Consider the following 461,373-nt stretch of genomic DNA (forward strand, 5'->3'; position numbering starts at 1 on the left):
TTACATTGCAGCGCGTCGAGTAAATCCGAGATACAGCTCTGGTCACCTCACCAGGGTCACGACCGACATTCCGAGACCAGCGGTAACCTCCAGCCGAACACATCGCCATGCGTAACCAACCCGCTGAAGTATCAGTTTGACCGCGCCAACGACCACTCCCCTGTCCCGGCAAACAAAGGGAAGCCAGCCCCGGTTCTCCCCCCGGACTGGCTTCCCCATGTCTCTTGACAATGAAAGCTATATATCGGCTGTGCCCGCTTGTCCTGCCTCGCTGACATGCCTAGGTGCTGAGTCCCGACCAGCACGGGAGGTAAGAGTTTGGGCATATGCGACCGGCGCACTCATCACCGCTGAAAGCTCTGAGGAAACTACCGTTTTGAAGAAGACTCAGAACGAATTGCCAGAGACGCGAATGACGTCGAATGCCTCAGGCAGGCCTCATTCCCTCGCTGGCGGGACTGTACCGCCGAGGATTTAGGGCACACGTGCGGGGATCCCCTGCGGGTCTACCTGTTTCTCGGCATTGCGTTCAACCTTGATCGCAATGAAGGACAAGAGTATGAGGCCAACTGCTATTGCCGCCATGTATGCGAAGCCACCCTGGAAGGATGCGGCTGAGGGTGTGGGCGCTCCATCGATGCTTACCAGGTTTGTGGCTAGAAAGGTTGAAAAAACCAGAGGGGCGATGGCGAGCCCTACGGACTTCATAACTTGGTTCAGGTTGGATGCTTCGCTGGTCCTTTCCGCAGGGATGCCCTTGAGGAGCAGGTTGGGCGCTGCGGCAACGATAAATGCTGTGCCGACCGGGCCGGCTGTTAGGCCGAGCAGGAGCACCACAGCATTATTAGCGGCGAAGAGCAGCGGGATGAAGCCGACTGCGGCAATCAGGCTTCCGACTAACATAGCCATGCCTGCACCGTGCCGGCTGGATATACGCCCGGCAAAAGGGCTCAGCAGAAGGCCCGAGAGCACGGCGGGTCCGGTCAGGAAGAGTGCCGTGGTGGTGGCACTCAGACCGAGACCAATTCCGGTTTTCGGTGTCGTTTGGAGGACCACGGACGAGATTAGGCCCATGGAAAATATGCCTCCTGCGGCGAGCAACATGGCGAGGTGCGCAATCGAGATCCTGGGGTCCGTGAGTGAACGCAGGTCCACTGTTGGCGACGCGACTTTGAGCTCGAAGGCAACCCAGAATGCGATCACGGCGAGGCCCACAACGAGAGCCGACACTACGAGTGCGTTCGTCCAGCCCAGGCTGCGAACCAGAGTGAGACTGAGAAGGATGAGGGTCACCCCGATGGCAAGGAACGTTCCACCGAGGAGATCCACGTCGCCGACGGAGCCCCGCCGTTCGCTAGGCGGCAAGAGCGCGGCGCTAAGAATGACCGAGAGCAAGGCAAAAGCTGCACTCAGATAGAAGATGCTGTGCCAGCCGAAGCTGTCGACTAGGGCGCCCGCAACGAAACTGCCCAACCCTCCGCCAATGAGTGCCGTTCCTGCGAGAAGGGCGATGGCGGTCGCGCTTCTCTCCTTCCCGAGCCTTTCCGTCACGATCCCGAAGGCGAGCCCGAGGATGGCGCCCGTTGAGCCTTGAACGGCACGCCCCGCAATCAGGGCCGGAAGAGTGGGAGAGAAAACCACGATAGCGGAGCCGAGGGTACCCAGAAGCAATGCCGCGACGAGAACTTGCTTGCGGCCGAGTACGTCACCAAGCCGTCCCGCAGTGGCCGCCGTAGCGGCTGCAACCAGCGCATAGGCAGTAATTGACCAACCTACGGTGAAGGGGTCCCCGAATTCTTTGTACAGCCGAGGAAGCGCGACTGCGACCATATTCTGTTCGAACGAGTGGTTCAATTCGGCAATGACGAGAACGAAAAGCAGTAGGCCGATGCTGGTGTCGGTCCAGGTCCTGGGCTTCCGTGGTTGCTTTGTTGTCGATGGAATCATTCTTTAAGCTCCTTTGCTTTAAAGCACAATCTTCTTAATATTCGATCGGTGGGGCTGCAAGATCACATAGGGGTGAGTCACCGGATTGGACCGGGCATCCGTTTGAGTGTTTCGTCGAACCCAATGTCAACCTGGCTATACTCGGCCTCGTAAAAATGCTCGGGTTCCTGCGGCTCGTAATGTAGTCGATGCCCAATGCCTGATTCACGCAATAGCGACGCTAGCTCCGCGCCCATTCCGCTGTTTCAGACAAAGGTTCTTCCTTTGGTCTCATGTCCTTGCGCCCGTGGATTTGCCGGCCTGCTAATAGAGGGTGCTAATTCTTTGGGAACCTCCGAGGAGAGTGTTGTCACTCACCATATGTCCCCGCTCCCGGGCTGGACAATGGACTCGGGTAAAAGGATCCTATTAGCCGTCTCCTCGGAAGTCAGGTATGAAATGCCGTTGACTGTCAGAGGCAGGGCCGGGGCCCGGCCCACGTCACCTATCAGGGCATTTGCGCCTACCACGTGCGCCATGGGCGGCCGACCGCCCCGTTGCCTACCGGGATCCCGACAGCTAGCGGGAACTTGAGATGGTCCGGTTTAGGGCACACCCCAACCTGACGTTGGAGCCGTCCGACATGGGAAGACTCGCCCCGTGCCCGGTGGATGGGTCTGACGCCCTGTGCCGGCAGAGCCGCAACAGGTGGCATCGCGCCGTTCGTCCCGAGTGGGTGTCATCATTTCCTGATGCTTTGGCCTGTTTCGACCGTTCTCGAGCCGATGGACGTGCTTGCGTTGGTTGCGGACTGTCAGCTTGAGATCTGAGATGATCCGCAGCACCTGTCAGTACATCGATTCTGGACATTATTCTTACGCAATGCACCGCTTGAGGCGTCAGATATGCCCTTATTTTCAGCTCGTCAGGGCGGCTGCCCAGGCAATGGCGTTCCGTTGCCGGTAGTCCAGCACATCGATGTCCTGATCGCTCTGGACAAGGGCCAAGTCGATCGATGCCAGCCGCTGCTGCAGAACTACTGGGTCAATCAGCCGGGCGTCCACCAGTGCTCGAACGAACTCGAAGTCCTTTTCGCGGTGTGCCATGAGCTTCGCAACGCAAAGGTCATGGGGGTCCAGGCAGAGCCCTGTGGCGTTGTTTGTGGCTTCGCTGCGCACTCCGACCAGACGGTATTCCCAGTCGGGAGGCAGGATCGCGGTTCTTTTGCCGACCCCTTCGATGTAGAAGCCGTAGGTTGCATGGAACTCCGACCACTCCCCCACGTCGAAGCTGAGCTGATCACTCAGGGCATCGGCGTCCGCATCACGCATCGGCGCGATGTCAATCTCCGGGGACATCGTGGCCTCGGCGGGCAGCTGATCCTCAGTGTAGGAACCGAGGATCGACTGGCTGCCGATGATGATGACCTGGTCATCTTTGATGATCTGCGTCGCGGCACGGATTGCGTGCTCGAGTTCATCCCTTCGCAAGTAACTGCGCCTTCTTCATCGCAACCAGCCTGTCCTCGGGGCTTAGTGCCCCGGCAAAGGGGCTGATCTGGCGCAGGTCCCTTCCCTCCTCGTCATCGGCCAGCATCGCCTTCTCCAGCTCGTCATCAGGCAAGCGAAGAAGTTCTTCCCACCGGTCCAGCCACCGCTCAGCGACAGCCGCCCGCGGAGTGCGACGCAGACGTTCAAGATTCTCCCGCGCGAGGCTCCGCAGCCGCGACGGATTCTCCCGCAACCTCATCCCCAGCATGACATGCAGTTCAAACGGGAACCGCTCCTCACGCCGCGCTTGCGGATGCCGTCCCTTGGCTGTGCGGATCGCGTCCTGGATCACCGAAGCACTGCTTCCCAACCGCTCGGCGATTCCCCGCACCGACAGGCCCGAGGCGTGAAGACCCAGAATGCACTCCTGCCGGCCACGGGCCAGGACCAGCATCCGCTGCCGGGCCACCTCCGACTCCTCAGCCAAAGCCCTGGCCTCTGACGATAGCCGCGTGATCACATCATCCATACATGTATGGTACCCCCATACAGTCGCTTCCAGCTTTACGGAATCACCATTATCGGCCTTCGATCAGGGCAGTCACCAAACGACAGAATCTCTCACCTGAGTGCCCGGGGTAGGAATCCTACACAGCGTCACCACTTAGCAAGCGGTTATTCGCAAAGTCGATCGGTGTGAATCTTTAGGCATGCCGGCCCGCCCTGCAAAAATGCAAGTTGTGTACGCCCGTACTAGACAGTAACTTTATGGAGGCGACTACCGCACCATCCCCCGTGTCTGAAGGCGCCAGCTGAAGACCCCGAGACGTCCCCCACGCCTCGGGGTCTTCCTGCTTATCCAGCCGGTTATGTCGTCGCTAGCATTGGTGCCGGCACACGCAGGTGCGCTTCCCGCCGGCAGGGGCGGCGTGCGGTCCTACCGTGTTATTTTGTTCATTCGGCGGGCGCCTTGGACCGTTCAGACTTTGAAAGTGGCATGCTTCAAAGTACTTTTGCCGAAGCAATAACGAACGTATCCCCACGTGCGGAGCAGCTAAATGGAAGACCCTCATGGATCGAGTCAACGGACGTAAGGGTCTTTCTCCGTCTCCCGTTGCAACTTCGGGGACGTAGGCCTCCCACAACGAACCGTGCTCCGGAAAGTGAATGAGGAAGGGCGCCACCATCGCGGCGAAGAAGAACATGAGCGCCACGATGATCACCGTTCACGCTAGCACGTCATGTCCACTCAAAATGGGAACGATTCAGATCCACGGCCGACCTCTGCGAGCAGAGACGGTCACGACGATTTCACCGTGTCATTCCACGGCAGTGAGGGTTGATTGCCTGGGCGCCTGCGGGCGTAGTTCTCCCACTTGCTGGCCTGGTGCTCGCCCTCCACGAAACGGATGGTTCCGGACTTGGAACGCATCACGAGGGACTGGGCCAGGACCTTGTCCTTGGAGTAGCGGACGCCCTTCAGAAGGTCACCGTCGGTAATGCCGGTCGCGGCGAAGTAGCAGTTGTCGCTGGAGACGAGGTCATTGGTGGAAAGCACGCGCTCCAGGTCGTGGCCGGCGTCGATGGCCTTCTGCTTCTCTTCGTCGCTGGTGGGCCAGAGGCGGCCCTGGATGACGCCGCCGAGGGACTTGATGGCGCAGGCGGCCACGATGCCCTCGGGGGTGCCGCCGATACCCATGAGCGCGTCCACGCCGGTGCCGGAGCGGGCCGCGGCAATGGCGCCGGCGACGTCGCCGTCCATGATGAATTTGGTGCGGGCACCGGCTTCGCGGATCTCCTCCACCAGCGGGCGGTGGCGGTCGCGGTCGAGGATCATGACGTTGAGCTGGTTGACCTTCACGTCCTTGGCCTTGGCGATCAGGTGCAGGTTCTGCTTGACCGGCAGGCGGAGGTCCACCATGTCTGCGGCTTCGGGGCCGGTGACGAGCTTTTCCATGTAGAACACGGCAGAGGGATCGAACATGGAGCCACGCTCGGCAACAGCCAGGACGGCCAGTGCGTTGTTGATGCCAAGGGCGGTCAGGCGGGTTCCGTCGATCGGGTCGACGGCGACGTCCACCTCGGGGCCGGTGCCGTCGCCAACGCGCTCACCGTTGAACAGCATGGGCGCTTCGTCCTTCTCGCCCTCGCCGATGACCACGACGCCGTTGAAGTGGACGGTCTGCAGGAAGGACCGCATGGCGTCGACGGCGGCGCCGTCGGCGGTGTTCTTGTCGCCGAAGCCGACCCAGTGGCCGCCGGCGATGGCCGCCGCTTCGGTGACGCGGACAAGTTCAAGGGCAAGGTTGCGGTCCGGCTCGTCGTGGCCCACAGCAAGGGACGGTGAGAGGGTTAGATAGCGGGATGGTTTGGAAGCGATGGGCAAAAGTTTCCTTCTTGAGCGTTAGGAGATGGGTGGCTGCCCTGGCTGGATCGGTAGGGCAGCCCCATGGGTTGCGTGGTCACGGGGCTTTAGCGAACGTCCTCGTCGACCCAATCCATGGATTTGGTGACTGCCTTCTTCCAGAGCCGCATCTGGCGTTCCTTTTCGACCTGGTCCATCTGCGGTTCCCAGCGCTTGTCCTCGGACCAGTTGGCCGAGCACTCGCCCAGGTCCTTCCAGAAGCCAACCGCCAGGCCTGCCGCGTAGGCAGCCCCCAGCGCCGTGGTCTCAATGACCTTCGGGCGGATCACCGGGACGCCAAGGATGTCCGCCTGGAACTGCATCAGGGCGTCATTGGCAACCATGCCGCCGTCGACCTTCAGCTCGCTCAGGGGCACGCCGGAGTCCGCGTTGACCGCGTCCAGCACCTCGCGGGTCTGGAATGCGGTGGCTTCCAGCGCTGCCCGGGCGATGTGGTTCTTGTTGACGAACCGGGTCAGGCCCACGATCGCGCCGCGGGCATCGGAGCGCCAGTACGGGGCGAACAGGCCGGAGAACGCCGGGACGATGTACACGCCGCCGTTGTCCTTGACCGACGCGGCAAGGGTTTCCACCTCGGGGGCGCTGCTGATCATGCCCAGGTTGTCACGCAGCCACTGGACCAGTGAACCGGTGACGGCGATGGACCCTTCCAGGGCATAGTGCGGTTTGGCGTCGCCCAGCTTGTAGCCCACCGTGGTGAGGAGCCCGTTCTTCGAGTGGACGATTTCCTCGCCCGTGTTGAAGATCAGGAAGCAGCCGGTGCCGTAGGTGTTCTTCGCTTCGCCGGCGTCAAAAGCGGCCTGGCCGAAGGTTGCGGCCTGCTGGTCGCCCAGGATGCCCGAAACCGGCGTTTCGCGGAGCAGCTGGGAGCTGTGGACGGTGCCGTAGACCTCGGAGGAGGACTTGATCTCCGGCATCATGCTGCGGGGCACACCGAAGATGCCGAGGATCTCGTCGTCCCACTGCAGGGTTTCAAGATCCATGAACAGGGTGCGGGACGCGTTGGTGACGTCGGTGACGTGCACACCGCCGTCGACGCCGCCGGTCAGGTTCCACAGGACCCACGCGTCGGTGTTGCCGAAGACCAGGTCCCCGGCCTCTGCCTTTTCCCTGGCGCCGTCAACGTTGTCCAGGATCCACTTGATCTTGGTGCCCGAGAAGTAGGTGGCCAGCGGCAGGCCCACCTTCTGTTTGAAGCGGTCTGCTCCGCCGTCCTTGGCCAGCTGGTCCACGATGTCCTGGGTGCGGGTGTCCTGCCACACGATGGCGTTGTAGACCGGCTTGCCTGTGGTCTTGTCCCACACCACGGCGGTTTCGCGCTGGTTGGTGATGCCGACGGCGGCAATGTCGTGCCGTGTCAGGTTCGCCTTGGAGAGGGCCGAGCCGATGACCTCGCGGGTGTTGGTCCAGATTTCCGCGGCGTCGTGTTCCACCCAGCCGGCCTGGGGGAAGATCTGTTCGTGTTCCATTTGGCCGGAGGAGACGATGGCGCCGCTGTGGTCGAAGATGATGGCGCGGGTGCTGGTGGTGCCCTGGTCAATGGCGATTACGTACTGGTTCATAATGACGTCCTTGTCTTGTTGTTCGAACTGGGTGCCGGGGTTTAGGAAGCGGCGGTGACGATGATCGGAGCGATCCGGGCAACAACTCCGGCCAGGGCGCCGCCGACAAGCGGACCCACCACCGGAATCCAGGAGTAGCTCCAGTCACTGGAGCCCTTGCCCTTGATGGGAAGCACTGCGTGGGCGATGCGGGGTCCGAGGTCGCGGGCCGGGTTGATGGCGTAGCCGGTGGGCCCGCCAAGGGAAACACCGATGCCGACCACGAGCAGCGCCACCGCGAGCGGGCCAAGGCCCGAGGGGGTACCACCGAGGGTGAGGATCACGAAAACGAGGACGAAGGTTCCGATGATCTCGGTGATCAGGTTCCATGGTGTGGACCGGATGGCAGGGCCGGTGGAGAAGGTCCCGAGCTGGCCGGCAGGCTCCGGCTCGTCATCGAAGTGCTGTTTGTAGGCCAGCCAGCAGACCACGGCGCCGAGGAACGCGCCCAGCAGCTCGCCTCCGAAGTAGGTCAGGGTGGAGGCGAAGTCGACGGCGACTCCCGGAGCGTATTCGGGCTTGCCGTTGAGCAGCAGGCCGAGGGTGACGGCCGGGTTGAGGTGCGCGCCCGACTTGGCGGCGACGAAGACACCCGCGAAGACGGCGATTCCCCACCCCCATGTGACCATCAGGAATCCCCCGTTGTTGCCTTTTGTCCCCCGCAAAGCCACGTTGGCAACGACGCCGCAACCCAACAGCGTCAGCGTGGCCGTGCCGAAGAGTTCGGAGAGGAAGACTATTCCTAGAGACATCTTTGACTCCTTCTTTGTTATTGGTCCTATTCAGTGAGACAGCTGGGCTAGCGAGGCGTTTTAATCACGCCGGTAGGCTTGTTCAACCCTCTGGTTATCCGTTTCCACGCGATGAAAACGCTGCAGCACGTACTTCGCGTGCAGGATTTCTGCGTTCCGGTCTCCCGCAAGCCAACCAAGGGGGACGGAGAGCACCTCGGCCACTTCGTTGAGGAGGTCATCGGTAACCAGGCCGCGGAAGGCCAGGGAGGTGCGCCGGATGAAGACATCCACCAAGTGCCCCACTTGTTCGTTGGTCGCCATGAACTCCAGTTCCCGGACGCTGAGTTCCCGGGTGGACCGCAGGACGTGGTCGGGCTCGGCGTCGAGGTAGGCGATCACGGCTTCGGCGCGGGTCCCATAGCGGGTCAGCAGGCCGGCCGTCCGGTCTGCGTCGCGGCCGTCGGCCATGTGGGCCTTGATCCATTTCTGCACGCCTGCCTCGTCGGCTGGGAAGCCGGCGCCGCCGCCGATGGGGAGCTGCGCCGTCGAAAGCTTCCGCTGTACGCCGAGTTCGGTGAGGACCTCGTTGGTCAGGTGCTCTGAGAGGGCGCGGAAGGTGGTCCACTTGCCGCCCACCAGGCTCAGCACGAGTGCCCCGGTTCCGTTTGTTCCGGAGGCGCGGCGTTCGATGCGGTAGTCGCGGGAGACGAAGCCCGGCTGGGTGGCGTCATGGCTCGGCAGGGGGCGCACACCTGAGAACGTGTAGACGATGTCGTCAGGCGTGACGTCGATGGACGGGAACACGTGGCCGATGAGGTCGAAGAAGTACTGGATTTCCTCGTCGGTGCAGATGGCGTCTTCCGACATGTCCGCGTCGACGTCGGTGGTGCCCACCAGCACCCGGTCACCCATGGGGTAGATGAGGACAATCCGGCCGTCGGTGTGTTCGAAGAAGATTTCCCGGCCGCGGCAGGCGGCGAGGAGGCCCGGGTGGTCCAGGACGATGTGGGAGCCCTTGGTGCCGCCCATGAAGGCCGACGCCGCGCCCATGGCCTCATTGGTCAGGTCCACCCACGCCCCGGTGGTGTTCACGATGATGTCAGCCGTGAAATCGAACTCTTCCCCGGTGAGTTCATCGCGGAGCCGGACGGTGCTCCCCCGGCCGGTCCGCGGGTTGGGGGTGGAAGACATGGACTGCAGCGAGAGGTAGTTGCTGGCGCGGGCCGTGTCACCCTGCGCGCTGGTGCCCCTCGCGTTACCGGCGCGGCCGGCCTTTTCGCCGTCCTGGAGGACGTCGAGGGTCAGCCGTTCAGGGTTGTGCACGGAGGCGTCGAAGTAGGTGGCCGTGTATTTGACGTCCGGTCGAAGGGCGGGAAGTTCCTGGAGGGCTGCCTTGTGGGTGCGGAACTGATGCCGGGGCACCGTGCCGCCGTCCCGGGAAAACGAATCGTAAAGGCTGAGGCCCGCCTTGATGAGGAACGCACCGCGCTCCTTGGGCTTGCCCTGCTGCTTGTGGGTGAGGAAGCGCAGCGGCGCGGAGAGGATACCGGAGAAGGTGCTGAAGATCGGGATGGTGGTCTGCAGCGGCTTGACGTAGTGCGGGGCGATTTTCAGCAGCCGGTTGCGCTCCACCACTGATTCGCGGACCAGGCGGAACTCGCCGTTTTCGAGGTACCGGATGCCGCCGTGGATCATGTGCGAAGACGCGCCGCTTGCGCCCTGGCAGTAGTCGCCGCGCTCCACCAGTGCAACGTCGACGCCCTGCAGGGCCAGGTCACGGAACGTGCCCACTCCGTTGATGCCGCCGCCCACCACCAGCACCTTCGCGTGCGGACGGCGCCGCAGGCTTTGAATGGAGTTTCGTTCCGCCCCAACTCGTGCAGCCGTGAGCGATGGGGACGATGAATTATCGGGATTCAAAAGACTTCCTTGGCTTTGGGGACGCCAGCGAGGCGGCTGGCGGGGTCATCACCATTGTTCGAAGAGGCGGAAAATCGGGTCAAGCAATTTGCACAAACGTGCACGAACTGTTTTGTTCTTGCTGGGGAACCACTGGAGGGGGAGCTAGAAGGGCCTAATTGCAGGCACAAAACCGGAACAGCCGAGGTCCTACGGCTAAGCGTGCGCTGTGTCAGCCCGCAGTTAGGAGCACGCGCTTATCCCTGGGAGTACTTTCGGTAACAAGGGAACTCAGCGGCGGCGGCAAACGAATTGCGGGCTTGCTGGAGCCTAAATGAACGCCGCGTGCAAACAGAGCAGGCTGGAAACTACGGCCGGGCTGAATGATCATGACACCGTTCGCGAGCCAGCGATTTTCCAAATCCAAAACGTCCTCCCCGTTTCGGCCTCCTCTGATCGTCATGGCTATGAGGACCAGAGGAGGCGATTCGGGCTGGCTGACTCAGCAGAGAACGCCCCTGGCCGTTTCTTCAGCCGTCCTGCCCAACCGAAAGCTCTCTATCACTGACATCTTCTGATGATTCGTCCTGTTAGACAGCAAATCGGGCGACCAGGGACTTACCTGCTAGTCCGGATGCGTTAAACGAGATCTGGACATTGGGACTCAGCGCCACGACAGTGATGCCAGGGTCGGTTTGCAGGGTGCTGGTGGCCGGCCCGTCAATGGTTACCGTTACGGAACCGGTGACCTTTTGTGTGGGATCGGTGACGGCGATCGAGAGCTGCCCGTTTTTGCGTGTAGCGACGATGGATGCCCTGTTGTTGGACTGTATGCCCGCAGTCTTCGGGGGCGTAGGTGACCAGAAATTAATCATGGTGGTGCCGGTGCTCGAACGGGTGGCGGCCTGAACATCGTTATTGTTGGCAACCACCGCGATGTCGTTTGAGGACGCCATGCTTGAGGTTTGCGCTTGGGTTGCCGCAGGCAACTGAATGTAGGAGTAGGTGCTGTTGCTGGGGTTCACTCCATGATCTATCCACAGCGTGATGAATCGTCGGCTGTAAGTGGTCGTGTCATCATAGACGCCGCGGTTGTCCATGTCGGTCCACTTGCCTGTGCGATCTTCCCGCAACGCTTTAATCGATGTTCCCGAAGTAAACACGTAGCCGCCGACATTGGGAATCCAAACCCAGTTGGCAGTGAAGGAGCTCGGGGTTGGGCTTGGCGTAGTCAGCACCGAGGTTCCGTCCAGGATAGGAACGGTTGCGCCATTGGGGCCGATGTTACGGTTCTCAATTATGGTCTCCACGGTGTCGCCATCTGTGCTGCTGATGGCACCCCCGAGGCACACGATTGCGTCGTCCATGCAGAACCAGGATTTGCGCCCGCTCAGCGTCTGGGAGGCTGGTTTAAGTCCCATGCCAAGTGCGATATTCCCATCGAGTAAGGCGCCCCCCGCCCACGTATTGAGCGACGTGCGTGTAGCTGCTGGAGACAAGGGTGTTGTCCCGACGGTGGTGCCGGGAATGCGGTACTTGTTGGCCGTGGGCCAATATTGGTTGGCCCAGTGTGCGTTCTGACTGGAAAGGTTCAGGTAGACCGCCCCCTCTCCGGTGTACCAACCGAGACGATTCTCGCCACCGCTCTCGTAAGGCTTGATCACCGTGCTGTCCATTGCCACGGCGTAGGCGAATGTTGGCCGGCGGTGGACTGCTCTGGCCATCGATGTTGCCACGACACTCTGGGTTGATTCGGCCGCTGACGGAATGTTCGTGTCGGCTACGACAGCTCGTCCCTTCACAATGGAGGGCAGCCGCACCTGTTCAATCGGGACACTGTCGTAGACAAAGAACGGAAGGAACTGGTCAGCGTTGATCCAACCCTTGCACTGCCCCCGAACGACCAGGGCTTGAGCGGCGGGAAATACGGACGCGAGCTGTAGCAGCGTGGCGATCGTTAGTCTCCCTACCCTGTGGTCGGTCTCGTAGAACCGCGAAATTCCTCTGCCCCGAGTCATGTCCATAAAGCCGCCCCCGAAAATCCAGGGGACATAGTTGTCCTGCACCCAGTCGTAGACCTCAGCAATCTGTGCAGCATTGAAAGCCCATGGCGTGCCCAAGGTAGCGACCATGGAGTACGTGAGGTACTGCAGAAGTGAGACGGCGTATCCCCCGTTGTAGGAGAAATACTGGTGTTGAATGAAGCCGCCGTCTGCATAGAACCCGTCGCCCGTCGAGACGTAAGGGAAGATTGCCGCGTAGGCCGTCATTGCACCAGAAATCGTTGCACTGTCCTGGCTGAGGGCACCGCGGACTATGGCTATCGAGCAGGCCCAGTTGCGGTTCGCTCCGGTGGAGGTGCTGCCTGCGGTGATAGTGGGTGTAGGGGCATACCGCTTGATAGCAGCCATCGCGGTAGCAACCAAGGTGGCTGAAAGATCCTCGTAGAGCAGGACGCAAAAGTCGTTGAGCGCCAGGGGAATGCCGATTTGGAAGTCCCACCAGTTGTCATACTGGTTGGTAACACCGTATTTGTTGCTCAGGAACCAATCGAGGGCCGAGGCGATGTCGGCCTTCAGCTGTGCGTTTTCGTAGAGGGAGGATCCCGGAGACTTCAACGCGAGAGCCAGCGTCCGAAGCCGGCCCATGTTGTTCCGTTGAATCGCTGAAATGCTACTGCTGTTGAGGTCGGCCCAAAGGTAGGTGCGGTTGGAAGCAGTCGACAAGGTGTCCCACAAGGACTGTGCTTCCGCCGCTGATGCCGTGACATATTGCTGGACCGTAGAGTCGGAAAGGTCGTAGGTCGAAACCAGGGTGGCGCGCCACTGTGTGCGGACCTGGTCAAAATCCGTGGCCGTCGCAGCCCGGGCTGGCGCCGTGAATAGCGCGCCGACTGCCAGCATGGGGACCGCGGCTGCACCCGCAAGTATCAGCGAGCGACGGGAAACGCCTGGATTAAGAGATGCGCCCCTCGAAAAGGCATCTGAGAACGGCAGTGAATTTGTAGGCGACATAGCGGTCCCTTTCATGATGAGGTGATGGCCAATGCGCCCAAGTACGCGATCAGCTCCCTATCCCCCGATCCTTTGATGCTCCACTGCCCGGCATTGAACCGTCAATAAGATAATACCTATTATCAGAGAGTACCGACTACGGCTCCTCTATGATGATTTGTATTATCAAGTGCTTGGAAAGGAACGCCGATGACGTCGAGCCAGGGGGGAAGAGTTACGCAGCGCAAGATTGCGGAACTCGCGGGGGTTAGTCAAGCGACTGTTTCGCTTGTGCTGAACGGCCGTACCGACAATGGTGTGCGCATACCGGAAGAGACACGGAAACGTGTCCTTGACGTCATCAAAGCGACGACTTATGTTGCCGATCCTGTTGCCCGCAGCTTGGTGGGCGGGATGAACAATCTTGTCGGGGTGTTCACCTACGAACATGCATTTCCCAGCGAAACTTCAGACTTCTATACACCCTTGCTGACCGGCATAGAGAGTGCAGCCGAGGCTTTAGGCCTGGACTTGTTGATGTTCACCAGCGCTCCGCTGGTTGAGGGACGCCGCCAGATATTCCATGAGAATAGTCGGCTCCGCCTGGCTGACGGATGCCTACTGCTGGGTCGGAAGATGGACAACGACGAGCTTGCCAGGCTGCGGGACAGCGGGTACAAGTTCGTTGCTATCGGCCGCCGGGATGTTGAAGGCATAGCCTATGTCGGGGTTGACTATGGCACGCCCACTCGCGAACTGGCTCGTCAAGCCATCGGGGCCGGCCATGCGGCTGCTTTCTACGCCAGGCTGTCTCTCGCTGGCGAATCTTCCCGTGACAGGCATGACGCCCTGACTGACGAACTGGCAGCTGCGGGTATTGCCCTGGCACAGGCAGAGACTACGGCGGTCGGTCTGGCTGAGGTGTGGCGGCGCGTGCGCGCAGAAGGGGCTACCATCCTCTTTGTTGAGGATCCCAAGGACGCAGAAGAGCTTTATGCCCTCGCTGCCGCCGATGACGTCTCCGTTCCTAAGGACCTGTCATTCGTGGTCCTGGGTGAGCGAGATCGTAAAGGCGGGCGGGGGGTTGATTTTACCTGTTTCAGCGCTCCGCGCACCGAGCTTGGGGCGCGCGCCGTAGCCCTTCTCGATCACATACTCAAAGGGGTGCAGGGGCCGACGTTGTCTACCAGGCAGCTGCTGGAGTGCAGGGTGCTTCCGGGAAGAACCCTCGGCGTGCCATCGGTGCGGAGCTACCGGTGAATGCAGGTATGGGCCATTGTTGAGATCATCCCAGCCGGCGCTGCATCCCCGCCCCGGCCACGGAGGTGGATGTTGCTGGTCAGGAGATTTTCGTGGACTCTCGAGTGCATGCGTGGCTGACGCCAGTTGTCAGCAGCACCGTTGTCCTCTCCGGCGCGGACGCAGCTGGACGAAGTCGCACGTCGTAACCTCCCCTAAAGTCTGCCTGCCCGGCCGTCACAGTTCCCTTTCCGCCCCCGGTGCACCTATATGTAATATGCATGGCTACTAACCTCACCCCTGCACTGGCATGGCGCCGACTGCGCGAAGGCAACGAACGTTTCGTCAACGGCGAGTCCTGCCACCCGAACCAGGATGCCTCACGGCGCTCCTCGTTGGTGGAGACCCAGAATCCGTTCGCCGTGATCTTCGGCTGCTCCGACTCCCGGCTTGCAGCCGAAATCATCTTCGACGTCGGCCTCGGCGACGTCTTCGTGGTCCGCACCGCCGGACAGGTAATTGACGACGCCGTCCTGGGCTCGCTCGAATACAGCGTCGCCGTGCTGGGGGTGCCGCTGATCGTAGTGCTTGGACATGACAACTGTGGCGCCGTCACGGCAACCAAAGACTCCGTTAACACCGGCCAGATGCCGGCAGGATTCATCCGCGACCTCGTCGAACGCATCACCCCCTCCGTCCTGACCTCCCTGCGGAACAACCAGCCCGAGGTCAACGACATGGTGGTGGAGAACGTCAAGCAGATGTCCCATCGCCTCGCGGACAGTTCGCGTGTGATTTCGGACGCAATTGAAAACGGCCGCGCCGCGGTGATCGGCCTCTCCTACCGCCTGGCAGAGGGCCGCACCGACCTTGTGTCCGGAATCGGCGAGCTCTAGAAGCACCCTGCCGGCGGTCCCCCGGGCCGCCGGCAGCAGACCAGATCGCCATGCGCTAGCCCATGCCGAACGCGTCCGGTCGTGGGCGAGGGGCAGAAGGGCTACCGTTTTCTCTGTTGAGGATCAAGGAGGGTTTATGCCCGCGCTGTCGCTGATGGCAGGGGCGGTGACTGAGCCTGTCATCCGCAGTCCGGGGTCAGCGGGAGTGTAAAAGGTCGGGTGGGTGTGCTTCCACATGCCTCAACGCTCCGCGCATCGAGCTTCGCGTGGGTTGTAGTCCTTCTCGATCAAATACTCAATGGGGCGCATGGTCATGAGCTGGTTACCAGACAGCTGCTCGAGTCGCTGTCCTTCCTGGAAGAACCCTCAGTGTGCCATCGGTCAGGAGTTTCGGTGAATGCCGACGCGGAGCCGCCGTTTGCGACGACCGCTCGCCATTTTGCTACTGCACCCCTCGGGGAATAGCACAACCACACATGTGAGATTGCAGCAAACTTTTGGTGGGCCCGACTACCGGGACGGCTGACGCCAGTTGTCAGCATCAGGAGCGAAGCGTCAAACTTGTGGCGCACTCCGAGCGACGCTCCGAATTTCCTCTAGCGCTATCCGGAGAAGTTGCCGCTGCAGCTGGGGAAGCGTGGCGCGACCCCGGAGGTGGCACTCGAGGACACCATCCCTGGCGTTTCCTCCGATACCTACATAGTGCAGCCATAGCTGATGAGACTGGATGCAATCTTCCATCACCCCGTCGTTGAGGCAGCGGATTTCATCCAATTCGTTGGGGGGTAATCTCATTTACTCATCGCCCCGTAAGGGGAAAGGCGATCACGCCCCCTGAGAGGCATGGCAGTTCAGTGCAGGTTGCCCGGTGACTCATGGCCGTTCTCAGCTGGTTGGCGACTGCGTCCGCAGGCCTATGTGCGCATCCCACCTAGCGGTAGCTTCAGCCAACCCCAAACCGTAAACGGAACGTGCGGCAGAACTATTGAAATATCGGATCATACGCATTATCGTGATCTACATCATTAGATAATACGCATTAGCGCATGAAAGGGAAGGATCCTATGAGCGGGCAAAGGGGTGCGGGGAGGATGACGCAGCGCCGCATCGCTGAGCTCGCCGGTGTAAGCCAAACCACCGTGTCATTGGTGATGAACAACCGGGTAAAACCGACGGGGCGAATCGCGAAAGAAACACGGGATCGTGTAATGGAGGTGATCCGGGCGACAACCTATGTTGCCGATCCTGCTGCACGGCGTCTCGCCGGTGGCGAGAACCAGATTCTCGGTGTGTTCACATATGAGGCTGCTTTCCCTCATGAAACCGCGGACTTCTATACACCGCTTTTGACAGGGATTGAGTCCGCGGCAGAGGCGCTGGGTTGTGACTTGCTGATATTCACCAGCGCCCCCGTCGTCAACGGGCATCGACAAATTTTTCATCAGAACAACCGCCTGGCGTTTGCTGACGGATGCATTCTCCTGGGTCTGGAAATGGACACCGAGGATCTGCGGAGACTAGTCGTGGGTGGCTACTCCTTTGTCGCCATAGGTCGAAGGAGTACCCCCGGGGTACCGTACGTCGGCGTGGATTACGTTTCCTCCACGAGGGAGATCGTTGGGCGAGCCCTGCAGTTGGGTCATCGGCGGTTTTTCTATCTGGCGAGGGACAGCCGGGGAGAGTCCGTGCTGGATCGTCGGGCAGGCTTCCGGGAGGCCGTTGCAGGCTTTGCAAATGCACAACACATGTTCTACACCGTCTCGGGGAAGGGCCTGAGGGAGGCATGGAAAGTCACTAGGGCCTACGGCCCTACGGTCCTGTTCCTCGAGTCCGAGGACCATTCCGCGGGACTGCTGAAACTGGCCGCCGAAGCAGGTTATTCGGTACCCGGGGATCTCTCGATCATTGTTCTTGGGGATCCCCCACGGTCAGGTACCACCGATATCGATTTCACACGCCTCAGCGCTCCCAGGGAGGACCTGGGGGCCGGAGCTGTGAAGCTTCTGACAAAAATCATTGCGAGCAAAGAGCGGATTCCTGATTCCGAGCTGCGCGTTCTGCTGAACTGCCGCTTCGTGCCAGGCTCCACTCTTGCTGCACCCAAAAACGAAAGAGCCGCCCAATGAACTATCTCAACACCGACATTCTTATCGTCGGAGGGGGCCTTGGTGGCGTCGCAGCCGCACTGGCTGCACTCAGGGCCGGCCGCCGCGTCGTCCTGACAGAGCAATTTGAATGGCTGGGTGGACAGCTCACCAGCCAAGCGGTTCCAATGGATGAACACGCATGGGTGGAACAGTTCGGCGTTACAGCTTCCTACAGGCAGCTGCGGGAGGGCATCCGGGACTACTACCGTGCATGGTATCCGCTAACGGAGGAGGCTCGGGCAAAAAGCGATCTCAATCCCGGTGCAGGCTTGGTCAGCCGCCTTTGCGCGGAGCCCAAGGTCGCTGTTGCAGTTATTGACGCTCTGCTGGCACCGTATCTGGGTACGGGCCGCCTGACAGTTCTTCAACCTTCGATTCCAGTTGAAGCGGAAGTGTCGGACGCCCGAGTTACGAGTGTCACCGTCAGGGATGCGCGCACGTCAGAACGCACCCAAATCACCGCAAGGTTTGTCCTGGACGCGACTGAAACAGGCGAACTACTCCCCCTCGTCGGAGCGGAATACGTTACCGGCAGTGAGTCGCGGGAGCAAACAGGTGAGCCAAGCGCTCCCGAAACTGCCAGCCCGGATAATATGCAGGCTTTTTCGTGGTGCTTCGCGATCGATCACGTCCCGGGAGATCACACCATTGAGAAACCGCGGGATTACGACTACTGGCGCAACTACCAACCGGAGTTCTGGGGAGCGCCCATGCTCTCGCTCACGGGGCCTGATCCGCGCACCCTCGAGATCGTCACCCGAGAATTCACACCTACAATCGACGATGATCCGCTCGCCATCACCGCGGACCAGAGCCAGGCCGCCGGGGACCGGGAGCTATGGACCTTCCGCCGTATCCTGGCGCGGAAGCTTTTCACCGACGGGCACTTCGACAGTGACATAGTCCTGGTCAACTGGCCGATGATTGACTACCTTGAAGGCTCTATCATTGACAGCCCGGCCCCGGAAAAGCACTTGGAAGGTGCCCGGCAGTTGTCGTTGTCGATGTTCTACTGGTTGCAAACTGAAGCGCCGCGGCCCGACGGCGGAAAGGGTTGGCCCGGACTCCGCCTTCGCGGGGACGTCACCGGAACCACCGACGGTCTTGCCCAGGCACCCTATATACGTGAGTCCCGCCGCATCAAGGCGGAATACACAGTGGTGGAGAACGACTTGTCCGTCGCCGTACGAGGCAGTGGCAAGCCCTCCACTTTTTTCGACAGCGTCGGAGTTGGCATGTACCGAATCGACCTGCACCCCTCCACCGGCGGTGACAATTACATTGACGTCCCATCGGTGCCCTTTGAAATTCCCCTCGGAGCACTGATTCCGGTCCGTCTGGAAAACCTGCTCCCGGCGGGAAAAAACGTTGGTACAACACACCTCACCAATGGAGCCTTTCGGCTCCACCCCGTGGAGTGGAATATCGGCGAGGCAGCAGGTTGGCTGGCAGCCTTCTGCCTGGAGCGGGCGATTGAACCCCGAGCCGTACGTAACACTCCTTCCATCCTGAAGGACTTTCAGACCTTACTCGTCGGGGCCGGTGTCGAACTGCACTGGCCCGACATCACCGGCTACTAATCAAGGAGCACTAAATGAAACCAGCAAAGAAGCTGACAGGAGTGGCGCTGCTGGCAGCAGCGGCATTGACTCTTGCCGGCTGCGGAGGATCGACCGAAGCGAGCAGCGCTCATACTTCCGCCGCCCCTGGAAGCGTCACCCTGCGCATGACCACCTGGACATCGGACGCGACACAGCTCGCCTTGTTCAAATCCATTGCAGATAGCTACAAGAAATCACACCCCGAAATCAAAGAGATCACGTTTGATTCACTGCCGGTGGCGGACTACACGTCAACGCTGACCACGCAGATCGCCGGTGGCAACGCACCCGACATGGCGTGGGTCCTCGAAAAGGACGCGCCAGATTTCGTCAAATCCGGAGCTCTCGCACCTCTCACCGACACCCTGAAAGCAGCCCCTGACTACAACTACGCAGACCTGAACAGCGAAACGACAAAGCTCTGGACCCAGGACAACCAGCTTTACGCATATCCCTTTTCGACCTCCCCCTTGGTGATGTTCGCCAACGACAGTCTGCTCAAACAGGCCGGCCTTCCAACATCGGCAGAGCTGCAGTCACAAGGGAAATGGAACTGGCAGGACCTGGCAGCCCTCGGTTCGGTGGTTAAGGCCAAAACGGATAAGGACGGCATCATCATCCGTGACTTCAACTACTCCGACTGGTCCAACCTCGCCTCTGTGTGGAACGCCTGGGGAGCCGCTCCCTGGAGCAGTGACGGGAAATCCTGCACCTTCAACTCTCCCGAGATGAATACTGCCTTCACCTACATCCACGACGGCATCTTCAAACAGCACGCATTTCCCGGGCCTGGGACCAGCCCGGACTTCTTCGCAGGCGATTCCGCATTTACCGTCACCCAAATTTCGCGTGCTTCACTCCTGAAAGACGCCAAGTTCGGCTGGAACGTCCTGCCGCTACCAACCGCTACCAAAGGCTCCTACTCTGTCGTCGGGCAAGCCGGCGTCGGAGCGCTGGCGAAGGGCGCCCACGTCCAGGAGGCGGAGGACTTTATCGCTTACCTCACCAACCCCTCCAATGCCAAGCAGCTCGCCCAGTTCTTCCCGCCGCCCCGGACCTCGCTTCTGACGGCCGACACCCTGGCGGCCACGAATAAGCTCCTCTCCAAAGAGCAGATCCAGAATGCAGTCATCAAGGGCATCGCAGAAGGCCAAACCAAAGCCAGCCACACCAACTCGGCTGAAATCTCCCAAAAAGTGAAGGCCGCCCTGGACCCGATGTGGCAGCCCACAGCCGACGTGTCGAGCGTGCTCAACAATGTCTGCAGTGCGATCAAACCCCTCCTGGCCGGTTAGGAACGCGCGTGTCTGTTCTAAGCAAGGTAACGCCGGTCCGGGGGGCTCCCCCGGGCCGGTCCACCACCCGTCAATCCCGCTGGCCCTCCGGGCTGAACCGCCGCCGCCGCGACGCTGTCACCGGCTATCTTTTCGTGGCACCACAGGTTCTGGGGATCCTCACCTTCGTGATCGTCCCGCTGTCTCTCGTTTTTTATTACAGCTTCAACGAATGGAACGTGCTGGCAGGAACATTCAAATTCGTCGGAGCAGGGAACTACCAGCAGCTCGTCTCGGACCCGCAATTTGGTGAAGTAATTCTCGCTACTGTCATATTCTCCGTTGGTCTAGTTGCGATCAACATCCCCCTGGCCCTGCTCCTGGCGGTTATGCTCAACCGCCAGGGACGAGGAATAGCGGTGTTCCGAACACTCTTCTTTTCCCCCGTCGTCGTCTCCCTGGTCGCGTGGACCCTCGTCTGGGGATTCCTGCTCCAGGACAACGGGGGGATCAACGGGATTCTGCACGCTGTAGGCATACAAGGACCCAACTGGCTGCAGAGCGGGCCGACCGCCATGGCTGCCGTGATCGTCGTGCAGATATTCAAAAATGTGGGGTTGAACATGGTCCTGTTCCTGTCCGCCCTACAGGGTGTTCCGACGGAACTCTATGAAGCAGCACGGGTTGATGGGGCAACAGCCCGCACCGTATTTCGCCGGATAACTCTCCCGTTGATTTCGCCCACGCTACTATTGACGATCATTATCACCATCGTCGGATCCCTTCAGGTATTCGCGCAGATCGCAGTGCTCACCCAAGGAGGCCCAGGCCTCTCCACCACGGTTCTCGTGTACTACCTTTTCCAGCAAGCCTTCGATTTCCACCACTTTGGATACGGATCGACCCTAGCCATCGTTCTCTTCCTCGTGGTCCTGGCGCTCACTGTCCTGCAATGGCAAATGCGCAAAAGATGGGTATTTCATGAGAACTAGTCAGTTGACCGGTGCACCCTCCATTGGGACCGGGCTGCGGTTCGGAAAGCGATGGACCAGGGCAGCGCTATACCTGCTATTGGCTGTTATGGCCGTTCCCTTCGTCTTCCCGACCTGGTGGATGATTACCTCATCCTTCAAATCAATCAACGAAATCCTTGCCTTCCCGCCCACACCCTTACCGGTAGAACCTTCCCTCCAGGGGTACCTGCAGGCTTTCACCTTCCAACCGTTCGCCAGGCAGTACTTCAACAGCCTGTACATCGCGGCAGTAGTCACAGTCCTGACCATGCTCGTTTCCTCAATGGCCGGATATGCCTTCGCAAGGATCCGTTTCCGGGGGCAAAATATCCTTTTTCTCCTCGTGCTTGCAGGTCTGCTTGTGCCCAGTGAAGTTACCATCGTCCCGCTGTTTCAGATGTTCAATGCCGCTGGACTGGTCAACACCCACTGGCCGCTCATACTGGTGACATCTTTTGGCGCGCCAAGCGTCCTTGCCACATTCATCATGCGCCAATTTTTCATCGCCCTGCCGACGGAACTTGAGGAGGCAGCACGGCTGGACGGACTCGGAAGGCCAGGAATCTGGTGGCGGATCGCGATGCCCCTGGCACGGCCTGCTCTGGCAGCTGTTGCAATTTTCACGTTCTTGAACGTGTGGAACCTGTATCTGGAACCAACGGTTTATCTCTCCTCCCCCGATCTCTTCACGCTGCCACAGGCGCTGACCCGATTCACTGATGCCTACAGTGGGCCTATGTGGAACGTACAACTGGCCGCCGCCAGCATGACCGCCGTGCCTGTGCTGATAGTTTTTGTCATCGCCCAACGCCAGTTCGTAGAAGGGCTCGCCCAGTCCGGGCTAAAGGGATAAGCAGCCGGTGTCACCGGTCCTAAGGAGCGGTGACACCCGACCTCCCAGACCGAAGTGGTGACCGCATCACGGTCAAAGGCCCTTAGAAAAGTACGAGGCACAGCTTAGACGCCTGTGATGACAAAACCAGCTCCCGCCTCGAGCCGTCAGCAACAAGAGGTCCCTTTCAACTCTCATCGTCGACCAGGAGCATGCCATGGCGCTATTTGACCTATCCCCGGACCTAATGCGTGACTACGCGGGATCGGGGAAGGAACCGGCTGATTTCGATGCATTCTGGCAGCGGACCCTTGCCGCTGCCCGAGCGTTTGATTCCGCGCCGGAAGCAACGCTCGTGGAGACGCCGCTGACGACAATGGACGTCTACGATGTACGGTTTCCCGGATTCGGGGGCCAGACGATATCTGCCTGGCTCCGGGTTCCACGCGGTGCCCACGGACCCCTCCCCACCGTCGTGGAATACGTCGGATATGGAGGGGGGCGAGGTTACCCGGAAGAGTCCCTTTTTTGGGCGTCCAGCGGGTTCGCCCACATTCAAATGGACACCCGGGGACAAGGCGCGGGATGGTCTGTGGGTAACACGGGAGACGAAGGGCCCAGTGGCCCTTCCCATCCTGGATTCATGACCCGGGGAATCCTAGATAGGGACCATTACTATTACCGCCGGCTGATCACGGATGCGGTTCGTGCCATCGATGCGGCACGAACATTGCCGCAGGTGGATCCGACGAGAATCAGCGTCGTCGGCATCAGCCAGGGCGGTGGATTAGCCCTGGCGGCCGCCGGCCTGGTTCCCGATCTCGCCGCCGCTGCTGCCCTGGTACCATTCCTGTGCGACTTTCCGCGGGCGGTCAATATAACTGATCGCCCACCGTATGGCGAGATCGGCAGCTATCTGCGTGTTCGGCGCGACGAGGTAACAGGTGCCATGGAAACACTGGCAAATTTTGACTGCGTATTTTTCGCGCGCCGCGCTGCGGCGCCGCTCTACGTCTCGGCCGCACTCATGGACACCACATGCCCACCATCGACCGTCCACGCCGCCTTCAACAACTACGCCTCCACCGATAAACGACTTCAGCTCTGGCCCTTCAACGGGCACGAAGGTGGCGGCATAGTCGACCTGAAAAACGCCCTGGACCATGTCACCGTTCACGCGCCTCAACACGCATAACTACCCCGTGACAGTCATGCGTCAGGGAGATTTCACAAAGTTCTCCCACCTCGAACCCTGTTGCTCCAGCATGCATCCACCCCTTCCTGCCCATGCCGGATGCCGTTATGCCGGAAAACGGCAGCGAACTGAAACCCGGTGTGCAATCAGGACGCTTCCAGAGAAAGAAGACCAGCAATGCCGAAAGAACAAAACAAGGTGCTGCCGGAATCGTTAGAAGTTGCGGTCAGGACAAGAAGCGAGCTTGACTCCGCGTTGGACGCCGCCGTCAGAATCTTGCAACCTGCCGCAAGACAAAAGAAAGTGGGCGTAGCTGTCACCCGTGTCGCACCAGGACAATACGTCGTAGCTCTGAGCGCCGAGGTTCCCTACGGCCTCACCTGCGAACGATGGCATGAGCTGGCCGGCAGCCCGCCCACGATCCCGCCCGCTGCCCCGGCAGCAGACAGCAACCGCACGGACCGACAGGATTACAGCATTCGACATTCGTCGGCCGTGCCTTCGGGGGACGTGGTGAGGTCAACCCAGCTCACCTAACTCCCGGGTTTAAACCTACCCACTGCACGCCCTGTGCATACTTCCGCTCAGCAAACCGCGAACCACCACCGACGTCACTCAACCCCGACCTCAGTGAAAACACTGCCAAAGGCAGTCACAGGGTTCGGCGTCCGCCCATCACAATCGGACGCAACCACGGTCTATGCCTCCTCCGGGCATTCCGCAGGAACGCATAGTGATTCCCCTCCCCTAATCGACGGTTCAACCCGCATTCCTTACTTGCATCCGTGGACGCTTCTGCATATCACTGGACTCTACTTTTCATCGCTACGAAGAATGGCGAGGAATCACGCCGCCGCATCCTGCCCGGTCCCCAAAACCTAAGGAGGAGGTCTTTTGACCGCAATCACTAATTTCTACTACCGCGCGCAACAGCGCCTCCCGCAGCGGTAAAACAAAGATCAATTCAAAGCCCGAAAATACGCCAGCCAACTCTGCAGCGCTAGTTGGATAACATTCACAATATTTATTTGAACACGGAGCGCCCATGGGTAGTTCAAACCCCACCATTGCCATCGACGCCGGTCAATCATCGATTCGCGCCAGGCTGATATGCAGCGGTAAAACGCAGTTAGAGCGACATTTCCCTCCAGTTCTCACCGACATGTCGCTCATGCCGCAACTGGAACGTGTAGTCTGCGAGACCCTGTCAGGTCTGAATCTTGGGAATATTCAAATCTCCGCAGCGATGTCGGGGCTAACAGCGAGCAACTCTGATGCGCAAGCCGTCCTCCGCAGCTGCCAGGCCGTTGGCGTGGTTTCAGTCCATTTGGCCCATGATTCGGTGTCCAGTTACCTCGGTTGCCTCGGCTCTCGACATGGCTCTGCAATTGCTGCTGGAACTGGAGTAGTAACTCTGGCCACTGGCGCAAACACCTACGCAAGGGTGGATGGTTGGGGGCACATCATGGGGGATGCCGGGAGTGGCTACTGGATAGGTCGGGCAGGCCTTGACGCCGCCATGAGAGCCTACGATGGCAGAGGAGAGGAGACAGCCATTCTCCACCTGATCAAGCGGGACTTCTCAAACATAGAAACAGCTTACGTAGATATTCAGTCCGACGTTGAAAGAGTGTCGTTAGTTGCTTCCTACGCCAAGCAGATAATTGAACTTTCTGCACGGGATGCGGTAGCTGCGCGCATTGTCGATCAAGCTGCGGGCGAATTGGTGCACTCAGTTGGAGTAAGTCTTCGACGTACAGGCTGGCTCCCTGGATCGCAGCCATATGTCAGCTGGGCAGGAAGCATTCTTTCTAATCCCGTTATAGGCATGCCTTTTCGTTACAAGATGGGCAGGGCCTGGCCCAACGCTCTCCTTGTATCTCCATCTGGGAGCGCTTTGGACGGCGCTGCTAAATTGGCCGAACTCACGGCGCACCACCCTCTGTATCACTTGCTTGACGTAGCAGCTTTAGAAACTATAAATGTCTAGTTCCCATTCCGCCCCCTCTGCTGCGCAGTCTGCGAGCTCCTGCACGGGTTATGAAACCGCTTATAAGGCTGTTAGCGAAGGTGACCTGCAAACCCGCTCCGGACCAATCACCCTGGCCTGTAGTCCGCAGTGATTTTGGGCCGACGTGCTCCGATCGGGGCACGTGTGGCCGAAGAAAGCGGTAACCACCACGGCCAAGCAGAAGACAACCTCGTTGAGGAGCAAAACTTATATGCCAGCTACTGAAAGGCTGCGGCACTCCTGCGGTAGCGGATCCATACCTTCCGTTTCTCCAGGGCCGATAACGTACCCACAGCCGGAAAGTGTTGTGGTGATCCTGGGCGTGATGTATCCCAGTATCCTCCCTCAACCCAGCGAAAACGACGCCGGGCTTGATCCTGCACTTCCCTCTTCCTGCTTCGATGCCAACAGACAACGCGAAGACGTGATCCTTTACGACCCCCTGTCTTACAGCATCGATAGTGGGGCTTCAGGTCCGGCATCACGAGAAAAATTGAAGGCTAGTGGATACGCAGATCGTGTGGAGGCCCAGAGGATTCTTGCCTGCGATCTTCTGTTGTTGTCGCTGCAACGTGCCGGCAGGCAAGGCCTGGACAATTTTTTACCGCCCTAGCCAACGCAGACGTCGTCAGCGAGTCTCTGGCCGGGTTTCTTGAGCCATGCGGGGAGTTGGCTCAGGCATCGTCAACCAGTACGAACACGCCCTTTAACTTGGAACTCGCCTCGTATCCAGCGTCGGTCCCCCCTCTTAGACGTCCGCTGTTCAGCTAAGACCAAGGCGCCCCTTGGCCAAGGCTTGCCATCCAGACGCTAACCAACCCAACCCGATGGAGGAGTTATGCCAAACCTTGGCCCTAGCCTGAGCACGGACGACTGGGTCTTCCTAAACGCAGGTGACCGTGTTCTTGTCTTGCGCCCAAACGAGCCCCCCTGTTGTGGGACCATAGACGACGTCTCAGAGGACGCGTGCATCATCTGGGTTTGGCTCGACGGCATAGGCCGCATTCTCGTAACTGAGCACGACGCGGTGACCTTCAGACACCCATACAGACCTAATAAATGGGTTAGGTTATGAACCATCCGCGGCAAGCAGCACTTGCAATGTTGCAGCAGAACACGGCAAGCATCGAACAGCTCTGGCTGAGGTACTACGCCAACGGCGGTAACGCCGATCCCCTGGAGTTCGAAGCGTATATATATGGCCTTTTGCCCCACGACGACTTAGACGCCCTAATTCTCTCCTGGGCAATCGAGGACGTAGCCACCGGGTAAGGAATGCCCATCGCCGCTGAAAGGAGTTGCAGGGGTCCTTAGGCCGTAGTTGGAGCGCCCTCACCCCGGCCATACTTCCATATGGCCTACATTGTGAAGTACCGGACCGGAGCCAGTACCGGCTGGTTCAGGGTGGAAGGCATGCACCTCAGCGACGCCGTGGCCAAGGCGAAAGACGCTCTACGCGGTTTGAATTGCGCCTATGCAGTGCTGCTTTTCTCCATCTGCCCAACTCAGCCCAGCGGTGAAGTCTCGGTCGTCGCGACTTACACCCAAGTCGAGGGATGGAGCGTCCAAGAAACTTGGCCGGAACACTAGCCGGCCCCGAAGGGCACGAACTCGCTGACCCACTGGGGTCCGCGCTGCAACACAAAGCGTTGAAAAAGACCGACCATCTATCGCAGGCTCAAATAATGCGCATTCGAACAGGTACCGTGAGTCACAACTACACCCCAACCTGACGTCAGCCAGGCGTATGAGCTACGTCAGGTTGAAGTCGGAAACCCGTTTTCCTGACGTGCTAATCCAACCTCTATAGATCCCAACCTGACACGCAGCCAAGGTTTGTCCCAGCCGGGAACCAGTTAGTTCGGTGCCCAACTACCAGGGCGCCTGTCAGGGCTCGCAAGCTTCACAGAAGTCCTACGAAGTCCAACCTACCGAACGTTATCCATTATAGTGAACAGATGACTTCCCGTACGACCGTAGCCATCGCCGTCCCGCTCGAAGCAGAGCTTGTGGACCAGATTCGCGCCATTGATCCTTCGATTACCGTCCTTTACGAGCCCGACCTCCTGCCCCCGGAACGCTATCCAGCCGACCACGCCGGCGATCCCGCCTTCAAACGCACCGACGAGCAGGAGGAGCGCTACTGGGCAATGCTCAACCGCGCCGAAGTGCTCTACGGATTCCCCAACGAAAGCCCTGCGGGCCTTGCCCGCATCGCCCGCGACAATCCCGGACTGCAATGGATCCATGCCATGGCGGCGGGAGCGGGCAGAGCGGTGAAGGCGTCCGGCCTCAGCCAGGACGTCCTGCAGAAATTCAGGATCACCACCTCCGCCGGAGTGCACGCCCTGCCCCTCGCGGAATTCGCTGCGATGGGAATCCTGAACGGCTTCAAACGGAGTTCCGAACTTGCCCAGGACCAGGCGGCGAAGGCCTGGCCCACCCTTCGCGTCCCCACCCGGCTCGTCAACGGCTCCAACCTCGTGGTCAGCGGCCTGGGGGAAATCGGATTGGAAACGGCCCGGATCGCGCGCGCACTGGGCATGAAGGTCAGCGGCACCAAACGGTCCGTAGAGCCCATCGACGGGATCGATCAGGTTGTGGACAACGCCGGCCTTCCTGCCCTCCTGGCCACGGCAGACGCCGTCGTCAACACCCTGCCCGGCACTGCCTACACGGAGAAGCTGTTTAACCGCCAACTGTTCGCCGCCATGAAGCCCGGCACGACGTTCGTTAACGTAGGCCGCGGCACCGTGGTGGACGAGGACGCCCTGCTGGAGGCACTGGACAACGGCCAGGTGGGCTACGCCTGCCTGGATGTCTTCGCCGTGGAGCCGCTGCCGCAGGACAGCCCGCTATGGAACCATCCCCGGGTCATGGTTTCGCCCCACACCTCGGCCCTCAGCGCAGCCGAGAACCGACTCATCACCGAGCGCTTCTGCAGCAACCTGCGCACCTTCCTCGACGGCGGGGATCTCCCCCACCTCGTGGACACGGTCCACTTCTACTAGGACGGGGCGGAGAACCGGTGCGCATCGCAAGACTAGATACAGCAGCTGGTCCGCAGTACGCCGTTGAGAGCGACAGCGGCTGGGACCACATCGTCGACCCGTTTGAGGAAAGCCTCCGCTACACCGGCGGTGCCACCACCCACAACGAGGCAATATTCCTCGCCCCGGTGAGGCCCGCCGTCGTCCTCGGCATTGGCCATAACCGCACTTTGAATGACCATCCCCTGCCCATCCAGGCGTGGCACAAGTCCGTCCACACCATCGCCGGGCCGGGCGATGCCATCACCGCGGCCCGTGGACAAGGCACGGTCAATGCCGAGGGTGAACTCGCCGTCGTGATGGGCAGGACCGCCGCCAACCTGACCGCGGAAAACGCCCTGGAGCACGTCTTCGGCTACACCTGCGTCAACGATGTCACCAACGTGGATCAGAACGCGGTGGACGAGCGGAACTTCCAGGGCAAGGCCGGCGTCAACTACACACCCCTGGGCCCTTGGATAGAAACCGGACTCCCGGATCCCGAAAGGGTGGCCATCGACGTCTACGTCAATGGGGCCGCGAAGGCCACTTCCGGGACCTTCAACCTCCCCTCCTCGGTGGTGGACTGCCTCATCTATGTCACTTCCTGGCTGACCTTGGAACCCGGCGACGTGGTGATGACCGGAGCGCCCGCCACAGTGGTTCCCGTCGAGCCCGGGGACCGTGTGGACATCACGGTGGAGGGCATTGGAACCCTGAGCAACCGCGTGGCCTGAGCCGGGCCGGCGTCAGCGGGCGTCGCAGGACGTTAAGATGGATAACGTTCAGAGGACTGAACAACAGCGAAGCCCGCCCCGGCAAACCCAAGGAGAATCATGGCCGATTCCCCCATTCCTGCGTCATCCGAAAAATCGGGAACCGCCTCTCCGGCGCCCGCAGTCACCCGCGCCGCGGCCGTCCTGGATGCCCTGGCCGCCTCGGCAACCGGGCGGCTGACGCTCAGCGATCTCTCGCGCGAAGTGGGAATTCCCAAGTCATCCACCTCCAATCTCCTGCTGGCCCTGGAGGAGGCGCGCCTGATCAGCAGGCAGGGCTCGGAGTTCACCCTTGGCCGCAAGCTGGTGGAACTGGGTGCCGCCTACCTGGGCCGCATGGACGAAGTCCAGGAGTTTTACCGTTACTGCGAACAGGCCTCCGTCCTTTCCCGCGAGACGGTCCGGATCGCCATGCTGGACGGAACAAACGTCATTTACCTTGCCCGGTACGAGGGCCACCCGGCCGTGCGGCTCACCTCCAATATCGGCGACAAGATGCCCGTATCCCTCTGCGCAGTGGGGAAGGCGCTGATCGCCCGGCTGAATGTGCACGACATCGAGGAGATGTTCCCCGATGACGCAGAACTGCCCGTCCTCACGCCAAAGTCCTTGCGGACAGGGGCGGAGCTGAAGGCGCAGCTGCGGGAAATCCGCGAGCAGGGCTTTGCCTTCGAGGACGAAGAATCCACCACCGGCGTGGTCTGCCTGGCCGTTGCCGTTCCCACGCGGGGCGCGCACGGTCCCAGCCTGGGCCTGTCCGTCACGGCCCTCAAAGCCACCTACACGCCGGAACAGGGCTCCCAGATAGTCAAGGAACTGCAGGAACTGGCCCACTCGCTGGGCAACCCGATGGGCTGACCGCCAAGCGGCGGCCTTCTCCGACATATAACAGCCAGAGACTATTGCCAGCTGTTCAACTTGCTGTATCGTGTTCAGCATAGTGATCGACGCAATGGGCGTTGTCGCTATCCCACCAGGCCAACGGGGGCCTGGAGTGTGTTAGAGGGAGTTCTCGTGACAACTCGTACTAAATCACCGCAGGCCATCGCGGACGGCGCCGTCGTCGATCCGGACCAGCTGCGAAGGGCAACTCTTGCCAGCTCCGTGGGCTCCGCCCTGGAGTACTACGACTTCTACATCTACGGCCTTGCCTCGGCCCTGATCTTCGGCCCGCTCTTCTTCGCACCGCTGGGTGAGAGCGGAGCCGTCATCGCCTCCTTCGCCACCTACGGCGTCGGCTTCGCCGCCCGGCCCTTCGGTGGCGTGGTGTTCGGCTACATTGGTGACCGCTTTGGCCGGAAGATGGTGCTGATCCTGACCATCGGCCTGATGGGCCTGTCCAGCTGCGCCATCGGCCTCCTGCCCACCTTTGAACAGGCGGGCATGCTCGGTGCGGTACTCCTGGTGGCCCTGCGTATCCTGCAGGGCCTTGGCGCCGGCGCCGAGCAGGCAGGCGCCACGACCCTTATTTCGGAGGTGGCTCCGCGCCGCCGTCGTGGTTTCTTCGCGTCCCTGCCGTTCGTCGGCATCCAGCTGGGCACCCTCCTGGGCGCCGGGACATTTGCCCTGATGGCGCTGGCGGACAAGGCAGTCCTGCAGGCCTGGCTGTGGCGCGTACCGTTCCTGGCAAGCGTCGTCCTGATTGCGATTGCCGTCTTTATCAGGCTTCGGCTCAAAGAGACGCCGGTCTTCCAGGAACTCGAGAAGCACAAGGCCGTGGCCAAAAACCCTGTGGGCCAGATCTGGAAGCATTCCAAGAAAAACGTGCTGATAGGTATCGGCCTGCGGATGGGGGAAAACGGCAACTCGTCCATCTATTCCGCGCTCCTGGTGTCCTTCATCAGCATGCCTGCAGGTGTCTTCGCCGGCGACAAGTTCATCGGCCCCACAGGCCTGTTGATTGCCGCGGGCTTCGCCGCGGTAATGGTTGTTGCCTTCGGCGCCCTGTCCGACCGTTTCGGCCGGGTTCCCGTCTACCGCTACGGTGCACTCTTCCAGGCCGTTATCGCCTTGCCGGCCTTTTACCTGGTCACACTGGGCAATGTCACCCTGGTGTGGGTGGTCATGGTGATGGGCATCGCCCTCGGCGTGCAGGCCATGCTGGGCCCGCAGTGCGCCCTGCTGCCGGAACTCTTCGGCTCCCAGCACCGCTTCACCGGCGTGGCCCTCAGCCGCGAACTGTCCGCCGTACTTGCCGGCGGCTTCGCCCCGATGATCGGCGTGGCACTGCTGGCAGTGACCAACCACTCCTGGCTGGTCCCGGCGGTCTACTCGCTGGTCCTGGCGGCAATCTCGTTCGCCACCACGTTCTTCACCCCGGAAACGAATGGCCGCGACCTGGTGCTCGTAGAGGACGCCAGGTAACAACCGGCGCCGTCCCGCCCACGCCCCCCGGATCCCGCACTCATGCGTGCGGGATCCGCGGGGTGGGGCCGCTGCTATATTCTGTTGCTTTCACGTCCAGGCCGGGGGTAGCCGGGACACAGCACGTCGAATGGCCCTTCAGTGACTTCCAGCAGCAGCTTTCCAGGACTTGGATCCGTCGATATCCCGAATGATGTCTTTCTCGACTGTCCCACCGGACTGGTCGAGTACTACTTCGCGGACGGCATCTTCCGCTGGTCGGACGGGTTGTACCGGATCTACGGGTATGAGCGCGGCGAGGTTGTCCCCTCCATGGACATGGCCATGGCCCACATCGAGCCGGCAGACCGGCCCCGGGTCCAGGCGTATTGGGACCACGTCTCAGCCGCTGGCGGCCCATCATCGATCTACGTTTCCATCCGGGACCGCAAGGACCGTCAACACAAACTGCTCTACTCGGCGGACTACATCCTGGACGGGGACACCCCTGTTGGCGTCTGGGGCGTGGTGGTGGACCTCACCACATCGATTCATACCGACCGGCACCAACTGGCTACCGAGGCGGTCGCCGCCTCAGCCCGCAGCCGGGCAGTCATTGAGCAGGCCAAAGGCATCCTCATGGGGCGCACCGGCATTGACGCCGACAAGGCCTACGACCTCATGAGCCAGCTGAGCCAGGATACGAACCGCAAGGTGCACGCGATCGCCCAGGAAATCGTGGAACGGGCAACCGGGCGGGCCGGAAATCTGACAAACCAGCCACACCCTTTGCTGTAACCGCCGCCCCCACGCGCGGGCCGCCGTCGAACCCTACAACGCCAGGCGCGGCCCGTCTGCTCCAACCGGGGCGGAACCCCCAACAGGCCTGGAAGCCACAACGGGCATGGAACCGGTCAGGGCCTCAACAACCGTCATCTGGCCGGTGGTGTCGGGGACACCGGGATACTGAACCTGCGCCGGCTCGACGGCAGCAGCTGGGTTTTCGGAACGCATGCGGACCAGCGCAACGGCAGAGATCAGGAACCACGCCACATTGGTAACCACGGACGGCCATGCCCCGTGCAGCGTCCCGTTGATGATGAAGGCAACGGATCCGAACAGGTTGGCCGTCTGGAAACCCTTGCCTGCCTTCAGCCAGCCCATGGAAACCGCAAGGTAAGCACTGAGAATCGCAACAGCGCCTGCCCAGCCGGCAATTTCCCACAGCAGTTCCATGGTGTCCTTCCAAAGTGGTGCCTGCGCAGTATCCGGGCAGGGCTGAAGATGGTGATTCAGGGTTTGGTTTCGCCAGCTCTGCGTTGCCTCGAGCCCTGTTCGGGCGAGGACCTCATGCGCTGGCAGCGGCACAATCATACCCCGCTGCCGAGGGTCACTTTGACGCCGAATCCCCCACCGCCCGAAGGGTGGACAAGACCCCTCCCGCGTAGCACGATCAGAGCTGTGACCACCAGTCCCGCTTCCGATCCCTACCTTCGCGAGCTCACCCAGCTGAGGCGCGTCAAGGACCGCATGGACCGGGAGTACGCCCAGCCGCTCGACGTCGAATCCCTCGCCAGGGACGTCCATATGTCCGCGGGCCATTTCAGCCGGCGGTTCAAACTCGCCTACGGCGAATCCCCCTACAGCTACCTCATGACCCGCCGCATCGAACGGGCCATGGCGTTGCTCCGGATGGGTGACCTCAGCGTCACCGACGTGTGTTTCGCCGTCGGCTGTTCCTCGCTGGGAACCTTCAGCACCCGCTTCAGCGAACTGGTGGGGATGCCGCCCAGCATCTACAAGCAGGAGGCGCAAAGCGCGACGGCGGGCATCCCCGCCTGCGTGGCGAAGCAGGTGACCAGACCGGTCAGGAATCGAGAAGCGTCCGCCCCCGAGCCGTTACTAGCATGACTGCCATGGACATCAACATTTCCTCAACCTTCCTTCCCGCTACCGATCCGGACGCCTCGCTGGCGTTCTACCGCGACGCCCTGGGCTTCGAAATCCGCAACGACGTGGGCAAGGGCACCATGCGCTGGATCACCGTTGGCCCCGCAGGCCAAAAGGACGTCTCCATCGTCCTGCACCCGCCGGCCGTAGACCCCGGCATCACCGACGACGAGCGCCGCACCATCACGGAGATGATGGCCAAAGGCACCTACGCCACCATCGTCCTGTCCTCCCCGGACGTGGATGCCGCGTTCGCCAAGGTGGAAGCGACCGGGGCGGACGTCGTCCAGGAGCCCATCGACCAGCCGTACGGCATCCGCGACTGCGCATTCCGCGACCCCGCCGGAAACACGGTCCGGATCAACCAGCAGGCCTAGGCATATAACCAGTCACGTATATAACGGACGACGCCGACGGGAGGCTGCCAGCGCAGCCTCCCTCCGCGCCGCTCCAGGAGAAGGGGGACATTTTGAGCACGGACATCACCACCGATGAGGGCATGGCCACGAAAGCCGGGACCCATCTCGCCGACACCCACGACCTGATCCGCGTCCAGGGGGCGCGGGAGAACAACCTCAAGGACATCAGCCTTGAGCTGCCCAAGCGGCGGCTCACGGCATTCACCGGTGTGTCCGGCTCAGGCAAAAGCTCCCTGGTTTTCGCCACCATCGCCGCCGAATCGCAGCGCATGATCAACGAGACCTATAGCGCGTTCGTACAGGGCTTCATGCCCAACCTGGCCCGCCCCGACGTGGACCGGCTGGAGGGACTGACCACCGCCATCATCGTGGACCAGGAACGGATGGGCGCCAACCCGCGCTCCACCGTGGGCACCGCCACCGACGCCAACGCCATGCTGCGCATCCTGTTCAGCCGTTTGGGCAAACCCTACGTCGGCCCGCCCACCGCGTTCTCCTTCAACGTTCCCACCCGCAAGGCCAGCGGCATCATGAGCACCGAAAAGGGCGGCCGGGTGGAAAAGAACGTGGTCCGCCAGGTCACCTACCTGGGCGGCATGTGCCCCCGCTGTGAGGGCATGGGCAACATCAGCGACATTGACCGGACCGCCCTCTACGACGAGTCGAAGTCCCTCGCCGAAGGCGCGCTCACCGTCCCCGGCTACTCCATGGACGGCTGGTACGGGCGCCTGTTCGAAGGCATGGGCCTGCCCATGGACAAGCCCATCGCCACGTTCACCAAGAAGCAGCTGGAGACGATGCTGTACGCCGAGCCCACCAAGATCAAGGTGGAGGGCGTCAACCTCACGTTCGAGGGCATCATCCCCAAAATCCAAAAGTCCATGCTCTCCAAGGACGTGGAGGCCATGCAGCCGCACGTGAAGAGGTTCGTGGAACGCGCCGTCACGTTCGCCACCTGCCCCGACTGCGGCGGGACGCGGCTCACCCCGGAGGTGCTCAACGCACGGATCAACGGCAAGAACATCGCGGACCTCTGCACCATGCAGATCAGCGACCTGGCGCAGTGGATCCGCGACCTGGACGAGCCCTCCGTCCGTCCCCTGCTCATCGGGCTGCGGGACCTCCTCGATTCCTTTGCCGAAATCGGCCTGGGCTACCTCTCCTTGGACCGCCCGGCCGGCACCCTCTCCGGCGGCGAGGCGCAGCGGACCAAGATGATCCGCCACCTGGGTTCCTCCCTCACCGATGTCACCTACGTCTTCGACGAGCCCAGCATCGGCCTGCACCCGCACGACATCGAGCGGATGAACACCCTCCTGCTGCAGCTTCGGGACAAAGGCAACACCGTCCTGGTGGTGGAGCACAAGCCGGAGATGATCGCCATCGCCGACCACGTCGTCGACCTCGGCCCCAAGGCCGGCACCGGCGGCGGCGAGATTGTCTACGAGGGCGACGTCGACGGGCTGCGTTCCAGCGGCACCATCACCGGGCGCCACCTGGACGACCGCGCCCGGCTGAAGGATTCGTTCCGCGAACGCAGCGGGGCACTCGAAGTCCGCGGGGCCTCGACGAACAACCTGCGCAGCGTGGACGTGGATGTCCCGCTGGGAGTGCTGTGCGTGGTGACGGGCGTGGCCGGGTCCGGGAAGAGCTCGCTGATCCACGGCTCACTGGCCAGGCGCGAGGGCGTGATCGTGATCGACCAGGGCGCCATCAAGGGATCCCGGCGCAGCAACCCGGCCACCTACACCGGGCTGCTGGAGCCCATCCGCAAGGCGTTCGCCAAGGCCAACGGCGTGAAGCCGGCGCTGTTCAGCTCCAACTCCGAGGGCGCCTGCCCCACCTGCAACGGTGCGGGCGTGATCTTCACCGAGCTGGGCGTCATGGCCACGGTCGAGTCCACCTGCGAGGACTGCGAGGGGCGCCGCTTCCAGCCCGCCGTCCTCGAATACACGCTGGGCGGCCAGAACATTGCCGACGTGCTGGACATGTCCGTGGACGCGGCCCTTGCCTATTTTGCCGGGGGCGAGGCCAAGACCCCGGCCGCCCACAAAGTCCTCGAACGCCTGGCGGACGTCGGCCTGGGATACATCACCCTCGGCCAGCCGCTGACCACCCTGTCCGGCGGCGAGCGCCAGCGGCTCAAGCTGGCCACGCAGATGGCGGAGACCGGTGACACCTACATCCTGGACGAGCCAACGGTGGGCCTGCACCTGGCCGACGTCGAACAGCTCCTGGGCCTGCTGGACCGGCTGGTGGATTCCGGCAAGTCGGTTATCGTCATCGAGCACCACCAGGCCGTGATGGCGCATGCTGACTGGATCATCGACATCGGTCCGGGCGCAGGGCACGACGGCGGCAGGATCGTCTTCGAGGGCACGCCGGCCGAGCTGGTGGCCGGGCGGGGGACGCTCACCGGGCAGCACCTGGCCACGTACGTGGGTGGCTGAACGCTGGCCTACGCTGGGCCTATGCCCGAAACCTACCGCTATGACGTCGAGATCCTGCACCTGCTGGTGTCGCCCGCGCACGCCTATTTCGGACGCGCCCGGGACGGCGCGGCGGACGTTCCCACCACTGATGCGCAGACGGCAGAGGTGGTGGCCGGAAAGGGCATCGTGGGCGACAGGTTCTTCGGGAAGGCCGCCCACATGGACGCCGCGGTGACCCTGTTCGCCGTCGAATCCCTTGAGGCCATCGCCGCGGAGCTTGGCGCCGGGCCGTTCAATCCCCTGCTGACCCGGCGGAACGTGGTGCTCCGCGGCGCTCAGCTGGCCCCCCTGCTGGGGCAGGACTTTGCGCTGGAGTCCGGCGGCTCGGCTGTTTCGTTCCATGGCGGCCGGCACGCCCAACCGTGCGCGTGGATGAACGGGATGCTGGCACCGGGGGCGCACCCGGCCATGCGGGGCCGCGGCGGCATCCGCTGCCGTGCCCTGTCCAGCGGATTGCTGCACCGGGGCCCGGCCGTGCTGGTCAGCCCGGTGCGGCTGGACCCGGCCCAGGCGGGCCGGGCGAGCCTGCTGCGGCCGTCACGGCTTCCCTAGGAGGGCGTCCGACGGCTCCCCTTCCTCACGTCACGTGATGGCGGTGGCGTTGGCCGGGGAGCCCGTGCCCCCGGTGATGTTCAGCGGCTTAATGGTGATGAAGGCGTCCCATCTGCCGGTGCTGCGCATATGCCGGGCGAGCGGTCCCAGCTTCCATAGTTCCCCGAGTGGCAGGCCGAGTTTGGCCAGGAGCTGCTGGTGCATCATGCCGTTGTCGTTGGCGGCCGAATGCCGGTAGGGGCTGTCCGGGACCGCGGGCAGGCACTCGAGGGCGAAGTTGTCGGCGGCGAGGACGGCAAAGCGGTTATCCCACGCCCAGGCGGCAAACTCCCGGGACTGCGCCATGCCTGAGGCCTTCCGGCTTTGGCGGATGCGCTGCTTGTCCTCCGCGGACAGACCCAGAAACCATTCGCACCAGCCTGTATGGAACATGAGGATATCCCCGGGCTGGGTGCTGAGGGACCGGGCCTTCAAGGCGGACTCCACCAGGTCCAGGGTGAGTGGTTCCCCGCCCGCGTGGTCGATGGGCTCCCCTGCTTCGTCCCGGTGACCCTCGAGGTCCACCAGCACGCCCCTGCCGGTAATCGGGTTTTCCGCCCATTCCTGGATGCCGAGGTCCGGGGTGCCCTCGGTGATCCGGTCATCCGGGGTGCCGTTGTAGAAACCGACATCATCGGCCCGGCGGTGCCTGAGCCCGTCAATCTGGGTTGACCCCTGAAGGTAGTACCCGTCCAGGTAGTCGTCCCGGTGCGCCGGGTGCGAGGAGTAGATGGTGTGCCGCGGGGCGCCGCGCTTGAGGGACATCCCGGGATCGAAGGCGTCAGCCGGGTAGTCCAGGCCGAACACCGTTCCGGTGCGGATGCACTGCCGGGCATCCAGCACACCTTGGGGTGTAATGAACGACGGCGTCCCGCGGCTCTGGTGCGGAAAGAGGCCCCAGGAGGTGCCGGCCAGGCGGCCCTCCCTTTGCAGCAGACCTTCAAAATCCGGATATATTCCTTCAGCGGCATTCACCGTGCACCGGCCTTCTGGTGCTGCTCCTGGGGTTGGCGGCGCTTGTAGCTGAGCAGGAACCCGGCAACGGCGCAGACGGATGCAGCAATGCAGATGGGTGTCTTGATGGCGTCATTGAGCAGGGTGAGCCACTGGGCCTGCCCCGCAACCAGGCCAACGGCCTGGCCGAGGACGAACAGGATGCCCCCGCCCAGGAGTGCGGCGAGCGTCAGGACGAAGAGGACTTCAATGGCCCTTCGGATGGTGTTCATGGAATGTTTCCTAGATTGGCAGGATGCCGAGGATGATCAGGACGCCGATGCCCAGCAGCGGCAGGGCGTAATGGGTCAGCAGGCGGGCAAAGGTCTTGAGCGGGTCCACGTCAGCGATGCCGCAGGCCACGTACAGCGGGGCGCCGCCGGGCGGGACCGCCGCTTCGCAGGACGAGAACACCAGCACGGCCACGGCCGCGGTAGTGGCCGGAACCCCGGCGGCCACCAGGGTGGCCACTCCCACCGTCCCCACGGCGGCCATGGTGGCGGTGGCGGACAGCGGGGCCGCCACCGCGATGACGATCAGGCCGATGAGGATGGCCAGCAGCCACAGCGGCAGGTTCATCCCGTTCAGGAGCGAGGTCATCTGCTTGGGCAGGCCGGTGGCAGCCAGGGCGTTGGCGCCGGCGAAGGCGAACACCACGGTGACGCCCACGATTCCAAAGCGCGGAGCGGATTCCCGGAGCAGCGCCCACCAGCCGCGCCCGTCGCGGGGCAGCGTTTTCCTGCCCAGCAGGAGACCGGTGATGATGAGGACCACCGGGATCCAGACGATGACGCTGACCGACTTGGTAACGTCCCCGCCCGTCCACTCCGACAGGCTCTTGGCGATGGCGCCGGTGGTGATGACCAGCGGGACGGCCACCACGACGAAGAGCAGCAGGGTGGCCCAGCCGCGGCCGAACGCCGAGCGGACGGACAGGCGGTGCGCGGCGTCCAGCGGGGTCATCCCGCTCTTGCGGACCAGCAGCCAAGTGACCACCAGCCGGTGCAGGAAGCACCACAGTCCGCCGAACAGCAGGGGCAGGACCAGTGCGTTGATGTCCAGCAGCGGTCCCACGGTGGCGGAACCGACCAGGACGAACATCGAGGCGCTGAACGGGAATGTGATGCCCATGCCGGCGTTCCCCGCCACCAGCGTGGCTGCTGACGGTTTGTCCAGCCTGGACTTCTCCATCCAGGGAATGGTCACCGAGCCCACCGTGGCGGCGATGGCCGCCTGGTTGTGGACCACGCCGCCGAGGCCTGCGGAGGCCACCGTGGAGACCCAGGCCGGCCCGCCCTTGACCCCGCCGATCAGGGAGTTCAGCAGGTCGATCAGCCGGTCCAGCACGCCGGCCTTGTCCAGCAGGTAGCCCATGAAGACGAACGCCATGGTGGCGTACACGATCTCGTCGGTGATGGCAGAGTACAGGGCGTCCCAGCCGATTGCCGCTGCTGCGGCACCGGTGAAGGGAAGGACGGCCAGGAAGCCAAGGATCATGGCTTCGCCCACGCTCCGCTTGAAGGCCGTGGTCCAGAGCAGGATGACGGCAAGGTAGGCGCCGAGTGCCCAAATGCCGATCATGCTGCTGCTCCTGACGGCAAGATGCCGGTTGTTGTGGTCACGTGTATTACCCGTTCCTGATTGTGCCTGACTGCGCGGTCAGCGCAAGGCCGGCTCCGAGGTCTGCGCCATACGGGCCAGCGCGGCGGCGGAGGCGTTGGTCATCTCGGCGGGGACACCCAGGTCCGAGAGGTAGCTTGCGGTGTCCTGCATCTCCTTGGAGCGGCGCACGGCGTGCTTGGCGGTGCCCGTCAGGAACCGGTCGATCACGGCCTGCCCGTCGCCGGCCAGCTGACCGGCGATCTGGGCGCGGATCCACTCCTCGAGGCCGGCCGCCCGGCCGGCCGTCACGGCTTCCACCACCACAGATGCCAGGCCCTTCATCAGGACGCTGCGCAGCAGTTTGTGCGCCATCGCCGCCCCCGGGCCGCCGTCGGTGATTTCAACATCAACTCCCAGCGGCCGCAGCAGGTCGGCCACGGCCTGGGCGCCGGGGCCACTCACCATCAGGGGTGTCTTCTCGCCCAACGCCGCGACCGGTCCCAGGATGGCGACATCGGCAAAGGCGGCCTTGCCGGGAAGCTGCCCCAGTTCCTGCATGGTAGCCGGTGAGGACGACGTGAAGTCGGCGTAGACGCTGCCGCTGGCAAGGACCGGAAGGCACTCCTGTGCCACGCTGCGGGCCGCGGCAGCGCCGGTCATCACCAGGACGATGTCTGCACCGGTGCATGCTTCGGCGGCTGTTGCTGCCCGGGTTACTCCCTGCGGCGTACTGGGGGCCACCGGATCGAAGCCGGTAACCGTGTGGCCGGCGGCGGTCAGGGCCGCGGCGTAGGTGGCTCCGGCTTCGCCGAGGCCGATGACGGTGCACGCTGTCATGGTTTGCTCTGTTCTTTCTTGGCTTTGGTGAAGGTTCAGTTGCGGGCGGCGACGATGGCCTGGCGGCGGCTGGTTTCGTCCGCGAAGACCGCTTCGGCGGCATCGGCGACGGCGGCAGCCTGTTCCCGGGGGATGACCACCACGCCGTCCGAGTCGCCGACGATGACGTCGCCGGGCAGGACGGGGACGCCGCCGAACGCGAGGGCGGTTCCCAGCCGGAAGGGACCGTCCTTGTAGGGGCCGGCCGGCGAAGTAGCCCTCGCAAAGACGGGCATGCCAATCTCTGCCAGCGCCCCGGCGTCGCGGGCTGCTCCGTCCAGCGCGAATCCCGCGACACCAAGGTTGATGGCGCGCTCCCCGATCAGTTCGCCCAGCAGGGCGCGGGATTCATCGCCGCCCCCTGCCACCACAATGACGTCTCCGGGACGGGCCAGCTGCAGGGCGGCGTGGATGCCCTTGTTGTCTCCGGGGCGGGTCCATACCGTAAACGCCGGGCCGGCGAGCTTTGCGCCCGGCCAGACCGCCTGGATGGCAGAGTCCGCCACCCCAAGCCGGTCCATGGCGTCGCCGATATTGGCCGCGGGAAGCTTGCCGAGCCTTTCCACGATGTCGCTGCTGGGACGTGCGAAGTCAGCGCCGATGGCGTCAATGGCAGGAGTTGTCATGATGGATCTTTCCGTTCCGGGCAGTGGGGGTCAGTCTTTTTTCTGGACCAGCGGGAGGACTTCCTTGAAGTCCTCTTCCTGGCCGGCCCAGAACGTCTTGTAGTCGGCGCCGCTGAGGTAGCTGGTCTGCAGGCCCAAGTCCTTCATCTTCTGCACCACGGTGGGGTCCTCGATGGCCTTCTGGATGGCGGCCTCGAGCTTCTTGGCCACATCCGCGGGCAGGCCGGCCGGGGCCGAGTAGCCGCGGGCGGTTCCCGCCGTCAGGTCATAGCCGGATTCCTTGAAGGTGGGGATCTCCGGCAGGGAGGGTGCGCGTTCCGCGGACATGACGCCCAGCACCCGCGCTTTGCCCTGCTTGGTGAGGTCGTTCACGTCGCTGACGTTCGCCACCAGCACGTCCACGTGCTTTCCGAGGAACGCGGTGGTTGCCTGCGACGCGCCTTCGGAGAAGTGGACCGGGGCGAACTCGGAACCCGTGGCCTGCTGGATCTGGGCCAGGGCAAAGTGCTCGCCGGTCTGAAGCCCGGTGGTGCTGGCGGTCATGGACTTGGGCTTGGCCTTGACCGCTTCCAGGAGGTCCTTCAGCGTCTGGTACGGGCTGTCCGGCTGGACGGCGATGACTGTGGGATCGATGACCTGGCGGCCCAGGGGCTGGAAGCTGTCCCGGGTGTACTTGGCGCCGCGGGACGGGTCCAGGGGCGAGACGACCACGGACGGCGAGCCGGTGGCGCCGATGGTGTAGCCGTCCGGCTTGGCGCTGGTGAGCTGGGTGTAGCCGATCTGGCCGCCGGCGCCGGGCTTGTTGATGACCTCGACGTTGGTTCCGAGTTCCTTCTCGAGAACGGGCTGGATGAGCCGCGCGGCTGTGTCCACGGCACCGCCGGAACCGAACGCGACCACGAGGTCGATGGACTTGCCCTTTTTCGGGAAGTCGCTGGCGGCATTGTTGTTGGTGGCGCCGGCATTGGCGCCGCAGCCGGTGAGGCCGATCAGGGAGGCCGCGGCAAGGGCGGCGGTGAGGCGGAGGCGGGTTTTCATAGGTCTTCTCCTTTGAAGGGGTGCGGGGTTCAGGGGTGCGGGGTTCAGGGGTGCGGGTTCAGGGGTGCGGGTGGGGTTTAGGTTTCGGGGTCTTCGGTAAGAGCCTTGGGCTTGCGGAGCTTGAGCAGCGGGCTGATGACAATCAGCAGGCCGATGCCGATCAGGACCGCGGAAATGGGACGGCTGGTGAAGATGCCGAAGTCGCCCTGGGAGATCTCCAGCGACTCACGGAGGGACCGCTCCATCAGGGGACCAAGGACCAGGGTCAGCACCATGGGCGCCAGCGGGATGTCCAGGTGGCGGAGGGCGAGGCCCAGGAGCCCGAAGCCGATCATCACGAAGACATCGAAGACGCTGAAGTTGATGGTGTAGGCGCCGATGACCATGAAGAGCAGGATCAGGGCCGTCAGGATTGTTGACGGGACACGGAGGATGGAGGTCCAGAGCCCCACGAGCGGGACGTTGAGCAGGAGCAGGATCAGGTTGCCGATGAAGAGGCTGGCGATGATGGCCCAGGCGATCTCGGAGTTCTCGGTGAAGAGGGTGGGTCCCGGTGTGAGGCCCTGCTGCAGGAAGGCGCCCATCAGCACGGCGATGGTGGGCGAGGCCGGGATGCCGAGCGTGAACAGCGGAATCAGGGCCGCGTTGGCGTGGGCATTGTTGGCCGTTTCGGGTCCGGCCACGCCTTCGATGGCACCCCTGCCCAGTTCGTGGCGGTGGCGGGAGAACTTCTTTTCCGCCCCGTAGGACAGCAGCGAGGACACAGACCCGGTCATGCCGGGGATGAGCCCCAGGCCGAAGCCGATGCCGGTGCCGCGGGCCATCGCCGGGGCGCTGCGCCGCCACTCCGTGGCGGTGGGCAGCAGCGAGCGCAGGTTGGGGGCGTGCACCGCCGCGGGCTGGTCGCCCTTGCGGTAGGACAGGAGTTCCGAGAGACCGAAGACTCCGACGATGACGGCCACGAAGCTGACGCCGTCCAGGAGCCGGTCCATGCCGAAGGTGAAGCGTGGAGCACCGGCCACGGGGTCGATGCCCACCATGGAGATCAGCAGGCCCAGGGCGCCGGAGATGACGGCCTTGACCATGGATTTCCCGGCCAGGGCCACCAGGAGCGAGATGCCCACCACCATCAGGGCGAAGAATTCCGGCGGGCCGACCAGCAGGCCCAGTTCTCCCAGCGGCTTGGCTGCCGCCACCAGGCCGAGGGTGGCGATGGTTCCGCCAACGAAGGATCCGACGGCGGCGATGGTCAGCGCGGCGCCGGCCTTGCCCATCTTGGTCATGGCGTAGCCGTCGATCGTGGTGATGGCTGATGCTGCTTCGCCGGGGGTGTTGAGCAGCACGCTGGTGATGGTTCCCCCGTAGGCGGTGCCGTAGAAGATGGCACACAGCATGATGATCGCCCCGGTGGCGTCCATGTTCAGCGTGAGCGGGATCAGCAGGGCGACGCCTGCCACGGGCCCGATGCCGGGCAGCACGCCGATGATGGTGCCCAGGAGGCAGCCGAGGAAGGCGAACAGCAGGTTCTGCCAGGTCATGGCGGCCGCGAAGCCGTTGACCAGTTCGTTGAGGGTATCCACGTCTAGAGTCCGATCGCGTTAAGGAAGGGAAGGGCGGACACCGGCAGCGCGACGTTCAGGCCGTAGTTGAAGGCATAGAACGCTCCGAAGCTTCCGGCCACCGCGATGATCAGCGAGGACTTCCAGGTCCTGCGCCCGCGAAGTTTCAGGTGGTACAGCAGGAACAGGAACATGCTCAGCTGGAAGCCAAGCAGGTCCATGACGGCCGCAAGGATTACCAGGCTGGCAACGACGGCGATCACCAGGCCCCGGTCAACGCCGGCTGCGGTTTCGCTGGGGTTGCGGAGTTCCTGGAACAGCCAGAGGACGGCCATGGCGGCGAGGACTGCGCCCATGGCGAAGGGGAACAGGCCCGGGCCTGGGCCCAGGGAGGTCCAGAGTCCCAGGCCGGTCGAGCTGGCCAGGACATAGACGCCGACGGCGGCGAACGCACCGATTCCTACCAGCACGCTGCGGGCCACCCGTACGGGACTTCCGGGTTTCGTCGTGACTGACTCCGTTGTCATGGATTTCCTTTTCACTGCGCGTCATTGCGTTTCACAGAATGAAACTATATTGCGTACTGAGAAATAGTGACAGCAGACACATTGGCTGTCAAGCGCAAGAAACTTACATAGAATGAAATGATGGCGATGACTTCCACTTCAGGCAGCCCGACGGAGGACAGCCCCAAGTCCTCGAACATGCGCTCCCTTTCCCGGGCCTTGGAGGTCTTCGCGGAACTGCAGCGGGCGGAACGCCCGCAGCGGCTCAGCGATCTTGCGCGGAACTGCGGCATGAGCCTGCCCACCACACTGAGGATCCTTCGGGTCCTGCAGGATTTCGGGATGGTGAGCCAGACGGACAAGTCCTACCGGATCGGCCCTGCCGTCCTCCCGGCCGCCAGGAGCTACCTGGAGAACGATCCCCTGGTGGTCTCTTCCCGGCCCGTCCTCCAGCAGCTGGCGACGCAGACCGGCCTCACCGCCTCCCTCTACACGCGCCTGGGTTATGAACGGATCCTGGTGGCCCGGGTGGATGGAGAGGCCCCGCTTCGCTATGACCTCCCGCTGGGCAAGCGGCTGCCCCTGACATCCGGTGCGGCCGGAAAGATCCTGCTGGCAACGGCCTCTGCGGAGGAACTGCAGGAGGCCGTGGAGGCCGCCATCGGAGCGGGCCATGAAGGCAAGGCCTTCACGCTCGGGGAGCTGCAGTCGCGGCTGCCCGCGGCGGATGCCGACTACGCCTATTCAGCCGACGAGCGCGCTTCAGGAGTGTTGTCGGTGGCTGTAGCCCTGCCCAGGAGGTCAGGACAGCCGACGGAATCAATTTCGCTGACCAGCCCCGTGGAGGCCGCCTCCGAGGACACGCTGAAGGTGGGCGTTCCGGAGCTGAAGCGGGCGGCAGCCAGGTTGGCGGAACTGCTTGAGGGCTCCGTCTACTGACGGCACCCGGGGAAACGGCGGCAGGGAAAGCACACGACGGCGTCACGCACGGCGCGCTTTCGGCCCACCTGAGGTGGCCGTGGCCCCGGAAACACGTGGTCCCGCCGTCGTCCATTCCTCCGAAGCATGCCCGGCGTGACGCGAGGGCATCCGCAGTCAGTCGAGCTGCACGCCCCGGAGCAGCAGGAGCGTCCCGCCCACCACAACCGCCGAGGCAAGGAAGACTCCACCCGCCCCCAGCCCGGCCGCCACGCCGCCGATGGCGCTCGGAAGGACCACCTGCCCCACCCGGTTGCCGGCGAGCCTCAGCGCCAGCGCCCTGCCCCGCTGCCCGGCCGGCGCCTGGGCCGACAGCCAGGACATGGTCAGCGGCTGGCCGATGCCGAGCCCCAGCCCGAGCAATGCCATGACGGCAAACAGCAGCCACAGGGGCATGGGGATTGCCAGCGCAGCCAGCGCAAACGTGGACAGGGCCAGGCTCACCACCAGCAACCTCATGCGGCCGATCCGCCGGGACACCCGGCCCAGCATGAGACGGGAGACCATGGAGAACACGGCGCGCACCGTCAGCATGGCACCCACTGTTGCCACTGTGAGTCCGCGGTCGGCGCCGAGCGCGGGCAGGTAAACCACGGTCAGGTCCACCACGGCGAGGACGGTGGCGCTGGTGGCCAGCGCCCGGGCCACGCCGGGAGCCCTCAGCAGTGACACGCCACTGGCGCTGCTGCCAGCGGACGCTCCCTTCTTCCTGCCGCCGCTGACGTGCGTCGATACGGCGAACGTGGCAGCGAACAGCACCAGGCTCAAGACCACCGAGAGCAGGAAGATCGCCTGGGTGTCGGGCCGGACCGAGGCGCCGCCCACCAGCGCAATCGCCAGCGGTCCGAGGGCCTGCCCCAGGGAGGCGGCGAACGTCAGGTAGCCGAACGCGGAGTCCATCCGGGACGAGGCAGCATTATTGGCCACCACGGCCTGCTGCCCCACCACGCAGGCCAGTTGACCGGCACCAAGCAGCGCGGTTCCCGCCACCAGCGCCACGATCGACGAGCCCCACAGCAGCAGGAAGGCAGAGCAGGAAAGGACGACGGCGGCCCCGATCGCCATGAGCCGCCGCTCACCCAGGCGGTCCACCAGGGTGCCCGTGGGGACGGCAAGCAGCAGCGGAAACACCGCATAACTGGCAGCCAGCATGCCCAGGGCTAAGTCCGGAACGTCCAGCTCCAATGCGCGGTAGGTGGCCGCCGGCCGGACCAGGAAGGTGACGGCCTGGATCAGCGCCGAGTGGACCAGGAGGGCAGTGGCCGAGCGGCGGCCCAGCTCGCCGATCATGAGCCGGGGACGCTGGTGCCGGACATGGCCTGGACGGCGGCGTCGCGGGCGCCCATGACATGGTCGAACGCCACCTTGGCTGCCTTCTCCGGGTCGCCGCCGGCCAGGGCAGCCACCAGGGTGCGGTGCTGGGCCAGGGCCTGGTCGCGCCGTTCCTGGGTGCTGTTGGTGAAGTGGCGGTACCGTTCCATGTGGCTTGAAATCTGGTTGTGGAAGCGGCGGGCCCAGGAGTTCCCGGCAATGCCCGCGATCTTTGCGTGCAGTGCCATGCCCTGCTGCATCGCGTCATCGGCGAACGCCACCATGGCCGCGTTGCGTTCAAGAATGCCTTCGAGGGCCTCGATGTCAGCCGGCGTTGCCTTCATGCAGGCATTGCGCGCCATGAGGGACTCCATGGCTGCGCGGACCTCGTAGAGTTCCGAAATGGCTGCCTCGTCCAGCGCGGGCACCAGCACGCCTCCGGTGGGCTGCTGTTCCAGCAGGCTCTCCGAAATGAGCCGCCGGATGGCCTCCCGGAGCGGTGTGCGGCTCACCTGCAGGGCCGAGGCCATTGCCGGCTCGTAGATGCGCTCCCCCGGCTTGAGCTCAAGGCTCAGGATCCGCCGTTTCAGCTCGGCGTAGACAACGTGTGCCCCGGTGTTCCGGGCAGGTGATTCGGCCATGGTGTACCTCCCCGGCCATCATACTTGTATACATCTATACAAGCAGCCCCAAGTCCCGGAAACACAAGGGAGGGGGCAGCATCCGCTGCCCCCTCCCCCTGTCCCGGTGGCGCGCCCCTGGCCGGACGCACTGCGGCTGGACTACTTGCCGGCGGTACCGGCAGGTGCCACCTTCTGCACCTCGAGGTCCTCGAGTGACTTGCCCTTGGTGTCCGGGGACATCAGGGTGGCCACTGCGGAGATGAGGCAGATGCCCAGCGTGGCCAGTCCGATGGTGAACGGAACGTTGGTGGAGCCCGGAGGGGCAATCGCCGTGAAGATGCTGGGGAAGAACGATGCAATCATGAGCCCGATGTTCTGCGAAACGGCGAACCCGGTCACGCGGATCCGCATGGGGAACTGCTCCTGGAAGAACGTGGCGAAGGTGGCATTCCACATCTGGAAGAAGATGCCCTGCACGATCACAACGCAGACGAAGACCAGCGGGAGGCTCCCCTGTTCAATGGCCCACAGGTATCCGCCCACCAGGAGGCCGCCCGCCACCCCGCCGGCAGCCATGAGCGTCCGCCGGCCAATCCTGTCGGACAGCGCGCCGAACAGCGGGATGGTCATGACGGCGGCAATGTTGGCCACGAGTGTCACCCACAGGAACTCACTGCTGGAGAAGCCGTTGCCGTAGCCCTTTTGGGTGGCAAAGGAGACGCCGAAGATCAGGGTGGCCATGCCGATCACGTTGGTGAAGGTCATCGCGATGCAGCGGACCAGGACGCCCGGCCGCGTTCGCAGGAGTTCGACGAGCGGGAAGCGCTTGGTTTCGGGCTTGCCGGACTGTGCTGCGTAGGCGGGCGGTTCCTGGACCCGGCGGCGGATGAAGTAGCCGGCCAGGATCACGACGGCGCTGAGCAGGAAGGGGATGCGCCAGCCCCAGGTGCCGAACTGGTCGGCGGGGAGGACTGTCGCGAGCGGGAGCAGGACGGCGGTGGCCAGGATCGAGCCCACCTGGGTGCCCTGGAGGCTGAAGCTGGCAAAGAATCCGCGCCGGGCATCGGGAGAGTGTTCAACGATCATCGCGCTGGCGCCGCCGAGCTCGCCGGCCACCGCAAAGCCCTGGATCAGGCGAAGGAGCACCAGGAGGGCGGGCGCCAGGAGGCCCACCTGCCCATAGGTGGGCAGGAGCCCGACGGCGAAGGTGGCAAAGCCCATGAGCAGCATCGCGAAGACGAGTACCTTCTTGCGGCCGTGCCGGTCACCGTACGCCCCCAGGACAACCGCGCCTACCGGACGGGAGACATAGCCCACGGCATACGTTGCCAGGGAGGCGATAATGCCGACTGTGGGGTTCTCCGAGGGAAAGAAGATGGTGGGGAAGATCAGGGTCGCGGCCAGCGAGTACAGCGCGAAGTCGTAGTACTCCAGGGCGCTTCCGATCCAGCCGCTCATCGCCGCTTTCCTGGGGTCCCGCGAACCGGTGCCGGCACCCTGGCTGGGGAGGGCCACGCGGGTTGGGGTGGTGCTCATGTGCTTATGTCCTTCGTCTTCATTGGCAAGGAACCGGAACCGCTGGAATTCAGCCGATGTTCGTGGTGGTGTCTGCGCCGCCGCAGTCCGTCATGGACTGGAGCGGCAGCTCTTTGAATCGATTCATACAATATAGGAGGTGATGCCGGTTACGTCAATGGGCAAGCGCTATCCCGGACGGTCCGCGCCAGGATGAGCGGGGTCCTGCTACCGGCTGGCGTAGTAGGCCGCGGCCATATCCTGCCTGCCGCGGCCCTGGCCGGCCACCCGGTCCAGCCGGGCTGTGGAGGCAACGGCGCCGTCAAGCGTCAGGCCATGCTCGACGGCGGCATCCACAATGAGGTGGGCATCCTTGCGCGCGGTGTCCACGGCGAAGGAGGCAGGCTCCAGCTGGTCGTTGAGGATGAGGTCCATCTTCAGGCGGAGATAGGGCAGGTCAAGCGGGCCGCCGTCGAGCACGTCGAGGAACTGCTGCGGATCGACGCCCAGCGCCTGGGCAAGGGCAACCACTTCGCCGGCGGCGTTGGACGCCGCGATGACCCAGCTGTTGACCACCAGCTTGAGGCGGGCCGCGGAACCCTTGGACGGGTCGTCGCCTGTCCAGATGGTGCGGGCGCCAATGGCATCGAGGACCGGCCCCACGCGTTGGCGCACTGCTTCGGGAGCGGTGGCGAGGACAGAAGCTGGCCGGCTTCTGCGGGGGCGCGCGTTCCGGAAACGGGCGCCTCCACCAGGTCCAGGCCAAGTTCGCCGGCCAGTGCGGCCAAAGCGGCCGCGTCCTGCACCCCAACCGTTGTGGACTGGACCCACGTTGTGCCCGGCCGGACGCCGGGTGCGGCACTCCGGATGACCTGCTCCACCGCGGCAACGTCGTGGAGCATGGTCAGGACCACGTCGGCTGCCTCGACAGCTTCGGCGGGGGCAGCGGCATGCCGGGCACCGTCCGCGGCCAGCCGTTCCGCTTTGGCCGCGTCCCGGTTCCACACCGAGACCTCATGGCCGGCGCGCAGGAGGTTGCGCGCCATGGCCGCTCCCATGATTCCCGTCCCCAGCACAGCCACCTTGGGTTTCGTATCCATCGAATCCGCCTTCCGGTCCAGGTTTGGTGTTCTCCACACCTACCCAACGTCTCCAGGATTCTGTAAATTATTCATACGGAGGGGAGTATCCCCACTTCACAGTCCATCGTCAGTACGGAGGCCCCTGAGCCTTCCGGTGGGCGGGCCGCGTGACGGCCGGGAGAGACCTCCAGTTGGTTGTCACTGACTGGAAGCAGGTGCCCCATGAACGTTCCCCTCTGGATGTGGTTCGCCGTCATCGGATTCATCCTCCTCATGCTTGTCGTCGACCTCGTGGCCCACCGCCACGCCCATGTCATCAGCGTCCGCGAGGCCGCAGCCTGGTCCGGGATCTGGGTGCTGTTCGGCGTTGCATTTGGCGCACTGGTGTGGTTCCTGTACGGCGCGGAGTTCGGCCAGCAGTACTTCGCCGGATACCTCATCGAGAAGTCGCTCGCCGTGGACAACGTCTTTGTCTGGGCGATCATCTTTACGTTCTTCGCCGTTCCCCGCGAGTACCAGCACCGCGTGCTCTTCTTCGGTGTCCTGGGGGCGCTGGTGTTTCGCGGCCTGTTCATCGCCGCGGGCTCGGCGATCATCGCCAGCGCCGGGTGGGTCCTCTACCTGTTCGCGGCATTCCTGCTCTTCACCGGCTACCGGATGCTCAGGCAGCGTGACGAGCACATCGACCCCGGGAAGTCGCGGGCATTGAAGCTGTTCCGTCGGCACGTGCCCATGACGGACGCCTTCCACGGCCAGCGCTTCCTCATCCGGAAGGGCGGTGCACTGCTCGCCACTCCCCTGCTGGCGGTCCTGGTGCTGGTTGAAGTCACGGACATCATCTTCGCCGTCGACTCCATCCCGGCCATCTTCGCGGTCACGGACGAGGTCTTCCTGGTGTTCACGGCCAACGCGTTCGCGATCCTCGGCCTGCGCGCCATGTACTTCCTGCTGGCGGACCTCATCCACCGCTTCGTATACCTGAAGACGGGCCTGGCCCTGGTGCTGATCTGGGTGGGCATCAAGATGGCGCTCAAGATCGACGTCTACTACATTCCGACGCCGGTCTCCCTCGCCGTCATCACCGCCATTTTGGGCGTTTCCGTCGGCGCGAGCCTCATCGCGACCCGGCGCACGGGCCGGCAGGAACCGCACCTTCCCGCGGACCCGCCCTTCCGGAACGCCACCCCGGAGGAGCTCGACGCCCTGGAGCCGCTGTGGCGCAGCCGGCGGGCACGCTCCCGCGGGAAGGTGCCGCCGGCGGCCGAAGAGTCCGTCAGGTAAAAAATCCGAGCGTCAGCAGAAAAGGACAGCCCGGCCGGCACCAGGCGTTGGCGTCAAGATCCTGTGGCGCCAACGCCAGGCCAGGACCTACCAGGCCTGGTGTTCGCGGGTAAGGCCGAAGGGAACCGCGTCGCTGAGGGCAACGGTGAACTTGTTCGCGCCGTGCCGGGTAACGAGGATGCCGTGGCTCTTGCCGTCCAGGGCGTGGGCCTTGGCGGCAGCGACGGCGGCGTCGAGCTCGCGGTCCATGCTCTGGCGGTCGGACACGGTGAGGGTCAGCGGGAAGTTCATGGGTCTAGCCTTTGTGTGTTGGGGGTAGGGGGTGATATCCAACACCTGCGCTCCCCAAGGCTGCAGGCGAAGTTTGGGAACCTTTGTGCCCAGCTCATAATGCCCGAGGGATGGATCACCAGCAACTTGAAAAATCAAGTAATAAGTCGCCGCAGGTCAAGGCGTGACGGCTCGAGCCTGCCTCAGCAATTACGGGCGCTAAAGCACCGTGAATTAGAGTTGGACAGGAGTGGAAGCTGTTTCCGAACGGCTCCGCTGCCCCTGACCCAGCCCTGCGGCAGAACCAAGCCACCAGCACGACACCACACGTGTGCCACGACCTGACAAGGATCCGCCATTTCCACCGACGCTCTCTTCGGCAATCTCACCAGGATCCGCAACGTCATCCTCCCCACCCCGGTGCGGAGCCGGTTGAACACCGGGGGCGGCCTGCTGGCGGGATTCATCGTGGTGCACCTTGTCTTCCTGGTCTTCGCCGCTTCCCTCTCCCTTCGCGGCGAGGCGTTCAGCGACACCTTCATCTACCGTGACTGGGCCATGGCGGGATTCAACGACGCGAACCTCCGGGGCGGCCCCAGCCCGTGGGTGTACCCCATCCTGGCGCTCATCCCCATGGCCATCGCAGGCCTGGCCGGACCGGGACCGTTCTTCTTCCTCTGGGTCCTCATGACCACGCTCCTGAACGCGTGGGCCCTGCTCAAGCTCACCGGGCGGGGCCGCAACACCCGCGCCATCCCCGCCGGCTGGTGGTGGCTGGCCTTCACCTTCCTGATGGGCTGGCTGGGCTTCGCCCGTGTGGACGGCCTCACCGCCCCGCTGGTCCTTGTGGCCCTGGCCTACGGCGTCCAGCGCCCGTTCGTCGCCTCGGTCCTGCTGGCCGTCGGCACCTGGGTGAAGGTCTGGCCGGCGGCCATCATGCTGGCCCTTTTCGCCGTCGTAAAGAACCGCCTGCTGGTGGTGCTGGCAGGAATCGCGACGACGGCGGGCGTGGTGGCGCTGGCGGCAGCCCTGGGCAGCGTCCCCAAGCTCCTGAACTTCCTCACCCAGCAGGGCGACCGCGGCATGCAGCTCGAGGCCACCTTCACCACCCCCTGGCTTTGGCTCTCCGTCCTGAACATCGGCGGCTCGCGCATGTACATGAACACGGACATCAACTCCATGCAGGTGGACGGCCCGGGCACCGCCACCATGTCCGTGCTGATGCAGCCCCTCCTGGTTCTGGCGGCACTCCTGGTGGCCGGGTTGACCTTCTGGGCGCTCCACAACGGAAAGCAGCACAAGGTGGCCGGCGGCGTGGACCGCACCGAGCTGCTCCTGGCCGGGGCCCTGACCCTGGCCACCGCGTTCGTGGTTTTCAACAAGGTGGGTTCGCCGCAGTTCATGGTGTGGCTCGGCCCCGCCGTCGCGGTGGGCCTGGCGCACAGCTGGCGTGAATGGCGGGTTCCGGCGGCAATGCTGATCGCCATCGCCGTGGCAACCTACTTCATCTACCCGCTCTTCTACGACGCCCTGAGCCACAACAACCCCTGGATGGCCCTGGTACTGACAATCCGCAACGTCCTGCTGGTGGTCCTGTTCCTGTGGAGCGTCCGGCGCCTCTACACGCTGGGCAAGAAGACCGCAGCCCCCGCCCCCGCGCTCAAGGAGACCTGACATTTCCACGAGGTTCTTTGACCGCCTGGTGACCGTCCGCACCAGACTGCTCCCGGCAAAAGTGGTGGACTGGTTCGCCCGCCCATCCAGCGTCTGGTGGGGCTTCGCCGTCGTCCATCTGTACTTCCTGGGCTGGATGGCATCCTTTTTCCTGAACGGCGATACGTTCAGCGACACCGAGCAGTACCGGCAGTGGGCCCTGGACGGCTACAACCCGGCGGACCTGACCGGGAAGATCAGCCCCTGGGTCTACCCGGTGCTGGCGCAGATCCCCATCTTCCTGGCCAACATCGCCGGGCCAGGCCTCTACCTGCTGGTGTGGTTCCTGATCATCACGGCGCTCAACGCCGTCGGCCTGGTCTACCTCACCCGTGGCCCGCGGAAGGTCACGGGCATTGCCCCCGCCTGGTGGTGGCTGTTCTTCACGGTGTTCATGGGCTACCTCAGCTTCGCCAGGGTGGAGGGCATCACAGCGCCGATCGTGCTGATCGCCCTGCTCTATGCCGCTGAACGGCCCGTCGTGGCCGGCGTCCTGCTCAGCATCGCCACCTGGATCAAGGTCTGGCCCGCAGCCGTCCTGGTCCCGATCGTCATCGCCAGCCACAAGCGGATCCAGGTGGTCCTCGCCGGCGCCGCCGTCACCGCGGTGGTGGGCCTGGGCACGTGGCTGACCGGCGGGCTGCCGCACATCATGGACTTCCTCCTGAACCAGGGCGAGCGCGGAATGCAGCTTGAGGCCACCTTCTCCACGCCCTGGGTGTGGCTGAGCGTTTTCCACATCGCCGGTTCACGGATGGCCGACAACACCGCCATCAATTCCACCGAGGTCTACGGCCCCGGTGCCGGCACCGCCGCATTCCTGATGCAGCCGCTGCTGGTCCTTGCGGCCGTCACCGCGGCCATCCTTCTGGTCCGCGCCCTGCGGCGCGGCGCCGAACGCGAGGAACTGTTCCTCGAAGGCGCGCTCATGATGGTTACCGCCTTCATCGTGTTCAACAAGGTGGGCTCGCCGCAGTTCATCATCTGGCTGGCACCGGTGATCATCGCCGGCCTGGCGCATGACTGGGAGCGCTGGAAGGTCCCGGCCGCCCTGCTGATGGGCATTGCCATGACAACGTTCGTGATCTACCCGCTGTTCTACACCCCGCTCATCCATGCGCACCCCGTCATGGCAGCCATCCTGACCACCCGCAACGTGCTCCTGGTGGTCCTGCTGTGGTGGTCGGTGAAGCGCACCGCGGAGTTGGGCCGGAAAACGTCAGCCCAGGTGCCGGCCGGAGCCTAGCTGCCCCCGGACGACCGGTCGACGGCGGCACGGGCCTCAGCCTGGCGCGCGGCCCGGCGCTCCGCCACCCACCGCCAGGCCCGCCGGGCAACGTCCAGCGGCTTGCCCTCGATGAGCAGCTTGCGGGTATGGACGTCCAGGACCAGCAGGTAGAAGGTGAAGGCCAGGGCCGTAAAGAAGGCCAGGGACGAGGCGTCGATGGGCAGTTCCACGAAGGACCAGACCGAAAGCTGGTCCTGGGCGCCGAACACCACAAAGAACGTCACGCCCACGTACAGCGAGCGGATCTGCCAGTCGTCCCGGATTCCCGTGACCGCCAGGAACGGCAGGAACCACAGGATGTACCAGGGCTGGATGATGGGCGAGAGCATCACGACGGCGGTGAACGCCAGGGCCATCCGCCGCACCGCCCGCGAGTAGTCGCCGCGGAACATCAGCAGCAGGACCAAGGCGATCGCCGCCCACTTCATGGCGGTCCGCAGCCAGGTGGCCAGCGTTCCGCCGGGCAGTCCCAGGGCGTTGGCCAGCATCTCCACCTGCTGGCCCAGGAAGCCCGACGGCGAGTAGCCCGTGTAGCCGGGGGTGGGGTCCATGATGGCCCACGTCCAGCCGATGCCGAGGTTGTAGGGGATGCCGCTCAGGGCCAGCACGCCGAAGCTGATGCCCGCCGTGGCACCCCACATCAGGAATTTTCGCGGCCAGGAGGCAGCGGGCCCCGCCCACATCACACCGATGAACGGCAGCAGCAGGACGGTGATGGGCTTGATGCCGATGGAGGCGGTGACCAGGAGGACGCCCAGGAGGTAGCGGCGGGTGGCGGCCAGGTAGACACCGGCCACGGCGAGCCCCACCATCAGGGCGTCATTGTGGGCACTGGCGATGAAGCTGATGAGGAACAACGGGTTGGCCACGGAGATCCAGAGCGCGCGGGCACCGTTGATCCCGTGCAGTTCGGCGAGCCTGGGCACGTAGATGACGCAGAGCAGCACGCCGACGCCGGCCAGGAGGCGGAACAGCAGGACGGACGCGTCAGGCTGGGCTCCTGTCAGTCCCACCACCGCGCGCGCCAGCCACAGGAAGTACGGCCCGTACGGGGTCCGGTTTTCCGCCCAGGCGGGGTCGGCCCCCAGGGAGAACCAGTTGTTGAGGGTGGAAATGCCCACCTCATACGGGTTCTGGCCTTCCTGGACCAGGCGGCCCTGCCCCGTATAGGCGTAGACGTCCCTGGAGAAGACCGGAACGCAGAACAAGAGCGGCAGGGACCAGGCGGATATGGCCACCACCACGGACCGCAGGGAGGATTGTCCCCAGTCCCCCAGCCTCTGGCCCAGGCGAAGCCAGGAGCGCATCAGGAGCATGGCACCGGCCGTCAGCAGCACGGTGGATACCGCCACGCCCCAGCCTTCGGTACGGAGTGCGATCACCACCGGTTGCCGGATCATGGGCGACCCGTTGGCGATCCAGCCCGTTCCGATGGAACCGACGAACATCATGAGGGCGCCGACAAAGCCTTCGAGGGTTGCCAGGTAGGCACGGCCTTTGGCGGGCACGGAAACCCCGGCCGGTGTGCCCGGCCGGCTCTCCGACATCCTGAGGTGTGACCCGCCTGCCGTCATGTTTGTGTGGTCCCCTGACTTGTTACGGCACTGCTCGCCCCAGCTTCAAATGGCCGCCCTGCAACCCGGCCATTTTATCAGCCGAGCTTACTTCCGCCCGGGGCCGGGCCGGGCGGAAGCGCCACAGTTTGGCAACGGCTGCGGAACTGCGTATCGCGGTTGGCTGCCCCTCCATAAACCCTGGCGGGTAGTGTTGCCTATGCAGCCGAAAGCCACCGGCGCATTCCCTTCCCACCCCATTGTCTTCCATGGCCGGGCTGGACCCGTGCGCACCGTGGCGCGCAGAAACGTTGCACACCCGCTCTCCCAGGAGAGCCATGTCCCCTGGAGCCGCTCCTTGGCCGTCACCGCCCGCCCCCGCCCCGTCCGGCAACCGACCACTGTCCTGACCGCCGTGCGCTCCCCGCGGCAGCTCTCCCGCGAGGTCCTGGCCGGCATGGTCACCACCCTGGCCCTGGTCCCCGAGGTCATATCCTTCTCGATCGTGGCCGGGGTGGATCCCATGGTGAGCCTGGTCGCCTCCATCGTGCTGGCCCTGGCGATGTCGGTCCTTGGCGGCCGGCCCGGCGTCGTTACCGCCGCAGCCGGTTCCGTCGCCCTGGTGATCGCCCCGCTGGTGCACCAGCACGGTGTCCAGTACGTCCTGCCCGCCGTGCTGCTCGCCGGCGTGATCCAGGTGGTCTTTGGCCTGGCCGGCCTTGCCCGGCTGATGCGCTTCATCCCCAGATCGGTGATGATCGGATTCGTCAACGCCCTGGGCGTGCTGATCTTCATGGCGCAGGTGCCCCATGTCCTCAATGTCCCCTGGCCCGCCTACGTCCTGTTCGCCCTGACGTTCGCGATCATTTTCGTCCTTCCGCGCTTCACCAAGGTGGTTCCGTCGCCGCTGGTTGCCATCGTGGCCGTCACGGCAATCGTCATCATCGCCGGCGTGGCCGTTCCAAGCGTCGCGGACGAAGGTCCCCTTACGGGCAAGCTGCCGGGGATCACCCCGTTCCTTTTCCCGCTTGACCTTGCCACCTTCCAGCTGGTCCTGCCCACGGCACTGAGTGTGGCGTTCGTCGGCCTCATGGAAACCCTCCTCACAGCGAAACTCGTCGATGACATCACCGGCACCCCGTCCCATAAGGGACGCGAGTCCTGGGGGCTGGGCGTATCGAACATCCTCGCCGGTTTCTACGGCGGCATTGCCGGCTGCGCCATGATCGGGCAGACCGTCCTCAATGTGAAGACCGGCCAGGCCCGCACCCGCATTTCGACGTTCGTGGCCGGACTGTTCCTGCTGGCCCTGGTGACCGGGCTCAGCTCGATCATGGGGCAGATTCCCATGGTGGCCCTCGCCGCGGTCATGATGGTGGTTGCCGTCACCACGGTGGACTGGCACAGCGTCAAACCGTCCACCCTGAAGCGGATGCCCATACCGGAGACACTGGTCATGGCTGTTACTGTCGCCGTCGTGGTGCTGACGGGGAACCTGGCCTACGGCGTCCTCGTCGGCGTCATCCTGGCCATGGTCCTGTTCGCCCGCCGGGTGGCGCATGTGATCACTGTTGAGAGGACCCTGGCCGGCGACGGGGAGAGTGTCCGCTACCAGGTGGTGGGCCCGCTGTTTTTCGGGAGCAGCAACGACCTGGTGGAACACTTCGCCTACGCGGACGATCCGGGCCTGGTGTCCATCGACCTCAGCCGTGCACAGATCTGGGACGCCTCGACGGTGGCCGCCCTCGACTCCATTGAAACGAAATACGCGGACCACGGGGCCACGGTGAGGATCGAAGGCCTCGATGAGCGCAGCACCGGATTCCACCGCCGGCTCACCGGTCATTTGGGCGCCTGACACGCCGGACGGCATCCAGCCCGGACGGCACAGGCAAAAGGGCGGAGCCGCAATCCGCCCGGCCCCGCCCCTTTGCAGCCCGGCTTAGGAGAAGCGTCCCGGCCGGAAGGTGGCCAGCATGGGGTGCTTCCTGCCGGTCAGGATTTCCCCGGCCAGGAGCTCACCGGCAATGAGTCCCAGCGTGGCGCCGGAATGCGTGAAGGCAACGAAGCAGCCGGGCACCTGGCCCAGTTCGCCCAGGACGGGTTCGCCGTCCCCGGGAATGGGCTTATAGCCCATCTTCCAGGAGGCGGGCTTGAGTTCCGGATTGCCGGCAACAAGCTTCGATGCCTCATCGGCCAGTTCCTGGACCACCTCATCGGGGATGCTGAAGGAGCCGTCCGCGTGCTCGGTAATGTGTTCCTCGTACCAGTCGTGGTCCAGGGCAAACGTCCCGCCCGGGTTGGGCCGCAAGGCTGCGCGCGGGGTGTTCATCACCGCGGCCACGTCGTGCTGCACCTGCTTGGTCACCACCAGCATGGACACGGGAGAGCCGTTGGGGATGTGCACTCCCAGGGGTTGGACGACGGCGGGCGTCGCCGCGCCGCAGGCCACCAGCACGGCGTCGGCCGGGTATGTCCCGCCCGACGCTGTCTCCACGCCGGAGGTGCGGCCGCCTTCCACCATGACGGAGGCTTTTCCCGCGTTCAGGACCAGTTCGCCGCCGCGGGCGTGGAACTCCTCCATGAGGAAGTCGATCAGGTCCGGCAGGCTCACCCAGCCCTCGCCGGGATTGAAGATGGCATTCTCCGGCACGGCGTCCGCATCGATGCCGGGGGTGGTGGCTGCGATACCGCTGGGGGCGAGAAGCCGGGAGTCGTAGCCGATGGACTTTTCGTAGGCGTGCCGGGCCGCGGTGGCCTCGCCCTGCCCCGCGGCGTTCCACATCAGGCCGCCGCCAAACTGCAGCCAGTCGCGGCTGGGGTCCGAGGCGAAGAGGGTGCGGTAGCGGTCCACGCCGGCCACCCGCAGCTGGTGGTACGGGGTGGACCGTTCGCCGGCGGAGTTGAGCCAGGACAGCGAGCGGCCGCTGGCTTCGCTGGCGAGGCCGCGTTCGGTCAGCAGGATCACGGACGCTCCTTCGCGGAGCAGGTGGACCGCGGTGGAAACGCCGAGGATGCCGCCGCCGATGACGGCAACGCGCTTGGTGGCTGGAAGAGAGGACATGGTGTCCCTTTCTGTGGAATTCGTGGTTGCGGAAGACGCTGACGACGCGTCAGGGAAAGCAGGGGAAATTGGGTGTGGCGTCAGGCCAGGGCGTGGATGCCCTCGATCACCTTCAGCACCTCAAGCGGTTCGGCGGGATCCACCGGCAGCGGCCCGTTCCCGTGCAGGGCGGCGGCCAGCTGGACGTAGAACTGCGGGTAGGCGCCGCGTTCGGCGGGGACGGCCGCCGTTGCCCCGTCCACCCCCAGGAGCCCCCAACGCTCCTGGGGTTCCACACCATAGGCGGGGTCCGACGGCGGCGTCCCGGCAGCGAGGGCAGGTTCCTGTCCGTCCAGGCCCCACTTGGTGTAGCCGGCGCGGGAACCGAGGACGTGGAACCGCGGCCCGGCCTGGGCGGCCATGCCGTTCATCCAGAGCCGCGTCCGGACGCCGGAGGCGTGCAGCAACGACACGAACGCTTCCGTATCCGCCGCGTCCGGATGCGGACCGCGGTTGGCCGTCTCGCCGTAGCTCCGTTCCACCGGGCCGAAAAGGTGGATGGCCTGGTCGATCAGGTGCGCGCCGAGGTCGTGCAGGATGCCGCCGCCCTCGGACAGGGACACGGTGTCCCGCCAGTTTCCGAAGCCTTCGGGCCGCCACCATTCGAACCGCGATTCAAAGCTGGTGACCCCGCCAAGGTCTCCGGACGCCAGCACCTTCTGCAGGGTGAGGAAGTCTGCATCCCACCGGCGGTTCTGGAACACCGTTAGCTGCACCCCGCCGTCGGCCGCCCTGCTGATCAGCTCCCCGCCCAAGGCGGACGTGGGGACGAAAGGCTTGTCCACCACCACATGCAGGCCGTGGGCGATGGCTGTCGCGGCCAGCCCGTAGTGCGTGTGCGGCGGGGTGCCCAGGATGACCAGGTCCAGGTCCGCGGCCAGGGCGAACAGCTCCTCCGGGGTGCCGGCAATCCGTGCCTGCGGATACAGGCGTGCCGCCTCCGCCGCACGTTCCGGCTGGGCAGTGACGATGACGTCCAGCGAGAGGTCCGGGTTGGCCGCCACCAGGGGCGCGTGGAAGACCTTGCCGGAGATTCCAAAACCGACGACGGCGGTCCGGATGGGTGCCGCTGCAACCGCACCCATCAGAGCACCTCGGAAAGGAAGCGCTGGAGGCGTTCGCTGCGGGGATTGTCGAAGAGTTGGGCGGGTGTCCCGGCCTCCACTACTTCGCCTTCATCCATGAAGACCACCTGGTCTGCCACTTTCCGGGCGAAGCCCATTTCGTGGGTGACGACGAGCATGGTCATGCCCCGGCGGCCCAGGCCGGCCATGAGGTTCAGGACGCCCTTGACCAGTTCGGGGTCCAGGGCGCTGGTGGCCTCGTCGAAGAGCATCACTTCGGGTTCCATGGCCAGGGCCCGCGCGATGGCGACGCGTTGCTGCTGGCCGCCGGAGAGGTCACGGGGGCGGTGGTCGGCGCGTTCGGCGAGGCCAACCTCGGCGAGCCGTTGGCGGGCGCGTTCCATGGCCTGGGCCTTGGGCATGCCTTTGACGCTCCAGAGGGCCAGGGCCACGTTTTCCTCGGCGGTGTGGTCCGGGAAGAGGTTGAAATGCTGGAACACCATGCCGATGCGGGTGCGGAGTGTGTCCGGGTTGACGGTCAGGGTGCTGTCGCCTGCGAGCAGGACGTTCCCGCTCTTGGGTTCGTGCAGCCGGTTGACGCCGCGCAGCAGGGTGGATTTTCCGGATCCTGAGGGGCCAATGATGCAGGTGGTGGTGCCCGGCGCCACGGTGAGGCTGACGTTGCGCAGTACCTCGATGTCGCCGTAGGCCATGGTGAGGTTGCGCAGTTCCAGGCTTGAGCCGCGGAACGACTGTTCCTCCGAGGTGGCCGCATTCATGGTGGTGGGGGTTGGGGTGTTCATGTGTTGCTCCCGGCTGTGAGCGGCGAGGCCGCGTCGAGTTCCTTGACTTCCTTCAGGCCGCTGGTGGGTGGTGCGGCGCGGCGGCGGCCGGTGCGGAACTTGTTGTCGAAGTGGTTCACCAGGTGCGTCAGCGGGACGGTAATCACCAGGTAGAGGAGTCCGGCGGCCACCAGGGGTGAAAGGTTCCCGGACAGCACGGCGGCGTCCTGGCCCACGCGGAAGAGTTCGCGTTCGGTGACCAGCAGGCCCAGGAAGTACACCAGGGAGGAGTCCTTGACGATGGCGATGAACTGGTTCACCAGGGCCGGGAGGACCCGGCGGACGCCCTGGGGTACCACCACCAGGGCCATGGATTTGGCGTAGCTCATGCCCAGGGCACGGCAGGCCTCGCCCTGGCCCTTGTCCACGCTGAGGATCCCGGCGCGGAAGATCTCCCCGATGTAGGCGCTGGCGATCAGGCTCAGCGCGATGATGCCCAGCGGGTAGGGTGACGGGCCGAAGATCGACTGGCTCAGGCGGGCAAAGCCCTGGCCGATCAGCAGGATGGTGAGGATGGCGGGCAGGCCACGGAAAAGGTCCGTGTAGATCCTGGCCGGGACCCGCAGCCACTTGGATGGTGAGATGCCCATGACGGCCACCACCATTCCCAGCACCGTGCCAAGGACGGTGGCGGCAATGGAAATGATCAGCGTGTTCAGCAGGCCGACCGCCAGGAGTTGGGGCAGGACCTCGGCCATAGCGCCGAAGTCGAAGAAGGTACGGATGATGGTGTTGAGCCAGTCCATGATTGCTCTCAGACGTAGATGAAGGGGAGGTGCCGGGCAGGCCGCTTACGGCGGCCCGCCCGGCCCGGTGGCCCTAAGGCCTGACAGCCCGGCAAATAATGCTTGGGGGCTACTTGCTTGGCGAGGGTGATGCGGTCTGCTCGGCCTTGGGCAGGTACTGCTCGGGCATCGGTGAGCCCGGGAACCACTTCTGGTAGAGCTTCTTCCAGGTGCCGTCCTCCATGGCTGCGGCCAGGCCCTTGTTCAGGGCTTCCTTGAAGGCCGTCTTGCCCTTGGCCACTGCGAACCCGGCCGGGGCGTCGAAGGACGGGATGTCCGCGGCGCTGACCAGGCCGTGCTGCTCCTCGTAAGCCTTGGCGGCCTCGTAATCCAGGAAATGCGCGTCCACCGTTCCACTGTTCACGGCGGCGATCGCGGTGTTGTTGTCAGGGAAGCGGACCAGGCTGGCCGAGGTGAAGTTCTTCACCGCATAGGCTTCCTGCAGGGTTCCCTGGACCACGCCCAGGCGTTTGCCGGCCAGCCCGTCCGCGCTGGTGATGCCGGAGGTCTTGGTGGTGATGACCGTGAGGTAGCCGGCCAGGTAACCGTCCGAGAAGTCCACGGTTTCCTTGCGCTTGTCGGTGATGCCGATGGCTGCGACGCCGGCGTCGAACTGTCCGTTTGCCACTGCGGCAAGGAGCCCCGAGAAGTCCTGCCCGGTGAAGACCACGTTGTCCACACCGGCCCGGTGGGCCACGTCCTTGAAGAGTTCCACGTCGAAGCCGGTGAAGTTTCCGGAGGCATCGGCGAAGGTGTACGGCTTTGAGTCACCCAGGCTTGCCACCCGGATGGTGCCTGGCTGGATCAGTCCGTAGGGGTTGTTCTCTGTGGTGGAGGCGGCGGAGGTGGAGCTGCAGCCGGAGAGCGCCAGGACCGCGGCCAGGGCTGCCGCGGCAAATCCGGCAGGTCGGAGATTCTTTTTCTTCACAGCGTTGTCCAATCGTTGGTGGGAAGGCGGTGCTGTCAGGGCCGCCGAAGAAAGTCGTCGATGCTCTTGTTGAGTCCGGTCTCACAGCTTAGGATTGAGACCGGACTCACATCGATTGATTGAAATGTAGCCGATGTCACATGGGGCGTCAACAACCCCGTCGAAAGGTGAAGATGAACGGTGATGGAGCACGACGGCGGGACGTAACCGTTGCCGACGTCGCAAAAGCTGCGCAGGTCTCCAAGGCACAGGCCGCCCGTGCACTGGGCAATTACGGCGCGGTCAGCGACGACGTCCGCGAGCGCGTCCTCGCCGCTGCCGAGGCGCTTTCCTACCGTCCCAACGAGCTGGCCCGCAGCATGAACACCGGAAAATCGCACACCATCGGCGTGGTGGTGGGTGACATCGAAAACCCGCATTTCGGCCTTGCTACCCGGGGCATCACGGACACTGCCAAGAAGGCCGGGTACAACGTCATCCTGGTCAACACCGACGAGGACCGGGCGGCGGAAGTGGACGCGGTGCGGGTGTTGCTGGACAAGCGGGTGGACGGCCTCATCGTCGCCCCGGCATCATCAGTGGACACCGAACACCTGCAGGAGGTGCACCGGTCCGGACGCCCCCTGGTGTTCATCGACCGCACCGCCGGCGACCTCAAGGTGGAGACCATGGCCGTGGACATGGCGCGGATTTCCAGGGAAGCTACGCAGTATTTGCTCGAGGCAGGGCACCGGCGTATCGCCTTCATCTCCACACTGCGGACGGACACCCCCTACACGCCGGGCATGACCCTGGAGTCCTCCCAGATTGCGGACCGCATCGAGGGGATGCGGGACGCTTTCCTTGCGGCGGGGCTGCCCTTCCCGGAAGACCTGGTCAGGTTGAATGCCGGCGATGCCGACTCGATCCGCAGCATCACCCGCGAAGTGCTCCGGGGCCCGGACCAAGCCACGGCAGTGGTCGCTTCGGACGGCCTGATTGCCCTCAGCGTGGTGGAAGCGATCCAGGAATTGGGCCTGTCCATTCCGGCCGATGTGTCATTCCTGATGTACGACGACTTCGCATGGACCAGGCTCACCACGCCGCCCCTGACGGTCATCGCCCAGCCGGTCTACAACATGGGCGTGGCGGCAGCCAAGGCACTGATCCGCCAGATGGAGGGGCTGCCGCCCGCCGCTCCGGCGCAGTTCACGGCCACCCTGGTGCGCCGCGGTTCAGTGGGCCCGCGCCGGACGGGCGACGATCCACAGCGGGAAAAGCTGGCGGCCTCGCTCAACTGATACGCGGGAACCTACTGCGAGGCGTCGAAACCGGCCAGCAGGCGCCGGGACGCGGTCTGCATATGCGATCGCATGGTGGCCGTGACGGCCTCCGCATCGCGCCGCCAGAGCCTCATAGATCTTCGTGTGTTCCTTCAGCGCAGCCAGGTTGCCGCGCATGCGGCCAAGCGCCTCTTCCGTTATGCGCTCCGCGGCCAGCTGGGCAGCCTGGACTTCCAGTCCGCTGCGCAGCTCAACGAGTTCACGCGTCCGCGGCGCACCGAGCATCAGTCCCCAACTGAGGGTCCGGGGCAGGAGTTCGGAGACGCCGTCCCGAAGATAGGTGCCGGAGCCGGGACGGACCACCACGATGCCCAGGATTTCCAAGGCGCCCCAGGGAGCCCAGGGCGGCACTGATCTTGGCCGTCGAGGCGGCAGATTCTACGGACACCTCCCAAGCGTAACAACCTGAAGTCCGGCGCCTCCCGTGACTCTGCCGAGGCCGTCATCCGCACCATCTACGCTCCCGTCATCGACGTGCACTGGGTCACCGTCAAGCAGCTCGCCATCCTGGAGCCAACCCTGGTACGGCAAGGACAGCATCATCAAGGCCGACTGGAAGAAGATCTTCGACGACTCCGAATTCGACGGCGTTATCGCCAAGCTGCTCAAGCTCGAGGCGGTCAAGCGCTAGGCACCCACCCGCAGCGGCGGCCTCCGGCCGGTTATTAGGCCGGGCGGACGCCGCCGTTTTTTCGTTGTCCGACGCGTCAGCGGACGCCTGCGCCTGCGAGGTTGAAGTAGGACCGGGCGTCCGGCGGCCGGATATCGGCCACCACGTCGCTGAAGATCCGCATGGGATGCGGCGTGAAAGGATGCTCCGCGATCGCGTCATAGTCGAGGTCGATGCCCAGCCCAGCGCCGTCGGGGATCATGACATCGCCGTCTGCCGTCAGCTGAAGGCGCTCACTGGAGATGTCGCTGCGCCACGGCACGTCCGTGGCCATGATCTCCAGGTACCGGAAATTCGGCAGTGTGGCCCCGAGCTGCAGGGTTGCCGCAGTGCTGAGCGGCCCGCTGGGGTTGTGCGGTGCGAACGGCACATAATGGGCTGCCGCCAGAGTGGAAATGAACGACAGTTCCAGCAGCCCGCCGGCGTGCGTGACGTCCGGCTGGATGTAATCCACGGCGTTGCGGGCCAGGGCGGGAATGAAGGTGTTCCGGCCCATCCATCTCTCCCCCGCGGCAATGGGAACAGGGGACTTGCTGTGCACCTCCACGAGGGCGTCGATCCCGTCCGGCGGGCACGGTTCCTCGAAAAACACCGGCTGGAACCGTTCAAGTTCGCGGGCCACCCGGATGGCTGTGGGGACATCAAAGCGGCCGTGGCCTTCTATGAACAGTTCAACGTCGTCGCCCACTGCCGCCCGCACTGCCTCAACAGGTTCAAGCATGCGCCGCAGGTCCCGCGGTTCCAGGAAAAGGTCCGCGGCCTCGAAAGGGTCCCACTTTAGGCCGCGGAAGCCTTGGCCGACCGTCCGTACAGCGGCCTCGGCGAAATCCTCCGGAGTGATGGCCCCGGAAAACCAGCCGTTGGCGTAGGCGCGGACCCGGTCGCGGACCTGTCCCCCCAGCATCCGGTGGACCGGGACGCCCAAGGCCCGCGCCGAAACATCCCACATCGCCATCTCAAGGGCGCTCAGGGCTGTCATGGATACCGGACCGCCGCGCCAGTAGGCGTCGCGGTTGAGCTCATAGATGGTCTGGGTGATCCGCGTGGGGTCCTTGCCCCTGACGGCTTCGGCAAGGACAGCCACCGCCCCGAGGACAGCATGTTCCTGCCCTTCGAGGGTCGCCTCGGCGATGCCGGTGAGCCCCTCGTCAGTTGTAAGCCGGACGAAGATGAGGTTCGTCCGGTAGAAGTCCACGACCACGGTGTCGAGATGGGTGATTTTCATGGTTGTCTTTCAGTCCGCGGGAGGGGCGGTGGATTCCCGCACGATTACCTGGGTTGCCAGTTCCACTCGGTGGGAATCGAGGACTTCGCCTTGCACCTGCCGCAGTAGCGACCTTAGGGCCGCCCGCCCCATCTCCTCCAGGGGCTGGGCCACGGAACTCAGCGATGGAACGGACTGCTCACCCTGGTTGGTGCCGTCGAAGCCGATGAGGCTGATGTCCTCGGGAACCCTGATTCCGTGGCGCCGCGCTTCGCTGAGGACGCCCAGGGCAATGGTGTCGCTTCCGGCGAAGATCGCCGTGGGGCGCGGGTCAAGCTTCAGCAGCTCTTTGAATCCATTGACCCCACTCTCCGTCCGGAACCGGCCGCCGGAAACAACGTACTGGGGGTCCACCTTGATCCCTTGTGCCATCAGGGCTGCCATGTATCCGTGCAGCCGCGCCTGGTTGCATTCAGCGCCCTCTATGCCGCCGATGTAGGCAATGAGGCGGTGTCCCAGTCCCAGCAGGTGCTCGGTGGCAGCTTTGCCGCCGGCCCAGTTGGTGGCCCCAACGCTGACGACGTCGGCGGAGGGCGGGTTAAGCGGGTCGATGACGACGACGGGGATGTGGCGGCGCCTGAACGCGTGCAGTTGCGCCTCGCTGAAGGCCGAGGTCACCACGATCATCCCGGCCCTGCCCTCTTCGAGCATCCGCTGCGCCCGGCGCTCGGGGGTGTGGCGGGCGGGGGTGGACTGGCCGGTCACGCTGACCAGGATTTCGACGTCGGCGGCGGCAGCGAACTGCAGGATGCCGTTGAGGACCTGGATGGTGTATGCGGAGTCGAGCACGTCGATCACTACTTCCACCACGGTCCCGCTTTCGGCGGCCGCCCGGCGCTGGACAGGCGACTGGTAGCCCGCCTGCTCCAGTGCGGCAAGGATCCGGGCCCTGGTTTCGGGGGCCACGTCCTCACGCCCGTTCACCACTTTGGACACCGTAGGCGCCGAAACCCCTGCCTGCCTGGCCACGGTAGCGAGCGTAGGTTTGGTCCGCTCCTGCAATTTGCTCGTCATCGGTTCGCAATCTTTCGAAAGTGGGGAAACGCTTTCATTGTGCAGAGTGGGGCCTTCTCCGGTCAAGAGCACCGGGACATAGGGAGTAGACAGAAAAGATCCTCTAGGATCCCTTGACGCCGCCGGTAATTAGGGCTTTAGTTTACAGCGTGACTTATATCACCGTTCGAAATGTTTCGAACGAACGGCGGAGCTGACGCCCCGTACCCCGACGCAAATTCACAATGGAGAAGCAATGAAGCAACCCCAGTCCTCCCGGCGGTCTTTCCTCGCCCTCGCTGCCCTCACTCCCTTTGCCGTTGCCGCGACCACTGCCTGCGGGACGTCCGGCCCCGGTGCCTCCAGCGGCGGCGGGGGCGCCAGCATGTGGTACCTGTCCGGCGAGCCGAACCAGACCACCATGCAGAAAGCCGTGGATGCCTTTAACTCGGCAAACTCCGCCGACAAGATCACGGTCACGTACTTCCAGAACGACGCCTACAAGACCAAGATCAAGACCGCCATCGGCGCCAACCAGGCACCCACGATCATCTACGGCTGGGGCGGCGGTGGCCTGAAGACCTACGCCGAGGCCAACCAGGTTGAGGACCTCACCAGCTGGTTCGACCAGAATCCGGACCTGAAGAAGAAGTTCTTCCCGTCCGTGTTCGGTGCAGCCACCGTCAACGGCAAGATCTACGCCCTGCCCAACCAGTACGTCGCCCCGATCGTGCTGTTCTACAACAAGGAACTGTTCCAGAAGGCAGGCGTCCAGCCGCCCAAGACCTGGGACGACATCATGTCCTTGGTCAAGACCTTCAACGGCATGGGCGTAGCCCCGTTCTCCCTGGGCGGCCAGTCGCGCTGGACCTCCATGATGTGGCTTGAATACCTCCTGGACCGCATCGGCGGGCCGGACGTCTTCAAGGCGATCTTCGAGGGCAAGCCCAATTCCTGGATGGACCCGGCCGTGATCGAGACCGGCACCAAGATCCAGGAGCTGGTCTCTGCTGACGGCTTCATCAAGGGCTTCTCCTCCATCACTGCCGACTCGCAGGCAGACCAGGCCCTCCTGTTCTCCGGCAAGGCAGCCATGATGCTGCACGGTTCCTGGACCTATGGCGCCATGAAGAAGGCCGGCCAGAACTTTGTGCAGGACGGAAAGCTGGGCTTCGTCCCCTTCCCCACGGTTGCCGGCGGCAAGGGCGACCCGAAGAACGGCGTCGGAAACCCCGCGGCGTACATGTCAATCTCTTCCAAGGCCAGCGACAAGGAAAAGGAATCCGCCAAGAAGTTCTTCAAGGACGGGATCCTGACCGATACCGTGGTCGACGCCTACATCAACTCCGGCTCCGTGCCGATTGTCAACGGCATCGAAGACAAGCTGAACACCTCCCCGGACAAGGAGTTCCTGAACTTCGTCTACGACATGGCCAAGAACGCACCCAACTTCCAGCAGTCCTGGGACCAGGCGCTGAGCCCCACCGCAGCTGAGGCCCTGCTGAACAACATCGACCAGCTGTTCCTGAAGTCGATCACGCCGCAGCAGTTCGCCGAGAACATGAACGGCACCCTAGGGAAATGAGCAACGCCGTCTCCACTGCCCCGCGGGCCGCCACGAGGGCGAAAGATTCCAAGCAGACCGAACAGCGCAGGGCCGCCCTGGCGTGGCTGACCCTGCCGGCACTGTTCTTCTTCCTGGTGTTCGCAGTCATCCCGCTGGCCGGGGTGCTCATCCTCAGCTTCAGCAGCTGGGACGGAATCGGTGCCATCGGGGCAGCTGGACTGGACAACTGGTTCTCTGTGCTGGCGGATCCGGGACTGTACAACGCCCTGGGCCTGACCTTCCTGATCATGATCGTTTCGTGGCTGGTCCAGACTCCCATCAGCCTGCTCCTGGGGGTGTTCACGGCGGGAAGCCAGCGCTACCGGGCTGCCCTTGCCGTCCTGTACTTCCTGCCCCTCCTGCTGTCCTCAGCCGCCGTCGCCATCGCCTTCAAGGCCCTTTTGGACCCGAATTTCGGCCTGGCAACCGGCCTGGGGCTGCCCTTCCTGGCACAGGACTGGCTGGGGGTACCCCAACTGGCCGTAGGCCTGGTCATCTTCGTCATCGCCTGGCAGTTCGTCCCGTTCCACACCCTCATCTACCAGGGCGGGGTGCGGCAGATCCCGAAGTCCCTTTACGAGGCAGCGCAGATCGACGGTGCCGGAACCATCAAGCAGTTCTTCCACATCACCCTGCCCCAGCTGAAATACACCATCATCACGTCCTCCACGCTGATGGTGGTGGGTTCGCTGACCTACTTCGACCTGATCTTCGTCCTCACGGGCGGCGGACCGGGAAACTCCACGCGGATCCTGGCCCTGGACATGTACCTGCGGGGCTTCCGGGCCAACCTCATGGGCCCGGCCAGCGTCATCGCCGTCATTCTCGTCATCATCGGCCTTGCACTGGCCTTGTTCCTCCAGCGTCTTGGCGGCAAGGACAAACAAGGCAGCCAATTGGAAGGTTTGTAGGGTGAGTACCGTCCTGAAAAGCAATGCGCAGGAGGCCCGGACCGGAACCACGGCCGGTTCCGCCGCACCCAAGCAGGGACTCGGCCAACGGCTGAGGCGGCTCAACATCCCCGGCGGCCTCGGTGGGTGGATCTGGCTGGCCATTATCATCCTGCCGATCTACTACGTGGTGATCACCAGCCTGAAGACGCAGGCGGGATACTTCGGCCAGAATCCCCTGGCCGTCCCCACCTCGCCCACGCTGGAGAACTACCAACTGGTCCTTGAGAAAGACTTCGCCACATATTTCATGAACAGCGTCATCGTCACGCTCGGTTCCGTAATTCCCACGGTGCTGATCTCGTTCATGGCCTCGTTCGCGATCGTCCGGGGCAGCGGAAGGTTCCTCAAGCTGGTCAACGGCATGTTCCTCATGGGGCTGGCCATCCCGCTCCAGGCGACGATCATCCCGATCTACCTGATGATCATCCGGCTCAACCTGTACGACAGCCTGCTGGCACTGATGCTGCCGTCCATTGCCTTTGCCATCCCCCTCACGGTGCTGATCCTGTCCAACTTCATCCGCGACGTCCCGAACGAATTGTTCGAGTCCATGCGGCTGGACGGCTGCAGCGAGTGGCAGACCATGTGGCGGCTCGCCCTGCCCCTGACCCGCCCGGCTATTGTGACCGTTGCCATCTACAACGGCCTGCATGTCTGGAACGGGTTCCTGCTCCCGCTGGTCCTCACCCAGAGCCCCAGCCTGCGCGTCCTGCCCCTGGGCCTGTGGAGCTTCCAGGGTGAATTCAGCGTCAATATCCCGGCCGTTCTAGCCTCGGTGATGCTCAGCACGCTGCCCATCCTGGTGCTTTACGTCATCGGCCGCCGCCAACTGCTGGCAGGCCTGACGGCCGGCTTCAGCAAGTAGAAAGGACACGTCCATGACCACCGCCAAACCCCTGCGGGTCGGCATGGTGGGCTATGCCTTCATGGGTGCCGCCCACTCCCACGCCTGGCGCACCGCGCCACGGTTCTTCGACCTGCCGCTGCAGCCACAGCTCACCGCGGTCGCCGGCAGGAATGCCGACGGCGTCCGAGCGGCCGCTGACAAGCTGGGCTGGGAGTCGGTGGAGACCGACTGGCGGCGCCTGATCGAGCGCGACGACATCGACCTCATCGACATCTGCACGCCCGGCAACACCCACGCAGAGATTGCCATCGCAGCCCTCGAGGCCGGAAAGCACGTGCTGTGCGAAAAGCCGCTGGCCAACTCCGTGGAGGAAGCCGAGCGGATGACACTGGCAGCGGAGACCGCCGCAAAGCATGGCGTCTTCTCCATGTGCGGCTTCAGCTACCGCCGCACCCCGGCACTGGCACTGGCCAAGCGGTTCGTGGAGCAAGGACGGATTGGCGACATCCGGCACGTCCGGGCCCAGTACCTGCAGGACTGGCTCTCCGACGCCAACGCCCCCATGACCTGGCGGCTGGACAAGGACAAGTCCGGTTCCGGCTCCCTGGGCGACATCGGCGCACACAGCATCGACGCCGCCCAGTGGGTCACGGGGCAGAACATCAGCGGGGTGTCGGCAATGCTGGAAACGTTTGTCCTGGAACGTCCGCTGGCAGGCGACCTGGTGGGCCTTGGGGGCCACGGCGACCTCAGCAGTGACACCCCCCGCGGGACCGTCACCGTTGATGATGCGGCCATCTTCAGCGCAAAGTTCGACGGCGGCGCCTCCGCGGGCGCGATCGGCGTCTTTGAGGCAACGCGCTACGCCCTGGGCCGGAAAAATGCCATGCGGCTGGAGGTCAACGGCACCAAGGGTTCCCTCGCCTTTGATTTCGAGGACATGAACGTCCTGTCCTTCTACGATTCGGCCGAATCGCCGGACGCCGGCTTCCGCCGGATTTTCGTCACCGAGCCCGAGCACCCGTACGTGGGGCACTGGTGGCCCACGGGCCACGGCCTGGGGTACGAGCACGGTTTCACCCACCAGGTGGTGGACCTTGTCACGGCCATCGGCGAGGGCCGCCAACCGGAACCGTCGTTCGCCGACGCCTTGCAGGTACAGCGGGTCCTCGCCGCAGTGGAGTCGAGCGCCGCGAATTCCAGCCAGTGGCAAAAAGTCTGAGCGACCTACAGCTTCAAGAAACCAAGGAACACCCAATGACACGACCAATCACGCTGTTCACCGGCCAGTGGGCCGACCTGCCCTTCGAGGAAGTGGCCCGGCTTGCCGGCGAGTGGGGCTTTGACGGGCTGGAAATCGCCTGCTGGGGCGACCACCTGGACCCCCGCCGGGCTGCGGAGGACGACAACTACCTCCAGGGCCGGCTGGACATCCTCGAGAAGAACAACCTCAAGGTCTTCGCCATCGCCAACCACCTCACGGGCCAGGCCGTCTGCGATGACCCTATCGATGAGCGCCACCAGGGCATCCTGTCCGCGGAAGTCTGGGGCAATGGCGAGCCTGAAGGGGTGCGCCGGCGGGCGGCGGAGGCCATGAAGGACACCGCGCGGGCGGCCGCACGGCTTGGCGTCAAGACCGTGACGGGGTTCACCGGCTCGTCCATCTGGAAGGCCGTCGCCATGTTCCCGCCGGCCTCGCAGGCAATGATCGACGCCGGTTACCAGGACTTCGCGGACCGGTGGAACCCCATCCTGGACGTCTTCGACGAGGCAGGTGTCCGGTTCGCACTCGAGGTCCACCCGTCTGAAATCGCCTACGACTACTGGACGGCGAAACGGACCCTTGAGGCTATTGGCCACAGGGCGAACTTTGGCCTGAACTTCGACCCCTCCCACTTCATCTGGCAGGACCTGGATCCCGTGATGTTCCTGCAGGACTTCGCGGACAAGATCTTCCATGTGCATGTAAAGGAATCCGTCCGGCAGCTGGATGGCCGCAACGGCCGCCTGGGTTCGCACCTCGCCTGGGCGGATCCCCGGCGGGGCTGGGACTTCGTCACGGCAGGACACGGTGACGTGCAGTGGAACCGGATCTTCCGGACCCTGAACGCCATTGGCTACGACGGCCCCACCAGCATCGAATGGGAGGATGCCGGAATGGACCGCCTCATCGGCGCCCCGCAGGCCCTTGCCATGGTCCAGGAACTGGCCCGCATCGCCCCGCCCGCAGCCGCTTTCGACGCCGCCTTCGCCAGCCGCTGACCCCCTGCTCTTTCCGGCCCGCAAGGCCGGTAGCCAAACAAAGGAAATTCAATGACAGAACGAAAGAATGCACTGGTGGTCCGCGGCGGCTGGGACGGCCACCAGCCCTACGAGGCCACCGAGCTCTTCATTCCCTATCTCAGAGACAACGGCTATGACGTCCGGGTGGAGGAATCCCCCAAGGTCTACGCCGACGCCGCCTATATGGCCGGTGTGGACCTGATCATGCAGTGCATGACCATGTCCACCATCGAAAAGGACGAGTTCGCCGGACTGCGGGCCGCCGTGGAGAACGGCACCGGCCTGGCCGGCTGGCACGGTGGAATCGCCGATTCCTACCGGAACACCTCCGACTACCTGCACCTGATCGGCGGCCAGTTCGCCTGCCACCCTGGCAAGCACCCGGATGAGTGCATCGGCGAGCAGTCGGACAACTACGTGCCCTATACCGTCAACATGCTGCCCGCGGCCGCCGAACACCCCATCACCCGGGGCATCCAGGACTTCGACCTGGTCACCGAGCAGTACTGGGTCCTCTCCGACGACTACATCGATGTCCTGGCCACCACCACCCAGAAGGTCCGTGAATGGGACCCATGGAACCGTGAAGTGACCTCCCCCGCCATCTGGACCCGCCAGTGGGGCAAGGGCCGCATCTTCGTCGCCACCCCCGGCCATCGGGTCGAAATCCTCCAGGACACCAATGTCCGCACCATCATCGAAAGGGGCCTGCTGTGGGCAAGCCGTTGAAAGTCGGAATCATTGGCTGCGGAGCCATCATCGCGCAGTACCTGGCGAACTTCCGCAAACTCAGCCAGATCGACCTGGTGGCCGTGGCGGACCTGGACCCCGCACGTGCCCAGGCCGTGGCGGATGGCTACGAAGGTGTCCGCGCCATCTCCGTGGAGGAACTCCTCGCCGCGGACGACGTCGAACTTGTCCTGAACCTGACCATCCCCGCCGCCCACGCCGAGGTGGCACTGAAGGCCATCGCCGCCGGAAAGAGCGTCTACGGCGAGAAGCCCCTTGCTGCCACGACTGAGGAGGCGCGCCAGGTGCTGGACGCGGCACGCGAGGCCGGCGTCGCCGTCGGCTGCGCTCCTGACACCGTACTGGGCACCGGCATCCAGACCGCCCGCAAGGCGATCGACGACGGGCTGGTCGGCGCCCCCATCTCGGCGTCGGCAACCATGGTGACCCCAGGCCACGAGCGCTGGCACCCGAACCCGGACTTCTACTACCAGCCCGGCGGCGGCCCGCTGCTGGACATGGGTCCCTACTACGTCACCGCCCTGGTGACCCTGCTGGGTCCGGTCGTCTCCGTGATGGGCGCGGCCAGCCACACCCGGAATGAGCGCACCATCGGCTCGGGGCCGCGCCAGGGCGAGAAAGTGCCGGTCACCATCGACTCCCACGTGACCGGCGTCCTGGTCCACGCCTCCGGTGCGCTGTCCACCCTCTTCATGAGCTTCGATGCCGTGAAGTCGAAGTCGCCCAACATCGAGATCCATGGCGAGCGCGGTTCCCTGGTGGTGCCGGATCCGAACCACTTTGACGGCGACGTCCAGCTGTTCTCCCTCGGCGCCGAGGACTGGGAGACCCTTCCCGCCTCCGCAGGGTACGTCGACGCCGGACGCGGGTTCGGCATCGCGGACCTTGCCGCCACCCCGCAAGGCAAGGAGCCCAGGGCGGGTGGCGCACTTGCCTTCCACGTCCTGGAAGTCATGGAATCCGTCCTCAAAGCCGCACGCAGCGGCATGACGGTCGGCATCCGGAGCACGGTGGAGCGTCCGGAAAGCGTGGCCCTCACCGTCCTGGCCGAACAGGCGGACGCGCTCCAGTCCCAGTAGCCGGCTGTCCGGAACCGTGCCGCTTTGTGGCAGTAAAGCTACCGCAGCCCGTCGCTGCGGGCGGCGCGGTTCCGGCCCAGCGATTTGGCCCGGTACAGGGCGGCATCCGCTGCGGCGATAAGTTGGTCAACATCGGAGGTCACGCCGTTGTAAGTGGAAATGCCGTAACTCGCGGTGGGCATCTCCATGCCGCCCGGCGTGTCCGCGCCGGCCATGCGCCTGCTGATCTCCTCGGCAATCGTCTCGGCCCGTTCGGCGCTTGCTCCAGGAACCAGGATGACGAACTCTTCCCCGCCGTACCTCCCCGTCAGATCTGTGGAGCGCACGGTGGCAGCGCACGCGTCGGCGAAGGCCTGCAGCGCCAGGTCGCCGGCGGCATGCCCATAGGTGTCGTTGACAGTCTTGAAGTGGTCAAGGTCGGCAAGGATCAGGGCTCCCGAGCCGCCGGTGATGGTGCGGTCGGCCAACTGCTCGGTGGCCAGGTCCAGGAAGGCCTTGCGGTTCAGGAGCCCGGTGAGGTCGTCGCGGCTGGCCACCACGCGCAGGGCACGCGTCTGCTGTTCGGTGCTCAAGGCCGCCATGCTGAAGGACACCACCACCAGCAGGACCATGGTCACCAGGGTGGTGATGGCGGACCCAAAAACGGTGACGAAGACAGGCCCGTTCTGGCCCTCCACCAGGAACGCCAGCCACCGGAAGAAGTAGAAGACACTGAGCCCTCCGGCCGCCACAGCCATGGGGATCCGGACCCGCGAATACCCGGGCTCAAGGCGCCAGAGCTCACGGGACGCCAATCCGACGGTCAGGCTCATGGCGGCGAGGAACACCGTGCCGCCGGACCAGGTGTTGGTGGCGGGTTGGTCCAGCAGGGAGGCCACCAGGGTGACCAAGGGAATGCCGGTAAAGGCCCACCTGGGAGGCCGTACGGTCCGCAGGGAGCGCGCCCCGGCCCACACTGCAACGCCGCCGTGCACCAGCAGGGTGTTTCCCAGGGGGTTGGCCCACACCTGATGCACTGTGCCGTCAAACAGGAAGCAGCCTGATCCGGCCAGGAAGAACAGCAGGGCACCGCACCACCAGGCGCTGTATGGCGAACGCGTCAGCCGGTAGGCGGAAAAGTAGAAGAGAACCACCAGGACCAGGGCCATGAGGCCGAAAGCGATGCGCAGGGTCGCCGTGTCCAGAACCATGTGCCAGAAGTCCCCCCAGAAGGCCCGATGTTGCCCAGCACAGTATGGCATCCACGCACACCGTACAGAAGCGTCCGTACCCCTGAAGGACAGCCGTCAAACTCGCCTAGGGTGGCAGGTACCACCCAGGCAATGAAAGGCCCGCCCATGCTCCTCCTTTTCGGCTTCAAGACCGTCCACAAGGCCCTGCCGGGCCGGACGGCAACCTGCCAGCACTGCGGCGCCTTCGTCCACCATGCCCTGGACGAACAGTCCACCAAGTTCACGCTGTTCTTCATCCCTGTCCTCACGGTGTCCCGGAAATACCTGATCACCTGCACCAACTGCGGCTACGCTTCGTCCATCAGCGGACGGCAGAAGCGGGCGCAGGAACTTCGGCGGTAGCACGCGGCAATCCCCTGCGGAAGATGCCAACCTCTAGCCTCCGGCGTTGGCGGCCGCTAAAGTGGGAGACGGTCCCGCCCCGCCGCTTCCGGCAGGAGGACGGGAAACCGCATAAGGGAATGGAGGTGGTTTTGATGACTGCAGTTGCCGCGCGCCCTGGGCGCCCCGCATCCATCACACCCACCATCCCTCCCGGCTGCCTTCGCGGTTCCTGACGCTGCGCATCCACCCGCACTGCACCGGGGACAGCCCAAGGAACCACAGTGCATACTTCTTCAGGCAACCCCCTGGACACCACCAACACCACAGAAACAGACAGCGCTGCTGGCACTCGTCCGCTGCCCGGCCCCTCCGCATACGGCTACACGCCCGCCGTTGCCGGCTATTTCGATCAGCATCCCTGTCCGCCGGCAACTGAACGGGGCCGGGTGGTCCGCGTGGACCGCACCCTGCTGCTCGTTGCGGTCCATGACGGTCTCCTCCACCTGCCCTACCCGCTCTCGGGCGAGCCGGCCGTCACCGGAGACTGGGTCTGGATCGGCCCCAACCGGGGCGGCGACCGGCAAATCTTGGCCGTCCTCCCCCGCCGCTCGGAACTCAGCCGCAAACGTGCCTTCGAGGATTCGTCCGCCGCGCAGGTCCTGGCCGCGAACATGGACACCGTGGGCGTGGTGGTGCCCGTGGACCGGCCCCTCACACACAACCGGTTGGAACGCACCCTCGTCGCCGCATGGGATTCCGGCGCCACCCCCCTGGTGATCATCACCAAGGCGGACCTGGCCGAGGTGGCGGACGACGTCGTCGGAAAAGTTATCCTTCAGGCGGCGGGCGTGGAGGTGGTCACCACATCCGCCGAAAACGGCGACGGCATCGACGAACTGATGGCACGGATTCCGCCGGGCGGAACCATCGTGCTGCTGGGACCGTCCGGTGCCGGCAAATCCACCTTGATCAATGCCCTGGTGGGCCGCGACGTCCAGCAGACCGCCGAAGTGCGGTCCGGAGACTTCAAGGGCAAGCACACCACCACCGTCCGCGAGCTGGTCCCGCTGTCCAACGGGACGGTGCTGATGGACACTCCCGGCGTGCGCGGATTTGGCCTGTTCGATGCCGGGGACGGCCTGGACGGGATGTTCGGCGACGTCGAGGAACTGGCTGCCGGCTGCCGGTTCGCTGACTGCTCACACGGGAGCGAGCCTGGCTGCGCCGTCCGCGAAGCAATCGACACCGGTGTCCTGGCCGCGCGCCGCTGGAACTCGTATCTGAAGATGCAGCGGGAACTGGCGGCGCTGGCGCGCCGCTCCGATGTCGCCGCCCAGCGCGCCTACCACCGGGAGTGGCACCAGAAGGTGGTTTCGGCGGGGAAGTCGCAACGCTGGGCTGAGCGCGAGGCCTCCGAACGCGGAAGCCGGAACGGAGACAAGGACCGGAAGCGCAAGCGGTAGGAGAACGCCTATTCCGTGTCATGGGTGGGGAGTAGGGTTCGGTCATGGACATCATCCTGGTACCCGGTTTCTGGTTGGACGCCTCGTCATGGGAGGGGGTAACACCTGCCCTGGAAGCAGCCGGGCACCGCCCCCATCCCCTCACGCTTCCCGGCAAGGACTCGGTGGATGCCAGCCGCGCAGGCATCAGCCTGCAGGACCATATCAATGCGGTGGTGGAGGTCCTGGACGGGCTGCCGGGCAGGGTGGTCCTGGTGGGCCACTCCGGCGGCGGGGCAATCATTCACGGGGTAGTGGATGCGCGGCCGGACAGGGTGGAACGCGCCATCTACGTGGACAGCGGGCCGCTGGCTGACGGCAGCGTCATCAACGACCAGTTGCCTGCCCACGGGGACGACGTCCCGCTGCCGCCCTGGCAGAGTTTTGACGACGCCGAACTGGTGGACCTCAACGACCGGCTGCGCCAGTCATTCCGCGCCCGCGCCGTTCCCGAACCCCGCGGCGTGGCGTACGGCAGGCAGCGCCTGCATGACGGGCGCCGCTACGACGTTCCCGCCACCGTCATCTCGTGCGGGTTCCCCTCGGCCATGCTCCGGGAGTGGATCGCGGCAAACCATCCTTTTGTGGCGGAGCTGGCCAAGGTGCGGGACGTGGAATTCATCGACCTGCCCACCGGGCACTGGCCGCAGTTCACCAAACCGGACCAACTGGCCCAGGCCATCCTGTCGGCGGTGGACCGGACAGGCAGGGACTGAAACGAAATACTCTTGCGCGCTGCCAGTACGGTCCCCATAATAAATGAATGGCATTCATTTATTATACCGCAGTCCGGGACAGCGCCGCCCCTGACCACGTATCCACCGGCACCGCAGGCCACATGCCCGCAGAGTGGGAGGCCCACCAGCGCACGTGGATGGCGTTTCCACCACCCAACGACACCTTCGGCCCCCTAGGCAGCCCCACCCTTGACCGGGCCCGGGCCGCCTGGACCACGGTGGCCCAGACCATCGCCCGGCACGAGCCCGTGACGGTGGTGGCTGACCCCAGGGACGCCACGGCCGCACGGGAATGGCTCGGCAGCGGCATCGACGTCGTGGAGGTCCCGCTCGATGACGCCTGGCTGCGGGACAGTGGCCCCACGTTCGTGCACCAGCCCAACGGCGCACTGGCAGCCGTCGACTGGATCTTCAATGGATGGGGGGCCCAGGAGTGGGCGGCGTGGGCCAAGGACCAGGACGTTGCCCGGACTGTTGCAATAGGCACTGGAGTTCCCGTCTGGCCGAGCCCCTTGGTGAATGAGGGCGGCGGGTTCCATGTGGACGGCGAAGGGACCGTCCTGCTCACCGAAACGGTCCAATTGGATCCCCGCCGCAATCCCGGCGCCACCAAGGAATCGGTTGAAGCAGAAGTCCACGCCGCCCTGGGCACCACCAAAGCCATCTGGCTTCCACGCGGACTGACCCGGGATTACGACGAATTCGGCACACGGGGACACGTGGACATCGTGGCAGCCTTCGCCGGCGCCGGCACCATCCTGCTGCACCGCCAGGACGATCCCGCCCACCCCGACCATGCCGTCTACCTGCAGCTGAAGGCCGTCCTCGCGGGCCAGCTGGATGCCAAGGGCCGGCCGCTGCGCATTATCGACGTCCCGGCACCCACGGTGTTGCGCGATGCTGATGGCTGGGTGGATTGGTCCTACATCAACCACTACGTCGGCAACGACGTGGTGGTGCTGTGCAGCTTTGACGATCCCAACGACACCATCGCCGCGGGGATCCTGGAACGCGCGTATCCGGGCAGGACCGTGGAACTGGTGGATGCCAGGGACATCTTCGCTTTCGGCGGCGGCATCCACTGCATCACGCAGCAGCAGCCGGCTGCCAAGGATGGAGGCACACTGTGAAGCTCGCCGAAACGCAGGTTCCGCTGCCGGTGGGGCAGACGTTCGACGTCGTGGAGGCCGGCATCGCACAGCTGCGCGCCGCCCTCGACTCCGGCCAGGTCACCAGCGAGGAACTGGTCCGTCTCTACCTTGACCGCATCGAGAAGTATGACTCGCACGGCATACGCCTCAACGCCCTCGTCGTGATGAACCCGGACGCAGTTGCCGAAGCACAGGCGTCAGACCGGCGCCGCGCTGCCGGCTTCACCCTGGGACCCCTCGACGGTATCCCCTACACGGCTAAGGACAGCTACCAGGTAAAGGGGCTTACCGTAGCCGCGGGCTCACCGGCCTTCAAGGACCTGGTGGCACAGCGGGATGCCTTCACCATCGAACGGCTGCGGGCAGGCGGGGCGGTCCTGATCGGGCTCACCAACATGCCGCCCATGGCCAACGGAGGTATGCAGCGCGGCGTATATGGCCGGGCGGAGAGCCCCTACAACGCGGAATACCTCACCGCCGCCTTCGCCTCCGGATCATCCAACGGCTCCGGTACCGCCACGGCCGCCAGCTTCGCGGCATTCGGCCTCGCCGAGGAAACCTGGTCCTCGGGGCGGGCACCGGCGTCGAACAATGCCCTGTGCGCCTACACACCCTCGCGCGGCATCATCTCCGTACGTGGCAACTGGCCCCTGGTACCCCCCATGGACGTGGTGGTGCCGCACACCCGCACCATGGCGGACCTGCTGGAGGTCCTGGATGTGGTGGTGGCGGATGACGCCGAGGCCCGCGGGGATTTCTGGCGCGTCCAGCCGTGGATCCCGCTGCCCAAGGCATCCGCCGTCCGCCCGCCGTCGTACGTTGGCCTCGCGGTCCGGGACGCTTCGGCGGCCGCGGGCGTGCTCGCGGGACAAAGGCTTGGCATCCCCCGGATGTACATCAATGCCGATCCCGCCGCCGGTACGGCCGAAGCACCTGGCATCGGCGGTCCCACGGGGCAACGGATCGAGACGCGCGGGTCCATCCTGGACCTCTGGAACGCGGCGCGGCGTGCTCTGGAAGCCGCGGGCGCGGAAGTGGTGGAAGTGGACTTCCCCGTGGTGTCCAACTATGAGGGCGACCGGCCCGGTTCGCCCACCATCGCCACCCGCGGACTGGTGTCGCCGGAGTATCTGCGGCGGGAGATCGTGGACCTGTCGGCCTGGGCGTGGCATGACTTTCTCGACGCCAACGGCGACCCGCGGCTGAACCGCCTTGCCGACGTCGACGGTTCCGCGATCTTCCCCGCCCCCCAGGGCGCGCTGCCGGACCGCTACGACGGGTTCGACGACGACATCGCCGACTATCCTTCCTGGATCCGCGACAACGGGGTTCCCGTCCTGGCCGACATTCCGCACCTGCCCGAAGGCCTGGCGGGACTTGAGGAAACCCGCCGGGTGGACCTGGAGGAATGGATGGACCGGCTGGGACTGGATGCCGTGGTGTTCCCGGCGGCGGCCGACGTGGCACCTGCCGACGCGGATACCAATGAACGCTCGGCGGACATCGCCTGGCGCAATGGCGTCTGGGTGGCCAATGGAAACCTGGTACCCCGCCACCTCGGCATCCCCACTGTCACGGTTCCGATGGGCATCGCTGCGGATATCGCGATGCCCGTTGGCCTCACCATCGCCGGCCGCGCCTACAGTGACACCCACGTGCTGCGGCTGGCCGCGGCCTTCGAAGCCACCGGGAGCCGCCGCGTTCCACCGCCGCGCACCACGCCCACAGGAAAAGCCTCAGGAAAGGGCACGGTAAACACGAACAGCGACTGACCATTCCCGCCCGATGCGGATATTCTGGACGCAGTGATTCTCCTTCATTGCCTTTGATGTCCAGCCGTCCGCAGTTCCCGTCATTCCCGGCAGGAACGGTGATTCCGCGTGCCACGGATGGGAACCCACCATGGGTTCCCCTCCGTCCCGCGCCCCTACCGGAACCACCCTCGGGAGCAATCATGAAACCCACCAACCCTCCTTCCGCCGCCACCCCCACCGGCCCGGCCGCCCTCCGGCCTGACTGTTCGCAGTGCTTTGCTCTGTGCTGCACGGCTTTCGGGTTCACCCGCTCGGCCGACTTCGCCATCGACAAACCGCCCGCCACGCCATGCCCCAACCTGGCGCCGGACTTCTCCTGCACCATCCATGACCGGCTCCGGCCCCGCGGGTTTGCGGGCTGCACGGTTTTCGACTGCTTCGGCGCAGGCCAGGCAGTCAGCCAGCGGCTGTTCAGGGGCATCAGCTGGCGGGAAGACCCGGAATCGGCGCCGGACATGTTCGCCGCCTTTAAAGTCCTGCGCCAATTGCACGAGATGCTGTGGCTCCTGGCCCAGGCTGGGGCGAAAGCCTACGGCCCGGATACCGCGGAGGATGTCCGCCGCTTGCAGGCGAAGGTCAGGGCAGTTGCAGCGGGCGCCCTTGAGGAGGTCCTCGCAGCCGACATCGCATCCCTGCACCTCCAGGTGGGCGGCGCACTCCGCGAGGTCAGTGAGGAGGTCCGCGCGGGCTACTTCGGCGCCGGCCCCTCCGGCGACGATCCGCGCCTGGTCCACCTGGCGCCGGGCGCCGACCTCGCGGGAGCAAACCTGCGCGGCCTGCCGCTGTGCGCTGCGGACCTTCGCGGTGCCTGCCTGATCGCCGCGGACCTCCGGGGCGCCGACCTGACGGCAGCGGACCTCCTTGGTGCCGACCTGCGGGATGCAAAGCTCGACGACGCCGACCTCACCGGGGCGCTCTTCCTCACCCAGGCGCAAATCACCGCGGCCCACGGCAGCGCTTCCACCCTCCTCCCCGCCGGGCTTGAGCAGCCCGGGCACTGGCATGCTGCCGCTCCTGCGGCCCCCGCCCGTTCCGTGGAAGCGCCTTGACAGCGAAGATTGTTAGCGCTGACAGTTGGAGGAAACCGATGTCAAACGAAAGCCACCCGATGAAGAACTGGGCAGGAAACCTCGAATACTCCTCCGCGGACGTGCGGCGGCCGGAATCCGTAGCGGAGCTGGCGGACATCGTGGCGGACTCGCCGCGGGTCAAGGCCCTGGGCTCCCGGCACTCCTTTAACCGGGTGGGCGACACTGACGGCGTCCACATCCTCCTCGATGCCCTGCCGCAGCAGGTGGAACTGGATGCCGGGCGGGGAACCGTGCGGGTCAGCGGCGGAGTGAGCTACGGGGCACTGTGCCGGACCTTGGAGGAGTCCGGGGTTGCCATCCACAACCTGGCCTCGCTGCCGCACATTTCGGTAGCCGGTGCGGTCCAGACCGGCACGCACGGCTCCGGGGTGGACAACCCGTCCCTCGCCGGCGCCGTGGAATCCATCGACCTGGTGCGGGCCTCGGGCGAGCAGGTGACACTTACCCGGGCGGACGGCGATGAGTTCCTTGCCAGCGTGGTGGGCATCGGCGCCCTGGGCATCGTCACCGGACTGGAACTGGCGGTCCGTCCCAGCTTCACAGTGCGCCAGCGTGTCCTGGAGGACCTTCCCTGGGACAACGCCCTGTCGGATTTCACCGCCATCGTCTCCAGCGCCTACAGCGTGAGCCTGTTTACGGACTACGCCGGCGACCGGATCAACCAGGTCTGGCTCAAAGCACTCGACGGGGAGCAACCACCCGCCAACCTGTTTGGTGCCACCGCCGCCCTCCGTCCCCGGCACCCGCTGCCGGACATGTCCGCCGAGAATTGCACTGCACAGCTGAACGAACCCGGGCCTTGGCTGGACCGGCTGCCGCACTTCCGGCACGAGTTCACTCCCAGCAACGGGGACGAACTGCAAAGCGAATTCATCCTTCCCCTGGAGCACGCCCCCGCCGCCCTCCAGGCAGTCCGCGGGCTGGCCGGCCAACTTGCACCCCTGCTCTTCGTCTCGGAGATCCGCACCGGAGCCGCCGACGAGTTCTGGCTCAGCCCTTTCTACCGCCAGCAGAGCGTTGCCCTGCACTTCACCTGGAAACCGCTGCAGCCGGAGGTGGAAGCCTTCCTCCCACTCCTGGAAGACGCCCTCCGGCCCTTCGGGGCGCGCCCGCACTGGGGCAAACTGTTCACCGCGGACGCCCATGACTGGGAAAAGCTGTACCCGCGCTTCGCCGACTTCCGTTCCTTTGCCGCCGGGCACGACCCGGAGGGCAAGTTCCGGAACGGACTCCTGGACAGCATCCTCGGCGTCCCGGCCCGCCGGTAGGCACCGCCGGTACGCTTGAGGCATGACCTTCCGCGCCGCCCTCGTTACTGCCGCCTCCCTGTCCACCGCCCTGTTGCTGCTGACCGGATGTGGCGGGGTGGAGGAGGCTGCGGGCAATGCCGCCAGCGATGCCGCATCCAAAGTTGCCTCCGCCGCCGCACAGGAAGTCAACCGGCAAATCTGCGCGGTGGTGCAGGACGGCCTGGTCAGCGTGGAGGACCGACAGGCGCTGGCCGGGCTCGTCTCGGCGGCACGCACGGCAGGGGTACCGGCGGAAATTACGACGCCGTTGGGCCAGATCGCCGAAGCCGGAGACCAGGTGCCGGCAGACTCAGTCCGGGCCTTGAAGGACGCCTGCCAGGCCTGACGGACGGGCTGACTGTCGGGGGGCCGGAAGACCCTTCAGCCGCCTCTTCCCCGGTGCTAGCGTGAAGTGACGAACCAATAAGCCTGTGACACCACGTCACGCGCGAAGGAGATCGTCATGGCAGAACGCGGCAATACCACCCACGGTTCCAGCCTGAAGGCATACGCGGACCTGTACCGCCTGCCCGGCCCCTGGTGCACAGCCTACGTGGATGCCGGAACCGGAACAGTGGACAGCCTGGAAGCCGGCGACGTCCGGGCCGGAAACACCCGCGCCCAGCTCGAGGCCCAGGGAGCAACGTCCGCTGACATCGACGCCATGGAACAGGCCCTCACGCCCGCAACGGGGATGCCCTCCCCCGTGTCCAGGTTCGTGCTGGTCCACGGCGGGAAAGCCGAACTCAACGAGGTGCTCCCGGGCCGGCTGGTCCTGCCGGAGAGGATGGTCGTCGAGCCCGTCCCGGACCTGCTCCCGCTGCTGAAACACCAGCCCGAAGAGTTTCCGTACGTTGTGGCCGAGGTCAGCCGCGAACATGGGGAAATCCGGTTGTACCGTGCCGGGGCGGGTGCCCCTGCCAGCGTCCGGGAGGTGGAGGGCGAGTCCGAACACATTCACAAATTCCATGGCGGCGGCTGGTCGGAGCTGCGGTTCCAGCACCACACCGAGGACGTGTGGCGCCGGAACGCCGACGAAGTGGCGGGCGAAATAGACAGGGTGGCCAGTGCGGGCGGCGCCCGGCTGATTGTTCTCGCCGGCGATATCCGCGCCCGCGGGCTGGTCAGGGAAAACCTCTCCGAGGCCGGCAGGGCACTGTTGTCGGAGGTCGGTTCCCACACGCACACTGCCGGGGCGGACAGCGCCAACCTGGAGGACCAGGTCAGCCAGCGGGTGGCGGAGGTCTGGGCTGAAGAACAGCAGGCGGTCATGGACAGGCTGGCAGTCCAGGAGGGCCAGGCAAATCCGGAAGCGGCCCACGGGGCGGGAGCTGTGGTCCACGCGCTCCAGCAGGGACAGGTTGAGGTCCTGATCCTTGATGACGCCGCCCTGTCCCGGCGGACCATGCTGGCCTTGGATGCCGAACCGTGGATCGCCACGGCCAAAGAGGAAGCCCTGGCGGCAGGAATACTTGGCGAAGTTCCGGCCCATGCCGCCCTGTTGCGGGCAGCTGCCCTGACTGACGCCCGCGTTCTCCTGGTCCCTGGACCTGTCCTGCCGGAGGGCGTGGACGTGGCGGCACTGCTCCGCTGGTCCCCGGGCCCGGGCGTCCCGTCGTCGTAATCAGCCTATGCAGCCCACCTGGTGCAAGGGGGACTGCTGGAGGAGGAACGGGAAGCCGAAGGTTGGACAAAACAGTGGCCGGTCCGAAAGGTCCGGCCACTGCTTTTTAGACTTCCCGTCAATTCTGGCGGGGCTGGTCCCATCCCCGCAGGCCGCCCGCACGCCCGGCCTGCGGCCGGTGACCGTGCGCGGCCCGGTGTTCGGGAGGGGCAAACGGAACCACGCCGGTGTCGTGGCTGAGCGGTGCGGCGCGGACAAACTTTGTCAGCTCCTCGCGGAGTGCCTTCCATGCGATGTCCGGATCGTCAGGATAGGCCTTGACCTCTGCCTCCCGCGCCGCTTCAACGGCGGCAACACCGGCATCGGTGAGTTCCACTTTCAGCTGCCTTCGGTCTGTGGCATGGCGCATCCTGGTGATGAGTCCTGTGGATTCAAGCCGGGTCAGGACACGGCCCAACGTCTGGCTTTGGACCCTGATCGCGTCGGCAAGCTGTTCCTGGTTCAGTGGGCCCCCCATCAGGCCTTCCAATGCAATAACAGCGGCACGGGTGAGGCCAAGGGGGGCCAGTGCATCGTCCTGCCGCCGCTGGATCAGCCGTGCCGCCAGAGTGATCAGGCGGTAGCTGCTCCGGGCGTCCGGATCGAGATTGCTGGTCATCGGCCGCAGCCTTCCTGTAGGTGGCGAAAGTGCTGGTCACCATGCGTCGCTACACCCCTACAATAAGCATGCTTAGCAACACATTCGCAAGTAGGCTTACTAACCGCCCACCTTCACGCCCTTGCATAGGCGCAGCCATTGGAAGCTGAACACCACTACCCCTTGCAATCGAAATGGGAAGTGTGCTTAGTATCTAATTAGTAACCTTGCTTACTAAGTTGCCAGCACTGCTGGTTCTTGTTCGCCAGCTAACCCTTTCTGAAAGAGAGCGATGATGACAGAGAACCAATGGCCCCAGACACCACACACCCCCGCCGCCCCCGGTGTTGCCGATCCGTACGGCGCAACGGAAACAGCGCCCCAGCATGACTCCTACACGGGGGTTTCAACCGATTCCTCCAAGTCGCAGGCAGCCAAGGAAGAGGCTTCCAACGTTGCTGGTGAAGCCGCATCAGCCGCCCAGAATGTAGCGGAGACCGCCAAGGGCGAGGCCGCGAATGTTGCCCACGAGGCCAAGCTCAATGCCCAGGACCTGCTCCACCAGGCCAAGTCGGGCCTGACCACCCAGGCCGGCACGCAGCAGCAGAAGGCCGCCGAGGGCATCCGCAACATTTCCAGCCAGCTGCACAGCATGGCCAGCGCCCCGGACCAGCAGGGCATGGCCAGCGACCTTGTCCGGCAGGCAGCTGAGCGGACCTCCTCCATCGCGTCCTGGCTGGAGAACCGGGAACCCGGCGACCTCCTGACCGAGGTCCAGCGGTACGCCCGCAACAATCCCGGCACGTTCCTGCTCCTCGCCGCCGGCGCCGGTGTCCTTGCCGGACGCCTCACCCGCGGCCTCACCGCAGGCGCGCCCGACTCGCAGGGGCAGGTCCAGGCTTCGGGCCAGCACCGCGCGGCGCAGACACCCCCGGCAGTGCAGTCACCGGTAGCGCCGCTGCGGCAGGAGACCGTGTACGCCGCCGGCAACGATGACCTCTTCAATGAGCCCACCGTCACAGGCGCAACCCCGGTATCCACCAGCACGCTTCCCTCGGGTACCGCGGAGGAAACCCCGCTCCGGTTCGACGACGACCCCTACCCGGCCGAAAACGGCGTGTACACCGGTGACGAGGCGTTCGGCACCGAGGGAACCTCCGGGACTGGCCGCCGCGGCACGGGTGGCCTGTAATGAGTAGCCAGATTCCGGAAATGCCGCCGAGTGCGGCGCATGTGAAAGCGGACAACGCGTCCCTGGGCGAGCTGCTGGGCGACGTGACCCGGGACCTGTCCACCCTGATGCGCCAGGAAGTGGAACTGGCCAAGGCCGAACTCAAACAATCCACCTCCCGCGCAGGGAAAGGCGCCGGCATGCTCGCCGGCGCCGGCGTCGGCGGACACTTCGTCCTGCTTTTCCTCTCCCTGGCTCTGATGTGGGCGCTGGGCGCCATCATGCCCCTGGGCTGGTCCGCACTGATCGTCGCCGTCATCTGGGCCATCATCGCCGCTGTCCTGGCCTCCATCGGCCGCAAGGAACTTAAGCAGATCAAAGGCCTGCCCCAAACCGGGGAAACCCTCTCAGAAATTCCCCCAACCCTAAAACCAGGTGAGGTAAACCGATGAGCGAAAACCCTGACGTCATCCGCGCAGACATAGAAGCCACCCGGGCACGCCTGGGCACCAACGTGGACGCCGTGGCAGACAAGGTCACCCCGTCCAACATCGTCCACCGCCAAACCGACAAGGTCAAAGACGCCGTCACCGGCGTCAAGGAGAAAATCATGGGCGCCGCAGACAACGCCACCACCAAGGTCCACGACACCACCGCCACCGGCGCCGGACACACCACCAACGCCATGCACACCGCCGGCGACAGCCTCCACCAGGCAGGCGACACCGTCTCGACCAAACTCAGCGACGCCGGCCACGCCGTCTCCGCCGCCCCGGACCAGGTCAAAGCCAAAACCGCCGGCAACCCCCTCGCCGCCGGCCTGATCGCCTTCGGCGCCGGACTCCTGGTCTCCTCGCTGATCCCGGCAAGCCAGAAGGAACGCGAAGCCGCGGACCAGCTCAAAACCGCAGCCCAGCCCCTGGCAACCCAGGTCACCGACGCCGCCAAAACCATGGCCCAGGACCTCAAGGAACCAGCCCAGGAAGCCATGGAAAACGTCAAAGCCACCGCCACCGACGCCGCCCAAAACGTCAAACTCGAAGGCCAACAAGCCGCCACCGACGTCAAAGACCGCGCCACCGACGCCAAAGACCACGTCCAAAACACGTAACCCGCGTGGGTATCCACGTACGAAAGCAAAACCGGCTCCGCATCCCACGGGCCGGCTTTGCCGTTGCCGGGCCTGGACTCCTGCCTAGCGCTTGCCCTTCTTACGGGACCCTTTCCCCCGGCCCTTGTCCGGGTTGGGGGCGTATCTCTGGGCTACCTTGGGCGCCTTTTTGGCGCCGGTGCCGCGGCGGTCCGGCTTCGGATCCTTCTTGACCTTGACCGGCTGGGCCGAGGGCTGGCGTGAGCTTTGGGCAGTGCGTCCGCGCACGATGCCGATGAACTCCTCCAGCACCTCATCCGTGGCCTCCGTCGGCCAGGCCAGCGCGATCTCAGTTCCGTCCGCGCCGGTGAGCCTGCGCGCCACCGTGTCCTTGACGTTGAAGTGGCGGGCCACCGACATGGGGAGGACCACCAGGCCGGCGCCGGCGGCAACCACCTGGAGCGCGGCCTCCGGTCCGCCCAGGGCAGCAACATCGAGGAATGACTCCTGCGCCAGGTCGGCCAGGGCCACTTCCTCGAACACTGAAATCTCGTGCCCCTTCGGCGCCACCACCACCGGCTGTTCCTCGTAGAGCGGTATGACGCTGAGCCCTTCCCGCTCGATGGGAAGGCGGACAAAACCCATGTCCGCCGCGCCGTCCCGCAGCTTCCCAAGCTGCGCGCCGTCGTCGACCATGAATGCCTCAAGGGGAATATGCGGCATCCGCTCTTCCCAGCGGCGGATCCATTTGCCCGGCGTCACGCCGGCCACGTATGCGATGCGCAGCACCCGGGGTGCCGCCTGGTCGGCCGGCCCGTCAGGGGCGGATTGGGCATCAGGCGAGGGGGTATTGTCGGAGGGCACGTCTTCACAGTACCCGCCGCCCGGATACCCTTGAAGCATGACCTCTGCAAACTCCCAGTCCATGAAGCCGGCCACCGTTGCCAAGAAACTTGGCATCTACCTCCCGGCCACGCCGCAGGAGTTCCAGGATTCAACCATCACCCGCGAGGAGTTCGCCGAACTGCAGGCCAACCCGCCGGAATGGCTCGCCGAGCTCCGCCGCAACGGCCCGCACCCCCGCCCCGTGGTGGCACAGAAGCTGAACGTGTCCATCAGCGGCCTAACCCGCGGCGGCGTCGAGGAAGCACTGACGACGGCGGAAATCACCGCGCTGCTGCAGGCTCCGCCGCAGTGGCTGGTCACCGAACGTGCCACCCACGCGGCTGTCCGCGCCGAGGCCCAGCGGGTCAAGGAAGAGGCCGCGAAGAAGCAGGCGAAGAAGGACCGCACCCAGGCCCGTTAGCCCTCAGTCCTGGTGGATCTGGATGTAGTTTCCGCAGCCGTCGTCGAACACTGCACTGGTCCCGAACGGATCCGTGGTGGGCGGGGTCTTGAAGCTGACTCCGGCGGCCACCAGCCTGTCGTATTCCGCCTGCACATCGGGAACCCCGAAGACTATCGCGGGTAGGCCCGCCTCGCGCACGGCTTTCATGTAGTTCGCGCCGATTGGGTTGTCGCTGGGCTCGAGGAGGAGTCCTACTGAACTGTCGTCCGCTCCCGGGTCTTTGATGATGTAGAGGTTGTACTCCGGCATGGCCATGAGCGTGTCAAAGCCGAGCGTTCCCGTATAGAAGGCATGGGCGGCGGCGGGGTCCTGGACGTGGATGCTGCACATTTTGAGTCGCATGCCTTCACCGTACCGCTCAGCTCCTGACGGTTTGCAGTGCCTTGGACAAGGAAATGACCTGATCAAGCAGCGGCTGCAGCGCCTCTTCCGCCCCTTCTGACGGCGTGAGGTTGTGGCACGCCTTCTCCGCCATTGACGCTGCGCCCGGGAGACGGTGCAATGGAAGGACCAGCCCGGCCTCTTCCGGCCGGGGGCTGGGCGCTGGAGGTGCAGGATGTCAGTTGTGGCGGAGTCTCTGATGCAGGGGCTGCTTCAAGGTGCGTGGGCGGTCCTGCTGTGCGGTCCCGTGCTGGTGGCCAGCGTGGCCGCCACGGTCTTTGTTGTCCGACGCCGGGCTTTGGCTTCCGGAGGCAGCGCACCAGCCGGCAACGCACTGGCCGGCCGCGCAGCGGAGGCTCCGGACCAGCTGTTTTGGGACCTGTTCCTGGGTGCCTGTGTCGCCCTTCCCGCGTTGATTATCCCCGCCCTGGTCTCGCCGTGGGCTGGACTGCTGTTGACAGGGGCAGCTGCCGCTGCCGGCATCGCCGCCTACCGTGGCAGCCCCCGGTTCCTGGCCTGGCGCACCGCCCGCCGGGAAGGGCGGCGGCAGCGTTCGGCCCACCAGGCCGCCAGCGCGCATCACGACGAGCTCATGGTCCGGTGGCGGCGCTACGAACTTGATCCGGCGTACAGCATCGACTACCCGGCACTGACTGACGTGCGGCTGCCCGAAACGTCGGCACTGATCAAGGCGATGCGGACGGCGGACCAGTTGCGGACGGCCGCGCACAAGGGTTACCCGGACGCCGTCGGAAGGCTGGCTGCGTCATTGGCAGCGGCGGAACGGGCGGCGGGAATCCCGGCCGCGCTGCCTGCGGAGCAGGCCACCTGAGGTTAACTGCTGTGTCGCCGGCGGTGGATCAGCGGAGAGCCCGGCGGTAGCATCCCAGGATGAAGCCTGAGGAACTGCCTGTCCACGATCAGTATGGCCGCCTGCTGGAGGACCGCGGAGTCTGGCGGCAGGCCACCACACTGGAAGCGGCCGGCGAACTGACTGCCCGGTGGCTGGAGGGCGGGAGTTCTTACCAGCCTGGACACTTTGCGCCGGGCTCCGACGACGAGACCAAACCCATCGCCACAGACTTGGCAGAGCTGAACCGTCACGGGTTGTTCACCAAGGAATCCCAGCCCGGCATCCGTAACGGGGCCGCGGCCCAACGGGAGTACGTCACCGGATTCTGCAGCGCCGCCACCGCCGGTGAACTGCTGGCGCTGTCCACCCGCACCGAACTGGTGACCGTGGCACATGCACCGGGCGAGGCAAGCAGTGCAGCCATCCCGGTAACCCTTGCCGGATCGGAAGTCACCACCGTGCTCGGCTCCAGCGAGAACCCCGTTGAGGAGGAACAGATCCGGGACTGGGCAGAGGAAACCAATGATGCCCTGGCCCTGCTCCTGGCCGACTCCTGGTACGTGGAAATCCTGGATCCGGTCTGGGGAAGGAACGGCGTACTGTTTCCGGCGGTCTTGCAGGCACTGAAAGGGGCGGAGCAGCCCTAGCCGCTCCGCCCCGTTCGCTTACCCGGCGCTCCCGGGAACTACAGCTCCACGGTGCCGCTTTCACCGACACTCATCCGGCTGTTGGTGACCTTTGCCTTCACCCACTGCAGCACCGTGGCGGCCGTGCCGCCGGGGCTGGTCCAGTACTCGGCAGAATCCGAATCGACGCGCAGCAGGCACACCTCGGGGGTATCCGGGCCATCAGGGAACCAGGCTTCAACCGCCTGGTTCCACAGTTCACGGATTTTTGCCCGGTCTGTGACCACTTCGGCGGTCCCGGCCACGGAAACCCATTCGGTCTTCCTGCCAAAGGCGACGTTCACGCGCGGATCAGCCCGGACATGCGCAACCTGGGAAGTGCCAAGGCCGGTGAAGAACCACATGTCGCCGTCGTCCTTTACCTCCTGGACGGCCAGCGGCCGGCTGACGAGGGCGCCTTCTTCGTTGATGGTGGTGACCATCCCGATCCTGGAATCGTTGATGATCTCAGTAACCTTGCTGATGCTCTGGGCGTCAGTCATGCCTCACCTCGTTCGTCGAAAGTCGGGGACGCTCCCCGCCGCCAGCCTATTAGTAAGCATGCTTATTTACCAGCCGGCGGCCACCGGCACCTTTGCCACCTCGGCGATGCGTGCAGCGGTAATCCGGCCCATGCGGACCGCGCCGTCCACGTGCTGGTAGCCCTCGGCAGCAAGGTCGGACGATGACCAGTAGATGGGGCCCACGGGTGCATGCTGGTCCTTGCCGTAACGGTGCAGTCCGCCCAGGTCGTAGCTGGCGGCGTAGGCGCCGCGGGTCCACTCCTCCGAGCCCCAGTCGGACTCGTAGTAGACCTCCGGCGCCAGGGCCTCGTCGCCAAGGTAGCCGGCGATCGATTTCAGGATGGCCTTCCGGCGCTCTTCGGCGCTGAGTTCGAAGACGGCGTCCGCCTTCTCATCCGACACGAAGCCCACCAGGGTGCCGCGCGGATCGCCGTGGTTGGTGTTGTCGTAGACCTCCTGAACCAGGGCGTCCGCCCCGAAGCAGGTGCCGGAGAGTCCCTTGTCCCGCCAGAAGGGCGTGCTGTAGACGGCGTGCACCTTGATCACCAGGCCCAGGGACTGGTGCTGGTGCATCTGGTGCTGGCGGCGCGGCAGCGGCGGGTTGAAGGAGACGCGGGAGTAGAGGTTCGGCGGTACGGCCATGATCACAAACCGGGCGTTGACCGTGGCCCGGTCGGATTCAACCGTGACCCGGTGGCCGCCGTCGGAATCCGGCTCCCAGTTGACGGTGCGCACCGGGGAGTTAAGGATTACGTCGTCACCCAGCTGCTGCGCCTGCAGCAGCGAGACCTGCTGCATTCCGCCCACCACGCGGCGGTCCAGGATGAAATCCTCGTCCGTCAGGTGGGTGAACGAACCTGCGGAGGCTGCCATCAGGACTGCCTGCAGGGCAGAGAAGGCGTGGGCCGGCTTGGTCAGCATACCGCCGGCGATAAAGAGGCCAATGTTCTTGCACGCTTCCTCGTTGCCAGAGTTCTGCCGGAGCCAGTGATGGAAGGAAATGGTGTCCAGTTCACGCGCCTTGGGATGCGCCCAGGGCTCTGTGGGGCCGATTTCCGCCGCAAGGCCGTCCAGCAGAGCCACCAGGCGGTCCATTTCGACGGCGGTGTCCGGATCCACCGGGAACGTGTCACCCGTATAGCGCACGGGTGCGCCGTCCGCGCCGATGTAGATGGACTCCCCTTCGCGGTAGCGCGGGTACGTTTCCAGGTTCAGCTCCTGGAGCAGGTCCAGGAGTACGGTCTGGTCCGGGGAAACCCACTGGCCGCCGATTTCGAGCATGGCACCGTCCACCGTGTCGGTCCAGGTGCGGCCGCCCACGCGGTCACGGGCCTCGAGCACGGCGACCGTGAGGCCGGCCTTTTTCAGTTCGCGGGCGGCGGTGAGTCCGGACGGCCCGGCTCCGACGACCACGACGTCGCGGTTCAGGTTCAGCATGATGTCCTCTCTGGGCCCCTTAGTGACGGGGACCACTAAATGAATGCCATTCATTTATGAGAACTATAGCGGGTGCCTGCCGGGAGGGGAAGTGCCGGGTGGAATAATGCAGGGGACATCGACGAAAGGGCAGCAATGCCGGCAGTATCAGCCGCACAGGGACGCTCCACCAGCAACGGCGGAGCACAAAGGAGGCGGGCAGGCAGGCCGTCTGCGGCCGTGCTGGCCAAGTCCGGAATTACCGAAGCCGCACTGGAACTGATCAGCCGCAAGGGATATGACGGGCTGACCATGGCCGCCCTGGCAAAGGTGCTGGACGTCGCTCCCTCCGCCCTCTACAACCATGTGGCATCAAAGCAGGACGTCCTGCTGCTGGTGGAGGACCACCTGATGTCCCTGGTGGACGTTACGGGTTTCGGCGGCGGGAGCTGGGAGGACGCCGTCCGGACCTGGGCGTGGAGCTACCGGGATGTCTTCGCCGAGCACACACCGCTGATTCCCGTGATCGCCGTCCTGCCCGTGACGGACGCGCCGCAGACCCTTGCCATGTACGAAACCGTGAGCAAGGGGTTCCTCGACGCCGGCTTCCCCCAGGAGCGCATCATCCCCGCCATCGTGGCGCTGGAGTCCTTCATCTTCGGCTCCGCTTACGACGTCACCGCTCCGGAGGACATTTTCGATTCCGGCTCCATGGCCGGCTCCACCCCCAACTTCTCCGCCGCGGTGCGCAGTTCGGCAGCCGGCCGGGAGCGTGGCCGGCCTGCCGACACCGCCTTCAGCCTGGGGCTTGATGCGCTGATCTCCGGGCTGGGGGCTCTGCGGACACAGGACGCCACATCCGGTTCATAGCGCTGGCCGCCGTGCCGCAAAAGCCCTGAATCAGGCTTCTCCGTTCACGGCCACCACGATCTTGCCCCGGGTATGGCCCTCCATGTTCAGGCGGAAAGCCTCCGCGGACTGAGCCAACGGAAGAACCTTGGCAACCTCTACCCTGATGTTGTTCCGGTCCACCAACCCGGCGAGCTCCTGCAGGTCTGCTCCCACCGGACTGACCCACATCCAGGTGCCGCCGTGCTCCTCCACTTCGCTGTCGGCGATGGATGCATGCCCGCCCCCTTCAGCCAGTACGGCCAGCGTCGCCTCAAGATTGCCTCCAGCGAAGTCGGCAACGACCTCCACGCCGGCGGGACGCAATGCACGAACACGCTCCACGAGTCCTTCCCCATAGGCAACCGGCTCGGCCCCCAAGGAGCGGAGGAATTCATGGTTCTTTTCGGAGGCCGTTGCAATGACCTTCGCACCCAGTGCCACCGCAATCTGGATGCCCAGCGACCCCACTCCACCGGCGCCACCGTGGATAAGGACAGTCTCACCGGACGCGAGGCCCAGGCGGTTCAGGACCTGGTAAGCAGTCAGTCCGGCCAGCGGAAGCCCCGCCGATTCGTTCCATCCCAGAGACTCGGGCCTGCGGGCCAGCAGCCGTTCCGGCAATGCGATGTACTCGGCAAAACTTCCGCCATGGACATAGTCTTTCCGGCCGTAGGCAATGACCTCGTCACCGGGCTGGAACGCCCGGGCGTCGATCCCCACCGACTCGACGACCCCCGCCACGTCCCATCCCGGGATCGCGGGAAACTGCAGGTCCATTGCCGCATCCAGGTAACCGGCCATGATCTTCCAGTCCACGGGGTTCACCGAGGCTGCCTTCACTTTGACCAGGACCATCCCCGGCCCCACCTTCGGCATCGGCCTCTCGGTCAATTCAAGGACGTCCGGGCTTCCGTATTCGCGGTAGGTAATTGCCTTCATGCCTGCGACAACGGCGCAGCTGTCCGCCACTATGCCCGCTCCGGCCCGGGAGTGTCGCACCACACCTCCGGCGGATGTACTTGTAATACAAGTCTGCTACTTATATCCTAAGCAGGTGGGGCGAAGGAGCCCTATCCCGCCTCCAGGAGAACTTATGAGCACCGTTGATCTGATCCGGCACGTCAAACTGTCCACCGCCCGCCTTCCCCTCGCCGTTCCCATCAGCGACGCGAAGGTCTTCACCGGACGGCAGAAGCCCATGACCGAGGTGGTCTTCCTGTTCGCGGAGATCACCACGGAGCTGGGCCACTCCGGCATCGGCTTCAGCTACTCCAAGCGCGCGGGCGGCCCGGCGCAGTACGCCCACGCCAAGGAAGTCGCCGAAGGCCTCATCGGCGAGGACCCCAACGACATCGCGAAGATCTACACCAAACTACTGTGGGCAGGTGCCTCGGTGGGCCGGTCCGGCGTCGCCACCCAGGCTCTCGCCGCCGTCGACATTGCTTTGTACGACCTCAAGGCCAAGCGCGCAGGCCTGCCGCTGGCGAAGTTCCTGGGCTCATACCGCGACTCCGTCCGGACGTACAACACCTCCGGCGGCTTCCTGAATGCCACCCTGGACGAAGTTAAGGCCCGGGCCACGCAGTCCGTCGAGGAAGGCATCGGTGGCATCAAAATCAAGGTTGGCCTTCCCGACAGCAAGGAAGACCTCCGCCGCGTGGCAGGGATCCGCGAACACATCGGCTGGGACGTGCCGCTCATGGTGGACGCAAACCAGCAATGGGACCGTGCCACCGCCTTGCGGATGGGACGCCGCCTCGAGGAATTCGACCTGGTCTGGATCGAGGAGCCCCTGGACGCCTACGACTTCGAAGGCCATGCCCATCTGGCACAGGTCCTGGACACGCCCATTGCCACCGGCGAGATGCTGGCGTCCGTGGCCGAGCACAAGGGCTTGATCACCGCCAATGGCTGCGACATCATCCAGCCCGACGCCCCGCGCGTGGGCGGCATCACCCAGTTCCTGCGCCTCGCCGCCCTCGCAGACGAACGCGGGCTGGGCCTGGCACCGCACTTCGCCATGGAAATCCACCTCCACCTCGCGGCGGCCTACCCCCGTGAACCCTGGGTGGAGCACTTCGACTGGCTGGACCCGCTGTTCAACGAACGGCTGGAAACCAAAGACGGCCGCATGATCGTTCCGGACCGCCCGGGCCTTGGCATCACGCTCAGCGATCAGGCCCGTGCCTGGACCACCGAGCGCGTAGAGTTCGGCGCGTAATCTTGAGCCATGAGCCGGAACCTCACCGCGGACCTTGCCGCTGACCTTCGCAACCGCATCGTCGACGGCGTAATCCAGCCGGGCGAGAAGCTGCCCAGCGAGAACACGCTCATCAACGACTTTGGCGTCAGCCGCACGGTCGTCCGTGCCGCCCTCACCCGGCTCCAGGCCGAAGGGCTTGTCGAAACCGAGCGGGGGCGGGGAAGCTTCGCCCTCACTCCCCCCACCGACGTGCCCCCGGCAGTGCCGGGTGGCCGCCCGGTGGCCACCACGGAGGACCGGCTGCACCTGCTGGCATTCCGGATGGGAGTGGAGGCCGAAGCCGCCGCACTGGCAGCGCGGAACCGCACGGACCGCCAGTTGCGGGCCGTCAGCGCCGCACTGGAATCCTTCACCGAAAGCGCAGGCCACCCTGCCCACGCCATGAAGTCGGACTTCGAGTTCCACCGCGCTGTGGCGGCGGCATCCGGCAACCCCTATTACTCAGATTGCCTGGCGGCGCTGGGGCAAACCATGATCGCCATGCCGCGCACCCGCCTGATGACCGGCGTCGAACACTACGCCCGGGACCATTTCGACCAGGTGGTGCTGGAGCACCGGTCCATCCGGGACGCCATCGCAGATGGTGACGAGGCTGCGGCCGCGGCAGCCATGCGCTGTCACCTGGCCAACTCACGACGCCGGTTCAAGGCATCGGCGCGCCCGTCCAGTCAGGAGGACGCAGCCAGGACCGCCGGGTCCTAAGCCTGTTCGCGGATCCAGGCCCTCGAGGGCCGGATCTGCGAACAAGCCCCTGACGTTTCCAGACCCAGCCCGGTGTTAAATAGGTAAGGGCCCCAATCGTGTAATTGGGGCCCTTACCATTTGCGTGCGCGAGGGGGGATTTGAACCCCCACGCCCTTTCGGACACTGGCACCTGAAGCCAGCGCGTCTGCCGTTCCGCCACTCGCGCGCAACTTCTTCCACTCAGCCGGTCCGGTTTCCCGTTTTCGCGCCTCGTAAAAGCAGCGAGATCAAGCATAACGGACAGATGCCGCAAATTACCAATTGGCCGCCGGCACCCTTTCCCCATGCCCTTAAAGGCGGCATAACAGAGGGGCCTCACCGGCCGGAGACGGAGGGCCGGAGCCGCCGCCGGTTTGCGCGGGTTGGGACCGGACCAGTCACAGATCTGAACTTTTGCCGGCGCCCGGCCGTTGTGGATTAAGGTCATTCGCAGGGGTGCCCAGTAGTATCGGATGTAGGAGTGGCCGCTGCCGGCGGGCATGCCGCGCAGTGCCGGACCGCCCTGCAGGTGCTGGTCAGCAACAACTACTGCCCCGGAACCGGGGGGAAAGGAGAAGAACCATGGGTCTGCTGGACAAGGTTGAACGTGGCATTGAAAAGGCCGTCCGCGGTGTCTTCTCCACCGGTTCCAAGGCCCAGGTCGAACCTGTGGAGATCGCCAGCAGGCTCCGCCGCGAGGTGGACCATAAAGCGATCACCATTGCGGCCGGACGTACGCTGGTGCCCAACGTCTTCGACGTCCAGCTCAGCGATGAGGACTTCGGACGCGCACAGGAGTGGGGCACGCCGCTGGCCGAAGAACTCTGCGACGTGGTCATCAACCACGTCCGGAGCCAGGGCTACACCCTCCAGGGGCCCGTCCGGATCTCCTTCCGCCGCGAAACGGCACTCCGCCTCGGTGATTTCGAAATTGCCTCCTCCACCGAAAAGTCCCAAGGCTCCGGCGGCGCCACGCCGCCCCGGCCGAACGTGCCGGCAGCTCCCAGCCGGCCGCCCGTGAGGCTGCAGCCTGTGCTGGACATCGAGGGCCAGCGTTATTCGCTGAACGCCCCGTCCATCGTCCTGGGCAGGTCGTCCGAGGCGGACATCCACATTGATGACACAGGCGTATCGCGGCGCCACCTGGAAATCCGAACGGCCAACGGCGCCACCAGCGCCGTGGACCTGGGATCCACCAACGGCAGCTACGTCAACGGGCAGAAGGTCTCCGGAAGCATCGAACTCACAGACGGCTCCACCATCACGATGGGACGGACAAAGATCATCTTCCGCCTGCTTCCTGCCAACCCGGGTGGCCACGCATGAGCGACCTGACCATCACCGCGCTGCGGTTCGGCTTCCTGCTGCTCCTCTGGGTACTCATCTTCAGCATCGTCTCCGCCATGCGCCGGGACCTCATGTTGGGCCGGAAGGCCGCATCCGGCGTGCCCACCGCCCGCCAGGTCCGCCGGAACCCGGAACTTGCCGAGACCCCGCAGCCCGTAAAGCAGCAGGCCCGGCAACTGGTGGTGGTCGAAGGCCCGCTCAAGGGCAGGACCCTGCCCCTGGCGGCCAGCCCCATCCTGCTGGGCCGCGCCCAGGAAGCCACCCTGGTGCTGGAAGACGACTACGCTTCCGGCCGCCACGCCCGGCTCTTCCCGCAGGGCAGCCGTTGGTTCATCGAAGACCTTGGCTCCACCAACGGAACCTACCTGGGAGACCAGCAACTGACCCGTGCCCTGCCCGTGGAGCCAGGGGTCCCCGTGAGAATCGGCAAGACGGTCATTGAATTGAGGCCGTGACCGTGGCCGAGGCTGAAAACCCCGCAACCGGCTCCAGCCCGGCGCAGCGGCCCCTCATCATGCGCTTCGCGGCGCGGTCCGACGTCGGCCGGATCCGTTCGAAGAATGACGATTCCGCCTACGCGGGCCGCCACCTCGCCGTCGTCGCCGACGGCATGGGCGGCCACGCGGGCGGTGACGTTGCCTCAGCCGCGACCGTCCTGGACATGATCCACCTGGACAGCCCCGACCACGGCGATGAAGCCGGGACGATCCTGGCCGACGAAATCCAGACCGCCAACTCACTGCTCTCCGAACTGGTGCACATCAACCCCAAGCTGGCCGGCATGGGCACCACCGTGACGGCCCTCCTGCTGGCAGACGGCAAACTGCACTTCGCGCACATCGGCGACTCCCGGGCCTACCGGCTCCGCGACGGCGAATTCAAACAGGTCAGCGTGGACCACACCTTCGTACAGCGGCTCATCGACGAAGGCCGGCTCAGGCCTGAGGAAGCGGAAACGCACCCGCACAAGAATGTCCTCATGCGGGTCCTGGGCGACGTCGATGCCAGCCCCGAACTCGATCTGGACACCCTGGACGCCCGTCCCGGCGACCGGTGGCTGCTGTGCTCCGACGGGCTGAACTACGTCGCCGCGCACGCCGTGGAGCGGACGGTCCGGGAAACCCACAACCTGCACGAATGCGCTGACACCCTCGTTGAACTGACTCTTGAGGCCGGTTCGCCGGATAACGTCACCGTGGTCATGGTGGACATCGTGGAGGAAACGCCCGACGACGTCAGCACGGCCGCCGTCGAAATCGTTCCGCCGGTGCAGGGCGGCAAGTCCGCTGCCGCGGCAGCTGGCGGGCAAGGCGCCACCGCCGCGTCCCCTGTTCCGGCCGGCGGGACGGAACCGGCCAAGTCCGGTTCAGCCACTGACGATGCCGGGCAGGAACGGGCGCCCGAAAAGAAGACGGCCGTCGGCGGCACCAGGGATCCGGAGGCCGGCTCCTCCGAGGCCGGCAGTACAGACCCCCACCTGGGCGAACATCTTTCCGCTGAAGTCCTCCGCGAAGAACTTGCCTCCCGCCCGCATGAACTGGTGGGTGCTGCCGCTGCCGCCGCCGAATCGGGCTCCATCCCCACCGTGGCCGGACGTACCGTGGCACGACGGGCAGCCACGCTCCTCACCCATAAGGCAGAACCGGCCGTCGATCCCGAGGACACTTTGCCGACGCTGCGTCCGCGCCGCTGGGTGGCCTGGTCCGTTGCAGCCGCCGTGCTGGTTGTCGTTGCCGTCGGCCTGTGGCTGGGGTACGCCTGGACCCAGACCCGCTACTACGTCGGCGAGTTCGATTCCCGGGTGGCCATCTACAACGGGGTCTCCCAACGGTTGGGACCCATCCAGCTGTCCTCCCTTGAGGCTGTGACGGATATCCGCATGGACTCGCTCCCGCCGTTCTCGCAGCAACGGGTCCGCCAGACCGTCCCCGCCAATGACCTCTATGACGCGCAGCGGATCGTCAAGAACCTGGAGCTCACGGGAACAACCTCCCCCGAGGAGGAGTGCCCCAGGCCATCTGCCTCCGCCACTGCGCCTGCCCCGTCGGCAAGCACAGGCACGTCGGCAAGTGCAGCGCCGCCCGCCAGCGCAGCCGCTCCGCCGCCCGCACCGGATGCCGCCGCGCCCGCACCCTCCGCGGCTTCTCCGTCCCCCACTCCGACTATCACCTGCGAGGCGGCCAAATGAGCCAGGTAAGCACTTTGCCCAAGCCCCGCCGCAACGTTGAACTTGCCCTCCTGCTCCTGGCCCTCGCCGTTGGCATCGGCGCCAACATGATGGTGGGCGTGGACCAGGAGAAGGCCTTCGATTCCGACTTCTGGTTCCAGTCCAGCCTGCTGGCAGCGGCAGCCCTGGCCTTCCACGGTGTCCTGCGCTTCCGCGCAAAGTATGCCGATCCGGTAATACTTCCGATTGTCGTCGCCCTTAACGGCTTGGGTCTTGCGATGATCCACCGCCTGGATGCTCCGGGCGAGGACACGGGAAACAACCAGCTCCGGTGGACCCTCATCGCCATGGCGGTGGCCATCGCCGTCGTGTTCTTCCTGAAGGACCACCGCATCCTGCGCCGGTTCACCTTCATTTCCCTGGCTGCGTCCGCCCTGCTGCTGATCCTGCCCCTGGTCCCGGGAATCAGCGCCGGCGAAATCCTCGGCGCACGGGTGTGGATCAGGTTTGGCCCCATGACGTTCCAGCCGGGCGAAGTAGCCAAGATTACGCTCGCCATATTCTTCGCCGGGTATCTTTCCTCCAACCGTGACCTCATCCTGCTGGCAGGCCGCAAGATCGGCCCCCTGCAGTTTCCCCGGTTCAAGGACATGGGCCCCATGATCACCGCGTGGCTGGTCAGCATCGGTGTCCTGATCTTCCAGCGGGACCTTGGTTCCTCCCTGCTCTTCTTCGGGCTTTTCATCGTCATGATCTACGTGGCAACCAGCCGCATCAGCTGGGTCGTGATTGGCCTGGCCCTGATCCTCGGCGGCGGTTTCGTGGCCGCCCAGGTGTTCTCCCACGTCCAGCAGCGCGTCTACGGCTGGCTCAACGCCTTCTCCCCCGATGTCTACGAGAACGGCAGCCGGCAGGTCATCGAGGGCCTGTTCGGCATGGCCAACGGCGGCCTGGTGGGCACCGGCCTTGGCCAGGGCCGCCCGGACCTGGTCCCGTTCGCCAACAGCGACATGATCATCGCCTCCCTGGGCGAGGAACTGGGCCTCATCGGCCTGTTCGCCGTCGTCCTGCTGTACCTGCTGCTGATCACCCGCGGATTCCGCGCCGCCCTGGGCACACGGGACGCGTTCGGAAAGCTGCTCGCCTGCGGCCTTTCCTTCGCGGTGGCGCTTCAGTGCTTCGTGGTCATCGGCGGGGTCACCCGGCTCATTCCACTGACCGGGCTTACCACGCCGTTCCTGGCGGCCGGCGGTTCGTCCCTTCTGGCCAACTGGATCATTGTGGGACTGCTCCTGATGATCTCGCATGCGGCCCGCGGGCCGGTGGACACTACACCGTTGCCGCCGGCCGGGACGGCAGCGGCAACAGGCATTGACACTCCAACCGAGGCGGTGAAGCAGGCATGAACCAGGCAATCCGGCATTCATGGGTAGCCGCAGTGGCCATGTTTGCACTGCTGTTCGGGGCCATCAGCTACGTGCAGGTGGTAGGCGCCGACGACCTCAAGACCAACCCCCTGAACCAGCGTGCCATCCTGCAGAACTACTGCAACGACCGCGGCGCCATCATCGTTGGGGGCACCCCCGTTGCCGAGTCGGTGGAAACCGGTTCGGAGACCTGCAAGTTCCAGCGCACCTACCCGCAGCCGGAACTGTATGCGGGAATCACCGGCTACTTCTCGAAGAACTATGGCGCCACCGGCCTGGAACAGGCCATGGGCGCCGAACTGGCAGGGAACTCGGACCAGCTCTTCCTTGACCGGGTGGGCCAGCTCTTCCTGGGCAACCAGCCCAAGGGCGCGTCCGTGGAACTCACCATCGACCCCCAGATCCAGAAGCTTGCCTACAGCCTGATCCCGGACGGACAGCGCGGCTCGATTGTGGTGACCAACCCCAAGACCGGCGCCATCCTGGCCATGGTGTCCAAGCCGTCCTACAACCCCAACGTTGTGGCCACCCAGGACGCTGCCGCGGAGCGCGCCGGCATGAACGAGCTGGTCAAGGTTCCGGGCATCAACCTGAACCAGAACGTCAGCGGCCCCACCGGCGAGCTGCTCGCACCGGGATCGGTCTTCAAGCTCGTGGACACCGCGGCGGCGCTTGCCTCCGGCAAGTACAACAAGGACAGTGTCCTCCCCAACCCGGCGGAGATGCCCTTTGACGGCATCCAGTACAAACTGCCCAACTACGCGGGCGGCAACTGCTACACCAGGGACACCGCCAGCTTCGCCTTCGCGCTGCAGCAGTCCTGCAATACCCCCTTCGCCAGCATTGCCCTGGATCTTGGCCGCGACGCCATCGCCGACCAGGCCAAGAAGTTCGGCTTCGGCGAGGACGTCGGCGGCCAGCTGAAGCTGGGCCACGCGCTGGGCAATGGTTTCCCCGGAAACCTGGACGCACCCGGCCTTGCCCAGTCGGCAATCGGACAGAAGGATGTCCGCGCCACGCCGCTGCAGATCAACATGATGACCTCCGCCATCGCCAACGGCGGCAAGCAGATGCAGCCTAACCTCATCAAGACCCTGCGCTCTCCGGACCTTCGTGTCATCGACGAACCGCAGCCGCAGCAACTGCGCACCTCCACCACCCCGCAGATCGCCAGCCAGATCACCGAGTGGATGGCAAGCGCAGTCAGCGAGGGCATTGCCAAGGGCGCAGCGGTCCCCGGCGTCCAGGTGGCGGGCAAGACAGGAACCGCAGAGCTCGGGAACGGAACCAATAACTCCTGGTTCACCGGCTTCGCGCCCGCAAACAATCCGCAGGTGAGTGTCACGATCGTCATGGAGGGCGTGAACATCACCACCGGCGCACAGCTGACCAGTCCTAACGCGAAGAAGATTTTTGAGGCGGTGTTGAATAAGTGAGGCCTACAACCGGAATCACCCTCGGCGGCAGATTCCAGCTGACCACGCGGATTGCGATCGGCGGCATGGGGGAAGTCTGGAAAGCCAAAGACCTCGTCCTGGGCCGCATCGTCGCCATCAAGGTGCTGAAGGAGGAGTACACGGGGGACCCCGGATTCCTCCAGCGCTTCCGTGCGGAGGCCCGCCACACTGCCCTGCTGAACCATGTGGGGATCGCCAACGTCTTTGACTACGGCGAAGAAGAAGGCTCGGCCTACCTGGTCATGGAACTGGTCCCGGGCCAGCCCCTGAGCAGCATCATCGAGCACGAACAAGTGCTGTCGCCGGACCGCACGCTGTCCATCATTGCGCAGACCGCCCGCGCCCTGGCCGTCGCCCACGCCCAGGGCCTGGTCCACCGCGACGTCAAGCCCGGCAACCTCCTGATCACCCCGGACGGACGGGTCAAAGTCACGGACTTCGGCATCGCCCGACTCGCCGACCAGGTGCCCCTCACGCAGACCGGCCAGGTCATGGGAACGGCGCAGTACCTGGCACCCGAGCAGGCGACCGGCCAGACCGCCACGGGATCCTCGGACATCTACTCGCTCGGCGTTATCGGCTACGAGTGCCTCAGCGGGCACCGTCCTTTCTCCGGCGAATCGCAGATCGCCATTGCCCTGGCCCAGGTGAACGACGCTCCGCCGCCTCTTTCGGAGACCTTGCCGGCCCCGGTCCGGGCCCTCCTGATGTCAATGCTGGCCAAGGACCCCAAGGACCGTCCCGCCAACGCCATCAAGCTGGCCGAGGCTGCGGAGGCCATCCGCAACGGCGACATCAGCGCAGCACGCGCCGCCGTTCCCGGCATGCTTCTTTTCGACGCCGACACAGGGCCCATCACGGCCCCCGTTGACACTGCCACTGCCCCCACCGGAGTCATTGGCGCCCAGCATGACTCCACTCCGGCTGCCACATCAGCCCTTCCAGTGCTGGGTGCCGGCGCGGCGGGCGCCGCGGCCGGGCTGGCTGCGGGCGCCGCGGGCGCTTCCGCCGACGGGGATGTTCCCAAGGGGCCACTGGCCCGGGCCGATGCGCTGGCTGCCGAGCGGAACTGGGACCAGGAGGAGGAAACGTACGACGACGGTCCCTCCGATGAGCCCCGGCGCAAGGGACGCAGTCCATGGACCTGGCCCCTGGTCGCCCTGATCCTGCTGCTCCTGTTTGCGCTGGTGGGTTTCCTGCTGAACCAAATGGGACTCTTCTCGCCCTCCGGCAACCCGACATCCGGCATCACCACCAGCAGCGCGCCGCCGTCGTCGGCAACGCCCACGCGGACCACTGCGTCAGCCACGCCGACGCAGACGCGCAGCACACCGACGCCGACGCCTACTTCCGAGCCCACCCAGGACACTGTCAACGTGATCCCGGCCGCCTACCTCGGCAAGGACTACCGCCAGGTCCAGACTGCCCTTGCCAACCTGGGACTCCAGGTGACGGTCCTGCCGCAGGAGAGCCGGACGGCCGCCCCCGGCACCGTCCTGGAGCTCAATCCGACCGGCGTGGTGCCCAAGGGTTCGCTGATTACCGTCATCTACGCGACCGCTCCATCACCCGCGCCCACGACGGCGGCACCCACGCCTGCTCCCACCACGTCCTCACCCGTGGCGGGCCCCACGCCCCTCTCGCCCCTGCCAACCTGTGCGGCCGGCCAGACGCCCGGAACGCCTGCGACCTGCACGCCGTAAACGTCGGGACCACCAGTGAATGAGTCACCACGCACACCGTTGCACCGGGAGGACAGCCTGCCGGTGGACAACCGGCGTGTCCTGAGCGGCCGCTACGAACTGGGCAGCCTCATTGGCCGGGGCGGCATGGCGGATGTCTACCGGGGAACCGACACCCGCCTGGGCAGGACTGTTGCCATCAAACTGCTCAGGCCGGATATGGCCCGCGACCCGCAGTTCCAGGCACGGTTCAAGCGTGAGGCACAGGCGGTGGCGGCCCTGAACCACCCCTCGATCGTGGCCATCTTCGATACCGGTGAACACCTGGTCCACGACGGCACCGGCGAGGACGTCCGCGTGCCCTATATCGTGATGGAGTACGTCGAGGGAAAGACCCTGCGCGATCTGATCCGCGCCCATGAGGTCAGCATCGACCAGGCCATCGAGTACTGCCTGGGGGTCCTGGGCGCCCTGGAATACAGCCACAAGGCCGGAATCGTGCACCGGGACATCAAGCCCGCCAATGTGATGTATTGCCCGGGCAGCAATTCCGTCAAGGTGATGGACTTCGGCATTGCCCGCGCGATTGCCGATTCCTCCGCCACTATGACCCAGACCCAGGCAGTGGTGGGAACAGCGCAGTACCTGTCACCGGAACAGGCCCGGGGCGAAACCGTCGACGCCCGCAGTGACCTTTATTCCGCCGCATGCCTGCTCTACGAAATGCTGACCTCGCGCCCTCCGTTCGTCGGGGACAGCCCGGTGTCCGTGGCTTACCAGCACGTGCGGGAAATTCCGGAGCCCGCCAGCAGCCTGAATCCGGATGTGTCACCGGCCCTGGACACCGTACTGGCCAAGGCCCTGCAAAAGAACCGGGCCGACAGGTTCCAGGATGCCGCAGCCTTCCGGCGCGCCCTGAGGGCGGCAAAGGCCGGGGTCCCTGTCCCTGCCGTGCCTGTGTCCGAGGCGCCCACCGATCCCAACGACCACGTTCCCGAAGCGTCCCCGCCAACGGAGGCGTTCGCCGCATCGGGGACCAACTTCCTTGATGACGCGCCCACCGGCCGCCTGGCAGCCCCCTCCCTCCATGACGACGGAGCAGCAGGTCCGCTGGAACTTGCGGATGAGCAGGAGATGGACGGGTACAGGCCGGGCGGATACAGGGCAGACGATTACGGGTCGGCTGCGCCGCTCCCGCTTGGCTTCCCTCCGGAACGTGAGCGGACCACCCGGCAAAAGTCCCGCCGTCGTGCGTGGATCGCCACCCTGGTGATCTTCACCCTGCTGGTACTGGCAGGCGGTGGCCTGTGGCTCTACCAAACGGTCAACCGCCCAGCCCCCGCTGCACCCAAAGTGTCAATCCCCTCGGTGTCGTCGATGACGGAGACCGCGGCGCTTCAGGCACTGTACAACGCCGGCCTGCGCCCCAGGATCGCGCGGGCGGTGAATGACACAGTGCCCAAGGGAACCGCCATTGGGACTGATCCCGCGGCGGGCGGGTCACTGGAGCCGGGGGCGGAGGTCATCCTCAACATCTCCGAGGGCCCCAGTTCGGTTAAGGTCCCGGACAGCATCCCCGGCAAGACCGAGGCAGCCGCCCGGGATATCCTGCGGCAGGTGGGACTGGTGGGCGCGCCGTCAACCAGCACGGCCAACAGCGCCACCGTTCCGGCAGGAATAGTGATCACCTCCAATCCGGCGCCCGGGCAAAGCGTTGGCGTCGGCACCAGCGTGGAACTCATCGTTTCCACGGGCAAGGTGGTTGTCCCCGAACTGCGCGGCCTGGCCCGTGATGAGGCCGAGGCGGCCCTGAAGGGGCTTGGCCTGGTGCCGTCGGTGATGGAGGCGGAGAATTCCCAGGTAGAGCCGGGCAAGGTGACGGACCAGAGCGACCCCGCCAACGCCGCCGTCGACCAGGGAAAGACCATCGGCATCGTTGTGGCCAAGGCTCCGCCCCCACCGGCTCCGACCGAAACGGCGACGCCGACGCCCACTCCCACTCCCACGCCGAAGCCCACCAGGAAGGGCTGACGTCCTCCCTGGACCTGTTTTCGGTTGGTGGAGGGCGCCGGCCTAGTGCTGGATGAGGGGGCTCAGTTTCGCCGCCCGCGCGGCTGCGCCTTTCATGCCCAGGGACTCCAGCCAGTTGCCGAGCATCTGGTAGCCGCCTTCGGTAAGAACCGATTCGGGATGGAACTGCACACCGCAGAGCGGCGCGGTCCGGTGCTGCAGCCCCATGACCACGCCGGATGCGGTCTGCGCGGTGACTTCCAGGACGTCAGGAATGGACTCCCGGACCGCGGCCAGGGAATGGTAGCGGGTGGCCGTGATGGGGGAGGGGAGCCCGGCGAAAACGCTGGTGCCGATGTGCTCCACCTGGGACGTCTTGCCGTGCATGAGTTCCGGGGCGTGCGTCACCTTGCCGCCGAAGGCCTCGGCCAGTGCCTGGTGGCCCAGGCATACGCCGAACATGGGGACGCTGTTTTCGCCACACCACTTGATCAGCTCGATGCAGATGCCCGCTTCAGCAGGATTACCCGGACCCGGGGAGATGAGGACGCCGTCGCGGGTGCTGGCAAGCTCAATCGCCTCCGCCAGCGTCACGTCGTCATTCCGGACAACTGTGGTCTCGGCGCCCAGCTCCTGGAGGTAGCCCACCAGGGTGTAGACAAAGCTGTCGTAGTTATCCACTACAAGGATCTTGGTTGTGGTCATGGCTGGTCTGTGGAACCAATCGTCGAGTCGGTGAATTGGGTGAAATGGGACATCCAGGGAAACAGGAACTGGACCATCAATACCAGGGCAATGAAGATCAGAACCAGCGAGATGAAGATCCGGAGCCAGAGCGGTCCGGGCAGGTGGCGGAAAATCCAGGCGTACACAGTCAGTTCCTTCCGGTGGCTGCCGCAACCTGCGCCGCGATTTCGGCCGGCGGGCCCGCTGCAGCCGGACGCCAGCTGTCCAGGAGGGCGTAGGCGATGATGCGTTCTTCCGCCCCGAAGCGGGGGTTGCAGCTGGTCATGGTGAGGTAGCTTTCGGTGGGCGTGGCGCCGGGCTGGGTGGGCACCGGTTCCAGGACGTCCGTGCGCGAAGGCATCACAATCTGGTTGTTCCGGAAGACGTAGACGTAATAACCGTCCTTGGTCTGGACGTAGATCTTGTCGCCGGGCACCAGGGTGTGGATGTTATCCAGCACTGCACCGTGCGTCTGGCGGTGCCCAGCCACCGCAAAGTTGCCTACCGCACCGGGCATGGCCGTGTTGCCGTAGTGCCCAAGGCCCAGGGTGTCCAGGACATCCTGGCTGGTCCCCTCGACAATGGGGCGGGTGTAGCCGGGGCCGAACCGGGGGATGTACATGATGCCGATCGTTCCCGCGTGGCCGGGGGCGGTACCCACCACGGGCTTGCCAAAATCCTCACCGGCGGCGGGTGCCGCGGCGGGCGCAGTTGGTGCGGGAGCGGGGGCGGCAGTGCCCAGGTCCTGGGCGAATTCCTTGATGACCTGGCTCTGCCTGGCATCGGACTCGACGTTGGTCCACCACAGCTGCCATGCCACAAAGAGAAGGAGGATAACGCCGGCGGTTATCAACAGCTCGCCCAGAACCTGGATGGTGCCGCGCAGCAGGGCACGACGGGGGGCGGGCGCAGTGGCGGGCCCCGCCTTCTCCTGCAATACCACGCGTTCTCCTCCGGGCGTTTACCCTGGGCACCGGCTGCCCATCAACTGCGGCTAGAATTGGCTGCTAGTAAGAATCCAGATTTGACCAAGATCGCGCAGACCGCTGGAAATTTCCTTCTTGCAGGATACCAAGCCCGGGGCGCCGGTCTTGCCCCATCCCGCCAAGGAGAGCCAGTGCCCGAGTCAAAGCCTCGCAAGAAGACCGCCAGCACCGCCCAGCCGGCTTCCCCCCAGGCTTACAAGCCCAATCCCGTCTGGTTCAAGCCGGTCATGTTTGGACTCATGATTATTGGCCTCTTCTGGATCATCACGTTCTACATCAGCGAGGGACGCTTCCCTGTGCAGGCCTGGCAGTCGTGGAACATCGTTGCCGGCTTTGGCATTGCCATCGTCGGCTTCCTGATGACTACCCGCTGGCGCTCCTGAGCGGCGTCCCGCGACTGTTCCGGGGAGGACTGCCGTGGCTCCCGAATCCGCCGGCGTAGTTATCGGCGAGGATGGCCTCGCGCGGCCGGCGTGGGCCGCGACGGACCCGCTCATGCGGAACTACTACGACCAGGAATGGGGCATGCCCGTCACCGACGAGCAGGGCCTGTATGAACGCATCTGCCTGGAGGGCTTCCAGGCCGGGCTTTCATGGGCCACCATCCTGCGCAAACGCCCCGCGTTCCGCGCCGCCTTTGCCGGCTTCGATCCGGAGGCTGTGGCCCTGTTCAGCAACGCGGACGTGGAGCGGCTGTTGCAGGATCCGGGCATCATCAGAAACAGGCTGAAGATCCTTGCCACGGTTAAGAACGCACAGGCCACCCTGGAGCTTCGGAACGACGGCGGCCTGGTGGACTTTGTCTGGGGCTTCCGGCCGGACAGCACCCCGGAGCCCCGGGTTGCCGCGGAGATTCCCACCCAGTCTGCAGAGTCCATTGCCTTGTCCAAGGCACTTAGGAAGCGCGGCTTTTCCTTCGTGGGACCCACCACCATGTTCGCCCTGATGGAGGCGGTGGGAATCGTGGACACCCACCTCCTGGCGAGCCATCGGCGGGGATCTTCCGGCGTCTGGCAGGTGTGAGGCCGGTCGGGGCAGAACCGGTCCGCGGCACACCGTTATCCCCAACTGTTAGGAAAGTTATCCACAGTGTGGAAAAGCCTCCCTGGCAGCTCCAGATGTGGCAGCCGGCCCCCGGGGCCGTGCTGATAAGGCTAAGTCTGCCGGGCAGATGCGGTTATTAACAGTGTGGAATACCTGTGGATAATCCCTACGTGCCCGGTGGATACCCGCGGGGTCCGGGGGTCCGGGGGTCCGGGGGTCCGGGAGGCTACAGGCGGTCCCGCTTGACGGGATGGTGGCTGGTAATGGAAACCCGGTTGAACGCGTTCATCGTCACCGCAACCCAGCTCACGGCCGAAAATTCCTCTGCCGTGAGGCATTCGCGGGCGGCCGCCTCCGCATGCTCCTGCGTCCGCTGGTCCGGGAGTTCAGTGATGCTCTCCACCAACGCCAGGGCCGCCCGCTCCTTGCCGGTGAACAAGGCCGTGTCACGCCACGCGGGCAATACTGCCAGCCGCTGCGGGGTTTCCCCTGCCTCGCCCGCCTTCCGCACGTGTAGGTCCAGGCAGTAGGCGCATCCGTTGATCTGGGAGATCCGGACGTTGAGGAGTTCCAGCAGGCCGCGCCCGATTCCAGCCTCCTCTGCTGCTTCCTGCACCCTGAGGCCCAGGCCGCTGATTGACTTCCAGAGAGCGGGGTGCTGTTTGTCCAGGTATAGATGCTCGGTGACGCTCACGGGGGTCCTTGTCGATAGAACGGCTTGGCAGGCAACCATCATAGGCAGGACGCGGAGGGCCCGCCGGGGATGTTATCCACTTACCAACAGCGCAATACCCACAAGTTATCCACAACTGTGGGTAAGCCCGTGGAAATCCTCCCGCCGCCGGGCGCTGCGCCTACTCCCGCGGGTTTTCCAACGCGGAAACTACACCTCTGTCAGTTATTAACACTGTGTATAAGGGTGTCGATAACGCCCCTCCGGGGTGGTGCACTGGGCCAACATGACGCTGCCGGTGCGTAGTTGTCCACAAAATCCCGTGGAATCCCCTGCTTATCCACTTACACACAGCAATATCCCCACAGGTTATCCACAGATGTGGAGAAAGTGGCGCAGCCTTCCAGCCCATCCCCGGACGCAGGCCATAAACGGGAGGACGCGCATATGAACTACAGCTGTGTAAGTTACCAACATTGTGGATAAGCCCTGTGGAAAACAACTCTGCCCCCGACACCATTGGTGGCGGGGGCAGAGTGCCGTTGCGGTTTGGGCGGGATCCTAGAGAGTTACCCGCACCCAGCTCACAGCGATGAGCAGGGCCAGCACGGCCGCCAGCCCCAAGGCCTGGATGACACCCTGGCGGCGTCCGCGCGGAGTGTAGGCGAGGACGGCCGCACACAGTCCGCCCGTAATGAGGCCGCCCAGGTGGGCCTGCCAGGCGATGTGGGGGATCAGGAAGCCAATGACGCCGTTGATGGCAATCAGGACCCACAGCTGGCGGGTGTCGCCGCCGCGCTGCCGTTGAACCAACAGCATGGCGCCGAAAAGGCCGAAGATGGCTCCGGAAGCACCTACCAGCCCCACGAGCCCTTGGCCGGGCACCAACACGGGATTGAGCAGCAGGTAGCCGACTGAACCACCAACCGCTGAAATCAGGTACAGCGCCAGGAACCGGACGCGGCCCAGAACGGGTTCGAGGGCCTGGCCGAAAATCCAGAGCGTATACATGTTAAGGAGGATGTGCAGCAGCGAATCCGGGGAATGGAGGAAGGCTGATGTCAGCATCCGCCAAGGCTCGAAAGCACCGTACTGCGGGGCAACAAAAATGTTGTTATAGGCGAACTGCTTGTATACGAAGTCGCCCGGGATGAGCATCTGCAGTGCGTAAACAACAACGCAGGCCGCGATGATGCCGAACGTCGCCAATGGCTTGCCGGTGGCAACGGCGCCGCCATAGACGGTCCGCACTTCCGGCGTCGAACGTCCTGTTTCGTTGACGCAGTCAACGCATTGGAATCCGACGGCGGCCGCCCGCTGGCAGTCAGGGCATGCCGGGCGCCCGCAGCGCTGGCAGCGCACGTAGGACGGCCGGTCCGGGTGCCGGGGACAGACCGGGACCTGGGCGGACGGCTCGGCCGACGGAATTCCGTAACTCATGCTGGGGTGTTACAGCTGCTCGATGTCGATGCTGTTGATGGTGACGTCTTCAACCGGGCGGTCGCCCATGCCGGTGCGGACACCCTCAATGGCGTCGACGACCTTCCTGGATTCCTCGTCAGCCACTTCACCGAAGATGGTGTGCTTGCCCTGGAGCCAGTCGGTGGGAATGGTGGTGATGAAGAACTGTGAACCGTTGGTGCCCTTGCCCATCTGGATTCCCGCGTTGGCCATGGCGAGCTTGTAGGGCTGGTTGAAGCTCAGCTCCGGGTGGATTTCGTCGTCGAAGCGGTAGCCGGGGCCACCGGTTCCACGGCCCAGGGGGTCGCCCGCCTGGATCATGAAGTCCTTGATGATGCGGTGGAAGATGGTTCCGTTGTAGAGCGGGGTGCCGGCCTTGTCCTCGCCGGTTTCCGGGTGGGTCCATGCCTGTTCACCCGTGGCAAGGCCAACGAAGTTCTTGACAGTCTTGGGCGCGTGGTTGCCGAAGAGGTTAACCACGATGTCGCCGAGGCTGGTGTGGATGGTTGCTTTTGCAGTTGCGATGGCAGTCATAGGCCCCATTCTCCCATGTCGGTTATTTGCGGCCACGGCTGCGGGGGCAGTTCCGCGCTGGGTGAAATCCCCCTAAAATCCGCAGAGTGAATAGCCCGGGGTGATCTGGGCACGTAGGCTAGCGACAGAACCGTCACATTAATCGGGAGGTAGTTGTGAAGAAATCGGATCGTATTACCCGTGACCTTGAGCAGTCGGTCACCAGTGCGGTGGAAAATGCCAAGGATTGGGCGGCGCCGCGGGTGGAAGCTGCAGTGGACTGGGCTGTTCCCCGTCTCCAGCACGGCCTGGATACCGCTTCTCCCAAGATCCAGGAAGGCCTGAAGACGGCCGCGCACTCCCTGGCCGACGGTGTTGCCACCGTGACTCCCCGGATCCAGGACGGTCTGGCCCAGCTGGCCCCCAAGATCAATGACGTCGTCGAAGGCGCCTCACCCAGGCTGCACGAGGCTTTGGACAAAGCCACGCCCGTTGTCCTGAATGCCCGCGACCGGGTGGTGGTGGAATACCTGCCCAAGCTTTCGGACCAGATCGGCGTGGCATCCGGTGCAGTCCACCGCACCCTGGAAAACACTCCGGCACGGGTGGATGCCGTGGCACAGAAGCTGGGCGATGTGGGAATCATCCACGCCCTCCAGGAACAGGCCCAGGCAACCGGTGCACAGCTGAAGGCAGCCGCAGCAGGTGCCGGCCGTGCCGCTGAACTCCAGCTGGCCCAGCCCGAAAAGCCCAAGAAGCGCGGCTGGCTGGTCTTCGGAGTTGTTGCTGCTGCCGTTGCCGCCGGTGTCGCCGCGTGGAAGGCATCCAAGCCTGTGGAGGACCCCTGGAAGACTCCTTCACCGGTCACGCCGACTCCTGCCCCGGTGCCCGCCACCACTGTCAGTGATGTCAAGGAAAGCACGGCAAACGCTGCCGGCGGCGCTGCCTCTGCTGCCGGATCTGCCTCAGCCGCCGCAGCGGAGAAGGCAGGTGAGGCAGCGGATACGGCCACTGAAAAGTCCGCAGACGCCGCTGACAAGGCCAAGCACGTGGCCGCCGACACCTCGGAGGCTGCCAAGAGCACAGCCGATGACGCAAAGCCGGCCACGGAGACTGACAAGGGCAGCAGCCAGGCCTAGTTTTCCCGCAACGCACCAAGGGGCTCCGTTTCACCGCGGGGCCCCTTTTGCGTACCAGAGCCATTCCTCCCGCCGATTTTGCTGACTGCCCTCCACAGACTCCCGGGCCGCCGCAGAAGCGCGGCCACCGCATAAGGCAGGCGGTGGCCCGGGTGCTAGATTTGTAGTGATGCCAGCCAATCGACCCTCTGGGGATGCCTTGAACGACGCAGCCGAACAGCTCCGCGTGTCCATCGTCATCCCGGCCTACAACGAGGAAAGCGTGATCAGGCAGTGCCTCATCGCTGCCATCTACCAGTCCGTTCCCGCCCACGAGATCATCGTGGTGGACAACCTTTCCAAAGACCGCACTGCCGACATTGTCCGCCAGATGCAGCTTGAGTACCCGGAAAGTCCCATCATCCTGCTGAGCCAGGACCGGGAGCAGGGACTGATCCCCACCCGGAACTTCGGTCTGGACAGCGCCACCGGGGACATCCTGGGTCGCATTGACGCGGACTCCATCGTGGAACCGGACTGGGTTGAGCAGGTCCAGAAGGCTTTCGCTGACTGGTCCGTCCAGGCTGCCACGGGCCCTGTGGTGTACTACGACATGCCGATGCGCCGCTTTGGGCTCAAGGCCGACGACAAAATGCGCCAGCTGATGCTCAAGCTGGCCAAGCACCAGTACCATTTCCTGTTCGGCTCCAATATGGCCCTGCGTGCCAGTGCCTGGGAGACCATCCGCTCCGAGACCTGCCGCGACGAAAAGGACGAAATGCACGAGGACATCGATTTGTCCCTGCACCTGGCCGATCATGAGCTTCCGGTGCGGTACTGGCCGCAAATGGTGTCCGGGATGTCGGCACGCCGGCTGGAGGATTCCCCGCGCGACTACCGCTACTACGTCACCCGTTTTGACCGGACCTATAAAGCCCACAATGTCAGGAAGATGGCGTTGAAGGCCCCCATGGTGGTCTTCTTCTCGGTATATTTCCCGGCCAAGCTCCTCCGGGCCATCCACACGGTCAACACAGCCCAGCCCGTGCGCCGCGGCGGGCAGTAGCTCAGTCCGTCCCCAACTCCGCGAGCCGGTCCGGCGGCGGGGCCGTTCCGCGCCGCGTTGCCATTGCGGCCCTCTGGCCCAGGACCACGACGGCGAGTCCAGCCAGGATCAGGCCGAGTCCGGCGTACGTGCCGGCCGGCAGGGTCTCGTGCAGGAACACGGCAGCCAGCAGGGCTGCGCCGGGGATCTCCAGGAGGATGATCATGGAGACGATGAGCGGGCTCATGGTGGCCAGCAGGTGGTTGAATGCGGTGTGGCCCACCAGCTGCGCACAGACGGTGATGGCTGCGATTCCCAGCCAGCCTGCGGGCTCGAACCCGGCCAGGGGTTGGCCGGCGAACAGCGCCAGTACTGCCACGAGGGCGGCGCACATCCCGTAGCAAAGCGTGGTGTAGGTTCCGGTGGTCATGCTTTGCCGCGCCTTGCCCCCGGCCAGGGTGTAGAGGCCTGCCAGTGCGCCACCGGCCACCGCCAGCAGGTCTCCCGTGAGTGCCTGCGGTGAGGTTCCGAGGTCGAAGCCGGTGATGGCAACGACCCCGCCGAAGGCGATGCCCAGACCGGCCAGGACCTGCCAGCGGTGCCGGGTGCCGCGGAAGAGCTGGAAGACCGCAATCCAGGCCGACTGCAGGCAGACCAGGGCTGTTGCGGCGGCTACGGAGGTGAGCTGCAGGGAAGTGATGAAGCAGGCAAAGTGCAGTGCGAGGGCGACCGCGGCCAGGGACGACCAGCCGAACTCGCGGCGGGAAATCCTGCCGAACTGGCGGGGCTCCCGGACCAGGGTGGGCGTGGCCATGACGGCCGCTCCGATGGCGTTCCGCCAAAAGGCAATGGCCAGGGCGCTGACGCTGGTTGCGCCAAGTGTGGCCGCTATCAGGGGGCCCGATGAGGCGACGCCGAGAACGCCGAGGGCCGCGATGATCAGATTCACGGCAACCCCCTGAAGCTCGTCCCTGACAGAGATGGAAAGCGAAAAGTCCCGGCCAGCGTTTCCGCTGACCGGGACTTCCTTATGGTGGAGGCACGGGGACTCGAACCCCGAACCCCCTGCTTGCAAAGCAGGTGCGCTACCAATTGCGCCATGCCCCCATAAGAAGCAACCCGTCAATCATACCCTAGAACCGTGGAGCCGCTGACAGGCTCCCGGTGCGGGCTCCCGGGCTAGTCCACCGTATCGGTTGACTTGCTCCAGACTGTTTTCCGGGCTTCGGATTCCTGTGCTTTCCGGTAGACCAGGATGCCTGCGATTGCCGCTGCCAGTACAAGCAACTTCTTCACATGCTCCCCGTTCCAGCCAGGTAATGGATGAATCCATCCCTGACCCTTGTTTGAAACCTGCACAGGTTCCGTGGGCGTACCAGGACTTGAACCTGGGACCTCTTCGTTATCAGCGAAGCGCTCTAACCGCCTGAGCTATACGCCCCGATCCCTCATCGGGCCGAGACATGACTTTACAGCACACCCCGGCCCGATCTCAAATCGGGCCTTTCCGCCGGTTTTGGGCCGGCGGAAATGGCTTCCTAGTCGTCGGTGAGGGTAACGCCAATGCCGCCCACCAGGGTGGCAGAAATGTTGTAGAGGACAGCTGACAGCATGGACAGCGCCGTCAACAGGACGACGTTGACCACGGCAATGATGGTGGCGAACGAGGCGACCTGTCCCAGTGAGGCCACCTTCTTCAGTTCGAAGCCGCCGCTTTCAGAACCTGCGAGCGTACCGAGCAGGCTGTCCACCTGGTCGAAGATCCCGGTCAGGTCCAGAACAGTCCAGAGGACAATGGCGGCCACCACGGTAACGATTCCCAGTGCCACGGAGAGCAGGAACGCCATCTTCAAGACGGACCACGGGTCCACCTTGCTGATCAGAAGACGGGCCCGGCGGACCTTGGCCTTCGGCGCCGGCTTGACCAGGCCGGGCGTCCCCTGGCCCGGGGCCCCTTGGGCGGGACGCTGCCCCGCCGGTGCCGGGCGCTGCCCCTGAGGGCCCTGGAAGGGGCGTTGGCCGGGCTGCGCGGGACGGTCTCCCTGCTGCGGCCGCTGGCCCGGGACAGCAGGTCGCTGGCCGGGAGCGCCGGCAGGGGCTGCCGGCCGCTGCTGCGGACGTACGGGGGCGTTCACGCGGGGAGCCCCTGCAGGCCGGTTCCCGTCGGGAACAGTACTGTTCGGCTTGGGAAATGAGTCGGAATTACTCACTCGTTACCTCCGTGTTGTCTTCGTTCGGCTCAGCGTCGCCCGAGGCGTCCTCTGACTCAACGGCCGGTGATTCTTCTGCCACTGCTGGCTCGGCGGATTCCCCAGCGGTCCCGCCATCTTCAGCCAACGTTACGTCATCCCCCGAGGATTCCTCGTCCTCAAGACCGCGTTCGCTGTTGCGTGCCACCTCAATGATCCGGTCGTTCTTGTCCGGCTTGGCGAAGATGACGCCCATGGTGTCACGGCCCTTGGCCGGGACACCGGCAACGGAGGAGCGGACAACCTTGCCGCCCTCCATGACCACCAGGACTTCATCCTCCTCCTGGACAATGAGCGCCCCCACGAGGTGCCCGCGTTCTTCCTGGTACTTGCCCACCTTGATGCCCAGGCCCCCGCGGCCCTGGAGGCGGTATTCCTCCACGGCCGTACGCTTGGCGTAGCCGCCCTCAGTTACGACGAACACGAATGAGCCGTCGGTGACCACGTCGGCAGCCAGGAGTTCATCGTCCTCACGGAACTTCATGCCGGTCACACCCGAGGTGGCACGTCCCATGGGGCGCAGCGCGTCGTCCGTAGCGGTGAAGCGGATGGACTGGCCCTTGCGGGACACCAGGAAGAGGTCGTCGGTTTCCGACACAAGCTGGGCGGAGACCAGTTCATCGCCGTCGCGCAGGTTGATGGCGATTACGCCTGCGGAACGGTTGGTGTCATAGTCCTCCAGCCTGGTCTTCTTCACCAGGCCCCTCTTGGTGGCCAGGACCAGGTACGGCGCCTGCTGGTAGTCCTTCAGGTCAAGGACCTGGGCAATGTGCTCATCCGGCTGGAATGCCAGCAGGTTGGCCACGTGCTGGCCCTTGGCATCCCGGCCCGCTTCCATCAACTCGTATGCCTTGGCACGGTAGACCCGGCCCAGGTTGGTGAAGAACAACAGCCAGTGGTGGGTGGTGGTCACGAAGAAGTGTTCCACTACATCGTCACCCCGAAGCTGGGCACCCTTGATACCCTTGCCACCGCGCTGCTGCGACCGGTAGTTGTCGCTGCGGGTGCGCTTGACGTAGCCGCCGCGGGTGATGGTGACCACCATCTCCTCTTCGGGGATGAGGTCCTCCATGGACATGTCGCCATCAAAGCCCATCAGGATCTTGGTCCGGCGGTCGTCACCGTGCTTGTCAACGATTTCGCCCAGTTCGACGCTGATGATCTCGCGCTGGCGCTGCTCGGAGCCCAGGATCGCGTTGTACTCCTCGATCAGGGCTTCAAGTTCGGCGTGCCGGTCCTGGATCTTTTGGCGTTCCAGGGCGGCCAGGCGCCGCAGCTGCATGTCCAGGATGGCCCGGGCCTGCAGCTCGTCGATATCCAGCAGTTCCATCAATCCGTCGCGTGCGGCTTCGGTGGTGTTGGAGGCACGGATCAGGGCAATGACCTCGTCCAGCATGTCCAGTGCCTTAAGGAGGGCACGGAGGATGTGGGCTTCCTCTTCCGCCTTGCGCAGGCGGTAACGGGTACGGCGCGCAATGACGTCCATTTGGTGGGTTACCCAGTGCCGGATGAACGCATCGAGGCTGAGTGTCCGCGGAACGCCGTCCACGATGGCGAGCATGTTGGCGGAGAAGTTGCTCTGCAGCTCTGTGTGTTTGTAAAGGTTGTTGAGCACCACCTTGGGCACTGCATCGCGCTTGAGGACGATCACCAGGCGCTGGCCGGTGCGGCCGGAGGTTTCGTCCCGGAGGTCGGCGATGCCTGAGATCTTGCCGTCCTTGACCAGTTCGGCGATCTTGATGGCCAGGTTGTCAGGGTTGGCCTGGTACGGGAGCTCCGTGACCACCAGGCAGGTGCGGCCCTGCAGTTCCTCAACCGCAACCACTGCGCGCATGGTGACCGAACCGCGGCCGGTCCGGTAGGCGTCCTCGATGCCCTTGTGGCCCAGGATGGTGGCGCCGGTTGGGAAGTCGGGGCCCTTGACCCGCACCAGCAGTTCCTCGAGCAGTTCTTCCCGGGTGGCGCCGGGGTTGGCCAGGTACCACTGCACGCCGTCGGCAACTTCCCGGAGGTTGTGCGGCGGGATGTTGGTGGCCATGCCAACGGCAATGCCCGAGGAGCCATTCACCAGCAGGTTGGGGAACCTTGCCGGCAGGATGGTGGGTTCCTGGTTCTTGCCGTCGTAGTTGTCCTGGAAGTCGACGGTTTCCTCGTCGATATCCCGGACCATTTCCATGGCGAGCGGTGCCATCTTGGTTTCGGTGTACCGGGGTGCCGCTGCGCCGTCGTTGCCGGGCGAACCGAAGTTGCCCTGGCCAAGGGCCAGCGGGTAGCGCATGGTCCAGTCCTGGATGAGGCGGACCAGGGCGTCGTAGATGGCGGTGTCGCCATGCGGGTGGTACTGGCCCATGACCTCGCCCACCACGCGGGCGCACTTGTTGAAGGACCGGTCGGGGCGGTAGCCGCCGTCGAACATCGCGTACAGGACTCGGCGGTGCACGGGCTTGAGGCCGTCGCGGACGTCCGGAAGGGCACGGCCCACGATGACGGCCATGGCGTAGTCCAGGTAGGAACGCTGCATTTCGGTCTGCAGGTCCACCTGTTCCACACGGTCGATCAGCACGTCGCCTTCAAGAACGGTGTCCGGAGTCCCGGCCTCGGGGGCGGGAATCTCGGGGGTTTCGTCGCTCATTCTTTATTTTCCGTTTCAGGTATATGTCTGGTTCCGAATACTTTGGAGCGGGTCCTTAGATGTCCAGGAACCTGACGTCCTTGGCGTTCTGCTGGATGAAGTTGCGGCGTGATTCCACGTCCTCGCCCATGAGGACGGAGAAGATCTGGTCGGCGGCAAGGGCATCGTCCATGGTCACCTGCAGCAGCGTGCGGTGGTCGGGATCCATGGTGGTGTCCCACAGCTCGGTGTAGTCCATCTCGCCCAGGCCCTTGTAGCGCTGGATGCCGTTATCCTTGGGGATGCGGCGACCGGCGGCCTGTCCCGCCACCAGCTTGGCGTCGCGTTCGCGGTCGCTGTAGACGTAGTCATGCGGCGCGTTGGACCATTTGATCCGGTACAGCGGCGGCTGCGCCAGGTACACGTAGCCGTTCTCGATCAGGGGACGCATGTAGCGGAACAGCAGGGTCATCAGCAGGGTGGTGATGTGCTGGCCATCCACGTCGGCATCTGCCATGAGCACAATCTTGTGGTACCGCAGCTTGGCGAGGTCGAAGTCCTCACCGATGCCGGTTCCGAAGGCGGTGATCATGGACTGGACCTCCGCGTTGCCCAGGGCTTTGTCCAGGCGCGCGCGTTCCACGTTCAGGATCTTGCCGCGCAGCGGCAGGATGGCCTGTGTCTCGGGGTTGCGGCCGCGCTTGGCGGAACCACCGGCGGAGTCACCCTCCACGATGTAGACCTCGCACTTTTCCGGATCCTTGGAGGAGCAGTCGGAAAGCTTGCCAGGCATGCCAAAGGACTCCAGCGGGCTCTTGCGCCGGGCGTTGTCCCGGGCCTTGCGCGCTGCCATCCTTGCCTGGGCGGCGGAGATCGCCTTGCGGATGACGTCGCGGGCGGGGCCTGGGTTGCGCTCCAGCCAGTCGCCCAGGCCGTCGGTGACAACGCGCTGGACGAAGCCCTTGACCTCGGAGTTGCCCAGCTTGGTTTTGGTCTGGCCTTCGAACTGGGGTTCAGCCAGTTTGACGGAGATGACGGCGGTGAGGCCCTCACGGATGTCGTCACCCGTGAGGTTGTCTTCCTTCTCCTTGATGATGCCCTTCTCCCGGGCGTACCGGTTGATGAGGGATGTCAGGGCAGCGCGGAAACCTTCTTCGTGGGTGCCGCCCTCGTGGGTGTTGATGGTGTTGGCGTAGGTGTGCACGCTCTCGGAGTACGCGCTGGTCCACTGCATGGCCATTTCCAGGGCGATGCGGCGTTCCGTATCCTCGGTTTCGAAGGCGATGACGTCTTCGTGGACAACCTCCACCTTCTTGCCCGAGTTCAGGTGCTTGACGTAGTCCAGCAGGCCTTCGTCGTACTGGTACACCACTGTGCGGTGCTCTGCGCTGACCTCGCCCTCGGTGCTGAGGTCGTCGAGGTCCAGGTCGCCGTCCGAGTCGTCGGCTGCCGTGCGCTCGTCCGTCAAGGTGATACGCAGGCCCTTGTTCAGGAAGGCCATCTGCTGGAAACGGGCGCGGAGCGTCTCGAAATCGAACTCGGTGGATTCAAAGATCGCAGGATCGGGGTAGAAGGTCTGGGTGGTGCCGGTGGCGTCCGTCTCCTCGCCCTTCACCAGGCTGCCCTGGGGCTTGCCGCCGTCGGCAAACGACATCCGCCATACGTGCCCCTGGCGCCGCACTTCGGTGTCCACGCGGCTGGAGAGGGCGTTGACCACGGAAATGCCGACACCGTGCAGGCCACCGGAGACGGCATAACCGCCGCCGCCGAACTTGCCGCCGGCGTGCAGGATGGTCATGACCACCTCGACGGTGGGCTTATGTTCAGTGGGGTGCATGTCCACGGGAATGCCGCGGCCGTCGTCCACCACCTTCACGCCGCCGTCGGCCTGAAGGACCACCTCGATATGGCTGCAGTAGCCGGCCAGCGCCTCATCCACTGAGTTGTCCACCACTTCATAGACCAGGTGGTGCAGGCCGCGGGGCCCTGTGGAGCCGATGTACATGCCGGGACGCTTGCGGACAGCTTCCAGGCCTTCAAGCACAGTGATATCGCTGGCGCCGTATTCCCTTTGGGTGCTGGGCGCAGCCGGGGTATCAGGGGTGCGGCCATCCTCGACTGCTGTATCTGCTGCCAGAATATCTGTATTGTCGTTAGCCACAGGCGCTGCGACTCCTCTGTTCTCGATGATGGCCGGCCGGTTTCTTTTCCCAAGGAAAAGCCACCCGCCAACAGGCACAAACTTATGGCGCCGGTGACTTGCTGACGGTTGGTGCTCCACGCTCCGCACGCGGATAGCGCGCGGAGAACGGACTGGTGTCAACGTTTCATCCGCGCCCAGTTATCTGCATCGATTCTACCGCGAACAGGTCCAGATCCCTGCATTCGGAGGGCCTTCGCCGCCAGTGAACATGGCCCTCCGAGGCTCTGGGTCCCGCCTAGGGCGGCCCCGCGGTACGCCCTCCGGGTGCCTATACACGCTGCGGTCCTTACAGCGCCCTACACGCCCTCGGGCGCAGTTTCAAGAGCTGGGTGCCGGCTATCCGTACGTGTCCCGCGGCCCACGGCCGTTGACGCTGCGTCCACCCTTGCGCCAGCTGGGTGCCGAGGGGCCGAGTACCTGGATGCTGGTCACCACGCCGTCGCCCAGTTCCCGGCGGAATTTATCGAGGAGGCTGCTGCTCAAAAGCCGCAGCTGCGTGGCCCAGGCAGTGGAATCACACCGCACGTGGAGTGTGGTGTCGGTAAAGCTTTCGGGAGTGCAGTGGGCCGAGATTTCCGGCCCCACCAGTGTGGCCCACTCCGCCATGACGGAACCGACGGCCACCGGTGACGTCCAGCCGCGCTCTGCCACCAGCCGGCCAACAACTTTTCCCAGGCCCAGGGGGTCGCGGCCCGTGGAGTGGAACTGGCTGAAGCCGCGCGTGTCACGGATACCGCCCTTGGCCTTCTGCGAACCAGGCCGGGCCACCCTGCGCCGGACTTCACCGCGCGCGGCCGCGGCTTCGCGCATCCGGTTCAGCGCAGCCTGCGGGGCATCGATGTTGTCAGGCTCGCGGCCGGGCTGCGGCCCCCCGCCCTGCTCAGTGCTCATCGATACCTCCCGGGATGACCTTCACCCGCCGCCCGGACAGCTCTTCCGGAATATCGGCGTCGACGGCGGCGGTCACCAGGACCTGTTCCGCGCCGGAGACTATTGCCGCCAGTTTACGCCGCCGCTGGACATCAAGTTCGGCAAACACATCGTCCAGGATGAGGATGGGCGCCGAGCCTCCGGTCCGGGCATCGTCCAGCATCACGTAGTACGAGGCCAGCCGGAGCGACAGGCACATGGACCATGTTTCCCCATGCGAGGCATACCCCTTGGCCGGCGCCTGGCCCAGCATCAGCTCCAGTTCGTCACGGTGCGGCCCAACCAGCGATATGCCCCGTTCCAGTTCCTTCTTCCGCGACTCCGCAAAGGCTTGGACATACCGTTCCGTGAGTTGTTCCACCGAGAGAAGTCGCAGGTCATCCTGCCCGTCCGAAGTACCCCCGGCAGCGGCGCGCTGCACGCCGCCGGCCGGGACGCCGTCGTCGTCCATTTGGTTCTGGAGCGTTGAACGGTAGGTGGCGTCGGCGGGCTTGGTGGCGTCCGTGAGCTCAGCATAGGCGCGGGCCAGGTGCGGGCGGAGCCGTTCCACCAGCTCCAGCCGGGCGTGCAACAGTTCCGCGCCGGCGCGGGCCATGTGCTGGTCCCATACGTCGAGGGTGGATTCATGCGCTGCGGTGAATTTTCCGGCGCGGGCCGATTTCAGCAGGGCATTGCGCTGTTTCAGGACACGGTCGTAGTCACTGCGGGTGGCGGCATGATGCGGAATAAGGCTGGCCAGCAGCTCATCAAGGAAGCGGCGGCGGTTGGATGGATCGCCCTTGACCAATGCCAGGTCTTCCGGCGCGAACAGGACGGTCTGGCAGATGCCGAGAAGATCGCGGGCACGGACCGGGTTGCTGCGGTTGATGCGGCCACGGTTGGCGCGGCCGGCATTGATTTCCAGCTCTAGGACCGTGACCTGGGTTCCGCGGACCAGCCGGGCACGCACCAGGGCACGCTCCGTGCCGAACCGCAGCAGCGGCGCATCGGAACCCACCCGGTGCGAGCTGAGCGTGGCCAGGTAGCCGATGGCCTCCATGAGGTTGGTCTTGCCGATGCCGTTGTATCCCACCAGGACGGTGACGCCCGGGCCCAGGGCAAGGTCAACCTGGGCGTAACTGCGGAAGTCGGTCAGTGAAAGGTGTTCCAGGTACACGCGGTTTTCGGCAATTCTGGGAACGCTGCTGGTTCCCGGTGGGTGCTACTTGGCGGGACGGGTTGCGTGGCCGCCAAACTGGTGGCGGAGCGCGGAAACCATCTTCATGGCAGGAGAGGTGTCTTCGCGCGATGCGAACCGGGCGAACAGCGCGGCGGTGATGGCCGGAGCGGGCACTGCGTTGGCAATGGCCTCTTCCACGGTCCAGCGGCCCTCGCCCGAGTCCTCTACGTAGTCGTCGATCGAGGACAGTCCCGGGTCCTCGTCAAGTGCCTTGACCATGAGGTCCAGCAGCCACGAGCGGACCACCGTTCCCTTCTGCCATGCCCGGAAGGTGCCGGGCAGGTCGGTGACGATGTCCTTGGCCGCGAGCAGTTCGTAGCCTTCGGCATATGCCTGCATCAGGCCGTACTCGATTCCGTTGTGGACCATCTTGGCGTAATGGCCGGCACCGATGCCGCCCACGTGGACGAAACTGTCCGCCCGTTCGCCCTCGGGGCGCAGGGCGTCAAAGACGGGCAGTGCGCGTTCGATGTCGGCGGCGTCACCGCCGGCCATCAGTCCATAGCCGTTCTGCAGGCCCCAGACTCCGCCCGAGACGCCGCAGTCCGCAAAGCGGATCCCCTTGGCGGCAAGCAGTTCGCCGTGTTTCTGGTCTTCGGTGAACCGGGAGTTCCCGCCGTCGATGACCAGGTCGCCCTGTTCCAGTTTTTCACTGAGTTCGCTGATTACCGCGTCCGTGATGGCCCCCGACGGCACCATCACCCAAATAATCCTGGGCACCGGGACGGCAGCGATCAGGTCATCGACGCTGGCGGCATCAGTGACGTCCGGGTTCCGGTCATAGCCGGTGACCTCCACGCCACTTTTGCGCAGCCGCTCGCGCATGTTGAATCCCATTTTGCCAAGGCCAATCAGTCCAATGTGCATTATGCGGGTTCTCTTTTCTGCGCTGGTGGGGGATGGGTAGCCCAACTGCGTGCGCCCACGCCGCCAGGGTTCCGTGGCTGAGCTTGCGAAGGCTGGGAGCCGATGGGGACTAGTTGGGAAGGCGGACCGGCATCACCAGGTAGCGGTAGTCATCCTGGTCCTCGCCGTCGGCGTCTGCCTGGGCCGTGATCATGGCCGGCTTGGGCGCCGTGGTGAAGGAGAAACGGACGAACTTGGTCTCGATGACGCTGAGGCCTTCAATCAGGTAATGCGGGTTGAAGGCAACCGTGATGTCGTCACCGGAAAGCTGGGCCTCCAGCTCCTCGGAGGCCTGGGCGTCCTCACCGGTGCCGGCGTCCAGGTTCAGCAGGCCTGAGGTGAAAGCAAGCCGGACCGGGGTGTTGCGTTCGGCCACGAGCGAGACGCGCCGGACGGCCTCCACCAGTTCCTGCGTCTGGACGGTGGCGTGGATGGGCGTGGACTCCGGGAACAGCGAACGGATTTTCGGGTAGTCACCGTCCACCAGCAGTGACGTTGTGGTGCGGCCGCCGCTTTCGAAGCCGATAAGCCGGCTGTCGTCGTCGGACAGGGCCAGGTTGATGTCACCGCTGTTGCCCAGCGTCTTGGCCACCTCGTTGAGGGTCTTGGCCTTGACCAGGGCACTGGTGGAGATGCCCGGGGTAACCGGCTTCCACGGTACTTCGCGCATGGCGAGCCGGTACCGGTCCGTTGCCAGAAGCGTTATCAGGTCGTCTTCGATCTCCATCCGCACGCCGGTGAGGATGGGGAGGGTGTCGTCCTTGCTCGCAGCGATGATGACCTGGGAAACGGCCTGGGCAAAGGCGTCGCCCGGAACGGTTCCACTGATGGCCGGCAGGGCAGGCAGCGGGGGGTACTCGGCTTCGGGCATGGTGGCCAGGTGGAAGCTGCTTCGGCGGCAGGTGAGCGTGACTTTGTTGCCATCCGTTTCGACATCCACCGGAGCGGAAGGCAGGCTGCGGCAGATGTCGGCGAGCAGGCGGCCCGACACGAGGATGGTTCCTTCATCCCTGATGTCCGCCGTGATTTCAAGCCGTGCCGAGGTCTCGTAGTCGAAGCTGGAGAGGCTGACCGTTCCCGCTTCAGCCTTCAACAGCAGGCCGGAGAGGACAGGCACCGGCGGCCGCGGAGACAACGAGCGGGCTGTCCAGGTGACGGCTTCTGCCAGGACGTCCCGATCGACTCTGAACTTCACGGAAGGGTGCCGCCTTTCATTGCTGCTGCCAGGTAAACCCGGGAATTTCGCAGGGAAACTCCGGAAGAAGTGGGGCGCACCCTGGCTGGTGCATGGTTCGTCGAGCTCGCAACCACGCAGAAACCCAGGGATGGGAGCGCTGCTGACAGCTTAGCCGGAAGATCCTCGATTAACCCATCCCCCGGTGTACAGCCCGGCCCGCTTTGGGGCCGGCAGGCCCCCTCGCCGGGCGTTCGGATCGATCTTGTTGTTTGAGGGAATTCAATTTTTTGGGATTCGTAGTGTTAATAACTGCTGTGGAAACTGTGGATAACCCTGTCCTGCCCCACCGTTCCGCGGTTAGGGCCTGTTCACGGACTGTGCGTTAACTGGGTTTTAAACAGGGTGTGGATGGGGACAACGTGAAGGCCGGTTTTTAACGATCCACAGACGGCTTAAGGGTTTTAAGCCCATTAACCGCGCTTGTCCCCTTAACTATCCACAGGCTTATCCACATGCCCCTGTTAATAAGGTATGGAGTGCCGGGGGCGGTGTGGATTCAGGAGTCGCGCTGTTGCTGTTTGATCCGGTTGGTCAGCTCTGTCACCTGGTTGTAAATCACACGGCGTTCGGCCATCAGTTCGCGGATCTTCCGGTCGGCGTGGATGACCGTCGTATGATCGCGGCCGCCAAGTTCCTGCCCGATCTTGGGAAGCGACATGTCAGTCAGCTCCCGGCAGAGGTACATGGCGATCTGCCGGGCGGTGACCAGCGTCCGGGTCCGGGACTTGCTGCACAGTTCTTCCATGCTGAGCTTGAAGTAGTCCGCCGTCTGTTGGAGGATCTGGGCGGACGTGATCTCCTGCGCGCCGTCGTCGGTAATCAGGTCCTTCAGGACCATTTCGGCAAGTGCCACGTCCACGGGCTGGCGGTTCAGGCTTGCGAAGGCCGTTACCCGGATCAGGGCACCTTCAAGCTCGCGGATATTGCTGGAAATCTTGGAAGCGATGTACTCCAGGGCATCATCCGGTGCCGACAATCCCTCGCTCAGTGCCTTCTTGCGGAGGATGGCGATACGGGTTTCGAGTTCCGGCGGCTGGATGTCCGTCAGCAGGCCCCACTCAAACCGGGACTTCATGCGGTCCTCGAACCCTGCCAGCAGCTTGGGCGGCTGGTCCGAGGTGATGACTACCTGCTTGTTGTTGTTGTGGAGCGAGTTGAATGTGTGGAAGAACTCCTCCAGCGTCCGGTCCTTGCCCGCCAGGAACTGGATGTCGTCAATGAGCAGCACGTCCACGTTCCGGTACGTGGTCTTGAAGCTGGCGCCCTCGTCGTCACGGATGGAGTTGATGAAGTCGTTGGTGAACTCTTCGGAGTTGACGTAGCGGACACGGATCCCGCTGTAGAGCCGCCGGGCGTAGTGGCCGATTGCGTGCAGGAGGTGGGTCTTACCCAGTCCGGAGTCACCGTAGATGAAGAGCGGGTTGTACGCCTTGGCAGGAGCTTCGGCGACAGCGACGGCGGCTGCGTGGGCAAAGCGGTTCGAGGAACCGATCACGAAGGTGTCGAAGACGTACTTGGGGTTCAGCCGGCCGAATTCATGCGACGTGCTGGGCAGCATGGGCTGCGGCTTCTGCTCGATCAGCTGGTCAGGTGCGTAGGCGGGCTCGACGACGGGCTCAGGCTCCTCATGGATGGGAACCAGATCCGTGTCGACGTCGATGGCGCAGCGGATGTCCTCGGAGAAGACGTTGTGCAGGGCATCGTCCAGGGCGTCCTTGACCTGGGTCTGCAGCACTTCCCGGGTGAGTTCATTGGGCACGGCCACCAGGAGGGTGGAACCGATGAGCCCCTGCGCCTGGGCAAGGATGACAAAGCCCCTCTGGCGGGGTGATACGCGGTGGTCCTGTTCCAGCAGGCTGACAACCCGGCGCCAGGAACTTCCGACAGTATTGGCGTGGTTGGCTTCGTCTACTGTCATCAATCGGTTCCCTCAAAACTTGCTTTGCCTGCATTGCCTGCAGCCCAAGTCCGGAACCAGGGTGCTGGCCCCACTTAATCCACAGGGTTATGCACAGTCCGTGGATAATCGGCTACTGGGACACTCTAGGGGATGAAAAGCCTAGAAGATAGCTGGCTATCCGGCTGTGGATAATTACACTGTTGTGGTTCCCGGAACGCCCCTGTGAGCCACTTCATCCACAGGCTGTTGGGGATACTTAGGCACAGCTGGGGACAGCCGCCAAGGCGCCTTCCGGTTTGACTCCGGCCTGCAGATTGCCCTAACGTTGTGAAGTCCTTTGTGTCCGCTTTGTGGCCCCATCTGAACTCTCCAGGCGCAGTGCGTCCGGACAGCCGGGGGAAGCGTGCATATACAAAACTTAGCGTCGGCCAGTTCTTCCCCATACTGATCGGGTGGGCGCACCTTTGATCCACTGGAGTAACTAACGTGAGCAAGCGGACTTTTCAGCCGAATAACCGCCGTCGAGCCAAGAAGCACGGCTTCCGCCTTCGTATGCGTACCCGTGCCGGCCGTGCCATCCTGGCAGCCCGTCGTGGCAAGGGCCGCACCGAACTGTCGGCCTAGATAACTGGCTTGTCGGTAGACATCCCTTTGCGAGTTTAAGGTGCTGGCCGCCCGCAACCGCTTGAGGACCTCAACCGATTTTTCAACAACCGTACGTTCCGGTGTCCGCAATGGGCGCCGGAACGTAGTGTTATATGCGGCAGCCATTGCTGCCGACGAACCCAGCCGGATCGGGTTCATTGTTTCCAAGGGTGTAGGGAACGCTGTGGTCAGGAACCTCGTTAAGAGGAGACTGAGAGAAGCAGCTGCTGCCTCGTTGCGAGAGCACGGTACAGGACTGGCTATTGTGGTGCGGGCGCTTCCGGCGTCCGCGTCCGCCAGTTGGGACCAGCTGCTGTCGGACTACAACGCTGCATTGGAATCCACGCTGAACCGGCTGGCTGGCCGCCCTCCACGGGCTGCCGCGACAGGTTCGGCCGGTACAACACAGGAGGGGACAACGCGTGTCTAACGCCACCGCCGTCGTCGCCCGTTTCCGCAACGTGCCTGCCGCCGTCGGCAAGTTCCTCTGGAACCTGCCCCGCAACGTCCTCATTCTTCTGCTGATGGCCTACCGCAAGGTGGTTTCTCCCTTGTACGGGCCGGTCTGCCGATTCTTCCCTTCCTGCTCGGCCTACGCCCTTGAAGCGGTCACTGTTCATGGCGCCGTCAAGGGGAGCTGGCTCGCGGTCCGGCGCCTTGGCCACTGCCATCCATGGAATGCCGGCGGAGTGGACCACGTCCCCGCCGGCCACAGGGAATGGCCCGCAGGCCAGACCCCCACAATTGTTGTGCTGAACAATCCGGACAGGTACCTGGTTGCTCGGACTGATGAAGAAGGCCGCAGTGCGGCCTGACGAATAGGGATAAGTATGGACTTCTTTGGAACAATCATGGCCCCGTTCAAGTGGCTGGTTTCCATCATCATGATCGGATTCCACGATGGCTTGAGCGCCATCGGGATGCCTGCTGCGAACGGCTGGACCTGGACTTTGTCCATCATCGGACTCGTGCTGGTGATCCGTGCCGCCCTGATCCCGGTATTCGTCAAGCAGATCAAGGCCCAGCGCGGCATGCAGCTGCTGCAGCCCGACCTGAAGAAGCTCCAGGACAAGTACAAGGGCAAGACCGACCAGCTGTCCCGCCAGGCCATGGCGCAGGAACAGATGGCCATGTACAAGAAGCACGGGACCAACCCGTTCTCGGCCTGCCTGCCCATGCTGATCCAGATGCCGTTCTTCTTTGCACTGTTCCAGGTGCTCTCCGGTATCTCCGCCGCAAAGGACCAGGGCGCCGGCATCGGTGCCATGAGCCATGAGCAGGTTGTGGAATTCGACGCGTCGAGCATTTTTGGTGCTCCGCTGTCTGCCTCCCTGCTGCATGGCGGGGGTGGCGGCAACCAGGTTGCTGTGTGGATCCTTTCCATCGTGATGATCCTGGCCATGACGGCCTCGCAGTTCATCACCCAGAAGCAGATCATGGCCAAGAACATGTCCGAAGAGGCCATGGCCAGCCCGTTCATGCGGCAGCAGAAGATGATGCTTTACATCCTGCCCATCGTCTTCGGTGTGGGCGGCATCAACTTCCCCATCGGTGTGCTCATCTACTGGACCACCACCAACCTGTGGACCATGGGCCAGCAGTTCTTCGTCATCCGCCGCATGCCGACGCCGGGATCCCCCGCAGCCAAGGCCCTCGCCGAACGCCGTGCCGCCAAGGGCCTCCCCGCCCTTTCCGTCCTCACCGGCAAGCGGGATGAAGAAACCGACGCCGCCGCGGCCGCCGCACTTGAGACCAAGGGACAGCGCGTCCAGCCCCAGCGCAAGAACAGGAAGAAGAAGTAATGTCAGCCGAGAGCACCGAACACGCCCTTTCTGAAGAGATTGAAGATCAGGACGAGTCCGTGAACCAGGATGCTTCGTCCGCAAAGGTCTCCGCCGCCAGCCGCCTCGAGGAAGAGGGGGACGTGGCTGCCGACTACCTTGAGGAACTGCTGGACATCGCCGACATCGACGGCGACATTGACATCGAGGTCCGCAACGGCCGGACGTACATTTCCATCGTTGCCGACGAGGAAGCCGAGGGGCTGGAGAGCCTTGTCGGCGAGGACGGCGAGGTCCTCGAGGCCCTCCAGGAGCTCACCCGGCTGGCGGTCCTGTCCGCCACGGAAAACCGCTCCCGGCTTGTCCTGGACATCAACGGCTACCGGCAGGAACGCACCGGCCATCTGCAGAAGATCGCCGAAGACGCAGCGGCTTCCGTGAAGGAGACCGGCAAGTCCGTCGCCCTGGAACCGATGAGCGCCTACGAACGCAAGATCGTGCACGACGCCGTGGCCGACCTCGGCCTGGTCAGCGAGTCCGAGGGCGAAGGCGCCGGACGCCACATTGTTGTTTCCGCAGACTAGAGAATGCTGACCCCATAACCATGGTTGACATCACGGCAGCAGAGCTTCGCGCTGCTGAGAAGATCTTCGGCGACCGCCTGGACCTGGCAAAGCGCTACGTGGAGCATCTGGCAACGTCCGGCACTGAGCGGGGCCTGATCGGGCCGCGCGAGGTTCCCCGGCTGTGGAGCCGGCACGTGCTCAATTGTGCCGTCATCGAAAGCGAGATCGCCCAGGGAAGCCACGTTGCCGACGTCGGAAGCGGCGCCGGACTGCCCGGCCTGTGCCTTGCCATTGCGCGCCCCGACCTTGAGCTCACGCTCATTGAACCCCTGGAGCGCCGCGTGATCTGGCTCCAGGAAGTGGTTGATGACCTGGGCCTGGACAATGTCACGGTGATGCGCACCCGCGCCGAGCTCGCCGTGGGGCAGGTGGAGGCTGACGTGGTGACAGCCCGTGCGGTATCGGCGTTGACCAACCTCGCCGGCCTGACCATCCCGCTGCTTGGTGGCCACGGTGAAGTGGTGGCCATCAAGGGCCGCAGCGCCGGCGAGGAGATCGAGAAGGCTGCCAAGACCATCCGCAAATTGGGTGGTATTGAGACTTCCGTGCTGACGGTGGGCGACAACCTCCTTGAGGAACCCACCACGGTGGTCCGCATCGTTGTAAACAAGCCCCAAAAGAAGTCCTAATGCGGGCCCGCTGACGGCTGTCAGCGGGTCGGAGCAGTTAGGCTAGACAACGGCAGCAAAATTGGCTGAACGAGAGTGAGTGTGCCCCAGTGACCAGTAGTGAAGCCTCCGCACAACGGATCCCGCCGTTTGTGTCCTTGGGGTCGGCACGTTCTGTCGCTGGGTCCGGGCTTGCCGGTATAGCAATGGCACCCGGAAGAGGTGGCAATCACCCTAAAACGGTTGGTGCCGCGTCCGCCGGCAGCGCGGTTTCACGTGAAACAACCACTTCAGGTCGTTCGAACGTCATTGACGCCATCGATGATTCAAGTCCCATCGCCCGCGAGCTTGCCCACGAGACGAAGCGCCGTGAGCGCCTGATGGGACGTCAGCTCCCGCGTCCTGACAAGACCCGCATCTTCACGGTTTCCAACCAGAAGGGCGGGGTGGGCAAGACCACCACCACCGTGAATATTGCCGCGGCCCTGGCGGCTGCCGGACTGAACGTCCTGGTCATCGATATCGACCCCCAGGGCAACGCTTCCACCGCACTGGGAATTGAGCACCATGCCGACGTGGACAGCATCTATGACGTCCTGATCAATGACGTCCCGCTGGCGGATGTGGTTGCCCCGTGCCCGGACATTGGAAAGCTCATCTGTGCCCCGGCCACCATCCATCTTGCGGGTGCCGAGATTGAACTGGTTTCGCTTGTTGCCCGCGAACAGCGGTTGCGGCGTGCCATCGATGTCTACGCGAAGACCCGCGAGAAGAACGGTGAAGAACGCCTGGACTACGTGTTCATTGACTGCCCGCCCAGCCTGGGCCTGCTGACGGTCAACGCCTTTTGCGCCGCCAGCGAGGTTCTTATCCCCATCCAGTGCGAATACTACGCGCTGGAGGGCCTGAGCCAGCTCCTCAAGAACATCGAGATGATCCAGAAGCACCTCAACGCGGACCTCGTTGTTTCAACCATCCTCCTGACGATGTACGACGGCCGCACCAACCTCGCTGCCCAGGTGGCCGCAGAGGTACGCCAGCATTTCCCGGACCAGGTGCTCGCGGCTGTGGTTCCACGGTCCGTGCGGATTTCCGAAGCTCCCAGCTACCAGCAGACAGTCATGACGTATGATCCGTCCTCGAGTGGCGCACTGTCCTACCTGGAAGCCGCCGCTGAAATAGCCGAACGCTAAAATCTTCAATACCGCAACGCACGGAGCCAGGCTGGTCCGGGGCTCTACCACTGGAGGGATTTACCCATGAGCGAGAAGCGACGGGGCCTAGGCCGCGGTCTTGGCGCGCTGATTCCGAGTTCCGCCGCAACCAATGGGTCGGGCAACGGTGGGACGGTATCCCGGCCTGTGGATCTGTTCTTTCCCGAAGGACGGAAGAAAACCGAGCCGGTAGAACAACCCGCAGCCGAAGCCCCCGCGAAAACGCAGGACAAGGAAGCCACGGCTCCCGGCCAGCGCACCGCGGCAGGCAACGCAGCGGCTGCCACGACGGCGCCGGACAAAGACGGCGACGGCAGGAAGTCTGCTTCCTCAAGTCCGGAAGTTCCGGCGAAAAAGACGGCTGCCAGGAAGACTTCCGCGGCCAGCTCCAATGAGTCCCCGGAATCCTCCCCCGCCGCTGAAACCCCGGCAGTCCCCGAGGTTGTGGACAGCCCTGCCGAAGACGGTCCAGTGCCGGCCGAGACCGCCGGTGCAGACTTCCGGGAGGAATCCGGTGTTGAGCTGGTGGAAGTTCCCGGTGCCCGCTTTGCGGAAATCCCGGTGTCCGACATCCATCCGAACCGCAAGCAGCCCCGAAATGTCTTCGACGAGGATGACATGGCTGAGCTGGTGCACTCGGTGCGCGAAATCGGCGTCCTCCAGCCAATTGTGGTCCGCACCTCAACCGAATCCGGTAGCGAGCCCTATGAACTGGTCATGGGTGAGCGGCGCTGGCGCGCCGTACAGGCAGCGGGCCTGGAAACCATCCCCGCCATTATCCGTGACACAACGGACGATGACCTGCTCCGGGATGCGCTGCTTGAAAACCTGCACCGCAGCCAGCTGAACCCCCTCGAAGAAGCGGCGGCCTACCAGCAGCTCCTCGAAGACTTCGGCACCACCCACGAGCAGCTGGCGGATCGCATCGGCCGCTCCCGGCCCCAGGTATCCAACACGCTCCGCCTGTTGAAGCTGCCCCCGCTGGTTCAGCGGCGTGTTGCGGCGGGTGTGCTGTCTGCCGGCCATGCCAGGGCACTTCTCTCCCTTCCCGATGCTGCAGCCATGGAACGGCTTGCGCAGAAAATTGTCGCAGAGGGAATGTCTGTCCGCGCTACTGAAGAAGCGGTTACGCTCTACCAGGATCCGGCCAAGCCCGCCAAGAACAATATCCCGCGTCCCGGAGCACGGCACGAACGCCTGGACTACCTGGCATCCTCGCTTTCGGACCGCCTTGATACGAACGTCAAAATCTCCCTTGGTGTCAGGAAGGGTAAGGTCAGTATCGAGTTCGCCAGCGTAGAAGACCTGAACAGGATCATGGATGTCTTGGCTCCAGGTTCAACCAACTGATTCAAAGTTAGAAGGCCCGGTTCGTTGCGAATCGGGCCTTTTTGTTTTGGTGATCATTGCCCGTGGTTCCCATGGGTGGTTGATGAGGCTGTTTTCAGGCCGTTGTGTCGTTCAACCGTCCCCCAGCTAGTCCCCGAACCCTGCCTATTCCTGGTTGTTCCTGGCTGGCTTCCGCGGGGTTGCCGGCGTACATGGTGCGGCTGCACTTGTTTTGTCAGATTGGTGGCGTGCACGGGGCCGATTTAGTGCCGCTGGGAGGCCGGACAGCAGCCCCAACTCCATCTATGTACGTGCCCAGCGGTAAGTTGCAGATCCGCCATACTGGGCCCACGCTAGACGCGGGCGTCGGTGCCGGTGTCACAGAACGGTGTTCCTGACCTTTATGCGCCGGCCAGTTGTGGTGTGGTCTTTGGTGGGCCAAGGACTCATGGGCTGGTTACCCTCGTTCTTGTTTCACGTGAAACAAGGGTGAGCCCCGCCGCCTTCTGCGGTGGAATTGCTCCGCAAATCACCCCGCAAGGCCGCTTAGTGCGATGCTGCGGTGATCTGTGGCTTGCCGCCAAAGTCCGGTAACTGCACGCTCGGCCACACTCCACCCTTCTGCTGGACGCTCGCGTGGAGGACTTGCCAGATCTTGGTGAATGTAGCGCCATTGCTGGAGCGTTTTGCTCTGCATGGGGTTTCCGTCTGGGTTGAAATATTCGGCAAACGCGGCTGGTAACCGAGAATCCGGGCGCTTCGATGGACGCCCCGATTCGCGGAAGACCCAGGTTCTTGACGTTTCGCGCTTCAGCGGCACATCGGCGTCAGGTTCGGTAATTGCGGGAACATGCCCAGTGCCATATTGAGTGCGTCCGGTCCTGACACCTCGTGTGCGCAGAGAATCTCGTAGACGTCCTCGACGTGGACGACCTGGGCCGACTGTCATAGCACTATAGCCATGGAACTTCTTCAATCCTGGTGATACCCCGGAGCCATGGCGCAGGCAAAAGTTCACTATGCAAGGGTCCCCCGTATCTAGGAATGCGTTCGCGTCCACGTGCGCGGGGTTACCGTCACGCGGCTGCTCGCGGGTGTCAGTCAAGCATGACGTTTCACGTGAAACAGCCAGCTGCCATGGGGTTCGGCTGCCCGCTGAGCCAGTGGACCACGACGTGGATCCTTGATACCGATGATGCTGGACCCTTGCGGGAAGGCTACGCTCATCGTTTCCCCTGAAACAGCCAGCTGCCATGGGGTTTGGCTGCCCGCTGAGCCAGTGGACCACGACGTGGATCCTTGATACCGATGATGCTGGAGCCGTGCGGGATGGCTACGCTCCGCGTTTCACGTGAAACATGTGCGCTTGCTATGGGTAACCAGGCTCGACTGGAAGGCGTCATCCGTCAGCCCAGCAGTAATGCCGGCCCCACCAGAGTAGAGCGGACTCTATGGCCTTCGCCTCGCGTGCTCGCTCCCACACCTCTGTTCGATGCCTGCTTGGCCTCCGGCCTTATCTGGGGCGCCATAATTGTCTCCTGGCCACTGGTCGTCTCTTCGTGACGAGTCCGCCTTTTTTGGTAGCTGAGCCATATGTGGTGCTGTTCTCCGGAACGTGTCGCCGCCGCTGAATGGGTGGGCGCCGATCACTGAGTGCGGGGCTGGGATTCACCTGGATGTTGATGGCTCGCGGATTGCAGATGCGTCACCTCGTAATGGAAGGAGCACAGTCGTGGCCAGGTACCGGCAATGTCCTACTGGTGTGCGCGCTACTTTGCACCAGCCACTGTACCGGGAGGCGCGCCCGAAAGGGTGGTCTGCTTCGAAGCTCTTGAGGACCAGGAGAGGGGCTGGATAGGGTCATCACGGTACTGGCTTCTTGCGCTTCCAGAGGTGACTAACCAAAAGCCCCATCGCGGGTGGCACATGTCTCTGTCCTGTTGGCCGGCAGGAGGTCCCGTGGCTCCCCTTGGCGCAGTTGCCGGCGGAGCAGAACTGGGATGCCACGGGCTTGTGTGACCAATTTCATCGGTGGATATCCCTGTGGATAAGAGTGTGGATAACTCTGGCGGCAGGTGTGGGTAAGACTCCAGGTGCTAAAAGGTCAGTCGGGGGTCCAAGACGACAGTTCCCGCCGCGCGCGCCATCCGACTCGGAGCGCGGGTATGCGTTTCACGTGAAACAATCCTCAATGTCGTCTGCAGCCCCCGGGGACGCCGGGAGATAGCACCCGGCTGGTTGATTGCGAGCCTTTGGGGACGCACCTCCCCATCTCGGAACCGTTCGACCTGCATTTTCACGCGGATAACCGCTGGGACAACTCCTGATCTGCCGGCAGTAAAGTCTGCCATGTGATGGGGATCAGATCTGCGGAGACTGTATCGGCTGTGGATAAGTATGTGGATACTGACGCGATTGGCATGTGGAAAACTTTGTGTACAACTCTGCGCGCACCGTGGGAGTGACGGGTCGCAGGGCGGCTCGGCCGCAGGCGCGAATGCGTGGAGCTTCCGACCGGGACAGGGACATGCCCCTGCTCCAATTCACAGTGGATATCGTTTCGTGGGGCGCTGAACGGGAGGCTCCGATCCACATGTCCACGCTGGGCCATCAGCCTGGCGGTCTAGCTGCTGCTGCATTGGTTTGTGCCGCCGGCTAGAGCCCCCAGGCCGTGGTGTCGAGACGCACACAGTGTGAATGCGTCGTGAACCAGGTGAGATTGCCGCGCTTGGCCCTTAGTACGATCCTTGTTGCCTCTGCCGACCGCGAGCTGCGGGCGGACGGTCGCGTCGATCAGCGCGCGACCGTCCAGTAAGTGATTGCGGCATCTCGGTAACCGAGGTCGGATAAGCGCTTGGATAAACGAAGCAAGGGGGTCCTACGTACCGATTCTCATACCGCCTTGCACCGTAGGGTTTCCGTTACTCCTTCACTGGTGCGGGGCTACCCTTACTGCCCGTCTCCGGTCTGAGTCGCGGGCCGAGAGTGGAGATGTTTCACGTGAAACGCCGCGCACTCCCCTGTGTTTGTCATGTTTCACGTGAAACACTTCTGCGCTCCGCGGGAGCCCTGGATGCCTCTATATGGCTAACGACCTGCCATAGAATTTCCAAGTGTTCCGGAGTACGTGAGACCTCTACGGCCCACCGCAGGACCAGGGTGCACCGACAGTAGTCCGGACATGGGCGACAACAGATGCAGCGGCCTCGCTGGGCCAGCATCTCTAAGCGTCAGATTCCGTACATGCCCACAACTGCACCTCACATCATGCCCAACTCTCTGTGGTCGGGCCAGGATCGGCTGTGCCTATAGTTTGGGAGCGGGGAACTATCACCGTTCTCCTTCACCCTGCGTCAAGATGGTCAATTCCTGGCCCTACTGTGCCGGTTTCGGTCCGGTTGCAACTTCGTCCCCCCGTGACGCTCCAAAGCGACCTGGAAGTGCTGCGAGGACCGCAGCTCCACCCTCCCCGCACGTCAGGGTCTCCGGCTGCACGTAATGACTTCACTGGTCGAACAAGCCTCGCGGCCTCGGGAATAGTTCGATAGTTGTGCTCTGCCTGACATATAGGGGATCGGAACCAGAAATGACCCACCGGATAGCGGCAAGCGTGATTCATCGCCGCTCACCGCGTTGGGGGCAGCTAAAGCTCCACACCGCCACCCCATTTCTCGGGTGGTCAAGCGAGGCGAACACGGCTCGCACGCTCTCAAGAAGGGGGGGCGCACAAATTCATTGCCACGCAAGTTACGGTCGCCTAGTCCTGCTTACTCCAGGGCGGCATGACTCAAGTTCGGCACCCAGTCCACCCAGATGGATGTTTCACGTGAAACGCGACCTACTAGTAGCTGGAGGCAGTAACCCGTTGTGCGGCCCGAATGGTTGGTCCACAGTCCCGTACGAAGTACGTCGCCAGCGAAAAGGCCCTGATAGTGCAGACTAGGCGTTTCATGCCCTGTCGAACGAATGTTTCACGTGAAACCCTGTCTGACCCGTCCCATCTCAATGGGCGCAGACAAAAAATTGACCACCGCCCCCAGGGCGATGGCCAACTTTGTGCAGATCCCACTTCCTGCCTACCGCAGGGAGGGGTGCTCAGGAGAGAACGTCTGCGAATTCCTTTTCGAAGAACTGCTTCGGCTTGGCACCGATAACTGTGCTCTTCACTTCGCCACCCTGGAAAAGGTAAACGGCAGGAATGGAAGTGATTCCATACTCAGCGGCGATGGCAGGGTTGTCGTCTACGTTGACCTTGACGACGTCAACCTTTTCACCATACTCCACGGAAATCTCATCCAGGATAGGTCCGAGCTTACGGCAGGGCCCGCACCATTCGGCCCAGAAGTCCACGATTACCGGCTTTTCGGCGGACAGAACGTCGGAGCCGAAACTTGCGTCAGTTACATCTTTAGCGTTGCTCATAACCTTATCTTTCTCTTCGGATAACAGTGGGGGCAGATTATGCCGGCAGGTCGGCCAGGTAGTGCTCGACGTCTATTGCCGCGACACAGCCGGAACCGGAGGCGGTGATGGCCTGGCGGTAGGTAGGGTCAACAACGTCTCCGGCAGCGAAGACGCCGGGAAGGCTGGTACGGGAGCTGCGACCCTCCACGGCGATGGTTCCCTCAGGCGTCAGCGCGAGGACATCCTTGACGAGGTCCGTACGGGGATCGTTGCCGATAGCGACGAAGACACCTGTCACTGCGAGGTCCGACAAAGATCCGTCCAACAGGTTCTTCAACCGAATACCCGTCACTTTGTCCGTTCCCAGCACATCGTCCACGGTGCTGTTCCAAACAAAGTTGATCTTGTCGTGTGCCAGTGCCCGGTCCGCCATGATCTTTGAGGCTTTCAGCGAATCGCGACGGTGAACAACCGTTACCGATTTCGCAAACTTGGTGAGGAACAGGGCCTCCTCCATGGCGGAATCGCCACCGCCGATTACGGCGATGGCTTGATCCTTGAAAAAGAAACCGTCACAGGTTGCGCACCAGCTGACACCGTGCCCGGACAGGCGCTTCTCGTTAGGCAGGCCAAGTTCCCTGTATGCGGAACCAGTGGAGAGAATGACCGCCTTCGCCTTGAAGGTCTCCCCCGTGGCGATGGTCACCGTCTTGATGGCGCCCTCAAGTTCGAGCGTGGTTACATCCTCGAACTGGATCTCGGTGCCAAAGCGTGCCGCCTGCTTCTCGAAGTTCTCCATGAGGTCCGGCCCCATGATCCCTTCCGGAAAGCCGGGGTAGTTTTCAACGTCGGTGGTGTTCATCAACTCCCCGCCGGCGGTCACTGAACCCGCCAGCAGCAGAGGCTTGAGGTTCGCCCTGGCTGTGTAGACGGCGGCCGTGTAGCCCGCCGGGCCGGAGCCCACAATGATGACGTCGCGAACGCCGGACGCCGTCTTCTCTTCGATGGTCACTGGACCGTGAACCTCTTCCTTGTTCGACTCGCCTCCCCGTGGAGGCCGGCCACATGGCACAACTGTGTCCGCGTGCTGAATATTCCAGCGCCCGGGCAAGGTGAACCACCGGGGAAGTCAGAGGACCAGCCGTCGCAGGGCGCTCTTTCCAGACTACATTCCCGCTGCGGGTGCCGGTGGGCGGCAGTAACAGCGCCGGTAACACCCGCAGGCGGAAAGACGCCTACTGGACCTTGATTTCAGCCAGCCGGAGACCGTAGCCGTAGCGGGTCTTGGGAGCCGCCAGCTTGGGAAGGGAATTGATGGAGACAATCACGTACTGTGCCTGCACCGGTTCCGGAAGGGGCATGTTCAGGTCTGTGGACGTGAAGCTGTTGGTTCCTACTGCCTTGGCTCCGTCCATGGTGGGCCGGTCATTGGTGTAGACCGTGATGTTGCCCCCCGATCCCCCGAGCTGGGAGAGCGTGATGGAGGAGACAGTGGCAGCGCTCTTCAGCTTCACAACGAGGGGGACGCCCTGCGGGGCCAGGCCACCCCAGTTTTCCGTGGCGAATTCCATATCGGACCAGTAGCTGGCGGCATTGCCGTCGTAGGCCTTGACCAGATCGCCATCGAAGGTGGCGGCGAAGTCGAAGTTCCCCTGCCGGCTGACGCTCTCGATGGCCGGCGGAACGGCGGGCGGCGCCGACGGTGCTGCCTGAGTGGCAGGCGCTGATGCCTGGGAGTTGGTGGTTGCGGGGCCAGCTGTCGGCTTGGCCTGAGGCCCCGGCGTAAAGAGGCTGCCCAGGTTGGTCACGGCGAAGATCAGGCCGGCGATCAGCACAACGGCCAGGAGCCCGCCCACCAGCCAGCGCATGGATCGGGGCTGGTTTTCGGACTCATCACGATCGTCGTCGTCATCCTCGGCACGGTCCGCGAAGGCGACGCCGGCGGCAGCGGGCGCAGCCGCACGTGCAAAGAGGGCTGCCTTCCCCTTGACTGGATGCGATTCCTGCGGGGATTCGTGGGTCTCCTCGTAGTGGTCCTGATCCCCTGACTGCGCATAGTCGTCGTCGGACCACAGGGAAACCTTGGGCGTCCGGTCCTCAGCGGTTGGCTGGACCTGCTGCCGTGGGGTGCTTGCGGCAGCGGTATCGTTGGGTCCTGTGTCCGCCTCCGCAGCGCTGGCGCGTCCGGACTGGGTCTGGGCATTGGTTGCCACCGGCTGCGCTGCAGTGGCATCCGGATCCATCCGGGAGGACCCGTTTCCCTTGTTCGAAGCAGCACCTGCAGCCCCACCGGCCGCTGCAGCAGCAGCCGCTGCGGCCGCACCAGCGCCCGGAGCGGCCCCGGCAGCGCGCACTGGTGCGGCGGGCTGCTGGGCAGCGGGACGAACGGACGGCCTGGGCGGTACGGCCGGCGCTGAACGGTATGGATCAACCTGGCTGGGGTGCGAATCGGCGTAGTTGATGTATCCGGCGTCGACGTGGTCTTCCTCGTCGTACGGCTCCGGCTCGTGCGACCGCGGCTGGCCGAAGATTTCACTGCCCAGCGTGTCCGTGAAGAATGGCTCCACGTACGGCGGATTGGGCGCAACCACCAAGTCCAGCAGGTCGGCGGCGGATGTGTGGTTGGTGATGAGGTAGGTGGCGTCCTCGGTGACGCCAAGGTCCAGGACCTGAACGGTGCCGGGACGTTCGCCGGTGGCGACTTCGCGGGCGCTCTGCGCAACCTGTTCGGTGTTCTCCGGGCCGGCAACCAGGATGCTGACCGGGCGGTTGAGGACCTGGTCCACACCGTCCAGCACCAGATCGTGGTCGTGCGAGGCCAACACTGTGGCGGTGACCTTGTAGCGGCCGCCCAGTACTGATCCGACGTCGATCGGGTTGGACACGTGTTCCTCCTAGACTGTCCGGGATTGCCGGTCTGATGACGCAACCGCCGTTCGGGTGCCGCGAACGGCAAACCCGTAATGCAACTACCCCTGTACCTGTTCGATCCTAGCCGATCCGCCCCAAACGGCTGCGGAGAAGACGTGCGCCAGACCGGACGGAATTTACTTTTTCCGCTTGCGCCTGGTCTTGAAATACGGGTTCTCGCCGGGCTTCCCCTGGTAGGTGCGGCGGCCGGGAAGCGGGATCTGTTCCCTGAGCAGGCCGCCGCGGGCGGTGCCGGGCTGGTCCTCCCCCGGCAGGTAGGCGTCCTCGGCACCCTGGGCCGTGCCGCCGTCGTACATCTGCGGACGGTGCGTCCCACGCTGCGGGTCCGGGCCGGCACGGAAGGAGACGGCGTCGAATTCACCGGAGATACGGGGGATAAGGCCGGTATCAACGGACGTGGTGGCCCGCTCCGGGCGGTGACCGCGCTCCCCGTCCACAGCTTCAGCGGGAGGGGACGACGGCGCGTCCCCGGCGTCCGGAGCAGGGGCCTGGCTGCCGCGGCCAAACCTGCCCAGCAGGGGCCGGAGCATGTCGGTGAGCTCTGAGACCCGAAACAGCTTGAGAAGGACGAAGTACACCACCAGCATGACGGGTCCCACCACAATGACGGTGACCAGGGCAGTGATCCGGTTCTGCCATGCGAAACCGTCCGGGTTGTAGCTGCCCATGAGCCACAGGGCGCCCGCACCGGCGATTGCCGAACCGAGGGCCGCGTACCCCATGCGGATGTAGGAGTTGGCGATCCGTGGGCCGTCGAGGTGGCCCAGCATGCGCCGCAGGAAGAACGCGCTGATGACCACCGAGAGGATGTTGCCCACCATGTAGAGGACGGCAATGGCATAGATGATCTGGCCCACCGGCAGGAACTGGATGGCAAACGCCCCCGCCACGTACACCACGGCGAGCAGCAGCTGGACATAGAACGGCGTGCGGGCGTCCTCGTTGGCGTAGAACACGCGGGACATCATGAAGTTGGCACTCATGAACGGAGTGCTGAGGGCCAGGATGGTGAGCGTCTGGGCCAGCATGACGCCGTCCTGCCGCAGTCCGCCGGAGAAGAACATGCCCAGCGGACCGGCCAGGGCAAACAGTGCCAGCGCCCCGAACACAGTGGCCACGGCCATGGTCCGCAGGCCGTGGGAGAGGGCATCGCGCAGTTCAGCCCGGTTGCCGTCCTGCGATGCCCGCGTCATCCGGTTGAAGAGCACGGTGGCCAGCGACAGGGCAATGATCGAGTGCGGCAGCAGGTACAGCTGGCTGGCCACTTCAAGGACCGCGTTGCCGGGCAGGGTGTATGCCGACGGGTCCCCCGCCTGCTGCAGGCGGATGCGTTCGGCGCCGGGAATGGTGGCGATGCGCATAACGTACAGGAAGGCGAGCTGCCCGACGGCGGCCGTCAGGAGCGTCCATACGCTCAGCCTGGCTGCGTGGCCCAGCCCCACGCCGCGCCAGCCAAACCGTGGCCGGAGGCCGAGCTTCAGCCGGAAGACCGGGACCAGCAGGATGGCTGTCTGGGACAGCACGCCGATGGTGGAGAATCCTGCCACCAGGAGCGTTTGCGTTGATCCCCAGTTGTCCAGGTTGTGCGGGTTGACCTCGTTGCTGCCGAAAATCCAGATGAACATGCCCAGGCCGGCGATGGCCACCAGGTTGTTCATGATGGGCGCCCACATGGCAGGGCCAAAGGCGCCGTTGGCGTTCAGGACCTGGGTGAGCAGGGCGTAAAGGCCGTAGAAGAAGATCTGCGGCAGGCACCAGAACGCGAAGGTGACCGCCAGAGCCTTTTGCTGGGGTGAATAGCCCTGGGTGGTCAGTTCGATCACGCCGGGAGCTGCCAGGGTGACCACGGCCGTCAGGCCGAACAGGAGCAGGACAGCCAGCGTCAGCAGCCGGCTGATGTAGTCCGCTCCCCTGTCCGGAGCCTTGCTGGCCTTGATGATCTGTGGGACCAGGACCGCGTTGAACACGCCGCCGGCCACCAGGAGGAAGATCAGGTTGGGCAGGTTGTTGGCGTTGATGAACGTGTCATTGACCGTTGAGCCCAGGCCCAGGGCGGTACCGAGCATCCAGGTCTTGCCGAAGCCCAGGAAACGCGAAACCAGCGTTCCGGCGGCCATGATGGCGCTGGAACGGGTTTCGCTGGGGCCAGCGGCCACGGGCTGGGCCAGGTCCGGAGCGGCCGGCTCCGGGGGCACGCCGTCGGGTGCCGCGTCATCGGGCCGGCCGGACCGGTCGGAAGGAAAGTTGGTAGCTGACATCGACTTCATCGTCTCACCCACCGGCACTTAACACCGCAATGGCGACGGCGGCGTCCGGGCTTAGAGGTGTCCGGGCAGGACGTCACGGGCGAGGTCGGCGATGCGGCGTTCGTTGGGGAATGACAGCTTCCGGGCAAGTTCCTGGATGGGGACCCACGCCACGTCCACGGCTTCCTGGTCGGGATCGTTCTCGATGGTGAGTTCGCCGCCTGTGGCCCGCAGGAGGTAGTGGTGCACGGTCTTGTGGACCCGGTGGCCGCTGACGGTGAACCAGTAGTCGATGCTGCCAAGCGGCGCCAGGATGGTGCCCTCGATGCCGGTTTCCTCGGCAATCTCACGGACCGCGGCCTCTTCGTTGTTTTCCTTGCCCTCCGGATGGCCCTTGGGCAGGCACCACTCGAGGCGGCCACCCCTATTAAGGCGGGCGATGATCGCAACCCTCAACCCGGCGTCGGACGTATCCACCACGACACCGCCGGCCGAGACTTCCTCGACCGTAGGCAGCGACGCCGGTGCCGATTGCTGGGCAGGGGCAACGTGCGCCCCGATTGCCGACGGCAATGGTGCGTTCGTCCTCCTGCCTGGAGCGCTCGGTACTGGATGGGCCATGGAGTCCACTCTAACGACTGTTGCCCTTCCGTGATGACCGGAACATGACACCAACATGGACAGGATATGACGCACTTTCCGGCGGCGAAGGTCAATTGGCCCGGATCGTGACGCTTTTTGGACTGCCGCGGCGCTGGTTTCTGCCAAGCTTAAGGAACTATGTCGCACGCACATCACAAGATTGATTCCCACACTGTCGACTTCAAGGTGGACCCGGTGGTCCTGGAGCTCGGCCGGCGCTTCGTGGACGCCGGCCACGAGCTGTCCCTGGTGGGCGGTCCGGTGCGTGACCTGTTCCTTGGGCGGACCTCCCCCGACCTTGACTTCACCACCGACGCCACGCCGGACCAGACCGTGGCCCTGATCAAAAAGTGGGCGGACAACTTCTGGGAAATCGGGCGCGCCTTCGGCACCATTGGCATGCGCAAGGCCGGCTTCCAGATTGAGATCACCACGTACCGGGCCGAGGCGTACGATCCCGATTCGCGCAAGCCCGTGGTGGCGTTCGGTTCCTCGCTGACTGATGACCTGCTGCGCCGCGACTTCACCATTAACGCCATGGCGTTGAAGCTGCCCTCCATGGAGCTGGTGGACCCCTTCGGCGGCGTCCGCGACCTCCACGCCTCCGTGCTGGCCACCCCCGGCGCGCCGGAAGCTTCCTTCTCCGACGACCCCCTGCGGATGATGCGGGCCGCCAGGTTCGCCGCGCAGCTGGGCGTCTCGGTCCACGATGACGTGCGGGACGCAATGACAGGCATGGCGGACCGGATCAAAATCATCTCCGCCGAGCGCGTGCGGGATGAACTGGTCAAGCTGATTTGCGGTGCCCGGCCACGGACGGGCATCGACCTCCTGGTGGAAACCGGGCTGGCCGAGCATGTACTGCCCGAGGTTTCCGCTCTCCGCCTCGAATCCGACGAGCACCACCGGCATAAGGACGTCTACCAGCACTCGCTCCAGGTCCTGGAGCAGGCAGCCGAGCTCGAAACCGACGCGGAGGGTCCGGTGCCCGGACCGGACTTCGTGCTGCGCTTCGCTGCATTGATGCACGACGTCGGGAAGCCGGCTACGCGCCGCTTCGAACCGGGCGGCGCGGTGAGCTTCCGGCACCACGACATGGTGGGTGCCAAGCTCACCTCCAAGAGGATGAAGGCGCTGCGGTTCGACAATGACACCATCAAGGCCGTGGCACGCCTGGTGGAGCTCCACATGCGCTTCTACGGCTACGGCGACGCCGGCTGGAGCGACTCGGCCGTCCGCCGGTACGTGACCGATGCTGGTCCGCTGCTGGAGCGCCTGCACCGCCTGACCCGCTCCGACGTCACCACCCGGAACCAGCGCAAGGCCGAGCGCCTGGCCTTCGCCTACGACGACCTCGAAGCCCGCATCGCCGCACTCCGGGAACAGGAGTCCCTGGACGCAGTTCGCCCGGACCTGGACGGGGCCAGGATCATGGCCGTGCTGGGACTCAAACCGGGGCCTGTGGTGGGCCGCGCCTACAAGTTCCTCCTGAATGAACGGATGGAACACGGACCACTGCCCACCGCGGAAGCTGAGGCGCGCCTGCTCCGGTGGTGGGCCGAACAGCCTGAATCAGCACCTGCCGGACCCGGCCCTGGAGTCTCTTCCGCCGCCGTCGAACCTTCACCCGTTGAGGAGTCCAAGTGACCAACCCCGCCTTTGCCCCGCGCCCCCAGCTCTGGATCCTCCGCCACGGCGAAACCGAATGGTCAAAGAGCGGGCAGTACACCGGCCTCACCGACCTCCCCCTCACGGTGGAAGGCGAGCAGCAGGCCGTGGAGGCCCGCAAGGTGCTGGACGGCGTCGACTTCGACCTGGTGCTCACGTCCCCGCTGCGGCGGGCACGGCGGACAGCCGAACTCGCCGGCTTCCCCGATGCCCGGCATGAACCGCTCGCGGTCGAATGGAACTATGGCGACTACGAGGGCATCAGTTCGGACCTGATCCGCAAGGACAACCCCGACTACCTGATCTGGACCCACGGCGTGCCCAACGGGGAGACACTCGACGAGGTTGCCGCCAGGGCGGACAAGATCATCGGCCGGATCCTGGAATCCGGGATGGACAATGTGCTGATCGTGGCGCACGGGCACTTCTCCCGGATCCTCACCGCGCGCTGGCTGGAATTGCCGCCCACGGAAGGCCGGCATTTCATCCTGGGCACGGCGAAGGTCTGCACGCTTGGATGGGATAAGAAGACCCCCGCCATTGTCCGCTGGGGCCTCTAAATACCCCTATTCAAAAGTTTTCTTCTTTTCTCCGGAAATTGCTGGTCTTCCGCGAATTCCTGGGGTACCTTTATTCCTGACCCCACGGCAATCTGCCGGGGTTAAAGACCGCATTGCAATCCACGCAGCGGACAGTAGAAAAGGAGGTTGGGATAATGATGACTTTGACTGGCGAATGGAATGCCTCCATCAATGCATTCCCGGCCTTTGCTGATCCTGTGCGCGTGGCTTCGGTCAACTCGGGTTACCGCCGGCCGGCGGACCTCCCGGGCCTGCTGCGACGCCGCTAGGCGCCAGCCACCTGGCCGCGGGCCACGGTGCCAGTACCGTCAAGGCCCAGGCGGGACTCCATGTCCAGGACGGGCCGTCCAGGCCGGACCACCGTACTTCTCCGCTGACTTCCGGGAACTGCTGCTGCCCAGGCCTCCCCTTCGCAGCCGCATAGTCCCGCATTTGCCACAGCTCTCCCACCGGCATTGCGGTTCACTCCCGGCTCCCGGTAGTCCGCGCTGCCACTGCGCTCCTGCGCAATTCCACTAATTCCCCCGGTGAATTCCTTGCGCCCAAATTTCCGCGCTTTTGCGCACTGAAAAGGGGTGCTAATTCGCCATGCACTTTTGTTCCTTATAACCGAAGAAAGGAGGTGGCTCCCTTGATGCAAAAAATCATGGGACTCCTGTCCCGGCCCCTGCAGCGCCGCAGTTCCTTTAACAGCGCCCTGCTGGAGCAGCACCGGAACGACGTTTTCGTGCTCATGCACCAGCAAATAGGTGGCCTGCGCTGAAGGGCCGGCCCCCAAACCCCCGGCAGGGGGCCGGCTGTAAGCTCGAAGCCATGCACGAGACCCAGTCGCCGGACAGCGGACGACGGCCCCGAATCGTAGTGCCCAGCCGCAGCGATGCCCTGCTGCGGAATTTCACCGAGGTGATCGGCGGCCCGCTGGGATCCAGGACAGATCCCGGCGTGGTCTCCCCCGGTATCTACTCGGTGGAACGGGTGCTCATTGTCCTCACGGCCCTGGCAGCCCTGGTGGGGGTCCTGCTGAAGGGCTATTGCAGGGCCAACGGCTGGGAGACGCCCACGCAGTTCTATGCCACGTGTTACTCGGATTTCCCCGAATTGTTCCGCAACCGCGGCATGGCCGCGGGAATCTTTCCCATCCTGGGCAGCGGCAGCCAGTTCGAATACCCGGTGCTCCTTGGGCTGATTGCGGGTGTGACGGCCTGGCTGGTACCCGGCGGAGAGGCCGGTGCCCGCGCCCTGGCCTACTTTGACATCAACGCGGTGCTGCTGGCGGCGGTGGCCATGGCCACCGTGCTGGTGACAGCACGCATGCCCGGCCGCCGTCCGTGGGATGCGGCCATGGTGGCGGTGGCTCCGGGGATCGTGCTGGCCGGAACCATCAACTGGGACCTTTGGGCCGCATGCCTGCTTGCCCTGGGGATGTACTTCTTTGCCCGGCAACGGCTTGTGCCCGCCGGGGTCATGATTGGCCTCGCCACGGCCACCAAGCTGTATCCGCTGCTGGTGCTGGGCGCCATCCTGCTGCTTGCAGTACGCACGGGAAGATGGCGCCCGCTGCTGGTGGCCGGCGGCAGCGCGGCCGCCACCTGGCTGGCAGTGAACCTGCCGTTCGCGGCTGCCAACCCTTCCGGGTGGGCCTTCTTCTTCCAGTACAGCGCTGAGCGGGGCGCCGGGTACAGCTCAGCCTGGTTTGCCTACAACCTGGTGGCGGACAGGCTGGGCTGGTCCGGGCTTGGCGCCGGTGCCGTCAGCATGTTTTCCACCGGGTTCTTTGCCGTGGCCTGTGCAGGCATTGCCGCTGTTGCGTTGACGGCCCCCCGCCGTCCCCGCATGGCGCAGCTCGCCTTCCTGATCGTGGCGGCCTTCATCCTTACCAGCAAGGTGTATTCGCCCCAATACGTGGTGTGGCTCATTCCGCTGCTGGCCCTGGCCCGGCCGCGGTGGCGCGACTTCCTGGTCTGGCAGGGCATCGAAGCCCTGCATTGGGCTGCGATATGGATGTACCTTGGACAGGTGACCAGCGCAGGTTCCTCCCAGCACAACCTGGACATGCCCTACTACGTCCTGGCGGTGGCCGCGCATATGGCCGCGGTGGCCTATCTCATGGCACGCGTCGTCTGGGACATTTACGATCCCGCCTATGATCCCATCCGCCGCCACCACCTGGACGACCCCCACGGCGGCCCCTTCTCCAACGCGCCGGACCGGATCCGGCTGGCTTCATTCCGCGCGGCGAAGGCGGGGTCCCGTGCCTGATGTGGCAGTAGTAGGGTCCGGCCCCAACGGACTCTCCGCGGCAGCGGTGATGGCGCGGGCCGGCCTGTCAGTGGAGGTCTTCGAGGCCGCAGCGACGATTGGCGGCGGAACCCGGACCACGGAGTTGATGCAGCCCGGGCACTTCCATGATGTCTGCTCCGCCGTGCACCCAATGGCTGTGGCCTCCCCTTTCTTCCGCGCTTTCGAGTTGCCCCGAAGGGTGGACCTCATCACCCCGGACGTGTCCTTCGGTTCCCCGCTGGAAGGTGGCCGGGCAGCCCTGGCCTATCAATCGATGGACAGGACCGTTGAAGGACTGGGCCGGGACGGACCCGCGTACCGCCGGCTCATGGAGCCACTGGTCCGCCACATTGACGACGTCATGGACTTCACCCAAAACCAACTCCTCCGGATCCCCCGGAACCCCCTGGTGGCCGGCGTCTACGGCCTGCGGACCCTGGAACAAGGGACCGGGCTGTGGAACCTTCGGTTCCGGGAGGAACTGGCGCCGGCCCTCCTCAGCGGTGTGGCCGCCCATGCCATCTCCCACCTGCCCTCCCTCGCCGCCTCCGGAGCCGGGCTGATGCTTGGTGCCCTGGGACACGCCGTGGGATGGCCCATCCCCCGCGGCGGTTCCGCATCCATCGCCGCAGCCCTCGCGGACGACATCCGCGCCCACGGAGGAGTCATCCACACCGGAACCCCGATTGACCGGTTGGAACAGCTTCCTGCCACCCGCGCCACGCTGCTGGACGTGGCACCCCGGGGGTTGCTGGACATGGCAGGGGAATCACTTCCCGGACATTACCGGCGGGCCCTGGAACGCTTCCGTTACGGCAATGGCTCCTGCAAGGTGGACTTCATCCTGTCCGGGCCGGTGCCGTGGCAGGCCAGCGGACTTTCCGACGCCGGCACCGTGCACGTGGGCGGCACGCGGGCCGAGCTGGCACGCTCGGAAAACGAAGTCAGTGCCGGACACCATCCTGAACGGCCATATGTGCTCGTGGCCCAGCCGTCCCGCTTCGACGCAGGCCGCGCCCCTGCAGGCCGGCACACACTGTGGACGTACTGCCATGTTCCCTCCGGCTCGACGAAGGACATGACCAGCCAGGTTGCCGCGCAGCTGGAACGGTTCGCCCCGGGATTCCGCGATCTTGTGGTGGAATCACACGTCATCACCGCAGCGGAGTTGGCTGAATACAACCGGAACTACATTGGGGGCGATTTCAGCGCCGGCATTATGGACGTCCGGGGTCTGGTCCAGAAGCCGGTGGTGTCCCCCATCCCGTGGCGGACGCCGCTGCTGGGCGTCTACCTGTGTTCGTCGTCGACACCGCCGGGTCCCGGGGTGACGGGCATGCCCGGGCTGCATGCCGCAACGTCCGCCCTGAAGGACGTCTTCAAACTGCCGGTGCCGGACCTGGGGCTCTCATAACGCTCCATGACCCGGGACTGAACACGCGTGGCGCTGATGTCAGCCGGCCCGGGGGATAATGGCGCGATGGGGAAAACAACAAAACTTTCGCTTGCCATAACTGCGCTCATTATCGGAACCTCGCTGGTGGCCTGCGATGACGGAAAGTCCGGCGCCGAAGCCGCGGCACGGCAGCTGGCCGGCGCAGTCTCGGCGCTCGATGTAGGGTCCGTGGCTTTCGACGGCAAGGACGCCGCCGCAGCGAACGACCAGCTGCACCAGGTCTTCGCGGCCCTGGACCCCCAAAAACCCGAGGTCCAGGCAGGCGGACTCACGCTGGACGGGGACAAGGCCTCCGCACCCCTGAACTACACCTGGAAGTTCGGCGACGCGGAATGGAAGTACACCATCGCAGCGAACTTCAGGAAGTCCGGCGATAAATGGCTCACCGTCTGGGATCCGGCCATCCTGGCACCGGGCCTCGGGGACAGCGAAATCGTGACCAAAGGATCCCAGACCCCCCAGCGCGCAGACATCCTGGGCGCCGGAGACGTCCCGCTGGTGACCTACCGCCCCGTGGTGAATGTGGGCATCGACAAGCCCCAGTTGGGCAGCGCAGACCCCGCCGATTCCGCCGGCAAACTGGCTGCCCTGGTGGGAGTGGACCCTGCCGCCTACGTGCAGCAGGTCAAGGCAGCAGGTGCCCAGGCCTTTGTTTCCGCCATCACCCTCCGCGAAGAGGGCCGTACCATCACCGATGCACAGATCCAGGCCATTCCCGGCGCCCGCGGCATCCCGGCATCCATCCCCCTGGCCCCGAGCAGGACGTTTGCCCGGGCCGTGCTCGGGTCGGTAGGGGAAGCGACGGCGGAACAAATCGAGGCGTCCGATGGCGCCCTGGCCCCCGGGGACGTCACGGGCATCGGAGGGCTCCAGCAGCAGTATGACGAACAGCTCCGCGGATCGGACGCCGTTGTCATCCGCGCGCAACGGGCCGACCTCACGCGCGAACAGATCCAATCCGCCGGCACCGACCCCCGCCGCGTCCTCTTCCAGGTGGAGCCCAAGCCCGGGACGCCGTTGAAGACCACCCTCGATCCGCGGCTGCAGACGCTGGCTGAGGGCATCCTGGAGCCGGTGGGGCCGGCGTCAGCCATCGTGGCCCTCCGACCCTCCACCGGAGCCGTGCTGGCAGCGGCTTCCGGGCCGGGCAGCAACGGCTATAACACGGCAATGCTGGGACAGTACGCCCCGGGATCGATCTTCAAGATGGTGGATTCCCTGGCCATGTTCCGGAACGGGATGACGCCCGACTCCACCATCCAGTGCACCCCCACGCTCACGGTGGACGGGCGGACCTTCAAAAACTCGGAAGGCTACCCCGAGACCTCTTTGGGCGCGGTGACCCTGCGGGACGCCTTTGCCCACTCCTGCAACACTGCCTTCATCTCCCAGCGTGACTCGGTGTCGCAGGGCCAGCTTGAAGCCGCTGCCACGTCCATGGGAGTGGCGGTGGAGGCGCCGAAACTTGGCGCCGAAGCCTTCCTGGGCTCCGTTCCAGGGCAGGCGCAGGGCACCGAACACGCAGCGTCCATGATTGGCCAGGGCAAGGTATTGCTCTCCCCGTTGGCCGCAGCAATCATGGCCGGCTCCGTGGCCAAGGGCGCCCCCGTCGCCGCGCAGCTGGTCCTCAACCCCGACGCCGGTGCGCCCGCTGCCGGAACAACGGCAGGTTCCACTGCCCCCGCGGCCGACCGGTCCGCAACCGCCGCTGCCGAGGCACCCTCCACCGCCTCGGACAAGCCGATCACGGCTGCGGAGGCGGCGTCGCTGGCAGACATGATGCGCGCCGTCGTCACGTCCGGCCACGCGGGGTTCCTGTCCAGCGTCCCCGGGGCACCGGTAGGGGCGAAGACCGGAACCGCCGAATTCGGCACCGAGACTCCGCCAAAGACGCACGCCTGGATCGTGGCCGTCCACGGGGACCTGGCCGTAGCCGTCTTCGTGGAGGACGGCGGCCTGGGCGCCACCACCTCCGGCCCGCTGCTGAAGCAGTTCCTCACCGCCGCCGGCTAGGGGACCCCGCCAGGCAAGGGACCGGCGTGGGAGGATTGACGGTGTGGCCCATATTGACGTTTCCGGCATCGACTACTTCCTCTCCGACGGCACCCAGCTCCTGAACGGAGTGACCTTCAAGGTCCCTGACGGCACCAAGACCGCCCTCATCGGGCCCAACGGCACGGGGAAGACCACGCTGTTCCGGATCATCGCCGGAGACCTGGTCCCGGACGAGGGCGTCATTGGGCGGTCCGGAAACATGGGCATCATGCGCCAGTTCGTGGGGCAGGTGCGGGACGGCTCCACCGTCCAGGACCTCCTGGTGTCCGCCGCTCCCCCGGCCCTGGCAGCCGCTGCCCGCGAGGTGGATGACGCCGAGCTGGCCATGATGGAGGACGACGACGAGCCCACCCAGATGCGGTACGCCCAGGCCATCGTGGATTGGGGGGACGCCGGCGGCTACGACGTCGAGACCGTCTGGGACGAGGTCTGCATGGCCGCGCTGGGGCTGCCCTTTGACCGCGCACAGCACCGCCCGGCGTCGACCCTTTCCGGCGGCGAGCAGAAGCGCCTGGTGCTGGAAGCACTGTTCGCCGGCCCGGACGATCTCCTCCTTTTGGACGAGCCGGACAACTACCTTGACGTGCCGGGCAAGCGCTGGCTCGAGGAGAAGCTCAATGACTCCAGGAAAACCGTCTTCTTCATCAGCCACGACCGCGAGCTGCTGAACAACGCCGCCGGGCGCATTGTCACCCTTGAGCCGGGGATCAACGGGGCCGCCGCGTGGATCCACGGGGGCGGATTCGAATCGTACGTGGAGGCCCGGGCGGACCGGAACGCCCGGTTCGAGGAATTGCGCAAGCGCTGGGACGAGGAGCACATCAAGCTCAAGGAACTCGTCAACATGTACAAGAACAAGGCCGCGTTCCGCTCCGACATGGCCAACCGCTACCATGCCGCCCAGACCCGGCTGGCAAAGTTCCTTGAAGTGGGGCCGCCCGAGGCGCTGCCCATCGAGCAGAACGTGCAAATGAGGCTCAAAGGCGGACGGACCGCCAAGCGCGCCATCGTGGCGGAGAAGCTGGAACTCACCGGGCTCATGAAGCCCTTTTCCACGGAAGTGTGGTTCGGCGACCGCGTGGGCGTGCTGGGCTCCAATGGTTCCGGCAAGTCGCACTTCCTGCGGCTGCTGGCCACTGGCGGCACTGACCCCGAACGCGAACACCTGCCCGTGTCCGATGTTGACATCGCCGAGGTACCGCACGAAGGCACCGTCAAGCTCGGTGCCAGGATCCGGCCGGGATTCTTTGCCCAGACCCATGTCCGTCCCGACCTGCTGGGAAAGACCCTGCTGGAAATCCTGCACCGCGGCGATGAACACCGTTCCGGGCTGGGCCGGGAGGCCGCCGCGGGTGCCCTGGACGGCTACGGCCTGGCGGGACAGTCGGAACAGAAGTATGAGTCACTCTCCGGCGGCCAGCAGGCGCGGTTCCAGATCCTCCTGCTTCAGCTCAGTGGTGCCACCCTGCTGCTGCTAGACGAGCCCACGGACAACCTGGACCTGCACTCCGCTGAAGCGCTGGAGCGGGCCATTGACCACTTCGAGGGAACTGTCCTGGCGGTCACCCACGACCGCTGGTTTGCCCGGACCTTCGACCGGTTCATCGTATTCGGCTCCGACGGGAAGGTGTACGAGTCGGCGGAGCCGGTGTGGGACGAACAGAGGGTGGCGCGCAGCCGCTGAGCTGTCCCGGCCACCACATGAGCAAATGATCATGAGTTGATATCATTTGCTCATGAAAACGGACGAGCGGCACAGGACCATTGCCGAAATCCTCCGGCGGCAGCCGGAGGTGAGCGTCGAGGACCTGATGCAGGCCTGCGCCGCCTCCGGCGCAACCATCCGCCGGGACCTTGAAGTACTGGCCGGCCACGGTGTGCTCCGCAGGGTCCACGGCGGCGCCAGGAGCCTGATAGGCCACGGCCGCAACCCGGGCTACGGACAGCGGGAGCTGGAGGACCGGGATGCCAAGAAGCGCATCGCAGCTGCCGTGGCCGGCCTGCTGGCCGACGGCGAACACGTCTGGCTGGACAGCGGCAGCACGGCAACCGAAGTGGCGCGGGCAGCGGCCGGCCGGCAGGTGACCCTGATGCCCATGTCCCTGCAGGCCCTCAATGCGGCTGCAGGCGGTGACGGTGCCGCAGGCTCCCGCCCCGCCCTGCTGCTGCCGGGTGGAAGCGTGGTGCCCGGTGAACTCTGTTTCCGCGGACCGCTGGCCGAGTCCAACATCAGGTCCCTGCGTTTTGACACCGCGGTGGTCACGCCCTGCGCAGTGGACTTCCGCGACGGCCTGCTGGCCCACGACCTCGACGATGCCGCGGTGAAGAAGGCCGGCCTGGAAGCTGCGGCACGAGTGGTGGTGGCCGCCTCCGCGGGAAAGTGGCAGGCCAGCGCCCGGGTGCTCGTCGTCGGCCTGGAAAAAGTGGATGTCATCGTGACGGACCGGCAATTCAGCGCCCAGGACCATGCCGACCTTAAAAAATACTCTGTGGAAGTAGTGTACGTATGAGCTCCAGTACAGGTAAGGAAGAGCAGGCAGGCTTGAGAGCCGCCGCCGCAGCCACGTTCGTGGTCTTCGGGATCAACGGACTCGTGTTCGCAAGCTGGGCGGCCAGGATCCCTGCCGTTACGCAGACGCTGCACATCACGTCAGGGCAAATGGGCACGCTGCTGCTGTGCACGGCCGTAGGCTCACTGCTGGCACTTCCCACCGCCGGCCTGGTGGTCGGCAGGATTGGCACCGCCAACACGGTCCGCTTTGCGGGCTTGCTGGCGGCGGCCGCAGGTGTGGGAATCGCCCTGTCGCTTTCGGCCACGTCCATTCCCGGAACAGCGGTTTCGCTGTTCTTCTTTGGCATTGGCATTGGCCTTTGGGATGTGGCACAGAACATCGAAGGGGCCGACGTGGAGCACAAGCTCCGTCGCACCATCATGCCCCAGTTCCACGCGGCCTTCAGCGGCGGCGCATTCGTTGGCGCCCTGGTGGGTGCAGGGCTTTCCACCCTGGGTGTGGACCTGCCGCTGCATCTCATGGCGATTGCAGCCGTGGTGGTGCTCGTGGCATTGACCGTGCCACGCTACTTCCTTCCCCACATCTCCACCGCCCCCGTGGAGGGGGAGCCGAAACCCGCCAAGGGACCGTCCGCGTGGCGGGACAGCAGGACACTGCTCATCGGCGTCGTGGTCCTGGGCGCCACCCTCACCGAGGGAGCGGGCAACGACTGGATCGCCAAGGCCTCAGTGGACGGGCTCGCGGCCTCCGAATCCACCGGCGCCCTCATGTTCGCCCTCTTCGTCCTGGCCATGACCGCCATGCGGTTCCTGGGCGGCCGAGTCATTGACGCATACGGACGGGTGGCAGTCCTGCGGGCCAGCATGGCCGCAGCGGCCGCGGGCCTGGGCCTTTTTGTGCTGGCGCCCAATATCTGGCTGGCCGGCATCGGTGCAGCCCTGTGGGGCGTCGGCGCCGCCCTGGCTTTCCCCATGGGCATGTCCGCTGCGTCCGATGACCCACGGCACTCAGCCGCACGCGTTTCCGTTGTATCCACTTTGGGGTATATATCATTCCTTGCTGGACCACCGCTGCTGGGCTACCTCGGTGACCTCACCGGTATCCACACCGCGCTGCTGGCCATCATGGCACCCATCCTGGTGGCGCTGCTTCTTGCCGGTGCCGCGAGGCCCCTTAACGCGGTCGAGGAAGCCGCCGGGCAGGAAGCCGCCAAGCGGGACTAGACCTTGGGTTAGGGTGATCACATGCAAAGCGCCAGGCCGCGGGGGAGAAGCTGGATCAGCCGCCTCGATAGATACCTTCTCAAGCATGTATCCAACCTGCCCGGCGGCAACCACGACGTGTTCTTCCGCCGGCTTTCCGCCTCGGCCAACCACGGAAAGCTCTGGATGGGAGCGGCGGCCGTCCTGGCGTTGTTTCCCGGCAAGACGCGGAGGGCAGCACTGCATGGGCTGATCGCCCAAGGGGTGGCCTCCGCCGTGACCAACGTGGTGTTCAAGACGCTGCTCCCCCGGACCCGCCCGCTCCCCGAACATCTTCCGGTATTCCGCTTCGTGCATCCACAGCCCACCAGTTCCTCCATGCCGTCGGGGCATTCGGCGTCTGCGATAGCGTTCGCAGTCGGGGCAGGCCTGGTCCGCCCGGCCGTAGGTGCTGCCCTGGCTCCCGCAGCCGTGGGAGTCGCCTATTCGCGGGTTCACACCGGCGCCCACTGGCCGTCGGACGTCCTCTTCGGTTCGGCCCTTGGTGCCGGTGCTGCGCTGGTGACCCGCCATTGGTGGCCGGTTCGTCCGCCGATTCCGCAGACGACCAGGGCATGGACCAGTGCGCCTGAGTTGCCGGGCGGCGAGGGTCTGAGCATTGTGGTCAACACCTTGGGCGGATCCTTCAAGGAGGAGACGGCGTCAGCACTCAAGGAAGTATTTCCCAAAGCGCATATAAACACCGTGCAGCCGGACGAGGACCTGGTGCAACGGATCGCCGCCACCGCCGACTTCCCTGGCACCCGCGCCCTGGGCGTGTGGGGCGGTGACGGAACGGTCGGCGCAGCGGCCGCCGCCGCCGTCGCACGTTCGATTCCCCTGCTGGTCCTGCCCGGCGGCACCCTGAACCACTTTGCGCGCGACGCGGGGACGGGAAGCCTGAAGGATGCAGTGGATGCGGCCAGCAAAGGTGAAGCGGCCCTGGCGGACATCGGGGTGGTGACGGCGGAACGGGGCCTGGCGGGAAGCCCGGAGGTCTCCGAAATGGTCATGCTGAACACCTCCAGCGTCGGCCTTTATCCGAACTTTGTCCGCCGCCGGGAACACCTGCAACCGGCGCTCGGGAAGCCGCTGGCAGGGGTGGTGGCCATGTTCAGGACCTTTGCGGCGGGCACCCCAACCACCCTGTCCGTGGACGGCGTTGTGCGCAAGGTGTGGATTGCCTATCTGGGCAGGGGGCGTTATTACCCCCGGGACCATGCGCCCTTGTTCCGGCCGGTGATGGATGACGGCGTGCTGGACGTCCGGATGATCACGGCTGACGAATCCTTTGCCCGGCTGCGGCTGCTGTGGTCCGTGCTGACGGGAACAGTGGCAAGCTCCCGCATCACCCACCTGCGGGAGGCCACCGAGGTAAGGATCGACGCCGGAGGCGCACCCATGGCGCTGGCGGTGGATGGCGAAGCGCTGGCCGGCGTGCGCAGAGTCGCGTACCGGATCCAGCCGAAGGCACTGACGTATTACTCCCCGCGCCGCTGACCACGTGGACGTGGGGGAAGTAACTACCCTGATTCTCCCCTGAATCAACCCTGATTCCGGGAAAAAGCTGCCCGGGCATCGGTAGCGTAAGGCATGAACACCCACCGAAAGTCGTCTGCAGCCGCGCGCTGCCGTGCAAAGGATTCTTCATGATCGAGGCAAACGGGCTGACCAAGGTCTACGGCGCCAAAACCGCCGTGGCCGGCGTCAGCTTTACCGTCAGGGCAGGGCAAGTGACCGGCTTCCTGGGCCCCAACGGGGCAGGAAAATCCACCACCATGCGGATGATCATGGGACTGGACCGGCCGACGTCGGGCTCGGTCACCGTGAACGGCCTGCCGTACGTCCGGCACAAGGCACCCCTGCGCGAAGTGGGTGCCCTTCTCGATGCCAAGGCGGTCCACACCAGCCGCAGTGCCTACAACCACCTGCTGGCCATGGCGGCCACGCACGGCATCCCCAAATCCCGGGTGCACGAGGTGATTGAAATGACGGGGCTGGAGGCCGTGGCACGCAAGAAGGCCGGCGGCTTCTCCCTGGGGATGGGCCAGCGGCTGGGCATAGCGGCAGCCTTGCTGGGGGACCCGCAGACCCTCATCCTGGATGAACCCGTCAACGGCCTGGACCCGGAAGGTGTGGTCTGGGTGCGGAACCTGGTCCGCTACCTCGCAGGGCAGGGACGCACGGTTTTCCTTTCCAGCCACCTGATGAGCGAGATGGCCCAGACCGCCGACCACCTGATCGTCATTGGGCGCGGCCGCGTGATTGCCGACGCACCCATCCGTGACATCATCACCGGCAAGGGGCAGGCACGGGTCCGGGTGCGTACCGACGAACCCGACCGTCTCTACCAGCTGCTCGCCGGACGGGGCGCGTCCATCGACGTCCCGGAGCGGGAACTGCTCGAAGTAACGGGCCTGGAGCCCAGGACCATCGCGGCGGCCGCCCTGGAAAACCACGTCATGGTCTACGAACTGACGCCGCTCGTCGCCAGCCTCGAGGAGGCGTACATGGAACTGACCAAGGACGACGTCGAATACCACTCCCTGCCCGCCGCGGAGGTAAGCAAGTAATGAGCGTAACCACCACCGAACCCACGTCTTCGCCTGACCCCGCATCCTCCGCCGGGGGCCGCAGCCCCCGTGCCGGTGGACGGGCCCTGCCCGGCCCCACGTTCTTCCGGGTGCTCAACTCGGAAGTCATCAAGTTCCGCAGCCTCCTTTCCACGCTGATCCTGCTCGCTTCCACGGCGGTGGTCATGGTCGGGTTCGGCGCGCTGTCCGCGTGGGGGACGGGCCAGTTCGCCGACGCGGCCACAAGGGATCCGCAGGCCGCGGCGCGGATGGCATCGCAGGGCGGCGATCTTGCCGTCAGCGTGCCCACCTCCGGCATCGCCTTCGCCCAGCTGATCCTGGGGTCCCTTGGTGTGCTCCTGATGAGTTCGGAATTCACCACCGGGATGGCCCGGTCCACCTTCGCGGCCGTGCCCAGGCGGCTTCCCGCATTCGCTGCAAAGCTCGTGGTGGTCATGGTGACGTCATTCGTGGTTACCGCCGTCTCCACCTGGGTGGCAGGACTGGTGGCCGTGCCCATCCTGGACAACTATGGCCTCGCGCTGGACCTTGGCAGTTCCCAGTCGGTGAAGCTCCTTCTGGTCAACAGCATTTATGTGGCCGCTGTCGCCGCCATCGGCATGGCCCTGGGCACTCTCATCAGGAATTCCGCCGGCGGCATCATGAGCCTGGTGGGCATCTTCTTCGTGGCACCCATCGCCTTCCAGCTCATTCCCGGGGACTTCTTCAAGGAGGCCCGCAAGTACCTGCCAGGCAATACCGTTGATCCGCTGACGGCGGCCCAGCATGTTCCGGACACCCTGGAAGCCTGGCAGGCGGCACTCGTCCTTGGCGCCTGGGTCATAATCCCCGTCCTTCTCGCGGCAGTCCTGTTGAAGCGGCGGGACATTTAGCGGCCAACCACTGCTGACGCCCCCGGCGAGAGGGACGGCGCGTGGTTTCCGGCACATTACAAAAGTGCATGGCGGGAAACTTTCTTTGCCCGTGGTGGTTCCTGCTTGGAGGCACGTCCTGTTGGGAGCAACCAGGTCTGTTGGAGTGCACAAAGCAAGGTGCATAATGGCCGACCTAGGGTGAAACGACGATGTGGTGCATCACACGGTCCCCGGGTGGTCCACCAAGGCACGTCGCTCAACCCATGCTATTTTCCCAACAGGACGGCGCTTCCATGCATGCTGACCAGCAACTCTCAAAGTCCCTGAAACCCAGGCACCTGTCCATGATCGCCGTCGCCGGCGTCATTGGTGCAGGCCTCTTTGTCGGCTCGGGCGCCGCCATCCAGCAGGCCGGCCCGGGTATCCTCGTCGCCTATGCTGCCGCGGGCCTGGTGGTCATCCTGGTCATGCGCATGCTGGGGGAGATGGCCGCGGCAAACCCGGAAACGGGCTCATTCTCGACCTATGCGGACAAGGCACTGGGCCGTTGGGCAGGGTTCAGCATCGGCTGGCTCTACGCGTGGTTCTGGATCATCGTCCTGGGCATCGAGGCCACTGCAGGCGCGGCCATCATGCACCGGTGGGTGCCGGGCATTGACCAGTGGGTCTGGGCCCTTGTCCTCATGGTGCTGCTGACGCTCACCAACCTCGGCTCGGTGAAGTCCTACGGCGAGTTCGAGTTCTGGTTCGCGTCCATCAAGGTGGCGGCGATCGTCCTCTTCCTGGTCTTCGGTGCCGCCGCCATCCTGGGGCTCATCCCCGGTGTCCCAGCCCCCGGCCTGAGCAACCTGATCAACAACGGCGGCTTCATGCCCAACGGTCCGGGCGCTGTCCTGGCCGGAATCCTCGTGGTGGTCTTCTCCTTCTTCGGCGCCGAAATCGCCACCATCGCCGCCGGCGAATCAGAAAACCCCGTGGATGCCGTGAAGAAGGCCGTGAAGTCCACCGTATGGCGCATCCTGGTCTTCTACATCGGCTCCATCGCCGTGGTGGTCACCCTGCTTCCGTGGAACTCGGCCTCGGTGGCCAAGAGCCCCTACGTAGCGGTCATCGAACTGTTCGGCATCCCGGGCGCCGGAACCATCATGGACGTGGTGGTGCTGACCTCTGTGCTGTCCTGCCTGAACTCCGGCCTCTACACCGCCAGCCGCATGCTGTTCTCACTCTCCACCCGCGGTGACGCACCGCGGGCATGGACCCGCATCTCCCGCCGCGGCGTACCCGCTGCCGCGGTCCTCGCCTCCACCGTGGTCGGCTTCGTCACGGTGGGCCTGAACTACATTGCCCCGGACACGGTGTTCCTCTTCCTGGTCAACACCTCCGGAGCCATCGCATTGTTCGTCTGGCTGGTCATCTCCGCCTCGCAGCTGGTCCTCCGCAAGCGCATGGGAGCCGCAGCAAAGGACCTGCAGCTGAAGATGTGGCTTTTCCCCTACCTCACGTGGGCAGCGATCATCAGCATCGTGGCCCTGCTGATCGGCATGGTGATCGTGGAGTCCACCCGGGAGTCCCTGCTGCTTTCGATTGCACTGGCAGCCGTTGTGGTGGCGGTGGGCGTGCTGCGCTACCGGCGGAAGGGCGTGGCCGCCGCGGGCCAGCCGGACGTGGCAACCGAGGCTGCGCCGGCACCTGTCGAGTAGGCGCGGCACTAGACTCGGGACCATGCCTTTGCCTCCCTCTGCTGCAGACCACATCCAGGACCTTGGCGCCTATGTCAGCGCATCGCCGTCGAGCTTCCACGCTGCGCATGAGGGGGGCCGGCGCCTGGAGGAAGCCGGGTTCACCCGCCTGGATGAGCTGCAGCCGTGGGAGGCCGGGCCCGGTTGCTTCTTCATCATCCGCGACGGCGCCCTGATCGCCTGGGTGGTCCCCGAAGACGCGGGACCCGCCACGGGTTTCAACATCCTGGGCGCGCACACCGATTCGCCGTCGTTCAAGCTCAAGCCCAAGCCCACCACGGGTGCGCACGGCTGGCTCCAGGCCGGGGTGGAAATCTACGGCGGCCCCCTGCTGAATTCCTGGCTGGACCGGGAGCTGCGGCTGGCGGGCAGGCTGGTGATGCTTGATGGCACCGAGCACCTCACGGCCACCGGGCCGCTGCTCCGCTTCCCGCAGCTGGCCATCCACCTGGACCGGGCCGTGAACGATGGCCTCACCCTGGACAAACAGCGCCACATGAACCCCGTCTGGGGGCTGGGAAGTCCTTCAGACTCCGACCTGCTGGGCGTGCTGGCGGCGTCGGTTGCCGGCGCATCCGTCGATCCGGGGCAGATTGGCGGGTACGACGTCGTCATTGCCGACACGCAGGCGCCTGCGGTTTTCGGGGGCAAGGGGGAGTTCTTCGCATCAGGGCGGCTGGACAACCTTTCCGCCACGCATGCCGGACTGGCAGCGCTGACCGCCCATGCGGAGTCCGCAGCCGCCGGCGGCCCGATTACGGTCCTTGCCGCCTTCGACCACGAGGAAATCGGCTCCAACTCCCGCTCAGGGGCCTGCGGGCCCATCCTCGAGGACGTGCTGGTGCGCATCTCCGACAGCCTGGGCGCGACGGTGAGCCAACGGCGGCAGGCCTTGTCGGCGTCGTTCTGCCTCTCTGCCGATGCCGGCCACGCCGTGCACCCCAACTATCCCGAGCGGCACGACCCCGCCAACCATCCCGTGCTGAACGGCGGGCCGCTGCTGAAGATCAATGCCAACCAGCGCTACGCCACGGACGCGTTCGGCGCCGCATTCTGGGCGCGGCTCTGCGGCGAAGCAGGCGTTCCCTATCAGGAATTCGTGTCCAACAACGTGGTGCCCTGCGGTTCCACCATCGGGCCGCTCACCGCGACCAGGCTGGGCATCCGGACCGTGGACGTGGGCGTGCCCCTGCTGTCCATGCACTCGGCCCGGGAGCTGTGCGGGATTGAGGATCCACACCGCCTGGCCGCGGTGACGGAGCTGTTCTTCCGGACGGCGGCCTTGCCGGCGGGGGCACACCCCTAACGGATCCAGCCGTAGTTGAACCCACCATGGTCAATTTGGTGGGCAGGCACCCCTACCCACGTTTCGCCGTCGGGAACATTGCTGAGAACGGCCGCGCCCATGCCGATGGTCGCGTAGTCTCCCACGGATGTCCTCTCCCGGACGCTCGAATTCAATCCGAGGTAGGCGCCCTTGCCTATCCTGGCGCCGCCGCCCAGTGAGACGCCCGCGGCGAAGGTCGCAAAGTCGGAGACATCGTCGTCGTACGAGAACGTGACTGAGGGCATGGCAACCACGTGGGATCCCAGGCTCACGGCGGCAGTGAGGGTTACGTTGCGCAGCAGGATGCTGCCGCGGCCCACACGGCAGCCTTCCGGGTACTGGACGGAAGGATCCACCGCACTGGCGTACCTCGACTCGCCGATCCCCAGAGTGCCCAGATGCGACACCACCGCTTCGCGTTCCCTGCTGGACGCAATGCACACCAGGAGGAAGGCGTGCATGTAGTTGACTGCATCATCAATGCTGCCAAGGACGGGGGCACCATCGACGGTGACGCCGGCCATCTCCCTGTCATCATCGAGCAGCCCAACCACGTCATACTGGCCGCTGCCGCGGACCATGGCCAGGACTTCACGCGCCAGGCCGCTGGCACCTATCAGGATCAGTTCGCTCACGTGACGGCGCCGGCAGCAGCCTGCCGGGGTGTCGTTACTGGAATCCGGTCCATGCTGTACCTTTCCGGCGCGTGACGTCCTCTGAACGTGGGACAAGGCTATTCGCCAGGGGCACACTTTCCGGCTGGACACCGAAGGCTATGTGGTTCGGAACAGGGACTATGTGGAAACTGCGGGGACCTGTGGATCACAGGACGGGCAGGACGTACGGCTCCGCAGCCGGAGTTGCCTTGCCGGCGGCCAGGGCAGTCAGCTGTGCGCGGGACTCAACGCCGAGCTTGCGGTAGATGGCCGTGAGGCGTACTTCGACGGTGCGGACCGAAACATACAATGTGCCGGCTATTTCCTTGTTGCGCATCCCCCGGGCCACCATCATCGCCAGCGCCCTCTCATGGTCCGTGAGCAAGAGCATTGACGGGTTGCCCTGCGGGCGGGCGGCCTCCCACCGTTCGTCCAGCAGGAGGGCGTCCACGTGCTGCGTCCAGGCATCAGCCCCGGCCTCGTCAAACATCACCTTGGCCCGGAGCAAGGCCTCCCGCGCGTGGCGCAGCCTGCCGAAGCCATGCAAACGTTCCGCATAGCACATCAGGGTCCTGCCCCGCTCAAGCCTGTGACCGTTCCTGTCTTCAAGCGCCTGCTTGAAGAGCTGCAGGGACTGCTCGCCGTCCGCAAGCATGGCGCGGCTCCGGGCAACCACCATGACCAGCCACGGAGAGCGCAACCCCGCCGAACGGCTTTCCAGGCGTTGAAGAGCCTGGGTGGCTTCACGGTGCCGGCCAAGACGGACCAGTACCTCCACCAGGTCGGCCTCACAGCGCAGCAGGGTGGGGTTGCCCAGCCCCAGACCGATTTCCGTGGCCCTGGACAACTGGACAACGGACTCCGCCAGGTCACCCCGCAGGAGTGCGAAGTGGCCATGGCAGGCCGCCAGCTGTGCCGTGAGCCCAGGGTGGTTTCCCGATCGCAGATAGTCCAGGGCATTGGCGGCCTGGTTACGCGCGAGTTCGTCATCGCCCAACGAGTAGGCACGCCAAACCCGGAACAGGTGCCGGGCTCCCCGGTGGTACTCCAGGTCAGGTTGGCAGAGCTCGAGTTCGTCGATCAGCCTGACCGCCGCTGCCACATTCCCGGCGCGGATCTCATTGTCTACTGCCGTGAGGGCTGCTGTTTCCCGCCAGTTGGCGTGGTCCGGTTCTGTGGAGCTGCGGAGCATCGCGAAGGCTTCACGGGCGCTTTCGTACTGTTCCGCATAGGTGAGCGCCCGGCCGCGCAGCAGGAGGCGGGCCGGCCGGGCGCTGCGGACCTGCCCGGGGCGGCGGGAGGGGTTTGCCCTTCCGCCGCTGATCGATTCGACCAGCAGTTCGGCATGGTCGGCGATGGCCAGGCACTGCAAGGACGCGGAGCCGCGGAACGCGCCGCCCTGGCGCAGCAGCTCAACTGCCTCTTTCAGTTCCCACCGCTCGGCATAATAGACGGCGCCGATGGCCAGCAGGGCAGCGGAATACCCCGGATCGTGCTGGCCAAACTCCTTTACCAGCCGCTGCAGCATGCTGCAGCGCACCGCAACGCCCTGGACGAAATCGATCTCGAAGGAGAGGCCGGTCAACCGCAGAATCAGGTTGGGGTCGCGGGTGACCCCTTGCGCCCACTCCAGGTACCGGCGCGCATGCACCAGATCACCGCGGGTGAAGAGCAGCTCGGCCAGCCCGGTGAGGCGTGCCGCCGTTTCCGCTTCGCCCGGGTTGATGGCGAGGGCCCGCTCGATGCACTCCACCGCGAAGGACACCTCGCCCCTCCGGACCAGGTGCACCGCGTTACGGAGAAGGTGGAAGGGAGTTTCGTGCTCCAAGACCACCGCGAAGCTCAAGTGCCAGCTGCGGGCATGCCGATCGGTGCCCCGTGCTGCTTCAGCCAGGGCGCGGTGGGTTGCGGTGCGGACGTCAGGTGGCATGGCCGCGTGCACATGGCCCCGCAGCATCTGGTCCGCTATCCACAGGTGTTGTCCGGATCGCTGCACCAGTCCGGCAGCCACCAATTCATCTGCGTGAAGCCACGCTTCATGGTCGATTTTCCCGATAGTGGTGATGTCACTGCGGAACGAGAGCGCAAGCAGGTCCAGGACCATGCTCGCGCCGGGGGTCAGAGCGGCCACCGCTGATGCGTGTCCAGCGTCAAGGCTGCTCGTGGAGGACAGCGGGATGGGCAGTGCGCACTTGCCGCCGGCGTGCCTCTCCACCAGCCCGCTGTACAGTTCGACGGCGGCAAGCGGGTTGCCGCCGGTGGCTGCGGCAACCGCGTGGGCCACCGCCGTCGTGGTCTGTTTGGTTGGCATGCTTTCCAGCATCCGCACGGTGTCACCCTGGCTCAGCGCACCCAGGCGCAGGGCGGGGAGGCCGGTGAAGGGGCTTCCGGGGACCTCGTCCCGCATGCCCGCAAACAGGACAATTTCCGTGCCGGCCAGTCGCCGTGCCAGGAATCCAATGACTGATTGACTGGCCGGATCCAGGCTGTCGGCGTCGTCAATCGCAATGATGGTCCGCGTTGACGACCGGCGCTGCAGTCCGCTGAGCAGCATGCCGGACACAGCGGGAACGGTCAGGGCACCGGCGTTGCCACCCCGGAGGGCGTCGACGGACCCGTTCAGGACCGGGTCATCCATCTCATTCAGCAGCGCAGTCAGCCCGGAAAAGGGCCAGCCCGATTCAGCGGCGCTGGCGGCCAGGAACACGGACCGGTATTCGCAGAGAGAGGAAATTTCGGACAACAGGGCTGACTTGCCTATGCCCCGGCCGCCGACGATGGCCAAGGCTGTTTCCTTGGGGCCACGGATCGCAGAAAGAATCCGGTCAATTTCTTTGTTTCGGCCCACAAGCGGCATGGGGTCCCCAATCATCGAAGAAGGAGACCGCATTTTGTACTGCCGGTTCAAATGGTGGCCGCGCTCCCCAACGCGTAGGCCGCTACAAGCGAATATAACGCGCCACTAAACATGGCACCATACAAATTTGCGCTGGATTGCATCAAGATTAGATCCACAATTGCTCAAGGTCCCGGCCGCGTGGCTGAAGGCCGGCCCGGCGAACGCTGGGGCCTTGCAGGGCCTGGCGATTGCAGTATTGGCGGCAGTACCGGCGCCACCCCATCGCATGAACCACGAAGGGCGGCATGATAACCCCCGTACTTAAAAACGCGCGGCAGACAATAACCCCTATACCTAATATCACCCTGCACCCGTAATCCCCGTACTTGCCTTATCGCAGTAAATATGACTGCAGAAACTGAGTACTCGCTACTGGTGACACTCGAAAGGGGTGGAAATAGGCTTTCTCCACGGCCAGAGTCAAAGGCTAACGAGAGCTGGGGCCCGAGACCAGACCCATGACCGGATAAAGCGTCAAAGACGCGCTCGGCTTCCAAGCGGGCGGGTTCGTTGTTAACTATCCGCAAACGTCATGAAGTGGTGAGGTATTTGTCCATTTCCATCCAGCTCCCAATTGCTCTTGCGATGCAGGGCACGGAGCCCGGTAAGGCCTCCGTCAGCGTCGTCATTCCAACACTGAACGAAGCCAGGAACATTCCGTGGGTCCTGCGCAGGATGCCGTCCTACGTTGATGAGGTCATCATCGTGGACGGCCGGTCCACCGACAACACTGTGGGAGTAGCCCAGGCGGTCCGCGACAATCTCGTCATCGTCAATGAGCCCCGCAAGGGGAAAGGTGTGGCCCTACGCTCAGGGTTCGCTGCCGCCTCAGGCGACATTATTGTCATGCTTGACGCGGACGGCAGCATGGACCCGCAGGAGATCGGGTGGTTCGTTTCCCCGCTGCAACATGACTACGACTTCGTCAAGGGCTCGCGGCATGTCACCGGTGGGGGCTCCGAGGACCTCACGCGCCTGCGGAAAGCCGGCAACCAGGCGCTGACCAAGTTGGCCAACGCGGTGCTGCACAGCAATTACTCCGATCTCTGCTACGGATATATTGCGTTTCGGCGTGAATGCCTTGAGATCCTGCAACTCGAATCAGATGGATTCGAAATCGAAACTGAACTGATCGTCCGGGCAGCACGGGCCGGCCTCCGGATTGCGGAAGTCCCCAGCATTGAGCTTGACCGGATTTCGGGAGCCTCCAACCTGCAGACCTTCCGTGATGGGTGGCGGGTCCTGCGGAAGCTGGCCCACGAATGCACCATGTGGGAGGCACCCACGGCCGGCGCCCGGCCCGAAGCCCTGCGCCGGGTCAAGTACGCCTACGCCAACGTCAGCGTTCCGCGGACGCCAACCGACCCGCAGAGCATCCTTGCATTGGTTCAGGGGGCTTAGCATGCTGGATCGAATTGTCCGTCCAAGTGTGTCGATCGTGATTTGTGCCTACACCGAACGCCGCTGGGAGCTTTTGCTGGACGTGATCGAGTCTGTCCGCGCCCAAACTGTCGCCCCCCAGGAGATCCTGGTGGTCGTGGACCATAACGAGGACCTCTACGGTCGGCTCCTCGAAATTGTCGACGACGTGACAGTGGTGGAGAGCGAAGGCCCTCCGGGGCTTTCAGGGGCGCGCAACACGGGCGTCGGACTCGCAGAGGGGGACATCGTGGCCTTCCTGGATGATGATGCGGTGGCGACGCCAAACTGGCTGGAACGCCTGCTTGTCCTCTACGACGATCCCGACGTGCTGGCCGTTGGCGGCCGCGTCGAACCTGTATGGGACCAGGGCCGCCCAGGCTACTTCGGTGAAGAACTCGACTGGATCGTTGGATGCAGCCACCGCGGAATGCCGACGGTTGCCTCCGAAGTCCGGAACCTCATTGGGGCAAACATGTCCTTCAGGCTCGACGTCCTCCGGCAGGTTGGTGGCTTCAACATCGCGCTGGGCAGGCAAGGCAATTTGCCGCTTGGCTGCGAGGAGACCGAGATCTGCATCCGCTCCACCATGGGCGCACCCGGTTCCCGGATCGTTTACGAACCTGCTGCCTTGGTCCGGCATCACGTCCCGCAGGAACGTGGGACTGTGCGCTACATGCTTTCCAGGTCCTGGTCGGAGGGCCTCTCCAAGGCACAGGTCAGCCACGTCGTGGGGCACAAACGGGCCCTCGGTCCCGAACGGCGGTATGTCCGCAGCACACTGCCGCGCGCCGTGTTCTCGGGAATCCGCGATTGGAGCCGGGGCGACAATCCCATGGGACTGGGACGGGCAGGATCCGTCCTTGCGGTATTGGCCTTCACCTCCGCCGGCTACCTCCGCGGCCGCCGGCTGGCGCACAGCTCCACAACCCAGTTGGGCAGTGAAATTCCCCAAGGCGCAGTCTGGCGGGAAGTCCAGTGAGGGTGAACACCTAGCCAGGACGCTGCCCGTCCCGTCCATGGGAAAGACCTCTTAACGTTGGTGGCAACCAAACAGAGCCAACGACTAAGAGGTCTTTCCCAATGTGGAGGTTGAATCAAACCCGGCACAAGCGCTGCGTTCAGGGGCTGCGGCAGTGGGGTCAGCCGGCGTCCGGGTGCCAGTACCGCAATCCGCCGCTGGTACCCCCGTCGTCGGCGACATCGATCAGCGCGTAGGGAAAGACCTGGCGGTCCAACTGATCCGGACCTTGGCCGCGGACGTCCGACGACCAGGTGCCGGTGTTGATGTACCGGGTTGGAGAACCTTCCAGCCGTGATTCAAGGGCGCGGTGCGTGTGGGCCGAGATGTACCAGGCCACTTCGGAACCGTGTGCTTCAAGAATGCCCGCCACCCGGGCTGCCGCCGCAGGAGCTTGCCCGCCACTGACATTGCGTCCAGTGGCAGCAAGCACCATGCGGGTCGCGGTAAGGGGAAGCGCTGACACCGTCCGGAACCGGGACAGGCGTGCAAGTTCCCGCACTGCCGTCCCGTTGAGCGCGAGCCGCTGCGACTCGGTCTGGAGCAGCTCGTCATAGGCCGGGCCGCGGACGCGCCGTTCCGCCCGTTCCGAGGCCAAACAGGCCTGGGCAACAGCTCCGGCACGACTGAGGCGCGACCGCGTGGGATGGGCATGCCAGGCGGCGAGGGGCGGCAGATCCAGCCCGTCAGTGCCGTTGACGGCGGTGCGCAGCACCTCGGGTATCCGGTGCAGCGCGTGATGCAGGTGTCCATGCTCGGCCATCAGCACGGAGGGGACATAGAGGAACCACGGGTGCACCCGGACCCGCGTGGGATCATCGGGTGCCAGCAGCGCCGCCAGCCGTGCGGCCACCGATGGGCGGGCCAACTCCACATCATGGTTCCCGCATACGAAGTGCAGCTGCACCCCGCGCGCCACGCACGCCTCGAGGGCCCGGAGAGTGGCCGGGTGCCGTTCGAAGATGGAGTCAAGCCGGGCCAGGCTCTCGTTCTCGGACAGGCCTGTGAGTTCAAAAGTGTCACCAACGAAGACAAGGTGTTGCTGCATGCCCGGGGCGGCGGGCACCTCGCGGTGGAGGAACCCCGGCAGTACCCTGCCGGGGTTCCGGGGATCGTCGTCAGTGACGTCCAGATGGAGGTCGCTGACGAGCAACCATCGCGCCCCGCGCCCCAGGTTCACGTAAGCAGTCCAAGGACGCGGGGGAAGAGAAGGAGCAGGAAGGCCGCCCACATGACGCCGACTACGATCCTGCTGTTCCTGGACTGGCTGTGGGGAACCGGCGCTGCTGCCGGTTGCCCAGTGCTTGATCCAGTGCTTGGTGCGGTGGTTGACCTGCCGGGTCCAAGCCGCCGGACCTCGAGGGTTACGAGGGTGATGAGCAGCACGGCAGCTGCCAGCACTCCTGCCAGATCCATCATGATGCGACCTCCTGACGTGCCCGCGCCAAGCATGCGAGGACAGTAATGACGGCCATTGTCACGACGCATGCCTGCCACGACCACAGCGTGAGGTAGAACATGGCCGTGGACACTGCGGTGAGTGTGGCCAGGCCCAGTCCCAGGACGAGCAGCACGCCAAGCGGGACGTCGGTAATCGGGATAAGCCGGGCCAGTGCCTGGCCCGGGAGCAGGATGAGGATGGCTATGGCGGCGACCGTCTGCAGCGGTGTCGGCAACCCGACCAGCGTGACCAGGGCCAGTACCACCGCGGCAACCCCCAGCGCCAGGGTGGGCCGGCTCACTCCGCGGCCGGTCATGGCCCCACCCGGTATACGCGTGCGTCGGCATTGCTGTACGCGAGCTCCACGCCGACCTGCGTATCAAGCCAGTCCTCGAGCTCCCCGAGGCCCGTGGCGGTGGTCTGGCCCTGGATGATCAGGCTCGACTCCGATGAGCGCAGGAGCAGCAGGTAGGCGCCGGCGGCATTGTGCCTGGCGTAACCGTAGATGAGGGGGCCGCAGGTTTCGGCCGACAGGTCGGCGGGACAGAGGTCCTCAATGGTCCGGTATCGGTGCTCCAGGTAGTCCTGGTTGCGCCACGGTGTGGGATGGTCAGCCGAGATAATCGAAGAGCCGGGCGGCGCCATGTGGTCCACGGCGGCGATGGCGGCCATCTCGTCATCGGTAAAGACGTCATATTGCGCGTTGCCAAAACGGCCTGTCACGGTCATGACGGCGAACAGGATGCAGGTGAGGACAAGGGCTCCCGCAGCACGGAAGGAAGGCCGGTATCCCACGTTTCCGGGAAGCAGGACCGATGACGCCTGCATCGCAACGAAGGGGAGCGCGAACAGTGATACGCGGATGAGCATTTCCCCGCCGTAGGACTGCGCGGGAAAGAGCAGGAACGGGGCGACGGCCAGGAGGAGCACGCGGATGTCAAGGCGCCCCCTGCGCCAGTCGCGGAACGTTCCAACGGCGGCGAGGGCCCAGAGCAGGAGGGTGAGGCCCATTCGGACCTGCACCACGAGCAGATGTCCAGGGGTCCCGTTGGTGCGGTCGACGACATTTGCTTCGATGGCGGTCTGCAGGCCCGCGTCCGCCAGCGGCGGATGGCCTGCGAGGTACGTGCTTGCAGGAAAGACAAGCCAGAGCACCAGTACGACGCCGGCGATCAGGGGCAGCCTGCTGGGCCAGAGACGTCCGCTCAGGGTAAGGGCGGTGAGCGCGATCAATACCATGAACGGCGTGAGCTGGTGGCTCGCGCAAATGACCACGATCAGCAGGAGGGTTACCGCCAGGGCGCCAATCCGGCGCCCCGGCTGGGGTTCGGCCGGGGACCGGCCCCGCCACCATGCTGCCAGGTCGGCGCGCCGGAACCCGCGGAAGTGGGAAGGCTCCGTTGCCAGCGGCCCCAGTGCCAGGGCCACCACAACCAGGTAGAGGAAGAAGCCGAAGGCCTGGGGGGAGAGGTAGTCCTGGTCCTGCCAGTTGCCGAGGCAGAAGAGCCAGAGCACCAGCCAGCGCCGGCGCGGATCGCTGATCAGGTACCGTGTCACCACGGCCACGGCGACGAGCCACAGGCCCACGTTGAACACCGGTGCCCACAGGGCAACGCTCACGGGGTCGAGGCCGGCCGTTCCGAGCACGGTCGCCAGGAGGGCAAAGAATCCCGGCCAGTTGAAGTATGCATCGATGTTGGGATCGATGGCCACATTGCGCGACATGGCGTCGGCGATGCCCAGGTGGCGGAACGCCACTTCACCGCGCGGTACGTCCGTCACGAAGACAGCGGCGCCGAAGAGTATGAGCACCAGTACCACGAGGAGCCACAGCATCACCGGGCTGCGTGCAGGGCCCGCGGCATCCCCGCGCAGTGCCACGACGAAGGCGATGTTGAGAATCAGGACCCCCACCCAGAACGGGTAGGGCAGCACACCGACCAGTCCAAGGTCGCTGTTCACAGGAAGTGCCACGGTGGAGGCGGCCCACGCTGCAAGTGCGAGCGACACCGCCCCCGCTGCGGCGCACCAGACATCCCTGGTTTTCCAGCGCGCCTGGGGACGGTGGATGGCCTCCTTGAGCGTGCTGGTCATGATGCCTCCTTTTTGGTGCGGTGGAGAATTGCGATGAGCCGCAGTCCGATGACCAGGGCCCCGGCGGAGAGCACTACCAGCCACGCAAGGGCCATGGCGCTGGAGCCACTGTCGGCGCCCAGGAGCGCCGAGACGCAGAGCGCGGCGCCAAGTGTCACCCCGACGATGATCGACTCTGTATAGCGGCCGAGCACCCGGCAGACGGAGTTGTAGGCCTGCAGCACCGCATAGGCCACCACTCCCGCGGCCAACAACCGCAGGGTGCCGGTGGATGCATTGGCGTACCTGTCGCCGAGCAGATGGAGCAGCGGGTGGGCAAAGACGATGAGGACCATCGCAGCGAGGCCACCGACTATGAGGGACCAGCGGAAACTTGCCCAGGTGGTGGCCGCCAGGCGGCCCGGTTCACGGACTCCCTCGGAGAATTGGACAATGCCTATAAGCATCGGAGCTGTGTAGGCAGCCCAGGCCATCATCCATGCGGGATACCAGTAGGCCGCCACCTCCGGCGATACCAAGTGCGCAAGCAGGAGCGGCAGCACCAGTCCCGGGGCGCGTTCGGTGAGGGTGAGGAGCTGGTTTGGAATGCCCATTTTCAGCAATGAACGTCCGCGCCCGGGATGCAGGGACGGCCGTGGCCGATAGCCCACCAATCTCCGCAGCTGGACGCCACCGATGATGCACGAGACGGCCGAACCGAGGGTCCAGCAGGCCATCAGCACATCGGCCGTAGCCGCGTGGGCCGCCTGCAACGCCACCAACGCCGTGGCCCCAAGGGAGACCATGCCGCCCAGTGTGTACCTCAGTGTTGCGCTGCTGCCGCGTCCCAACGCGACGAGCGCCTGGTCCAGCACCGTGCACATGGTTCCCGTGACGGCAGCCACCACGAACGTCAACCAGAAGAGAACCGACATCGGGGCCGTGTTCGGCGCCACGAACAACTCCAGCACGAGGTAGCCCAGGGCCAGCACGGTCCCTGCCACCCCCACGATGCCAAACGCCGCGTCCAGCACCCGGGCCGGCGGCTCCCCCCGCCCCACCGAGACGATGACGGCCGAACCGGTGCCCAGCACCGCAAGCTGGGTGCAGATCATCACCGCCGAAACCGCAGCAGTGGTCAACCCAACCTCACGGTCTATCGCCGCGTGCGCGGCGACGACCCAGAATGCGAAACCCGTGCCCGTCTGCGCAGCCTTGGCCAGGACGAGTCCAAGCGAGCTGCGCAGGGGGGAATGCCGGACGACGGGTGGGGCCTCCGTTGGAGCGATCTCCCGTTCAGCCGTCACGACCTAAACCCCTCGCCATACCCGCGTAGTTGTACCAGCAGAAGGCGATGTAATAGCGAAGCCATTTAGGCTGGCCGGAGGCGAGGCTCAAAGCGCTTCCCCGAACGGCGGCGGCGGCGGGCAGGAGCGCCAATCGTGCGCCGCCCCAGCCGTGCTTCCGGACCATCCGGCCCAGTCCCGTACCATCCATGAGGAACTGGTCAAGCGCGAAGTCGAAGTCGTCGGCGGCAAACCGGTGTTCGACCATGACCCGCTGCGACACCCCGGTCTTCATCCCTGATTGCCGCATCCGCCACCGCAGTTCGATGTCCTCGCCCGACTTGAATGCGTCGTCGAAACCGAGGCCCAACATCAGGTCCCGGTCTACGAGCGTGGCGACGAGTCCGAACCAGTTGCGGCTGCGTCCGGTGCGATGGTGATGTGCCAGCGCCTGGCCCCAGTAGCCGGGTCCTGCGACGCTTTCAAGGCCTGCCTGGAGGGCGTCATATCCGTCCTCCACCAACTCAATGAGCAGGTCTGCGACGCCGGTGGCTCCGAACACGACGTCGGCATCCACCAGCAGGACCCACCGGGTGGTGCTGTTCTGGACGCCAAGCGTGCGGGCCCAGGGCAGGCCGCGGCCCTCGTCACTAAGGATCCGGGCGCCGGCAGCGCGGGCAATTTCGACCGTGCGGTCGGTGGACAACCCGTCCACCACGATGATTTCCGCGACACCGGACTGACGCAAGGCTTCCAGACAGCGCGGAAGCAGCTGCTCCGCGTTGCGGGCCGGAACGACCGCGGTGACGTCTGCTGTGCTGTAGCCCACCGTGATCCCCCTTAGGCCTGCTCGTCGAGGATTGACGGCAGCAGCTCGTCCAGGTGCCGGACAATATCGTCCGATGCCTCGTCCGCGGAGTAGGCGGCCGGGACTTGGAACAGGTGGCAGGGGCGTCCGTCCAGGGCTTTGCTGAGAACGAGTCCTTTCGCCGCGAAGTGTTCGCGCCACGGGACCACGGAGCTTGCTGCGAGGCCGGTAACGACCCGCTGCGAGAAGCTCGCCATCTCGATATGGAAGTTGCCGATCATGCGGTCCACCATCCAGTCGGTGGTCCGTTCAACAACCCGTGACCGTGCGCCCTCGTAGCGCTCCACATATATGGCGGCCGCAAGCGGTGCTGAGGTGGTCACCTTCCGACCGGGAAACGCTGCCTCCGGGGTGACCATGCGGTGCTCCGGCGACCACCGTCGGGAGAAGTCGGCCAGGCGTGGATAACGGATAACGAACGGGTGCACCACAGTGGTGAGGCGTCCGATGCTCCCGGAGAACCGGGAGGGGACGAGGGGCTTGCGCGCACCTTCAAACAGGTGCGGGTAGATTGCGCGGTGATGCGGCTTAATGAACATGGGCTTCGCGTATCCAAGCAGCGTTGCGTCCTCGGCGAGGAATGCCCAGTCGTCACCCATGAACGACCAGCCCTCACGCCGCATCAGCTTGGCGGCGGTGCTGGTCTTACCGGTCCCGCCGGCCGCGGGCAGCGCGATGGCGTGGCCCCGGTAGGCCATCGTTGCCGCGTGGATCATGGCCGCCCCGCGGGAGATCATGGCGGCATCGAGAACCGGTACCACGGAGGTCAAGAGCTCTCCGGGTCCGTGAATACGCCATTGCTCTGCACCCCTGACAACTTGGACCCGGTCAGCCTGAAAGCGCACACTGTTGTCCGTGTACGCCAGCTCATGCTCGACGAAGCCGGCATTCGGCATAGGCTCGGGGCGGTCATCAACAATAATGTCGGGCTGCCGATCCTCCGTGTCGGAGGCGAAACACGCCAACATGCTTTGAAGCTGCCTTGCCGTGGGGGCCATTGCGTCGACGCTGATCGTGACGCGGCCGTGAATGTCGAAGTGCAGTGCCTTCGCCCGCCTGGTGCTCATAGTCCTCCCCTGTCTGATTGGTGTCGGCCGAATACAGCTCCGGCCCGGGCCAATCCACCCAGTGCCCGTAGACGGATTCGAAACCCCCGGCCGTAAAACTCCGCCGGCAGAATCGAGCGTAGGGTAGGCCGCCCGGGTAAACACCGGTAGTGAGTACTCGCCTTTTGCATCGCCTGCTACGTGGGGAATGGCGCGCTTTTCGCAGGGCTGGGGGTGGAGGGGCACGTCCGGGCGTGGCGTTAAGTACGTTGGGGGTTTGTCCCGTTCGGTGCGTCAGGTAGAGGGGGTACCTTGGGCGTAGACGCGAACCCAGTCCACCCTCATCTCGCCGTGACCGTTGGGAGTGCCGTCCGGAAACCAGTCCAGTTGCAACGTCTGGTGCATCGAACCCGGTGGCTGATGCGTGGGGTCGCTGTCCTCAAACCACTTCACGCCATCGACGTAGCCGATGATGCCGCCGGGGGACCAGTCAACTGCGTAGTTGTGGAACTGCGTGACGTCCAGGGGCTTGGAAACAGAGGTCTTAGAGTTCGAGCATCCGAAGTGGTGGAAGAAATTGGTGCGGTTCCAGTCACCAGTGGTCTCCGCATAGTCCACTTCACCGTCACAGGGCCAGTGCCCGCTGTCCGGCCACAGGATCGACACCATGTGGTATTCATCGTCCCCGGAGCCCGCTGCCCGGACTTCCCAGCGGCCATACCTCTGGAGGCCAAATTTGGCACTCATTCCCGCGGTCGTGCCATCCGATGTTCCGGTAATGACCATCCTGGAACCATCCACCGTGACCTGCCGGGGACTGCGTATGCCGTTCCCTGCGTGCCCGTCACTGTCGTACACGGACCACTTCGCGGCGTCCGGTGCCCCGGCGTAATTGAACTCGTCGCCGGCGATCGGCGTGCCCCAGTCCAGCCTTGCCGCGGCAGAGGTCGCGGCAGAGTCTGTCATGGGTTGGGCTGAGCTGGCCGAGCAGCCGGCCAGGAACAGTGCCGCCATCCCCAGGGCCATCGCGGGTCGACGCATGTGTCAGATAATAGGGGCTTCAGCGGCGGGGTGGATAGCAGCCGCGGTTTTTCCACATAGCGTGCCGCGCCGCTGCCTGGGCTTCGCACCACGGCACTAGCCTTGAGTCAAGCGCGAATCGCCTATCGGGTCCAAATGCACTAGGATATTGAAGTCTGTGCTGCGTCCTGCCTCCGTTCCGGGGCAAGGCATTGCACGGAATCGCAAATGAACCTCCTGTTACGGAAATGCCGTAACCGCTTAGCCCAAAGGAGGTGGGTTCACATATGCGTCCTTACGAATTGATGGTAATCATCGACCCCGAGGTCGAAGAGCGTACCGTTGAGCCGTCGCTTCAGAAGTTCCTGAACGTCATCACCAACGATGGTGGAACCATCGAAAAGGTTGACATCTGGGGCCGTCGCCGTCTGGCTTACGAAATCAAGAAGAAGTCCGAAGGTATCTACGCCGTGGTGAACTTCACCGCCAAGCCGGAAACCGCCAAGGAACTTGACCGCCAGCTGTCTCTTAACGAGACCATCATGCGCACCAAGATCACCCGCCCCGAAGAGCAGAAGGTTGTTGCTGAGTAATTCAGCACCACCTCTTCATTCTTTACCCCGCAGGACACGCACTCTTCACCCAGGATCGAACAAGGAGGCAGTAGATGGCAGGCGAGACCACCATTACGGTCATCGGTAATCTCACCAATGACCCGGAATTGCGGTTCACACCGTCCGGTTCGGCAGTAGCGAACTTCACCATCGCTTCCACCCCCCGCACCTTTGATCGCCAGTCCAACGAGTGGAAGGACGGGGAAACCCTGTTCCTCCGCGCCGCTGTCTGGCGTGAAGCAGCCGAGAACGTTGCCGAATCCCTGACCAAGGGGATGCGCGTCATCGTGACCGGCCGCCTGAAGAGCCGTTCCTACGAAACAAAAGAAGGCGAAAAGCGCACCGTTATCGAGCTTGAGGTCGACGAGATCGGCCCGAGCCTGCGCTACGCCAACGCCAAGGTTAACCGTACCCAGCGCTCCGGCGGACAGGGTGGCGGCGGCTTCGGCGGCGGCAACAGCGGCGGTGGCTTCGGCGGCGGCAACTCTGGTGGAAGCCAGGGCGCCAACGCCGGCGGAGGCTGGGGCGGCGGGAACCAGCAGGCTGCACAGGACGATCCCTGGGCTACGCCCGGCGTGTCCAACGCAGGCGGCTGGGGCAACGGCCCCGATTCCGAACCTCCCTTCTAAAACCCAAACAACGGTCCGGCGCGGGGCCTCCCAGGGAGCCGAAAGGCACCCAGGGAACTGCCGCCGTCGGACCACCACCATCCCGTGGATCAATATCCACGGGCTCCCTAGAATAGGAGCTCCACGATGGCTAAGGCTGAACTCCGTAAGCCCAAACCAAAGTCCAACCCCTTGAAGGCCGCTGACATCACTGTCATCGACTACAAGGACGTAGCATTGCTGCGCAAGTTCATCTCCGACCGCGGAAAGATCCGCGCCCGTCGCGTCACTGGCGTTACGGTGCAGGAACAGCGCAAGATCGCCCAGGCAATCAAGAACGCCCGCGAAGTTGCTCTGCTGCCTTACTCCGGCGCTGGCCGCGGCTAAGGAAGGGATTAACTAACATGGCAAAGCTCATTCTGACCCACGAAGTCACCGGTCTCGGTGCTGCTGGCGATGTTGTCGAGGTCAAGGACGGTTACGCACGTAACTACCTCCTGCCCCGCAACTTTGCCCTGACCTGGTCGAAGGGTGGCGAGAAGCAGGTTGAGTCCATCAAGGCTGCCCGCGCTGCCCGCGAGCACGCTTCCCTGGAAGATGCTCAGAAGCAGGCCGCTGCACTGTCCGCGAAGCCGGTCAAGCTGGTCGTCAAGGCCGGCGAGTCCGGCCGCCTGTTCGGCACCGTCAAGCAGGGCGACGTCGCCGACGCTGTTGAGGCCGCCGGCCTCGGCAAGATCGACAAGCGCAAGGTTGAACTGCCTGCCCACATCAAGTCGGTTGGTTCCTACCAGGCCAACGTCCGCCTCCACGCTGACGTTGCTGCTGTGATCGAACTCGACGTGGTTGCAGGAAAGTAGTCCTCAACTGCATCGGAAGACCCCCGTCGCCGGACTCCGGCGGCGGGGGTCTTCCGTTTTCCGGTGGTAGCCTGCTCCGGTGAACCCGACACCACGCAGCCGCCCCTTCCATCAGGTGGATGTTTTCGCCAGCCAGGCCTACCGCGGCAACCCGCTCGCCGTCGTACTTGATGCCCAAGGGCTGGACACGGCAACAATGCAGCACTTCGCCAACTGGACCAATCTCTCGGAAACCACGTTTCTCCTGCCTCCCGAAGATCCCCGCGCCGATTACCGGGTCCGGATCTTTACCGGCAGCGAAGAGTTTCCGTTCGCAGGCCACCCGACCCTTGGCTCGGCCCATACGTGGCTGCAGGCCGGGGGAGTGCCGCGGTCTGACGGCCACGTGGTGCAGGAGTGCGCTGCGGGGCTGGTCCGGATAAAGCGCGACGGCGGGAGGCTGGCTTTCGCGGCACCGCCGCTGACACGCTTCGGGCCTGTGGATGCGGGTATCCGCCGTCAACTGGCCGCGGCGTTGCGGGTGTCCGCTGCCGACATCGTTGACGCGTCCTGGCTGGTGAATGGTCCGGAATGGATCGGTGTCCTGCTGCCTTCTGCGGCCCAGGTGCTGGCCCTGAATCCGGACCAGGCGGCGATGGGCGACCTGAAGATCGGCGTTATCGGGCCGCACGAGCCGGGTGCAGACGCCGACTTTGAGGTCCGCACATTCCTGCCCGGCGACGCCATGGCCGAAGACCCGGTCACCGGCAGCTTCAATGCAGGCGCCGCCCAATGGCTCATTGGAAGCGGCAGGGCGCCGGAGGAATATGTGGCCTCGCAGGGGACCGTCCTGGGGCGCGCCGGACGCATCCACATCACTGCCGATGCCGGGGACATCTGGGTGGGCGGGGACTCCGCCACCTGCATCCAGGGAAGCGTCCTGCTCTGACGCAGCGGCCCGGGTTCACGTCCGGGAATACTTCGCTGCCGGCGGCAGTTCACAGGTATAGATGCAAACGCATGTATGCTGAAGTGAACGATTACCAGGAGAATGCCATGGAAACCCGCCGTATCACCGTCCTTTCCGCAGGGCTTGGCGTACCTTCGTCCAGCCGGCTGCTGGCTGACCAGCTGGCTGCTGCCGCCGAGCGCCAGCTCAGGGCCGGCGGCTACGAGGTGGAGGTGGACGTCGTCGAACTCCGCGACCTTGCCGTGGACATCGCCAACAACTTCGTCACCGGCTATGCCGCACCACGCCTGGCCGAGGTCATAGCCGGGGTGGAGGCCTCGGACGGCATCATCGCCGTGACACCGGTCTTCAGCGCCTCCTTCAGCGGCCTTTTCAAATCCTTTATCGATGTTCTCGACCCGAAGTCGCTGGACGGCAAGGCGGTCCTGCTGGGCGCCACCGGCGGCACGGACCGGCACCAGATGGTCCTGGACTACGCGCTGCGGCCACTGTTCAGCTACCTCCGCACGCGCATGGCTGCAACCGGCGTCTTTGCCGGACCCCAGGACTGGGGAACAGCTGAAGAGGGCGGGGGGTCACTGGCGGACCGCATCGACCGCGCAGCCGGTGAATTCACCACTCTGCTGCAGGGGCCCCAACCGGGCCGGAAGCCCGCCCCGCTGGAGTCCCTTCCCTTCGAGCAGCTGCTGGCCGGGATTTCCGGGAACCGCTGACACACGGGCGGCCGCCCCCGGTGCCGGACCCCGTGGTTTCGGGGTTAGGGGACCCGGGCCGCGGGTTTTAGGGGGCGGTCCGGGGATTGCTATTGATCCTTCCACCGCCAACACTGAGCAATCTGGGGGTTGACTGATAATTCAACACCGGGGAGTGAAGTTGAGAGACCATCCAATATCCAACGTGGACGAGCATGATCGGGGTGCCGGGGCTTCCCGGCCCTTTCTTAGATGGGGACCTGCCGGTCCCGAGGGCCGCCGCATGCGTCAACGCCGACTGGCGTTTCCCGCACTGCTGACGGCGCTGCTGCTTGTGCTTGGTGGTCTGGTGGCGCCGTTGGCCGCCTCCGCCGCTACCGGTGATGTAGGCGTCCAGGGCCCGTCCCACTCCGGGACGGCAACGCCCACCGGGACCAAACGGCAGACGAATTCGCTGTGGTTCAACGACGGGACCTGGTGGGGGAACCTTTGGGACGCCGGCAGTTCCACTTTCCGCATCTTCCGGTTCAATGCCTCGACAAGTTCGTGGACGAGTACAGGTGTGGTGACGGAGTCCCGGGCGAACACCCACCATGACGTGTTGTGGGACGGGAAGACCCTGTATGTCGCGAGCTTCCGGTTCGTCAACGACGGCCTGCCGTCCGAACCGAACTTCCCCACGACTATGCGGCGGTACAGCTACAACTCGAGCACCAAGTCGTACACGAGCCTGGGATCCAGCCAAATCAACAACCAAAAAACTGAAACCATCTCCATTGATAAGGACTCAACCGGCCGGGTGTGGGCCACGTGGCAGCAGGGCAATCGGATCTATATGAACGTCACCGGCACGGACGGCGCCACGTGGGGCACCCCGTTTGCCCATCCGGCGTCGTTGAGCAATGTGTCCGTGGACGATAACTCAGCGGTCATCGCGTTCAGCGGGAACAAGATCGGTGTGATGTGGAGCAGGCAGGTGGGGGACTCCACTGACGGCATGTACTGGAGCTACCACGTCGACGGAGCGTCGAAGACCACCTGGACCACTCCTGTGGCGGCGGTGAAGGGGCAGCGGAGCGGCGACGACCACATGAACCTGAAGTGGCTGGATGCCTCAACAGACAAGGTTTTTGCCGCAATCAAAACCTCGTACACCTCGGCGTCCCAGCCGCTGATCCAGTTGCTGGCACTGAATACGTCTACGTCGACATGGTCTGCACACACGATTGCGACAGTGTCTGAGTGCCCGAACAGGGTGATCGTCATGATCGACGAGGCAGCGCGCAAGCTGCGTACCTTCGCTACCTATCCGAAGCCGGGTGGCACAACGAATGCCGGGGTATGCACGAGTTCCGGCGGGGCCATCTACGAGAAATCCACGTCCCTGGACAACATCAGCTTCAGCACCACCAAGACGGCCCGCATCGTTGACGCCGACCAGTACGTCCATAACGTCACGTCGACCAAGCAGAACGTCAACAGTGTTGCGCGGGGCACGGCCAACAGCGGCCTGCTGGTGCTCGCTGACGTGAATGCCACAAGCCGGTACTGGCACTACTACGATTCCACCGGCGGTGCCGGGTAGGCGGGCGGCAGCCAGCCCATCTTCATCCTGAGCCAGGCAAGGCATACAGGACAAGTACGGCCGGGACCCATTCGCAGGAATGGGAGCCCGGCCGTACAGCCGTTTCAATTGGCAGGTGTCAGTCGTCCAGCAGCGCAATGAACTCGCGGGCCTGCTTCATGGAGATATCAGAATGCTTGGACAGTGCAGTGGCTGCCGCTTCGGTGTCGCCACTGCGGGCAAGGGTGCGGATCCTGCCATAGATCTCGTCGTTGAGCATGTTGCTGCTCACTTCGCGGGTGACGTCGCCCTTGCTGGCGATCGCCCGGTAGCGGTAAGGAAACCGCTGGGGCTCGTCGTCGTCGGCCTCGGGTGCCTGCGCCGACTCGGGGCTCCGGTAGGGCTGGGGATGGGCCGCCAGGGCCCCGACGGCGTCACGGGAGGCCCGAAGCCCGTCGCCCGTGATTTCGTAGTAGAGCTTGATGGCAGCCATGGCCTGGCCCTGGGCAATCAGGGCATAAAGCCGCCGGTGTTCGTCTTCCGACAGCCGGTCTGCCGCAGCCCGGGCCAGCTCCTGTGGGGTGGCAGCGGGCTGGGACTGGGAGGCAGTATGTGCGGCCCTCCGCCTGGTGGCCGCGCGGTAGGCCACGGTGACTCCCGCAACCACGGCGAGCAGGATAAGGACCGGGACCACAAGCGATTCCATTTTCACGAGCCGTTCTATGTACTTCCTGGCCCTCGCCAGGTGCGATTGCTTTGCTGGTCATCCGCCCAGCCGTGTTCCTGCTGTTGGATGTGCTGCTGCCTGTTTTGGCTTGGGTGGGTAGCCGCCTCCAGCCGGGCGCGGGCGGCGGTGGCCGCCTCGACCTGGGCTGCGTAATGCCGGGCAGACCGCACGGCAAGTTCGTGCTGGTATTTTTCGGCTTCAGAGGTGCCCGCACCACGCGGCCGCAGGGCTGTGGCAATGCCCCAGATGAGCGCCACCAAAACTATCGCAGGCAACAGCACCAGCAGTAGATCGCCCATACCTAGAGCTTAATCCAGATCGTGGTTATCCACAGCATATTCACTGCTTCGCATACAGCGCCCCGCTGGTGTGGGTCAAACTCCCTGACGGGAATATGAGTAGTGCCACAGCGCCGATCGAAGTGCTCCCGGCCCGGCCTTACCTCCGCTTTCCGCGAGTGGTGCCAACAATGGCCTGTGGATGAAATTCCTTGGAAGAAATATTTACTCCACATGCTGTCCCAAGTGTTTCCGCAGGTCAGAGGCGGAAGCGGCGACAAAAAACTTTGATATCCACAGTGTTCCCCACAGACTGTGCACAAGGTATGCCCGGTACTGCACAGGTTATCCACAGCCCCTGCGGCATGCTGGCTTTGCGGCTGGCGCCAGGGCGGTTAGCGTAGCGGGGTACCTGTTCTCCGCGGTCAAAACAGGGTATGCCTGCACCGGTTTTCAGCCCGGCGCACGGCCTCCTGCAGGTCTCTGTGGAAAAGCTGTGGATAGTGGGGATAACTCCTGCGGAGCCGGGCATCCGGAGCCGCCGGCGCTTGATTGTCAGGGCCAGCGGGTAGACCTGGGCAGGTGGCGGAGCCGGTTACCGGGTGCCGCGAACAGGATGGATCGCCGGGCCGCCAGGCCGGGCATAAATTGAGGACGGCAGCTTTGTCAATCGCGCATCTGGACCCTGTCGAGACAACCCGTGGATCGGACGCCAGCCGGAAACCTCCCCAGGACATCGCGGCCGAACAGTCGGTCCTGGGCGGCATGATGCTGTCCAAGGATGCCATCGCAGATGTCGTTGAGATCCTCCGCGGGCAGGATTTCTACCGTCCCGCGCACGAGACCATCTACGAGGCCATCATTGACCTCTACGGCCGGGGGGAGCCCGCCGATGCCGTCACCGTCTCCGATGAGCTGACCAAGCGCGCCGAGATCAACAGGATCGGCGGCCCTGCCTACCTGCACGAACTGATCCAGACCGTTCCCACGGCAGCCAACGCGGGCTACTACGCCGAGATCGTGGCCGAACGGGCAGTGCTCCGCCGGCTGGTGAACGCCGGAACCAAGATCGTCCAGCTGGGGTACGGGTCGGACGGCGAGGTGGAGGACCTGGTCAACCAGGCGCAGGCGGAGGTTTACGCGGTAGCGGAGCGCCGCACCGCGGAGGACTACGTGGTACTGAAGGACGTGATGGAGTCCACGGTGGACGAAATCGAGGCGTCCGGCCACCGTGGAGAGGGCATGACGGGTGTGCCCACCGGGTTCTATGAGCTCGACGAGCTGACCCACGGGCTCCACCCGGGGCAGATGATCGTCATCGCCGCCCGCCCGGCCGTCGGTAAGTCGACGTTCGCACTGGACTTCGCCCGTTCCGCAGCCATCAAGAACAACCTCGCCACCGTCATGTTTTCGCTGGAAATGGGCCGGAATGAGATCGCCATGCGCCTGCTGTCTGCCGAGGCCACCATTGGTCTCCAGGACCTCCGCAAGGGCACCATCAAGGACGAACAGTGGTCCAAGATCGCCACCACCATGGGCCGGATGAATGATGCACCGCTGTTCATTGATGACAGCCCCAACATGTCCCTGATGGAAATCCGGGCCAAATGCCGCCGCCTGAAGCAGCAGCACGACCTCAAGCTGGTCATCCTGGACTACCTGCAGCTCATGAGCTCGGGAAAGAAGGTGGAGTCCCGCCAGCAGGAAGTCTCCGAGTTTTCGCGTGCGCTCAAGCTCCTGGCCAAGGAACTCCAGGTCCCCGTGATCGCGCTGTCCCAGCTGAACCGTGGATCGGAACAGCGGCAGGACAAGCGGCCCATGGTGTCCGACCTCCGCGAGTCCGGCTCCATCGAGCAGGACGCGGACATGGTGATCCTGCTTCACCGCGAGGACGTCTACGACAAGGAATCACCCCGTGCCGGAGAAGCGGACATCCTTGTGGCCAAACACCGTAACGGTCCCACCAAGGACATTGTGGTGGCCTTCCAGGGCCACTACTCCCGCTTCGCCAACATGGCCGGCGATACCGGCGGCGGCTTCTAAGTATCCCGGCGGGCGCTGGTTCCCCCGCCGGCAGGCCCTGCGGCGGCCAGCAGGTGGTTCGGCAGGCGGTTGCCGGGCGCTGTTCCCCGGATCTCCAGGAGTTCGCGGGCGTGGGCGTGGAGCCGCTTGTCCTCCTCGCTGACCGGCACCCAGGCGGGGACGGGCACGGAGTTGCCCTCGTCGTCGCGCGCCACCATCACGGTGAGGCAGTATGTGGTGAGGGCCAGTTCACGGCCTTTCGGATCGCCCGAACGGACATGGACGGCGATGTGCATTCCCTTGGTCCCGGTGTAAACCAGCCGGGCCTCAACCTCCACAACATGGCCAATCAGCAGCGGCCGGTAGAAGCGCACGCCGCCGGAGAAGACAGCCACGGTATCCCTGCCGCAGTAACGGGAAGCGCACACGTAAGCGGCCTCGTCGATCCACTTCATGACAATGCCGCCGTGGACCTTGCCGCCCCAGTTCACGTCCGTGGGGGCGGCCATGAACCGCAGCGTCACCCGCTCGGCCGTACCGGCGTCGGTATATTCCTGCCGGTTCATGGCTTCCACGATCTGCTCGCGGACCTTGATCCTGGCCAGCGCGTGGTCCCGTTGCTCGATCTCGGCCGGGGTTTGGGGTTCGAACTGCTGCACCGGGATGGGCCTGCCGTCCGGGCCGACCGCAACGAAGATCACCATGCACTGGCTGCGCATGGTGGCAGGGCCGCCTTTGGGGTCACCCGAGGAAACCACGGTATGGATGTGCATTGAGGACCGGCCGGTGTAGACGATGGTCGCTTCCACCTCCACCATGTCGCCGCTGTTGACGGGATCGGCGAAGTGGATGTTTCCCACGTACGCGGTGACGCAGTAGGACTTGGCCCATCCCACTGCCGCGGCATAGGCGGCTTTGTCCACCCACTCAAGCACCGTGCCTGCGTCCACGGAGCCGCTGTGCCCCACGTCGGTGGGGGCAGCGAGGAAGCGGAGGGTCACGGAGTTGGCGCGGCCGGTCTCAGTCATGCTGCGATCTTACTGAGGGCCACGGTTACCGGCCGGTTGGGTCTGAAACAAACTTCCCGGCGGGAGTGCCGCGATTAAAGCCCGACGGCGGCCGGCCACCTTGGGTGACCTGCCGCCGTCGCACCCGGTGGGACAAGTGATCCTAGGCGAGGGCGGCCAGCCGCGAGTTGCTGCGCCCGAAGAGCGCGCGGTCCAGGGAAAGCCGGCCGGCGCCCGTGAGCGCCAGCGCGAATGCCGCGGCGGCCAGGAGCAGGACGAATTCGTAGCCGCCGTTTGCGGCAAAGATGCCGGCGGGAGCGTGCACCAGGAAAAGGGCGCCCAGCATGTCCAGGGCGAGGAGGGCGGCCACCACTCGGGTGAGGATCCCCAGGATCAGGGCTACGCCGCCCGCCAGTTCCAGGACGGCCACGGCGGGTGCCACGAGCCCGGCTGCCGGAACCCCCATTTTGGCGAAGGATGCCTGGGTGCCGGCGATGGTCCATTCGTTGAACTTCTGCCATCCGTGGGCTGCGAAGAGGAAGCCAAGGACGATGCGCAGGGCGGTGAGGGCGGTGGTGGTGAGTCGTAACTGGTTCATGGATACCACTCTTGCCGACCAATGGTTGAAGTGTCAACTATTCTTTGGGGGACTGTGGGCTTTCTCATCTCCGGAGCGTGTTGTCGGCGGCCGCGGTTAAGCTGGCAGCGTGCCCCAACAACCCGCCCCCTCCGCCGTGGCCGGCCGCCAAGGCCATGCCCGGGAGATACTCCGCCTTGCTGTCCCTGCCTTTGGCGCGCTGGTGGCTGAGCCCCTCTTCCTGCTGGCGGACTCCGCCATTGTGGGACATCTTGGTGTTGCGCAGCTCGCGGGAGTGGGGCTGGCATCTGCGGTGCTCCAGACCGCCGTCGGACTCATGGTCTTCCTGGCCTACTCCACCACGCCCGCCGTGGCCCGCGCCATTGGTGACGGGCAGTTGGGCAAGGCCCTTGCGGCAGGGCGCGACGGCGTGTGGCTGGCATTGCTCCTCGGCGTGGTCCTCGCCGTGGCAGGCTTCGCGGCGGCCGAACCGCTGATTGACCTGATGGGGGCCCAGGGCAGCGTCCGGACCTTTGCGGTCGAGTACTTCCGCTGGTCCATGCCGGGCCTGGTGGCAATGCTCTTGATCTTCGCCGGCACCGGTGTTCTCCGCGGACTGCAGGACACCCGCACCCCGCTGGTGGTGGCCACGGCCGGTTTCGGGGTCAATATTGTCCTGAACCTGTGGCTTGTGTACGGGCTGGGCATGTCTGTGGCTGGTTCCGCGGTGGGCACCAGCCTGGCCCAGTGGGCCATGGCGGCTGTCTATGTGGTGATGGTGCGGCGCAGCGCAGTGCGGCAGGGCGTGAGCCTGCTCCCCAGCTGGCGCGGCATCCGCAGCATGACGCGGGTTGGATCCTGGCTGATGCTGCGCACGCTGAGCCTCCGGGCCGCAATCCTGGCCACGGTGCTGGTGGTGACGGCCCAGGGGGAGGTCAACCTTGCCGCCCACCAGCTGGCCATGACCATTTTTTCCTTCCTGGCGTTCGCGCTGGATGCCCTGGCGATCGCGGCGCAGGCGCTCATTGGCAAGGAGCTCGGCGCGTCCCATGCCGCCAGGGCCCGGCTGCTGACCGGAACGATGATCCGCTGGGGCGCGGGGTTCGGCGTGGTGACGGGCCTGCTGCTGGCAGCGGCAGCCCCCTGGGCCGGGGCTCTGTTCACCACGGACCCCCAGGTGCAGCAGGCACTCACCGCTGCCCTCTGGATCCTGGCGGCCGGGCAGCCGATCGCCGGCTATGTCTTTGTCCTGGACGGTGTGCTGATCGGCGCAGGGGACGCGCGGTACCTCGCGCTGGCGGGGCTGGTGAACCTTGCCGTCTACGTGCCGCTGCTGGCAGCGGTTGCCTGGTCCGGTGCCACCGGCACCACCGGGCTCGCATGGCTTTGGGTTGCCTTCGCGCTGGGGTATATGGCGGCGCGCGCCGTGACGCTGGGCCTGCGTGCCCGGTCCGACCGCTGGATGGTGCTGGGCTCTGCCTGACGCGGCCCGGTTAGACCTTCCAGCTGCCCCCACTAAACTGGACCGGTGACACAACCATCCACCCCCGCCGGTGCTGCTCCCGGAACCACCGCCCGCCACGACCTCTGGAAGCCGGTCCTGCTCCGTGCGGCCGCTGCCCTGGTGTTTGGCGCCGTGACGGTCTTCTGGACGTCACCGTCTGTGGAGGTCATGGGCTGGGCCGGGGGACTCTACCTCCTGGCCGCCGGTGTGGTTTCCCTGCGGACCGTCCCCGCAGCCGGATTCGCGCAGAACTCGGCGGCCGGCAAGCTGCTGTCCGCCGCCGGCGCGGTCCTGGCCGGCGCAGGCTTTGCCGTGCTCCTCCTGCACAGTGACCTGCTGTTCGGGGTGATCGCAGCCCTGGGTCTGGGCGCAGCCGGCATCCTGGAGCTTGCCTGCGGCCTGCAGCACAGGGGCCGCCATGTTCTTGCCCGCGACTGGATTGCCTCCGGCGTCATCGGGATTGGAACCGCGGTGCTCCTGCCGTTCTTCATCAGTCTCGGTGCCCATGCCCTGCTGGGCGTGGCCGGTGGAGGCGCCATTATTTCCGGCGTCCTGTGGGTGCTTTCCGGCCTGACGCTGCGGCACGATGCCCGTGCCGGCGCAGGGAAGCCGTAAACTAGGGGGAGCGCCCTTCTACTTTCTGTAGAAAATTCGGTGCGACACCGCAATTCGTAAACCGGGCCGGCCGTGCGCCGCCCGCAGGGAGGAACCACCGTGGCTGACCAGCATCAAGGAAAACCGCGCAAGCTGCGGACCTCGGTGAAGGGGCCGCTGATGTTTTCGGCATTCTGGGCCGTCGTCGCCTTCGTGGCAGTGTTGATCTTCGCCTCCGGTGGAAGCGCACGTGCACCCCGGTTCGACCTCGCGTTCACCGCAGCCGGCATCGCCTTCATCGCCACCCTGGTGATCGCCGCAATGCTGTCCATGAGCTACAAGGAGAACGCCGAACACCTGGGCAAGGGATCAGGGGTGAACCTGAGTTCGGCGCCCAAAGGATCCCCGCACGCAGGGCCAAGCCATGGCTTCGGAGCTCCCGGCAACCAGAACCCGCCGGCATCCGGCGATGGCACTGACGAAACTCCCCAGCGCTAGCCGTTACCGGCGGCAGCCGGACAAAGCGCGGGAAAATCCCTACCCCGCAGCAGCCTGGCGGGCCCGGTAAGCAGCAACATGCGCACGGTTGGCACAGTTGCCGGTATCGCAGTACCTCTTGGACCGGTTGCGGCTCAGGTCCAGCACGGCGGCATCGCAGTCCTCTGACTCACACATCCGCAGCCTGTCCATCTCCTTGCTGCGGATCACATCAGCCAGGGCCATGGCCGCTTCGGTGCTCATCCGGTCGGCAAGGGGTGCCTCGGGCGCCGTGGCATGAAGGTGCCAGTCCCATCCGTCGTGCTTCATCAGCTGCGGCAGCGCGTTGGCGTCCCGCAGCAGCCGGTTGACGGTTTCCACGGCGGCGTCCTCACCGGCCGTCCATACCGCGGACAGTTCACGGCGCAACTGCCGCACGCTTTCCAATTCCGCAGCGTCCCGGTTCCGGGAGCCGGAAAAACCCTCCGCGGCGAGGAAGCTGTCCAGGTCCGCAACGGAGGCCAGGCCTTCCCTGCCGTTCGCGGCCGTGTTGATGAGGTTCACCACCGTCCGCAGCGCCACTTCAGTGTCAGGGGCGAAAACCATGTTGACTCCTTACAGCGCTTGAGCGTAGTGTCATGAGCATTACCCCACTTTACTCCTGACAGGAGGCAACGGTGCCTGCCGCCCAAAACCACACCCCCACCCCGGAACTGTCCCCCAGGCGTCCCGGCTTCCAGGCCTCCGGGCTCGGCGTCGCGCTGTTCTCCTCCGCCGTCTTTGGCCTGTCCGGATCCTTCGCCAAGTCGCTGCTGGAAACCGGCTGGTCCCCGGGGGCGGCCGTGACTGCCCGCCTGACGGGAGCTGCCCTGATCCTTGCCCTGCCCGCGGCGTGGGCGCTTAGGGGCCGCTGGAGCCAGTTGAAGGACAACTGGCTCACCATCATGCTGTTCGGACTCATCGGGGTGGCGGCATGCCAGTTGTTCTACTTCAACGCAGTGGCCCTGCTCTCCGTGGGCGTCGCGCTCCTGCTGGAGTACCTGGCCCCGGTGATCATCGTCCTGTGGCTCTGGGCCGCCAGCCGACGCCGCCCGCGCGTCCTCACGGCCGGCGGGACACTGCTTTCGCTGGCCGGGCTGGTACTGGTCCTTGACCTCACCGGAGCCGTGAAGGTTGACCTGGTGGGGGTGCTGTGGGGCATGGCTGCCGCGGTCTGCCTGGCCATCTACTTCTTCATCACGGCAAAGGAAAATGACACGCTGCCGCCCATCGTGCTGGCTTCCGGCGGCCTGCTGGTGGGTGCGGCCGCCATGTGGCTCGCTGCCGCCACGGGCCTGCTGCCCATGGCCTTCAGCACTGCGGACACCACCCTGGGCCCATGGCTTACGCCGTGGTGGGTGCCGCTTGCCGGGCTGGTGGTGCTGGCCACCGTGCTGGCGTACGTCTCTGGCGTCATGGCGGCCCGGGCCCTCGGTTCCAAGGTGGCGTCCTTCGTGTCGCTCACCGAGGTCCTCTTCGCCGTGGTCTGGGCGTGGCTGCTGCTTGGGGAACTGCCGGGCACCATCCAACTCCTGGGTGGGGTGCTGATCGTCGGCGGGGTCATCCTGGTAAGGCTCGACGAGCTGCGTTCCCCCGCCACCATTGCTCCTTACGACGGCGGAAAGGGCACCCAGGTGCCGGCGTCACCGCTGGAGCACGCGAACGACGTCGAGCCTGTCCCTTAGGAGCGCAGGTCCCGTAAGCCGGGCACCGGCGTCGCACGCCAACACAAAAGGGCAGGGACACCACCTGGTGTCCCTGCCCCTTGCCGGAATGCGGCGACAAGCCTAGTTCGATGCCTGGCTCTGCTGCTCGGCGTTGCGCTTGGCCTGCGCGCCGGCTTCCTTCAGCGCCTCGGCAACCTTGGTAAGCATGGTGGTGTGGGTTCCGGACCACTCCTGGCGGAACTTATCAGCGTCCGGGCCCTTCCAGTCAGTGCCGCTCAGGACCTTGGTGAGAGTGGACTTCTGCGTCTCGATCTCGGACGCCCCTGCCTGAAGCTTGCTGCCGAGCTGGCGAAGCTGCTCAACGTCTGCACCCCAAATAGCCATCAGTTTCTCCTTGTTAGGTCGTGGATCCGAACCAGATCGGCTCCCCAGTGGCCCCCCGGCTCATCCGGAAGATCCATTGCCTCAAACCTATCCCGGCCCCCAAAACAGTGTCGATGGGCAGCCCTGCCCATGCCGGGCTCCCCATGGACGCCGGGTAGGGACCATGAAAAGGGGTCGATCCCAGGCGTTGGAAGAGCCTAGCATGGCGGTATGTGCCGGAATATCCGAACCCTTCACAACTTTGAGCCGCACGCCACCTCCGAGGAAGTGCACGCGGCGGCGCTGCAGTATGTCCGCAAAGTCAGCGGCAGCACCAAACCGTCCAAGGCCAACCAGGAGGCCTTTGATGAGGCCGTGCACCAGATAGCCCACATCACGCAGCACCTGCTGGATTCACTGGTGACGCAGGCGCCGCCGAAGGACCGGGAGGCCGAAGCGGCCAAGGCCAGGGCGCGCGCCGCGGTCCGTTACGGCGCGGCCTGAGCCCGCGCTGCTACTTGCCGAAGCTGCGCAGCCGCAGAGAGTTGGCCACCACCAGCACCGAGCTGGCAGCCATGGCAGCTCCTGCGATCATCGGGTTGAGCAGCCCCAGGGCGGCCACCGGGATCCCCACGGCGTTGTAGAAGAACGCCCAGAACAGGTTGGTCTTGATGGTGAACAGGGTCTTCCGGGACAGCTCGATGGCCTGGGCCACCTGGGCGAGGTCGTTCCCCATCACCGTCAGGTCCGCGGCTTCGATGGCCACATCGGTCCCGGAGCCCATCGCAATCCCGAGATCCGCCTGCGCAAGCGCCGCGGCATCATTGACGCCGTCCCCGGCCATGGCCACCGTGGCCCCGTCCGCCTGGAGCTCCCGGACTGCTGCCACCTTCCCTTCCGGCAGGACGCCTGCACGGACGTCATCCGCGGCGATGCCGACGGCGGCAGCCACCTGGGCGGCGACGGCGGCGTTGTCGCCGGTCAGCAGGATGGGCCGCAGGCCCAGCGCCTTAAGCCGGGCGACCGCTGCGGCGGACCCTTCCTTGACGCTGTCCCTAAGGCTGATGATGCCGGCGGGCGTGCCATCCACTGCCACGCAGATGGCCGTGGCGCCGCCTTCCTCTGCAGCAGCCAACTGCGCCTGCTGGCCGCCGTCCAAGGCAATGCCGTTCTGCTCCAGCCAGCTGCCCCGCCCGGCCATCACGTGGCTGCCCTCGACGGTGCCCGACACCCCGCCACCCGGGGCGGAACTGAACCCCTGGACTGGCGGCAGGTGCACTGAAGGCGAGGTGCCGCCGTCGTCCCCTGCGGGCGCCAGGCGTGCGGCGGAAACTGCTGCTGCCGCAATGGCGTGCGCAACCGGGTGCTCGCTGGCGGCCTCAACGGCTCCGGCCAGCCGGAGGACATCCCGGTCCTGGAAGCCGGGGAACGCGGCCGTGGCATCCACGGCCAGGGCGCCGGTGGTGACCGTCCCCGTCTTGTCCAGCAGGATGGTGTCCACGGTGCGGGTGTCCTCCAGGACCTGGGGGCCCTTGATCAGGATGCCCAGCTGTGCGCCGCGTCCGGTTCCGGTCAGCAGGCCCACCGGAGTGGCCAGGCCCAGCGCGCAGGGGCAGGCGATCACCAGCACTGCGACGGCGGCCGTGAACGCCTGCCGCAGGTGGCTGCCGTCGGCGCCCGGGCCGGCGACGAGGAGCCAGAGCACGAACGTCAGGGCGGCGATGGCCAGGACCACCGGTACGAAGACGGCGCTGATGCGGTCGGCGAGCCGCGCGATGGGGGCCTTGCCGGTCTGGGCCTGCGACACCAGGCGCGCCATCTGGGCCAGTGTGGTTTCGGAGCCGACCCGGGTTGCCCTGACCAGCAGGCGGCCGGAGGTGTTGATGGTGGCACCCGTAACGCGGCTGTCCGGCCCCACCTCGACGGGGACGGACTCACCCGTGACCAGGGAGGCGTCCACCGCGGAGGCGCCGTCCACCACCACACCGTCGGTGGCGATCTTTTCACCCGGCCTTACCACCAGGACGTCGCCCACCTGCAGACCGTCCGCGGGAATTTTCTCTTCCCGGCCGCCGCGCAGGACGGCGGCGTCCTTGGCGCCCAGGTTCAGCAGGGCCTGGAGGGCGTCGCCGGCCTTTTGCTTGGCATTGGCCTCCAGGTACCGGCCCAGGAGAAGGAAGGTGGTGACCACCGCGGCCACCTCGAAGTACAGGCCGCCGGACATGCCTTCCATGCCGGGATGCTCCGTCATGCGCGGGTCCGCCAGCAGCTGCCAGGCGGAGAAGGAGTAGGCGGCGGCCACGCCGAGCGACACCAGGGTGTCCATGGTGGAGGCGAGATGGCGGGCATTGACTGCTGCGGCCCGGTGGAAGGGCCACGCCGCCCACGTGACCACCGGCAGCGCCAGGACCGCTGCCACCCAGCCCCAGTGCGGGAACTGGAACGCCGGAACCATGCTGACCAAAAACACCGGGACTGTCAGCACCGCAGCGGCGGCCAGGCGCGGCCGGAGACTCGAAGCGTGGACCTCAGCAGACGGGTCCACCGGCCGCGCCCCCGCACCAGTAGTGCTGCGGTGGCGGACCCTCGCCTTGTACCCGGCTGCCTCGACCGTTGACGTGAGCTGTTCGTCGGTGATGCCCTCGGGGACCGTCACGTACGCCGACTCCAGCGGCAGGTTGACGGTGGCCGCCACACCGTCGAGCTTGCCGAGCTTCTTCTCCACCCGGTTGACGCAGGACGCGCAGGTCATCCCCTCGATGTCCAGTTCGACGATCCGGGTACCCGGTGGGTGGAGCAGTTCCTGGTGGCTCATGTCGCTTTCCGCGGTGTAGGGGTTTCTAGGCCTCGTTGGCAACCACCAGGTAGCCCGCCTCAGCGACGGCCTCCCCGATGTCGGAGGGTGGGAGTTCCTTGCTTGAGGTGATGGTCACGGTGGAGACCCCGCCGGCGTTCAGGTCGACGGTGACCTCTTCAACGCCTTCGAGGGCTTCAAGTTCTTCACTGACGGCCGACACACAGTGCCCGCAGGTCATGCCGGAGACGCTGATGGTCGTGGTGGTGGGAGAGGTGGTGCTCATGGCTTGCTCCTTCAGTTGGGACGGCGGCGGCCGGGATCCGGGTTTTGGTGGGTGTCAGCGAAGCAGCCGGCCGATGGCGTCGGCGGCTTCCTTGACTTTGGCATCGATGGCTTCAGCGCGTGCTGCCGGGTCCGGCTCGGAGGCTGCACCCACCACGCAGTGGCCGATGTGTTCCTCGACCAGCCCCAGGCTGACGGCGTGCAGGGCCTTGGTGACGGCGGCAACCTGCGTGAGGATATCGATGCAGTACTTGTCCTCATCCACCATCCGGGCAATGCCCCGGACCTGCCCCTCAATGCGCTTCAGGCGGCGAAGGTACGCGTCCTTGTTTTCCGTGTAACCGTGCTGGGCTGCGTAACCGTGTTGGGCTGCAACGCCGGACTCCGCGGCCGGTGGTGCGGCTGCTACCGCCGCAACGGCTTCTTCGATAGCGTTCATGCAGCCAACCTATACCCCTTGGGGGTATGAGCGCAAGTACCCCCTAGGGGTATCCGGGAACTCTTCCCACCCGTCCGTGGGGCAGTATCCCGGGCACAAAAAAAGCTCCGGAGTGCGTTATTGGGGGATACGCACTCCGGAGCAGCTTTTGGGCAAATCCGGCTTCCACTCGTGTGGATCGGCCTTGCTTGAATCAGCTTACTGGCAGGTACGGGCAGCGCGCCAGCACCACGAATAAGTACTTTCGCTTTACTTTAAGCCCGCCATTTCCAGGCGTATTTTCCCCGGTATCCGCCGCTCAGGGCCTGTCCTCATGGGCCGGCATCCGGTATGGAACCACAAGCACGGGGCGGCTTTGGTGGTGGCTTAGCCACTGCCCGACCGATCCGTTGAGTGCCTCCGAGAGCCGGTGCGTGAAGCCGCGCTCGGAGGTGCCCACGATGATGACCGGGGCATCCAGTTCGGCGGCCAGTTGCGCCAGCGCCCGTGCGGGATCGCCTGAAAGGGTGCGGAAGGACCACTGCAGGGGCCCGCCGTCGGAAGGCACCTTGTCCGCCGCAGCCTGGACCTGTGCCTTCAACTCCGTTGTCAGGGCCAGCATGTCGTCATCTGCGTCCGGGTGCAGGGAAAGCCGGTGGGCGGAGCGGGCCGGGTCCCATTCCACCAGGTAGCTGGCTTCGTCCACGTACGCGCAGACCAATGGCGCCGACAACCGGGCTGCCAGGGAGGCTGCGATCTGGAGAACCTCCGGGTGCTGTTTGGGCATGATTCCCGTCAGCAGCGGAGCGCCGTCGAAGTTTTCCCATGTCATGCTGCAATTGTCCGCCCGCACCGGCTGCATGAACAGGTTCGTTCGGCCCGTCAAACTTCCGGAGTGCGGGCCCGGAGGCCTAGGGAAGGCTGGGATATGCCGTGACCACCACGTTCTTGCCCCACGGATCCTCGGTGTAGCAGCTGATGAGGACCAGCCGGTTGGGCACAATGTCCCAGACGGGGCTGTCCTTGAGGCTGGACTTCAGGTAGGTCGTGACGCTGTCCACCCGGTAGCTGATGGTTCCCGCCACTGTTTCCACCTCCAGGCGGTCGCCAACGGCCGCCGCCGAACTGAGGTGGTTGAAGGGAGCATCCGCGCCGTCCCAACTGTGGCCAATCACGTAGGTGGTGTTGCCGGAGCCCTTGCCCGGAACCCCGAAGGGCGTGAGCCAGTAGCCGTCCTTGGTGGCGGGAGGTTCAATGGTCCGGCTGTATTGGGCCCCACTGTCCAGGTCCAGCGGGTGGACGGGCACATCGAAGGCGGCCGACGGGTAGCGGATGCGGACCGGCTGGGACGCCGCCGGAAGCTCCGGTCCCGCAGGCGCTTCCGTTGCTGTTTCGCCAGGAGCCTGGGCTGCCGCTGCCTGGTCGGGTGCCGCTGCGGCGTCCTGCAGGCCGGTCTCCGCAATGGGAGCCGCCCCCGCGGCGGATGGAATGCCGCCACGAACCAGGGCAACCGAAGCGGGGGCATTTCCGATTGCCAGTGGCGGTGCCGGGTGGAACAGGGGAGCGCCGAGGGTGAATGACACGAAGGCGAGGACGCCACAGCACAGGATTGCCAGGTCACCGGCGTTCCACCGGCGCCATATGCGCCGCCACATGCCGTGCTGGGGGGCTGCGTGCCGGCTCCGGTCCTGTGGCATGTCACTCCTCAAGGGTTGGCGGGGGTGGAAGGAAGGCGTCCTGCCGGGCACTGGCAGGACGCCTTCCTTGTCAGGGGGCCACTGTTGGTGGCGGTGTTCCGGCTAGCCGGCAGTGTGCAGCGGACGCGACTGGCGCCGTACTGCCACCACGGTCCCCGCGGCAGCAAGCGCTCCCAGGCCTACCAGCCAGCCCGGCAAGCCATCGGGTGCTCCCACCGCCGTCTGTGCGTTGTAGCCCTGGTTGGTTCCGACGGCGACCGGGGCAGGGGCAGCCTTGGGTGTGGCAACAGCCTGCTTGGCGGGCGCCGGCTGCGCGGGTGCGGCAGCAGGGGCCACAGCCGCCACAGCGGCCGGAGCAGTTCCACCGGTTGTGTCGCCGCCGGTGTTGCCGCCGGTATTGTCGCCGCCGGTGTTGGTGTTGCCGCCGGTATTGTCGCCGCCGGTATCGCCGCCGCCGGTATTGTCGCCGCCGGTGTTGCCGCCGGTATTGTCGCCACCGCCGCCGTTGCCGCCACCGTTGTTGCCGCCGCCGTTGCCGTTGCCGTTGCCGCCACCGTTGTTGGTGCCGCCGCCGCCACCGTTGCCGTTGCCGCCACCGTTGCCGTTGCCGCCACCGTTGCCGCCACCGTTGCCGTTGCCGCCACCGTTGCCGCCACCGTTGTTGGTGCCGCCACCGCCGTTGTTGGTGCCGCCGGTGCCGCCGCCGTTGGTGCCGCCACCGCCGTTGCCGCCGCCGTTGTTGGTGCCGCCGGTGCCGCCGCCGTTGGTGCCGCCACCGCCGTTGCCGCCACCGTTGTTGGTGCCGCCGCCGCCGTTGCCGCCACCGTTGTTGGTGCCGCCGCCGCCGTTGCCGCCACCGCCGTTGTTGGTGTCACCGGTGTTGTTGCCACCGCCGTTGTTAGTGCCGCCGTTGGTATTGATCTCCAGCGGTATCAGGGCGCTTCCGTTTGAGCGGGCGACCACCACCTGGTCGGAAGCCGCGATGGCGGGCGCTGTGAGGCTGATAAGGCCAAGCCCCATCACCCCCATTGTTGCTAAGGTGCGTTTCATTTTGTCTCCCCATATATGTGTGAAACGGACCATGGCGAGGAAAGGCCAGCGGTGACGCCGTATGCCCCAGCAGCACGGTCAGCTTGCTTGAGATTTCAGGCTAGGAGCGCCGCCTTGCGCAGTCGCCAGTAGGGGATACTCGTCTTTCAACGGGGTTGGCTGGGAAAGTTACCTGCCAGTACTTGAAACCCGGCCGGACACACCTGCTTCCGGCCGCAGCACCTTGTCCCCCGGAGGGGCCGCGCCTAACGTTTAAAGCGACGCAAGGAGGGGTTTCGTGGAAATCTTTATGTGGTGGCTGGACCTGGACCTCGCCAGCAAAGAGTGGCTGCGGGAAAACCTTTATGCGGAGGAACTGCCCCTTCCGGTGCTCCAGGGCATCGCTGAGGCGGGCGGCCCGCACCCCGGAAATCCCGCCGCCGTGCTGACCGTCGCCGACTGGGACTTCATCCAGACGCAGTCGGAGTTCGTGGACTGACTCCTGCCTCTGTGAATGTGGAGCCTGCGCACCTGGAAACGTTGCGCGGTGACTGATCCGGTGGTTGCATGGTCCGCATGGCAACGGCCGCAGAATCATTTGTCCTGGCAATCGGGACCAAGAAAGGGCTGTGGCTTGCCACGAGCCGGGACCGGCAGGAGTGGTCCTTCACCGGGCCGCACTTCCTCATGGCGGAGATCCCCAGCATCGGGATCGATACCAGGGAAGGCCGCACGCGCATCCTGGTGGGTGTCCGCAGTCCGCACTGGGGACCAACGGTTGCCCACTCCGACGACTTCGGCACCACCTGGACCGAGCCGGAACAGGGCGCCATCAAGTTCCCAGAGGACACCGGGGCAGCATTGGAGCGGGTCTGGCAGATCTATCCGGACGCCGAGTCCCGCCCCGGAGTGGTATGGGCCGGAGCCGAACCCATCTCCGTCTGGAAATCCACGGACGGCGGGGAGCACTTCGAGCTGAACCGCGGCTTGTGGGACCACCCGCACCGCAGCGAATGGGGAGCGGGCTATGGCGGGGCGGCTGCGCATTCGATCGTGGTCCAGCCGGCCGGGGAAACGGTGCACGTTGCCATGAGTACCGGCGGCGTTTACCGCTCGCTGGACGGCGGCACCTCCTGGGAGGCGCGCAACAAGGGCATCTCGGCCTACTTCATGCCGGACCCCAACCCCGAGTTCGGCCAGTGCGTGCACAAGATCGCCGCCGATGCCGCCGTGGAAGGGCGCCTCTATGCCCAGAACCACCATGGGGTGTACCGGACGGACGACAATGCGGACAGCTGGACATCCATCGCCGAAGGCCTGCCTGCCGATTTCGGCTTCGTCATGCTCACGCATCCCCGCAGGGAGGGCACCGCCTGGGTTATTCCGTTGAAGGCCGACGGCGAACGCATCCCGCCCGACGGAAAGCTTGCCGTCCACCGCACCGACGACGCCGGGAACACCTGGAAGCGGCTCAGCACCGGGCTCCCTGAGCACGAATACAACAGCGTGCTCAGGGACGCGGCGTCCGTGGACACCGCAGATCCCGCCGGCGTGTACTTCGGTACGCGGGGCGGGACGGTCTATGCGAGTGCGGATGAAGGGGAGACATTCAGGGAGGTGGCCTCCCACCTGCCTGATGTCCTGTGTGTCAGGGCGGCCGTGGTGGCAGGTGCCTGAGATTTCTTTGCTGCTGCCCAGCGTCCTGCAGCCCCTGGCCGGCGGGCAGTCCGTACTGACTGCGCCCGCGGACGGGCCGGTGACGGTGGAAAGCCTGCTCGATGCGGTGGCCTCCGACTACCCGGTGCTGGGCCGGCGGCTCCGTGACGAAACCGGTGCGCTGCGCCGGTTCGTCAACATCTACGTCAACGGCGACGAGGTGCGGCGGTTGCAGGGCCTGGATACCAGGGTGGCGCCGGGCCAGGAAGTACTGGTGATCCAGTCCGTGGCCGGCGGCTAACCGGGAGGCGGGCCGGTGGCGGGCAGTCCTTACTGACTACGCCCGCAGCCCCGCATCCAGGTCCCTATGCCACACGCCAGACGGTGCATTCGTCCGTATTGATTGCTTTCCGGACCCCCGTGATCCGGTCCAGGATCCACACCACCCCGATGCCGGGCGCCGTTTCCTGCACGCTGCCGCGGCGGATCACCACGTCGTCGTAGGAAGGGCCTACGGAGAGGCGGGCTTCGATTTCGTCACCGCGGTGGAGCTGGTCCAGGGCGCGGACTCTGGTTACATGCGTGGTCGCTTTCTTCAACATCGGGGGCCTCCTGGCTGGAGCTGGTGCCGGCTCTTGCCTGCACTACCCAGTGTGGGCCGGGAATGTTGCGTAGCGGTTTCCCCGTGGTTAGCGCCCGGTTAGTTCTTCGCGCCGCTGCGGTTTCCTGCCTCTGCTTACATGTCCCCGGCGTTATTCGTCCGTGCCGTTGCGGTAGGCGGCCAGGAAGCTGGAAATCCGCCGGACGGCTTCCTCGATGTCCAGCACCGAGGGGAGGATGACAAACCGGAAGTGGTCCGGCGCGGGCCAGTTGAAGGCCGAGCCGTGGGAGACCAGGATCTTTTGGTCCCGGAGCAGGTCCAGGACGAATTTTTCGTCATTGGCAATGGGATACAGGTCCGCGTCCAGGCGCGGGAACAGGTACATGGCGCCCGACGCCGGCACGCAGGTCACGCCGGGAATGGCGGTAAGGAGTCTATGGGCAAGGTCCCGCTGCTCGCGCAGCCGGCCTCCGGGTTTCACCAGCGCCTCGATGCTCTGGTAGCCGCCCAGGCAGGTTTGGATGGCATGCTGGGCGGGAACGTTGGCGCAAAGGCGCAGCGAGGCAAGCAGCTCAAGGCCTTCACGGTAGGCGGCGGTAGCGGCAAGCGGTCCGGTGATGGCCACCCATCCTGCCCGGTAGCCAGGCATCCGGTAGGCCTTGGACAGTCCGCTGAACGTCAGGCAGCACAGGTCCTCAGCCACGGACGCGGTGTGGATATGCTTTGCGTCGTCGTACAGCACCTTCTCGTAGATCTCATCCGAGAACAGGACCAGGTTGTGCTTCCGGGCCAGCGCCGCGAACTGCTCCAGGATGTGGCGGGGGTAGACGGCGCCGGTGGGGTTGTTCGGGTTGATGATCACGATGCCTTTGGTGCGGCTGGTGATCTTAGCCTCCACGTCGGCCATGTCCGGCCACCAGTTCTCCGCCTCGTCGCAGGCGTAGTGCACGGGTTTTCCGCCCGTCAGGGTCACGGCGGCGGTCCACAAAGGGTAGTCCGGTGCCGGGACCAAAATTTGGTCGCCGTTCTCCATGAACGCCTGGAGGCACATGGAGATCAGTTCGCTGACGCCGTTGCCGATCACGATGTCTTCGACCCCGATGTTCATCAGGCCACGCGTCTGGTAGTACTGCGAGATGGCGGTCCGCGCCGTGAAAATGCCCTTGGAGTCACTGTAGCCCTGGGCGCCGCGAAGGTGGTGGATCATGTCCACCACCACGGATTCAGGTGCTTCCAGGCCGAACGGCGCCGTGTCCCCGAGGTTCATCTTGAGGATCCGGTGCCCTTCGGCCTCCATGTTTTTGGCCGCCTGCAGGACTGGCCCGCGGAGCTCATACCGGACGTTTTCAAGCTTGCTGGAGTGCTGCATTGCGTGCATGGTTGATCTTTTCACACAGCGCACACCGCGGGCAGCGGGTCACGCGGCCCACCTGGCAATGTCGGGACCGCTTGTCCGATAAGTTTGAGACTTGTAGTACTTTGTCCTGCGGCGCGGCAGGATGCGGCGGGAGCGGAAGGAAGTACCCCACGTGGGCGGTGTGCTGATCGGACTGGCGGTGATCGGCGTCGTCATTGCCGTGGGTTACATCGCCGCACGCTGCGGCCTGGGCGATGAACCCACCATCTCGGCGCTGACCCGGACCGCCTTCTTCATCACCAACCCGGTGCTGCTCTTCACCGTGGTGCTGAAATCGGACCTCTCCGTGGTCCTCTCCGCATACGTTCCGCTCGCCATGATCACGGCGGCGGTCACGGCCCTCCTGTATGTGGCCGCCAGCCGGATCTGGTTTCCGCGGCCGCTCGCGGAGACGGCCGTGGGCGCGATGGCGGGCTCCTACGTCAACGCCAACAACATCGGCATCCCCATCACGCTGTATGCCCTGGGGGACGCCACTCCCGTAGCTCCGGTCCTGCTGGTCCAGCTGCTCCTGTTCGCCCCGCTGGTCCTGACCCTGCTGGACCTCTCCGAGGCCGGCCGGTTTTCGCCCCGGCTCATGCTGACGCAGCCCTTCCGGAACCCCATGATCATCGCCTCGCTCCTGGGCGTGGTCCTGGCCGCGTTCCATGTGCAGCTTCCGGCTCCGGTGATGGCTCCACTGACGCTCCTGGGCGGTGCTGCAGTGCCGGTGGTGCTCCTGGCCTTCGGGATGTCGCTGCACGGAACAAAGATGCTTCGAAGCGGCGGCCACACGGCCGAAATCCTCACTGCCACGGCACTCAAGTCCGCGGTGATGCCGGCGGTGGCGTTCGTCGTCGGCCGCTTCCTCTTCAACCTGGACCACCACATGCTGCTGGGCGTAGTGCTGATGGCGGCGCTTCCCTCGGCCCAGAACGTGTTCCTGTTCGCCAGCAAGTACGGGAGGGGGGTGGCGGTGGCGCGGGAAACCATCCTGCTCTCCACCGCCGCCGCGGCGCCGGTGCTGGTGCTGGTGGTTTGGCTGCTGGCAGGCTGAAAACCACTCCGCCGCCGCGCCGCCCTACCGTGCAGGGCGCTGGCCGGGCAAGAATGGGCACTATGGAACTTCCCGTGATGCCGCCCGTCCCGCCCATGCTCGCCAAGGCCGTCAGCGGCATTGACGGCATTCCAGGAAGCGCGGACCTCAGCTACGAGCCAAAATGGGACGGCTTCAGGTCCATCATCTTCCGCGACGGTGATGACCTGGAGATCGGCAGCCGCAACGAGAAGCCCATGACCCGCTACTTCCCGGAGCTCGTTGCGGCACTGAAGGAAAACCTGCCGCCGCGCTGCGTGGTGGACGGCGAGATCATCCTTATCGGTGCGTCCGGCGACCGGCTGGATTTCGACACCCTGCAGCAGCGCATCCACCCCGCGGCCAGCCGGGTGAAGCTGCTGGCCCAACAAACCCCGGCGAGCTTCGTGGCGTTCGACCTGCTGGCGCTGGACGACGACGACTACACCGGCAGGCCTTTTTCTGAGCGGCGGGCCGCGCTGGAGAAGGCGCTCGCGGCCAGCAGCGCCCCGGTCCATCTCACAGCTGCCACCACGGACAAAGCCACGGCCGCGCAGTGGTTCGAACAGTTCGAGGGCGCCGGGCTGGACGGCATCGTGGCCAAGCGGCTGGACGGCCGGTACGAGCCGGACAAGCGGGTGATGTTCAAGGTCAAGCACGAGCGCACGGCCGACTGCGTGGTGGCAGGATACCGCCTCCACAAGAGCGGTCCCGATGCTATCGGGTCCCTCCTGCTGGGCCTCTACAAGGACGACGGCGGCCTGGCGAGCGTGGGCGTGATCGGCGCCTTCCCCATGAAGCGCCGCAAGGAACTGTTCGAAGAACTCCAGCCGCTGGTGACCGGCTTCGAGGGCCACCCGTGGGCGTGGGGCAAGCAGGAAGAAGGGGAACGGACGCCGCGGAACGCCGAAGGCAGCAGGTGGAGCGCCGGGAAGGACCTGTCCTTCGTCCCACTGCGGCCCGAACTGGTGGTGGAGGTCCGCTACGACCACATGGAGGGCGACAGGTTCCGCCACACGGCCCAGTTCAACCGCTGGCGCCCGGACCGGGACCCGGAGTCCTGCACCTACGAGCAGTTGGAGGAACCGGTCAATTTTGACCTGGCCTCGGTGCTGGAGACCGGGCGGGGGTAAGTGCCCTGCGGGACGCTTCCGAAGCAGCCCATCTTTCACGAAGGAAAGCCCGCCATTTGGGGGAATGGCGGGCTTTCCGGCTCTAAACCGGGCTGGTGTGACGTCGGCGCCTACTTCACGCCCAGCAGGTTGGTGGGGGTCCGGAAGGACTCCTTGGCCGTGAGTGCCGAGACGGCGGCGATGGCGCAGATGATGGCGGTGAAGATGCTGATCTGGACCCAGCCGCCCGCCTGGATGCCGCCCATGGCAGCCACAATGGCCGGGGCGAAGCCAGCCATCAGGAACCCGAGCTGGGTGCCGATGGCCAGGCCGGAGAAACGGACCTTGGTGCTGAACATCTCGGCGTAGAAGGACGGCCACACGGCGTTGGAGGCGGCGTAGCCGAAGGAGAAGAAACCGATGGCTGCAACGAACATCAACGGGATGCTGTGGGATTCCAGGCTGAGCAGGAACAGCGGGGTGAGGATTGCGCTGGCCACGGCGCCGTAAATGAAGACGGGCTTGCGGCCGATCCTGTCAGCGAGCTTCCCGAAGAGCGGCTGGGTGCCCAGGGCCACCAGGTTGGCCCCGACGACGAGCCACAGGGTGGTGGTGCCGTCCACTCCGGCCACGGTCTTGGCGTAGCTGATGGCCAGGGTGCCGAAGACGGTGGAGACGGCGGCAATGAAGGCGCAGGCGACAACACGCAGGACGTCGCGCCAGTGGCCCTTGAGGAGGTCGGCCACCGGGAGCTTGGAGATCTGGGCGTTCTTCTGCGCTTCCTCGAAGGCCGGCGGCTCGTGCAGCGTGCGGCGGATGAAGAAGGCAACCATGACCACGACGGCGCTGAGCCAGAACGGGACGCGCCAGCCGATGCCGTACTTGATCTCATCCGGCAGGGCCAGGACGGGGATGAAGACCAGGGCGGCGAGGATCTGGCCGCCCTGGGTACCGGTGAGGGTCCAGGACGTAAAGAAGGAACGCTGGTTGTCCGGAGCGTGCTCCAGGGTCATGGACGAGGCGCCGGCCTGCTCACCGGCGGCGGAGAGGCCCTGGCACAGGCGGGCCAGCACCAGCAGGACCGGGGCCCACCAGCCGACCGTGTGGAAGTCGGGGAGGCAGCCGATCACGAACGTCGACGCGCCCATGAGCAGCAGGGTAAACATCAGGACCTTCCGGCGGCCCACCCGGTCGCCGAAGTGGCCCAGGATGATGGCGCCCACGGGACGTGCCACGTAGGCGAAGCCGAAGGTGGCGAAGGACATGATGGCAGCGTTGGTGTCTGCATCGGGGAAGAAGACCTTGGGGAAGATCAGCGCCGCAGCGGATCCGAAGATGAAGAAGTCGTAGTATTCGACGGCGCTGCCCAGGAAGCTGGCGAGGGCTGCTTTCCTGGGCGTCCCGGCACGGGTGAGGGCACCCGCCCCGGCGGACGGAAGTGTCTGGCTCATGGTGTTCCTTTGGTGTGACGACATTGTCGCGGATGGATCTGGAGGTCGCAGCCGCCGCTGCCTTGGTACGGGCGGGGCGCGATGCGGCTGGAGTCCGGAAGAAGACCCGGCGTCAGTAGCCACATGGTGGGAGCTACTTGTGCGATATAGAAACTATGACTGTGAGGGCAGTCACCTGTCAAGAAAATAATCACCATCTAGAAATAGCTCTCACATTGTGGCAACATGTTTGCCATGAGTGTGAACCAAACCACAGCGGTCAATGAAGAATCCGCTGCTGCCCCTGCCGCCACGGAGCCCGTGAACACCATGCCCCCGGAGGCGAAGGTTGGCGCGCGTCCTGCGGAACGCACGGACATGGTGGGCAAGGCCCTGGGCCTGCTTGTCCTCCTGGGGGACGAACCCCGCGGTGCCAGCGCCGCGGAAATTTCCCGCCGCGCGGAACTGCCGTTCAGCACAACCTACCGGCTGCTCGGATCCCTGACCCGTGACGGCTTTGTTGACTACGAGCCGGACGGCCGCCGCTACCACCTGGGCCTGCGCATCTTCCAGCTGGGCCAGCGGGTCTCCAACCACCACGGTTTCGCGGGCACTGCCATGCCCATCCTGCGCCGGGTGACCGAGCAGACCGGGGAAGCCACCATCCTCAGCGTCCGCGACGGCCTGCACCACCTCACCGTCAGCAAGGTGGACGGGCCGCAGATCTTCCGCGTCACCAGCGATCCGGGCCACCTGGGCTCCTTGTCCACCACTGCCGTCGGCAAGGCCCTGGTGGCATTCGCCGAGGATGCGGAACGGGAGCGGCTGCTCGCGGAACTCCCGCTCGAGGCGCTCACCGCCCGCTCCATCACCGACCGGGACGCGTTCCGGGCGGAAATCGAGGAGGTGCGCCGCCGCGGCTACGCGGTCATGGATGAGGAGAACGAGGCCGGCATGCGTGCCGTGGCGGTGCCCCTGCTCAACAGCCAGGGTCACGCCTTTGCCTCCCTGGCGACGGCCGTTCCGGTCTTCCGCCTGAGCCTCGAGGAGCTGGAGGCCCACGTCCCCGTCCTGGTCGATGCGGCAGCCGAGTTGGCTGCACGCCTTCCGCAGCGCGGCTAAGGCGCCTGTGCCGTTACTCAAAATATTTAGTTCGTATCTCGAACAGTAGTGCGAGAAGTGAACAAATGCTGTACTGTAATCCCTATCACCGGCGCAGCCCATCCCCGCATGGACACTGCCGGTGCCGTTACCAAAGGAGCTGCACGGATGAGTATTCGAACTGAGTCCTACCTCGTGGGACTGGTTGGAGACGGTGTCACGCCGTCGCTCACGCCGCCCATGCACGAACGGGAAGGTGACGTGCAGGGCCTGCGTTACCTCTACCGCCCCATCGACCTCCTGGAGCTGGGCCTGGCGGGCGAGTCCGTCGGCAGCATCCTGCAGAGCGCCCGGACGCTGGGCTTCAATGGGTTGAACATCACCCATCCCTGCAAGCAGCTGGTCCTGGAGCACCTTGACGAAATCTCCCCGGACGCCCGCCGCCTGGGCGCCGTCAACACCGTGGTGATCCGGGACGGCCGCTTCATCGGCTACAACACCGACTTCTCCGGCTTCGCCGCGGCACTGGCTTCCGGCCTCCCCGGGGCGTCGCTGGACCGCGTGGTCCAGCTCGGTGCCGGCGGTGCCGGATCTGCCGTCGCCTACGCCCTGCTGACCGCCGGCGTCAGGACCCTGCACCTGGTGGACGTGGACCCGGGACGCTCGGCAGCCCGGGCCGCCGAGCTCCAGGGCTTCTTCCCGGACAGCACCGTCACGGCAGGTACGACGGCGGAGCTGCCGCAGCTGATGCGCGTGGCCGACGGCCTGGTGCACTGCACCCCCGTGGGGATGGCCGCCCACCCCGGCGTGCCGCTGGACCTGGACCTGCTGGAGTCCCGGCACTGGGTGGCGGATATCGTCTACCGCCCCATCGACACGGAACTGGTCCGCGGCGCCCGGGCCAAGGGCTGCGACGTCCTGGACGGCGGCCGGATGGCCGTGGGCCAGGCCGCGGACGCGTTCCGGATCTTCACCGGCCTGGACGCGGACCCGGACCGCATGCGCGCCCACTTCCTGGAGCTCGTGGCAGCGGAAGAGGTGGCTGCCTGATGCGCACCGGAATCGCCACTGTCTGCCTGTCCGGAACCCTCAAAGAGAAGATGCAGGCCTGCGCCATCGCAGGCTTCGACGGCATCGAGATCTTCGAGCAGGACCTGGTGACGTCCCCGCTGAGTCCCGAGGACGTCCGCAAGCTGGCCGCCGACCTGGGCCTTGGCCTGGATCTTTACCAGCCCTTCCGGGATTTCGACGGCGTCAGCCCGGACCTGCTGAAGGCCAACCTCCGCCGGGCCGAGGCCAAGTTCCGGCTCATGGCCCGCCTGGGCATGGACACCATCCTGGTCTGCTCCAACGTTGCCACCGCCACCATCGACGACGACGGCCTCCGCGCCGAGCAGCTGGCACAGCTTGCCAACCTGGCCGGCGACCACGGCGTCAAGGTGGCCTATGAAGCGCTTGCGTGGGGCAAGTACGTCAACGACTACGAGCATGCCTACCGGCTGGTGGAGATGGTTGACCATCCCAATCTGGGCACCTGCCTGGACTCCTTCCACATCCTGTCGCGGGACTGGGAAACCGCCCACATTGAGGCATTCAACCCGGAGAAGATCTTCTTCGTCCAGGTTGCGGACGCCCCCAAGCTCTCCATGGATGTGCTGTCCTGGAGCCGGCACTACCGGGTGTTCCCGGGCGAGGGCCAGTTTGAGCTGGCCAAGTTCATGGGCCACGTGGTCCGGGCCGGGTACACCGGACCCGTCTCGCTGGAAGTCTTCAATGACGTTTTCCGCCAGTCGGACGTGGAGCGGACGGCCGTGGATGCCATGCGGTCGCTCATCTGGCTTGAAGAACAGAGCGCCAAATGGCTGGCCGGTACCGAAGCCGCACCAGGCAACGGAGCAGCGCTCCGCCGTCGTTACCCCATGGAACTTGCCACCCTGCCCAAGGTGAACGAACCCGCGGGCTTCAACTTTGCCGAGGTCAAGGCGGACGACACCGCGCAGCTGGAGAAACTCCTGGGCCAGCTGGGCTTCGCCTTCGAGGGCAGGCACCGCACCAAGGACGTCCAGCTGTGGACCATGGGCCAGGCCCGGGTGATCATCAACGAACAGGCGGCCCGGCATGCCGAGCCGGCCATTGCCGCACTGGGGTTCGACGTCGATTCCCCCGTGATTGCCTCGGCGCGCGCCCAGCAGCTCAAGGCCCCCGTGGTGGCCCGCAAGGTGCAGGCCGACGAGGAAGTCTTCCAGGGCATCTCCGCGCCCGATTCCACCGAGATCTTTCTCTGCCAGGGCAGCCCGGACGGCACGGCGGCGTGGACCCACGAGTTCGGGGAGGGGCTGGAGCACCCGTCCACCGGAGCCAGTGCCGTGATCGACCACGTCAACCTTGCCCAGCCGTGGCAGCACTTCGACGAAGCTGTCCTCTTCTACACCAGCGCCCTGGCCCTGGAGCCGCAGCCGTTCGCGGAGGTGCCAAGCCCCAGCGGGCTGGTGCGCTCGCAGGTCATGCAGACCTCCGACGGCGCGGTGCGGCTGGTGCTCAACCTCGCCCCCATCCAGCAGGCACGGAGCGAGGTCCGCAAGACCTACCAGGAGCACATCGCCTTTGCCGTGGACGACCTCGTGGCCACAGCCCGGGCAGCCCGGGAACGGGGCCTGGAATTCCTGCAGATCCCGGCCAACTACTACGAGGACCTGGACGCCCGGTTCGACCTGGAGCCTGGGTTCCTGGCCACCCTGCAGGAGCTGAACCTGCTGTTCGACCGCGACGCCGACGGCGAATTCCTGCACTTCTACACCGCCACCGTGGGCAGCGTGTTCTTCGAAATGGTGGAACGCCGCGGCGGTTACGACGGCTACGGCGCCCCCAATGCTCCGGTGCGCCACGCCGTCCAGTACGACTCGCTGCACCGCACGCCTTAGACCGCACCACACAACCCCGGACGCAAGAAACCGAACAGATCAGAAAGGAGCCAGCCATGCCGGAAGACATCACCGCCGAGCTGGAGTCGGAGGAACTCGTGCCCCCGGCCGAACCGAAGGCTGCCCACCAGCCCCTGGACAAGGCCATCGAGTCACAGGCGGACCTCAGCGCAGAGATCAACGCCATCGGCGAGGCCTACCAGCGGGCATTGAAGGACGGCGCCCAGCCGGAAACCCAGCCGCGGCTGGACTACCCGCCGTACCGCAGCAGCATCCTGCGCCACCCCACCAAGAGCCTGCACCACGCGGATCCGGAGACCATCGAGCTGTACTCGCCGGCGTTCGGGCACCAGGACGTGCACGCCCTGGAGTCCGACCTGACCATCCAGCACAACGGCGAACCGCTGGGCGAGCGGATTATCGTCGCCGGCAAGGTCCTGGACGGCGACGGCCGCCCTGTGGCCGGCCAGCTGGTGGAAATCTGGCAGGCGAACTCGTCCGGCCGCTACATCCACAAGCGCGACCAGCACCCCGCCCCGATCGACCCCAACTTCACCGGCATCGGCCGCTGCATCACCGGCCCGGACGGCTCCTACCGGTTCATCACCATCAAGCCCGGCGCCTACCCCTGGAAGAACCACCTGAACGCGTGGCGACCCGCCCACATCCACTTTTCGCTGTTCGGCACGGAGTTCACCCAGCGCATCATCACCCAGATGTACTTCCCGGGCGACCAGCTCTTCCCGCTGGACCCCATCTACCAGACCATCGTGGACCAGGACGCCCGCGACCGCCTGGTGGCCACCTACGACCACAGCCTCACCGAGCCCGAGTGGGCCCTGGGCTACAACTGGGACATCGTCCTGACCGGGCCCAAGCGGACCTGGACCGAAAACGAGGCGCTCGGCGCAGAAGGTGACGAGGAGTAGGAAAATGAGCACCAAACTTGTTCCCACCCCGGGCCAGACCGTTGGCCCCTTCTATGGCTATGCGCTTCCGTTCGAGAAGGACAACGAGCTGCTGCCTCCCGGCTTCCCGGGCTCCATCCGCCTGCAGGGCACCGTCTACGACGGCGCCGGCCACACGATCCCGGACGCCATCCTGGAAATCTGGCAGCCGGACGCCGACGGCAGGGTTGTCCAGCGCACCGGCTCCCTGGTCCGCGACGGCTACACCTTCACCGGGTGGGGCCGCGGCGCCGTGGGCAACTCCGGCGTTTTCACGTTCACCACGGTCAACCCCGGCCCCACCAAACCGGGCGCGGCGCCGTTCATCTCCGTGGCGCTCTTTGCCCGCGGCCTGACCAACCGGCTGTTCACCCGCATCTACCTGCCTGAGGACGCCGAGGCGCTGGCCAACGACCCCCTGCTCAGCTCGCTGGATCCGGAGCGCCGCAAGACGCTCATCGCCCGCCGCGACCCTGACGGCGGCCTCACCTGGGACATCCGCCTCCAGGGTGAGGGCGAGACGGTCTTCCTGGACTTCCAGTGACCAACGCCGCCCCGGGAGATCTGCGCGCCTTCGCGGAAGAGGCCGACGCCGGCCTGCTCAGTCCCGTATCAGCGTCACCGTTGGTGGCGGCGCTGACGGGGGACCGGGCAGTGCTGGCGGCGATCCTCGCCGTCGAATCGGGCTGGGCAGCCGTGCTGCAACGGGCCGGCCTGGCACCTGCCGGTTCTGCCGCCGTCGTGGCTTCCGCTGCCGAGGCAGGGCGATACGACCTCGCCGACATCGCGCTGCGTGCCCAGGGCGGCGGCAACCCGGTCATTCCGCTGCTGGCGGACCTCCGGAAGAAGGTGGCCGCGCTGGACAGCGCCGGGATCGGTGCCGGGAAGGCCGTGCATACCTCCCTGACCAGCCAGGACGTGCTGGACACCGCCCTCATGCTGGTGGCCCGCAACACCGTCCACGCCGTGCTGGCCGACCTCAAAGGCACCGCCGCGGCGCTGGCCGCCCTGGCGGGGCAACATGCGCAGACACTGTGCGTGGGCCGGAGCCTGACGCAGCATTCGCTTCCCTATACCTTCGGGCTCCGGGCCGCGCAGTGGTTCCAGGGCGTGGCCGCCGCGGGCCGGCAGCTGCAAGGCCTGGAGTTCCCGGTCCAGTTCGGCGGGGCTGCGGGAACGCTCGCCGCCGGAACCGTGCTGACCGACGGATCCACTGCCACCCCGTTTACCCTGGCCGATGCCCTGGCCGCCCAGCTGGGCCTGGCCCCCGCGGCGGCTCCCTGGCACACCAACCGGCTGGCCATCACGTCCCTTGGGCATGGGCTGGCTGCGGTTTTGGATGCGTTCGGAAAGATCGCCGCGGACGTCCTGTTCCTGAGCAGGCCCGAGGTGGCCGAGCTTGCCGAGCCACGCGCTCCCGGGCGCGGGGTTTCCTCTGCCATGCCGCAAAAGCAGAACCCGGTCCTGTCCGTCCTGGTCCGCAGCGCCGCACTGCAGGCGCCCGGCCTGGCTGCCCAGCTGCACCTGGCCGCCGCCACCTTCAACGACGAACGCCCGGACGGCGCCTGGCACATCGAATGGCCGGCACTCCGCCAGCTCCTGGCGCTCACGCTCGGCGCTGCCGGACATATCCGTGAGCTCGCCGAAGGACTCCAGGTGTTCCCCGATGCCATGCGCCGCAACCTGGACCTGTCCGGGCCGCTGCTGCTGGCAGAAGGCGTCAGCGCGGCCGTGGCGCCCCTCCTGGACGGGAAGGACGGCCGCACCGGCAAGCAGCAGCTGCAGGACGTGGTGGACCAGACCCTTCAAGCACCGCCTTCCGACCAGGCCGCCACCTACCGGAAGCTGCTCCGCGAGGCCGTCCCTGCCGCCGTCGTTCCCGACCAGCGGCTGGAGGAGCTCCTGGACCCCGGCAGCTACCTGGGCCAGGCGGCCCAGATCTCCCGCCGCATCCTGGCGGCGTTCCCCGACTTTGATTCCCAGACCACCGACGCGAACGGAGCTTCCCGTGGCTAAGCCAACCCTGAAGGCAGCGCTGCTGTCCCCCCAGCGACCCCTTGGCGACCACCCCCTGCTGGTGGCGGGCCCATCCCTGGGCACCTCCTCCATCCTGTGGAACAGGGTGGCCACCCTGCTCGGCAATGACTACGACGTGGTCGCCTGGGACCTGCCCGGCCACGGCGTCTCTCCGGCAGCCACCGAAACCTTCGACGTCGCAGCCCTCGCGGACGCCGTGGTGGACCTGGTGGATTCCATCGCCCCCGGTGAAACATTCCACTACGCCGGCGTTTCACTGGGCGGCGCCGTGGGCCTGCAGCTGGGCATCAAGCACGGCGAGCGGCTCAAGAGCCTCTCCATCCAGAACAGCGGGGCGAAGATCGGCACCCCGGAGGGCTGGCTGGAACGGGCCGAAACGGTCCGCACCCAGGGCACACCCGTGATGATCCAGGGCTCGGCGCAGCGCTGGTTCGCGCCGGGCTACATGGACCGGGAACCCGAGTTCAGCAGCCGGCTCCTGCACGCCCTGCGCGACGCCGACCGTTTCAGCTACGCCTTCTGCTGCGAGGCCCTGGCCTCCTTCGACGTCCGCAGCCAGCTGGGCAGCATCCGCGTCCCCACCCAGGTCATCGCCGGCGCGGTGGACGGCGTGGCCACGCCGGCCATGGCTGACGAGGTGGCAGCCGGCATCACCGCCGGGGGCGGCACCGCCACTGCCGTCACGCTGGAAGGCGTGGCGCACCTGGCACCGGCCGAGGCTCCCGCGCATGTTGCCGATCTCATGCGCAGCCTGATCAGCTGGACCGAATCCCAAGGAGCAGCCAAGTGAGCGGAAATGAGCGGCACGGCGTGGTCCAGCCCGGCGCCACCAGCCAGGAGATTTACGACGGCGGCATGGTGGTCCGGCGCGAAGTCCTGGGGGACGCGCACGTGGACCGGGCCAACGCCAACAAGGATGAGTTCACCGAGGACTTCCAGGACATGATCACCCGGATCGCCTGGGGTGGTATCTGGACCCGCCCGGGGCTCCCGCGCCAGATGCGCTCCGCCGTCACCATCACTGCCATGGTGGCGCACGGGCACTGGGAAGAGCTGGCCATGCATATCCGCGCCGCCCTCCGGAACGGCCTGAGCAGGGACGAGATCAAGGAGATCCTGCTCCAGACCGCCATCTACTGCGGCGTCCCCTCCGCCAACACCGCCTTCAAGACAGCACAGCAGGTGTTCCACGACATGGACAACACCGGAACGGATAAAACCCCATGAACCAGGCATTTGTGTACGACGCCGTGCGCACCCCCTTTGGCAAGTTCGGTTCCGGCCTCGCCGGCGTCCGGCCGGATGACCTTGCCGCGCACGTTATCAGCGAGTCCGTGAAGCGGGCACCCGGGCTTGATCCCGAGCGGATCGATGAGGTGGTGTTCGGCAACGCCAACGGCGCGGGCGAGGAAAACCGCAACATCGCGCGGATGGGAACCCTTCTGGCCGGGCTGCCGGTGTCCATCCCGGGCACCACGGTCAACCGGCTCTGCGGCTCGTCCCTGGACGCGGCGATCATCGCGTCGCGGCAGGTCAACGCCGGCGACGCCGACCTGGTGCTGGTGGGCGGGGCCGAGTCGATGTCCCGTGCCCCGTGGGTGCTGCCCAAGACGGAGAAGCCCTACCCGGCCGGGGACATGACCCTGGCCTCCACCACCCTGGGCTGGCGGCTGGTGAACAAGGCCATGCCCAAGGATTGGACCATCTCCCTGGGCGAGGCCACCGAGCGGCTGCGCGAGAAGTACAACGTGACCCGCGAGGCGCAGGACGAGTTCGCCGCGGCCTCCCACAACCTCTCCGCCGCCGCCTGGGATGAAGGGTTCTACGACAACCTGGTCGCCCCGGTGCCCGGGACGGACCTGGTCCGCGACGAAGGCATCCGTGCCGGATCGTCGGCGGAGAAGCTGGCCGGGCTGAAGACCGTGTTCCGGACCGAGAACGGCACGGTGACCGCCGGGAACGCATCCCCGCTGTCCGACGGCGCCTCCGCGGCGTGGATCGGATCCGAGGCGGCCGCCGGGCTGCTGGGGCTGGATCCGCTGGCCCGGATCGCCGGCCGCGGCGCGCACGCGAATGATCCGCAGTACTTCGGGTACGCACCGGTGGAGGCGGCGAACAAGGCCCTCGCGAAGGCGGGCATCGGCTGGGACCAGGTGGGCGCCGTCGAACTTAACGAAGCGTTCGCCGCGCAGTCCCTGGCCTGCATCAACGCCTGGGGCATCGATCCCTCGATCGTGAACCGGCATGGCGGGGCCATCGCGATGGGCCATCCGCTGGGTGCCTCCGGCACCCGGATCCTGGGCACCCTGGCCCGGTCCCTGCAGGCCTCCGGCGAACGCTGGGGCGTCGCGGCCATCTGCATCGGCGTGGGCCAGGGCCTGGCCGTGGTACTCGAGAACGTCACCGCTGGAAAGGACCAGTAATGCTGACTTTTGTTGACACCGTCCAGGAGGCCGTGGCCGGCATCAAGGACGGCTCCACCGTGATGATCGGCGGATTCGGCAACGCCGGCCAGCCGTTCGAACTGATCGACGCGCTGCTGGACTGCGGCGCCACGGACCTGACCGTGGTGAACAACAACGCCGGGCAGGGCGACCAGGGCCTGGCCCTGCTCATCAAGGAAGGCCGGGTGCGGAAGATGATCTGCTCCTTCCCGCGGCAGTCCGATTCCTGGCACTTCGACGCCAAGTACAAGGCCGGCGAGATCGAGCTGGAACTGGTGCCGCAGGGCAACCTGGCCGAACGGATCCGTGCCGCCGGGGCAGGCATCGGCGGGTTCTTCACCCCCACCGGATACGGCACCATGCTGGCCGAGGGCAAGGAAACGCGGATCATTGACGGCCGCGGCCAGGTCTTTGAAACCCCCATCCACGCCGACGTCGCCCTGATCAAGGCACTGAAGGCGGACGGCAAGGGCAACCTGGTCTACCGCAAGACGGCCCGGAACTTCGGCCCCATCATGGCTGCCGCCGCGAAGCAGAGCATCGTGCAGGTCTCCGAGATCGTGCCCACGGGGGCGCTGGACCCGGAAAACGTGGTCACCCCCGGCATTTACGTCAACACGGTTGTCCGCGTCCCGGCCTCAGACCGCAGCGCAACCGGCACCAGCGGAAAGGTGGCCTGACCTTGACCACTGCAACATCACTCCAGACCTCCGCCACGCCCCTGGGCCGGGATGACCTCGCCCGGCTCGTGGCCCGCGACATCGCCCCGGGCTCGTTCGTGAACCTCGGGATCGGCCAGCCCACCCTGGTGTCCAACTACCTCACCGAGGACCAGAACATCACCCTCCACACCGAGAACGGCATGCTGGGCATGGGCCCCGAAGCCAAGGGCGACGAGATCGATGAGGACCTGATCAATGCCGGCAAGATTCCCGTGACCGAACTCCCGGGCGCTTCCTACTTCCACCACGCCGACTCCTTCGCCATCATGCGCGGCGGGCACCTGGACATCTGCGTACTGGGCGCCTTCCAGGTCTCGGCCACCGGTGACCTGGCCAACTGGCACACCGGCGCACCCGGGGCGATTCCCGCCGTCGGAGGTGCCATGGACCTGGCCACCGGCGCCAAGGACGTCTTCGTCATGATGACCCTCCTGACCCGCGACGGCGCCTCCAAGATCGTCGAGGCCTGCACCTACCCGGTCACCGGCGTCAACTGCGTCACCCGCGTCTACACGGACAAGGCCGTCTTCCTCACCGGTCCCAACGGTGTCACCGTCCGCGAGACTTTTGGCTGCACCCTCGAGGAACTCCAGGAACTCATCCCCGTCCCGCTCAAGGCCGCCTCGGCCGGCTAAGGACGGCCCTAGGATTGGTTACCATGACCGACGCCGCAGGTACCGATATCCAGCCAACCCCGCAGGCCGGCGACCAGTACGTCCAGTCGCTGGCCCGCGGGCTGGCGGTGATCCGCGCCTTCGACGCCGACCGGCCGGTCATGACGCTCACCGAGGTGGCGGGCCGCACGGGCCTGACCCGTGCCACGGCACGCCGGTTCCTGCATACCCTGGTGGAGCTGGGGTACGTGCGCACCGACGGCAAGACCTTCGCGCTGACGGCCAAAGTCCTCCAGCTGGGCTACGCCTACCTCTCCGGGCTGTCGCTGCCCCAACTGGCCCAGCCGCACCTGGAGGAACTGTCCCTCAAACTCGGCGAATCGACGTCGGCCGCCGTGCTGGACGGCACCGACATCGCCTACATTGCCCGCGTCACCACGCGCCGCATCATGACCATCGGGATCACCGTGGGCACCCGGTTCCCCGCCTACGCCACCTCCATGGGCCGGGTCCTGCTGGCCCACCTGCCGGCGTCGGACCTCAAGGCCTATCTCGCCGCGGCCGACATCAAGCCCCTGACCCCCCGCGCCCTCGGGTCCGTCCAGGAACTGTTGGCCGTCCTGGAAACGGTCCGTGCACAGGGCTGGTGCCTGCTGGACCAGGAACTGGAGCTGGGCCTGATGTCCGTTGCCGCTCCTGTGTACGACGGACCCAAGGTGGTGGCCGCGGTGAACGTCTCCCTGCAGGCCCAGTCCGTGGAGGCCAAACCGGACCGGGAAGCCTACCTGGCCTCGGTGGCGCAGGAGATCATGGCCACCGCGAAACTCATCTCCGCGGACCTGACCGCCCGCGGTTAGCAATACCACCCCAGCCGTGCGTCCACTCCTGGCCTGAGTGCGCCGGGACTGTTCCTGCGCACTCAACCAGGGCCTCGCCGCGCCGCCAGGTTAAGCAAGAGGACGACGGCGGGTGCTTCCCGCCGTCGTCCTCTTCTGTTCGTTATGGGGCTGTGAATGCCCCTACCGGACGGGGTTGCCCAGCTCCCGCAGCGGCGTCTTGGCGGTCTCGCGCGCCCACCAGGCGCCGGCCACGGCGAGGATCGACGAGCCCGCCACGATCCAGGCTGCCGGTCCCCAGTTCGCCTTGTCGGCGCCCACCAGGGCGGTGCCGAGCAGCGGGGTGAAACCGGCGCACAGGATGCCGATCTGGAGCCCGATGGCCATGCCGGAGTAGCGGACCTTGACGTTGAAGAGCTCGGAGAACCAGGCCGGGTAGATCGCGTTGGACATGGCATAGGTGCCGGCGGTGATCAGCGTGCTGGTCAGGAAGATCATGGGGATGTTGCCGGTGGCGATCACCGAGAAATACACGAAGATCATGATGCCGGAGCCCAGGACGCCGATGATGAAGATGGGCCGGCGGCCGAACGTGTCCGACAGGCGCGCGGTCAGGGGCTGGGTGAAGACGGCAAGGATGTTGCCCACGATGCTGACCCACAGCATGGTGGAAGCGGGAACGCCGACGGACACGGCGTAGGCCAGGCCGAATGACTGCATGAACGTGTTGGTGACCGTTTCGAAGGACATGAGCGCCACCTGGAAGAACTGCGCCGGGTGGGTCTGGAACATCTTGGCGAACGGAAGCTTCACCAGTTCACCGTGCTCCTGCTTTTCCTCGAAGACCTCAGGTTCGGCCAGTGACCGGCGGACCAGGTAGGCGACGATGAGCACGATCAGGGAGAGCCAGAACGGGATCCGCCAGCCCCAGGCGAGGCGGTCGGCCTCGCTCATGGCAGCCACGGGCAGGAAGGCCAGGGATGCCATGACGATGCCCGCGGAAATGCCGCTCATGGCAAAGCTGGCGAAGAAGCCGCGCCGGCCCTCGGGAGCCTCTTCCGTGGAGAGGGCGGAGGCGCCGGCCGTCTCGGCGCCGGCGGAGAGGCCCTGCATCAGGCGGAGCAGGACCAGCAGCGCGGGTGCCCAGTAGCCGGCGGTGTTGAAGTCCGGCAGGGCGCCGATGAGGAACGTTGCGCTGCCCATGAGCACCAGGGTGAGCACGAGCGTATTCTTCCGGCCGATCTTGTCACCAAGGTGGCCGAACACCACGGCGCCGAAGGGCCGGGCCACGTATGCCACGCCGAACGTGGCGAAGGAGGCCAGCAAGGCAACCGTGGGGTCGCCCGCCGGGAAGAAGATCTTCGAGAAGACGAGGGAAGCGGCAGTGGCGTAGATGAAGAAGTCGTAGTACTCCAGGGCGCCGCCGAGGAATGCGGCCAGCGCTGCCTTCTTGGCGCGCTTTAGCCGGCGTTGTGCCTCAGGCGTCGGCTTGGCCTGGGCTCCTGCTGCGATGTCGGTCATGTCCGGGTTTTCCTTCCACGCTGAAGGCGGGGGATCTGTTCTACTTGTACGCATTGCGAACATATGTGCGTAATGCGCCTAGAAAGAGGATACTAGTCGGTGACGCCAATCACAACGCCGACGGAAAGGTGCTTCACGATGGAACCCTCCCGCTTAGTCCTGATCGGATCAGCAGCTTCCAAGGCCATGTCCCCGCACCTCTGGAATCCTGTTTTCCAGGAACTCGGCCTTGGATGGACCTACGATGCCTGGGATGTGCCGGCCGGCGGCGACCTCGACGAGGTCCGCAGGCGGCTCCTGGCGCCCGGCATCGTGGCGGCCAACGTGACCATGCCGCACAAGCACTGGGCGGCGGAAACAGCGGACGAGGCAACAGACCCGGTCCTGTTGAGCGGTGCCTGCAACCTCCTGGTTCGAAAGGGCACACGGCTGGTGGGGCACAACACCGATATATCCGCCGTGACCGCGCTGCTGGGCGGCCAGTACCAACGGCACGCCCTCCTCCTGGGCGCCGGTGGAGCGGCAAGGGCCGCGATGATCGCCCTGGAGGGGCATCTGGGGACCGTTTCCATCACTGACCGCGACCCGCACGCCGCGGCGGAATTGCTGGATCTTGCCCGGGAACGCGGCATGGACGCCCGGACGGTCTCCTGGCAGCAGGGGCAGGAGCTGTCCGCCGATGCCTCCCTGATCGTGAATGCCACTCCCATCGGCAAAAGCATGTCTGACGGTCCGGCATGGGGCGACGGCCCACTCGCCCCTGACGCCGTCCTCTATGACTTCGTGTATGCCCGCCACACCACTGCAAGCGTGGCCCGGGCGCGTGGCCTGGGAGTCCGGTGCATCGATGGCTGGGAGCACCTGCGGGAACAGGCGGTGGCCATGGTGCCGCTCCTGGGGCTCGACGGGCAGTCCGGGAGGCTGCTCAAGGAAACGCTGGAACGCATCCGGGCCGCCTCCTGACCAGCGGGCCGCCCCCCGCACTCCAGTGCCCACCGGGCCGATATGATCGGACAGGCGCTGAAGCCCGGCGGACCCTATGCCGGGGCGCCGACCGTCGGGAGAGGAACCGCAACGTTCATGGAGGAGCAGCCAGCCTACTTTGTGAAGTCGGTTGAGAAGGCCTTCGACGTGCTGCTCGCCTTTTCCCCCGACCAGCCACGGCTCACTGTTTCCCAGGTTGCTGCCCGGACCGACATGACCCGCGCCTCCGCGCGCCGGTTCCTCCTGACCCTGGCAGATCTTGGCTACCTCCGCGCCGAGGGCCAGGCCTTTGAACTGACCGCCCGTTCCCTGGACATCGGTCGGGCCTACCTGGCCGGCCTTACGCTGCCCGGGGTGGCCCAGCCGCACCTCAAGGAACTGGCGGAGGACCTGAACGAGACCACGGCCTTGTGCATCCTCGACGGCGGCGACGTGGTTTACGTTGCCTGCGTGCCGTCGCCGCGGCTGTTGAGCGTCTCCATTACCGTGGGGACCCGGTTTCCGGCCTGGGCGACGTCAATGGGCCGGGTGCTCCTCGCCGGAATGCCCCCGGCGCAGCTCGAGGAGTATCTCCGCACGGTCCAGCTGCACCGCTACACCGACCGCTCCATCAGCAGCATTGACGACCTGCGTTCCGAAGTGGAGCTGGCGCGTAAAAGGGGCTGGTCCATGGTTTCCCAGGAGCTCGAGGAAGGCCTGCGCGGCGTGGCCGTGCCGGTGCGGCGGGGGAACGAGGTGGTGGCTGCGGCGAATGTTTCACTGCAGACGCATCGGGCGGCCGCCCAGGACATTGAAGCGTCAGTCCTTCCCCCGTTGATGGAGACCGCGCGGCGGATCGCACTCGATTACGGCGGCCCTGGCCCAACCACCCGCGGCTGACCCTCCCTCCCGCGGTGGACCGCGCTCAAGGCCGCTTGCCATGTAACTGTTTCCACACAAGCACAGCGCACCACTCCCGCCGCAGCTGAACGGGCCATAGACTCTAGCCAACTGCGTGCAGCAGAGCCGCTGCATCGCTTGTCAGGAGGAGGGGTCGGCGGGTGAAACTGGGCATACCGCGGGAACGCCGGGAGGGCGAGCGTCGTGTGGCCGCCACGCCGGATACCGTCAGGCAGCTGGCCGGGATGGGGCTGGAGGTCCTGGTGGAGACCGGGGCGGGGGACGGCGCCGGGCACGCTGACCAGGCATACCAAAACGCCGGCGCCGCCGTCGTCCCGGAACTCAACACCACGGCCCTCGACATCCTGGCGCATGTCCGCCCCCTTGACCCGCACACCGCCGCGTCCCTGAAAAGGGGAGCCGTCACCGTGGGGCTCGCGTCGCCGTCGTCCGAGCTGCCGGCAGTGCAGGCGCTCGCGGACAACGGGGTGACCTCCTTCGCCCTTGAACTGGTGCCCCGCATTTCCCGTGCCCAGTCCATGGACGCCCTCAGCTCGCAGGCGCTGGTGGCCGGCTACCGCTGCGTGCTGGAGGCTGCCATCCGGCTGCCCCGCTTCTTCCCGCTCTACATGACGGCCGCGGGAACCATTCCGCCCGCCAGGGTCCTGGTCCTCGGAGCCGGGGTGGCGGGGCTGCAGGCCATCGGCACGGCCAAGCGCCTGGGCGCCCGGGTTTTCGCCAACGACATCCGTCCGGCTTCCGCGGACGAGGTTGCCTCCATGGGCGGCACCTTCATCCGGCTGGACCTGGAGACGGCGGAGGCGGCCGGCGGCTACGCCCGGCAGCTGAGCTCCGATGCCGGCACACGGCAGCGGCAGCTGCTGGCGCCGCACGTGGCTCAGTCGGACGTGCTGATTACGACGGCGGCAGTCCCCGGGCGCCCCGCACCCCTCCTGGTGACGCGCGGGATGGTGCAGGGCATGCGGCCCGGGTCGGTGGTGATTGATCTCGCCGCGGAGTCCGGCGGCAACGTGGAGGGTTCGGTACCGGGCCAGGACATCCCCATCCCCACCGCCGATGGAATGGGGCACGTCACCCTGGTGGGCCTGAAGGACCCGGCCTCGGCGATGGCGTCGGACGCCTCCCGTCTTTACGCCAAGAACGTGGCCAACCTGCTGGCCCTGCTGGTGCGCCCGGATGACGCCGGTGCCGGCGGGCTCACCCTGGATTTCGACGACGAAGTGGTGGCCGGTGCCTGCCTCACCCACGACGGCGTGGTGCGGCACCAGCCCACGGCGGAGCTGCTGGCCGCCCGCGCACGTGCTGCCGCAGAGCCGGCCACGGCCGCGGCCCGGCAGGAAGGAACGCTCTGATGGACGGAACAGCCCTGCTGACCATTACGGTACTGGCGGTGTTCGTCGGCTTCGAAGTGGTGTCCAAGGTCTCCAGCACCCTGCACACGCCGCTGATGTCCGGTGCCAACGCCATCCACGGCATCATCCTTGTCGGTGCCATCATTGTGGCCGGCCAGGCAGCAGACCCATGGGTCCTGGCGGTGGCGCTGCTCGCCGTTGTCCTTGCCACCGCCAACCTGGTGGGCGGGTTCGTGGTGACGGACCGGATGCTGCACATGTTCCATGCCAGGAAGGACGCAGCCCCAAAAGGTGCCGTGCAGCCTGAAACGGGCAGCAAATGAGCCTCCTCGACCCCATCGGGACCTCCCTGCTCTACCTCGTCGCGGCGGTCTGCTTCATCCTGGCCCTGCGCGGGCTCAGTTCCCCGCGGACCGCGCGCCGCGGAAACCTGGTGGGCGCACTCGGTGCGCTGATCGCCGTCGTCACGGTGTTCCTGTCCGCCCGGCTGGAGAACATCCCCTGGATCCTGGCCGCCATCGCGGTGGGCAGCGTGGTGGCGGCACCCGTGGCCCGGCGCGTGAAGATGACGCAGATGCCCCAGCTGGTGGCGCTGTTCAACGGCGTGGGCGGCGGCGCGGCTGCCTTGGTGGCCCTCCTGGAACTGGGCCATGCCGGCAATCCCTGGGTCCGCGTGGCCATCGTGTTCACGCTCCTGGTGGGTGCCGTTTCCTTCGCCGGTTCCGGCGTCACCTTCGCCAAGCTGCAGGAACTGATGACCACCCGGCCCGTGGTTTTCCCGGGCCTCCCGGTGGTGATGGCCGTGGTCCTGCTCGCCGCAGTGGCCGCCGGCGTGGCCGTGGTGCTCACCGCCTCGCTGCCCCTTGCGGTCCTGCTGTTGCTGCTGGGCCTTGCCGCCGGCGTCCTGCTGGTGCTGCCAGTAGGCGGCGCCGACGTGCCAATCGTCATCTCGCTGCTGAACGCCTTCACCGGCCTGGCCGTCGCGGCGTCCGGCCTGGTGCTGGGCAACGTCCTGCTGGTGGTGGCCGGGACCTTGGTGGGGGCTTCGGGCACCATCCTCACCCGGGCCATGGCCGCCGCCATGGGCCGGAGCGTGGCGGGCATCCTGTTCGGGGCTTTCAGGGGAGGTTCGACGGCGGGGTCCACCGCCGTGAGCGAGCGTCCGGTCCGTTCGTCCTCGGCCGAGGACGTGGCGGTCCTTTTGGGGTACGCCCAGCGGGTGATCATCGTCCCCGGCTACGGCCTGGCCGTGGCGCAGGGCCAACATACGGCCGCCGAGCTGGCCCTGGCCCTGGAGGCCCGAGGCATCGAAGTGGATTTTGCCATCCATCCCGTGGCCGGCCGGATGCCCGGACACATGAACGTGCTCCTGGCCGAGGCCAACGTCCCGTACGAGTCGCTCAAGGAGATGGGCGAGATCAACCCGCAGTTCAAGACGACGGACGTGGCCCTGGTGGTGGGCGCCAACGACGTGGTGAACCCCGCCGCCAAGACTTCGTCCGGCTCACCGATCTACGGCATGCCCATCCTTGAAGTGGCGGAGGCGCGGCAGGTGGTGTTCCTCAAGCGGTCCATGCGCCCGGGATTCGCCGGCATCGAGAACGACCTGCTGTATGAACCCCAGACATCGCTGCTGTTCGGCGACGCCAAGGACTCCCTGGCCCAGGTGCTGGGCGCGGTCAAGGCCCTGTAGGCGCGGAACGGCGCACCGGGCGGGTTACCCTTCTCTCAGAAGCTTGCTTTCCATCCGCCATCAGAGGACGCCATGACTGACAACAGCTCCACTTCGCCCAAACGTGCCGCCATCATCGTCAATCCTGCCAAGCCGGTGGATATCGACGTGCGCGGCCTGGTGGCCAAGCACTGCGTGGAAAACGGGTGGGGGGAAGCCATTTGGCTGGAAACCACCAAGGAGGATCCGGGCGTCGGCCAGGCGAAGGAAGCGCTGGCCCAGGGTGCGGACATCGTGATCGCGGCCGGCGGCGACGGCACCGTGAGGTGCGTTGCCGAGGTCCTGGCCGGCAGCGACACCCCCATGGGCCTGCTGCCGCTGGGGACGGGCAACCTGCTGGCGCGCAACCTGGGCATGGACGTCACCGACTACGACGGCGCCATGGCCGGGGCCCTCATCGGCACGGAGCGGAAGATCGACGTGGTCCGGGCCCGGCGCAGCGACCCGGACAAGGACCAGCTCTTCCTGGTCATGGCCGGCCTGGGCTATGACGCCACCATCATGGCGGACACCAACGAGGACCTGAAGGACAAGGTGGGCTGGCTGGCCTACGTGGACGCCGGCATCCGGAACCTGCCCGGCAAACCGGTCAAGGCTACCGTGGTGATCGACGGCAAGCCCGTGGTGCACCGGGGCGTCCGCAGCGTGATGGTGGGCAACTGCGGCAAGGTCCAGGGCGGTCTTGAAATCTTCCCTGATGCCAAGGTGGACGACGGCCTGCTGGACATCGCCATCCTGGCTCCCCACCACGGAAAGCTGGGGTGGCTCTCCGTGGTGGCGGGAATGATCGGCAAGGGCCGCGGCAAGGACACCGCCGTGGAGTACTTCCAGGGCAAGACCGTTGAGATCACGCTGGAACACAAGGACGACTACCAGTTGGACGGGGACCACGAAGGCGAGAGCAAGCACGTGCTCATGACCATGGAGCCCGGCGCCCTGACCTTGCGGATGTAGGGCGGTTTAGCCCAGCAGCCGTCCCCAGCGTGGTTCCAGCAACGGCGCGCCTGCCAGTTTCAGAGCGTGCCAGAGGGTGACGGCAACGGAGTCCAACACCGGCACTCCGGTGCTGTCCTCGATTTCGGCGGCGATGTTGGCCCCGTAGAGGTTGGTGCACAGGTACACCAGGGCGTCCGGGGCATTGGCTGCGAGTTCCAGGGACCCCGGGCGCACCTCGTCGTCGGTGACCCGGGCAAAGGACTCGTTGTCGCTCAAACCCAGCGCCCGGTGGTCCACGGTCTTGATGCCTTCGCGCTCGTAGCAGGCGATGACCCGGTGGTTCACGTCCGCGGTGTAGGGGGTGAACAGGCCGATCCGCTCCGTGCCGAAGGTCCGGAAGGCTTCCAGGTAGGCAAGCGTGGAGGTGGTGGCGGGGATGCCCGTGGCGCCGCTGATCCCGGCCGCCAACTCCTGGTCGTGCGCCGGGCCCAGCCACGAGCCTGACGTGCCGTTCCAGGCAATCACGTCCACGTCCGCCGTCGCCAGCAGCGCTGCTGCCTCCTGCATGACTGTGGGATCGAACTGGCGGTCGGAGGAGTCATCGAGCGCGATGCGGGTGACTGGGATCCGGGTGAAGTGCACCGTGACGTCGGTGCGGCCGCCCAGGATGCGGTAGGTCTGCGGTTCCAGGCAGGTGTTGGAGGACGGCACGATCATGCCGATCCGGCGGGGGCGTGTGCTTGCAGGCATGGGGGCTCCTAGAGGGCGGCGGCGAGTCGGGAAGCTTCGGGGGCAGCAGACTGGTGCTGCCGGAAGCCGGTGCGGTTGATGAAGCGGCCCACGGCGCCGGGGTCATGGAAGCCGTCCGCGTCCAGGACCACGCGTCCCTTGGAAACAACGACGGCGGGCCAGCCCGTGAGTGCCTTCCCGTCAAAAGGCGAGAAGTCCGTTCCCATGTGCAGGGCCGCGCCGTTCACGGTGCGTTCCTCTGCGGGGTCGAAAACCACCAGGTCGGCGTCGAACCCCTCGGCGATGCAGCCTTTGCCGGGCACGGCGTTGATCCGTGCCGGCGCGGCAGCGAAAGCCTCCACGAACTGCTCCACGGTTGCCCCGGCGGAGGTCATCGCGGTGAACGTCACCGGCATCCGCGTCTCCACGCCGGGCAGTCCGTGCGGCATGGCGCGCACGTCGTCGGTGCGCTCGCGCTTCTGGGACAGGTCGTAGCAGGAGTGGTCGGAGGACATGGTGTGGATGGCTCCGGACACCAGCCGCTCCTTGAGGGCGGCCACGGTTTCCGGGCTGCGCATGGGCGGGCAGCAGGCGAACCACTCGGGGAAGGTGGATCCGTAGACGGAATCGTCCAGCGTGACGTAATGCGGGCAGGTCTCGGAGTAGGCCTCCAGTCCCCGGGAGCGGGCTTCGCTCACCAGGTCCACTGCCCCGGGCGTGGACTGGTGGACGAAGTACACCGGGGCGCCGGTGTATTCGGCCATGGCCAGGGTTTCCTTGACCGAGATCTCCTCGGCCAGTTCCGGCCGGGTCCGGTGCAGGTGTTCGATGCCGATCCGCCCGTCCTCCGCGTGCTGGGCGGTGCAGTCGGCAATGATGGGATCGTGTTCGGCGTGGATGTACGTCAACCCGTCCAGCCGGACCATTTCCCGCATGACCTTCAGGATGGTGTCGCCGTCGGCCATGGTGGTGCCCCGGTTGGTGGTGTACATCTTCACCGACCGGACGCCTTCCGCTGCCAGCTGCTCAAGCTGCCACGGGACGGTTTCGTCCCAGGTGACCACGGCGCCGTGAAGGGCAACATCGCAGCGGGACTCCGTGGCGAGTTCCTTCTTGTGCAGGGCGGCGGCGAGCGGGGTTTCCTGGGCGTCGCGGGGAATTCCGAAATCGATGATGGTGGTGGTTCCGCCCCACAGCGCTGCCGTGGAGGTGGTCCGGTAGTCGTCCAGGGTGCGGAATCGCCCCGTGACCTGGGCCACGTGGCAGTGTCCGTCCACGCCGCCGGGGATCACGAGTTTGCCCGCCGCATCGATGGTGCGGTCCGCCGCGGGGACGGGCCCGGCGGCGTCGACGAGCCGGGCAATGCGGCCGTCGTGGACCACGACGTGCGCCTCCCGGCGGCCGTGGCTGTTCACCACGGTGGCGTTGGCAATGACGAGTTGTGGCTGGTGGGACATCGGTGTCCTCCTAAAGTTGTTGGGCTCTGGCTAGGCGGCGGGCTGGGGGGTGCCGGCGTGCTCCTGGCGGGCGGCAAGGGCCGCGTCCAGATTTGGCGACAGGCCCTTGCGGTCCTTGGCCGGCGGCGGGGCGAAGGCGCCGGCGCGGTGCGGCCCGGATTGCAGCGCGGCAACGGCCTCGGCCATGCGGATGCCTGCGGAGATGCCATCCACCACAGGGACGGGAATCTGCCCCGTGAGGTCGCGGGCCAGGCCGGCCAGCGGGGCGCCGGCGAGGATCACGACGTCGGCGCCGTCCTCCGCCACGGCCTGCCGGCTGAGTGCCAGCAGGGTTTCCCTGAAGTCCTGCTGGACGGAGGCGATGCTGTTCAGGGAGTCATTGATGGAACGGATGGAGGCCAGACGTCCGGCAAGTCCGAACTGCTCCACGCACTCGCGGTACCAGGGCTTGATCCGGTCCGAGATGGCGATGATGGAGAACCGGTGGCCCTGCAGTGCTGCTGCGCACAGGGCGGCCTCGGTGATCCCGATGACGGGCACCTCGGCCAGTTCCTTGAGGGCCGGCATTCCCGGGTCCCCGAAGGCAGCCACCACCACGGCGTCCACCCGGTCTGCGCCGGGACGGGTGTGTTCGGCAATGATCTCTGCCACGGCACCCGCGGCGATGAGGGCTTCGAAGCGGGTCTCGATGTACTCCACGCCGTGCCCGGCAGTCCTGACCAGCAGTTCGGTGCCGGCGGAGGCGGAACGGAGCGCCTCGGATTCAATCAGCGCGGTGACATCGGCGCTGATGTTGGGGTTGATGACCAGGAGTTTCATTTTCTCTTCCGGTGGAATTCTGGTTCGGTCTTCTGGAAGTCCTCGGGAAACTGGTCCCGGTACTTTCCAATGTGTGATGCGGACTGGGCGGCTGCCTTGTCCGGATCGCCGCTGGCAATGGCGGTGTACAGGTCGCGGTGTTCGCGGATGAGTTCGGGCAGGTCGCTGACATGCCGGAACAGCCAGTGCATGCGGCCCTGGAGGGGTTCCAGGGCGGACTTGAGGAAGTTGTTGTCCGCGATGCGGGTGATGGCGTCGTGGAATTCGCTGTTGGAGCGGTGCGCCTCCATCACTGATCCCTTGGCCAGGAAGGTTTCCGCATCGTCCAGCAGCCCCTTCAAATGGGCGAGGTCCTCCTTGGTGGCCCGTTTGGCGGCGAGCCGGCATGCCAGGACTTCCAGGGACTGGCGGACATCGAAGAGGTCCTCCACGTCCTTGGGGCTGAGGCTGCTCACCTCAGCCCCGCGGGCGCCCCGGTCGCTGATCAGGCCTTCCTGGCGAAGCATGCGCAGGGCCTCGCGGACCGGCAGCCGGGAGACGGAGAATTCGGCTGCCAGGTCGCGTTCCACCAGCCGCGTGCCGGGAGCGTAGTGTCCTTCGAAAATCCTGGTGCGGAGGGTGTCCCGGACAGTCTCGCGGAGGGGGCGGTCCTTGTCCTGGGTCTCTTCTGCGGTCAGCATGATGCTCCATTCGGATTTTGTACGGCACTGCTCCCGGCTGCGGGGGCGTTGGGTGCAAGTTTCCCTGCGAGGGTCAGCTTAGACAGGAAGCCGCTTGTTGTAGTTCAGCGTCAGGACTGAGGCGCCCATGATCACTGCGGAACCCACGAAGTACAGCAGCGCCCAGGTGTAGGAACCTGTGGCTCCGACGATCAGGCCGACGGCGATCGGCGTGACGAAGCCGGAGATGTTGCCGCTGAAGTTCATGGCACCGCCCAGGACGCCTGCGTTGGTGCGGCCGCCCAGGATGGAGGGGATGCTCCAGAACAGGCCCACCCAGCGCAGGAAGAACATGACGAGGGAGAGCAGGACCACAGCGGTGGTGGGGTCCGGGACCACGGTGACGCCCACCAGGCCGCCGATCACCACGACACTCGAGATGCCCAGGAGGGTGCGCATCACCCGGTTGGCTGACGCGCCGGATGCACGCCACTTGTCCGCAATGGTGCCGCCCAGGATTTCACCGACGAAGCCGGCACCGAAGATGACAAAGGTGGACCAGCCGATGGTCTTCAAGTCGAAGCCCTTGGCCTGGGCGAGATAGAGCGGGCCCCAGGTCAGCAGGCCATAGAACACTCCATTGAAGCCGAGCCAGCCGAAGCACATCGCCCAGAAGGAGCGGAACTTGAGGTAGGGGAGCAGTGCGCGTTTGCCCTGGCTGCCGTCGAGCTCAGCTTCGGCATCCTCGGCAGCGTGCGACGCTTCGATGTACTCGGCTTCGGCGGCATTGACACCGCGGTGCTGCCGCGGGTTGTCGCGGACGTACCACCAGACGGCCAGGCCCATCAGGACTGTTGCGGCGCCGGCGATGACGAACGAACTGCGCCAACTGCCCGTCGCTGCGATGAGGCCGGCGATGAGGATGCCGCCAAGGCCTGCACCCAGCGGGGCGCCGGCGTCCAGGATGGTGGCACCGCGGCCGCGCTCCGACTTGTGCATCCAGATGGCGTTGAGCTTGCCGCCGGCGGGCATGACACCTGCTTCGGTCACGCCGATGCCGAGGCGGGCGATAAACATGCTCAGGAAGCCGCCGGCCATGCCGGATGCGGCCGTTGCCGCGCCCCAGCCCACGCAGGAGGCGGTCATCACCTTGCGGGGACCGAACTTGTCGATGAGCAGGCCCACAGGGATCTGCATCAGGGCGTAGGTCCAGAAGAAGGCGGAGAGCAGCAGGCCCACCAGTTCCGGGGCGAGGTCGAACTCCTTTTGGATGATTGGCAGGGCCACCGAGATGGAGCCGCGGTCGATGTAGTTGACGGACACCAGGACCAGGAGCAGCAGGAACAGCCGCCAGCGGACGGAGGTGCGCCGTTGCGTTCCGTCCTTTCCGCGCGTTTCGGTAGTGCCGGGGGTGGCCTCGTCGGACGTGGCCGTTGTTTCAGTGTTTGGGATGGACACAGCTTCTCCTTCACGGGGAAGTTTACGGATGGGGAGGATGCGAATGGTGCGTTGTACGTACGTGCCGGGCAGGGTTGTTGCGCCTGCCGGCAGGGGGCCGCTGGACGATCCGGAGCGTTGAGCGGGAAATGCACTTTTGGGATCCCAATTTGGGATCCCAAAATCAAAGGTAGAAGTGACTCCGGCCACTGTCAAGGGTTTTTGCCGGCCGGGCGCTGCAAGGGCCCTGCTGACGGATTGTGACTGCCGCGCACGGGTAAGGCCGGGCGGCAGCAGCGCGGAAAGCTCAACGCGCCGTGGGGGATCCGTCCGGCCGGTGGGACAGGATCTCGGCCAGTTCCGCCAGCCGGTGGGCCCGCGCGGACTCGGCCGGCGTAAACGGCTCATCCGGCCGGGAGAAGGTGATGGGGCCATGCCAGGCCGTGGGGATCTTAAGGTGCGTCCCGTCGTCGGACGCTTTGAAGCCGGCGTCCGACGGCGGCACAATCCGTGCGTGCAGCAGCTCGGCCACCGCCAGGGGGAGTTCGTCCGGGGTGGCGGCGATCCTCGCTGCCAGGCTGAGCGCCCGGGTTTGCCCGTCAGCCATGGCCAGGGCGGTGGTGGGCCAGGCGTGCGGACTGCTGCCGCCGCCGTCGTGAAGTGCCGCCAGCAGTTCCCGTTCGCCCACGTCCCCGGGCACCGAGAGGACAAACTCATCCAGGACCCCAGCCGGTACCGGGTGGACGTGGATGCTCAGGATGTTGGTGTCCAGCCGGGCCAGCGCCGCCGTGATCCGCTGCAGCGAACCGGGCCGGTCCTGGAGAAGCGTCCGCGCCCGCCACAGGGACGGCGCCGACGCCAGCTGCCGCCGGTGCCGGAGGGCCGGGGCGTGCAGCCAGCGCAGCAGGATCCGGGCAGCCGAGGGCTCGGCCACCCAGATCACCAGGACTGTGGCCGTCAGGGTCAGCACCAGGACCTTGGCCACATAGGGAAGGTGGGTCTCCACCACCAGGGCGTGGACCAGCAGCTCGATGGGCAGCATCACGGCGACGTTCGCCAAGGTCAGCCGCGCCTTGGGCGGCTCAGGCATCAGGCCGCAGACCTCGCAGCGCAGTTCGGCAGCGGGTGTGTTGTGGGCAGGGCGCTTCATGACACAAGCATGGTGCGGTGCTGTTTCCACCGCATTGCCCCCCGATTCCATTCATGGGAACGCGCCGGGGGCCTTCCGGGTCCCGCACCGTAGGATTTATCAGGAACGTCAGCGCGGCCGCCCGTCAGAATCCACCCCAGGAAGGCGCTGCCCGTGAAGTTGTTTGCTGAAATGTTCAGCATTGCCCCCGGCAACAAGGACCACCACCCCGCGTTCAGGTGCGCCGTGGGCGTCTTCGTTCCGCTGATCACGCTGGTGCTGCTCGGCAGGCTGGACCTGGCAATTTTCGCGTCCTTCGGCGCCTTCACCGGAATCTACGGCCGCGGCGAACCCCACGCCGTCCGGTTTATCCTGCAGCTGCGCGCCGGTCTGCTGATGCTGCTCGTCATGCTCCTGGCGGCGCTGGCGGCGCGCATGGGTCCCGCCTGGGGCCTGGACGCCCCCACCCACACGTGGCTGCTGGTCCTGGCCACCACGCTGGTGGCCGGCGCCTGTTCGGTTGCCATTTCCTGGCTCAGGCTGCGCCCCGGCGGCTCGCTCTTCCATATCTTCGCCTTCGCCGCCATCGCATCCATTCCCAACCAGCCGCCGCTCTGGCAAGGCATGCTGGTGGCCGTCCTGACCACGGTGTTCGCCCTGCTGGTCGGCTTCTCGTCCCGCATCCTTCCCAGCCACAGGACTCCCTGGGCCAGGCCTCCCCGCATCCGCCGCACTCCCGCGGAGAAGCGCGCGGCCTGGGTTGAAGGGCTCGGCTACCTGGTGGCCGCAGGCCTTGCCGGCACGCTGGCAACGTGGGCGGGGGAGCGCCTGGGGTTCGGGCACAACTACTGGGCCATGGTTGCTGCCGTGGTGCCGCTGGTGGGCCACACCACCAGGCACCGGGTGCGCCGCGGCATACAAAGGATCATCGGCACGGTCCTGGGCCTGCTGGTCCTCGCGGCCGTGCTGCTGGTGGGCCTGCAGCCGTGGCAAACCGTGCTGGTGATGGCGCTGTGCCAGTTCGGGGCCGAGATGTTCATCATCCGCCAGTACCTTCTGGCCCAGGTTTTCGTGACACCCCTCGCGCTGGTCTCAACACTGCTGGTGGTCCCGGCGTCACCCTCCATCCTGCTGCGCGACCGCATCATCGAGACCGTGATCGGCGCCGCCGTCGGCATTGCCGTGGTGCTGGCGCCCGGCGCATGGCGCCGGATCAGGCAAAGGACGACGGCGGCCTGACCGCCTTGTGCCCGCCCCTGCAACACCAGGGGCAGGGGCGGGTGGTGACCCGTTACGGACGTTCCGCGGCTGATGCTTCCCGGACCGCAGCGATGGTGTGCGGCACCGTCACCAGCGCTACCACGGCAATCGCGGCAGCGGCCGCAAAGACGTAGAAGCCCCAGGGGTAGGCGATGTTGGCAGCGACCAGCGTGCCGGTGACGGCGGGGCCCATGATCGCGCCGAGCCGGCCCACCCCGGCGGCGAAGCCGAGGGCTGTAGCACGGAGGGTTGCCGGGAACAGCTGGCTGACCCATGCATAAACCAGGACCTGTGCGCTGAAGACGAACACGCCGGTGACAAAGACTGCCGCGTTGAGCAGCAGTTCATTCTGGATCTTGACGCTCAGGACAGCCAGGAAAACCGCGGAGAGTCCGAACCACAGCAGCACCACACGCTTGGTGCCGTGTTTGTCGGCCAGGATCTCTGCGATCACCAGGCCCACCACGGCCCCTACGTTGAGGACCAGCAGGAGAACCAGGCCGGTGCTGACGGTGTACCCGGCGCCGGCCATCAGCTGCGGAAGCCAGGTGTTCAGGCCGTAGACCAGGAGCAACCCCATGAAGGACGCGGCCGCGATGGCCAGCGCCACCAAGGGGTAAGGCTTCCGTGCCAGGTCCCGGAAGCCCGGGCGGGCTGCGGCAGGTTCTGTTCCTGCCGCCGCCGGGGGAAGGGTTTCGGGGAGCTTGAACCACAGGAAGGGTGCCAGGGCGAAGCCTGCCAGCCCGCCCACGATGAACATCATCCGCCAGTCCGGGATCAGCAGCAGGGCAAGGAAGGCCGTGGCCACAGCGCCGGCGTGGTAGCCGGTCATGGTCCGGGTGGTCGACTTTCCGGCGGTACCTGCCGGAGCGTAGTCGTTCATGTAGGCCAGGGCGGCCGGGAGGCAGGCGCCCAGTCCCAGCCCGGCAAGAAGCCGGAAGGCGCAGAGCACCGCCACGTTGGGTGCGAACACCACGGCGATGGTGAAGATCGAAAACCACAGGACGCAGGCCACCAGGAGGCGGCGCCGGCCAAAGCGGTCGGACAGCGGGGCGATGAACAGGGCACCGGCGCCAACGCCCACCAGTGAGATTGTGGCGGCCAAGGTGGCGCCCACCGCGTCGAAGCCAAGCTCATGGGTCTTGATCAGTGTGGGAATGACGGTGCCCAAAACCACCAGGTCAAAACCGTCAAGAACCATAGCCAGCCACCAAAGCCAGACTGGCCACTTGGAACGGTGCTGGGATGGCGCAAATGACATAGAAATACCTCGGTGTATCTTCCAGGAGTTTTGAGCGGCAGTCTGCTTTGCCGGTAGTGGGTGGGCAGCATTGCCCACATCCCCAGTGAGGTTTGTATCACTATCGGGTGTAATCTGGGACAACTTTTCCCATTCAATGGAAGCAGGTGTTCACGCTGGCCAACTCCCCGTCCGGCGACTCCGTGGTGGACCGGATCGTGCGGCTGATCTCCGCGTTTCCCCAGGATGTCAATGCCCTCCAGTTGTCTGACCTTGCCGGGCGGGCAGGCCTTCCGCTGACCACCACCCACCGGCTGGTGGGGCAGCTGGCAGGTCACGGACTGCTGGAGGCTGCTCCCGGCGGGATGGTGCGGCCTGGACTCAGGCTGTGGGAACTGGTGAACCGTGCCTCGCCGGCGCTGGCGCTCCGGCAGGCAGCCATGCCCTTTATGGAGGACATCCAGCAGGTCCTGAACCAAAACGTGAACCTCGCGGTGCTGGATGGCTGGGAGGCGCTCTTTGTGGAACGGCTGTCCCGCCGGGGCTCGGTGGCCAACCGGGCGCAGGTAGCGGGCAGGATGCCCATCCATATCTCGTCCGCCGGACTGGCGCTGATGGCCCACCAGGACAAGGCCATGCAGCAGGAGTACCTGGGCCAGTTCACCGATCCCGAAGGAAGGCTGGCTGCGGCCGACGTCCGGGCGCTGCTGGCAGAGACCGCCCATCAGGGCTTTGCGCAACTGAAAGGCGTGGTGGATGCGGGCACCTGGGGGATCGCGGTGCCCGTGCTGGACCGCCGGCAGCGGGCCGTAGCCTCACTGGGCGTCGTGGTGCCCCTGCAGGAGATGCGCCTGCAGGCACTGGTTCCGGCACTGCAAACGGCCGCCCGGGGCATTGCCCGGCAACTTGCGGACGCCTGAACCATTCAACGGAATTTCTGTAACGCCGGTCACCCGGCTTCCCCCACACTGATGGCAGACAAACCGATCCGGTGCCGCCCGTGGCGGGACCCGCAACGAAGCGAGACGCAGTCATGGCACGAAAAACCATCACCACCCAGGTGGCCATCATGGGAGGCGGCCCGGCAGGGCTGATGCTGTCCCATCTCCTGGCGAAGGCAGGCATCGAGTCAACGGTCATCGAGGTCCGCAGCCACGAGGAGATTGCCCACACCGTCCGCGCCGGCATCCTGGAGCACGGGACGGTCAACCTGCTGGTGGACAGCGGGGTCTCGGACCGTGTGCTGCGCGAGGGCGACCGGCACGATGGCATCGAACTGCGGTTCAACGGCGAGAGCCACCGCATCGACTTCAAGGACCTCGTGGGCGAGTCCGTCTGGCTGTACCCGCAGACGGACGTCTTCCTGGACCTCGCCGCGCGGAGGAAGGACGACGGCGGCGACGTCCGCTACAGCGTCACCGACACCACTGTCCATGACCTGGAAGGCAGCCCGAAAGTCCGGTTTACCGACTCCGAAGGCGTTGAGTTCGAGATCCAGGCGGATTTCCTGGTGGGTGCCGACGGCTCCCGCAGCCACTGCCGGTTCCAGATCCCGGAAGCCCACCGCAAGTGGTACTTCCACGAGTACCCCTTCGCCTGGTTCGGCATCCTGGCCGAGGCCCCGCGCAGCTCCGATGAACTGATCTACGCCAACTCGGCCAACGGATTCGCCCTGATCAGCCAGCGTACGGAGACAGTCCAGCGGATGTATTTCCAGTGCGACCCCAAGGAGAACGTGGCCGACTGGGACGACGAGAGGATCTGGGCCGAATTCCGGAGCCGTGTCAACGGCAACGGCTTCGAGCTCAAGGAAGGGCCCGTCCTGGAAAAGATGGTGCTGCCGTTCCGCAGCTTCGTCCACACCCCCATGCGCCACGGCAACCTCTTCCTCGCCGGCGACGCCGCGCACACCGTGCCGCCCACCGGTGCCAAGGGCCTGAACCTTGCCATCAACGACGTCAAGGTCCTCTTTGAGGGGCTGGACAGCCACTACAACTCCGGTTCCGGCCGCCTGCTGGAAACCTACAGCGACCGGGCCCTGGAGCGTGTCTGGAAGGCGCAGCAGTTCTCGTACTGGATGACCACCATGCTGCACACCCCCGCCGACGCGGACGATTTCTCCCGCGCGCGCCAGCTCGGCGAGCTGAACTCGGTGGTCTCCTCCCGCCACGGCATGGCTTACCTGGCCGAGGCCTACACGGGCTGGCCCGGCGGCGCCTAAAGCCGCGGGAGAAGGACGACGGCGGTCGGCAGGGGTGGGTTCAGGGGCCTGCCAGTCGCCGGACGGCCGCCGCGATGGCGGCAGCGTCAGGCTGCTCGTCGCGCCTGACGGTAAGCAGGTGCAACAGCACCCCGTCGCCGTAGTCCGCGATATCCCGGGCGCGTGCTGCTGCGTCAGCCACCCCCAGGGTTGCAAGAGCCTGTTCCAGCCCGCCCACCAGCAGGTGGTGCCCGCCGGTCACCGCCTCCGGATGGTCCAGAGACAGGGCCAGCCGGGCCCGGGTGAGGCCGGCATGCTGCCGGGCCAGCGCGAGAACCATCGCGGCCAGTTGCCCGGCCAGCTGGTCGACGTCCCGTGGGGGACCGGCCGGGCCAACGCGCTGCAGGAGCTCTGCGTCCAGCTGCAGCAAACGGTCCAGGACGCCTTCCACCAGTGCTGACCGGTTGCGGTAATAGTTTGACGTCGTGCCTTCGGACACGTTGGCGGCGGCATCCACGGCCCGGTGCGTGAGGCCTTTCAGCCCCTTGTTTGCCACCACGGACAGCGCGGCATCAAGGAGCTGGGTACGTCTGTCGCGCATGGCCACAGTCTAGTGGGACTCCTTTCAATTCACTACAAAAGTAGTAGAATCCTGCGTATGGAGACGATCACCATCGTGGGCGGGGGCATCTCCGGGCTTGCCCTCGCGGCGGCGTTGGACCCCAACCGCTTCCACGTGACGGTGTACGAGAAGCGTCCGGAACTGCCCGCCGTCGGCAACGCTCTCGGGATGTGGCCCAACGCCCAACGCGCCCTGGCCCGGCTGGGGATACTGGACCAGGCGCGGGCGGTGAGCCCGGTGCTCGGGAGCGGGTCGGTACGTAACGCCCAGGGGGAACCCTGGGTTACGGTCGATGCCGGGGAAATGTTCGGCATTTCCCGGACCGACCTGCTGCGGCTCCTGGACACGGCCGTCCCGGGGAGCGTCCGCCGGGCCACCAGCCAGATACGGGGGCTGCCCGCGGACGGGGGACTGGTGGTTGGCGCCGATGGCGTCCACAGCGTTGTCCGCAGCACGGCCTGGGGTCCCGGCGCGGACGCACGTCTGACGCCCTACCTCGCCCTCCGCGGGACCCTGCCTACTCCAGTTGCCCCGGACGAGGTGGGCGAGTACTGGGGCCGCGGGGACCTGTTCGGCATGGCCGCCGCCCGGGGCGGGTCCTTCTGGTACGCCAGTTACCGGTCCGGACTTGGCCCCTACGGGATCGACGTTCCGTCAGCGCTGGAACAGGCCCGGGAGCGCTATGCGGGCCACGCACCTGCCATCCGGCGCGCCCTTGCTGCAGCCACGCCGGAGGAATGCCTGGTCCAGCGCCTGTGGACGGTTCCGCGCCTGGGCTCCTACGTCAGTGGCAGGATTGCGCTCATCGGTGATGCGGCCCATGCCATGATGCCCACACTTGGCCGCGGCGCCTGCGAGTCGCTGGTTGACGCGGTGACACTTGCAGACCTGCTTAACACGCTGCCCGAAGACCAGGCACTGCGCGCCTACGACCGGCAGCGGAGGTTCCGGACCCGCGCGGTGAGCCTGGCGTCCTCGGCGCTGGGCCGCGTCGCGCTCACCGAACGCGGCCAGCCGCTGCGTGATGGCCTGCTCAACCTGGCCCGGCGGCGCAACAAACGCGCCGCCGTCGGCAGCAGTTCCGGCAGGTGATTCAGCGCACGGCCGCGGCAGGCCGTGTTCCGTCGTCCCCGCCCGGGGCCTGGGCGCCGGGGAGTCCTCCAGGAGCCTGCTGGACGGGCGGTACCGCGGGCAGTCGTTTCCTGGTCCGCCTCCGCCCCGACCTGCCGTAGATCAGGTACATCGTCACGCCGGTGATGATCATGAGGAGCACCGTGTAGACGAACGTGTTGGCAATACCCTCGGTGCCTTCTGCGCCATCGGTGTTGGCCTTGATCACCAGGCCCAGCGGCTGTACCAGCGGGTGGGCCAGGAAGATGGCTGTGTCATAGTCGTCCAACAGGCTGTTGAAGTTCAGGGCGGTTATGGCTGCTGCCGCCGGGAGAACCAACGGCAGGAGGATGCGCCGAAAGACGTACAGCGTCTTGGCTCCCATGATGGATGCAGCCTCCTCCAGCGACGAATTCACGGAGGCAAAGGACGCTTTGAGCATCCGGAGGGTGAACGGAATCTTCACCGTGACGAATGCGATGAGCAGGATCACCGTTGTTCCGGTGAGCACGGCACCGCCCACCAGCGGGCTGGGGTGGTCGTAGCTGACGATCAGGCCCAAAGCCAGCAGCGCAGACGGCAGGATCCAGGGAATGTGCAGCAGGTACTCGAAGGCCGAGGCCACCCAGTTTTTGTATTTCTGCAGCAGCCGGGCCACGAAGAGCAGTCCGCCGACGGCAATAACGGCCGCCAAGGCGCTGTACACAACACTGACGACAAATGGACGGAGCCCGGACTGCTGGGTGAGGACGCGCACGTAGTTGTCCAGCGTGAGGTTGGCCGGCGACAGCTGCCCCGTCTGGATGGCCGCGCCGTCGGCAAACGAGTAGAGCACGATCAGGGCCACCGGGAGCGTGTAGATGGCAAACAGGAGATATGCCACGGCGTGGACGGCCATGTTGGCTGCGGGGTTGGTGATGTCCTGCTTCTGCAGCTCGGAGGACACCTTGGACACCGAGAAGTAGGTGCCGCCCTTCTCAAGCCGGGACATGACGGCGAGCATCAGCATGGTGGCCAGGCCCAGGATCACCGCCAGCAGCGCTGCCAGGTCCCTGGACGTGGGGCTGTTGGTGAAGGTCAGGATCATCGGGGTAATGGTCTGGAAGTCGCGGCCGCCCAGCACCTGCGGTGCGCTCAAAGCCCCCAGCCCGGTCAGGAACGACAGGATGGTGACGGCGAACAGCGTGGGCTTGAGCATTGGCAGGACGATGCGCCGAAGAATCGTCCAGGGGGATGCGCCAAGGTTCCGGGCGGCCTCGATGGTTTGGTAGTCGATCCCCTTGAGTGCGTTGGCCACGAAGAGCATGTGGTTGGTGGTGGTGGCAAAGGTCATGACCACCAGGACGGCGAAAAACCCGGAGAACCATCCCGGGTCCATTCCGGGGATCAGCTTGACCAGCAGCGAGGTGACGATGCCCTTGTCCCCATAAATGAATTTGTATCCCGCAGCCAGCACGATGCCGCCATAGATGAAGGTGGAGGCGTAGCCAAGGAAGAGGATGCGCGAGCCGCGGATCCGGAAATAGTGCGTCACCAGCACGATGAAGACCCCCACCACGTTGACGGTGACGGAAAGGGCCACGGCCAGGAGGAAGCTGTTGCCGAGTGCCTTCATGGCCCGCTGCGACGAGAACAGCTTCTCCGCGGCGCGCCCCGAGAAGCTGCCGTCAGGAAAGAAGGTGGCAATCAGGATATTGACGTTGGGCCAGACCAAAAACGCGGTGATGAACCAGGTGAGGATGACGCCCACCACCAGGACGAAGGGTGAACGGCCCATGCTGCGCACAGTGGCGTTGGCGCTCATGGCAGGGCAACTGCCCGGTCCCGGCGCAGCGACACACCGGTTTCCGGATGGTACTGGAGGATGTGTTCAGGCTGGACATAGACGGTGGTGTTCGTGCCGGCCTCCGGGTGCCTGCCTCCGTTCTCCCTGACAAGGAGGCGGATGTCCGCGCCGTGGCTGCGCACAACGTAGCGGCTGTGGAGGCCATGATAGGTGCGGGAGACCACAGTGGCCGGAAGCCCGACGGCGGTGCCTCCGCCGGAGGGCCGGTCCAGTGAAGCCTTTTCCACGCGGAGGTAGGATCTGGCGTCGGTGCTGAGGCCGGCCCCCGAAAGTTGGTTCACCTCGGAGACAAAGTCCGGAGTCAGGGTTGAGCTGTCGCCGATGAAGTTACAGACGAACTCCGTGGCGGCATGGTCATAGATGTCCTGGGGTGTCCCCACTTGCTCGATGACGCCCTTGTTGAACACCGCGACGCGGTCACTCATGGCGAGTGCCTCATCCTGGTCGTGAGTGACATAGACGGTGGTGATGCCAAATTCACTCTGCAGGTCCTTGAGCTGCTGGCGCAGCTGGTGGCGCAGCTTGGCGTCCAGGTTTGACAGCGGCTCATCCAGCAGCAGGATCTTGGGCCGCAGCACCAGGGCGCGGGCCACGGCAACGCGCTGCTGCTGGCCACCGGACAGCTCCGCCACGTTCTTCGCCAGCTGCTCATCACTGAGCTCAACGCGCCGCGCGATATCCCGCACAAGTCGGTCGCTCTCGGCAGGTTTTTCTTTCCGGACACGGAGCCCGAAGGCGATGTTTTCCCACACGCTCATGCTGGGGAACAGGGCGTAATTCTGGAACACCATCCCCACCTGCCGCTTGTCGCTGGGAAGCCGGGTCACGTCCTTCCCATCCACCCGGACCGTACCCTTGGCCGGCTGGATGAAGCCGGCCAAGGTGCGCAGCGCCGTCGTCTTTCCACAGCCCGAGGGCCCCAGGAGGGTGAAGAACTCGCCGGGGCGCACATGCAGGTCCAGCTGCGGAATGGCGGTGAAATCGCCAAAGGTAACTTCGATGTTTTCCAAGCGGATCATGGCATACCTGTCTGATGGAAAGCGGAACGGTGACTGGCAGGACGGTTACGTCATGTACTCGAGCTCGATCTTCTCCACCCAGGCACCCATGTTCTTCTGGACGAAGTCCCAGTCGATGTCCTGCTGCTTAAGATCCGCGAAGAAGCCCACCACCTCGGGATTGGCCTTTGCCTGGGCGCCCTTGTTGACCGGCATGGAGTTGAACTTCTGGGCGAACTCGCCTTGGACCTCGGCGCTGCCAAACCAGTCGATGAACTTCTGCGCCTGGTCCTTTTTCTTGGTCCCCTTCACCAGCGCGATCTGCTCTACCGCCAGCGGGACGCCAACCGCAGGGATCACCGTGTCGACGTTCACCTTGAAGGACTTTTCGCGATCGGCAATGATCGAGGACGGCATCTGCCCCATGTCCACTTCACCGGATGCGATGCGGGCGAACAGGTCGGTTTTCGCCACGGCGGGACTTCCGTTCTTGAAGTACTGCTCAACCTGCTTCCAACCGTCATCGGAGATTCCCAAATCCCCTGAGTCGTCCCGGTAGCGCGAGAGGATGCCGGCAAAGACCAGCTGGGCTGTGGCGGTGCCCAGGCCGGTGACCCTTTCATAGCGGCTCTTGAACTCATCCTTGGCCCACAGGTCAGTCCAGTCCTTCGGTGCTGCATCCTTGGCGAACTTGTCAGAGTTGTAGCCAAGGAGGATCGCCTGCTTCACGAGGGGCCAGTACGTCTCGCCGTCACCGAGTCCCTTGTCTACGTCACCTGCCCACGCCGGCTGATAGGCCTCCAATGCGCCCTCGTTCTTGATCTGCGAGAAGTACATGTTGTTCAAGCCGAATGCGACGTCCGCGATCGGGTTGTTCTTCTCGGCAATGAGTTTATTGGTGGCATCAGCGCCGCCGGCCCCCACGATCTCAATCTTGAATCCGGCCTCGGCCGCCTTGGCGGCCAGCCAGTCACCCCGGCCTTCACCGTTGGAGTTGGTGTAGACAACCAGGGTGTCCCCGGACGCACCTTGCGGAGCTTTGGAAGCTTCCCCCGTTGAAGTTGGTGGGTTCGATCCACCACCGCATCCGGCGAGGAGGGTGACGGCGACGGCGGCGGCAACCAAAGTCTGCAATTTACGCACGATCAGGACTCATTTCTGGACTGGAATCGGAGCATGTCCGCACAGCCTATAGCCGCGCATGACAAAAACCGGGCTGTTATACCTATCGATTCGATAAACAGCCCGGCTGTCCACTTTGGACCAGATGGGGAAACTCTGGGGGCCCGCGGCGTGAACCGGGGGCGAACGTTAGTCCTTGACCGTGGTACCGCTGAGGTGGTGCGTGGGAATCCGGTCCCGGTCGTAGGTGATCTCCGTGTAGCCGTGCGGCTCGGGCTTGCCGTCCTGGTTCAGGTTCACGAACACGATCTCCTCGATGGTGAGGATGCTTTGCCGCGTGATCATGTTGCGGACCTCGGCGCGCATGGTGAGGGAGGTCCGGCCAAACCGGGTGGCCGTGAGGCCCATCTCGATGAGGTCGCCCTGGACGGCCGAGCTGACGAAGTTGATCTCCGAAATGTACTTGGTGACGGCGCGGCCGTTTCCCAGCTGGAGGATGGCATAGATGGCGGCCTCTTCGTCAATCCATTTCAGCAGGCTGCCGCCGAAGAGCGTCCCGTTGGCGTTGAGGTCCTCGGGCCGCACCCACTTGCGGGTCCGGAAGGTGATGTCCGCTGTTTCCATAGGCTGAGATTAGCCGACGGGGCGGTGCGCCCTTACAGTGTGACGGCGCGCCGGCACCGGCGCCATAGGCTCTACAGCTAGGCCATGGCGGTTTGCGCCGCGCTGCGGGCATTGATGCTCTTGGCGTAGCAGTACGAGTGTTCCACCCCGACGTAGGGCCCGAAGTTCGGGATGGCCTCGAATCCCGAATTCTCGTAGAAGTTCCGGCCGTCCGGCTGCGCGGACCCCGCCTCTGCCTTGATGCGGGTAATGCCCTGCCTGAAGGCCTCCGCTTCCAGGGCCGCCAGGATGGAGCTGGCCACCCCGGATCCCCGCGTGTACGGCAGTACGTAGAGGCGCTTGATTTCCGCCGTCGATCCGTCCAGGAGCCGCAGCCCCCCGCAGCCCACAGGCTGCCCCGAACCCTTGTCGTACGCCACCAGGAACACCGCACAGTCGGCGCCCGACGGCGGCGGGCCGGGTTCGTGGTCGGGCCGGCCAAAGCGGGCGTCAAGTTCGGCCTGCTGGGCGCGGCGGAGGTCGGCGCCCACGGGGTTGGACCAGGGGACCTGCCGGATGTTCAGCCTGGGGTTGGTCTGCATATCTGCCTCGATTCGCCGGAGGGGTATGCCTGATAAGGCTAGGCGCGGGGAGTTACACAGGTGTTTCCTGGCGGTAAGCACCTGGATAACGCGGATGTTGACGCGGCTGGGCAGGTTACTTGGCAGCCTAGTTACCAGCTGGTCTAAAATAAATCCATGGCTTCTATGGGCAACGAGGGATCCGGCTACTGGTACGGGCCCGACGGGCAGCTGGACTACAGTGCTGCGGTGCTGAAGTCGCTCCGCGACTACCGCGCGGCCGAAACCGAAATCCGCCGCACCACCAGGGACTCCATGGGCATGGGGGAAACCGACATTCTCGCGCTGCGGTATCTGCTGCGTGTGCAGGCCTCAGGCAAGCAGGTTGTCCCCAAGGACCTGAGCCAGTTCCTCAATATTACTAGCGCTTCCACAACCTCGCTGATCGACCGGCTGGTGGCCAGCGGCCACGTTCGCCGCGAGGCGCATCCCTCGGACCGCCGGTCCGTGGTGGTCATCCCCACCGTTGAATCGGACAGGGAGGTCCGCGAGACGCTCGGCGCCATGCACCGGCGCATGATGCAGGTGGCGGAAGGCCTGACCGCGGAGGAGGCCCGGGTCGTGGTCGATTTCCTCCAGCGGATGACGGACGCGCTCCAGGCGCCCGAAGGCAAGGACCAGAAAATTCACTAGCTGGACTAGCTAGATCAACTAGTTATATGTAAGCTTACGATTGTTCCCAAAGTTGCTTCCCAACGGAGTCGTGAGTGTGTTGGTTACTTTCACCGAAGTTTCACCGCCTGAACCCCGCTTGGCCGGGGCGGTCCTGACAAGCGACCTGCTGGAATCCACCTTGGACGGCACCACTGCGCCGCAGGGAGATCCGGCAGTCCACTGTGGTGCCGCCATGCAGCTCGTGACGCCGGCTGTGGGATGGCACCGCGCCAGCTACACCTTCACGCCGGCCGACGCAGGGGGTACGGAGCTTCCGCCCGTGTGGCGCTGCGCCTGCGGATTCCAGCTGGATGCCTGGCAGCCGGCCGATGTCCGCGCCACGCACACCTCTGCTGCCCTTTCAGCATGAGCATCGCCGGGACGGCAGCGCCTGTACTGCCGCTCAGCCCGCAGAAACCTGGCCCGGACGGTCTCATTGCCGGGCGCTACCAGCTCAGGGAACGCCTGGGCCGCGGGTCCGCTGCCGAAGTCTTCCGTGCGGTTGACCTGGAGGGCGGTCCTGATGCCGCAGTCAAGATCGCGGCAGTCAACGGCCGGAAGCAGCACCAGCGCATCCGCAATGAAGCAAGCGTGCTGGCGGGGCTCAACCACCCGTCCATCGTGCGGCTGCTGGCCCAGGGCGTCATGCCCGACGGCGGGCGCCATTCCGGGCGCCCCTTTCTGGCGGAGGAACTTGCGTTGGGCGCGAGCTTGGCCGAAACCATCCGGCTGCAGAATCCGGGGCCCGGGGATGTTGCACTCTGGGCACAGGGTTTCTTCCGTGCACTGGCGCACCTTCACTCCAGCGGGCTTGTGCACCGGGACATCAAGCCTGCCAACCTGATGCTGAGCGGGCTGCGCAGGAGTCCGGTCCGGATCATCGATTTTGGAATCGCCGCCGCGGCGGGGTCGGCTCCCGAGCCCGGAATTTCCTCCGGCACCGTGCATTACATGAGCCCCGAGCAGGCCTCCGGCGGCACGGCTGACCCCTCCTGGGATGTGTACGCCATGGGCCTGGTCCTGCTGGAGCTTCTCACCGGCTCCAAGGCGTTTCCGGGCACCGCCATCGAATCCCTTGTGGCCAGGACCCTGCGGTCACCGGATGTTCCGGACCACCTCGGTGAATGGGCCATCCTGCTGCGGTCCCTGACAGCCATGGATCCCGTCGAACGGCCGACGGCGGCAAGCGCCGCGGGGATGGCAGCACGGCTGATCCCCGCGGCCCCGGTGCAGGCCCAAGACAGCCGGCCCGGCGGGGACGACCAGCGCAGCCGTGTAAGTCAGCGCGTGGAGCCGGGTGCCGTCCCGTGCAAGGCAATGCGCATCTTCTCTCCCCGGCGCCACCGGCAGCAGATCTAGGGGGCGCCCGCGTCCCGCCCTGTCGGGTCCTCGGCGGTCGGGTCCGCCAGGGCGAGGCCGCCCACCGGGCTGCCGTCCCAATGGATCAGGTTCCAGCCGGCACGCAGGTCGCCCTCCAACGCCACGATCCCGGTATTGGCAAGGACATGGCGGGCGGCGAACTCGTGGTCAACGCCGTCGGCCCGCAACCCGGCCCACGTGCGGATGGCTGCACCATGGCTGACGACCGCAACGGTGCCGTGCTGGTGATGTTCGGCCCGCTCCACCACCCGGGCGATGGCACCGTCAAACCGTTCGAAGAAGGCGTGGCCGTCCGGACCCGCCGGCATGCGGAGATCCAGGTCCCCGGCGGCCCAGGAGATGACCGTCCCCATGTAGCGCTTGTGGGATTCGTGGTCGGTGAGCTTCTCCAGCGATCCGGCCTCGATTTCGTGCAGCCCTTCCAGCACTTCGACATCGAGGGTCTGCAGCCGCGCCAGCGGGGCGGCGGTGATCTGGGTCCTGATCAGCGTTGAGGCGTAGAGGGCCCCGATGCGTTCGTTGGCCAGGGCCCGCGCCATGGCCTCCGCCTGGCGCTCGCCCAGTTCGGTCAGCCCAGGGCCGGGATGGTCGGTATCAAGCTGGCCCAGCACGTTGCCGGGGGTTTCGCCGTGGCGGATCAGGAGCAACTTCATGATCCCAGTTTCGCACTCCGGAATGCTGCCGGCGTACGGCCGGAACGGGCGTCACATCGCCGGGGTCGCAGAAAGGCGCCGGGCCCTGGGGAGCCCGGCGCCGCCGTCGTAATCTGCTGCGTTGGTGCGGAGCCTACTTCAGGTGGTCCACCAGCTGGTCAGCGATGCCCGTGTACTTGCCCGGGGTAAGGGCAAGGAGGCGTGCCTCGGCATCGGGGGAAAGGCCCAGTCCCTGAACGAACTCGCGCATGCGCGCTGCGTCGACGCGCTGGCCGCGGGTGAGGTCCTTGAGGCGCTCGTACGGGTTCTCCATGCCTTCGACGCCGGCAATCGCCTCCGCGCGCATGACCATCTGGATGGCTTCACCCAGCACTTCCCAGTTGGTGTCCAGGTCCGCCGCCAGCACGTCCCCGGCAACGTCCAGGCGCTCCAGGCCCTTGGCCACGTTGGAGATGGCGAGAAGGGAATGGCCGAATGCCACGCCGATGTTGCGCTGGCTGGAGGAGTCGGTCAGGTCGCGCTGCCAGCGGGAGGTGACCAGCGTCGCGCCCAGGGTGTCCAGCAGGCCGTTGGAGATCTCCAGGTTGGCCTCGGCGTTCTCGAAGCGGATGGGGTTCACCTTGTGCGGCATGGTGGACGAACCCGTCGCGCCGGCCACCGGAATCTGGGCGAAGTAGCCGATGGAGATGTAGCTCCAGATATCCGTGCAGACGTTGTGCAGGATGCGGTTGAAGCGTGCCACGTCGGCGTAGAGCTCTGCCTGCCAGTCGTGGCTCTCGATCTGCGTGGTCAGCGGGTTCCAGGTCAGGCCCAGCCCCTCCACGAAGGTCTGGGACACCTGCTGCCAGTCAGCGCCCGGGACGGAGGCCACGTGCGCGGCGTAGGTGCCCGTGGCACCGTTGATCTTGCCCAGGTACTGCGTCTTTTCGATCCGGTCCAGCTGGCGGGTCAGGCGGTGCGCGATGACAGCCAGCTCCTTGCCCAGGGTGGTGGGCGTGGCCGGCTGGCCGTGGGTCCGGGACAGCATGGGGACGGCGCGGTTGTCTTCCGCCATCCTGCTGATCTGTTCCACCAGGGCGCGGGCGGCGGGCAGCCACACATCCTCCACGGCGCCCTTGATGCCCAGCGCGTAGGAAAGGTTGTTGATGTCCTCGGAAGTGCAGCCAAAGTGGACCATGGCGGTCAGGTTTTCGATGCCGATAGCGGGCAGCCGGCGGCCGATGTAGTACTCCACGGCCTTCACGTCATGGACGGTGACGGCCTCGATCTCTGCGAGTTCGGCTACCGAGGCGGCGTCGAATTCGGTGACGATGGCGCGGAGCTGGTCCTGCTGCTCCTTGCTGAGGGGACCGGCTCCCGGCAGGACGTTGTTGCTGGTCAGGTGGATGAGCCATTCAACTTCCACAGCCACCCGGTCGCGGTTCAGGGCGGCCTCGGACAGGTAGTCCACGAGGGGGGCGACGGCGGACTGGTAACGGCCGTCCAGGGGTCCGAGCGCGATTTTTTCCGATGACGCGGCGAGGGCCAGGCGTCCTGAGGGCGTACGGGTATCAGCTGTGGCGGCAGTTTCAGGCATGTGCTGATTCTTTCATGAAGTCCGGCACCGCCTTAAGCCGGGCAGCCACGTTACTTGTCCACATAGCCGACGGCGGTGCTTACCCCGCGGGGGCTGCCTGCCTAGCGTTGGACACAGCAGGGAGATGGTGAAACATCTGGCCGGGAAGGCCGTGACGGGGAGCTGGCATGGGGAACGATCTGACGGACGGGATATGGGGCAACGGGCTGGGCGTCAGCCTTGAAGTCCAGGAACTGGGGCGAAGGGTGGCGCAGTGCTGTCACACGGCGGAAGAGGTGCTCGCAGGATTCCACGAGATCCAGTTGGCGAACTGGGAATCACCTGCCGGGCAGGCATACCGCGATTCGGTCAGCCTGCAGGCGGTGGCGGTCCGCAGGGCGCTTGACCGGGTGCGGGAGGCGTCTGCCGCGGTGGCCGCGCACGCCAGCGCGGCATTGACGGCCGAGTGCTCGCCGGGCAGCCGGTTCTGATGGCCGATGTGACGCCCTCCGGTTCAGGAGGTCCCATCCACGTTTCACCACCGCCCCCGGACGGCATCTTGACCATTTCCGGTGGCGTGGGTGGAATCACCGTCCAGCTGGAGGAACTGGATGCGGGGGCCGCGAAGCTCGATGGACTCGCCGGCCGTCTCGCCGCCATCGAGGCGGAGCTTTTCACGGTCTGGCGGGAGCTTGGTGAGTACCAGAACCAGCCGCGAACCACGGGGACTGCAGCGCTTATTGCGGTGGGGGAGTCAAGGGAGGCGGTCCTCAGGGTCCGGCTGGAGCTCCAGCGGATCAGCGGCCAGGTACGGAGCTGCAGGTGGGATTACCAGATGGCCGAATCCATTGCCCACACGCAGTGGATGCTGGGCCTGTCGAATCCGGACGTTGAACTCCGGAAGCATGTGGACTTCTGGCGGACGGGATTCCTCAATGGGGATGCCATGGAGATGCTGGTGGCCAATGCCGTCACCACCCTTCCCTTGATCAAGTCTCTGGTCGAAGGCGTCAACCCCGCGCTGCGTCCGGGCCCGGTGACGGCCAGGCAGGAAGAGCGCGTGCCCATCGACCTCGACGCCACCCCCGCCGGGCTGCTTGAACGGGTCAGGCTGGTGGAGGAGCGCGGCAGTGGCTATATCGAAGTCATCGAGGTGGACAACGGAGGCGGAAAGGCCTACGTGGTGGTGGTTCCGGGAACCCAGGTCCATGACGAAGACGAAGGCACCAACCCGTTCGATCTTGCCGGAATCGTCGACGGCCTGGGCAGCAATTCCCGGCAGGTGAATGCCGCAGTCCTGCAGGCACTCCGGGAGGCCGGCGCCGAGCCGGGAGCGGACGTCGTTGCGGTGGGGTACAGCCAGGGCGGAATCCATGCCATGAACCTGGCGGCGGACAAGGAGTTCCTCAAGGAGTACGACATGAAATACGTCCTGACTGCGGGATCGCCCATTTCGCGCATAACGCCTCCCCCCGATGTCAGCACTCTTCACCTGGAACACCGCACGGACTGGGTGCCCGGCAGCGATGGCCTGGACAACCGGGATGCCAGGAACCAGGTCACGGTGACCGTGAACAACGACCTCTACGTGCGCGGGGGAGAAGACGCCGGCTTGGGGCCGGGCCACCGCCTCACCGGCTATGAGGAGGCAGCCCGCCTGGTGGGCGCCAGCAAGGACCCGTCCCTGGCCCAGTCCACGGCGGTGCTGGGCGGGGTCCTGGGTGCCGGCGGTGCTGCCACTGCCACCAGGTTTTCCCTGTCCAAGCCGCCACCGCCTCCTCTTCCCAGGGAACGCAGGGACCCCTTTTCGGGGCGGCCGCAGCCGGGTGCCAGGTAAAACTTGCATCCAGCCAAAGCAGGGCAGGGCCTCAGGAGATCTGGGCGGCGTGCATTTCCGCGAACCTCTTGGTGCGCGTCTTTCCCTGCGGGTCCGGCTGCGGGGCGGGCTTCGGGGCCGGCGCCGGCACGGCGGCTGTGCACCGGTAGTTGTAGTCCAGGTCGCCTTCGGTGAACTGGGTCAGCGTGACGGTCCCGCCCGGCGCCAGGGGGGAAGCCGAGCAGTATTCGCGGGCAGACTCCGTGGATTCCGCACCCGCCAGCCAGTTCCTCAGCCGGTAGAGGTTGCTGCCGGGGCCCACTTCCCCCACAATTTCACCGAATTGATAACCGGTGGAATAGATCCCCACGTCCAAGCCAGTGCCCTCCAGGAACGCGGTCATGCCCTCCAGCTCCGCAGCATTGGCGGTCTTGTCCCACAGCCAGCTGTTTCCGGTTTCAACATCCAGCCACCACATGCGCCGCAGCTCCCCGGCGCCCGAATCCTTCAGGATGGCAACGTCATTGGCGGCCATGGCGTACCCGTGGACGTAGGCGCAGGCAGGTGCCCCCGTGCCGTCACACACTCCGTAGGGGTTGCTGACGTCCATGCCACGGTAGCTGTTGCTCGCAGGCCACCACACCGACTCCACCGGTCCTGTTGCGGCGGTGTTCACGTACACCGCCGCCGGAGTTCCCCCGGCGGCATCCGACGTCTGGTCCGCCCACGCCAGTTGGGCAGCCAGGCATGGGTTGACGGTGTCCGGCCGTCCCCCGTTGACGCCCACGATTGCGAATGCCGGGGGTGCGGGGAGGTCTGCGCCGCACTGGGGCCAGGAGATGTCGTTGCCAAGCGCGGTCATGCTCCGCGGTGCCGGCCCTGTTTCGGCGTCTGCTTGTGCCGGGCCTGCCTGCCACGCCAAAAGCAGGCAGGCGGCAAGCAGGAATCTCATGGGCTTCATGCGTGGGCCCCCCGTGGTCCGGAACTGACAGCAACAGGGCCTCTGGAGGCCCCGGTTCGCAGCCTAAGCGGCCCGTCCGGCAGGGGTCATGGGTGGCGGGTACTGCTGTTTTGGGAGCTGGGTGGCGAAACGGCACCTGCCGGGTACCTGTTTCCGCCCGCCTTCCTACTTAGAGGCTGGATCCCGGACCCGGGGTCAGCGCCTGCCGCCCGGGAGCAAACCTGCCACCAGTGAGACCAGGGAGATGATGATCGCCGCCAGGACGGCGGTCCAGAAGAAGGAATCGATAGTGAGGTGCACCGGTGTGTAGCCGCTGATCCAGGCTGTCAGGTACAGCATGGCGGCGTTGATGACGATCGCGAACAGGCCCAGGGTCAGGATGGTGATGGGAAGCGCCAGGAGTCTGACCAGCGGCCGCACGAAGGCGTTCACCACCCCGAAGATGAGGCCGATGAAGAGGTAGGCCAGGACGATCCCGATGGCATCGGTGTCCTGTGAAATACCGCTGCGGGCCACGGCATCCGATGCCGCCGTGCTGGAGATGTCCATGCCCGGCAGGATCCAGCTGGCCACCCAAAGAGCTGCGGCATTGACGATGACCCGGAGGATGAATGAACCCATGGCACCATGCTTCCACAAGGTGCTGATGTGCGGCCGGCAGCGTGCCCTGAATTTCGGTGCATGGTCCCCCGATTCCCGTGGGGGCTTGGAAGTAGGCTAGAAGCCATGACCTCATCTGAGACCAGGGCAGGCGGCATTGCACCCCGCCCGGTGCTGGAGCGGCTGCCCCGCTACGCTGCAGGAAAGCCACCGGCCGCCGTCAGCGGGCTGGCCAGCTACAAGCTGTCGTCCAACGAGAACCCGCTGCCCCCGATTCCGGCCGTCCTCGAGGCGATCGCCCGGCAGCGGGACTTCAACCGGTACCCGGATCCGCTGAGCAGCAGGCTCCGCGCGGCGCTGGCGGAATTCCTTGGCGTGCCCGCCGAGGACATCGTCACCGGCGCCGGGAGTTTGGGCGCACTGAACCAGATTCTGGCTGCCTTTGCGGGCCAGAACGAGGACGGCAAGGCGGACGAGGTCATCTATGCGTGGCGTTCCTTTGAGGCGTACCCCATCAGCGTGGGCCTGGCAGGTGCGGAAAGCGTGCGCATCCCCGTGACCGCGGACGGACGGCATGACCTGGAAGCGATGGCGGCTGCAGTAACGGCCCGCACCAAAGTCATCCTTCTCTGCACGCCCAACAATCCCACGGGCCCGGCACTCGGCGCTGCTGAAACCGAAGCCTTTATCCGTTCCGTGCCGGCGGACGTGGTGGTGGTCATCGACGAGGCCTACCAGGAGTTCGTCAGGGCCCAGGACGCCGTTGAGGGGATCGACCTCTACCGCAAATACCCCAACGTGGTGGTTTTGCGGACCTTCTCCAAAGCCCACGGACTGGCCGGCCTTCGGGTGGGCTACAGCGTCTCCCAACCGGAACTGACGCAGTACCTCCGCGTTGCCGCCACCCCGTTCGCCGTGTCCCAAATTGCCGAGGACGCAGCAATTGTTTCCCTTGGGAATTATGCCCAGGTTGTGGAAAGGGTACAAAAGCTCGTGGACGAGCGGGCGCGGGTAACCGCCGGCCTGAAGGAGCTCGGATGGGCCGTCCCGGATGCCCAGGGCAACTTCGTATGGCTGGCACTCGGTCCTGAAAGTTCAGCCTTTGCGGAGCTGGCGGGGACGCGTGCCCTTTCCGTGCGGGCCTTCCCCGGGGAGGGCGTCCGGGTCAGTATCGGGGAACCCGAGGCCAACACCCGGTTCCTCCAGTTGTGTGCCGACTATACAAAGGCACCGGCAACTTCCTAGCACTTAACAAGTAGCCCTCCCGCTACTTACCGAAGATAAAGTTAGGATCAGTAAGCCAATGTATATGCCGCAAAGGGAATGTATTCCTTTTGAGGCATATATCCCAGCGACATTTGCATTGCATCCGGATGCGGCAAGCAAGGAGACGGTATGGGCACTCATCTGCCTTCCACCGAGTTCGACGGAACAGCGGTAGACGATCAGCGGGAAGCCGATGCTGAAGCCGTCATGGGCGAGCCCGCGGCCCAGATGGTGCAGCTGCTCGGCCCCGACGGGAAGCTCGGCAGCGATCCGGTCTTCAGCGGCTACGCGGACAAACTGACCCCGGAGGACCTGCGTGGGCTGTATGGGGACATGGCCGCTATCCGCCGGTTCGATATTGAAGCCACCGCCCTCCAGCGCCAGGGCCAACTGGCACTGTGGGTACCGTTGACCGGCCAGGAGGCAGCGCAGATTGGCTCGGGCCGTGCCAGCCAGCCGCAGGACTACATTTTCCCCACGTACCGGGAGCACGGCGTCGCGCTGACCCGCAACGTGGACCTGGCCGAACTCCTGCGCCAGTTCCGCGGAGTTTCCAACGGCGGCTGGAACCCCAAGGACACCAACTTCCACCTGTACACCCTGGTCCTGGCTGCCCAGACCCTCCACGCCGTGGGCTACGCGATGGGGATCCAGCGCGACCAGAAGCTCGCCGCCGCCACGGATGCGGCCAACGAGCAGCCGAACGCCGCCGTCATCGCCTACTTCGGTGACGGCGCCAGCTCGGAAGGTGACGTGCACGAGTCCATGGTGTTCGCCTCCTCCTACAAGGCGCCGGTGGTGTTCTTCTGCCAGAACAACCACTGGGCCATCTCCGTACCCACCAACGTCCAGACCCGGGTTCCGCTGTCCAACCGCGCCAAGGGCTATGGTTTCCCGGGGATCCGGGTGGACGGCAACGACGTGATCGCCGTGCATGCAGTCACCGAATGGGCCCTGGAGCATGCCCGCCAGGGCAACGGACCTGTCCTGATCGAGGCCTTCACCTACCGGGTGGGCGCGCACACCACCGCCGACGACCCCACGAAGTACCGCCCGTCGACGGAAGAAGACGCCTGGCGGGCCAAGGATCCGCTGACACGGCTCGAGAAGTACCTGCGTGCCGAAGGCCTGGCGGACGACGACTTCTTCGCCAAGGTCAAGGCCGACGGCGACGAGCTGGCCGCGTATGTCCGGCGCACCGCCCATGATCTTGAAAACCCGGACATCCGGCAGGCCTTCGCCAACGTCTATGCCCAGGCGCATCCGCTGGTGGCCGAGGAACTGGCATGGTTCGAGGAGTACAGCGCAGGATTCGCCGGCGAGGAAGAAGCCGCCGCGCAGGAAGCAAAGGCAGGCCACTGATGACCACCATGACCATTGCCAAGGCCATCAACGAGGGCCTCCGGGCCACCCTGGCGGCAAACCCCAAGTCGCTGCTGATGGGCGAGGACATTGGTCCCCTGGGTGGTGTGTACCGGGTGACCGACGGGCTGATCGGCGAGTTCGGCCCGGACCGCGTGGTGGACACCCCGCTGGCCGAATCCGGCATCATCGGCACCGCCATCGGCCTGGCCCTGCGCGGCTACAGCCCCGTCTGCGAGATCCAGTTCGACGGCTTCGTCTTCCCCGGCTTCAACCAGATCACCACCCAGCTGGCCAAGATGCACGCCCGCAGCCACGGCAACCTTACGGTTCCCGTCGTCATCCGCATCCCGTACGGCGGCGGCATCGGCTCCGTGGAGCACCACTCCGAGTCCCCCGAGGCGCTGTTCGCGCACACGGCAGGCCTGCGCATCATCACCCCTTCCAACCCGCACGACGCCTACTGGATGATCCAGCAGGCCGTGGAATGCCAGGACCCGGTGATCATCTTCGAACCCAAGCGGCGCTACTGGCTCAAGGGCGACGTCGACGTTGACGCTCCGGGTCCCTCGGAGGACCCCTTCAAGGCCCACGTGCTGCGTGAGGGTACTGATGCCACCATTGTTGCCTACGGCCCCCTGGTTCCCGTGGCGCTTGCGGCCGCCAACGCCGCGGCGGAGGACGGCAGGAGCGTTGAGGTCATCGACCTCCGGTCCATCTCGCCGATCGATTTCGACACCGTCACCGCCTCCGTCCAGAAGACCGGACGGCTGATCGTGGCGCACGAGGCGCCCACCTTCGGTGGAATCGGCGGCGAAATCGCCGCCCGCATCAGTGAACGTGCCTTCCATTCGCTCGAGGCCCCGGTGATCCGCGTTGGCGGATTCCACATGCCCTATCCCGTTGCCAAGGTGGAGGAAGACTACCTTCCGGACATCGACCGCATCCTGGAGGCGCTGGACCGCGCCCTCTCCTACTGAGGACACCATGACCCTGAACAAGTTCAACCTGCCCGATGTCGGCGAGGGCCTCACCGAAGCGGAAATCGTCTCCTGGAAGGTCAAGCCGGGCGACGCCGTCGCCATCAATGACGTCCTCTGCGAGATCGAAACCGCCAAGTCCATCGTGGAACTGCCGTCCCCGTTCGCCGGGACGGTCACCGAACTGCTGGTGGGGGAAGGGGTGACCGTGGACGTCGGCACGGCCATCATCAGCGTCAGCGACCACGTGTCCGGCGATCCCACACCCGCTGACGTCTGTGCACCGGAAGCACCAGTGCAGCCGCTCTACGGCAAGCTCCCGCAGGATGCGGCAGTGGACACAACGGCCGACGGCGGCGCTGGCGGAAGTGCCCCGGCCGCCGGCCCGCTGGTGGGGTCCGGCCCCAAGGCCGACGCGGTCAAGCGGCGCCCGCGGAAAACGGCGCCGGCCGCTGCCGTGACGGTCAATGCCCCGCAGGTTGAACCTGTCCAGCCGGGCACGCCGGCTGCAGTGTCCGCCACCGAACCCGCGGCCGTCGACAACCGTCCTACCCTTGGCGGTACCATCACGGGCCTGGTCAACCGGGTCCTGGCCAAGCCGCCCGTCCGGAAAATTGCCCGTGACCTGGGCATCGACCTGGCAGATGTTGTTGCCACCGGTTCACGGGGTGAAGTAACGCGCGAGGACCTGGTCAGCTACCAGTCTCAGCGCGATGCCGAGCTGGACAAGGCGGACGGCTTCTGGGGCAAGGCCGGAAAGCCGCAGGACCAGCGCGTGGAGCGGATTCCGGTCAAGGGCGTCCGCAAGGCCACCGCAAAGGCGATGGTGGAATCCGCCTTCGCAGCGCCGCACGTCAGCATCTTCGTGGACGTGGATGCCAGCCGCACCATGGAATTCGTCAAGCGGCTCAAGGCCTCCCGGGACTTCGAGGGCATCAAGGTCTCGCCGCTGCTCATCCTGGCCAAGGCCGTCATCTGGGCCGCGGCCCGGAACCCCAGCGTGAACGCGTCGTGGGTGGACAACGAAGACTCCGACACCGCTGAAATCCATGTCAAGCACTTCATGAACCTGGGGATTGCCGCCGCAACCCCGCGCGGCCTGATGGTCCCGAACATCAAGAATGCCCAGGACCTGTCCCTGAAGGAGCTGGCGCTGGCGCTGAACAACCTGGCCACCACCGCCAGGGCCGGGAAGACCCAGCCGGCCGAGATGCAGGGCGGCACGCTCACCATCACCAACATCGGTGCCCTGGGCATCGACACCGGCACGCCCATCATCAACCCGGGCGAGGTGGCCATCGTTGCTTTCGGAACCATCAAGCAAAAGCCCTGGGTCCTGGACGGTGAGGTGATTCCCCGCTGGATCACCACCTTGGGAGGATCCTTCGACCACCGCGTGGTGGATGGTGACCTGTCCGCACGCTTCATGGCCGACGTCGCAGCCATCCTGGAAGAGCCCGCGCTCCTGCTGGACTAGGGCCCGGACCAGGACGTGACGGTAAGCAGCGGCTCAATCCGGGCCAGGAACCACACCGCCAGGTGGCTGACTGAGGTCTTCCAGCCGCCGGTGGTGGTGAGCATCCAGCTGTTGATCAGCCCCCTGACGGAGGCAGGATTCCCCGGGACCATGGGTTACGGGGCGCTGGCGGCCCTCTTTGTGTGCGTGCTTCCGCTTGTGGTGCTGCTGGTGCTGGTCAGGCTGGGGAAGGTGACGGACCATCATGTGAGCGACCGCAGGCAGCGCGCCCCGGTGCTGCTGATGGCGCTGGCCTGCATTGCCGTGGGGCTGCTGGTGCTGGACACCGTGAACGCCCCGCAGAGCGTGACCGCCATGGTCCTGGCGGTGGTGGGCGGCGTGGCCGTGCTGGCAGTCGTCAGCCCGTACTGGAAAATGAGCGGCCATGCCGCTGCAGTGTCCTGTGCCGCCGTCGTATTGGTGCTGATGCTTGGCGCGGCCTGGGCCCCGCTGCTGCTCCTGGTTCCGGCGGTGGGCTGGTCACGCGTTGTCCTGCGGGCGCATACCCCGGGGCAGGTGGTGGCAGGTTCGCTCTTTGGCGGAGTGGTGATGGCCGGGATCTGGTGGCTGCTCCAGGGCTGGCTGGTGGGCTGAACGCCTAGTACGCGGAGTAGGCCGTGAGGGCCTCAAGCAGGGCAGGATCAGCTGTGGTTCCCAGAACCACAGCGGCTGCGGTCATCAGGCCGCCCATCAGGGCCGCCATCCCGGCCCAGGCGCCCAGCAGCTTCCAGTCCTCGCGCAGGACGCTCCGCACGGTCTGGGGAAGCTCGAGTCCCGGCGCGATCAGGTTGGGGGCGCTGTCCAGGCTGCCGTCGTCAAGCAGCGCAACTACCCTGCCGTTGCTCCGGTCCACGCGCATGGAGGAGATGTGGTTTCCGTGGCGGGCCAGGAGGATGTCGTGGCCAACGAGCTGCCGGCGCTGCAAGGTGATCAAGGGGGAGCCCTTCGATGGGGGTGGATTTGTCAATGTCCACGCCTTTGGGGCCTTTTCCAATTTTATCGTTGGAGAACGCAGCGAAACCGGTTTCAGCCGGTGAGAACGGACACCCCCCGCAGCGACATGCACCACCACGGGGAGTGTCCGGCGTTACGCCGGCGGCCGGTCCTGACGGTTCAGTCGGCGTCGTAGGTGTTGGCGATGTACACGTCGCAGGGTGCGTTGTGGGCAACGCTGTTGGCCACGCTGCCAAGGACGCGCCCGATGCCGTGCATGCGCCGGTTGCCCACCACGATGATCCTGGCGTCCATGCGGATGGCTTCCTTGATGAGGGCGTCGGCCGGGCGCCCGCGCGCTGCCGAATACGTCACCGTGATGTCGCGGCCCAGCGATTCCGCCACCGTCCGGGCCACCTGCTCCGCGGCGTCCGCGTCGGAGACGATCCAGCGGTCGCTGCCGCTGCCGAACACCTCGGTCCGGTCGCTGTCGAAGGCGGACACGACGTGCAGGGAAGCGCCCAGGGCCGCAGCCAGGTCCCTGGCTGACTGCGCCGCCTTCTTCGCCGTCTCGCTGCCGTCAACCCCTACAACGATGATTCCAGCCATATGCATGCTCCTTTGCTAGGTTTCGGCACTCGTGTGGCTTACGCTACAGCGCGGCGATGGCTTCCTGCAGCACCGGCGCCAACCGGCGCACTCCCTCGGCGATGGCATCGGGTGGTACGGCGCTGAAGGCGAGCCTGAGCTTGTTGGACGGTTCGTCCGACGGCGTGAAGGCGGCGCCGGGGATAAACACGACGCCGGCATCGATCGCCTTGTGCAGCAGTGGGTAGGTATCAACACCCTCCGGCAGCGTCACCCAGACGAAGAAGCCGCCCTGCGGGTTGGTCCAGGTGGTTCCCGCGGGCATGTATTCCCTGAGGGCGGCCAGCATGGCGCGGCAGCGCTCGGCGTACAGCCGGCGGTAGGTCTCGATCTGTCCCTTCCAGTCGTAGTCACGCAGGTAGGCCGAGACCAGCATCTGGTTCAGGGCGGGCGGGCAGAGCGTCACGGCTTCGGCGGCCAGGTAGTAGCGGCGCTGCAGGTGCTCCGGCACGAGGGCCCAGCCAATGCGCAGGCCGGGCGCGAAGATCTTGGAGAATGATCCCAAATAGATGACGTCGTCTGGGTTTGCGGCCCGTAAGGGAGCCAAGGGCTCCCCCTCGAAGCGGAGCAGGCCATAAGGGTTGTCCTCGAGGACAAGGATATTCGCCCTGCGGCATATATCGACCACCTGCTGCCGGCGTTCCCTGGCCAGGGTGATGCCGGATGGATTGTTGAAGTTGGGGATGGTGTAGAGGAACTTGATGCTCCTGCCCGCCAGCTGCAGGGCGGCGATCCGCGCCTCCAGCAGTTCCGGAACCAGGCCGTACTGGTCCATCTCCACGGTTTCCACCTGGACCTGGTATGCCTCGAACGTGTTCAGTGCGCCCACGTAGGTGGGGTCCTCCACCAGCACCACGTCGCCCGGATTGCAGAACAGCTTGGTGGCAACGTCCTGGGCGGACTGGGAACCTGCGGTGATCACCACGTTCTGCGGACGGGCATCCAGGATTCCTTCTGCAGCCATGACATCGCAGATCTGTGCCCGGAGTTCCGCTGTGCCCTGCCCGGCCCCGTACTGGAGGGCGGTAAGGCCGTCCTCCGCGATGATTTTCGCCGCCGTGGCTGCGAGCCGGTCCAGGGGGAGCGACTGCAGGTACGGGCTTCCCCCCGCCAGCGACACCAAGCCGGGCCGCATGGAGATGTCGAAGACATCCCTCACCGCCGACTGCCGGATGTTCGCCGCGCGCTCGGAGAACAGTTCCTCGTGCCGGTGTGCCGACGTTGCCGCCCGCTCGATTGCATCAATGGCTTCCGCCGGCAGCGTGCCTGCCGCGGTGTCAAGTGTCTCGTGGGTCACAGAGTCAGGATACAGCCAGTTGTTGCTCTAAAAGCAACATATGTTTATTACTGATTTACCGGCGGCCGGCTACTTCAGTTTCAGGGAGTCCGCCAGGGTCTTTCCGTTGATGTAGATATCAGCCCGGACTGCACCCACTGCCTCAAGGGCGGTCTGGGTGAGCTGGGCGTCTATGCGCGGAAGGTCGCAGGTTCCGCCGGGCTTCAGCGCGCCCGCCAGGTAGACCGTGACCGTGGTGCCGTCAAAGCTGCCGGACAGGAACTTCAGCCTGGAGCCGCCCAGCGCGTTGTACAGTCCATCCGCCTGCTGTCCGCCGTCAAGGAGCGCAGCGATTGCAGCCTTCAGCCGGCCATCCCCGGCGCCGGCCAGTGGGGCGGAGGCGACCAGGCTGTCATTGCAGCCAAAGCGGATACCGTGCCTCCCGCCGTCGTCCACCATCACGAAGTAGGCCGTTACCGGCGGGGCCGTGGCGGCGGCGCTGGCCCGGGGACCTGCGGGTGCCGCTGCCTGGGGCGTACTTTGCGGCCTTCCGGCCGGTCTTCCTTGCTCCGCCCCCGGAGGGCTGCTTTCCATCGTCGCCGGAAGGAGGGCCAGCGGCGCTGCGCTGGTTCCGGCATTTCCGCCGGTGGCAGGCGCGGATGGCCCTTCCGGTTGGGGGAGAGGGGCGCTGCAAGCGCTGAGCAGCAGCGCAAGGCACCCTGCTGCCGCTGCCAGGCTGCCGCTGCCCCCGCCGCCCCAACTCCGTCTCTTTGCCATGCGGCACGCAATCCCATCCGGTAGGTCCAGTGGATTAACGCTACGGCGGCCCTGGTCCGCGCAGATGTCCGGAAGGTACCGGTTGGGACAAGAGTTGGTCACGGCTGGGAAGTGCCCCTTAAGCCGGCAGCGCCCGGCATGCAAAGCTGCATGCCGGGCGCTGCCGGGCTCCCTAAGCTGCCAAGTGGCGCGGGAGGTTAGGCTGCCGGTGCTGCGGCGGCCAGGGTGTCGAAGATGCCCTTGATCTGCTCCACGATTTCGGCGTCGTCCTTCGGGTGGACCTCGGCGAAGCGGACCATGGAGCCCGGGACGGCCAGCTTGACGTCGTCGAGGATCTGCGCGCCGGCGATGCCGGCGGCCTTGCGTGCCTCATCCTGGGCCCACACGCCGCCGTACTGGCCAAATGCTGTACCGACGACGGCGGTCGGCTTGCCCGCCAGGGCCCCGGCACCGAAGGGGCGGGACAGCCAGTCAATGGCGTTTTTCAGGGCGGCGGGAACGGTGCCGTTGTGTTCGGGGGTGACCAGCAGGAGGGTGTCGGCCTCTTCGGCGGCGGCGCGCAGTGCCGCGGCGGCAGCCGGGACCTGGCCTTCCACGTCCAAGTCCTCGTTGTAAAAGGGGATGTTGCCCAGGCTCTCGTGGATCACCACGTCCACCTGCTCGGGCGCGTTGAGCTGGATGGCTTCCGCCAGCTTCTGGTTGGTGGACTCGGCGCGGAGGCTGCCGACAAGGGTAAGGACTGTGCTCTTGGTCATGGAATCTCCTGGCTAGGGTCGCGGCGGGGACCGCGTTCGGGTGAACAGAGGCTCATGGAGCCTTCACCGTACTAAACGGACCGCAGTCCGCTTATATTCCCGGTGGCTACACTGTCTGTGTGAGTTCCATCCCAGTGCGGCCGGGAATGGCCCCGGTAACGGCCGCGGAACGCAGCGACGCTGCCCGGAACCGGGAACGTCTCCTGCTGGCTGCCCGGGAGCTGATTGCGCAGGGCGGAGCGGCGGCGCTCACCATGGACCGCCTGGCCGGGCACGCCGGGGTGGGCAAGGGCACGGTCTTCCGCCGCTTCGGCAGCCGCGCCGGACTGATGCTGACATTGCTGAACGATTCGGAGGCCGCCTTCCAGGCCCGCGTCCTGTTCGGCCCGCCGCCCCTGGGCCCAGGGGCTGCGCCGCTGGACCGGCTCATCGCCTTTGGCACCGAGCGGATCGCTTACGTACTGGAATACGGCGACCTGGTCCTCGCTGCCGGACACGCCTCCCGCAGCAGGTTTGACGTCCCGGCCGCCGCCCTCTGGAACCGGCACGTGGAGATGCTCCTGCGCGAAGGCGGCTTCGAGTCCCCCGAACCGTGGCTGATGGCCGGATCCCTTAATGCCAGCCTGGACCCCGAGCGGCTCCTGCACCTTGTCCGCGAACATGGGGTCACCAGTGAACGGCTGGCAACTTCCTGGCGCGATCTTGTCACACGCGTGGCGGGCGGCGCGTAGATTACGCGGTGGAACGCCCTTGCGTCCAGTCAAACCAACTTCACAGAACTATTCATAACGATCTGATACGGCCCGCCTGATTTCGGGGGATTGCGGCGCTTTTCCGGTGAATGCTTGTGATAGTTTCCTCTGGAATGTGACCCGCGACATAGTCCACCAGGACCTGCCCATGGGGCTGCGGGAGGCCAGCTACCCGCTGGTGCAGAACCCGGTGAGGCGGCACAACCCGTGCTTGTCCGGGGACGACGGAAGGATCCAGCAGTGATGGTTGACTTGGCCAGCGGCACGGCACGACATCGGACATTGGAGTGTTCCTCCGTCCAGCATCCGGCGGCGCGGCCAAAGAAATAGCCCCATGCTCAAGTACCTCGCCAAACGCGGCCTCACGTATGTGGTGATGATCTTCCTCACCACATCCGCCGGATACTTCCTGGCTGTCAGCTCGCTCAAGCCGGCGCTGCTCGAGCAGGAACGCATCCCCCGGCCCACCCCGGAGCAGGTGGCCAACTCCATGCGGCTGAAGGGCTTGGACCCGGACCTCAGCCCGTGGGAGCGCTACGTTGACTGGCTCACCGGGATCGTCACCCGCTGGGACTGGGGCCGGAGCCCCAACGGCGCCTACATCAACGCCGAGTTTGGGGACCGCGTCTGGATCTCCACCCGGCTCTTCCTGGCGTCCATCATCCTTACCCTGGTTATCGGCGTCGCGCTCGGCGTCTATTCGGCCGCACGGCAGTACAAGTTCCAGGACCGCGTCATCACGTCCTACAGCTACCTCGCATACATCGTGCCCGCGCCCATCGCGTACTTCCTGGTTCAGCTGGGAGCCATCAACATCAATGAGTCCGTGGGGGACCGGATCTTCTTCGTCACCGGCATCTCCACACCGGGCGTAGCGGCCGGCTGGCCCCAGGCCATGGACCTGGCCGCGCATTACGTGGTGCCTACGGTGGCCATCACACTCGTGGGCTGGGGCGCCTACCAGATTGCGCAGCGGCAGTACCTGCTGGACAACGTGAACGCCGACTTTGTCCGCACCGCCCGGGCCAAGGGGCTCAGCCGGAACCAGGCAATCGCCCGGCACGCCCTCCGCGTCTCCTTCATTCCGGTGGCCCAGAGCATCGCGTTCACCATCCCGGCCATCTTCGCCGGCGGCTTCTTCGCCGAAAAGATCTTTGCCTGGCCGGGTGTTGGCTCCTGGAGCATTGACGCCATCTCGCTGCAGGACGTCAACGCCGCCACGGCCACCCTGGCCTACGGCTCCGTGATCTTCGCCCTGGGCGCCATCCTGGCGGACTTCGCCACCACGCTTGTCGACCCGAGAGTGCGGGTGCAGTAGCCATGACCAACCTGAACGCCGTTGACCCGGCAGCCGTGGCGCAGGACGCGCACCTGGAGAGCGCCGACGTCGTCATCGGCAAAAACACCATTATCTTCCGCCGCTTCCTGCGGAACAGGACCGCAGTGGCGGGCCTGGCCATCTTCCTGGCCCTGACGGTTTTCTCGTTCATCGGGGGATTCTTCACCCCGTGGGACAAGGAAACCATCGACCCCTTCAACATCGGAATGCCGCCATCGGCCGACCACTTCCTCGGTACGTCCCAGGCCGGAATCGATCTCTACGCCATGACCGTCGAGGGCACCAGGATCTCCATCCTGATTGGCCTGGTGGTAGGCCTCGTGTCGGTCCTGATCGCCGCCGTCTACGGCTGCAGCATGGCCTACTTCGGCGGCAAGGTGGACAAGGTGATGCTGTTCATCCTGGAGGCCCTGATCATGATGCCGGCACTCCTGGTGGTGGCCGTCGCCACCAGCGGCGGCGCTGCGGGCCTCAAGCGGGACCTTCCCTCATGGCTGCTGCTCATCATCGTGCTGCTGGTATTCAGCTGGATGGGGACGGCCCGCCTGATCCGTTCCATGTCCATGTCCCTCATGCAGCGTGACTTCGTCAAGGCCGCCCAGTACATGGGCGTGCCGCCGCGGCGGATCGTCTGGCGCCACCTGGTTCCGAACATCGGCTCGCTGCTGATCCTGGACATCACCCGCGGGGTCACGGCGGCCATCCTCGCCGAGGTGGCCTTTTCCTTCATCGGCATCGGGATCAAGGTCCCGGACGTGAGCCTCGGCGTCCTGATCGGCGGTGCCACCTCCCAGGTGCAGACCTTCCCCTGGATGTTCTGGGTACCGCTGACCGTCATGTTCCTCCTGACCGGCTCGCTGGCCATGATGAACGACGGCCTGCGGGACGCCTTCGACCCCAGCTCCAGTTCCACCGGCAAGGCCAGGAAGGCCAAAGCCCGGACCATCCCCGCGGAAAAGAAGACGGCATGAGCAGCGAAACCACCACCGGAGCCATGGAACCCGCCCGGTCGGACGTGGAGCGCCTGCACGTGGCAGGACTGCACGCCCCTGCCGACGCAGTGCTGTCCGTCCGCGACCTGAATGTCCGCTTCAGTTCAGAGAACGGCGTGGTCCACGCCGTCAGGGGCGTCGACTTCGACCTGATGCCCGGCAAGACCCTGGGGATCGTTGGTGAATCAGGCTCCGGCAAATCGGTCACCTCGCTGGCCATCATGGGACTCCTCCCGCCCGCGGCCCAGGTCTCCGGCTCCGTCCGGCTCAACGGCAGGGAACTGCTGGGGCTGAGCGACAAGGCCATGTGCCAATTCCGCGGGAACGACCTTGCCATGGTGTTCCAGGACCCCCTCTCCTCCCTTACTCCCGTCTTCACGGTGGGCACCCAAATCATCGAAGCGCTGGCCATCCACCACCCCTCCATGAGCAGGAAGGCCAAGGAAGCCCGCGCCGTCGAGCTTCTCGCCATGGTGGGGATCCCCAGCCCCCGTGAACGGCTGAAAGCCTTCCCGCACGAGTTCTCCGGCGGCATGCGCCAGCGCGTCATGATCGCCATCGCCATCGCCAACAACCCGCGCGTCCTGATCGCGGACGAGCCGACGACGGCCCTGGACGTCACCATCCAGGCCCAGGTCCTCGAGGTGCTCCACGCGGCACAGGAGGAGACCGGTGCCGCCGTCGTGATGATCACGCACGACCTCGGCGTGGTGGCCGGGATGGCAGACGACATCATGGTCATGTACGCGGGCAAGCCGGTGGAAACCGGTGCCGTGGACGACATCTACTACAACCCGCGGATGCCCTACACCATGGGCCTGCTGGGCGCCGTGCCCCGGGTGGACGTGGCGGAGAAATCCTCGCTCGTCCCCATCGAGGGAATGCCGCCCAACCTGCTCCACGCCCCCACCGGATGCTCGTTCGCACCCCGCTGCCCCCTTGCCTCGGAGGCCTGCCTTGACGGCGAGCCCGCCCTCGCACCCGTCGAGGGCGGCGCACTGCACCGTGCCGCCTGCATCAAGTCCGGATCGCTGGGCGGAACTGTGGATGTCCACGACGTGTTCGCCGCCCCGCCGGTGCCTGTGTCCCGCTTCGACGCCATCCCCCGTGCCCAGCGGGACACCGTGCTGAGGCTCAAGGACGTGCGGAAGCATTTCCCGCTGACCAGGGGCGCCTTGATCAAGCGCAGGATCGGCACGGTCAAGGCCGTGGACGGCGTGACCTTTGATATCCGCGAAGGTGAATGCTTCTCCATCGTGGGCGAGTCCGGATCGGGAAAGACCACCACGCTCCTGGAGATCATGGAGTTCCATCCGGACCAGGACGGCGAGGTGGTGATCGGCGGGCTCAGCAACAAGCAGGCTGCCGACGCAAAGACCAAAGCCAGGATGCGCCGCGAGCTCCAGATGGTGTTCCAGGATCCCACCGGCGCCCTGGATCCCCGGTTCACGGTGTACGAGGTCCTTGCCGAACCCCTGCAGAACGCGGGCATGGACCGGGCGGCCACCAGGAAGCGGATCATGGAGCTGATGAAGCTCGTGGGCCTGCAGCCGGACCACGTCAACCGCTTCCCCAACCAGTTCTCCGGCGGCCAGCGCCAGCGGATCGGGATCGCCCGGGCGTTGGCCGTGAACCCCAAGCTGGTGGTTTTGGACGAACCCGTCTCCGCCCTGGACGTATCGGTCCAGGCCGGCGTGATCAACCTCCTGGACCACCTGCGCGCCGAACTGGGCCTGAGCTACCTGCTGGTGGCGCACGACCTCTCCGTGGTGCGCCACATCTCCAACCGGGTGGCGGTGATGTACTTGGGCAAAATCGTGGAGATCGGTGCCGTGGACCGGGTGTTCGACAACCCCCGGCACCCTTACACCCGCGCGCTCCTCTCCGCCATTCCCGTTCCGGACCCCCAGCTGGAACGCACCCGCGAACGCATCATCCTGCAGGGTGACCTGCCCTCGCCGCTGCAGGCACCCAAAGGCTGCAACTTCGCCACCCGTTGTCCTGTCTTCGCGGCGTTGCCGCCGGCCAAGCAGGAAAAGTGCCTCACCCTGGAACCGCCCCTGGAAGCTGCGGCATCCGCCGCGGACCAGCAGTTCGCCTGCTTCTTTCCGGATGGGGAACTGGATGAGGACATGCTGGTGGTCCACGAACCGGCGGACCACCATGCGCCCTAGGACTTCTCGACCCACAAGCACCACCACTCGCACCAATGAAGGGAAAACCATGAGGAAACTGAACAGGATCGGCGGAGCTGCAGCTGTTGCTGCGGCCCTGGCGCTGACGGCCTGCGGCGGTGGCGGTGCCAGCGGCCCCGAAACGGCCAAGGCACAGGCATCGGGAAGCGACCTGGCCAAGCTGATCAGCATCAACGAGAAGCCGGCTGCCGACCTGCAGCAGGGCGGCAAGGTTACCCTTCCGTTGGGCAACATCGGGCCGGACTTCAACGGGTTCTCCAACAACGGCAACAGTGCGGACAACTCAGCGCTGCAGGTTCCCATGAACCCGGTCGCCATGAACGGCGGCGGCATGGGCGGCTGCTGGAAGGTGGACTTCAAGGGCAAGGTCACGCCGAACACGGATTTCTGCGAGTCAGTGGACAGCGTGGTCAAGGACGGCAAGCAGACCATCACCATCAAGGTGAACCCCAAGGCCACCTACAACGACGGCACCCCGATCGACGTCAAGGCCTTCAAGAACACCTGGAACATCCTCAAGAGCCCGGATGCCGGCTACGACATCGTCAGCTCGGGCGCCTACGAGTTCGTTGACTCCGTCGAAGCGGGCAGCAACGACAAGGAAGTCATCGTCAAGACCAGCCAGCCGGTCTTCCCGGTGGATTCGCTGTTCTTCGGACTCATCCACCCCGCCGTCAACACCCCCGAAATCTTCAATGAGGGCTTCAACGGCAACATGCACCCCGAATGGATGGCAGGTCCCTTCAAGCTGGACCAGTACGACACCGCCGCCAAGACCGTCACCATGGTGCCGAACGACAAGTGGTGGGGCCAGAAGCCGGTCCTTGCCAACGTGACCTTCCGGCAGCTGGAAACCAGCGCCCAGATCGCCGCGTTCAAGAACGGCGAGATTGACGCGATGTCGGCCAACACCATCTCCCTCTACAAGCAGCTGGACGGCACCAAGGACTCCGACATCCGCCGCGGCCAGCGGCTGTTTGCCGGCGGCCTGAACCTGAACGCCCAGCGCATCACCGACGTCAACGTCCGCAAGGCCATCTTCGCCGCCGTCGACCGTGAAGCCCTGCGCAAGGTCCGCTTCAACGGGTTGAACTGGGAGGAGCCCAGCTCCGGTTCCATGATGCTCCTGCCGTTCTCGGACTACTACCAGGACAACTACCCGGTCAAGGAAACCGGCGCGGACGCCGCCAAGAAGGTCCTCACCGACGCCGGCTACACGGCCAACGCCAACGGGATCATGGAGAAGGACGGCAAGCCCGCCGCCTTCAAGATCAGCAACTTTGGCGACGACCCCACCACCCTGGCAGTGGCCCAGACGCTCCAGAAGCAGCTCCAGGCCGGCGGCATGGATGTCGGGATTGACCAGCGCGCCTCCGCCGACTTCGGCAAGGTCCTGGGCAGCCGTGAGTTCGACCTGAGCATCTCCGGCTACACGGTTGGTCCGGACGCCACCGATGCCGTCAAGCAGTACTACGACTCCAAGACCAACGAGAACAAGCTGGGCGACGCCGAGCTGGACAAGAAGATTGCCGACCTCGCCTCGATCGAGGACAACGCCGCCCGCAACAAGGCAGCCATGGATGTGGAGAAGGAGCACATGGCCAAGTACTACTCCATGGGCGTGGTCTTCAACGGCCCGCAGATCTCCTTCGTCCGCACCGGCCTGGCCAACTACGGCCCGTCCCTCTTCAAGAGCCTCTCGCAGGTTCCGGACTGGACCACCATCGGCTGGGAAAAGAAGTAACGTCCCTCCCGCGGCAGTAGCCGCACAACGCCGAAAGAAGGCACCCCTGGTCACCAGGGGTGCCTTCTTTCGGCGTTTAACGGGTCTTGTTCGATGCCGCCACGCCAGGGGTAGCGTTGGTTCCATGACCGGAACTGAAGGCGACCAGCGCACCATCCGTACCGCCGTCGTCGGCTATGGGCTAGCCGGCAGCGTGTTCCACGCGCCGTTGCTCGCGGCCAACAGCAGCTACTCTCTGGACGCCGTGGCCACGTCCGACGCCGGGCGGAGGGCGGCTGCCTCATCCAGGCTTCCAGGGGTGGAGGTAATGCGGGACGGGGCCGCCGTCCTTAAGCGGGCAGCCGACCTTGACCTGGTGGTCCTGGCGACGCCGCCCGCGACGCACCATTCGCTGGCCAAGGCAGCGTTGGAAGCGGGGCTGGACGTGGTGGTGGACAAGCCATTTGCGGTCACCAGCGGGCAGGGGCAGGAACTGAACGACCTGGCGCGGCAGCTGGGCCGCGTGCTCACGGTGTTCCACAACCGGCGGTGGGACGGGGACTTCCTCACGCTGCGAAAGCTGCTGGCCGCGCAGTCGCTGGGAAGCGTCACCAGGTTCGAGTCGCGTTTCGAACGCTGGTCCCCGGCCATCAGCAAAGCCTGGAAGGCCCGGGCCACAGCCGTCGACGGGGGAGGCATCCTGTTTGATCTTGGCAGCCACCTGATCGACCAGGCGCTGCAGCTGTTCGGCCCGGCCGCCGTACTCCACGCCGAGCTGAAGGCGCGGCGCTCGGATGAGCGGACGGATGATGACGTCTTCCTGGTCCTGCGGCACGATTCGGGGGTGACCAGCCACCTGACCATGAACATGCTGTGCGCGCAGCAGGGTCCGCGCTTCCGGGTGCTGGGCTCGATAGGCGGCTTCACCAAGAACGGTGTGGACCCCCAGGAGCCCTACATGGCGGCCGGCGGCAGCCCCCTGGATCCCGCCTACGGCCAGGAGGCGCCGGAGTGGGCCGGCCTCTTGGGCCGCGACGGCCACCTGGACCGGCTCCCCACCGAACGCGGCGCGTACCCCGAGTTCTACCGGATCCTGGCGGACAAGATCCTCGACGGCGGCACCGCGTCAGCCCGTCCCCTCCCGGTAGACCCGGAGGACGCGGTCGCGGCCCTGAAAATCATGGAAAAAGCGCGCGAACTGGCCTAGGCCCGTCGATTGCTCCCCACAGGGCCCCCGTAGACGCCGTTTTGAGGGCTCAAAGGGGCGAGTAGGGAGCAATCGACGGAGGGGCTTACGCGGAGACCAGTTCGTGCCAGTCCTTGACGAGGGGCAGGTTGTGGGCTTCGGACACGGAGTGGTGTGCCACGTGGCCGGCGGCGATGTTCAGGCCGGCGGCGAGGGCGGGGTCGCGGTCGAAGGCGGCCCTGACCCCCAGGTTGGCCAGGGACACGGCGTAGCGCAGGGTGACGTTGGTCAGCGCGTAGGTGGAGGTGTTGGGCACGGCGCCGGGCATGTTGGCCACGCAGTAGAAGATGGTGTTGTGCACCTTGTACGTGGGTTCCTGGTGCGTGGTGGGGTGCGTGTCCTCGAAGCAGCCGCCCTGGTCCACCGCGATGTCCACCAGGACCGAGCCGGGCTTCATCCGGGCCACGAGGTCGTTGGTGACCAGCTTGGGGGCCTTGGCGCCCGGGATCAGGACGGAACCGATCACCAGGTCGGCGTCCACCACTGACTTTTCGATCTCGTACTTGTTGGAGGCAACCGTCTTCAGCCGTCCCTGGTACTGGGCGTCCAGTTCGCGCAGGCGGTTGATGTTGATGTCCAGGATAGTGACGTCGGCACCCAGGCCCAGGGCCATGGCTGCGGCGTTGGTGCCGGCAACACCGGCGCCCAGGACCACCACTTTGGCGGGGCGCACGCCGGGAACGCCGCCCAGCAGGACGCCCTTGCCGCCGGCCGGAGCCATCAGCGAGGTGGCACCCACCTGGACGGAGAGGCGGCCGGCAACCTCGGACATCGGGGCCAGCAGCGGCAGCGAGCGGCCTTCCTGCACCGTTTCGTAGGCGATGGCAGTGACGCCGGAGTTGATGAGTTCGCGGGTGAGTTCCGGCTCGGCAGCCAGGTGCAGGTAGGTGAAGAGGATCAGGCCCTTGCGGAAGCGGTGGTACTCGGACTTGATGGGCTCCTTGACCTTCATCACCATGTCGGCCCGGGCCCAGACATCGTCCGCCTCGTTAACGATCTCGGCGCCCGCGATCGAGTATTCCTCATCGGTAATGCCTGAGCCCAGGCCGGCACCGCGCTCCACCAGGACGGTGTGTCCGTGGGTGCGGAATTCGTGGACTCCGGCCGCGGTGATGGCCACGCGGAATTCGTTGTTCTTGATTTCTTTGGGGACGCCGATGATCATCGTCTGCTCCAGTGTGCGGGGCCGGTGGGCCGAAAAAACGGAAAGGATTTCGTGTTTCAACGATAAATCCGGCTGTGAGCCACGTGACACGGAGCGGGCTTGCAGCCATGCCAAGGACCCCCGTGATTCCGCGGTTTTGACGCTTCAGTGCTCGACAGGTGTCGAGCACTGAAGCGTCAGGTGTCGCCTCGTGTCCGTTCGTCTGTAGAGCTTCCAGCGCAGTAGTGTTGCCCCATGCAGCAGCAGGGTGTGGAACAGCTCGTCGAACAGGTGGCGCAGAAGCTGGGGCGCGGCCTGTCCCTCGAGGACCTGGACGGCCTTTTGCTGGCCTACAGCTCCAACCAGTCCCACGCCGACCGGGTGCGGGTGAACTTCCTGCTGAGCAAAAAGGTCCCGGCGGACGTGAGCGCGTGGCAGCTCTCGCACGGCATCGCCACCGCCGTGCGGCCCGTTGTGGTCCCGGCCAACCCTGATCTGGGCATGCTGGGCAGGGTCTGCGTTCCGCTCATGGTGCGGGGCTTCCGCGTGGGTTACCTCTGGGTGCAGCAGGACTCCGCGGAGGAAAGCCCGACGGCGATCCTCACCCAGCTGCCGGGCGTGAACCATGAGCTTGAGCTGCTGTCCGGCCTCCTGCTCGATTCGAATACGGCCGAATCCGAATTCCGGCGGGGCCGGGAGCGGGAGTTCCTGGCCGCCTGCGCGGGAGAACCGAACGCTGTGGCCGCCGTGGCCGGGTGGAAGGAAGTCCAGGGCCGCGGTCCGTGGCAGATGGTCACGGTGCTCGATGCGGACGGCTGGGCCAGCGGCCCGGACCCCATCGCGTCCACCCTGATCCACCGCTCCACAGCGCTCCAGGCCACCGTGGGCGTGGACGCCGCCCTTTTCAGCGCCGGTACGGAAACCCACTCGGTGGTGCTGTTCCGCGAGTCGACGGGCCGGGCCAACCACGCCCAGGTCCTGGTCCACTACCAGCTGGAGCTGGCCAAACGGTCCGGCCGCCCGGTCCACCGGATCATCCTGGGCATCAGCGAGGGCTTCTCCAAGACCCGCCAGCTCTCCGAGGCATACCGGCAGTCGCGGGTGGCAGCGCAGGCGGCAGCCGTGGACCCGCAGCTGGGTGAACTGGTGGACATCCGCGCAACGGGCGTCTACCAGCTTCTCGCCTCGGCCGGGGGAGGGGTGGGGGCCTGGGCGGATTCCGGTTCGGTGTACTTCCGGATGCTCGAGGACCACGACCGCAACGGCGAGCTCATCCCGGTCCTTGAACTCCTGTATGACAACGATGGGTCCGTGCAGGATGTGGCCGGCAAGCTCCACCTGCACCGCAGCAGCATCTACAACAGGCTGGGCCGGATCCGGCAGCTGCTGGGGGTGGACCCGCTGAAGGGGATGCCCCGCCTGGAGCTGCACGCCGCGTTGAAGATGCGGCGCTGGGCGGCGAGGCCAAGGATCTGAGTACCCAGACCTGGCGTTAGGCACCGGCCTCGGTGAAGGACATGATGGCGGCCGCTACCTGCCGTGGCCGCAGGTGCTGGGCCACGTGTCCTGCCCGGTCGATCTCAACAAAGCGTCCCTGCGGCACCACCTGGGCAAGGAGGCGCGACCAATCCGCGCCCGCCACCGGGTCCTGTTTCCCGCGCAGGACCAGCACCGGCACATTGATGCCCGCCAGCCGCAGCTCCGTGGGGTAGCCCATCATCACGGGGAGCACGGTGAAGTACCATCGCGGACCGCAGCGTAAGTAGTCCGACACCACCAGCCAGTTGGAGGAGGCGCTTTCCCGGAGGAGCGAGTCCAGGAACAGTGCCAGGCCCTGCCGCCCCACGCTGCGGTGCCGCGAATCGACCACGGGACCCATCAACACCAGCCGCAGTGCCTGGTCCGGTGCGCAGAGTGCCGCCTCGATGGCGAACTGGACGCCCATCGAATGTCCCACCAGGATGTACGGGCCAATGCCGCTGGCCGTCAGAGCCTGCGCGATGAAGGCGCCGTAGTCCTCCACGGACAACTGCCTCCCCGGCCTGGGGGTGCCGGCAAAGCCCGGCAGGTCCAGGGAATAGGTGGGGGCAGTGGCGGCGAGCTCACCGTGCAGGCGGCGGAGGTAGCGGTGGGAAACGCCGATCCCGTGGATGAGGATGTATGCGCGCTCTCGCGAACCGTCCGCGCGTTCCAGCCCCGGTGCAGGTGTTCCATCAGCCCAGAGGATCCGGCCTTTCAGCCCGTGGGCTTCCAGGTCGGCTGACTGCAGCGGAGGGATTGTCCCGCCTCCGGCCTTCGCCATGGGCACTATTCCCGCGGGCCGGCGTCTGCCCCGGCGTTCTTGTCCTGCCTGCGCTTGTGTTCGGCAAGTTTCTGGCTTTCGAGCCACGCCATGATGTCAGCCTGCCGGATCCGCCGGTGCGAGCCGCGGTACTCCACCGGGATCTCACCGCGGTCCGTCATGTTGCGCAGGTAGGTGTGCGAAATCCCCGCCAGCTCTGCCGCCTGCGACGTGGTCAGCATTTCCGCCACGCTGCTCACGGTCACCGTTTCGCCGCGGCCCAGCCGGGCAAGGAGGTCCACGACGGCGTCCCGTGCCTGCCCGGGCAGCCGATGGACCGTTCCGTCGACGAAGACAGTGATGTCATTGCTGTCCTCGAGGGCGCGCGTCAGGACGCGGGCTTCGCCGGCGGGCAGGCCGGCCGTGACGCGGGGGGCTATCAATGCCATGGACGTAGCCTATCCCGGCCGCAGCCGGCGTGGCCGCGGACCCGTCAGAGCCCCAGCTCCTCCAATACCGGCAGCTTTTCCCGGACCCACGCGCGCGCCTCGGTGGCGCTCGGCGCGGACAGGGCGAGCTTGGCCAGGTCCTGGGCTTCGGACAGGGTTACCGTCTTCAGGACTGCTGCCACCGCGGCGAGGGACCGCGCCGTCATGGACAGGGTGCTGACGCCCAGTCCGGTGAGGACGACGGCGAGGGCGGGATCGGCGGCGGCCTCGCCGCAGACACCCACCGGTTTGTTGTGGCCCTCGGCCCGGGATCCTTCAACCGTCAGTCCGACCAGCCGCAGGACGGCCGGCTGCCACGGGGTGTTCAGGTTGGCCAGCGGGCCGAGCTGGCGGTCGGCGGCCATGGCGTACTGGGTGAGGTCGTTGGTGCCCAGGCTGGCAAAGCTGACTTCGCGGAGGATGGCCTCGGCGGTGAGGGCCGCGGAGGGGACCTCCACCATCACGCCGGGGGTCTTGATGCCCGCGTCGGCGCACATGGAGGCGAACCGGGCCGCTTCTTCCGCAGTGGAGATCATCGGGGCCATGACCCAGACGTCGGCTTCTGACTGCTTCTGGGCCAGGGCAATGGCTTCCAGCTGCCGGTCCAGGACGCCGGGGGTGGTGAAGTCGGTGCGGTAGCCGCGGACGCCAAGGGCCGGGTTGGGCTCCGTGGAATCCGTCAGGAACGGCAGCGGCTTATCCGCGCCGGCATCCAGCGTCCGGAGGACCACCTTCTTGCCGGGGAAGGCATCAAAAACGCTCTTGTAGGCAGCAGCCTGCTCTTCGACGCTGGGTTCGGTGTCGCGCTCCAAAAAGCAGAACTCGGTGCGGAACAGGCCCACGCCCTGGGCGCCCAGCTTGGCGGCCGCTTCGGCGTCCTTGCCGCCGCCCACGTTGGCGAGCAGCGGCACCTCGTGGCCGTCCGCCGTCGCGCCCGTGCCGGTGAATTCAGCCAGCAGCGACGCCGTGGCGGCCCATGCTTCCGCTGTTGCCCGGAGGGATTCGTCGGGGTCGGAAGTGATGAGGCCGGCCGCGCCGTCAACGTACACCTCGGTGCCGTCCGGCAGTTCGTCCACTCCCACGGCGGCAACCACGGCGGGCAGGCCAAGGGACCGGGCGATGATGGCGGTGTGGGACTGGGGGCCGCCGCCGGCGGTGACCAGCGCCAGGACCTTGTTCGGGTCAAGCGTTGCGGTGTCCGCGGGGGCCAGGTCCTCGGCCACCAGGACGAACGGGGTGTTGGACGCGGGAATGCCGGGCGCGGGCACGCCGCGGAGCTCGGCCACGATGCGGGCGCGCACGTCCAGGACGTCGGTGGCACGTTCGGCCATGTAGCCGCCCAGGTTGTGCAGCATTTCGGAGACGGAGGAGCCGGACTCCCAGATGGCGCGTTCGGCAGAGGTGCCGCGGGCCACCAGCTTGGCCGCACCCTTGATCAGCATGGTGTCCTTGGCCATCAGGGCGGTGGCCTCCAGGACGGCCTTGCCGTCGCCGGTGGCATGGGCGGCGCGGTCCTTCAGTTCGTCGTGCACGGCCTGCGCGGCGGCCTTCAGTGCTGCGGTGGCTTCTTCTGCAGTGGTGTCCGGGGCCAGCTGTTCACCGGCGGGAGGCTCACTGATCGGTTTGGGCATCTGCCGGATGGTGCCGATGACGCGGCCTGGACTGACGCCTACTCCTGGGAAGTTCTGCACTGAAGGTCCTCATTCTCTGCCGGTAGACAGGCCCGCCAAGTTCCCCCGGCGCCGTGCCGGGTCCGCCGGAGGACTGCTACGTCCAGGGCGGGAAACGTGCCTGAAAAAATTGTATGTGATTCAGTTCATATAGCAACGCTATAGGTGCTAGGGTAGCGGTTATGAGTTTGGATGGCCAGCTTCCCCCCAAGATGCGGCTGCTCCGTGCTGCCGCGGAACTGCTGGCGAAATCCGCGGGGGCTCCGGTGTCCACGCGCCAGATCACGCAGCTGGCCGGGGTTTCGGCTCCTACGCTGTACCACCACTTCGGTGACAAGGAAGGTTTGTTCGACGCCGTCGTCGCCGCAGGGTTTGAAGAATATGTCGCGGGCGAAAGGGATTTCGCCCCCTCCGGACAGCCCATCGAGGACATCCGGAGAATGTGGGACAACCACGTCCAGTTCGGACTGAACCAGCCCGAGCTGTACCTGGTGATGTTCGGCAATATCCGCCCGGAGAGCCGGCCTGCCATCGTGGCGGACGCCGAGGCGCTCATGGAGGAGATGCTGAACAAGGCAGCGGCGGCGGGCCAGCTGAACGTCCAGCCCCGGGAGGCAGCCAGGTCCATCCTGGCTGCCAACGTGGGCGTGACGCTGATGCTGATTGCGGAGCCCGCTTCCGAACGCAACCTCGAACTGTCCACCATGACCCGGGACGCCATGATCTTCGCGGTGTCCGCCGAGCCCGCCAGCGGCCCGGCCCCGGGCGGCACCGGTAAGTCCTCGGTGGTGGTGGCAGCGATCGCCCTGAACGCCGCACTTCAGGCTTCGCACTCTGACCAGCTTTCCAGCTCGGAACTCAAGCTCTTCCTCGAATGGCTTCACCGGATCTCCACCAGCCCTGCCGGTTAGCCCCGGACCCCCGCAGTACCCAGCAGTACGTCGTCGTAATCATCGGACCACTCCTGCGGAGCAGCAGGAATGAGGTTAGGAAATCACATGGCAACAGAGACAGTTGCAAAACCCCGCACCAGCGCGCGCGTGCACGTCCAAAAGTTCGGGACATTCCTGTCCGGCATGATCATGCCCAACATCGGGGCGTTTATCGCCTGGGGCATCATCACGGCCCTCTTCATTGAGAAGGGCTGGCTGCCCGTACCCGTCCTCGGTGGCTTCGGTGAGACCGGCGGGAAGCCCAACGTCGGCCTTGTGGGCCCCATGATCACCTACCTGCTGCCACTCCTGATCGGATACACCGGCGGCAAGAACGTCTATGACGTCCGCGGCGGCGTGGTGGGGGCCATCGGCACCATGGGCGTGATCGTCGGTGCCGGCATCCCCATGTTCATCGGCGCCATGATCATGGGCCCGCTGGGCGGCTGGACCATGAAGAAGATCGACATGCTGTGGGAGGGCAAGATCCGCCCCGGCTTCGAAATGCTGGTCAACAACTTCTCTGCCGGCATCTGGGGCGCATTGCTCGCCATGCTGGGCTTCTTCGGCATTTCACCGCTGGTCACGGCCTTCAGCACGGGCGCCGGGAACGTGGTGCAGTTCCTGGTCAACAACGGCCTCCTGCCGCTGACCAGCATCTTCATCGAGCCCGCCAAGGTCCTGTTCCTGAACAACGCCATCAACCACGGCGTGCTGACCCCGCTGGGCGTCCAGCAGTCGCTGGACCAGGGCAAGTCCATCCTGTTCCTGCTCGAGGCGAACCCGGGCCCTGGCCTCGGCATCCTGCTGGCCTACATGTTCTTCGGCCGCGGCGCCGCCAAGGCGTCGGCGCCCGGTGCTGCGATCATCCACTTCCTGGGCGGCATCCACGAGATCTACTTCCCGTACGTGCTCATGCGCCCGCTGCTGATCCTGGCCGCAATCGCAGGCGGCATGACCGGCATCGCCACCCTGGCCGTCACCGGCGCGGGCCTGGTTGCGCCGGCCGCCCCGGGCTCCATCCTCGCCGTGCTGGCCCAGACGTCCCGCGACAGCTACCTCGGCGTGATCCTGTCGGTGGTGCTCGCCGCCACGGCATCCTTCCTGGTGGCCTCCGTCATCATGAAGACCACCAAGCACAGTGACGAAACAGACCTGGGCGACGCCACCGCCCGCATGGAGGCAATGAAGGGCAAGAAGAGCTCGGTTTCCTCCACCCTGACCGGTGCAGGTGCAGGTGCAGGCGCTTCCGCAGGTGCCGCGTCCGGCGGCCGCGGCGGAGTGGGCGTGCTGGCCGGACCCGTCCGGAACATCGTGTTCGCCTGCGACGCCGGCATGGGCTCCAGCGCCATGGGCGCCTCGGTGCTGCGGAACAAGATCAAGGCGGCCGGGTTCCCGGACGTCAAGGTCACCAACGCCTCCATCGCCAGCCTCAGTGACACTTACGACGTTGTAGTCACCCACCAGGACCTAACCGAACGGGCCAAGCCGGCCACGTCCAGTGCCGTCCACTACTCGGTGGACAACTTCATGAGCAGCCCGCGGTACGACGAGATCGTCGAGCTGGTCCGCGAGAGCAACACGGAAGGCGGAACGTCCGACGCCGGCACCGCCCACGGAGCGCACGCCGCCGAGGCGCCGGTGGACGCAGCGCCTGCCGCAGCAGGTGCGGCAGCGGCAGCTCCTGCCGCCGGCAGCTCCGACATCCTGGCCCGCGAGAGCGTGGTCATGCGCGGTTCGGCCACCACCCGCGACGCCGCCATCGACGAGGCGGGCCGGCTGCTGCTGGCCCGTGGCGCCGTGGATGAGGGCTACATCGCCGCCATGCATGAGCGGGAAGAGTCCGTATCCACCTACATGGGCAGCTTCCTGGCCATCCCGCACGGCACCAACGCCGCCAAGGACCACATCCGCAAGTCGGCGGTTTCCGTCATCCGGTACCCGGAAGGCATCGACTGGAACGGCAAGCAGGTGAAGTTCGTGGTGGGCGTCGCCGGCATCAACAACGAGCACCTGCACATCCTGTCGTCCATCGCCAAGGTCTTCACCAACAAGGAACAGGTTGCCCGGCTCGAGGCCGCCACATCCGAGGATGAAGTCCTGGAGCTTTTCGGAAAGGTCAACGCATAGTGAAGGCAGTACATTTTGGGGCCGGCAACATCGGCCGCGGCTTCGTGGGGCTGCTCCTGCATGACGCCGGCTACGAAGTGGTGTTCGCGGACGTGGCCGAAGACCTGATCAACCGGCTCAAGGAAGCGGACAGCTACGCCGTGCACGAAGTGGGGGAGAATCCCGCCGTGCGGACCGTGGACAACTTCCGGGCGCTGAACTCCAACGCCCAGGAGGCGGAACTGGTCTCCGAGATCGCCACGGCGGACATCGTCACCACCGCAGTGGGCCCGCACATCCTGAAGTTCGTGGCGCCGGTGATCGCCAAGGGCATCGCCGCAAGGGAACCCGGCCGGGCGCCCCTGCAGGTGATGGCCTGTGAGAACGCGATCAACGCCACGGACATCCTGGCCAAGGAGGTGGCCGCCCAGCCAGGGGCCACCGCCGCAGTGCTGGACGGCAAGGCAGTGTTCGCCAATACTGCCGTGGACCGGATCGTGCCCAACCAGGAGGCCGGGCAGGGGCTGGACGTAACAGTGGAGACTTTTTACGAATGGGTCATCGACCGCACCGCGTTCGGTGACTCCGCTCCGGCCATTCCCGGCGCCACGTTCGTGGACGACCTCTCGCCCTACATCGAGCGGAAGCTGTTCACCGTGAATACCGGCCACGCCTCGGCGGCATACTTCGGGTTCGAGGCGGGCCTGGAGAAGATCTCCGACGCCATGGCGGACCAGGACGTGGCGGAGGATGTCCGGGCGGTGCTGGAGGAAACCAAGCAGCTCCTGGTGGCCAAGCACGGGTTCAGCAACGATGAGCAGGAAGCCTACGTCCAGAAGATCCTGGTCAGGTTCTCCAATCCCTATCTTCCGGACACCGTCAACCGGGTGGGCCGTGCTCCGCTGCGGAAGCTGAGCCGGAACGAGCGCTTCATCGGCCCCGCCGCCGAGCTGGCCGAACGTGGCGTGGTGCCGGAGGCCCTGCTTGGTGCCATCGCATCAGCGCTCCGGTTCAACGACCCCGCTGATACAGAGGCCACGGAGCTGGCAGAAATCCTTCGCTCCACCAGCCCCGCCGACGCCACGGCAAAAATCACCGGGCTGGCGCCTGGCCACCCGCTGTTCGCCGCCGTTGCCACCCTCGTCGAGGAGCGGCAGGCCGAAATGGCCGGCACCCCCGCCTGACGCGCCAACTGACACGCTCCATCATTACCTGCGCCCTCAAGCGCAACGCTCCATCAGATCCTGCAGGAATTCCGGCGACGCTCCATCAGAACGACGCCGGCACTTACCCAAGTGCCGGCGTCGTTCTTTGTCTGTGCCAAGCTGGGCGGGTGAACCAGAACCCAAATGCCGCGCCTGCTTTGCTCACCGCCGACGTTGACGGCGGGACGTTCCGCCTCAGGCACGCGACGCGTGCCGACATCCCGGACATGGTGCGCCTGCTGGCCGACGACGCCCTGGGCGCCGGCCGCGAGACCGCGAAGGATATGGAACCCTACGAACGCGCCTTTGACGCGATCCACGCCGACCCCGCCCATCTCCTGCTCGTCGGCGAAAGGGTGCCGCAGGGGGAAGAGGAAGGGCCGGTGGTTGCAACCTTCCAGCTGAGCTTCCTTCCCGGCATCTCCAGGCAGGGCGGGTGGCGCTCGCAGCTCGAAGGTGTCCGCGTGGCCGCGTCCCTTCGCGGGCAGGGCCTGGGGAGGCTCATGGTGGGCTGGGCCATCGCGGAGTCGCGGCGCCGGGGCTGCGACCTGATGCAGCTGACAACGCACCATAGCCGTTCGGCAGCCCAGCGGTTCTACCAACAGCTGGGCTTCGAGGCCAGCCACGTCGGCATGAAGCTGGCCCTCTAGGCCTTGACCGTTAGGTTCCCTAACTGTTAGGCTACCTAACGATGACTGACGACGATCCCCAGCTCCACGAACTTGCCGGCGCCTTCCGTGAAGCCCTGCGGCACAGCGTCTACCTGGTCCGGCGCCTCGACGCGGACGGTGAACTCAGCGCCGCCCAGCTCAGTACCCTCAAGATGCTGCTCGGCGAGGGCCAGCGCGTCGGTGAGATCGCCCGGAACCTCGGTGTCCGCGTGCCCAGCGCTACCGAACAGATCATCAAGCTCGAACGCGCAGGCCTGGCGCGCCGGGAACCGGACCCGGATGACTCCCGCGCCGTCAGGGTGATCCTGACCCCCGAAGGCCGTGCCGCCGTCGACTCCGCAAACCGGCGACGCAACCAGGTGATGGCCGCCATCCTCAGCACGCTCACCGACCAGGACCGCCAAGCCCTGGCGGAGGCCCTGCCGGTCATCGACAAAATCAACGCATCCCTCCAGAACTGAACCAGCCACGAACTTAGGAGCACCCTCCATGGAAGGCCAGCTCGCAGAAACCCTGCAAGCACCAGAATCAACCTTGACGGCCGAAAAGGCCTCATTCCTCAAACAGCCGAAGGCGGTATGGGCCACCGCCCTCGCCGCAGTGTTCGCCTTCATGGGCATCGGCCTGGTGGACCCCATCCTTCCGGCCATCGCCACCAACCTGGACGCCAGCCCCAGCCAGGTCTCCCTCCTCTTCACCAGCTACTTCCTGGTCACCGCGCTGGCCATGCTGATCACGGGGTTCGTCTCCTCCCGCATCGGCGGCAAACGGACGCTGCTGATCGGCCTGGCCGTCATCGTCGTGTTCTCCTCGCTGTCCGGCCTGTCCGGCAGCGTCGATGAGCTGGTGGGCTTCCGCGCCGGCTGGGGACTGGGCAACGCCCTGTTCGTCGCCACCGCCCTCGCCGTCATTGTTGGGGTGGCCAGCGGCGGCGCCGGCACCGCCATCATCCTCTACGAAGCCGCACTGGGCCTGGGCATCTCGCTCGGCCCGCTGCTCGGCGCCCTCCTGGGCGGCTGGCAGTGGCGCGCCCCGTTCTTCGGCACCGCCGTCCTCATGGCCGCCGCCTTCATCGCCCTGATCGCCCTCCTGCCCAGGACGCCGCTGCCTGAGCGCAAGGTGCGGTTGCGGGACCCCCTGCTGGCGCTGGGCCACAAGGGACTGCGGACGACGGCGGCAAGCGGCTTGTTCTACAACTACGGCTTCTTCACCATCCTGGCTTTCACCCCGTTCATCCTGGGCATGGACGCGTACGGCATCGGCGGCGTCTTCTTTGGCTGGGGTGTGGCCGTGGCGGTATTTTCCGTCTTCGTTGCACCGGTCCTGCAGACCCGCTTCGGCGCGGTGAAGGTACTGACCGGCACTTTGTTCGTCCTCATGCTGGACCTGGCCGGGCTGGGACTGGCCGCGGGGCACTCGGTGCCTGCCGTCGTCGTCCTGGTCATTGTTGCCGGCGCGCTGCTGGGCATCAACAACACCATCTACACGGAACTGGCCATGGGCGTCTCTGATTCGCCCCGGCCGGTGGCTTCCTCCGGCTACAACTTTGTCCGCTGGATGGGCGGTGCCCTGGCCCCGTTCGCGGCGGCGCAGCTCGGTGAGCACTTCGGCCCGCAGGTCCCGTTCTTTGCCGGGGCGGTGGCCATGGTGATCGCCATCCTGGTCGCGTTCGGCGGCCGGGCCTACCTGTCCTCGCACGAACCGCACGTCGTGTAGCCGCTGCCGGCGCACCAACGGACAAACCCTCCATCACGGCATGTGATGGAGGGTTTGGTGTTTTCATGCGGAAGCTGATGGGGCGTTCCAGGGAAGGCCGCCAAAAGTGATGGGGCGTTGCTAGGCCTTGGCGGAGCCCTTGGGCACGAACAGCGTCTCGGCCTGCTCCAGGGACATGCCGTTGGTCTCCGGGACCTTGAACATGACGAAGAAGAAGGAAGCCGCAGCGAACAGGGCGTACATGGCATAGGTCAGCGGCAGCGAGCCCGCTGCCATGACCGGGAAGCTCAGGGTGATCACGAAGTTGGCCACCCACTGGGCCGCTGCGGCCAGGCCCAGCGCCCGGGCACGGATCCGGGACGGGAAGATCTCGCCCAGGAGGACCCACACCAGCGGTCCCCAGGACGCGCCGAAGCTGATCACGAAGACGTTGGCGGCCACCAGGGCCACGGGGCCCCACGCGCCCGGCAGGCTGATGTTCTCGCCGCTGCCTGTTGCCGAGGAGAACGCCACGGCCATGGCGCCCAGGGACACGGCCATGCCCACGGACCCGGCCAGCAGGATGGGCCGGCGGCCCACGCGGTCCACCAGGGCGATGGCCACGAGGGTTACCAGGATGTTGGTGACGGAGGTTGCCACCGAGATGGCCAGGGAGTCCTTCTCCTGGAAGCCCACGGCCTTCCACAGGGTGGTGGAGTAGTAGAAGATCACGTTGATGCCCACGAACTGCTGGAGCACCGACAGCGTGATGCCCACCCAAACCACAGCCTGCAGGCCAAAGGCCTTGCCGCGGAGGGACCCCTTTTGCCCGGCCAGCTTGTCTTCCTCAATGGCTTCCCGGATATCCCGGATATGCCGACCGGCATCCTCGGTGGGTGCGATGGACTCAAAGACTTCCCGGGCCTGGTCCTCTTTGCCCTGGAACACCAGGAACCGCGGGGACTCGGGCAGGGTGAACGCCACCCAACCGTAAACGACGGCCGGGACGGCGGCGGCCAGGAACATCCAGCGCCATGATTCAATGCCCAGCCAGAAGGCCTGGTCCGCACCGCCGGCACTGGTGGCCAGGAGCGCGTCAGACAGCAGCGCGGCAAAAATACCCGTCGTGATGGCCAGCTGCTGCAGCGAAGCCAGGCGGCCGCGGACCTTTCGCGGCGAAATCTCGGAGATGTAGGCGGGCGCGATGACGGAGGCCAGCCCAATGCCCAGGCCGCCCACCAGGCGCCAGAACACCAGGTCCCAGACGCCGAACGCGAAACCCGTGCCCACGGCGCTGACCAGGAACAGCAGGGCGCCCAGCTTCATGGCCGGAATGCGGCCGTAGCGGTCCGCCACCTTGCCTGCCAGGAAGGCGCCGGCCGCGCAGCCCAGCAGGGCAATGGCTACGGCGAAGCCCGTGACGGCCTCTGACAGGGCAAATTCTTCCTTCATGGCGTCCACGGCGCCGTTGACCACCGATGAGTCGAAGCCGAAGAGGAATCCGCCCACCGCCCCCGCGAGCGCCAGCCAGATCACCCGCCGCGGTATCCCGGTTGTGGTCTGCTCCTGTGCAGTGGGCATGGTTCTCCCTGGGTTTGGGGGTTTTATGGATGCGGTGCGGACGTCGTCGGCTGCGGTACCGGCAGAATGGCCGGCGCACACGCGCTAAACAGTGTGGCACGTCACCGCCCGAGGTTCCACTTGGCGCCTTTTGCCCCGTTAACGCAGGACGACGACGGCGGGCCGTGCCGCCGTCGTCGTCCCACCCATGCGCTTCCGGGCTAGTGCGCCGGAATCTCCATGCTGTCCTTGTCCTGCGGGGATGCCTTCTGGTCGGTCAGCTTCTTCCGCGGAAGGGCGAAGCTGATGAGGAACGCCAGGCCGGTGAGCGCCGCCGCCGTCAGCATCACGGTGTCGATGGACGTGGCAAAACCCTCGGTGATGGGCCTGGTGAGGGTGCTGTTGGCGGTGTGCAGCCAGCTGGTGTCGTTCAGGGAATCGTTGGAGGCGCCGTTCTTGAAGAATTCGTAGAGCTTGGCGTTGGCAGGGTCCGACGCGACGGCAGGGTCCTTAAGGACGGCCAGGTAGGCGGGGTCCGTGGTGGCGGCCTTCATGCCGTCGGCAATGCGGCTTGCCGCCATGCTGAAGAGCATGGAGATGAAGACGGCGGTGCCCACGGCGCCGCCCATGGAGCGGAAGAACGCTGCGGAGGAGGTTCCCACGCCCATGTCCCGCGGCGGTACCGAGGTCTGCATGGCCAGGGTGAGCGGCTGCATGCAGAAGCCCAGGCCGACGCCGAAGAAGACGGCGATGAATCCGGGGACCCAGAGTTCGGTGTCCACTGCCAGTGAGAAGCCCATCACCAGGGCGGCGGCGGTCAGGATGCCGGTACCCATGATGGGGAAGATGCGGAACGTGCCGGAGGCCGAGATGGTGCGGCCGGCGGTGATGGAGCCGAACAGGATGCCCACGGTGAAGGTGATCATCATCAGGCCGGCCTCGGTGGGGGTGAGGCCCTTGACCAGCTGGAGGTACATCGGAAGCATGGCGATTGCGCCGAACATGCCGATGCCGATGATGAAGTTCAGCAGCGAGGACAGTCCGAACGTGATGTTGTGGAAGAGCCGGAGCGGGATCAGGGCGTAGTCGCCGGCGCGCTTCTCCGCCAGCAGGAACCAGGCAATGCCCACCACACCCAGGCCGTAGCAGAGGAAAGAGTTCACGGAGGTCCACCCCCACGTGCGGCCCTGCTCAGCCACCAGGAGGAGCGGAACGATGGCCACGGTGATGGCGGCGGCGCCCCAGTAGTCGATTTTCTGTTTCAGGTGCTTGGCGGGCAGGTGCAGGAACAGGAACACCACCGTCAGCGCGGCAAGGCCAATGGGAATGTTGATGAAGAAGACCCAGCGCCAGCCGTCAAAACCGAGGATGTTCGCCGAGCCGGCGAATGCCCCACCCACCACCGGGCCCAGGACCGAGGAGATGCCGAACACGGACATGAAGTAGCCCTGGAACTTGGCGCGGTCCTTGAGCGAGACGATGTCGCCGATGATGGTCAGCGCCAGGGCCAGCAGGCCGCCGGCGCCAAGGCCCTGGATGCCGCGGGCAACTGCGAGTTCGGTCATCGAGTGGACCGAGCCGGCGTAAAGCGAGCCCACCAGGAAGATGAGGATCGCGGTCAGGTACAGCGGGCGGCGTCCGAAGATGTCACTCAATTTGCCGTACAGCGGGGTGCTGACCGTGGAGGTGATCAGGTACGCGGTGGTGGCCCACGCCTGCAGGGAGAGCCCGTCCAGGTCATTGGCAATGGTGTAGATGGAAGTGGAGACGATGGTCTGGTCAAGGGATGCCAGGAACATGCCCAGCATCAGGCCCACCATCACGGTGACGATCTGGCGTTGCGTCAGGGTTTCTCCGGGGCCGGGCGCGGCAGTGGCTTTGGACATGGGTGCTCCAAGGGGAAGGAAAAGATATAAGCAGCGATAGTTGCTTTCAGTAACTATCTTACTCGTTGTTTTTATTCCCCGCCCTGCCGGGCTTCCTGCTGGCGCTCCACGAGGATGCCGTCCGGATCGCACCAGACGGTGGCTCCGGGGCGGAAGGTCACGCCGTCGATCACCACATCCACGTCAACCTCGCCGGCCCCCGCCTTCTGGCTCTTCCTGGGGTTGCTGCCCAGGGCCTTGACGCCAAGGTCCAGGTCCGCGATCGCCAGCCGGTCACGGATGGCGCCGTTGATGACGACGCCGGCCCAGCCGTTTGCCACGGCGCTTTCGGCGATCATGTCCCCCATCAGGGCCGTGCCCAGCGATCCGCCGCCGTCCACCACCAGGACCGCCCCGTTCCCCGGTGACCCCAGCGTGGACTTCACCAGGGCGTTGTCCTGGAAGCAGCGGATGGTGCGGACCGGGCCGCTGAAGTGCGAGCGGCCGCCCAGGGACTGGAACTGCAGGGAGACGGACGCCAGCTCGTCGCCGCGCTCATCGTAGAGGTCGGCGGTATTGACCGCTGTGCCTTCGGTCGGGGTGGGTGCGCTCATCTGGTTCTCCTCGATACTCGGCAATTTGTTACCCGGCAACGTGATCCCCCGGGCGGCGTTGACCGCCGCGTGCCCGGTGGCCCGGTACCGCCCACGATAGTCTGATTCCACCGCCAGCCGGCCGCACCAGGGGGAGCACGCCAATGAGTCCGTTCAACACGCCCGCGCCGCCGGATGATGCCGCAGGCAAAACCGCGACGGCGGCGTTCGCCGAGCCGGTGCAGAAGGTCACCGCCCGTTGGGTCACCGGCCTGGTGCTGGTGAACGTGGGCATCAACGCGGCGTTCTTCGGTCCCATCAACGTGTTCATCGGCCAGCAGGCCATCAGCATTGATGCGCCTTCCAAGGAAGCCATCCTCTCGCTGGTGACGGCCTGCGGTGCGGGGGTTTCGCTGGTGGCCAACCCCCTCTTCGGTGCCCTCTCGGACCGGACCACGTCCCGGTTCGGCCGGCGGGCCCCGTGGGTGCTGGCCGGGGCAGTCCTGGCCACGGCGGCGCTGCTGGCCATGTCCTTCTCTGCCGCGGTGGCCCTGATGGTGCTTTTCTGGTGCCTGGTGCAGCTGGGTGCAAATGCCGCGTACGCGGCCATTACCGCCGCCGTCCCGGACCGGGTTCCCGTCATCCAGCGCGGGGGAGTGGGCGGACTCGCGGCCATGGGGCAGACCCTTGGCATCCTCACTGGCGCGGTTTTCGGGGCAGTGGTCTCCGGCAACTTCATGGTGGGCTACTGGCTGTGTGCGGGCGCCCTGCTGGTGTCCGTGCTGCCGTACCTGTTCCACCGGAATGATCCCGCCCTGCCCAAGTCCGGGCTGGAGGCTTTCCGGCCCAGGGTTTTCCTCAAGGGTTTCTGGATCAGTCCCCGGCGCCACCCGGATTTCGCCTGGGCCTGGCTCACGCGCTTCCTGGTCAACGTGGGAAACCAGCTGACCATCGTCTACCTGCTCTTCTTCCTGCGTGACGTCATAGGCCATGAGGATCCTGCCGCGGGGGTTCTGGTCCTGACGGGTATCTACGCGGTGATGGTCATGGCCACCGCGGTGGTGGCCGGTCCCTGGAGTGACCGGGTGGGCAGGCGGAAACCGTTCGTCATCGCCTCCTCGGCCACAATCGCCATGGCCGGAGCCATCATGGCCTTCTTTCCCGTCTGGCCCGGCGCGCTCGCCGGCGCCGCCGTCCTGGGCGTCGGTTTCGGCGCCTACCTGGCCGTGGACTTTGCGCTGCTGACCCAGGTTCTGCCGTTCGCCGTCAGCCGCGGCAAGGACATGGGGATCATCAACGTGGCCAACTCGCTGCCGCAGGTGGTTGCCCCGGGACTGGCGCTGCTGGCCGTGGCCTACTGGGGTGGCTACCGGACGCTGTTCCTCACGGCGGCTGCCATCGGGCTGCTGGGTGCCGTTTTCGTGGTGAAAATCAAGGGCGTCGACTGACCTGCCGGTGCCCGAAACTAAGGCCGCTGACTAATTAGGGCACACGCCTGTGCCGTATAGTTGAACCGGGCTGCAGGGCGGTACGGAAGTGGGGGCGCTCCTGGCCGCAGTCCCTACGACACAACCCCGGAATGCTGATGCCCGAGACTTTTTCAGACCATCCGCCCATGGCCGCCCGGCCTTCCGCTCCACGCCAGCGCCTCCGCTACACGCGGATCCTGGACACCGCCGCAGGGTTCGCCCGCACGGGTCTTGACGCCGTGGAACTCTCCGAAGTCGCAGAAAAAGCGGACGTGCCACTGGGAACCCTCTACCGTTACTTTCCGTCCCCCACCCACCTGATGCTGGCGCTGTACCGGCAGCAGCTGGACGAGCTGCAGGCCGGTTCCCGGGGCTCGTCGCCGCGCTTCCGGGGCCGGGCGCTGTCCGGCCTGCTGATGGAAATCTTCCACATGCGCGTCATGCAGCCCGCGGTGGAGCAATGCCTCAGCCGGGGCGTGTACCACCCGGACAAGGACACCACCGCACTCCTGCGCGAGATTGATGCACTCAGCGAAAAGCTCGTTGCGGGTGCCTGCGGCGACGCCGTGGGAGCCAGGGTCCTCCTCCTGACCGTCACTGGTCTGGTCCAGTCCGTCCGGAACCGGCGACTGTCCCTCTTCGAAGCCGAGGAGGACCTGAAAAAGGCGTGCGGTCGGCTGTCCCCCGGGGCCGAGGCGGGCTTCACAGTGTCCCGGTCGGCGTAACTGGTCTAGACCAAAAGGCAATTAAATACGCCATAATGCCGTGATCTGGATCACAAATCGTCCTGCATAAACGTTTTGTCAGGCTAAAGCTGTGTCAAGCAGGACCCGGCAGCCCTTTCGGGCCTGCCTACCATTGGGGCACAGGAGCGGCAGGGCGGAAACATCCCCGGCGTTCCCGCGGACCCGCCACCCTTGGGTTTCCTGTCGCACTACCTTCCACGCCTGGGCCCGGGAGGGCCCGGTTCCCGATGTGCCGTGTGCCCACGGCCAGCACCAGGAGACAACGACGTGTCCATTGACGCAATCACAGCCACCGACGATTCAGCAGCCACGGCCTTGACCGAAGACGAAATCTTCACGGCCCACCAGGGCGGCAAGCTCTCCGTCACCAGCACGGTTCCGCTGTCCAACAAGCGGGACCTGTCCATCGCCTACACCCCCGGAGTGGCCGAGGTGAGCCGGGCCATCCACGCCAAGCCCGAACTGGCCCGCACCCTGACCTGGGCCGAGCGCCTGGTGGTCGTGGTCAGCGACGGCACTGCCGTCCTGGGCCTGGGCAACATCGGGGCCAGCGCCTCGCTGCCGGTCATGGAAGGCAAGTCCGCCCTCTTCAAGACCTTCGGCGACCTTGATTCCATCCCCCTGGTCCTCAACACCACGGACGTGGACGAGATCGTGGAAACGCTGGTCCGCCTGCGCCCCAGCTTCGGCGCCGTGAACCTTGAGGACATCTCCGCCCCGCGCTGCTTCGAGCTCGAGGAAAAGCTGATCGAAGCCCTTGACTGCCCGATCATGCACGACGACCAGCACGGAACCGCCGTCGTGGCCCTGGCAGCGCTGACCAACGCCGCCAAGGTGACCGGCCGCGGCCTCGAGGGCCTGAAGGTAGTGGTGTCCGGCGCCGGCGCGGCGGGGATCGCCGTCGCCGAAATCCTGCTCGCAGCCGGGATCACCGACGTCGTCCTGCTCGACTCCCGCGGAGTCATCAACAGCGGCCGCGCCGACCTCGCTGCCAGCCCCGACAGCAAGAAGGCCGACCTCGCCGGCCGCAGCAACCCCCGCGGCATCACCGGCGGACCTGCTGAAGCGCTGGCCGGTGCCGACGTCTTCATCGGCGTCTCCTCCTCGAAGCTGGACGAGGCGCACCTGGCATCGATGAACCAGGACGCCATCGTGTTCGCCCTGTCCAACCCGGATCCCGAAGTCCTGCCCGAGGTGGCCGTAAAGTACGCCGCCGTGGTGGCCACCGGCCGCAGCGACTTCCCCAACCAGATCAACAACGTCCTGGCGTTCCCCGGCGTCTTCCGCGGTGCCCTCGACGCCGGCGCCCGCCGCATCACCCCGGCCATGAAGCTCGCAGCGGCGCGCGCCATCGCCGGGCTCGCCGCCGAGGACCTCTCGGCTGACTACATCGTCCCCAGCCCGCTGGATCCCCGCGTGGCACCGGCGGTCACCGCGGCCGTCGCCGCGGCGGTGGAAGCGGAGTAAATCCCCTTTCCGGCAGAAACCACGACGGCGGTGCCTCCTTCCCCGAAGGAGGCACCGCCGTCGGGCGTTAAGGGCCGGCCCTAGACTGAAGTCCATGAGCTCCGAAACCGTGGTGACCATCCTGTGCGGCCTGGCGATCCTGGTGGGGGTGGCCGGCACCATCATTCCCGTCCTGCCAGGCAGCGTCCTCATTGGCGTGAGCCTGCTGGCGTGGGCCATCTGGGGCGGCGCCGGGTCTGCGGGGTGGGTCGTGTTTGCGGTGGCCATGATCTTTGTCGCCGCGGGGATGACGGCGGGTGCCGTCCTCACCGGCAGGAAGCTCAAGCAGCATGCCATTCCCAGCCGCAGCATTGTGGTGGCCCTCGTGGCGGGCGTGGTGGGGATGTTCATCATCCCTGTGGTGGGCCTCTTCGTTGGTTTCGCGGCCGGGCTGCTGGCCAGCGAGTTCCTCCGGACTCGGAATTTTTCGACGGCGGCGAAGTCCAGCTGGGCCGCGCTGAAGGCCACCGGGCTGGGGATGCTCGCGGAGTTCGGGCTGGCCTGCCTTGCCGCCAGCACCTGGGTCATTGGTGTGTGGATCGCCGCCGCCAACGGCTGAGTCCATTGCGCCCCGGACCCTGCCCGGGTACAACCAAGGTATGACCCAGCCAGCTTCAGCCCGGGACCATGTCCACGCCTGGATGGAAAAATACCAGGCTGCCTGGACCAGCAACGGCGCCGATGACATCCGCAACCTGTTTGCCCCGGACGCGCTCTACGAGACGCGTCCCCATGATCCCGAACCCTGGCGCGGCCAGGACGGGATCGTCCAGGGCTGGCTGGCGGCACGTGACGAGCCAACCGACTGGACGTTCAGCTGGGAACTGCTGGGGTGCGACGGCGACACCGCCTTTGTCCAGGGCCTCACCACCTACTCGGGCGGCAGGCCCACGTACGACAATCTGTGGGTGATCAGGTTTGATGGATCCGGCCGTGCCCGCTCCTTTACTGAATGGTTCATGGCGGGGAAGCCGGAGATCCCTCCCGGTTAGCATGGAAAGATGAGCGCCGGGGAGACCGCACCGATCTACTGGGACAACCGCGACCTCACACCGTTCGGGCAGGCCCAGCTGCGCACCCCTGTCCACGACCTTGCCGGGGGAGTGGGCGGCCTGCTGACCGGCGTCCTCGGCGGCCGCAACCCTGCCCTGCTCTCCATCGACGGCGAGGTGCCGCGGCTCAAGCGGCTGCTGCCCAAGCCTGCCAAGGCGGTTCATGAAGCCGTCTTCACCAGCCACGAACCGGAGCGCCTGATCACCCTGGCGCGCGCCTACCCCGGGTGGGCGGGGCTCTGCTACCTCATGGGCGGGCTCCTGGCGTACAAGCACGGCGGCTACCTGCGGGCGTCGGAACTCCTGCAACGGGGGCTCGCCACCCGCAATGACGACGAAGCCAACCGTTACTCATCGACCTACCTCACCCGTATCGTCACCCGGATCGAACTGGCCGAGCGGGTGGAGATCCCCGTGCTGTTTAGCGAGGAATCGGTGTTCCTTGCCCTGTCCCATGCGCTGCGCGAGACGGGCCGCACCGAAGCGGCGCTCGACGCACTGGGCGGGCTGCCGCCATCGCTTCCCATGGCCCTGGCGCGCTGCTCGCTGGCCCTCACCCTGGGACGAAGCCGCACGGTCATTGACTGGACGGAGGGGCTGCTGAACGCGGACGATCTCTCCGCTGCCCTGCTGCTGGTCCGCGCCCGTGCCCTGCGGCGTGAAGGCCGGCTGGAGGCTGCGCACCAGGCCATCGCCGAAGTTTTGCGCCGTCGCAAGACACACCTTGTGCTCCGCAACGACGCGCTGACGGACCGGGCATTGCTCGTGCTGGAATCGGGCCGGCGGTCGCTGAATCCCCGCGACTGGGGACGCCGGCGCGGGGACCCGGAACCGCAGCGCGAACTCGAGGCGCCGCCGCGCATCCGCAAGGATGAGGAAATGCGGCGGATCTGGGAGCAGGACTGGAAGGAACTCGGCGGAGAGTAGGAACCCGGACCGGCTACTGGGGGCGGCCGGCCAGGAACGGCACCAGCTGCTCGCCGAGCAGCACGGCCCCCAGTGCCACCATGATGATACCGCTGGCAAGCGTTACTGCCCGGGCGGCGCCGGGCCTGCTTTGCAGCAGGGAGCGCGAGAGCAGGGCCACCACCGTGTAAACCAGGCCCGCCAGTGCCACGAACGTCATGCCCAGCAGCCCGGACTGCACCGGCACGGGCAGGGAGGCCTCGGAGCTGACGAACTGCGGTATGAGGGCCACATAAAAGAGCAGGCCCTTGGGGTTGATCCCGCTGGTGCCCATCCCCTGCAGGAAGGTGCGCAGCTGTGTTCCGGCGGCCTGTATTCGGGCGGCGCCGGGCGCGTCCGCGCTGAAGCTCGCGCCGCGCCAGGACCGGAGGGTTCCCACCCCCAGCCACAGCAGGTAGCCCGCGCCGGCCAGGGTAATCCAGCCCAGGACCCCGGGCATGCCTGCCAGCACGGCGGCCAGCCCGGCCACCAGCAGGACGGTGTGAAGGACGTATCCGCCGCAGAGCCCGGCAACCGCGGGGGCGAAACTGCGCTGCCGCAGGCCCGCCGCGATGGTGTAGGCCCAGTCCACCCCCGGCGTGCAGGCCAGGGCTGCAGCAACCACCAGGAAGGCAAGGAACAACTGCGGGTTCATCGGGTTTCTCCTGTCGAAAGGCTCTCAGGAGCAACCATAGGGAGAATCCAGCCATAAGTGCTGTCCTGTTTTCGCCCGCCCCGCGGTGACAGCAGTATGTTTATTGCGTGATAGACAAGATTGACAGGAATATCTTGCGGCACCTCCAGGAGGACGGGCGCATGACCGCCACCGCGCTGGCAGCGAAGGTGGGCCTGACGGTGGCTCCCTGCCACCGGCGGCTGCGCGACCTGGAGTTGTCCGGGGTGATCCGCGGGTACAAGGCAGACATCGACCCCGCGGCGGTGGGCCTGGGGTTCGAGGCGATCGTTTTCGTCACGCTCCGCCAGGTGGACCGCCCCACCATGGAGATTTTCGAGAACCGGGTGGCGGACAACCCGAACATTGTGGAGGCACAGCGGCTGTTTGGTTCACCGGACTATCTGCTGAAGGTCATAGCGGAGGACCTGCCGGCGTACCAGCGCTTCTACGACACCGAGCTCACATCGCTGCCCGGCGTTGAACGGCTGACGTCAACGCTGGTCATGAAGAACCTCAAGTCCAACGCGGGTCCGCCCGTCTAGGTCCCCGCGGTCCGCATGTCAGTCGGCAGGCAGGATGTGGACGATGATCACCTGCGTGTCCTTGCTGCCGTCGTAGCGGAGATCGTAGTTCACCGTCAGTCCGGTGCCTGTTCCCGGCGTGATGGAGAAATCGCTCTTGGAAGCAGGATCCGCCTGGGTGCTGCTGATCCATTCTTCAGCCGGCTCCGCTGCTATCCCGTAGCGTTGCACGCCGTCCCTGATCAGCTCAAAGTACTCGTCAGGTGAGCCGGCGGTGAGGAAGTAGGTGACCTCGCTGAAGTCCGTCCGCCGGTCTGTGGTGTTGAAACGGATCCGGTCCGTTTCGGCGGTTATTTCGCCGTTGGGCGCCAGGATGCTGAGGCTGATCTTGCCCGAACCCCGGGTATTGATCTCGGGGCCGTAACTGTCCTTGGTGACGCGGACGGCGTCCTTTTCCAGGCGTCCCGAGCTCATATCCAGGCGGGCCGTCCCGGTGGTGCGGATACTTTCCACGCCGGCGGCGTCAAGGGTGGAGAAAGCGGAGGTTTTCACGGGGCTCCCTGCAGAAGATGAAGTGGCGGTGGTCGGATCGGCCGGAGTTGGCGCTTTGCAGCCGGCCAGGACAAGGAGTGAAACGAGGGCAATGACGACGGCGGTCCGTTCGCCGGGTGCGGCGCGTCGGCGGGGCGCAATCACTGGTGGACCTCCGCGTCGAACCCGTCAAGGAACCGGTCCATGATGCCGGGAATGTTGTTGGTGGGACGGTACTGGTCCACCCGGCCGTCAAAGTCGGAGCCGATGATCTGCGCCGCCCGGTCCGGGTCCGTGGCCAGAAGATGTTGGTAAGCGGGGAGGGTGTCCTGCCGGATGAGGTTCCAGCGCTGGTCCGCGTTGGCGATGTTGCCGTCGGGGAAGCCCGTGGTGAAGTCGGTGCGGAACTGGGCAGGATTGTCCCAGCTGGTGAAGGGGATGTTCTCGGGACCGGGGCTTTCCACGCTGAAGCTGTAGGGAAACACCTCGGGGTAGCTTTTGGCGCCCGGGATGGAGGGTTCCCCGGCGAGCGTCACCATATAGGTCACGGCTTCCCCTCCAGGGTGGCCGCGCATGTTGTCGTAGTCGTCCGCGATAATTTCGTTCTGCTCGCGGTACAGGAGGGCCGTGTTTCCTTCACGGACCTGGTCGGGATCTCCCGAATCGATCTGCGCCCACGCGTTGGCCGTGGCCTGGTCGATGGCGCCGGAGTCGCGAAGGCGGTTGATCTCACCGATGCCACCGTTCAGATACGCCTGGTGCTGGCGCGCCTGGTCCAGGAAGATTTCCTTGTTCATGTCCAGCATGCTGGTTTCATAGAAGCGGATTTCCGCATCCGTCATCCCTGCGAGCTGTTCCAGCTGGTCCAGGACGGGAAGGGGGATGTCCGAGGCTGGATTGTCGGTGATTTGTTGAGCCAAATCCCGCAGCATGGCCATGTCCCGGAATCCGCCGGCGAAGGACGGGCCAATCATGTTGGCCATGCCTGCCCACTGCAGGTCCGGGTTGGCAAGGTAGGCCTGGCCGTAAAAGTCGTAGACCTTGGTGATGGTCTCCCAGTTGTATTCCGTACCTTTTGACGTGTCCCAGTCGGCTGGATCAATGCCCATGTCCAGCATCGCCTGCCGGTTCCAGTAGGAATTGAGGAAGTCCTGGTAGCCCTTGGAGTTCTTGCTGATCAGGCCGGAGTCCGCCGCGGCGTCCATGGCGGTTTTGGCTGCCTCCGGGTTCGCCTGGGCCCACTGGCGGAACCCGTCGCTCAGCAGGTAGGCGCGCCGCTCGGCCGGGGTCATGGCATTCAGTCTGTCTGTCAGATCCTGGGCGGTTCCGCTCCCGGATCCGCCCGACCCGGGGCCTCCCGGTCCACCAGTGCTGGCCTTCTCTTGTTCGTCCGCGTTGGCAAGGAGTGTCCTGGCGGCCGACTCCAGCCCTGCCGTTGCCGACCTCAGCAGCCTGGCGTGCGATGACGTCCACTCGCTGCGGAACCTGTCGCCGTCGCGCCCTTTCCACAGGCCGGAACCAATGCTGCTGCTGAGCTGCTGCCCCAGGACGTTGAGCCGGTTGGCGCCGGCAGCCAGGTCCTTGGCGAGTTGCCGCAGCTGCGCCACATCGCCGCCGTAAAAGTTTCCCGCCATGCTGCCCCCTGTTGGCTCCCCCGCTGTTGGCTCTTCCGTGCCAGCCTAACGGGGCATCCTCCGTGCGGCGATGGGGAGTGGTGCCCCTGTGGTCCCCGCCTACTCCGCCTGGTCCCCCAGGAGCCCGGTGGTCCGGTACGGGATGACTTCGCGGAGGAACATGCTGGTGGACGTGCGGACGATGCCCGGGCAGAGCCGGATCTCCTCCGACACCCGGTAGAGGTCGTCGGGGCTCTTGGCCACCACGCGGATCAAGAGGTCGGTATCGCCGGCCGGCGCATGGCACTCCAGGACTTCGGGAATTTCACGCAGGGCAGCGATAGCCTCGTTCAGGTGGCTCTGGTCCAGCTCTGCGCTGACCGCGGCGGCCACGCCCCGTCCCAGGGCCGCCGGAAGCACCCGGCTGCTGTTGGGGCGGAGGGCGCCGGATGCCGTCATCCGCTCCAGCCGGCTCTGGACGGTTCCGCGGGCGAGGCCCAGCCGCTGGGCAAGCACCATGATGGGGACACGCGGATCCTGGTCCAGGGCATTCAGGATGCGCCGGTCGGTGGCGTCCAGTTCCTGCAATCTGACCACTTCCTGTTACTGCTGGCCTCAGGGATTGATCAAACTGATCAACTCAAGTTGGGCCAATTGTCCCAACTGTATGTTCTCTGCTGGAATAGTGGCAACAAGGACAAAAGCTACCGCTGGTCCGCGCAGGCTACAGTTTCCCCGGCACACCACCCGGCACCTGGACACCGCTTCCCGCAAGGAAGCCGCCGCTGATTGACGCTTGTTCACACCACGCTCATTCTGCAAACACGGCAAGAGCCCCTGAGCTACCGACGCCCGCCTCCCGGAGTCATCGGTAGCTGAGGGGCTCTTGTGTGCTTCCGTTTAGGGTTGATCCATGACCTCCGCCGGCCGCTTCGCCCCCAGCCCGTCCGGTGAGCTGCACGTGGGAAACCTGCGGACCGCCATCCTCGCCTGGCTTTTCGCCCGCTCCACCGGACGCCGCTTCCTGCTGCGGGTGGAGGACCTGGACCGCGCCCGCGCAGGAGCGGAGGCCGTGCAGCTGCGAGATCTGGCGGCAGTGGGCATCACCTGGGACGGCGATGTGGTCCGGCAAACCGACCGCGGGCCCCTCTACGCCGCGGCGATCACACGGCTTGAAGAGTCCGGCCTGACGTACGAGTGCTTCTGCACCCGCCGCGAGATCCAGGAGGCGCCGTCCGCCCCGCATGCTCCGCAGGGTGCCTATCCCGGCACATGCCGCAACCTGGACCGGGCGGAACTGGAGTACAAGCGGTCCACGCGGCCGGCCGCCATCCGCCTGCGGGCGCATGTGCGGGAATACACGGTCCAGGACGTCCTCCACGGCGAGTTCACCGGGGCTGTGGACGACTTCGTGCTTCGCAGGAATGACGGGGTAACCGCCTACAACCTTGCCGTCGTGGTGGATGATGCCGCGCAGGGCATAGACCAGGTGGTCCGCGGCGACGACCTGCTCCCCTCAACGCCCCGGCAGGCTTATCTCGCCTCGCTCCTGCATATTCCCGTCCCGGAATATGTGCATGTTCCCTTGGTGGTGAACCGCGACGGCGTGAGGCTGGCAAAGCGCGATGGAGCGGTCACGCTGGCGGACCTCGCCCAGGCCGGGGTGGGTGCCCACGACGTGCGGAACCTGCTGCTGGAGTCCCTGGGATTACCCGCCGGAACGCTGGGCCACGCACTGCAGGCCCTGGACCCGGCACGGTTGCCCCGCGAACCCTGGGTGTGGCCCGGGATGGACCGCCCGGCCGCTGGCTAAGCTTGGTAGATGTCAGACGAGCACATTCCGGCCCAGGCCCGGACGCCAAGGTTCACGGTGGAGACCGCCAAAGTCCTCGCAGAGGTTGCCCACAACCGGCAGAAGGACAAGCTGAAGCGGCCCTACCGGGACCATGTCCTTGCCGTCGGGGATGCCCTGGCGGACTTCGACGACGAGATCCGGATCGCGGGTTACCTCCACGACATCGCCGAGGACACACCGATGACACGGCAGGCCCTGCTGGACATGGGGGTTCCCGAGCGCTCCGTGGACATCATCGAGCGCGTCACCAACCGCCTGCACAGCGACCCCGACGATTACCAGTCCGGCATCCGGGAGATCGCCGGGGACCATGACGCCGCCCTGGTCAAGATCGCCGACAATGCGCACAACTCCCTGCCCGAACGCGTCCAGGCGCTGGCGGAGAAGTGGCCGGACAAGCCCCCGGTGACAAAGTACCGGGACGCCAGGCCGGTGCTTTACGCAGCCGTGGAGGTGGAGGAGGTCCGCAAGATTTTAGCTCGGGCCAATCCCTGGCTGCTGGAGGAATTCGACGCGCAGCTGGATGAGGCCGACGACACCGACTACGAGAACCTCCGCTACGATTCCGGCCCGGGCTCCCGCTCCAAGTAGACCAGGAACTCCTCCGCGAACCGCCGCACCCCGTCCCATTCCGTGTAGATGTAGTCGCGGCCGGTGTCCGTATCCGGGCTGCCCTGGCCGCTGACGATCTTCTTCATCATCATGCGCTTGAGGAATCCGTACTGGGTGTAGAGGAGGGCGCCGCCGAACATCGCCACCTTGTCAGGATGCCAGCCGGTGCTGTCCTCGAACTCCGCAACGTACTTTTCCGCCTCTTCCGGCTCCGCGTGCGCCGAGAGGCTGACCGAGAACAGGGCGGCCGGCAGGCGCTCCAGGCCGGACCGGTTCCGGCGGACAAAATCGGCCACGTAGGCCTCGTGCTTTCCGGCATGGATGGAAGCACCCACTATGACGCCGTCATAGCCGTCAGGCAGGCCGTGGTCTGCGTGCTTGAGGTCCAACGTGTCGGCCTGGTGCCCGTGGGCCTGCAGGACATCAGAGATGTAGTCGGCGATGCGGGCCGTTTGCCCTTCCGAAGTTCCGTACGGGATCAGGATTCTTGCCATGACCACTACTCTGGCGTCCGCCCGGAACCGGGCAAAGGGGCAAAGGTCCCTGTATGCGGTGCCCTGCAGGCGTCCTGCGGAGCAGCCGGGGACTAGACCCGTCCCAGCGCTTCGATGTCCTCCAGGAAGTCCGCCTGCACCTCCGCGCTCACGGTGGTGCGGGTATCACCAATGGCGTCGAGGTAGTCCTGGGTGGAGGGACCTTTCCTGACGGCGGCGCGGACGGAAACGTCGCCCCCGGAGGCCAGCCCGCCGTCGTCGTACACGGCTTTTTCCAGCGCCCGCTGGGAGGCGCTGCGGGCCGCGTACTCGATGTCGGCCGGGGAGAAGCCCTCGGTACGTTCCACCAGGAGTTCCACGTCCACGGCATCCACCACGGCCGCCGGGATGAAACGCTGCCACATCGCCTCCCGGGCCTGCCGGTCCGGCAGCCCGATGGGGATGACGTAGTCGAACCGCCCGTGGCGCAGGAAGGCCGAGTCGAGGGCGCGGATGAAGTTGGTGGCGCAGACCAGGAGCCTGCCGGGCTGTTCCCGGAATGCGGGAATGATCTTCAGCAGCTCGTTGGTCACCCCCTGCAGCGGTGACGGCGGATCACCGGCGCGCTGGGAAGCGATCTCCTCCACCTCGTCGATGAACACCACCGCGTGCTCCAGTTCCGCGATTTCCAGGAAGGTCTCGCGCAGCGCGCCGGCCAGGCCCTGCGGGTCGCCGGCCAGGCGGGACGGGAAGACCTCCACGAACGGCCACTCCAGCCGGGAGGCGATGGCCTTGGCAAAGGTGGTCTTGCCGGTGCCGGGAGGCCCGAAAAGGACGACGGCGCGCGGCGGCACCACGCCGAATTCATCGGCCAGGTCCGCCTCGGCGAGCGGCAGCACCAGGCGCCGTTCCAGCAGTTCCTTTTCCCTGCGCATGCCGGCAACGTTTTCCCAAAGGTCGCGGGCCAGGACGCGGCCGCCCAGCTGGCCCAGGGCGCCGAGCTCCTGGCGCTGGACGGGAATGGTCCGCTCGAAGTAGCGCAGGTTCTTCTTGAGTGCGAAGCCGCGGCCCAGGAAGGCCTCCACGCGGGTTTCGGACTCAGGCATCAGGGCGGAGAGCTTGTTCAGGCCGTGCGGGGCCATCCGGTTTTCGACGGCGGCGAGCAGCGAGGTGCCGATGCCCCTGCCGCGGTACTCGGGAAGGGTGGCCAGGAACACGATCCAGCCCTGGTCATGCGCGGCCCGTCCCACAGCGGCGCCCACCACCTGCTCGCCCTGCACCGCAACCACCGCATGGTCTTTTTCGCACGATGCCAGGACCTCGGACAGGGCGTATACGGGTTCGACGTTGTGGGCCTTGAGCGTCTCCCACAGGTGCAGGATGCCGTCCAGGTCCGCCGAGTGGAAATCCCTGATCCGCCAGTTGGTCATGCGTTACTCCTGTTGGTTCGTCATTGAGCCAGTCGTGGTCGAGCCAGCGTGGACATCTCAGGTGAGCATATGTGAAGCAGGCACCGGGCGGGGTTGCGGTGGCGTTGCATGACGTGCCGCTGCTCAAACCCCCAGCATGTCCATTGTGTTCCGCAGCGTGTCCGCGGAATGGTGCAGGGCGGCCAGCTCGACGTCGTCCATGGGCGTTTCCAGGACACGGTGCACCCCGCCCCTTCCCACCACGCTGGGGAGGGACAGCGCCACGCCGGAAATCCCGTACAGCCCCGACAGCACAGTGGAAACCGGAAGGACAGCGTTGTCGTCCCGGAGCAGCGCCTCCACAATGCGGGCACCGGACAGGCCGATGGCGTAGTTCGTGGCCCCTTTTCCGGCGATGACCTTGTAGGCGGCCTGCACCACTTCACGGGCGGTGCCGGCGAGGTATTCGGGCGTGAAGATCCGCTCCCCGCCCACCGTCCAGTCCCTGATGGGGACCGGACCGATCGTGGCGCCGGACCACAACGGGAACTCCGTGTCCCCGTGCTCTCCCACCATGCTGGCGTGGACGCTGGTAACGGAAACCCCGGCCTCCAGGGCCAGGAGCCACCGCAGCCGGGACGTATCCAGCACCGTGCCGGAGGAGAAAATCCGTTCCGGTGGCAGCCCGGAGATGCGCTGGGCAGCCACCGTCAGGACGTCGCAGGGGTTGGTCACCAGGACATAGACAGCATCCGGCGCACGTTCCAGCAGAGGCGGCATCAGCTGCTCGAGGATCCGGACGTTGGTCCCCGCCAGGTCAAGGCGGCTCTGGCCTGGGTTCTGCTTGGCACCGGCCGTGATGACCACGACGTCGGCGCCTTCCGTGACGGCGATATCCCCGCCGCCGGTGACGGTGGCCGACGCCGCGGCGAACTGGCTGCCGTGGGCAAGATCCAGTGCTTCCGCCTCCGCCTTGGGCGTGTTGACGTCGTACAAGGCGATACTGCTGGCGGAGCCGCGGATCAGCGCGGCGTACGCCAGCGACGTCCCGACGCTCCCGGCGCCCACCACTGCGAGCTTGGATCCTGCCATGGTGCACTCTGCCTTTCCGGAGCCGTTGAGTGTGTCCTACCCGAAGAGTAGCGTGGCCCACATCACTCAAATCCCCAATTAGGAGCCACCATGCCACATTATGGAGGCCGGCTCGCAGCTGTTACTGCAGCGCTGGCTATGAGCGTTACCACCGGGGCCATCAGTCCTGCTTTTGCCACCAACCAACACGGCGCCGATGAACGGCACACGGACAAGAATCCCACCGCCACCGGTTACGGCGGTGCCGTCAGCACCGTGGACCCGGAAGCTTCAGCGGCGGCCATTGACGTCCTCCGTCACGGAGGCAACGCGGTGGACGCCGCCGTGGCTGCTGCGGCCACCCTTGGCGTCACCGAACCCTACAGCGCCGGCATTGGCGGCGGCGGATATTTCGTTTACTACGACGCGAAGTCCGGAAAGGTCAGCACCATTGACGGCCGCGAGACGGCTCCGGCGGGGATTACCCATGATGCGTTCATCGATCCGGCCACCGGCAAGCCCTACCCGTTCACTCCCGAGCTTGTCACCAGTGGCGTCTCGGTGGGTGTTCCGGGGACGCCTGCCACCTGGGAGCGCGCGCTGGAGCGCTGGGGAAAGTTCAGCCTGAAGAAGGCGCTCGAACCCGCCATCGAGGTGGCGGACCGCGGGTTCGTGGTGGACGAGACGTTCCGGAGCCAGACGGCGGACAACCAGAAACGGTTCGAAGCCTTCACCTCAACCAAGGACCTGTACCTGCATAACGGGAAGCTCCCGGAGGTGGGCTCGGTCTTCAAGAACCCTGACCTCGCCGACACCTACCGGCTGCTGGCAGACAAGGGCATGGACGCGTTCTACGACGGAGCGCTGGCCAAGGAGATCGCCAAGACCGTACAGAACCCGCCCAAGTCTCCGGACACCAAGCTTCCTGTGCCCAAAGGCTCCATGACCGAGGAGGACCTGGAGCACTACAAGGCCCTGGACCAGGACCCCACCCACGTGAACTACCGTGGCTATGACGTCTACGGCATGGCACCCTCCAGCAGTGGCGGCACCACCGTGGGTGAGTCGCTGAACATCCTGGACGTGTTCAACCTCCCGTCCCTCAAGGCTGACCAGCCCGCCGTGCTGCACCACTACCTGGAGGCCAGCGCCCTGGCTTTCGCGGACCGTGCCAAGTACGTGGGGGACCCCGCGTTCGTGAAGGTGCCCACCAAGGCGCTGACCGATCCCATCTTCGGCAAGGAGCGTGCCTGCGAGCTTGATCCCATGCACGCGGCTATTAAGCCCTTGAAGACCGCAGGCGATGTCACCTCCTACGACGGCACCTGCCCGGTCAAACCGGCTGCGCTCGCGGATGAGAAGGACACGGAAAACATCTCCACCACCAACATGACCGTCTCGGACAAGTGGGGCAACGTCGTCGAGTACACGCTGACCATCGAACAGACCGGCGGCTCCGGCATGGTGGTTCCCGGCCGCGGGTTCCTGCTCAACAACGAGCTGACCGACTTCTCCACGGTCTATGACCCTGCCGACCCCAACCGGATCGAGCCGGGCAAGCGGCCGCGGTCGTCCATGTCGCCCACCATCCTGCTGGAGGACGGCAAGCCGTTCCTGGCCCTGGGCTCCCCGGGCGGCTCCACCATCATCACCACGGTGCTGCAGACGCTGGTCAACCGCATCGACCTGGGCATGAGCATCCCGGACGCCATCGCCGCTCCCCGTGCTTCACAGCGGAACACCAAGGCCGTCACTGCTGAGCCGGCGTTCATCGACAAGTACGGCGCAGCACTGACGTCGCGCTTCGCGCACACCCTGACCCCATCGGGCGACTCGTTCTCCTCCGCCTCGGAGATCGGGGCGGCCACCGCCATCGAATTCCTGGGGGACGGCCGGACACTAGCGGCAGCCGAGCCGGTCAGGCGCGGCGGCGGATCGGCCATGGTGGTCAAACCGTCAAAGTAGAAGAGCCACTGCCTTAAACGCCCGACGGCGGCACCCGGCTCCTGGATTTCCAGGACCTGGGTGCCGCCGTCGTTCAGGGCAGCTACTTTTTGAAGGTCTCCGCCGGGGCATTGGCAACCACCGGCGACATGCCGGTGTAGCCGTCGCGGGTTTCGGCGATTTGGCGGATGCGGGTGCGGCAGGCGTACCAGCCGGCGACCATGAGGATGGAGGCGATGGCGGTGACGAGCATGGTCAGGGGTGAGTCGATGAAGACCATGATGAGGACGCCGATGAGGAAGAGCAGGGAGAGGTAGCCGGTGTAGGGGGCGCCGAACATGCGGAAGGAGGGGCGGGTGACCCAGCCTTTGTCGGCCCAGCGTTTAAGTTGGATTTGGCACAGGACGATGGTGGCCCAGGTCATGATGATGCCCACGGAGGCGATGTTCAGGACGATTTCGAAGGCTTCGGCGGGGACGAGGTAGTTCAGGGGGACGCCGAGGAGGGAGACGGTGGCGGTGATGGCGATGCCGCCGTAGGGGACGCCTGCTTTGTTCATGCGGGAGGCGAAGCGGGGGGCGGAGCCGTTGACGGACATGGAGCGCAGGATCCGGCCGGTGGAGTAGAGTCCGGCGTTCAGGGAGGACAGGGCGGCGGTGAGGACGACGAGGTTCATGATGACGTCTACGCCCTGGACGCCGATGGAGCCGAAGAAGGTCACGAAGGGGCTGACGCCTTTTTGGTAGGAGGTGAAGGGCAGCAGCAGGGCCAGGAGGATCACGGAGCCGACGTAGAACACGGCGATGCGGAAGACCACGGAGTTGATGGCCTTGGGCATGATTTTTTCGGGGTTTTCGGTTTCGCCGGCGGCGGTGCCGACGAGTTCGATGGAGGCGTAGGCGAACAGGACGCCCTGCATGAGGATGATCATGGGCAGCAGGCCGTTGGGGAAGATCCCGCCGTTGTCGGACAGGAGGCTGATGCCGACCTGTTGGCCGTCCACGGGGGTGCCGAAGATGACGAAGTAGGTGCCGATGATGAGGAACGCGACCAGGGCGGCGACCTTGATCAGGGCGAACCAGAATTCCATTTCGCCGAAGACCTTGACCGAGACCAGGTTCAGGGCCAGGACGACGATGAGGGCGGTCAGTGCCCAGGCCCACTGGGGGACGTCGGCCATCCAGGGGATGTAGTTGCCGAAGAAGTGCATGTAGAGGGCGGCGGCGGTGATGTCCACGATGGTGGTGGTGGCCCAGTTGATCCAGTAGAACCAGCCGGAGACGAACGCGGCTTTTTCGCCGAAGAATTCGCGGGCGTAGGAGACGAACGAGCCCGAGGAGGGCCGGTGCAGGACCAGTTCGCCCAGGGCGCGCAGGATCAGGAACGCGAAGAATCCGCAGACCGCGTAGGCGATGACCAGGGACGGGCCCGCGGCGTTGAGCCGGCCGCCGGCGCCCAGGAACAGGCCGGTGCCGATCGCGCCGCCGATCGCGATCATCTGGATCTGCCGGGGCTTGAGGTTCTTGTGGTAACCCTTGTCCTCCGCGTGCAGGGAGGTCTCGGACGCATGCGCGTGACCACCATCAATCAGGTGGTCGGGAAGGGGAGTATTTGTCATTGGTGTGTCCTTCGGAGCAGGTGGGGACTACTTGCTGAGGTTTGCCAGGCGTTCGGGGCTCAGGAGTTCCTGGAGCTGGGCGTCGGTGAGGAGCCCGTGTTCCAGGACCAGTTCAGCCACGCCCTTGCCGGTGGCAAGCGCCTCCTGCGCGATGGCGGTGGCGGTGGCGTAGCCGAGGTGGGGATTCAATGCGGTGACCAGGCCGATTGACTGCTCCACGGTGCGGCGCAGGTGCTCGGTGTTGGCGGTGATGCCACGGATGCAGCGGGCCGTAAGGGTGCGGCATGCTGCTTCCAGGTGGGAGATGCTCTTGTGGAGGCTGTGGACGATGATCGGTTCGAAGGCGTTGAGCTGCAGCTGCCCGGCCTCGGCGGCCATGGTGATGGTGACATCGTTGCCGATCACCTCGTAGGCCACCTGGGAGACCACTTCCGGGATGACCGGGTTGATCTTGCCGGGCATGATGGACGATCCGGACTGGACGGCCGGCAGGTTGATCTCGCCGAAGCCGGCGCGGGGGCCTGAGGAGAGCAGGCGGAGGTCGTTGCAGATCTTGGACAGCTTGACCGCCACACGCTTCAGCACGCCGGACAGGTGCACAAAAGCGCCCACGTCCTGGGTGGCTTCAATGAGGTCGACGGCGGTCACCAGCGGCAGTCCGGTGACCTCCGCAAGGTGCCGGCAGGCCGTTGCGGCGTAACCGGCCGGGGCATTCAGGCCGGTGCCGATGGCGGTGGCCCCGAGGTTGATCTCGTGGATCAGCAGCTCTGCCTCCGCCAGGCGCAGCCGGTCCTCGCCGATGGTGACGGCGTAGCTGCCGAACTCCTGGCCCAGGGTCATGGGGACGGCGTCCTGCAGTTGGGTGCGGCCCATCTTGACCACGGTGCGGAATTCCATGGCCTTGGCAGCGCAGGCATCCTCGAGTTCTTCGAGTGCAGCCAGCAGCTCCCTCGCGGCGAAGATGGTGCCCAGCTTCACGGCCGTGGGGTACACGTCATTGGTGGACTGGCTGAGGTTGACGTGGTCGTTCGGGTGCAGCCGCGCGTAGTCACCCTTGGGGTGGCCAAGGATTTCCAGCGCCCGGTTGGCGATGACCTCATTGGCGTTCATGTTCGACGACGTCCCGGCACCGCCCTGCACCACGTCCACCACGAACTGGTCGGCAAGCCGTCCGGCCAGGACGTCCTGGCATGCCTGTTCGATGGCGTCGGCGCGTTCGGCGTCCAGCAGGCCAAGCTCGCGGTTGGTGCGGGCGGCGGCCAGTTTCACGGCGGCAAGCCCGCGGACCAGGTGCATGTTGGAGGACAGCTTCTGGCCGGTGATCGGGAAGTTCTCTACCGCGCGGAGCGTGTGCACGCCCCAGTAGGCGTGGGCCGGTACGTCGCGGTCGCCGAGCAGGTCGTGCTCGGACCGGACGTCTGCGGTGGTTTGGGTGATGGTCATGGGGTCCTTACGGGGCGTCGTTGTCGGGTTCGGACGGTGGTTATGCGGAAACAGGGGCAAGAAAATCGGTGGCCAACAGCCGGCCCACCTGGTGGCCGCCGCCCAGCACGGGTGCGGTGGCGATACCGGTGAGCGGTTCGATGTCCACGCCCAGCGCATCCAGCAGGCGGACCGTGGCGGGCATCCGGGCGCGGTCGCCGCCGTCGGAAATTTTTACACCCACGGCGCTGCCGTCGGCCAGGCCCACCAGCTGCACGCCCTCAAAACCGTCCTTGGCCACGGCGCCGGGCAGCAGGCGCATCAGTTCGGTGACGTCGCGGCCTTCCCCGGCCACCATGTGCGGGTGCTGCTGCATGGCCAGCCCGACGGCGGCCTCCGCACTTCCCGAATCCAAGGCGTCATTGTGCGCGGCCGCTTGGGCGATCCGGCCAAAGGCGCGGGCCATGCCGCGCAGGCTCAGGGCAAACAACGGGGTCCCGCAGCCATCGGTGCTCGCCGCGGCCGGCTCCTCGCCGGTCAGGTCGGTGACGGTCTGCGCAACGAGCTGCTGCAGCGGGTGGGCGGGATCCAGGTAGCCCTGCACGGACCAGCCGTTGATGGCGCAGGTGGCGGCCATGGCGGCGTGTTTCCCGGAGCAGTTCTGGGTGATCCGGGTGGCGTTTCCGCCGTTCCGCAGCCAGTCCTCACGCTCGGTGGTGCCGTAGGGAAGGTCGGTGCTGTTTTCCAGGTCGGTGGGGGCGAGTCCGTGCAGTTCCAGGATGCGCAGGGCGCCGTCCCGGTGGACTGCGGCACCCGAATGGCTTGCGGCGGCCAATGCCAGGAGGTCTGCGGGGAGTTCAAGGCCGGCGCGGACCAGGGCGACTGCCTGGAGGGGCTTGAGCGCAGAGCGGGGGTAGAAGGGAGTCTGGGGATCCCCAGCGGCTGCCGCCACTGAACCGTCAGCCGCAAGGGCGATCGCTGAGCCGTAGTGGACACTTTCCACCAGGCCGTCACGGGTGGCGGCCACCAGCGGGACGTGCTGCGGCAGGGCCAGCTGGGCCGGGGCAGCGGTGTGGGCAGCAGAAAACACGGGGGATGGCATGGAGTCCTAGGAAGGTTTGGTTGGATACGGCTAGTTGTTAAGGATGGAGTCCAGGGCCACGCCCACGGCTTCCAGGTGGTGGGCCATGGCGGCGCGGGCGTTTTCCGCCGAGCCGGCCTCGATGGCAGCGAGGATCTGCTGGTGCTCAATATCGGAGGCATGCTGGCGGTCTGCCACCATGTTCAGGGTCTCGGACTGGTGCGCCAGAGCGTCGCGGATGTCAGCCACGACGCTGGCAAACACTTTGTTGCCGCTGGCGCGTGCGATCGCGGCGTGGAAGCTGGAGTCCAGGGCCACCCAGGATTCCGGATCGGTTTCCGTGGCCATGGCGGCAACGATCCCGCGGAGGACGTCGAGCTCCTCCGGAGTGCGGCGTTCCGCTGCCAGGCCTGCAGCCGGGACCTCGATGTGCGGACGCGCTTCGGTCAGGTCCCGCGCCGAGTATTGCCCCAGCATGAGGTCGTTGGCCACCTTGCTGGCAATGACGAACGTGCCCTTGCCGGTCCTGGTGACCGTGAGCCCCAGCGCGGTGCAGGAGCGGAGGGCTTCCCGGATTACCGATCGGCTGACTCCGTACTGCTGCGAGAGGGTTGCCTCCGAGCTGAGCTTGCTTCCCACCGGAAGCGCGCCGGACTCGATGTCCTCACGGATGGCGTTGAACACCGCCTCGGCAGCGCTCAGCCGGGCAAGGGGGCGGAATGCAGGCTGTCCTGCTGTCCGGCTGTCTGACAGGTTCACGCCTTAAATATGGCACTGGTCACAGTTGCTGTCAAGCTCTCCCTAGTCCTGCCGCCGGCTGGCCGCACGCCGCCGGTCGTGCCGCCGTCGTGACCGGACGTGCCAGACGATGAGCCCTGCCACCGCCACGATCGCTATGACGACGGCGAGATCCCGGCCCACTGCCTGGGCAACGGCTTCGTAGGAGTTGCCCGCGAGGAAACCCAGCAGGACGAAGCCGATGCCCCACACCATGCCGCCCACCGCGTTGTAGGCAAGGAACCGGCCATAGGGCATCCGGGACGTGCCCGCGAGGGCGGGCATGACGGCCCGGAAGAAGGCGGTGAAGCGGCCCAGGAAGACTGCCGAACCGCCCTTGCGGCGGAGGAATTCCTGCGCGTTCTCCAACCTCCCGGCGTGGCGGCGCAGCATTCTTGCCTTCATGATGCGCGTGCCCAGATGCTTGCCCACTTCGTAGCCCACGCTGTCGCCGATGATGGCGGCAGCGACCACCAGGGCCATCATCGCGCCCAGCTGCACTTCACCGCGGCTGGCCACTACTCCACCCAGGACGGCCGCTGTCTCACCTGGAACCACGAAGCCCACAAACAATGCGTCCTCGGCAAAGACCAGGCAGAAGACGGCAATATATGCCACAAGCGGGCTGACGTTCAGGAGGCCGTCGATGAAGCCCGTCATGGCTGCTGGTCAGCCTTGCGGGGCCGGGACGGGGCCGAGCTTTGCCAGGAACGGGACCCGGGCCAGCAGTGACAGCCCAAAGCGGTTCCACAGGCCGGTCAGGAACGCGGCACCGGTAGCTGCGGTAAGGAAGGATGCCGTGACGTCGGTGGGGTAGTGCACGCCGAGGTAAACACGGGAGAAGGCCACGAGGACCGCCACGGCGATTCCGAGGACGGCAGCCGGCCGCTGCCACCTGGTGCCGCGGGCCAGCAGGAAGACGGCAATGGCCAGCGCGGAAGCCAGCGCCACATGCCCGCTGGGGAAGCTGTCCGTTCCCGGCTCCGGGATGAGCGGGTTGTACAGGGCTGTCGAGTCCGGGCGGTGCCGGGCCACCAGCACCTTGAACAATTCGCTGCTCACCCAGGCGCCGGCCGCAACCAGGCCCGTGGCGACGGCGTTAACGGGGCTGCGGCGGACCAGCAGCAGATAGAGGCACAGGGCTGCGATCATCAGCACCCCGCCAGCCGGGCTGAACACCACATTGATGAACATCGCCATGCCGGTCAGGGGTGCGGTGTGGTCATGGCTCAGCTCGGCGTCCACGGACATGTCCGCTGACGTCAATGCCGGGCTGAACCTCAGCGCCAGTCCGCCTGCCACAATCAGGACTGCTGCGATGACGGGCACGGCAATCCAGTGCCGAAGCTGGGGGAGCACGGCCATGCGGATGGCTGCAGCCTCCGCTGGAGGTCCTGCCTCATGGGAACTGTCGGGGTGGGACATCAAGGTCAGCCTGGTTCTCTCGCCGGTCAGGGTACCTACGAGTATGCGCCTGCGCGGCTGGAAGAAAGCTGGGAAACCGTCCGCTAAAGGTGCTGGATGCCTGCCCGCTGCATGGCATCACGGTAGGTGTCCACGCTCTTGGCCAGCAGTTCTTCCTGCTTGGCTTCGGAAACAGCAAAGGCCCTGCCGCCGAGGGCAGAGGCCTTGTAGATTTTGATGCCGGCGTTCTTCAGCGATGAATGGTAGGTCTTCTCGAACAGGGTCAGGAACGTGGAGGCGTCCGTGCCGTGCGCGATGATCGCCGAAACGCGGGAATTGATTTTGAGGAACTGCCGGAAAGGACGCAGGCCGTCGGTCTTTTCCTGGACACTCAGGGCCGATGGGCTGCCACTCTCGCGGACCCACGGGTAGGCGTTCCACGGCATGACGTAGCGCGGATCCAGTTCAGCGAGCTCATAGATCTGGGTGGCTCGGCGGGCCGCTTCGTCGTCGTTGTTGTGGGAGACGAATCCGGACTCCGTCCCCTTGCCGGGGCTCGCCTGGAGGCTGATGATCCTGCACTCGTCTTCGTCGTGGACGGGGTCGATATAGGGGACGACGGAACCGGGCTTCTTTTCCATCAGTTCATCGCAAAGCTGGGTTACCTTCGCGATATTTGGTTCCTGTAGCAGGGCCTTTTTTTCGTCCCAATCAATCGTCACGATTTCTCCCTTTGCAGCGAGGCGTCCAGAATCAGGCGTCCTATGCCACTCTACGCTTTTGCGGGGAGGGGTGGGCACACCAAATTTGGGCCGGCCGGGCTGTGGGAGTAAATGACGACGTCAGGGCCTCATGCGCGAACGCCAGCCACTCTTCGTGGGAGTTGCGTGATCGTGCTCCTGCCGGCGGGCGAGCAGGGGTGTGGCGTTCCGGGTGGTGGTGGTGCGGTGGAATGGTAGGTGTGGCCGGTGGGGGTGGTGGTTGCCACCGTATGCCGCGGGCCGGGCACCTTTTGGGCCGTCCAGCCGGGGGTTTCCTTGGTGTGGTTGCAGGCTTCGCAGAGGCCCTGGCCGTTGCCGGCGCTCGTGGAGCCGCCATCGTGCCAGGCGGCGATGTGGTCGTGGTGCCGGATCGGGGCGTCGCAGTACGGGGTGCGGCAGGTATCGTCCCGGATCTGCAGGAAGCGTTTCAACCCCGCCGGGAACAGCCGGGCCCTGGAATCCATGCCCACCAGATCCCCGCTGCCGGGGGCGGTGTAAAGCCGGCGGACCCACAGGCTGGGTTCGGTGTGGCCGGCGCCGGTGAGGGCGACGTTCCGGGCCCAGGCGGCGGGGATGGTGCCGTAGCCGGGGAGCCGTGCGGGTTCGGCATCACCCTGGAGGAAGGTCCGGTCGGTCATCACGAGCTGGATCTCGACCCCGCTGACGCCTCCAGGGGTCCCGGTGACGCGTTCGACGAGGGCGTCAGCCATGACCTGCCCCCGGGAGCGCCCATCCCCGGCCGAACGCACCGTATCCGCCTCGCGGGACAACGCGGCGTAGGCGGCCACGGCCTGGGCGACGGGCAGCAGCGCGGTCAGGTAGGCCATGGTGTCCGGGGCCGGCCGCAGGCTCACCGTCCGTTCCGTGACCGCACGGGCGGCCCGTTTGGCGACCGCTGCCGGGTCCCGCCGGTACGCGGCGGCCCGGACCGCGGCAATGATGGCCTTGTCGCCGGCGCCGTCCAGGGTGCCGGTGTCGGCGGCGAGTGCCTCATCCACCCCGGCCCGGTCCTCCGCTGACAGACAGATGGTTTCCTTCACGATCAGGGTTGCCCGCCATTCATTCAGCCGGCCCGCCCGGAACGCCGCGAACGTGCGCGGCATCCCGGGAAGGGTTCTGGCCAGGCCGAGCAACCGGGACCCCCTGGCCGGGGATTCCCGCCGGGCCAACGCGAGCTGCGCCGCGACCCCGGCACCCTGCTCATGAGCCGGGACCCCGGCGGCGGCCTGCTCACCCCGCTGCTGTAGATCAAACGCCACCGCGGTATCGGCCTGACGGGCACCGGCAAGTCACTTCAAATCCTCCAGCCCACGCATCTGGTCGATCATCCCCGCGCTGTCGGCAGCCAGCGGAACAGAAGCGAGCAGCTTCAAGACATCACCAATCGAAGGCGCAGCAGGCGGGAACGGAAGCCCATCCTTGACACCCGTAACAGCAAACGTGCGATGCGGCGGACCAGCAGCCAACAGCCCCCGAGGCTCCGCCCCAAGCACTGCCGCCATCCCACCAACCGCTTTTCATGACCAAAGTCTTCCACCAGGGTCCGGCAACGACAGCCACCCAAAAGCCCTATGTGGAAAACGGCAGGCTCCAACAGTGAGGGTCCGAGGACATGCTGTTCAATGGATTATGCAGTTCACCAGGAAGGGCCTGAAGGCCGAAGGTTTCGCTGGCTTCCGGCCCATCCAGGATCTCGAGACCATGAGGATCCCGCAGGCAACAGGCCTCTTCACCGTCGTGGCTCCGGAAGGTTTCCAGCCGCGCTTCCTCACGAAAAGCACAGCAGGAGTCTTCAAGAAGAAGGAACCGTCCCTCTCCGCCGCCGCTCTGACCGCCGAGTGGGTAGAGGGCGCCGTCGTTCTCTATGTCGGAAAGGCCGGGCCGGGAAGCAAAGGTAACCGGGGGCTGCGACGTCAGATCCAGGAGTTTGTGGACTTCGGGCAAGGAAAGCCCCCCGGGCACTGGGATGGGCGGGCGATCTGGCAGCTGGCCAATGCTGGATCACTGGCCATTGCGTGGAAAGAACTCCCGGCGGAACAACTGAATGACGCAGAAGCGGCCTGCCATTCAGCTTTCGTGGCGGAATTCGGCCGGTTGCCGTTCGCTAACCTCGTGCAGGCGCGCACCAAGTCTGGCGGTTGACCTCTGCAGCACGCTCCTCACGCAGGGCCGCGCAAACGCTCCATCTCGCGACGGTCCTTCTTGGTGGGCCGCCCGGCGCCCCGGTCCCGTTGCGGCAGTCCAAGTCCCGGCAGGACAGGCCGCGGCGGAGTGTGGTCGGTAAAGCAGTGCGATGCCGCTTCGGCTCCCACACGTTTGGCGATCAGCCGCCGAACCTCCAGGATGCGCTCGTATCCCGGCATGCGGACGGTCACGGTATCACCGGTGACGAGGGTGGCTGATGCCTTGGAAGGGCTGCCGTTGAGGCGGACATGCCCGGCGCGCCAGGCTGCTGTGGCGGCGGACCGCGTCTTATAGGCGCGAATGGCCCACAGCCAGGCATCGATTCGGACACTGGCGGGGGAGGAGGGGAGGCTGGTCATGGTTGGCACCGAGTATAGCCGCGGCCGCGTCGTGCCGTCCCGCGCCTCGTGCAAGACTTGGAGCACCTGCCAGGAAGAGAGAAACGTGGAGCCCTACCGCCCTCACCAGCACCAGGACCCCAGAGCCTGTCCGGATTCATCACAAAGGCCTGCGTTGCCTGCATGGGCGGGGACGTTCCGGACGGTCCTGCTGGTCCTGGCCGCGATTTTGTTGCTGCTTCTGCTGCTCCTGCTCATGATGGGCACGTCAAGAGTCGGGGACATGTATGCCGGCGGCACTTCGGCAGTCCTGCAGGCGACCATCTGGATTGGATTGGCGCTGCCCGCCCTGGGCGTCCCGTACGTGGTGGCCAGCATTGCCTACGGAGCCTTGTGGACGGCAAGGCTGCGGGGCAGGGGCTACCGCCGCTACCCGGCCACGACGTGGATGCTTGTGGCAGGGCCGATTGTTGTGGGACTCTCCATCACGGCCCTGGTCGCGCTGGTCATGGCACCGGCCAGCCTGCTGTGATGCCCGGTAACCCTGACCGGCCGTACCCTTGCACGCAGGACTAACTTCACTCCACCGTCACGCTGACCCGCTGCACCACGTTGTTGCCCATCCCCTGGTAGTTCCAGTTCTGTTCCAGGGGCTGGGTGGCACCAGTGACGTCCGTGGCGCGGCAGGCCAGGACGTGCTCGCCGGGGTCGGCCACCCAGGGCAGGCTCCATCTCCGCCACGCGAATCCGCCGGACGGCTTGTCCAGATGGGCCGGCAGCCAGGTGCCGTCAATCCCCACCTCGACGGCGGTCACGGCGCCTTCCCCTGACCAGGCCCTGCCTTCCAGCATGACCGGGCCCGGGCGAAGGAACCGTTGCCGGGTGAAGAAGTCCGGAACGCCCGGCGGAACCATCAACGAACGCACCCTGATCCGCGTGACCGGCCTGCCGGCGTCGTCCGCGGAACTCTGGTAGCGGTAGGCGGACTGCTGCTGGAACCCGGTGAACGGCGCCCGGACCACGTCGATGGACTGCAGCCACTTCACGCTGGCCATGCCGTACCAGCCCGGCACCACCAGCCGCAGCGGGTACCCATGCTGCGGCGGAAGGTCGGTGCCGTTCATCTTGTAGGCAAGAACGACGTCGGGACGCAGCGCTTCACGGATCGGCAGGCTCCTCGCGTACTGCTGGGGGACGCCGCCCTGAACCCCGGCATCTGCTCCGGTGAAGACCACCTCCACCGCGTCCGGCAGCACCCCCGCCTTGCCCAGGAGGTACGCCAGCGGCACCCCGGTCCAGTGCGCCGTGCCCACCGCCTCCAGCACCCAGGGCTGGCTCAGGGGCCGCGGTTCCAGGAGCGAGCGGCCGTTGCCCGCGCACTCGAGGGTGACCGGGACGGTGATGGCCGGATCCCTGCGAAGTGCCGCCATTCCCAGCTCCAGGGCACGTTCCACTGCGCCGCCGATCCGCAGATGCCAGGACGAAGCATCAAGGTCTGGAATGTCGAAGTGGGTCAACACGTAGTGAAGCCCCGGCGGCGTGACGTCGCGGCGGAGCGCCTCCAGCGGCAAGGAATGGTTCCGGGCGGCGAGCTGCAGCTCCTCACGCGTCAGTGGACCTGACACGGGCTGCGCGGCCGGGGACAGCACCGGCGCCTGCCCTGCCGCCGGCTCCTGGCCAATGGACTGCTGGTTGCTGTGATTCATGGCGGTGCGATTCTGCTTGGCGTAGTAACCCTGCTTGGCGGAGTAAAAGGTCCCCGCCACAGGTCTACGCCGGGTCCACCCGCCCGTCAACGCATAAAACTGCCCGCTACAGCACCGGCCGCGTCAGGAACTCGGCAAGGCTGATGGGGTCCTGGCCGGTCAGCCCGTGGATGTCCGGCGAGAGCCCCGCCATCTCACCGGCGGCCATCGCCGTGTAGGTGCTGACCCAGGCGTCCAGCTGCCACTGCGGCACACCGTAGGAGGCCCGGGACGCATAGGCTTCCTCCACCGTCTCGGGGTGGTAGCTGATGGTGCGCCCGGTCCCGGTGCTCAGCACCTCCGCCGCCTGTGCCAGGGTCAGTTCCTCCGGGCCGGTCAGGTCATAGGTCTTGCCCTTGTGGATGGCCGGATCCCGCAGGACCGCATGGGCGCAGCGGGCAACATCCTCCCGGGCCACGCCCGAGAACACGCCGTCGCCGGCAGGCCCGCGGATCACGCCGTCCTCCCCGGCCAGCAGCGGCAGGAAGTCGAGGTAGAAGTTGTCCCGCAGGAAGGTGTATTGCAGCCCGGACGCCCTGATCCGCTCCTCCGTGGCGTGATGGTCCCTGGCCAGGGTGAAGGTGGCGTCCGGCGCGGCACGGTAAAAGGACGTGTACACCACGTGCTCCACGCCGGCATCAGCAGCGGCGTCCACAAATGCGTAGTGCTGCTGCAGCCTGTCTTCGGCCTCCGCGGCGGACACCATGAAGAGGATTTTCGCCCCCTCCAGGGCGCGCCGGGAGGCAGCGCCGTCCCCGTAGGAACACACCACGGGATGGGCGTCATCCAGCTGTGGCGCCCGTGCCGCATCGCGCACCAGCAGGCGCTGGGCGAAGCCGGAGGCGGCAAGCTGCCGCGCCAGCATTCCGCCCAGGCCTCCGGTGGCCCCGGTGACCGCAAGCTCCGGGAGCTCTGACGGGGACAGTTCCGACGGGGACGCCACTTACGCTTCCCGGGTGGCCGGCGACTTGGTCTGTGCGGGGTCCCGTTCAGCAAGGCCACCGACGGCGTCGTCGATCTTCTTGAGGACCTCCGCCTCCAGCTTCACTCCGGCTGCGCCCACGCTGTCGGCAATCTGCTCGGGCCGCGAGGCACCCACGATGGCTGACGCAACGTTGGGGTTCTGCAGCACCCATGCCACAGCCAGCTGCGGCATGGAGAGGCCCGCTTCCTGGGCGATCGGCTTCAGTTCCTGCACGGCTGCCAGGACGTCGTCGCGCATCCAGCGCTGGATCATCTTGGCGCCGCCCTTTTCATCCGTGGCGCGGCTGCCCTCCGGAGCGGGCTGGCCGGGCTGGTACTTGCCGCTGAGGACGCCCTGGGCCATGGGCGACCAGACAATCTGGGAGACCCCCAGTTCCTCCGACGCCGGGACCACCTCGGCTTCGATCACGCGCCACAGCATGGAGTACTGCGGCTGGTTGGAGATGAGCTGGAAGCCAAGCTCTTTGGACAGCTTGTGGCCCTCGCGGAGCTGGTCAGCGGTCCACTCGCTCACGCCGATGTACAGCGCCTTGCCCTGCCGGACGATGTCCGCGAAGGCCTGCATGGTTTCTTCCAGCGGCGTTTCGAAGTCATAGCGGTGGGCCTGGTAGAGGTCCACGTAGTCCGTTTGCAGCCTCCGCAGCGAGCCATTGATGGACTCCATGATGTGTTTGCGGGACAGGCCAAGATCGTTCTTGCCCTTGGGGCCGGTGGGGCCAAAGACTTTGGTGAAGATTTCCAGGGACTCGCGGCGCTCGTCCTTCAGGGCCTGGCCCAGGACGGTTTCCGCGGCTGTGTTGGCGTAGACGTCGGCGGTATCGAAGGTGCTGATGCCGGCGTCGAGGGCAGCCCGCACGCACTGGGTGGCAACGTCGTTTTCCACCTGCGAGCCGTGCGTCAGCCAGTTGCCGAACGTGATTTCCGAGACTTTGAAGCCGCTGTTTCCGAGGTATCTGAATTCCATATGTTCACGCTAACCCAGATGGTTGCTCAGGGTAAGGGCTTGGCCGTTTCTCCCTTACGGCTGGGGGCCCGGATCCTGCGCCTTCTCCTTGAGCACCTGCTGCGGGCCGGCTATGGAAACCAGGGACCCGGTATCCAGCGGCGGTACCGGATGAGGCGGCTGGGGCTTCTTGAAGGACCTGGGCAGCTCATGCGGCGGCCGGTGGTTGTGCAGGGCGGACTCCACCAGCGGGGCTACCTCGGACACCTTGTCGGCAGGGACGGCCGGGTCTGGAAGGTCCCGCACCGACAGTTTGATTTCGGGTGCCGCGGCGCGCGCCCTGGCCTGGGCGCGCTTGTCGGCCTCGGCGACCGCGGAGGCCCAGTCCTCAGCGAGGACCGGGGGGTCGTGGCGGGCGGCGGCAAGCTTGGGATGGCGTTCGACGGCGGTGCGGAGCGACTTTTTCAGCCGGTCCGGCTTGAGTGCGGAGGCCCGAGCCCGGAGCGGCCTGCGGGCTTGGCCCGGATTCATGGGGGCGCCGGCGGTACCGGGAGAATCCCTCCTGCCGGGAACGCGCCCGAACAAGGCCATCAGCACAAGGGCGGCAAACCGGCCCAGGCCCGCGAGCACCAAGGTGATAACGCCCAGCAGGAAGAGGACCAGAAACATAAGGAGGGCAACGCCCACCGTGCCCAGGAATGTCAGGTTGAGGACGAGAGTGTCCGGGTTCTCCACGTCTTCTCTCCTCTCCAATCAACATCCTGGGCCGCCCCGGCACTCACGGCCGGCGGCAGGCTCCTTCTCCACCATACGGATTTTTACCAGGCGATGCCGCCGCCTGCCCGGCACGGTTCGAGGTTGTAGCGAAGCTGTTACCGGATATGGCAGCATCACCGGATGACCGAATCGATGGAGTCCGCGAACTGCACGTGCCTGTCCGGGGAGCCGTACGCCGAATGTTGCGGCAGGTTCCTTTCCGGCCGCGCATCTGCAGCCACTGCCGAACAGCTGATGCGGTCACGCTACAGCGCCTTCGTCCGGCTGGATGAGGACTACCTGCTGCGCACCCACCATCCGTCCACCGCGCCGGCCAGCCTGGACCTGGACACGGCCATGGAATGGCGCCGCCTGGACATTGTGTCCACCAGCAACGGCGGTCCCTTCGATTCCGAAGGGACCGTCGAATTCAAGGCCTACTACCGGCAGGGCCGGGAACGCGGGGTCCTGCACGAGAACAGCAGGTTTGTCCGGGAGGATGGCCGGTGGCTGTATGTGGACGGTGACATCCTCGCCTGACTACTCCCCGTCGTCGTAAAACTCGCTGTCCGGGGTGAATCCGGCGCGGTCGACCTTCCGGTGGAACCGCATGCCCGCCAGGCCGCCCAGCAGCGCGCCGACAAGGGCGACTGCCGCCACCACGATCGCGGCGATGATGCTGGTGGTGGTCAGCTGTCCCTCGTTGATTGGGATCCGCGGGAAGCTGTTCAGGTTGGCCAGGACGTTGAACTGTTGCCCGGCCACCAGGCCCAGGATGGCCACCACAACGGCTGCGATCAGCGCCCAGATCCAGACCATGAGTCCCTGCTTGAGGCCGTTGAAGCGGGCCATCCGCCCGGCCACGTAGCCGCCGCAGTAGTAGGAGAGGAAGAGGATCACCAGCAGCACGATGATGCCCACCAGGCCAACCGTGCCGCTGTTCTGCGCCGCCTGGTTCACGGCCTCGTTGACGTCGGTGTTGCTGGCCAGGCCCACGGCGGTTCCGGCGGCTGCCACCAGTGCGGTGAGGAGCACGGCCATCCCGGTGGCGGTCAGCCATCCGAAGAAGGCCGAGCCCACTTTGATGCCGCCAAACCGCTCCTTCTGGCGCGCGACGGCGGTTTCCCGGTTCGCAAGCGTTGGGTCTGCCACCGGTTCCACCACTGGTGTGGCCCTGGTGGGGGCAGGCTGGTATTCGCGCTCCGCGGCGGGGGCGCGGGTGTAGTCCCGCTCCCGCTGGCCGGCCGGCGCCTGGTCCATCGAGCGCGTGGCGGCATCGTCTGCGGCTGCCTCCCGGTAGCTTCCGCTGCGGGTGGTTTCGTCCTCCCGGGCACGCCGGGGAGGCAGGTTCTCTGGTTCCGTTGAGCTGCTCATGGCTCAACTCAACCACCCGCCCCGGGTGATAGCAAGCGTGCTTACTATTTTGTGACCTGCGGCTTTACCGGTATTTCCGGTGCAGGTCCTCCTTCCTGGATGGGCCCGGCGAGGCATCGGCGATCCACGGGCCGGTGCCTTCGGACTGGTCCAGGACCCCTGCCTCAAGCCATAGGTAGTCACCGGCGAGGACCTTCCGCGTCAACGCCCGGTCGGCATCGTCGGTGTTCCGCCACAGCTGGTCAAAGTACTCGTCCACCCGCACCCTGGCCTGCTCGCAGTAGGCGTCGGCAAGCTCGTAGGCGCCGGCAGCCTTTTCCGGGGCGGTTTTCAGCAGCATCTCGGCACGGGAGCAGCATGCAGTCATGGCGAACAGTTCGGCGCCGATATCCACCACTCGGCCCAGGAACGCCTGCTTCCGCTCCAGCTTGGCCTGCCACCGGCCCATGCCATAGAAGGTCTGCCGGGCCAGCCGGCGCGACGACCGTTCAACGAACCGAAGGTGTTTGGCCAGCCTGCCGAACTCCCCGTAGGAGCGGGGGTCCATGCCGGCGCCGGCCACCAGCTTGGGCAGCCACTTTGCATAGAAGCCGGAGGCGCCGACGGCGGCCTTCGCTTTGTCCGCCATGCTCGCATCCAGCGAAGCAAGGTCGCCGGCGGCAGCCAGGTGCGCATCCACCGCCTCGCGCGCAATCAGCAGCCGCATGATTTCGGAGGACCCCTCGAAGATCCGGTTGATCCGCATGTCCCGCAGCTGCTGCTCCGCCGCTACGGCACGTTCACCGCGCGCGGCCAGTGATTCAGCGGTCTCAAACCCCCGTCCGCCGCGGATCTGGACCAGTTCGTCCGCGATCCGGCAGCTGATTTCCGTGGCCCAGAGCTTTGCGAGCGCGGCCTCGATCCGGACATCCTTCTGCCCGGCATCGGCAAGTTCTGCGGAGAGTTCGAACACGGCATCCAGGGCAAAAGCCGTGGCCGCGATGAAGGCGATCTTCTTGCCGACTGCCTCATGTTCACCCACGGGCCTGCCCCACTGGGTGCGGGCGTTGGACCATTCACGGGCAATCTTCAGGCTCCAGCGCCCGGACGCCACGCACAGCGCCGGAAGCGCCAGGCGGCCGGTGTTGAGCGTGGTCAGCGCGATCTTCAGTCCCTGGCCCTCCCGGCCCAGCCGGTTGGCGGCCGGCACCCGCACCTGGTGGAACCGGGTAACCCCGTTCTCGATGCCGCGCAGGCCCATGAAGGCATTGCGGTTTTCCACCGTGATGCCCGGCGAGTCCATTTCCACCACGAACGCGCTGATGCCGCCCTTGTGCCTGGTGCCGTCCGGATCGGTGTGCGCCGGGACAACTGCCATGACCACCACCAGTTCCGCGATCACCCCGTTGGTGGTCCAAAGTTTCACGCCGTCCAAAAGGTACGCGTCGCCGTCGTCCGTGGGAGTTGCCGTGCTGCCCAGCCGGGCGGGATCGCTGCCCACGTCCGGTTCGGTGAGGAGGAAAGCAGTGACGGCGCCGGCAGCGCACCGCGGCAGGTACTCACGCTTCTGTTCGGGCGTGCCGAACACCTTGACCGGCTCGGGCACGCCGATGGACTGATGGGCGGAGATGAGGGCGCCCAGGCTGGGGTGCACGCTGCCCAGCAGGGCAAGGGCCCTGCCGTAATAGACCAGGGAGAGGCCCAGGCCGCCGTATTCCTCCGGGATTTTCATCCCGAAGACGCCCAGGGCAGCCAGGTCCTTGATGTATTCGTCCGGAATCTTCGCTTCCCGTTCAATGACCCGTCCGGACATGGTTTTGGCGAACTCCGTGAGGCGGGCCATGAATGCCTCGCCCTTGTCCACGGAAGCGGGGTCGGCAGCCGGCCAGGGATGGACCAGGCCCAGGTCGAAACTGCCCAAATAGAGGCCCTTGGCGAAGCTGGGACGGTCCCAGCCGGATTCACGGGCGGCTTCGGCAACGGCCCGGGCATCTTCGGCGGTGGCTCCGGCGCCGATGTTGCCGGCGGGGACGGGGGTTTCTTCAGCCGGGGCGTCTTTGGCCTGGCTGTCAGTTGCGGAGGTCATGGGTTATCTCCTTGGCCGGAATGGCCGGTGTAGCCATGGATCCGCCGGGTTGGAGAACCCTTCAGCTGTCCCTCAAGATTACCCGCGGGTAGGTTCCGGTGCTAGGGGATGGCTGCGCCTGGAAATCGCCGGGCAGTTCCACGGTGGAGGCCCGGTGGACCAGCCGGTCCCAGCCGGAGTTGATCCCGTGGACCACCGCCAGGAGCGTATTGGCCACCACCATCCAGGTGAGCTTGCCCACCCCCAGCAGCGCCAGGGCAACCAGCCCCGCCGAGAGGACGAATGCGGCCAGAACTGCGCCGAACACCAGCGTCCCGATGAAGACCAAGGTGGCTGTTTCCACTGAGCTTAGATCGAACTGCATGAATCCCCCTGCTGCGACGTTGCTTTGCATAAGACTGCGGTGGCGAAGACCAGTAGCAGAAGCGTAGGGGGACAGCTGCGCGGCCAGCCAGACCCGGCACGGGCGGGGGAGCCTGTTGATATGGGATCGAAATGCTACCGGCAGGTAGGTCACGGAGCGGTCGCGGCGGCTGCGTTAACCTTGTAGTTGGCAGTTTTCCGGTTCGTCCCCTGCGTGCCGCCCCTGCCCGGTCCCCGTTCAGCCCCCGTTCAACAGTCCAAGGAGAGTGCGTGCCCCGCTCCGCCAGGTCATCCGCTGACGCCATCAGCGCCCGGCTCCGGGACCTCGAACTCCTCACCAAGGGGCCCGCGTGGGCACTGACGCGTTCGGCGCCTTGGGTGATCGCCGTGCTCCAGGCCTCCTTCACCCGCACCCGGCCGCAGGTGCCGCTCGAGGAATTCCATGCCGACGTCGACTCCTTCCTTGAGGAGCTCCGGCGCCAGGATCCGGGCCTGGGCGGAGGGGCCAGCGGAAAGGCGTTCGGGGATGAGTGGACCCGGCGGCAGTTCCTGACCCGGCGGAACCAGTCAGGCCAGATCGTCTACGAGGCCACCGAGCCTGCAGCACGCGTGCTCGCCTTCCTTGACAGCCTTTCCAGCGAGCGGTCCACGTTGAACGGTTCCCGGCTGGGCACCCTGCTGGGGGACGTGGAAAAGCTCGCCAACGAGACCAACCCGGACCAAAGTGCGCGCCTCGAAGCCCTGGAAGAGGAAATCGAAGAGCGGCAGCAGCTGATCCAGGACATCAGCACGGGCGACTTCGACGGCCTGCTTGACGACGACGAGGCCGTGGAGGCCGCCGGAAACATCCTGGACCTGGCCGCCAGTTTGCCCGCGGACTACAAAAAGATGCGCGACCGGATCGAGGAACTGGTGGGCGGACTGCGCAACCAGATCATCGAGGAGTCGCTGACCAAGGGCGCCACCATGGCCCAGGTCCTGGAGGCGGACAAGCGGCTCCGCCAAAGCCCGGAGGGCAGGACGTTCCGGTCCTTTACCGCCTTCCTGGAGGACCCGCAGCAGCAAGTGCGGTTCCGGTCCGCGATTGGGGAGGTCCTGAGCCGCCAGTTCGCGGATGACCTGTCACCTGACGACCGGGAGACACTGAAGAACCTGGTGGCCGAGCTCCGGCAGCAGCACAGCCAGATCCAGCGCATCTACGGCAAGCTCAGCGAAAGCCTGAACACGTACGTCCAGAGCGACGACTTCCGCCAGTCGGTCCGGCTCCGGAAGGTCCTGCGCGAGGCAGAACAGGCCATCCGTTCACTCCCGTACGAGCGTGAACGGCCCGGCCTGGTTCCCGGCCCCGTCCTGTACAACGCAGGGTTTGAGTCACTGTCCATGGTGAAGCTCTTCGACCCCGACGAGTTCGCGGCACCACCCAGGCTGGCCGATCCCATCGCGTTTACCGACTCGGACCGGGTGCGCTCGCCGCGGACGGGCAAGGCCAGGCCCGACGTCGTCCGGTCCGCCATGGCTGGGGCTGCCACGCTCGCCGACGCCTGGCAGCAGCTGCCGCCCGAAGAGCAGCACATCAACACCATCCGCGCGCTGCTGTCCGAGGCCCTGCACGCCGGGGCCGACTTCAACCGCAGCGCCTGGGATGGCCTGGACTTCGAACAGATAGACGGCTCCACCCGCAGGGCCTACCTGCCCGTGGTTACGCTCGCAAAGGATCCACATGACTGAAGTTTCAAACACTGAGGGCCCAGAGCTGATCGAAGACCAGCCGCGCGGCGAAGGGGCGGTGGCGGCACCGGGCGTTGAGCGCCCCTTCGCAGTGTCCCCGCGCGACACCTTCGTCGACGGCGCTGCCCTGTTCCCCGGCGATACCGGCGTCCTGTCCATGAAAGTGCGCCAGGCCCTGGTGAAGCTGTTGAAGGGCCCGTACATCGACGGCGGCCGGGACGAAAAGCTCTGGACGGTACTGCTGGACAACCAGGTGATCCTGCGCAGCCGCCTGTCCGAGCTGTTCCTGACCCTGCAGCTGGACCCCGAGCGGAAAATCGCGGTCCTTCGCCCCGTGGACCCGGACGTCATCGGCGGGAGCGCCCGGTCCAGCATCCTGCGCCAGCAGCGTGCCCTCAGCCGGGTGGAAACCATTGTGCTGCTCCGGCTCCGCCTGCTGCTGGACCGTCACGTCACGGCCCAGACCGACCCCACCATCACCCGCGAGGAGATCACGGACCTGGTGGCGCACTACCAGCCCGCCGGCCAGCAGGACGCACTGCGCGACTCCGATGTGGTCACCCGTGCCATCACCAAGCTCCTGGCCCGCCAGCTCCTGCTCCCCACTGGACTGGACGACGTCTACACCATCTCCAACGCCCTGCCCCTGGCCCTGCCGTTCGAAAACATCGGCGACATCCCGGCCCACATCGAAGCCCTCGTAGCCGCCTCGGCTGACCAATCAGGAACGGAGCCGCTCCTGGACCTGGAGGACACAGCCGCCGCGGAGACGAACGGAACCACGTCCGAGGAGGATGACCAGTGACCATCGCAAGCATGCTCCCGCTGGGGGATGTCACCAACCCGGGCCAGATGCGGCTTGCGTTGGTGCAGGTGGTCAACTGGGGGACGTTCCATGGAGCGCACACCATGCATGTTGACCGGAACGGAACCCTGCTGACCGGTAACTCGGGCGTGGGTAAATCCACGCTGTTCGACGCGATGCTGCGGGTCTTCGATGCGCGGCCGCGGTCCAACGAGGCGGCGGCGCAGCGGTCGGGCGGTGCCGTGGAGGACAAGCGGACCACCTTCACGTACATGCGCGGCAAGGTGGGGGACAAGGCGGTGGGGGAGGGCTCGGCGAGTGCGTTCCAGCGCCCGGGTGCCACCTGGTCCGCCGTCGCCCTGACCTTCGACAACGCCGCCGGGACGCGGGTGACGGTGTCGGCGCTGTTCGACCTGCCCAAGAACGGCACGGAGTCCAGCGTGGGCCGGTTCTACCTGATCGACAACGTGCCCCTGGACCTTGAGGCGGTTGAGGGCATCGCCGACAAACGGTTCACCAAGGGCGCGCTTGAGGCGATCTTCCCGCACGCCCAGGTCTTCGACGTGCACAAGGCGTTCGCGGAGCGGTTCCGCCGGCTGCTGGGGATCAACTCGGACCAGGCCCTGCCCCTGCTGCGCGTCATCCAGGCCGGCAAGGGCCTGGGCGGCAGCGTCAACACCTTCTTCCGCGACCAGGTGCTGGATGCCCCGGCAACCCTTGCCGCCGCCGATGACGTGGTGGAGGAGTTCAGCAACCTGATGTCCATCCGCCAGCGGCTGGAGGATGTCCGGCAGCAGCGCGACCAGCTGGCGCCGGTGCCGGGACTGAACCGCGAATATGCGCAGTCGCTGCTGGACGCGAACCGGCTGCGGGAGCTGGTGGGTGGGGAGTTCGAGGCGTACAGGCAGCAGCTCGCCGTCACCGTGCACCAGAAGACGCTGGTCCGTTTCCGCGAGCTGGCGCAGGCGAAGGCGAAGGAACTCGGCGCCGAGCGTGCGGTCCGCGACAACCTGGCCAAGGAACTGCGGCAGCTGGAAACCGAGTACAACAACCAGGGCGGCAACGCGATTTCCGCGATTGAGCAGTCGCTGGAGAACGCCCGGGTTGGCCTGAAGCTGCGACGCCAGGTGGAGGAGGCGGCGCAGCAGGCATTGGCCGACGCCGGGCTGCAGCTTGAGTGGAGCGCGGCCGGCTGGGAGCAGGCACACGAGCAGGCGGCGGCACGGTCGGCCGAGCTGAAGGATGATTCGCAGGCCCTGCAGGAGCTGCGGTTCGAGGCCTTCGACGCCCACGCCAGCCGCAAGCGGGAGCTGGCGGCTGCCGAGCAGGAACTCGTGTCGTTGAAGACGCGCAAGTCCCTGCTGCCGCCGTCGAGCATTGAAAACCGTGCCGCCATCGCCGCTGCCACCGGTATTGCGGAAGACCGCATGCCCTTTGCCGGCGAGCTCATGGACCTCGCAGACGGCGAGGAACGGTGGCGCCCCGCTGCCGAGCGTGCGCTCCGCAGCCTGGCCACCACCCTGCTGGTGCCCGGTGAGCACTTCGGCGCCGTCACCCGCTACCTGAATGACCACAACGTCCGCGGCGCGCTGCGGGCAGTGGACGTCTCCAAGCCGCTCGCCGGCGGCGCGCTCGCTGTGGAGGACGTGCGCGACGGCGACCTGCTCACCAAGCTGGATATCCTCGAGTCCGGCGCGGCGGCCGAAGCCGGCGGGTGGGTCCGTGAGCGCATCGCGCTGGACTTTGCCTACCCCTGCGTGGAGGACCCGGACGAGCTGGCAGCCCTGGACAAGGGCCTGAGCCTGGGCGGCGTGGTCAAGCGGAACCGCCACACGGTGGAGAAGGACGACCGCTTCACCAGCCGCCAGGACTACGTCCTGGGCTTCGACAATGCCGCCAAGCTGGAACTCGTGGCCGGCCAGGTGGAGGACCTCCGGCAGGAAGTGGCCAAGGCCGCCGAACTGGCGCAGAGCCGCGAGGACTCGCACCAGGGCATGAGCCGCCAGCTCGACGCCCTGCGCCGGATTGCCGAAGACGACCGGCCCTGGGAACAGGTGTCCGCGGCCGTTGCTGCCGATGAGCTCACCAGGATCGAGCAGCGGCTCAAGGACGCACTTGCCGCGCAGGCGGACCTGGAGCCCCTGCGCGCCACCATCGAGGAGGTCCGGCAAAAGCACCAGACCAGCACCGAGTCCGCGGCCGTCCTGCAAAGCGAATACAAGGCATTGGACCGCCAGCTCACGGCTGCGGATTCACTGCTGGAAGCGGCGCGTGACCGCCTGGCCCAGGCGCCGCCGTCGGACGCTACCGTGACGGCGCTGGAACCGTACTTTGCGGAATTCGGCGACGTGACCGAAATGCACGAGCTGGACAACCTTGCCAACCGCGTCCGGACCACCCTGCTGGGCGAACTGCACACTGCTGAATCACGGGGGCAAGGGACAGCCGAGCGGCTCACCCGGATTTTCGAAGGCTTCGTCCGGGAGTGGGGCAGCGCCATTTCGGCGGACCACGGCACCAGCATCGGCGCGGCCAGCGAATTCGAAGCCCGCTACCATGCCATCGTCAACGACGGCCTGCCGGCGCAGGAGGCGGAGTTCCGGCAGTTCTTCAACCAGCGCACGCACGAATCCTTCAGCACCCTGCTGCACCTGCTGGACGAGGAACGCCGCTCCATCACCAGCCGCATCCTGCCCCTCAACGGCATCCTCTCCCAGGTGAACTTCCATGAGGGCAGTTACTTGGAGCTGGATATCAAGCAGACGCTGCCGCCCACTGCCAAGCAGTTCAAGGACGCCATCCAGAACGCCTTGAAGGCCCGCCACGCTCGGCCGGCCAGGACGGACGCCGCCAGGGGGGAGGGGCCGGACGGTGACGACGCCGAGCTCACCGCGCGCTACAAGTCCCTGGAGACCCTGGTCAAGAGGCTTGGCTCGCAGGCGCCGGAAGACCGGCGGTGGCGGGCGGAGGTGCTCGACGTCCGCGGCCACCTGTTCATCCAGTGCAAGGAGCACCGGGAAGTGACCGGCCCGGCGGCTGGCAAAAAGAAGGGCGGCGGCACGAAGACCGAGGTCTTCATGCACGCAGACACCGGTTCCATGTCCGGCGGCGAGCGGCAGCGGTTCACCGCGTTCATCATGGCCGCGGCCCTGAGCTACCAGCTGGGGATCGCCGAGCAGGGCTTCACCACCTACGGCACCGTGATGATGGACGAAGCGTTCGTGCTCGCCTCCGAGGAATTCGCCGGCGCCGGCATCAAGGCCCTCCACGAATTCGGGTTCCAGCTGCTGCTGGCCGCCCCGGAAAACGTCATCGATCTGTCCCGGCACCTGGGCTCCGTCACCGAGATCCTCCGTGACCGCCGCACCAACCGCTCCGGCGTCCTCACGGCCCCGGTGATCCGGCCGCGTCCGGGGGAGGAAGGAGCCTGGCGCTCCGAGGCAAACCCGGTGGATATCGTCCTGCGTTGAAACCGGATCCAGCAATATAACAAATTGATGGATTTATCGCTCCGGCCGTGGTGGCCGGTCTTTTCGCTGTGCCACTCTGGGCTTTACCAACTCACCTCGCCAGAGTAGATCCCATAGGTACTGCAGGATGCTGGGTCCGCACTTTCTCCGAGAGAACGATGGCGTCCTCTTTGAAAGGCACCCCATGCGCCCACGGCACCCCGCTCCAATCCTCCTTGTGATAACAGCCGCAGCGGCGCTGTCCCTCGCCGCCTGCGCGGACTACGCCCCCGCAGGGAGCGGGGGCGCGTCCACGGAGACTGCCGTTCCGCCGCCCTCGCCTGCTCCCACGTCCGCGCCCACTCCTGCCGGGATGGTGACCTATACCTTCCCCGATGGCCGGCTGTCCTTTGCCCATCCGGCGGACTGGCGCGTGGTACATGAACAGGTTTCCGCATCACCCCCGGTGGAAACGGCCGCCGTCATTGATGCCAACGGCGCCGGGCGGGTCAACATCTACTACAGCCAGGTGGGTGACGCCGTGGCCGGTCCTGATGCCAGGTTTGTCCTTGCGGCGGACCCTGTGCCGGGGCTGGTGGGCCACGCAGTTCCCACGCCCCATTCGTCGTTCTTCACCGATCACGTCAATGGTGCCGTTGAGTACCGCATGGGGCTGACGGCGGGATTGCCGGTGTCACCGGACGGCAAGGTGCAAAACGGGCCCGTCATGCTCGGCGACCGCATTTTGGCCGCAGACGTGCTGTTCACCGGTCCGCCGTTTGCCAATGACGAGGCGGCGAAGGCGTGGTACTGGGGCGGGGACGGCCAAAAACTGAAGGCGTTGCTGATGAGCTTCTCCTACCGCTGAGGCACACGGGGAAGCCCTCCGTCACCGGAGTGATGGAGGGCTTCCGCTGACCGCCTACTTATTCTGCACGCGGGCCAGGAACTGCGCGGTGCGGTCCTGCAGGCCCTGGATCTGGCGTACCACGACGGCCGCCGGATCGGGGTTGATCTCGTTGGCCGGCGGTTCCTTGCGGACGTTGCCACAACACAGGAAGTCGGCGCAGATCAGGGTCCCCACGGTGTTGCCGTCGCGTCCTGACTGGCCTGCGCGCCTTGCGACCCAAAGGAGCACGTCCTCCTTCGAGAACACATCCCGGCACAGTTCGCACAATACCGAGCGGTTCTTCCTGGCTCCTCCTTCGGGCGCCCGGAGCAGGATGCCCGTGAGGCCCTTGGGGCCGGGAACCACCAAGTACCCGCGCAGCGGCATCTTTTCATCGCGCCAGCCCAGGAACTCCAGGCTGTCCCAGTCCAGGGCGTCGAAGTTCCTGGGCAGTGTCAGCTTGGCTGCTTCTGAGCGGCTGGCGTTGACGAAGGATGAACGGATTTGTTGGGGCGTGACTGATTGCATGGCTGAACTTTCGTAAAGGGTGGGCGGCCCTAAGCCGGGCCGGGGTGACAGGGGAGTCAGTCAGTCTCCGCGGAGCAGGCCAAAGCGGCCACCCCGCTTCCCATGGCAGCGGCGGCCGGAACGACCTTTTGCATGCGCATTGTTCCCGTTGTTCCGTTTCTGTTCAGCGTGCCCTGGTAAGGGTGCCCTGCCGGCAAGGCAATCCTGCCAAATGTGCCCCGCCCTGTCCAAGAACCTGATGGCGCATGTGGCCTTTGTCACGTTGCGGGATTAGGTGACAAAAACGTTGCGTAATCGACACTTACATAGGTTAGCCTTACTTAAGTTTCCAGCAGCCTGATCCAAGGAGCCCCGTGACGTCCCCCCTCTTTTCCGGCCCTCTCTCCACCCGCCGGACGCTTTTCTCTTCCGCCGGCAAGGCGGCTGCGGTGCTCGCCGCGGCAGCCTTGACCCTGTCCGCCTGCAGCACGGGTCCGGCCTCTTCAGTGGCTGGCACGGGCGGCACCGGCAGCAGCACCCAGTTCCCGGTGACCATCGGCCATGCATTCGGCCAAACCACCATCGATAAGCAGCCCGCGCGCGTGGCGACGGTTTCATGGGTGAACGACGACGTCGCGATTGCCCTCGGCGTGGTGCCCGTCGGTGTCCCCAGGAACGATTGGGGTGGCAATGACAAGGGGTCCACCCCCTGGAAGGACGCGGCGCTCGAAAAGCTGGGGGCCGGATTCGGATCGGCCAAGGCCCCCGTGCAGTACTCGGAGGCGGACGGCATCAACTTCACGGAAATCGCCAAGCTCGCCCCGGACGTCATCCTCGCCGCCTACTCCGGCCTCACCGAGGAGGACTACAGGAAGCTCAGCGAAATCGCCCCCGTGGTGGCGCACCCGGAAGTGGCCTACGGAACCTCGTGGCAGGACTCCACCACCATCATCGGCAAGGCCCTGGGCAAGGAAGCGGAAGCGGCCAAGCTGGTCTCCGACACCGAGACCACCGTTAAGGACAAGGTCTCCCAGTACCCGCAGATCCAGGGCAAGAGCTTTATCTACGGCAACCTGGAGCCCGCCCGGGGTGACGGCGTCAACGTCTACACCACCAACGACAACCGTCCCCGCTTCCTCACCGAAATCGGCATGACCCTGGCCCCGGTGGTCGCGGAGAACTCCAAGGGTTCCAAGGAGTTCTACCTTTCCTGGTCCGCCGAGAAGGCGAACGAACTGCAGTCGGACATCTTCGTCACCTGGGTTCCCGACGCGTCCACCGCGGAGGCCATCAAGGCTGATCCGCTGCTCGGGCAGATCCCGGCCATCAGGAAGGGCGCCCTGGTGGCCGACCAGGACAACACCCTGACCCTGTCCATCTCGGCGTCGTCGCCGCTGAGCCTGCCGTGGTCGCTGGATACGTTCCTGCCGCAGTTGGCCACGGCGGCGGATGCAGTGAAGTAGGGGCCGCGCCTTCATGGGTACGACGACGGTACGTCCGGCCGCCGGCACGGGCACCCAGGTGCGGGCCGGGGCAGCCGCTGCTCCCGTCTGCGGTGTTGCGCCGGGAACGCGAGCCGCCTGGCTGGCCGGCGCCGTCGTCGTGCTGGTGCTGGTGGCCGGGGCATCGCTGGCCGTGGGGGCCCGGGAGGTTCCCCTTGCGACGGTATGGCAGGCCCTTTCCGCGTTCGATCCCGCCAACGGTGACCATGCCGTGGTGCTGGCCCGCATTCCGCGCACGGTCCTGGGCCTGCTGGCCGGCGGCGCGCTGGGCCTGGCCGGGGCCGCGATGCAGGGAGTTGCCCGCAATCCGCTGGCCGACCCCGGCATTCTTGGCGTCAACGCCGGAGCCGCCCTGGCGGTGGTCGCCGGCATTTACATCTTCGGTGTGGCCACCTTCTCCGGCTACGTTTGGTTCGCCTTGATTGGGGCCGCTGCTGCCGCAGTGGTGGTATACCTCATCGCCTCGCTGGGCAGGGAGGGAGCCACCCCGGTCAAGCTCGCGCTGGCCGGAGCCGCGCTCAGCGCCGGACTGTCCTCGCTCATGAACATCATCCTGGTCTCCAGCCAGGACACCCTGGACAGGTTCCGCTTTTGGCAGGTGGGCGGCATCGCGGGCCGTGACTGGACCGTACTCCTGCCCGGCCTGCCGATCCTGGCCGCCGGTGCGCTCATCGTGCTCCTGGCCGGCCGCACCCTCAACAGCCTGGCGCTGGGGGACGACATCGCGCGGGGGCTTGGCCGGCGCGTCGGGCCCTCGCGGGCCCTGGTGGCCCTGGGCATCGTCCTGCTCTGCGGCACCGCCACGGCATTGGCGGGCCCCATCGGCTTTGTGGGCCTGGTGGTACCGCATGCCGTGCGTGTCCTCACCGGGCCCGACTACCGCTGGATCCTGGCCTTCTCCCTGGTGGCGGCTCCGGTCCTGCTCCTGGCCGCCGACATTCTTGGGCGGGTGGTGCTGCCGCCGGGCGAAGTCCCGGCCGGCATCATGACCGCCCTCATCGGTGCGCCGGTGTTCGTGTGGCTGATCCGCCGCGGAAAGGGGGCCGGGCTGTGATGGCCAAGGGGGCCGGCAACCGGACCGCCGTGCTGGGCGCCGCCGTCGTGCTCCTGTTTTTCGTATCCGTCCTGCTGGGCAGCTACACGGTGACCGTTCCGGACTTCTTCGCCATCGTCTTCAACCATGTGACGGGCGGCGCCAGGATTCCGGGCGCCAGCTTCATCGTGATGGAGAACAAGCTTCCGCGGGCCGTCATCGGCACCATGACCGGGACTGCCTTCGGGCTGGCCGGCGCCCTGTTCCAGACCATGCTGCGGAACCCCCTGGCCAGCCCCGACGTCATCGGCATCAGCTCCGGGGCCAGCGCGGCGGCGGTGGTTGCGATTGTCATCTTCGGCGCCTCCGGTGCGCTGGTTTCCGGGGCGGCGCTGGCGGGTGCACTGGCCGTGGCAGGCCTGATCCATGCGATCTCCAGCGGCGGTGCCACCCGCAGGGCAGGCCGGGGGAGCGCCGCCGGAAACCGGCTGGTCCTTGCCGGCGTCGGGATCGCTGCCGCCCTGCACGCAGTTGTCAGCTTCCTGATGACCCGCGCTGACATCCGCTCTGCCGCCGACGTCCTGGTCTGGCTCAATGGATCCCTGAACTCCGCCAACTGGGACCGGGCCGGAGTCCTGTTCCTGGCGCTCGCGGTGCTGGTTCCCGCCGTTGTGCTCATCGCCGGTCCGCTCCGCATCCTGGAACTGGGTGATGATGCCGCGGCCGGGCTGGGGGTCCGCGTCAATGCCGCACGCCTGGCGCTGGTGGCCATTGCGGTATCGCTGGCGGCAGTGGCGACGGCGGCCGCAGGGCCGGTGTCGTTCGTCGCCTTCCTGGCCGCTCCCATCGCCCGCCGCTTCGCCGGCAAGGCCAGCCTGCCGGCGTCGGCCCTGGTGGGCGCCCTGATTGTCCTGGCGGCAGACTATGTCGCCGCCAACCTGGCCCCCCTGTTCCTGGACGGCACCGTCCTGCCGGTGGGTGTTGTCACCGGCGCGCTCGGCGCCCCCTTCCTGCTGTGGCTCCTGGTCACGGCCAACCGAAAGGATGCCTGACGTGGCACTTCTCGAAGCACGCGACCTGACGCTCACGTACGGCCAGCGCTGTGTGGCGGACGGGCTCAACGTCCGGATTCCCGAGGGCAGGGTGACCATGATCGTGGGTGCCAACGCGTGCGGAAAGTCCACCCTGCTCCGCGGGCTGTCCCGGCTCCTGAAGCCCGCCGGCGGCACCGTGACCCTGGACGGCAGGGACATCCACACCCGTCCGGCCCGTGAACTGGCCCGGACCCTCGGCCTGCTTCCCCAGCACCCCACCGCCCCGGACGGCATCACCGTCCGAGACCTGGTGGGACGCGGGCGCTACCCGCACCAGGGTTTCTTCCGGAGCAGGAGTGACAAGGACGACGCCGCCGTGCAGCGCGCGCTGGAAGCCACCGGGACGCTGGACCTCGCCGGGCGCGACGTGGACGAACTGTCCGGCGGCCAGCGGCAGCGGGCCTGGATTGCCATGGCACTCGCCCAGGAAACCGACGTCCTGCTGCTGGACGAACCCACCACCTACCTTGACCTGGCCCACCAGGTGGAGGTCCTGGACCTGGTAACGGACCTCAACCGCAGACGGGGTATCACCGTGGCAATCGTCCTGCACGACCTCAATCTGGCGGCCCGCTACGCGGACCACATCATCGCCATGAAGGACGGCACCGTGACAGCGGTGGGGTCCCCGCGCGAGGTGGTGACGGAAGGACTGGTCCGCCACGTCTTCGGCCTGGAGAGCCGGGTTATCCCGGACCCCGTTTCGGCCACCCCGCTGATCATCCCCATCGGCCGCCACCACACTGCCTACGAACTGGAGCCCGTCCCATGACGACCCGCGACACCGCCCGAGCACAAACGGCAACTGCACAACCGGCAAGTGCCCAGCCGATGACCACCCAGCCGATGAGTCTCGCCTTTGAGGTCACCGTTTCCTCCGTCCAGCAGCTCAGCCCCACCTTCCGCAGGATCACGTTCGGTGGCTACGCGCTGCGTGACTTCGGCGTCCAAGGCCACACCCTGGACCTCCGGATCAAGCTCCTGATTCCGTCCCTGGCCCCGGACGGCTCGCAGCTGCCGCTGCCGGCCGTCAACACCGGCCAGCCCGGCTGGTATCGGGATTGGCTGGCCATGGACCCGGAGGTGCGCGGCTCGATGCGGACCTACACCGTCCGTGAGGCGCGGCTGGACGCGGTGTATCCGGAGATCGACGTGGACTTTGCGATGCACAAGGACGGGCCGCACAACAGCGGGCCGGCCGCGGACTGGGCCCTGAAGGCCAAACCCGGTGACGCCCTCACCATCATCGGGCCCAACAACCGTGCCGCCCACTGCATCACTGCCGGGACATACTCCGGCATCGAATGGCGGCCCGGCCTGGCCCAGCGCATCCTCCTTGCCGGTGACGAAACCGCAGTCCCCGCCATCTCCGCCATCCTCGAAACCCTCCCGCCGTACATGAGCGGGCACGCCCTCCTGGAGGTTCCCCAGGCCGGCGACTTCCTTGAACTGCAGTCCCCGGCGGACATCGAGATCACGTGGCTTGCCCGCGGCGCCGTCATCGGCCGCTCCCGGCCGCACGGCCAGCTGCTGCAGGAGGCCGTACGCACAGCAGTCCCCGTGCCGGGCTGGGTGGGCATCAAAGCGGACGGCGGCGGCGCCGGCCCGGAGCCCGAAGACGTCAACGTGGACACGGACATCCTCTGGGAAACCCCCGCACGCCTCGAAACGGGGGACATCGGCGCCGCCGGCAACCCCGGAATGCCCGCCGGCGCCATGCCCTTCTACGCCTGGATCGCCGGCGAAGCCGCCGTCATCAAGGACCTGCGGCGCTACCTGGTGCGCGACGTGGGGATGGACCGGAAACAGGTGGCCTTCATGGGTTACTGGCGGCAGGGCAAAGCAGAAGGCTAACCCCGGCCCGCTCGGCGCCTCCGCGCAGTAACACAAATTTTCAGCAATTGCCAATTAAGGAAATTGCTGTGTCACAGGGTGTGACACGCGTATGCTTCGGATATTTCAACTGGAACATTAAGGTCTCATTCCATGAAAACTATCCTGCGGCCAGCTGTTTCTGCCCTGACACTCTTAGTCATGCTCGCCTCACTTGCCGTAGTGGGCAGCGTGGCGAACGCGGTGGGAGCGCTGACATTCGCGCCGACCGCCGACAGTTATGTCCAGGCCGACCGGCCAACGGAGAACTTCGGGACCAGTGTGCGTTGGTCCACGGAGGGCCGGACAAGCATCTCGCGGAGCAGTCTCCTGCGGTTCAACGTCCAGGTCCCCGCCGGGGAACACATCGTCTCGGCAAAGCTGCGGGCATATTCTGAGGCGGCGGCAACGTCGACCGAGTTTGTGGACGTGTACACCACCAGCGGCACATGGGCCGAAACGGGCGTCACCTGGAACAACGCACCGGCCCGCGGGAGTTGGCTGGCCAAGACCGGCGGGTTCGCCACGGGGGCCTGGGTGGAATGGGACGTTACCAAGGGCGTCGGCCCCACCGGCGGCGAGCAGAACTTCCGGCTCGAATCCAGCGCGCAGAAATGGCTGGGCTTCAAATCGAACCAGGCCCTGGACGCGGCACTCCGCCCAAAGCTGGTGGTCACCACCGCCGCTGACGCCGTGGTGACAAGCCCCGCCCCGACGCCAACCCCCACCCCTACCTCCACCCCTGCGCCCGCTCCCGTTGATGCGGGCGGAGTCCAGGCTGCTGCCACGCAGAACTGGGGCGCACCTGTGGCCGGGGACGAGTTCAACTACACCGGAGCCCCGGACGCCACCAAATGGAGCGTGTACAACAGCGCAGGGCACGCCGGCCAAGGCATCCGCAGCCCGCAGCAGGTAACAGTGGACGGTTCCAAGATGGTCATGAGCGGGACCCCGGACGGGACCACTGCCGGGATGTCCGCGAAGTTCGCCAAACAAAAGTACGGGCGGTGGGAAGTCCGCGCCGCCGGGTCGGGCGACAATGAGTACCATATGGTTTCGATCCTGTGGCCGGACAGCGGAAACTGGCCTTGCGACGGCGAAGTGGATTACGCGGAAACAACGGGCGCCTGGAACGTGATCAACTTCTTCCAGCACTTCTCCTGCAGCAACTCCCAGACCAGGGCCAGCAAGACGCTGGACGTGACCCAGTTCCACAACTACGCAGTGGACTGGTCCCCCGCCGGGATGGTCGGATACGTGGATGGCGTGAAGTGGTTCGAGGACACCGACCCCAACCACCAGCCTCCGGGCAGTATGCACCAGACGCTGCAACTGGACTGGTTCCCTGATTCCACTGCTGACGGTGCTGCGGAAATGCGCGTGGACTGGATACGTGTCTACCCGGCCGCCGGCGGGACGAGCCCCACCCCGACTCCTACCCCCACCCCGACTCCCACCCCGGCGCCTACCACGCCGCCGGCGGGCGATTCCTTCGAGTTCGCCGCTGTTGGCGACATGAACCCGTCAGGAAATACGTCCACGAGTTCGGCGTCCGGCAAGAACGCTGCCAGCATCATCAGCGGCCTCAACGATGGTTCGTTGGATAATTTCCTTGCCATCGGCGACTTCCAGTACGACAAGGGGACCTGCTCGGCGCTTGGAGCGTGGAACACGCTGTGGGGCGGGTTGAAAGCCAAGACGTACTGGACCACGGGCCCCAACCACGATGTGGAGCCGGGTGTGAACGATGACGTGGACCGGTTCATGGACGGCCAGTGCGTCAACACCACCAAGTCCGCTACCAGCACCACTCTGGGCCGGTTCCAGGATGCGCTGGAGTGGTATTCGTTCGATAAGGGGAACTGGCATATCCTGGTGGCGCCCACGGCCACATGGCGCTACAACGTGGCCCGGGCGCAGGCGATGACCGCCGAAATGGACGCTGACCTGAAGGCGGCCAAGGCCGCGGGGAAGCATCTGGCGGCCGTCTACCACGACCCGTATTTCACGTCCGACACATCCAGCCACACGCGCTTCACCCAGGCGAAGCCCTGGATCGACATGTTCTGGAACAACCGGGTGAAAGTCCTGCTGTCCGGGTCCCAGCACAACTATGAGCGGACCTGCCCGGTGAACAACGCCGACCAATGCGTCCCCGACGGCATGCAGCAGTTCCAGGTGTCCACCGGCGGTATCGGCCTCCGATCGTTCGCGAGCAACCCGGCCTACGTCCAGCGGAAGTTCAGTGATACCTGGGGCCACCTGAGGATGAGCCTGAAAGCGGACGGCTCCTACACCTGGGAGTTCCGTCCGGTTTACGGAGGAATGCAGACGGACAGCGGGTCCCGGACGCCATAAGTGCTCCACCGGATCCCGCAGCGCTTTCCCAAGCTCCCGCTCACTTACTGTTCATCCCGGCGTCGTCCTTGCTTTTCCCAGCGCCGCTACGTTGGGGCGGTGGTGACTGGATCCTTGCTTCCTGACTCCGGGCGGCGGGTGTTTGTGGCCCTTGGCGACTCCTTCACCGAAGGCGTGGGGGACCGGGATGAGCGGCTGCCCAACGGGGTGCGGGGGTGGGCCGACAGGGTTGCCGAGAAGCTCGCCAAGGCGCAGCCGGGGTGGAAGTACGCCAACCTGGCCATCAGGAGCAAGCGGCTGCGGCACATCATCGACGAGCAGCTGGAGCCGGCACTGCGGATGCGGCCAACACTGGTGACCTTGTACGCCGGCGGTAACGACATCCTGGACCTGAAGACCGATATGCCCGCGCTCATGGCGGACTATGAACAGCTTGTTGACCAGCTCGCCGGCACGGGGGCCACGGTGGTCCTCTTCACGGGGTTCGACGTCAAGGTTTCCGCGCTCCTGGAGCCGTTGAAGAAACGCAACGCCTACTACAACCAGCGGGTGCGGGACATCGCGGAAAAGTACGGGGCCGTGCTGGTGGACTACTGGTGCCTGGATGCCTTCCACGACGCCAGGATGTGGGACTCTGACCGGCTCCACATGTCCAAGGCCGGGCACAAATACCTGGCCGGGCAGGTGCTGGACCAGCTGGGCGTGCCGCACAAGATCAAACCCCGGGACTGGGAGCCACCACCAAGGTTGGGCCTGCGCGAATGGGAACGGCGCCAGCGGCGCTGGGTCCATGACTGGGTCCTGCCGCTCTTTGGCCGCAAGCTCCGCGGGGTGACGCTGGGGGACAGGCTCAGCCCGCGCTGGCCCAAGCCTGTGAAGGTGCCGCGGAAAGGTGGCCTGAAGAAGCTCGCCGCAGAAGGGTACGACGGCGGCAGCCCACCCTAGCGGCCTGCGTCACCTTAGGTGGTTTGCGCGGGCGGGGTGTCCAACAGGTTTTCGAACCCCGGGGCCACCCGGCCGGCGTGGAACTCCAGCACCTCGAAGTCGGCCACGCCGTTGATGTAGAACGGGTCCTGCGCAAGGCTCGCGTCAAGGGTTTCCCGTTCCGCCTGCGAGAGCAGCAGCCCTCCAGTGCGGGGAATCTTGCGGCCGGCGGCAATGAAGACACCGTCGTCGAACGCCTTTTGCAGCCAGGCGATGTGGGCGTCGTTGTGGAAGTCGACGATCTCCTGCGGCACGCGGTAGGTGAGGGAGACAACATACATGGGGCAAGCCTACCCGTGCCGCTTCCAGCTACTTGAAAGATCAATCGTAGAATGGGGGCCATGACCGAACCCCGCTGGCTCAACGCTGACGAACGCCGCGCCTGGCTGGCGCTGGTGAGCATCAATACGCTGCTGCCGGCGGCCCTCGACACCAGGCTGCATGCGGCCGGGAAGCTGTCGCTCTTCGACTACACGGTCCTTGCCATGCTGTCCGAGGCAGACGACCGGTTCCTGCCCATGAGTGAGCTCGCCGCCCGCAGCAGCGCTTCACTGTCCCGGCTATCGCATGTGGTGACCAAGCTGCAGAAGCGCGGCTGGGTGGAGCGGCGTCCCCACCCCCATGACGCAAGGGTGACCACCGCGCACCTCACGGAGGAAGGCATGGCCACCATCGTTGGGCTGGCCCCGGGCCATGTTGAGGACGTCCGCGACCTGTTCCTCGATGCCCTGACCGGGCAGGATGTGCTGGACCTGGCGCGGATCGGCGAGAAAGTGGTGGGACGCCTGGACAAGGACCACTGGATCCTGCGCGAAACCCAGCCTGACCAAGCGACATAACCGGCAATTGGTTGCTTCCGGCAACGGATGGCAAACTAACCGCATGGATTTCACTTCCCGGTTCGTGGCCCTTGGCGACTCGTTTACCGAAGGCGTCGGTGACGACGACCCCACCCGCCCCAACGGGGTCCGCGGCTGGGCGGACCGGGTGGCGGAGCAGCTCTGCGCCGCTGATCCGGATTTCGGCTACGCCAACCTGGCCATCCGCGGCAGGAAGCTTCGGCAGATCGTGGCCGAGCAGGTGGACGCCGCCGTCGAACTTAAACCCACGCTGGTGAGCATCTACGCCGGGGCCAATGACATCCTCCGCCCGCGCGTGGACATCGATGACCTCCTGGTGGAGTACAACGACGCCGTCGGGAAGCTGGCGGCCACCGGCGCCACTGTGGTGATGTTCACGGGTTTCGATGCCCGGGGTTCAAAGGTGTTCGGCACCATGCGCGGCCGCACCGCCATCTACAACGAACTGGTCCGCGGAATCGCAGGGGACCACGGCGCCCTGCTGGTGGATTACTGGCGCTTCAGCGAGTACTACGACTGGGGCATGTGGGCCCACGACCGGATGCACATGTCCGCCGCCGGCCACGCCAACATGGCCAAGCGCGTCCTCGAGGTCCTCAAGTACGACCATTCCATCGACGTCCCGCCGATGACCCCTGTTCCGGAGTTGAGCGGCGCCGACGCCCTCCGCGCCAACGCCCGGTGGTTCCGCGAGTACGCCGCGCCGTGGGTGGTCCGGCGCGTCACCGGCAAGTCGTCCGGCGACAACCTGCAGCCCAAGTACGCCCAGCTCACCCGGCTGTAGCGGTTGTAGCGGCGGTGGGGCGCGGGCGGTTCAGGCGGGATGGAAGGCCGGAGTCGCCAGCGTGGAGCCGTCAGCTCGGATCGCCAGCACGGCAACATCCCAGGTGTCCGTGGCGCGGTTCAGCATCTGTGTTCCGCCGGCGACGATCGCCGTGGCCAGCACGTCGGCGGTGACAATGTCCGCGGCGGCCACGGTGACCTGGACAAACCCGGCGCCGCGTCCCACCCGCCAAATGTGCTCACCGCGTTCAGCGGAGCCGGAGGTGGCGATCGCACTGTGCCGGCTGCCCGCGCCCAGTGCGTAGCCGGTAATCAGGGTTTGGCGGTCCGCCGGATCCACGATGCCGGCTTTCCAGGGCTCGGCGCTGCCGGGGCGTGGTGAGCCGCTGACCAACACGTCGCCCCCGGCATTCAGGCACCAATCGTGCCGGCCCAGGGCCTGGAGCGACGTGGCCGCCTCGCGGATGGCATGACCCTTGATGATCCCGGACAGGTCCAGGACGCCGTCAGGCCGTTCCGGGGTGAAGGCGCCCTCCGTGCGCAGCCGCCATTCGTGCGCCTCGGCGTACCGCTCTCGCATCTGGGCTGAGGCGCCCCGCAGCATCAGCTCGCCGCGGGCCAGCCTGGCCGCTTCCGAATCCGGGCGGTACAGGCTGAATTGTTCGTCCAGGTCGCGGAAAAGGCGTTCGACGACGGCGGTGGCGGCAGCCAGCTCATCGAGCCCAGGCTGCCCTTCCGCAGGGGAGCTGACGGGCAGCGTCAGCCCGATGACCGTGCCCATGCATTCAAAGGTGCGGGCCTTCAGCATGGCGGCGGGGGTTGCGGCGTCCAGGGGGCTAGAGGTGGGCTGCATCGATGGCCGCCTGGACTGAGGTCAGGTACGCGTCGCTGGTAATGGTGGCGCCGCTGACGGTCTGGACATCCGCCGACTGCGCCGCGAGGACCTTGCTCCGGAGCAGGGGTGCCGCGCGGTTGCTGATCTGGATGGATTTGCCATCGGTGTTGGTGAGCTGGAGGGCGGTGATATCCGTGATCTTCCCGTTGGCCACCGTGATCTGGACCTGCACGGGACCGAACCGGGTCTGCACGGCGGTTCCCTTATAGGTGCCGGAAGCCGAGGTGCCCGAAGAGCCCGAGGAGCCGGACGTACCCGTACCCGTCGAGCCCGTACCCTTCGAGCCCGTGGTGCCTGACGCCGTCGTGCTTGATGCGACGGTGCTGATGCCGCCTGCCTGGGTGCCTGTTTGCCATCCCGCCAGGAGGATCCCGGCGGAGGCCAGGGCCGCTGCGACTGTTCCGCGTATTTTCACCAGTCAAACCTTTCGTGATGGATCTGTTCCCCGGAGACGCCGGCTTTCCCGGCATCCGCTATGACGTCGGCCGCCCACGCCGCCGGGCCGCAGACGTAGACGTCCGCATCCGCGATGTCAGGCACGTAGGAGGTGAGGCTGTAGCCGTTCCGCACGGCGTCCCCGGGAAGCCAGGTGGAGTGGCCGTGGGCCCTCGGCCCGGTGAGGTGGAAGAGCCGGACCCCCCTGGCTTGGCAGAGGTCGAGGATTTCGCTGCCCAGGTACAGCTCCTGGTCGGTGTGGCCGCGGAGCAGGACTGTTGCCTCGCCGGGAGCAAACGGCGTGGTTTCCAGCAGTGCGCGCAGGGGTGTGATGCCGATGCCGGCACCGATCATCACCACCTTGTTCCTGGTCCTGGCAGCTGTGCTGAGCAGTCCGTAGGGACCCTCCAGCGCCACCTTGGTCCCCTTCCGCAGCCGCAGGAGCTGGGCGGAGCCGCTGCCAAGGTTCCGTACGGTGACCCGCAGCGTCCCCTGGCCGTCCGGGCCCTGGAAGACGGGTTCGGCGGACAGGCTGAACGGGTGGGGATGCCACCACAGTCCCGGAGCCAGGAAGCGCCAGATGAAGAACCGTCCGCCCGTGCCCGCCAGCTGGTCCAGTTTCCGGCCATTCATGACGATGTTCACCACGCCCGGCGCCACGGCCTCCACGCGGGCCACCGACAGTTGGTGCCGCGCCGTGGCCAGTACCGGTTCCAGTACCCGGAAATACACCAGGGCAGCGCCGGTGTAGATGCAAATGGCCAGCCAGTACCAGCGCTGCCATGTGCCTGCCGCAAAGAGGCCTCCCACGCTGAACTGGTGGGGCAGCGACGTTGCCACCGCGGCGTAGGTCAGGAGGTGCACCACGTACCAGAACTCGTACGGGAAACGACGCCGTACAGCCACCAGGGACGTGACGACGACCGCGATGAACAGCGCCATGGAAACAAACGCCAGCCACATGTCCGGCACCTGCACCCAAAGGTTGACGGACTCGGTGAACGGATCCAGTCCTTCGGCCATGCCGTACCCAGCCGCGACCAGGAGGCCGTGTGCCAGAAGCAGGTACAGCGAAGGCTTTCCCAGCTTCCCGTGGAACTCCAGCGCGCGGTCGTGGCCGATGGTGCGGTCAATGAAGGGAATCCTCGCGGCCAGCAGCAGCATGAGCAGGACCAGGTCCATGCCCGCCAGCCCGGCCACGATGCCCGCCGCCGTGAACAGGGACGCCGGCGACGTGATCGCGGTGGCCCCGCCGTCGGCAAGCCAGAGGGCAATTGCGGCGGCAACGGAGGCCCAGGCAATGAGCGTCAGGAGGTCCGTCCGCAGCATGCGCTGCCGGTACTGTCGGGCAAACCAGCCACGGCCGGGCCTCTTCGTCGAAGGTGATGAAAGCTCCGGGCGGCCGGAACTGCTTGCGGCCGGAGATGCCGGCAGGAGCTGCGTGTTCATGTATCCAAGGTGCTTGGCGAAGCTATGTGCCTGCTGTGAAAAGGACCAACCTGTCGCTGTGACCTTTCGGCGGCCCTTATACACCCGATGACCCCCGATTGGTCTTTAATTGCGCCAACTCGTAGACTTGGTAGGCGCTAAGTGCGCGGAGCGTGCGCAATTGCTCCGGTTGCCCGGTAATTTTCTCCAGGGTGGCCGGTAGTTAGGGGCTCAAGTTGCGTGACTAACCGTTGCCCTTCTGCATTTTTGGGTCGCCCTTAGCAGCATGGTCCAGCAGCAGATATGCGGATCATTACTTTCAATTCTTGAGGAGAAGTCATGGCAGCACACTGCCAAGTGACCGGGGCCGAGCCGGGCTTTGGGCACAGCATTTCGCACTCGCACCGCCGCAACAAGCGTCGGTTCGATCCGAACATCCAGAAGAAGCGCTACTGGGTTCCGTCCCTGCGCCGTAACGTCACGCTGCAGGTCTCGGCACGTGGCATCAAGACCATCGACGTACGCGGCATCGACGTAGTCGTCGCCCAGATCCTGGCTCGTGGGGTGAAGCTCTAGTGGCTAAGGACAAGGACGTACGTCCGATCATCAAGCTCAAGTCGACCGCGGGTACGGGTTACACCTACGTAACCCGCAAGAACCGTCGTAACGATCCGGACCGCATGGTCCTGAAGAAGTACGACCCCAAGATCCGCCAGCACGTCGAATTCCGAGAGGAGCGCTAAACATGGCTAAGAAGTCCAAGATTGCTCGCAACGAGCAGCGCAAGGTCATCGTTGAGCGTTACGCTGCAAAGCGCCTCGAGCTGAAGAAGACCCTGGTTGACGAGAACGCAACCGACGAAGCACGCGAAGCAGCCCGCCTGGGCCTGCAGAAGCTGCCCCGCAACGCGTCCCCGATCCGTCTGCGTAACCGCGACATCATCGACGGCCGCCCCCGCGGTACCTTCCAGAAGTTCGGCATCTCCCGTGTCCGCTTCCGCGACATGGCCCACAAGGGCGAACTCCCGGGCATCACCAAGTCTTCCTGGTAATCCAGCACCGCTGAATCCAGCTGCTTGAGAAGGGCCGGCAACCTTAGGGTTGCCGGCCCTTTTGCTGTCTGCCGTGATGGCTGCCGGATGTGCGGCAGCGCACACAGCGGAATTACGACAGCGGGAGGCCGGCGGGTGCCCCGCATGGCCGTTCCTGCCCCGGAATCCCGGGGAATTGCAGCCTTTGGATGACCGGTTTGCGGTGGGCTACGAGTGCGTGTATTGTCTTCTAAGTCGCCGCGGGGGAGACAGCCAAGAGCTGGTAACCGCGGGTGGCCAAACCCCCAAATTCAAGACCAAATTCTGGTCGCTCCTTAGGGCGCCGGAAATTGGTGGGGGACCGTCTTCTGGTCTGATGGGAATCCTGAGAAATGGATTTGCGTCGGGGTGGTTGATCGGGTAAGTTTGGAAAGTTGCTCCGGAGCGAGCCTGGACGTTGGTTTGGGTGGTGCCGGGTGTGTCTGTTGTTTGAGAACTCAATAGTGTGCCAAGTTTGTTGATACCGATTATGTATGTAATTGGTTGATTGTGCTGTGCCGCCACCCCGTGGTGTGCATGGTGTTTTTAGCTGGTTTCAAATTTTGTGCAGCTGTTTCTGCCGTTATTTCCGGTGGTTGTGGTTGTGTCTGTTTTTGTTTTACTTCAACGGAGAGTTTGATCCTGGCTCAGGATGAACGCTGGCGGCGTGCTTAACACATGCAAGTCGAACGATGATGCCAGCTTGCTGGTGGATTAGTGGCGAACGGGTGAGTAACACGTGAGTAACCTGCCCTTGACTCTGGGATAAGCCTGGGAAACTGGGTCTAATACCGGATATGACCTTCCATCGCATGGTGGTTGGTGGAAAGCTTTTGTGGTTTTGGATGGACTCGCGGCCTATCAGCTTGTTGGTGGGGTAATGGCCTACCAAGGCGACGACGGGTAGCCGGCCTGAGAGGGTGACCGGCCACACTGGGACTGAGACACGGCCCAGACTCCTACGGGAGGCAGCAGTGGGGAATATTGCACAATGGGCGAAAGCCTGATGCAGCGACGCCGCGTGAGGGATGACGGCCTTCGGGTTGTAAACCTCTTTCAGTAGGGAAGAAGCGTAAGTGACGGTACCTGCAGAAGAAGCGCCGGCTAACTACGTGCCAGCAGCCGCGGTAATACGTAGGGCGCAAGCGTTATCCGGAATTATTGGGCGTAAAGAGCTCGTAGGCGGTTTGTCGCGTCTGCCGTGAAAGTCCGGGGCTCAACTCCGGATCTGCGGTGGGTACGGGCAGACTAGAGTGATGTAGGGGAGACTGGAATTCCTGGTGTAGCGGTGAAATGCGCAGATATCAGGAGGAACACCGATGGCGAAGGCAGGTCTCTGGGCATTAACTGACGCTGAGGAGCGAAAGCATGGGGAGCGAACAGGATTAGATACCCTGGTAGTCCATGCCGTAAACGTTGGGCACTAGGTGTGGGGGACATTCCACGTTTTCCGCGCCGTAGCTAACGCATTAAGTGCCCCGCCTGGGGAGTACGGCCGCAAGGCTAAAACTCAAAGGAATTGACGGGGGCCCGCACAAGCGGCGGAGCATGCGGATTAATTCGATGCAACGCGAAGAACCTTACCAAGGCTTGACATGAACCGGACCGCTGCAGAAATGTGGTTTCCCCTTTGGGGCTGGTTTACAGGTGGTGCATGGTTGTCGTCAGCTCGTGTCGTGAGATGTTGGGTTAAGTCCCGCAACGAGCGCAACCCTCGTTCTATGTTGCCAGCACGTGATGGTGGGGACTCATAGGAGACTGCCGGGGTCAACTCGGAGGAAGGTGGGGACGACGTCAAATCATCATGCCCCTTATGTCTTGGGCTTCACGCATGCTACAATGGCCGGTACAAAGGGTTGCGATACTGTGAGGTGGAGCTAATCCCAAAAAGCCGGTCTCAGTTCGGATTGGGGTCTGCAACTCGACCCCATGAAGTCGGAGTCGCTAGTAATCGCAGATCAGCAACGCTGCGGTGAATACGTTCCCGGGCCTTGTACACACCGCCCGTCAAGTCACGAAAGTTGGTAACACCCGAAGCCGGTGGCCTAACCCCTTGTGGGAGGGAGCTGTCGAAGGTGGGACTGGCGATTGGGACTAAGTCGTAACAAGGTAGCCGTACCGGAAGGTGCGGCTGGATCACCTCCTTTCTAAGGAGCACCTCCAACTCTTCTGTGCTGGTGAATGCCGGTGTGGGGGGTTGTCAGGAAGCAAGCCCGCAGCATGGACGATTGTTCCGTGGCGGGTGCTCATGGGTGGAATATCAACAAATAGGTGCCTGGTGGCACGGACCGGTGTGGTTAGTACGAATGTTTTGTTCTTCTCTTCGGGGGAGGGCGGGTGTTCTGGAACGCGGCTGGTTTGGGTTGCTGGGTAGTGTTTGGCACACTGTTGGGTCCTGAGGCAACAGGGCCGGGGAGGGGTTGCTGCGGCTTTGGTCGTGGTGGTTCCTTGTCGGGTTTGTTTGTTTCTGGTTTCCCTGCCGTGACGTTCTGTGCGCCTGTTGTGGGTGTGTGGGGTGTGTGGTGTGGGGTTGTTGTTTGAGAACTACATAGTGGACGCGAGCATCTTGTATAAGAAGCAATTTCCAAGATTAATGAACCTGGATCTGGCTGCGCTGTTGATGCCCTTTGGGTGTTGGGGTGTGGTTGGTTTCTGTGGTTCTCTCGAGAAATGTTTTTGATCTTTGTGGTCAAGTTTTTAAGAGCACACGGTGGATGCCTTGGCATTAGGAGCCGAAGAAGGACGTAGGAATCTGCGATAAGCCTGGGGGAGTCGATAACCGGACTGTGATCCCAGGGTGTCCGAATGGGGAAACCCCGCCGAGCGCGCGAGTGACTCGGTGACCCGTACCTGAACACATAGGGTGCGTGGGGGGAACGCGGGGAAGTGAAACATCTCAGTACCCGCAGGAAGAGAAAACAATAGTGATTCCGTTAGTAGTGGCGAGCGAACGCGGATCAGGCTAAACCGTTCCATGTGTGATAGCCGGCGGGCGTTGCATGGTCGGGGTTGTGGGACTTTCCATACCAGTTCTGCCGGGCTGGTGGGGTGTGATGTGCGCGCATAGGTGAACGGTTTTGAAAGGCCGGCCAGAGAGGGTGTTAGTCCCGTAACCGTAATGTGTTTGTACCGCCTGTGAGAGTATCCCAAGTAGTACGGGGCCCGAGAAATCCCGTGCGAATCTGTCAGGACCACCTGATAAGCCTAAATACTCCCTAATGACCGATAGCGGACCAGTACCGTGAGGGAAAGGTGAAAAGTACCCCGGGAGGGGAGTGAAACAGTACCTGAAACCGTGTGCTTACAATCCGTCGGAGCCAGTCTGATTCTGGTGACGGCGTGCCTTTTGAAGAATGAGCCTGCGAGTTAGTGTTACGTCGCGAGGTTAACCCGTGTGGGGCAGCCGTAGCGAAAGCGAGTCTGAATAGGGCGTGTGAGTGGCGTGATCTAGACCCGAAGCGAAGTGATCTACCCATGGCCAGGTTGAAGCGACGGTAAGACGTCGTGGAGGACCGAACCCACTTCAGTTGAAAATGGAGGGGATGAGCTGTGGGTAGGGGTGAAAGGCCAATCAAACTTCGTGATAGCTGGTTCTCCCCGAAATGCATTTAGGTGCAGCGTTGCGTGTTTCTTGCTGGAGGTAGAGCTACTGGATGGCTAATGGGCCCTACAAGGTTACTGACGTCAGCCAAACTCCGAATGCCGGTAAGTGAGAGCGCAGCAGTGAGACTGTGGGGGATAAGCTTCATAGTCGAGAGGGAAACAGCCCAGACCACCAACTAAGGCCCCTAAGCGTGTGCTAAGTGGGAAAGGATGTGGAGTTGCCCAGACAACCAGGAGGTTGGCTTAGAAGCAGCCACCCTTAAAAGAGTGCGTAATAGCTCACTGGTCAAGTGATTCCGCGCCGACAATGTAGCGGGGCTCAAGTACACCGCCGAAGTTGTGGCATTCACATTTTAGCTAAGCCCTTGTGGTTCAGGCGTGTGGATGGGTAGGGGAGCGTCGTGTGGGCGGTGAAGTCGCGGTGTAAACCAGCGGTGGAGCCTACACGAGTGAGAATGCAGGCATGAGTAGCGAAAGACGGGTGAGAAACCCGTCCGCCGAATGATCAAGGGTTCCAGGGTCAAGCTAATCTGCCCTGGGTAAGTCGGGACCTAAGGCGAGGCCGACAGGCGTAGTCGATGGACAACGGGTTGATATTCCCGTACCGGCGAAAAACCGCCCATGCTGAGCGGGGGATACTAACTGCCCGAAGCCTGCCCGAGCGCCCTTGTGGTGTGAGGGTTTTGGTGGAGCGCAGGACCTGATCCCGGGAGGCAAGCGTATTAACAGGTGTGACGCAGGAAGGTAGCCGAGCCGGGCGATGGTTGTCCCGGTCTAAGGATGTAGGGCGAGTGGTAGGCAAATCCGCCACTCATGGTGCCTGAGATCTGATGGGACCCCCGTTTGGGGGGATTTGGTGATCCTATGCTGCCGAGAAAAGCATCGACGCGAGGTTTTAGCCGCCCGTACCCCAAACCGACACAGGTGATCAGGTAGAGAATACCAAGGCGATCGAGAGAATTATGGTTAAGGAACTCGGCAAAATGCCCCCGTAACTTCGGGAGAAGGGGGGCCCCAACCTTGATACACCCTCGCGGTGTGGAGGGGATCGGGGCCGCAGAGACCAGGGGGAAGCGACTGTTTACTAAAAACACAGGTCCGTGCGAAGTCGCAAGACGATGTATACGGACTGACTCCTGCCCGGTGCTGGAAGGTTAAGAGGACCGGTTAGCCGCAAGGCGAAGCTGAGAATTTAAGCCCCAGTAAACGGCGGTGGTAACTATAACCATCCTAAGGTAGCGAAATTCCTTGTCGGGTAAGTTCCGACCTGCACGAATGGAGTAACGACTTCCCCGCTGTCTCAACCATAAACTCGGCGAAATTGCAGTACGAGTAAAGATGCTCGTTACGCGCAGCAGGACGGAAAGACCCCGAGACCTTTACTATAGTTTGGTATTGGTGTTCGGAGTGGCTTGTGTAGGATAGGTGGGAGACGTTGAAGCCCGGACGCCAGTTCGGGTGGAGTCATCGTTGAAATACCACTCTGGTCACTTTGGACATCTAACTTCGGCCCGTAATCCGGGTCAGGGACAGTGCCTGATGGGTAGTTTAACTGGGGCGGTTGCCTCCTAAAAAGTAACGGAGGCGCCCAAAGGTTCCCTCAGCCTGGTTGGCAATCAGGTGTCGAGTGTAAGTGCACAAGGGAGCTTGACTGTGAGAGAGACATCTCGAGCAGGGACGAAAGTCGGGACTAGTGATCCGGCGGTACATTGTGGAATGGCCGTCGCTCAACGGATAAAAGGTACCTCGGGGATAACAGGCTGATCTTGCCCAAGAGTCCATATCGACGGCATGGTTTGGCACCTCGATGTCGGCTCGTCGCATCCTGGGGCTGGAGTAGGTCCCAAGGGTTGGGCTGTTCGCCCATTAAAGCGGTACGCGAGCTGGGTTTAGAACGTCGTGAGACAGTTCGGTCCCTATCCGCTGCGCGCGCAGGAAATTTGAGAAGGGCTGTCCTTAGTACGAGAGGACCGGGACGGACGAACCTCTGGTGTGTCAGTTGTACTGCCAAGTGCACCGCTGATTAGCTACGTTCGGATGGGATAACCGCTGAAAGCATCTAAGCGGGAAGCTCGCTTCGAGATGAGATTTCCATACACCCTCGGGTGTGAGAGGCCCCCAGCCAGACCACTGGGTTGATAGGCCGGATGTGGAAGCGAGGACTAACGACTCGTGAAGCTGACCGGTACTAATAGGCCAACAACTTACACCACACAGATACATACAAACTCTGCTTGCGTCCACTATGTGGTTCCCAACCAACAACCCCCCCAACACGCGGGGTTGTCACGGCACGGAACCACCACAACTGAATAACAACACCACAATGTTGTAACCACCAGACTTCCCACCCCCGAACAAAATACCGGGCGGGCGGGTACAAGGGTTACGGCGGTCATAGCGTGGGGGAAACGCCCGGTCCCATTCCGAACCCGGAAGCTAAGACCCACAGCGCCGATGGTACTGCACCCGGGAGGGTGTGGGAGAGTAGGTCACCGCCGGACACACATTGGTCGAGGCCCCAACCACCAGGTTGGGGCCTCCCACATTTAACCCACCAATCACCGGTATCAAAACGGGCCTTCACCACCGCCTAGACTTACCGTTTATGACCCCCCGAACGCCCAGTCCCAGGGACCGGCGTGCAACCATCCTGGATGTGGCAGCCGCTGCAGGCGTATCGCGCCAAACCGTCACCCGGGCCATGAATGACATGGCAGGCATCAGCGCGGAAACCCGCGCCCGGGTCCAAAAGCTCGCAGCAGAAATGGGCTACAGCCCCAGCCGCTTCGCCAAGGGCCTTGTGCAGGGCGCGCGGATCTCTGTTGGCCTCGCCATCCCGGACCTGACCAACCCCTATTTCCCGGCCTTTGCCTCAAGCGTGGTGGAGGCCGCCACGGAGCGCGGCTGGAACGTGGTGGTGGACGACTACGGCCACGGGACCGGCAGCGCCGTTGACGCCGCCGCGCGGCTTGCGCCCCAGGTGGATGCACTGATCGGATACCTTGCACCCCACCAGGACGAGGCGCAGGCGCTGATGGGCCGCCGTCCCGTCGTCGCCCTTGACTCCCCGGACGCCGGCACCGCCGGCAGCATCTCCTTTGACTACCGTCACGCTGCCAGGCTCGCCCTCCGCCATCTCGCATCCCACGGGTGCAGGAGCATCCTCTTCCTGGACTCGGACCAGGGCGGCCCCGCCGGCAGCCGGAGCGCGGCCGCCGCCGCGGTGGCAGCGGAGGCAGGCATCCAGCTCGCCCGCCTCCAGGCACAGCCATCGGCGGCCGCGGCACGGTCGGCGGTGGCCCTCCATCTGGCCGGAGGCGGGAGCCCCGATGGCATCCTCGCCTTCAACGACCTGATGGCAGCCGGCGCCTTGAAGGCACTGCGGGAGTCAGGCACCTCCGTCCCCAATGAGTGTGCCGTCATCGGCATGGACGGGATACCGCTGGGGGAACTGCTCACACCTGAGCTGACCACCCTCGCACTGGACCTGCGCGCCGTGGGCCGCGCCGCCGTCGGACTCCTGGATGGTTTACTCACAGGTGCCATCCAGGACCGCACCCCAGGCGCCCACCTGACCCTGCAGCACCAACTGGTCCTCCGGCAATCAGCCTGACCCCTACTCAAATCATGACCGAGCGGATAGGCTTAACATGCAACTGCGTGAACGTTCACGTAGGCACTTCCGAAACTCCCTTCAAGGACCTCCATGCCAGCCCACACCCCTGCCGCAACTGCCGGCCACGGCTCCGCTCCGGCGACCAAACCCTCCTACCGCAGACTCGATCCGGCTGCCGCAGACGTCGCAGAATTAGCCTCGCTGGGACCCGGCCGGGGAAGCCTCCCGGCGCGGGCCTACCTGGAGTCCGACGCACCCCGGCTCCCACTCAACGGAGAATGGCAGTTCCGGCTGAGCCCGGGAATCCGGACGGCCCCACACGACGACTGGCAGCAGGGCAATGACCTCTCCGGCTTCACCCTGCTGCCCGTCCCCTCCAGCTGGAACCTGCACGGGCACGGCTCTCCGGCCTACACCAACGTGCAGTTTCCCTTCCCGGTGGAACCTCCCTACGCACCGGACGCCAACCCCATCGGCGATCACCTGGTGACCTTTGAGGCCGGCCCGGAGTTCTTCCCGCACGCCGTGCTCCGGTTCGACGGCATCGACTCGGCCGGAACCGTGTGGCTGAACGGAGTGGAGCTCGGGACCACCCGCGGAAGCCGCCTGGCCCACGAATTCGACGTGTCCGGCATCCTGGTCGAGGGAGCCAACACGCTGGCCGTGCGGGTGGCCCAGTTCTCCGCCGCCAGCTATGTGGAGGACCAGGACATGTGGTGGCTCCCGGGGATCTTCCGGGACGTCACCCTGCAGGCGCGGCCGGTGGACGGCATCGACGACGTCTTCGTCCACGCCGGCTATGAGCCGGGCACGGGCGAGGGCACGCTCCGCGTCGAGGTGAGCCGGGCCGGGCGGGCGATTGACGCCGTCGTACGCATTCCGGAACTTGGCCTGGAACTTCCAGCAGGGGCGGAGCAGCGTGTCCCCGGCGTGCAGCGCTGGTCCGCCGAAGTTCCCCGCCTCTATGGCGCAACGGTCAGCACCCCGGGCGAGACCGTTGCCCTGCAGGTGGGTTTCCGCAGCATCGTCATCGAGGACGCGCAGTTCAAGGTGAACGGCCGCCGGATCCTGCTCCGGGGAGTGAACCGCCACGAGCACCACCCCCGGCTGGGCCGTGTGGTCCCGCGGGACGTGGTGGAGGCGGAGTTGCGGCTGATGAAGCAACACAACATCAATGCCATCCGGACCTCGCACTACCCGCCGCACCCGGAGTTCCTGGCGCTGGCAGACCAGCTGGGTTTCTACGTAGTCCTGGAATGCGACCTGGAAACGCACGGCTTCCACAGCGCCGGCTGGGCACAGAACCCCAGCGACGATCCGCAGTGGGAGGAGGCCCTGCTGGACCGGATGCAGCGAACCCTTGAGCGCGACAAGAACCACCCTTCCGTGATCATGTGGTCGCTGGGCAACGAGGCAGGCACCGGCCGGAACCTTGCGGCGATGTCCCGCTGGGCCAAGGACCGTGACCCGTCCCGTCCCATCCACTACGAGGGCGACTGGTCCTCACCGTACGTGGACGTCTACTCCCGGATGTATGCCAGCCAGGCCGAGACGGCGCTCATCGGGCAGGGCATCGAGCCGGCGCTTGAGGACGCCGAACTGGACGCTCGGCGCCGAGCCATGCCGTTCGTGCTGTGCGAATATGTGCATGCCATGGGAAACGGGCCGGGTGGCATGACCGAGTACCAGGACCTGTTCGACACGTATCCGCGGCTGATGGGCGGTTTTGTCTGGGAGTGGCTGGAGCACGGGATCCTTGTTCCCTCCCCGGGCGGCGGTGAACACTTCGCTTACGGCGGGGACTTTGGCGAGGAAGTCCACGACGGCAACTTCGTCACGGACGGGCTGGTTGATGCCAACCGCAAACCTCGTCCCGGGCTGTTGGATTTCAAGAAGGTCATCGAGCCTCTGGGCATTGACGTTTCCTCCTCATGGGCCCGCTTCACGCTGCGGAACCGGCAGGACTTTGCGGACACCTCCGCCTACCGCTTTGAGTACAAGGTGGAGGACGACGGCGGAACACGGTTGGAGGGAACGGTGGCCGTTGCGCCGCTTGCGGCGCAGTCCACGGCTGTTGTTGAGCTGCCGGCGGAGGTTGCCGCGTGTGTGGCGGGGTTGGCGCAGGACGCGGGTGCGGTGCTCACCGTCAGCGCTGTGCTGGCCGCCGATACTGGGTGGGCTGCCGCAGGACACGAGGTTGCCTGGGGGCAGGCTGTCCGCCTTGCCTCACCAGGCACGGGGGTGCAGGCCCGGGACCTGGTGGAGGCCGGCCAGGACGAATTGCAGCTGGGTACCGCGGTGTTCAACCGGGCAACCGGCATGCCCACATCCATTGGCGGACTTCCCGTGGAAAAGTTCGGCCTGGTCCTGTGGTGGCCCCCGACCGACAACGACCTCGGCCGCGAGTGGGGAAGCCCGGACGAACGGCCCCTTGCGACGCAGTGGAAGGACGCAGGACTCGACCGGCTCCGCACCCGCCTGCTGGGCATCCGGGCGGAATCTTCTCCTGACGGCGGAGAGTACCTGCGCGTCAGCACGCGCATGGGTGCCGCGGACAAGCAGTTCGGTGTGCTGGTGGATTACCTGTGGACCGCCAGCTCCGACTCCCTGGGACTACGGACGCAGGTCAGGCCCGTGGGGGACTGGGTCAATGCCGGCTTCGAGGTGGAATGGGCGCGGATCGGGCTGGAGCTGGTGCTGGGTTCCCGGACCACCGGGGTGCGGTGGTTCGGCCAGGGCCCGCACCAGGGCTACCCGGACACCGGCCAGGGTGCGCGGACGGGATGGTTCGAGCTGCCCCTTGCCGCGCTGGACGTTGAGTACGTCCGTCCCCAGGAGTCGGGAGCCCGGTCCGGCGTGCGGTCCGCTGTCCTGCACGCCGGCGGAAGGGAGCTGCACCTTTCCGGCGAGCCCTTTGCCCTCACAGTCCGGCCGTACAGCATGCAGGCTCTGGATGCCGCAAACCACAGGCCGGATCTGGTGCCGGACGGGCGGAGCTACATCTACGTGGACCATCTCATGCGTGGCGTTGGCACCGCCGCCTGCGGCCCCGGCGTTCTGGAGCCGTACCGGCTGAAGCCGAGGCAGGCCGACTTCGAAGTGGTCCTCAAGGTACTGGGGTAGGGAAGTCCCGGCTCCCCCTTCGGCTACTCCCTCGGCTCCTCTTCGGATGTGAGCCACTCCATAGAAGCAGCAAACGAGCTTCAGAAGCGGAAATCTCTTGCCCACGCTGCCGGAAACCGCGGAATTCCGGGGTTTCCGGCAGCACAAGAGGCCCCCGGGGGTCGATTTGCGGTTGGGTGTGGGGGCGGGTATTGTTTTCTGAGTCGCCGCCGCTGAAGCGGAAAGATAGCGGCGAAACCCCTTACTGAACGGCCTGGAAATGGTTCGCCTCTTGGCGTGCCGGACGCGGGTGGGGCTGGTTTCGGAGTGGAGTGGATCGCGGTAACGCTGATTTGCGAAGCTTGTTGGAACCGGGTAAGTTTGGAAAGTTGCTCCGGAGCGAGCCTGGACGTTGGTTTGGGTGGTGCCGGGTGTGTCTGTTGTTTGAGAACTCAATAGTGTGCCAAGTTTGTTGATACCGATTATGTATGTAATTGGTTGATTGTGCTGTGCCGCCACCCCGTGGTGTGCATGGTGTTTTTAGCTGGTTTCAAATTTTGTGCAGCTGTTTCTGCCGTTATTTCCGGTGGTTGTGGTTGTGTCTGTTTTTGTTTTACTTCAACGGAGAGTTTGATCCTGGCTCAGGATGAACGCTGGCGGCGTGCTTAACACATGCAAGTCGAACGATGATGCCAGCTTGCTGGTGGATTAGTGGCGAACGGGTGAGTAACACGTGAGTAACCTGCCCTTGACTCTGGGATAAGCCTGGGAAACTGGGTCTAATACCGGATATGACCTTCCATCGCATGGTGGTTGGTGGAAAGCTTTTGTGGTTTTGGATGGACTCGCGGCCTATCAGCTTGTTGGTGGGGTAATGGCCTACCAAGGCGACGACGGGTAGCCGGCCTGAGAGGGTGACCGGCCACACTGGGACTGAGACACGGCCCAGACTCCTACGGGAGGCAGCAGTGGGGAATATTGCACAATGGGCGAAAGCCTGATGCAGCGACGCCGCGTGAGGGATGACGGCCTTCGGGTTGTAAACCTCTTTCAGTAGGGAAGAAGCGTAAGTGACGGTACCTGCAGAAGAAGCGCCGGCTAACTACGTGCCAGCAGCCGCGGTAATACGTAGGGCGCAAGCGTTATCCGGAATTATTGGGCGTAAAGAGCTCGTAGGCGGTTTGTCGCGTCTGCCGTGAAAGTCCGGGGCTCAACTCCGGATCTGCGGTGGGTACGGGCAGACTAGAGTGATGTAGGGGAGACTGGAATTCCTGGTGTAGCGGTGAAATGCGCAGATATCAGGAGGAACACCGATGGCGAAGGCAGGTCTCTGGGCATTAACTGACGCTGAGGAGCGAAAGCATGGGGAGCGAACAGGATTAGATACCCTGGTAGTCCATGCCGTAAACGTTGGGCACTAGGTGTGGGGGACATTCCACGTTTTCCGCGCCGTAGCTAACGCATTAAGTGCCCCGCCTGGGGAGTACGGCCGCAAGGCTAAAACTCAAAGGAATTGACGGGGGCCCGCACAAGCGGCGGAGCATGCGGATTAATTCGATGCAACGCGAAGAACCTTACCAAGGCTTGACATGAACCGGACCGCTGCAGAAATGTGGTTTCCCCTTTGGGGCTGGTTTACAGGTGGTGCATGGTTGTCGTCAGCTCGTGTCGTGAGATGTTGGGTTAAGTCCCGCAACGAGCGCAACCCTCGTTCTATGTTGCCAGCACGTGATGGTGGGGACTCATAGGAGACTGCCGGGGTCAACTCGGAGGAAGGTGGGGACGACGTCAAATCATCATGCCCCTTATGTCTTGGGCTTCACGCATGCTACAATGGCCGGTACAAAGGGTTGCGATACTGTGAGGTGGAGCTAATCCCAAAAAGCCGGTCTCAGTTCGGATTGGGGTCTGCAACTCGACCCCATGAAGTCGGAGTCGCTAGTAATCGCAGATCAGCAACGCTGCGGTGAATACGTTCCCGGGCCTTGTACACACCGCCCGTCAAGTCACGAAAGTTGGTAACACCCGAAGCCGGTGGCCTAACCCCTTGTGGGAGGGAGCTGTCGAAGGTGGGACTGGCGATTGGGACTAAGTCGTAACAAGGTAGCCGTACCGGAAGGTGCGGCTGGATCACCTCCTTTCTAAGGAGCACCTCCAACTCTTCTGTGCTGGTGAATGCCGGTGTGGGGGGTTGTCAGGAAGCAAGCCCGCAGCATGGACGATTGTTCCGTGGCGGGTGCTCATGGGTGGAATATCAACAAATAGGTGCCTGGTGGCACGGACCGGTGTGGTTAGTACGAATGTTTTGTTCTTCTCTTCGGGGGAGGGCGGGTGTTCTGGAACGCGGCTGGTTTGGGTTGCTGGGTAGTGTTTGGCACACTGTTGGGTCCTGAGGCAACAGGGCCGGGGAGGGGTTGCTGCGGCTTTGGTCGTGGTGGTTCCTTGTCGGGTTTGTTTGTTTCTGGTTTCCCTGCCGTGACGTTCCGTGCGCCTGTTTGGGTGTGTGGGGTGTGTGGTGTGGGGTTGTTGTTTGAGAACTACATAGTGGACGCGAGCATCTTGTATAAGAAGCAATTTCCAAGATTAATGAACCTGGATCTGGCTGCGCTGTTGATGCCCTTTGGGGTGTTGGGGTGTGGTTGGTTTCTGTGGTTCTCTCGAGAAATGTTTTTGATCTTTGTGGTCAAGTTTTTAAGAGCACACGGTGGATGCCTTGGCATTAGGAGCCGAAGAAGGACGTAGGAATCTGCGATAAGCCTGGGGGAGTCGATAACCGGACTGTGATCCCAGGGTGTCCGAATGGGGAAACCCCGCCGAGCGCGCGAGTGACTCGGTGACCCGTACCTGAACACATAGGGTGCGTGGGGGGAACGCGGGGAAGTGAAACATCTCAGTACCCGCAGGAAGAGAAAACAATAGTGATTCCGTTAGTAGTGGCGAGCGAACGCGGATCAGGCTAAACCGTTCCATGTGTGATAGCCGGCGGGCGTTGCATGGTCGGGGTTGTGGGACTTTCCATACCAGTTCTGCCGGGCTGGTGGGGTGTGATGTGCGCGCATAGGTGAACGGTTTTGAAAGGCCGGCCAGAGAGGGTGTTAGTCCCGTAACCGTAATGTGTTTGTACCGCCTGTGAGAGTATCCCAAGTAGTACGGGGCCCGAGAAATCCCGTGCGAATCTGTCAGGACCACCTGATAAGCCTAAATACTCCCTAATGACCGATAGCGGACCAGTACCGTGAGGGAAAGGTGAAAAGTACCCCGGGAGGGGAGTGAAACAGTACCTGAAACCGTGTGCTTACAATCCGTCGGAGCCAGTCTGATTCTGGTGACGGCGTGCCTTTTGAAGAATGAGCCTGCGAGTTAGTGTTACGTCGCGAGGTTAACCCGTGTGGGGCAGCCGTAGCGAAAGCGAGTCTGAATAGGGCGTGTGAGTGGCGTGATCTAGACCCGAAGCGAAGTGATCTACCCATGGCCAGGTTGAAGCGACGGTAAGACGTCGTGGAGGACCGAACCCACTTCAGTTGAAAATGGAGGGGATGAGCTGTGGGTAGGGGTGAAAGGCCAATCAAACTTCGTGATAGCTGGTTCTCCCCGAAATGCATTTAGGTGCAGCGTTGCGTGTTTCTTGCTGGAGGTAGAGCTACTGGATGGCTAATGGGCCCTACAAGGTTACTGACGTCAGCCAAACTCCGAATGCCGGTAAGTGAGAGCGCAGCAGTGAGACTGTGGGGGATAAGCTTCATAGTCGAGAGGGAAACAGCCCAGACCACCAACTAAGGCCCCTAAGCGTGTGCTAAGTGGGAAAGGATGTGGAGTTGCCCAGACAACCAGGAGGTTGGCTTAGAAGCAGCCACCCTTAAAAGAGTGCGTAATAGCTCACTGGTCAAGTGATTCCGCGCCGACAATGTAGCGGGGCTCAAGTACACCGCCGAAGTTGTGGCATTCACATTTTAGCTAAGCCCTTGTGGTTCAGGCGTGTGGATGGGTAGGGGAGCGTCGTGTGGGCGGTGAAGTCGCGGTGTAAACCAGCGGTGGAGCCTACACGAGTGAGAATGCAGGCATGAGTAGCGAAAGACGGGTGAGAAACCCGTCCGCCGAATGATCAAGGGTTCCAGGGTCAAGCTAATCTGCCCTGGGTAAGTCGGGACCTAAGGCGAGGCCGACAGGCGTAGTCGATGGACAACGGGTTGATATTCCCGTACCGGCGAAAAACCGCCCATGCTGAGCGGGGGATACTAACTGCCCGAAGCCTGCCCGAGCGCCCTTGTGGTGTGAGGGTTTTGGTGGAGCGCAGGACCTGATCCCGGGAGGCAAGCGTATTAACAGGTGTGACGCAGGAAGGTAGCCGAGCCGGGCGATGGTTGTCCCGGTCTAAGGATGTAGGGCGAGTGGTAGGCAAATCCGCCACTCATGGTGCCTGAGATCTGATGGGACCCCCGTTTGGGGGGATTTGGTGATCCTATGCTGCCGAGAAAAGCATCGACGCGAGGTTTTAGCCGCCCGTACCCCAAACCGACACAGGTGATCAGGTAGAGAATACCAAGGCGATCGAGAGAATTATGGTTAAGGAACTCGGCAAAATGCCCCCGTAACTTCGGGAGAAGGGGGGCCCCAACCTTGATACACCCTTTGCGGTGTGGAGGGGATCGGGGCCGCAGAGACCAGGGGGAAGCGACTGTTTACTAAAAACACAGGTCCGTGCGAAGTCGCAAGACGATGTATACGGACTGACTCCTGCCCGGTGCTGGAAGGTTAAGAGGACCGGTTAGCCGCAAGGCGAAGCTGAGAATTTAAGCCCCAGTAAACGGCGGTGGTAACTATAACCATCCTAAGGTAGCGAAATTCCTTGTCGGGTAAGTTCCGACCTGCACGAATGGAGTAACGACTTCCCCGCTGTCTCAACCATAAACTCGGCGAAATTGCAGTACGAGTAAAGATGCTCGTTACGCGCAGCAGGACGGAAAGACCCCGAGACCTTTACTATAGTTTGGTATTGGTGTTCGGAGTGGCTTGTGTAGGATAGGTGGGAGACGTTGAAGCCCGGACGCCAGTTCGGGTGGAGTCATCGTTGAAATACCACTCTGGTCACTTTGGACATCTAACTTCGGCCCGTAATCCGGGTCAGGGACAGTGCCTGATGGGTAGTTTAACTGGGGCGGTTGCCTCCTAAAAAGTAACGGAGGCGCCCAAAGGTTCCCTCAGCCTGGTTGGCAATCAGGTGTCGAGTGTAAGTGCACAAGGGAGCTTGACTGTGAGAGAGACATCTCGAGCAGGGACGAAAGTCGGGACTAGTGATCCGGCGGTACATTGTGGAATGGCCGTCGCTCAACGGATAAAAGGTACCTCGGGGATAACAGGCTGATCTTGCCCAAGAGTCCATATCGACGGCATGGTTTGGCACCTCGATGTCGGCTCGTCGCATCCTGGGGCTGGAGTAGGTCCCAAGGGTTGGGCTGTTCGCCCATTAAAGCGGTACGCGAGCTGGGTTTAGAACGTCGTGAGACAGTTCGGTCCCTATCCGCTGCGCGCGCAGGAAATTTGAGAAGGGCTGTCCTTAGTACGAGAGGACCGGGACGGACGAACCTCTGGTGTGTCAGTTGTACTGCCAAGTGCACCGCTGATTAGCTACGTTCGGATGGGATAACCGCTGAAAGCATCTAAGCGGGAAGCTCGCTTCGAGATGAGATTTCCATACACCCTCGGGTGTGAGAGGCCCCCAGCCAGACCACTGGGTTGATAGGCCGGATGTGGAAGCGAGGACTAACGACTCGTGAAGCTGACCGGTACTAATAGGCCAACAACTTACACCACACAGATACATACAAACTCTGCTTGCGTCCACTATGTGGTTCCCAACCAACAACCCCCCCAACACGCGGGGTTGTCACGGCACGGAACCACCACAACTGAAGAACAACACCACAATGTTGTAACCACCAGACTTCCCACCCCCGAACAAAATACCGGGCGGGCGGGTACAAGGGTTACGGCGGTCATAGCGTGGGGGAAACGCCCGGTCCCATTCCGAACCCGGAAGCTAAGACCCACAGCGCCGATGGTACTGCACCCGGGAGGGTGTGGGAGAGTAGGTCACCGCCGGACACACATTGGTCGAGGCCCCAACCACCAGGTTGGGGCCTCCCACATTTAACCCCAACTCCCCTTCATGGAACCGGACGCGGCGTCCCAGGAAACCCGGCAGGAAGCGCAAAGCCTTCCTCCAAGGGCTGAAAATGGGCCCCGGAATCGGTGATTAACCTCAAAAAGTCGCGGAAACACGCGGAATTTGCGGACCGGAAGCGCCCAAGCTGGTAAGTTTTCGGACAGTGGCTTGTGCGCATGCCGCGTGCAGGCTCCAGAATCAGAATCGTCCAGGAGGACATAAATGGCTAAGAACCGTAGTGAACTTGTTGCAGAGGTAGCAGGCAAGGCCGGCACCAGCCAGGCTGCCGTCAACTCCGTCCTCGATGCACTGTTCGAGGTTTTCGAGACTTCTGTCGCCGCGGGCGAGAAGATCACCATCCCGGGCTGGCTCGCCGTCGAGCGCACTGACCGTGCAGCACGCACCGGCCGCAACCCGCAGACCGGCGAAACCATCCAGATCGCAGCAGGCCACAGCGTCAAGCTGACCGCCGGCTCCAAGCTGAAGGCTGCAGTCTCCAAGAAGTAAAGCTTGTCCCTCCCGGCATGCAGCCGGCTGGAACAAGGAGCGGCAACCCATCGGGTTGCCGCTCCTTTGCTTTAACGGCCCGGCTCCAACTGCTCACCGGCTCCAACTGCTCACTGGCATACAACCCGGATTCGCGGCGCAGGCAGGCGTAGCGGACAATGGAATGGTGTCTTCCGCCGCAACTCCACGTTCCACCGCGCCCCAGTCCGATCCTGGCAAGGGAGCTGCGGTCCGGGACGCCGGAAGCCGGGGGATCCCCGTGCCCTGGCAGCTTGCAGGCCTGGCGGCACTCTTCCTGGCCCTTGCAGCAGCACTGATCTTCTCCGGCGCTGCAGCGGCGCGCAGCGTCGCCGACCCCGGCGCCCTGGTGCGGTGGGGCCTGCCCGTCAGCAAGGCAATCCATAACGTCTCCCTGGCGACCGTCGTCGGAGGCCTGATCTTCGCCGTCGGCATCCTCCCCAAAAACCTGAACCCCCGGAACAGTGCCGTGCGGGGCCGGGACCGGGAAACTCCACCAGCCGGAGGTGCGCCCGAACATCCCGCCTTCACCCGCGTGCTCGCTGTGGCGGCCGTCGCGGGCGCCGTGTGGACCTTGTCCGCCATCGCAGTCCTGGTGCTCACCTATGCCGACGTGGCAGGGCAGGGGCTGTCCGGCGATCCCGCGTTCACCCAGGCCCTGGTGTACTTCATGACGGACATCGAGACGGGCCGGGCATGGCTTGCCGTCATCATCATTGCCGCCGTGGTGACCACCGCGCTGTTCGGCGTCAGGTCCCTGGGCGGCCTCGCCCTGACCCTCATCCTGGCCCTCATCGGCCTGGTCCCCACCGCCCTGATCGGACACTCGTCGAGCTCTTCGGACCACGAGGGCGCCATCAACTCACTCGGCCTGCACCTGGTGGGCGTGAGCACCTGGGTGGGCGGCATCATCATCCTGGCCCTGCTGTCCGGGATCCTCACGGGGTCCAAGGCCGGGGCAGCCACGGATATCACCGAACCCACGCTCCGGCGGTTCTCCACCCTGGCCGGCTTCGCGTTCGTGCTGGTTTTCGCCTCGGGCATTATCAACGCCAGCATCCGCGTCACCAGCTGGCATGATCTCTTCGGCTCGGCGTACGGCCAGCTGATCCTGGCCAAGACTGCCGCCGCGGTGGTCCTGGGCGGCATCGGCTTCATGCACCGGCAGTGGGTCATCCCGCAGCTGGGCCGCAAGGGCTCCACCCTGTCCTCGCGGCGGGTCCTCTGGCAGCTGGTGCTGGCTGAGCTGCTGGTCATGGGTGCCACCTCGGGCATCGCCGTGGCCCTGGGCCGCTCGGCGCCGCCGCAGCCAACGGAAGTGGCGGCCAATGCCTCGCCCGCCTTCATCCTCAGCGGCTACGAGCTGCCCCCGGAGCTGACGCCCGAACGCTGGTTGACCGAGTGGCGGCTGGACTGGCTCTGGGTGGGCGTGGCCCTCTTCGGCCTGGCCACCTACTTCCTGGGCGTGGCCAAGGTCCGCCGCCGGGGCGATTCCTGGCAGTGGTTCCGGTCCCTGAACTGGGTCGTCGGCCTGCTGGTCCTGACGTTCATCACGTCCGGGCCGCCGTCGGTCTATGGCCGCGTCCTGTTCTCCGCGCACATGGTGGACCATATGGCCCTGACCATGGTTGCCCCGATCTTCCTGGTGCTGGGCGCCCCCGTGACCCTGGCCCTGCGTGCGCTGCCCGCCCGCGGCGACGGCTCACGCGGGATGCGCGAATGGCTGCTGGTCTTCGTCCATTCGAAGTTCTCGCAGCTGGTCACCCACCCGCTGTTCGCCGCTGCCAACTTCGCCGGCTCGATCGTGCTGTTCTACTACTCGGACCTGTTTGGCTTCGCCATGCGCGAGCATGTGGGCCACGAGCTGATGAACCTGCACTTCCTGCTCACCGGGTACATCTTTGTGCTCAGCATGATCGGCACGGACCCGCTGCCGCGCCGTGCGCCGTACCCCATGCGGCTGCTCCTGCTGCTGGCCACCATGGGCTTCCATGCCTTCTTCGGGGTCTCCATCATGGGCGGCACCGGGCTGCTGGCCGCGGACTACTTCGGCAACCTTGGCCGCGCCTGGGGACCGTCGGCCCTCGTCGACCAGCAGACCGGCGGCGCGGTGGCCTGGGGCATCGGTGAGGTGCCAACGCTGCTGGTGGCGATCGGCGTCGCCATCATGTGGTCCAGGTCCGACCAGCGGGAGACCAAACGCGTGGACCGCGCGGCGGACAGGAATAACGACGCCGATCTGACCGCTTACAACGATATGTTTGCCAAATTGGCCGAACGCGACGCCAAGCTGGCTGAACGCAACAAGCTGGAAGGACGCTGATGAGCGAAACCGTACGCACGCATGCCCGGGTCCGGGCCTCCGAACTGGTAGGCCGCAACTGGCTGAACACCGGCGGCAAGACCCTGGACCTGGAGGCCCTGCGCGGCAAGATCGTGCTGCTGGACTTCTGGACCTTCTGCTGCATCAACTGCCTGCACGTCCTGGACGAGCTTCGGCCGCTGGAGGAGCAGTACTCCGATGTCCTGGTGACGGTGGGCGTCCACTCGCCCAAGTTCGAGCACGAGGCGGACCCGGTGGCGCTGGCCGCGGCCGTGGAGCGATACGAGATCCACCACCCCGTCCTGGATGATCCAGAGCTGGACACCTGGAAGGCCTACACCGCCCGTGCCTGGCCCACCCTGGTGGTCATCGACCCCGAGGGCTACATCGTGGCGCACCTCTCCGGCGAGGGCCACGCGGACGGGCTCGCCGTGCTGATCCCCGAGCTCATCGCCGAACACGAAGCCAAGGGCACCCTGCACCGCGGCTCCGGCCCGTACGTGGCGCCCGAGGCAACCTCCGGCACCCTTCGCTTCCCCGGCAAGGCGCTGTTCCTGCCCGCCGGCCGCGGGTCTGCCTCAGGGGCAGCGTCCGACGGCGGCACGTCCGCAGGTGCCCCGACGTCCGGCACCTGGCTGGTCACCGACACCGGCCACCACCGGCTGGTGGAACTGGACACCGGCTTCCACACGGTGCTGGCAACCTTTGGCTCGGGCACCAAGGGCTATGCCGACGGTCCCGCCGCCGGTGACACGGCCACCGCCCAGTTCAACGAACCCCAGGGCCTGGTCCTGCTGCCGGAAGATGTGGCAGCCAAGGTGGGCTACGACGTCGTAATTGCTGACTCCGTCAACCACCGCCTGCGCGGACTGTCGCTCACGGACGGCAAGGCGTCCACGCTGGCCGGCAACGGGATCCAGCGCCTGCTGGAGACCGGCCCCGCCCGCGTGGACGAGGACGCCGCGGGGTTCACGGGCAAGCTGAGCGAGCACCCGCTCGAAGTCTCCCTGAGCTCTCCCTGGGACGTGGTGTGGTCACGGAAGCTGAACGCCGTGGTGGTCGCGATGGCCGGTACGCACCAGATCTTTAGCTTCGACCCTGTGGGCGGCGAAGTGGACATCATCGCGGGCAACGGGCTTGAGGGCCTGCTGGACGGCGCCGCGCACGAATCCTGGTTCGCCCAGCCCTCAGGCGTGGCCGAGGACGCCGACGGCAACATCTGGGTGGCTGATTCGGAGACCTCCGCACTGCGGAAGCTGGTGGTTGACGATTCCGGGAAGGTCACCGTGGAGTCTGCAGTAGGCAAGGGCCTGTTCGACTTCGGCTTCCGCGACGGCCCGGCCGCCGACGCACGCCTGCAGCACCCGCTGGGCGTGACCGTCCTGCCCGATGGCTCCGTGGCGATCGCGGACACCTACAACGGTGCCGTCCGCCGCTACGACCCCGCATCCGGCACCGTGTCCACCCTGGCACGAGGTTTGGCCGAGCCCTCCGACGTGATCGTGGACCGCACCCACTCGGCCGGTTCCGAGCCCCTGCTGGTAGTGGTGGAGGCCAACAAGCACCAGATCGTCTACGTGCCCATTCCCAAGGAAGCACAGCAGGTGGATGAGGGCGCATCCCAGACCCACCGGCCCAAGAGCCCGGTGGCGCCCGGCGCGCTGGACCTGACCGTCCGCTTCACGGCGCCCACGGGGCAGAAGCTCGACGACCGCTGGGGTGACCCCACCCAGCTGAAGATCTCGTCCACGCCTCCCGGGCTGCTGGTCTCCGGCGGCGGAACCTCCGTGGGACTGCAGCGCACCCTGGAGCTGTCCCCGGACGTGCCCGAGGGCGTGCTGCACATTACCGCCCGCGCCGCGGCCTGCGACGGCCCCGAGACCGAGGACGGGGAGATCCCCGACCACGCCGCCTGCCACCTGTACCAGCAGGACTGGGGCATCCCTGTGGTCCTGCAGGCCGATGGTGACACGGAACTGGTCCTGGACCTGCGCGGAATGGACTGACCCTCCGCTGGTTTTGATGAACTGGCCCGGTTTCCAGAGCGTCGTGCCCTGAAGACCGGGCCAGTCCTGTCTCTGCTCCCCGAAAACTGGGCCAGTCTGGACGCGCCGTTGTCCACATAGCCTCCGTTACTTCTGCCGCAGGCCAGGGCAGGCAGGCATTGTGGCCACATGGACCCTACAGAGATCCTCAGGTCGGCCGGGGGAGTACTGCTGCGGCGTGACGTGCTGGCCGCAGGGGCTACGGAAACGGCGCTTCGGCGGGCGGTCCGGAGCGGCCGGGTGGTACGCCTGGAGCGGGGCGTCTTGGCCGTGGCGGGCGCTGATCCGGAGCTGATGGCTGCCGGCAGGGCCCGCGGTCTCCTGACATGTGCCTCCGCAGCCCCGAAATACGGCCTATGGCAGCTGCGTTCCGCCGCGACGCCCCATTACTGGCACAGCAATGGGCGGAGTGCAGCCCGATGTGTCAGCCACAGGCTTCCCCTGACCCAGCAGCCGCAGCACAGGACGCTTGCAGCACTGCCCGACGTCCTGCTCCACGCGCTGCTGTGCCTGCCGGAACTCGAATCCGTGGTCATGGTGGAATGCGCTTATAACCGCGGAGACATTGAGCCCGGCCATCTCTTCCGCCTCTTGGATGGCAATCGATGCGGCAAGGCGCGGCAGGTTCTGTCCAAGGTTGATCGTGGCGCGGACTCCCTCCTGGAAACCCTGGCCCGGGTGCTGTTCAGGGATGCCGGGATAGCCACGGAGACGCAAGTGTGGATCGAGGGAATAGGACGTGTGGACTTCCTCCTGGAGGGATTCCTCATCGTCGAGATCGATGGAATCGCCTTCCACATGGAGCCACGGCAATACAAGAAGGACCGCCGCAGGGATAACGCCGCAATACGTCGGGGCCTGCCCGTGCTCAGATTCTTCTACGACGATGTGGTTTACGCGCCGGAGTCCGTCTTGGCGCAGGTGAGGGAGGTGCTGGCGCGGGGTTCGCTGCGGTGGCCGCAGCCGAACCAGCCCAGTTTTCGACAGGACTGGGTCTAAAACTCCAGGCAGCACGTCAACTATGGGACCAAAACTGGGCCACTTTGGAAGCAGGGCCTAGAAGCTCAGCATCGGGGTGACCTTGACGGTGTCGCCGGAGACGTCCAGGCGGGTGGTGAAGCTGAAGTCCACCTCTGCGTCCAGCGGGTACCAGGCCCCGGTGAACGAGTTCTGCTGGAGCGCCTCCACCTTGGCCTTGCCGTCCAGGGGCGCCACCACCCAGCGGCCGTCGAACGGCTCCACTGATACACCCGGGTACTTGGTCACGGTCCACCGGATGGTGCCGTCCTGGACCCTGTTGTTGCTGGTGTAGTAGAAGGGGCAGTCCGGCTGGAGCTTCTGTTCCTTGACGGCCTCCGCCGCGCAGCCGTCCAGGAACTCCCGGATCTTGGCTGCAACGTCGTTCTTCAGCTTGTCCGTGGCCTGGGTCAACAGGTTGAGGGGCGCCACCGGGGCGTCCTTGGAGGTGACGGTGGCCCTGGTGGCGGGTGCCGAGAAGTACTGTCCGTCCAGGGACGCCTCGTATTCGCCCGGGTAGAACACGGCAAAGGAGTTGCGGCCGTTGGGCATATTGACCGGGACGCCGTTGACGTCAGCCTCGTTGCCGTTGACCACGGTGATATCAACGGTGGGCAGCCGGGACGGGACAAACGCCCAGGTGTTGAAGAACAGCCACTCGGTGCCGGTCTTCTGCAGGAGGAAGTCAGTGTGCAGCCGGCTGCCGTCGATGGTGTACTCCAGGGGCACCGTGACCTGGTTGTTCGGACGTTCCTCAGGGTCGCCGATCTTGATGTTCGCTACACGGGACGCCGCCGTCTGCAGCCCGGGGCCATCCAGCATTGCAGCATTGCTGGGCGGGACCGCGGCCCGCAGGAGTCCGAGTGCACGCCCGCCGTCTCCGCTCCTCAAAGCATCCAGGTATTCCCGTACCGGCTGCTGCGGGCTGGCCACGGTGTTGTTCACAACGTTGATGGCCACGATGGCTCCGGCGATGGCAAGCATGAGGCCCAGCAGCCATCCGGCCGCGATCCTCACCAACGCTTGACTCATCTGCACGTTCCTTACAGTAACGGCAGTGCGGACGCACACTAAAGTTGGCGTCCCCCCTATCTTGCCGGGCAACACCCGGTTAATGCCCGACGGCGGGTGGCCGGGCCGGCATTGACACGAGCCTTGGCGGTTCCCGGGACACCCGTTGCAGGGTGGGCGCGGCAAGGTCAGCGGCGGCGGCGCCGGGACGATGTGCCGAACACGCCGCGGAGCAGTTCGCGCCCCAACTGGGTGCCCATGGACCGTGCCATGCTCTTGAGTCCGCCGCCCAGGGCGCCGCCGAGCACTCCGCCGAGGTCGCCCATCATGCCGCCCGGTTGCGGCTCGGGCTCCCGCGACTGCGGCTGCCGGGACCGCGGTGCCCGGGGGGCCTTGGCCCGCCGTGGCGTTTCACTCGCCTCCCCGTCCTCCGCGCCGCCGTACTGGGGTTCAGGATCCTGCGTGGGAACCGGGGCCTGCGGCGGCCTGCTGCTGGGCCGGCCCAGGATTTCCTCCTCGATCCGGCGGGCTTCGGCGTCCACGTCGTAGCCGGCGGGCGCCGCAGGTTCCCCGGCCGGGGTGTCGGCCGCCGGACCCGTGGGCGCGGCCGCCTTGCCGGTGAGCTTTTCGTAGGCGGAGGGGTTGTCCACCGCTGTTCCGTACTTGCCCAGCAGCGCGGAACCGGCCACCGTGCTGCGCACCAGGGTCTCCTCGCTGGGGCCCATCAAGGACTCGGGTGCCCGGAGCCGGGTGAGGGCCACCGGCGTGGGCGCGCCCTTTTCATTCATGACGGTAGTGACGGCCTCGCCGATACCCGCTGAGGTGAGGGTCTCTTCGAGGTCGTAGTCGCTGACCGGGAACGTGGACACCGTGGCTTTGAGCGCCTTGGCGTCCTCGGGGGTGAACGCGCGGAGGGCGTGCTGCACCCGGTTGGCCAGCTGGCCCAGGACGTCGGCGGGGACGTCCTTGGGTGTCTGGGTGACGAAGAAGATGCCCACCCCCTTGGACCGGATGAGCCGGACGGTGGTGGTGATGGCGTCCAGGAAGGCCTTGCTGGCCCCGTTGAACAGCAGGTGGGCCTCGTCCAGGAAGAACACGAGTTTGGGCTTGTCCAGGTCGCCGGCCTCCGGAAGGTCCTCGAACAGGTCCGCCAGCAGCCACATCAGGAAGGTGGAGAACAGCATGGGCTTGGTCTGCAGGGTGGGCAGCTCCAGGCAGGTGACCACGCCGCGGCCGTCGGGGGCGGTGCGCAGCAGCTCGGCGGTATCGAACTCCGGCTCACCGAAGAACTTTTCCAGCCCCTGCGCCTCGAGGCCCACCAGTTCGCGGAGGATCACCCCGGCGGTCGCCTTGGACAGCCCGCCCAGTTCCTCCAGCCGGTCCTTGCCCTCGTCCGAGGTGAGGAACTGGATGACGGCGCGGAGGTCCTTGAGGTCGATCAGCTCCAGGCCGTTCTTGTCCGCAAAATAGAACACCAGCTGCAGGCTCGATTCCTGCGTGTCGTTCAGTTCCATGATGCGCGAGAGCAGGATGGGCCCGAACGAGGACACGGTGGCGCGCACAGGAACACCGTTGCCGTCCCCGCCCAGCGCCAGGAACTCCACCGGAAACGCCTTGCCCTGCCACGGCTGGCCGATGCTTTGCGTGCGCGCGGTGAGCTTGTCGCTGCCGGCGGCGGCAGTCGCCAGGCCGGAAAGGTCGCCCTTGATGTCGGCCAGGAAGACGGGGACGCCGGCTGTGGACAGCTGTTCGGCCATCATGTGCAGGGTGACGGTCTTGCCCGTTCCGGTGGCGCCGGCCACCAGCCCGTGCCTGTTCATCATGGCCAGCGGCAGCCGCACCGGCGCGTCCTTGTGGAGCTCGCCGTCGATGATGGCGGCCCCCAGCTCGATGGTGGCGCCTTCGAGCGTGTAGCCCTTCTGGATGGTGGCAAGCTTCTCTGCTGTGGTTTTGGAGGCCATGGCGCCAGCATAACCGCGGCGGCCCCGGATGCGGCGGTGGCCGGGCGGTCAGTCCCGCCGGGAATTCCGCGGAACCGGGGCGAGCTCCTTGGTGAACGCCAGCGGTCCGATGGTTTCCGGATCGGCGTCGAGGTCGAACTGTGCCTGGTAGCCGCTGGCGAGGTAAAGGTCCTTGGCTTCGGGCTGCCGCGGGCCCGTGGTGAGGTACAGCCGGGTGTAGCCGCGGGCGGCAGCCAGGGCTTCCAGCTCGGCCAGCACCAGCCGGCCCAGACCACGACGGCGGTGGGCCGAGTGCGTCCAGATCCGCTTCAGTTCCGCGGTGGTTTCGTCATACCGGCGGAACGCGCCGCCGGCGATCGACTCGCCGTCCTCCTGGATGACCAGGAGGGCTCCGTGCGGTCCCTCGAATTCCGCGGCGGGGTAGCGGTTCAGTTCCTCTGCGGCAGCCGTGCGGCCGAACAGGTCCCCGTAGCGGGTGTCGTATTCGACGGCGAGCTCGTCCAGGAGCGGCCGGACGCGCGGATCGTGCATGGGCAGGCTGAGGACCACCAGGCTGGCGGGATCAAGCGGCCTGGGACGAAGGTGTGGTTCTGCGGTCACTGGTTATTCCTTGTCACTGGTCGTTATTGTTGCCGGTCAGTTCTGTCCGGCGGCGGCTGGTTCCGGAGTCATGGCGGCCGGGGCAGACACATCCCCGGCAGCCACGCCGCGGGCAGCGCGGAGGATGGTCCGGGCCAGGGCATCGTTCTCGCGGAACGGCGCGGCGTTCGTGTTGGGCCGGGCAAAGGCGCCCGCGCCCCAGCCCGACGTTCCCGGGCCGACGCCGAAAAGGGCGGTGTGCGGCTTGCCGCCGGCCCCCACCAGCTGGTGCTGCGGGGAGACCAGGAGTTTCCCGGTGGAGTGGATGCCGTCGGAGGTCAGCAGCTGCTGCTCGCTGCCCAGGCCGCTCCCGTGCAGCGAGGCGAGCACGGGGTTCAGCGAGCGGGCCACGGACGTGGCCGGCAGCCGCGCCTCGATCAGGGCCTTCGCCGTGACGGTCACCCCGGACTGGGCGGACGAAGCAACAAAAAGCCCCATGGCCTCATCGGCGGAGACCTGGAGGCCGGGACCCAGGAACTGCAGCAGGCCGGCCCGGTGCAGCGCCAGGACCTGGCGGAGCCGGTGCGGCGGCGGACCGGAGTCCACGAAGCTGAAGAAGCCGTGCCACCAGCCGTGGATGACCTGCTGCGAGCGTGCGTTCAGCCGCTCGGGCGGGACTATGCGCCCCACCTCCATATAGACGTGCAGCAGGGCCAGGAACAGGGCAAGGGTTTCGGGGTGGTCAGGGCTGTCCCGCAGAGCCAGGTCCTGCTCGATGTATCCGGCCACCGCGTCCTGGACTTCCGCGTGATCGCTGAAGCGGCGGCCGTCGAAGGGGCGGTCCAGCCGCTCCAGGTCCAGGTGCAGGCCGGCGTCAGGGACCGCTGCGGCCACCAGGTCTTTCCGCCCGGGGCTGTACCAGTCCAGTCCCGCATAGGCGGCGGCGAACCCGTCCCAGCCCATGGCAGCGCGTTCAGGGCTTCCGGTCAGAAGCTCGCGGTAATAGTAGTAGCCGGCTTCCTTGGCGATCAGGGGCCAGAGATGCCGGTGGAAGTCCAGCTCGCCATGCTGCTGCAGCAGCGCATCCACGGCGGCGGCCGTAAAGAACCGCAACGGCCCGGGAGCCTGCCCCCGGAGGGCAGCGGAAATCTTGGAGTGGTACGGCACTCCCCGCCGGGAGCCGGCCCACAGCACCGGTTCCCGTCCGGACGGAAGGTAGCGCAGCCCGCCGTCGGACATTTCCTGGAACCTGCCGCCGCGCCCTTCCATCAGGAGGACCAGCAGGTCCACGAACGCCAGGCCCATCCCGGCGACGATGACGTCCTGTCCGGGGGCAATGGGGGAGTAGTCGACGTCGGTGGTGTAGCTGGGTGCCGCGTGGCAGCCGCCGTGCCGGGCGGCGAAGTCCGTGAAGCCGGCGGACACGGCGTCCGGGAGGGAATCGGTGTGGCCCAGGGCGGTCACCACGATGTCCGCGTGCAGGGTCCGGCCGTTGGCCAGCCCAACCTGGTGGCCGCCGCCTTTCAGTTCCGTAATGCCCACGGCGGTGGTCCGGTGGACCGTGACGCTGCGGCCCAGGGACCTGGCGGCGCGGCGGAAGAACCACTCCAGGTACTGGCTCTGCAGCTGGCGGGTGGGAAAGGTGGTGCCGGTCAGGGACCGCAGCTGGTCCCACAGCGGCTGGGGAAAATCCGGGACGTCGATGATGGAGGCGTCCAGGACGCCGGCGGCCCATTCGGCCAGCGCCGGACCCGGTGCGGCGGGGCCCTGGCAGTCCACCGACTGGTCCGTGAACATGGTGATGTCCGCGGCCATGGAGTTGAGGAGGAGCCCGGGGTCCTGGTCGTACCGCCAGATGCGGCCCGAGCCCGGGATGTGCGGCTCCACCACGTGGATCTGCAGCGGCCCGGCGAAGACGTCCGGCCGGTTGGCGGCGATCCGTTCCAGCACACCCGCCGTGCGCGGCCCGCCGCCGATGAAGACGATGGCCGGGATGGTGGCTGGCATGGGCTCTCCTGACGGCGAGTGGGTGCGGGGACGGCGCGGAAGTGGCCGTCGGAGTGCCCATGCTAGGCAGCCGTGACGACGGCGGTCGAGCACCTGGTCACGGCCGTTAACTCCGCGTCACGGCGCGTTAAGGGACGCAAAAAACCGACTCATGACGCCGTGCGAAGCCCCGTGAAGTATTGCAACCATGCGCCTTGCTGGCCCGTTCCGGCCGGTCCTAGATTTGCAGCCAGCACCCCGGGGCGAGCCGCCCCGACGCCGGGCAGTCCGGCTCCAGTCCAGGAATGAGAAGTGAGGTGGCCCCGTGAGTTCAGCAACCAGGGTGGCGCAGTCAAAGCAGCCGCAACCGGCACAGCCGCAACAGGAACAGCCCGCGGCAGCGTCACCGGCGGTGCCACCGGCAGCGCCACCGGGCAGGGCCGGCGTCCCGGAACGGGTCCCCGCGGACTATTCGTCGTACCGCGTGGTGGCCGCCAAGCATCCGTGGCGCTGGGTGGGGACTGCCGTCGTCGCCCTGGGTGTCCTGGCCGTGGCATGGTCGCTGGCCACCAACCCGCGCTGGGAGTGGGGCGTGGTGGCGCAGTGGTTCACGGCCCAGTCCGTGGTCAACGGCCTGCTGGAAACGCTGAAGCTGACCGCCATCTCCGGCGTCCTGGGGTTCGTGCTCGGCTTCATCCTGGCGCTGATGCGGCTCTCGGCGTCGCCGCTGCTGGTGTCCGTGTCCTGGACGTTCTCCTGGATCTTCCGGTCCACGCCGCTGCTGGTGCAGATGCTCCTTTGGTACAACCTGGGCTACCTGTACGAGAAGATCAGCCTGGGGATCCCGTTCACGGACGTCCGGTTCTTCGAGGTCCAGACCACCACACTGATCAGCCAGTTTGCGGCAGCAGTGCTGGGCCTGACCCTGAACCAGGCCGCCTACTCGGCTGAGATCATCCGCGGCGGCATCCTGTCCGTGGACCAGGGACAGCTGGAGGCCGCAGCCGCCCTGGGCATCCCGGCCTGGCGCCGCTCTACGCGGATCGTGCTGCCGCAGGCCATGCGCGCCATCCTGCCCACCGCGTTCAACGAGATCATCGGCCTGGTCAAGGGCACCTCGATCGTCTACGTGCTGGCCTACTCGGAGCTGTTCTACACCGTCCAGGTCATCTACAACCGCACCCAGCAGGTCCTGCCGCTGCTGCTGGTGGCCACGCTCTGGTACATCGTGATCACCTCCGTGCTGAGCGTCTTCCAGTACTACATCGAACGGCACTACTCCAGGGGCGCGGTGCGGAGCCTGCCGCTGACGCCCCTGCAGAAGGCCCGTAAATTCTTCGCCACCCACGCGGCGGTGCCCACCCGGAGGAACCCCTGATGACTGAGACCCTTACCGCCCCCACAGCCACCCGCGGCCTGGTGGAAATCACCGGCGTCCGCAAATCCTTCGGCGCCACCGAAGTCCTCAAAGGTGTCAGCCTCACCGTGGAACCGGGCGGGGTGGCCGTGATCGTAGGCCCCTCCGGCTCCGGAAAATCCACCCTGCTGCGCACCATCAACCACCTGGAAAAGGTGGACGGCGGCCACATCACCATCGACGGACAGCTGGTGGGCTACAGACTCCGCGGCGACCGCCTGCACGAGCTGCGGGAAAAGGAGATCCTGAAACAGCGCACCGACATCGGCATGGTGTTCCAGAACTTCAACCTGTTCCCGCACCTCACTGCCCTGGAGAACGTGGCGGAAGCACCCGTCGTGGCGCAGGGGCGGTCCAGGGAGGCGGCCCGCCGCCGCGGCCTGGAACTGCTGGACCGCGTGGGGCTCGAGGACCGGGCGGACGCCTACCCCCGCCAGCTTTCCGGCGGCCAGCAGCAGCGCGTCGCCATCGCCCGGGCCCTGGCCCTGGACCCCAAGATCCTGCTGTTCGACGAGCCCACCTCCGCCCTGGACCCGGAACTGGTCAACGAAGTGCTGGACGTGATCCGCGAACTGGCCACGTCCGGCACCACGCTGATCATCGTCACGCACGAGATGGGCTTTGCCCGCGACGTGGCGGACACCGTGGTGTTCATGGACCAGGGCCAGATCGTGGAACAGGGCACCCCCAAGGAAATTTTCAGCAACCCCCAGGAACCGCGCACCCGGAGCTTCTTCTCCAAGGTGCTGGAACCGGCCTTCAACATCTAAGGACCACCCCATGGCTTTCCCCACCCGCGGCCTCCGCCGCAGCCGCGCCCTCGCGGCGCGTCCCGCCGTCGTACTCCTCGGCACCGCACTCCTTGGCACTGCCGCGCTCGCCGGCTGCGCCGACCCCGGCGCCTCCGCCGCCGGCAACGCCAGCGGAGGAGCGCAGACGACGGCGGCACGCAACGGCGTGGTCTACAACACCTCACCGGACCAGCAGCGGATCCGGGGCGAGACGGACGCGGCGCTCGCCGCCAAGGTCCCCGGGCTGATCGGCAAGGACGGCAAGCTGACGGTGGCCACCACCGCCGGGTCCATCCCGCTGTCCTTCCACGCCACCGACGACAAGACGCCGATCGGCTCCGAACTGGACATCGCCCAGCTGGTGGCGGACAAGCTGGGCCTGGAGCTGGACGTGCAGGTGACGTCCTGGGAGAACTGGCCGCTGAAGACCCAGTCCGGCGACTTTGAGGCTGTGTTCTCCAACGTGGGCGTGAACAAGGACCGGGTGAAGCTGTTCGACTTCGCCAGCTACCGGGCCGCGTACATGGGTTTCGAGGCCAAAAAGTCCTCCACGCACAGCATCAAGGGGGCGGACGACATCTCCGGCCTGAAGATCTCCGTGGGGTCCGGCACCAACCAGGAAAAGATCCTGCTGGCGTGGAACAAGGAGCTCGAGGGCAAGGGCAAAGCGCCGGCCACGCTGCAGTACTACTCCTCCGACGCGGACACCATCCTGGCGCTGTCCTCCGGCCGGACGGACCTGAACATCGCCCCCTACCCGTCCACCGTGTACCGCGAGAACACCCGGGACGACCTGAAGGTGGTGGGCAAGGTCAATGCCGGCTGGCCCTCCGAGACCCTGGTGGCCGCCACCACCCTCCGCGGCAACGGGCTGGCACCGGTCATTTCCGAGGCCCTCAATGCCGTCATCAAGGACGGCTCCTACGGCAAGGTGCTGGAGCGCTGGGGCCTGTCCGAGGAAGCGCTGCCGGAATCCAAGACCATCACCGAAGAGAACTTCGCGGCCACGCAGGCATCGGCCGGCGCGGCCCCGTCAGGGAAGGCATCATGACCGCACAATCCACCGGAACCGCCCTCGAATCCTTCGACGCCGACTGGCAAGAATGGCACGCCGCCCACGAACAGCACCGCGCCCACCCGCACGGCTTCCTGGCGGTGACCCACCTGCACTGGCTGGGCAGCGAACCCGCCCGGCTGGAAGGCGCCCCGGGCACCTGGAGCGTGGCGGCCGACGTCGTCCGCGTCCTTTTGGAGCCGGGCGACAGCCTGCAGCAGGACGGCAGGGAGCTGAACACTGCGTCCGGGGCCACCGTTGAGCTTGGCCCCATCGAGGAGCGCGGCGGCATCAACCTGGTGTCCGGCGAGACCGTCATTGAGCTGGCCAAGCGCGGCGGCGAATACATCGTCCGGCCCCGTCATCCGGAAAACCCGCTGTTGCAGGCCTACCAGGGCACGCCCGCCTACTCGCCCGATGCCGCGTATGCCGTGCGCGGAACCTATGTGCCGTTCGAGGCGCCGAGGTCCACCACGGTGGGCGCCGCCGTCGAGGGCATCCAGCATGTGTATGAGGCGCCGGGCGAGATCCGCTTCAAGCTGGCCGGCCGGGAGCTGGCGCTGACCGCATTCAACGGCCACGCCCCCGGCGCCCTGTCCGTGCTGTTCACAGACCAGACCTCCGGCAAGACCACTTATGCCGCCAACCGCTCGCTGTCCGTAGTGCCGGCCGCAGACGGGTCCGTGCTGCTGGACTTCAACCGGGCCGTGAACCTGCCGTGCGCGTACACGGACCTGGCCACCTGCCCGCTGCCGCCGGCGGAAAACCGGCTGCCGGTGGCCATCGAGGCCGGCGAGAAGATTCCCTACGAACGTCAGGACCAGCAGTGAGCATCTCTTCAACCCGCCAGGGAGGGTTCCTTGCCCTTGAGCTCGACGGCGCCGGCTGGGACGGCGCGCACCTCACCCGGGCCGTGCTGGCAGCAGAGTCCGCGGGCTTCCATGCAGCAACCTTCACCGACGCAGCCGCTACGGTCCGCGCCAACGCGCTGCAGCGGGCGGCCTTCGCCGGGCCCGCCACCCGGACCATCGCCCTGGTACCCGAGGTGGACACCGTCTACACCGAGCCGTTCCACATCTCCACCCAGCTGGCCAGCCTGGACTACGTGTCCGGCGGCCGGGCCGGGTGGATCGTGACGGCAGCCGAATCGCCGGAGGCTGCTGCCGCCGTCGGACGCCCGTCCGTGACCGGCGCTGCACTGGGTCAGGAGGCCGCGGCGTCCATCGAGGTGTCCCGGCGGCTGTGGGATTCGTGGGAGGACGACGCCGTGATCCGCGACGTGGCCACCGGCCGGTACATCGACGTGGACAAGCTGCACTATGTCGATTTTGATACGGCGGTCGATTTCGAGACTCGTGCCGATTTTGCCGGCGCCGGCTATTCCGTGAAGGGACCGTCCATCATTCCGCGGCCGCTGCAGGGGCAGCTGCCCGTGCTGGCGCCCGCGTCCCTGCTGGGGGAGGTTCCCGCGGACGCCGTGGATGCCGTCCTGGTGTCCGCACCTGCCGCCGAACTGCTGGCGGCAGAGGTCCGCGATGTGCGGTCCCGGGTGGCTGCCGGCGTTGCAGTGGTCGCCGAGCTCGACGTCGTCCTGGACTCCCGCGGGCAGGCCGCGGCGGGGCGGGTGGCTGGCTTTGGCTCCGGCCGTGCTAACTACGCCGGTTCCGCCGCCGGTCTCACGGACTTCCTCACGGAACTCCTGAAGGAGGCCGACGGCGTGCGCCTGCACCCGGCGTCGCTCTTTGTCGACCTGGAGGAACTGGGCCGCCTGGTCCTGCCGGAACTGCGCCGCCGCGGAGTCCTCCGCCCGGTGGTGCAGGACGGCACCTTCCGCGACCTGCTGGGGCTTTCACGCCCGGTGAGCCGCTACGCCACCGCCGCATCCAACGCCGCTGCGCCCGCCGGCGCGGGAAAGTAAGGGGAACCACCGTGACACAGCACAACCGTGCTAAATCCGATGTCTTTGTGCCGTCGGGCCAGATCCAGTTTGGGGTCTTCTTCCAGGGCGTGAACTCCGGCACCATCTGGAAGGCCGCCGAATCGGGCTCGCAGACGGACTTCGAATCGTTCCGCCGCATCGCCCAGACCGCCGAGCGGGGGCTGTTCGCCGCGTTCTTCCTGGGCGAGGGGCTCCGCCTCCGTGAACACCTGGGCCGCCCGCACGCGCTGGACGTGGTGGGCCGGCCGGACGCGCAGACGATGCTGGCCGCGCTGGCCTCGGTGACCACAAACATCGGGCTCGTGGCCACCCAGAACACCACGTACAACGATCCCGCCGACCTGGCGCACCGGCTCGCGTCGCTCGACCTGATCTCGGGCGGGCGTGCCGCGTGGAACATCGTGACCACTGACAATGCCTGGACCGGGGCCAACTTCCGCCGCGGGGGATACCTTGACCACGCTGACCGGTACAAGCACGCCGAGGCGTTCGTGGAGACGGCCAAGCGGATCTGGGATTCGTGGGAAACCCCGGACGGTCCTGCCCGGCGGGTGGTGCACCAGGGCCAGCACTACACGGTGGACGTGACGCCGCGGCTGCCGCGTAGCGCCCAGTACCGCCCGGTGCTGTTCCAGGCCGGCGACTCGCCCGAGGGCCGCAACTTTGCCGCCCGGCAGGCTGATGTGATTTTCTCCGCGCACCCCAAGTTCGACGACGCCGTGGAGTTCCGCAAGGACCTCGTGGAGCGGTCCCTGGCCGCTGGCCGGGGTGCCAACGCCGTGCAGATCGTGCCGGCCAGTGAGTTCATCCTGGCGCCCACCGCTGCGGAGGCGGCGGCGAAGAAGGAGTGGGTGCGGAGCCTGCAGATCGGCCCGCAGCAGGCCATCGCCTACCTGGAGCAGTTCTGGGGCCGCGAGCTGTCGTCGTACGATCCGGACGGACCGCTGCCGGAGATCGATCCGGTGGTGGAGGAAACGTCCGAGACCCGCGGCAGCGGCTTCCACGGCGCCAAGGCGCGGCAGCTGGCGGACCAGTGGCGGGCCGAGGCCAAGGACAAGGGGCTGTCCATCCGGCAGTTCGTCACCTCCCGCACTGCACGGGTGGATTCCACCTTCACGGGTTCGTATGTTGAGGTGGCGGACCAGCTGGCCGAGTTCGCGCGGGTGGGGGCGGTGGACGGATTCAACATCTCGCCGTGGCTCATTCCCTCCGGACTGGACGACATCGTCAACCACCTGGTGCCGGAGCTGCAGGAACGCGGGGTGTACCCCACGGAGTACCGCGGGAACACCCTGCGGGAAAACCTTGGCCTGGAGACGCCGGTGCGTTCTTCGGATGCGGCTGCTGAGGCGGTCCGGGCGTGATGCGGCTGATGCGGCTGGCTGTTTTTGCTGGAAGGGACGACGACGGCGGCAAGGTGGGTGCCGTCGTCGACCCTTCCGCGGGGGCCGGTTCCGTTGTGGCTGGTTCGTCCGGGACCGTCAGCCTGCAGCTGACGCTGTGGGAGCAGTGGGTCTAGGGCCTGTTGCCGCCCTGCCTCGCAGTGCCCAGGCTGACGGCGTGGCCCCAGGGCTGGGGCGCTAGTCGGTTTCCGGGCTCTGGCAGTAGAAGCAGGTGCCGGCGTCGCAGTCTTCTGCAGTTTCCTGTTCCGTTTGGCGCTCACTCATCTCGGGTCCTTTCCGTGCGGATTGTGAAGTAATACCCCTTGCAGGGGTTTGCCCGGGACCCCTGCTGGGATCCCGGGCAAACACTGATGGTGGTGGGCTGGCGGCCGGTTAGTGGGCCAAGGCCGGTTCGGCCAGCTGAACCTTCTCCGCCTCGGTGGGCACGAAGCCCGCCTGGAGCTCGGAGCGGAGCTTGACCATGTCCAGCTCACCCTGCCACTTGGCGATTGCCACGCAGGAGACGATGTTGCAGACCGTGCTGGTGAGGGCACGGGCCTCGCTCATGAAGCGGTCGATGCCCACGATGAGGGCCACGCCGGCCACCGGCAGGGTGGGCATGACCGTCAGCGTCGCCACCAGGGCCACGAAACCACTTCCGGTGACGCCCGCCGCGCCCTTGGAGGTCAGCAGCATCATGCCGAGCATCAGCAGGATCTGGCCCCAGCTGAGGTGGATGTCGCAGGCCTGGGCGATGAACATGGAGGCGAGGGTGAGGTAGATGGCCGTTCCGGTCAGGTTGAAGGAGTAGCCGGTGGGGACCACCAGGCCCACAACGCTGCGGTCGCAGCCGATCCGTTCGAGCTTGGACAGCAGGCGCGGCAGGACCGGTTCGCTGGAGGACGTGGCCAGGACGATCAGGAACTCATCCTTGAAGTAGCGCAGGATCTGCCACAGGCTGAAGCCGGTCACCTTGGCCAGGATGCCCAGGCCGACCACCACGAAGACGATGCAGGCGGCGTAGAAGGCAAGGATCAGCATGCCGAGGTTTCCGATGGAGTGGGCGCCGTACTTGCCAACGGTGAAGGCCATGGCCCCGAAGGCTCCCAGCGGAGCCACCTTCATGATGTAGCCGAACATGATGAAGAGCAGCTTGTTGAAGCTGTTGACCACGTTCAGGGCCAGCTGGCCCGGTGCGCCGAGCTTGCTGAAGGCAAAGCCGCACAGCATTGCAATGACCAGCACGGGCAGGACCTCACCGTCGGCGAAGGCGCCAACGAAGGTGGTGGGGATGATGCTGAGGATGAAGTCCACGGGGTTGCTGCTGGGCAGTTGCGTGGTGTACTTCTGCGCCACCGAGGAGTCCAGGTGCGTGGGATCGATGTGCATCCCGGCGCCGGGCTGGAACAGCGTCACCGCGGCCAGGCCCAGGGCCAGGGCGAGTGCCGTCAGCGCGTAGAAGAGGCCAAGCGAACGGATCAGGGTGGGGCCCACCTTCTTGGTGTCCCGCAGCGAGGTGATGCCTCCGACGATGGTGCAGAACACGATGGGGGCGATCATGAACTTCACGAGTTTCACGAAGCCGTCGCCGATGGGCTTGAGGGACGAACCGAGGTCGGGCCACAGTGCGCCCACAACGACGCCGAGGGCGACTCCGATGAGTACCTGGACATACAGGTGTCCGAGGATGGATTTGATCTTCATTGAACAACTTCCTGGTTGGTGCGGCCCCTTAATGATGGGGCAAAGAGATAAGGGGTTTTAGGCAGACAGCTCGGCGGCCGGGGCCACGTCGATATCTGCGGTGGCGATGTGGCGGGCTGCCTGGTGGAGGGCCACTTCGCTGACGGCGCCGGTGTCATCGGTGATGATTTCGGCGGTGATCACGCCGGCGGGCGTCCCGACCCGCAGCAAGCGGGGAGTTCCGGTGCCGGTGGAGGGTGATTGGCCTGCTGCGTTGGCTACGACCGATGACTGCAGCGAGGATGCAAGGGCAACTGCCACGGCTGAGGTCAGGCCGATGGCCGGGTGGGGTGCGAGCATGGACAGCATCCGCACCCGCACGTCGTGGCTGCCGGCGGTGATGGTTGTTCCGTCCGCGGTGATGTAGTCGCCGGCTGGCGCCACAACCCCGACTTTCGGGACAGCGTTCTGCGGCGGATCCTCAGGCTTCCGCAGCCCCATGATGAGGCCGGCTGATGCCCGTGCCGCGATGAGGTCCGGCAGCTGGGCGGTGAGGTTGTCCGTCATTGAGGAAAGATCGACGCCGGCCTGGTCGGCTGCGAGGAGCACGGCAGGGGCGCCGGCGTCCACCATCGTTGCGCCCAGGGTCCTGCCGTTGACCTGGAGTTGGTCCACGGTGTTGCCGGTAGGCAGGAGTGCACCGGTGTTCTGGCCCCAGGGGCCGTGGAACGAGAGGCTGACGGGAACACCGGCGGCGCTGCTGCCCGGAACCCGTGCCAGGCCGGACTTGGGAATGTGGCCGCCGGGAGTTGGAACCGCTCCGCTGAGCACGGCGCCGGAAGTGACGTGGCGCATGCGGACCTTGGTCATGCCGTCCCGGGCGGGAACGATGCCCGTCTGGACGGCGAACAGGGCAATGGCGGTGGCGCAGTTGCCGCAGTTGGAACCCAGCTCAACGGTGGGGTCACCGATCCCTACCTGGGCGAAAAGGTAGTCGAGGTCTGCCTCGGCACCAGGGGTTGCCCAGATGACCGCAGCCTTTGACGTGGTGGACGTTCCGCCCCCGACGCCGTCCAGCTGCCGCGCATCCGCTGCGCCGAAAGCGGCTGACAGCAGTGCGGGGATTTCCTCGCGGGTGGGGGCGTGGAGGGCCACGTCCCTGGCATCGAAGAGCCAGCACTTGCTGGTGCCGCCCCGGTACCAATGTCCTTTGAGTCCCACTGTATTTCTCCCTCGTAACTTGCAGGTGCTCTACTTCACAGCACCTTGTACTTCTACGATCCGGGATGGGATCCTTCAGCGCAATCGCAAATAAATGGACGACTATCTACTTTTGCTAAACTCAGTGCATGGCAATCCTCGATCTCCACCGGCTCCATGTGCTCCGTGAGGTGGGCCGTTCCGGCTCCCTGACCTCGGCTGCTGCCGCCCTTTCCTTCACCACCTCGGCGGTGTCGCAGCAGATAGCCAAACTCGAGCAGGAGATGGGCGTGGTCCTCATCGAGCGCCATCCCCGGGGCGTGGTCCTGACCGAGGCGGGGCACGCCCTGCTGCACTACGCCGACGACATCGACAGGACCGTTGAAGCCGCCCGTGCCGAAATGGGGGAGTTCGCGGGCCTTCGGCGGGGCCAGCTCCGGCTTGGGACCTTTCCCACCGGCGGGGCCTCCCTGATGCCCGACGTCGTGCTGGCGTTCCGCGCCCGCCACCCGGAGGTGGCAGTGACGGTTGTCAGTGCCCGCCGGGACGGCCTGCTGGAACGGCTGCGGCGGCGGGAAATCGAACTGACGCTGCTGTGGGACTATCCCTGGCAGCAGATCGAGGACCCTGACCTGGCCCTGGTCAGGCTGATGAACGATCCAACAGTGCTGCTGGTACCGCGGGAGCACCCCATTGCGAAACTGGGCTCGGTCCGCATCGGCGCCTTGAGCGACCAGGAATGGGTGGTGCGCGACGAGCACCCCGTGGCCGATGTCCTCAGCCGGGTATGCCGCGACGCCGGGTTCGAACCGCGGATCGCCTTCGCCGCCAACGATTACCAGGAGACACAGGGCATGGTGGCGGCCGGTATCGGGATCGCCCTGGCACCCAGGCTGGCGCTGACGGCCCTGCGCCCCGACGTGGTGGCGGTCCCGCTCGCCGGATCGCCGAAGCGCCGGATCCTCCTGGCCCACCTGGCAAACCGGCGGCTCAGCCCCGCGGCGCAGCAGGCAACCAAGGTGTTCCGTTCCATCGCCAAGGGCACGGCTTCCTGACAAAGGAGGGTGCCGCCGTCGTACGGTGCCTTTCCTGACGCCTACCGGGCCAGGGGCCCGGCAACCAGAGCCCGGGCAAGGTCCATGAAGTCGGCGTGGGTCACCGGAGCGGGGCCTGCCGTCGAGGCAGCTGCCGTGTGGGTGTTCCGGGCGACGGCGAAGCCGTCGCTGACGAAGCGCCGGTGCACAATGACGCTCCCGATCGCCGGCAGGACCAGCAGGAACTGGCCGTAGTTGCCCTCCGCCAGGAACGCCCCCTCCCACTGCGGGCCGGATTCCCGGGGGAGCCACCACAGGTAGCCGTAGTCGCAGGTGCCAAAACCGGTGGCCGGCGCCATGTCTGCGCGCCTGACATGGGTGGCCACGCTGTCCCTGACCCACTCCCGGGGGACATGCTGCCGTCCCTCCCACTGGCCGCCGGCAGCCATCAGCATCCCGATCTTGGCCAGGTCCCGGGCGGAGAGGAAGAGGTGGTAGGCAGGGAAGGCGGACTTTCGGGCGTCCCCGAGCATTCGCTGGCGTGTGGGGTCGTAGTCGTCGAACCCCAGCGGACCGGCCAGGTGCTTCTGGAACGCTTCGAAGACGGTCAGGCCGCTGGCCTTCTCGAAGATCGCGCCGGCGGCGTTGAAATCCCAGTTGTTGTAGAGGAAATACTGCCCCGGTGCTTTTGTGCCACGTGAAGGGAAGGCATCCTCGTCACTGCCCGGGCTGGAGGGCGGATGGTAGACGCCCGAACGCGACGTCAACAGGTCACGGAGCCGGGCCGTCCGCTCGATGGGCAGCAGGCCGCCAACATCATCAACACCGAACTCATCGAGTGTGGCGTCGAGGCTGGCCGTGCCGGCGTGCACCTGGATTCCGAAAAGGATCGAGAGCAGGCTTTTGCGCACGGAGGCGACGTAGCTGGCGCGGGTGGTGTCGCCGAGTTCAAGGATGGTCCTGCCGTCCTGGCGGACCAGCAGGGACGAGGTGTTCCGGGGCACCGGAAGTGCGGGGACGTGGACGGCGGTCACGGGGCTCCTGGTGGTGGGTGAATGAAAAAGCCCGGGGACCCGGCGGAGGCCGGGTCCCCGGGCACGGGATTGCGGGGTTACTTGGTGTAGCCGAAGACCTGGTTCCACTTGGCAAGGTCGTCCTTGCCGTAGGTCACGGCGTCGGTGTTCTGCATGCGGTAGACCTTGCCGGAATCGACGGCGGGGAGCGTCACGCCCATGATGGTGGGCGGTGCCACGTCGGTGCGGACCGGGTATTCACCGATCTGCGCAAAGACCTGCTGGCCCTGCTTGGAAAGGTTGTAGTTCATGAAGACCTTCGCGGCTTCCACGTTCGTGGCGGTGCCCGTCATGCCCAGGTAATAGTCGTACGAGACGAGTCCTTCCTCGGGGACGATGAACTTGACCGGGGCCTTGTCCTGGACGGCCGAGATGTTGGTGCCGCTGATGGTGACCGTGCCCACGGCCACTTCACCGCGGGCCAGCGCCGTGGCCTCAGCACCCAGGGAGTCGTAGATCTTGGGCTTCTGCGCAGCGTACTTGGCGAAGTAGTCGCCGCCCATCTTGGTTTCCATGAACCTGTTCAGCGCAGCGGTGCTGCCGCCCGAGCCGCCCTGGACGATGCCCAGCTTGCCCTGCCACTTGCCGCCGACGGCATCCGCCCAGGACTTGGGGGCATCGGCTTCCTTCACCAGCTGGGTGTTGTAGCCCAGGGTGTAGACGGAGTTGAACATGCGGGTGAACTGGCCGCCGTCCACGGAAACGTCCTTGAGGGCCGAGGCGCCGGGTACGTCATAGGCCTTCCAGACCTTGGCGTCCTCCATGGACTTGGCAATCCGGTAGTCGGAGGTGCGGATGACGTCGGCGCTGAGCTTGCCGGCGCCCTGTTCGGAGAGAACGCGTTCGGAGAGCTTGTTCGGGGTGAGCCGGACGACGTTGACCTTGATGCCGGTGTCCTTGGTGAAGGCGTCAACCAGCGCGCTTTCAGAGGAATCGGTGTAGCCGGAGTAGAGGGACAGGGTCTGGGTCTTGGCCTTTTCGTAGGTGTCCTTGTCCGCGATGGATTCGCCGTTGATCACCAGTCCGTTGTCGGTGTTCACAGCTGCGGTGGCAGTGACCACGCCGGCACTCTGGGCGGGGCTTCCGCACCCGGCCAGGCTGAGGGCGAGCAGCACTCCGGCTGCGGTGAAGGCGGGAAGTTTGGACGCTAACTTCATTGTGGGTGTCCCTTTCAAAGGTGGTGAGGTCAGTTCTTGGTCTTGCGTTCGCCGCCGACTTTTTGGGCGATGACGGCGAGGATTCCGATGACGAGGCAGTACAGGACGCTGACGGCGGCAGCTGCCTGGCTCTGGCCGTTGTCGAAGTTGTCGAACACGAGGATGGACAGGATCCGGGTGTTCGAGGTGAAGAGGAAGATGGAGGCGCTGAGCTCACGCATGGACAGCATGAGGAACAGCAGGAACGAGGACATGATGCCGACGCGCATCAGGGGCAGGGTGACGTCCAGGACGGACCTGGTCCGTCCGGCGCCGAGCATGACCGCGCTGTCCTCGAGGTCCTGGTCCATCTGGAGCATCGATGCGGAGACGCCGCGGTAGCCCTGGGGCATGAACACTGCAACGCAGGCGACGGCGAGGATCGCCAGGGTGCCGTAGATGGGCAGGGGCAGCAGCAGCCAGGTCCAGAGCAGTCCGATGCCCATCACGATGGCGGGGACGGCAAGGGGGGTCATGGCGACCAGTTCGATCAGCCGTCCCACCTTGGACTTGGTGCGGTAGCGGATGTAGGAGGCGATGAAGCTGAGGGTGGTGCCGGCGAATGCCGCGATCAGGGCCACCAGGACGCTGTTCTTGAGGGCGAGCTGGAAATCGTTGGATCCGAGGACTTCGATCAGCTTGGCGAAGCTGAGGGAATTGGCCTCCAGCAGCTGCGACATCGAGGACACGAAGGGGGTGGCCTGCATGGACGCGGCGAGCAGTGCGAGCATGGGCAGGACGACGGACACGGCGAAGTAGGCCAGGGCCAGGATGGTGAAGGGCCAGCGCATCTTGCGCAGCGGCACCTGCCGGGGACGGTTGCCCTTGCCGGTCATGGTGGTGAATTTGCGCTTGTTGATGATGCGCTGCTGGATGAGGGTCACGGCCATCAGCGCAACGGTCAGGATCACGGCGACGCTGGCAGCCTGGTTGCTCTTGGCCGGAGTGGCACTCATGAGGCGGTAGATATAGGTGGGCAGCGTGTCCACGCCGGCGGGGTTGCCGATGACCTGGGCCACGGGGAAGTTCTCCATGGTCAGGGCGAAGACCAGGACGGCGGAGCCCAGGATGGCCGGCAGGGCCAGGGGCAGGGTGACGGTCCGCAGCATGGTGCGCAGCGGAGCCCCGTGGACGGTCGCTGCCTCTTCGAGGTCGGCGTTCATCATCGACAGCGAGCTGTGCAGCAGCAGGAAGGCGTACGGGGCGTAGAAGATTCCCAGCACGAACACCAGGCCCGGGAGGCTGTAGATGTTGATGGCGGCGTCAATGCCCAGGTCGCGGAGGAAGATGTTGATGTAGCCGGCGCTGGGCGAGCAGAGCAGGGACCAGGCCAGGGCGCCCACCAGGGCGGGGATGAACATCGGCGCCATGCCGATGAAGAAGATGAACTTCCGCCACGGCGCATCGGAGCGGGCGCACACGAAGGCCAGGAATGCGCCGATCAGCAGGGCGATGAGTGCCGAGCCTGCACCGACCATGAGCGAGTTGACCAGGGCCCCGAGTGCTTCCGGGGTGGCCAGCAGCGCCAGGTTGGACAGCGTCAGGCCGCCCAGGGAGATGCTGCCCGGCCGGGGAACGCTGTCCGAGAACGCGGCGAGCAGGACCAGGGCAAGGGGGAGGACGATGAGGACGCCGAGGATCACCAGGACGATCAGGCCCGGCGTGTTCTTCCGGAGGCCGGCAAGGGTCCGGGCAGAGCGGTAGTCCCGGGGTTCGGGCTTCGGTGCCAGGCGGGCCTCGACGCGGCTGGCCGCCTCGGTGGTCTTGAGGCTCATGCGAGCACCTCAGCCGGCAGGATCTGGACTTCGCGGGGGTTGACGGTGACCCACACGCGGTCCCCCACCTTGTGCTGTTCGCCGCGCCTCAGCCCGCCCAGTGCGTCCAGTTCGGGCCCGGATTCCAGCTGGATCGCGTACCGGATGTCGTTCCCCTGGAAGCCCGCCACGCGTACCGTCCCCGGCCACGAGTTGGGGTGTTCGGTGGGCATGGCAGTGATCTGCAGGTCCTCGGCCCGGATGCAGACCTTGGGGGATGCGCCCGCATCACTGGCCTGCTGCGCCGACTGGATGGTGAGCTCACTGTTGGCGATGCGTGCCGTGGTGGCGCCGGTGGCCGTGCCCTCCGGGGTGCAGTCCATGATGTTGGAAACACCCAGGAAGTGGGCGATCGAGGCGCTGGCGGGTGCCTCGTACATGTGCTGCGGGGCGCCCATCTGCACAATCCGGCCGCCCTGGAGCAGGGCGATGCGGTCTGCCAGGGCGAAGGCTTCGTGCTGGTCGTGGGTGACGTACACGCAGGTGAGCCCCAACTGGAGCTGGATCTCACGCAGTTCAACCCGGAGCCGGTCACGCAGGCGGGCGTCAAGGTTGGAGAGCGGTTCGTCGAGCATGAGCACGCTGGGCCGCATGACCAGGCTGCGTGCCAGGGCCACGCGCTGCATCTGGCCACCGCTGAGCAGGCTGGCGCCGCGGTCGGCGTAGGGCTCCAGGCCGACCAGCGTGAGCGCCTCCATGACGCGCTCATCGATTTCGCTCTTGGAGAGCTTCTTCTGCTTGAGCGAATAGGCAACGTTCTGGGCAACCGTCATGTGCGGCCATACCGCGTAGGACTGGAAGACCATGCCGACGTTGCGCTTGTTCGGGGGCAGGTTGATGCCCTTTTCGGAGTCGAAGACCACAACGTCGTCGATGATGATCCGCCCCGAGGTGGGCTCCTCCAGGCCGGCGATGCAGCGCATCGTGCTGGTCTTGCCGCAGCCCGACTGGCCCAGGAGGACCAGTGCCTCGCCGTCTTCAATGTCGAGGTTGAGGTTTTCGATGGCAGTGAAGCTTCCGTACTTCAGCTGCAGGTTTTGAATGCTGATTTTCATGGCTGATTCCTTGGGCTGGGTTTTTCCTGTAGGGGTTTCTTCAGTCACTTGGCACCAGGATGGTGCTTTCGCTGATGACGCGGGCCGAGCGTTGAAAGGAGACTTCAGCAGGATCGGCTGCATCCAATGCCAGCGCCGTCTTGCCTTTCAGTAAGTGGATAAAGAGTCCGGCCTCCGCCGCCGGAACCACGTTGCGCTGCACCACGCTGCCTGCGGTCCCCGAAGCAGCCGCGACGGCGACCGCGCTGGTGAGGCCGATGGCGGGGTGCAGCGCGCTCATCGAGATCATCCGGGCCGAAACGCCGGTTGCGCCTGCGGGCGGAGGGCCCACGACGCCAACCTTCGGAATGGAGCTGAGGTTCTGCGGCAGCCCCATCCTGCGGGCGGCCGCAGCGCGCAACTGCGGAGCGATCCGGACCAGCGCCTGCAAGGCTTCCTCGCTGGCGGTTGCGTCCAGCCCCAGGTCCTGTGCGGCAAAGAGTGCAGCCGGGGCGCCCGCGTCGATCAGTGTCGCCTGGTACCGCTTCCCGTCGACCTCGATGTCATCCGTGGCGTTGCCTGTGGGGAACTGTGCACCGTAGCTGGACCAGGAGGACTTCTGGAAGATGACGTCGATGGGGACGCCGGGGTAGTGCTGGCCGTCGAGGCGCCGCCCGCCGTAGGCCGGTACCTGCGCCCCCGGTGTGGGGATCTCGCAGACGAGGCGCAGCCCGGTCACGGTGTTCAGGATGGGGACCCGGGTGACTTCCCCGGTGGGAGCGACCAGCCCGGCATGGAGCGCGTAGAGGCCCAGCGCTGTTGCGCAGTTGCCGCAGTTGCTGGCCCACTCGACTGCCGGCTTGTCGATGGCCACCTGGGCGAACCGGTAGCGGACCGTTCCGTCCCGGTCGGTGCCGGCCACGGTAATCGCCTTGCTGGTGGTTGACGAGGCGCCGCCTACTCCGTCGATCTGGCGGAGGTCCGGCGAACCGAAGGTGCGGATGAGGAGACGGTCCGTCTCCAGGGCGTCAGCCGGAAGGTCCTCGTCCCGGAATATCCAGCACTTGCTGGTGCCGCCACGGACGAGGGTGGCCGGCACCGGGGTGACCGGGAGGGTGCCGGCCTGCGGCTCTTCCCTGAATAGAAGCGTCATTGGTTCTCCTGAAAAACCCCGGGCTACCGTGTGCAGCCGCCAGATGAATGTTCAAAGCTGAGCAAACCGGAATCCGATAATTACCATGCTGTATGGCGTTGGTCACAAACGGTATACCGTTTATATGACTTAAGCAACAGTCCTCAAAAGATGAATACCGAAAGGGGAGTATGGGTGCCTGGCGCTGTTGGGGAGAGTGTGCGAAATATCGGCACGGTGTTCACAGCCCGCCGGAACGGTATGCAGTGCGCTAGAATTGCGGCTAAAGGTATGGCGCCGGCGCGTCCTGCCGCTTGTTTGCATGAAGACCGGAGGCCGCCCGTGGCGTCGCAACCAGAGACAAGCCCCTACCTGATGATCAGGAACGCCATCATCTCGCAGGAGCTGCCTCCCCGTGCCCAGCTCGTTGAAAGCGCCCTGGCCAAGAAGTACAACGTCTCCCGGACGCCCATCAGGGAAGCCTTGCGGCGCCTCGAAACCGAGGGGCTCGTGGAGCGCTACGGTTCACGCATGCAGGTGCGGGAGTACCGCCCGGAGGAGATGCTGGACCTCTATGAGGTGCGGACCTTCCTGGAGGAGGCGGCCGCAAAAACTGCGGCTCTCCGGCACACGGACATGGACCTGATGCTGATCGACCGCGCGCACCAGGCCATGGTCACCCTTGATTTCGATGCTGCCACTCCGGCTGAACTGGCCGCCGCCAACCGCACCTTCCATGAGCGCATCTGGGCCGCCAGCCACAGCGCCGCCCTCCTTGACCTGCTCGACCGGATCCTGGTCCACTTCATCCGCTACCCCGGCACCACGCTCTCCACCAAGGAGCGCTGGGACCGCGTGCTGAAGGAGCACGAGGAGCTGCTGGTTGCCATCCGCGCACGGAACGCGGAGGAGGCCGGCCGCATCGCCAGCGCCCACATGGACGAAGCAAAGAACATCCGCATCCAGATGTACATCGACGCCCAGGAAATCAGCCACCCGCGCCTGGGGTAGCCACCACCTCCGGCACTCACCCTCTCCTGCCATGCCCCCAAGCATGTGCCGCCATCCCATTGCATGCGACGGCATACTTATGTATACAATCGTGTACAGCGATGGAGCTGAGGAGATTGATGATGATCAAGAGCGACGTTTTGGTAGTGGGCGGCGGCAACGCTGGATTTGCGGCAGCACTTGCAGCCGCCGAGCGTGGACGCAAAGTTGTCCTGCTGGAAAAGGCGCGGGAAGCCGCCTCGGGCGGCAACAGCTTCTACACCGCCGGTGCCACGCGCATCTCCCACGACGGGCTCCAGGAGCTCATCGAATTCGTGGAACCGGATGAGCGGCACGCCGCCAGCGAAGTCCCCGCGTACACCGCTGCCGAATACCTTGCCGATCTGTCCAAGGTCTCTGAAGGGCGCAACGACCCCGAACTGTCCACGGTCCTGGTCAACGAAAGCAACCCGACCTTGCGCTGGCTTCAGGGCATGGGACTCAAATACCGCCTGATGTACGAACGCCAGGCGTACCGGACCCAGGACGGCGGGTATCTGTTCTGGGGCGGACTGCACGTGGGCAACGTGGGCGGCGGCAAGGGACTCATGGCCGACCACCGCGCCGCCGCGGAGCGCATGGGCGTGGAGGTCATCTACGACTGCGCAGCCACCGGCCTCATCCAGGAGGACGGCCGCGTGCGCGGCGTCCGGTACCGCACGTCAACCGGGGAAGGCGAGCTCCGGGCCGAGTCGGTCATCCTCGCCTCGGGAGGGTTCGAAGCCTCGCCTGAACTGCGCCGCCGGCACCTGGGGGAGGGCTGGCAGAACGCGAAGGTACGCGGCACGCCGGGCAACACGGGGGAGATGATCCTCGCTGCGCTGGACGCCGGGGCGGCCAGGGGCGGCGATTGGTCCACCTGCCACAGCGTGGCCTGGGACGCCTGGCACCCGGAGAACGAGAGCAACCTGGCGCTTACCAACCAGCTCACCCGCGGGGGGTACCCGCTGGGCATCGTGGTGAACAGCGACGGCAAGCGGTTCGTGGACGAGGGCGCCGACTACCGCAACTACACCTACGCGAAGTACGGCCGGGACATCCTTGCCCAGCCGGGCTCGGCCGCCTTCCAGATCTTTGACGCTTCTTCCCGCCCCATGCTGCGCGCCGAGGAGTACGACATGCCGGGCGTCTCGGTGGTCACCGCTCCAACCCTCGCCGAGCTGGCCCAAAAGGCCGGTATCAGCCCCGAGGGTTTGGAGGAGACGGTGCACAACTTCAATGCTTCGATCACCGGCAGCTCGCCCTTCGACCCCAACGTCAAGGACGGACGCCGGGCCGACACCCAGCCGCCGAAGAGCAACTGGGCCCGCAGCATCGCCACCGGCCCGTTCTACGCTTTCCCGGTGACCTGCGGCATCACCTTCACCTTCGGTGGCCTCAAGACGGACACCTGGGGCCGCGTGCTCACCGAAGACGCGGAGCCGCTCGAAGGGCTGTATGCCTGCGGGGAAGCGCTGGGCGGACTGTTCAGCGGAAACTACCCCGGCGGCTCCGGGCTTGCGGCGGGCGCCGTCTTCGGCCGCCGGGCCGGCTCCATCGCCTAAGCAACCCAGCAGCCCCACCAGCAACGGAAAAGAGGAAAAAGTGGCCAGTCCCATCCATCAGCGGCTCCGCGAGGACGTTCTCGCGAGCGTCTTTGCCCCTGACGAGCCGCTCACGGAGGCCAAGCTCACCGAGCGCTACGGGGCTTCCCGGACGCCCGTGCGGGAGGCGCTGCAGCGGCTGGAGCAGGACGGGCTGGTGGAACGGCGCGGCAAGGCGGTGGTGGTCCGCACGCATTCGGCCGAGGAGATCATCGACATCTACGAGTCGAGGATCATCCTGGAGCAGGCCGCGGCTGCCAAGGCCGCCGTCAAGGCAACCGCCCTGGACCGCCAGCTGCTCGCGGGGCTGCTGACGCAGATGCAGCAGCTGGACCCCAGCGACGGCCGGGCGCTCGCCGAAACCAACCGCGCCTTCCACGCCCAGCTGTGGCACGCCACCCACAGCCCGTCGCTGATCGGACTGCTGGAACGCCTTGACCAGCAGGTGCGCCGGTACACCCTCACCACCCTGACCTACCCGGGAAGGTGGCCGGTGGTGCTGGCGGACTACGCCGAGCTGCTGGACGCCATCGGGGAAGGCGACTCCGAGCGCGCGGGTGAGATCGCCGCCCGCCACATGTCCGACGCCTTGAACATCAGGCTGAAGATGTACGCCGACGATCCCAGGACGCTCTAGGCCGCCGGCGACCGCGGGCGGCCGCACCAGACCCGCCGGCAGATGTTCCTGCATACTCCATCGCAACAGGAAACCCGAAAGTCGGGCGCAGGGCGTCAGCCGGTGCAAAGAGGCGGGGCAGGCTCCAATGGGCCTGCCCCGCCTCGCTTTTCCGGCGCCTTATGCGCCGGGCCGGCTTCGCTGGAACGGACGACGACGGCGCCGGGCGAGTGCCGCCGTCGTACTATCTGCGGGGCTGGTTTCGTGCGGGGAAGCGCGCGTCCGGACGCACAGGAACGGCACAGCAGCAACCGGCCCACGGCATAGCCCCGTGCGGTTTCCTTGCATCATGACCACTTCACGCACACCCCGCCAGCCCGACCTTGACCAGCCGCACCCCGACCACGACCGGGGGCTGGAGTTCGACTTGAACACCCTGGTAAGCCGCAGGTCCCTGGGACTGTTCCTGGGCGCAGGCGGTGCTGTGGCCGCGCTCGCCGCCTGCACGCCGGCCGGAACCTCTGGCTCTGTCTCCCCGGCATCAAGCACGGCGGCGGCCGCCACATCCTCCGCGTCTGCCACGACCACTGACTCCGCCGTCACTCCGACGCTGACCCGGGCCATTGCCGAGTGCGGCGTGGAAATCCCGCAGGAGACCGCAGGCCCCTATCCGGGGGATGGCTCCAACGGGCCGAATGTCCTGGAGGCATCCGGGGTGGTGCGGAAGGACATCACGTCGAGCTTCGGGACTGCCTCCGCAAAGGCGGAGGGCGTTCCGCTGACCTTCATCCTGACCCTCCTGGACAACGCCAAGGGCTGCACCCCGATGGCCGGTGCCGCGGTGTACGCCTGGCACTGCGACCGGGACGGAAAATACTCGATGTACGACTCGAGCCTGAAGAACGAGAACTACCTGCGCGGCGTGCAGGAGGCCGACGCCAACGGGCAGGTCACGTTCACGTCGATCTTCCCGGCCGCCTACTCCGGGCGCTGGCCGCACATCCACTTCGAAGTGTTTGAGTCCATGAACAATGCCACCGCCGCCGGGCAGGTATTGGCCGTCTCCCAGATCGCGCTGCCGCAGGCGGCCTGCGACGACGTGTACGCCACCCCCGGGTACGAGCGCAGCGTCGCGAACATGACCCGCACAACGCTCAAGTCGGACAACGTGTTCGGGAACGACGGCGGCATCTACCAGCTGGCAACGATGACCGGTTCCGCCGCGGAGGGCTATACGGCGGGACTCAACGTGACAATCTAGGCTGCCGCAGCTCCCCGGTTCCAGGCAACTGCCTCCGGTTTCGTCATATGGGCCTGGTAGTAAGGGACAATCGAGAGGTCAACACCTGAGGAGCGTGCGAATCGATGGGGCTGGGTATGGGGCGCACCCGCGGGAGCGCAGCTGTTGCCTGCCTGCGTTTGTTCGTTGCCTCGCTCTGCGCAGCGGCGGTGTTGGCCAGCGGTGCTGGCAGTGCGGTGGCCCCTTCCCTGCTGCAGCCCCATGACCGGGTTTCCAGCCAGCCGCGGGTGGTGCCGATGCCACCGCCATTGTCGGACGTGCTGGATCAGCCGGCCGCTGTCACTGGCGGGTACCCGATGGCCTTGACGGCCCAGGTGGGAAACCACCACGTCCATGCGTCCTGGACCTACGTTGACGGGCTGCCCGCCTTCAACGCCCGGATTGACTCGTGGCTGCTGGGACTTCTGGATGCGGCGGCTCCGGCGGGTGGCCGCTACCGGCCCGCGATGGCACTGAACGCCGGCCAGCACCAGGGCCGGGAAATGGTCATTTCGGCCAAACCCGTCCAGGCCAAGGGCAATGTGCTCGTGGTCCGTCAAAGAGTGTCGGACGCCGGGCCGGACGGAGTCAGTGCGATGGCGGCCGCCACCGTTTATATCGACCTGGCCTCCGGCGCGGTCCGGAGCGGCACCGACCTGCTAAGGCCTGAGTCCATCCCCGCCATCCAGGCACGCGCGACGGGCATCCCTGCCGACATCGCCGCCCGCGCCCCTCAAGGAATCCCGACCGACCTTGTCCTCAGTCCGGAAGGCGAACTAACCGTCTCCGCAGGGCAGCCCGGCATGCCCGGCCGGGAGGTGACGGCCACGATGAATGCCGCAGACACGGCGGCTGCCCTCAGCGATTACGGCCGCCAAGTGCTGGGGCAGCTGAACGCCGCCGCAGCACCGCGCCCGGCAAGCGCCCCGGCCCACAGGCACGTGAACTGCGATATTGTCCCCTGCGCTGCACTGACCTACGACGACGGGCCCGACCCCCGCACCACGCCCCAGTTACTGGACATCCTGAAGGCCAACGACGCGCAGGCCACGTTCTTCATGACCGGGTCCAACACCACCGCCAACCCGGCCACCGCCAGGCAGGTTGCCGAGACCGGGTACGCAATCGGCAACCACACCTTCAGCCACCCCTACCTGACCAAGCTGTCACCGCCCGCGATCAGGAAAGAGATGGACCGGACGGATGCCGCGATCCTGGCCGCCACGGGTTCCACGCCGGCCCTGATGCGTCCGCCGTACGGCGCGGCCGATGCAGCGGTCCAGGCGGCAGTGGGCAAACCATTGATGATCTGGGCAGTGGACTCGCTGGACTGGCAGAGCAAGAATCCGGCGGCCTTCGTGCCCAAGGTGCTGAAGGAGATCACGCCCGGCGCGATGGTGCTCATGCATGACGTCCAGCCCTCGACAATATCCGGGCAGCAGGAACTGATTGCGGGCCTGCAGGGGCAGGGCTACAAGCTGGTGTCCGTCCCCCAGCTCTTCGAGGGGATTCCGCTGCTGCCCGGGCACGTTTACCGGTCCCGGCCGCCGCGGCCGTAGGGCTGCGGCGGCCGGGCTGGCTGCTCAAGCCGGCTTTTGCCGCGAACCACCGGTGGGCGATGGCGCGCGGTCAGGAGGCGCTGGCCCTGGAACTGCGCCGACGCCGGCCAGGCGCCGACCCAGCCAAAATCCCGCCGCCCACTGGGCCCACGTTCGCACGCCTGTCCCGCTGGTGGCGGAAGGCGACACAGGCCTGACGTACCGGGCTGCCTTTGCTGGAAGGTTCGACGACGGCAGCGGGTGATTTCCGCCGTCGACCATTGCTGCGGGTGCTTTTCTCCGGGGCCATCAGCCTGCAGCTGACGGTACGGGGGAGTCCTTCCAGGGCTGGACCCTGCAGGCCTTTAGCGCGCGACCGGGGCGGTAACGGGCGCGCAGCTGTTGCGCGGCAGGTAGTCCGCTTTGACTTCGATGCGGCGGGCACCCTCCGGGAGCTTCCCCTGCATCCGTCCGAGCACCAGCTCGATGGCGTGAACGGCGAGCATGTCGAGCGGCTGGCGGATGACGCTCAGCGGGGGAGAGGTGAGCTCAGTCCAGGGATTGTCGTCAAAGACAATGAGCGAAAGCTGATCGGGGATGTCAGTGCCCATCTGGACGAGCCTGCGGACTGAACTTTGCACCTGTGCCGTGTTGGCAACGATGAGTGCTGTTGGCGGCTGGCGCATCGCAAGCAGCGATCCTACGGCGTCCCCGCCCGCGTCCCCGCGAAAAGGTACGTCACGTATCAGCGTGGGGTCTACTGGCAGGGAGGCGTTCCGGTGTGCAGCCCTGTAGCCGTTCAACCTCGCACTCCCGGTGGAGGTGGTTAGCGGGCCCGTGATCAGCCCGATCCGGGTATGGCCCAGGCTGATGAGATGCTCGGTTGAGCGTTGTCCCGAGTCAAAGTTTTCGATGCTGACAACATCGACATCTTCGAGTTCTTCGATGGCACGGTCGATGAAGACGACATTGACGCCGAGGTCGCGCAGGCGCCTCCATTTTTCGATGTTGCCCCCGGTGGGAGTGGCAATGACGCCACTGACCGACCGGTCCAGCAACGTATCCAGGGAGTCCGCCTCCAGGTGCGGATCCTCCTGCGTGGTCATCAACACCACCTGCACGCCATGGCTGCGCGCCTCCCAGACGATCCTGTCCGCCAGGCGGGCGAAGAACGGGTTGGACAGATCGGTGACCACCAGGCCGATGGTGAGTGCATGCCCGGCGCTGAGTTCACGCGCTGCCGCCCTGGGCCGGTAACCCAGTTCATCGATGACCCTCAAGACCTCTTGCCTCTTTGCGGGTGCGACCGGTCCCGACTCCGGGTTCAGTACCCGTGAGACCACAGAGACGGATACTCCCGCAGCAGACGCTACGTCGCGAATGGTAGGCGCTTTGCGCACCGCTCCTCCTTGAGACACAAGACCTTCGTGGTTATGACCTACGCGATTTCTTTCAGCCGTTTGCTTCATGACGCCGGGCTGGAAGGTGATCGTTGACACAGCTTATCAGCAGCTGGTACAAAAGTGGAACCGGTTCCACTCCGGACGGTTTTCCCACAAAACGCGACAAAGAAGTTGTGCCATCCGGCAAGCCGGAGGTGCTTTTCTTTGGCCAAGCACCCCCTAGAGAGATTCCCGTGAACCTTCATAAACTCCTCAGCGAGCGTGAGCAGCAGTCCCGTCCCATCCGCGTTGGACTGATCGGCGCCGGCCGCTACGGGACCATGTACCTGGCGCAGGCCAACAACATCCCCGGCATCCACGTTGTTGCCATTGCCGACATCAACGTCAAGCGCGCGCAGGGGGCCTTCGAGCTGGTGGACTGGCCCGCCTCCCAGGTAGCTCCCGATATCGCTACGGCGCTGAAGGACCGCTCCACCGCCATCGTCGCCAACGCTGACGAACTGTTCGACGTGGACATCGACGTCATTGTCGAAGCCACCGGTAACCCGATCGTCGGCATCAAGCACGCCCTGAAAGCAATCGAAACCAAGAAGCACATCATCATGGTGACCGTCGAAGCTGATGCCCTTGCCGGCCCTGCGCTGGCCAAGCGGGCCGAGGAAGCAGGCGTGGTCTACTCCATGGCCTACGGGGACCAGCCGGCCCTCATCATGGAACTCGTCGACTGGGCCCGCACCAGCGGCTTTGATGTGGTTTGCGCCGGCAAGGGCGCAAAATACCTGGAGCACTACCACGAGATGAACCCGGACAACGTCTGGGAGAACTGGGAGTTCTCCAAGGAATTGACCGACTCCGGCCAGCTCAACCCCTACATGCACACCTCGTTCCGCGACGGCACCAAGGCCGCCATCGAAATGGCGGCGGTGGCCAACGGCGCGGGGCTGGCCCCCTCCGATTCCGGCCTGAGCTTCACACCGGGCAACGTTGAAGAGATCGCCACCATCTGCCGCCCGGCCGCCGTCGGCGGTTCCCTCGCCCACGAAGGAAGCGTTGACGTCATGTCCAGCGTCAACCGCGACGGCAGCTGGATCAGCCACAACACCCAGGAGGGCGTCTTCGTCGTCGTCAAGGCAACCAACAATTACGTTTCCGGCTGCTTCAACGAATACCCCTGGCACCCGGACCCCACCGGCCAGTACGCCGCCCTGTACCGCCCCTACCACTACGTAGGCCTCGAACTGAACATGTCCATCGCCAACGCAGCCCTCCGCGGCATCCCCACCGGCGGGCCCGTCGGCTTCTATGGCGATGTGGTCGCTACCGCCAAGAAAGACCTCAAGGCCGGTGAATTCCTCGACGGCGAAGGCGGCTTCACGGTGTGGGGCAAGCTGGTTTCCGCCAAGCACTCGGTCTCCACCGGCGCCCTCCCCGTCGCCCTGGCCCACCACGTGGAGCTGCGTAACGATGTGCCCAAGGGAGCGATCGTTGGTTGGGACGATGTCATCATTGATGACTCCCTGTCCCAAGCGCTGGAACTCCGCCGCGAAACCGAAGCGCTGATTTCCGCCCCCGTCACCGTCTCCTGAACCAGTACCACCGCATCCTTCCAATGAAGAAAGGCATCGAATGAACTTCAAGACCCGCGCCATGACCGGGGTACTGGCAACCAGCCTGGCCGCCGCCCTGCTGTCCGGCTGTGCAGGCGGAACCCCCGCCGGCCAAAGCGCCCCGGTGGCCAAGATCCAGCTCTCCATCCCCGATCCGCTGACGTCCTCGGTCGGCGTCACCGCCCAGCACTTCGCCGACCAGGTCAAGAAGACCTCCAACGGTTCCGTCCAGGTCACCGTGGTACCCAACGGCACGAGCTTCAGCGGGGACCAGAACGCGGCCGTGACCCGGCTGCAGGGCGGATCACTCGACGGACTCATCCTGTCCACCTCCGTCTACGCCTCGGTGGTGCCGGAAATGAACGGCATCAGCATCCCCTACCTCTTCTCGGACACCAAGGAAGAGGCAAAGTTCCTGGCTGGAGAACCTGGAAAGGTCCTGAAAGACAAGCTGGCGGCAAAGGACACCGTGGCACTCGCCTTCCTGACCCGGACCGGCCGCGAGATCACCAACTCCGTGCGCCCGATTGAACAGCCTTCCGACCTGAAGGGGCTGAAGATCCGGGTGCCGGGCAACACCCTGTGGACCGACTTCTTCGGCAAGCTGGGCGCAAGCCCCACCACCATGGCCTTCTCCGAGGTCTTTACCGGCCTGCAGACCGGAACGATCGACGGCCAGGAAAACCCGATTGAGGTCCCTTGGACGAACAAGTTCTCCGAGGTGCAGAAATACGTCTCAATGACCAACCACATCAACGACGCCTGGGTGCTGGCACTGTCATCGAAGAAGTGGGATTCCCTCACGGATGACCAGAAGAAGGCACTCACCGCCGCTTCAGAGGAAACGGCAACCTTCAAAACCGGCTATGACGAGGAACAGTCCAAGAAGCAGCTGGATGAACTGGCAGCCAAGGGCATGAAGGCCAACGAGCTCAGCGCGTCCGGGCTCGCCGAGTTCAAGGCCACCTCCCAAAGCCTCTACCCGGAGTTCTCCAAGCTCATCGGCAAGGAATTCTTCGACCAGGCCATCGCCTTCGCCGGCAAGAAGTAGCAAGGACGGGTGGGAGCCCACAAGTCGGCTCCCACCCGTACCAACACCCCACTCCCCACACACATCCCGCTATCAATGTCGACAGTCTGGAAAACCATGAAACCCACCGTTGCTCCCCAGGACTACGAGGAAGTCCTTCCCCTCGAAGCGGAGGAAATCCTTCACCACGACCACGTGCCAGAGCGCTGGAGCGGCGCAGCTTGGCTCGACAAGACGCTCGAAGGGATTGTGGGAGCGGCGATTCTCGCGGAACTCGTGGTCATCCTCCTGAACATCACCGTCCGCCTCATTACCGGTGATTCCGTGCTTTGGACACAGGAAGTGTCCGAGATTGCCCTGCTGACCATTGCCTTCATCGGCGGCGCCATCGCCTACCCGAAAGGCGCACACATGTCCGTCCAGGCGCTCATCATGCGCCTGCCCGCAACCTGGAAGCCGTACCTCGCCGCGCTGGTCGACTGGCTCGTCTTTGTCATGAGCGCCGGCGCGCTTGCCCTGTTCGTGCCCACCCTGGTCCAGCAGGTCGAGGAAAAGACACCGATCCTTCAACTCCCCGTGTTTTGGGTCAACCTGCCCTTCTCGGTGGGCATGGTCCTCATCGCCTGGTTTGCCCTGGTCAAACTTCGGCGCCAGGCCTGGCGTCCCGCCGTCGTCGGTGCCGGAATCGCAGCCGCCCTCGTCGCCGTCGTCCTGATTTCCCCGCCGCTGTTCTACTACGCCTCACCGAACGTCCTGCTCGTGGTGGTCCTCGTGGCCCTGTTCGGCCTGCTGTTCCTGGGACTGCCCATTGCGTTTGTCCTGGCCCTCGCCTCCGGCATCTACCTGTACCTCGGCGGCATTTCCGACGTAAGCGCCATCCCCATCGGCATGGCGTCCGGAGCCAAGGGATTCGTCCTGCTGGCCATCCCGTTCTTCATCCTGGCCGGCACCGTCATGAACTCGGCCGGCCTTACCCTGCCGCTGGCCAAGCTCGTCGATGCGCTGATCGGGCATCTCCGCGGCGGCCTGCTGCAGGTGGTGGTGGTCACCATGTACATCTTCTCCGGTATCTCCGGCTCCAAGGTCGCCGATGTCGCAGCAGTGGGCACCACCATGCGAGGCATGCTCGAAGAGCGTAAGTACCCGCGCGGCGAAGTGGTCGCCGTGCTGTCGGCGTCGGCCATCATGGGCGAAACCATCCCGCCCAGCATCGTCCTGCTCATCCTGGGCTCCATCACCACCATCTCAACCACCACCCTGTTCCTTGCAGGCTTCGTGCCGGCAGCCTTCCTCGCCCTGGTGGTCATGGCACTGGTGTTCCTGAGGGCGCGCAAGCAGGGAGGCGTGCCAAGCGCCAAGGCCACGTGGCGGGCCCGGGGCTCCGCCACGTTCTTCGCCCTGCCGACGCTCCTGCTGCCCGTAGGCATGGTGGTGGGGATCCTCAGCGGATTCGCCACCCCCACGGAAGTTTCCTCGGTCGCCGTCGCCTACGCCTTCGTGCTCGCGGCAGCCTACCGCCGCGGCAGCAGGCGCCTTCTGGGGGACACCTTGCGTGAAACAACCACGACGGCGGGCATGGTGCTGTTCATCATCGCCGCGGCGTCGCCCCTGGCGCAGACTCTCGCCCTGGCCGGCGTTTCGCAGCAGATCCACGACCTGATGTCCGGGCTGGGCGATTCCCCCATCCTGTTCATGCTCTTCACGGTGGTGCTGCTGATCATCATGGGCCAGCTCCTCGAAGGCCTGCCAGCGGTGCTCATCTTCGCGCCCCTGCTGCTGCCGATCGCCACCGACTTCGGCGTCAACCCCGTGCAGTACGCCATGGTCCTCATCATCTCCATGGGCATCGGATCCTTCGCCCCGCCGGCAGGGGTTGGCTTCTACGTCGCCTGCGCCACCGCCCGCGAAACCGTGGAAAACAGCCTCAAACACTTCTGGCCCTACCTGGTGGCGGTGTTCGTCGGCCTCCTCGTCCTCGCCGCCGTGCCCTGGTTCAGCACCTTCCTTCCCGCCCTCGCCGGCCTGATCCCCTTCTAACCGATGACAGAAACCAAACCTCCCTCGCCGCTCGATCCCGGTGTCTCCGTCTCGCTGCTCGGCACCGGTCCCATGGGAGCCCCCATCGCCCGGAACATCATCAACGCCGGGGTACCCCTGACGCTCTGGAACCGCACGATCCAGAAAGCCAAAGCCATCGAAGAGGGGACAGTAGCGCTCCGGCCAGCGGAGGCCGCGGCGAATGTTGTCCTCACCGTCCTGCCGGACCTGCCCCAGGTCGAAGCACTCCTGGAGGGCGAGGACGGCCTGCTCGCGGGGTGGGCGCGGGCAGGCGTGGCTGAACCTGTCCTGGTCATCCACGGCACCGTGTCCCCCACGGCGGTCACCGCCTTCGCAGCCCACTGCAAGTCCCGTTACGGGGTGGTGGTCATCGACGCACCGCTCAGCGGCGGGACCATCGGAGCGGAGCAGGGGCGGCTGAGCATCATGACCGGCGGCCCCCGGAGTTCGGTCGAGTGGCTGACGCCGCTTTTCAAGCTCTACGGCTCCACTGTCATATGGTTCGGGGAGGCCGGCGCCGGGGCCATCGTGAAAGCCTGCAACCAGATCGTGGTGGCGGCAACGGTCACCGCCCTGTCGGAATCCATGGCGCTGGCGAAGGCATCCGGCCTGGACCTGGAAAAGGTCCAGGCCATCCTCAAAGGCGGGCTGGCCAACTCCGAAGTCCTCCGGCAAAAAGGCGGCCGATGGATCTCTGGGGACTTCCACGGCGGCGGTTCGGCCAAAAACCAACTCAAAGACCTGCGCTTTGTCACGGAGGCGGCCGCGGATGCCGGACTCGCGCTGCCCGTCGCCAACACCCTGACCTCGGCATTCCAAACAATGGTCACCGAGGGTCTCGGGGACCTTGACCACACAGGCATTTATCTGAGCATCACCAGCAATCGAGTAAAGGAATCATCATGACCATCGTCGTCACTGCAGTCTTCACGCCCAACGACGGCGCCCGCGACCAGGTTGCCGCGGCCCTCAAGCCCGCCATCGCCGAGGTCCACGAAGAACCCGGATGCCTCCTGTACGCCATCCACGATGCGCCCAACGGCCAGATCGTCATGATTGAGAAATGGGAGAGCGCCGAGCTGCTCGACGCCCACGGAGTGGGGGACGCCGTCAAGCGGCTCAACGCCTCACTCGAAGGACTCCTGGCCGAACCCGTCGAGGTCACCCGCCTGACGCCCATTCCCGCCGGCACTGCCCGGCAGGGCGCCCTGTAATGCCCCAGAGCATCGTGGTGATGGGCGTCTCCGGTGCAGGGAAATCCTCCGTGGGCCAGGCGCTCGCCACCCGGCTCGGCGCCAGTTTCGTCGATGGCGACACCCTGCATCCGGAAGCAAACGTCAAGAAAATGGCTTCGGGCGTTCCCCTCACGGATGAGGACCGATGGCCGTGGCTGCACCTGGTGGGTACCAAGCTGTCCGCCAGCACCGAAAAAGCAACCATTGTTGCCTGCTCAGCACTGAAGCGAAGCTACCGGGACGCCATCCGGACGGCCGCGCCTGCCACCACGTTCATCCTGCTGAAAGCCGACAGGCCGGCACTGCAGGACCGCCTCACCCAACGCCCCGGGCATTTCATGCCGGCCTCGCTGCTCACGTCCCAGCTGGAAACCCTGGAGGAGCTGCAGACCGACGAATCCGGCCTGATGGTCGAGTCAACAGGGGGCATCGACCCAACCGTCGAACGCATCCGACGGCTGCTGGAGCAATCAGCAGCGGACTGAGCCTCCCCTTGCTGGAAGGTACGACGACGGCGGCGGGTGAGTGCCGCCGTCGAACCTTCCAGCGGGGTGCTTTTCTCGGGGACCGTCAGCCTGCAGCTGACGGTGTGGGGGAGTCCTGCCGCTGGGTGACACGCTGGATGAACTCGACCGTCTCGCGCTCTGTCTCTGCGCGGGTGGTGGGTTCGTTGTGCACTTCATGCCGGACGCCGGGGAAGACGCGGGTGCGGACGTCCGCGTGGCCCGAATCCGCCAGGCGGTTGGCCACGTGGTAGGCGCCTTCGCCGTAGTTGGTCACGGGGTCCTGGTCGCCGGCGAGGATGAGGACGGGGAGTTCGGCGGGGAGCTGTTTGTACCAGTCGTCGTTGGTTACCTGGTCGTAGAGGTCCACGAAGCCCTGCAGGAAGCGGGCGCTGAGCGGTGCGCCGAAGTTGTTGAAGGGGTCCCTCCCGTGGTCGGCGACGACGTCGGCGTCCAGCGCCACCCAGGCGGTGGGGCCGGCGTTTTCTCCCAGGCGGCCCAGGAAGCCGTCGAACAACTGGCCCACCAGTTCCTCGGGCGCGGGCTCCGCGGCGCGCTCGCCGGAGGCAAGCCGTGCCAATTCCGGCCGGTTGATCCTTTTCTCGATGCCACGCATTTGGGCGGCGATTCCGCAGAGGATCAGGCCGGAAAGCTGCGCACCTGGATTGACGGCCATGCCGCGGGCGATCATGGAGCCCCAGCTGTGGCCGAACACCACGTACGGAAGCGGGGGGAGTGCCTCCCTGGCTTTGGCCTGGAGGGTGACCTCGTCCGCCACCACCACGCTGGCTGCGTCCTCACCGGCATCGCCCCACGTGCCCTGCTGCATCGCGGTGCGCCCGTGCCCGGCATGGTCGCCTGCCACGACGATGAATCCCGCGTCCACCAGGGTGGAGATGAGGTGGAGGTAGCGGCGGGAATGCTCGCCGAGCCCGTGGACCAGCTGCACGATTGCCTTTGGCTGGCCGATGGGTTCGTAGACCCATGCCTGGATGGTGTCGCGGCCGTTGGCGGACGTGAATTCGATTTCCTGCAATGACATGTATTCCTCCCCTTGCCTGCGCCGTCGCTGGCTCGTGGTGAGCCTAACGCCAAGGCCGTCATGTGCGTCAATGCTTGCTGGTTCATTTAAGGGGCTTCCGCCTAGTCTGAAACCAGCCCCGTCCGCCGCTTTGAAGGAAGCCGATGCCGCACCCCAACCGTCCCCTGCGCAAGCTGGGGTTCCTCACCATTGGTTTGTTTGATCCGGCAAACCCGGCTGCGGGCCACGAGTCCACGTTGCAGATCATCGAGCTGGGGGAGCGGCTGGGGTTCGACAGTGCCTGGCTGCGCCACCGCCACCTGCAGTTCGGGATTTCTTCCCCTGTGGCGGTGATGGCTGCGGCGAGCCAGCGCACCTCGCACATTGAGCTTGGCACTGCCGTGACGCCGCTGGGCTGGGAAAACCCGCTGCGCCTGGCCGAGGACCTGGCCACCGTGGACCTGCTGGCAGGTGGACGCATCAACCCAGGCGTAAGCGTTGGGGAGCCGATGCAGTACGACACGGTGAAGCATGAGCTGTACCCGGATACCGCGGACGTGGAGGACTTCAGCTACGCCCGGGTGGAGCGGTTTGCGCGGCTGGTTGCCGGGGAGCCGGTGCGGGAGTTCTCGGGCAAGCAGGGCGTGGTGGAGGAGTTTTCCAGCCGTGTGGAGCCGCATTCCCCTGGCTTGCGGGACCGTCTTTGGTATGGGGCCGGCAGTACGAAGTCGGCGGTGTGGGCGGGTGCTCATGGCTTCAACCTGCTGTCCAGCAGCGTGATTTTTCCGGACAAGGACCAGGAACCGGACTTCGCCCTGGTCCAGCAGTCGCAGATACGGGCGTTCCGGGAAGCGGCAGCCTCGGCTGGACTCGCCGGGGCTAGGGTTTCGCAGGGGCTCGTGGTGATCCCGACCGACTCGGCGACGCCGTCCCAGCAGGAGAAGTACCAGCGGTACGTGGACGAACGCACTCCACGCACGGCTGCACCTCAGGGGCCGCGGGGCATGATGTTCGCGGCTGATCTGATCGGCACCAGTGCGGAGATCGCGGAGCAGCTGTACGCTCACGCCGGATTCCAGGAAGTGGACGAGGTGGCGTTCGCGCTTCCTTTCAGCTTCGACCACGAGGACTACGTCCAGATCCTGACGGACATCGCGGGCAAGCTGGGGCCCACGTTGGGTTGGACGGCGGGCGGCGACCAACCGGCGCCGTAGTACGACGGAACCGCTGCGGCGCGGGCTACAAGGCATCCGACGCATTGCCGTTGGGTGACCTGCTGGATGAGGAGGATGAACCGGTTGAGCCTGCTGCTTCAATTTCGCCGATTTGCTGGTGAAACTGATGGTGGTTCTACAAGCCGGACGCGGAACGCTGCTGCAAGATACGTGGCTGTTGGGCGGGACCAGCCGGGACAATCGCTACGGCCAGCGCGGGGCTTCCCAGGCCGCTCGGGCGTCGTACGTGGACCCGTGGGTAGGGTCTCTACCGGACGGGTACGACGCAGCGTTGGACGACGAGGCTGCGAACGTGTCCGCCGATTAGAAGCAGTAGCTGTCCATTGCCCAGGGTTTGCAGACTTGGCAGTCGGTGCTGATCCTGGAAGAGGCTAGGTCCTCCGTGGATGCCGTGGCCAACGTGCCGTTGCCGAGGGCCATGATTGCACTCAGGTCCAACGGGGCACCGTTCTTGATCGCCCCTGCCTCTCCACGGGTCCGCGACGCTGACCTCATCCTGTCGATGGAGGCAGGCAGATAATGGAGCGGGCACGCACGCCTCGTTGCTGGCAGCGAGTGGTGCGTAAGCCTGGCTTGTACGCCGCCTAGTTCGCGCCTCCTGCGGCGGAGGTTTTGAGGTTCCTTCGGTCCGGCCGCGTATAAGACCCGAAAGGCCAAGTAATCTAGTGCCGGCAAGGAGACCTACCCTCGAGCTCAAGTCGCAGGGGAACTTGCTAATAGTCGCTGGACTTCCCACGCGGCTTTCCTGAGAACTCGTGCCCTACTTTCCTGGACCAATAGAGAAATTTGGGCTTCTACGCCGCCGCCGTAGTTCCATGACCCTTCTCTAGCAACTATTTGGAACCCATGCAAAGTCCGCAGTGGTACGAGGATACCGTCAGCTTCCAGTAGTTCGACGAGGCGTCGATGCACAATCGGGCGCATGGTTGATTCCATGTTGCCAACAAGGGCCAAGCCGTGTCCCGCTAATGCCCGTACAACGGGTTCGGTTTCTCGGGACAACTGAAGTAGAAGGACCTGCCCCCACTCCGCTTCTCCGAACTCCCTAGCGACAAAAGGCAGGATTGAACATGCCGCTTTTCGACTACTTGCCGAATCTCCGCCTGCCATGTCGGTCACTGCTCCAACAGCTTCGTCACGACTCAGTACCTTCAATAGCGACCCGAATCGAATAGCTTCTGGGAAGTAGGGGAGTTTCTCAGAAGAGAAGGGCGAATCCGCGTGGGGGGAGTCAATTACGCTGCGCCAATTGGACCTAAGTGTCCGAAGAGAACGCTCTGGAATCTTGCTATATGAAGCACTTAGACGATCAAGTGCTGCTTTCTTGTAGTAACCGTCGACAGCCGGATCAATGAGGAGTTCTGTCACGGCATCCCAGAGTCTTACTTCGTCGAACTTAACGGCGAGAGCCAGAGATAAGAGGCCCAGGTCGTGCCCTCCGAAAGACATACTCCCGCTGCCAGCTTGGTTCTGGATGTCGCGGAGCCCGTTCAGGCAGGCCTGGATGGCGCGTTCTTTATCGGTGTCCGCAAGTACAGCGCCATCAGGGTGATAGTTCGCGATCTGGACGGCCACGTAGTAGTCGGATAATGCTTCGTAGGCACGCCTACTTGTTAGAGGTACGCCGATACCAGAAGCCTGGGCTGCCAGATTCTTGGAGCCCTCTTGGTCAGCGTGTAGCCGTCCCCAGGCTCTCCATGCGTCTTGGATATCAGCCGATACCGCTTCCCAGTCGATCTCTTCTACGAGGTTCTGAAAGGTGTCTTCTAAAATGCGTGTGTTCTGATGTGTCTGCAGGTACTGGAGTGCTTGGGAGGCAACGCGGTCGTCCGCGCCGCTATCGGGAAGAAGTCTTGCAACTGCCGCCCATGTCGACCTTTCATCTTGAAAGCTTCGTCCTGAGTTTTCTGACGATGGACTTTGAAGGTAGCTGAATACGCCCTCCAGGGCCGCGTTCAGCTCCGCTGGGTCCATAAAGTTAGCGGCTGCGGATATCACCATTAGGTCAGGTTGACTCATCCGGCGGGGAAATGAGGATCTCCGCCGGATAACAGACGCATCGTTCTGTAAAGCCTCAGTGGGTCCCTGTGATTGGATCCTGTGAATTGCCCCTTCTAATGAGTCCTTGTCGCCTGCGAGCCGCAAAAGTCGAAGTGCATCTTGTATCGCTCCGGCATCCAAGGGCTCAACAAGGATTCGGATGCGTCCGAGCGCAGAGCGGCCATTGCCTATCTCGTAAATGTTGGCCGACAACTCCGCAGCGAGGAGGCTCTCCCATCCTTCTCGAAGGACGGGGTTCCCCGATGCCCATAAGGTCTTCTTGGTGCTAGGGGCCGCCACGTCCTGGAAATGCTGCTTCACAAACTGATTGTCACGTGAAGCCGCATGCGCCCTGATCCGCGTATCCGACCAAGGCGAGCGAGCCCTGACCACGTCGATCCACGTGTCACCTTCAAAACCCTCCATGCGGGACGTTAACATTCGTTCATGGACGCGGGTAGCCTCGAAGGCATCCTTCTGAACCCTCACTGAATCCCAACTGATCCCCTTCGACACGGGAAATCTATCCCAGCGCCCCCGTACGTTATTGAGCTCCCGGAGTTCAGCCAGGACATTCTGTGCTTGAGAACGGTTGGACGTTTCGTACTCTCGGAGGGCCAATTGGATGAGCAAAACCCGAAGGACCAGTACTTTGCTTGGAGAAGCTTCTTCGGTGGCTTGAAAATCTGCTCGCAGTACTTCTGCCAGGGTCCGGAGCCTCGTCACTGCCGTTTCAGGTTCGTCCATCTCCACTTGAGCCACGGTGCCAAAAAGCGCAGCAGCGACGCGGGCGCCAAGGGGAATGGTTGCATTATCGACCAGTTTCCATAGTTCGGCCGCCCCGTCGTGAATCGATGTCCCATTAACTGACTGCCAAGCAGCATCAACAAGCGCTGTAACCCACTCAGGTGTTTCCGGGCCCAGGAGATCTCGGTATCGTTCAAGGTCATTGGCTCTGAGTTGAGCTACCAAGGCCAACAGTCCCGGACCCTGTATTCTGTCCTGTGAAAAGTTAGGATGCGGGGACATTGCCCAAGGGGCAACAACACTGGATACCCACGACGAATCTGTCATATCCCTCTCGCATCCCACGGCTCTAGGCTTTCGTTTTGCGCTTTATATTGCATGTCGAGGTCAGACGATCCATATTCCGGGGATATCATGCCGCGCTCTATCAGCGACTGTAACAGCAGCATTTCCGTCTCCGACCGCAGCAGTTCTGTTGTGTACGCACGAATGGTGTGGTGCTGCTTACCCAAGTTACTTAGCGCTTCGTTCGACAAAATCTGTACATGCTTTTCATTTACTTTCGGTAAGCCTGCCTTATCGCAGGCTATCAGAACTACCCGCGAGTGCTTATTCGGTGGCCAATTGAGGACAGCGGCTTCAATGGCGCCATCTTTCTTGATCTTCTTATGCCATTGTGCCTCGTATGCAAAAAAATGTATATGAGCCTCTTGGTCTGATTTTTGATCAAACTCCTTTATGGGTGCTGTGGCGGAGCTCAATTTAAGAACTGTTTGGCGCCAACTTGCTTCCCATGCCACATCCATTGTCAATAGAGGTATCCATTGAACAACCAAGGCGGTTGCCTGCTCAGCTTCAGTCATTCTTAGTCGGCTCCGGTTGGACAGTGACGGTAACCGACTTTCGTTCTACAAAGATGTCGATCCTGCCCTTACCGGAGGTGTTTCCGCATTCATGGGACTCCACCTTCATCGGAATTAGAACTGAGTTGCCCCGCAGATCCTCGAGCGACATCCAGCCAGAAAAAGGTCTTTTTAGTTCGGGACACCCTGGCATTGTCTGCAAGGATTCTGCCAACAGAACCGTTACCGGAACGTCCGGCTCCGGGAAGTAGGTGTCAAAAGGGATGACCATGAGAGCCGCCCCGGCAGCAACAACTCCCGCCATGGAGCCATATCGCGTTGAGGATCTTATTTTGTCAATTATTGAATTAGTAAAACTTTCCTTTGAGCCAGTGCCTTCTGGCTTGGAATATAGAGACGCCTGAAGATAAAAACATCCGCTAATGATGAAAAAAATAAGAGAAATGTAGCCGGCGACTTGCGCTGCGGGAGAAAGTGCATCGCGAATGGGTGAAAACACCAGCCCCGCAACGAGCGCTCCAGCTGCTGTCACTACAAGTGTGGTGGCTGAGCGAGCTCTGTCACGATAACGCTCCGCCGGTGACGCAGCGGGCTCTGGTGCAACACCTACATCCGACCCCATTTGAACATCATAGGCTAGGGGACTGCTTGCCTGTCTTCGGTACCCATAGGCCTTTTCGCAAGCTGCTCAGGCGGGATCTGTCTGACGGAGCTCAGCTTCCCATACGAGGTGCCAGGGCTCGGGCCCGAGGCGTACGACCTTCGCGCGTACCAGTGCGCAACAATCTACGCAGGGGGCCGACAGCCCCGCCGGGCAGGAACGTTGCGCCTGTCTACGCTGTTCAAGGCCGCCGACGGCAGCAGGAAGCTCAGGAAGCTTCGGACGTCGTCCTGGTAACGCTGGCACCTTCTGTTCATCCTTGCGAAACCGCTTAGAAGGTGCCAATTCTCTGGTGTCCACCAGTGCTTTCACGCACACTTGCGCCAGTACCTTTCCAGTCCTCCGGATACTCCCGTTGTGCCAGGACTACTTCTTGTCCGTGAGAAGCATCATCGTCGTCTCCAAGTGGAAACTGCGTCGGCACCCGCTTCGCCGAGGCACACAGGCCAGCTGCCGTCGATGTCGGCAAGTCCCTGGCCCTGACGCAGGTGGACTCACCTGATAGACGCCAGCCACCCCGTAGCATCCGGACACACAGCGCAACGTTGGCGCCCCCACACGTAACCTGTTTAGATGCCTCGTTTTGCGCTTGATATTGAGTCCGTGCCCCGCCCTGCCCGTTCGCAGGAGCTCCTGGATGCAGTGAACCACTCCGTGGTCATTGCCGACGGCGCCATGGGCACGATGCTGCAGGGCCGGGACCTCTCACTTGAGAAGGACTTCCTGGGCCTCGAAGGCTGCAACGAGATCCTCAATGACACGCGGCCCGATGTCCTCGCGGACATCCACGACGCCTACTTCGCCACCGGCATCGACGCCGTCGAGACCAACACCTTCGGCGCCAACTGGTCCAACCTGTCTGACTACGGCATCGACGACCGGATCGAAGAACTGGCGAGAAAAGGCGCCCGCATCGCCCGTGAACGCGCTGAAGCGGCAGAAAAAACAGACGGCCGCATGCGCTGGGTCCTCGGCTCGATGGGACCCGGCACGAAGCTCCCCAGCCTGGGCCACACCAGCTACGACTACCTCAAGCAGACCTTCGCCCTCCAGGCAGAGGGCCTCATCGAAGGCGGCGCGGACGCCTTCCTCATCGAAACCAGCCAGGACCTCCTGCAGACCAAGGCCGCCGTCAACGGCTGCAAGCAGGCCATCGTGGACCGCGGCGTCCGCCTCCCCATCTTCGTCGAGGTGACGGTGGAAACCACCGGAACCATGCTCATGGGCTCCGAAATCGGCGCCGCGCTCACTGCCCTCGAACCGCTCGGCGTCGACGCGATCGGCCTGAACTGCGCCACCGGCCCGGACGAGATGAGCGAGCACCTCCGCCACCTCTCCAAGCAGTCCTCCGTGGCCATCGCCTGCATGCCCAACGCCGGCCTGCCTGTCCTCGGCGCCAACGGCGCCCACTACCCGCTCTCACCCTCCGAACTCGCCACCGCGCACGAGCAGTTCGTGCGCGAATTCGGCCTGGGCCTGGTGGGCGGCTGCTGCGGTACGACGCCGGAGCACATGGCCGCCGTCGTCGAACGTCTTGCCCCCTTCCGCACCAAAGCCGTGGAGACCAAGGAAGACAACGCGCCGGCGAGAATCCCCGAAGAACGCGAGGCCGGCGTCGCCTCCCTCTACCAGCACGTCAACTTCGACCAGGAGTCCGCGTATCTGGCCATCGGCGAACGTACCAACGCGAACGGCTCCAAGGCCTTCCGCCAGGCCATGCTCGAGGAACGCTGGGACGACTGCGTGGATATCGCCCGCGAACAGATCCGCGTCGGCGCCCACCTGCTGGACGTCTGCGTCGACTACGTGGGCCGCGACGGCGTCGCGGACATCAAAGAGCTCGTCAGCCGCTTCGCCTCCGCCTCCACCCTCCCGCTGGTCATCGACTCCACGGAGCCGCCCGTCCTGCAGGCCGGCCTGGAACTCATCGGCGGCCGCCCCGTGGTCAACTCCGTCAACTACGAGGACGGCGACGGCCCCAACAGCCGCTTCGCCCGCATCATGCCCCTGGTCAAGGAACACGGCACCGCCGTCATCGCCCTGACCATTAACGAAGAGGGCCAGGCCCGCACCACCGAAGGCAAGGTGGCCATCGCCTCCCGCCTGGTGGACGCCCTGGTGGGCGAATGGGGCATGCGCGTAGAGGACATCATCGTCGACTGCCTCACCTTCCCCGTGGCCACTGGCCAGGAGGAAACCCGCCGGGACGGCATCGAAACCATCGAGGCCATCCGCCAGATCACCGCCAAGTACCCCGGCATCAACACCACCCTCGGCGTCTCCAACGTCTCCTTCGGCCTGAACCCCGCAGCGCGCATCGTCCTGAACTCCGTGTTCCTGCACGAGGCCGTCCAGGCCGGCCTGACCAGCGGCATCATCGACGCCGCCAAGATCGTCCCGCTCGCCTCACTGCCGGAAGAGCAGCGCAAGGTGGCCCTGGACCTGGTCTGGGACCGCCGCGAATACGACGCCGACGGCAACGTCACCTATGACCCCCTGGCCAGCATGCTGGACCTCTTCGCCGGCGTCGACACCGCAGCGCTCAAGGACCAGCGCGCCGCCGAACTCGCGGCGCTGCCCACCGGCGCGCGCCTGGAGCGGCGCATCATCGACGGAGAAGGCAAGGGCCTCGAAGAGGACCTGGACCTGGCCCGCAGCGAGGGCATGACCCCGCTGGGCATCATCAACGACCACCTGCTCGAGGGCATGAAGGTGGTGGGCGAGCGCTTCGGCGCCGGCGAGATGCAGCTGCCGTTCGTGCTGCAGTCCGCCGAGGTGATGAAGAACGCCGTCGCCCTGCTCGAACCGCACATGGAGAAGTCGGATTCGTCCGGCAAGGGCACCATGGTGATCGCCACCGTCCGCGGCGACGTGCACGACATCGGCAAGAACCTGGTGGACATCATCCTCACCAACAACGGCTACAAGGTCATCAACATCGGCATCAAGCAGGGCATCGCCGAGATCATCGCCGCAGCCGAGCAGCACAACGCCGACGTGATCGGCATGTCCGGCCTGCTGGTGAAGTCCACCGTGGTGATGAAGGAAAACCTCGCCGAGCTGCAGTCCCGCGGCCTGGCCAAGAAATGGCCGGTCATCCTGGGCGGCGCAGCCCTCACCCGCGCCTACGTGGAGCAGGACCTGGCGGAGCAGTTCGACGGCGTGGTCCGCTACGCCAAGGACGCCTTCGAGGGCCTCTCCCTCATGGAGCCGCTGGTCCGCGTGGCCCGCGGTGAATCACCGGACGACGTCGGCCTGCCGCCGTTGAAGAAACGCATCCACAAGGGCGGCGCGAAGTTCACGGTCACCGAGCCCGAGGCCATGCCCGGCCGGTCCGACGTCGCCACCGACAACCCCGTCCCCGTGCCGCCGTTCTGGGGCACCCGCATCGTCCGCGGCGTCTCGCTCCACGAGTACGCCGCGTTCCTCGACGAGCGCGCCACCTTCATGGGGCAGTGGGGCCTCAAGCCCGGCCGCGGCGAGGACGGCGCCTCCTACGAGGAACTCGTGGAACGCGAGGGCCGGCCGCGCCTGCGCTACTGGCTGGACCGTATCCTGGGCGAGGGGATGCTGGACGCGTCCGTCGCCTACGGCTACTTCCCCGTGGTCTCCGAAGGGGAGCAGGTGGTGGTGCTTCACCACGGCGAGGATCCCGACGGCGTCCTGGGCACCGCGGGCCTGCTCGCCCCGGACGGCGGTTCAGGCGGCCCGATCGGCACCGACCGCCTGCGCTTCGACTTCCCACGGCAGCGCCGCGACCGCCACCTGTGCCTGGCCGACTTCGTGAAGTCCCGCGAGTCCGGGCAGATCGACGTGCTGCCGGTGCAGCTGGTCACCGCCGGCTCCAAGATCGAAGAGTTCACGTCCAAGATGTTCGCGGCCAACCAGTACCGCGACTACTACGAACTCAACGGCCTGGTCATGCAGCTCACCGAGGCGCTGGCAGAGTTCTGGCACGCGCGGATCCGCAAGGAGCTGGGCTTCGCGTCCGAGGAGCCCAAGGACACGGCAGGGTACTTCAAGCTGGACTACCGCGGTGCCCGGTTCTCGCTGGGCTACCCCGCCTGCCCGGACATGGAGGACCGCCGCAAGGTCACCGAGCTGCTGAAGCCCGAGCGCATGGGCGTGGTCCTGAGCGACGAGCTGATGCTGCACCCCGAGCAGTCCACCGACGCGTTCGTGTTCCACCACCCGGAGGCCAAGTACTTCAAGGTGTGAGGTCGGCGGCTGACGGCCACGGCCTCCTGTCATTCCGCGCCAGGCAGCGAGGCCAGCTCCGTCAACGACCCGTCGCGTCCCATGCCGAGGATGAGGTCCAGGTCCAACCGGTCCAGGAAGGCGTCATCGTGGCTGACCACGATGACGGCGCCGCCGTAGGCCCCGAGCGACTCCACCAGCTGGTCAACGCTCCGGATGTCCAGATTGTTGGTTGGCTCATCCAGGATCAGGACTTGAGGCGGCGGGTCGGCGAAAAGCAGCCGGGCCAGGGAAACCCTGAACCGCTCACCGCCTGAGAGTGTGTGCACCGGCCGGTTCACGCTGTCGCCGCGGAGGAGGAACCGGGCCAGCTGGTTGCGGATATCACCCGCAGGCACGTCCGGTGCGGCGTCCTGCACGTTTTCGAGGGTTGTTGCCTCTTCCCGCAGCCCGTCGAGCCGTTGACGCAGGTAGCCGGCGCGGTCCGTCAGCAGGCTTCCACCGGTTTCGCCCTCGATGCACGGGACACCGCCCATCAAGCGTTCCAGGAGTGTGGTCTTGCCGGCCCCGTTGGGTCCGGTGATGGCCACCTTCTCCGGGCCCTGCACCACGAAGGAGCGGTTGGTGCCCCGCAGTTCCGCGATCCGCCGGCCGCGCGGAACGTCCGGGTCGGGAAGGTTCAGGGATATCCGCTCCTGGTCCCGCACCCTCGCTGCGGCGGCGTCCAGGGCCGCTTGCGCGGCCTGCACTTTGGCGTCCATGCCGGAACGCATTCGTCCGGCTGAGACCTGGGCATCAGAGGCCCGCTGGTTCATCAGGATCTTGGATCCCTTCTTATTGTCGTAGCTGTCCTGGCCCGTCCTGGCCCGTTGGGCGAGCTTCGATTCGGCCTCCTGCTTTTGCCGCTTTTCCTTCTTCACCAGTTGCTCAGCGGCACGGGTTGCCTGCGCGGCTGCGGCTTGCTGGCTGTCCAGGTACGCCTGCCACTCGCTGTAGGGGCCGCCGAACACCGTGAGCCCTCCCTCATACAGTTCGGCCGTGCTGTCCATGAGTTCCAGCAGTGCCAGGTCGTGGCTGACCACCACCAGGCTGCCCGGCCAGTCGGCCAGCATGCGTCCGAGCGCCGAGCGTGCCCGGCGGTCCAGGTTGTTCGTCGGTTCGTCCAGCAAGGTGATGGGGGTGCGCCGGATCCGGAGCCCGGAGATGGCGGCCAGCATGGCTTCCCCGCCTGACAGTTCGCCCACGCGCCGGTCCAGTCCGACGCCGGTCAGGCCGATCCCCTCCAGCGCCTCGTCCGCACGGGCCTCGATGTCCCAGTCGTCGCCCAGCACATCGAAGTGTTCCACAGCTGCGTCACCGGATTCGATAGCCCGCAGGGCACGGACTTGGTCCTTGATCCCGAGCAGCTCCATCAGGGTGGCATCGTTGTGCAGTGTCAGGGTCTGCGGAAGGTAGCCGACGTCGGCTCCCGTGGTGATACTGCCGGCCGTCGGTGTGAGGGTCCCCGCCACGAGTCGCAGCAGCGTTGACTTCCCGGAGCCATTCGTTCCGACGAGCCCGGTTTTCCCGGGCCCGAAGCTGCCGGAGATCCCGGACAACGCCGGCGAGCCGTCCGGCCACCGGAAATGCACGTCCGTGAGGACGATGGATGGGTTTTTAGTTGCAGGCATGGTGCTCCCAAAACAGGATGTTGGGCGGCTGGGCCGCGGTTCGCCAAGGTCAGGTCCGTAGGGCGCGGGTCCTAAGGCGGACGGGGCGTGGCGGTGGGCTGCCACGGCGGCCCGGGGAATGGGCGCGCGTATGCTGCGGGGCAGGAAATCAGTGCAGGGGAGAAATAGCCGTGGATCGGCATCGGGCTCCGGGTGGTTTCAGCGGGTGAAGCGCTGAACTTGCCGGCCCTTGGGGCATCAGGGAAGTGTCAGCGCGCGGACTGCGTCGCGAAACCTGAAATGCCCGTCAAAACATTGCCTAACACTGGGGAACAGAGGACAACAGTGTCACAAATTCGTCTGCTGGAGGCAACCCGCCGGCCTGCGTCAAGGTGTGAGCTGGCGCCGGTCCCGGGCGGGTGGGGACGGTGTATGGGCCCGGTGGCCGGCCTGCCCACCCGCGCCGGAGACCGGCTTCACGCGCCGCAGCGCGGCGAGGATGGCGCGGCCCACCACGGCGATCCCGAGCACTGTGGTGACGGCGCGCAGGGTGTCCCAGCCCGCCGTCGACGTCAACAGCGAGTAGAGCAGGAAGCTGCTGAGGTTGGTGGCCAGCGGCGCGCCTGGAACGTAGGAGATGCCGGTGCCGGCGCCCACGGCGAAGGGCCAGAACCACAGGTTGGTCAGCAGCCCGAACAGGTACGATGCCACCACGCCGTAGCCTGCCAGCATCCACAGCTCGGCCCTGCCCCGCACCCGGCGGGGGAGCAGCCCGGCACCGGCGCCCACCCAGGCGCAGGCGAACATCTGGAACGGCGTCCACGGCCCGATCCCACCCCACAGCACGCTGGAGACGGCGATGGTGGCGGCGCCGAGGAGCAGGCCAAACCGTGGACCGAACGCCCGGCCCGCCAGGATCAGCAGGATGAAGACCGCCTCCACGCCGCCGACGCCGGTGCTCGCCACCCGGACAGCGGAACCGACGGCCGCCAGCACGCCCAGCAGTGCCACCGTGTGTGCCGAGCGGACCGACCCGTCCAGGGACACCACGACGGCGACCGCGGCCACGGGTGCGATGGCCAGCGCAGCGTAGGGGAGGGCAGCGGTGGCATCCTGCGGCACGGCGGCGGCGAGCAGCGGCCAGGAGAAGGCCGCGAGGGCCAGCAGGTTTGCGGCCGCGAGGACTGCCAGTTCGAGCGCCCGCGGCATCCGGGGGCGCCGGGGCTTTGCAGCGTCCCGTGGGCCTGCCTGCTCGTTGAGGGTCGCTGGCTGTGGCCTCGTTGCTGCTGGCCGCGATGGGAGGACAAGCGGTTCGGGGCTGATGGCTGCTTTGGCTGCAGGCGCCACGCCGTCCCGCATCGGCAGGATCCGGGCGCCCAGGCCGCGGGCAAACTCAAGGTCGTGGGTGGCAATCAGGACTGCGGCGCCGTCATCCGCCGCCGCCCGCAAAGCCGCCGAGACAGCCGTCCGCGCCGCGGGATCCAGGCCGCGCGTGGGCTCATCGATCAGGAGGACCTGCGGGCTGTCCATGGTCTGCAGCGCGATGGCGAGGATCCTGCGCTCACCGGCAGAGAGGTCCCGGGGATGCTCGTGGCCAATGGGAATCTGCACGCCTCCCCGCAGCCGGGCCAGGCGTGCCGCCGCAAAGCCGGGGGCGGGCTGTCCGCCCTTCTTCCCACGGGCACCACTCTTCCCACGAGCGCCACTCTTTCCACGGGCCAGGCGCCGCTCGGCCGCACGGAGCTCTCCGGACACGGTGTCGCTGGTGAAGAGGTCGTCCGACGCGTCCGGCACCAGGGCCACCCGGCCGCCGTCGAGCACTCCTTCGTCAGCAGCTCCCTCACCCAGGGTCAGCGCCACCAGGAGGGAGGACTTGCCGGCTCCGTTCGGCCCCACCAGTGCCACCACTTCACCGGGGTGGAGGGCCAGGGACGCGTCGCGCACCAGCGGCGTACCTTTGTGGTGCACGGCGAGGTGGGCCGCCGTCAGCACCGGCACGGAGCCGGCCACCTCCCGCGCCGGACTGTCACCGGAAGGCACCGGCGCCGCGGGCGGCGCAGAACCCTGCACCAGCGCGCCACCATCAATGGTCCACCATGCATCGGCGACGGGGGCGAGTGCTGACGCCCGGTGCTCCGCCACGATGACGCAGACGCCGTCGCCGGCGAGTGCGTTGAGCACTGCGATGACGCGTGCGCGGGCTGCCGTATCAAGATCCGCCAGGGGCTCGTCCGCCAGGAGAAGCTTTGGATGGTCCACACGGCGGCGGCGATGGCCACCAGCGTCGCCTCACCGGCCGAGAGGGTGCTGACATTCCGGTCCAGCAGTGCCGGGATTCCGATCCGCCCGGCCACCTCCAGCACCCGCGCCTGCGCAGCGGCGGTCGGCACGCCGCGCAGCTCAAGGGCCAGGGCAATTTCATCCCGGACCCGGGTGGTGGCGAAGGCAGCCCGGGGATTCTGGAGCACGGTGCCGATGAGGCGGGCGGTGTCCCGCGGCGGTGTGGCGGCGCGGTCCAGTCCGCCGGCGAGAACGGTGCCGGAAACCGCTCCGCCGTCAACGTGGGAGAGCAGGCCGGCGATGCCCCGCAGGATGGTGGACTTTCCGGAACCCGTGGGCCCGGTGATCACGGTGACGGAGCCGGGCATCGGCGCGAACCCGTCAACCCTTACGCAGGTGTCCCCAATCCGGAACTGTGCGTTCCGGACGATAAGCGGCAGGCCGCCGTCGAGCCCTGGCTGGTGCGCTGCCCGGCTCCCGAAACCGCGCAGCTCCAAAGCTGCGGCAACCCGCCCGGCGTGCTCCAGGGTGCGCTCCAGTATGGGGACCAGGGCGCGGGGGCCGAAGCGTTCGCCCCGCAGCCGGAACGCCAGGCGCACGGAGGCGACGGCGTCGGACAGGGCGGGGAGGGCCGCCCATGCCACCACCAGCATCCGGGCCACGCCCTGCAGCGGGCCGCCGCGGGCCAGCCGCACGAAGCCGCGGGACACATCAACCCACGCGTTGAGCAGGCCGAAGCCGAGGATGGTTGCGGCGATGGGCAGGGCGGACAGCGCCGCCTGCCAGAGGCCCGGCGCGGTGACCGGACCGAGGAAGACTACATGGGCATACGGGGCGGGAAGCCGCAGCGGCGGCAGGTCGAGCAGGACCGGGCTGCCGGTGCCCGCCCCATTGAAAAGGACGCGGTAAATGACCCGCGCCGCGATGAACACAGCGGCGAGGACTGCCGCTGCGCGCAACGGCGCGGGCCGGAAGGTCATGCCGCGGGCGCGGCCGGCTCGCCGTCGACCGTGAAGAGCAGTTCCAGGCTCTCACCGGGGCTCACCTTCAAGGTGGCGAGGCCTTCCTGTGCGTAGGCCCATTCACCGGAGGCGGGCTTGACCCAGAGACCCCAGTAGGCGAAAGCGGCGGGCATGCCCTTGCACTCTTCGCGGTAGGTGCCGTCCTTGTGCTTGATGTCGAAGTCGGCGGCGGGCACGCCGTTCACGCGGCACACGATTTCGTTGGGGTACTGGGTGGTGCCCTCGGTCTTGACCTTTGCCTCGTCGAGCACCTTGGACGCCACGGTGGGTCCGTCCACGGACACGCAGGTGGAGGTGTCCGCAGCGGCCTGCTTCAGGGCGCCGGAATCGACGATGACCTTAACCCCGGCGCAGGGGCCGGCTGTGGTGGACGCGGCGCTGGCAGAAGCTGGGGAAGCGGGCGCAGAGGCGCTTGGCTGGGTGGCGGCCGGGGTGGAACAGCCGGAGAGGGTCAACAGGAGACCGGCGGCGGCGAGGGAGCCCGCGGCGGCGGTACGAATCTTAGTCAAAGTCACCTGTCAAGGGTAGGGCGTTGCCGCTCCGGATCAGGAGGCCGCTTCCTTGTGTGACGACGGGCCTCAACATGGCGGTGGCCGGAGGCGCAGAAAAGGCCGACGACGGCACTCACGTGAGTGCCGCCGTCGGCCCCTTCCTTTGAAATGCGCTGCTGCAGCGGACCCTGCTGCAGCAGCAGCCCTATGGCACCTGCACGTCCACCAGGTGGTGCTCCCCGGAAGCGGCGCGTGTGGCGCTCGACGACGGGTGGGCAGCCACGGCTGCGGCGTGCTCGGCCAGTACCCCTGTCTGGTGGCGGATCTTCAGGCGGTAGAGGAGGGTCCCGCCAATGATGACGGCGGCCACGAACATCACGCCGCCCCACTGCAGGTACCACTCGAACGGCGGCACCGAGTTGTAGATCTCCGGGCGGGGCCACACCAGGTTCACCGTCATGGCAGCGCCCCACAGGACGGCCAGGATGTTCACGGGAACGCCCCACTTGCCCATGCAGAACCCCGGCTCGGAAACGTCATCGGCCAGCGGCCATTTCCTCAGGAACCGCTTGCGCAGCAGGGGAACCGTGACCAGGAGGTAGGACAGGTAGATCAGCACGATGCTGATGCTGGACAGGATGGTGAAGATGGCCGGCTGCATCACGTTGACCAGCAGCGGGATGACGGCCATGATCCCGATGACGATGGCGGCGACAGTGGGGGTCCGGCGGACCGGATCCACCTTGCTGAGCTGCCGGCTGAAGGGCAGGTTGTTGTCGCGGGCCATGGCGAACATCATCCGGATGGCGGCGGCGTGGACGGCCAGGGTGCAGACCACCACGGCCACCACGATGCAGGCCAGGAAGGCCTTGCCGAACGGGCCGCCCAGGACGGAGAGCACGATGTGCTGCAGCCCGCCGTCGGCCGCCCCCACCTGGGGGTCGCCGAGGTCCGGCGCGGCCAGGATGCCGAAGAGCAGGATTCCCCCGCCCAGCAGGAACGATGCCGTAACGGCGCGCAGGATGGCCTTGGGAGCGGTCTTCTTGGGATCCTTGGTTTCCTCGCCCAGCGAACTGGCAGTGTCGAAGCCGTACATGACGTAGCCGGAGGCCATGGCGCCGATCAGGAAGACGCCGAAGAAGCCCAGGTCGTGGCCTTCGCCGAAGCCGTTGGTCTGGAAGAAGACCTCCGGGCCGCGCACCACATGCCAGCCCAGCGCGAGGATCAGCAGCACGGCCGCGATCAGCTCCACGAAGACACCGATGCTGTTGATCCTGGTCATCAGCTTCACGCCGAACGCGTTGATGAGGGTGGAGATGGTGATCATGATGGTGGCCAGCACCACGCCGTTCATGGCGAAGTCGTAGGGGCCTGTGCCGTCACCCACGAACTGGAAGCCGGACCAGAGCTGGGGCAGGGTGATCTGCAGGGCCAGTGCCACGGAGCCCAGCGCCATGATGGAGGACAACAGCAGCAGCCAGCCGGCCAGCCAGGACGAGGTCCCGGACGCCAGGCGCTTGGCCCAGTTGTAGACCGAACCCGCCACGGGGTAGCGGCCGGCCAGTTCGGCAAAACACAGGGCCACCATCAGCTGGCCGACGAACACGATGGGCCAGGACCAGGCGTACGCCGGGCCGGCCATGGAAAAACCAAAGTAGAACAGTTGGAAAACACCGGTGAGGATGGAGATATAGCTGACACCTGCGGCGAAGCTGGCAAACTTGCCGATGCTCCGGTCAAGGGTCTGGGTGTAGCCGAATTCATCCATGCCGCTTGAATCAATACTCTTGCTGGGTTCCAATATGGACTCCTAGATCAGAAAAGCACGATGGGACCGGCCGCCCTGGGGTGCGGCGGAATAACGAGGGTGGGGGCCGCCGCTGTTGGGGAAGTGCGGCCCCCTAAGACCTGCCGCTCAGGCGAGGGATGTGGTGAGCTCCTTTTCTTCCATGGCGTCTTCGACCGTGCGGTCCGCGCGGATCAGATCGGCACAGCGCTCGCCGATCATCATGACGGTGATGTTGGGGTTGACGGTGACGTGTTCGGGCATGACGGACGCATCGGCGACGCGGAGGCCGGTGACGCCCTTGACCCGCAGCCCGGAATCCAGCGGCGACATGTCGTCGTCGGCCGGGCCCATGCGGACGGTGCCCACCGGGTGGTAGACGGTGTTGTGGGTCTTGCGGATGTAGTCCTGCAGCTCTTCATCCGTCTGCGCCTCGATGCCGGGCGACAGTTCCCGGCCGGTCCATTCCGCCATGGCGGGCTGGCCGGCGATTTCACGGGCCTTGCGGATGCCGGCCACCATGACGCGCATGTCGTGGCCGTCGGGGTCCGTGAAGTAGCGGGGGTCCACCATCGGCTTGTCGCGGAAGTCGCGGCTGCGCAGCCGGACGGTGCCGCGGGAGCGGGCGTGCGTGACGTTGGGGGTGAGGCTGAAGCCGTTCTCCGTGGTGGGGTAGCCGTGCCGCAGCGTGTTCATGTCGAACGGGACGGAACCGTAGTGCATCATCAGGTCGGGGCGGTCCAGGCCGTCCTCGGTGGGAGTGAAGATCCCGATCTCCCACCACTGCGTTGAGGTCTGCACCATGGGCTGTTTTGCCTCGAACTGGACCACGCCCTCGGGGTGGTCCTGCAGGTGCTCGCCCACGCCGGGGGAGTCCACCAGGACCTCGATCCCGTGATGGGCGAGGTGTGCTGCCGGTCCGATGCCGGAGAGCATGAGCAGTTTGGGGGAGTCGATGGCGCCGGTGGACAGGACCACCTCGCGGTGTGCGGAGAGCCGGTGGGTGCGGCCGAAGGCCGAGTCCACCACGTCCACGCCGGTGCAGCGCTTGGCCGCATCGAACACCAGCTGGCGGGCGCGGAGGCCGGTCAGCAGGGTGAAGTTGGGCCGGTCGATGATGGGGTGGATGTAGGAGACGGAACTGGAGGCGCGCGTGCCGTCCGCCCGGCGGTTGATCTGGAAGAAGTTGGCGCCGTTGACCACGGTGGTGCCGGTGTTGAACTTCGCACGGGGAATTCCCGCCTGCTCGCAGGCGTCCAGAAGAGCGACGCCGGCAGGATCCGCCGGGGGCACGTTCATCAGGTGCACGGGGCCGGAGTCCCCGTGGTGGGGTGCGTCCGGGCCGGCGTCCTCGTTGGTTTCCAGCCGCTTGTACAGCGGCCAGGCCGCGTCGGCATTCCAGCCGGCGGCGCCGTACTTGGACTCCCATTCGTCCAGGTCCTCCCGTGGCGCCCAGAAGGCGATGCACGAGTTGTGGCTGGAACAGCCGCCCATCACCTTGGCACGGGCGTGGCGCATGAAGGAGTTGCCGTTTTCCTGCGGTTCCACCGGGTAGTCCCAGTCGTAGCCGGATTCCAGCAGCTCCATCCAGCGGTCCAGCTGCAGGATCTCGGGGATGTTGCGGTCGTCCGGACCGGCCTCCACCAGGGCCACGGTCACGTCCGGGTCCTCGCTCAGGCGGGCGGCAACCGCGGCGCCGGCGGATCCGCCGCCGATGACGATGTAATCGAACGAGCGCTCGCTGAGGTCCTCGATGTTGTCGAAGTGCATCTAGTTCTCCTTGCCGTGGTCAGCGAACCAGCCGGTGACCTGCGGGCTTGTGTTCTGGTAGATGTGCTTGGCTTCCTGGTACTCCGCCAGGCCCGTGGGGCCCAGCTCGCGGCCGACGCCGGACTGGCCGAAGCCGCCCCACTCGGCCTGGGGGAGGTAGGGGTGGTAGTCGTTGATCCAGATGGTGCCGTGCCGCAGCCGGGACGCCACGCGCTGCGCCTTGCCGGCGTCCTGGGTCCATACCGCCCCGGCCAGCCCGTAGATGGTGTCGTTGGCGGTGGCCACGGCCTCGTCCTCGGTGCGGAAGGTTTCCACTGTCACCACGGGGCCGAACGCCTCGTCGGTGACCACGGACATGCCGCGCTGCACCTGGTCCAGGATGGTCGGCTGGTAGTAGAACCCGCCGTCGTACTTCTCCCCGGAAGGTGCCGCGCCGCCGGTGCGGAGCCGCGCGCCCTCCTGGATTCCGCGCTGGACGTACGCGTGCACCTTGTCCCGGTGGGCGGCGGAGATCAGCGGGCCGGTCTCGGCGGCGTCGTCAAAGGGGCCGCCGAGCCGGATGCCCCGGGCGCGGCGGACCAGCTCGTCCACGAAGCGTTCGGCGATGGATTCCTCCACCAGCAGCCGGGCGCCTGCCGAGCAGACCTGCCCCGAGTGGACGAAGGCACCGTTGAGGGCGTTGTCCACGGCGGCGTCGAAGTCCGCGTCGGCAAAGATCACGTTGGGGTTCTTGCCGCCCAGCTCCAGCGCCACCTTCTTGACGGTGGCTGCGGCGGCGGCGGCGATCCGCTTGCCGGTTTCCAGGCCGCCGGTGAAGGAAACGAGGTCGACGGCGGGATGTTCCGAGAGCGGTGCACCCGCCTCCGCGCCGGGCCCGGTGACGAGGTTGGCGACCCCATCCGGCAGGCCAAGGTCCTTCAACAGCTGCATGGCCATGATGCTGGTGGAAGGGGTCAGCTCGGACGGCTTAAGGACGAAGGTGCAGCCGGCGGCCAGCGCGGGGGCGATCTTCCACGCCGCCTGGAGCAGGGGGTAGTTCCATGGTGTGATCAGGCCGCAGACGCCAACGGGTTCGTAGACGATCCTGCTCACGACGCCGGGGTCCCCGGCGTCCACCACCCGGCCGGCCTGCTGCCCTGCGAGCCTGCCAAAGTACTCAAAGCAGGCGGCGATGTCGTCCATGTCGATGCGGCTCTCGACCATGCGCTTTCCGGTGTCAAGGGACTCGGCCCGGGCGAACTCTTCCCGCCGTTCCCGCAGCCCGGCAGCGACCTTGAGGAGGAAGGACCCGCGCTCTGGTGCCGGGACGGAGGACCAGGCGCCGGAGTCGAAGGCGGCGCGGGCCGCGGCAATGGCGCGTTCGGCGTCTTCCCGGCCGGCCTCGGAGACCGTGGCCACCAGCTCGCCGTCTGCCGGGTTGCGGATCTGGCGCACGGCGCCGGATGCCGCCGGCTCCCACGCGCCGTTGATGAACAGGGAGGACGCTGCGTCCGTTGTGGTGCTCTCGACGGCGTCCAGGGTTGGTGTGGCGTATGTCATAGGAAGGACAGTAATGCACGTTGAACGAGTGTTCAATACTTTTTTGAACACTCGTTCAATGTTACTTTCGGGCCCGTCTGCGCCCGGGAGCAGGCGGGTTAGCGCGGGCTGGGCTCCTGCCCGCCGGCCCCTTCATCCTGGACCGGCGCGAAGGCAATCTGTTCCGTGCGCTGGATACTTCGCTGGATGGCGGCATTGTCCACCCCGAGCAGTGCGGTCAGCCACATGCCGTTCTGGATGACCACGATGTCCGATGCGCGCTCCCGGCATGCCTCCCAGGAGAGCCCTGGCCTGGCGCTGGATACCAGTGCTGCGAGCCCGTCGATGTAGCGGTCGAAGGCGGCGGCGTTGATCTGGGCGTAGTCCTCGTCGGCCTGGGCGAGGGCCCAAAGGTGGAGGCGCAGGGACAGGTAGCGCGTGGTCAGCAGGTCGGCGCCGGCAACCCGCCGCAGGGCCTTGCGCAGCTGTTCATCCGGGGGCATGGACGGATCGGGGGCGACGAGCAGAAGGTCATGCTCATCCACCCGGCGCAGGGCTGCCCGGATCAGGGTGGTTTTGTCGTCGTAGTAGTAGTTGACCAGGCCCAGCGCCACGCCGGCTTCCCGCGCCACGGACCGCATGCTCACTCCGGAAATGCCGTGCCGGGACAGCAGGTCCATGGCCGCCTCGAGTATGCGCGTCTGCCTGTCCACTTGTTCGCCGGAGTTAACGGCACTGGTCCCCATCTGGCCAGACTATTGCCTAACCGGCCGGGAGCGCACTTTCGCGGGTCCCCGGCAGCGGGCGGGCGGCACGGTATCAGGGCTGGGCGTGGTCGGCGCGCTCCAGCAGGCGGGACACCCCGTAGCCAATCACCAGGCCCCAGAACGCCGCATGGACATTGAAGAGGTTCATGCCGGAGATGGTCACCACGAAGGTCACAAGGGAGCCCAGGGTGAAGCTGGTGGCGAAGGCCGTGACGAAGGCCTGCTGAAGGGCCCGGAGCATCGCGATGCCACCCAGCGCCAGGACGAACTCCTTGGGCGCCGCCAGCATCAGCCGGGTCAGTGTGGGGGCAAACGCTGCGAACACCAAGGCCAGCACGCCGTAGGCCACGGCGGCCGTGTATTGGCGCTGACGGCTCCCGGACGAGGTCAACAGGGCGTTGGTGGGGCCTGTAACGCATGCTGAAACGGCGCCAAACCCGGCGTTCAGTACCGAGAACGCGCCGGAGGTCATGGCGAAGGCATTCACGGGCGGCCGGTGGCCGGCAGCGCGGAGGACGGCGATACCCTGGCCGTTTTGGACGAACAGCGCGGTGACGGCCAGCGGAACTACGAGCTCCAGCTGCGCGGCCCACGTGAATTCAGGGGCGGTGAAAACCGGGGTGGCCAGGAGCGGTCCGCCGGGCGCCAGGTTGAACTGGCCGCTAACGGCCACGGCGATGCCGCCTGCCACCAGGGTGCCCAGAACCGGCGGCAGGAACCTGCCAAGCGTGGGAACTGCGGTGAGGACCAGGAACGCACCCACCATCGGAGCAGCCACGGCCGGATTGTCCTGGGTGGAGGCAACAATGTCCGTGCCGAACTTCAGGAACACCGCGGCCACCATGGCCATCACGATCGGCATGGGTACCAGCGCCATGGCTTTTCGCACCACGCCGGTGGCGCCCAGGGCGAGGATCAGCACGCCGGAGGTGAAGAAGGCCCCGACGACTTCGGGAAAGGAAAGGTGCTGCAGGGACGGTCCCAGGAGCACTGTGCCGGGGATGGACCAGGCGAAGCCCAGGGGCTGCCGGTAAATGAGCGACATCAGCAGCGTGGCCGCGCCGCCCGAAAACAGAATGCCAAAAACCCAGGACGAGAGCTGGCCCTGGGTCAGGCCGCCGGCCGTTCCGACGGCCAGGGTGACGGCGATGGGCCCGGATGCCGCGAAAATGAGCCCAATAGCGCCGTTCGAGACATAGGACAGACCCAGGTCGCGAAGAATCCGGCGGGGGCCTGCAGGCCGGACCCCCGGACGTTCCAGCAGGGGCTCAGGCACAGGCTGGGCTGCCTCAACGGAGCTGGCGGTCGGATGTGGGCGGGGATGGCTCATCGGGGCTCCTGGCTGGGGCGGAAAAACCGGAGGCGCTCCGAAGCATCAGCTCCGGAGCGCCTCCGTGCGGGGGTATCTCCCAGTTTGCGTGCTACTTCTTCTGGCCCTGCTTGGCCAGGACGTAGTCATAAACTACGTCCTCGCCCTTGCCGTCGGAACGGGGGCGGGGGTCCAGCATCAGTTCGGGCTTCACTGCCGAGGCGATGTCGTCAGCGTTGTGGGGATCGCCGGGGAAGTAGAGCTGCTGGGTGACCGGCTCGTAGCCCGGTGCGGACACCTTGATGTGGATGTGCGCCGGACGCCAGGCGTGCCAGCCCGCGGCGCTGATCAGCTGCCCGCAGGCGCCGTCCGTGGGGATCTGGTACGGCGCCGGACGCATCGTGTTGATCTCGAACCGGCCATCGTCCGAGGCCTTGACGGTGGCGCGGAAGAGCCACTCGGGCAGGCCAGGGGCGTACTGGGAGTAGAAGCCGGCGGCGTCCGCGTGCCAGATCTCCACCTGGGCGCCCTGGATGGGGTTGCCGTCGGTGTCGGTGAACTGGCCGCTGAAGCGCAGCGGGGTGCCTTCTTCGCCGTCGCGCATTTCAACCGTGGCGGGCGTCTGGAGTTCCGGGGAGTTGGGAACGTAGTAGGGGCCCTCGATGGTGCCCACGGTGCCGGGGCGGTCCTGGGAGTTGACGTCCTCAACGGTGTGCTCAAGCCAGACGTCGAGGAACAGCGGCCATTCACCGTCCGTCCCAACCTTGATCAGCCACGCTTTGAGCGCGTTGTATTCCTCGTAGGTGACCTGGTGCTCCTCGACGATGTCGTTGGCGGCCTTGATCAGCGCGCCGGCCAGCAGGCTCACCCGTTCCTTGGATACATCCACCTTGGAGAGCTTGCCCGACGCTGCGAACCGCTCGGTTGCCTTGGTTCCTGCTTCGACGGCGGTGCCTTCGTTTTCCGTGCGGCTGTCCGTTGGGGTTTGGGTCATGACGATGTCCACCTTCTTCATTGAATGGGACAGGAAGGGCTCCTGCTCCCCACGCGGCCTGCGGGGCGGAAAGTTTCGCCTGCGTTGCTCGGCCTGCGTGATCTCGGTCTCAATCGTAGGCCCGCAGATAAGGACGCTACAAATATCAACTAGGCGTCTTTTGAGTCATTATCAGTACATAAAGACACCCTTGGTGGAACCTAGGTATTTGCCTGATGTGAGGCCAATCACGAGCGGCAAGAATTGCTGGACAACGTCCGCCGCCGAAGCCTCTTCCCCAGTGGACCTCCGCCCATCCGTCCAGCAATCTCCAATGAAGGAGCACGCCATGACCGAGAACCTGATCCATGCCCGCGAGGTCCTTGCCGACGCCGTGATCGACGACCGCGAGAACGGCGTCATCCGGGCCAAGCGCGAGATCTTCACCGACCAGGAGATCTTCGAACTCGAGATGAAGCACATCTTCGAAGGCAACTGGGTGTACCTCGCCCACGAGTCGCAGATCCCCAACGTGGGCGACTACTTCACCACCTATATCGGCCGCACCCCCGTGATGATCACCCGGGACAAGGACGGGAAGCTGAACTGCCTGGTCAACGCCTGTTCGCACCGCGGTGCCATGCTGTGCCGCCGCAAGACGGACAACCGCACCACCGTCACCTGCCCGTTCCACGGCTGGACCTTCAAGAACTCCGGGGAACTGCTGAAGGTCAAGGACTCACGGAACGCCGGCTACCCCGAGACCTTCAACAAGGAAGGCTCGCACGACCTCACCAAGGTGGCCCGCTTCGAGTCCTACCGCGGCTTCCTGTTCGGCTCGCTGAAGGCTGACGTCCTCCCGCTCGAGGAACACCTTGGCGATGCCACCAAGGTCATCGACTCCATCGTCGACCAGTCGCCCGAAGGCCTGGAAGTCCTGCGCGGCTCGTCCACCTACACCTACGACGGCAACTGGAAGGTCCAGGCCGAGAACGGCGCCGACGGCTACCACGTCACGGCCGTGCACTGGAACTACGCAGCCACCACCGCCCGCCGCAGCGCCGGCGACTCCGCCAATAAGACCAAGGCCATGGACGCCGGTAAGTGGGGCAAGGTCAAGGGTGGGTTCTACTCCTACGATCACGGGCACCTGCTGCTGTGGCAGGAATGGACCAACCCCCAGGACCGCCCGCTCTGGGACCGCCGCGACGAGCTCGTGGCCAAGTACGGCGAGGAAATGGCCAACTTCATGATCAACATCTCGCGCAACCTCTGCCTGTACCCGAACGTCTACATCATGGACCAGTTCTCCTCGCAGATCCGCCACTTCCGGCCGATCTCCGCGGACCAGACCGAGGTGACCATCTACTGCATCGCCCCCAAGGGTGAGTCCCAGGAGAACCGTTCCAAGCGCATCCGCCAGTACGAAGACTTCTTCAACGCCACGGGCATGGCCACGCCGGACGACCTCGAGGAATTCCGCTCCTGCAACAAGACCTACTGGGCCACAAGCGCCCCGTGGAACGACATGACCCGCGGCTCCACCCACGAGATCACCGGTCCGGACGAGCAGGCGCGGGCCCTGGGCATGACCAGGGTGATCGCCTCCGGCGTGCGCACCGAAGACGAAGGGCTCTACCCCATCCAGCACGGGTACTGGAAGGAAGTCATGGACCGGGCCCTGGCGGAGGAAGAGGAGCGTTCCGCCCTGGATTCCGTTCCCGTCACCTGAGAGAGCCCACCGGAACCACAGAGAGCGCAGAACCCATGACCAATCTGACCCACACCGCCCCGGTCCTGAAGACCGCGGAGGAGATCACAACCCTTGAAACCGTCCGGGCGTTCCTGTACCGGGAAGCCCGCCTGCTGGATGACCGCCGGTTCGATGAATGGCTTGAGTGCTACCACCCGGACTCCGAATTCTGGATGCCGGCCTGGGATGTGGACGACCAGCTGACGCAGGACCCCCTCAACGAGATCTCCCTGATTTACTACGACAACCGGGGCGGCATCGAGGACCGGGTATTCCGGATCAAGACCGACAGGTCGTCCGCCACCTCCCTCCCTGAGCCGCGAACGGGCCACAACGTCACGGACGTCGAAGTGTTGTCGAACGACGGCAGCAAGGTGGAGGTGCGCTTCAACTGGTTCACCTTGTACTTCCGCTACAACACGACGGACACGTACTTCGGCACCAGCTTCTACACGATCGACCTTTCCGGCCCGCAGCCGGTGATCCTGAAGAAGAAAGTCGTCCTGAAGAACGACTACATCCACCACGTGGTGGACGTCTACATGATCTGACCTGTCCCGCGCGGGCGCCCGGCCTAACCGGGCGCCGCACGGACTGTCCCATTCCGTGCCCGCCGGGCACGCCCAACTTTTTCCCCGGACGCGACGACGCGCCCGCCCAGTCAGGAGGACCCCATGGGCCACAAAGTAGCCCTCAGCTTCGAAGACGGCGTTACCAAAGTCATCAAGGTCGGCGACTATGAGACCGTCATGGACGCGGCCTACAAGGCGCGGATCAACATTCCGTCGGACTGCCGCGACGGCGCGTGCGGCACCTGCAAGGCGTTCTGCGACTCAGGCTCCTTCGACCCGGGCGACTTCATCGATGACGCCATGACCGAAGAGGAGCTCGAAAAGGGCTACATGCTGACGTGCCAGGCCGTCCCGGAGTCCGACCTGGCCATCCAGATCCCGGCCACGTCCGAGTCGGCAAAGACGGCGGCCGCCACCTTCAGCTCCACCATCAAGGAACTCAACCGGCACACCGACACCACGGTCTCCTTCACCCTCGAGGTGGAGAACCGGGATGCACTGGCGTTCCTGCCGGGCCAGTACGTCAACCTCAAGGTCCCCGGTACCGACGCCGAGCGCTCCTACTCCTTCAGCAGCGGCCCCGAAGTGGACGATGCGTCCTTCATGGTCCGCGTGACCCCGCAGGGTGCCATGTCCGAGTACCTGCGCGACCGCGCTGCGGTAGGCGACGCCATCGAATTCACCGGCCCCTACGGATCCTTCTTCCTCCGCGAGCCCAAACGGTCCCTGCTGCTCCTGGCCGGCGGCACCGGCCTGGCCCCGCTGCTGTCCATCCTCGAGAAGCTTTCCGAGAACCCGCCGTCCAGCCCGGTGCACCTCATATACGGGCTCACCCGCGAGGCGGACATCGTGGGCCTGGACTGGCTCCGCGCCTACGAGGCGAAACTGCCCGGCTTCACCTGGGACTACATCGCCTCCGAGCCCGGCACCTCCGCACCGCACACCGGCTACGTCACGCAGATCATCGAACCGAAGCACCTCAACGACGGCGACGTGGACATCTACCTCTGCGGGCCGCCGCCCATGGTCAACGCCGTCTCCAAGTGGCTGGATACCGAAGGCATCAAGCCCGCCAACTTCTACTTCGAACGTTTCGCGCCGAAGGAGACCACCGGAGGCGACGCCGAAACCGGGGCCCCGGCACCGGCCGGAAAGATCCAGTCCGAAGGCGACACCATGAGCCGCGGGGAGGCCGTGTCCTCGCTGGAGACCGGCCAGCTGGATTTCCGCAAGGAGGACAGCTTCGCCCAGTTGGACGCCCGCATGGGCCTGGAGCTTGCGGTCAGCGAACTGCTGCTGGGAAGGCTCAGCGAACAGCAACTTCGCCAGTTCCGCCGGCTCGCGGAAGCCACCACCGGCTCGGTGCAGGACGGAAACATCACCGACCCCGAGGAATTCGCGCGCACCAACGAAGAATTCCATGAGTACCTCTTCATGGTCTGCGACAACCCGATGCTGCTGGAGTCGTACCGGCGCCTGGATGTCCACGCCCAGATGGCCGCGGCGTTCGAAGCCGGGACGCCGATCTTCGAACGCGTCACGCAGGACCACCTTGAGATCGTGAACGCCTTCGAACGCGGCGACAAGGACCACCTGCGCGCCGTCATCACCGCCCATGCCCAGGACGCGAAGGACACCATGGCCGGGGCCATCGACGCCAAGGCCACCCGCTGATGGCTGCGCCGTACGCCGGGCAATACGTGACGCCGGGCAGGTTCGGCGGCAAGGTCGCCGTCGTCACCGGTGCCGCCCAGGGGATCGGCCAGAAGGTGGCCGAGCGCATCGGCGCCGAAGGCGGTGTGGTGGTCCTGGTGGACCGCGCGGACCTGGTCCACGACGTTGCCCGCGGCATCGACGAGGCCGCCAAGGCGTCGGGTTCGGGCGGGGCGGCCACGTCCGTCACCGCGGACCTGGAGACCTTCGCCGGCGCCACCCAGGCCATCAAGGCAGCGCTCGCAGCCCACGGCCGCGTGGACGTGCTGGTCAACAACGTGGGCGGCACCATCTGGGCCCGCCCCTACCAGGAGTACGACGAGGACAAGATCGAGAAGGAAATCCGCCGCTCGCTCTTTCCCACGCTCTGGACCTGCCGGGCAGTCCTGCCGGCCATGATGGAGCAGGGCTCGGGCACGATCGTGAACGTCTCCTCGGTGGCCACCCGGGGAATGCACCGGGTGCCCTATGCCGCGGCGAAAGGTGGCGTGAACGCCCTGACCCAGTCGCTGGCCATGGAGGTGGCCGGGCACGGCATCCGCGTGGTGGCCACCGCCCCGGGCGGCACCGAAGCCCCGCCGCGGAAGGTCAAGCGCGGGCCGGAAGCCGAGTCCGCCACCGAGAAGGACTGGTACCAAACCATCGTTGACCAGACGGTGGAGTCCTCGTTCATGAAGCGCTACGGCACCCTGGACGAGCAGGCGGCGCCCATCGTGTTCCTTGCCTCGGACGAGGCGTCCTACCTGACCGGGAGCATCCTCCCGGTGGCCGGCGGCGACCTGGGCTAGTGCATCCGATGGATGCACGCCATGGGGGGCGCCCAGGCCGCTCCGGTAGGATTGCAGCCATGACGGCGGGCTCCACCCAGGGCGACACGGCTGAGGACTTCCCGCTGGCCGGCCGGGCAGCGGTGTTCGAGCAGCTGCTGGAAACCCTCCGGACCGTCCGCAAAGGCAAAGTGGGAACCGTTGTGCTCTCCGGCCCGTCCGGATCCGGGAAAACGGCACTCCTGGAGCTCTTCCTTGAGCACTGCCGCACGGCCGCCCGAGGCGTCCGCGTGCTGTCCGCCATGGGGGACGACTGGGAGGCGCAGTTCGCCCTGGCAGGCTACTCCCAGCTCATGCGGACCCTGCCGCTCCGTACGGCAAAGGATTACGACGGCGGCCCGGCCCTGGCGCCGGGGCCCGTCGCCTCCCTGACCCCGGACCAGGTGGTCAACTACGCCTCCACCCTCAGCACCCATCTCGAAGGCCTGCAGACGCACGGCAGCGTGGTGGTCGCCGTCGACGACGTCCACAAGCTCGACGAGGCGAGCCTGCGCATCCTCACCTTTGTCACGCGGAGGCTGCATGACAAGCGGGTCCTGTTCCTGCTGACCCTCAACCCTGTAGATGCGCCCCGTGTCCCGGCCGGCGTGCTCGACTTCCTCACCGGCCACCAAGTGGCCCGGATTCCGCTGGAGCCCCTGTCGCCGCAGCAGGTCCAGGACCTGGCACGGAGCCTGTTCGGCCTGGACCTCAGTGCAACAGCGGCGCACGGCCTGGTGACGCACACCGACGGGATTGCCCAGTCCGTCGTGGAGCTGCTCCGCGAGCTGCCGCCGGAAACCTGGCAGTCCTGGTTTCCGTCCCTGCCGCCCACCTCCCGGGTGCGCGCCAGGGTCCGCAGCGTCCTGGCCGCCGCGTCCCCCGCCCTGGTCACCGCCGCGGAGACCGCAGCGGTGCTCGGCCCCGGCGCCGGCCTGGCGGAGGTGGCCAGGGTGGGCGGACTGGAATCCGTCCTGCCGGCACTCGATGAGGGACACCGTGCGGGGCTCCTGGGACTGTCCGTGGACCAGTCCCGCTCCGCCGTCGCCTTCCTGGAACCCGGCACCGCGGAAGCGGTCTACGAGCAGATCGTCCCCAGCCGGCGCATTGCCCTGCACCGGAAGGCCGCCGAAGCTGTCCAGTCCGAGGGCGAACAGCTGGGCCACCGCGTTGCCGCCACCCCGGCCGCAGACGAAACACTGGCCGCGGAGCTGGAAGAGTTCGCGCGGCGGCAGGCCACGGTTGGCGCATGGCAGGATGCCTCCACCGCACTGTTCTCCGCCTCACGGCTGTCCCCCGATATCCGCGCCCGGAACCTCCGGCTCCTGAAAGCCGTCGACGCCTTGGTGGGCTCCGGCAATGTTGCCCAGGCGCAGGCCTGGGCGGGGGCGGTGGATGCCCTGCCGCCGTCGCCCCTGCGCTCCTCGGTGCTGGGGTACCTGTCCACGGTGTCCGGCCAGAATGACAGCGCCCAAAGCCAACTGGAGATGGCCTGGCGAACCAGCAATCCGCAACATGAACCCGGCGCGGCAGCGCAGGTGGCCCAGCGTTTCGTCCTCCACGGGGTGGCCTCGTGGGACGGTCCGATGATCACCGGCTGGGCCGAACGCGCGATGGCTCTGACCGAACCCGGAACTCCGGCTCACATCGAGTCGGAGGCCATCTACGGCCTGGGCCTCTATGCCCAGGGCCGCATATCGGACGCCGAGGCCTCCTACCAGCGGGCCTCCGCCCACGCGGCCGAGAATGCCCAGAAGCAGCGCGTGCAGATGGGCGCCGGGTGGCTGGCCCTGCGCCTGGACAACGCAGAATCCGCGCTGGTGAATTTTGAGTCGGCCGCCCCCACCGAGTACCGCGGGGGATCGCTGCGGATCTCCCTGTGGGCCGAGGCCTGGCTTGCCCGCACCCACCTGGTGCTGGGCAACTGGGACGCGGCCGCGGCCACCGTCTCCCGGGCAAGCGTCCGGCTGGAGACCTCGCGGATGCCGCTGATCCGGCCGCTGCTGTACTGGACGGCCGCCGAGCTGTGGTCCATGCGGGGCGACTGGGACCGGGCACGCTACTACGTTTCACAGGCCGCGGTGCAGCCGGGAACTTACCGGGCCATGCAGGTCCCGGCAAGCCTGGCGCGCGCCCGCTTCCACGAGGCACGGGCAGACTACGAAAGTGCCCTGGCCGCCCTCCAGCCGCTGGCGGAACTGGACCCTTGGACCGATCAACGGGTGTCCTTCTGGCCGTGGCAGGACACCTACGTCAACGCGCTGGTCATGACCGACAAACTCGATGCCGCAGAGACGTTCCTTACCGCTTTTGAAGGAGTGCATCGCGAGCGGGAAGTCCCCTCGGATCTGGCCCGCGTGGCGTGGGCCAGGGGCCGGCTGCTGGCCGCGCAGGGGGACCCGGACACGGCAAGGGAGTACTTCGAGGCGGCGCTGGGGCACCTTCGCGGGCTCAACCGCCCCTATCTGCGGGCGCGGATCAGTTTCGCGTTCGGGCAAAGCATGCGCCGGGCCGGAAAGCGGCGCCTGGCGTCATCGGTGCTGCGGGCGGCGCGGGACCTGTATGACACCCTTGGCGCGGCCACCTATGTGGAACGGTGCGACCGCGAGCTGAAGGCAACTGGCCTGGACGTGGGGAACCTGCCGGACCCGGCGGACCCGGTGCTCTCCTCTGTGGGCGGCCACCATCAACAGCTCACGGCCCAGGAACAGGCCGTGGCCGAGCTGGTGGCTGCGGGCGCCACCAACAAGGAAGCGGCCCGGGCCCTGTTCCTGGCCGAAAAGACGGTGCAGTACCACCTCACGCGGCTGTACCGGAAGATGGGAATCCGGTCCCGCAGCGAACTCGCGGCGGCGTTCCGGGCCAAGGACTGACCCGGCTACTTTACATCCGAAGGGTGTTTGGCCAGCGGGACCACAGTGATGTCCATGTACGGGAACAGCGGAAGGTCCTGCAGGATGCCGTGGAGCTCGTCGTTCGATTCGACGTCGAAGATGGAGTAGTTGGCGTATTCGCCCACCACGCGCCAGATCTCAGGCCATTTGCCGGAGCGCTGCAGTTCCTGGGAGTAGGCCTTCTCCTTTGCCTTGATTCCGGCGGCTTCGTCGGCGGGCATGCCGTCGGGCAGGTTGACGTCCATATGGACCAGGTACTTCATGGTGACCTCTCGGTGGAAGGGATGGAATGTCAGTCGATGCGGTAGTGGGCGAGCTTGTCGTCGTCCACGTCGGTGCCCGCGCCGGGGCCCTCGGGAACGTGGATTCGGCCGTCCGTGATGGCCAGTGGCCGGGCCAGCAGGTCATCGGTCATATCCAGGTAGTTGGACAGCTCCGCCGCGCGCTTGGCCGTGTGGGCGAAGGCTGCCCCGAATACGACCGAGGCCACGGTGCCCACCTGGGTGTCGATCTGGTTGCCGATGTAGACGTCGATGCCCATGCCCTCGGCCATGCCAACAATCTTGGCGGCTTCGGTGAAGCCGGACCGGGCGGTCTTGACGGACAGGAGGTTGGCCCCGCCGGTGAGGATTTCGCGGGCCGCCTCGCCCAGGTTGGCGGCGGATTCGTCGGCGGCAATGGGGATGGGGGAGTTGGTGACCAGCCGGCGGCGGCCCAGGACTTCGCGGGCGTCGTCCGGTTCCTCAAGGAACTGCAGGCCGAGGTCGGCGGTGCGGCGCAGCACCTCGGCGGCTTCGTTGGCTGTCCAGCCGCGGTTGGCGTCCATGTACAGCTCGGCGTCCTCGCCCAGGCCTTCCCGCAGCACTTTGGCGGCCTCGATATCCAGGTTCAGCGGACGGCGGCCGGTCTTCAGCTTGAAGGTGTTGATGCCGTAGGTTTCCCGGAACTCCAGGGCCAAGGCCAGGAGTTCCCGGGCGGGTTTGAATCCGAGCATGTGGGAGACACGCAGCGAGTCGGTGTAGCCGCCCAGCAGCTTGGTCACGGGCTGCCCCAGGGTCTTGCCGATAACGTCCCAGACGGCAATGTCCACCGCGCCCTTGGCCGTCTGGTTGTGGATGGTCCGCGCCATCACGGCCTGGATCTTTTCCCGGTCAAAGACGTCAATGCCCACCAGCTGCGGGGCGAAGACATCCTGCACCACCGCGACGATGGACTTCTGCGTCTCGCCGTAGGTGTACGGGCGGGGCGGGGTGTCCGCGGTTCCCACCAGGCCGTCGTCGGTGTGGACGCGGACCAGGACGTGGTCGGCCTCGTGCACGGAGCCGGAGGCGAAATGGAGCGGGTGGCGGTACGGGATCGAGTAGGGGATCGCCTCGATGGCTGCGATCTTCATGATGGGAGGAGCCTTTCATCAGCGGGAGCGGGGGTGGCGGCATCAGCGGTTGCCGTGGCCACGATGTCCAGGAAGTTTTGCAGCAGGGCGGACCGGTGGCCGCGCAGCCAGGCGACGGCGAGTTCCACCGGGGGAGCATTGTCGATCTCCCGGTATGCGACGCCTTCGAGCTGGAAGGCGCGCACGCTGGACGGCATGACGGCGATGCCGCCGCCCGCGGCCACGAACGCCAGCATGGTGGAGGTCTCACCAACCACTTGCGTGATCCGCGGCTGGAAACCTGCCTGCCGGCAGAGGTCCGAGGTAATGCGGTTCAGCACGGACTCCGGTGCGTAGGCGATGAAGTCCTGGTCCTGCAGTTCGTGCATGGCCACGGGCCGGTCCACCGCCAGCGCGCTGAAGGAGGGAAGCGCGACGACGAGTGGCTCCTGGGTGACCACGCGGTAGTCGATTTCCTCGGAGGCAACGGGGGGACGCAGCAGTGCCGCGTCCAGGGTCCCGTTCCGGAGCCCCGCTTCCATGGACGGCGTCAGCATCTCTCCGTTCAGTGCCAGCGACAGGCCGGGAAGGACCTGTTTGGTGAGCCGGGCGATCCGGGGCATGACGCCGTAGGTTGCCGAGCCGGAGAACCCCACCCGGAGGACGCCGGTGGCGCCCTTGCCCACCTGGTAGACATCCGCGCGGAGCGTTTCGACGTCGTTGACGATCTGGCGGCCGCGGTCCAGCAGGAGCTGGCCCGCCGCTGTCAGGTCCACCCGGCGGGTGGTGCGGTTGAGGAGCTGGACGCCCAGCTGGTCTTCCAGCTGGCGGATCTGCTGGGACAGGGGCGGCTGCGCCATGTGGAGGCGCTTTGCCGCCCTGCCGAAGTGCCGCTCCTCCGCCACCGCGATGAAGTAGTTAAGCTGGCGGATTTCCATCCGGTGCCACCTTTCCAGCGGGTCGGGGGAGGCGCGGAGCGGCCTCATTGATTCATAGAGTAACCATAAAAGGCCTTACTTAGATACTTTTTCGACGTAATCTTTCCGCTCTTCGGCCCGGGGGAGGGCTTCTTCCAGCTTGTGCTGGCGGGGTACCAGGATGGTGACGGCGCCGCCAAGCAGGGCCACCGCGCCGTAGATGTAGAAGGCTGTTGCCCCGCCGATCCCCGCCGCTGCCAGCCAGCCGCCGATGATCGGACCCAGGACGCCGCCCAGCCGGCCCACGCTGGCGCACCAGGCGACCCCGGCTGCACGGGCATTGGTAGTGAAGTAGTTGGACTGGAAACCGTAGACCAGCACCTGGGTGCCCAAGGTTCCCACCCCGGCGGTGGCGATGAAGGTGAAGAGCAGCGGCAGCGGGAAGCTGAAGGTCATCAGTCCCAGGGAAATGGTGGCGAGGGCAAACGTGGCAGCGATAACCCGCTGCGGTCCGTTCCGGTCGGCCATCCGGGAGGCGACCAGACCGCCCACCACGGCACCGAGGTTCAGTGCCAGCGGGAAGAAGAGGGCGTAGGTGCGTCCGTAGCCATAGCCCTCCATGATCTTGGGCAGCCAGGTGTTGAGCCCGTAGGTGAGGAGGAGCCCGCAGAAGGACATCAGGCCCAGCAGGATGGATGCCACGGCGAACTGGCGGGAAAAGACGGCGGCGAACCCGGACTTCTGCGGGGCGGCGCCGGCCTCCCGGATTACTTGCTCTTCGGCGAGCGGCACCCCGGTGCGCCAGGCAGCGGCCAGCGCTTCCTCTTCCCGGCCCCGGGCCAGCAGCCACCGCGGGGATTCCGGAAGCTTCCGCCAGGCAACGGGCAGGATGACCAGGAGGGGCAGGGAGCCTATGACGAAGAGGCCGCGCCAACCGATGCTGTCCAGGAACGCGATACCCAGGACGGACGCCAGCACGCCGCCCGCGGGGACTCCGGAGTACACGATCGCGTTGTAGAACTGCCGCCGTCCCGCAGGTGCGAACTCGGCCATCGTGGCGCCGGCGCTGGCGATGACGACGCCCAGGCCCAGGCCCGTGGCAAACCGGAGGGCGCCGAAGGCGGTGACATCCGTGGCCAGGGCGGTGGCGAACATGCCCAGGGAGAACCAGGCGATGCCCGCGAGCATCAGCCGGCGGCGGCCGAAGAAGTCACCGATGGCACCGCATGCCAGCGACCCCACCAGCACGCCAATGAGGGCCCAGGACCCCAGGAGCCCGGCCGTGGCCGCATCGAAATGACCGATTTGACCCGCGTCCGCGAGCAGTCCCGGAAGGACGGTGCCGTAGACCACCAGGTCGTACCCATCGAAAAGGAGCGCGGCGCAGATGACGAAAGCCACCCAGTTGGCTGTCCGGGTCTCCTTTCCCGGGTTTCCGGAGATTGTTGATTGGGGGTGCGGCAGCGTCATGGCGCAGGTCCTTTCAGGGGGGGCGGGTGTGGAGGCGTTGCGGCATCCGGATGGATCCGCGCCGGGGCCTCGGCAACCCAGCCTGACAGGCAATGTGACGCACGGCATATGAGGGGAATCCCCGGTTTCGCGCCCGGGGTGCATTGGGCAGTTTCCGCATATCAAAGGGGCTGTATTTGCGATGGATCCGGCGGAACAGGCCCAATGCGCCCGGCGGCAGCGGCTTTCTGGCGGTGGCTGGCGGGCCGGTCTTAGTCCATACGCGGCCGGTATGAACCAGGAGGCCCGTAACCATGGCCGGGGGTATGGCGCCCCGGTTAGGCTGGCGGAATGATCAATCCAGCACGGCTGCACTCAGACCTGTCCCGCCTGGGCCGGGAGACGGACATGTTTCTTGCCACGGTCTCCTCCTTGTCCGATGAAGAACTGGCTGCCGCTTCGCTGTGTGAAGGGTGGACCCGTGCTCAGGTCATCGCGCACGTCGCATCCAGCGGACGTGCCCTGGTTGGGCTGATCGACTGGGCCACGTCCGGGGAGGAACGCCAGCTGTACGCGTCCCCTGAAGCGCGCTCGCAGGCCATTGCCGCCCTTGCGGCCCTGCCGCGGGAGGAACTCCTGGCTGAAGTGCGGGACTCGGCCGCCGCTTTCGCCGGTGAAGCCCAGCGGTTGACCGGGGATCTTGTGGCACCGGAAGTAAAGGTGGGTGGCCGGGAGTTGCCGGCAACCTCCATTGTGGCGCTGCGGATTGCCGAGGTGGTGGTGCACCACCATGATCTGGACACCGCGTGGACCATCGAGGAAGCCGACCCCGATTCGCTGTTGAACGCCATCGAGGCCGTGGTACGCGCCATGCGGGCCAAGGGCGCGCCCGGGATGACGCTGGTTACCGAGGAACGCGACGAGTGGGTAATCGGTGACGGCGGCCTGCGGGTCGAGTCGGACCGGGAGGGCCTCCTGAAATGGCTGGCACGCGGCGACGCCGAAGATGTTGAGGCGGCCGGCGCGGTGCCCGTGCTGCCGGCCTGGTAAAGCCAAAGAAGAATCCCCGCCCTGCTGCCGGCAGGGCGGGGATTCCTTCGTCGGCAGGCTGCCTTATTTCTTGGGCAGCCCCGCCGGGTTCAGCTCGGACTTCTGGATGGCCTCGGAGGAGAGGCCCCAGCGGTCCAGGATTTTCGCGTAGGTGCCGTCCTCGATCAGGTGGTTCAGCGCAGCCTGGGCGGCCACCGCCAGGCCGTTGCCCTTCTTGGTGGTGAAGGCGATCTGTGCCGTCAGCGGCCAGCCGCCGTTCAATGTGCCCACCTGCTTCGTCTTTCCGTCCTGCGCTGCCTTGTAGGCGGCAGCCGCGCTGGGGCCGAACGTCAGGTCCGCACGTCCTGACTGAAGGGCCAGGCTCGAGGCGGAGTCGTCGTCGTAATACTGGAACTGGACCGGCGCCAAACCGTTCTTCTTGTTCTCCTCGTCCCAGCGCACCAGGATGGCTTCCTGGTTGGTGCCGGAGCCCACGATGATCCTCTTGCCGGCCACGTCCTTGGCTTCCTTGATTTCACCGATGCCGGAATCGCTCTTGGCGTAGAAGCCCAGCAGGTCATTGCGGTAGGTGGCGAAATCGAACTTCTCCTTCCGCGCCTCGGTGACGGTCACGTTGGAAAGCACGGCCTCGTACTTGGCAGACTCCACGCCCAGCGGCCAGTCTGCCCACGCCACAGGCAGGACCTCCACGTCCAGGCCCAGCGCCTCGCCCACCGCGTAGGCGATGTCCACCTCGCTGCCAATCAGGGTCTTGTTGTCCGTGGCGAACAGGCTGAGCGGCGCCGCCCCGCCGGTGGTCACTACGGTCAGCTTGCCGTCCGCTTTGATGGCCTCCGGCACCAGGGCCGCCGCGGACGGGTCTTTGGTCGCTGTGATGCGGTTCTGATCCGGGGACAGGTTGAAGGTCTTGCCACTGGCGTTGGTGGCGGACGACGACGGTGCCGTCGCCGCCGAGGCGCCGGGATCGGAGCAGGCAGCCAGTCCCAGCAGGGCTGAGACGGCCAGGGCAACGACGGCGGCCGGCTTGGGCTTGATGGCCATGATTCCTCCTTGGAAAGGGGGTGGAGATGCAACGGAATGTGCGCGTTGCAGCAACTATCCGGCAGCCGCCGACAGCGAATCAAAGCCCCCGAAACGCTGGGATACAGGGAGTAACGGCGGTTAACCGGAGGACCGCGGCAGTCATATTCAGCCCGGCCCGGGCCACTACCCCCAATGGCGCGTCACAGATCCATCAGAAAACGAGTACCCGGCCGGAAAAGACAGGTGGTGACTACGCGTGTTCTCCGCCGATGGCGGACTCTACGGTTGGGCCATGAGGCGGCCAGAGTTGGCCGCCGCAATGGTCTCAACAGGAGCTCGCATGCGCACTTCCCCGTCCAAGTCCCCCCTTTCCCGGCGCCTGGCCGCCGCCGTTGTCCTGCCCGGGCTGCTCACCACCAGCATGGTTCTGGTCCAGCCTGCCGTTGCCGCTACAACCTCCACCACCGGCATGTGCAACGGCGTGGTCAACCAGCTGGCGCACCGTGGCGCCGTCCAGGAGAACCTTCTTAAGGCAGCCGCCAAGAAGAACGCAGACGCGATCGCTGCCTTGCAGGCCGACAAGGCCAATCTGCAGGCCCAGGCGGATGCCTTGGCAGCGCAGAAAGCCGACGCGGAGAAGGCGCTGGCTGACCTCGCTGCCCAGGAGACGCAGCTGGACAGCCAGGCAACGGCAGCGCAGGCAGAACTGGACAGGGTGACCGCTGAGCAGGAAGGCCTCACCACGCAGGTAGCGGCGGCGAAAACGGCCATCACCGACCTTCAGGGCAAGAAGGCAGACGTGGAGAGCCAGCTGGCACCGCTGCAGGAGGAACTGGCAACTGCAAAGGCCGCCTCCGCGGACCTTCAGGCCCAGGCCGACCAGGTGGCAGCAGCCCTGGTGGCCAACAGCCAGGCCATCGCAGCCGCCCAGACGGAGCTCTCCGCGCTGCAGCAGGCCGCGGACCAGGCAGCTTCTGACCTGGCCACCAAGGAAATCCAGATCCAGCAGGCCCAGGATCAGTTGACAGCCCTGGCCGCGCAGGCGCTGCAGGCCGCCGCTGCCGTGGACGATGCGCAGCAGGCCGTCGCCAACGCCGAAACCCAGCTGAACGCGCTGGTGGCAGCCGGAAACACTGCGGCAGCAGAGCTGCAGGCCCAGCAGGACAAGGTGGATACTGCGAAGGCGACACTGGCCGGGCTGCAGGAAACCGCTGCAGCCGCCAACGCTGCCGTCACCGGCAAAAAGGACCAGATCGCCACGGCACAGGCCGAGCTCACTACCCTGCAGTCCACAGCCACCACTGCCAAGGCGGCCCTCGATGCCAAGAACGCCGAGATCGCCAAAGCCCAGACGGACCTGCAGACCCTCCAGACCAATGCGGCGGCCGCAGCAAAGGCTGTCAGCGACAACACCGCCAAGATTGCCGCGGTTAATGCCGGCATCACCAGCCTCCAGGGCCAGATTGCCACGGTGAACAGCCAGATCGCCTCGAAGCAGGCCGAGCTGGCCCAAGCCCAGAACGACCTGACTGCACTGCAGACACAGCAGGCCGATCTCACGAGGCAGATCGCTGACCTGGACAGTCAAATTGCCGCCATCAATGGAAATTCCATCAAGAAACGAACTCTCCAGGCCCAACGCGATGGCCTCCAGGTCCAGTTGAATGGCGTGAACAGCCAGATCGCCGATAAGAGCGCCACCATCTCCGGCCTTCAGGGCGACCTGGCTACCCTCCAAAAGCAGGTGGACAGCCTGAACTCCCAGCTGCTGGCCAAGCAGCAGGAAAGCAGCACCCTGCAGCAGAACGCTGCGCCGCTGCAGGCAGCACTGGATGCAGCGAATGCAGCGGTGACGGCAAAACAGAACGACATTGCCACCCTTAAGGCCCAGGTGCCGGCACTCCAGGATGCCGTGAACCAGGCCAACGCGGCTGTCACCACCAAACAAGGGGAGCTCACCACCCTGCAGGGCCAGCTTCCGGCCCTGGAGCAGGCAGCGAAGGATGCTGCTGACGCGGTGACGGCCCAGCAGCAGGTGGTGGCGGGCCTCGAAGCGGCCCTGCCCACCCTCACCGAAAACGTGGCGCAGGCCCAACAGGCCATCACGGACCAGCGGGCAATCCTCGACGGTTTGAATGGCACCTTGGCCCAGGCAAAGGATGTGCTGGCGGCGGCCAACGGCGCGGTGGACGGCAAGAACGCTGAGATTTCAGCGCTTCAGGCTCAGCTTCCGGCACTGCAGGCCACCCTGGACGCCGCCAACACCGCGGTTGGCACCAAAACGGCGGAGATCGCATCGCTCAACAAGATCGGGGACGACCTGGTGGCCCGGATTTCGTCGCTCAATGCCCAGATCGCCGAAGCCGAAGCCAACGTTCTTGACCTGCAGGGACGGGTCAAGCCTTTGCTGGACCAGCTCAGCAGTCTCAACGGGGAGATCAGCGCGGCGGAAGCAAACCTCGCAGCCCTCCAAAGCCGGCTGAGCACGGTGGACGCCCAGGTTACCGCTGCCCAGGACACTCTTCGGGCCCTCCAAGCCAAGAAGGGGAACTACGCGGATCCGATCAAGGTGCAGAAGCTCCTGGTAGCCAGCCTGCAAACCCAGCTGGCGGACATCCAGAAGCAGATCATGGCCATCGATCCCACGATTGGGAACGGGGGCTGCGCCGTCTGACCAGGGGGTCGTCTGAAGGCCGGCGCCCAATGACGCGCGCCGCAAGGAGGGGACCAGTTCATTGCGAACTGGTCCCCTCTTTTATGGCCGTTTGTGCTTGCTGAACTAGCTCAGTGCAGCCAGGACTTCCTTGGCCACGTCCTCGCTGGACTGCGGGTTCTGCCCGGTGACGAGGTTGCCGTCGCGGACCACGTTGGAGGACCAGGCGGCACCGTTTTCGATCACCGCGCCCTTCTCCTTCAGCGCATCCTCCACCAGCCACGGGGTGTTCTCCCCGGTCCCGCCGCCCAGCTCCTCCTCGTTGGTGAAGACCGTGAGGCGCCGGCCCTTGAAAGCGAACCCGCCGTCGTCGTCCGTTGCACTCAGCAGCCCCGCCGGACCGTGGCAGAACGGCGCAATGATCTTGCCGTCCCTGTTGGCTGACACCAGCAGGCGTCCCAGGTCGGCGTCCTGGTACAGGTCCGCCATGGGGCCGTGGCCGCCGGGCATCACCACGGCGTCATACGCTGCGGCGTCGACGTCGGCCAGCACCAGCGGGTGCGCCAGCTCGCCGTCGATCTTTTCCAGGTAGTCCCGGAAGCCCTGTGCCCGGTCCTCGCCACCGGCCGATTCGGCAGCCAGGCTGACTTGGTCCACGGTGGGCTTCCGGCCGCCGGGGGTTGCGATGTGGACGGTGTTGCCGGCCTGCGTCAGGGTCTGGTGGGCCACCACCAGTTCCTCTGCCCAGTAGCCGGTGGGGTGCTCGCTGCCGTCCTTCATGGTGAGGGAATCGGCGGCCGAGACGACCATCAAAATGTTTGCCATGGTGTTTCTCCTGTCTCTGATGCTCTACTTGCCGGCCGCTTCAAGCTCCGCGTACGTATCGTCGTCGAGCGTGATGCCTGCAGCGGCCATGTTCTCTTCGAGGTGCTGCACGGAGCCGGTGCCGGGGATGGGCATCATCACGGGGGAGCGGCGCAGCAGCCAGGCCAGGGCCACCTGGGAGGTGGTGGCGCCAAGGCGCTTGGCGGCCTCATCCAGCGGTCCGCCGGGCCGGGCGAGCTCGCCGGCGGAGATCGGCGCCCACGGGATGAAGCCGATTCCGTTCTCCTCGGAGTAGCGCAGCACGTCCTCGGAGCTGCGGTCCGTCAGGTTGTAGCGGTTCTGGACGGTGGACACCGTGAAGTGCTTTCCGGCGGCTTCGAGTTCCGCCACGCCCACCTGGGACAGGCCCAGGGCACGGACCTTGCCTTCGTCCTGGAGCTCACGCAGCACGCCGAACTGCTCCTCGGCGTCCACCTTGGGGTCGATGCGGTGCAGCTGCAGCAGGTCCAGCGTGTCCACCTTCAGCTTGCGCAGGCTCAGTTCCGTTTGCTGGCGCAGGTATTCCGGCCGGCCAACGGGAACCCATTTGTTGGGCCCCGTGCGTGTGAAGCCCACCTTGGTGGCGATCTTCAGCCCCTCCTTGTAGGGGTGGAGGGCCTCGGCAATGATTTCCTCGCTGATGTTGGGGCCGTACGAGTCGGCGGTGTCAATGAAATCCACGCCGAGTTCGACGGCGCGGCGCACCACGGCCACGGCGGCCTGCCGGTCTGCGGGCTCACCCCAGACGCCGTCACCCACAATGCGCATGGCACCAAAACCCAGCCGGTGCACGGTTCCCAGGTCCTTGAGGTCGATCGTTGCGGACAGTTCCAGCTGCTTCGTTGAATCATGGCTCATAGGGGCGGCAACCTCATCAGTATGCTGAGTATTCCCCAGCTCACAGAAATAAGGCGGGGCCCGCCGTCGTTATGCATCACGTGCCCGCCGCCATCCGGCCGGCACCCCCTACGAAACATTTTGAAAGGCCGGCACCTGACGTGACTCTTCCCCTCTCCATCCTTGACCTGGCAACCATCGGCAAAGGCCAGACGGCGGCGGAGAGTTTCGCAGGCAGCGTGGCCATGGCGCAGGACGCCGAGAAGCTGGGCTACCGGCGCGTCTGGTACGCCGAGCACCACAACATGTCCTCCATCGCCTCCTCCGCCACCAGCGTGCTGATCGCCCACGTGGCGGCGCACACCGAAAGCATCCGGCTGGGCGCCGGCGGCGTCATGCTGCCCAACCATTCCCCGCTGACCATCGCAGAGCAGTTCGGCACCCTGGAAACGCTGCACCCCGGACGGATCGACCTGGGCCTGGGCCGGGCCCCGGGCAGTGACCAGAACACCATGCGGGCGCTGCGCCGGGACCCGATGTCCGCGGACAGCTTCCCGCAGGACGTCCTTGAACTGCAGGGCTACCTGACCGGCCCCACCCGCATCGAGGGCGTCGAGGCCACCCCGGGCAAGGGGACCAACGTGCCGCTGTACATCCTGGGATCGTCCCTGTTCGGCGCCCGCCTGGCCGCGCAGCTGGGCCTGCCCTACGCCTTCGCCTCGCACTTCGCCCCCGCCGCTTTGCAGGACGCGGTGGCCATCTACCGCAGCGAGTTCAAGCCGTCCGCCCAGCTGGACGCGCCGCACGTGATCGCCGGCGTCAACGTCATCGCCGCCGACTCCGCGTCCGAGGCGCAGGCCATGTTCCAGGCCACCAAGCGCGCCCGCGTCTCCCTGTTCTTCGGCGGCGGCCGCGAATTCACCGACGACGAGGCGGACATGATCCTGGACTCGCCGCAGGGACGCCACATGGCACAAATGATGACGTACTCCGCAGTGGGGACGCCCGACGTCGTCATTGACTACCTGGACAGCTTTGGAAAGCACGCCGATGCAGACGAACTCATCGTGGCGCACCAGAGCCCGGGGACGGAGGCGCGCCTGCGGTCCGTGGAACTCCTGGCCGAGGCGGCCGGGCTGGTCCGGGTGTAGCCGCTGTGGTTTGCCGGCGGTGCGCAACATGCAACGCCACTCGGCCGGTCGGACTTTTACACATACGCAATGAAGGGGACTTCCGGGGGTAACTGCCCGGGCTGAGGATGGGATGTGCCCCGGGTCATCCACCCGGAACCCCGGGGCGCCAACCGGTAGCCCGCGGACCGTCCGTGCGGCTGTGTTCCCGGCCTGGCCCTGCCTCAAAGGGGTTTTGGATGCCGACGCCATTGAACCAGAGCGTGGCGGATTCCGCGCTGCTCACACGGTCCCTTCCGCTGGACATGCTGCGCGCCTTCATCCAGTCCGATGCGGCGGACAACGGGCTGACCCCCGCCCTGCTCACGGAACTCAAGGTGCTGGCCCGCGTCCCCAGCCTCCTGGTGGCCTGCAATTACGGCGGAACGCTGTGCGACGCCGAAGGCATTTCCACCGAGACGCTCCCGCTGGGCAGCGCGGCCATTGCGCTTCGTGCGCTGGCAGCGCTGCCCAATACCCATGCGGCGATCATCTCGGGCCGCTCACTGCGTGACCTGGCAGCGGTGTCACGGCTGCCCGCGGAGGTGCACCTCATCGGTTCGCACGGCGCCGAAGCGGACATGGGGTTCGCCCACGCGCAGACCCTGGCCACCGAGTCCGTCCTGCAAAAGGTCAATGCCGCCCTCAACGAGGCCGTCGGCTTCCACGAGGGCATCTGGATCGAACGCAAACCGGTGGCAGTTTCGGTGCACACCCGGCCGGCCCGGCCGGACGTGGTGGCGACCGTGACGGAAATTTCCCGGCAGATCGCTGCTGCCCACGGGCTGTTCTTCATTGTGGACGGCTCCGTGCTGGACCTGTCCGTGGTGGAACCGTCCAAGGGCGAGGCCTTGGAGACCCTCAGGTCCCGGCTGGGGGCCAGCGCGGCCATGTTCGCCGGGGACGCCGCCAGCGACGAACTGGCCATCGCCACCCTGCGCGGGCCCGACCTCGGGCTGCACGTGGGCCCGGGCGAGACGGCAGCACCGCACCGCCTCCGCGACCCCCAATCCTTCGCCCGCGTCCTGGCGTTCCTCTTCGAACTGCGGCGGGCGTGGCTGTTCGGGGAGGACGCGGTTGGCCTTGAACGCCACTCGATGATCGGCAACGGCTCCTCCACCGCGCTGCTGACGCCCGACGCGAAGATCTGCTGGATGAGCCACCCCCTGCCGGACTCCGGTTCACTGTTCGCCCACATTTTGGGCGGCGATGCCGCCGGGCACTTCTCGGTGGAACCGGTCAAAGCCTCCCAGGTGCTGGGACAGCGCTACGTGGACAGCACCATGATTGTCGAAACCCGCTGGGCGGACGTCACGGTCACCGACTACCTGGAGCCCGCACCGGAAGGCATCACCAGCCTGGTCCGGGTGCTGACGGGCCACGGCGCAGCCAGGATCACGTTTGCTCCGCGGCCGGACTACGCCAACGCCCCGTTCAGCATGGAGGCGCGGGGCGGGGAACTGCATGTGCTGGGCACCTCGGAGCCCATCATCCTGTTCGCGCCGGGCGCCGCGTTCAGCATCACCTCGGACGGCCGCCATGCCACGGCAACGGCATCCGTCAACCTCCAGGACGGGCCCGTGGTACTCAACCTCCGCTGCGGGGACACCGAACCGCAGTCCGCGGACCCCGGCGGGGAGACGGAACGGCGGGCCCGGGTGGCGCTCCATAGCCGGCAGTGGGTGCAGAACCTTTCCCTGCCATCGGTCAAGCCCTCGCTGGTACGGCGGTCGGCGCTGGTGCTCCGCGCCCTGGTGCATGAACCCACGGGCGCCGTACTCGCGGCCCCCACCACTTCCCTGCCCGAGGGAATCGGCGGGACCAGGAACTGGGATTACCGGTACTGCTGGCTGCGGGATGCCTCCATGACCGTCAATGCGCTGGTGGACCTGGGCTCCACGGCGGAGGCAGCCGGATTCCTGGGCTGGCTGGGCCGGATCCTCGAACACGCACCCGGCCCCGAATGGCTGCACCCCCTTTACTCGGTGACGGGCGCGCCGCTGTCCACGGAAGCCGTGGTCGACAGCCTTCCCGGGTACGCGGGCTCCCGTCCGGTGCGGATCGGAAACGCGGCGGACCACCAGGTCCAGCTGGACGTCTTTGGGCCGGTGGCCGAACTCATCCACTCGCTGAGTGAACGCGAGGGCGCGCTCGCCGACGACTACTGGGAGCTGATGATCCAGATGGCCTCGGCGGTCCTGGCCCGCTGGCATGAGCCGGACCACGGGATCTGGGAAGCCCGGCGGGCGGCACGGCATCACGTGTATTCAAAGGTGATGTGCTGGGTGACCCTGGACCGCGCGCTGCGGACCGCGGCGCGGCACGGCCGGGAGCCGGACCCGGCCTGGGCGCCGGCGGCAGCCACGATCCGTGCGGAAGTGCTCCGTGAGGGCTGGGACGAGTCCGCGAAGTCCTACACTGTTGCCTACGACAGCCCGGACCTGGATGCCGCCGTCCTTCACATCGGTCTCTCCGGCCTGCTGGACGTCACGGACCAGCGTTTCCTGGACACCGTCACCGCCGTGGAGCGGGAGCTGCGGGTGGGGCCAACGGTCTTCCGCTACAGGTACGACGACGGGCTGCCGGGCCTGGAGGGCGGGTTCCACATCTGCACCACCTGGCTGATCGAGGCGTACGTGGCCGTGGGCCGCATCGATGAGGCCTGGGACCTGTTTGACCAGCTGGTGAACCTTTTCGGCCCCACCGGGCTGCTCCCCGAGGAATACGACCCCGGCACCGAGACCCACCTGGGCAACCATCCGCAGGCCTACTCGCACCTGGGTTTCATCCGCTGTGCCCGGCTGCTGGACGAACACCAGGGCAGGAGATAGTCGGCTCCCGTCGTGGGTACGTAGAGTGGAGGTAACAGGGACCCACATTACTGAAACGAGACTGATGACGACCGCCCGCGCCCAGGGAGTGGGGTTCCGGTCCGAACGCGGACCCATCCTCATCGCACTGATGCTGTCCACGGGACTCGTGGCCATCGACTCCACCATCGTGGCCACGGCCGTGCCGTCGATCGTCCGTGACGTGGGCGGCTTTTCGTCCTTCCCCTGGCTGTTCTCCGCCTACCTGCTGGCGCAGGCAGTCACGGTACCCATCTACGGAAAACTTTCGGACATGGCGGGCCGCAAGCCCATCATCCTGACCGGCATTGGCCTGTTCCTGCTGGGTTCCGTGCTGTGCGGCGTCGCCTGGAGCATGCCGTCGCTGATCGCCTTCCGGGCCCTGCAGGGACTGGGCGCCGGCGCGGTGCTTCCGGTGTCCATCACCATCGCGGGCGACATCTACACCCTGCAGGAGCGCGCCAAGGTCCAGGGCTACCTGGCCAGCGTGTGGGCTGTTTCCTCGGTGGTTGGCCCCAGCCTGGGCGGCATTTTCTCCGCGCTGGGCATCTGGCGCGGCATCTTCCTGGTCAACGTTCCGCTCTGCCTGCTGGCCGGGTGGATGCTGGTCCGCACGCTCCACGAAAACGTGGAACGTGCCAAGCACAAGGTGGACTACGCCGGCGCCGTGCTTTTGGCCGGCTCGCTGGGGCTGCTGATCCTCGGCGCCCTCCAGGGCGGCCAGGCCTGGGCCTGGAATTCGCCCATCAGCATTGGCGTCTTCGTGGTGGGCGCAGTCCTGCTGGCCGCGTTCCTCCTGGTGGAGCGGCGCGCGGCCGAACCCATCCTGCCCTCCTGGGTGGTATCGCGGCGCCTGCTGGCCACCACCGCCCTGGTGTCCTTCGGGGTTGGCACGGTGATGATCGGCCTCACCTCCTACGTGCCCACCTTCCTGGAGGGAGCACTGTCTTCCTCGCCCCTGGTGGCCGGCCTGGCCCTGGCAGCCCTGACCCTCGGCTGGCCCCTCAGCGCTTCGCAGGCCGGCAGGTTCTACCTGCGCATCGGCTTCAAGTCCACGGCCCTGATCGGCATCGCCATTTCCGTGGCGGGCCTGCTGATCCTGTCGCTGACCGCCGGCGCCCCCAACGTTGCGCTGATCGCCGTCAGCTGCTTCGTCGTCGGGTTCGGCCTGGGCCTGCTGGCCACGCCAACCCTGATCGCCGCCCAGTCCAGCGTCCCCTGGCATGAACGCGGCGTGGTGACCAGCACCAACATGTTTGCCCGCTCCATCGGCAGTGCGCTGGGCGTGGCCGTGTTCGGTGCCGTGGCCAACGCCATCTACGGCCGCAGCAGCGGCGGCGAGGGGGACCCCGCCACCGTGGTGGCCGCGTCCGGGGCTGTGTTCCTGGCCGCGCTGGTGGCTGGGTTGCTGACCGTCGCGGCGGTGCTGGCCATGCCCGCCGTCAAGGCCGAAACAGCGGATCCTGCCGCAGAACCTGTGAAGGAACTTGTCGATCCGGAACCCGTGTCCAGCCCCGAAGGCGGCTCCAGCCATGGCCGCGCCGTCTAGTGGAATGCCGGCTGGCGCGATGCCCGCCGGGGGATGACTACCGGGAGGCTCGGAAGATCGACGGCGCGGGCCGGCCCCCGGTGGCAAGGTCGGCCAGGATCCGTCCGATGACGGGGGTGAACTTGAAGCCGTGCCCGGAGAAGCCGGCGCCGATCACCACAGGCCCCACCCGGTCCAGGATGAAGTCCTCGTCCGGGGTGGTGGTGTACGTGCAGCTGATGGCCTCGAGGTCATCGGGGTCGACGCCGGGCAGCCACTGCCGCGCGTAGTCCTGCAGCGCTGCCAGCTGCGTTGGTTCGGGCCGGAAGTCGCGGTGGTCCGGGTCCACCACGGGTCCCACCCCATGCCAGCCGGCCTTGATGCCCTCGCCCGGAGTCTGCATGCCATAGACAGGGGAGTACCAGCCCCGGTAGTCCGGACCCGGATAGTGGTTGAAGCCGGGCCACACGGCGCCGGCGTCCGCCACCCGGAAATGCGCAGGCTGCTCCTGCGTCACCCGGAGCCGGGGTAGGCGGATCCCGCCAGCGTCCACGCCTGACGCGTTGCCGGAGAGAATATCCAGCAGCTTCCCGGTCCAGCCGCCTGCCGTCACCACTGCCTGCGCTGCCGTAACCACCTCGGTTCCCGCAGCCGATTCGAGTGTCAGCCGCACGCCGTCGTCGAGCACCACAAAGTCCACGACTTTGGTGTGGTGCCTGATCTCGGCGCCCCGGGCGATGGCCAGCCGCTGGAAGGCGGGCAACGCGGCTTCCGGGTTGAGCTGGCCGCCGTCGGGCATGTGCAGGACCTGCTGGTCGAAGCGGATGCCGCGCCACCGTTCATGCGCCTCGGCAGGGTCCAGGAACTCGGCCCGGATCCCGGCAGCGGTGAGGGCAGCCGAAACCTTTTGGAGGTCCCCGCCGGGGCCGTGGTTGACGATCCCGGTGCGCGCCAGCAGCTGTGTGCCGCTTTCCTGCTCCAGCTCGTCCCACAGGGCCAGCCCCTCGGCCAGCATGTCCACGTACTCGGGCCGGTGGTAGCCCGGGTTCAGGTTCCGTGTTGCCCCGTGGGATGCGCCGATCCTGTGCCCGGGACCGAACTGCTCCACCAGCGTTACCTGCCGGCCGCGGCGGGACAACGCCCACGCGGCGGCGGAGCCCATGGCGCCGCCGCCGATCACCACGGTGTCAAGAACAGTGTTCATCAGCCCTCCAAGCTGGGTGTGCGGTTCAACAGATTTACAGGCTTATGCCAACAAAAGCGCGACGCCGATCATCGCCGGCACTGCCACCACGGTGGTGATCAGCACGGTGTCCTTCGCCACGGTGAGCCCCGTCTGGTACCGGCTGGCGGCCACGAACACGTTCTGCGCAGTGGGCAGGGCCGACGTGACCACCACCGCGAACAAGGCATGGCCGTCCATCCCCAGCGCGAAGCGCGCGAAAACATAGGCAAGGGCCGGCTGGACCACCAGCTTGAAGCCGCTCGCCAGAAGGGTGTCCACGCGCCGCCCGGCCGAGGCCTGCAGCGGGCGGGTGCCGTTCAGGCTCATCCCGAAAGCGATCAGCATGGCGGGAATCGCCGCGCCGCCAATGAGGTGTATGGGTTCCATCACCAGCGCCGGAACCTGGAATCCGGTGCCGGCCACCAGCAGCCCCAGGCCGGAGCCCACAATCATGGGGTTCCGCAGGATCATCAGGAGGAAGCCCAGGGCAGTGGTGCGGTGCGTGCTGGTGCTCGAGTCGAGGATCATCAGGAACATCGGGGTGAAGAACGCCAGCTGGAAGATCAGCAGCGGGGCCACGTAGCTGGCATCGCCCAGGACATATACCGCGATGGGAATACCTAGGTTCGCCGAGTTGGCCAGCGATGCTGACATGGCGGACATCAGCGATTCGGGGAGCGCCCGCTTCAGCCAGAACCTGGCGAGGGCGAAGAAGATGGCGGCGGTGGTGATGGCCGCCGCCGCGGTAACCAGCAGCGGTTCGGCGAACACTTCCTGCAGCCGGGCCTTGCTGAGGGTTTCGAAGAGCAGCGCCGGGCTGGCGACGAAGAAGGTGAGGCCGCTGAGTACGGACCGGGCGTTGTCGCCCAGGATCCTCCGCCGGCCCACGAACCATCCCACCAGGATGATGCACCAGACCACGAAGAACCCGGCCAGCACCCCTAGCAAGGATCAGCCTTTTGGGCGCACTGGAGTAAAGGACCGGGTTGCACGCTCCGGTTACAGGGTGGCGTTGTTAAGCGCGAAAGGGGGGCGCATCATCCCGGGGGTGAGGCCCTCTGCGGGATCGTTGCCCAGCTGGATCATCCGGTTGTTTTCATCCACATGGACCACGCGGGGCTCGTAGGCCTTGGCCTCTTCGGTGGTCATCTGGGCGTAGGTGATGAGGATGACAATGTCGTTCTCGTGCATGAGGTGCGCCGCTGCACCATTGATGCCGATCACGCCGGAGCCGCGCTCGCCGGCGATGGTGTAGGTCTCAAGCCGCGCGCCGTTGGTGACATCCACAATGGACACCAGCTCGCCGGGGAGGATGTCGGCGGCCTCGAGCAGGTCAAGGTCCACAGTGACCGACCCAACGTAGTGCAGGTCGGCGTGCGTGACGGTGGCCCGGTGGATTTTGGACTTGAACATTGTTCGATTCATAACGGCTCCAGTCTAGACCTGCGGCCTTCTGCCCGCAGTGACGCAGGAAACACAAGAGTCACGTACGCTGCTGCGCAGTGATGCCGGGGATCGCTGCGCAGGGTGCGCACCTGCGCAACGACGTGCTGTGCGGCGGCGCAGGGAAGGGTGCGTACGACGGCGGCCGGTCACCCGGCGTCGTCCCTTGCCACTGCGGCGGCGGCCGCAGCCAGGGTCTCCCGGGCGGCCAGGATGGCCGGGCGCTGGGCGCTGGAGCGGCGGACCGAGGTGAATATGGTGCGGTGCGGCTTGCCGGGAAGCTCCAGCAGCTGGGCCGTGGTGCCGCGGCCGGTCCACACCAGGTCCGGCATCAGGGCCACGGCATTGCCGGACTCGATCAGGCGTGCCTGGGCCTGCAGGTCTGCGGTCTCAAAGCGGACATCGGGCTCGAAGCCGGAGCTGCGGCAGGCCTGTTCCGCCCAATGGCGCGACGCGGCACCCCTCGGTTCCATGACCCAGGCGAGGTGCGCCGTGTCCTCGATTCCGCGAATGGCCGGGCCGCCGTCGGACGCCGGGGGGACCGCCAGCCGGATGGCGTCGGTGGTCAGCTTTACCCGGTCCAGCTCCGGATAGCGCGGGGCGGCGTGCCCGGGGTATTGCTCGGCGATGACCAGGTCGAAGTCGCGCGCCCATGTCTCATGCAGCGCGGTCTCGGGCTCGCGCTGGATCATCTCGATCCGGACCTCGGGGTAGGCGGTGGCCATGCGGGTGAGGGTGTCCGGCATCAGGGCCAGCGCCGCGGACTGGAACACGGCAATCCGCACCGTCCCCGTGACTGTGGTCAGGGACGCGGCCAGGTCCGCTTCGGCCTGCTCCATGGTTTCCAGCAGCTGCGCCGTGTGCGCCACGAGCACCTCCGCCTGGGGTGTCAGCTGCACCCGCCGCCCGGTCTTCCGGAGCAGTTCCACGCCCACTTCCTTCTCCAGCAGGGCCAGCTGCTGGGATACCGACGACGGGCTGTACTGCAGTGCCTCAGCCACCTCTGCCAGCGTCCCCCGGATGCTTAACTCGCGGAGCAGCCGAAGCCTGCGGACGTCAAGCATGATGGATTCCTAACTGAAACTAATGAATATAGGTTAGAAGTAGTCACTTTATCTAACGCAACCGCGCACGCATACTGTTGAAACCGAGTTACCCCCGTCACAGCCAGTTTCCTTGGCGTGCCGCGGCGGGGTCGCACCCCAAGCAGGAGTTCCTGATGAGCAGTAAAGATATGAGCCAATCGATCATGCGGCGCAAGCCAATTGATGACATCGAAGAAGAAAACAAGCACAGCGGACTGTTCAAGTCCCTTGGCCTGTGGCAGCTCACCGCCATCGGCGTTGGCGGAATCATCGGCGTCGGCATCTTTTCCCTCGCGGGACTGGTGGCCGCCGGCAGCGAAGGAACACCCGGGGTGGGGCCCGCGGTACTGATTTCCTTCCTGATCGCAGGCCTGGCCTCAGCGGCCGCAGCCCTGTCCTACGCGGAGTTCGCGGGCATGATCCCGCGCGCCGGCTCCGCCTACACCTATGGCTACGTAGCGCTCGGCGAGGTGATCGGCTGGTTCATCGGCTGGGACCTGCTGCTGGAATACATTGCCATTGTGGCGGTGGTGGCCATCGGCATCTCCGGCTACCTTGATGCCTTCCTCGCCGGCATCGGCATCCATTTGCCCACCTGGATGACCTCCACCGCAGACGAGGGCAAGGGCGGCATCGTCAACATTCCTGCCATCCTGGTCTGCCTGCTGGTGACCTGGATCCTCTCCCGCGGCACCAAGGCGTTCGGCCGGTTCGAACTCGTGGCCGTGGCCATCAAGGTCATCCTGATCCTCTTCATCATCGGGCTGGGCATCTTCTACATCGACACCAACAACTACAACCCGTTCATGCCCAGCGGCTTCGGTCCCGTGGTGGCAGGCTCCGCCACTGTCTTCTTCGCCGTGTTCGGCTACGACGCCATGAGCACCGCGGCAGAGGAAGCCAAGGACGGCAAGAAGCACATGCCCAAGGCCATCGTGCTTTCGCTCATCATCGCCATGCTGCTTTACGTTGCCGCCACCCTGGTCCTCACCGGCATGCAGAACTACAAGGACATCGACCCCAAGGCGGGCTTCGCCTCGGCCTTCACCTCCGTGGGGCTCCCGGTCATCGCCACCATCATCTCTGTGTTCGCCGTGCTGTCCATCCTCACCGTGATGCTGACGTTCCTCCTGGGCGTTACCCGTGTCTGGTTCTCCATGAGCCGCGACGGCCTGCTCCCCGGCTGGTTCTCCAAGACCGACCGCCACGGCACCCCGCAGCGCGTCACCTGGATCGGCGGCATCGCGTCCGCTTTCCTTGCCGGCGTGTTCCCCATCAAGGCGGTCGCTGACCTGACCAACATCGGCATCCTGGCCGCGTTCGTCGTCGTCTGCCTGTCCGTGATCATCTTCCGCTACAAGCGCCCCGACGCCCCCCGCACGTTCCGCCTGCCGCTGATGCCCCTGGTTCCGGCCTTCGGCGTCCTTGCCTCGGCCTTCCTGATGCTGCAGCTGCACTGGGAGACCTGGCTGCGGTTCGTGGTGTGGCTGATCATCGGCCTGGCCATCTACTTCGGCTACGGCCGCAAGCACTCGCTGATGAACCCCAACAGCCCGCGCCATGAGGAGCTCGTGGAGCTGCACCGCCCCCTCGCCTAACCCTCCTCCGGGACGCCCGCTCACATCCGGCGGATTTTCCGGGAACCCCCGCTCACTTATGGGCGTCCCGCAGCGAACCCCCGCTCACCCAGTGAGCGGGGGTTCGCTGTTTGTTGCCGGAAGTGAGCGGGCGTTGAGGTTTCGGGCGTCAAAGGTGAGCGGGCGTGCGGGGGCGGAACCAGGGCGGCAAATCATCGGTTTTCCTAACCTGTATTGGTTGGAAAAGATCGCTTTATCTTATGTGAGCAGAAGCTCATACTGGTGGAAAGACCTTCTCCCACGGCAAGAAAGATCGGGAAAATCATGACCCACGTTGCAATGGAACCAGCAACTTCAGCCGGTCCCGCACCGCTGACCGTCGACGTCGACGTCCCCCAGGCAAAGGCCCTCGCCAATGAGTCAGTCGCCTTGGTCCGCCGCTGGCTCACCGAGGCCTCCAAGGTCCCCGTGGACGCCTCCGCCGAGCAGCTGGCCGGCGTGCTGAAGGACCCCAACGGCCTGGAGTTCACCGTGGGCTTCGTGGACGGCGTGGTCCGTCCCGAGGACCTGAACGTGGCGGCCCGCAACCTGGCCAAGCTCGCCCCCAAGGTCCCGGCCTTCCTGCCCTGGTACATGCGCAGCGCCGTGGCCCTCGGCGGCACCATGGCCCCCGTCATGCCGCAGGTGGTCATCCCCATCGCCCGCAGGGTGCTCCGTGAAATGGTGGGCCACCTGATCGTTGACGCCACCGACGCCAAGCTGGGCCCGGCCATCGCCAAGATCCGCAAGGACGGCATCAAGCTCAACGTCAACCTCCTCGGCGAGGCAGTCCTGGGCGAACACGAGGCGTCCCGCCGGCTCGAGGGCACGCACACGCTGCTGGCCCGTCCCGACGTCGACTACGTTTCCATCAAGGTCTCCTCCACCGTGGCCCCGCACTCCGCCTGGGCGTTCGATGAAGCCGTGGAACACGTCGTCGAAAAGCTCACCCCGCTCTTCCAGCGCGCAAACTCCTTCGCCGGCCCGGGAAAGAAGGCAAAGTTCATCAACCTGGACATGGAGGAGTACAAGGACCTGGACATGACCATCGCGGTCTTCACCAGGATCCTGGACAAGCCCGAGTTCAAGGACCTCGAGGCCGGCATCGTGCTCCAGGCCTACCTCCCGGACGCACTCTCCGCCATGATCCGCCTGCAGGACTGGGCCGCCGAGCGCCGCGCCAAGGGCGGCGCGGGCATCAAGGTCCGCGTGGTCAAGGGTGCCAACCTGCCCATGGAGCAGGTGGAGGCCTCCCTGCATGACTGGCCGCTGGCCACCTGGGGCACCAAGCAGGACTCGGACACCAGCTACAAGCGGGTCATCAACTACGCGCTGCACCCGGACCGGATCCAGAACATCCGGATCGGCGTGGCCGGCCACAACCTGTTCGACATCGCCTTCGCCTGGCTCCTGGCCAAGCAGCGCGGCGTGGAGTCCGGCATCGAGTTCGAGATGCTGCTGGGCATGGCGCAGGGCCAGGCAGAGGCGGTCAAGAAGGACGTGGGCTCCCTGCTGCTCTACACCCCCGTGGTGCACCCCTCCGAGTTCGACGTCGCCATCGCCTACCTGATCCGCCGCCTGGAAGAAGGCGCCAGCCAGGAAAACTTCATGTCCGCCGTCTTCGAACTCAGCGAGAACGAAGGCCTCTTCGAGCGCGAAAAGCAGCGCTTTCTGTCCTCGCTCGACGCCCTGGACAACAGCGTGCCGCTGCCCAACCGGCGCCAGGACCGCAACCTCCCGCCGGAGCCCATGCCGCACGCCGGTTTCCGGAACACCCCGGACACCGATCCCGCGCTGCCGGCCAACCGCACCTGGGGCCGCGCCATCCTGGAACGCGTCCCGGCCTCCACCCTGGGCAACGCGTCGGTCAAGGCCGCGTTCATCAACGACGAAGCAACCCTCAACACGGCCATCGCCAACGCCGTGGAAAAGGGCAAGGACTGGGGCGCCCTGTCCGGCAACGAGCGCGCGGACATCCTGCACCGCGCCGGGGAAATCCTGGAAGCCCGCCGGGCCGACCTCCTGGAGGTCATGGCCAGCGAGACCGGCAAGACGATCGACCAGGGCGACCCCGAAGTCAGCGAAGCCGTGGACTTCGCCCACTACTACGCCGAGTCCGCGCGGAAGCTGGACACGGTCGACGGCGCCACGTTCGTCCCAGCCAGGCTCACCGTTGTCACGCCGCCCTGGAACTTCCCGGTCGCCATCCCCGCAGGGTCCACCCTCGCGGCACTCGCCGCCGGCTCCGCCGTCGTCATCAAGCCTGCCAAGCAGGCCGCACGCAGCGGCGCCGTGATGATCGAAGCCCTGTGGGAAGCCGGCGTGCCCAGGGGCGTGCTGACTATGGTGCAGCTGGGGGAGCGGGAACTGGGCCGGCAGCTGATCAGCCACCCGTCCGTGGACCGCGTGATCCTCACCGGCGGCTACGAAACCGCTGAGCTGTTCCGTTCCTTCCGCAAGGACCTGCCGCTGCTTGCTGAAACGAGCGGCAAGAATGCCATCATCGTCACGCCCAGCGCGGACCTGGACCTGGCGGCCAAGGATGTGGCCTACTCCGCGTTCGGCCATGCCGGCCAGAAGTGCTCCGCGGCCTCGCTGGTGATCCTTGTGGGCTCGGTTGCCAAGTCCAAGCGCTTCCACAACCAGCTGATTGACGCCGTGACGTCCCTGAAGGTGGGCTACCCGCAGGACCCCACCAGCCAGATGGGCCCCATCATCGAGCCCGCCAACGGCAAACTCCTCAACGCCCTGACCACCCTGGGCGACGGCGAGAACTGGGCCGTGGAACCGCGGAAGCTGGATGACACCGGGCGGCTGTGGAGCCCCGGCGTGCGGTACGGCGTCAAGCGCGGCTCCTACTTCCACCTGACCGAGTTCTTCGGCCCGGTCCTGGGTGTGATGACCGCTGGCACGCTGGAAGAGGCCATCGCCATCCAGAACCAGATCGAGTACGGCCTCACCGCAGGCCTGCACTCGCTGAACTCCGAGGAGCTGGGCATCTGGCTGGACACCATCCAGGCCGGCAACCTCTATGTGAACCGCGGCATCACCGGCGCCATCGTGCAGCGCCAGCCGTTCGGCGGCTGGAAGAAGTCCGCCGTCGGCGCCGGAACCAAGGCCGGCGGCCCCAACTACTTGGCCGGGCTCGGCGATTGGGCGCCGGGCACGGCCTCGGCGAATGCCGCTGTCACCCACCCCGGCGTGCGGCGCATCGTCAACGCCGCCGGCCCCGCCCTGCAGCCCGCCGAGCTCGAGTCCGTCCAGCGCGCCCTGGCCTCCGACGCCGAGGCGTGGGCCAAGGAGTTCGGGACCGCCAAGGACGTCTCCGGACTCAGCGCCGAGCGCAACATCTTCCGCTACCGGAGCCTGCCGGTCACCATCCGGCTCTCCGAAGGCGCGCCGCTGGCGCACCTCGTCCGGACTGTGGCGGCCGGCGTGCTGGCGGGTTCGGCAGTCACCGTGTCCACCGCCGTCGAACTTCCCGCCCAGCTGCGCTCCGTGCTCACCGCCCTTGATATCGACGTAGTGGTGGAGTCCGACGCCGGCTGGCTGGCTTCGGCGGCAGGCCTCGCCTCCGCGGGCAAACTGTCCGGTGCGCGCATCCGCCTGATCGGCGGCGACGCTTCCGCGCTCGCCGATGCGACCGGCGGCCGGCCCGACGTGGCCATCTATGCCCACGCCGTCACAGAGGCCGGGCGCGTGGAACTGCTTCCGTTCCTGCACGAGCAGGCCGTCAGCATCACGGCACACCGGTTCGGCACCCCGAACCACCTGTCGGACGCACTGATCTGAGCCATTGAGGCTCTGATCCCTTGAAACCCGCGCGCCGGAGCCAGGCGCAAGGAAAGGCCGGGCAGCCACCGAACGGCGGCTGCCCGGCCGTGTCCCTCTTCAGGGCCTTGCCTCTTTAGAGCAGTGTGTTTAGCCGGCCTCTTTAGCCCAGATACCAGCCCGGTGGTGTCCAGGTGGCCGGGACGCTGTGGGCCGAGAATTCCTCGCAGCGGGTGCAGGTGTACGCCACTTCGCCGAGGGTGGCTACGCTTCCGTCACGCCGGTAGGTGGGCGGAATGTACGATTCGAGGTAGACGAACTCGTCGGTACGGCATTTGTCGCAGGTGGGTTTTCCCACGTAGCCGGAGTCCACGGAAGCGTGTCCGGTTCCGAGGGTGTTCTGGCGGGTGGACGGCCGTGCGGTGTTGTACGGGCGCGCGTGCGCTGAACCGAGATGGATGTTCCTGGCTGTCGTCATTGGCTGCCTGTCCCAAGCGCGGCTTTCCGGCATGCGGATGCGCGCTTGTTTTAGTGAACCGGCCTGCTGCTTGACCTTGGTAATTGAGCATAGGGGATGGCACCTCCCCTATCAATGGACACGGGCCCCTAACTCCCCTAAATGCAGGAATTTGTGCCGGTAGGGAGTTAAGTTTGGCGGTTAATGGTCCTTCCGACGATCGATTGGGTGAGGGCGTCGATCACCTCGGCGTTGGCCAACGGGTTGCGGATCAGCGTGAAATCCACATCCCCCACCGCCGGAAGATCGAACCGGCGCGTGATGATTTTCAGGTCCTCGGGCACCAGCGACGTCGGCATCACGGCCACGCCGATGCCGGCCCGGACTGCCGCAAGCACGCCGCTGATCTGGCGGGTGGTGCAGGTGATCCGCCAGGTCCTGCCATGGGCTTCCAGCGCATCGATGGCCAACTTCCGGCTGAGGCTGGGGGCAGGGTAGGCGATCAGGGGCACGGGCGTCCCAGGCTCCAGCACCGTCTGCTCCAGCCCCACCCAGGAGAAGGAATCGTGCTGGACCACGGTGCCGTCCTTTGCGCCGGCCACCCATTTCACGAACACCAGGTCCAGCTGTCCGGCGTTGAGCTTCCGGTACAGCTGGTCGCTTTGCCCAACGGTCAGTTCCAGGTTGATCTGCGGGTAGATCTGCCGGAATTCACGCAGGATCCGGGGCAGCCCGGTGATGGCGAGGTCGTCCGCGGTGCCGAACCTCAGGCGGCCGCGCATTGCCGAGCCGGAGAAGTAGCGCGCGGCGGCGTCGTGCGCGGACAGGATGTTGCGGGCAAAACCCGCCATGGCGTCGCCGTTGTCCGTGAGCCTGACGTCCCGGGTATCCCGGGCAATCAGGCTGCGTTTGGCGGCCGCTTCAAGTTTTCGGATGTGCTGGCTGATGGTGGGCTGGGCCAGGCCCAGGCGCTCGGCGGCCTTGGTGAAACTCAGGGTGTCCGCCACCGCGAGGAAGGAACGCAGCTGGGCTGGTTCAAACATTGTGGGTTCCCGGGCCTTCCACTCTGGATGGGTTATTGCGTTTCGCAATACGAGTTATAGGGACCATACGCCTCCATAATCTGCTCCGCCAGCCTAGCGTTAAGGACATCCCAGACCGCCCGCAATTTGAGGACACTCCTGTGGCACCCCCACCGCCTTCGTCGGCCTCCGTCTCCCAGCCAGTCATCGACGCCGCGGGCACACCGCCGCCGGACAACCAGACCCAGCCGCTCGCCGTCGTCGCCGAAAAGCTCCCCTGGAAGCACACCTTCATCTCGTTGAAAGTGCCCAACTTCCGGATCTTCGCCGTGGGCCACTTCATCGCCGTCATTGCCATCTGGATGCAGCGCATCGCCCAGGACTGGCTGGTGCTGCAGCTCTCGGGATCGGTGACGGCCGTCGGATTCACGGTGGCCCTGCAGTTCATGCCCTCCCTGCTGCTTGGCCCGTGGGGCGGCATGATCGCCGACCGGTTCGCCAAGCGGAAAATCCTCATCCTGTGCCAGGCTATGGCCGCCATCCTGGCTGCATCACTGGCCCTGCTGGCGCTCACCGGCGTCATCATGGTCTGGCATGTCTATGTCATCGCCTGCGTCCTGGGCCTGGTGACCGTCCTTGACCAGCCCGCACGGCAGGTGTTCGTCAATGAACTCGTCGGCCCCATGTATCTGCGGAACGCCATCAGCGTCAATTCCACCACCTTCCAGCTGGGCGGGCTGATCGGCCCTGCGATCGCGGGCCTGCTCCTGACGGCGGTAGGGGCGGGCTGGGCGTTCGCGGCGAACGCCCTGGCCTGCTGCTCAACGGTGACCATGCTCCTGCTCCTGCGCAAGGACCAGCTGTACGTCAGCGCCCCGACGCCCAAGAGCAAGGGCATGCTCCGGGAAGGGCTGCGCTACGCGCTGAGCAAGCCCACCATCTACTGGCCGTGGCTCATGGCGGGGTTCATCTCGGTCTTCGCCATGAGCCTGCCGGTGCTGCTTGCCGCCTACGCGGACCACATCTTCCAGGTGGGCGCCGGCGGGTACGGACTCCTCAACGCCCTGGTGGCACTGGGTGCCCTGTCCGGCGCCGTGGCGTCCACCCGCCGTCGGCAGCTCCGCCTGCGGTCCGTGGTGTTCTGCGCGGGGATGTATGGCCTGATGCTCTGCCTCGCAACCCTCGCCCCGTCCATGGTGTGGTTCGGGGCCGTGATGGTCCTGTCCGGGTTCTGGTGCCTGATGTTCCTTACCGGCTCAAACCAGCTGGTGCAGGTCAGTTCCAACATGGCCATCCGCGGCCGCGTGATGAGCCTGTACATCATGGTGCTGATCGGGGGCCAGGCGCTGGGCGGCCCCATGCTGGGCTGGATCGCCGAACATGCCGATCCCCACGTTGCCCTGCTGGTATCCGGCGGTGTTCCCGCGCTGGCGGCCATGACGGTGGCGGTGGTCCTGGCGCGCAAGGGTGGATTGAAGCTCCGGATGGACCTGAAAGGCGGCCACCCGGTGAGGATCGTCAGCCGCCACGCAGGTGCCTAGGACTGCGCCAGCCGGTCCGCCATGTGAAGAACCTGGTGCGGATACTCCGGGGAGCGCTCCTGGAACTGGAGCACGGCTTCATTGCGGATGACCCCGTCACGGATCTCGATGGCCCGTGCGATGGTGTCATTGCCTTCCCAGGCGTCAGGACCGGCCATCACGGTTTCGAGGAACGGCTGCAGGGCCTGGCTGATCTCCCAGCTGGAGGAGTTCCAGAGGTAGGAGGGGCTGTGGTCCACCGCGTAGTAGTTGATGTGGTCCCCGACCGTAAACATCGGATCGGCAAACGTGGTGGAGCGGGCCCAGCTGAATCCCATGCCCTCATCACAGGAGACATCGATGATGAGGCTGCCCGGGCGGAATCCCGCCAGGTCCTCTGGCCGCAGGTACGTCAGCGGGTTGTTGGGGTCCTGCAGCGTGCAGTTGACCACGATGTCGCTTTCGGCGAGGAACGGGGCCAGCGGAACCCGGCCCCGCTCGGTGATGACCTGGCTCAGGAAGGGGGCCTCGGCGTCGTGGTCAAACTGCACGATGTTCACCGAATGGATAGGGGCACCCACCGCAGCCACACCGCGGTTGGTGAGCACCTGGACGTCGTGGACGCCGTGTGCGTTCAGTGCCGTCACAGCCCCGCGGGCGGTGGCGCCGAAACCGATCACCATGGCACTGAGGCGGCGCCCGTAGTCCCCGGTGGAACCGGTCAGGGCCAGCGCGTGCAGGACCGAACAGTAGCCGGCAAGTTCGTTGTTCTTGTGGAACACGTGCAGGCCGAACCCGCCGTCGCTGGCCCAGTGGTTCATCGCCTCAAAGGCGATGAGGGTGAGCTTCTTGTCAATGGCGAGTTGGGTGATGGCACGGTCCTGGACGCAGTGCGGCCACCCCCAGAGGACCTGCCCATCGCGCATGTCGGCAAGGTCTTCCGGCTGGGGTTTGGGCAGGAGCACGACGTCGGCCGCGGCCAGTAGCTCTTCCCTGTCCGCCATTCTTCCCACCAAGGTGGAGAGGTGGCTGTCCGGAACACCGAAGCGCTCGCCGTAGCCCTGTTCCAGGATGATGCGTCCGCGGAGTTCGGGGTCGATCCGCTCAAAATGCAGGGGATGGATGGGAACCCGGCGCTCGTCCGGTTTCCGCGTAGTGGCCAGGACGCCCAGGCTCAGCTGGGCCTGTTGGCCTGTCACTTCTTCTTAGCGGCCTTGCTGGATGTGATGTCCAGGGAGCTGGCCGGCGCAGCGGCGGCCTTCTTGTCTGCGCGCTTTTCCTTGAGGGACTTGCCGGACTTTTTTGATGCCGTTTGACGCGGGGACTTGTCAGCCATGATTGCTCCTGTAGCGGAACCGAAAAGGTTCCTGACTACCGACCCTACACCCCTGTACCTAATACGCGCCGGGGGTTGCAAAGCTGTGGGAAGAGGGAAAACAGAGCGGCTGACGGGAATCGAACCCGCGTATCAAGCTTGGGAAGCTAGCGCTCTACCATTGAGCTACAGCCGCATGCCGCCACTCGCGCGGGGCAGAACTTAGCTTAGCGCAGATCTGCGGGCTCCCCGCCAACCCCGAAGCTGCGCGGCTTTCGTGTCCTGAACGCGGGACGTCATCCAGTAACTCTTCAATAACGTCGGCGCTGTCGGCTGGGTCTGGGCGCCGGGCGCTGGCTAACCTGATCCGGGTAGCGGCCGCGTTGGGGGAGGCAGCTATTGCGGCAGCCCACGTCAACCACAGGAACTATCTTCATGGCAATCGCAGAGTACGAGGTCCTCATAGAACGCGACGCCATGGCCGTCTACCAGTACCTCCTCGACGCCACCAATCTTCCCTCCTGGCGCAACGATGTCCGCAGCGTGAAGCTCGTGCAGGGGCCGGCCGAGGCTGCGGGGGCTGTCTACCGGAAAATGGTGGCGGGCCGTTCGGGCCTGAGCATTCCCGCGGACCTGGAAATCACCAACGTGCGCCCCGGCGCAGAAATCCAGTTCCACGTTGTGTCCGGGCCGGCAACCCGCTGGGGCGGCTATTACCTGAGCACCGAAGACGCGGGAACCCGGGTCCGGTTCGCCATGGAAGCCAAACGCGAGGGGCGCCTCGGTTTCTTCAGCAGGTTCGGCTTCCTGGACGGTATGCTGCAGCGCCGTGTCAGCGCGGATGTGGCCCAACTGGACCGGCTGAAGCACGTGCTGGAGCTCCAACCGGCCATCTGAGCCCATGCCGGCAGTCCCGGCCTACTGGGCCAGCCGCTGCCCGGTCCAGGGTCCGGCAAGGTTCGACGGCGAGGCAAGGCTTCCCGCGGTCAGGTCCCAGTACTGCACGGTGTCGTTGGCGCGGCGGAGCGCCACGCCCGTGGAGTTCAGCCCAGTGACGTTGCGCAGCGCCCGGATTCCCGTAACGTCCGTCCAGCCGGTGGCCACGGTGGGCCGCGTCTCTGCACGTAGTGCGGTGGTGCCCCACCCGCGGTAGAGCTGCACGCTGCCGTCCGCTTTCAGCGCCAGCACGTCCTGGAAGCCATCGGCGTCATAGTCCACCATCGAAAGCCGGGAAGCGTAAACACCGGTGGCAACGGTGGCCCGCTCCGCGATGTCGCCGGTGCCCTTGTTGGCGTAGAGGAACAGGTTCCCGGCCCCGTCCAGGGCCAGGATCTGGGGCATCCGGTTGTTGGCGCACCAGCCGCCCACGGCCAGGGTCAGCGTGTTCCAGCCGCCCTTACCGAGAGTGATGGCGGCCTGGAACCCACCCCCGGCGATGCCCCGGTGCAGTGTGAGGTCGCCGCCGGTCCACTGGGTGAGGACGTCATATGTGCCGTCACGGTCCCAGTCCGTGACAAAGACTTCCTTCGCTCCGCTGAACCCTGCGCCGATCACCCTGGCCGGAGCATAGGTGCGGGGTCCGGTGGATGCCCTGTCCAGCAGCTGCCCTGCGGAGTCGACGGACACGATGTCGGCCGGGCCTGTGATCGCGGCGGCGGCGAGATTAAGCGTGGGCGGCATGTGCTTGGCGGGTGCATCGCACAGGCTAGGCGCCGGCGGCGGGAAAGCGTCCCCTGATCCCCGGCCGCCCGGGGAATCCAGGGTCCCCGCCGGCAGCGTGGTGTAGCCGAAGAAGTTCACCACGCCCCAGATCTGGTAGGTGGAGTTGGTGTAGGAAATGCCGGCACCCATCACGTTGAACCGTGGATCGAGGAGCATGGCGTTGTGGCCCGGCGACCCCTTCCACCATTCCACCAGCTGGGCGGCGTCGCGGTCGGTACGGATGGCGATCACCTCGCCGGCGCCGTTGTTGGGGCTGAGGGCGCGGGGATCGGTCCAGAAACTTGCCCGGTGCTCGATCACGTCACGGCCGGCGATGCTGTCCGACCATTCCTGCGACATGCCCGCCACCGTGGGGTGGTACTTGACCTTGTTCAGGCCGTTGGCCACCCGGTATTCGTTGATCCTGGTGAACACGGTGAGGATGGCTGCAGCATTCGAGTCCGGGACCAGTGCCTCCGTGGAGGGAAGCGCGGTGCCGGACTCAGGGGTGGCCAGCCGGGTGGCCGGCGGCGAAGCCAGTTCCTGGTCCGGCGCCCACAACGGAGGGATGGACACCGTCTGGGCTGCGGACTCCGCCGGAACGGCTGTTGGTGATGCCACCGGTGACGTTTCCGTGGAGGGCACAAGCGCAGTTGTTGCAGGAGCGGCTGTCACGGGCGCGGACGCCGCAGTTGGCGTGGCTGTGGCCGCCGGCAGGGGCGAGGCCACCCGGATGTCCGGGTCCACGGCAGGGGTGAGGCGTCCTGCGGAACCGCCACCATCGACGGATGTTCCGCCCCGAACCACGGGAGCCGCCAGCGAGATGCCAGCCGAATCCGCCTGGCTGAACGGCAGCGGCGCGGGAGGCGCTGCTGCCGACGAAGAGACCAGTGCCCACGCACAGAGCACGCCAATGAAAGAGGGTGCCACCAATTTATTCACAAACATCCCCAGCCCTGTTACGCCATCCGGGAGACCATTCCGGCGGCTTTCATTCGCAACATTAGCCCCACGAGGCCACAGCAACAACGGGAAAGTGCGGCTGTGGATAACCGATACGGTAATTTGGGACGGTGCTGATCTCTGACCGCGACATTCGTGCCG

At 65.6% G+C, this 461,373-nt stretch carries 405 protein-coding genes, 4 tRNA genes, 6 rRNA genes and 3 pseudogenes (1 of these 418 only partly in view); 230 read left to right on the top strand and 188 right to left on the bottom strand.

Translation table 11 applies throughout. The features are described 5' to 3' along the window. Nucleotides 1-474: 474 nt before the first annotated feature. The 8 genes from AC3ANU_RS01595 to AC3ANU_RS01630 form a co-directional block, all read right to left on the bottom strand. Nucleotides 475-1,947 carry an MFS transporter gene (locus AC3ANU_RS01595; protein WP_488315330.1) on the bottom strand — a complete coding sequence of 491 codons (1,473 nt, stop codon included), beginning with the start codon at nt 1,945-1,947 and terminating at the stop codon, nt 475-477. A gap of 896 nt (nt 1,948-2,843) precedes the next feature. Next, entirely contained in the window at nt 2,844-3,416 is a 573-nt protein-coding gene (locus AC3ANU_RS01600) for a DUF6036 family nucleotidyltransferase (RefSeq protein ID WP_251424526.1), read from the bottom strand. Further along, nucleotides 3,403-3,945, bottom strand: coding sequence for a hypothetical protein (locus AC3ANU_RS01605; RefSeq protein ID WP_488315331.1), 543 nt, complete (start codon nt 3,943-3,945; stop codon nt 3,403-3,405). Before AC3ANU_RS01605 ends, AC3ANU_RS01600 begins: the two co-directional genes overlap by 14 nt. Before the next feature lie 771 nt (nt 3,946-4,716). Then, entirely contained in the window at nt 4,717-5,802 is a 1,086-nt protein-coding gene (glpX, locus tag AC3ANU_RS01610) for a class II fructose-bisphosphatase (protein ID WP_488315332.1), read from the bottom strand. A gap of 86 nt (nt 5,803-5,888) precedes the next feature. Next, nucleotides 5,889-7,403, bottom strand: a complete 1,515-nt coding sequence (glpK, locus tag AC3ANU_RS01615; RefSeq protein WP_488315333.1) for a glycerol kinase GlpK — start codon at nt 7,401-7,403, stop codon at nt 5,889-5,891. Between the two features lie 41 nt (nt 7,404-7,444). Beyond that, nucleotides 7,445-8,194 carry an MIP/aquaporin family protein gene (locus AC3ANU_RS01620; RefSeq protein WP_488315334.1) on the bottom strand — a complete coding sequence of 250 codons (750 nt, stop codon included), beginning with the start codon at nt 8,192-8,194 and terminating at the stop codon, nt 7,445-7,447. 60 nt (nt 8,195-8,254) lie between these two features. Next, the gene (locus AC3ANU_RS01625; RefSeq protein WP_488316006.1) at nt 8,255-10,030 is read right to left on the bottom strand and encodes a glycerol-3-phosphate dehydrogenase/oxidase; all 1,776 of its coding nucleotides are present in this window, start codon (nt 10,028-10,030) and stop codon (nt 8,255-8,257) included. A 635-nt stretch (nt 10,031-10,665) separates the two neighbouring features. Further along, nucleotides 10,666-12,978, bottom strand: coding sequence for a polysaccharide lyase 8 family protein (locus AC3ANU_RS01630; protein WP_488315335.1), 2,313 nt, complete (start codon nt 12,976-12,978; stop codon nt 10,666-10,668). Between the two features lie 300 nt (nt 12,979-13,278). Here AC3ANU_RS01630 and AC3ANU_RS01635 point away from each other — a divergent pair, with 300 nt between their 5' ends. The 17 genes from AC3ANU_RS01635 (at nt 13,279) to AC3ANU_RS01715 (ending at nt 32,222) form a co-directional block, all read left to right on the top strand. Further along, the gene (locus AC3ANU_RS01635; protein WP_488315336.1) at nt 13,279-14,328 is read left to right on the top strand and encodes a LacI family DNA-binding transcriptional regulator; all 1,050 of its coding nucleotides are present in this window, start codon (nt 13,279-13,281) and stop codon (nt 14,326-14,328) included. 260 nt (nt 14,329-14,588) lie between these two features. Further along, entirely contained in the window at nt 14,589-15,203 is a 615-nt protein-coding gene (locus AC3ANU_RS01640) for a carbonic anhydrase (RefSeq protein ID WP_488315337.1), read from the top strand. A gap of 1,091 nt (nt 15,204-16,294) precedes the next feature. Beyond that, nucleotides 16,295-17,329 carry a LacI family DNA-binding transcriptional regulator gene (locus AC3ANU_RS01645; RefSeq protein WP_488315338.1) on the top strand — a complete coding sequence of 345 codons (1,035 nt, stop codon included), beginning with the start codon at nt 16,295-16,297 and terminating at the stop codon, nt 17,327-17,329. Continuing rightward, nucleotides 17,326-18,930, top strand: coding sequence for an FAD-dependent oxidoreductase (locus AC3ANU_RS01650; protein WP_488315339.1), 1,605 nt, complete (start codon nt 17,326-17,328; stop codon nt 18,928-18,930). The genes AC3ANU_RS01645 and AC3ANU_RS01650 overlap by 4 nt, the downstream gene beginning before the upstream one ends. A 14-nt stretch (nt 18,931-18,944) precedes the next feature. Beyond that, on the top strand, nt 18,945-20,246 hold the full coding sequence (locus tag AC3ANU_RS01655) for an ABC transporter substrate-binding protein (RefSeq protein ID WP_488315340.1): 1,302 nt from the start codon (nt 18,945-18,947) through the stop codon (nt 20,244-20,246). A gap of 8 nt (nt 20,247-20,254) precedes the next feature. After that, nucleotides 20,255-21,217 (top strand): carbohydrate ABC transporter permease, encoded by a 963-nt coding sequence (locus tag AC3ANU_RS01660; protein ID WP_488315341.1) that lies wholly within the window; start codon nt 20,255-20,257, stop codon nt 21,215-21,217. Nucleotides 21,218-21,305: 88 nt separating this feature from the next. Further along, nucleotides 21,306-22,091: a carbohydrate ABC transporter permease gene (locus tag AC3ANU_RS01665; RefSeq protein ID WP_488315342.1), complete on the top strand. Its 786-nt coding sequence runs from the start codon at nt 21,306-21,308 to the stop codon at nt 22,089-22,091. Nucleotides 22,092-22,317: 226 nt separating this feature from the next. Continuing rightward, nucleotides 22,318-23,265, top strand: a complete 948-nt coding sequence (locus AC3ANU_RS01670; RefSeq protein WP_488316007.1) for an acetylxylan esterase — start codon at nt 22,318-22,320, stop codon at nt 23,263-23,265. Nucleotides 23,266-24,310: 1,045 nt separating this feature from the next. Next, nucleotides 24,311-25,255 carry an N-acetylglucosamine kinase gene (locus AC3ANU_RS01675; RefSeq protein ID WP_488315343.1) on the top strand — a complete coding sequence of 315 codons (945 nt, stop codon included), beginning with the start codon at nt 24,311-24,313 and terminating at the stop codon, nt 25,253-25,255. A gap of 331 nt (nt 25,256-25,586) precedes the next feature. Beyond that, a complete protein-coding gene (locus tag AC3ANU_RS01680) occupies nt 25,587-25,889 on the top strand; it encodes a hypothetical protein (protein WP_488315344.1) in 303 nt (100 codons plus the stop codon). A gap of 488 nt (nt 25,890-26,377) precedes the next feature. Beyond that, the gene (locus AC3ANU_RS01685) at nt 26,378-26,548 is read left to right on the top strand and encodes a hypothetical protein (protein WP_156386234.1); all 171 of its coding nucleotides are present in this window, start codon (nt 26,378-26,380) and stop codon (nt 26,546-26,548) included. 81 nt (nt 26,549-26,629) lie between these two features. Next, nucleotides 26,630-26,866: a hypothetical protein gene (locus tag AC3ANU_RS01690; protein WP_488315345.1), complete on the top strand. Its 237-nt coding sequence runs from the start codon at nt 26,630-26,632 to the stop codon at nt 26,864-26,866. A gap of 368 nt (nt 26,867-27,234) precedes the next feature. Then, on the top strand, nt 27,235-28,287 hold the full coding sequence (locus AC3ANU_RS01695) for a D-2-hydroxyacid dehydrogenase (protein WP_488315346.1): 1,053 nt from the start codon (nt 27,235-27,237) through the stop codon (nt 28,285-28,287). 17 nt (nt 28,288-28,304) lie between these two features. Next, entirely contained in the window at nt 28,305-29,042 is a 738-nt protein-coding gene (locus tag AC3ANU_RS01700; protein WP_224084186.1) for a fumarylacetoacetate hydrolase family protein, read from the top strand. 99 nt (nt 29,043-29,141) lie between these two features. Beyond that, on the top strand, nt 29,142-29,939 hold the full coding sequence (locus AC3ANU_RS01705; RefSeq protein WP_018770351.1) for an IclR family transcriptional regulator: 798 nt from the start codon (nt 29,142-29,144) through the stop codon (nt 29,937-29,939). Nucleotides 29,940-30,095: 156 nt separating this feature from the next. Continuing rightward, a complete protein-coding gene (locus AC3ANU_RS01710) occupies nt 30,096-31,445 on the top strand; it encodes an MFS transporter (RefSeq protein ID WP_056389514.1) in 1,350 nt (449 codons plus the stop codon). A gap of 141 nt (nt 31,446-31,586) precedes the next feature. Further along, entirely contained in the window at nt 31,587-32,222 is a 636-nt protein-coding gene (locus tag AC3ANU_RS01715) for a PAS and ANTAR domain-containing protein (RefSeq protein ID WP_018770353.1), read from the top strand. Between the two features lie 33 nt (nt 32,223-32,255). Here the strand turns inward: AC3ANU_RS01715 and AC3ANU_RS01720 are convergent, their stop codons facing one another. Next, nucleotides 32,256-32,660 carry a CBU_0592 family membrane protein gene (locus AC3ANU_RS01720; protein WP_223993227.1) on the bottom strand — a complete coding sequence of 135 codons (405 nt, stop codon included), beginning with the start codon at nt 32,658-32,660 and terminating at the stop codon, nt 32,256-32,258. Between the two features lie 225 nt (nt 32,661-32,885). On the opposite strand from AC3ANU_RS01720, the gene AC3ANU_RS01725 reads away from it, so the two are divergent. The 4 genes from AC3ANU_RS01725 to AC3ANU_RS01740 all read left to right on the top strand — a co-directional run bounded on the left by AC3ANU_RS01725 (nt 32,886) and on the right by AC3ANU_RS01740 (nt 36,837). Next, on the top strand, nt 32,886-33,335 hold the full coding sequence (locus AC3ANU_RS01725) for a helix-turn-helix transcriptional regulator (RefSeq protein WP_018770355.1): 450 nt from the start codon (nt 32,886-32,888) through the stop codon (nt 33,333-33,335). Continuing rightward, complete coding sequence (locus AC3ANU_RS01730; RefSeq protein ID WP_018770356.1) at nt 33,332-33,751, top strand: VOC family protein; 420 nt, start codon at nt 33,332-33,334, stop codon at nt 33,749-33,751. Before AC3ANU_RS01725 ends, AC3ANU_RS01730 begins: the two co-directional genes overlap by 4 nt. Before the next feature lie 92 nt (nt 33,752-33,843). Beyond that, nucleotides 33,844-36,243 (top strand): ATP-binding cassette domain-containing protein, encoded by a 2,400-nt coding sequence (locus AC3ANU_RS01735; protein ID WP_488315347.1) that lies wholly within the window; start codon nt 33,844-33,846, stop codon nt 36,241-36,243. Nucleotides 36,244-36,264: 21 nt separating this feature from the next. Next, the gene (locus tag AC3ANU_RS01740) at nt 36,265-36,837 is read left to right on the top strand and encodes an MOSC domain-containing protein (protein ID WP_488315348.1); all 573 of its coding nucleotides are present in this window, start codon (nt 36,265-36,267) and stop codon (nt 36,835-36,837) included. Between the two features lie 30 nt (nt 36,838-36,867). Here the strand turns inward: AC3ANU_RS01740 and AC3ANU_RS01745 are convergent, their stop codons facing one another. From AC3ANU_RS01745 to AC3ANU_RS01780, 8 genes are all read right to left on the bottom strand, one after another. Beyond that, entirely contained in the window at nt 36,868-37,851 is a 984-nt protein-coding gene (locus AC3ANU_RS01745; protein WP_488315349.1) for a cyclase family protein, read from the bottom strand. Beyond that, on the bottom strand, nt 37,848-38,102 hold the full coding sequence (locus tag AC3ANU_RS01750) for a hypothetical protein (RefSeq protein ID WP_488315350.1): 255 nt from the start codon (nt 38,100-38,102) through the stop codon (nt 37,848-37,850). The genes AC3ANU_RS01745 and AC3ANU_RS01750 overlap by 4 nt, the downstream gene beginning before the upstream one ends. Before the next feature lie 10 nt (nt 38,103-38,112). Further along, entirely contained in the window at nt 38,113-39,450 is a 1,338-nt protein-coding gene (locus AC3ANU_RS01755) for a TRAP transporter large permease subunit (RefSeq protein ID WP_223993224.1), read from the bottom strand. A gap of 78 nt (nt 39,451-39,528) precedes the next feature. Continuing rightward, entirely contained in the window at nt 39,529-40,308 is a 780-nt protein-coding gene (locus AC3ANU_RS01760) for an NAD(P)-dependent oxidoreductase (RefSeq protein WP_224084183.1), read from the bottom strand. 35 nt (nt 40,309-40,343) lie between these two features. Continuing rightward, on the bottom strand, nt 40,344-40,973 hold the full coding sequence (locus AC3ANU_RS01765) for an RraA family protein (RefSeq protein ID WP_018770363.1): 630 nt from the start codon (nt 40,971-40,973) through the stop codon (nt 40,344-40,346). A gap of 30 nt (nt 40,974-41,003) precedes the next feature. After that, nucleotides 41,004-42,011: a tripartite tricarboxylate transporter substrate binding protein gene (locus tag AC3ANU_RS01770; RefSeq protein WP_488315351.1), complete on the bottom strand. Its 1,008-nt coding sequence runs from the start codon at nt 42,009-42,011 to the stop codon at nt 41,004-41,006. A gap of 77 nt (nt 42,012-42,088) precedes the next feature. Next, nucleotides 42,089-43,591 carry a tripartite tricarboxylate transporter permease gene (locus AC3ANU_RS01775; protein WP_018770365.1) on the bottom strand — a complete coding sequence of 501 codons (1,503 nt, stop codon included), beginning with the start codon at nt 43,589-43,591 and terminating at the stop codon, nt 42,089-42,091. 2 nt (nt 43,592-43,593) lie between these two features. Beyond that, nucleotides 43,594-44,097 (bottom strand): tripartite tricarboxylate transporter TctB family protein, encoded by a 504-nt coding sequence (locus AC3ANU_RS01780; RefSeq protein WP_488315352.1) that lies wholly within the window; start codon nt 44,095-44,097, stop codon nt 43,594-43,596. Between the two features lie 120 nt (nt 44,098-44,217). Here AC3ANU_RS01780 and AC3ANU_RS01785 point away from each other — a divergent pair, with 120 nt between their 5' ends. Continuing rightward, complete coding sequence (locus AC3ANU_RS01785; RefSeq protein ID WP_488316008.1) at nt 44,218-45,015, top strand: IclR family transcriptional regulator; 798 nt, start codon at nt 44,218-44,220, stop codon at nt 45,013-45,015. Nucleotides 45,016-45,171: 156 nt separating this feature from the next. Here the strand turns inward: AC3ANU_RS01785 and AC3ANU_RS01790 are convergent, their stop codons facing one another. The 5 genes and pseudogenes from AC3ANU_RS01790 to AC3ANU_RS01810 form a co-directional block, all read right to left on the bottom strand. Next, nucleotides 45,172-46,344, bottom strand: coding sequence for an MFS transporter (locus AC3ANU_RS01790; RefSeq protein ID WP_134164820.1), 1,173 nt, complete (start codon nt 46,342-46,344; stop codon nt 45,172-45,174). Next, nucleotides 46,341-47,006 carry a GntR family transcriptional regulator gene (locus tag AC3ANU_RS01795; RefSeq protein ID WP_056389564.1) on the bottom strand — a complete coding sequence of 222 codons (666 nt, stop codon included), beginning with the start codon at nt 47,004-47,006 and terminating at the stop codon, nt 46,341-46,343. The genes AC3ANU_RS01790 and AC3ANU_RS01795 overlap by 4 nt, the downstream gene beginning before the upstream one ends. Before the next feature lie 141 nt (nt 47,007-47,147). Continuing rightward, nucleotides 47,148-48,524 carry an MFS transporter gene (locus tag AC3ANU_RS01800; RefSeq protein WP_488315353.1) on the bottom strand — a complete coding sequence of 459 codons (1,377 nt, stop codon included), beginning with the start codon at nt 48,522-48,524 and terminating at the stop codon, nt 47,148-47,150. A gap of 207 nt (nt 48,525-48,731) precedes the next feature. Further along, on the bottom strand, nt 48,732-49,166 hold the full coding sequence (locus AC3ANU_RS01805) for an NAD-binding protein (protein WP_488315354.1): 435 nt from the start codon (nt 49,164-49,166) through the stop codon (nt 48,732-48,734). Between the two features lie 98 nt (nt 49,167-49,264). Further along, a pseudogene (locus AC3ANU_RS01810) lies at nt 49,265-49,603 on the bottom strand (NAD(P)-binding domain-containing protein); the annotation flags it as partial. Between the two features lie 204 nt (nt 49,604-49,807). Here AC3ANU_RS01810 and AC3ANU_RS01815 point away from each other — a divergent pair. Continuing rightward, entirely contained in the window at nt 49,808-50,866 is a 1,059-nt protein-coding gene (locus AC3ANU_RS01815) for a TerC family protein (RefSeq protein WP_488315355.1), read from the top strand. Between the two features lie 87 nt (nt 50,867-50,953). Here the strand turns inward: AC3ANU_RS01815 and AC3ANU_RS01820 are convergent, their stop codons facing one another. Further along, complete coding sequence (locus tag AC3ANU_RS01820; RefSeq protein WP_018770374.1) at nt 50,954-51,157, bottom strand: hypothetical protein; 204 nt, start codon at nt 51,155-51,157, stop codon at nt 50,954-50,956. A gap of 384 nt (nt 51,158-51,541) precedes the next feature. Here AC3ANU_RS01820 and AC3ANU_RS01825 point away from each other — a divergent pair, with 384 nt between their 5' ends. Together AC3ANU_RS01825 and AC3ANU_RS01830 are read left to right on the top strand one after the other, a co-directional pair. Beyond that, nucleotides 51,542-52,810 carry a glycosyltransferase family 87 protein gene (locus AC3ANU_RS01825; protein WP_488316009.1) on the top strand — a complete coding sequence of 423 codons (1,269 nt, stop codon included), beginning with the start codon at nt 51,542-51,544 and terminating at the stop codon, nt 52,808-52,810. Nucleotides 52,811-52,838: 28 nt separating this feature from the next. Beyond that, a complete protein-coding gene (locus AC3ANU_RS01830; protein ID WP_056389578.1) occupies nt 52,839-54,095 on the top strand; it encodes a glycosyltransferase 87 family protein in 1,257 nt (418 codons plus the stop codon). Here AC3ANU_RS01830 and mptB read toward each other — a convergent pair. Then, the gene (mptB, locus tag AC3ANU_RS01835) at nt 54,092-55,711 is read right to left on the bottom strand and encodes a polyprenol phosphomannose-dependent alpha 1,6 mannosyltransferase MptB (protein ID WP_488315356.1); all 1,620 of its coding nucleotides are present in this window, start codon (nt 55,709-55,711) and stop codon (nt 54,092-54,094) included. The genes AC3ANU_RS01830 and mptB overlap by 4 nt on opposite strands. A gap of 337 nt (nt 55,712-56,048) precedes the next feature. On the opposite strand from mptB, the gene AC3ANU_RS01840 reads away from it, so the two are divergent. Continuing rightward, the gene (locus AC3ANU_RS01840; protein ID WP_056389664.1) at nt 56,049-57,548 is read left to right on the top strand and encodes a SulP family inorganic anion transporter; all 1,500 of its coding nucleotides are present in this window, start codon (nt 56,049-56,051) and stop codon (nt 57,546-57,548) included. An 84-nt stretch (nt 57,549-57,632) separates the two neighbouring features. On the opposite strand, the gene AC3ANU_RS01845 is transcribed toward AC3ANU_RS01840, so the two are convergent. The 5 genes from AC3ANU_RS01845 to AC3ANU_RS01865 all read right to left on the bottom strand — a co-directional run bounded on the left by AC3ANU_RS01845 (nt 57,633) and on the right by AC3ANU_RS01865 (nt 62,412). Continuing rightward, entirely contained in the window at nt 57,633-58,754 is a 1,122-nt protein-coding gene (locus AC3ANU_RS01845; protein WP_018770379.1) for an NAD(P)/FAD-dependent oxidoreductase, read from the bottom strand. Between the two features lie 80 nt (nt 58,755-58,834). Continuing rightward, the gene (locus tag AC3ANU_RS01850; protein WP_488315357.1) at nt 58,835-59,878 is read right to left on the bottom strand and encodes a Gfo/Idh/MocA family protein; all 1,044 of its coding nucleotides are present in this window, start codon (nt 59,876-59,878) and stop codon (nt 58,835-58,837) included. Next, nucleotides 59,878-60,660 (bottom strand): amino acid ABC transporter ATP-binding protein, encoded by a 783-nt coding sequence (locus AC3ANU_RS01855; RefSeq protein WP_018770381.1) that lies wholly within the window; start codon nt 60,658-60,660, stop codon nt 59,878-59,880. The genes AC3ANU_RS01850 and AC3ANU_RS01855 overlap by 1 nt, the downstream gene beginning before the upstream one ends. After that, the gene (locus AC3ANU_RS01860) at nt 60,657-61,445 is read right to left on the bottom strand and encodes an amino acid ABC transporter permease (RefSeq protein ID WP_018770382.1); all 789 of its coding nucleotides are present in this window, start codon (nt 61,443-61,445) and stop codon (nt 60,657-60,659) included. Before AC3ANU_RS01860 ends, AC3ANU_RS01855 begins: the two co-directional genes overlap by 4 nt. 109 nt (nt 61,446-61,554) lie before the next feature. Continuing rightward, nucleotides 61,555-62,412 carry an ABC transporter substrate-binding protein gene (locus AC3ANU_RS01865; RefSeq protein WP_018770383.1) on the bottom strand — a complete coding sequence of 286 codons (858 nt, stop codon included), beginning with the start codon at nt 62,410-62,412 and terminating at the stop codon, nt 61,555-61,557. Between the two features lie 173 nt (nt 62,413-62,585). Between AC3ANU_RS01865 and AC3ANU_RS01870 the strand changes: the two genes are divergently transcribed. Then, nucleotides 62,586-63,692, top strand: a complete 1,107-nt coding sequence (locus AC3ANU_RS01870; protein ID WP_018770384.1) for a LacI family DNA-binding transcriptional regulator — start codon at nt 62,586-62,588, stop codon at nt 63,690-63,692. Here the strand turns inward: AC3ANU_RS01870 and AC3ANU_RS01875 are convergent. Then, complete coding sequence (locus tag AC3ANU_RS01875; protein WP_488315358.1) at nt 63,627-64,085, bottom strand: FadR/GntR family transcriptional regulator; 459 nt, start codon at nt 64,083-64,085, stop codon at nt 63,627-63,629. The two genes, AC3ANU_RS01870 and AC3ANU_RS01875, sit on opposite strands and share 66 nt — an antisense overlap. A 66-nt stretch (nt 64,086-64,151) precedes the next feature. Between AC3ANU_RS01875 and AC3ANU_RS01880 the strand changes: the two are divergent. Next, nucleotides 64,152-64,365, top strand: a pseudogene (locus tag AC3ANU_RS01880) (phosphogluconate dehydrogenase C-terminal domain-containing protein); the annotation flags it as partial. A 76-nt stretch (nt 64,366-64,441) separates the two neighbouring features. Here AC3ANU_RS01880 and AC3ANU_RS01885 read toward each other — a convergent pair. Both AC3ANU_RS01885 and AC3ANU_RS01890 read right to left on the bottom strand, forming a co-directional pair. Continuing rightward, on the bottom strand, nt 64,442-65,629 hold the full coding sequence (locus AC3ANU_RS01885) for a mandelate racemase/muconate lactonizing enzyme family protein (RefSeq protein ID WP_488315359.1): 1,188 nt from the start codon (nt 65,627-65,629) through the stop codon (nt 64,442-64,444). Between the two features lie 9 nt (nt 65,630-65,638). Then, the gene (locus tag AC3ANU_RS01890; RefSeq protein ID WP_488315360.1) at nt 65,639-66,682 is read right to left on the bottom strand and encodes a LacI family DNA-binding transcriptional regulator; all 1,044 of its coding nucleotides are present in this window, start codon (nt 66,680-66,682) and stop codon (nt 65,639-65,641) included. 235 nt (nt 66,683-66,917) lie between these two features. Between AC3ANU_RS01890 and AC3ANU_RS01895 the strand changes: the two genes are divergently transcribed. From AC3ANU_RS01895 to AC3ANU_RS01925, 7 genes are read left to right on the top strand one after another with little or no spacing between them, the layout of a single operon-like run. Continuing rightward, nucleotides 66,918-68,246 carry an extracellular solute-binding protein gene (locus AC3ANU_RS01895; protein ID WP_018770389.1) on the top strand — a complete coding sequence of 443 codons (1,329 nt, stop codon included), beginning with the start codon at nt 66,918-66,920 and terminating at the stop codon, nt 68,244-68,246. After that, nucleotides 68,243-69,178: a carbohydrate ABC transporter permease gene (locus AC3ANU_RS01900; RefSeq protein ID WP_018770390.1), complete on the top strand. Its 936-nt coding sequence runs from the start codon at nt 68,243-68,245 to the stop codon at nt 69,176-69,178. The genes AC3ANU_RS01895 and AC3ANU_RS01900 overlap by 4 nt, the downstream gene beginning before the upstream one ends. Nucleotide 69,179: 1 nt before the next feature. After that, nucleotides 69,180-70,085, top strand: coding sequence for a carbohydrate ABC transporter permease (locus AC3ANU_RS01905; RefSeq protein ID WP_056389602.1), 906 nt, complete (start codon nt 69,180-69,182; stop codon nt 70,083-70,085). Nucleotides 70,086-70,098: 13 nt separating this feature from the next. Further along, the gene (locus AC3ANU_RS01910) at nt 70,099-71,289 is read left to right on the top strand and encodes a Gfo/Idh/MocA family protein (protein WP_488315361.1); all 1,191 of its coding nucleotides are present in this window, start codon (nt 70,099-70,101) and stop codon (nt 71,287-71,289) included. Between the two features lie 35 nt (nt 71,290-71,324). Further along, nucleotides 71,325-72,329, top strand: a complete 1,005-nt coding sequence (locus tag AC3ANU_RS01915) for a sugar phosphate isomerase/epimerase family protein (RefSeq protein WP_134164834.1) — start codon at nt 71,325-71,327, stop codon at nt 72,327-72,329. A 51-nt stretch (nt 72,330-72,380) separates the two neighbouring features. Further along, nucleotides 72,381-73,079, top strand: a complete 699-nt coding sequence (locus tag AC3ANU_RS01920; RefSeq protein ID WP_488315362.1) for a ThuA domain-containing protein — start codon at nt 72,381-72,383, stop codon at nt 73,077-73,079. Next, nucleotides 73,064-74,179: a Gfo/Idh/MocA family protein gene (locus tag AC3ANU_RS01925; RefSeq protein ID WP_018770395.1), complete on the top strand. Its 1,116-nt coding sequence runs from the start codon at nt 73,064-73,066 to the stop codon at nt 74,177-74,179. The genes AC3ANU_RS01920 and AC3ANU_RS01925 overlap by 16 nt, the downstream gene beginning before the upstream one ends. A gap of 38 nt (nt 74,180-74,217) precedes the next feature. Here the strand turns inward: AC3ANU_RS01925 and AC3ANU_RS01930 are convergent, their stop codons facing one another. After that, nucleotides 74,218-75,369 (bottom strand): GGDEF domain-containing protein, encoded by a 1,152-nt coding sequence (locus AC3ANU_RS01930; protein WP_488315363.1) that lies wholly within the window; start codon nt 75,367-75,369, stop codon nt 74,218-74,220. A gap of 111 nt (nt 75,370-75,480) precedes the next feature. On the opposite strand from AC3ANU_RS01930, the gene AC3ANU_RS01935 reads away from it, so the two are divergent. The 9 genes from AC3ANU_RS01935 to AC3ANU_RS01975 all read left to right on the top strand — a co-directional run bounded on the left by AC3ANU_RS01935 (nt 75,481) and on the right by AC3ANU_RS01975 (nt 84,943). Next, a complete protein-coding gene (locus AC3ANU_RS01935; protein WP_488315364.1) occupies nt 75,481-75,753 on the top strand; it encodes a zinc-ribbon domain-containing protein in 273 nt (90 codons plus the stop codon). 263 nt (nt 75,754-76,016) lie between these two features. Further along, complete coding sequence (gene rsgA / locus AC3ANU_RS01940; protein ID WP_056389614.1) at nt 76,017-77,198, top strand: ribosome small subunit-dependent GTPase A; 1,182 nt, start codon at nt 76,017-76,019, stop codon at nt 77,196-77,198. Nucleotides 77,199-77,242: 44 nt separating this feature from the next. Next, nucleotides 77,243-77,953: an alpha/beta fold hydrolase gene (locus AC3ANU_RS01945; RefSeq protein WP_056389617.1), complete on the top strand. Its 711-nt coding sequence runs from the start codon at nt 77,243-77,245 to the stop codon at nt 77,951-77,953. A 47-nt stretch (nt 77,954-78,000) separates the two neighbouring features. Then, nucleotides 78,001-79,104, top strand: a complete 1,104-nt coding sequence (locus AC3ANU_RS01950) for an agmatine deiminase family protein (protein ID WP_488315365.1) — start codon at nt 78,001-78,003, stop codon at nt 79,102-79,104. Next, nucleotides 79,101-80,897 (top strand): amidase, encoded by a 1,797-nt coding sequence (locus tag AC3ANU_RS01955; protein ID WP_488315366.1) that lies wholly within the window; start codon nt 79,101-79,103, stop codon nt 80,895-80,897. Before AC3ANU_RS01950 ends, AC3ANU_RS01955 begins: the two co-directional genes overlap by 4 nt. Before the next feature lie 182 nt (nt 80,898-81,079). Then, nucleotides 81,080-81,988: a pentapeptide repeat-containing protein gene (locus AC3ANU_RS01960; RefSeq protein WP_488315367.1), complete on the top strand. Its 909-nt coding sequence runs from the start codon at nt 81,080-81,082 to the stop codon at nt 81,986-81,988. A 59-nt stretch (nt 81,989-82,047) separates the two neighbouring features. Further along, complete coding sequence (locus tag AC3ANU_RS01965; RefSeq protein ID WP_488316010.1) at nt 82,048-83,298, top strand: D-arabinono-1,4-lactone oxidase; 1,251 nt, start codon at nt 82,048-82,050, stop codon at nt 83,296-83,298. Between the two features lie 22 nt (nt 83,299-83,320). Then, nucleotides 83,321-83,665, top strand: a complete 345-nt coding sequence (locus AC3ANU_RS01970) for a hypothetical protein (protein WP_488315368.1) — start codon at nt 83,321-83,323, stop codon at nt 83,663-83,665. Between the two features lie 117 nt (nt 83,666-83,782). Continuing rightward, on the top strand, nt 83,783-84,943 hold the full coding sequence (locus tag AC3ANU_RS01975) for a baeRF2 domain-containing protein (protein ID WP_488315369.1): 1,161 nt from the start codon (nt 83,783-83,785) through the stop codon (nt 84,941-84,943). Between the two features lie 118 nt (nt 84,944-85,061). On the opposite strand, the gene AC3ANU_RS01980 is transcribed toward AC3ANU_RS01975, so the two are convergent. Further along, complete coding sequence (locus AC3ANU_RS01980) at nt 85,062-85,601, bottom strand: MarR family winged helix-turn-helix transcriptional regulator (protein ID WP_018770406.1); 540 nt, start codon at nt 85,599-85,601, stop codon at nt 85,062-85,064. 274 nt (nt 85,602-85,875) lie between these two features. On the opposite strand from AC3ANU_RS01980, the gene AC3ANU_RS01985 reads away from it, so the two are divergent. From AC3ANU_RS01985 to AC3ANU_RS01995, 3 genes are read left to right on the top strand one after another with little or no spacing between them, the layout of a single operon-like run. Beyond that, on the top strand, nt 85,876-86,772 hold the full coding sequence (locus AC3ANU_RS01985; protein ID WP_488316011.1) for a hypothetical protein: 897 nt from the start codon (nt 85,876-85,878) through the stop codon (nt 86,770-86,772). Beyond that, nucleotides 86,772-87,203 (top strand): phage holin family protein, encoded by a 432-nt coding sequence (locus AC3ANU_RS01990; protein WP_026265945.1) that lies wholly within the window; start codon nt 86,772-86,774, stop codon nt 87,201-87,203. The genes AC3ANU_RS01985 and AC3ANU_RS01990 overlap by 1 nt, the downstream gene beginning before the upstream one ends. After that, nucleotides 87,200-87,862: a DUF3618 domain-containing protein gene (locus tag AC3ANU_RS01995; RefSeq protein ID WP_488315370.1), complete on the top strand. Its 663-nt coding sequence runs from the start codon at nt 87,200-87,202 to the stop codon at nt 87,860-87,862. Before AC3ANU_RS01990 ends, AC3ANU_RS01995 begins: the two co-directional genes overlap by 4 nt. 84 nt (nt 87,863-87,946) lie before the next feature. On the opposite strand, the gene AC3ANU_RS02000 is transcribed toward AC3ANU_RS01995, so the two are convergent. Next, nucleotides 87,947-88,780, bottom strand: a complete 834-nt coding sequence (locus AC3ANU_RS02000) for a LysR family substrate-binding domain-containing protein (RefSeq protein WP_018769914.1) — start codon at nt 88,778-88,780, stop codon at nt 87,947-87,949. Here AC3ANU_RS02000 and AC3ANU_RS02005 point away from each other — a divergent pair. Beyond that, nucleotides 88,743-89,147: a DUF5997 family protein gene (locus tag AC3ANU_RS02005; RefSeq protein ID WP_026265869.1), complete on the top strand. Its 405-nt coding sequence runs from the start codon at nt 88,743-88,745 to the stop codon at nt 89,145-89,147. The genes AC3ANU_RS02000 and AC3ANU_RS02005 overlap by 38 nt on opposite strands. A gap of 3 nt (nt 89,148-89,150) precedes the next feature. Here the strand turns inward: AC3ANU_RS02005 and AC3ANU_RS02010 are convergent, their stop codons facing one another. Then, complete coding sequence (locus tag AC3ANU_RS02010; protein ID WP_026265868.1) at nt 89,151-89,531, bottom strand: VOC family protein; 381 nt, start codon at nt 89,529-89,531, stop codon at nt 89,151-89,153. 214 nt (nt 89,532-89,745) lie between these two features. Between AC3ANU_RS02010 and AC3ANU_RS02015 the strand changes: the two genes are divergently transcribed. After that, a complete protein-coding gene (locus AC3ANU_RS02015; RefSeq protein ID WP_488315371.1) occupies nt 89,746-90,402 on the top strand; it encodes a hypothetical protein in 657 nt (218 codons plus the stop codon). 59 nt (nt 90,403-90,461) lie between these two features. Next, entirely contained in the window at nt 90,462-91,070 is a 609-nt protein-coding gene (locus AC3ANU_RS02020; protein WP_018769909.1) for a DUF6919 domain-containing protein, read from the top strand. 38 nt (nt 91,071-91,108) lie between these two features. Here AC3ANU_RS02020 and AC3ANU_RS02025 read toward each other — a convergent pair whose 3' ends face one another. Together AC3ANU_RS02025 and AC3ANU_RS02030 are read right to left on the bottom strand one after the other, a co-directional pair. Then, nucleotides 91,109-91,591, bottom strand: coding sequence for a pyridoxamine 5'-phosphate oxidase family protein (locus AC3ANU_RS02025; protein WP_018769908.1), 483 nt, complete (start codon nt 91,589-91,591; stop codon nt 91,109-91,111). A gap of 66 nt (nt 91,592-91,657) precedes the next feature. Continuing rightward, nucleotides 91,658-93,049 carry a flavin monoamine oxidase family protein gene (locus AC3ANU_RS02030; RefSeq protein ID WP_488315372.1) on the bottom strand — a complete coding sequence of 464 codons (1,392 nt, stop codon included), beginning with the start codon at nt 93,047-93,049 and terminating at the stop codon, nt 91,658-91,660. A 135-nt stretch (nt 93,050-93,184) separates the two neighbouring features. On the opposite strand from AC3ANU_RS02030, the gene AC3ANU_RS02035 reads away from it, so the two are divergent. After that, nucleotides 93,185-93,898, top strand: a complete 714-nt coding sequence (locus AC3ANU_RS02035; RefSeq protein ID WP_026265867.1) for a TetR/AcrR family transcriptional regulator — start codon at nt 93,185-93,187, stop codon at nt 93,896-93,898. 30 nt (nt 93,899-93,928) lie between these two features. Here AC3ANU_RS02035 and AC3ANU_RS02040 read toward each other — a convergent pair whose 3' ends face one another. Continuing rightward, nucleotides 93,929-94,858: an NADP-dependent oxidoreductase gene (locus AC3ANU_RS02040; protein ID WP_488315373.1), complete on the bottom strand. Its 930-nt coding sequence runs from the start codon at nt 94,856-94,858 to the stop codon at nt 93,929-93,931. Nucleotides 94,859-95,012: 154 nt separating this feature from the next. Here AC3ANU_RS02040 and AC3ANU_RS02045 point away from each other — a divergent pair, with 154 nt between their 5' ends. Both AC3ANU_RS02045 and AC3ANU_RS02050 read left to right on the top strand, forming a co-directional pair. Continuing rightward, nucleotides 95,013-96,140, top strand: a complete 1,128-nt coding sequence (locus tag AC3ANU_RS02045) for an L-talarate/galactarate dehydratase (protein ID WP_018769904.1) — start codon at nt 95,013-95,015, stop codon at nt 96,138-96,140. Nucleotides 96,141-96,149: 9 nt separating this feature from the next. Continuing rightward, nucleotides 96,150-96,884 carry a FadR/GntR family transcriptional regulator gene (locus AC3ANU_RS02050; protein WP_018769903.1) on the top strand — a complete coding sequence of 245 codons (735 nt, stop codon included), beginning with the start codon at nt 96,150-96,152 and terminating at the stop codon, nt 96,882-96,884. Nucleotides 96,885-97,009: 125 nt separating this feature from the next. Here the strand turns inward: AC3ANU_RS02050 and AC3ANU_RS02055 are convergent. Further along, nucleotides 97,010-97,092 (bottom strand) — tRNA-Leu (locus AC3ANU_RS02055). Between the two features lie 395 nt (nt 97,093-97,487). Here AC3ANU_RS02055 and AC3ANU_RS02060 point away from each other — a divergent pair. Genes AC3ANU_RS02060 through pknB form a run of 7 tightly spaced genes read left to right on the top strand, consistent with a single transcriptional unit; the run spans nt 97,488 to nt 107,016 of the window. Next, nucleotides 97,488-98,231, top strand: coding sequence for an FHA domain-containing protein (locus AC3ANU_RS02060; protein WP_488315374.1), 744 nt, complete (start codon nt 97,488-97,490; stop codon nt 98,229-98,231). After that, the gene (locus tag AC3ANU_RS02065) at nt 98,228-98,707 is read left to right on the top strand and encodes an FHA domain-containing protein FhaB/FipA (protein ID WP_018769901.1); all 480 of its coding nucleotides are present in this window, start codon (nt 98,228-98,230) and stop codon (nt 98,705-98,707) included. Before AC3ANU_RS02060 ends, AC3ANU_RS02065 begins: the two co-directional genes overlap by 4 nt. 2 nt (nt 98,708-98,709) lie before the next feature. Next, a complete protein-coding gene (locus AC3ANU_RS02070; RefSeq protein ID WP_026265866.1) occupies nt 98,710-100,440 on the top strand; it encodes a PP2C family protein-serine/threonine phosphatase in 1,731 nt (576 codons plus the stop codon). Further along, nucleotides 100,437-101,825, top strand: a complete 1,389-nt coding sequence (locus AC3ANU_RS02075) for an FtsW/RodA/SpoVE family cell cycle protein (protein WP_056392309.1) — start codon at nt 100,437-100,439, stop codon at nt 101,823-101,825. The genes AC3ANU_RS02070 and AC3ANU_RS02075 overlap by 4 nt, the downstream gene beginning before the upstream one ends. Further along, on the top strand, nt 101,822-103,282 hold the full coding sequence (locus tag AC3ANU_RS02080) for a peptidoglycan D,D-transpeptidase FtsI family protein (RefSeq protein ID WP_056392311.1): 1,461 nt from the start codon (nt 101,822-101,824) through the stop codon (nt 103,280-103,282). The genes AC3ANU_RS02075 and AC3ANU_RS02080 overlap by 4 nt, the downstream gene beginning before the upstream one ends. Next, on the top strand, nt 103,279-105,006 hold the full coding sequence (locus AC3ANU_RS02085; RefSeq protein WP_056392312.1) for a protein kinase domain-containing protein: 1,728 nt from the start codon (nt 103,279-103,281) through the stop codon (nt 105,004-105,006). The genes AC3ANU_RS02080 and AC3ANU_RS02085 overlap by 4 nt, the downstream gene beginning before the upstream one ends. Nucleotides 105,007-105,021: 15 nt before the next feature. Beyond that, complete coding sequence (gene pknB / locus AC3ANU_RS02090; RefSeq protein ID WP_043425018.1) at nt 105,022-107,016, top strand: Stk1 family PASTA domain-containing Ser/Thr kinase; 1,995 nt, start codon at nt 105,022-105,024, stop codon at nt 107,014-107,016. Nucleotides 107,017-107,058: 42 nt separating this feature from the next. On the opposite strand, the gene AC3ANU_RS02095 is transcribed toward pknB, so the two are convergent. The 3 genes from AC3ANU_RS02095 to AC3ANU_RS02105 are packed head-to-tail and all read right to left on the bottom strand — an operon-like array spanning nt 107,059 to nt 108,664. Then, entirely contained in the window at nt 107,059-107,700 is a 642-nt protein-coding gene (locus AC3ANU_RS02095) for an aminodeoxychorismate/anthranilate synthase component II (RefSeq protein WP_018769895.1), read from the bottom strand. Next, nucleotides 107,697-107,867, bottom strand: coding sequence for a hypothetical protein (locus tag AC3ANU_RS02100; protein WP_018769894.1), 171 nt, complete (start codon nt 107,865-107,867; stop codon nt 107,697-107,699). Before AC3ANU_RS02100 ends, AC3ANU_RS02095 begins: the two co-directional genes overlap by 4 nt. 2 nt (nt 107,868-107,869) lie before the next feature. Then, nucleotides 107,870-108,664: a class E sortase gene (locus AC3ANU_RS02105; RefSeq protein ID WP_018769893.1), complete on the bottom strand. Its 795-nt coding sequence runs from the start codon at nt 108,662-108,664 to the stop codon at nt 107,870-107,872. 174 nt (nt 108,665-108,838) lie between these two features. On the opposite strand from AC3ANU_RS02105, the gene AC3ANU_RS02110 reads away from it, so the two are divergent. Together AC3ANU_RS02110 and AC3ANU_RS02115 are read left to right on the top strand one after the other, a co-directional pair. Beyond that, the gene (locus tag AC3ANU_RS02110) at nt 108,839-109,090 is read left to right on the top strand and encodes a cell division protein CrgA (RefSeq protein WP_018769892.1); all 252 of its coding nucleotides are present in this window, start codon (nt 108,839-108,841) and stop codon (nt 109,088-109,090) included. Between the two features lie 34 nt (nt 109,091-109,124). Beyond that, on the top strand, nt 109,125-109,730 hold the full coding sequence (locus AC3ANU_RS02115; RefSeq protein ID WP_018769891.1) for a DNA-3-methyladenine glycosylase I: 606 nt from the start codon (nt 109,125-109,127) through the stop codon (nt 109,728-109,730). A 247-nt stretch (nt 109,731-109,977) separates the two neighbouring features. Here the strand turns inward: AC3ANU_RS02115 and AC3ANU_RS02120 are convergent, their stop codons facing one another. The 3 genes from AC3ANU_RS02120 to AC3ANU_RS02130 all read right to left on the bottom strand — a co-directional run bounded on the left by AC3ANU_RS02120 (nt 109,978) and on the right by AC3ANU_RS02130 (nt 112,419). Beyond that, the gene (locus AC3ANU_RS02120; protein ID WP_018769890.1) at nt 109,978-110,445 is read right to left on the bottom strand and encodes a carboxymuconolactone decarboxylase family protein; all 468 of its coding nucleotides are present in this window, start codon (nt 110,443-110,445) and stop codon (nt 109,978-109,980) included. Between the two features lie 540 nt (nt 110,446-110,985). Further along, nucleotides 110,986-111,864: a rhomboid family intramembrane serine protease gene (locus AC3ANU_RS02125; protein WP_026265864.1), complete on the bottom strand. Its 879-nt coding sequence runs from the start codon at nt 111,862-111,864 to the stop codon at nt 110,986-110,988. Between the two features lie 9 nt (nt 111,865-111,873). Further along, entirely contained in the window at nt 111,874-112,419 is a 546-nt protein-coding gene (locus AC3ANU_RS02130; RefSeq protein ID WP_478222622.1) for a peptidylprolyl isomerase, read from the bottom strand. A 155-nt stretch (nt 112,420-112,574) separates the two neighbouring features. On the opposite strand from AC3ANU_RS02130, the gene AC3ANU_RS02135 reads away from it, so the two are divergent. Together AC3ANU_RS02135 and AC3ANU_RS02140 are read left to right on the top strand one after the other, a co-directional pair. After that, on the top strand, nt 112,575-113,537 hold the full coding sequence (locus AC3ANU_RS02135; protein ID WP_144601133.1) for a hypothetical protein: 963 nt from the start codon (nt 112,575-112,577) through the stop codon (nt 113,535-113,537). A gap of 169 nt (nt 113,538-113,706) precedes the next feature. Beyond that, entirely contained in the window at nt 113,707-114,582 is an 876-nt protein-coding gene (locus tag AC3ANU_RS02140) for a glycosyltransferase family 2 protein (RefSeq protein ID WP_026265863.1), read from the top strand. A gap of 1 nt (nt 114,583) precedes the next feature. On the opposite strand, the gene AC3ANU_RS02145 is transcribed toward AC3ANU_RS02140, so the two are convergent. The 12 genes from AC3ANU_RS02145 to dnaA all read right to left on the bottom strand — a co-directional run bounded on the left by AC3ANU_RS02145 (nt 114,584) and on the right by dnaA (nt 127,834). After that, complete coding sequence (locus AC3ANU_RS02145) at nt 114,584-115,510, bottom strand: DMT family transporter (RefSeq protein ID WP_478222624.1); 927 nt, start codon at nt 115,508-115,510, stop codon at nt 114,584-114,586. A gap of 82 nt (nt 115,511-115,592) precedes the next feature. Next, nucleotides 115,593-115,668: transfer RNA gene (locus AC3ANU_RS02150), tRNA-Ala, on the bottom strand. 72 nt (nt 115,669-115,740) lie between these two features. Next, a complete protein-coding gene (locus AC3ANU_RS02155; RefSeq protein ID WP_018769884.1) occupies nt 115,741-115,857 on the bottom strand; it encodes a DLW-39 family protein in 117 nt (38 codons plus the stop codon). A 71-nt stretch (nt 115,858-115,928) separates the two neighbouring features. Next, nucleotides 115,929-116,002 (bottom strand) — tRNA-Ile (locus AC3ANU_RS02160). A 97-nt stretch (nt 116,003-116,099) separates the two neighbouring features. Further along, nucleotides 116,100-116,771, bottom strand: a complete 672-nt coding sequence (locus tag AC3ANU_RS02165; protein WP_026265862.1) for a DUF3566 domain-containing protein — start codon at nt 116,769-116,771, stop codon at nt 116,100-116,102. After that, nucleotides 116,764-119,442, bottom strand: a complete 2,679-nt coding sequence (gene gyrA / locus AC3ANU_RS02170) for a DNA gyrase subunit A (RefSeq protein WP_018769882.1) — start codon at nt 119,440-119,442, stop codon at nt 116,764-116,766. Before gyrA ends, AC3ANU_RS02165 begins: the two co-directional genes overlap by 8 nt. Before the next feature lie 55 nt (nt 119,443-119,497). Beyond that, nucleotides 119,498-121,582, bottom strand: a complete 2,085-nt coding sequence (gene gyrB / locus AC3ANU_RS02175) for a DNA topoisomerase (ATP-hydrolyzing) subunit B (RefSeq protein WP_026265861.1) — start codon at nt 121,580-121,582, stop codon at nt 119,498-119,500. Nucleotides 121,583-121,960: 378 nt separating this feature from the next. Next, complete coding sequence (locus AC3ANU_RS02180) at nt 121,961-122,515, bottom strand: DciA family protein (RefSeq protein ID WP_018769880.1); 555 nt, start codon at nt 122,513-122,515, stop codon at nt 121,961-121,963. Then, nucleotides 122,505-123,710, bottom strand: a complete 1,206-nt coding sequence (recF, locus tag AC3ANU_RS02185) for a DNA replication/repair protein RecF (RefSeq protein ID WP_478222625.1) — start codon at nt 123,708-123,710, stop codon at nt 122,505-122,507. Before recF ends, AC3ANU_RS02180 begins: the two co-directional genes overlap by 11 nt. Nucleotides 123,711-123,755: 45 nt before the next feature. Next, the gene (gnd, locus tag AC3ANU_RS02190) at nt 123,756-124,640 is read right to left on the bottom strand and encodes a phosphogluconate dehydrogenase (NAD(+)-dependent, decarboxylating) (protein WP_488315375.1); all 885 of its coding nucleotides are present in this window, start codon (nt 124,638-124,640) and stop codon (nt 123,756-123,758) included. 109 nt (nt 124,641-124,749) lie between these two features. Then, entirely contained in the window at nt 124,750-125,874 is a 1,125-nt protein-coding gene (gene dnaN, locus AC3ANU_RS02195; RefSeq protein WP_018769877.1) for a DNA polymerase III subunit beta, read from the bottom strand. 538 nt (nt 125,875-126,412) lie between these two features. Then, nucleotides 126,413-127,834, bottom strand: a complete 1,422-nt coding sequence (gene dnaA, locus AC3ANU_RS02200) for a chromosomal replication initiator protein DnaA (protein WP_018769876.1) — start codon at nt 127,832-127,834, stop codon at nt 126,413-126,415. A 468-nt stretch (nt 127,835-128,302) separates the two neighbouring features. On the opposite strand from dnaA, the gene rpmH reads away from it, so the two are divergent. The 8 genes from rpmH to AC3ANU_RS02240 all read left to right on the top strand — a co-directional run bounded on the left by rpmH (nt 128,303) and on the right by AC3ANU_RS02240 (nt 134,040). Beyond that, nucleotides 128,303-128,440, top strand: a complete 138-nt coding sequence (rpmH, locus tag AC3ANU_RS02205; protein WP_003800212.1) for a 50S ribosomal protein L34 — start codon at nt 128,303-128,305, stop codon at nt 128,438-128,440. Between the two features lie 40 nt (nt 128,441-128,480). Next, a complete protein-coding gene (rnpA, locus tag AC3ANU_RS02210; protein ID WP_081620205.1) occupies nt 128,481-128,891 on the top strand; it encodes a ribonuclease P protein component in 411 nt (136 codons plus the stop codon). Continuing rightward, nucleotides 128,884-129,276, top strand: a complete 393-nt coding sequence (gene yidD, locus AC3ANU_RS02215; protein ID WP_018769875.1) for a membrane protein insertion efficiency factor YidD — start codon at nt 128,884-128,886, stop codon at nt 129,274-129,276. Before rnpA ends, yidD begins: the two co-directional genes overlap by 8 nt. A gap of 15 nt (nt 129,277-129,291) precedes the next feature. Next, nucleotides 129,292-130,263, top strand: a complete 972-nt coding sequence (gene yidC, locus AC3ANU_RS02220) for a membrane protein insertase YidC (protein WP_018769874.1) — start codon at nt 129,292-129,294, stop codon at nt 130,261-130,263. Continuing rightward, complete coding sequence (locus tag AC3ANU_RS02225; RefSeq protein ID WP_488315376.1) at nt 130,263-130,826, top strand: Jag family protein; 564 nt, start codon at nt 130,263-130,265, stop codon at nt 130,824-130,826. Before yidC ends, AC3ANU_RS02225 begins: the two co-directional genes overlap by 1 nt. Before the next feature lie 20 nt (nt 130,827-130,846). Further along, complete coding sequence (gene rsmG, locus AC3ANU_RS02230) at nt 130,847-131,497, top strand: 16S rRNA (guanine(527)-N(7))-methyltransferase RsmG (RefSeq protein WP_056392334.1); 651 nt, start codon at nt 130,847-130,849, stop codon at nt 131,495-131,497. A gap of 89 nt (nt 131,498-131,586) precedes the next feature. Further along, nucleotides 131,587-132,669, top strand: a complete 1,083-nt coding sequence (locus tag AC3ANU_RS02235; protein ID WP_315898351.1) for a ParA family protein — start codon at nt 131,587-131,589, stop codon at nt 132,667-132,669. A 66-nt stretch (nt 132,670-132,735) separates the two neighbouring features. After that, complete coding sequence (locus tag AC3ANU_RS02240) at nt 132,736-134,040, top strand: ParB/RepB/Spo0J family partition protein (protein ID WP_056392336.1); 1,305 nt, start codon at nt 132,736-132,738, stop codon at nt 134,038-134,040. 4,074 nt (nt 134,041-138,114) lie between these two features. On the opposite strand, the gene trxA is transcribed toward AC3ANU_RS02240, so the two are convergent. From trxA to AC3ANU_RS02265, 5 genes are all read right to left on the bottom strand, one after another. Beyond that, nucleotides 138,115-138,441, bottom strand: coding sequence for a thioredoxin (gene trxA / locus AC3ANU_RS02245; RefSeq protein ID WP_018769869.1), 327 nt, complete (start codon nt 138,439-138,441; stop codon nt 138,115-138,117). 37 nt (nt 138,442-138,478) lie between these two features. Further along, nucleotides 138,479-139,435: a thioredoxin-disulfide reductase gene (gene trxB / locus AC3ANU_RS02250; RefSeq protein ID WP_488315377.1), complete on the bottom strand. Its 957-nt coding sequence runs from the start codon at nt 139,433-139,435 to the stop codon at nt 138,479-138,481. Between the two features lie 223 nt (nt 139,436-139,658). Then, nucleotides 139,659-141,308, bottom strand: a complete 1,650-nt coding sequence (locus AC3ANU_RS02255; protein ID WP_488315378.1) for a discoidin domain-containing protein — start codon at nt 141,306-141,308, stop codon at nt 139,659-139,661. Between the two features lie 162 nt (nt 141,309-141,470). After that, on the bottom strand, nt 141,471-143,612 hold the full coding sequence (gene murJ / locus AC3ANU_RS02260) for a murein biosynthesis integral membrane protein MurJ (protein ID WP_488315379.1): 2,142 nt from the start codon (nt 143,610-143,612) through the stop codon (nt 141,471-141,473). Between the two features lie 60 nt (nt 143,613-143,672). Further along, nucleotides 143,673-144,173, bottom strand: coding sequence for an NUDIX hydrolase (locus tag AC3ANU_RS02265; RefSeq protein ID WP_018769865.1), 501 nt, complete (start codon nt 144,171-144,173; stop codon nt 143,673-143,675). 207 nt (nt 144,174-144,380) lie between these two features. On the opposite strand from AC3ANU_RS02265, the gene AC3ANU_RS02270 reads away from it, so the two are divergent. The 15 genes from AC3ANU_RS02270 to AC3ANU_RS02340 all read left to right on the top strand — a co-directional run bounded on the left by AC3ANU_RS02270 (nt 144,381) and on the right by AC3ANU_RS02340 (nt 162,529). Next, nucleotides 144,381-145,889 carry a CCA tRNA nucleotidyltransferase gene (locus AC3ANU_RS02270; protein WP_056392343.1) on the top strand — a complete coding sequence of 503 codons (1,509 nt, stop codon included), beginning with the start codon at nt 144,381-144,383 and terminating at the stop codon, nt 145,887-145,889. Beyond that, entirely contained in the window at nt 145,886-146,470 is a 585-nt protein-coding gene (locus AC3ANU_RS02275) for a histidine phosphatase family protein (protein ID WP_018769863.1), read from the top strand. The genes AC3ANU_RS02270 and AC3ANU_RS02275 overlap by 4 nt, the downstream gene beginning before the upstream one ends. 155 nt (nt 146,471-146,625) lie before the next feature. Continuing rightward, on the top strand, nt 146,626-146,760 hold the full coding sequence (locus tag AC3ANU_RS02280; protein WP_018769862.1) for a hypothetical protein: 135 nt from the start codon (nt 146,626-146,628) through the stop codon (nt 146,758-146,760). 362 nt (nt 146,761-147,122) lie between these two features. Beyond that, entirely contained in the window at nt 147,123-147,254 is a 132-nt protein-coding gene (locus AC3ANU_RS02285) for a hypothetical protein (RefSeq protein WP_261377430.1), read from the top strand. A 50-nt stretch (nt 147,255-147,304) separates the two neighbouring features. Continuing rightward, nucleotides 147,305-148,750, top strand: a complete 1,446-nt coding sequence (locus tag AC3ANU_RS02290; protein WP_488315380.1) for a glycosyltransferase family 87 protein — start codon at nt 147,305-147,307, stop codon at nt 148,748-148,750. After that, complete coding sequence (locus AC3ANU_RS02295; protein WP_478222633.1) at nt 148,743-150,185, top strand: phytoene desaturase family protein; 1,443 nt, start codon at nt 148,743-148,745, stop codon at nt 150,183-150,185. The genes AC3ANU_RS02290 and AC3ANU_RS02295 overlap by 8 nt, the downstream gene beginning before the upstream one ends. A 66-nt stretch (nt 150,186-150,251) precedes the next feature. After that, a complete protein-coding gene (locus AC3ANU_RS02300; RefSeq protein ID WP_018769857.1) occupies nt 150,252-152,240 on the top strand; it encodes a penicillin-binding transpeptidase domain-containing protein in 1,989 nt (662 codons plus the stop codon). A 43-nt stretch (nt 152,241-152,283) separates the two neighbouring features. Continuing rightward, nucleotides 152,284-153,966 carry an ABC-F family ATP-binding cassette domain-containing protein gene (locus AC3ANU_RS02305; protein ID WP_488315381.1) on the top strand — a complete coding sequence of 561 codons (1,683 nt, stop codon included), beginning with the start codon at nt 152,284-152,286 and terminating at the stop codon, nt 153,964-153,966. Nucleotides 153,967-154,018: 52 nt separating this feature from the next. After that, nucleotides 154,019-154,792 carry a DeoR/GlpR family DNA-binding transcription regulator gene (locus AC3ANU_RS02310; protein ID WP_488315382.1) on the top strand — a complete coding sequence of 258 codons (774 nt, stop codon included), beginning with the start codon at nt 154,019-154,021 and terminating at the stop codon, nt 154,790-154,792. Next, entirely contained in the window at nt 154,789-156,018 is a 1,230-nt protein-coding gene (locus AC3ANU_RS02315; RefSeq protein WP_478222636.1) for an MFS transporter, read from the top strand. Before AC3ANU_RS02310 ends, AC3ANU_RS02315 begins: the two co-directional genes overlap by 4 nt. Nucleotides 156,019-156,039: 21 nt before the next feature. Beyond that, nucleotides 156,040-157,536, top strand: a complete 1,497-nt coding sequence (locus tag AC3ANU_RS02320) for a bifunctional phosphatase PAP2/diacylglycerol kinase family protein (RefSeq protein ID WP_223993159.1) — start codon at nt 156,040-156,042, stop codon at nt 157,534-157,536. 149 nt (nt 157,537-157,685) lie between these two features. Beyond that, complete coding sequence (locus AC3ANU_RS02325) at nt 157,686-158,609, top strand: ABC transporter ATP-binding protein (protein ID WP_488315383.1); 924 nt, start codon at nt 157,686-157,688, stop codon at nt 158,607-158,609. Then, complete coding sequence (locus AC3ANU_RS02330) at nt 158,609-159,502, top strand: ABC transporter (RefSeq protein ID WP_018769851.1); 894 nt, start codon at nt 158,609-158,611, stop codon at nt 159,500-159,502. The genes AC3ANU_RS02325 and AC3ANU_RS02330 overlap by 1 nt, the downstream gene beginning before the upstream one ends. A 275-nt stretch (nt 159,503-159,777) precedes the next feature. Further along, nucleotides 159,778-161,184, top strand: a complete 1,407-nt coding sequence (locus AC3ANU_RS02335; protein WP_488315384.1) for an amino acid permease — start codon at nt 159,778-159,780, stop codon at nt 161,182-161,184. A gap of 22 nt (nt 161,185-161,206) precedes the next feature. Next, entirely contained in the window at nt 161,207-162,529 is a 1,323-nt protein-coding gene (locus AC3ANU_RS02340) for a M18 family aminopeptidase (RefSeq protein WP_488315385.1), read from the top strand. Here the strand turns inward: AC3ANU_RS02340 and AC3ANU_RS02345 are convergent. Next, nucleotides 162,526-163,185 carry a PglD-related sugar-binding protein gene (locus AC3ANU_RS02345; protein ID WP_018769848.1) on the bottom strand — a complete coding sequence of 220 codons (660 nt, stop codon included), beginning with the start codon at nt 163,183-163,185 and terminating at the stop codon, nt 162,526-162,528. The two genes, AC3ANU_RS02340 and AC3ANU_RS02345, sit on opposite strands and share 4 nt — an antisense overlap. 187 nt (nt 163,186-163,372) lie before the next feature. Then, nucleotides 163,373-166,096, bottom strand: coding sequence for a LuxR C-terminal-related transcriptional regulator (locus AC3ANU_RS02350; RefSeq protein ID WP_488315386.1), 2,724 nt, complete (start codon nt 166,094-166,096; stop codon nt 163,373-163,375). A gap of 594 nt (nt 166,097-166,690) precedes the next feature. Between AC3ANU_RS02350 and AC3ANU_RS02355 the strand changes: the two genes are divergently transcribed. Next, nucleotides 166,691-167,506 (top strand): glycosyltransferase family 2 protein, encoded by an 816-nt coding sequence (locus AC3ANU_RS02355; RefSeq protein ID WP_018769846.1) that lies wholly within the window; start codon nt 166,691-166,693, stop codon nt 167,504-167,506. A gap of 1 nt (nt 167,507) precedes the next feature. After that, nucleotides 167,508-168,506 carry a glycosyltransferase family 2 protein gene (locus tag AC3ANU_RS02360; protein ID WP_043425013.1) on the top strand — a complete coding sequence of 333 codons (999 nt, stop codon included), beginning with the start codon at nt 167,508-167,510 and terminating at the stop codon, nt 168,504-168,506. Between the two features lie 160 nt (nt 168,507-168,666). On the opposite strand, the gene AC3ANU_RS02365 is transcribed toward AC3ANU_RS02360, so the two are convergent. From AC3ANU_RS02365 to AC3ANU_RS02400, 8 genes are all read right to left on the bottom strand, one after another. Then, entirely contained in the window at nt 168,667-169,725 is a 1,059-nt protein-coding gene (locus tag AC3ANU_RS02365; protein ID WP_018769844.1) for a metallophosphoesterase family protein, read from the bottom strand. Then, entirely contained in the window at nt 169,722-169,964 is a 243-nt protein-coding gene (locus tag AC3ANU_RS02370) for a hypothetical protein (protein ID WP_018769843.1), read from the bottom strand. Before AC3ANU_RS02370 ends, AC3ANU_RS02365 begins: the two co-directional genes overlap by 4 nt. Next, nucleotides 169,961-170,302 carry a hypothetical protein gene (locus AC3ANU_RS02375; protein WP_018769842.1) on the bottom strand — a complete coding sequence of 114 codons (342 nt, stop codon included), beginning with the start codon at nt 170,300-170,302 and terminating at the stop codon, nt 169,961-169,963. Before AC3ANU_RS02375 ends, AC3ANU_RS02370 begins: the two co-directional genes overlap by 4 nt. Continuing rightward, entirely contained in the window at nt 170,299-172,080 is a 1,782-nt protein-coding gene (locus tag AC3ANU_RS02380) for a hypothetical protein (RefSeq protein WP_018769841.1), read from the bottom strand. The genes AC3ANU_RS02375 and AC3ANU_RS02380 overlap by 4 nt, the downstream gene beginning before the upstream one ends. After that, on the bottom strand, nt 172,077-173,366 hold the full coding sequence (locus tag AC3ANU_RS02385; RefSeq protein WP_018769840.1) for a lipopolysaccharide biosynthesis protein: 1,290 nt from the start codon (nt 173,364-173,366) through the stop codon (nt 172,077-172,079). Before AC3ANU_RS02385 ends, AC3ANU_RS02380 begins: the two co-directional genes overlap by 4 nt. After that, nucleotides 173,356-174,174: a glycosyltransferase family 2 protein gene (locus AC3ANU_RS02390; RefSeq protein WP_018769839.1), complete on the bottom strand. Its 819-nt coding sequence runs from the start codon at nt 174,172-174,174 to the stop codon at nt 173,356-173,358. Before AC3ANU_RS02390 ends, AC3ANU_RS02385 begins: the two co-directional genes overlap by 11 nt. Before the next feature lie 11 nt (nt 174,175-174,185). Continuing rightward, a complete protein-coding gene (locus tag AC3ANU_RS02395) occupies nt 174,186-174,983 on the bottom strand; it encodes a hypothetical protein (RefSeq protein WP_488315387.1) in 798 nt (265 codons plus the stop codon). Between the two features lie 570 nt (nt 174,984-175,553). Beyond that, nucleotides 175,554-176,300 (bottom strand): glycoside hydrolase family 16 protein, encoded by a 747-nt coding sequence (locus tag AC3ANU_RS02400; RefSeq protein ID WP_488315388.1) that lies wholly within the window; start codon nt 176,298-176,300, stop codon nt 175,554-175,556. A 266-nt stretch (nt 176,301-176,566) separates the two neighbouring features. Here AC3ANU_RS02400 and rpsF point away from each other — a divergent pair, with 266 nt between their 5' ends. From rpsF to AC3ANU_RS02435, 7 genes are all read left to right on the top strand, one after another. Continuing rightward, nucleotides 176,567-176,872: a 30S ribosomal protein S6 gene (gene rpsF, locus AC3ANU_RS02405; protein WP_013602900.1), complete on the top strand. Its 306-nt coding sequence runs from the start codon at nt 176,567-176,569 to the stop codon at nt 176,870-176,872. Nucleotides 176,873-176,946: 74 nt separating this feature from the next. After that, a complete protein-coding gene (locus tag AC3ANU_RS02410; protein WP_018769835.1) occupies nt 176,947-177,522 on the top strand; it encodes a single-stranded DNA-binding protein in 576 nt (191 codons plus the stop codon). Nucleotides 177,523-177,648: 126 nt separating this feature from the next. Continuing rightward, nucleotides 177,649-177,888, top strand: a complete 240-nt coding sequence (rpsR, locus tag AC3ANU_RS02415) for a 30S ribosomal protein S18 (RefSeq protein WP_003800144.1) — start codon at nt 177,649-177,651, stop codon at nt 177,886-177,888. A gap of 17 nt (nt 177,889-177,905) precedes the next feature. Further along, nucleotides 177,906-178,358 carry a 50S ribosomal protein L9 gene (gene rplI, locus AC3ANU_RS02420; protein WP_018769834.1) on the top strand — a complete coding sequence of 151 codons (453 nt, stop codon included), beginning with the start codon at nt 177,906-177,908 and terminating at the stop codon, nt 178,356-178,358. A gap of 79 nt (nt 178,359-178,437) precedes the next feature. Then, the gene (locus AC3ANU_RS02425) at nt 178,438-179,286 is read left to right on the top strand and encodes a PhzF family phenazine biosynthesis protein (RefSeq protein ID WP_134164864.1); all 849 of its coding nucleotides are present in this window, start codon (nt 178,438-178,440) and stop codon (nt 179,284-179,286) included. A gap of 107 nt (nt 179,287-179,393) precedes the next feature. Beyond that, complete coding sequence (locus tag AC3ANU_RS02430) at nt 179,394-180,020, top strand: FMN reductase (RefSeq protein ID WP_018769832.1); 627 nt, start codon at nt 179,394-179,396, stop codon at nt 180,018-180,020. A 262-nt stretch (nt 180,021-180,282) separates the two neighbouring features. After that, nucleotides 180,283-181,584, top strand: a complete 1,302-nt coding sequence (locus AC3ANU_RS02435) for a hypothetical protein (protein WP_018769831.1) — start codon at nt 180,283-180,285, stop codon at nt 181,582-181,584. Nucleotides 181,585-181,702: 118 nt separating this feature from the next. Here the strand turns inward: AC3ANU_RS02435 and AC3ANU_RS02440 are convergent, their stop codons facing one another. After that, on the bottom strand, nt 181,703-182,269 hold the full coding sequence (locus tag AC3ANU_RS02440) for a hypothetical protein (protein ID WP_018769830.1): 567 nt from the start codon (nt 182,267-182,269) through the stop codon (nt 181,703-181,705). A gap of 14 nt (nt 182,270-182,283) precedes the next feature. Continuing rightward, nucleotides 182,284-182,589, bottom strand: a complete 306-nt coding sequence (locus AC3ANU_RS02445) for a hypothetical protein (RefSeq protein ID WP_018769829.1) — start codon at nt 182,587-182,589, stop codon at nt 182,284-182,286. Between the two features lie 642 nt (nt 182,590-183,231). Between AC3ANU_RS02445 and dnaB the strand changes: the two genes are divergently transcribed. Further along, entirely contained in the window at nt 183,232-184,611 is a 1,380-nt protein-coding gene (gene dnaB / locus AC3ANU_RS02450; RefSeq protein ID WP_018769828.1) for a replicative DNA helicase, read from the top strand. Here the strand turns inward: dnaB and AC3ANU_RS02455 are convergent. Together AC3ANU_RS02455 and AC3ANU_RS02460 are read right to left on the bottom strand one after the other, a co-directional pair. After that, the gene (locus AC3ANU_RS02455; protein ID WP_056392374.1) at nt 184,608-185,618 is read right to left on the bottom strand and encodes an acyl-CoA thioesterase; all 1,011 of its coding nucleotides are present in this window, start codon (nt 185,616-185,618) and stop codon (nt 184,608-184,610) included. The two genes, dnaB and AC3ANU_RS02455, sit on opposite strands and share 4 nt — an antisense overlap. 142 nt (nt 185,619-185,760) lie before the next feature. Beyond that, on the bottom strand, nt 185,761-186,195 hold the full coding sequence (locus AC3ANU_RS02460; RefSeq protein WP_488315389.1) for a DoxX family protein: 435 nt from the start codon (nt 186,193-186,195) through the stop codon (nt 185,761-185,763). Nucleotides 186,196-186,331: 136 nt separating this feature from the next. Between AC3ANU_RS02460 and AC3ANU_RS02465 the strand changes: the two genes are divergently transcribed. The 3 genes from AC3ANU_RS02465 (at nt 186,332) to AC3ANU_RS02475 (ending at nt 188,770) form a co-directional block, all read left to right on the top strand. After that, nucleotides 186,332-187,657: an MATE family efflux transporter gene (locus AC3ANU_RS02465; RefSeq protein WP_488316012.1), complete on the top strand. Its 1,326-nt coding sequence runs from the start codon at nt 186,332-186,334 to the stop codon at nt 187,655-187,657. 45 nt (nt 187,658-187,702) lie between these two features. Then, the gene (locus AC3ANU_RS02470) at nt 187,703-188,293 is read left to right on the top strand and encodes a hypothetical protein (RefSeq protein ID WP_018769824.1); all 591 of its coding nucleotides are present in this window, start codon (nt 187,703-187,705) and stop codon (nt 188,291-188,293) included. Between the two features lie 99 nt (nt 188,294-188,392). Continuing rightward, nucleotides 188,393-188,770 (top strand): hypothetical protein, encoded by a 378-nt coding sequence (locus AC3ANU_RS02475; protein ID WP_018769823.1) that lies wholly within the window; start codon nt 188,393-188,395, stop codon nt 188,768-188,770. A 39-nt stretch (nt 188,771-188,809) separates the two neighbouring features. Here AC3ANU_RS02475 and AC3ANU_RS02480 read toward each other — a convergent pair whose 3' ends face one another. Beyond that, nucleotides 188,810-189,355 (bottom strand): CGNR zinc finger domain-containing protein, encoded by a 546-nt coding sequence (locus tag AC3ANU_RS02480; protein ID WP_018769822.1) that lies wholly within the window; start codon nt 189,353-189,355, stop codon nt 188,810-188,812. Between the two features lie 71 nt (nt 189,356-189,426). Between AC3ANU_RS02480 and AC3ANU_RS02485 the strand changes: the two genes are divergently transcribed. After that, nucleotides 189,427-190,473, top strand: coding sequence for an EamA family transporter (locus AC3ANU_RS02485; protein ID WP_268002234.1), 1,047 nt, complete (start codon nt 189,427-189,429; stop codon nt 190,471-190,473). A gap of 102 nt (nt 190,474-190,575) precedes the next feature. Here the strand turns inward: AC3ANU_RS02485 and AC3ANU_RS02490 are convergent, their stop codons facing one another. Further along, the gene (locus tag AC3ANU_RS02490) at nt 190,576-190,839 is read right to left on the bottom strand and encodes a WXG100 family type VII secretion target (RefSeq protein WP_018769820.1); all 264 of its coding nucleotides are present in this window, start codon (nt 190,837-190,839) and stop codon (nt 190,576-190,578) included. Nucleotides 190,840-191,049: 210 nt separating this feature from the next. On the opposite strand from AC3ANU_RS02490, the gene AC3ANU_RS02495 reads away from it, so the two are divergent. Beyond that, nucleotides 191,050-191,322 carry a DUF2277 domain-containing protein gene (locus AC3ANU_RS02495; RefSeq protein ID WP_018769819.1) on the top strand — a complete coding sequence of 91 codons (273 nt, stop codon included), beginning with the start codon at nt 191,050-191,052 and terminating at the stop codon, nt 191,320-191,322. Between the two features lie 10 nt (nt 191,323-191,332). Here the strand turns inward: AC3ANU_RS02495 and AC3ANU_RS02500 are convergent, their stop codons facing one another. From AC3ANU_RS02500 to AC3ANU_RS02525, 6 genes are all read right to left on the bottom strand, one after another. After that, the gene (locus tag AC3ANU_RS02500; RefSeq protein WP_488315390.1) at nt 191,333-193,633 is read right to left on the bottom strand and encodes a heavy metal translocating P-type ATPase; all 2,301 of its coding nucleotides are present in this window, start codon (nt 193,631-193,633) and stop codon (nt 191,333-191,335) included. 25 nt (nt 193,634-193,658) lie between these two features. Next, a complete protein-coding gene (locus AC3ANU_RS02505) occupies nt 193,659-193,898 on the bottom strand; it encodes a heavy-metal-associated domain-containing protein (protein ID WP_018769817.1) in 240 nt (79 codons plus the stop codon). A gap of 54 nt (nt 193,899-193,952) precedes the next feature. Further along, complete coding sequence (locus tag AC3ANU_RS02510; RefSeq protein WP_018769816.1) at nt 193,953-194,336, bottom strand: metal-sensitive transcriptional regulator; 384 nt, start codon at nt 194,334-194,336, stop codon at nt 193,953-193,955. Nucleotides 194,337-194,634: 298 nt separating this feature from the next. Then, entirely contained in the window at nt 194,635-195,147 is a 513-nt protein-coding gene (locus AC3ANU_RS02515; RefSeq protein WP_488315391.1) for a universal stress protein, read from the bottom strand. A 79-nt stretch (nt 195,148-195,226) separates the two neighbouring features. Then, on the bottom strand, nt 195,227-196,012 hold the full coding sequence (locus tag AC3ANU_RS02520; RefSeq protein ID WP_488315392.1) for a class F sortase: 786 nt from the start codon (nt 196,010-196,012) through the stop codon (nt 195,227-195,229). Nucleotides 196,013-196,114: 102 nt separating this feature from the next. Beyond that, a complete protein-coding gene (locus AC3ANU_RS02525) occupies nt 196,115-197,062 on the bottom strand; it encodes a hypothetical protein (protein WP_488315393.1) in 948 nt (315 codons plus the stop codon). Between the two features lie 277 nt (nt 197,063-197,339). Here AC3ANU_RS02525 and AC3ANU_RS02530 point away from each other — a divergent pair, with 277 nt between their 5' ends. The 3 genes from AC3ANU_RS02530 (at nt 197,340) to AC3ANU_RS02540 (ending at nt 198,998) form a co-directional block, all read left to right on the top strand. After that, on the top strand, nt 197,340-197,540 hold the full coding sequence (locus AC3ANU_RS02530; protein WP_018769813.1) for a hypothetical protein: 201 nt from the start codon (nt 197,340-197,342) through the stop codon (nt 197,538-197,540). A gap of 68 nt (nt 197,541-197,608) precedes the next feature. After that, on the top strand, nt 197,609-198,718 hold the full coding sequence (locus tag AC3ANU_RS02535) for a WD40/YVTN/BNR-like repeat-containing protein (protein ID WP_018769812.1): 1,110 nt from the start codon (nt 197,609-197,611) through the stop codon (nt 198,716-198,718). Beyond that, the gene (locus AC3ANU_RS02540; RefSeq protein WP_377204588.1) at nt 198,678-198,998 is read left to right on the top strand and encodes a MoaD/ThiS family protein; all 321 of its coding nucleotides are present in this window, start codon (nt 198,678-198,680) and stop codon (nt 198,996-198,998) included. Before AC3ANU_RS02535 ends, AC3ANU_RS02540 begins: the two co-directional genes overlap by 41 nt. Before the next feature lie 64 nt (nt 198,999-199,062). Here AC3ANU_RS02540 and AC3ANU_RS02545 read toward each other — a convergent pair whose 3' ends face one another. Together AC3ANU_RS02545 and AC3ANU_RS02550 are read right to left on the bottom strand one after the other, a co-directional pair. Continuing rightward, a complete protein-coding gene (locus AC3ANU_RS02545; RefSeq protein ID WP_056392396.1) occupies nt 199,063-199,299 on the bottom strand; it encodes a hypothetical protein in 237 nt (78 codons plus the stop codon). 150 nt (nt 199,300-199,449) lie between these two features. Continuing rightward, complete coding sequence (locus AC3ANU_RS02550; RefSeq protein WP_018769809.1) at nt 199,450-200,676, bottom strand: pyridoxal phosphate-dependent aminotransferase; 1,227 nt, start codon at nt 200,674-200,676, stop codon at nt 199,450-199,452. A 151-nt stretch (nt 200,677-200,827) separates the two neighbouring features. On the opposite strand from AC3ANU_RS02550, the gene AC3ANU_RS02555 reads away from it, so the two are divergent. Further along, a complete protein-coding gene (locus AC3ANU_RS02555; RefSeq protein ID WP_134164872.1) occupies nt 200,828-201,751 on the top strand; it encodes an AEC family transporter in 924 nt (307 codons plus the stop codon). 62 nt (nt 201,752-201,813) lie between these two features. Continuing rightward, entirely contained in the window at nt 201,814-202,902 is a 1,089-nt protein-coding gene (locus AC3ANU_RS02560; RefSeq protein WP_018769807.1) for an ATP-dependent DNA ligase, read from the top strand. Between the two features lie 110 nt (nt 202,903-203,012). Here the strand turns inward: AC3ANU_RS02560 and AC3ANU_RS02565 are convergent, their stop codons facing one another. Next, nucleotides 203,013-204,332, bottom strand: coding sequence for an MFS transporter (locus AC3ANU_RS02565; protein ID WP_018769806.1), 1,320 nt, complete (start codon nt 204,330-204,332; stop codon nt 203,013-203,015). Nucleotides 204,333-204,566: 234 nt separating this feature from the next. Here AC3ANU_RS02565 and AC3ANU_RS02570 point away from each other — a divergent pair, with 234 nt between their 5' ends. The 12 genes from AC3ANU_RS02570 (at nt 204,567) to AC3ANU_RS02625 (ending at nt 215,954) form a co-directional block, all read left to right on the top strand. Then, complete coding sequence (locus AC3ANU_RS02570; RefSeq protein ID WP_478222656.1) at nt 204,567-205,433, top strand: IclR family transcriptional regulator; 867 nt, start codon at nt 204,567-204,569, stop codon at nt 205,431-205,433. A 147-nt stretch (nt 205,434-205,580) separates the two neighbouring features. Next, nucleotides 205,581-206,462, top strand: a complete 882-nt coding sequence (locus AC3ANU_RS02575) for a shikimate dehydrogenase (RefSeq protein WP_478222657.1) — start codon at nt 205,581-205,583, stop codon at nt 206,460-206,462. After that, nucleotides 206,462-208,333 carry a bifunctional sugar phosphate isomerase/epimerase/4-hydroxyphenylpyruvate dioxygenase family protein gene (locus AC3ANU_RS02580; RefSeq protein WP_478222658.1) on the top strand — a complete coding sequence of 624 codons (1,872 nt, stop codon included), beginning with the start codon at nt 206,462-206,464 and terminating at the stop codon, nt 208,331-208,333. Before AC3ANU_RS02575 ends, AC3ANU_RS02580 begins: the two co-directional genes overlap by 1 nt. A 56-nt stretch (nt 208,334-208,389) precedes the next feature. Continuing rightward, on the top strand, nt 208,390-209,262 hold the full coding sequence (pcaH, locus tag AC3ANU_RS02585; protein WP_018769802.1) for a protocatechuate 3,4-dioxygenase subunit beta: 873 nt from the start codon (nt 208,390-208,392) through the stop codon (nt 209,260-209,262). A 4-nt stretch (nt 209,263-209,266) separates the two neighbouring features. Continuing rightward, nucleotides 209,267-209,824, top strand: coding sequence for a protocatechuate 3,4-dioxygenase subunit alpha (gene pcaG, locus AC3ANU_RS02590; protein ID WP_018769801.1), 558 nt, complete (start codon nt 209,267-209,269; stop codon nt 209,822-209,824). Beyond that, the gene (locus tag AC3ANU_RS02595) at nt 209,821-211,296 is read left to right on the top strand and encodes a lyase family protein (protein WP_478222659.1); all 1,476 of its coding nucleotides are present in this window, start codon (nt 209,821-209,823) and stop codon (nt 211,294-211,296) included. The genes pcaG and AC3ANU_RS02595 overlap by 4 nt, the downstream gene beginning before the upstream one ends. Then, entirely contained in the window at nt 211,289-212,107 is an 819-nt protein-coding gene (locus tag AC3ANU_RS02600; RefSeq protein WP_478222660.1) for an alpha/beta fold hydrolase, read from the top strand. Before AC3ANU_RS02595 ends, AC3ANU_RS02600 begins: the two co-directional genes overlap by 8 nt. Then, nucleotides 212,104-212,544, top strand: a complete 441-nt coding sequence (gene pcaC, locus AC3ANU_RS02605) for a 4-carboxymuconolactone decarboxylase (protein ID WP_018769798.1) — start codon at nt 212,104-212,106, stop codon at nt 212,542-212,544. The genes AC3ANU_RS02600 and pcaC overlap by 4 nt, the downstream gene beginning before the upstream one ends. Next, on the top strand, nt 212,541-213,740 hold the full coding sequence (locus tag AC3ANU_RS02610) for a thiolase family protein (RefSeq protein ID WP_056392422.1): 1,200 nt from the start codon (nt 212,541-212,543) through the stop codon (nt 213,738-213,740). Before pcaC ends, AC3ANU_RS02610 begins: the two co-directional genes overlap by 4 nt. Next, on the top strand, nt 213,740-214,441 hold the full coding sequence (locus tag AC3ANU_RS02615) for a 3-oxoacid CoA-transferase subunit A (RefSeq protein ID WP_018769796.1): 702 nt from the start codon (nt 213,740-213,742) through the stop codon (nt 214,439-214,441). The genes AC3ANU_RS02610 and AC3ANU_RS02615 overlap by 1 nt, the downstream gene beginning before the upstream one ends. Nucleotides 214,442-214,443: 2 nt before the next feature. Further along, nucleotides 214,444-215,118 carry a 3-oxoacid CoA-transferase subunit B gene (locus AC3ANU_RS02620; RefSeq protein WP_056392424.1) on the top strand — a complete coding sequence of 225 codons (675 nt, stop codon included), beginning with the start codon at nt 214,444-214,446 and terminating at the stop codon, nt 215,116-215,118. A gap of 23 nt (nt 215,119-215,141) precedes the next feature. Further along, nucleotides 215,142-215,954: an IclR family transcriptional regulator domain-containing protein gene (locus AC3ANU_RS02625; RefSeq protein ID WP_056392426.1), complete on the top strand. Its 813-nt coding sequence runs from the start codon at nt 215,142-215,144 to the stop codon at nt 215,952-215,954. A gap of 162 nt (nt 215,955-216,116) precedes the next feature. Here AC3ANU_RS02625 and AC3ANU_RS02630 read toward each other — a convergent pair whose 3' ends face one another. Then, nucleotides 216,117-217,454 carry an MFS transporter gene (locus tag AC3ANU_RS02630; protein ID WP_056392427.1) on the bottom strand — a complete coding sequence of 446 codons (1,338 nt, stop codon included), beginning with the start codon at nt 217,452-217,454 and terminating at the stop codon, nt 216,117-216,119. A 138-nt stretch (nt 217,455-217,592) separates the two neighbouring features. Here AC3ANU_RS02630 and AC3ANU_RS02635 point away from each other — a divergent pair, with 138 nt between their 5' ends. The 6 genes from AC3ANU_RS02635 (at nt 217,593) to AC3ANU_RS02660 (ending at nt 223,376) form a co-directional block, all read left to right on the top strand. Further along, nucleotides 217,593-218,417 (top strand): shikimate dehydrogenase family protein, encoded by an 825-nt coding sequence (locus tag AC3ANU_RS02635; protein ID WP_478222661.1) that lies wholly within the window; start codon nt 217,593-217,595, stop codon nt 218,415-218,417. Nucleotides 218,418-218,534: 117 nt separating this feature from the next. Next, nucleotides 218,535-219,317: an IclR family transcriptional regulator domain-containing protein gene (locus tag AC3ANU_RS02640; RefSeq protein ID WP_018769790.1), complete on the top strand. Its 783-nt coding sequence runs from the start codon at nt 218,535-218,537 to the stop codon at nt 219,315-219,317. A 161-nt stretch (nt 219,318-219,478) separates the two neighbouring features. After that, nucleotides 219,479-220,690 carry a Re/Si-specific NAD(P)(+) transhydrogenase subunit alpha gene (locus tag AC3ANU_RS02645; protein ID WP_478222662.1) on the top strand — a complete coding sequence of 404 codons (1,212 nt, stop codon included), beginning with the start codon at nt 219,479-219,481 and terminating at the stop codon, nt 220,688-220,690. After that, nucleotides 220,690-221,013 carry an NAD(P) transhydrogenase subunit alpha part 2 gene (locus tag AC3ANU_RS02650; protein ID WP_223993130.1) on the top strand — a complete coding sequence of 108 codons (324 nt, stop codon included), beginning with the start codon at nt 220,690-220,692 and terminating at the stop codon, nt 221,011-221,013. The genes AC3ANU_RS02645 and AC3ANU_RS02650 overlap by 1 nt, the downstream gene beginning before the upstream one ends. Further along, nucleotides 221,010-222,383 (top strand): NAD(P)(+) transhydrogenase (Re/Si-specific) subunit beta, encoded by a 1,374-nt coding sequence (locus AC3ANU_RS02655; protein ID WP_018769787.1) that lies wholly within the window; start codon nt 221,010-221,012, stop codon nt 222,381-222,383. The genes AC3ANU_RS02650 and AC3ANU_RS02655 overlap by 4 nt, the downstream gene beginning before the upstream one ends. 72 nt (nt 222,384-222,455) lie before the next feature. Further along, nucleotides 222,456-223,376 carry a diacylglycerol/lipid kinase family protein gene (locus tag AC3ANU_RS02660; RefSeq protein ID WP_056392433.1) on the top strand — a complete coding sequence of 307 codons (921 nt, stop codon included), beginning with the start codon at nt 222,456-222,458 and terminating at the stop codon, nt 223,374-223,376. 6 nt (nt 223,377-223,382) lie between these two features. Here AC3ANU_RS02660 and AC3ANU_RS02665 read toward each other — a convergent pair whose 3' ends face one another. The 6 genes from AC3ANU_RS02665 to AC3ANU_RS02690 form a co-directional block, all read right to left on the bottom strand. Beyond that, nucleotides 223,383-224,108, bottom strand: coding sequence for a maleate cis-trans isomerase family protein (locus AC3ANU_RS02665; RefSeq protein ID WP_056392435.1), 726 nt, complete (start codon nt 224,106-224,108; stop codon nt 223,383-223,385). A gap of 8 nt (nt 224,109-224,116) precedes the next feature. Continuing rightward, nucleotides 224,117-225,544 (bottom strand): amidohydrolase family protein, encoded by a 1,428-nt coding sequence (locus tag AC3ANU_RS02670; protein ID WP_488315394.1) that lies wholly within the window; start codon nt 225,542-225,544, stop codon nt 224,117-224,119. Nucleotides 225,545-225,574: 30 nt separating this feature from the next. Next, complete coding sequence (locus AC3ANU_RS02675; RefSeq protein WP_018769783.1) at nt 225,575-226,363, bottom strand: aspartate/glutamate racemase family protein; 789 nt, start codon at nt 226,361-226,363, stop codon at nt 225,575-225,577. After that, a complete protein-coding gene (locus AC3ANU_RS02680; protein ID WP_018769782.1) occupies nt 226,360-227,043 on the bottom strand; it encodes a GntR family transcriptional regulator in 684 nt (227 codons plus the stop codon). The genes AC3ANU_RS02675 and AC3ANU_RS02680 overlap by 4 nt, the downstream gene beginning before the upstream one ends. A 78-nt stretch (nt 227,044-227,121) precedes the next feature. Continuing rightward, the gene (locus AC3ANU_RS02685; protein WP_018769781.1) at nt 227,122-228,480 is read right to left on the bottom strand and encodes an MFS transporter; all 1,359 of its coding nucleotides are present in this window, start codon (nt 228,478-228,480) and stop codon (nt 227,122-227,124) included. Between the two features lie 286 nt (nt 228,481-228,766). Then, complete coding sequence (locus AC3ANU_RS02690; protein WP_134164881.1) at nt 228,767-229,609, bottom strand: ACT domain-containing protein; 843 nt, start codon at nt 229,607-229,609, stop codon at nt 228,767-228,769. Nucleotides 229,610-229,762: 153 nt separating this feature from the next. Between AC3ANU_RS02690 and AC3ANU_RS02695 the strand changes: the two genes are divergently transcribed. Continuing rightward, nucleotides 229,763-230,827: an FUSC family protein gene (locus tag AC3ANU_RS02695; protein WP_134164882.1), complete on the top strand. Its 1,065-nt coding sequence runs from the start codon at nt 229,763-229,765 to the stop codon at nt 230,825-230,827. Between the two features lie 52 nt (nt 230,828-230,879). Here AC3ANU_RS02695 and AC3ANU_RS02700 read toward each other — a convergent pair whose 3' ends face one another. After that, complete coding sequence (locus AC3ANU_RS02700; RefSeq protein WP_488315395.1) at nt 230,880-232,049, bottom strand: MFS transporter; 1,170 nt, start codon at nt 232,047-232,049, stop codon at nt 230,880-230,882. 215 nt (nt 232,050-232,264) lie between these two features. Here AC3ANU_RS02700 and AC3ANU_RS02705 point away from each other — a divergent pair, with 215 nt between their 5' ends. Next, nucleotides 232,265-233,008, top strand: a complete 744-nt coding sequence (locus tag AC3ANU_RS02705) for an IclR family transcriptional regulator (protein ID WP_488316013.1) — start codon at nt 232,265-232,267, stop codon at nt 233,006-233,008. Between the two features lie 113 nt (nt 233,009-233,121). After that, the gene (locus AC3ANU_RS02710) at nt 233,122-234,309 is read left to right on the top strand and encodes a 4-hydroxybenzoate 3-monooxygenase (protein ID WP_134164884.1); all 1,188 of its coding nucleotides are present in this window, start codon (nt 233,122-233,124) and stop codon (nt 234,307-234,309) included. 40 nt (nt 234,310-234,349) lie between these two features. Here AC3ANU_RS02710 and AC3ANU_RS02715 read toward each other — a convergent pair whose 3' ends face one another. Continuing rightward, nucleotides 234,350-234,889: a TetR/AcrR family transcriptional regulator gene (locus AC3ANU_RS02715; protein ID WP_488315396.1), complete on the bottom strand. Its 540-nt coding sequence runs from the start codon at nt 234,887-234,889 to the stop codon at nt 234,350-234,352. 57 nt (nt 234,890-234,946) lie between these two features. Between AC3ANU_RS02715 and AC3ANU_RS02720 the strand changes: the two genes are divergently transcribed. Then, complete coding sequence (locus tag AC3ANU_RS02720; RefSeq protein ID WP_144601154.1) at nt 234,947-236,002, top strand: FAD-dependent monooxygenase; 1,056 nt, start codon at nt 234,947-234,949, stop codon at nt 236,000-236,002. A gap of 1 nt (nt 236,003) precedes the next feature. Here AC3ANU_RS02720 and AC3ANU_RS02725 read toward each other — a convergent pair whose 3' ends face one another. The 5 genes from AC3ANU_RS02725 to AC3ANU_RS02745 form a co-directional block, all read right to left on the bottom strand. Continuing rightward, a complete protein-coding gene (locus AC3ANU_RS02725) occupies nt 236,004-237,797 on the bottom strand; it encodes an ABC transporter permease (protein WP_488315397.1) in 1,794 nt (597 codons plus the stop codon). A 23-nt stretch (nt 237,798-237,820) separates the two neighbouring features. Continuing rightward, entirely contained in the window at nt 237,821-238,885 is a 1,065-nt protein-coding gene (locus AC3ANU_RS02730; RefSeq protein WP_224084162.1) for an ABC transporter ATP-binding protein, read from the bottom strand. Between the two features lie 45 nt (nt 238,886-238,930). Then, nucleotides 238,931-240,007, bottom strand: a complete 1,077-nt coding sequence (locus AC3ANU_RS02735) for an extracellular solute-binding protein (RefSeq protein ID WP_026265846.1) — start codon at nt 240,005-240,007, stop codon at nt 238,931-238,933. A gap of 168 nt (nt 240,008-240,175) precedes the next feature. After that, nucleotides 240,176-240,610, bottom strand: a complete 435-nt coding sequence (locus AC3ANU_RS02740) for an acyl-CoA thioesterase (protein WP_018769770.1) — start codon at nt 240,608-240,610, stop codon at nt 240,176-240,178. 77 nt (nt 240,611-240,687) lie between these two features. Continuing rightward, nucleotides 240,688-241,191 carry a GNAT family N-acetyltransferase gene (locus AC3ANU_RS02745; RefSeq protein ID WP_018769769.1) on the bottom strand — a complete coding sequence of 168 codons (504 nt, stop codon included), beginning with the start codon at nt 241,189-241,191 and terminating at the stop codon, nt 240,688-240,690. A gap of 156 nt (nt 241,192-241,347) precedes the next feature. Here AC3ANU_RS02745 and AC3ANU_RS02750 point away from each other — a divergent pair, with 156 nt between their 5' ends. The 3 genes from AC3ANU_RS02750 (at nt 241,348) to AC3ANU_RS02760 (ending at nt 243,243) form a co-directional block, all read left to right on the top strand. Continuing rightward, nucleotides 241,348-241,863, top strand: coding sequence for a MarR family winged helix-turn-helix transcriptional regulator (locus tag AC3ANU_RS02750; RefSeq protein WP_488315398.1), 516 nt, complete (start codon nt 241,348-241,350; stop codon nt 241,861-241,863). Nucleotides 241,864-242,023: 160 nt separating this feature from the next. Continuing rightward, the gene (locus AC3ANU_RS02755) at nt 242,024-242,254 is read left to right on the top strand and encodes a hypothetical protein (protein WP_488315399.1); all 231 of its coding nucleotides are present in this window, start codon (nt 242,024-242,026) and stop codon (nt 242,252-242,254) included. Then, nucleotides 242,251-243,243 carry a serine/threonine-protein kinase gene (locus tag AC3ANU_RS02760; protein WP_488315400.1) on the top strand — a complete coding sequence of 331 codons (993 nt, stop codon included), beginning with the start codon at nt 242,251-242,253 and terminating at the stop codon, nt 243,241-243,243. The genes AC3ANU_RS02755 and AC3ANU_RS02760 overlap by 4 nt, the downstream gene beginning before the upstream one ends. On the opposite strand, the gene AC3ANU_RS02765 is transcribed toward AC3ANU_RS02760, so the two are convergent. After that, the gene (locus tag AC3ANU_RS02765; RefSeq protein ID WP_018769766.1) at nt 243,240-243,917 is read right to left on the bottom strand and encodes a histidine phosphatase family protein; all 678 of its coding nucleotides are present in this window, start codon (nt 243,915-243,917) and stop codon (nt 243,240-243,242) included. The genes AC3ANU_RS02760 and AC3ANU_RS02765 overlap by 4 nt on opposite strands. A gap of 133 nt (nt 243,918-244,050) precedes the next feature. Further along, nucleotides 244,051-245,493 (bottom strand): adenylosuccinate lyase, encoded by a 1,443-nt coding sequence (gene purB, locus AC3ANU_RS02770; RefSeq protein WP_056392462.1) that lies wholly within the window; start codon nt 245,491-245,493, stop codon nt 244,051-244,053. A gap of 167 nt (nt 245,494-245,660) precedes the next feature. Between purB and AC3ANU_RS02775 the strand changes: the two genes are divergently transcribed. Both AC3ANU_RS02775 and AC3ANU_RS02780 read left to right on the top strand, forming a co-directional pair. Next, nucleotides 245,661-245,963 carry a hypothetical protein gene (locus AC3ANU_RS02775; RefSeq protein WP_018769764.1) on the top strand — a complete coding sequence of 101 codons (303 nt, stop codon included), beginning with the start codon at nt 245,661-245,663 and terminating at the stop codon, nt 245,961-245,963. A gap of 68 nt (nt 245,964-246,031) precedes the next feature. Further along, a complete protein-coding gene (locus AC3ANU_RS02780; RefSeq protein ID WP_488315401.1) occupies nt 246,032-247,309 on the top strand; it encodes a hypothetical protein in 1,278 nt (425 codons plus the stop codon). A gap of 31 nt (nt 247,310-247,340) precedes the next feature. Here the strand turns inward: AC3ANU_RS02780 and AC3ANU_RS02785 are convergent, their stop codons facing one another. Further along, the gene (locus AC3ANU_RS02785) at nt 247,341-248,249 is read right to left on the bottom strand and encodes a hypothetical protein (protein WP_488315402.1); all 909 of its coding nucleotides are present in this window, start codon (nt 248,247-248,249) and stop codon (nt 247,341-247,343) included. A 195-nt stretch (nt 248,250-248,444) separates the two neighbouring features. Next, nucleotides 248,445-248,870: a phage holin family protein gene (locus tag AC3ANU_RS02790; RefSeq protein WP_018769761.1), complete on the bottom strand. Its 426-nt coding sequence runs from the start codon at nt 248,868-248,870 to the stop codon at nt 248,445-248,447. 105 nt (nt 248,871-248,975) lie between these two features. Here AC3ANU_RS02790 and AC3ANU_RS02795 point away from each other — a divergent pair, with 105 nt between their 5' ends. From AC3ANU_RS02795 to AC3ANU_RS02815, 5 genes are all read left to right on the top strand, one after another. Beyond that, nucleotides 248,976-250,094 (top strand): histidinol-phosphate transaminase, encoded by a 1,119-nt coding sequence (locus AC3ANU_RS02795; protein WP_018769760.1) that lies wholly within the window; start codon nt 248,976-248,978, stop codon nt 250,092-250,094. 150 nt (nt 250,095-250,244) lie between these two features. Continuing rightward, nucleotides 250,245-251,477 (top strand): pyruvate dehydrogenase (acetyl-transferring) E1 component subunit alpha, encoded by a 1,233-nt coding sequence (gene pdhA, locus AC3ANU_RS02800; protein WP_018769759.1) that lies wholly within the window; start codon nt 250,245-250,247, stop codon nt 251,475-251,477. Then, nucleotides 251,477-252,457 (top strand): alpha-ketoacid dehydrogenase subunit beta, encoded by a 981-nt coding sequence (locus AC3ANU_RS02805; RefSeq protein ID WP_018769758.1) that lies wholly within the window; start codon nt 251,477-251,479, stop codon nt 252,455-252,457. The genes pdhA and AC3ANU_RS02805 overlap by 1 nt, the downstream gene beginning before the upstream one ends. Nucleotides 252,458-252,464: 7 nt before the next feature. Further along, nucleotides 252,465-253,934: a dihydrolipoamide acetyltransferase family protein gene (locus AC3ANU_RS02810; protein WP_488315403.1), complete on the top strand. Its 1,470-nt coding sequence runs from the start codon at nt 252,465-252,467 to the stop codon at nt 253,932-253,934. A gap of 15 nt (nt 253,935-253,949) precedes the next feature. Continuing rightward, nucleotides 253,950-254,567, top strand: coding sequence for a phosphatase PAP2 family protein (locus AC3ANU_RS02815; RefSeq protein WP_488315404.1), 618 nt, complete (start codon nt 253,950-253,952; stop codon nt 254,565-254,567). A 4-nt stretch (nt 254,568-254,571) separates the two neighbouring features. Here AC3ANU_RS02815 and AC3ANU_RS02820 read toward each other — a convergent pair whose 3' ends face one another. The 5 genes from AC3ANU_RS02820 to AC3ANU_RS02840 form a co-directional block, all read right to left on the bottom strand. After that, nucleotides 254,572-254,907: a hypothetical protein gene (locus AC3ANU_RS02820; RefSeq protein ID WP_018769754.1), complete on the bottom strand. Its 336-nt coding sequence runs from the start codon at nt 254,905-254,907 to the stop codon at nt 254,572-254,574. Nucleotides 254,908-255,086: 179 nt separating this feature from the next. Continuing rightward, a complete protein-coding gene (locus AC3ANU_RS02825) occupies nt 255,087-255,515 on the bottom strand; it encodes a universal stress protein (protein WP_018769753.1) in 429 nt (142 codons plus the stop codon). Nucleotides 255,516-255,558: 43 nt separating this feature from the next. After that, the gene (locus tag AC3ANU_RS02830) at nt 255,559-256,851 is read right to left on the bottom strand and encodes an aminotransferase-like domain-containing protein (RefSeq protein ID WP_056392471.1); all 1,293 of its coding nucleotides are present in this window, start codon (nt 256,849-256,851) and stop codon (nt 255,559-255,561) included. Between the two features lie 69 nt (nt 256,852-256,920). Further along, nucleotides 256,921-257,607, bottom strand: coding sequence for a GerMN domain-containing protein (locus AC3ANU_RS02835; RefSeq protein WP_488315405.1), 687 nt, complete (start codon nt 257,605-257,607; stop codon nt 256,921-256,923). A gap of 197 nt (nt 257,608-257,804) precedes the next feature. Further along, nucleotides 257,805-258,362, bottom strand: a complete 558-nt coding sequence (locus tag AC3ANU_RS02840) for an NAD(P)H-dependent oxidoreductase (RefSeq protein WP_018769750.1) — start codon at nt 258,360-258,362, stop codon at nt 257,805-257,807. A 119-nt stretch (nt 258,363-258,481) separates the two neighbouring features. Here AC3ANU_RS02840 and AC3ANU_RS02845 point away from each other — a divergent pair, with 119 nt between their 5' ends. The 7 genes from AC3ANU_RS02845 (at nt 258,482) to AC3ANU_RS02875 (ending at nt 266,570) form a co-directional block, all read left to right on the top strand. Next, complete coding sequence (locus AC3ANU_RS02845; protein ID WP_488315406.1) at nt 258,482-259,093, top strand: TetR/AcrR family transcriptional regulator; 612 nt, start codon at nt 258,482-258,484, stop codon at nt 259,091-259,093. A 136-nt stretch (nt 259,094-259,229) separates the two neighbouring features. Next, nucleotides 259,230-259,358, top strand: coding sequence for a hypothetical protein (locus tag AC3ANU_RS02850; RefSeq protein ID WP_018769748.1), 129 nt, complete (start codon nt 259,230-259,232; stop codon nt 259,356-259,358). A gap of 90 nt (nt 259,359-259,448) precedes the next feature. Further along, nucleotides 259,449-260,432 carry an ABC transporter permease gene (locus tag AC3ANU_RS02855; protein WP_018769747.1) on the top strand — a complete coding sequence of 328 codons (984 nt, stop codon included), beginning with the start codon at nt 259,449-259,451 and terminating at the stop codon, nt 260,430-260,432. Between the two features lie 2 nt (nt 260,433-260,434). Further along, the gene (locus tag AC3ANU_RS02860) at nt 260,435-261,424 is read left to right on the top strand and encodes an ABC transporter permease (protein WP_018769746.1); all 990 of its coding nucleotides are present in this window, start codon (nt 260,435-260,437) and stop codon (nt 261,422-261,424) included. Next, the gene (locus AC3ANU_RS02865) at nt 261,421-263,619 is read left to right on the top strand and encodes an ABC transporter ATP-binding protein (protein ID WP_134164894.1); all 2,199 of its coding nucleotides are present in this window, start codon (nt 261,421-261,423) and stop codon (nt 263,617-263,619) included. Before AC3ANU_RS02860 ends, AC3ANU_RS02865 begins: the two co-directional genes overlap by 4 nt. Nucleotides 263,620-263,668: 49 nt before the next feature. Continuing rightward, nucleotides 263,669-265,384, top strand: coding sequence for an ABC transporter family substrate-binding protein (locus AC3ANU_RS02870; RefSeq protein WP_056392480.1), 1,716 nt, complete (start codon nt 263,669-263,671; stop codon nt 265,382-265,384). Nucleotides 265,385-265,508: 124 nt separating this feature from the next. After that, entirely contained in the window at nt 265,509-266,570 is a 1,062-nt protein-coding gene (locus AC3ANU_RS02875) for a Gfo/Idh/MocA family protein (RefSeq protein ID WP_488315407.1), read from the top strand. An 85-nt stretch (nt 266,571-266,655) separates the two neighbouring features. Here AC3ANU_RS02875 and ald read toward each other — a convergent pair whose 3' ends face one another. Next, complete coding sequence (gene ald / locus AC3ANU_RS02880; RefSeq protein ID WP_026265840.1) at nt 266,656-267,774, bottom strand: alanine dehydrogenase; 1,119 nt, start codon at nt 267,772-267,774, stop codon at nt 266,656-266,658. A 234-nt stretch (nt 267,775-268,008) separates the two neighbouring features. Between ald and AC3ANU_RS02885 the strand changes: the two genes are divergently transcribed. Continuing rightward, entirely contained in the window at nt 268,009-269,229 is a 1,221-nt protein-coding gene (locus tag AC3ANU_RS02885) for a PucR family transcriptional regulator (RefSeq protein ID WP_056392484.1), read from the top strand. 16 nt (nt 269,230-269,245) lie between these two features. Here the strand turns inward: AC3ANU_RS02885 and AC3ANU_RS02890 are convergent, their stop codons facing one another. From AC3ANU_RS02890 to ptsP, 3 genes are read right to left on the bottom strand one after another with little or no spacing between them, the layout of a single operon-like run. After that, nucleotides 269,246-270,055 carry an alpha/beta fold hydrolase gene (locus tag AC3ANU_RS02890; protein WP_488315408.1) on the bottom strand — a complete coding sequence of 270 codons (810 nt, stop codon included), beginning with the start codon at nt 270,053-270,055 and terminating at the stop codon, nt 269,246-269,248. 5 nt (nt 270,056-270,060) lie between these two features. After that, on the bottom strand, nt 270,061-270,483 hold the full coding sequence (locus AC3ANU_RS02895; RefSeq protein ID WP_144601167.1) for a helix-turn-helix domain-containing protein: 423 nt from the start codon (nt 270,481-270,483) through the stop codon (nt 270,061-270,063). Nucleotides 270,484-270,527: 44 nt separating this feature from the next. Further along, on the bottom strand, nt 270,528-272,213 hold the full coding sequence (gene ptsP / locus AC3ANU_RS02900) for a phosphoenolpyruvate--protein phosphotransferase (protein ID WP_018769738.1): 1,686 nt from the start codon (nt 272,211-272,213) through the stop codon (nt 270,528-270,530). Between the two features lie 161 nt (nt 272,214-272,374). Between ptsP and AC3ANU_RS02905 the strand changes: the two genes are divergently transcribed. From AC3ANU_RS02905 to AC3ANU_RS02930, 6 genes are all read left to right on the top strand, one after another. Beyond that, nucleotides 272,375-273,103 (top strand): TetR/AcrR family transcriptional regulator, encoded by a 729-nt coding sequence (locus AC3ANU_RS02905; RefSeq protein ID WP_026265838.1) that lies wholly within the window; start codon nt 272,375-272,377, stop codon nt 273,101-273,103. Nucleotides 273,104-273,190: 87 nt separating this feature from the next. After that, the gene (locus AC3ANU_RS02910) at nt 273,191-275,254 is read left to right on the top strand and encodes a PTS mannitol transporter subunit IICBA (RefSeq protein ID WP_488315409.1); all 2,064 of its coding nucleotides are present in this window, start codon (nt 273,191-273,193) and stop codon (nt 275,252-275,254) included. Continuing rightward, complete coding sequence (locus tag AC3ANU_RS02915) at nt 275,254-276,417, top strand: mannitol-1-phosphate 5-dehydrogenase (RefSeq protein WP_018769735.1); 1,164 nt, start codon at nt 275,254-275,256, stop codon at nt 276,415-276,417. Before AC3ANU_RS02910 ends, AC3ANU_RS02915 begins: the two co-directional genes overlap by 1 nt. A gap of 179 nt (nt 276,418-276,596) precedes the next feature. Continuing rightward, nucleotides 276,597-277,088, top strand: coding sequence for a GNAT family N-acetyltransferase (locus AC3ANU_RS02920; RefSeq protein WP_488316014.1), 492 nt, complete (start codon nt 276,597-276,599; stop codon nt 277,086-277,088). A gap of 41 nt (nt 277,089-277,129) precedes the next feature. After that, a complete protein-coding gene (locus tag AC3ANU_RS02925; protein WP_056392494.1) occupies nt 277,130-277,570 on the top strand; it encodes a MarR family winged helix-turn-helix transcriptional regulator in 441 nt (146 codons plus the stop codon). 28 nt (nt 277,571-277,598) lie between these two features. Then, nucleotides 277,599-278,825 carry an MFS transporter gene (locus AC3ANU_RS02930; protein ID WP_056392496.1) on the top strand — a complete coding sequence of 409 codons (1,227 nt, stop codon included), beginning with the start codon at nt 277,599-277,601 and terminating at the stop codon, nt 278,823-278,825. A 120-nt stretch (nt 278,826-278,945) separates the two neighbouring features. On the opposite strand, the gene AC3ANU_RS02935 is transcribed toward AC3ANU_RS02930, so the two are convergent. From AC3ANU_RS02935 to rraA, 3 genes are all read right to left on the bottom strand, one after another. Continuing rightward, complete coding sequence (locus AC3ANU_RS02935; protein WP_026265837.1) at nt 278,946-280,385, bottom strand: sugar porter family MFS transporter; 1,440 nt, start codon at nt 280,383-280,385, stop codon at nt 278,946-278,948. A gap of 200 nt (nt 280,386-280,585) precedes the next feature. Further along, a complete protein-coding gene (locus AC3ANU_RS02940) occupies nt 280,586-282,250 on the bottom strand; it encodes an MDR family MFS transporter (RefSeq protein ID WP_488315410.1) in 1,665 nt (554 codons plus the stop codon). Nucleotides 282,251-282,321: 71 nt separating this feature from the next. Beyond that, nucleotides 282,322-282,843: a ribonuclease E activity regulator RraA gene (rraA, locus tag AC3ANU_RS02945; protein ID WP_134164904.1), complete on the bottom strand. Its 522-nt coding sequence runs from the start codon at nt 282,841-282,843 to the stop codon at nt 282,322-282,324. Between the two features lie 143 nt (nt 282,844-282,986). Here rraA and AC3ANU_RS02950 point away from each other — a divergent pair, with 143 nt between their 5' ends. The 6 genes from AC3ANU_RS02950 (at nt 282,987) to AC3ANU_RS02975 (ending at nt 288,522) form a co-directional block, all read left to right on the top strand. Then, nucleotides 282,987-284,270, top strand: a complete 1,284-nt coding sequence (locus AC3ANU_RS02950) for an MFS transporter (protein WP_488315411.1) — start codon at nt 282,987-282,989, stop codon at nt 284,268-284,270. Between the two features lie 137 nt (nt 284,271-284,407). Beyond that, nucleotides 284,408-285,016 carry a TetR/AcrR family transcriptional regulator gene (locus tag AC3ANU_RS02955; protein ID WP_134164906.1) on the top strand — a complete coding sequence of 203 codons (609 nt, stop codon included), beginning with the start codon at nt 284,408-284,410 and terminating at the stop codon, nt 285,014-285,016. 288 nt (nt 285,017-285,304) lie between these two features. Next, nucleotides 285,305-286,504, top strand: coding sequence for an NAD(P)-dependent malic enzyme (locus AC3ANU_RS02960; protein WP_488315412.1), 1,200 nt, complete (start codon nt 285,305-285,307; stop codon nt 286,502-286,504). Nucleotides 286,505-286,598: 94 nt separating this feature from the next. Then, nucleotides 286,599-287,102 carry a DUF456 domain-containing protein gene (locus AC3ANU_RS02965; protein WP_018769725.1) on the top strand — a complete coding sequence of 168 codons (504 nt, stop codon included), beginning with the start codon at nt 286,599-286,601 and terminating at the stop codon, nt 287,100-287,102. Between the two features lie 40 nt (nt 287,103-287,142). Continuing rightward, nucleotides 287,143-287,535, top strand: a complete 393-nt coding sequence (locus AC3ANU_RS02970) for a nuclear transport factor 2 family protein (protein ID WP_134164907.1) — start codon at nt 287,143-287,145, stop codon at nt 287,533-287,535. A 9-nt stretch (nt 287,536-287,544) separates the two neighbouring features. Continuing rightward, on the top strand, nt 287,545-288,522 hold the full coding sequence (locus AC3ANU_RS02975) for a hypothetical protein (RefSeq protein ID WP_478222682.1): 978 nt from the start codon (nt 287,545-287,547) through the stop codon (nt 288,520-288,522). 13 nt (nt 288,523-288,535) lie between these two features. Here the strand turns inward: AC3ANU_RS02975 and AC3ANU_RS02980 are convergent, their stop codons facing one another. Next, nucleotides 288,536-289,195 (bottom strand): LysE family translocator, encoded by a 660-nt coding sequence (locus AC3ANU_RS02980; RefSeq protein ID WP_488315413.1) that lies wholly within the window; start codon nt 289,193-289,195, stop codon nt 288,536-288,538. A gap of 107 nt (nt 289,196-289,302) precedes the next feature. Between AC3ANU_RS02980 and AC3ANU_RS02985 the strand changes: the two genes are divergently transcribed. Next, on the top strand, nt 289,303-289,758 hold the full coding sequence (locus tag AC3ANU_RS02985) for an Lrp/AsnC family transcriptional regulator (RefSeq protein WP_134164910.1): 456 nt from the start codon (nt 289,303-289,305) through the stop codon (nt 289,756-289,758). Between the two features lie 18 nt (nt 289,759-289,776). Here AC3ANU_RS02985 and AC3ANU_RS02990 read toward each other — a convergent pair whose 3' ends face one another. The 3 genes from AC3ANU_RS02990 to AC3ANU_RS03000 all read right to left on the bottom strand — a co-directional run bounded on the left by AC3ANU_RS02990 (nt 289,777) and on the right by AC3ANU_RS03000 (nt 292,469). Then, nucleotides 289,777-290,289, bottom strand: coding sequence for a hypothetical protein (locus AC3ANU_RS02990; protein WP_377204916.1), 513 nt, complete (start codon nt 290,287-290,289; stop codon nt 289,777-289,779). Nucleotides 290,290-290,429: 140 nt separating this feature from the next. After that, entirely contained in the window at nt 290,430-291,902 is a 1,473-nt protein-coding gene (locus AC3ANU_RS02995) for a WXG100 family type VII secretion target (protein ID WP_223993078.1), read from the bottom strand. 99 nt (nt 291,903-292,001) lie between these two features. Next, nucleotides 292,002-292,469 carry an Lrp/AsnC family transcriptional regulator gene (locus tag AC3ANU_RS03000; protein WP_018769718.1) on the bottom strand — a complete coding sequence of 156 codons (468 nt, stop codon included), beginning with the start codon at nt 292,467-292,469 and terminating at the stop codon, nt 292,002-292,004. A gap of 325 nt (nt 292,470-292,794) precedes the next feature. On the opposite strand from AC3ANU_RS03000, the gene gluQRS reads away from it, so the two are divergent. Both gluQRS and AC3ANU_RS03010 read left to right on the top strand, forming a co-directional pair. Next, the gene (gluQRS, locus tag AC3ANU_RS03005; protein ID WP_488315414.1) at nt 292,795-293,694 is read left to right on the top strand and encodes a tRNA glutamyl-Q(34) synthetase GluQRS; all 900 of its coding nucleotides are present in this window, start codon (nt 292,795-292,797) and stop codon (nt 293,692-293,694) included. A gap of 9 nt (nt 293,695-293,703) precedes the next feature. After that, a complete protein-coding gene (locus tag AC3ANU_RS03010) occupies nt 293,704-294,327 on the top strand; it encodes an HD domain-containing protein (protein ID WP_018769716.1) in 624 nt (207 codons plus the stop codon). Here AC3ANU_RS03010 and AC3ANU_RS03015 read toward each other — a convergent pair. The 3 genes from AC3ANU_RS03015 to AC3ANU_RS03025 all read right to left on the bottom strand — a co-directional run bounded on the left by AC3ANU_RS03015 (nt 294,294) and on the right by AC3ANU_RS03025 (nt 297,322). Next, entirely contained in the window at nt 294,294-294,842 is a 549-nt protein-coding gene (locus tag AC3ANU_RS03015; RefSeq protein ID WP_488315415.1) for a flavodoxin domain-containing protein, read from the bottom strand. The genes AC3ANU_RS03010 and AC3ANU_RS03015 overlap by 34 nt on opposite strands. A gap of 92 nt (nt 294,843-294,934) precedes the next feature. Then, nucleotides 294,935-296,251, bottom strand: a complete 1,317-nt coding sequence (locus AC3ANU_RS03020) for an ATP-binding protein (RefSeq protein ID WP_018769714.1) — start codon at nt 296,249-296,251, stop codon at nt 294,935-294,937. 123 nt (nt 296,252-296,374) lie between these two features. Next, nucleotides 296,375-297,322: an L-lactate dehydrogenase gene (locus tag AC3ANU_RS03025; protein ID WP_018769713.1), complete on the bottom strand. Its 948-nt coding sequence runs from the start codon at nt 297,320-297,322 to the stop codon at nt 296,375-296,377. A gap of 90 nt (nt 297,323-297,412) precedes the next feature. Here AC3ANU_RS03025 and ggt point away from each other — a divergent pair, with 90 nt between their 5' ends. Continuing rightward, entirely contained in the window at nt 297,413-299,266 is a 1,854-nt protein-coding gene (gene ggt, locus AC3ANU_RS03030; RefSeq protein ID WP_377204915.1) for a gamma-glutamyltransferase, read from the top strand. Nucleotides 299,267-299,348: 82 nt separating this feature from the next. Here ggt and AC3ANU_RS03035 read toward each other — a convergent pair whose 3' ends face one another. The 8 genes from AC3ANU_RS03035 to AC3ANU_RS03070 all read right to left on the bottom strand — a co-directional run bounded on the left by AC3ANU_RS03035 (nt 299,349) and on the right by AC3ANU_RS03070 (nt 307,567). Further along, nucleotides 299,349-300,863: an amino acid permease gene (locus tag AC3ANU_RS03035; RefSeq protein ID WP_134164919.1), complete on the bottom strand. Its 1,515-nt coding sequence runs from the start codon at nt 300,861-300,863 to the stop codon at nt 299,349-299,351. A gap of 27 nt (nt 300,864-300,890) precedes the next feature. Beyond that, nucleotides 300,891-302,306, bottom strand: coding sequence for an aspartate ammonia-lyase (locus tag AC3ANU_RS03040; protein WP_056391096.1), 1,416 nt, complete (start codon nt 302,304-302,306; stop codon nt 300,891-300,893). 40 nt (nt 302,307-302,346) lie between these two features. After that, nucleotides 302,347-303,387 carry an asparaginase gene (locus AC3ANU_RS03045; protein ID WP_056391098.1) on the bottom strand — a complete coding sequence of 347 codons (1,041 nt, stop codon included), beginning with the start codon at nt 303,385-303,387 and terminating at the stop codon, nt 302,347-302,349. 30 nt (nt 303,388-303,417) lie between these two features. After that, nucleotides 303,418-304,125 carry a FadR/GntR family transcriptional regulator gene (locus AC3ANU_RS03050; RefSeq protein WP_018771937.1) on the bottom strand — a complete coding sequence of 236 codons (708 nt, stop codon included), beginning with the start codon at nt 304,123-304,125 and terminating at the stop codon, nt 303,418-303,420. 42 nt (nt 304,126-304,167) lie between these two features. After that, nucleotides 304,168-304,803, bottom strand: a complete 636-nt coding sequence (locus tag AC3ANU_RS03055) for a DedA family protein (RefSeq protein ID WP_056391101.1) — start codon at nt 304,801-304,803, stop codon at nt 304,168-304,170. A 9-nt stretch (nt 304,804-304,812) separates the two neighbouring features. Next, nucleotides 304,813-305,568 (bottom strand): phosphatase PAP2 family protein, encoded by a 756-nt coding sequence (locus tag AC3ANU_RS03060; protein ID WP_488315416.1) that lies wholly within the window; start codon nt 305,566-305,568, stop codon nt 304,813-304,815. Between the two features lie 83 nt (nt 305,569-305,651). Further along, nucleotides 305,652-306,269 (bottom strand): uracil-DNA glycosylase family protein, encoded by a 618-nt coding sequence (locus AC3ANU_RS03065; protein ID WP_018771934.1) that lies wholly within the window; start codon nt 306,267-306,269, stop codon nt 305,652-305,654. Nucleotides 306,270-306,397: 128 nt separating this feature from the next. Beyond that, the gene (locus AC3ANU_RS03070) at nt 306,398-307,567 is read right to left on the bottom strand and encodes an HNH endonuclease (RefSeq protein WP_488315417.1); all 1,170 of its coding nucleotides are present in this window, start codon (nt 307,565-307,567) and stop codon (nt 306,398-306,400) included. Nucleotides 307,568-307,937: 370 nt separating this feature from the next. On the opposite strand from AC3ANU_RS03070, the gene AC3ANU_RS03075 reads away from it, so the two are divergent. Beyond that, nucleotides 307,938-308,450, top strand: coding sequence for a hypothetical protein (locus tag AC3ANU_RS03075; protein ID WP_134164923.1), 513 nt, complete (start codon nt 307,938-307,940; stop codon nt 308,448-308,450). 17 nt (nt 308,451-308,467) lie between these two features. Here AC3ANU_RS03075 and AC3ANU_RS03080 read toward each other — a convergent pair whose 3' ends face one another. After that, nucleotides 308,468-308,851: an RNA-binding S4 domain-containing protein gene (locus tag AC3ANU_RS03080; RefSeq protein ID WP_488315418.1), complete on the bottom strand. Its 384-nt coding sequence runs from the start codon at nt 308,849-308,851 to the stop codon at nt 308,468-308,470. Between the two features lie 154 nt (nt 308,852-309,005). Here AC3ANU_RS03080 and AC3ANU_RS03085 point away from each other — a divergent pair, with 154 nt between their 5' ends. Continuing rightward, on the top strand, nt 309,006-309,362 hold the full coding sequence (locus AC3ANU_RS03085) for a hypothetical protein (protein WP_018771930.1): 357 nt from the start codon (nt 309,006-309,008) through the stop codon (nt 309,360-309,362). Nucleotides 309,363-309,408: 46 nt separating this feature from the next. On the opposite strand, the gene AC3ANU_RS03090 is transcribed toward AC3ANU_RS03085, so the two are convergent. The 4 genes from AC3ANU_RS03090 to AC3ANU_RS03105 form a co-directional block, all read right to left on the bottom strand. Beyond that, nucleotides 309,409-310,536, bottom strand: coding sequence for a sulfite oxidase (locus AC3ANU_RS03090; protein ID WP_268002184.1), 1,128 nt, complete (start codon nt 310,534-310,536; stop codon nt 309,409-309,411). A 106-nt stretch (nt 310,537-310,642) separates the two neighbouring features. Continuing rightward, complete coding sequence (locus AC3ANU_RS03095; RefSeq protein ID WP_263422511.1) at nt 310,643-311,440, bottom strand: SDR family oxidoreductase; 798 nt, start codon at nt 311,438-311,440, stop codon at nt 310,643-310,645. 78 nt (nt 311,441-311,518) lie between these two features. Beyond that, nucleotides 311,519-312,523 carry an aldo/keto reductase family protein gene (locus AC3ANU_RS03100; protein WP_018771927.1) on the bottom strand — a complete coding sequence of 335 codons (1,005 nt, stop codon included), beginning with the start codon at nt 312,521-312,523 and terminating at the stop codon, nt 311,519-311,521. A 54-nt stretch (nt 312,524-312,577) separates the two neighbouring features. After that, the gene (locus AC3ANU_RS03105) at nt 312,578-313,237 is read right to left on the bottom strand and encodes a hypothetical protein (protein WP_478222686.1); all 660 of its coding nucleotides are present in this window, start codon (nt 313,235-313,237) and stop codon (nt 312,578-312,580) included. 162 nt (nt 313,238-313,399) lie between these two features. Between AC3ANU_RS03105 and AC3ANU_RS03110 the strand changes: the two genes are divergently transcribed. Further along, nucleotides 313,400-313,798: a YchJ family protein gene (locus AC3ANU_RS03110; protein WP_223993039.1), complete on the top strand. Its 399-nt coding sequence runs from the start codon at nt 313,400-313,402 to the stop codon at nt 313,796-313,798. On the opposite strand, the gene AC3ANU_RS03115 is transcribed toward AC3ANU_RS03110, so the two are convergent. The 3 genes from AC3ANU_RS03115 to AC3ANU_RS03125 all read right to left on the bottom strand — a co-directional run bounded on the left by AC3ANU_RS03115 (nt 313,799) and on the right by AC3ANU_RS03125 (nt 317,061). After that, on the bottom strand, nt 313,799-314,632 hold the full coding sequence (locus AC3ANU_RS03115; protein ID WP_223993038.1) for a TIGR04086 family membrane protein: 834 nt from the start codon (nt 314,630-314,632) through the stop codon (nt 313,799-313,801). It abuts the gene before it with no gap. A 64-nt stretch (nt 314,633-314,696) separates the two neighbouring features. Continuing rightward, entirely contained in the window at nt 314,697-316,697 is a 2,001-nt protein-coding gene (locus tag AC3ANU_RS03120; protein WP_018771923.1) for an acyl-CoA dehydrogenase family protein, read from the bottom strand. A 61-nt stretch (nt 316,698-316,758) separates the two neighbouring features. Next, on the bottom strand, nt 316,759-317,061 hold the full coding sequence (locus tag AC3ANU_RS03125) for a hypothetical protein (RefSeq protein ID WP_026266177.1): 303 nt from the start codon (nt 317,059-317,061) through the stop codon (nt 316,759-316,761). 269 nt (nt 317,062-317,330) lie between these two features. On the opposite strand from AC3ANU_RS03125, the gene AC3ANU_RS03130 reads away from it, so the two are divergent. From AC3ANU_RS03130 to AC3ANU_RS03145, 4 genes are all read left to right on the top strand, one after another. Then, entirely contained in the window at nt 317,331-318,788 is a 1,458-nt protein-coding gene (locus AC3ANU_RS03130; protein WP_488315419.1) for a DUF3375 family protein, read from the top strand. Further along, on the top strand, nt 318,781-319,593 hold the full coding sequence (locus AC3ANU_RS03135) for a DUF4194 domain-containing protein (RefSeq protein WP_488315420.1): 813 nt from the start codon (nt 318,781-318,783) through the stop codon (nt 319,591-319,593). The genes AC3ANU_RS03130 and AC3ANU_RS03135 overlap by 8 nt, the downstream gene beginning before the upstream one ends. Next, nucleotides 319,590-323,063, top strand: coding sequence for an ATP-binding protein (locus AC3ANU_RS03140; protein WP_478222690.1), 3,474 nt, complete (start codon nt 319,590-319,592; stop codon nt 323,061-323,063). Before AC3ANU_RS03135 ends, AC3ANU_RS03140 begins: the two co-directional genes overlap by 4 nt. Nucleotides 323,064-323,280: 217 nt before the next feature. After that, nucleotides 323,281-323,910 carry a hypothetical protein gene (locus AC3ANU_RS03145; RefSeq protein WP_224084160.1) on the top strand — a complete coding sequence of 210 codons (630 nt, stop codon included), beginning with the start codon at nt 323,281-323,283 and terminating at the stop codon, nt 323,908-323,910. A 54-nt stretch (nt 323,911-323,964) separates the two neighbouring features. Here the strand turns inward: AC3ANU_RS03145 and AC3ANU_RS03150 are convergent, their stop codons facing one another. Further along, nucleotides 323,965-324,459 (bottom strand): FBP domain-containing protein, encoded by a 495-nt coding sequence (locus AC3ANU_RS03150; RefSeq protein WP_018771917.1) that lies wholly within the window; start codon nt 324,457-324,459, stop codon nt 323,965-323,967. Nucleotides 324,460-324,812: 353 nt separating this feature from the next. Between AC3ANU_RS03150 and AC3ANU_RS03155 the strand changes: the two genes are divergently transcribed. From AC3ANU_RS03155 to AC3ANU_RS03185, 7 genes are all read left to right on the top strand, one after another. Then, complete coding sequence (locus tag AC3ANU_RS03155) at nt 324,813-325,901, top strand: iron-siderophore ABC transporter substrate-binding protein (RefSeq protein WP_134164932.1); 1,089 nt, start codon at nt 324,813-324,815, stop codon at nt 325,899-325,901. Between the two features lie 13 nt (nt 325,902-325,914). Then, nucleotides 325,915-326,994, top strand: coding sequence for a FecCD family ABC transporter permease (locus AC3ANU_RS03160; protein ID WP_488315421.1), 1,080 nt, complete (start codon nt 325,915-325,917; stop codon nt 326,992-326,994). After that, nucleotides 326,994-328,025 carry a FecCD family ABC transporter permease gene (locus tag AC3ANU_RS03165; protein ID WP_488316015.1) on the top strand — a complete coding sequence of 344 codons (1,032 nt, stop codon included), beginning with the start codon at nt 326,994-326,996 and terminating at the stop codon, nt 328,023-328,025. The genes AC3ANU_RS03160 and AC3ANU_RS03165 overlap by 1 nt, the downstream gene beginning before the upstream one ends. A 1-nt stretch (nt 328,026) precedes the next feature. After that, nucleotides 328,027-328,839, top strand: coding sequence for an ABC transporter ATP-binding protein (locus AC3ANU_RS03170; protein WP_134164934.1), 813 nt, complete (start codon nt 328,027-328,029; stop codon nt 328,837-328,839). Nucleotides 328,840-328,898: 59 nt separating this feature from the next. Beyond that, entirely contained in the window at nt 328,899-329,921 is a 1,023-nt protein-coding gene (locus tag AC3ANU_RS03175) for a siderophore-interacting protein (RefSeq protein WP_488315422.1), read from the top strand. A 180-nt stretch (nt 329,922-330,101) separates the two neighbouring features. Beyond that, nucleotides 330,102-332,297 carry a CBM96 family carbohydrate-binding protein gene (locus tag AC3ANU_RS03180; RefSeq protein WP_488315423.1) on the top strand — a complete coding sequence of 732 codons (2,196 nt, stop codon included), beginning with the start codon at nt 330,102-330,104 and terminating at the stop codon, nt 332,295-332,297. A gap of 99 nt (nt 332,298-332,396) precedes the next feature. Next, nucleotides 332,397-333,242: an SGNH/GDSL hydrolase family protein gene (locus AC3ANU_RS03185; RefSeq protein ID WP_488315424.1), complete on the top strand. Its 846-nt coding sequence runs from the start codon at nt 332,397-332,399 to the stop codon at nt 333,240-333,242. Nucleotides 333,243-333,256: 14 nt separating this feature from the next. Here the strand turns inward: AC3ANU_RS03185 and AC3ANU_RS03190 are convergent, their stop codons facing one another. Continuing rightward, entirely contained in the window at nt 333,257-333,562 is a 306-nt protein-coding gene (locus tag AC3ANU_RS03190) for a YciI family protein (protein WP_018771909.1), read from the bottom strand. A 60-nt stretch (nt 333,563-333,622) separates the two neighbouring features. Between AC3ANU_RS03190 and AC3ANU_RS03195 the strand changes: the two genes are divergently transcribed. Further along, entirely contained in the window at nt 333,623-334,120 is a 498-nt protein-coding gene (locus AC3ANU_RS03195; protein WP_026266173.1) for a MarR family winged helix-turn-helix transcriptional regulator, read from the top strand. 43 nt (nt 334,121-334,163) lie between these two features. Next, nucleotides 334,164-334,925, top strand: a complete 762-nt coding sequence (locus tag AC3ANU_RS03200) for an SGNH/GDSL hydrolase family protein (RefSeq protein ID WP_018771907.1) — start codon at nt 334,164-334,166, stop codon at nt 334,923-334,925. Nucleotides 334,926-334,955: 30 nt separating this feature from the next. Here AC3ANU_RS03200 and AC3ANU_RS03205 read toward each other — a convergent pair whose 3' ends face one another. The 3 genes from AC3ANU_RS03205 to AC3ANU_RS03215 are packed head-to-tail and all read right to left on the bottom strand — an operon-like array spanning nt 334,956 to nt 337,703. Continuing rightward, nucleotides 334,956-335,732 (bottom strand): FAD:protein FMN transferase, encoded by a 777-nt coding sequence (locus tag AC3ANU_RS03205; protein ID WP_488316016.1) that lies wholly within the window; start codon nt 335,730-335,732, stop codon nt 334,956-334,958. Between the two features lie 28 nt (nt 335,733-335,760). Further along, on the bottom strand, nt 335,761-336,234 hold the full coding sequence (locus AC3ANU_RS03210) for an FMN-binding protein (RefSeq protein ID WP_144601532.1): 474 nt from the start codon (nt 336,232-336,234) through the stop codon (nt 335,761-335,763). After that, on the bottom strand, nt 336,231-337,703 hold the full coding sequence (locus AC3ANU_RS03215) for a ferredoxin reductase family protein (protein ID WP_144601533.1): 1,473 nt from the start codon (nt 337,701-337,703) through the stop codon (nt 336,231-336,233). The genes AC3ANU_RS03210 and AC3ANU_RS03215 overlap by 4 nt, the downstream gene beginning before the upstream one ends. A 318-nt stretch (nt 337,704-338,021) precedes the next feature. Between AC3ANU_RS03215 and rpmB the strand changes: the two genes are divergently transcribed. From rpmB to AC3ANU_RS03290, 15 genes are all read left to right on the top strand, one after another. Beyond that, a complete protein-coding gene (rpmB, locus tag AC3ANU_RS03220) occupies nt 338,022-338,258 on the top strand; it encodes a 50S ribosomal protein L28 (RefSeq protein ID WP_013602738.1) in 237 nt (78 codons plus the stop codon). Further along, complete coding sequence (gene rpmG / locus AC3ANU_RS03225) at nt 338,258-338,425, top strand: 50S ribosomal protein L33 (protein WP_013602737.1); 168 nt, start codon at nt 338,258-338,260, stop codon at nt 338,423-338,425. Before rpmB ends, rpmG begins: the two co-directional genes overlap by 1 nt. Nucleotides 338,426-338,427: 2 nt before the next feature. After that, nucleotides 338,428-338,733 (top strand): 30S ribosomal protein S14, encoded by a 306-nt coding sequence (gene rpsN, locus AC3ANU_RS03230; RefSeq protein ID WP_009358853.1) that lies wholly within the window; start codon nt 338,428-338,430, stop codon nt 338,731-338,733. A 642-nt stretch (nt 338,734-339,375) separates the two neighbouring features. Then, nucleotides 339,376-340,898 (top strand): 16S ribosomal RNA (locus AC3ANU_RS03235). A 540-nt stretch (nt 340,899-341,438) separates the two neighbouring features. Then, nucleotides 341,439-344,567: ribosomal RNA gene (locus tag AC3ANU_RS03240) — 23S ribosomal RNA — on the top strand. Between the two features lie 174 nt (nt 344,568-344,741). Next, a 5S ribosomal RNA gene (gene rrf, locus AC3ANU_RS03245) occupies nt 344,742-344,858 on the top strand. Together the 16S, 23S and 5S rRNA genes form the textbook arrangement of a ribosomal RNA operon. Nucleotides 344,859-344,962: 104 nt before the next feature. After that, nucleotides 344,963-345,970, top strand: a complete 1,008-nt coding sequence (locus AC3ANU_RS03250) for a LacI family DNA-binding transcriptional regulator (protein ID WP_056392127.1) — start codon at nt 344,963-344,965, stop codon at nt 345,968-345,970. Nucleotides 345,971-346,063: 93 nt separating this feature from the next. Beyond that, nucleotides 346,064-349,096 (top strand): glycoside hydrolase family 2 TIM barrel-domain containing protein, encoded by a 3,033-nt coding sequence (locus AC3ANU_RS03255; protein ID WP_488315425.1) that lies wholly within the window; start codon nt 346,064-346,066, stop codon nt 349,094-349,096. A 597-nt stretch (nt 349,097-349,693) separates the two neighbouring features. Continuing rightward, a 16S ribosomal RNA gene (locus tag AC3ANU_RS03260) occupies nt 349,694-351,216 on the top strand. A 540-nt stretch (nt 351,217-351,756) separates the two neighbouring features. Next, nucleotides 351,757-354,886, top strand: a 23S ribosomal RNA gene (locus AC3ANU_RS03265). 174 nt (nt 354,887-355,060) lie between these two features. After that, a 5S ribosomal RNA gene (gene rrf, locus AC3ANU_RS03270) occupies nt 355,061-355,177 on the top strand. Nucleotides 355,178-355,460: 283 nt separating this feature from the next. Next, on the top strand, nt 355,461-355,745 hold the full coding sequence (locus AC3ANU_RS03275; protein ID WP_011693739.1) for an HU family DNA-binding protein: 285 nt from the start codon (nt 355,461-355,463) through the stop codon (nt 355,743-355,745). A 163-nt stretch (nt 355,746-355,908) separates the two neighbouring features. Beyond that, nucleotides 355,909-358,086 carry a bifunctional copper resistance protein CopD/cytochrome c oxidase assembly protein gene (locus AC3ANU_RS03280; RefSeq protein WP_488315426.1) on the top strand — a complete coding sequence of 726 codons (2,178 nt, stop codon included), beginning with the start codon at nt 355,909-355,911 and terminating at the stop codon, nt 358,084-358,086. Continuing rightward, nucleotides 358,086-360,092: an NHL domain-containing thioredoxin family protein gene (locus tag AC3ANU_RS03285; RefSeq protein ID WP_488315427.1), complete on the top strand. Its 2,007-nt coding sequence runs from the start codon at nt 358,086-358,088 to the stop codon at nt 360,090-360,092. Before AC3ANU_RS03280 ends, AC3ANU_RS03285 begins: the two co-directional genes overlap by 1 nt. Nucleotides 360,093-360,260: 168 nt before the next feature. After that, on the top strand, nt 360,261-361,130 hold the full coding sequence (locus tag AC3ANU_RS03290) for a type IV toxin-antitoxin system AbiEi family antitoxin domain-containing protein (RefSeq protein ID WP_488315428.1): 870 nt from the start codon (nt 360,261-360,263) through the stop codon (nt 361,128-361,130). Between the two features lie 57 nt (nt 361,131-361,187). Here the strand turns inward: AC3ANU_RS03290 and AC3ANU_RS03295 are convergent, their stop codons facing one another. The 4 genes from AC3ANU_RS03295 to AC3ANU_RS03310 form a co-directional block, all read right to left on the bottom strand. Beyond that, a complete protein-coding gene (locus AC3ANU_RS03295) occupies nt 361,188-362,180 on the bottom strand; it encodes a hypothetical protein (RefSeq protein ID WP_196804800.1) in 993 nt (330 codons plus the stop codon). A gap of 167 nt (nt 362,181-362,347) precedes the next feature. Next, nucleotides 362,348-364,120, bottom strand: coding sequence for a helicase HerA-like domain-containing protein (locus AC3ANU_RS03300; RefSeq protein ID WP_488315429.1), 1,773 nt, complete (start codon nt 364,118-364,120; stop codon nt 362,348-362,350). Between the two features lie 48 nt (nt 364,121-364,168). Further along, the gene (locus tag AC3ANU_RS03305) at nt 364,169-364,720 is read right to left on the bottom strand and encodes a GNAT family N-acetyltransferase (RefSeq protein ID WP_488315430.1); all 552 of its coding nucleotides are present in this window, start codon (nt 364,718-364,720) and stop codon (nt 364,169-364,171) included. A gap of 36 nt (nt 364,721-364,756) precedes the next feature. After that, on the bottom strand, nt 364,757-366,706 hold the full coding sequence (locus tag AC3ANU_RS03310) for an FAD/NAD(P)-binding protein (RefSeq protein ID WP_488315431.1): 1,950 nt from the start codon (nt 366,704-366,706) through the stop codon (nt 364,757-364,759). A 391-nt stretch (nt 366,707-367,097) separates the two neighbouring features. On the opposite strand from AC3ANU_RS03310, the gene AC3ANU_RS03315 reads away from it, so the two are divergent. The 7 genes from AC3ANU_RS03315 to AC3ANU_RS03345 are packed head-to-tail and all read left to right on the top strand — an operon-like array spanning nt 367,098 to nt 373,405. Next, nucleotides 367,098-368,063, top strand: coding sequence for an amino acid ABC transporter permease (locus tag AC3ANU_RS03315; RefSeq protein WP_051081460.1), 966 nt, complete (start codon nt 367,098-367,100; stop codon nt 368,061-368,063). Further along, nucleotides 368,063-368,872, top strand: coding sequence for an amino acid ABC transporter ATP-binding protein (locus tag AC3ANU_RS03320; protein ID WP_488315432.1), 810 nt, complete (start codon nt 368,063-368,065; stop codon nt 368,870-368,872). The genes AC3ANU_RS03315 and AC3ANU_RS03320 overlap by 1 nt, the downstream gene beginning before the upstream one ends. 10 nt (nt 368,873-368,882) lie before the next feature. Further along, entirely contained in the window at nt 368,883-369,944 is a 1,062-nt protein-coding gene (locus AC3ANU_RS03325; protein ID WP_488315433.1) for an ABC transporter substrate-binding protein, read from the top strand. Continuing rightward, nucleotides 369,941-370,777, top strand: a complete 837-nt coding sequence (locus tag AC3ANU_RS03330) for a DUF1684 domain-containing protein (RefSeq protein ID WP_488315434.1) — start codon at nt 369,941-369,943, stop codon at nt 370,775-370,777. Before AC3ANU_RS03325 ends, AC3ANU_RS03330 begins: the two co-directional genes overlap by 4 nt. After that, on the top strand, nt 370,774-371,865 hold the full coding sequence (locus AC3ANU_RS03335; protein ID WP_488315435.1) for an LLM class flavin-dependent oxidoreductase: 1,092 nt from the start codon (nt 370,774-370,776) through the stop codon (nt 371,863-371,865). Before AC3ANU_RS03330 ends, AC3ANU_RS03335 begins: the two co-directional genes overlap by 4 nt. 11 nt (nt 371,866-371,876) lie before the next feature. Then, nucleotides 371,877-373,250 (top strand): NtaA/DmoA family FMN-dependent monooxygenase, encoded by a 1,374-nt coding sequence (locus AC3ANU_RS03340; protein ID WP_488315436.1) that lies wholly within the window; start codon nt 371,877-371,879, stop codon nt 373,248-373,250. Further along, entirely contained in the window at nt 373,247-373,405 is a 159-nt protein-coding gene (locus tag AC3ANU_RS03345; protein ID WP_488316018.1) for a hypothetical protein, read from the top strand. The genes AC3ANU_RS03340 and AC3ANU_RS03345 overlap by 4 nt, the downstream gene beginning before the upstream one ends. 256 nt (nt 373,406-373,661) lie before the next feature. Here AC3ANU_RS03345 and dctA read toward each other — a convergent pair whose 3' ends face one another. Both dctA and AC3ANU_RS03355 read right to left on the bottom strand, forming a co-directional pair. Beyond that, the gene (gene dctA / locus AC3ANU_RS03350) at nt 373,662-374,972 is read right to left on the bottom strand and encodes a C4-dicarboxylate transporter DctA (protein WP_134164971.1); all 1,311 of its coding nucleotides are present in this window, start codon (nt 374,970-374,972) and stop codon (nt 373,662-373,664) included. 57 nt (nt 374,973-375,029) lie between these two features. Then, nucleotides 375,030-376,172 carry a PrpF domain-containing protein gene (locus tag AC3ANU_RS03355; RefSeq protein WP_488315437.1) on the bottom strand — a complete coding sequence of 381 codons (1,143 nt, stop codon included), beginning with the start codon at nt 376,170-376,172 and terminating at the stop codon, nt 375,030-375,032. Nucleotides 376,173-376,300: 128 nt separating this feature from the next. Here AC3ANU_RS03355 and AC3ANU_RS03360 point away from each other — a divergent pair, with 128 nt between their 5' ends. Next, nucleotides 376,301-377,206, top strand: coding sequence for a LysR family transcriptional regulator (locus tag AC3ANU_RS03360; RefSeq protein WP_488315438.1), 906 nt, complete (start codon nt 376,301-376,303; stop codon nt 377,204-377,206). A 41-nt stretch (nt 377,207-377,247) separates the two neighbouring features. Here AC3ANU_RS03360 and AC3ANU_RS03365 read toward each other — a convergent pair whose 3' ends face one another. From AC3ANU_RS03365 to AC3ANU_RS03385, 5 genes are all read right to left on the bottom strand, one after another. After that, the gene (locus AC3ANU_RS03365) at nt 377,248-378,219 is read right to left on the bottom strand and encodes a serine hydrolase domain-containing protein (RefSeq protein WP_488315439.1); all 972 of its coding nucleotides are present in this window, start codon (nt 378,217-378,219) and stop codon (nt 377,248-377,250) included. A gap of 77 nt (nt 378,220-378,296) precedes the next feature. Continuing rightward, a complete protein-coding gene (locus AC3ANU_RS03370) occupies nt 378,297-379,415 on the bottom strand; it encodes an ABC transporter substrate-binding protein (protein WP_056392020.1) in 1,119 nt (372 codons plus the stop codon). 29 nt (nt 379,416-379,444) lie between these two features. Then, nucleotides 379,445-381,229, bottom strand: a complete 1,785-nt coding sequence (locus AC3ANU_RS03375; RefSeq protein WP_488315440.1) for an ABC transporter permease — start codon at nt 381,227-381,229, stop codon at nt 379,445-379,447. Continuing rightward, nucleotides 381,226-382,323, bottom strand: coding sequence for an ABC transporter ATP-binding protein (locus AC3ANU_RS03380; RefSeq protein ID WP_134164974.1), 1,098 nt, complete (start codon nt 382,321-382,323; stop codon nt 381,226-381,228). The genes AC3ANU_RS03375 and AC3ANU_RS03380 overlap by 4 nt, the downstream gene beginning before the upstream one ends. Nucleotides 382,324-382,363: 40 nt before the next feature. Beyond that, nucleotides 382,364-383,455 (bottom strand): PrpF domain-containing protein, encoded by a 1,092-nt coding sequence (locus tag AC3ANU_RS03385; RefSeq protein WP_488315441.1) that lies wholly within the window; start codon nt 383,453-383,455, stop codon nt 382,364-382,366. Nucleotides 383,456-383,776: 321 nt separating this feature from the next. On the opposite strand from AC3ANU_RS03385, the gene AC3ANU_RS03390 reads away from it, so the two are divergent. The 5 genes from AC3ANU_RS03390 (at nt 383,777) to AC3ANU_RS03410 (ending at nt 389,521) form a co-directional block, all read left to right on the top strand. Then, complete coding sequence (locus AC3ANU_RS03390; protein ID WP_223992974.1) at nt 383,777-384,445, top strand: GntR family transcriptional regulator; 669 nt, start codon at nt 383,777-383,779, stop codon at nt 384,443-384,445. A 119-nt stretch (nt 384,446-384,564) separates the two neighbouring features. Continuing rightward, the gene (gene tcuA, locus AC3ANU_RS03395; RefSeq protein WP_488315442.1) at nt 384,565-386,028 is read left to right on the top strand and encodes an FAD-dependent tricarballylate dehydrogenase TcuA; all 1,464 of its coding nucleotides are present in this window, start codon (nt 384,565-384,567) and stop codon (nt 386,026-386,028) included. Nucleotides 386,029-386,068: 40 nt separating this feature from the next. Further along, complete coding sequence (locus AC3ANU_RS03400; RefSeq protein ID WP_488315443.1) at nt 386,069-386,704, top strand: GntR family transcriptional regulator; 636 nt, start codon at nt 386,069-386,071, stop codon at nt 386,702-386,704. 328 nt (nt 386,705-387,032) lie between these two features. Continuing rightward, complete coding sequence (locus AC3ANU_RS03405; protein WP_488315444.1) at nt 387,033-387,944, top strand: intradiol ring-cleavage dioxygenase; 912 nt, start codon at nt 387,033-387,035, stop codon at nt 387,942-387,944. 116 nt (nt 387,945-388,060) lie between these two features. Then, on the top strand, nt 388,061-389,521 hold the full coding sequence (locus AC3ANU_RS03410) for a polysaccharide deacetylase family protein (protein WP_488315445.1): 1,461 nt from the start codon (nt 388,061-388,063) through the stop codon (nt 389,519-389,521). A 344-nt stretch (nt 389,522-389,865) separates the two neighbouring features. Here AC3ANU_RS03410 and AC3ANU_RS03415 read toward each other — a convergent pair whose 3' ends face one another. Further along, nucleotides 389,866-390,969 (bottom strand): LacI family DNA-binding transcriptional regulator, encoded by a 1,104-nt coding sequence (locus AC3ANU_RS03415; protein ID WP_223995313.1) that lies wholly within the window; start codon nt 390,967-390,969, stop codon nt 389,866-389,868. 167 nt (nt 390,970-391,136) lie between these two features. On the opposite strand from AC3ANU_RS03415, the gene AC3ANU_RS03420 reads away from it, so the two are divergent. The 6 genes from AC3ANU_RS03420 to AC3ANU_RS03445 all read left to right on the top strand — a co-directional run bounded on the left by AC3ANU_RS03420 (nt 391,137) and on the right by AC3ANU_RS03445 (nt 397,318). Then, on the top strand, nt 391,137-392,489 hold the full coding sequence (locus tag AC3ANU_RS03420; RefSeq protein WP_018769920.1) for an NAD(P)H-dependent oxidoreductase: 1,353 nt from the start codon (nt 391,137-391,139) through the stop codon (nt 392,487-392,489). 40 nt (nt 392,490-392,529) lie between these two features. Further along, on the top strand, nt 392,530-393,561 hold the full coding sequence (locus AC3ANU_RS03425; protein WP_144600083.1) for a DctP family TRAP transporter solute-binding subunit: 1,032 nt from the start codon (nt 392,530-392,532) through the stop codon (nt 393,559-393,561). Nucleotides 393,562-393,657: 96 nt separating this feature from the next. Next, complete coding sequence (locus tag AC3ANU_RS03430) at nt 393,658-395,577, top strand: TRAP transporter large permease (RefSeq protein ID WP_223992969.1); 1,920 nt, start codon at nt 393,658-393,660, stop codon at nt 395,575-395,577. Between the two features lie 3 nt (nt 395,578-395,580). Then, on the top strand, nt 395,581-396,504 hold the full coding sequence (locus tag AC3ANU_RS03435) for an NAD(P)-dependent oxidoreductase (RefSeq protein WP_488315446.1): 924 nt from the start codon (nt 395,581-395,583) through the stop codon (nt 396,502-396,504). Further along, nucleotides 396,501-396,812 (top strand): putative quinol monooxygenase, encoded by a 312-nt coding sequence (locus AC3ANU_RS03440; protein ID WP_488315447.1) that lies wholly within the window; start codon nt 396,501-396,503, stop codon nt 396,810-396,812. The genes AC3ANU_RS03435 and AC3ANU_RS03440 overlap by 4 nt, the downstream gene beginning before the upstream one ends. Beyond that, nucleotides 396,812-397,318: a gluconokinase gene (locus AC3ANU_RS03445; RefSeq protein WP_056392010.1), complete on the top strand. Its 507-nt coding sequence runs from the start codon at nt 396,812-396,814 to the stop codon at nt 397,316-397,318. The genes AC3ANU_RS03440 and AC3ANU_RS03445 overlap by 1 nt, the downstream gene beginning before the upstream one ends. Nucleotides 397,319-397,403: 85 nt before the next feature. On the opposite strand, the gene AC3ANU_RS03450 is transcribed toward AC3ANU_RS03445, so the two are convergent. Next, nucleotides 397,404-398,378, bottom strand: coding sequence for an alpha/beta fold hydrolase (locus AC3ANU_RS03450; protein WP_488315448.1), 975 nt, complete (start codon nt 398,376-398,378; stop codon nt 397,404-397,406). 143 nt (nt 398,379-398,521) lie between these two features. Between AC3ANU_RS03450 and AC3ANU_RS03455 the strand changes: the two genes are divergently transcribed. Continuing rightward, entirely contained in the window at nt 398,522-399,571 is a 1,050-nt protein-coding gene (locus tag AC3ANU_RS03455; RefSeq protein ID WP_488315449.1) for an LLM class flavin-dependent oxidoreductase, read from the top strand. A gap of 714 nt (nt 399,572-400,285) precedes the next feature. Here AC3ANU_RS03455 and AC3ANU_RS03460 read toward each other — a convergent pair. The 3 genes from AC3ANU_RS03460 to AC3ANU_RS03470 form a co-directional block, all read right to left on the bottom strand. Continuing rightward, the gene (locus AC3ANU_RS03460) at nt 400,286-402,604 is read right to left on the bottom strand and encodes a hypothetical protein (protein WP_488315450.1); all 2,319 of its coding nucleotides are present in this window, start codon (nt 402,602-402,604) and stop codon (nt 400,286-400,288) included. A 98-nt stretch (nt 402,605-402,702) separates the two neighbouring features. After that, on the bottom strand, nt 402,703-403,242 hold the full coding sequence (locus tag AC3ANU_RS03465; RefSeq protein ID WP_488315451.1) for a hypothetical protein: 540 nt from the start codon (nt 403,240-403,242) through the stop codon (nt 402,703-402,705). Continuing rightward, on the bottom strand, nt 403,235-403,774 hold the full coding sequence (locus AC3ANU_RS03470) for a hypothetical protein (RefSeq protein WP_488315452.1): 540 nt from the start codon (nt 403,772-403,774) through the stop codon (nt 403,235-403,237). Before AC3ANU_RS03470 ends, AC3ANU_RS03465 begins: the two co-directional genes overlap by 8 nt. A 702-nt stretch (nt 403,775-404,476) precedes the next feature. Between AC3ANU_RS03470 and metH the strand changes: the two genes are divergently transcribed. Next, nucleotides 404,477-408,121 (top strand): methionine synthase, encoded by a 3,645-nt coding sequence (metH, locus tag AC3ANU_RS03475; protein WP_488315453.1) that lies wholly within the window; start codon nt 404,477-404,479, stop codon nt 408,119-408,121. A 29-nt stretch (nt 408,122-408,150) separates the two neighbouring features. On the opposite strand, the gene AC3ANU_RS03480 is transcribed toward metH, so the two are convergent. The 9 genes and pseudogenes from AC3ANU_RS03480 to catA form a co-directional block, all read right to left on the bottom strand. After that, nucleotides 408,151-409,770: an ABC-F family ATP-binding cassette domain-containing protein gene (locus tag AC3ANU_RS03480; protein WP_488315454.1), complete on the bottom strand. Its 1,620-nt coding sequence runs from the start codon at nt 409,768-409,770 to the stop codon at nt 408,151-408,153. Between the two features lie 366 nt (nt 409,771-410,136). Continuing rightward, nucleotides 410,137-413,009: pseudogene (locus AC3ANU_RS03485) on the bottom strand (ATP-binding cassette domain-containing protein). Next, the gene (locus AC3ANU_RS03490) at nt 413,006-413,566 is read right to left on the bottom strand and encodes a hypothetical protein (protein WP_488315455.1); all 561 of its coding nucleotides are present in this window, start codon (nt 413,564-413,566) and stop codon (nt 413,006-413,008) included. Before AC3ANU_RS03490 ends, AC3ANU_RS03485 begins: the two are co-directional and overlap by 4 nt. A gap of 181 nt (nt 413,567-413,747) precedes the next feature. Continuing rightward, nucleotides 413,748-415,310 carry an APC family permease gene (locus AC3ANU_RS03495; protein WP_018769944.1) on the bottom strand — a complete coding sequence of 521 codons (1,563 nt, stop codon included), beginning with the start codon at nt 415,308-415,310 and terminating at the stop codon, nt 413,748-413,750. Nucleotides 415,311-415,457: 147 nt separating this feature from the next. Then, the gene (locus AC3ANU_RS03500; RefSeq protein WP_488315456.1) at nt 415,458-417,098 is read right to left on the bottom strand and encodes a GMC family oxidoreductase; all 1,641 of its coding nucleotides are present in this window, start codon (nt 417,096-417,098) and stop codon (nt 415,458-415,460) included. Further along, nucleotides 417,099-418,637, bottom strand: a complete 1,539-nt coding sequence (locus tag AC3ANU_RS03505) for an aldehyde dehydrogenase family protein (RefSeq protein ID WP_488315457.1) — start codon at nt 418,635-418,637, stop codon at nt 417,099-417,101. It abuts the gene before it with no gap. A 98-nt stretch (nt 418,638-418,735) separates the two neighbouring features. Next, nucleotides 418,736-419,362 carry a TetR/AcrR family transcriptional regulator gene (locus tag AC3ANU_RS03510; protein ID WP_478222742.1) on the bottom strand — a complete coding sequence of 209 codons (627 nt, stop codon included), beginning with the start codon at nt 419,360-419,362 and terminating at the stop codon, nt 418,736-418,738. A gap of 73 nt (nt 419,363-419,435) precedes the next feature. Further along, nucleotides 419,436-420,713, bottom strand: coding sequence for a benzoate/H(+) symporter BenE family transporter (locus AC3ANU_RS03515; protein ID WP_488315458.1), 1,278 nt, complete (start codon nt 420,711-420,713; stop codon nt 419,436-419,438). Between the two features lie 91 nt (nt 420,714-420,804). Further along, entirely contained in the window at nt 420,805-421,686 is an 882-nt protein-coding gene (gene catA, locus AC3ANU_RS03520; RefSeq protein WP_488315459.1) for a catechol 1,2-dioxygenase, read from the bottom strand. A gap of 328 nt (nt 421,687-422,014) precedes the next feature. On the opposite strand from catA, the gene benA reads away from it, so the two are divergent. From benA to AC3ANU_RS03545, 5 genes are all read left to right on the top strand, one after another. Continuing rightward, a complete protein-coding gene (gene benA / locus AC3ANU_RS03525; RefSeq protein WP_488315460.1) occupies nt 422,015-423,397 on the top strand; it encodes a benzoate 1,2-dioxygenase large subunit in 1,383 nt (460 codons plus the stop codon). Between the two features lie 35 nt (nt 423,398-423,432). Beyond that, entirely contained in the window at nt 423,433-423,969 is a 537-nt protein-coding gene (gene benB, locus AC3ANU_RS03530; RefSeq protein ID WP_488315461.1) for a benzoate 1,2-dioxygenase small subunit, read from the top strand. 123 nt (nt 423,970-424,092) lie between these two features. Further along, complete coding sequence (benC, locus tag AC3ANU_RS03535) at nt 424,093-425,664, top strand: benzoate 1,2-dioxygenase electron transfer component BenC (protein ID WP_488315462.1); 1,572 nt, start codon at nt 424,093-424,095, stop codon at nt 425,662-425,664. Then, nucleotides 425,664-426,491, top strand: coding sequence for a 1,6-dihydroxycyclohexa-2,4-diene-1-carboxylate dehydrogenase (locus AC3ANU_RS03540; protein WP_488315463.1), 828 nt, complete (start codon nt 425,664-425,666; stop codon nt 426,489-426,491). The genes benC and AC3ANU_RS03540 overlap by 1 nt, the downstream gene beginning before the upstream one ends. 59 nt (nt 426,492-426,550) lie before the next feature. Further along, nucleotides 426,551-429,382, top strand: a complete 2,832-nt coding sequence (locus AC3ANU_RS03545) for an ATP-binding protein (RefSeq protein WP_488315464.1) — start codon at nt 426,551-426,553, stop codon at nt 429,380-429,382. A gap of 5 nt (nt 429,383-429,387) precedes the next feature. Here the strand turns inward: AC3ANU_RS03545 and catC are convergent, their stop codons facing one another. The 4 genes from catC to AC3ANU_RS03565 all read right to left on the bottom strand — a co-directional run bounded on the left by catC (nt 429,388) and on the right by AC3ANU_RS03565 (nt 433,162). Beyond that, nucleotides 429,388-429,666 carry a muconolactone Delta-isomerase gene (gene catC, locus AC3ANU_RS03550; protein WP_488315465.1) on the bottom strand — a complete coding sequence of 93 codons (279 nt, stop codon included), beginning with the start codon at nt 429,664-429,666 and terminating at the stop codon, nt 429,388-429,390. 29 nt (nt 429,667-429,695) lie between these two features. Continuing rightward, the gene (locus AC3ANU_RS03555; protein ID WP_488315466.1) at nt 429,696-430,796 is read right to left on the bottom strand and encodes a mandelate racemase/muconate lactonizing enzyme family protein; all 1,101 of its coding nucleotides are present in this window, start codon (nt 430,794-430,796) and stop codon (nt 429,696-429,698) included. Further along, complete coding sequence (locus AC3ANU_RS03560) at nt 430,793-431,713, bottom strand: LysR substrate-binding domain-containing protein (protein WP_347887133.1); 921 nt, start codon at nt 431,711-431,713, stop codon at nt 430,793-430,795. The genes AC3ANU_RS03555 and AC3ANU_RS03560 overlap by 4 nt, the downstream gene beginning before the upstream one ends. Nucleotides 431,714-431,788: 75 nt before the next feature. Continuing rightward, nucleotides 431,789-433,162, bottom strand: a complete 1,374-nt coding sequence (locus AC3ANU_RS03565) for an MFS transporter (RefSeq protein WP_488315467.1) — start codon at nt 433,160-433,162, stop codon at nt 431,789-431,791. Nucleotides 433,163-433,492: 330 nt separating this feature from the next. On the opposite strand from AC3ANU_RS03565, the gene AC3ANU_RS03570 reads away from it, so the two are divergent. Further along, nucleotides 433,493-434,191, top strand: coding sequence for a maleylpyruvate isomerase family mycothiol-dependent enzyme (locus AC3ANU_RS03570; protein ID WP_488315468.1), 699 nt, complete (start codon nt 433,493-433,495; stop codon nt 434,189-434,191). Nucleotides 434,192-434,254: 63 nt separating this feature from the next. On the opposite strand, the gene AC3ANU_RS03575 is transcribed toward AC3ANU_RS03570, so the two are convergent. Beyond that, nucleotides 434,255-435,232 carry an ABC transporter substrate-binding protein gene (locus AC3ANU_RS03575; RefSeq protein ID WP_488315469.1) on the bottom strand — a complete coding sequence of 326 codons (978 nt, stop codon included), beginning with the start codon at nt 435,230-435,232 and terminating at the stop codon, nt 434,255-434,257. A gap of 322 nt (nt 435,233-435,554) precedes the next feature. Between AC3ANU_RS03575 and AC3ANU_RS03580 the strand changes: the two genes are divergently transcribed. Continuing rightward, nucleotides 435,555-437,888 carry a coiled-coil domain-containing protein gene (locus AC3ANU_RS03580; protein ID WP_488315470.1) on the top strand — a complete coding sequence of 778 codons (2,334 nt, stop codon included), beginning with the start codon at nt 435,555-435,557 and terminating at the stop codon, nt 437,886-437,888. Nucleotides 437,889-437,993: 105 nt separating this feature from the next. Here AC3ANU_RS03580 and AC3ANU_RS03585 read toward each other — a convergent pair whose 3' ends face one another. Further along, complete coding sequence (locus tag AC3ANU_RS03585; RefSeq protein WP_488315471.1) at nt 437,994-438,692, bottom strand: type 1 glutamine amidotransferase domain-containing protein; 699 nt, start codon at nt 438,690-438,692, stop codon at nt 437,994-437,996. 24 nt (nt 438,693-438,716) lie between these two features. After that, nucleotides 438,717-439,589, bottom strand: coding sequence for an aldo/keto reductase (locus tag AC3ANU_RS03590; protein ID WP_018769950.1), 873 nt, complete (start codon nt 439,587-439,589; stop codon nt 438,717-438,719). 140 nt (nt 439,590-439,729) lie between these two features. On the opposite strand from AC3ANU_RS03590, the gene AC3ANU_RS03595 reads away from it, so the two are divergent. The 3 genes from AC3ANU_RS03595 (at nt 439,730) to AC3ANU_RS03605 (ending at nt 445,135) form a co-directional block, all read left to right on the top strand. Further along, entirely contained in the window at nt 439,730-440,719 is a 990-nt protein-coding gene (locus AC3ANU_RS03595) for an LLM class flavin-dependent oxidoreductase (protein WP_018769951.1), read from the top strand. Nucleotides 440,720-440,937: 218 nt separating this feature from the next. Then, on the top strand, nt 440,938-443,568 hold the full coding sequence (locus AC3ANU_RS03600) for a trehalase-like domain-containing protein (RefSeq protein ID WP_026265876.1): 2,631 nt from the start codon (nt 440,938-440,940) through the stop codon (nt 443,566-443,568). Between the two features lie 64 nt (nt 443,569-443,632). Then, the gene (locus AC3ANU_RS03605; RefSeq protein WP_488315472.1) at nt 443,633-445,135 is read left to right on the top strand and encodes an MFS transporter; all 1,503 of its coding nucleotides are present in this window, start codon (nt 443,633-443,635) and stop codon (nt 445,133-445,135) included. 37 nt (nt 445,136-445,172) lie between these two features. Here the strand turns inward: AC3ANU_RS03605 and AC3ANU_RS03610 are convergent, their stop codons facing one another. From AC3ANU_RS03610 to AC3ANU_RS03625, 4 genes are all read right to left on the bottom strand, one after another. Beyond that, nucleotides 445,173-446,318 (bottom strand): FAD-dependent oxidoreductase, encoded by a 1,146-nt coding sequence (locus AC3ANU_RS03610; RefSeq protein ID WP_134165000.1) that lies wholly within the window; start codon nt 446,316-446,318, stop codon nt 445,173-445,175. A 42-nt stretch (nt 446,319-446,360) separates the two neighbouring features. Beyond that, complete coding sequence (locus AC3ANU_RS03615; RefSeq protein ID WP_488315473.1) at nt 446,361-447,287, bottom strand: AEC family transporter; 927 nt, start codon at nt 447,285-447,287, stop codon at nt 446,361-446,363. Between the two features lie 51 nt (nt 447,288-447,338). Further along, a complete protein-coding gene (gene panD / locus AC3ANU_RS03620) occupies nt 447,339-447,764 on the bottom strand; it encodes an aspartate 1-decarboxylase (protein WP_026265878.1) in 426 nt (141 codons plus the stop codon). A 167-nt stretch (nt 447,765-447,931) separates the two neighbouring features. Further along, nucleotides 447,932-448,846, bottom strand: a complete 915-nt coding sequence (locus tag AC3ANU_RS03625) for a LysR substrate-binding domain-containing protein (RefSeq protein WP_488315474.1) — start codon at nt 448,844-448,846, stop codon at nt 447,932-447,934. A 155-nt stretch (nt 448,847-449,001) separates the two neighbouring features. Here AC3ANU_RS03625 and AC3ANU_RS03630 point away from each other — a divergent pair, with 155 nt between their 5' ends. Then, a complete protein-coding gene (locus AC3ANU_RS03630) occupies nt 449,002-450,465 on the top strand; it encodes an amino acid permease (RefSeq protein WP_026265879.1) in 1,464 nt (487 codons plus the stop codon). A 303-nt stretch (nt 450,466-450,768) separates the two neighbouring features. Further along, complete coding sequence (locus AC3ANU_RS03635; RefSeq protein WP_488315475.1) at nt 450,769-454,275, top strand: bifunctional proline dehydrogenase/L-glutamate gamma-semialdehyde dehydrogenase; 3,507 nt, start codon at nt 450,769-450,771, stop codon at nt 454,273-454,275. A 142-nt stretch (nt 454,276-454,417) separates the two neighbouring features. Here AC3ANU_RS03635 and AC3ANU_RS03640 read toward each other — a convergent pair whose 3' ends face one another. Together AC3ANU_RS03640 and AC3ANU_RS03645 are read right to left on the bottom strand one after the other, a co-directional pair. Then, a complete protein-coding gene (locus tag AC3ANU_RS03640; RefSeq protein ID WP_134165002.1) occupies nt 454,418-454,732 on the bottom strand; it encodes a hypothetical protein in 315 nt (104 codons plus the stop codon). Nucleotides 454,733-454,899: 167 nt separating this feature from the next. Next, nucleotides 454,900-455,754, bottom strand: a complete 855-nt coding sequence (locus tag AC3ANU_RS03645; protein WP_134165003.1) for a LysR substrate-binding domain-containing protein — start codon at nt 455,752-455,754, stop codon at nt 454,900-454,902. Nucleotides 455,755-455,894: 140 nt separating this feature from the next. Here AC3ANU_RS03645 and AC3ANU_RS03650 point away from each other — a divergent pair, with 140 nt between their 5' ends. Then, nucleotides 455,895-457,274 carry an MFS transporter gene (locus AC3ANU_RS03650; RefSeq protein ID WP_488315476.1) on the top strand — a complete coding sequence of 460 codons (1,380 nt, stop codon included), beginning with the start codon at nt 455,895-455,897 and terminating at the stop codon, nt 457,272-457,274. Here AC3ANU_RS03650 and AC3ANU_RS03655 read toward each other — a convergent pair. The 3 genes from AC3ANU_RS03655 to AC3ANU_RS03665 form a co-directional block, all read right to left on the bottom strand. Continuing rightward, nucleotides 457,271-458,452 carry a N(5)-(carboxyethyl)ornithine synthase gene (locus AC3ANU_RS03655; RefSeq protein ID WP_056391939.1) on the bottom strand — a complete coding sequence of 394 codons (1,182 nt, stop codon included), beginning with the start codon at nt 458,450-458,452 and terminating at the stop codon, nt 457,271-457,273. The genes AC3ANU_RS03650 and AC3ANU_RS03655 overlap by 4 nt on opposite strands. Continuing rightward, entirely contained in the window at nt 458,449-458,589 is a 141-nt protein-coding gene (locus tag AC3ANU_RS03660) for a hypothetical protein (protein WP_018769964.1), read from the bottom strand. Before AC3ANU_RS03660 ends, AC3ANU_RS03655 begins: the two co-directional genes overlap by 4 nt. A gap of 104 nt (nt 458,590-458,693) precedes the next feature. Next, nucleotides 458,694-458,764: transfer RNA gene (locus tag AC3ANU_RS03665), tRNA-Gly, on the bottom strand. Between the two features lie 239 nt (nt 458,765-459,003). Between AC3ANU_RS03665 and AC3ANU_RS03670 the strand changes: the two genes are divergently transcribed. Then, nucleotides 459,004-459,465, top strand: a complete 462-nt coding sequence (locus AC3ANU_RS03670) for an SRPBCC family protein (RefSeq protein WP_056391937.1) — start codon at nt 459,004-459,006, stop codon at nt 459,463-459,465. A 21-nt stretch (nt 459,466-459,486) separates the two neighbouring features. Here AC3ANU_RS03670 and AC3ANU_RS03675 read toward each other — a convergent pair whose 3' ends face one another. Beyond that, nucleotides 459,487-461,217 (bottom strand): CAP domain-containing protein, encoded by a 1,731-nt coding sequence (locus AC3ANU_RS03675; RefSeq protein WP_268002124.1) that lies wholly within the window; start codon nt 461,215-461,217, stop codon nt 459,487-459,489. Between the two features lie 125 nt (nt 461,218-461,342). On the opposite strand from AC3ANU_RS03675, the gene dcd reads away from it, so the two are divergent. After that, nucleotides 461,343-461,373, top strand: the start of a protein-coding gene (dcd, locus tag AC3ANU_RS03680) for a dCTP deaminase (RefSeq protein ID WP_018769967.1). 545 nt of this gene lie beyond the right edge of the window; 31 of the gene's 576 nt are visible here — the first part of the coding sequence; the start codon lies at nt 461,343-461,345; its stop codon lies off the right edge, out of view.

It is taken from the genome of Arthrobacter sp. SDR-2R, assembly GCF_057747955.1.

Coding starts and splice junctions, on each gene's coding strand:
- AC3ANU_RS01595 (WP_488315330.1), bottom strand. CDS start 1,947: ATGATTCCATCGACAACAAAGCAACCACGGAAGCCCAGGACCTGGACC.
- AC3ANU_RS01605 (WP_488315331.1), bottom strand. CDS start 3,945: ATGGATGATGTGATCACGCGGCTATCGTCAGAGGCCAGGGCTTTGGCT.
- glpK (WP_488315333.1), bottom strand. CDS start 7,403: ATGAACCAGTACGTAATCGCCATTGACCAGGGCACCACCAGCACCCGC.
- AC3ANU_RS01620 (WP_488315334.1), bottom strand. CDS start 8,194: ATGTCTCTAGGAATAGTCTTCCTCTCCGAACTCTTCGGCACGGCCACG.
- AC3ANU_RS01630 (WP_488315335.1), bottom strand. CDS start 12,978: ATGCTGGCAGTCGGCGCGCTATTCACGGCGCCAGCCCGGGCTGCGACG.
- AC3ANU_RS01635 (WP_488315336.1), top strand. CDS start 13,279: ATGACGTCGAGCCAGGGGGGAAGAGTTACGCAGCGCAAGATTGCGGAA.
- AC3ANU_RS01640 (WP_488315337.1), top strand. CDS start 14,589: ATGGCTACTAACCTCACCCCTGCACTGGCATGGCGCCGACTGCGCGAA.
- AC3ANU_RS01645 (WP_488315338.1), top strand. CDS start 16,295: ATGACGCAGCGCCGCATCGCTGAGCTCGCCGGTGTAAGCCAAACCACC.
- AC3ANU_RS01650 (WP_488315339.1), top strand. CDS start 17,326: ATGAACTATCTCAACACCGACATTCTTATCGTCGGAGGGGGCCTTGGT.
- AC3ANU_RS01655 (WP_488315340.1), top strand. CDS start 18,945: ATGAAACCAGCAAAGAAGCTGACAGGAGTGGCGCTGCTGGCAGCAGCG.
- AC3ANU_RS01665 (WP_488315342.1), top strand. CDS start 21,306: ATGGCCGTTCCCTTCGTCTTCCCGACCTGGTGGATGATTACCTCATCC.
- AC3ANU_RS01670 (WP_488316007.1), top strand. CDS start 22,318: ATGCGTGACTACGCGGGATCGGGGAAGGAACCGGCTGATTTCGATGCA.
- AC3ANU_RS01675 (WP_488315343.1), top strand. CDS start 24,311: ATGGGTAGTTCAAACCCCACCATTGCCATCGACGCCGGTCAATCATCG.
- AC3ANU_RS01685 (WP_156386234.1), top strand. CDS start 26,378: ATGTTGCAGCAGAACACGGCAAGCATCGAACAGCTCTGGCTGAGGTAC.
- AC3ANU_RS01690 (WP_488315345.1), top strand. CDS start 26,630: ATGGCCTACATTGTGAAGTACCGGACCGGAGCCAGTACCGGCTGGTTC.
- AC3ANU_RS01695 (WP_488315346.1), top strand. CDS start 27,235: ATGACTTCCCGTACGACCGTAGCCATCGCCGTCCCGCTCGAAGCAGAG.
- AC3ANU_RS01705 (WP_018770351.1), top strand. CDS start 29,142: ATGGCCGATTCCCCCATTCCTGCGTCATCCGAAAAATCGGGAACCGCC.
- AC3ANU_RS01720 (WP_223993227.1), bottom strand. CDS start 32,660: ATGGAACTGCTGTGGGAAATTGCCGGCTGGGCAGGCGCTGTTGCGATT.
- AC3ANU_RS01730 (WP_018770356.1), top strand. CDS start 33,332: ATGACTGCCATGGACATCAACATTTCCTCAACCTTCCTTCCCGCTACC.
- AC3ANU_RS01740 (WP_488315348.1), top strand. CDS start 36,265: ATGCCCGAAACCTACCGCTATGACGTCGAGATCCTGCACCTGCTGGTG.
- AC3ANU_RS01750 (WP_488315350.1), bottom strand. CDS start 38,102: ATGAACACCATCCGAAGGGCCATTGAAGTCCTCTTCGTCCTGACGCTC.
- AC3ANU_RS01755 (WP_223993224.1), bottom strand. CDS start 39,450: ATGATCGGCATTTGGGCACTCGGCGCCTACCTTGCCGTCATCCTGCTC.
- AC3ANU_RS01760 (WP_224084183.1), bottom strand. CDS start 40,308: ATGACAGCGTGCACCGTCATCGGCCTCGGCGAAGCCGGAGCCACCTAC.
- AC3ANU_RS01765 (WP_018770363.1), bottom strand. CDS start 40,973: ATGACAACTCCTGCCATTGACGCCATCGGCGCTGACTTCGCACGTCCC.
- AC3ANU_RS01770 (WP_488315351.1), bottom strand. CDS start 42,011: ATGAAAACCCGCCTCCGCCTCACCGCCGCCCTTGCCGCGGCCTCCCTG.
- AC3ANU_RS01780 (WP_488315352.1), bottom strand. CDS start 44,097: ATGACAACGGAGTCAGTCACGACGAAACCCGGAAGTCCCGTACGGGTG.
- AC3ANU_RS01785 (WP_488316008.1), top strand. CDS start 44,218: ATGGCGATGACTTCCACTTCAGGCAGCCCGACGGAGGACAGCCCCAAG.
- AC3ANU_RS01790 (WP_134164820.1), bottom strand. CDS start 46,344: ATGATCGGCGAGCTGGGCCGCCGCTCGGCCACTGCCCTCCTGGTCCAC.
- AC3ANU_RS01795 (WP_056389564.1), bottom strand. CDS start 47,006: ATGGCCGAATCACCTGCCCGGAACACCGGGGCACACGTTGTCTACGCC.
- AC3ANU_RS01800 (WP_488315353.1), bottom strand. CDS start 48,524: ATGAGCACCACCCCAACCCGCGTGGCCCTCCCCAGCCAGGGTGCCGGC.
- AC3ANU_RS01815 (WP_488315355.1), top strand. CDS start 49,808: ATGAACGTTCCCCTCTGGATGTGGTTCGCCGTCATCGGATTCATCCTC.
- AC3ANU_RS01820 (WP_018770374.1), bottom strand. CDS start 51,157: ATGAACTTCCCGCTGACCCTCACCGTGTCCGACCGCCAGAGCATGGAC.
- mptB (WP_488315356.1), bottom strand. CDS start 55,711: ATGACGGCAGGCGGGTCACACCTCAGGATGTCGGAGAGCCGGCCGGGC.
- AC3ANU_RS01845 (WP_018770379.1), bottom strand. CDS start 58,754: ATGTCCTCTCTTCCAGCCACCAAGCGCGTTGCCGTCATCGGCGGCGGC.
- AC3ANU_RS01850 (WP_488315357.1), bottom strand. CDS start 59,878: ATGGGTGCGGTTGCAGCGGCACCCATCCGGACCGCCGTCGTCGGTTTT.
- AC3ANU_RS01855 (WP_018770381.1), bottom strand. CDS start 60,660: ATGAACACCCCAACCCCCACCACCATGAATGCGGCCACCTCGGAGGAA.
- AC3ANU_RS01860 (WP_018770382.1), bottom strand. CDS start 61,445: ATGGACTGGCTCAACACCATCATCCGTACCTTCTTCGACTTCGGCGCT.
- AC3ANU_RS01870 (WP_018770384.1), top strand. CDS start 62,586: ATGAACGGTGATGGAGCACGACGGCGGGACGTAACCGTTGCCGACGTC.
- AC3ANU_RS01885 (WP_488315359.1), bottom strand. CDS start 65,629: ATGAAAATCACCCATCTCGACACCGTGGTCGTGGACTTCTACCGGACG.
- AC3ANU_RS01890 (WP_488315360.1), bottom strand. CDS start 66,682: ATGACGAGCAAATTGCAGGAGCGGACCAAACCTACGCTCGCTACCGTG.
- AC3ANU_RS01895 (WP_018770389.1), top strand. CDS start 66,918: ATGAAGCAACCCCAGTCCTCCCGGCGGTCTTTCCTCGCCCTCGCTGCC.
- AC3ANU_RS01900 (WP_018770390.1), top strand. CDS start 68,243: ATGAGCAACGCCGTCTCCACTGCCCCGCGGGCCGCCACGAGGGCGAAA.
- AC3ANU_RS01910 (WP_488315361.1), top strand. CDS start 70,099: ATGACCACCGCCAAACCCCTGCGGGTCGGCATGGTGGGCTATGCCTTC.
- AC3ANU_RS01915 (WP_134164834.1), top strand. CDS start 71,325: ATGACACGACCAATCACGCTGTTCACCGGCCAGTGGGCCGACCTGCCC.
- AC3ANU_RS01920 (WP_488315362.1), top strand. CDS start 72,381: ATGACAGAACGAAAGAATGCACTGGTGGTCCGCGGCGGCTGGGACGGC.
- AC3ANU_RS01930 (WP_488315363.1), bottom strand. CDS start 75,369: ATGGTTCTGGACACGGCGACCCTGCGCATCGCTTTCGGCCTCATGGCC.
- AC3ANU_RS01945 (WP_056389617.1), top strand. CDS start 77,243: ATGGACATCATCCTGGTACCCGGTTTCTGGTTGGACGCCTCGTCATGG.
- AC3ANU_RS01950 (WP_488315365.1), top strand. CDS start 78,001: ATGGCATTCATTTATTATACCGCAGTCCGGGACAGCGCCGCCCCTGAC.
- AC3ANU_RS01960 (WP_488315367.1), top strand. CDS start 81,080: ATGAAACCCACCAACCCTCCTTCCGCCGCCACCCCCACCGGCCCGGCC.
- AC3ANU_RS01965 (WP_488316010.1), top strand. CDS start 82,048: ATGAAGAACTGGGCAGGAAACCTCGAATACTCCTCCGCGGACGTGCGG.
- AC3ANU_RS01970 (WP_488315368.1), top strand. CDS start 83,321: ATGACCTTCCGCGCCGCCCTCGTTACTGCCGCCTCCCTGTCCACCGCC.
- AC3ANU_RS01975 (WP_488315369.1), top strand. CDS start 83,783: ATGGCAGAACGCGGCAATACCACCCACGGTTCCAGCCTGAAGGCATAC.
- AC3ANU_RS01980 (WP_018770406.1), bottom strand. CDS start 85,601: ATGACCAGCAATCTCGATCCGGACGCCCGGAGCAGCTACCGCCTGATC.
- AC3ANU_RS01985 (WP_488316011.1), top strand. CDS start 85,876: ATGACAGAGAACCAATGGCCCCAGACACCACACACCCCCGCCGCCCCC.
- AC3ANU_RS01990 (WP_026265945.1), top strand. CDS start 86,772: ATGAGTAGCCAGATTCCGGAAATGCCGCCGAGTGCGGCGCATGTGAAA.
- AC3ANU_RS01995 (WP_488315370.1), top strand. CDS start 87,200: ATGAGCGAAAACCCTGACGTCATCCGCGCAGACATAGAAGCCACCCGG.
- AC3ANU_RS02005 (WP_026265869.1), top strand. CDS start 88,743: ATGACCTCTGCAAACTCCCAGTCCATGAAGCCGGCCACCGTTGCCAAG.
- AC3ANU_RS02010 (WP_026265868.1), bottom strand. CDS start 89,531: ATGCGACTCAAAATGTGCAGCATCCACGTCCAGGACCCCGCCGCCGCC.
- AC3ANU_RS02015 (WP_488315371.1), top strand. CDS start 89,746: ATGTCAGTTGTGGCGGAGTCTCTGATGCAGGGGCTGCTTCAAGGTGCG.
- AC3ANU_RS02020 (WP_018769909.1), top strand. CDS start 90,462: ATGAAGCCTGAGGAACTGCCTGTCCACGATCAGTATGGCCGCCTGCTG.
- AC3ANU_RS02025 (WP_018769908.1), bottom strand. CDS start 91,591: ATGACTGACGCCCAGAGCATCAGCAAGGTTACTGAGATCATCAACGAT.
- AC3ANU_RS02030 (WP_488315372.1), bottom strand. CDS start 93,049: ATGCTGAACCTGAACCGCGACGTCGTGGTCGTCGGAGCCGGGCCGTCC.
- AC3ANU_RS02035 (WP_026265867.1), top strand. CDS start 93,185: ATGCCGGCAGTATCAGCCGCACAGGGACGCTCCACCAGCAACGGCGGA.
- AC3ANU_RS02040 (WP_488315373.1), bottom strand. CDS start 94,858: ATGAAGGCAATTACCTACCGCGAATACGGAAGCCCGGACGTCCTTGAA.
- AC3ANU_RS02045 (WP_018769904.1), top strand. CDS start 95,013: ATGAGCACCGTTGATCTGATCCGGCACGTCAAACTGTCCACCGCCCGC.
- AC3ANU_RS02050 (WP_018769903.1), top strand. CDS start 96,150: ATGAGCCGGAACCTCACCGCGGACCTTGCCGCTGACCTTCGCAACCGC.
- AC3ANU_RS02060 (WP_488315374.1), top strand. CDS start 97,488: ATGGGTCTGCTGGACAAGGTTGAACGTGGCATTGAAAAGGCCGTCCGC.
- AC3ANU_RS02065 (WP_018769901.1), top strand. CDS start 98,228: ATGAGCGACCTGACCATCACCGCGCTGCGGTTCGGCTTCCTGCTGCTC.
- AC3ANU_RS02075 (WP_056392309.1), top strand. CDS start 100,437: ATGAGCCAGGTAAGCACTTTGCCCAAGCCCCGCCGCAACGTTGAACTT.
- AC3ANU_RS02080 (WP_056392311.1), top strand. CDS start 101,822: ATGAACCAGGCAATCCGGCATTCATGGGTAGCCGCAGTGGCCATGTTT.
- AC3ANU_RS02095 (WP_018769895.1), bottom strand. CDS start 107,700: ATGACCACAACCAAGATCCTTGTAGTGGATAACTACGACAGCTTTGTC.
- AC3ANU_RS02125 (WP_026265864.1), bottom strand. CDS start 111,864: ATGAGTTACGGAATTCCGTCGGCCGAGCCGTCCGCCCAGGTCCCGGTC.
- AC3ANU_RS02130 (WP_478222622.1), bottom strand. CDS start 112,419: ATGACTGCCATCGCAACTGCAAAAGCAACCATCCACACCAGCCTCGGC.
- AC3ANU_RS02140 (WP_026265863.1), top strand. CDS start 113,707: ATGCCAGCCAATCGACCCTCTGGGGATGCCTTGAACGACGCAGCCGAA.
- gyrA (WP_018769882.1), bottom strand. CDS start 119,442: ATGAGCGACGAAACCCCCGAGATTCCCGCCCCCGAGGCCGGGACTCCG.
- AC3ANU_RS02180 (WP_018769880.1), bottom strand. CDS start 122,515: ATGAGCACTGAGCAGGGCGGGGGGCCGCAGCCCGGCCGCGAGCCTGAC.
- gnd (WP_488315375.1), bottom strand. CDS start 124,640: ATGCACATTGGACTGATTGGCCTTGGCAAAATGGGATTCAACATGCGC.
- dnaA (WP_018769876.1), bottom strand. CDS start 127,834: ATGACAGTAGACGAAGCCAACCACGCCAATACTGTCGGAAGTTCCTGG.
- yidC (WP_018769874.1), top strand. CDS start 129,292: ATGGACTTCTTTGGAACAATCATGGCCCCGTTCAAGTGGCTGGTTTCC.
- AC3ANU_RS02225 (WP_488315376.1), top strand. CDS start 130,263: ATGTCAGCCGAGAGCACCGAACACGCCCTTTCTGAAGAGATTGAAGAT.
- rsmG (WP_056392334.1), top strand. CDS start 130,847: ATGGTTGACATCACGGCAGCAGAGCTTCGCGCTGCTGAGAAGATCTTC.
- AC3ANU_RS02240 (WP_056392336.1), top strand. CDS start 132,736: ATGAGCGAGAAGCGACGGGGCCTAGGCCGCGGTCTTGGCGCGCTGATT.
- trxA (WP_018769869.1), bottom strand. CDS start 138,441: ATGAGCAACGCTAAAGATGTAACTGACGCAAGTTTCGGCTCCGACGTT.
- murJ (WP_488315379.1), bottom strand. CDS start 143,612: ATGTCAGCTACCAACTTTCCTTCCGACCGGTCCGGCCGGCCCGATGAC.
- AC3ANU_RS02270 (WP_056392343.1), top strand. CDS start 144,381: ATGTCGCACGCACATCACAAGATTGATTCCCACACTGTCGACTTCAAG.
- AC3ANU_RS02280 (WP_018769862.1), top strand. CDS start 146,626: ATGATGACTTTGACTGGCGAATGGAATGCCTCCATCAATGCATTCCCG.
- AC3ANU_RS02290 (WP_488315380.1), top strand. CDS start 147,305: ATGCACGAGACCCAGTCGCCGGACAGCGGACGACGGCCCCGAATCGTA.
- AC3ANU_RS02300 (WP_018769857.1), top strand. CDS start 150,252: ATGGGGAAAACAACAAAACTTTCGCTTGCCATAACTGCGCTCATTATC.
- AC3ANU_RS02310 (WP_488315382.1), top strand. CDS start 154,019: ATGAAAACGGACGAGCGGCACAGGACCATTGCCGAAATCCTCCGGCGG.
- AC3ANU_RS02315 (WP_478222636.1), top strand. CDS start 154,789: ATGAGCTCCAGTACAGGTAAGGAAGAGCAGGCAGGCTTGAGAGCCGCC.
- AC3ANU_RS02320 (WP_223993159.1), top strand. CDS start 156,040: ATGCAAAGCGCCAGGCCGCGGGGGAGAAGCTGGATCAGCCGCCTCGAT.
- AC3ANU_RS02325 (WP_488315383.1), top strand. CDS start 157,686: ATGATCGAGGCAAACGGGCTGACCAAGGTCTACGGCGCCAAAACCGCC.
- AC3ANU_RS02330 (WP_018769851.1), top strand. CDS start 158,609: ATGAGCGTAACCACCACCGAACCCACGTCTTCGCCTGACCCCGCATCC.
- AC3ANU_RS02335 (WP_488315384.1), top strand. CDS start 159,778: ATGCATGCTGACCAGCAACTCTCAAAGTCCCTGAAACCCAGGCACCTG.
- AC3ANU_RS02340 (WP_488315385.1), top strand. CDS start 161,207: ATGCCTTTGCCTCCCTCTGCTGCAGACCACATCCAGGACCTTGGCGCC.
- AC3ANU_RS02350 (WP_488315386.1), bottom strand. CDS start 166,096: ATGCGGTCTCCTTCTTCGATGATTGGGGACCCCATGCCGCTTGTGGGC.
- AC3ANU_RS02355 (WP_018769846.1), top strand. CDS start 166,691: ATGCAGGGCACGGAGCCCGGTAAGGCCTCCGTCAGCGTCGTCATTCCA.
- AC3ANU_RS02360 (WP_043425013.1), top strand. CDS start 167,508: ATGCTGGATCGAATTGTCCGTCCAAGTGTGTCGATCGTGATTTGTGCC.
- AC3ANU_RS02370 (WP_018769843.1), bottom strand. CDS start 169,964: ATGATGGATCTGGCAGGAGTGCTGGCAGCTGCCGTGCTGCTCATCACC.
- AC3ANU_RS02375 (WP_018769842.1), bottom strand. CDS start 170,302: ATGACCGGCCGCGGAGTGAGCCGGCCCACCCTGGCGCTGGGGGTTGCC.
- AC3ANU_RS02380 (WP_018769841.1), bottom strand. CDS start 172,080: ATGACCAGCACGCTCAAGGAGGCCATCCACCGTCCCCAGGCGCGCTGG.
- AC3ANU_RS02400 (WP_488315388.1), bottom strand. CDS start 176,300: ATGCGTCGACCCGCGATGGCCCTGGGGATGGCGGCACTGTTCCTGGCC.
- rpsF (WP_013602900.1), top strand. CDS start 176,567: ATGCGTCCTTACGAATTGATGGTAATCATCGACCCCGAGGTCGAAGAG.
- AC3ANU_RS02410 (WP_018769835.1), top strand. CDS start 176,947: ATGGCAGGCGAGACCACCATTACGGTCATCGGTAATCTCACCAATGAC.
- rpsR (WP_003800144.1), top strand. CDS start 177,649: ATGGCTAAGGCTGAACTCCGTAAGCCCAAACCAAAGTCCAACCCCTTG.
- rplI (WP_018769834.1), top strand. CDS start 177,906: ATGGCAAAGCTCATTCTGACCCACGAAGTCACCGGTCTCGGTGCTGCT.
- AC3ANU_RS02430 (WP_018769832.1), top strand. CDS start 179,394: ATGGAAACCCGCCGTATCACCGTCCTTTCCGCAGGGCTTGGCGTACCT.
- AC3ANU_RS02435 (WP_018769831.1), top strand. CDS start 180,283: ATGCGTCAACGCCGACTGGCGTTTCCCGCACTGCTGACGGCGCTGCTG.
- AC3ANU_RS02440 (WP_018769830.1), bottom strand. CDS start 182,269: ATGGAATCGCTTGTGGTCCCGGTCCTTATCCTGCTCGCCGTGGTTGCG.
- AC3ANU_RS02445 (WP_018769829.1), bottom strand. CDS start 182,589: ATGGGCGATCTACTGCTGGTGCTGTTGCCTGCGATAGTTTTGGTGGCG.
- AC3ANU_RS02455 (WP_056392374.1), bottom strand. CDS start 185,618: ATGACTGAGACCGGCCGCGCCAACTCCGTGACCCTCCGCTTCCTCGCT.
- AC3ANU_RS02460 (WP_488315389.1), bottom strand. CDS start 186,195: ATGAACCAGTTACGACTCACCACCACCGCCCTCACCGCCCTGCGCATC.
- AC3ANU_RS02480 (WP_018769822.1), bottom strand. CDS start 189,355: ATGGTTTTCGCCCCTGACACTGAAGTGGCGCTGCGGACGGTGGTGAAC.
- AC3ANU_RS02490 (WP_018769820.1), bottom strand. CDS start 190,839: ATGGCTATTTGGGGTGCAGACGTTGAGCAGCTTCGCCAGCTCGGCAGC.
- AC3ANU_RS02495 (WP_018769819.1), top strand. CDS start 191,050: ATGTGCCGGAATATCCGAACCCTTCACAACTTTGAGCCGCACGCCACC.
- AC3ANU_RS02500 (WP_488315390.1), bottom strand. CDS start 193,633: ATGAGCCACCAGGAACTGCTCCACCCACCGGGTACCCGGATCGTCGAA.
- AC3ANU_RS02505 (WP_018769817.1), bottom strand. CDS start 193,898: ATGAGCACCACCTCTCCCACCACCACGACCATCAGCGTCTCCGGCATG.
- AC3ANU_RS02510 (WP_018769816.1), bottom strand. CDS start 194,336: ATGAACGCTATCGAAGAAGCCGTTGCGGCGGTAGCAGCCGCACCACCG.
- AC3ANU_RS02515 (WP_488315391.1), bottom strand. CDS start 195,147: ATGACATGGGAAAACTTCGACGGCGCTCCGCTGCTGACGGGAATCATG.
- AC3ANU_RS02520 (WP_488315392.1), bottom strand. CDS start 196,012: ATGCCACAGGACCGGAGCCGGCACGCAGCCCCCCAGCACGGCATGTGG.
- AC3ANU_RS02525 (WP_488315393.1), bottom strand. CDS start 197,062: ATGAAACGCACCTTAGCAACAATGGGGGTGATGGGGCTTGGCCTTATC.
- AC3ANU_RS02535 (WP_018769812.1), top strand. CDS start 197,609: ATGGTCCGCATGGCAACGGCCGCAGAATCATTTGTCCTGGCAATCGGG.
- AC3ANU_RS02540 (WP_377204588.1), top strand. CDS start 198,678: ATGTCCTGTGTGTCAGGGCGGCCGTGGTGGCAGGTGCCTGAGATTTCT.
- AC3ANU_RS02545 (WP_056392396.1), bottom strand. CDS start 199,299: ATGTTGAAGAAAGCGACCACGCATGTAACCAGAGTCCGCGCCCTGGAC.
- AC3ANU_RS02550 (WP_018769809.1), bottom strand. CDS start 200,676: ATGCACGCAATGCAGCACTCCAGCAAGCTTGAAAACGTCCGGTATGAG.
- AC3ANU_RS02560 (WP_018769807.1), top strand. CDS start 201,814: ATGGAACTTCCCGTGATGCCGCCCGTCCCGCCCATGCTCGCCAAGGCC.
- AC3ANU_RS02565 (WP_018769806.1), bottom strand. CDS start 204,332: ATGAGCCAGACACTTCCGTCCGCCGGGGCGGGTGCCCTCACCCGTGCC.
- AC3ANU_RS02570 (WP_478222656.1), top strand. CDS start 204,567: ATGAGTGTGAACCAAACCACAGCGGTCAATGAAGAATCCGCTGCTGCC.
- AC3ANU_RS02575 (WP_478222657.1), top strand. CDS start 205,581: ATGAGTATTCGAACTGAGTCCTACCTCGTGGGACTGGTTGGAGACGGT.
- AC3ANU_RS02580 (WP_478222658.1), top strand. CDS start 206,462: ATGCGCACCGGAATCGCCACTGTCTGCCTGTCCGGAACCCTCAAAGAG.
- pcaH (WP_018769802.1), top strand. CDS start 208,390: ATGCCGGAAGACATCACCGCCGAGCTGGAGTCGGAGGAACTCGTGCCC.
- pcaG (WP_018769801.1), top strand. CDS start 209,267: ATGAGCACCAAACTTGTTCCCACCCCGGGCCAGACCGTTGGCCCCTTC.
- AC3ANU_RS02610 (WP_056392422.1), top strand. CDS start 212,541: ATGAACCAGGCATTTGTGTACGACGCCGTGCGCACCCCCTTTGGCAAG.
- AC3ANU_RS02615 (WP_018769796.1), top strand. CDS start 213,740: ATGCTGACTTTTGTTGACACCGTCCAGGAGGCCGTGGCCGGCATCAAG.
- AC3ANU_RS02625 (WP_056392426.1), top strand. CDS start 215,142: ATGACCGACGCCGCAGGTACCGATATCCAGCCAACCCCGCAGGCCGGC.
- AC3ANU_RS02630 (WP_056392427.1), bottom strand. CDS start 217,454: ATGACCGACATCGCAGCAGGAGCCCAGGCCAAGCCGACGCCTGAGGCA.
- AC3ANU_RS02635 (WP_478222661.1), top strand. CDS start 217,593: ATGGAACCCTCCCGCTTAGTCCTGATCGGATCAGCAGCTTCCAAGGCC.
- AC3ANU_RS02640 (WP_018769790.1), top strand. CDS start 218,535: ATGGAGGAGCAGCCAGCCTACTTTGTGAAGTCGGTTGAGAAGGCCTTC.
- AC3ANU_RS02650 (WP_223993130.1), top strand. CDS start 220,690: ATGGACGGAACAGCCCTGCTGACCATTACGGTACTGGCGGTGTTCGTC.
- AC3ANU_RS02655 (WP_018769787.1), top strand. CDS start 221,010: ATGAGCCTCCTCGACCCCATCGGGACCTCCCTGCTCTACCTCGTCGCG.
- AC3ANU_RS02660 (WP_056392433.1), top strand. CDS start 222,456: ATGACTGACAACAGCTCCACTTCGCCCAAACGTGCCGCCATCATCGTC.
- AC3ANU_RS02665 (WP_056392435.1), bottom strand. CDS start 224,108: ATGCCTGCAAGCACACGCCCCCGCCGGATCGGCATGATCGTGCCGTCC.
- AC3ANU_RS02670 (WP_488315394.1), bottom strand. CDS start 225,544: ATGTCCCACCAGCCACAACTCGTCATTGCCAACGCCACCGTGGTGAAC.
- AC3ANU_RS02675 (WP_018769783.1), bottom strand. CDS start 226,363: ATGAAACTCCTGGTCATCAACCCCAACATCAGCGCCGATGTCACCGCG.
- AC3ANU_RS02680 (WP_018769782.1), bottom strand. CDS start 227,043: ATGCTGACCGCAGAAGAGACCCAGGACAAGGACCGCCCCCTCCGCGAG.
- AC3ANU_RS02690 (WP_134164881.1), bottom strand. CDS start 229,609: ATGAAGCGCCCTGCCCACAACACACCCGCTGCCGAACTGCGCTGCGAG.
- AC3ANU_RS02700 (WP_488315395.1), bottom strand. CDS start 232,049: ATGGTTCTTGACGGTTTTGACCTGGTGGTTTTGGGCACCGTCATTCCC.
- AC3ANU_RS02710 (WP_134164884.1), top strand. CDS start 233,122: ATGGCACGAAAAACCATCACCACCCAGGTGGCCATCATGGGAGGCGGC.
- AC3ANU_RS02715 (WP_488315396.1), bottom strand. CDS start 234,889: ATGCGCGACAGACGTACCCAGCTCCTTGATGCCGCGCTGTCCGTGGTG.
- AC3ANU_RS02720 (WP_144601154.1), top strand. CDS start 234,947: ATGGAGACGATCACCATCGTGGGCGGGGGCATCTCCGGGCTTGCCCTC.
- AC3ANU_RS02725 (WP_488315397.1), bottom strand. CDS start 237,797: ATGGGCCGTTCACCCTTCGTCCTGGTGGTGGGCGTCATCCTCACCTGG.
- AC3ANU_RS02730 (WP_224084162.1), bottom strand. CDS start 238,885: ATGATCCGCTTGGAAAACATCGAAGTTACCTTTGGCGATTTCACCGCC.
- AC3ANU_RS02740 (WP_018769770.1), bottom strand. CDS start 240,610: ATGGAAACAGCGGACATCACCTTCCGGACCCGCAAGTGGGTGCGGCCC.
- AC3ANU_RS02745 (WP_018769769.1), bottom strand. CDS start 241,191: ATGCAGACCAACCCCAGGCTGAACATCCGGCAGGTCCCCTGGTCCAAC.
- AC3ANU_RS02750 (WP_488315398.1), top strand. CDS start 241,348: ATGGCTTCTATGGGCAACGAGGGATCCGGCTACTGGTACGGGCCCGAC.
- AC3ANU_RS02760 (WP_488315400.1), top strand. CDS start 242,251: ATGAGCATCGCCGGGACGGCAGCGCCTGTACTGCCGCTCAGCCCGCAG.
- AC3ANU_RS02765 (WP_018769766.1), bottom strand. CDS start 243,917: ATGAAGTTGCTCCTGATCCGCCACGGCGAAACCCCCGGCAACGTGCTG.
- purB (WP_056392462.1), bottom strand. CDS start 245,493: ATGCCTGAAACTGCCGCCACAGCTGATACCCGTACGCCCTCAGGACGC.
- AC3ANU_RS02775 (WP_018769764.1), top strand. CDS start 245,661: ATGGGGAACGATCTGACGGACGGGATATGGGGCAACGGGCTGGGCGTC.
- AC3ANU_RS02785 (WP_488315402.1), bottom strand. CDS start 248,249: ATGAAGCCCATGAGATTCCTGCTTGCCGCCTGCCTGCTTTTGGCGTGG.
- AC3ANU_RS02790 (WP_018769761.1), bottom strand. CDS start 248,870: ATGGGTTCATTCATCCTCCGGGTCATCGTCAATGCCGCAGCTCTTTGG.
- AC3ANU_RS02795 (WP_018769760.1), top strand. CDS start 248,976: ATGACCTCATCTGAGACCAGGGCAGGCGGCATTGCACCCCGCCCGGTG.
- pdhA (WP_018769759.1), top strand. CDS start 250,245: ATGGGCACTCATCTGCCTTCCACCGAGTTCGACGGAACAGCGGTAGAC.
- AC3ANU_RS02805 (WP_018769758.1), top strand. CDS start 251,477: ATGACCACCATGACCATTGCCAAGGCCATCAACGAGGGCCTCCGGGCC.
- AC3ANU_RS02810 (WP_488315403.1), top strand. CDS start 252,465: ATGACCCTGAACAAGTTCAACCTGCCCGATGTCGGCGAGGGCCTCACC.
- AC3ANU_RS02825 (WP_018769753.1), bottom strand. CDS start 255,515: ATGGCTGGAATCATCGTTGTAGGGGTTGACGGCAGCGAGACGGCGAAG.
- AC3ANU_RS02835 (WP_488315405.1), bottom strand. CDS start 257,607: ATGGCAAAGAGACGGAGTTGGGGCGGCGGGGGCAGCGGCAGCCTGGCA.
- AC3ANU_RS02840 (WP_018769750.1), bottom strand. CDS start 258,362: ATGACCAAGAGCACAGTCCTTACCCTTGTCGGCAGCCTCCGCGCCGAG.
- AC3ANU_RS02855 (WP_018769747.1), top strand. CDS start 259,449: ATGCTCAAGTACCTCGCCAAACGCGGCCTCACGTATGTGGTGATGATC.
- AC3ANU_RS02860 (WP_018769746.1), top strand. CDS start 260,435: ATGACCAACCTGAACGCCGTTGACCCGGCAGCCGTGGCGCAGGACGCG.
- AC3ANU_RS02865 (WP_134164894.1), top strand. CDS start 261,421: ATGAGCAGCGAAACCACCACCGGAGCCATGGAACCCGCCCGGTCGGAC.
- AC3ANU_RS02870 (WP_056392480.1), top strand. CDS start 263,669: ATGAGGAAACTGAACAGGATCGGCGGAGCTGCAGCTGTTGCTGCGGCC.
- AC3ANU_RS02875 (WP_488315407.1), top strand. CDS start 265,509: ATGACCGGAACTGAAGGCGACCAGCGCACCATCCGTACCGCCGTCGTC.
- ald (WP_026265840.1), bottom strand. CDS start 267,774: ATGATCATCGGCGTCCCCAAAGAAATCAAGAACAACGAATTCCGCGTG.
- AC3ANU_RS02885 (WP_056392484.1), top strand. CDS start 268,009: ATGCAGCAGCAGGGTGTGGAACAGCTCGTCGAACAGGTGGCGCAGAAG.
- AC3ANU_RS02890 (WP_488315408.1), bottom strand. CDS start 270,055: ATGGCGAAGGCCGGAGGCGGGACAATCCCTCCGCTGCAGTCAGCCGAC.
- AC3ANU_RS02895 (WP_144601167.1), bottom strand. CDS start 270,483: ATGGCATTGATAGCCCCCCGCGTCACGGCCGGCCTGCCCGCCGGCGAA.
- AC3ANU_RS02905 (WP_026265838.1), top strand. CDS start 272,375: ATGAGTTTGGATGGCCAGCTTCCCCCCAAGATGCGGCTGCTCCGTGCT.
- AC3ANU_RS02910 (WP_488315409.1), top strand. CDS start 273,191: ATGGCAACAGAGACAGTTGCAAAACCCCGCACCAGCGCGCGCGTGCAC.
- AC3ANU_RS02925 (WP_056392494.1), top strand. CDS start 277,130: ATGACTGACGACGATCCCCAGCTCCACGAACTTGCCGGCGCCTTCCGT.
- AC3ANU_RS02930 (WP_056392496.1), top strand. CDS start 277,599: ATGGAAGGCCAGCTCGCAGAAACCCTGCAAGCACCAGAATCAACCTTG.
- AC3ANU_RS02935 (WP_026265837.1), bottom strand. CDS start 280,385: ATGCCCACTGCACAGGAGCAGACCACAACCGGGATACCGCGGCGGGTG.
- AC3ANU_RS02940 (WP_488315410.1), bottom strand. CDS start 282,250: ATGTCCAAAGCCACTGCCGCGCCCGGCCCCGGAGAAACCCTGACGCAA.
- rraA (WP_134164904.1), bottom strand. CDS start 282,843: ATGAGCGCACCCACCCCGACCGAAGGCACAGCGGTCAATACCGCCGAC.
- AC3ANU_RS02950 (WP_488315411.1), top strand. CDS start 282,987: ATGAGTCCGTTCAACACGCCCGCGCCGCCGGATGATGCCGCAGGCAAA.
- AC3ANU_RS02955 (WP_134164906.1), top strand. CDS start 284,408: ATGCCCGAGACTTTTTCAGACCATCCGCCCATGGCCGCCCGGCCTTCC.
- AC3ANU_RS02965 (WP_018769725.1), top strand. CDS start 286,599: ATGAGCTCCGAAACCGTGGTGACCATCCTGTGCGGCCTGGCGATCCTG.
- AC3ANU_RS02970 (WP_134164907.1), top strand. CDS start 287,143: ATGACCCAGCCAGCTTCAGCCCGGGACCATGTCCACGCCTGGATGGAA.
- AC3ANU_RS02975 (WP_478222682.1), top strand. CDS start 287,545: ATGAGCGCCGGGGAGACCGCACCGATCTACTGGGACAACCGCGACCTC.
- AC3ANU_RS02980 (WP_488315413.1), bottom strand. CDS start 289,195: ATGAACCCGCAGTTGTTCCTTGCCTTCCTGGTGGTTGCTGCAGCCCTG.
- AC3ANU_RS02995 (WP_223993078.1), bottom strand. CDS start 291,902: ATGGCGGGAAACTTTTACGGCGGCGATGTGGCGCAGCTGCGGCAACTC.
- gluQRS (WP_488315414.1), top strand. CDS start 292,795: ATGACCTCCGCCGGCCGCTTCGCCCCCAGCCCGTCCGGTGAGCTGCAC.
- AC3ANU_RS03010 (WP_018769716.1), top strand. CDS start 293,704: ATGTCAGACGAGCACATTCCGGCCCAGGCCCGGACGCCAAGGTTCACG.
- AC3ANU_RS03015 (WP_488315415.1), bottom strand. CDS start 294,842: ATGGCAAGAATCCTGATCCCGTACGGAACTTCGGAAGGGCAAACGGCC.
- AC3ANU_RS03020 (WP_018769714.1), bottom strand. CDS start 296,251: ATGACCAACTGGCGGATCAGGGATTTCCACTCGGCGGACCTGGACGGC.
- AC3ANU_RS03025 (WP_018769713.1), bottom strand. CDS start 297,322: ATGGCAGGATCCAAGCTCGCAGTGGTGGGCGCCGGGAGCGTCGGGACG.
- ggt (WP_377204915.1), top strand. CDS start 297,413: ATGCCACATTATGGAGGCCGGCTCGCAGCTGTTACTGCAGCGCTGGCT.
- AC3ANU_RS03035 (WP_134164919.1), bottom strand. CDS start 300,863: ATGACAAATACTCCCCTTCCCGACCACCTGATTGATGGTGGTCACGCG.
- AC3ANU_RS03040 (WP_056391096.1), bottom strand. CDS start 302,306: ATGACCATCACCCAAACCACCGCAGACGTCCGGTCCGAGCACGACCTG.
- AC3ANU_RS03045 (WP_056391098.1), bottom strand. CDS start 303,387: ATGCCATCCCCCGTGTTTTCTGCTGCCCACACCGCTGCCCCGGCCCAG.
- AC3ANU_RS03055 (WP_056391101.1), bottom strand. CDS start 304,803: ATGACGGGCTTCATCGACGGCCTCCTGAACGTCAGCCCGCTTGTGGCA.
- AC3ANU_RS03060 (WP_488315416.1), bottom strand. CDS start 305,568: ATGTCCCACCCCGACAGTTCCCATGAGGCAGGACCTCCAGCGGAGGCT.
- AC3ANU_RS03075 (WP_134164923.1), top strand. CDS start 307,938: ATGCAGTTCACCAGGAAGGGCCTGAAGGCCGAAGGTTTCGCTGGCTTC.
- AC3ANU_RS03080 (WP_488315418.1), bottom strand. CDS start 308,851: ATGACCAGCCTCCCCTCCTCCCCCGCCAGTGTCCGAATCGATGCCTGG.
- AC3ANU_RS03090 (WP_268002184.1), bottom strand. CDS start 310,536: ATGAATCACAGCAACCAGCAGTCCATTGGCCAGGAGCCGGCGGCAGGG.
- AC3ANU_RS03095 (WP_263422511.1), bottom strand. CDS start 311,440: ATGCTGGCGCGGCAGCTTGCCGCCTCCGGCTTCGCCCAGCGCCTGCTG.
- AC3ANU_RS03100 (WP_018771927.1), bottom strand. CDS start 312,523: ATGGAATTCAGATACCTCGGAAACAGCGGCTTCAAAGTCTCGGAAATC.
- AC3ANU_RS03110 (WP_223993039.1), top strand. CDS start 313,400: ATGACCGAATCGATGGAGTCCGCGAACTGCACGTGCCTGTCCGGGGAG.
- AC3ANU_RS03115 (WP_223993038.1), bottom strand. CDS start 314,632: ATGAGCAGCTCAACGGAACCAGAGAACCTGCCTCCCCGGCGTGCCCGG.
- AC3ANU_RS03120 (WP_018771923.1), bottom strand. CDS start 316,697: ATGACCTCCGCAACTGACAGCCAGGCCAAAGACGCCCCGGCTGAAGAA.
- AC3ANU_RS03125 (WP_026266177.1), bottom strand. CDS start 317,061: ATGCAGTTCGATCTAAGCTCAGTGGAAACAGCCACCTTGGTCTTCATC.
- AC3ANU_RS03135 (WP_488315420.1), top strand. CDS start 318,781: ATGACTGAAGTTTCAAACACTGAGGGCCCAGAGCTGATCGAAGACCAG.
- AC3ANU_RS03150 (WP_018771917.1), bottom strand. CDS start 324,459: ATGCAATCAGTCACGCCCCAACAAATCCGTTCATCCTTCGTCAACGCC.
- AC3ANU_RS03160 (WP_488315421.1), top strand. CDS start 325,915: ATGGGTACGACGACGGTACGTCCGGCCGCCGGCACGGGCACCCAGGTG.
- AC3ANU_RS03165 (WP_488316015.1), top strand. CDS start 326,994: ATGGCCAAGGGGGCCGGCAACCGGACCGCCGTGCTGGGCGCCGCCGTC.
- AC3ANU_RS03175 (WP_488315422.1), top strand. CDS start 328,899: ATGACCACCCAGCCGATGAGTCTCGCCTTTGAGGTCACCGTTTCCTCC.
- AC3ANU_RS03180 (WP_488315423.1), top strand. CDS start 330,102: ATGCTCGCCTCACTTGCCGTAGTGGGCAGCGTGGCGAACGCGGTGGGA.
- AC3ANU_RS03190 (WP_018771909.1), bottom strand. CDS start 333,562: ATGTATGTTGTCTCCCTCACCTACCGCGTGCCGCAGGAGATCGTCGAC.
- AC3ANU_RS03195 (WP_026266173.1), top strand. CDS start 333,623: ATGACCGAACCCCGCTGGCTCAACGCTGACGAACGCCGCGCCTGGCTG.
- AC3ANU_RS03200 (WP_018771907.1), top strand. CDS start 334,164: ATGGATTTCACTTCCCGGTTCGTGGCCCTTGGCGACTCGTTTACCGAA.
- AC3ANU_RS03205 (WP_488316016.1), bottom strand. CDS start 335,732: ATGCTGAAGGCCCGCACCTTTGAATGCATGGGCACGGTCATCGGGCTG.
- AC3ANU_RS03215 (WP_144601533.1), bottom strand. CDS start 337,703: ATGAACACGCAGCTCCTGCCGGCATCTCCGGCCGCAAGCAGTTCCGGC.
- rpmB (WP_013602738.1), top strand. CDS start 338,022: ATGGCAGCACACTGCCAAGTGACCGGGGCCGAGCCGGGCTTTGGGCAC.
- rpsN (WP_009358853.1), top strand. CDS start 338,428: ATGGCTAAGAAGTCCAAGATTGCTCGCAACGAGCAGCGCAAGGTCATC.
- AC3ANU_RS03250 (WP_056392127.1), top strand. CDS start 344,963: ATGACCCCCCGAACGCCCAGTCCCAGGGACCGGCGTGCAACCATCCTG.
- AC3ANU_RS03255 (WP_488315425.1), top strand. CDS start 346,064: ATGCCAGCCCACACCCCTGCCGCAACTGCCGGCCACGGCTCCGCTCCG.
- AC3ANU_RS03275 (WP_011693739.1), top strand. CDS start 355,461: ATGGCTAAGAACCGTAGTGAACTTGTTGCAGAGGTAGCAGGCAAGGCC.
- AC3ANU_RS03280 (WP_488315426.1), top strand. CDS start 355,909: ATGGTGTCTTCCGCCGCAACTCCACGTTCCACCGCGCCCCAGTCCGAT.
- AC3ANU_RS03285 (WP_488315427.1), top strand. CDS start 358,086: ATGAGCGAAACCGTACGCACGCATGCCCGGGTCCGGGCCTCCGAACTG.
- AC3ANU_RS03290 (WP_488315428.1), top strand. CDS start 360,261: ATGGACCCTACAGAGATCCTCAGGTCGGCCGGGGGAGTACTGCTGCGG.
- AC3ANU_RS03295 (WP_196804800.1), bottom strand. CDS start 362,180: ATGAGTCAAGCGTTGGTGAGGATCGCGGCCGGATGGCTGCTGGGCCTC.
- AC3ANU_RS03300 (WP_488315429.1), bottom strand. CDS start 364,120: ATGGCCTCCAAAACCACAGCAGAGAAGCTTGCCACCATCCAGAAGGGC.
- AC3ANU_RS03310 (WP_488315431.1), bottom strand. CDS start 366,706: ATGCCAGCCACCATCCCGGCCATCGTCTTCATCGGCGGCGGGCCGCGC.
- AC3ANU_RS03320 (WP_488315432.1), top strand. CDS start 368,063: ATGACTGAGACCCTTACCGCCCCCACAGCCACCCGCGGCCTGGTGGAA.
- AC3ANU_RS03325 (WP_488315433.1), top strand. CDS start 368,883: ATGGCTTTCCCCACCCGCGGCCTCCGCCGCAGCCGCGCCCTCGCGGCG.
- AC3ANU_RS03330 (WP_488315434.1), top strand. CDS start 369,941: ATGACCGCACAATCCACCGGAACCGCCCTCGAATCCTTCGACGCCGAC.
- dctA (WP_134164971.1), bottom strand. CDS start 374,972: ATGAAGATCAAATCCATCCTCGGACACCTGTATGTCCAGGTACTCATC.
- AC3ANU_RS03360 (WP_488315438.1), top strand. CDS start 376,301: ATGGCAATCCTCGATCTCCACCGGCTCCATGTGCTCCGTGAGGTGGGC.
- AC3ANU_RS03370 (WP_056392020.1), bottom strand. CDS start 379,415: ATGAAGTTAGCGTCCAAACTTCCCGCCTTCACCGCAGCCGGAGTGCTG.
- AC3ANU_RS03375 (WP_488315440.1), bottom strand. CDS start 381,229: ATGAGCCTCAAGACCACCGAGGCGGCCAGCCGCGTCGAGGCCCGCCTG.
- AC3ANU_RS03380 (WP_134164974.1), bottom strand. CDS start 382,323: ATGAAAATCAGCATTCAAAACCTGCAGCTGAAGTACGGAAGCTTCACT.
- AC3ANU_RS03385 (WP_488315441.1), bottom strand. CDS start 383,455: ATGACGCTTCTATTCAGGGAAGAGCCGCAGGCCGGCACCCTCCCGGTC.
- tcuA (WP_488315442.1), top strand. CDS start 384,565: ATGATGATCAAGAGCGACGTTTTGGTAGTGGGCGGCGGCAACGCTGGA.
- AC3ANU_RS03405 (WP_488315444.1), top strand. CDS start 387,033: ATGACCACTTCACGCACACCCCGCCAGCCCGACCTTGACCAGCCGCAC.
- AC3ANU_RS03410 (WP_488315445.1), top strand. CDS start 388,061: ATGGGGCGCACCCGCGGGAGCGCAGCTGTTGCCTGCCTGCGTTTGTTC.
- AC3ANU_RS03415 (WP_223995313.1), bottom strand. CDS start 390,969: ATGAAGCAAACGGCTGAAAGAAATCGCGTAGGTCATAACCACGAAGGT.
- AC3ANU_RS03425 (WP_144600083.1), top strand. CDS start 392,530: ATGAACTTCAAGACCCGCGCCATGACCGGGGTACTGGCAACCAGCCTG.
- AC3ANU_RS03430 (WP_223992969.1), top strand. CDS start 393,658: ATGAAACCCACCGTTGCTCCCCAGGACTACGAGGAAGTCCTTCCCCTC.
- AC3ANU_RS03435 (WP_488315446.1), top strand. CDS start 395,581: ATGACAGAAACCAAACCTCCCTCGCCGCTCGATCCCGGTGTCTCCGTC.
- AC3ANU_RS03440 (WP_488315447.1), top strand. CDS start 396,501: ATGACCATCGTCGTCACTGCAGTCTTCACGCCCAACGACGGCGCCCGC.
- AC3ANU_RS03445 (WP_056392010.1), top strand. CDS start 396,812: ATGCCCCAGAGCATCGTGGTGATGGGCGTCTCCGGTGCAGGGAAATCC.
- AC3ANU_RS03450 (WP_488315448.1), bottom strand. CDS start 398,378: ATGTCATTGCAGGAAATCGAATTCACGTCCGCCAACGGCCGCGACACC.
- AC3ANU_RS03455 (WP_488315449.1), top strand. CDS start 398,522: ATGCCGCACCCCAACCGTCCCCTGCGCAAGCTGGGGTTCCTCACCATT.
- AC3ANU_RS03465 (WP_488315451.1), bottom strand. CDS start 403,242: ATGACTGAAGCTGAGCAGGCAACCGCCTTGGTTGTTCAATGGATACCT.
- metH (WP_488315453.1), top strand. CDS start 404,477: ATGCCTCGTTTTGCGCTTGATATTGAGTCCGTGCCCCGCCCTGCCCGT.
- AC3ANU_RS03480 (WP_488315454.1), bottom strand. CDS start 409,770: ATGCCTGCAACTAAAAACCCATCCATCGTCCTCACGGACGTGCATTTC.
- AC3ANU_RS03495 (WP_018769944.1), bottom strand. CDS start 415,310: ATGGATGAATTCGGCTACACCCAGACCCTTGACCGGAGCATCGGCAAG.
- AC3ANU_RS03500 (WP_488315456.1), bottom strand. CDS start 417,098: ATGCACTTCGACAACATCGAGGACCTCAGCGAGCGCTCGTTCGATTAC.
- AC3ANU_RS03505 (WP_488315457.1), bottom strand. CDS start 418,637: ATGACATACGCCACACCAACCCTGGACGCCGTCGAGAGCACCACAACG.
- AC3ANU_RS03510 (WP_478222742.1), bottom strand. CDS start 419,362: ATGGGGACCAGTGCCGTTAACTCCGGCGAACAAGTGGACAGGCAGACG.
- AC3ANU_RS03515 (WP_488315458.1), bottom strand. CDS start 420,713: ATGAGCCATCCCCGCCCACATCCGACCGCCAGCTCCGTTGAGGCAGCC.
- catA (WP_488315459.1), bottom strand. CDS start 421,686: ATGACCCAAACCCCAACGGACAGCCGCACGGAAAACGAAGGCACCGCC.
- benA (WP_488315460.1), top strand. CDS start 422,015: ATGACCGAGAACCTGATCCATGCCCGCGAGGTCCTTGCCGACGCCGTG.
- benB (WP_488315461.1), top strand. CDS start 423,433: ATGACCAATCTGACCCACACCGCCCCGGTCCTGAAGACCGCGGAGGAG.
- benC (WP_488315462.1), top strand. CDS start 424,093: ATGGGCCACAAAGTAGCCCTCAGCTTCGAAGACGGCGTTACCAAAGTC.
- AC3ANU_RS03540 (WP_488315463.1), top strand. CDS start 425,664: ATGGCTGCGCCGTACGCCGGGCAATACGTGACGCCGGGCAGGTTCGGC.
- AC3ANU_RS03545 (WP_488315464.1), top strand. CDS start 426,551: ATGACGGCGGGCTCCACCCAGGGCGACACGGCTGAGGACTTCCCGCTG.
- catC (WP_488315465.1), bottom strand. CDS start 429,666: ATGAAGTACCTGGTCCATATGGACGTCAACCTGCCCGACGGCATGCCC.
- AC3ANU_RS03555 (WP_488315466.1), bottom strand. CDS start 430,796: ATGAAGATCGCAGCCATCGAGGCGATCCCCTACTCGATCCCGTACCGC.
- AC3ANU_RS03560 (WP_347887133.1), bottom strand. CDS start 431,713: ATGGAAATCCGCCAGCTTAACTACTTCATCGCGGTGGCGGAGGAGCGG.
- AC3ANU_RS03565 (WP_488315467.1), bottom strand. CDS start 433,162: ATGACGCTGCCGCACCCCCAATCAACAATCTCCGGAAACCCGGGAAAG.
- AC3ANU_RS03570 (WP_488315468.1), top strand. CDS start 433,493: ATGATCAATCCAGCACGGCTGCACTCAGACCTGTCCCGCCTGGGCCGG.
- AC3ANU_RS03575 (WP_488315469.1), bottom strand. CDS start 435,232: ATGGCCATCAAGCCCAAGCCGGCCGCCGTCGTTGCCCTGGCCGTCTCA.
- AC3ANU_RS03580 (WP_488315470.1), top strand. CDS start 435,555: ATGCGCACTTCCCCGTCCAAGTCCCCCCTTTCCCGGCGCCTGGCCGCC.
- AC3ANU_RS03585 (WP_488315471.1), bottom strand. CDS start 438,692: ATGGCAAACATTTTGATGGTCGTCTCGGCCGCCGATTCCCTCACCATG.
- AC3ANU_RS03590 (WP_018769950.1), bottom strand. CDS start 439,589: ATGAGCCATGATTCAACGAAGCAGCTGGAACTGTCCGCAACGATCGAC.
- AC3ANU_RS03600 (WP_026265876.1), top strand. CDS start 440,938: ATGCCGACGCCATTGAACCAGAGCGTGGCGGATTCCGCGCTGCTCACA.
- AC3ANU_RS03605 (WP_488315472.1), top strand. CDS start 443,633: ATGACGACCGCCCGCGCCCAGGGAGTGGGGTTCCGGTCCGAACGCGGA.
- AC3ANU_RS03610 (WP_134165000.1), bottom strand. CDS start 446,318: ATGAACACTGTTCTTGACACCGTGGTGATCGGCGGCGGCGCCATGGGC.
- panD (WP_026265878.1), bottom strand. CDS start 447,764: ATGAATCGAACAATGTTCAAGTCCAAAATCCACCGGGCCACCGTCACG.
- AC3ANU_RS03625 (WP_488315474.1), bottom strand. CDS start 448,846: ATGCTTGACGTCCGCAGGCTTCGGCTGCTCCGCGAGTTAAGCATCCGG.
- AC3ANU_RS03630 (WP_026265879.1), top strand. CDS start 449,002: ATGAGCAGTAAAGATATGAGCCAATCGATCATGCGGCGCAAGCCAATT.
- AC3ANU_RS03635 (WP_488315475.1), top strand. CDS start 450,769: ATGACCCACGTTGCAATGGAACCAGCAACTTCAGCCGGTCCCGCACCG.
- AC3ANU_RS03640 (WP_134165002.1), bottom strand. CDS start 454,732: ATGACGACAGCCAGGAACATCCATCTCGGTTCAGCGCACGCGCGCCCG.
- AC3ANU_RS03645 (WP_134165003.1), bottom strand. CDS start 455,754: ATGTTTGAACCAGCCCAGCTGCGTTCCTTCCTCGCGGTGGCGGACACC.
- AC3ANU_RS03660 (WP_018769964.1), bottom strand. CDS start 458,589: ATGGCTGACAAGTCCCCGCGTCAAACGGCATCAAAAAAGTCCGGCAAG.
- AC3ANU_RS03670 (WP_056391937.1), top strand. CDS start 459,004: ATGGCAATCGCAGAGTACGAGGTCCTCATAGAACGCGACGCCATGGCC.
- AC3ANU_RS03675 (WP_268002124.1), bottom strand. CDS start 461,217: ATGTTTGTGAATAAATTGGTGGCACCCTCTTTCATTGGCGTGCTCTGT.